General features: G+C 47.6%; 332 protein-coding genes, 1 pseudogene and 1 riboswitch (2 of these 334 running past the window's edge). Of the genes and pseudogenes, 293 read left to right on the forward strand and 40 right to left on the reverse strand.

Translation table 11 applies throughout. The annotated features are described in order from the left end of the window. Positions 1 to 551, reverse strand: partial view of a DUF4956 domain-containing protein gene (locus AC0VYE_RS09845; RefSeq protein ID WP_441961658.1) — the 5' portion only. 166 nt of this gene lie to the left of the window's left edge; 551 of the gene's 717 nt are visible here — the first part of the coding sequence; the start codon lies at positions 549 to 551; the stop codon falls past the left edge of the window. 1 nt (position 552) lies between these two features. After that, positions 553 to 1,266 carry a polyphosphate polymerase domain-containing protein gene (locus tag AC0VYE_RS09850; RefSeq protein ID WP_475447519.1) on the reverse strand — a complete coding sequence of 238 codons (714 nt, stop codon included), beginning with the start codon at positions 1,264 to 1,266 and terminating at the stop codon, positions 553 to 555. Between the two features lie 238 nt (positions 1,267 to 1,504). Between AC0VYE_RS09850 and AC0VYE_RS09855 the strand changes: the two genes are divergently transcribed. Next, positions 1,505 to 2,686, forward strand: a complete 1,182-nt coding sequence (locus tag AC0VYE_RS09855) for a purple acid phosphatase family protein (protein ID WP_475447521.1) — start codon at positions 1,505 to 1,507, stop codon at positions 2,684 to 2,686. Positions 2,687 to 2,749: 63 nt separating this feature from the next. On the opposite strand, the gene AC0VYE_RS09860 is transcribed toward AC0VYE_RS09855, so the two are convergent. Beyond that, on the reverse strand, positions 2,750 to 3,751 hold the full coding sequence (locus AC0VYE_RS09860) for a VanZ family protein (protein ID WP_475447523.1): 1,002 nt from the start codon (positions 3,749 to 3,751) through the stop codon (positions 2,750 to 2,752). A 202-nt stretch (positions 3,752 to 3,953) separates the two neighbouring features. On the opposite strand from AC0VYE_RS09860, the gene AC0VYE_RS09865 reads away from it, so the two are divergent. Together AC0VYE_RS09865 and AC0VYE_RS09870 are read left to right on the forward strand one after the other, a co-directional pair. Continuing rightward, on the forward strand, positions 3,954 to 4,985 hold the full coding sequence (locus AC0VYE_RS09865; RefSeq protein WP_475449509.1) for an ROK family transcriptional regulator: 1,032 nt from the start codon (positions 3,954 to 3,956) through the stop codon (positions 4,983 to 4,985). A 68-nt stretch (positions 4,986 to 5,053) separates the two neighbouring features. After that, positions 5,054 to 5,614 (forward strand): maltose acetyltransferase domain-containing protein, encoded by a 561-nt coding sequence (locus AC0VYE_RS09870; protein ID WP_475447525.1) that lies wholly within the window; start codon positions 5,054 to 5,056, stop codon positions 5,612 to 5,614. A gap of 52 nt (positions 5,615 to 5,666) precedes the next feature. Here the strand turns inward: AC0VYE_RS09870 and AC0VYE_RS09875 are convergent, their stop codons facing one another. Further along, complete coding sequence (locus AC0VYE_RS09875; protein WP_475447527.1) at positions 5,667 to 6,440, reverse strand: copper amine oxidase N-terminal domain-containing protein; 774 nt, start codon at positions 6,438 to 6,440, stop codon at positions 5,667 to 5,669. Positions 6,441 to 6,616: 176 nt separating this feature from the next. On the opposite strand from AC0VYE_RS09875, the gene AC0VYE_RS09880 reads away from it, so the two are divergent. Continuing rightward, on the forward strand, positions 6,617 to 7,807 hold the full coding sequence (locus AC0VYE_RS09880) for an acyl-CoA dehydrogenase family protein (protein ID WP_475447529.1): 1,191 nt from the start codon (positions 6,617 to 6,619) through the stop codon (positions 7,805 to 7,807). Between the two features lie 390 nt (positions 7,808 to 8,197). Here AC0VYE_RS09880 and AC0VYE_RS09885 read toward each other — a convergent pair whose 3' ends face one another. Then, on the reverse strand, positions 8,198 to 9,751 hold the full coding sequence (locus AC0VYE_RS09885) for a sensor histidine kinase (RefSeq protein ID WP_475447531.1): 1,554 nt from the start codon (positions 9,749 to 9,751) through the stop codon (positions 8,198 to 8,200). After that, positions 9,748 to 10,434 carry a response regulator transcription factor gene (locus AC0VYE_RS09890; protein WP_076269413.1) on the reverse strand — a complete coding sequence of 229 codons (687 nt, stop codon included), beginning with the start codon at positions 10,432 to 10,434 and terminating at the stop codon, positions 9,748 to 9,750. Before AC0VYE_RS09890 ends, AC0VYE_RS09885 begins: the two co-directional genes overlap by 4 nt. Before the next feature lie 301 nt (positions 10,435 to 10,735). Between AC0VYE_RS09890 and AC0VYE_RS09895 the strand changes: the two genes are divergently transcribed. The 12 genes from AC0VYE_RS09895 (at position 10,736) to AC0VYE_RS09950 (ending at position 24,347) form a co-directional block, all read left to right on the forward strand. Beyond that, positions 10,736 to 12,391, forward strand: a complete 1,656-nt coding sequence (locus tag AC0VYE_RS09895) for a urocanate hydratase (protein WP_475447534.1) — start codon at positions 10,736 to 10,738, stop codon at positions 12,389 to 12,391. Further along, positions 12,388 to 13,488, forward strand: a complete 1,101-nt coding sequence (locus AC0VYE_RS09900; RefSeq protein WP_475447536.1) for a DUF917 domain-containing protein — start codon at positions 12,388 to 12,390, stop codon at positions 13,486 to 13,488. Before AC0VYE_RS09895 ends, AC0VYE_RS09900 begins: the two co-directional genes overlap by 4 nt. Before the next feature lie 45 nt (positions 13,489 to 13,533). Next, entirely contained in the window at positions 13,534 to 15,093 is a 1,560-nt protein-coding gene (locus tag AC0VYE_RS09905; protein WP_475447538.1) for an HAL/PAL/TAL family ammonia-lyase, read from the forward strand. Next, positions 15,083 to 16,453, forward strand: coding sequence for a dihydroorotase (locus tag AC0VYE_RS09910; protein ID WP_475447540.1), 1,371 nt, complete (start codon positions 15,083 to 15,085; stop codon positions 16,451 to 16,453). Before AC0VYE_RS09905 ends, AC0VYE_RS09910 begins: the two co-directional genes overlap by 11 nt. A gap of 27 nt (positions 16,454 to 16,480) precedes the next feature. Further along, positions 16,481 to 17,755 carry a Zn-dependent hydrolase gene (locus AC0VYE_RS09915; protein ID WP_076269418.1) on the forward strand — a complete coding sequence of 425 codons (1,275 nt, stop codon included), beginning with the start codon at positions 16,481 to 16,483 and terminating at the stop codon, positions 17,753 to 17,755. Further along, the gene (locus tag AC0VYE_RS09920; protein ID WP_475447543.1) at positions 17,745 to 18,998 is read left to right on the forward strand and encodes an allantoate amidohydrolase; all 1,254 of its coding nucleotides are present in this window, start codon (positions 17,745 to 17,747) and stop codon (positions 18,996 to 18,998) included. The genes AC0VYE_RS09915 and AC0VYE_RS09920 overlap by 11 nt, the downstream gene beginning before the upstream one ends. Positions 18,999 to 19,094: 96 nt before the next feature. After that, positions 19,095 to 19,739, forward strand: a complete 645-nt coding sequence (locus AC0VYE_RS09925; RefSeq protein WP_076269419.1) for an ABC transporter permease — start codon at positions 19,095 to 19,097, stop codon at positions 19,737 to 19,739. 18 nt (positions 19,740 to 19,757) lie between these two features. Continuing rightward, positions 19,758 to 20,663, forward strand: a complete 906-nt coding sequence (locus AC0VYE_RS09930) for an ABC transporter substrate-binding protein (RefSeq protein WP_076269420.1) — start codon at positions 19,758 to 19,760, stop codon at positions 20,661 to 20,663. Between the two features lie 68 nt (positions 20,664 to 20,731). Further along, positions 20,732 to 21,688 (forward strand): ABC transporter ATP-binding protein, encoded by a 957-nt coding sequence (locus tag AC0VYE_RS09935; RefSeq protein ID WP_441876068.1) that lies wholly within the window; start codon positions 20,732 to 20,734, stop codon positions 21,686 to 21,688. A 5-nt stretch (positions 21,689 to 21,693) separates the two neighbouring features. After that, complete coding sequence (locus AC0VYE_RS09940; RefSeq protein ID WP_076269422.1) at positions 21,694 to 22,332, forward strand: ABC transporter permease; 639 nt, start codon at positions 21,694 to 21,696, stop codon at positions 22,330 to 22,332. A 48-nt stretch (positions 22,333 to 22,380) separates the two neighbouring features. Then, positions 22,381 to 23,124 carry an IclR family transcriptional regulator gene (locus tag AC0VYE_RS09945; RefSeq protein ID WP_256710970.1) on the forward strand — a complete coding sequence of 248 codons (744 nt, stop codon included), beginning with the start codon at positions 22,381 to 22,383 and terminating at the stop codon, positions 23,122 to 23,124. Between the two features lie 146 nt (positions 23,125 to 23,270). Further along, positions 23,271 to 24,347, forward strand: coding sequence for a peptidoglycan-binding domain-containing protein (locus AC0VYE_RS09950; RefSeq protein WP_475447547.1), 1,077 nt, complete (start codon positions 23,271 to 23,273; stop codon positions 24,345 to 24,347). Between the two features lie 175 nt (positions 24,348 to 24,522). Here the strand turns inward: AC0VYE_RS09950 and AC0VYE_RS09955 are convergent, their stop codons facing one another. Further along, entirely contained in the window at positions 24,523 to 25,188 is a 666-nt protein-coding gene (locus AC0VYE_RS09955) for a collagen-like protein (protein WP_475447549.1), read from the reverse strand. Between the two features lie 330 nt (positions 25,189 to 25,518). Here AC0VYE_RS09955 and AC0VYE_RS09960 point away from each other — a divergent pair, with 330 nt between their 5' ends. Further along, positions 25,519 to 27,144 (forward strand): S-layer homology domain-containing protein, encoded by a 1,626-nt coding sequence (locus AC0VYE_RS09960; protein ID WP_475447551.1) that lies wholly within the window; start codon positions 25,519 to 25,521, stop codon positions 27,142 to 27,144. A gap of 116 nt (positions 27,145 to 27,260) precedes the next feature. Here the strand turns inward: AC0VYE_RS09960 and AC0VYE_RS09965 are convergent, their stop codons facing one another. Continuing rightward, a complete protein-coding gene (locus AC0VYE_RS09965; RefSeq protein WP_441911222.1) occupies positions 27,261 to 28,136 on the reverse strand; it encodes a helix-turn-helix domain-containing protein in 876 nt (291 codons plus the stop codon). Between the two features lie 94 nt (positions 28,137 to 28,230). Here AC0VYE_RS09965 and AC0VYE_RS09970 point away from each other — a divergent pair, with 94 nt between their 5' ends. After that, complete coding sequence (locus AC0VYE_RS09970; RefSeq protein WP_475447554.1) at positions 28,231 to 30,537, forward strand: glycoside hydrolase family 95 protein; 2,307 nt, start codon at positions 28,231 to 28,233, stop codon at positions 30,535 to 30,537. A gap of 86 nt (positions 30,538 to 30,623) precedes the next feature. Here AC0VYE_RS09970 and pdxR read toward each other — a convergent pair whose 3' ends face one another. Further along, on the reverse strand, positions 30,624 to 31,997 hold the full coding sequence (pdxR, locus tag AC0VYE_RS09975) for a MocR-like pyridoxine biosynthesis transcription factor PdxR (RefSeq protein ID WP_475447556.1): 1,374 nt from the start codon (positions 31,995 to 31,997) through the stop codon (positions 30,624 to 30,626). A gap of 116 nt (positions 31,998 to 32,113) precedes the next feature. Here pdxR and AC0VYE_RS09980 point away from each other — a divergent pair, with 116 nt between their 5' ends. The 4 genes from AC0VYE_RS09980 (at position 32,114) to AC0VYE_RS09995 (ending at position 37,660) form a co-directional block, all read left to right on the forward strand. Further along, positions 32,114 to 33,058 (forward strand): DMT family transporter, encoded by a 945-nt coding sequence (locus AC0VYE_RS09980; protein WP_475447558.1) that lies wholly within the window; start codon positions 32,114 to 32,116, stop codon positions 33,056 to 33,058. A 103-nt stretch (positions 33,059 to 33,161) separates the two neighbouring features. After that, positions 33,162 to 34,442: a DUF445 domain-containing protein gene (locus AC0VYE_RS09985; protein ID WP_475447560.1), complete on the forward strand. Its 1,281-nt coding sequence runs from the start codon at positions 33,162 to 33,164 to the stop codon at positions 34,440 to 34,442. Beyond that, positions 34,443 to 35,777 (forward strand): DUF445 domain-containing protein, encoded by a 1,335-nt coding sequence (locus AC0VYE_RS09990; protein ID WP_475447562.1) that lies wholly within the window; start codon positions 34,443 to 34,445, stop codon positions 35,775 to 35,777. 233 nt (positions 35,778 to 36,010) lie between these two features. Continuing rightward, a complete protein-coding gene (locus AC0VYE_RS09995; protein WP_475447564.1) occupies positions 36,011 to 37,660 on the forward strand; it encodes a response regulator in 1,650 nt (549 codons plus the stop codon). Between the two features lie 114 nt (positions 37,661 to 37,774). Here the strand turns inward: AC0VYE_RS09995 and AC0VYE_RS10000 are convergent, their stop codons facing one another. Continuing rightward, entirely contained in the window at positions 37,775 to 40,510 is a 2,736-nt protein-coding gene (locus AC0VYE_RS10000) for an alpha-mannosidase (RefSeq protein WP_475447566.1), read from the reverse strand. Positions 40,511 to 40,763: 253 nt separating this feature from the next. On the opposite strand from AC0VYE_RS10000, the gene AC0VYE_RS10005 reads away from it, so the two are divergent. The 51 genes from AC0VYE_RS10005 to AC0VYE_RS10255 all read left to right on the forward strand — a co-directional run bounded on the left by AC0VYE_RS10005 (position 40,764) and on the right by AC0VYE_RS10255 (position 117,492). After that, on the forward strand, positions 40,764 to 42,569 hold the full coding sequence (locus tag AC0VYE_RS10005; protein ID WP_076269434.1) for a cache domain-containing sensor histidine kinase: 1,806 nt from the start codon (positions 40,764 to 40,766) through the stop codon (positions 42,567 to 42,569). A gap of 27 nt (positions 42,570 to 42,596) precedes the next feature. Continuing rightward, positions 42,597 to 43,961: an ABC transporter substrate-binding protein gene (locus tag AC0VYE_RS10010; protein ID WP_076269435.1), complete on the forward strand. Its 1,365-nt coding sequence runs from the start codon at positions 42,597 to 42,599 to the stop codon at positions 43,959 to 43,961. A 25-nt stretch (positions 43,962 to 43,986) separates the two neighbouring features. After that, positions 43,987 to 44,565, forward strand: a complete 579-nt coding sequence (lepB, locus tag AC0VYE_RS10015; RefSeq protein WP_475447568.1) for a signal peptidase I — start codon at positions 43,987 to 43,989, stop codon at positions 44,563 to 44,565. Positions 44,566 to 45,013: 448 nt separating this feature from the next. Next, the gene (locus AC0VYE_RS10020) at positions 45,014 to 45,940 is read left to right on the forward strand and encodes an ABC transporter permease (RefSeq protein WP_441911238.1); all 927 of its coding nucleotides are present in this window, start codon (positions 45,014 to 45,016) and stop codon (positions 45,938 to 45,940) included. Between the two features lie 34 nt (positions 45,941 to 45,974). Beyond that, positions 45,975 to 46,859 (forward strand): carbohydrate ABC transporter permease, encoded by an 885-nt coding sequence (locus tag AC0VYE_RS10025; RefSeq protein ID WP_076269437.1) that lies wholly within the window; start codon positions 45,975 to 45,977, stop codon positions 46,857 to 46,859. 56 nt (positions 46,860 to 46,915) lie between these two features. Continuing rightward, a complete protein-coding gene (locus AC0VYE_RS10030) occupies positions 46,916 to 48,472 on the forward strand; it encodes an extracellular solute-binding protein (protein WP_076269438.1) in 1,557 nt (518 codons plus the stop codon). A gap of 270 nt (positions 48,473 to 48,742) precedes the next feature. Then, positions 48,743 to 50,911 (forward strand): carbohydrate-binding protein, encoded by a 2,169-nt coding sequence (locus tag AC0VYE_RS10035; RefSeq protein WP_475447571.1) that lies wholly within the window; start codon positions 48,743 to 48,745, stop codon positions 50,909 to 50,911. Between the two features lie 98 nt (positions 50,912 to 51,009). Next, positions 51,010 to 51,672: an HAD family hydrolase gene (locus tag AC0VYE_RS10040; protein WP_475447572.1), complete on the forward strand. Its 663-nt coding sequence runs from the start codon at positions 51,010 to 51,012 to the stop codon at positions 51,670 to 51,672. 97 nt (positions 51,673 to 51,769) lie between these two features. Beyond that, the gene (locus AC0VYE_RS10045; protein WP_076269439.1) at positions 51,770 to 52,879 is read left to right on the forward strand and encodes a GntR family transcriptional regulator; all 1,110 of its coding nucleotides are present in this window, start codon (positions 51,770 to 51,772) and stop codon (positions 52,877 to 52,879) included. 293 nt (positions 52,880 to 53,172) lie between these two features. Continuing rightward, the gene (locus AC0VYE_RS10050; protein ID WP_475447574.1) at positions 53,173 to 54,495 is read left to right on the forward strand and encodes an ABC transporter substrate-binding protein; all 1,323 of its coding nucleotides are present in this window, start codon (positions 53,173 to 53,175) and stop codon (positions 54,493 to 54,495) included. A gap of 67 nt (positions 54,496 to 54,562) precedes the next feature. After that, a complete protein-coding gene (locus tag AC0VYE_RS10055) occupies positions 54,563 to 55,447 on the forward strand; it encodes a carbohydrate ABC transporter permease (RefSeq protein WP_475447576.1) in 885 nt (294 codons plus the stop codon). 5 nt (positions 55,448 to 55,452) lie between these two features. Beyond that, positions 55,453 to 56,277 carry a carbohydrate ABC transporter permease gene (locus AC0VYE_RS10060; protein WP_475447578.1) on the forward strand — a complete coding sequence of 275 codons (825 nt, stop codon included), beginning with the start codon at positions 55,453 to 55,455 and terminating at the stop codon, positions 56,275 to 56,277. 38 nt (positions 56,278 to 56,315) lie between these two features. Continuing rightward, complete coding sequence (locus AC0VYE_RS10065) at positions 56,316 to 59,348, forward strand: alpha-mannosidase (RefSeq protein WP_475447580.1); 3,033 nt, start codon at positions 56,316 to 56,318, stop codon at positions 59,346 to 59,348. Positions 59,349 to 59,483: 135 nt separating this feature from the next. Beyond that, positions 59,484 to 62,237 (forward strand): discoidin domain-containing protein, encoded by a 2,754-nt coding sequence (locus AC0VYE_RS10070; protein WP_475447582.1) that lies wholly within the window; start codon positions 59,484 to 59,486, stop codon positions 62,235 to 62,237. 190 nt (positions 62,238 to 62,427) lie between these two features. Then, positions 62,428 to 63,039, forward strand: a complete 612-nt coding sequence (locus AC0VYE_RS10075) for a DUF2239 family protein (RefSeq protein ID WP_475447583.1) — start codon at positions 62,428 to 62,430, stop codon at positions 63,037 to 63,039. A 72-nt stretch (positions 63,040 to 63,111) separates the two neighbouring features. Further along, a complete protein-coding gene (locus AC0VYE_RS10080; protein WP_475449511.1) occupies positions 63,112 to 64,002 on the forward strand; it encodes an alpha/beta fold hydrolase in 891 nt (296 codons plus the stop codon). Positions 64,003 to 64,369: 367 nt separating this feature from the next. Then, entirely contained in the window at positions 64,370 to 65,593 is a 1,224-nt protein-coding gene (locus tag AC0VYE_RS10085) for an enolase C-terminal domain-like protein (RefSeq protein ID WP_475447585.1), read from the forward strand. A 31-nt stretch (positions 65,594 to 65,624) separates the two neighbouring features. Next, positions 65,625 to 66,461 (forward strand): NAD-dependent epimerase/dehydratase family protein, encoded by an 837-nt coding sequence (locus tag AC0VYE_RS10090; RefSeq protein WP_475447587.1) that lies wholly within the window; start codon positions 65,625 to 65,627, stop codon positions 66,459 to 66,461. Between the two features lie 275 nt (positions 66,462 to 66,736). Further along, a complete protein-coding gene (locus AC0VYE_RS10095; RefSeq protein WP_475447589.1) occupies positions 66,737 to 67,867 on the forward strand; it encodes an ABC transporter ATP-binding protein in 1,131 nt (376 codons plus the stop codon). Continuing rightward, complete coding sequence (locus AC0VYE_RS10100) at positions 67,864 to 70,815, forward strand: extracellular solute-binding protein (RefSeq protein WP_475447591.1); 2,952 nt, start codon at positions 67,864 to 67,866, stop codon at positions 70,813 to 70,815. The genes AC0VYE_RS10095 and AC0VYE_RS10100 overlap by 4 nt, the downstream gene beginning before the upstream one ends. Further along, a complete protein-coding gene (locus AC0VYE_RS10105; protein ID WP_076269448.1) occupies positions 70,812 to 71,783 on the forward strand; it encodes a carbohydrate ABC transporter permease in 972 nt (323 codons plus the stop codon). The genes AC0VYE_RS10100 and AC0VYE_RS10105 overlap by 4 nt, the downstream gene beginning before the upstream one ends. A 4-nt stretch (positions 71,784 to 71,787) precedes the next feature. After that, positions 71,788 to 72,645, forward strand: coding sequence for a carbohydrate ABC transporter permease (locus AC0VYE_RS10110; RefSeq protein ID WP_054027383.1), 858 nt, complete (start codon positions 71,788 to 71,790; stop codon positions 72,643 to 72,645). A gap of 27 nt (positions 72,646 to 72,672) precedes the next feature. Beyond that, positions 72,673 to 74,688 (forward strand): YIP1 family protein, encoded by a 2,016-nt coding sequence (locus AC0VYE_RS10115; protein WP_475447594.1) that lies wholly within the window; start codon positions 72,673 to 72,675, stop codon positions 74,686 to 74,688. Then, a complete protein-coding gene (locus AC0VYE_RS10120) occupies positions 74,681 to 76,909 on the forward strand; it encodes a DUF5696 domain-containing protein (protein ID WP_475447595.1) in 2,229 nt (742 codons plus the stop codon). The genes AC0VYE_RS10115 and AC0VYE_RS10120 overlap by 8 nt, the downstream gene beginning before the upstream one ends. After that, positions 76,909 to 77,802 (forward strand): carbohydrate ABC transporter permease, encoded by an 894-nt coding sequence (locus AC0VYE_RS10125; protein WP_076269451.1) that lies wholly within the window; start codon positions 76,909 to 76,911, stop codon positions 77,800 to 77,802. Before AC0VYE_RS10120 ends, AC0VYE_RS10125 begins: the two co-directional genes overlap by 1 nt. Then, positions 77,799 to 78,782: a carbohydrate ABC transporter permease gene (locus AC0VYE_RS10130; RefSeq protein WP_076269452.1), complete on the forward strand. Its 984-nt coding sequence runs from the start codon at positions 77,799 to 77,801 to the stop codon at positions 78,780 to 78,782. The genes AC0VYE_RS10125 and AC0VYE_RS10130 overlap by 4 nt, the downstream gene beginning before the upstream one ends. A 208-nt stretch (positions 78,783 to 78,990) precedes the next feature. Then, positions 78,991 to 80,358 carry an ABC transporter substrate-binding protein gene (locus AC0VYE_RS10135; RefSeq protein ID WP_475447598.1) on the forward strand — a complete coding sequence of 456 codons (1,368 nt, stop codon included), beginning with the start codon at positions 78,991 to 78,993 and terminating at the stop codon, positions 80,356 to 80,358. A 259-nt stretch (positions 80,359 to 80,617) separates the two neighbouring features. Beyond that, entirely contained in the window at positions 80,618 to 82,603 is a 1,986-nt protein-coding gene (locus AC0VYE_RS10140; RefSeq protein ID WP_475447600.1) for a methyl-accepting chemotaxis protein, read from the forward strand. 147 nt (positions 82,604 to 82,750) lie between these two features. Next, positions 82,751 to 82,952: riboswitch (cobalamin riboswitch) on the forward strand. A gap of 149 nt (positions 82,953 to 83,101) precedes the next feature. After that, entirely contained in the window at positions 83,102 to 86,836 is a 3,735-nt protein-coding gene (locus AC0VYE_RS10145; protein ID WP_475447602.1) for a DUF4430 domain-containing protein, read from the forward strand. A gap of 76 nt (positions 86,837 to 86,912) precedes the next feature. Continuing rightward, positions 86,913 to 88,433: an S-layer homology domain-containing protein gene (locus AC0VYE_RS10150; protein WP_475447604.1), complete on the forward strand. Its 1,521-nt coding sequence runs from the start codon at positions 86,913 to 86,915 to the stop codon at positions 88,431 to 88,433. Between the two features lie 220 nt (positions 88,434 to 88,653). Next, positions 88,654 to 90,783, forward strand: a complete 2,130-nt coding sequence (locus AC0VYE_RS10155) for a right-handed parallel beta-helix repeat-containing protein (protein ID WP_475447606.1) — start codon at positions 88,654 to 88,656, stop codon at positions 90,781 to 90,783. Positions 90,784 to 90,969: 186 nt separating this feature from the next. Continuing rightward, positions 90,970 to 92,748, forward strand: coding sequence for a glycerophosphoryl diester phosphodiesterase membrane domain-containing protein (locus AC0VYE_RS10160; protein WP_475447608.1), 1,779 nt, complete (start codon positions 90,970 to 90,972; stop codon positions 92,746 to 92,748). A 33-nt stretch (positions 92,749 to 92,781) separates the two neighbouring features. Beyond that, positions 92,782 to 93,507 carry a uracil-DNA glycosylase family protein gene (locus AC0VYE_RS10165; protein WP_475447610.1) on the forward strand — a complete coding sequence of 242 codons (726 nt, stop codon included), beginning with the start codon at positions 92,782 to 92,784 and terminating at the stop codon, positions 93,505 to 93,507. A gap of 38 nt (positions 93,508 to 93,545) precedes the next feature. Continuing rightward, positions 93,546 to 94,334, forward strand: a complete 789-nt coding sequence (locus tag AC0VYE_RS10170) for an SGNH/GDSL hydrolase family protein (protein WP_475447612.1) — start codon at positions 93,546 to 93,548, stop codon at positions 94,332 to 94,334. After that, positions 94,331 to 95,242: an ABC transporter ATP-binding protein gene (locus AC0VYE_RS10175; protein ID WP_475447614.1), complete on the forward strand. Its 912-nt coding sequence runs from the start codon at positions 94,331 to 94,333 to the stop codon at positions 95,240 to 95,242. Before AC0VYE_RS10170 ends, AC0VYE_RS10175 begins: the two co-directional genes overlap by 4 nt. After that, positions 95,235 to 96,206, forward strand: a complete 972-nt coding sequence (locus tag AC0VYE_RS10180; RefSeq protein ID WP_076269462.1) for an ABC transporter permease — start codon at positions 95,235 to 95,237, stop codon at positions 96,204 to 96,206. The genes AC0VYE_RS10175 and AC0VYE_RS10180 overlap by 8 nt, the downstream gene beginning before the upstream one ends. A 42-nt stretch (positions 96,207 to 96,248) precedes the next feature. After that, the gene (locus AC0VYE_RS10185) at positions 96,249 to 96,632 is read left to right on the forward strand and encodes a hypothetical protein (protein ID WP_475447616.1); all 384 of its coding nucleotides are present in this window, start codon (positions 96,249 to 96,251) and stop codon (positions 96,630 to 96,632) included. 1,548 nt (positions 96,633 to 98,180) lie between these two features. Continuing rightward, positions 98,181 to 100,670: an outer membrane protein assembly factor BamB family protein gene (locus AC0VYE_RS10190; protein ID WP_475447618.1), complete on the forward strand. Its 2,490-nt coding sequence runs from the start codon at positions 98,181 to 98,183 to the stop codon at positions 100,668 to 100,670. A gap of 13 nt (positions 100,671 to 100,683) precedes the next feature. Next, positions 100,684 to 101,334 (forward strand): HAD family hydrolase, encoded by a 651-nt coding sequence (locus AC0VYE_RS10195; RefSeq protein WP_475447620.1) that lies wholly within the window; start codon positions 100,684 to 100,686, stop codon positions 101,332 to 101,334. A gap of 4 nt (positions 101,335 to 101,338) precedes the next feature. Next, entirely contained in the window at positions 101,339 to 101,956 is a 618-nt protein-coding gene (locus AC0VYE_RS10200; RefSeq protein ID WP_475447623.1) for an NUDIX hydrolase, read from the forward strand. 163 nt (positions 101,957 to 102,119) lie between these two features. Continuing rightward, on the forward strand, positions 102,120 to 102,821 hold the full coding sequence (gene sigK, locus AC0VYE_RS10205) for an RNA polymerase sporulation sigma factor SigK (RefSeq protein ID WP_053374990.1): 702 nt from the start codon (positions 102,120 to 102,122) through the stop codon (positions 102,819 to 102,821). A gap of 280 nt (positions 102,822 to 103,101) precedes the next feature. After that, positions 103,102 to 104,268 carry a DUF4317 domain-containing protein gene (locus AC0VYE_RS10210; RefSeq protein ID WP_475447625.1) on the forward strand — a complete coding sequence of 389 codons (1,167 nt, stop codon included), beginning with the start codon at positions 103,102 to 103,104 and terminating at the stop codon, positions 104,266 to 104,268. 96 nt (positions 104,269 to 104,364) lie between these two features. Beyond that, a complete protein-coding gene (sigK, locus tag AC0VYE_RS10215) occupies positions 104,365 to 104,916 on the forward strand; it encodes an RNA polymerase sporulation sigma factor SigK (RefSeq protein WP_475449513.1) in 552 nt (183 codons plus the stop codon). 394 nt (positions 104,917 to 105,310) lie between these two features. After that, positions 105,311 to 106,225, forward strand: coding sequence for a phosphotransferase (locus tag AC0VYE_RS10220; RefSeq protein WP_475447627.1), 915 nt, complete (start codon positions 105,311 to 105,313; stop codon positions 106,223 to 106,225). A gap of 153 nt (positions 106,226 to 106,378) precedes the next feature. Beyond that, the gene (locus AC0VYE_RS10225) at positions 106,379 to 106,540 is read left to right on the forward strand and encodes a hypothetical protein (protein WP_475447629.1); all 162 of its coding nucleotides are present in this window, start codon (positions 106,379 to 106,381) and stop codon (positions 106,538 to 106,540) included. 855 nt (positions 106,541 to 107,395) lie between these two features. Then, on the forward strand, positions 107,396 to 108,556 hold the full coding sequence (locus tag AC0VYE_RS10230; RefSeq protein ID WP_475447631.1) for an ATP-binding protein: 1,161 nt from the start codon (positions 107,396 to 107,398) through the stop codon (positions 108,554 to 108,556). A 119-nt stretch (positions 108,557 to 108,675) separates the two neighbouring features. Continuing rightward, positions 108,676 to 110,664, forward strand: a complete 1,989-nt coding sequence (locus tag AC0VYE_RS10235; RefSeq protein WP_475447633.1) for a DUF4365 domain-containing protein — start codon at positions 108,676 to 108,678, stop codon at positions 110,662 to 110,664. 208 nt (positions 110,665 to 110,872) lie between these two features. Continuing rightward, entirely contained in the window at positions 110,873 to 111,787 is a 915-nt protein-coding gene (locus AC0VYE_RS10240) for an ATP-binding protein (protein ID WP_475447635.1), read from the forward strand. A gap of 495 nt (positions 111,788 to 112,282) precedes the next feature. Further along, on the forward strand, positions 112,283 to 112,930 hold the full coding sequence (locus AC0VYE_RS10245) for a hypothetical protein (protein WP_475447637.1): 648 nt from the start codon (positions 112,283 to 112,285) through the stop codon (positions 112,928 to 112,930). Positions 112,931 to 113,776: 846 nt separating this feature from the next. Then, positions 113,777 to 115,072 carry an ABC-three component system protein gene (locus tag AC0VYE_RS10250; protein ID WP_475447639.1) on the forward strand — a complete coding sequence of 432 codons (1,296 nt, stop codon included), beginning with the start codon at positions 113,777 to 113,779 and terminating at the stop codon, positions 115,070 to 115,072. A gap of 485 nt (positions 115,073 to 115,557) precedes the next feature. Beyond that, positions 115,558 to 117,492 carry an AAA family ATPase gene (locus AC0VYE_RS10255; RefSeq protein ID WP_475449515.1) on the forward strand — a complete coding sequence of 645 codons (1,935 nt, stop codon included), beginning with the start codon at positions 115,558 to 115,560 and terminating at the stop codon, positions 117,490 to 117,492. 715 nt (positions 117,493 to 118,207) lie between these two features. On the opposite strand, the gene AC0VYE_RS10260 is transcribed toward AC0VYE_RS10255, so the two are convergent. Then, on the reverse strand, positions 118,208 to 119,014 hold the full coding sequence (locus AC0VYE_RS10260; RefSeq protein WP_475447641.1) for a hypothetical protein: 807 nt from the start codon (positions 119,012 to 119,014) through the stop codon (positions 118,208 to 118,210). Positions 119,015 to 120,287: 1,273 nt separating this feature from the next. Between AC0VYE_RS10260 and AC0VYE_RS10265 the strand changes: the two genes are divergently transcribed. From AC0VYE_RS10265 to AC0VYE_RS10330, 14 genes are all read left to right on the forward strand, one after another. Beyond that, positions 120,288 to 121,115: a ParA family protein gene (locus AC0VYE_RS10265; protein WP_475447643.1), complete on the forward strand. Its 828-nt coding sequence runs from the start codon at positions 120,288 to 120,290 to the stop codon at positions 121,113 to 121,115. Continuing rightward, complete coding sequence (locus AC0VYE_RS10270) at positions 121,063 to 122,013, forward strand: ParB/RepB/Spo0J family partition protein (RefSeq protein WP_475447645.1); 951 nt, start codon at positions 121,063 to 121,065, stop codon at positions 122,011 to 122,013. The genes AC0VYE_RS10265 and AC0VYE_RS10270 overlap by 53 nt, the downstream gene beginning before the upstream one ends. A gap of 68 nt (positions 122,014 to 122,081) precedes the next feature. Then, positions 122,082 to 122,252, forward strand: a complete 171-nt coding sequence (locus tag AC0VYE_RS10275; protein ID WP_475447647.1) for a hypothetical protein — start codon at positions 122,082 to 122,084, stop codon at positions 122,250 to 122,252. 2 nt (positions 122,253 to 122,254) lie between these two features. Then, entirely contained in the window at positions 122,255 to 122,860 is a 606-nt protein-coding gene (locus AC0VYE_RS10280; RefSeq protein WP_475447649.1) for a hypothetical protein, read from the forward strand. Between the two features lie 43 nt (positions 122,861 to 122,903). Continuing rightward, entirely contained in the window at positions 122,904 to 124,031 is a 1,128-nt protein-coding gene (locus tag AC0VYE_RS10285; RefSeq protein ID WP_475447651.1) for an SAF domain-containing protein, read from the forward strand. Positions 124,032 to 124,042: 11 nt separating this feature from the next. Then, positions 124,043 to 124,750, forward strand: a complete 708-nt coding sequence (locus tag AC0VYE_RS10290) for a hypothetical protein (protein ID WP_475447653.1) — start codon at positions 124,043 to 124,045, stop codon at positions 124,748 to 124,750. A gap of 14 nt (positions 124,751 to 124,764) precedes the next feature. Then, on the forward strand, positions 124,765 to 125,598 hold the full coding sequence (locus tag AC0VYE_RS10295; protein ID WP_475447655.1) for a hypothetical protein: 834 nt from the start codon (positions 124,765 to 124,767) through the stop codon (positions 125,596 to 125,598). Beyond that, a complete protein-coding gene (locus tag AC0VYE_RS10300) occupies positions 125,595 to 127,457 on the forward strand; it encodes a pilus assembly protein CpaF (RefSeq protein WP_475447657.1) in 1,863 nt (620 codons plus the stop codon). Before AC0VYE_RS10295 ends, AC0VYE_RS10300 begins: the two co-directional genes overlap by 4 nt. Next, positions 127,454 to 129,523, forward strand: a complete 2,070-nt coding sequence (locus AC0VYE_RS10305; protein WP_475447659.1) for a hypothetical protein — start codon at positions 127,454 to 127,456, stop codon at positions 129,521 to 129,523. Before AC0VYE_RS10300 ends, AC0VYE_RS10305 begins: the two co-directional genes overlap by 4 nt. Before the next feature lie 72 nt (positions 129,524 to 129,595). Beyond that, positions 129,596 to 130,075, forward strand: coding sequence for an ABC transporter permease (locus tag AC0VYE_RS10310; RefSeq protein WP_475447661.1), 480 nt, complete (start codon positions 129,596 to 129,598; stop codon positions 130,073 to 130,075). Positions 130,076 to 130,142: 67 nt separating this feature from the next. Next, positions 130,143 to 130,538: a hypothetical protein gene (locus AC0VYE_RS10315; RefSeq protein ID WP_475447663.1), complete on the forward strand. Its 396-nt coding sequence runs from the start codon at positions 130,143 to 130,145 to the stop codon at positions 130,536 to 130,538. Beyond that, the gene (locus tag AC0VYE_RS10320; protein WP_475447664.1) at positions 130,535 to 131,083 is read left to right on the forward strand and encodes a hypothetical protein; all 549 of its coding nucleotides are present in this window, start codon (positions 130,535 to 130,537) and stop codon (positions 131,081 to 131,083) included. Before AC0VYE_RS10315 ends, AC0VYE_RS10320 begins: the two co-directional genes overlap by 4 nt. Further along, entirely contained in the window at positions 131,070 to 132,041 is a 972-nt protein-coding gene (locus tag AC0VYE_RS10325; protein ID WP_475447666.1) for a hypothetical protein, read from the forward strand. Before AC0VYE_RS10320 ends, AC0VYE_RS10325 begins: the two co-directional genes overlap by 14 nt. Positions 132,042 to 132,072: 31 nt before the next feature. Then, positions 132,073 to 133,062 (forward strand): COG1470 family protein, encoded by a 990-nt coding sequence (locus AC0VYE_RS10330; RefSeq protein ID WP_475447668.1) that lies wholly within the window; start codon positions 132,073 to 132,075, stop codon positions 133,060 to 133,062. A gap of 42 nt (positions 133,063 to 133,104) precedes the next feature. Here AC0VYE_RS10330 and AC0VYE_RS10335 read toward each other — a convergent pair whose 3' ends face one another. Continuing rightward, the gene (locus AC0VYE_RS10335; protein WP_475447670.1) at positions 133,105 to 133,554 is read right to left on the reverse strand and encodes an AraC family transcriptional regulator; all 450 of its coding nucleotides are present in this window, start codon (positions 133,552 to 133,554) and stop codon (positions 133,105 to 133,107) included. A 223-nt stretch (positions 133,555 to 133,777) separates the two neighbouring features. Between AC0VYE_RS10335 and AC0VYE_RS10340 the strand changes: the two genes are divergently transcribed. The 4 genes from AC0VYE_RS10340 to AC0VYE_RS10355 are packed head-to-tail and all read left to right on the forward strand — an operon-like array spanning position 133,778 to position 139,507. Beyond that, positions 133,778 to 134,884, forward strand: coding sequence for a copper amine oxidase N-terminal domain-containing protein (locus AC0VYE_RS10340; protein WP_475447672.1), 1,107 nt, complete (start codon positions 133,778 to 133,780; stop codon positions 134,882 to 134,884). Positions 134,885 to 134,888: 4 nt separating this feature from the next. After that, positions 134,889 to 138,722: a DUF5704 domain-containing protein gene (locus AC0VYE_RS10345; protein ID WP_475447674.1), complete on the forward strand. Its 3,834-nt coding sequence runs from the start codon at positions 134,889 to 134,891 to the stop codon at positions 138,720 to 138,722. Positions 138,723 to 138,745: 23 nt separating this feature from the next. Then, positions 138,746 to 139,231 (forward strand): hypothetical protein, encoded by a 486-nt coding sequence (locus AC0VYE_RS10350; RefSeq protein WP_475447675.1) that lies wholly within the window; start codon positions 138,746 to 138,748, stop codon positions 139,229 to 139,231. A gap of 9 nt (positions 139,232 to 139,240) precedes the next feature. After that, entirely contained in the window at positions 139,241 to 139,507 is a 267-nt protein-coding gene (locus tag AC0VYE_RS10355) for a helix-turn-helix domain-containing protein (RefSeq protein ID WP_475447677.1), read from the forward strand. Between the two features lie 147 nt (positions 139,508 to 139,654). On the opposite strand, the gene AC0VYE_RS10360 is transcribed toward AC0VYE_RS10355, so the two are convergent. Beyond that, positions 139,655 to 140,080: a hypothetical protein gene (locus AC0VYE_RS10360; RefSeq protein WP_475447679.1), complete on the reverse strand. Its 426-nt coding sequence runs from the start codon at positions 140,078 to 140,080 to the stop codon at positions 139,655 to 139,657. A 352-nt stretch (positions 140,081 to 140,432) separates the two neighbouring features. Between AC0VYE_RS10360 and AC0VYE_RS10365 the strand changes: the two genes are divergently transcribed. From AC0VYE_RS10365 to AC0VYE_RS10435, 15 genes are all read left to right on the forward strand, one after another. Next, complete coding sequence (locus AC0VYE_RS10365; protein WP_475449517.1) at positions 140,433 to 140,708, forward strand: TnpV protein; 276 nt, start codon at positions 140,433 to 140,435, stop codon at positions 140,706 to 140,708. Positions 140,709 to 144,256: 3,548 nt separating this feature from the next. After that, a complete protein-coding gene (locus AC0VYE_RS10370) occupies positions 144,257 to 146,764 on the forward strand; it encodes a helicase-related protein (protein WP_475449519.1) in 2,508 nt (835 codons plus the stop codon). A 120-nt stretch (positions 146,765 to 146,884) separates the two neighbouring features. Beyond that, the gene (locus AC0VYE_RS10375; RefSeq protein ID WP_475447681.1) at positions 146,885 to 147,196 is read left to right on the forward strand and encodes a hypothetical protein; all 312 of its coding nucleotides are present in this window, start codon (positions 146,885 to 146,887) and stop codon (positions 147,194 to 147,196) included. A gap of 133 nt (positions 147,197 to 147,329) precedes the next feature. Then, positions 147,330 to 148,274: a DUF3991 domain-containing protein gene (locus tag AC0VYE_RS10380; protein ID WP_475447683.1), complete on the forward strand. Its 945-nt coding sequence runs from the start codon at positions 147,330 to 147,332 to the stop codon at positions 148,272 to 148,274. 454 nt (positions 148,275 to 148,728) lie between these two features. Next, on the forward strand, positions 148,729 to 148,992 hold the full coding sequence (locus AC0VYE_RS10385) for a hypothetical protein (protein ID WP_475447685.1): 264 nt from the start codon (positions 148,729 to 148,731) through the stop codon (positions 148,990 to 148,992). A 410-nt stretch (positions 148,993 to 149,402) separates the two neighbouring features. Further along, positions 149,403 to 149,966, forward strand: coding sequence for a peptide ABC transporter substrate-binding protein (locus tag AC0VYE_RS10390; RefSeq protein WP_475447687.1), 564 nt, complete (start codon positions 149,403 to 149,405; stop codon positions 149,964 to 149,966). Positions 149,967 to 150,634: 668 nt separating this feature from the next. Beyond that, the gene (locus tag AC0VYE_RS10395) at positions 150,635 to 151,468 is read left to right on the forward strand and encodes a hypothetical protein (protein ID WP_475447689.1); all 834 of its coding nucleotides are present in this window, start codon (positions 150,635 to 150,637) and stop codon (positions 151,466 to 151,468) included. 441 nt (positions 151,469 to 151,909) lie between these two features. Further along, positions 151,910 to 152,248 carry a plasmid mobilization protein gene (locus tag AC0VYE_RS10400; RefSeq protein WP_087569041.1) on the forward strand — a complete coding sequence of 113 codons (339 nt, stop codon included), beginning with the start codon at positions 151,910 to 151,912 and terminating at the stop codon, positions 152,246 to 152,248. A 21-nt stretch (positions 152,249 to 152,269) separates the two neighbouring features. Continuing rightward, on the forward strand, positions 152,270 to 153,667 hold the full coding sequence (locus AC0VYE_RS10405) for a relaxase/mobilization nuclease domain-containing protein (protein WP_214625749.1): 1,398 nt from the start codon (positions 152,270 to 152,272) through the stop codon (positions 153,665 to 153,667). Continuing rightward, positions 153,612 to 154,562: a PcfB family protein gene (locus AC0VYE_RS10410; protein WP_246608282.1), complete on the forward strand. Its 951-nt coding sequence runs from the start codon at positions 153,612 to 153,614 to the stop codon at positions 154,560 to 154,562. The genes AC0VYE_RS10405 and AC0VYE_RS10410 overlap by 56 nt, the downstream gene beginning before the upstream one ends. Beyond that, on the forward strand, positions 154,559 to 155,461 hold the full coding sequence (locus tag AC0VYE_RS10415; protein ID WP_209071907.1) for a hypothetical protein: 903 nt from the start codon (positions 154,559 to 154,561) through the stop codon (positions 155,459 to 155,461). Before AC0VYE_RS10410 ends, AC0VYE_RS10415 begins: the two co-directional genes overlap by 4 nt. A gap of 47 nt (positions 155,462 to 155,508) precedes the next feature. Then, positions 155,509 to 155,700, forward strand: coding sequence for a hypothetical protein (locus tag AC0VYE_RS10420; protein ID WP_087569038.1), 192 nt, complete (start codon positions 155,509 to 155,511; stop codon positions 155,698 to 155,700). Then, positions 155,687 to 157,465 (forward strand): VirD4-like conjugal transfer protein, CD1115 family, encoded by a 1,779-nt coding sequence (locus tag AC0VYE_RS10425; protein WP_209071906.1) that lies wholly within the window; start codon positions 155,687 to 155,689, stop codon positions 157,463 to 157,465. Before AC0VYE_RS10420 ends, AC0VYE_RS10425 begins: the two co-directional genes overlap by 14 nt. Further along, entirely contained in the window at positions 157,462 to 157,758 is a 297-nt protein-coding gene (locus AC0VYE_RS10430; protein WP_425517428.1) for a glutamyl-tRNA amidotransferase, read from the forward strand. The genes AC0VYE_RS10425 and AC0VYE_RS10430 overlap by 4 nt, the downstream gene beginning before the upstream one ends. Before the next feature lie 56 nt (positions 157,759 to 157,814). Beyond that, a complete protein-coding gene (locus AC0VYE_RS10435) occupies positions 157,815 to 158,654 on the forward strand; it encodes a VirB6/TrbL-like conjugal transfer protein, CD1112 family (RefSeq protein WP_087569036.1) in 840 nt (279 codons plus the stop codon). 12 nt (positions 158,655 to 158,666) lie between these two features. On the opposite strand, the gene AC0VYE_RS10440 is transcribed toward AC0VYE_RS10435, so the two are convergent. Next, complete coding sequence (locus AC0VYE_RS10440; protein ID WP_087569035.1) at positions 158,667 to 158,918, reverse strand: helix-turn-helix domain-containing protein; 252 nt, start codon at positions 158,916 to 158,918, stop codon at positions 158,667 to 158,669. A 162-nt stretch (positions 158,919 to 159,080) separates the two neighbouring features. On the opposite strand from AC0VYE_RS10440, the gene AC0VYE_RS10445 reads away from it, so the two are divergent. The 3 genes from AC0VYE_RS10445 (at position 159,081) to AC0VYE_RS10455 (ending at position 162,068) form a co-directional block, all read left to right on the forward strand. Beyond that, positions 159,081 to 159,266, forward strand: coding sequence for a hypothetical protein (locus AC0VYE_RS10445; RefSeq protein WP_087569034.1), 186 nt, complete (start codon positions 159,081 to 159,083; stop codon positions 159,264 to 159,266). Between the two features lie 124 nt (positions 159,267 to 159,390). Next, complete coding sequence (locus AC0VYE_RS10450) at positions 159,391 to 159,747, forward strand: PrgI family protein (RefSeq protein WP_087569033.1); 357 nt, start codon at positions 159,391 to 159,393, stop codon at positions 159,745 to 159,747. Then, entirely contained in the window at positions 159,744 to 162,068 is a 2,325-nt protein-coding gene (locus AC0VYE_RS10455; protein WP_087569032.1) for a VirB4-like conjugal transfer ATPase, CD1110 family, read from the forward strand. Before AC0VYE_RS10450 ends, AC0VYE_RS10455 begins: the two co-directional genes overlap by 4 nt. A gap of 165 nt (positions 162,069 to 162,233) precedes the next feature. On the opposite strand, the gene AC0VYE_RS10460 is transcribed toward AC0VYE_RS10455, so the two are convergent. Continuing rightward, positions 162,234 to 162,773 carry an RNA polymerase sigma factor gene (locus tag AC0VYE_RS10460; protein ID WP_087569031.1) on the reverse strand — a complete coding sequence of 180 codons (540 nt, stop codon included), beginning with the start codon at positions 162,771 to 162,773 and terminating at the stop codon, positions 162,234 to 162,236. A 409-nt stretch (positions 162,774 to 163,182) separates the two neighbouring features. Between AC0VYE_RS10460 and AC0VYE_RS10465 the strand changes: the two genes are divergently transcribed. From AC0VYE_RS10465 to AC0VYE_RS10525, 13 genes are all read left to right on the forward strand, one after another. Beyond that, complete coding sequence (locus AC0VYE_RS10465; RefSeq protein WP_475447696.1) at positions 163,183 to 163,851, forward strand: RNA polymerase sigma factor; 669 nt, start codon at positions 163,183 to 163,185, stop codon at positions 163,849 to 163,851. 149 nt (positions 163,852 to 164,000) lie between these two features. After that, entirely contained in the window at positions 164,001 to 164,408 is a 408-nt protein-coding gene (locus tag AC0VYE_RS10470) for a DUF6075 family protein (RefSeq protein WP_087569029.1), read from the forward strand. Positions 164,409 to 164,426: 18 nt separating this feature from the next. Beyond that, positions 164,427 to 166,313: a C40 family peptidase gene (locus AC0VYE_RS10475; RefSeq protein WP_209071905.1), complete on the forward strand. Its 1,887-nt coding sequence runs from the start codon at positions 164,427 to 164,429 to the stop codon at positions 166,311 to 166,313. A gap of 549 nt (positions 166,314 to 166,862) precedes the next feature. Then, positions 166,863 to 168,329: an aldehyde dehydrogenase family protein gene (locus AC0VYE_RS10480; protein ID WP_087569028.1), complete on the forward strand. Its 1,467-nt coding sequence runs from the start codon at positions 166,863 to 166,865 to the stop codon at positions 168,327 to 168,329. Positions 168,330 to 168,522: 193 nt separating this feature from the next. After that, positions 168,523 to 171,714 (forward strand): S-layer homology domain-containing protein, encoded by a 3,192-nt coding sequence (locus tag AC0VYE_RS10485; protein ID WP_475447699.1) that lies wholly within the window; start codon positions 168,523 to 168,525, stop codon positions 171,712 to 171,714. Between the two features lie 114 nt (positions 171,715 to 171,828). Then, positions 171,829 to 173,646: a cache domain-containing sensor histidine kinase gene (locus tag AC0VYE_RS10490; RefSeq protein ID WP_475447701.1), complete on the forward strand. Its 1,818-nt coding sequence runs from the start codon at positions 171,829 to 171,831 to the stop codon at positions 173,644 to 173,646. A gap of 5 nt (positions 173,647 to 173,651) precedes the next feature. Then, the gene (locus AC0VYE_RS10495; RefSeq protein WP_209071901.1) at positions 173,652 to 175,274 is read left to right on the forward strand and encodes a response regulator; all 1,623 of its coding nucleotides are present in this window, start codon (positions 173,652 to 173,654) and stop codon (positions 175,272 to 175,274) included. Positions 175,275 to 175,290: 16 nt separating this feature from the next. Continuing rightward, positions 175,291 to 176,652: an extracellular solute-binding protein gene (locus AC0VYE_RS10500; RefSeq protein WP_087569024.1), complete on the forward strand. Its 1,362-nt coding sequence runs from the start codon at positions 175,291 to 175,293 to the stop codon at positions 176,650 to 176,652. Positions 176,653 to 176,829: 177 nt separating this feature from the next. After that, on the forward strand, positions 176,830 to 178,221 hold the full coding sequence (locus AC0VYE_RS10505; RefSeq protein WP_256975716.1) for an extracellular solute-binding protein: 1,392 nt from the start codon (positions 176,830 to 176,832) through the stop codon (positions 178,219 to 178,221). Between the two features lie 63 nt (positions 178,222 to 178,284). After that, a complete protein-coding gene (locus AC0VYE_RS10510; protein WP_087569022.1) occupies positions 178,285 to 179,154 on the forward strand; it encodes a carbohydrate ABC transporter permease in 870 nt (289 codons plus the stop codon). A gap of 6 nt (positions 179,155 to 179,160) precedes the next feature. Continuing rightward, entirely contained in the window at positions 179,161 to 180,474 is a 1,314-nt protein-coding gene (locus AC0VYE_RS10515) for a carbohydrate ABC transporter permease (RefSeq protein WP_087569021.1), read from the forward strand. A 32-nt stretch (positions 180,475 to 180,506) separates the two neighbouring features. Next, the gene (locus AC0VYE_RS10520; RefSeq protein WP_475447705.1) at positions 180,507 to 181,283 is read left to right on the forward strand and encodes an SDR family NAD(P)-dependent oxidoreductase; all 777 of its coding nucleotides are present in this window, start codon (positions 180,507 to 180,509) and stop codon (positions 181,281 to 181,283) included. Between the two features lie 245 nt (positions 181,284 to 181,528). Then, positions 181,529 to 183,535 carry an alpha-amylase family protein gene (locus AC0VYE_RS10525; RefSeq protein ID WP_475447707.1) on the forward strand — a complete coding sequence of 669 codons (2,007 nt, stop codon included), beginning with the start codon at positions 181,529 to 181,531 and terminating at the stop codon, positions 183,533 to 183,535. Here AC0VYE_RS10525 and AC0VYE_RS10530 read toward each other — a convergent pair. Beyond that, on the reverse strand, positions 183,532 to 184,443 hold the full coding sequence (locus tag AC0VYE_RS10530) for a helix-turn-helix transcriptional regulator (protein ID WP_475447709.1): 912 nt from the start codon (positions 184,441 to 184,443) through the stop codon (positions 183,532 to 183,534). The genes AC0VYE_RS10525 and AC0VYE_RS10530 overlap by 4 nt on opposite strands. A 64-nt stretch (positions 184,444 to 184,507) precedes the next feature. On the opposite strand from AC0VYE_RS10530, the gene AC0VYE_RS10535 reads away from it, so the two are divergent. From AC0VYE_RS10535 to AC0VYE_RS10690, 32 genes and pseudogenes are all read left to right on the forward strand, one after another. Further along, a complete protein-coding gene (locus AC0VYE_RS10535; RefSeq protein WP_475447711.1) occupies positions 184,508 to 184,873 on the forward strand; it encodes a hypothetical protein in 366 nt (121 codons plus the stop codon). A gap of 19 nt (positions 184,874 to 184,892) precedes the next feature. Further along, a complete protein-coding gene (locus tag AC0VYE_RS10540; RefSeq protein ID WP_475447713.1) occupies positions 184,893 to 185,216 on the forward strand; it encodes an L-rhamnose mutarotase in 324 nt (107 codons plus the stop codon). Positions 185,217 to 185,415: 199 nt separating this feature from the next. Then, the gene (locus AC0VYE_RS10545; protein WP_475447714.1) at positions 185,416 to 185,607 is read left to right on the forward strand and encodes a hypothetical protein; all 192 of its coding nucleotides are present in this window, start codon (positions 185,416 to 185,418) and stop codon (positions 185,605 to 185,607) included. A gap of 42 nt (positions 185,608 to 185,649) precedes the next feature. Beyond that, entirely contained in the window at positions 185,650 to 186,510 is an 861-nt protein-coding gene (locus tag AC0VYE_RS10550) for a fatty acid desaturase (RefSeq protein WP_475449521.1), read from the forward strand. Then, a complete protein-coding gene (locus AC0VYE_RS10555; protein ID WP_475447716.1) occupies positions 186,507 to 186,827 on the forward strand; it encodes a MocE family 2Fe-2S type ferredoxin in 321 nt (106 codons plus the stop codon). Before AC0VYE_RS10550 ends, AC0VYE_RS10555 begins: the two co-directional genes overlap by 4 nt. Positions 186,828 to 186,858: 31 nt before the next feature. Next, complete coding sequence (locus AC0VYE_RS10560) at positions 186,859 to 188,079, forward strand: NAD(P)/FAD-dependent oxidoreductase (protein WP_475449523.1); 1,221 nt, start codon at positions 186,859 to 186,861, stop codon at positions 188,077 to 188,079. An 80-nt stretch (positions 188,080 to 188,159) separates the two neighbouring features. Continuing rightward, the gene (locus AC0VYE_RS10565; protein WP_475447718.1) at positions 188,160 to 189,179 is read left to right on the forward strand and encodes a LacI family DNA-binding transcriptional regulator; all 1,020 of its coding nucleotides are present in this window, start codon (positions 188,160 to 188,162) and stop codon (positions 189,177 to 189,179) included. Between the two features lie 25 nt (positions 189,180 to 189,204). After that, positions 189,205 to 190,194, forward strand: a complete 990-nt coding sequence (locus tag AC0VYE_RS10570; RefSeq protein ID WP_475447720.1) for an aldose epimerase family protein — start codon at positions 189,205 to 189,207, stop codon at positions 190,192 to 190,194. Positions 190,195 to 190,352: 158 nt separating this feature from the next. Beyond that, entirely contained in the window at positions 190,353 to 191,948 is a 1,596-nt protein-coding gene (locus tag AC0VYE_RS10575; protein ID WP_475447722.1) for a response regulator transcription factor, read from the forward strand. 119 nt (positions 191,949 to 192,067) lie between these two features. Next, positions 192,068 to 193,732, forward strand: a complete 1,665-nt coding sequence (locus tag AC0VYE_RS10580; protein ID WP_475447723.1) for a sensor histidine kinase — start codon at positions 192,068 to 192,070, stop codon at positions 193,730 to 193,732. Between the two features lie 131 nt (positions 193,733 to 193,863). Next, positions 193,864 to 195,033, forward strand: a complete 1,170-nt coding sequence (locus AC0VYE_RS10585; protein WP_475447725.1) for a DUF2264 domain-containing protein — start codon at positions 193,864 to 193,866, stop codon at positions 195,031 to 195,033. An 18-nt stretch (positions 195,034 to 195,051) separates the two neighbouring features. Further along, entirely contained in the window at positions 195,052 to 196,458 is a 1,407-nt protein-coding gene (locus tag AC0VYE_RS10590) for a sulfatase family protein (RefSeq protein ID WP_475447727.1), read from the forward strand. Between the two features lie 433 nt (positions 196,459 to 196,891). Next, positions 196,892 to 198,850, forward strand: a complete 1,959-nt coding sequence (locus tag AC0VYE_RS10595) for a DUF8034 domain-containing protein (RefSeq protein ID WP_475449525.1) — start codon at positions 196,892 to 196,894, stop codon at positions 198,848 to 198,850. After that, the gene (locus AC0VYE_RS10600; protein ID WP_475447730.1) at positions 198,828 to 201,146 is read left to right on the forward strand and encodes a glycosyl hydrolase family 95 catalytic domain-containing protein; all 2,319 of its coding nucleotides are present in this window, start codon (positions 198,828 to 198,830) and stop codon (positions 201,144 to 201,146) included. Before AC0VYE_RS10595 ends, AC0VYE_RS10600 begins: the two co-directional genes overlap by 23 nt. Next, complete coding sequence (locus tag AC0VYE_RS10605; RefSeq protein WP_475447732.1) at positions 201,139 to 202,125, forward strand: ABC transporter permease; 987 nt, start codon at positions 201,139 to 201,141, stop codon at positions 202,123 to 202,125. The genes AC0VYE_RS10600 and AC0VYE_RS10605 overlap by 8 nt, the downstream gene beginning before the upstream one ends. 36 nt (positions 202,126 to 202,161) lie before the next feature. Continuing rightward, positions 202,162 to 203,061, forward strand: a complete 900-nt coding sequence (locus AC0VYE_RS10610; RefSeq protein ID WP_475447734.1) for a carbohydrate ABC transporter permease — start codon at positions 202,162 to 202,164, stop codon at positions 203,059 to 203,061. Positions 203,062 to 203,150: 89 nt separating this feature from the next. Next, entirely contained in the window at positions 203,151 to 204,812 is a 1,662-nt protein-coding gene (locus AC0VYE_RS10615; protein ID WP_475447735.1) for an ABC transporter substrate-binding protein, read from the forward strand. A 74-nt stretch (positions 204,813 to 204,886) separates the two neighbouring features. Beyond that, positions 204,887 to 206,008: a glycoside hydrolase family 88 protein gene (locus AC0VYE_RS10620; protein ID WP_475447737.1), complete on the forward strand. Its 1,122-nt coding sequence runs from the start codon at positions 204,887 to 204,889 to the stop codon at positions 206,006 to 206,008. 27 nt (positions 206,009 to 206,035) lie between these two features. After that, positions 206,036 to 206,683, forward strand: coding sequence for a hypothetical protein (locus AC0VYE_RS10625; protein ID WP_475447739.1), 648 nt, complete (start codon positions 206,036 to 206,038; stop codon positions 206,681 to 206,683). A 39-nt stretch (positions 206,684 to 206,722) separates the two neighbouring features. Next, on the forward strand, positions 206,723 to 209,047 hold the full coding sequence (locus AC0VYE_RS10630; RefSeq protein ID WP_475447741.1) for a glycoside hydrolase family 95 protein: 2,325 nt from the start codon (positions 206,723 to 206,725) through the stop codon (positions 209,045 to 209,047). 28 nt (positions 209,048 to 209,075) lie between these two features. Beyond that, positions 209,076 to 209,923, forward strand: a pseudogene (locus AC0VYE_RS10635) (aldo/keto reductase). A gap of 19 nt (positions 209,924 to 209,942) precedes the next feature. Next, complete coding sequence (locus AC0VYE_RS10640) at positions 209,943 to 211,820, forward strand: heparinase II/III family protein (protein ID WP_475447744.1); 1,878 nt, start codon at positions 209,943 to 209,945, stop codon at positions 211,818 to 211,820. Next, positions 211,817 to 212,665 carry an amidohydrolase family protein gene (locus tag AC0VYE_RS10645; RefSeq protein ID WP_475447746.1) on the forward strand — a complete coding sequence of 283 codons (849 nt, stop codon included), beginning with the start codon at positions 211,817 to 211,819 and terminating at the stop codon, positions 212,663 to 212,665. Before AC0VYE_RS10640 ends, AC0VYE_RS10645 begins: the two co-directional genes overlap by 4 nt. 389 nt (positions 212,666 to 213,054) lie before the next feature. After that, positions 213,055 to 213,450 carry a hypothetical protein gene (locus AC0VYE_RS10650; protein WP_475447748.1) on the forward strand — a complete coding sequence of 132 codons (396 nt, stop codon included), beginning with the start codon at positions 213,055 to 213,057 and terminating at the stop codon, positions 213,448 to 213,450. 30 nt (positions 213,451 to 213,480) lie between these two features. Next, positions 213,481 to 216,693: a right-handed parallel beta-helix repeat-containing protein gene (locus AC0VYE_RS10655; RefSeq protein WP_475447749.1), complete on the forward strand. Its 3,213-nt coding sequence runs from the start codon at positions 213,481 to 213,483 to the stop codon at positions 216,691 to 216,693. Then, the gene (locus tag AC0VYE_RS10660; RefSeq protein ID WP_475447751.1) at positions 216,690 to 222,863 is read left to right on the forward strand and encodes an InlB B-repeat-containing protein; all 6,174 of its coding nucleotides are present in this window, start codon (positions 216,690 to 216,692) and stop codon (positions 222,861 to 222,863) included. The genes AC0VYE_RS10655 and AC0VYE_RS10660 overlap by 4 nt, the downstream gene beginning before the upstream one ends. A gap of 22 nt (positions 222,864 to 222,885) precedes the next feature. Next, entirely contained in the window at positions 222,886 to 227,235 is a 4,350-nt protein-coding gene (locus AC0VYE_RS10665; RefSeq protein WP_475447753.1) for a dockerin type I domain-containing protein, read from the forward strand. Between the two features lie 27 nt (positions 227,236 to 227,262). Further along, entirely contained in the window at positions 227,263 to 229,020 is a 1,758-nt protein-coding gene (locus tag AC0VYE_RS10670) for an S-layer homology domain-containing protein (protein ID WP_475447755.1), read from the forward strand. A 185-nt stretch (positions 229,021 to 229,205) separates the two neighbouring features. Then, positions 229,206 to 230,225 carry a zinc-dependent alcohol dehydrogenase gene (locus AC0VYE_RS10675; RefSeq protein WP_475447756.1) on the forward strand — a complete coding sequence of 340 codons (1,020 nt, stop codon included), beginning with the start codon at positions 229,206 to 229,208 and terminating at the stop codon, positions 230,223 to 230,225. Between the two features lie 49 nt (positions 230,226 to 230,274). Next, positions 230,275 to 231,780, forward strand: coding sequence for a sulfatase family protein (locus tag AC0VYE_RS10680; protein ID WP_475447758.1), 1,506 nt, complete (start codon positions 230,275 to 230,277; stop codon positions 231,778 to 231,780). Positions 231,781 to 231,815: 35 nt separating this feature from the next. Then, on the forward strand, positions 231,816 to 233,210 hold the full coding sequence (locus tag AC0VYE_RS10685; protein WP_475447760.1) for a sulfatase family protein: 1,395 nt from the start codon (positions 231,816 to 231,818) through the stop codon (positions 233,208 to 233,210). A 112-nt stretch (positions 233,211 to 233,322) separates the two neighbouring features. After that, positions 233,323 to 234,702 (forward strand): mandelate racemase/muconate lactonizing enzyme family protein, encoded by a 1,380-nt coding sequence (locus tag AC0VYE_RS10690; RefSeq protein ID WP_475447762.1) that lies wholly within the window; start codon positions 233,323 to 233,325, stop codon positions 234,700 to 234,702. 247 nt (positions 234,703 to 234,949) lie between these two features. Here AC0VYE_RS10690 and AC0VYE_RS10695 read toward each other — a convergent pair whose 3' ends face one another. Next, complete coding sequence (locus tag AC0VYE_RS10695) at positions 234,950 to 236,863, reverse strand: glycoside hydrolase family 127 protein (protein WP_475447764.1); 1,914 nt, start codon at positions 236,861 to 236,863, stop codon at positions 234,950 to 234,952. A 373-nt stretch (positions 236,864 to 237,236) separates the two neighbouring features. Between AC0VYE_RS10695 and AC0VYE_RS10700 the strand changes: the two genes are divergently transcribed. From AC0VYE_RS10700 to AC0VYE_RS10740, 9 genes are all read left to right on the forward strand, one after another. Next, the gene (locus AC0VYE_RS10700) at positions 237,237 to 238,658 is read left to right on the forward strand and encodes an NAD-dependent succinate-semialdehyde dehydrogenase (RefSeq protein WP_475447766.1); all 1,422 of its coding nucleotides are present in this window, start codon (positions 237,237 to 237,239) and stop codon (positions 238,656 to 238,658) included. A gap of 73 nt (positions 238,659 to 238,731) precedes the next feature. Then, positions 238,732 to 239,721: a 2-dehydro-3-deoxygalactonokinase gene (locus tag AC0VYE_RS10705; protein WP_475447768.1), complete on the forward strand. Its 990-nt coding sequence runs from the start codon at positions 238,732 to 238,734 to the stop codon at positions 239,719 to 239,721. Further along, positions 239,715 to 240,350 carry a bifunctional 4-hydroxy-2-oxoglutarate aldolase/2-dehydro-3-deoxy-phosphogluconate aldolase gene (locus tag AC0VYE_RS10710; protein ID WP_475447770.1) on the forward strand — a complete coding sequence of 212 codons (636 nt, stop codon included), beginning with the start codon at positions 239,715 to 239,717 and terminating at the stop codon, positions 240,348 to 240,350. The genes AC0VYE_RS10705 and AC0VYE_RS10710 overlap by 7 nt, the downstream gene beginning before the upstream one ends. 45 nt (positions 240,351 to 240,395) lie before the next feature. Continuing rightward, positions 240,396 to 241,247, forward strand: a complete 852-nt coding sequence (locus AC0VYE_RS10715; protein WP_475447772.1) for a helix-turn-helix domain-containing protein — start codon at positions 240,396 to 240,398, stop codon at positions 241,245 to 241,247. Continuing rightward, positions 241,244 to 242,647: a sulfatase family protein gene (locus AC0VYE_RS10720; protein ID WP_475447774.1), complete on the forward strand. Its 1,404-nt coding sequence runs from the start codon at positions 241,244 to 241,246 to the stop codon at positions 242,645 to 242,647. The genes AC0VYE_RS10715 and AC0VYE_RS10720 overlap by 4 nt, the downstream gene beginning before the upstream one ends. Positions 242,648 to 242,668: 21 nt before the next feature. Next, a complete protein-coding gene (locus tag AC0VYE_RS10725) occupies positions 242,669 to 244,072 on the forward strand; it encodes a sulfatase family protein (RefSeq protein ID WP_475447776.1) in 1,404 nt (467 codons plus the stop codon). Positions 244,073 to 244,256: 184 nt separating this feature from the next. Then, positions 244,257 to 245,765: a sulfatase family protein gene (locus AC0VYE_RS10730; RefSeq protein ID WP_475447778.1), complete on the forward strand. Its 1,509-nt coding sequence runs from the start codon at positions 244,257 to 244,259 to the stop codon at positions 245,763 to 245,765. Between the two features lie 26 nt (positions 245,766 to 245,791). Beyond that, positions 245,792 to 248,263, forward strand: coding sequence for a beta-galactosidase GalB (galB, locus tag AC0VYE_RS10735; protein WP_475447781.1), 2,472 nt, complete (start codon positions 245,792 to 245,794; stop codon positions 248,261 to 248,263). Beyond that, positions 248,260 to 249,726: a sulfatase family protein gene (locus tag AC0VYE_RS10740; protein ID WP_475447783.1), complete on the forward strand. Its 1,467-nt coding sequence runs from the start codon at positions 248,260 to 248,262 to the stop codon at positions 249,724 to 249,726. Before galB ends, AC0VYE_RS10740 begins: the two co-directional genes overlap by 4 nt. Positions 249,727 to 250,076: 350 nt before the next feature. Here the strand turns inward: AC0VYE_RS10740 and AC0VYE_RS10745 are convergent, their stop codons facing one another. Further along, positions 250,077 to 251,666, reverse strand: coding sequence for a sulfatase family protein (locus AC0VYE_RS10745; RefSeq protein ID WP_475447785.1), 1,590 nt, complete (start codon positions 251,664 to 251,666; stop codon positions 250,077 to 250,079). 186 nt (positions 251,667 to 251,852) lie between these two features. Here AC0VYE_RS10745 and AC0VYE_RS10750 point away from each other — a divergent pair, with 186 nt between their 5' ends. From AC0VYE_RS10750 to AC0VYE_RS10790, 9 genes are all read left to right on the forward strand, one after another. Further along, positions 251,853 to 252,086 (forward strand): hypothetical protein, encoded by a 234-nt coding sequence (locus AC0VYE_RS10750; protein ID WP_475447787.1) that lies wholly within the window; start codon positions 251,853 to 251,855, stop codon positions 252,084 to 252,086. 355 nt (positions 252,087 to 252,441) lie between these two features. Next, on the forward strand, positions 252,442 to 254,718 hold the full coding sequence (locus AC0VYE_RS10755) for a helix-turn-helix domain-containing protein (protein ID WP_475447789.1): 2,277 nt from the start codon (positions 252,442 to 252,444) through the stop codon (positions 254,716 to 254,718). 186 nt (positions 254,719 to 254,904) lie between these two features. Beyond that, positions 254,905 to 255,798, forward strand: a complete 894-nt coding sequence (locus tag AC0VYE_RS10760; protein ID WP_475447791.1) for an ABC transporter permease — start codon at positions 254,905 to 254,907, stop codon at positions 255,796 to 255,798. 12 nt (positions 255,799 to 255,810) lie between these two features. Further along, positions 255,811 to 256,701, forward strand: coding sequence for a carbohydrate ABC transporter permease (locus AC0VYE_RS10765; RefSeq protein ID WP_475447793.1), 891 nt, complete (start codon positions 255,811 to 255,813; stop codon positions 256,699 to 256,701). Positions 256,702 to 256,757: 56 nt separating this feature from the next. After that, entirely contained in the window at positions 256,758 to 258,377 is a 1,620-nt protein-coding gene (locus tag AC0VYE_RS10770) for an extracellular solute-binding protein (protein WP_475447795.1), read from the forward strand. 83 nt (positions 258,378 to 258,460) lie between these two features. Then, positions 258,461 to 260,341 carry a glycoside hydrolase family 127 protein gene (locus AC0VYE_RS10775; RefSeq protein WP_475447797.1) on the forward strand — a complete coding sequence of 627 codons (1,881 nt, stop codon included), beginning with the start codon at positions 258,461 to 258,463 and terminating at the stop codon, positions 260,339 to 260,341. Positions 260,342 to 260,660: 319 nt separating this feature from the next. Then, positions 260,661 to 262,289: an extracellular solute-binding protein gene (locus AC0VYE_RS10780; protein WP_475447799.1), complete on the forward strand. Its 1,629-nt coding sequence runs from the start codon at positions 260,661 to 260,663 to the stop codon at positions 262,287 to 262,289. Between the two features lie 159 nt (positions 262,290 to 262,448). Then, positions 262,449 to 268,463 carry an S-layer homology domain-containing protein gene (locus AC0VYE_RS10785; RefSeq protein ID WP_475447801.1) on the forward strand — a complete coding sequence of 2,005 codons (6,015 nt, stop codon included), beginning with the start codon at positions 262,449 to 262,451 and terminating at the stop codon, positions 268,461 to 268,463. A 212-nt stretch (positions 268,464 to 268,675) separates the two neighbouring features. Next, the gene (locus AC0VYE_RS10790) at positions 268,676 to 271,030 is read left to right on the forward strand and encodes a beta-galactosidase (protein ID WP_475447803.1); all 2,355 of its coding nucleotides are present in this window, start codon (positions 268,676 to 268,678) and stop codon (positions 271,028 to 271,030) included. A 90-nt stretch (positions 271,031 to 271,120) separates the two neighbouring features. Here AC0VYE_RS10790 and AC0VYE_RS10795 read toward each other — a convergent pair whose 3' ends face one another. Continuing rightward, entirely contained in the window at positions 271,121 to 271,924 is an 804-nt protein-coding gene (locus AC0VYE_RS10795; protein ID WP_475447805.1) for a helix-turn-helix domain-containing protein, read from the reverse strand. A 146-nt stretch (positions 271,925 to 272,070) separates the two neighbouring features. On the opposite strand from AC0VYE_RS10795, the gene AC0VYE_RS10800 reads away from it, so the two are divergent. From AC0VYE_RS10800 to AC0VYE_RS10815, 4 genes are all read left to right on the forward strand, one after another. Then, positions 272,071 to 274,317, forward strand: coding sequence for an FAD-dependent oxidoreductase (locus AC0VYE_RS10800; RefSeq protein ID WP_475447807.1), 2,247 nt, complete (start codon positions 272,071 to 272,073; stop codon positions 274,315 to 274,317). A gap of 72 nt (positions 274,318 to 274,389) precedes the next feature. After that, entirely contained in the window at positions 274,390 to 275,949 is a 1,560-nt protein-coding gene (locus AC0VYE_RS10805; protein ID WP_475447809.1) for a sulfatase-like hydrolase/transferase, read from the forward strand. Between the two features lie 167 nt (positions 275,950 to 276,116). Beyond that, entirely contained in the window at positions 276,117 to 279,134 is a 3,018-nt protein-coding gene (locus AC0VYE_RS10810) for a glycoside hydrolase family 2 TIM barrel-domain containing protein (protein ID WP_475447811.1), read from the forward strand. A 246-nt stretch (positions 279,135 to 279,380) separates the two neighbouring features. Further along, entirely contained in the window at positions 279,381 to 279,491 is a 111-nt protein-coding gene (locus AC0VYE_RS10815) for an S-layer homology domain-containing protein (protein WP_371822916.1), read from the forward strand. Between the two features lie 163 nt (positions 279,492 to 279,654). On the opposite strand, the gene AC0VYE_RS10820 is transcribed toward AC0VYE_RS10815, so the two are convergent. Beyond that, on the reverse strand, positions 279,655 to 281,091 hold the full coding sequence (locus AC0VYE_RS10820; protein ID WP_475447813.1) for a hypothetical protein: 1,437 nt from the start codon (positions 281,089 to 281,091) through the stop codon (positions 279,655 to 279,657). A gap of 373 nt (positions 281,092 to 281,464) precedes the next feature. Between AC0VYE_RS10820 and AC0VYE_RS10825 the strand changes: the two genes are divergently transcribed. From AC0VYE_RS10825 to AC0VYE_RS10840, 4 genes are all read left to right on the forward strand, one after another. Beyond that, positions 281,465 to 282,364 carry a carbohydrate ABC transporter permease gene (locus AC0VYE_RS10825; RefSeq protein ID WP_087568994.1) on the forward strand — a complete coding sequence of 300 codons (900 nt, stop codon included), beginning with the start codon at positions 281,465 to 281,467 and terminating at the stop codon, positions 282,362 to 282,364. A 15-nt stretch (positions 282,365 to 282,379) separates the two neighbouring features. Continuing rightward, positions 282,380 to 283,207, forward strand: a complete 828-nt coding sequence (locus tag AC0VYE_RS10830; protein ID WP_087568993.1) for a carbohydrate ABC transporter permease — start codon at positions 282,380 to 282,382, stop codon at positions 283,205 to 283,207. Between the two features lie 67 nt (positions 283,208 to 283,274). Beyond that, complete coding sequence (locus AC0VYE_RS10835) at positions 283,275 to 284,642, forward strand: ABC transporter substrate-binding protein (protein ID WP_087568992.1); 1,368 nt, start codon at positions 283,275 to 283,277, stop codon at positions 284,640 to 284,642. A 104-nt stretch (positions 284,643 to 284,746) separates the two neighbouring features. Next, positions 284,747 to 284,881: a cytochrome P450 gene (locus tag AC0VYE_RS10840; protein ID WP_218781637.1), complete on the forward strand. Its 135-nt coding sequence runs from the start codon at positions 284,747 to 284,749 to the stop codon at positions 284,879 to 284,881. A 281-nt stretch (positions 284,882 to 285,162) separates the two neighbouring features. Here AC0VYE_RS10840 and AC0VYE_RS10845 read toward each other — a convergent pair whose 3' ends face one another. Continuing rightward, entirely contained in the window at positions 285,163 to 285,936 is a 774-nt protein-coding gene (locus AC0VYE_RS10845) for an IclR family transcriptional regulator (RefSeq protein WP_087568991.1), read from the reverse strand. A 214-nt stretch (positions 285,937 to 286,150) separates the two neighbouring features. On the opposite strand from AC0VYE_RS10845, the gene AC0VYE_RS10850 reads away from it, so the two are divergent. Next, positions 286,151 to 286,339 carry a hypothetical protein gene (locus AC0VYE_RS10850; RefSeq protein ID WP_475447816.1) on the forward strand — a complete coding sequence of 63 codons (189 nt, stop codon included), beginning with the start codon at positions 286,151 to 286,153 and terminating at the stop codon, positions 286,337 to 286,339. On the opposite strand, the gene AC0VYE_RS10855 is transcribed toward AC0VYE_RS10850, so the two are convergent. After that, complete coding sequence (locus tag AC0VYE_RS10855; RefSeq protein WP_087568990.1) at positions 286,327 to 287,109, reverse strand: AraC family transcriptional regulator; 783 nt, start codon at positions 287,107 to 287,109, stop codon at positions 286,327 to 286,329. The genes AC0VYE_RS10850 and AC0VYE_RS10855 overlap by 13 nt on opposite strands. Before the next feature lie 112 nt (positions 287,110 to 287,221). Here AC0VYE_RS10855 and AC0VYE_RS10860 point away from each other — a divergent pair, with 112 nt between their 5' ends. Continuing rightward, complete coding sequence (locus tag AC0VYE_RS10860) at positions 287,222 to 288,283, forward strand: glycoside hydrolase family 117 protein (RefSeq protein WP_475447818.1); 1,062 nt, start codon at positions 287,222 to 287,224, stop codon at positions 288,281 to 288,283. Between the two features lie 7 nt (positions 288,284 to 288,290). On the opposite strand, the gene AC0VYE_RS10865 is transcribed toward AC0VYE_RS10860, so the two are convergent. Beyond that, entirely contained in the window at positions 288,291 to 289,178 is an 888-nt protein-coding gene (locus tag AC0VYE_RS10865) for a helix-turn-helix transcriptional regulator (protein ID WP_475447820.1), read from the reverse strand. A 131-nt stretch (positions 289,179 to 289,309) separates the two neighbouring features. On the opposite strand from AC0VYE_RS10865, the gene AC0VYE_RS10870 reads away from it, so the two are divergent. Together AC0VYE_RS10870 and AC0VYE_RS10875 are read left to right on the forward strand one after the other, a co-directional pair. Further along, a complete protein-coding gene (locus AC0VYE_RS10870) occupies positions 289,310 to 290,140 on the forward strand; it encodes a phytanoyl-CoA dioxygenase family protein (protein WP_475447822.1) in 831 nt (276 codons plus the stop codon). Positions 290,141 to 290,381: 241 nt separating this feature from the next. Then, the gene (locus tag AC0VYE_RS10875; RefSeq protein WP_475447823.1) at positions 290,382 to 291,479 is read left to right on the forward strand and encodes a glycoside hydrolase family 117 protein; all 1,098 of its coding nucleotides are present in this window, start codon (positions 290,382 to 290,384) and stop codon (positions 291,477 to 291,479) included. Between the two features lie 81 nt (positions 291,480 to 291,560). Here the strand turns inward: AC0VYE_RS10875 and AC0VYE_RS10880 are convergent, their stop codons facing one another. Then, a complete protein-coding gene (locus tag AC0VYE_RS10880) occupies positions 291,561 to 292,349 on the reverse strand; it encodes an IclR family transcriptional regulator (RefSeq protein ID WP_209071879.1) in 789 nt (262 codons plus the stop codon). Between the two features lie 190 nt (positions 292,350 to 292,539). On the opposite strand from AC0VYE_RS10880, the gene AC0VYE_RS10885 reads away from it, so the two are divergent. From AC0VYE_RS10885 to AC0VYE_RS11015, 27 genes are all read left to right on the forward strand, one after another. Continuing rightward, complete coding sequence (locus tag AC0VYE_RS10885) at positions 292,540 to 293,643, forward strand: mandelate racemase/muconate lactonizing enzyme family protein (RefSeq protein ID WP_475447826.1); 1,104 nt, start codon at positions 292,540 to 292,542, stop codon at positions 293,641 to 293,643. A 24-nt stretch (positions 293,644 to 293,667) separates the two neighbouring features. Then, the gene (locus AC0VYE_RS10890; RefSeq protein ID WP_475447828.1) at positions 293,668 to 294,684 is read left to right on the forward strand and encodes a zinc-dependent alcohol dehydrogenase; all 1,017 of its coding nucleotides are present in this window, start codon (positions 293,668 to 293,670) and stop codon (positions 294,682 to 294,684) included. 15 nt (positions 294,685 to 294,699) lie between these two features. Beyond that, positions 294,700 to 295,467, forward strand: coding sequence for an SDR family oxidoreductase (locus AC0VYE_RS10895; RefSeq protein ID WP_475447830.1), 768 nt, complete (start codon positions 294,700 to 294,702; stop codon positions 295,465 to 295,467). A gap of 26 nt (positions 295,468 to 295,493) precedes the next feature. Then, positions 295,494 to 296,300: an SDR family oxidoreductase gene (locus tag AC0VYE_RS10900; RefSeq protein ID WP_475447832.1), complete on the forward strand. Its 807-nt coding sequence runs from the start codon at positions 295,494 to 295,496 to the stop codon at positions 296,298 to 296,300. A 15-nt stretch (positions 296,301 to 296,315) separates the two neighbouring features. Then, complete coding sequence (locus AC0VYE_RS10905; RefSeq protein ID WP_475447834.1) at positions 296,316 to 297,134, forward strand: sugar phosphate isomerase/epimerase family protein; 819 nt, start codon at positions 296,316 to 296,318, stop codon at positions 297,132 to 297,134. Between the two features lie 95 nt (positions 297,135 to 297,229). Then, on the forward strand, positions 297,230 to 300,307 hold the full coding sequence (locus tag AC0VYE_RS10910) for a glycoside hydrolase family 2 TIM barrel-domain containing protein (RefSeq protein WP_475447836.1): 3,078 nt from the start codon (positions 297,230 to 297,232) through the stop codon (positions 300,305 to 300,307). 136 nt (positions 300,308 to 300,443) lie between these two features. Next, positions 300,444 to 302,804, forward strand: a complete 2,361-nt coding sequence (locus AC0VYE_RS10915; RefSeq protein WP_475447838.1) for a beta-mannosidase — start codon at positions 300,444 to 300,446, stop codon at positions 302,802 to 302,804. A gap of 121 nt (positions 302,805 to 302,925) precedes the next feature. Then, positions 302,926 to 304,023, forward strand: coding sequence for a CoA transferase (locus AC0VYE_RS10920; RefSeq protein ID WP_475447840.1), 1,098 nt, complete (start codon positions 302,926 to 302,928; stop codon positions 304,021 to 304,023). A gap of 42 nt (positions 304,024 to 304,065) precedes the next feature. Further along, the gene (locus tag AC0VYE_RS10925) at positions 304,066 to 305,199 is read left to right on the forward strand and encodes a CaiB/BaiF CoA transferase family protein (protein WP_475447842.1); all 1,134 of its coding nucleotides are present in this window, start codon (positions 304,066 to 304,068) and stop codon (positions 305,197 to 305,199) included. Beyond that, positions 305,150 to 306,385: an ABC transporter substrate-binding protein gene (locus AC0VYE_RS10930; RefSeq protein WP_475447844.1), complete on the forward strand. Its 1,236-nt coding sequence runs from the start codon at positions 305,150 to 305,152 to the stop codon at positions 306,383 to 306,385. The genes AC0VYE_RS10925 and AC0VYE_RS10930 overlap by 50 nt, the downstream gene beginning before the upstream one ends. A 5-nt stretch (positions 306,386 to 306,390) precedes the next feature. Continuing rightward, positions 306,391 to 307,566, forward strand: a complete 1,176-nt coding sequence (locus AC0VYE_RS10935) for a CaiB/BaiF CoA transferase family protein (RefSeq protein ID WP_475449528.1) — start codon at positions 306,391 to 306,393, stop codon at positions 307,564 to 307,566. Positions 307,567 to 307,570: 4 nt separating this feature from the next. After that, the gene (locus AC0VYE_RS10940; RefSeq protein WP_209071872.1) at positions 307,571 to 308,344 is read left to right on the forward strand and encodes an enoyl-CoA hydratase/isomerase family protein; all 774 of its coding nucleotides are present in this window, start codon (positions 307,571 to 307,573) and stop codon (positions 308,342 to 308,344) included. Positions 308,345 to 308,373: 29 nt separating this feature from the next. Beyond that, positions 308,374 to 309,840, forward strand: coding sequence for an aldehyde dehydrogenase (gene aldA, locus AC0VYE_RS10945; RefSeq protein ID WP_087568973.1), 1,467 nt, complete (start codon positions 308,374 to 308,376; stop codon positions 309,838 to 309,840). A gap of 72 nt (positions 309,841 to 309,912) precedes the next feature. Next, on the forward strand, positions 309,913 to 310,803 hold the full coding sequence (locus AC0VYE_RS10950; protein WP_475447847.1) for an MBL fold metallo-hydrolase: 891 nt from the start codon (positions 309,913 to 309,915) through the stop codon (positions 310,801 to 310,803). 4 nt (positions 310,804 to 310,807) lie between these two features. Beyond that, positions 310,808 to 313,273, forward strand: a complete 2,466-nt coding sequence (locus AC0VYE_RS10955) for a glycoside hydrolase family 2 TIM barrel-domain containing protein (protein ID WP_475447849.1) — start codon at positions 310,808 to 310,810, stop codon at positions 313,271 to 313,273. 146 nt (positions 313,274 to 313,419) lie between these two features. After that, entirely contained in the window at positions 313,420 to 314,250 is an 831-nt protein-coding gene (locus AC0VYE_RS10960; protein ID WP_475447851.1) for a fumarylacetoacetate hydrolase family protein, read from the forward strand. 3 nt (positions 314,251 to 314,253) lie between these two features. Continuing rightward, a complete protein-coding gene (locus AC0VYE_RS10965) occupies positions 314,254 to 315,306 on the forward strand; it encodes a zinc-dependent alcohol dehydrogenase (protein ID WP_475447853.1) in 1,053 nt (350 codons plus the stop codon). Continuing rightward, positions 315,303 to 316,301: a phosphotransferase family protein gene (locus AC0VYE_RS10970; RefSeq protein ID WP_475447855.1), complete on the forward strand. Its 999-nt coding sequence runs from the start codon at positions 315,303 to 315,305 to the stop codon at positions 316,299 to 316,301. The genes AC0VYE_RS10965 and AC0VYE_RS10970 overlap by 4 nt, the downstream gene beginning before the upstream one ends. Continuing rightward, on the forward strand, positions 316,288 to 317,592 hold the full coding sequence (eno, locus tag AC0VYE_RS10975) for a phosphopyruvate hydratase (protein WP_214625729.1): 1,305 nt from the start codon (positions 316,288 to 316,290) through the stop codon (positions 317,590 to 317,592). The genes AC0VYE_RS10970 and eno overlap by 14 nt, the downstream gene beginning before the upstream one ends. Beyond that, entirely contained in the window at positions 317,592 to 318,740 is a 1,149-nt protein-coding gene (gene dgoD / locus AC0VYE_RS10980; RefSeq protein WP_087568966.1) for a galactonate dehydratase, read from the forward strand. Before eno ends, dgoD begins: the two co-directional genes overlap by 1 nt. Before the next feature lie 24 nt (positions 318,741 to 318,764). Continuing rightward, the gene (locus tag AC0VYE_RS10985; RefSeq protein WP_246608279.1) at positions 318,765 to 319,778 is read left to right on the forward strand and encodes a zinc-dependent alcohol dehydrogenase; all 1,014 of its coding nucleotides are present in this window, start codon (positions 318,765 to 318,767) and stop codon (positions 319,776 to 319,778) included. Between the two features lie 19 nt (positions 319,779 to 319,797). Further along, positions 319,798 to 321,306 (forward strand): sulfatase family protein, encoded by a 1,509-nt coding sequence (locus AC0VYE_RS10990; RefSeq protein WP_214625728.1) that lies wholly within the window; start codon positions 319,798 to 319,800, stop codon positions 321,304 to 321,306. Between the two features lie 305 nt (positions 321,307 to 321,611). Further along, positions 321,612 to 322,568 carry an ABC transporter permease gene (locus AC0VYE_RS10995; RefSeq protein WP_425517565.1) on the forward strand — a complete coding sequence of 319 codons (957 nt, stop codon included), beginning with the start codon at positions 321,612 to 321,614 and terminating at the stop codon, positions 322,566 to 322,568. A gap of 18 nt (positions 322,569 to 322,586) precedes the next feature. After that, positions 322,587 to 323,465: a carbohydrate ABC transporter permease gene (locus AC0VYE_RS11000; RefSeq protein WP_087568963.1), complete on the forward strand. Its 879-nt coding sequence runs from the start codon at positions 322,587 to 322,589 to the stop codon at positions 323,463 to 323,465. Positions 323,466 to 323,570: 105 nt separating this feature from the next. Next, positions 323,571 to 325,241 (forward strand): extracellular solute-binding protein, encoded by a 1,671-nt coding sequence (locus AC0VYE_RS11005; RefSeq protein WP_475447859.1) that lies wholly within the window; start codon positions 323,571 to 323,573, stop codon positions 325,239 to 325,241. 92 nt (positions 325,242 to 325,333) lie between these two features. Beyond that, positions 325,334 to 330,865 (forward strand): S-layer homology domain-containing protein, encoded by a 5,532-nt coding sequence (locus AC0VYE_RS11010; protein WP_475447861.1) that lies wholly within the window; start codon positions 325,334 to 325,336, stop codon positions 330,863 to 330,865. A gap of 287 nt (positions 330,866 to 331,152) precedes the next feature. Beyond that, entirely contained in the window at positions 331,153 to 332,124 is a 972-nt protein-coding gene (locus tag AC0VYE_RS11015) for an aldose epimerase family protein (RefSeq protein WP_475447863.1), read from the forward strand. Here the strand turns inward: AC0VYE_RS11015 and AC0VYE_RS11020 are convergent. Next, the gene (locus AC0VYE_RS11020) at positions 332,121 to 332,384 is read right to left on the reverse strand and encodes a substrate-binding domain-containing protein (RefSeq protein WP_475447865.1); all 264 of its coding nucleotides are present in this window, start codon (positions 332,382 to 332,384) and stop codon (positions 332,121 to 332,123) included. The two genes, AC0VYE_RS11015 and AC0VYE_RS11020, sit on opposite strands and share 4 nt — an antisense overlap. A 442-nt stretch (positions 332,385 to 332,826) precedes the next feature. Between AC0VYE_RS11020 and AC0VYE_RS11025 the strand changes: the two genes are divergently transcribed. From AC0VYE_RS11025 to AC0VYE_RS11080, 12 genes are all read left to right on the forward strand, one after another. Continuing rightward, on the forward strand, positions 332,827 to 334,044 hold the full coding sequence (locus AC0VYE_RS11025; RefSeq protein ID WP_475447867.1) for a family 16 glycosylhydrolase: 1,218 nt from the start codon (positions 332,827 to 332,829) through the stop codon (positions 334,042 to 334,044). A gap of 129 nt (positions 334,045 to 334,173) precedes the next feature. Beyond that, positions 334,174 to 337,203 (forward strand): sugar-binding protein, encoded by a 3,030-nt coding sequence (locus AC0VYE_RS11030; protein ID WP_475447869.1) that lies wholly within the window; start codon positions 334,174 to 334,176, stop codon positions 337,201 to 337,203. Positions 337,204 to 337,343: 140 nt separating this feature from the next. Then, on the forward strand, positions 337,344 to 337,781 hold the full coding sequence (locus tag AC0VYE_RS11035) for an RbsD/FucU family protein (protein ID WP_475447871.1): 438 nt from the start codon (positions 337,344 to 337,346) through the stop codon (positions 337,779 to 337,781). Next, positions 337,774 to 339,192: a sulfatase family protein gene (locus AC0VYE_RS11040; RefSeq protein WP_475447873.1), complete on the forward strand. Its 1,419-nt coding sequence runs from the start codon at positions 337,774 to 337,776 to the stop codon at positions 339,190 to 339,192. Before AC0VYE_RS11035 ends, AC0VYE_RS11040 begins: the two co-directional genes overlap by 8 nt. Beyond that, complete coding sequence (locus AC0VYE_RS11045; protein WP_277747986.1) at positions 339,189 to 340,661, forward strand: alpha-L-fucosidase; 1,473 nt, start codon at positions 339,189 to 339,191, stop codon at positions 340,659 to 340,661. Before AC0VYE_RS11040 ends, AC0VYE_RS11045 begins: the two co-directional genes overlap by 4 nt. A gap of 34 nt (positions 340,662 to 340,695) precedes the next feature. Then, positions 340,696 to 342,150 (forward strand): sulfatase-like hydrolase/transferase, encoded by a 1,455-nt coding sequence (locus tag AC0VYE_RS11050; protein WP_475447876.1) that lies wholly within the window; start codon positions 340,696 to 340,698, stop codon positions 342,148 to 342,150. 26 nt (positions 342,151 to 342,176) lie between these two features. Next, positions 342,177 to 343,133: a glycoside hydrolase family protein gene (locus AC0VYE_RS11055; protein ID WP_475447878.1), complete on the forward strand. Its 957-nt coding sequence runs from the start codon at positions 342,177 to 342,179 to the stop codon at positions 343,131 to 343,133. Between the two features lie 100 nt (positions 343,134 to 343,233). Next, complete coding sequence (locus tag AC0VYE_RS11060; protein ID WP_475447880.1) at positions 343,234 to 345,432, forward strand: helix-turn-helix domain-containing protein; 2,199 nt, start codon at positions 343,234 to 343,236, stop codon at positions 345,430 to 345,432. A gap of 211 nt (positions 345,433 to 345,643) precedes the next feature. Then, positions 345,644 to 346,606, forward strand: coding sequence for an ABC transporter permease (locus tag AC0VYE_RS11065; RefSeq protein ID WP_277747989.1), 963 nt, complete (start codon positions 345,644 to 345,646; stop codon positions 346,604 to 346,606). Between the two features lie 11 nt (positions 346,607 to 346,617). Further along, complete coding sequence (locus AC0VYE_RS11070; protein ID WP_475447882.1) at positions 346,618 to 347,529, forward strand: carbohydrate ABC transporter permease; 912 nt, start codon at positions 346,618 to 346,620, stop codon at positions 347,527 to 347,529. Positions 347,530 to 347,664: 135 nt separating this feature from the next. Next, on the forward strand, positions 347,665 to 349,326 hold the full coding sequence (locus AC0VYE_RS11075) for an ABC transporter substrate-binding protein (protein WP_475447884.1): 1,662 nt from the start codon (positions 347,665 to 347,667) through the stop codon (positions 349,324 to 349,326). A gap of 123 nt (positions 349,327 to 349,449) precedes the next feature. After that, a complete protein-coding gene (locus tag AC0VYE_RS11080) occupies positions 349,450 to 352,425 on the forward strand; it encodes an OmpL47-type beta-barrel domain-containing protein (protein ID WP_475447886.1) in 2,976 nt (991 codons plus the stop codon). A gap of 63 nt (positions 352,426 to 352,488) precedes the next feature. On the opposite strand, the gene AC0VYE_RS11085 is transcribed toward AC0VYE_RS11080, so the two are convergent. Next, on the reverse strand, positions 352,489 to 353,364 hold the full coding sequence (locus tag AC0VYE_RS11085) for a helix-turn-helix transcriptional regulator (protein ID WP_475447888.1): 876 nt from the start codon (positions 353,362 to 353,364) through the stop codon (positions 352,489 to 352,491). 184 nt (positions 353,365 to 353,548) lie between these two features. Between AC0VYE_RS11085 and galA the strand changes: the two genes are divergently transcribed. From galA to ltrA, 3 genes are all read left to right on the forward strand, one after another. After that, positions 353,549 to 356,047 (forward strand): beta-galactosidase GalA, encoded by a 2,499-nt coding sequence (galA, locus tag AC0VYE_RS11090; protein WP_475447890.1) that lies wholly within the window; start codon positions 353,549 to 353,551, stop codon positions 356,045 to 356,047. Between the two features lie 68 nt (positions 356,048 to 356,115). Further along, positions 356,116 to 357,627, forward strand: a complete 1,512-nt coding sequence (locus AC0VYE_RS11095; protein WP_475447892.1) for a sulfatase family protein — start codon at positions 356,116 to 356,118, stop codon at positions 357,625 to 357,627. Between the two features lie 777 nt (positions 357,628 to 358,404). After that, complete coding sequence (gene ltrA, locus AC0VYE_RS11100) at positions 358,405 to 359,697, forward strand: group II intron reverse transcriptase/maturase (protein ID WP_475447894.1); 1,293 nt, start codon at positions 358,405 to 358,407, stop codon at positions 359,695 to 359,697. Positions 359,698 to 359,777: 80 nt separating this feature from the next. Here the strand turns inward: ltrA and AC0VYE_RS11105 are convergent, their stop codons facing one another. Further along, the gene (locus AC0VYE_RS11105; protein ID WP_475449531.1) at positions 359,778 to 361,055 is read right to left on the reverse strand and encodes an MFS transporter; all 1,278 of its coding nucleotides are present in this window, start codon (positions 361,053 to 361,055) and stop codon (positions 359,778 to 359,780) included. A gap of 111 nt (positions 361,056 to 361,166) precedes the next feature. Between AC0VYE_RS11105 and AC0VYE_RS11110 the strand changes: the two genes are divergently transcribed. After that, positions 361,167 to 363,842, forward strand: coding sequence for a hypothetical protein (locus tag AC0VYE_RS11110; protein ID WP_475447896.1), 2,676 nt, complete (start codon positions 361,167 to 361,169; stop codon positions 363,840 to 363,842). Between the two features lie 1,014 nt (positions 363,843 to 364,856). Here the strand turns inward: AC0VYE_RS11110 and AC0VYE_RS11115 are convergent. Then, a complete protein-coding gene (locus AC0VYE_RS11115) occupies positions 364,857 to 365,000 on the reverse strand; it encodes a hypothetical protein (protein ID WP_475447898.1) in 144 nt (47 codons plus the stop codon). Positions 365,001 to 366,112: 1,112 nt separating this feature from the next. Here AC0VYE_RS11115 and AC0VYE_RS11120 point away from each other — a divergent pair. After that, positions 366,113 to 367,882 (forward strand): recombinase family protein, encoded by a 1,770-nt coding sequence (locus tag AC0VYE_RS11120; RefSeq protein ID WP_475447900.1) that lies wholly within the window; start codon positions 366,113 to 366,115, stop codon positions 367,880 to 367,882. A 426-nt stretch (positions 367,883 to 368,308) separates the two neighbouring features. Here the strand turns inward: AC0VYE_RS11120 and AC0VYE_RS11125 are convergent, their stop codons facing one another. Next, complete coding sequence (locus AC0VYE_RS11125) at positions 368,309 to 369,160, reverse strand: AraC family transcriptional regulator (RefSeq protein WP_475447902.1); 852 nt, start codon at positions 369,158 to 369,160, stop codon at positions 368,309 to 368,311. A gap of 175 nt (positions 369,161 to 369,335) precedes the next feature. Between AC0VYE_RS11125 and AC0VYE_RS11130 the strand changes: the two genes are divergently transcribed. The 3 genes from AC0VYE_RS11130 to AC0VYE_RS11140 all read left to right on the forward strand — a co-directional run bounded on the left by AC0VYE_RS11130 (position 369,336) and on the right by AC0VYE_RS11140 (position 374,128). Further along, positions 369,336 to 370,724 carry a family 4 glycosyl hydrolase gene (locus AC0VYE_RS11130; RefSeq protein ID WP_475447904.1) on the forward strand — a complete coding sequence of 463 codons (1,389 nt, stop codon included), beginning with the start codon at positions 369,336 to 369,338 and terminating at the stop codon, positions 370,722 to 370,724. A gap of 536 nt (positions 370,725 to 371,260) precedes the next feature. After that, on the forward strand, positions 371,261 to 373,402 hold the full coding sequence (locus AC0VYE_RS11135) for a sensor histidine kinase (RefSeq protein WP_475447906.1): 2,142 nt from the start codon (positions 371,261 to 371,263) through the stop codon (positions 373,400 to 373,402). 18 nt (positions 373,403 to 373,420) lie between these two features. Next, entirely contained in the window at positions 373,421 to 374,128 is a 708-nt protein-coding gene (locus AC0VYE_RS11140) for a response regulator transcription factor (protein ID WP_475447908.1), read from the forward strand. Between the two features lie 278 nt (positions 374,129 to 374,406). Here the strand turns inward: AC0VYE_RS11140 and AC0VYE_RS11145 are convergent, their stop codons facing one another. From AC0VYE_RS11145 to AC0VYE_RS11155, 3 genes are all read right to left on the reverse strand, one after another. Next, complete coding sequence (locus AC0VYE_RS11145; RefSeq protein ID WP_475447910.1) at positions 374,407 to 376,776, reverse strand: flagellin N-terminal helical domain-containing protein; 2,370 nt, start codon at positions 376,774 to 376,776, stop codon at positions 374,407 to 374,409. Positions 376,777 to 376,933: 157 nt separating this feature from the next. Next, entirely contained in the window at positions 376,934 to 377,134 is a 201-nt protein-coding gene (locus AC0VYE_RS11150; protein ID WP_076269472.1) for a carbon storage regulator, read from the reverse strand. A 477-nt stretch (positions 377,135 to 377,611) separates the two neighbouring features. Further along, positions 377,612 to 377,773, reverse strand: a complete 162-nt coding sequence (locus AC0VYE_RS11155; RefSeq protein WP_076269473.1) for a carbon storage regulator — start codon at positions 377,771 to 377,773, stop codon at positions 377,612 to 377,614. 682 nt (positions 377,774 to 378,455) lie between these two features. Between AC0VYE_RS11155 and AC0VYE_RS11160 the strand changes: the two genes are divergently transcribed. Further along, complete coding sequence (locus tag AC0VYE_RS11160; RefSeq protein ID WP_475449533.1) at positions 378,456 to 378,671, forward strand: YkoP family protein; 216 nt, start codon at positions 378,456 to 378,458, stop codon at positions 378,669 to 378,671. On the opposite strand, the gene AC0VYE_RS11165 is transcribed toward AC0VYE_RS11160, so the two are convergent. After that, positions 378,664 to 379,467: a helix-turn-helix domain-containing protein gene (locus tag AC0VYE_RS11165; RefSeq protein WP_475447912.1), complete on the reverse strand. Its 804-nt coding sequence runs from the start codon at positions 379,465 to 379,467 to the stop codon at positions 378,664 to 378,666. The two genes, AC0VYE_RS11160 and AC0VYE_RS11165, sit on opposite strands and share 8 nt — an antisense overlap. 558 nt (positions 379,468 to 380,025) lie before the next feature. On the opposite strand from AC0VYE_RS11165, the gene AC0VYE_RS11170 reads away from it, so the two are divergent. The 10 genes from AC0VYE_RS11170 (at position 380,026) to AC0VYE_RS11215 (ending at position 390,252) form a co-directional block, all read left to right on the forward strand. After that, on the forward strand, positions 380,026 to 381,483 hold the full coding sequence (locus AC0VYE_RS11170) for a sulfatase family protein (protein ID WP_475447914.1): 1,458 nt from the start codon (positions 380,026 to 380,028) through the stop codon (positions 381,481 to 381,483). 407 nt (positions 381,484 to 381,890) lie between these two features. Continuing rightward, entirely contained in the window at positions 381,891 to 382,520 is a 630-nt protein-coding gene (locus AC0VYE_RS11175) for a chromate transporter (protein ID WP_076269475.1), read from the forward strand. A gap of 18 nt (positions 382,521 to 382,538) precedes the next feature. Further along, positions 382,539 to 383,072: a chromate transporter gene (locus AC0VYE_RS11180; protein WP_475447916.1), complete on the forward strand. Its 534-nt coding sequence runs from the start codon at positions 382,539 to 382,541 to the stop codon at positions 383,070 to 383,072. Between the two features lie 170 nt (positions 383,073 to 383,242). After that, positions 383,243 to 384,109, forward strand: coding sequence for a formylglycine-generating enzyme family protein (locus AC0VYE_RS11185; RefSeq protein ID WP_475449535.1), 867 nt, complete (start codon positions 383,243 to 383,245; stop codon positions 384,107 to 384,109). Between the two features lie 488 nt (positions 384,110 to 384,597). Beyond that, on the forward strand, positions 384,598 to 385,044 hold the full coding sequence (locus tag AC0VYE_RS11190; RefSeq protein WP_475447917.1) for a MarR family winged helix-turn-helix transcriptional regulator: 447 nt from the start codon (positions 384,598 to 384,600) through the stop codon (positions 385,042 to 385,044). A 60-nt stretch (positions 385,045 to 385,104) separates the two neighbouring features. Then, a complete protein-coding gene (locus tag AC0VYE_RS11195) occupies positions 385,105 to 385,917 on the forward strand; it encodes an NAD(P)H-binding protein (RefSeq protein WP_076269479.1) in 813 nt (270 codons plus the stop codon). A gap of 293 nt (positions 385,918 to 386,210) precedes the next feature. Then, complete coding sequence (locus AC0VYE_RS11200) at positions 386,211 to 387,080, forward strand: YitT family protein (protein WP_441912466.1); 870 nt, start codon at positions 386,211 to 386,213, stop codon at positions 387,078 to 387,080. 250 nt (positions 387,081 to 387,330) lie between these two features. Then, entirely contained in the window at positions 387,331 to 388,071 is a 741-nt protein-coding gene (locus AC0VYE_RS11205) for an S-layer homology domain-containing protein (protein WP_475447918.1), read from the forward strand. Between the two features lie 371 nt (positions 388,072 to 388,442). Continuing rightward, positions 388,443 to 389,639 (forward strand): hypothetical protein, encoded by a 1,197-nt coding sequence (locus AC0VYE_RS11210; RefSeq protein ID WP_475447920.1) that lies wholly within the window; start codon positions 388,443 to 388,445, stop codon positions 389,637 to 389,639. A gap of 46 nt (positions 389,640 to 389,685) precedes the next feature. After that, on the forward strand, positions 389,686 to 390,252 hold the full coding sequence (locus AC0VYE_RS11215; protein WP_475447922.1) for a CPCC family cysteine-rich protein: 567 nt from the start codon (positions 389,686 to 389,688) through the stop codon (positions 390,250 to 390,252). 152 nt (positions 390,253 to 390,404) lie between these two features. Here the strand turns inward: AC0VYE_RS11215 and AC0VYE_RS11220 are convergent, their stop codons facing one another. Then, positions 390,405 to 390,710 carry a hypothetical protein gene (locus AC0VYE_RS11220; protein ID WP_475447924.1) on the reverse strand — a complete coding sequence of 102 codons (306 nt, stop codon included), beginning with the start codon at positions 390,708 to 390,710 and terminating at the stop codon, positions 390,405 to 390,407. A 290-nt stretch (positions 390,711 to 391,000) separates the two neighbouring features. Between AC0VYE_RS11220 and AC0VYE_RS11225 the strand changes: the two genes are divergently transcribed. From AC0VYE_RS11225 to AC0VYE_RS11235, 3 genes are all read left to right on the forward strand, one after another. Beyond that, positions 391,001 to 392,266, forward strand: a complete 1,266-nt coding sequence (locus AC0VYE_RS11225; RefSeq protein WP_475447926.1) for an alpha-L-fucosidase — start codon at positions 391,001 to 391,003, stop codon at positions 392,264 to 392,266. Next, a complete protein-coding gene (locus AC0VYE_RS11230; protein ID WP_475447928.1) occupies positions 392,259 to 393,173 on the forward strand; it encodes a metallophosphoesterase family protein in 915 nt (304 codons plus the stop codon). The genes AC0VYE_RS11225 and AC0VYE_RS11230 overlap by 8 nt, the downstream gene beginning before the upstream one ends. Before the next feature lie 146 nt (positions 393,174 to 393,319). Continuing rightward, complete coding sequence (locus AC0VYE_RS11235) at positions 393,320 to 393,889, forward strand: SF0329 family protein (protein ID WP_475447930.1); 570 nt, start codon at positions 393,320 to 393,322, stop codon at positions 393,887 to 393,889. A gap of 21 nt (positions 393,890 to 393,910) precedes the next feature. Here the strand turns inward: AC0VYE_RS11235 and AC0VYE_RS11240 are convergent, their stop codons facing one another. After that, the gene (locus tag AC0VYE_RS11240) at positions 393,911 to 394,660 is read right to left on the reverse strand and encodes a helix-turn-helix transcriptional regulator (protein WP_475447932.1); all 750 of its coding nucleotides are present in this window, start codon (positions 394,658 to 394,660) and stop codon (positions 393,911 to 393,913) included. A 141-nt stretch (positions 394,661 to 394,801) separates the two neighbouring features. Here AC0VYE_RS11240 and AC0VYE_RS11245 point away from each other — a divergent pair, with 141 nt between their 5' ends. The 36 genes from AC0VYE_RS11245 (at position 394,802) to AC0VYE_RS11420 (ending at position 446,410) form a co-directional block, all read left to right on the forward strand. Next, positions 394,802 to 395,731 (forward strand): nucleoside hydrolase, encoded by a 930-nt coding sequence (locus AC0VYE_RS11245; protein ID WP_475447934.1) that lies wholly within the window; start codon positions 394,802 to 394,804, stop codon positions 395,729 to 395,731. Positions 395,732 to 396,219: 488 nt separating this feature from the next. After that, positions 396,220 to 396,858 carry a glycoside hydrolase family 11 protein gene (locus tag AC0VYE_RS11250; RefSeq protein WP_076269489.1) on the forward strand — a complete coding sequence of 213 codons (639 nt, stop codon included), beginning with the start codon at positions 396,220 to 396,222 and terminating at the stop codon, positions 396,856 to 396,858. A 306-nt stretch (positions 396,859 to 397,164) separates the two neighbouring features. Next, complete coding sequence (locus AC0VYE_RS11255) at positions 397,165 to 398,013, forward strand: formylglycine-generating enzyme family protein (protein ID WP_475447936.1); 849 nt, start codon at positions 397,165 to 397,167, stop codon at positions 398,011 to 398,013. A gap of 226 nt (positions 398,014 to 398,239) precedes the next feature. After that, positions 398,240 to 399,286, forward strand: a complete 1,047-nt coding sequence (locus AC0VYE_RS11260; RefSeq protein ID WP_475447938.1) for an LLM class flavin-dependent oxidoreductase — start codon at positions 398,240 to 398,242, stop codon at positions 399,284 to 399,286. A 273-nt stretch (positions 399,287 to 399,559) separates the two neighbouring features. Continuing rightward, a complete protein-coding gene (locus AC0VYE_RS11265) occupies positions 399,560 to 400,240 on the forward strand; it encodes a response regulator transcription factor (protein WP_475447940.1) in 681 nt (226 codons plus the stop codon). Then, complete coding sequence (locus tag AC0VYE_RS11270; protein ID WP_475447941.1) at positions 400,237 to 401,628, forward strand: sensor histidine kinase; 1,392 nt, start codon at positions 400,237 to 400,239, stop codon at positions 401,626 to 401,628. Before AC0VYE_RS11265 ends, AC0VYE_RS11270 begins: the two co-directional genes overlap by 4 nt. A 73-nt stretch (positions 401,629 to 401,701) precedes the next feature. Continuing rightward, positions 401,702 to 403,402, forward strand: coding sequence for a S41 family peptidase (locus AC0VYE_RS11275; RefSeq protein WP_475447943.1), 1,701 nt, complete (start codon positions 401,702 to 401,704; stop codon positions 403,400 to 403,402). Continuing rightward, positions 403,399 to 404,022: a hypothetical protein gene (locus AC0VYE_RS11280; protein ID WP_475447945.1), complete on the forward strand. Its 624-nt coding sequence runs from the start codon at positions 403,399 to 403,401 to the stop codon at positions 404,020 to 404,022. The genes AC0VYE_RS11275 and AC0VYE_RS11280 overlap by 4 nt, the downstream gene beginning before the upstream one ends. Positions 404,023 to 404,330: 308 nt before the next feature. Next, positions 404,331 to 405,035 carry an ABC transporter ATP-binding protein gene (locus tag AC0VYE_RS11285; protein ID WP_475447947.1) on the forward strand — a complete coding sequence of 235 codons (705 nt, stop codon included), beginning with the start codon at positions 404,331 to 404,333 and terminating at the stop codon, positions 405,033 to 405,035. Between the two features lie 2 nt (positions 405,036 to 405,037). Beyond that, a complete protein-coding gene (locus AC0VYE_RS11290) occupies positions 405,038 to 407,362 on the forward strand; it encodes an ABC transporter permease (protein ID WP_475447949.1) in 2,325 nt (774 codons plus the stop codon). Between the two features lie 489 nt (positions 407,363 to 407,851). After that, on the forward strand, positions 407,852 to 410,188 hold the full coding sequence (locus AC0VYE_RS11295) for a glycosyl hydrolase family 18 protein (RefSeq protein WP_475447951.1): 2,337 nt from the start codon (positions 407,852 to 407,854) through the stop codon (positions 410,186 to 410,188). A gap of 372 nt (positions 410,189 to 410,560) precedes the next feature. Continuing rightward, on the forward strand, positions 410,561 to 412,384 hold the full coding sequence (locus AC0VYE_RS11300; RefSeq protein WP_475447953.1) for a sensor histidine kinase: 1,824 nt from the start codon (positions 410,561 to 410,563) through the stop codon (positions 412,382 to 412,384). Next, positions 412,384 to 413,886 (forward strand): response regulator transcription factor, encoded by a 1,503-nt coding sequence (locus AC0VYE_RS11305; RefSeq protein ID WP_475447954.1) that lies wholly within the window; start codon positions 412,384 to 412,386, stop codon positions 413,884 to 413,886. Before AC0VYE_RS11300 ends, AC0VYE_RS11305 begins: the two co-directional genes overlap by 1 nt. Before the next feature lie 319 nt (positions 413,887 to 414,205). Beyond that, positions 414,206 to 415,567, forward strand: a complete 1,362-nt coding sequence (locus AC0VYE_RS11310; RefSeq protein WP_475447956.1) for an ABC transporter substrate-binding protein — start codon at positions 414,206 to 414,208, stop codon at positions 415,565 to 415,567. 91 nt (positions 415,568 to 415,658) lie between these two features. Further along, positions 415,659 to 416,525 (forward strand): carbohydrate ABC transporter permease, encoded by an 867-nt coding sequence (locus AC0VYE_RS11315; protein ID WP_475447957.1) that lies wholly within the window; start codon positions 415,659 to 415,661, stop codon positions 416,523 to 416,525. Then, a complete protein-coding gene (locus tag AC0VYE_RS11320; RefSeq protein ID WP_475447959.1) occupies positions 416,522 to 417,427 on the forward strand; it encodes a carbohydrate ABC transporter permease in 906 nt (301 codons plus the stop codon). Before AC0VYE_RS11315 ends, AC0VYE_RS11320 begins: the two co-directional genes overlap by 4 nt. Before the next feature lie 375 nt (positions 417,428 to 417,802). Beyond that, positions 417,803 to 418,909, forward strand: coding sequence for a Gfo/Idh/MocA family protein (locus AC0VYE_RS11325; RefSeq protein ID WP_475447960.1), 1,107 nt, complete (start codon positions 417,803 to 417,805; stop codon positions 418,907 to 418,909). Positions 418,910 to 419,013: 104 nt separating this feature from the next. Further along, on the forward strand, positions 419,014 to 419,817 hold the full coding sequence (locus AC0VYE_RS11330) for a sugar phosphate isomerase/epimerase family protein (RefSeq protein WP_475447962.1): 804 nt from the start codon (positions 419,014 to 419,016) through the stop codon (positions 419,815 to 419,817). A 34-nt stretch (positions 419,818 to 419,851) separates the two neighbouring features. Further along, positions 419,852 to 421,246, forward strand: a complete 1,395-nt coding sequence (locus tag AC0VYE_RS11335; RefSeq protein ID WP_475447963.1) for a sulfatase family protein — start codon at positions 419,852 to 419,854, stop codon at positions 421,244 to 421,246. After that, a complete protein-coding gene (locus tag AC0VYE_RS11340; protein ID WP_076269503.1) occupies positions 421,243 to 422,247 on the forward strand; it encodes a Gfo/Idh/MocA family protein in 1,005 nt (334 codons plus the stop codon). Before AC0VYE_RS11335 ends, AC0VYE_RS11340 begins: the two co-directional genes overlap by 4 nt. Positions 422,248 to 422,278: 31 nt before the next feature. Further along, positions 422,279 to 422,830 carry an adenylyl-sulfate kinase gene (gene cysC / locus AC0VYE_RS11345; RefSeq protein WP_475447966.1) on the forward strand — a complete coding sequence of 184 codons (552 nt, stop codon included), beginning with the start codon at positions 422,279 to 422,281 and terminating at the stop codon, positions 422,828 to 422,830. A gap of 52 nt (positions 422,831 to 422,882) precedes the next feature. Beyond that, a complete protein-coding gene (locus tag AC0VYE_RS11350) occupies positions 422,883 to 424,319 on the forward strand; it encodes a sulfatase family protein (RefSeq protein ID WP_475447968.1) in 1,437 nt (478 codons plus the stop codon). Positions 424,320 to 424,376: 57 nt separating this feature from the next. After that, on the forward strand, positions 424,377 to 425,291 hold the full coding sequence (locus AC0VYE_RS11355) for a helix-turn-helix domain-containing protein (RefSeq protein ID WP_475447970.1): 915 nt from the start codon (positions 424,377 to 424,379) through the stop codon (positions 425,289 to 425,291). Continuing rightward, positions 425,260 to 426,687, forward strand: coding sequence for a sulfatase family protein (locus tag AC0VYE_RS11360; protein ID WP_475447972.1), 1,428 nt, complete (start codon positions 425,260 to 425,262; stop codon positions 426,685 to 426,687). The genes AC0VYE_RS11355 and AC0VYE_RS11360 overlap by 32 nt, the downstream gene beginning before the upstream one ends. A 909-nt stretch (positions 426,688 to 427,596) precedes the next feature. Continuing rightward, positions 427,597 to 429,537: a hypothetical protein gene (locus tag AC0VYE_RS11365; protein ID WP_475447974.1), complete on the forward strand. Its 1,941-nt coding sequence runs from the start codon at positions 427,597 to 427,599 to the stop codon at positions 429,535 to 429,537. 910 nt (positions 429,538 to 430,447) lie between these two features. Beyond that, positions 430,448 to 430,993: a glycoside hydrolase family 95 protein gene (locus AC0VYE_RS11370; protein ID WP_475447976.1), complete on the forward strand. Its 546-nt coding sequence runs from the start codon at positions 430,448 to 430,450 to the stop codon at positions 430,991 to 430,993. Next, a complete protein-coding gene (locus AC0VYE_RS11375; protein WP_475447978.1) occupies positions 430,956 to 432,752 on the forward strand; it encodes a glycosyl hydrolase family 95 catalytic domain-containing protein in 1,797 nt (598 codons plus the stop codon). The genes AC0VYE_RS11370 and AC0VYE_RS11375 overlap by 38 nt, the downstream gene beginning before the upstream one ends. Positions 432,753 to 432,992: 240 nt before the next feature. Next, positions 432,993 to 434,120 (forward strand): glycoside hydrolase family 88 protein, encoded by a 1,128-nt coding sequence (locus AC0VYE_RS11380; RefSeq protein WP_475447980.1) that lies wholly within the window; start codon positions 432,993 to 432,995, stop codon positions 434,118 to 434,120. After that, a complete protein-coding gene (locus tag AC0VYE_RS11385; protein ID WP_475447982.1) occupies positions 434,107 to 436,269 on the forward strand; it encodes an alginate lyase family protein in 2,163 nt (720 codons plus the stop codon). The genes AC0VYE_RS11380 and AC0VYE_RS11385 overlap by 14 nt, the downstream gene beginning before the upstream one ends. 77 nt (positions 436,270 to 436,346) lie before the next feature. Further along, on the forward strand, positions 436,347 to 438,062 hold the full coding sequence (locus AC0VYE_RS11390; RefSeq protein WP_475447984.1) for a sensor histidine kinase: 1,716 nt from the start codon (positions 436,347 to 436,349) through the stop codon (positions 438,060 to 438,062). Between the two features lie 7 nt (positions 438,063 to 438,069). Next, positions 438,070 to 439,665 carry a response regulator transcription factor gene (locus AC0VYE_RS11395; protein ID WP_475447986.1) on the forward strand — a complete coding sequence of 532 codons (1,596 nt, stop codon included), beginning with the start codon at positions 438,070 to 438,072 and terminating at the stop codon, positions 439,663 to 439,665. 217 nt (positions 439,666 to 439,882) lie between these two features. After that, positions 439,883 to 440,821 carry a carbohydrate ABC transporter permease gene (locus AC0VYE_RS11400; RefSeq protein ID WP_076269513.1) on the forward strand — a complete coding sequence of 313 codons (939 nt, stop codon included), beginning with the start codon at positions 439,883 to 439,885 and terminating at the stop codon, positions 440,819 to 440,821. 63 nt (positions 440,822 to 440,884) lie between these two features. Then, positions 440,885 to 441,673: a carbohydrate ABC transporter permease gene (locus AC0VYE_RS11405; RefSeq protein WP_076269617.1), complete on the forward strand. Its 789-nt coding sequence runs from the start codon at positions 440,885 to 440,887 to the stop codon at positions 441,671 to 441,673. 123 nt (positions 441,674 to 441,796) lie between these two features. Next, the gene (locus tag AC0VYE_RS11410) at positions 441,797 to 443,182 is read left to right on the forward strand and encodes an ABC transporter substrate-binding protein (RefSeq protein WP_475447988.1); all 1,386 of its coding nucleotides are present in this window, start codon (positions 441,797 to 441,799) and stop codon (positions 443,180 to 443,182) included. 123 nt (positions 443,183 to 443,305) lie between these two features. Then, entirely contained in the window at positions 443,306 to 444,547 is a 1,242-nt protein-coding gene (locus AC0VYE_RS11415; protein ID WP_475447990.1) for an alpha-L-fucosidase, read from the forward strand. A gap of 45 nt (positions 444,548 to 444,592) precedes the next feature. Next, positions 444,593 to 446,410, forward strand: coding sequence for a glycoside hydrolase family 35 protein (locus AC0VYE_RS11420; RefSeq protein WP_475447992.1), 1,818 nt, complete (start codon positions 444,593 to 444,595; stop codon positions 446,408 to 446,410). Positions 446,411 to 446,513: 103 nt separating this feature from the next. On the opposite strand, the gene AC0VYE_RS11425 is transcribed toward AC0VYE_RS11420, so the two are convergent. Then, complete coding sequence (locus tag AC0VYE_RS11425; protein ID WP_076269517.1) at positions 446,514 to 446,972, reverse strand: VOC family protein; 459 nt, start codon at positions 446,970 to 446,972, stop codon at positions 446,514 to 446,516. Between the two features lie 156 nt (positions 446,973 to 447,128). Between AC0VYE_RS11425 and AC0VYE_RS11430 the strand changes: the two genes are divergently transcribed. Beyond that, positions 447,129 to 447,563 carry an Lrp/AsnC family transcriptional regulator gene (locus AC0VYE_RS11430; protein ID WP_475447994.1) on the forward strand — a complete coding sequence of 145 codons (435 nt, stop codon included), beginning with the start codon at positions 447,129 to 447,131 and terminating at the stop codon, positions 447,561 to 447,563. A gap of 217 nt (positions 447,564 to 447,780) precedes the next feature. Here AC0VYE_RS11430 and AC0VYE_RS11435 read toward each other — a convergent pair whose 3' ends face one another. Then, the gene (locus AC0VYE_RS11435; protein WP_475447996.1) at positions 447,781 to 448,668 is read right to left on the reverse strand and encodes a LysR family transcriptional regulator; all 888 of its coding nucleotides are present in this window, start codon (positions 448,666 to 448,668) and stop codon (positions 447,781 to 447,783) included. 109 nt (positions 448,669 to 448,777) lie between these two features. On the opposite strand from AC0VYE_RS11435, the gene AC0VYE_RS11440 reads away from it, so the two are divergent. The 7 genes from AC0VYE_RS11440 to AC0VYE_RS11470 all read left to right on the forward strand — a co-directional run bounded on the left by AC0VYE_RS11440 (position 448,778) and on the right by AC0VYE_RS11470 (position 454,909). Then, a complete protein-coding gene (locus AC0VYE_RS11440; RefSeq protein WP_475447998.1) occupies positions 448,778 to 449,176 on the forward strand; it encodes a tautomerase family protein in 399 nt (132 codons plus the stop codon). Positions 449,177 to 449,189: 13 nt separating this feature from the next. Next, a complete protein-coding gene (locus AC0VYE_RS11445) occupies positions 449,190 to 449,519 on the forward strand; it encodes a carboxymuconolactone decarboxylase family protein (RefSeq protein WP_475448000.1) in 330 nt (109 codons plus the stop codon). 123 nt (positions 449,520 to 449,642) lie between these two features. After that, positions 449,643 to 449,795, forward strand: a complete 153-nt coding sequence (locus AC0VYE_RS11450; RefSeq protein WP_475448002.1) for a hypothetical protein — start codon at positions 449,643 to 449,645, stop codon at positions 449,793 to 449,795. Positions 449,796 to 449,963: 168 nt separating this feature from the next. Next, positions 449,964 to 450,770 carry an acyltransferase domain-containing protein gene (locus AC0VYE_RS11455; protein WP_475448004.1) on the forward strand — a complete coding sequence of 269 codons (807 nt, stop codon included), beginning with the start codon at positions 449,964 to 449,966 and terminating at the stop codon, positions 450,768 to 450,770. 159 nt (positions 450,771 to 450,929) lie between these two features. After that, positions 450,930 to 451,736, forward strand: coding sequence for a helix-turn-helix transcriptional regulator (locus AC0VYE_RS11460; RefSeq protein ID WP_475448006.1), 807 nt, complete (start codon positions 450,930 to 450,932; stop codon positions 451,734 to 451,736). An 82-nt stretch (positions 451,737 to 451,818) separates the two neighbouring features. Continuing rightward, positions 451,819 to 452,787, forward strand: coding sequence for a proline dehydrogenase family protein (locus AC0VYE_RS11465; RefSeq protein WP_475448008.1), 969 nt, complete (start codon positions 451,819 to 451,821; stop codon positions 452,785 to 452,787). Positions 452,788 to 453,037: 250 nt separating this feature from the next. Further along, on the forward strand, positions 453,038 to 454,909 hold the full coding sequence (locus AC0VYE_RS11470) for a flagellin N-terminal helical domain-containing protein (protein ID WP_475448010.1): 1,872 nt from the start codon (positions 453,038 to 453,040) through the stop codon (positions 454,907 to 454,909). A 107-nt stretch (positions 454,910 to 455,016) separates the two neighbouring features. Here AC0VYE_RS11470 and AC0VYE_RS11475 read toward each other — a convergent pair whose 3' ends face one another. After that, a complete protein-coding gene (locus AC0VYE_RS11475; RefSeq protein WP_475448012.1) occupies positions 455,017 to 455,349 on the reverse strand; it encodes a response regulator transcription factor in 333 nt (110 codons plus the stop codon). A gap of 335 nt (positions 455,350 to 455,684) precedes the next feature. Here AC0VYE_RS11475 and AC0VYE_RS11480 point away from each other — a divergent pair, with 335 nt between their 5' ends. After that, the gene (locus AC0VYE_RS11480) at positions 455,685 to 456,833 is read left to right on the forward strand and encodes a sensor histidine kinase (RefSeq protein WP_475448014.1); all 1,149 of its coding nucleotides are present in this window, start codon (positions 455,685 to 455,687) and stop codon (positions 456,831 to 456,833) included. Between the two features lie 15 nt (positions 456,834 to 456,848). Next, the gene (locus AC0VYE_RS11485) at positions 456,849 to 457,559 is read left to right on the forward strand and encodes a response regulator transcription factor (protein ID WP_076269528.1); all 711 of its coding nucleotides are present in this window, start codon (positions 456,849 to 456,851) and stop codon (positions 457,557 to 457,559) included. Between the two features lie 97 nt (positions 457,560 to 457,656). Here AC0VYE_RS11485 and AC0VYE_RS11490 read toward each other — a convergent pair whose 3' ends face one another. Continuing rightward, positions 457,657 to 457,983, reverse strand: a complete 327-nt coding sequence (locus AC0VYE_RS11490; RefSeq protein WP_076269529.1) for an antibiotic biosynthesis monooxygenase family protein — start codon at positions 457,981 to 457,983, stop codon at positions 457,657 to 457,659. A gap of 300 nt (positions 457,984 to 458,283) precedes the next feature. Between AC0VYE_RS11490 and AC0VYE_RS11495 the strand changes: the two genes are divergently transcribed. After that, positions 458,284 to 459,678, forward strand: a complete 1,395-nt coding sequence (locus AC0VYE_RS11495) for an alanine/glycine:cation symporter family protein (RefSeq protein WP_475448016.1) — start codon at positions 458,284 to 458,286, stop codon at positions 459,676 to 459,678. A 100-nt stretch (positions 459,679 to 459,778) separates the two neighbouring features. On the opposite strand, the gene AC0VYE_RS11500 is transcribed toward AC0VYE_RS11495, so the two are convergent. Then, positions 459,779 to 460,393, reverse strand: a complete 615-nt coding sequence (locus tag AC0VYE_RS11500; protein WP_475448018.1) for a methyltransferase domain-containing protein — start codon at positions 460,391 to 460,393, stop codon at positions 459,779 to 459,781. 270 nt (positions 460,394 to 460,663) lie between these two features. On the opposite strand from AC0VYE_RS11500, the gene AC0VYE_RS11505 reads away from it, so the two are divergent. Beyond that, positions 460,664 to 461,373: the 5' portion of an alkaline phosphatase family protein gene (locus AC0VYE_RS11505; RefSeq protein ID WP_475448020.1), read on the forward strand. It continues 106 nt past the right edge of the window; only the first 710 of its 816 coding nucleotides appear in the window; its start codon is at positions 460,664 to 460,666; the stop codon falls past the right edge of the window.

Here is a 461,373-nt window from a genome sequence, read left to right on the forward strand (position 1 = left end):
ACGAGCGTACCGACTTGCTTGTGAACAAGCTGCTCGGTAGCGTCGCTGTCGCAGTTAACAACAAGCAGGTAAGGTGTTTCCACCGATCCGCCCTTAACGAAGAAGAACAGAATAAGACCAACAACAACCGAACCAATTACCGCTAGAGTAAAGAAGCCCGCGCCAGTAACGATGCCTGCAACGGCAGCCCAGAATAAGAAAATTAAATCGGTTGGATCTTTAATTGGAGTACGGAAACGGACGATGGACAAAGCGCCAACCATACCGAGCGACAGCACGAGATTGGAATTAATCGCGATAATGACCACTGCAGTAATCATGGTCATGCCGATCAGCGAAACGTTAAAGCTTTTTGAATAAAGCACGCCGCTAAATATTCGTTTATAAAGCAAATAAATGAAGAAGCCAAGTAAAAAAGCGACGCCCAGCGTAATCAATATTTTCGAAAGGCTGATATCAGAAGCAAAGTTATCCAGTACTGAATTTTTTAAAAGATCGGCAAAATTTGTTGTCGTCTCCGTTGCTGCCGCGGCAGTTGTAGTAGTTTCCATTTTAATAATCCTCCCATGTGTTGAACTTCAAATGTTTTCGGCAGATGACATACTTTGATGCGGATTGCCGGTTTAGTCCTTCCAGCTGCAAAGCGATTCGGATAAAAGCTGGAATGTATTCGTCGTATTTCACCTCAAGAATGATTAAATCATTGTCGAGTGCGCGTACGGGCTCCACCTTCTCATCAAAAATATTAACGGCATGAAGCCCGGTGCGCAGCTCCTTATCGAACGTAATTCTTACGTTGCCGTTAGCGTAAACATATGGCTCACGGACATAATCGACGATGACCTTCGGACGAAGCAAATGATGCTTCATTTCATTGTGAATTTCGTTCAAAAGCGGCTTGTCCGGCCCTCTAAGGATGTCGTAATCGCCATCCATAAGCTTGTCGTACATTTCCCTCGTTAGCGGTTCCTTTACCTTTGCGATGTAGTCCTTGAATTTAATCTTTTTCTCAAAATGGATGACATGGTCTTGGCCATTGTATATGCGGATACGATATTTGACCCGATCGCGAATGCCGCCAAGCTTCTCATGCAAAGCTTTGTTGTTTATATCATCAAAATATAAGCTCCTAATATGGTACTCGCCTGACGGACCGACATGTTTGTCTTGCTCCATCAGATCCTTTAGCCGCTGGCGAATAATAAAGTATTGATGATAGTTAATGAAAAATTTCAATTCATGGCGATAGTTTAGGTTATTGTTCATCTCACACCTCATTTCATGTTCAGCGCCCCTCGCTGCTTACAAATGTTATTCTACGAGCCTTTACTTATTCTTAACTTAAGGCTGGCTGAAAGATTGCTGAATGCGCCGTGCAACAGCTTTTTGTTAAGATATAATTAAAATTAGATAGAGAAGAAGGAGTGTGACTAGGATCAAGATCCGAAAAGACATGATGATACTGCTCATATGCTGTGCCTTATTAGTTGTTGGAGCCATTGGCATGGAATGGTTAAAGGCCAATAAGTCGGTAAAGCCAGCCGCGATTGTGACCACGTTCAAGGGCGATCCAAAAACTAGCCGCGCCTTCACTTGGCATAGTACGAATGCACATTCCGATTCAATTGTTCAGATCATTGAAGGAGGCGCCCCTAGCGATTGGGAAGAGGCTCTTGTAATGACCTTTATGGGTACGACATCATCGATTGATATAGGTGAGAACATTTTGCGGGGTGTTCATAAAGCAGAAGCTACCGGACTTAAGCCGGGAACCACGTACACGTACCGAGTAGGCAGCGGAGAAAAAGAGGCATGGAGCGATGCTGCACAATTTAAGACGGAGGCTGAAGCAAGCGATGCTTTTACTTTCATAAACGTAACAGATTCGCAAGGCGTGACGGAGCAGGATTTTGAGCTGTGGGGAAATACGCTGGATCAGGCGTTTAACGTTTTCCCAACCTCTGCTTTTATCGTTCATAATGGTGATCTGACAGAAGAGCCCACCGATGAGCAAGCCTGGACCGAGCTTTTCGCAAAAGCAGGCAAGTGGGTAACACAGGTTCCATTTATGCCAGTTACGGGCAACCATGATGAAGTGGATGGAGATGCCAAGCGATTTGTTTCTCATTTCAACTTACCTGCGAGTGGCGCGAAGGGATCGAATGCGGGAACGACATACTCGTTTGATTATGGTTCTGTTCATTTTGTTATTTTAAATTCGGAATCAAATATAAAGGAGCAAACAAGCTGGCTGAAAAAAGATTTGGAGAGCACGGATAAGCCATGGAAAATCGTTGCTCTGCATCAAGGGCCTTACGGAGGCAATACGAACAAGAAGGTGAAGGATTGGACAGCGCTATTTGACGAATTTGAGGTTGATTTGGTGCTGCAGGGCCATAATCATGAGTACTCCAGATCCTATCCGCTTCGTGATGGTCAAATTACAGGCGACGGTGATCAAGCGGTGCAAAACCGAGCGGGCACTGTATATGTGGTAACCAATACAGCAGGGCAAAAATTCAATGAGAAAAAGGAAGATAAGTTTTATCACAAGGTTCATTTTCAGAATGAGAAGCAAATGTTCGCAGGGATTACGGTAAACGGCGACAATCTAACTTATCAAGCCTATGACGTGGAAGGTGCAAAGCTGGATGAGTTTGTGCTTCAGCATGGAGCTGCAGATTGAATAGTGAAGTGACATTACAAAAAGCCGATTTCTTTGCAAGCTAAGAAATTCGGCTTTTTCCATTTAAAATAATGTTTTTAGTTTTTGTTTGATCCCATTTATTATTTTTTGTCCGGTATTTACTTTATGAAGTGCAATGTCCCACAGCAGGACATCTTGATCTGATGTAGGATTAACAATTTTTATAGTAAGTTCCTTTGCTCCATTCAAAGGGATCTGAAAAAATTCGGAAGGAAGCTCTTCCTGTCCATCGAAACTCCATCCATATGAATGGATTACGGTTCCGTCTGCGCTAAAAATGAGATCGATATTTCCATTGCTGTTGCTTTGAATTAAGGCTTTTGATATCACGACATTACCTGCTATCATGTGATATTTGCCGTCTAAAAGATAGGTAAACTCATTTGTTCGTGTATTGTTTCGGCTGTACTTATTTAGTTTTGGCTCAACGTTCTCTTGAGCTGCGGGAAAGCTGGAGAGACTTTTATCCCAAAGAACAGTTCCAGCCTTTAATGGCAGTTCATCTAAAGCGATAACCTCGCTGCTTGCTTTATCTAGATAATTATTAATGCCTCCAATACTGCCAATGACAACAATCGCAAGTACAAAAGCTGTTGTTATTATTTTGCAGAAGCCTTTGAATGTATCACGCTCATGTCGAACAAACCTTTGTGCGCAGTAGCCTACTGCAGCGCCTAACGTATTAATAATAATATCGTTAATATCAAAGGAGCCTAAACGGGAAAACATCTGCAGCGTCTCAAGCATGGTAATCGATACAATAAATAGCAGTATGAAACGCAGAAAACGAGAACGAAACAGAAGCGGGATCATGATTCCGAAAGGTATAAATGCTGCAAAGTTGCCGAACTCAAAGAGCGAAAATGAAAAGTCTCTCTGCATAGGGAGGAATAAATGGATCTTCTCGGGTATTAGATTATATCGCAAGCCGCTGTCATGAATAGAGGCAGCTCTGTTGAATCCGACATATAAGAAATAGAAGATTAATACGGTATATAAAACCAACAATAAAATAGTCATTTTTCGCAGCTTTCCTTGATACATCGTTACATCCTTTCTTGTCTGAGTGCGGCTATTACCAGAACAATTGCTTTACGTGTTATTCTATAGAATGAACATGAAAACTTTTTTAAGCATCTCTTATTTTTTCCTGAAGATTACTTTTATCCAAGACGATATTCTGATATTATCGGTGTAACTTATTAAATGAATTTAATAAGTGTAGCACTCAGAGGTGGTGATCATCATAAATGAGCTATTTGCAACTCCAAAAGAATGGAAAAAAGTTATTTTACGCAGCATTCGAGCGGCTCTTCTGGAGCATGGGAGTGCCACGAAGGTTGAGCTAAGTCAAAAGCTTGGAGTAAGCTTCCCTACCATTAGTAAATTTCTCACGCAAATGGAAAAGGACGGTGAACTCATTTTAGTTGGTCTCGACCATTCAAGTGGCGGGAGAAGAGCAAACAGATACGCATACAATCCCGAGTTCATGCTCGGTTTGGCTATATTTTTAGAGAAAACAGAAACTAACTATACCATTTTTAATTGTTTAGGCGAAGAGAAGGAACAAGGCAGTACTTCAAGTGTGCTAATGGATGATGCTTTGAGCTTATCTCATTTACTTGAAAGCATTATAGAAAAGCATCCTAAAATCAGCTCTGTAGCTATAGGTGTGCCGGGTTCAGTCAATAATGGCCGAATTATTTTCATCCCGAGCTATGAGCAGTTTCATGATTTTGATTTAAAAGGATATTTTGAGGAGCGTTTATCCATACCTGTCGTTGTAGAAAATGATATGAATGCGGCTGTTCTTGGGTACTACGACAACCGAAACAATAAAGACAAGGGTTCCTTGGTCTACTTGTATTTGGGTCAAAATGGTCCTGGTGCAGGCATTATGATTAATGGTGATGTCGTGCGAGGCAGTACGTTTTTCTCAGGAGAAATATCCTTTGTTCCTCAGTATGATGACCGAAATTTTGTACAAGCCCTGAATAACGAGGATGGAACAGAAACTGCATTGGTTCATGATGAGAAAAAGATTGATGCGATTAGTCGGTTGGTAGCCTCATTTACAGCTACAATAAACCCGCACACGATTATTTTTTCCAATGATGAAATAAATAAGCAAATTACCGACCAAATAACATTAAGAAGCGCAGCCTATATTCCTAAAGAACATTTGCCGGAGCTTACTGTGAGCGACTGGAAACAAGATTATTTGTATGGATTACAGAAGCTTGGTTTAGGCCTAATGATTTCAGGAACAAAAAAGTAATTGAATGAAGTGACCAGACAAACCGTATTTCTGCTTAAAATTGAAACAACAAACAGGAGTGGTACCAAATGAAGACAGAAAAAGAGAAAATGCTCAGTGGTGAGCTTTATAATGCAGCCGATGCTGTGCTGGTTGCGGATAGAATGAACGCTCGCAGACTTACGAGGTTATTTAATCAAACCTTGGAGACAGAGGATAACAAAAGAACTGAGCTGCTAAAGGAATTGTTCGGGTCCACAGGCAAAAGTCTATATGTCGAGCCCACTTTCCGTTGTGATTACGGCTACAATATTCATGTTGGAGAAAACTTTTATGCTAATTTTGATAGTGTACTATTGGACGTTTGCGAAATTCGAATTGGCGACAATTGTTTTCTTGCACCAGGAGTACACATCTACACAGCAACTCACCCCTTGAATGCAAAGGAGAGAATATCTGGCGTTGAATACGGAAAACCGGTAACGATTGGCCATAATGTATGGATAGGCGGGAGAGCCGTTGTAAACCCTGGCGTAAGCATCGGCAATAATGTCGTTGTTGCTTCCGGTGCTGTCGTTACAAAGGATGTGCCAGATAACGTAGTTGTAGGTGGAAATCCCGCCAAGATTATAAAGCAGATTGAAGAGTGATGGAACGTAATTGAAATTTTTTATTAAACAAAATCGCTGGCTTTATGCTTGATTAAGGTGCCGAGCTTGAGAAAATAATATCGTCGACCATCCATGTATTTTGAATTTGTTTAAGGATGATTTTTCGCTCGACAATCATGCCTCCAGCATTTAAGGGGGATTCATATTGATTAATATATCCTTCTTTTCCTTCGGAATGACTGTATGCTGTACCTGTGAATGGAACGTTGAACTCTAGTCCATTTTGTTTGATGATTTTATTAATGAATGTGCCAGTAAAATTGGATTTAAAATGGGCTCTAATTTGTGAATAGGATGATAGATTAGTCGCTTCGTTCGCTTTTTGGATCAGCGTATTGATATGTTCTTGCGGGATTGTAGACAAGTTAAAAGTAGACTCTGTAGTAATTCTTACTTGTTTGTCGCCTAAAGAAATGTCGGCTACTCTACTTTTAGCATCCCAAGAAATAGTACCGCCTAAGCTTTGTGAGATAAAGCGAATGGGGACGTATGTAACCCCTTTGGTTATTTGAGCAGGAACATCAATCGTGATTTCAGTACCATTCTGCATCACTTTATTTGAATTAATTTTGAGCATAACCTCGGTTTTTCCGTTAAGAATGGTTACCGTTTTGGACTGTTGGTTCCAATTAACCTCAGCCCCTAACCCTGCAGCAACATAGCGTACTGGAACTAAAGTGCGTCCCTGAACCACTTTTCCCTCTATTACGAATGGCTGATTTGCTGCTTCTGCATGAATGTGATTAACTGAAAATATACTGGCAGACAACATAAGCGATAATAATGCAATAGTAGTTTTTTTCATCTGAAAGCCCTCCATATCATGTATATCGTAATAGACGTCTCCACAAAGGATTAGTTGCTTAGATAACCGAAGCAATTTAATCCTTTTTTCATTTTTATTTTGGCAGGATGGGTGTAAACTGAAAGGAAAGATTGCTATACAGATATGAGAGTGTGGATAGGAGGCTGGACAGCTTTATGCAGGTGAAAATCGAAAAGGATCGGTTCGTTCGCAATGAGCGCGAAGCGGAAATCGTGGCGACAGCGGATCAGCTGGCGAGCAAGTTTGCAGGAAGATCAGCTAAGCATGATAGGGAAGGCTCTTTTCCACATGACAACTTTGCCGATATGCGGGAGTGCGGGTATTTGAAGCTTACTGTGCCGAAGCAATATGGCGGGGATGAGGCGTCATTGTATGAATTTGTGCTTGCACAGGATCATTTGGCCCGCGGGGACGGTTCAACGGCGCTCGCCGCGGGCTGGCATCTGGGGCAGGTGATGCAAATGCGGATAAGCCGTCCATGGCCGGAAGCTTTATACGCCAGCTTTTGCAAGGAGGTTGTAAGCAAAGGCGCCACAATAAATCATTATGCAAGCGAGCGAGCAACTGGAAGCCCAAGCAGAGGCGGCAAGCCGGAAACTACAGCGATAAGAACGGCTGGAGGTTTCCTTATTAACGGGCGCAAGACCTATAGCACGCTTAGTCCTGATGTGTCTTATTTCACCATATCTGCGTGGATGGAAGAAGAAAATCGTGCAAGCGAATTTTTAATTCCAATGGGTGCGGGCATAAGTATTGAGGAAACATGGGATACGCTCGGCATGCGGGCAACAGGAAGCCATGACCTCCTGTTGAATCAAGTATTCGTGCCAGACAGCGGCACGCTTGAAGGCGCAGAAATTAATCGTAAAGGCGGGACGGCCTTCGATGGCGGAACGCTGCTTCATATTCCTGCCTGTTATATCGGCATTGCACATGCGGCACGTGATTTTGCGATTCACTTTGCCCAAAACTATCGGCCTAACAGTTTGCCAGGCCCGATATCCGAACTGCCAACGATCCAGCGGCAAATTGGCGAAATGGAAGCGGAGCTGATAACGGCTCGCACCTTACTCTACAGCATCGCCGATCGCTGGGACCGGGAACCGGAGGGACGGAGCGGATTAAAGCCCGAGCTGGGTCTCGCTAAATATGTGGCGACCAATTCAGCCGTTCGTATCGTTGATCTTGCCATGAGAATAGTGGGGGGAACCAGCTTGTCTCGCACGCTTCCGCTGGAGCGGATGTACCGGGATGTTCGCGCCGGCTTGCATAATCCGCCGATGGATGACATTACATTAAACGGATTAGCTCAGCGGGCATTAGCAGAGATGCAGTCTGCGGAATAGATGGTAAATAATGAGGGTGCCTATCCTCAAAAGCCATAAAATTGACAAAGATATCCTCTTTTATGAAGACAGTGCAGCACATACCAAGATCACCTTCTCTAACGAACTGTGTCAAGCTTATTAGGTAGAAAATGACCTTTTTTAAAATCTAACGAACCTTATTGATGTAAAGTCACACTTTACAGGGTGTCATACGCTGTTTTTCGCGAAATAACGATTCTGGAGTTCATTATCTTTCAAGTTGCTTACAAATAGTCTAAATAAGAGTTAGTGAATTCGTTAGATATTGCCAAAAAATAAAGGAGCTAAGCACATTCTTTTCGCTTAGCTCCTTTTGTATTAAAATGTGTTCTTTACAACTAAGAAATGTTTTTGTAACACTGAATCATCTCACTGCTGACTGTAGTCTTGCATATCGACCGGCTGGAGCGGGGTGGTTGGGAGCAAAATGCGGAAGGTTGTTCCTGCACCGGGCAAACTGTCTACTGTAATGGTACCTCTATGAGCATCTACAATTGATTTCGTTATGGCAAGCCCTAGACCTGCGCCGCCCTTCTTACGCGTTCTGGATGATTCGTTTCGATAAAAGCGCTCAAACAAATGCGGCAAATGCATAGCCTCAATCCCTGTTCCATTGTCGGCAACGAGTATTTCGGCTTGATTATTGTACGTTGCGAGCGTGATACTGATCACGCCTGTCTCCGAATCGGTATGCTGCACCGCGTTGAAAAATAAATTGAGCACCACCTGTTTCAGCTTATCCGCATGGAACTGGCCGCTCACATTAGGTGTGAGCAGCAGCTCTACTGTGCGATTGCCAGCAATCAATTGCAATTGCGGCTCCATCTCGAGCAGAAGCGCATCCAGCTTTGTTTCGGCCAGCTGCAGCTGAGGGTCTTGATCAAGCTTCGCCAGCACGAGTAAATCCTCGACCAGCTTGTTGATACGATTGGATTCAAGAAACATGCTGTTAAGCGCGCGCGCGAGTTGATCCGGATTCGAGGCCGCCCCGCGCAGCAGCACTTCTAGAAATCCGTGAATAGAAGTAAGCGGCGTACGCAGCTCATGGGAGGCGTCCGCTACGAAACGCCGCATTTTTTCAGTTGTTTTCCGTTCCGCCTCGAAGGAATGATCGAGGCGCTCAAGCATGCCATTAAACGCATCGGATAAACGATCGATTTCCTCTTGTCCTTGGCTGGCGGGAATTCGTTTCGTTAAGCTGCCTGCATCGGTTTGCTGCGCTGCCACAACGACGCGAGATAAAGGACGAAGCGTACGCCGAAGCAGCGGCAAATAAAGCGCGAGCCCTGCTGCAAGTGCAAGGACAGATAAGCCAGCGAATATAGCAAGCTGTGTCATGAGCAGCTGCTTGAGTGAATCGGTTTCGGTGCTCACTTGAATGATGCCTTCGGCTCTGCCTGGCGGTCCAGCCATGCGGAAGACGACTAGCTGCTCGATGCCTTCGGCATTGTTCAAGATTTTATAGCCAATTTGCTTATGCGCTTTAAGCTGATTTCTAATTTGCTCATATTCGCCCGTTGATAGAAGCGGGGCGTTAAGGTTATTATCCTTCGATACGTCAGCCGTGACACCGTTTGAATCGATCAGGACGATAGACAACCCCGGTTGATAGAACATGGGCGAGTCGCGTCGATCTCGCTGCGGCCGTTCAGCCGAATTAGCGGGATCACCCTGATTGCTCGTTTCAGGTCGGTTATTCGTATCTTTCCCATCTATAAACCAATCCATGGGCATCGACATGATTTGAGCATTTAAGGCATCGGCTTTATTTTGAAAAATAAAGTCCTTCATAATGAAGTATTGAAGCACGCCAATTAACAGAAACAAAGCCGCTAGTATTAGCAGCGACCGATATAATAATTGATATTTTAGTGAACGTGGAGCAAAGATACGAGTGACTTCGGACGTTTTAATACGCGTCATGGCAGATCCATCCGATAGCCGGCCCCGCGGAGTGTTCGAATGAGGCGATGCTCCTTGTCGTCCAATTTGTCGCGAAGCGAGCGGATATACACCTCGACAATATTTTCTTCTCCACCGAATTGATATCCCCATACCTTATCCAAAATGAGCGATTTACTGAGCACGACACCATGATTTAGAATGATAAACCTTAGCAGCTCATATTCGGTAGGAGACAGCTCAAGAACCTGTTCCATATAAATGAGTTCTTTGCGGCGGTCATCGAGCCGGAACGGTCCATACACAGCTTCACCAAGCAAATTAGGAAACTGATTCCGCAGTCTCGCTCCTATGCGGGCAAGCAGCTCGCTGAAGCTGAAGGGCTTCACCAGATAGTCGTCAGCTCCAAGGGTTAAGCCTTTGACACGATCCTCAATCTCATCTTTTGCTGTCAGCATAATAATAGCGATATTATCGCCTGTAGCCCTTAATGCCTCGCATACTTCGAATCCGTTCAGCCCGGGCATCATCACATCGAGGATGACGACATGGGGCTGAAAGGTACTCGCTTCCTGCAAAGCGGATTCCCCGTCATAGGCGAACCGAATATCAAATCCTTCGTTAATTAGACCGAGCTCCAGAAATTGCACGATATTTGGTTCATCATCCACAAGCAATATTTTAATCCCTTTGAAGGACACCATTTCATATTCCCCTTTCGCAGCTTCCCCCTCTATTATCTGTCTTTTTAGAAAAAGATGCATCTATTTACTCGTTCTTTCAGCAAACTTTCAGCCACATACGAAACCGATTGATGGGTTTAGTTTACAGGTTCTATTTTGCAAAAAATGAGGTAACCTTTATATTTATAAAGCATCTTATTCCTAGTGCGTTACTTAAACTGACGTAAACTTGTTTTTTTGTATTGACTAGAGAGGAAACGTTTGTTAATTTATTGATTAATAGAAACTAATTATTGAATAATGATAATAAGGAGAATCGAATATGGATCGAATTGTGGCTGCCAGAGGCGTTGAACTGCGTTGCAAAGGCTGGAGGCAGGAGGCGCTGCTGCGAATGCTTGAGAATGTTCTTGAAAATGGCGAAAACCAACAAGAGCTTACTGTCTATGCTGCCCTTGCGAAAGCGGCGCGTAATTGGGACTCCTATCATGCAATTGTCAGTACGCTCAAATCATTAGAGGAAGATGAGACGCTGGTCATTCAATCAGGCAAGCCTATCGGTATTATGAGAACACATAAGTACGCTCCAATTGTTGTAATGGCGAATTGCAACATTGTTGGCAAATGGGCAACGAGCGACAATTTCTATAAATATCAAGAGCAGGGATTAATCGTTTGGGGCGGTTTGACCGCGGCAGCTTGGCAATATATCGGTTCACAAGGCGTCATACAAGGAACCTATGAGATTTTTCAATCGATAGCTAGAATGCATTACGACGGCAATCTGGCTGGGAAGTTTATTTTGACAGCTGGTCTCGGAGGGATGGGCGGCGCACAGCCGCTTGCAGGAACGATGGCGGGTGCCGTTATTTTATGCGTAGAAGTGTCCGAGGCTAGAATCGACAAACGTATCGAGGTCGGTTATTTGCAGAAAAAAACGGCAAGCTTGGATGAGGCTTTGGAATGGATTCAAGCAGCTTGTGCGAAGAAGGAGAGCTTGTCAGTCGGTCTCCTTGGCAACGCAGCCGATATTTATCCTGAGCTGATTCGCAGAGGCATTCAGCCTGACGTTGTAACCGATCAGACGTCGGCGCATGATCTCATGTACGGTTATATCCCTTCAGGCTACAGTTTAGATAAGGTTGCTGAGCTGCGCAAAACCAAACCGGATCAGCTTCAAGCGGATGCAAGAGCTTCTATCGCATTAGAAGTTGAGGCGATGCTGGAGTTTCAGCGCAGAGGTGCTGTCGTTTTTGACAATGGCAACAATATTCGTTCGCAGGCAGTACAAAATGGCGTTACAAATGCTTTTGATATTCCTGTGTTTACCGAAGCGTTTCTAAGACCGTTGTTTTCTCGTGCGATTGGGCCGTTCCGCTGGGTCGCTTTGAGCGGGGAGGTTAGTGATATTCGCAAGATAGATCAATATATATTGGAGCATTTCAGCGATAACGAGGTTGTAGTCAACTGGATTCGCTTAGCGAATCAGTATGTTCCGGTCGAGGGTTTGCCAGCACGCATTGGCTGGTTCGGTCATGGCGATCGGACGAAGCTGGCACTAGCGGTTAATGCCATGGTTCAAGCTGGCGAGCTGAGCGGTCCCATTGCCTTCTCGCGTGATCACCTCGATGCGGGAGCAATGGCTCACCCGAATATTATGACGGAGAACATGAAGGATGGCAGCGATGCAATATCGGATTGGCCGCTGCTTAATGCGATGATTAACTGTTCATCGATGGCTGATCTTGTAGCGATACACTCCGGAGGGGGCGGCTACAGCGGATATATGACAAGCGCGGGTGTCACGCTCGTTGCAGATGGCACATCCGATGCAGAACTTCGATTAAAAACGACGCTAGACAATGACACAGGCCTTGGCGTACTTCGATATGCTGACGCTGGTTATGAGGAAGCGCTGGATGAAGTAAGCAAAAAGGGAATACGTCGAATTGATACGAATCGGAAGGAGAATGCATGATGCGTGAATTAACGATAGAGGATGTAAAAGCAGCAGTAAGAGGAGGGGCAGTATTCGCATCCGGAGGCGGGGGCTGGGTTGATCATGGTCTTGAGATTGGCGGAGCAGCAGTAGGCATTGCTAGACCAAAGCTGGTTTCGGTTGATGAGCTGCCTGATGATGCCATTATTGTGACAGCGACGGCGATTGGCGCACCAGCAGGAAATGACTGGGAAATGTGGGGCATTGATTATATTAAGGCTGTTCAACTTCTGATGGACAACTATGACGGCAAGGTTGTGGGGGTTATGACACCGCAAAACGGTATGTCGAGCACTATTAATGGCTGGCTTCCAGCTGCGGCGCTCGGTCTGGTTGTCGTTGATGCGACTGGTGATATTCGTGCGCATCCAACAGGCAAGATGGGTTCGATGGGCCTTGCTTCCCGCACCGATTATGAAACGATTCAGGTCGTTGTTGGCGGACGCAGAGATACGGGTTCTTATTTGGAGCTCGTTGTAAAAGGTACGCCAGCTAAGACATCGAATATTTTGCGGACAGCTGCAGATATGTCGGGAGGATTTATCGCTTCTGCTCGCCATCCGATTCCAGCATCTTATGTGAAGGAGCATGCAGCAATTGGCGGCATTTCGTTAGCGCTTGATCTAGGTTATGCGATGATCGAGGCTGAGCCGAACGGCGCGGAAGCGATTATGGAAACGGTTTGCAGCAAAACAAATGGACAGATCATCGGTCGCGGTGTCGTTTTGAAAAAGGACGTACATTATTCAGGCGCTTTCGATATTGGCACCATTACAATGGCGGACGGATCAGGCGGTCAACTGACGATGCATGTCATGAATGAATATATGGCAGTGGATGATGCTAACGGTAAACGACTTACAACTTATCCGGATGTCATTACAACCTTTGAAGCAGCAACAGGTCTGCCGATCAGCGTAGGCGGCGTGAAGGAAGGCATGGAGATCGCATTGTTTGCAATCGATAAGCAATATGTGCCTCTGAGCTCCAGCGTGAAGGACCCTACCGTATATCCCGAGGTGGAGAAGGCGCTTGGCATACCGCTTGCTGAATATGGCCTGAAGGGTATTGTCTAGAACGATCAATCTAATTTATCGATATCTACTAAGAAGGTGCCTATTATGAATGAAGTTATAGATGGTATCGGTTTGAAGGATACACAGTCGTCCGAACGAGTGGTTACGCTTGATGGCAATACGCTCACGATTCGCGAGCTTGAGCTAATTGCATCGGAAGGTTATCGCGTGGAGTGCTCGCAGCATGCATTAAAGCGAGTAGAGGAGGCTCATGTTCTCATTCATGAGCTTGCTGCTGAAGGCATTCCGATCTATGGGCTAAACCGCGGCGTAGGTCTTAATAAAGATCGAACCATTACAACGGAGATGTATGAACAGTTTAACCGCAATCTTATTTATTCCCATTCGGCGGCTATTGCGCCTGCTGCTTCTGAGCAGCAGGTGCGGGCCGTGCTCGTTGCCAGGCTGAATTCATTGCTTATTGGTTGTACAGGTGTGCAGCCTGCGGTCGTACTCATGTATCAGGATTTGCTTAACGCAGCTATCCATCCGATCATTCCGCTTCGAGGATCTGTTGGCGCAGGCGACATCTCGGTTTTGTCACATATCGGCTTAACGATGATGGGAGAAGGAAATGTGAATTACAAAGGCCAAATGATGAGCGCGGAAACGGCTTTTCAAGCGGAGGGGATTACTCCTGTGAAGCTGGGGCCAAAGGATGCCTTGGCAATTGTAAGCTCCAATGCGCTGTCCGCGGGCACAGGTGCTCTGGCAGCAGCAGCGGCTTTAAAGCTGCTCGGTACGGCAGATGCTATTTTTGCATTGTCGCTTGAAGCGCTTCGGGGATGCATGAATCCGCTTGATCCGGCGTTATTTGAGGTAAGGCCATTCGAGGGAGCTGCAGCAAGCGCGGCAAATGTGAGAAGTTATTTGCAAGGCGGAACGCTGCAGCAGTCAAGTAAAAACGATAAAATTCAAGATCCGCTCAGCTTTCGCAGTGCTTGCCATGTACATGGCGCAGCTCGTGATGCGCTTGCTTATGCGACAAGGCTGCTGCTCATTCAATTAAACGGATCTGATGATAATCCTTGTATATTAATAGATGAAAGAAGAGTAGTGCCCTCCTCAAACTTTGACGTAACCTCATGGACCGTGGCGTTTGAGATGGTAGCGATAGCGCTAAGTCATGTATCCAAAATAAGCTGCTACAGATCACTTAAGCTCGGAACGCCATCCTTTACGGGTCTGGAGAGGTTTCTAGCCCCAAATCCTGAGTCTATTGCATTCGGAACGCTTCAAAAAACATATACCTCCCTTGATGCGGAAATCCGCTTGCTCTCTAATCCGGTATCTGCTGATTATTTATCGCTGGCAGGCGACATGGAGGATCATGCAAACAATACACCGCTCGTCATTCGTAAGCTCGAAGACATCATCGATCGCTTAACCTACATTATAGGGATGGAAGCGCTGCATGCAGCCCAAGCCATTGATTTACGCGGTATACAATCTGAATTAGGCAGAGGCTCGGCCGCTGTTTATTCACAAATTCGCAGTGCAGTGCCTATGTTGACGGAAGATCGTCCGCTAACCCCAGATATTTCTGCTATGCATGAGCTTATTCGCAGCGGCATTCAATTGGAAGGAGGAGCAAATGGTGAATAACAGCTATGATCTCGTCATTTATGGAAATCTCGTACTTCCAGAGGGCGTCGCATACCATTCCGCAGTTGGAATCAAGGACGGTAAAATTGTTCGTATTGGTCATAGAGACGACGCTGACATGGCTGCCGCAACAGAAAAGATTAATGCCGAAGGCAGTTATGTGCTGCCTGGTGCAGTCGACGCTCATGTCCATTGTTACAGCTCGCTTGACGAAGGGTTTTACACAGCGAGTGCGGCTGCAGCTGCCGGAGGCGTAACGACGATTATTGAAATGCCTTATGATGCGACGGGGATGATCTGTACGCTTCCTGCATTCGAGGAAAAAAAACAACAGCTGGAACAGCAATCCATCGTTGATATGGCGATGCTTGTTACGATTCATAAGCAAGACGGGTATGACCATATCCGCCAGCTTGCCGAGGCAGGTGCTTGCGGCTTTAAAGTATCGATGTTTAATACGGATTCCTTCCGCTTTCCGCGAATAGATGACGGACAATTGCTTGATTCGTTTGCGGTCATTGCTGAAACAGGTTGTCCGGTTGGCGTGCATGCCGAAAACGATGAGATCGTTCGCAGATATATTGATAAATATCGCTCCCAAGGTGCTGATCCACGTTCGCATGGCTGGAGCAGACCGAAAGTAAGTGAATCAGCAGCAGCGCTGACCGCTATGGAGCTTGCTTATGAGACAGGAGTCAAACTGCATTTATATCATTGTACGTATCCGCGTATTTTTCAATTGGTGGATTATTTCCGTTCAATCGGAGCGAAAGTCACTGCGGAAACCTGTACCCATTATTTGACGCTAAGTGAAGAAGATATGCCGCGTTTGCAGGCGAAAGGTAAAATCAATCCACCGCTTCGCACGAAGCAGGACAAAGAGGATTTATGGGAATTATTGAAAACCGGATCGATCGATATGATTACTTCCGATCATGCTCCGTGGCTAATTGGGCGTAAATCAGACGCGGATATTTTTAATAATGCTTCAGGTGCTCCCGGAGTGGAACATTTGCTTCCGATTATTTACAGCGAGGGAGTGGCGAAAGGAAAATTGACGCTTACCGACTTGGTCAGGCTGATCAGTCAAAGGCCTGCTGACGTATTTGGGCTTGGTCATCGCAAAGGCAGATTAACTGAAGGTTACGATGCCGATATCGCGATTATCGATCCTGCTGCTGCTTGGACGCTAGATGAGCGTGAGCTTCAATCAAGTGCTGGCTGGAGTGCTTATAACGGAATGAGTATGCAAGGAAAAGTAACGCACACGCTCGTAAGGGGAACGCTTGTGTATGAAGCGGGAGCTGTTACCGGCAAGGCGGGTCATGGCGAATTTATTAAAGCAGAGCATCTTGCTTAATCAATTTGCGAGAGAGGAGTGAATGGGATGGGTAGCAAAATGGATAGACTGGTGCCAAGTGTATCTCGAATGATGTCTGATATTGAACATCTATCGATGTTTGTTGATCCATCTAAACCCGGCTGGACGCGACGTCCATTTACGAAGCAGTATGCTGACGGCAGGCGCTGGCTGACCGAGAAAATGGAGGAAGCGGGCCTGTCTGTTTCGCTGGATGCAGCTTCAAATTTGATAGGCAGCTTGCCTGGCAGCGATCCGAATTTAGCGCCTATCATGATTGGCTCCCATACAGATACCGTTACTGGCGGCGGGCGGTTCGATGGAATCATAGGAGTGCTGGCCGGCATAGAAATTGCCCGTTTACTTCAACAATCAGGAACGCAGCTTCGGCATCCGCTGCAAATTGTCGATTTCACGGCAGAGGAGCCTAGTGAGTTTGGCATCTCCACGATTGGGAGCAGGGGGATGGTCGGCAATTTGTCTGAAGCGATGCTGGAGCTTCGCGACGATACTGGGCTGAAGCTGAGCGATGCGATTAATCAACAAGGCGGAAATGTCGAACGCCTGACAAGTGAGGCGAGGCAGCTGGGGGATGTAGCGCTCTACCTTGAGCTTCATATCGAGCAAGGTCCGGTGTTGGAGCAATCAGGCCATCAACTTGGGGCGGTGCTTGGTATCGTAGGTATTCATCGCTATCGTGTCACGCTCAAAGGTGCGCCAAATCATGCAGGGACGACGCCAATGACGCTTCGGAACGATGCGCTGGCAGGCTTTTGCGAGATTGGTTTAGCATTTGAACGTCACTGCAACGATCATGCGAGCGTAGCCGTAGGGACGATCGGCAAAGTGTCGAATGAGCCGAATGCATCCAATGTCGTGCCCGGCCTCGTTCGGTTTGATCTTGAAATCCGCTCACTAGATCATACGGTGGCTGACGCGGTGTACGCCGCTTTTGCAGCGGAGACGATCCAGATTGCTGCAAGGCGAGGCCTTCGTTTGTCGCTTGAGCTGCTGTCGAAGTCAGATTCCGTCATGGTTAAAAAGTCTGTGCTGGGTGGAGTGCTTGCAGCCTGTGCTTCTGTTGCTCCAGCTATTCACCTTGCAAGCGGGGCGGGACATGATGCGAACCAGCTCGCGCGTATTGCGCCAATCGGCATGATCTTTGTTCCTAGCAAGGATGGCAGAAGCCATTGTCCCGAGGAATGGACCGATGAGGATGATATTGCTGCGGGAACGCAGGCTTTAGCCGCCGCATTGCTTTATTTTGATAAGGAGGATTTAAGCGGGTGGCATGATGGCTAAGACTCAGCATGTGCAGGTCAACGGCAAACGGTTATGGGATTCGATTCAAGCTTTAGGTTTAATCGGCGCAGATCCAAGCGGCGGTGTAACACGGCTATCGCTCAGCAATGAGGAATTAATAGCGAGGCAATTTATTATCAGTGAAATGAAAGCAGCGGGACTAGAAGTCAGGCAGGATGAAGCGGGCAACCTGATTGGGCGATTGGAGGGGGAGGAGCAGCGGACAGGAGCTGTAGTGACGGGCTCTCATATCGATACGGTCATTCAAGCAGGCCAATTCGATGGAGCGCTTGGTGTACTTGGCGGTATTGAGGTTTTGCGAACGATTAAAGAGCAGTCAATCAGGCATTATAGACCTTTCGAGGTTATTTGCTTTACGGACGAAGAGGGCGTTCGCTTTGGAGCCGGCTATTTGGGAAGCCGTGCGATGGCAAATACTTGGGATGAAAAATGGCTGGATTTTACTGATTCTTCCGGCATATCGCTTCGCGAAGCGATGGAGCATGGCGGCTTGTACCCTGATCAAGCAGCTCTTGCAAGTCGCAGCTCAGAATCCATTCATGCCTATGTTGAGCTTCATATTGAGCAAGGACGAGTTCTGGAAGAGCTGAATACAGCAATTGGCATTGCAACAGCGATTTATGGACATCGCTGGTTCGAAGTGACCATTCATGGACGAGCGGACCATGCGGGAACAACGCCCATGAAGTTAAGACAGGACCCGATGCCTGCCGCAGCAGAAGTTGTTCTTGCTGTGGAGCAAATCGCAGTGAAGCATGGGGGCGTCGTAACAATAGGGACGTTTAAGCTTGCGCCAGCTGCAATCAACGTAATTCCGGGTGAAGCGGTGTTTACACTCGATGTTCGGCATGAATCCTTGGAGTCGCTCAATAAGCTGGAGGCTGCGATAAAAGTCGAGTTGTCACGCCTTACTGCAGCAAGAGGGCTGACCTGCGCTATCCGGACATTAGATGCTGCTGTGCCTGTAAAAACGTCGGAGTATATTACAAAAGTGATTACAGATAGCTGTGAGGATGCGGGTTTGCCTGCGGAGTATATGATTTGCGGCGCAGGTCATGATGCGGTGGTCATGAGTGAATTAGCGGAAATGGGGCTCATCTTGGTACGTTCAAAGGATGGCATCAGTCATCATCCACTTGAATGGAGCAGCAAAGAGGACTGTGAAGCAGGAGTAAACATATTGCTGCAAACTCTTATCCAGCTAGGAAATGATGTAAATTAATAATTCCGATTGACATAATGGGGTATAAAGTTTAATAATAGTGGTAACAAGTTATTGATTAGTGATAATACAAAGGGGAAGGAGGATGACAAACGAGTGAATGTATTCCTCGAAGCTTATGACTATGTGAATGCTAACAGCGACAGATTTTTGGAAGCGGTCAAGGTGCATTTAAGCATAAGTTTCTACGCGCTCCTTATTGCTTTCGTCGTATGTGTGCCGCTCGGTATATTATGTGCCAAGAAAGAGTGGCTGACCGGTCCGATTATGGGACTGTTCAACTCCTTGCGAGTCATCCCAAGCCTTGCGGTTTTAGTCATTATTTTACCGATCATGGGAACTGGCTTTGCACCGGCATTAGTTGCATTAACGCTGCTTGCTTGTCCGCCTATTCTCATTAATACATACATGGGCTTTAGAGGTATTGAGCCAGCGATTATTGAAGCTGCTTCAGGCCTTGGTATGGGAGAGAAAATGATTATGCGGAAAATCGAGCTGCCGTTAGCTGCTCCGCTGCTGCTGTCAGGATTAAAAACAGCCGCCGTAGAAGTTATCGCCAGTGCAACATTGGCCGCATTCATCGGAGGAGGCGGGCTGGGAACGTTTATTATTAACGGTCTTGGCATGTACAAATTCTCATTGCTGCTTGTCGGGGCGCTGCCGGTAGCGCTGCTAGCTATTTTATCGGAGATCGGATTTGCTGGAATTGAAAGAGCAGTAACCAAATATCAGCGTGTATAATGAAAGGGGAAAATTCAGATGAAAAAGAAATGGGTAAGCTTGGCATTGTTGATTATAAGTGTGGTACTCGTTATTAGCGCTTGTTCTTCTAAGGAAGGTTCAGGCAAAGAAAAGATTAAAGTCGGCTCGAAAAACTTTACGGAATCATTGATTTTGGGCGAGATGTACGCACTGGCACTTGAGGACGCAGGCTACAAGGTAGATCGCAAGCTCAATCTTGGCGGCACACTCGTTGCCCATGAAGCGCTCAAAAAAGGCGACATCGACTTTTACCCGGAATATACAGGAACAGGCTTAATCAACGTTTTGGAATTGCCGCCAAACTCCGATGCCAAAACCGTATATGATACTGTAGCAAAGGGCTACAAAGAGAAATTCAACCTAGTTTGGCTGGAGCCAACTAACGCAAACGATTCACAAGGTCTTGTTACAACAAAGAAAATTGCTGAAAAATATAATCTTTACAAAATATCAGATTTGGTGAAATTAGCTCCTGAGCTTAACCTCGCTGCTGTTCCTGAGTTTGAAGAGCGTGAAGACGGATTAAAGGGACTAAATACTTTCTACGGTAAAATGGACTTCAAAAGCATCAAGCTGTTTGATTACGGCATCAAATACCGCGTAACACTAGATGGCGAAGCGGATGTAACAGTTGGCTTCACGACTGATGGCGATTTGACGAATCCGGATCTTGTATTGCTTGAGGATGATAAGAAGTTTTGGCCTCCTTACTTCGTGGCTCCAGTGCTTCGCGGCGAGTTGAACGAGAAGGACCCTGAAATTGCTAAAGTGTTGAACAAAATTTCTGCAAAGCTGGATAACACAACTGTTCAGAAGCTGAACGCGCAAGTGGATATCGACAAAAAAGAATACGCGGACGTAGCGAAGGCATTTTTGGAAGAGCAAGGTTTATTGAAAAAATAATTCATAATTAAATGCAGCGGGGTTTCTCCATATTGGGGAAGCCCCCTTCCTACAGGAGTTGATATAAAATGAGCAAAGAGGCCATTATTTTTGAGCAGGTGTCCAAAACATTTCCAAAGTCTGCGAATCCCTCGGTTAATGAAACGAGCCTTATTATTCCGCAAGGCTCCTTTGTTACGATTCTAGGTGCTTCAGGCTGCGGCAAAACGACCTTGCTAAAAATGGTAAACCGAATTATTGAACCTACCGCAGGAACGATTTCGATATTTGGCAAAGACATTCGCAGCTTGCCCGTGACGGAGCTTCGACGAAGCATCGGTTATGTAATCCAGCAGGTAGGGTTGTTTCCGCATTTGTCGATTGAACAAAATATAGCAACGGTCCCCAATATACTGGGCTGGGAACGGCAAAAAACAGCAGAGAGAATCGATTATTTAATGGATCTTGTTCATTTGCCAGCAAGCTATAAGAAGCTTTATCCGCGGCAGCTGTCAGGTGGACAGCAGCAGCGAGTAGGGATTGCTAGAGCGATGGCAGGTGATCCAGCTATTTTGCTGATGGATGAACCGTTTGGAGCGATTGACGCGATTACGCGCACGAAGCTGCAGGATGATTTTAAGCAAATCCAACGTGAGCTTGGCAAAACCGTATTGTTTGTGACGCATGACGTGGAAGAGGCGATGAAGCTCGGCGATCATATGATCGTGATGAACGAAGGGACGATTCAGCAATATGATACGCCTCTAGCCATCATGTCCAAGCCCAATAATGCTTTCGTATCGCAACTGATTCAAGCCGATGATTTGTTCCAACAGCTTCACTTGATTAGGGCAGAAGAGAAAATGATTGCGCTGGAAGAACCGGCTGGATCTGATATTCCCCGCATTCCCGCTGGTGATAGTCTAAAGTCGGCGCTTCAAATTCTGCTGCAGCAAAATGTACCGTATGTGGCTGTGGAAAATAAAGAGCATGAAATCATTGGCAAAATTACGCTTGAGCAATTGAAGCTGCAGAACGGCAGGTGAGAGGCATGATTGACTATTTAACCCGCCATTATGATGATTTGTTAACCTCGTTGCTGGAGCATATTTATCTCACCTTTGTTTCGTTGTTTATCGCACTTGTTATTGCGCTGCCATTAGGTTATTGGCTGTCGAGGCATCGGCGGATTTCCGTTCCTATTTTGTCCGTACTCGGCATTATCTATGCGATTCCAAGCCTCGGGATGTTCGCTTTGCTTATTCCGCTAGTTGGCCTCGGCAGCAAGCCGGCGATTATCGCATTAGTGGTATATAGTCAGCTGATATTGGTGCGAAATGTCATTTCGGGCTTTCAATCGATTGAACCTTCGATTATTGAAGCAGCCAAAGGAATGGGCTATGGCAAGTGGAGGCTGTTCGTCCATATCGAGCTGCCGCTGGCACTGCCTGTCATTATTGGCGGCATTCGCATAGCATCGGTATCGGTAATAGGTATCGCAACCATAGCGGCGTGGATTAACGCCGGCGGGTTAGGCGGTATTTTATTCGAAGGCTTATACCAAAACTCAGTACCAAAAATGGTATGGGGCACGCTGCTCGTATCGTTATTAGCTTTATCTACAAATACGATTTTGCTGCAAGTTGAAAAATCAACGATGCGCAGAGCACGCGGAGAACAAAGGGTATGATATACTGATCCTTATAATTGACTACTATTGTAAATATTTTGAGGTGCAATGATGAATGGAACTCAAACATTAGGACGTGCTATCGATATTTTATTCGTACTCGCTGAATCGGGAGCAACGCTCACGGTTAGTGAAATTGCGGAGAAGGTAGGCATCCCCGACAGTACCGCATATCGTTTTATTCAAACACTTATAAAAAATGGTTTCGTAGAGCGTAAGGGCAGAGGGCAAATTGGTTTAGGTCTGCGTATTTTTGATTTAGCAAGAAGCTTATCGCAGCAAATCGAGAAGGAGCTTCTTACGATCGCGAGACCGATTATGGAGGATCTCACCGCACTTACGAATGAAACGACGGTGCTTTTTGTCCGCTCCGGTTCCAAAGCCATTTGTATCGAAAATGTAACGAGTAAACGTTTGATCAGGCTTTCTATTGAAAATGGAAGAATATTGCCGCTTAATTCAGGCGCATCAGGGAAAACGCTGCTCGCTAATGAAAATGACAAAGTTATTGAAGAGATGTGCAAGCTTTTTGGCGAAGATGCCGGCAAACCATTGCTTTTGCAAGAAATGCATCGTATTAGGGAAGCGGGTTATTGCTTTACTTTGGGTGAGGTGGATACGGATGCTTTTGCAATTGCTGCCCCTATTTTTGATCCTCAGCAGCGAATCGTAGCCAGCTTATCTGCAGCAGGACCTATCCATCGGCTTAACGAGAATGAAATTCCTAATGTGATCCAGTATGTAAAGGCAGCTGCATCACAAATTTCGTGCAAGCTCGGTGGCTTGGCATAAGTATTTTCAAATAGGATGAAGAAGAGTAGCGGAGCGCAAATAAGCGATCCGCTTTTTTTATTGATTCAATGTGGAATGAAATTAAATATTTGGGGATAGTAAGGGGGGAGTTAAATTCAAGAATCAAAAAGGATGGTGTATTTTGCATGCAACAACATAAAAAGGAAATTGATTCGGATGAACAACACAATAAGATTGGGAGGTTTGCTGCAAGGTACATAGGCGCAGCATTACTCGCAATCACATTGATGTTCAGTATGCCTCATACTGGTCAAGCGATTGGCAAAAATGCTAAGGGTCCAGATGTCTATGTTATTCAAGGCATGCTGAAATCTCTGGGCAGCTATTCTGGTAAAATTGACGGTCGATATGGGCCATCTACAGTGCGCGGCGTAAAATATTATCAAAAAACTCATGGCTTGCCTACAACAGGCGCCGTAGATGCTAAAACGCTACAATCGATTTCTTATTCCTATTCGGAGAAGAAAGCAGCAACGAAGGCAAAAACGCAAGCAAAATGGAAAGGTAAAGCAAAATCACTCGGCAACGGTAAAGGCGCTGGTAACGGAGCTGGCAATGGAGCAGGCGGAGCAGGTGGCGGTGCAGGCGGCGGAGCTGGTGGCGGAGCAGGTGGCGGAGCTGGTGGCGGAGCAGGTGGCGGAGCAGGCGGCGGAGCTGGTGGCGGAGCAGGCGGCGGAGCTGGTGGCGGCGCAGGCGGCGGAACTGGTGGCGGAGCAGGCGGCGGAGCTGGTGGCGGAGCAGGCGGCGGAGCTGGTGGCGGTGCAGGCGGCGGAGCTGGTGGCGGCGCAGGCGGCGGAGCTGGTGGCGGTGCAGGCGGCGGAGCTGGTGGCGGCGCAGGCGGCGGAGCTGGTGGCGGTGCAGGCAGAGGTTATGGTGAGAACCAAGGCAAAGGCGGCGGATTTGGCGGAGGCCAAGGAGAAAACCGTGGCAAAGGCGGCGGCATTGGCGGAGGCCAAGGAGAAAACCGTGGCAAAGGCGGCGGGTTTGGCGGAGGCCAAGGAGAAAACCGCGGCAAAGGCGGCGGCATTGGCGGAGGCCAAGGAGAAAACCGTGGCAAAGGCGGCGGTATTGGCGGAGGTCAAGGCAATAACCAAGGTATCGGTGGAGGCAACTCTAACAACCAAAGCAACAAAGCTCCATCCGAGAATCAAGGCAAAGGCGGCGCTCAAACGGAAAACCAAGGGCCGAATGGAAGCCATTAAGCAACTCGCTTCCTTGATATAGATGAAGGGACTTCTCTTAAGTGGAGGTCACAGATTAACAGCGATTAATGTTGTGAAGTGAATTTAAAATCAAAAAGGCGGCTTTCATTCCATCGTGAATGTAAAGTCGCCTTTTTATATTTTCGGATGTTGTTATGAGATCCATTCTATTTCCTTATGCGATTTGCGTAATAACAAGATGAGCTGAAACAGGTCTTGTTCCTCCAGCGAGAGGTGTGATCGTAAGTGCCGTGGAATTGCCCGCAGGGTTTCGCACGGTGAGTATTGAATTAATGACAGTCGTTTGTACAAGAGCCATTCCGACAATTTGTGAAGTACCTGTCGCTCGGCCAACTACTGTATAAGCTAGATCAGCGCCATTAACGGTTAAAATGAGCTGCCCCGGTTCGGTCACACTTACTTGAAACAAAATCTGATACGTTCCGATTACAGCTAAGTTAAACGTAGTAGCACCAGTACGGGTAATGTTAGTTCCGCTAGTAGGACCATTTTGCGGGAAACTTACATCTGCACCGACAGCAACTGTTGCTGCATTATCAGGCGGCATCAATGCAAAAAAATCGGCGAAGCTTAATACTCCTCCGGCTCCGCCCGTTGCGCCTGTAGCTCCAGTGGCCCCATTAGTACCAGTCGCCCCAGTTGCGCCTGTAATACCAGGTGTCCCATTAGTACCAGTTGCGCCAGCGGCTCCAGTGGCCCCATTAGTGCCAGTCGCACCAGTTGCTCCTACTGAACCAGGAATACCCTGGGGTCCTTGAGGTCCAGTTGGTCCTGCCGGAGCAGTAACATTCACTTGAGGAGGAGGACATGTTACCTTCACAATTTTTTTAACAACTCTATTTCGGCGTTTCATTCTTTTTTTTGATTTGCATACTATTACACGTATCTTTTTGCAGCGATTTCTTTTATTCAAACAGCTCACTAAAGACACCTCCCTATTGATGGTTTAGTGTACGTTTATACCTTTTTTTAAGGTTGGATGAATAACCATTTTTAACTAGACTAAAAACTATTTTAAGAAAAATGGGTTAATGATAGGGTCATTTCGACGCCCAAAACTTGGGTCTATTAGACTTTTTATGGAATATAGGATATGATTCTATCGAATAATCGATAGAGTGAGAGCTATGCTCATAAAGGAGAGGATGTAGTGAGGTTCAAGGGGAAAACAACCGTTATTATTGGAATCCTGCTGATGTTTATGTTGGGAAACGCCATGCAGGCGTTTGCGTATGATGCGCAATTAAAGCCCTATCGTGATGTACCTGTTAAGGATTGGGCAGCCGAATCTATTTATCGTTTAGTCGCACTTGGAGTTGTTTCTGGATATGAGGATGGAACCTTTCGTCCAAGTGCCGAACTTACGAGAGAAGCATTCGTAAAGCTGCTAGTCCAAACCGTTAAACCAGTGATAGATAAAGAGAAGTCTGCTGGACTCTCCGACGTAGCCAAGGATCGTTGGTCTTATGCCTCTATTAAACCCGCATATGACGCTGGTTGGTTGGATTTGCTCATCGTAAATGGGAAATTTAATCCGAGTCAAAATATTAAGCGTGAGGAAGTAGCAGCTTTAACGGCTTTTGCGCTGCTCCAAGGAAAAACGGCAGAAGAGAAACAGCAATGGTTAGATACAGGCTGGCTGGAAGCTAGCGAGAAAGCCGCATTTGCCGATATGAATCAAGTGGATAAAAACCTTGCACCGTACGTGCTGCGTACATACGCGGATTCCATTATGCAAGGGGACAATAAAGGCTTGTTTCTTCCGAAAAAGTCGTTATCACGACGTGAGGCAGCGGCCATTGTTGATCGGATGATCAGCTCCCAAAGCGAAAGCCGCCAGCTTGAGGTATCAGCTTTTTTTGCAGCAGGTGGACCTTACAAAAAACTGGATAGATTCGCCGCCGCAGATGAGGTTATCTTTGACTGGGCTAAGCTTGACTATCAGGGAGCAGGCAAAGCATCCGTTCTTTTGTCGCCGCCAAGCGACTGGAAGCAGAGTCTGACAGCGGCAGAAACGAGTGGTTCTACAAAGACGCTAATGATCTTTGGGAATACAACGCTTCAGAAGCTTGGTGATTTCATAATCGATGCTGAAGCTCGCAAAGCGTTTGCTAGTTCAGTAGTCGAGGCAGTTGCTAATCCATTATATGGTTTTGAGCGAGTGGCTATTGATTTTGAAGGCATGGTACCTGCTGAGTATAAGCAGCCTTTCGTTGAGCTGCTTCGCGCAATTAAGGCCGAACTAAGCAGTGAAATATCACTTACGGCAGTTGTACCGCCTTCTTATTATTATGCAGGTTATGATTACAAACAAATTGGCGAACTGGCTGATGAAGTTATATTGATGGCCTATGAATTTACGCATGAGGAAAGTGGATTGCCGTCTGCGCCGCTTACGCTTGTTGGTGATTCCGTACGAAATATACTCTCGTATATTCCAGCAGCTAAGCTGAAACTAGGCATTTCTAAGCAGGCTAACCAATGGACTACAAAGGCAGATGGTACTGTAGAGTTTTTCCGGTCGCCAGCCATTGCTGCTGTAGAAAGTCGCTTAACAGCTGCAGATACCAAATCCGTCATGCAGCTGCCGTACTTTTTGAATCAAATTACGTTTAAGGACGATAGAGGCTCGCATCTACTTTGGTATGAGAATACGCAAAGCATCGAAGCCAAAATACGTTTAGCGAAAGCGTTTGGCCTGCGTGGTGTTGCGGTATGGCAAATCAATCAATTAACGGATGCCGATTGGACTATGATCTCTTCTTATCATCATTAAGCAGCAAAAAAATAGGACAAAGCAGACTGATACAGCTGCTTGTCCTTTTTTTTTCGCCATTAGAAGGCAGACCCTTAGAATTATACCCTTATACCTTAGTTTCTTACATCGTCACATTATGAATGCGCTTTTATAATTGAATTATCGTCTTGAAACGATCGCTTCTCCGAATAGGCTGTTCGATAATCGGTTGGGGTTAGATTTGTTTCTTTACGGAAAAATTTCGTGAAATGATTCGTTTCTTTAAATCCAGATTGATCGGCAACCTCCTTAATACTGCGAGAGGTTGTTGTTAAGAGCTGTTTGGCGCGATCTATTCGTTTGCGGCTGACGTATTTAAGCGGAGGCATTCCGAAATGTTTTTTGAAATAGGAACTAAAATAGTTGGGATGTAGGTGAACAGCTTCGGCCATTTGATCGACGCTGATGCTCGTATGAAGACGACTGTCTACATATTGCTGTATGACGTTCAAACGGTTCATCTCTTCGGTTCGGTGCTGCAGCACGCGAATTGGAACGGATTCGAGAAAACAGCTTATGATTTCCAGCAATACAGCTTTTTCTCGGAGCCTGGCAACAATTGAATCTTGTTTATGCCATTCGATGAGCTCATGGAACAAGCGCATCATGCTGTTCGTATCCTGAATGTTGATGCAAAGAGGAACCCCAATCCACTGAAAAAGATCAAGGGGACCTGCCATGATATTGAAATGGCACCAATACTTTAAGTATGGACGATGATTTAAAGAGGAGAACGATATCTTTGTATGCGCAGGCGTGAGAAACAGCTGACCGGGTTTAGGATAATAGTCGTCGTTGCCAATGCGAATCCAACCTTCCCCCTCGCAAATAAAATATAGCTTATTGTACTCAGGAACAGAATTGGTTTCTCCCCAATTGAGAGAGACTTGCGTTTTATGCGCCATAAGCAATTTTAGCTGCAGCGACTGCAGCAGCTCAGATAACGCATGTTGTTCACTTGTTCTATCCACCTGCGGCACCGCCATCCAATGTTTTTTGAAGGATTATTAATATAGTAATGGATTGTTCTCTTAAATAATAGATGAATGAAAAGGGGAATGGAAGATGACACAGATTGAAGAAACGCGCTTATGGTATAAGGAGCCTGCCTCCAATTGGGAGGAAGCACTGCCTGTTGGAAATGGCAAGCTCGGTGGCATGGTATTTGGGGGCATAAGACGTGAGCGGATTGCTCTGAACGAAGACAGCGTATGGTATGGCGGACCGCGTGATCGCAACAATCCAGATGCGCTGCCACATCTGCCGAAAATTCGTGAGCTTCTGAGAGAGGGAAGACTGCATGAAGCGCATGATTTATCTGCGATGGCTTTATCTGGCGTTCCCGAGACACAGAGGCACTATATGCCGCTTGGAGATTTAGAGCTAAACATAAGATATGATTCGAAAGAAGAAGTACGAGACTATGTCCGAGCTCTCGATATCACCAACGGTATTGCAAGTGTAACCTTTACTAAAGAAGAAGTACATTTTGCCCGTGAGACATTTGCTAGTTTCCCAGATGAAGCGCTAGTTACAAGATTTTCAGCAGATAAACCGGGAAGCATCAGCTTTACAGCCCGTTTACTGCGCGGCAGCAATCGCTACTATGACGAGCTGGTGAAAGCAGACGAGAATACGATCGTGATGCGCGGCATGTGCGGCGGTTCAGGCGGGTCTGATTTCCGAACTTCTTTGCGCGCGGTTGCGGATGGCGGCTTTGTATCAATTATTGGCGAGCATCTCATCGTGGAAGGCGCCAATAGCGTAACGCTTCTATTAACCGCAGCAACTTCTTTCCGTCATGCTGATCCGGAGGCATATGCTGTCGATGCAGGAGTCCGAGCTGGCTTAATAAGCTATGATGAATTGAAATCGCGTCATATTCAAGATTTCACTTCATTGTCAAAGCGGGTACAGCTACGCTTAACGGATGCTGCTCATTCGAATGCTGACGATGTACCTACAAATGAGCGTTTAAAGCTAGTTCAAGAAGGCAGCGCCGATGTAGGATTAATGGCCTTATACTATCAGTTTGGCCGCTATTTGCTCATATCTAGCAGTCGGCCGGGCTCGCTTCCTGCCAATTTGCAAGGCATCTGGAATGAGAAGATGCTGCCGCCATGGGACAGCAAATATACGATTAATATTAATACGCAAATGAATTATTGGCCGGCAGAAGCGGGGAATCTAGCAGAATGCCATGAACCGTTATTTGATCTCATCGAACGGATGCGTGAACCTGGCAGAATAACCGCAAGAGCAATGTACGATTGTGGAGGTTTTGTCGCTCATCATAATACCGACATTTGGGGCGATACCGCTCCGCAGGACATTTATTTGCCAGCCTCGTATTGGACACTTGGTGCGGCTTGGCTTTGCCTGCATATGTGGGAGCATTATGAGTATGGCCTTAATGATGCTTTTCTTGAGCAAATATATCCAACCTTGAAGGAGTCGGCACAATTTTTTGTGGATTTCTTGACGGAAACAGAGGATGGTCTGCTCGTATTGAATCCTTCTGTATCTCCTGAGAATACCTATTTATTACCAAATGGACAATCCGGTACGTTATGCATCGGTGCATCGATGGATAGTCAAATTTTATATGAATTGTTTACGGCTTGCGCAGAAGCAGCGAAGAAGCTCGGCATCGACTCATCGGAGCAGGAGCTTTGGCACAATATGAGAGCCCGTTTGCCGGAGCCTGCAATTGGCAAACATGGGCAAATTCAAGAATGGATGGAGGATTACGAGGAAGCGGAGCCGGGACATCGTCATATCTCGCATTTGTTCGCCCTGCATCCGGGCAAGCGCTTTACGGTTAGAGGAACACCTGAATGGGCAAATGCTGCCAGAGTAACGCTAGATCAACGGCTTGCAAGCGGCGGCGGTCACACGGGTTGGAGTAGAGCTTGGATTATTAATTTCTGGGCAAGGCTTGAGAATGGGGAGAAGGCGTATGCGAATGTGCAAGATCTACTAAGTCATTCCACGCTGCCAAATCTGTTTGATAATCATCCTCCGTTCCAAATCGACGGCAACTTCGGAGGCGCTGCAGGCATAACGGAAATGCTGCTTCAATGCCATGCGGGCAGCCTGCATGTATTGCCTGCTTTGCCGGACGCATGGCTTCATGGAGAAGTGACAGGTCTCCGTGCAAGAGGAGGCTTCGAGGTGGACATCCGCTGGTCAAATGGTTTGCTTATTGAGGCACGCCTACGTGCTGGCGCAGCTAATAGCTGCGTCGTGCAAAGCAGCATTCCGCTCATCGTAAGGGAAGATGGCCGTGAGGTGAAAGACGTATTCAGCAAGGATGGGCTTGTATCATGGACGGTGAGCGCCGGAAGCGAGTACGTGCTTTCTCCGAAGTAGAGGTTAGCCCAAAGAAAACCAGCTGTACCTGATAATCGGGTGCAGCTGGTTTCTTTGGGCTGCCGGTTTTTCTCGGCTGGAGAGATTCAATTCATTAGGGCTTTACCAATGCGCCGGACGCCCTCATAAATTTGCTGATCATCCAAATGCCCGTATCCAAGCAGCATCCGGTTATTCGGCAGCAAGGCCGCAAATACAGACGCTGCTTCCAACCGGTTCATTAAATCTTCCGGCAGCTGCGCTTCAAACTGAGCGACCAAATGCAAACCAGCTGCTCGTCCACATATGTGGTAAGGCAGTGTAATTTGCTCATGTAAAGCATCAAGCAGCAGCTGGCGTCTCTTTTTGTACAACTTTTTCATTTTTATAATATGAGCATTAAGCGATCCGCTGTTCATGAAACGAATCAAAGCGAGCTGCTCAATCATAGGCGTTTGATAGTCAGACAGCCGCTTAAGCTGACGACAGGACTCGATTAGCGGTTCAGGGACAATCATATAGCCGATTCGCAGCGAAGGAAACATGACTTTGCTGAAAGTTCCAATATAGACAACCTGCTTAGGACATAAGCTTTGGAGTGAATGGATAGGAGCGCCGTCATACCGGAATTCGCTGTCATAATCATCTTCGAGGATAAAGCTGCCGTTTTGGCGGGCGTATTCAACTAATTCAATCCGCCTTTGTATCGGTAAAATGCCGCCAAGCGGGAATTGATGAGAGGGTGTGACATAGATGCATTTTGGCCGCAGGTTTACGGGAAGCTTGTGGGTTAATAGGCCGGAATCGTCAACGGGAACGCCATGTAGCGCGGCTCCTGTAGAGGTTAATATCGTCTTTAAATCTACATTGGACGGATCTTCGACTAAAACATCTTCCCCGTCTCTCAGCAGCAGCTTAACGATCAGCTGAAGCGCCTGTACCGCACCGTTTGTAATTATAATTTGTTCGGGATTGCTGACGACTCCTCTTGAAATCCACAGCTGTTTGGATAGCAGACGACGCAATTCCAAATCACCGGACGGATCGCCATAACCTAATTCAGCAATAGAGGAATCCATGCATACACTTTGCAAAATAGAGCCCCATTTTTTCGTCGGAAAAAGATTCAGTGCTGGCAGGCCTGTTCGAAACGAGATGAAATCGAGCTCTGATGTGTTCGTCGATTCTGCTAATGAAGCGGGTAATGGTAACGGTGACGCCTTCGTGAAGCCAAGCAAGCAGGCTCCTTGAGCGACATAAGTTCCTGCACCAGAACGGCCTGTTATGTATCCTTCAGCCAATAAAAGCTCATAGGCTTCCAAAATCACGTTGCGTGAGACATGAAGCTGCGAGGCAAGCTCTCTAGTAGATGGAAGCTTGTAGCCAGCAGGCAGCTCACCCGAGAGAATAGCACCTTGGAGTGAGTTGAAAACCTGGCGAAACATAGGCAAATTCGCTTGTCTATCGATGGACAGCCACAAAATATCCAGACTCCTTTGGAAGTGGTACTTTGAAAATGCCTGTTTAATGGCACTACAACCAGTTAACGACCCTTTGCTACAGTATACATGAAACAAAAGTAGAGGGGTTGCTGAATGTGAATCATTCTCGTATTATTGCGTATGTTGAGCTGACCATTGCCGCTATTCTCATCGGAAGCTCCATAGTAGCCGGCAAAATAACGACGATGCAGATGCCGGTTTTTTTGTCACAGGCGATTAGCTTAGTCATTGCTTTATTGCTGTTAATTCCGATTTTGATGCGAAACGGCAAATCCTCGCTCCGAGTCGGGAGAAAGGATTTTTTATTTTTACTGCTGCAAGCGTTTCTCGGAATGTTTTTATTCCGCGTATTCATGCTGTATGGCCTGCGGACCTCGCTCGCAACGGAAGCTGGTATTGTGACGAGCTTAACGCCGGCGGTCGTTGCTTTCCTTTCATATATGATTTTAAAAGAAAAATTAACGAATCCGATTAAAATAGGCATCATTTGCTCCATACTGGGTGTTGTCAGCATTCAGGTGCCAGGATGGCTGATTCCTTCCTCTGCACCTCCATCAAAAGCTTCGTATATTGGGCTTTTGCTCATTTTAGGCGCAGTTGTTGGGGAATCGATGCTTACGATCCTGCGTAAAATGACTGCAAGCAATGTCTCTTCACTGCTTGGGACAACCTATGTAACCTTGTTTTCATTCATCATGTTTTTGCCTATTGCACTTGTCGAGGCTAAACAATACGATTTCAGCAGTGTAACTGTTGGCGATATCGGCCTGTTGTTTTATTACGGTATTTTCGTTACCGCTTTGGCTTATATATTATGGTTTCGCGGTGTTTCCAAAGTGAGTGCGGGAACAGCGGCTGTCTACACAAGCTGCATTCCGCTTAGCACGGTGCTTCTATCCTACGGCATTTTAAACGAACCTTTCTCATGGTCTCATCTCGTAGGGGGAGCGTTTGTTTGCTTAGGCATTTGGCAAGTTTCTAAGAGCGATTCATTCGTGCGGCGGAAGCTAAAAAAAAGCCCTAAAAGCAGCAGCTCTTAATCCTTACAAAGATCAGTTCTCTGTTTATAGAAACTCCATTGTTTCACACCCTATACATATGGGATAATTAATGTGGAACGATCATCAGGAATGGAGCTTGTGTATGAACAAATTCAGTATTAAGAAAAAAGCGGATTTAGCGCTTCTTTTCTCAGCGATCGGAATATTGGCGGCTTTTCCCTTTCATGAAACATTTATTGGCGGCCTGTTATTTTCCTTATTTAGCGCTGCAACGATCGGCGGACTGGCGGATTCCTTTGCAGTTAGCGCATTGTTTGGAAATCCTTTGCAAATAAAGTGGCCGGTCTGGATGGGAACCAACATCATTTCTCGAAATCGTGAGCGCTTGATTGGCGAGCTAGTCCAAATGGTTCAAAATGAATTGTTAACCATCCCGAATATTAGGGAGAGGCTTGACGAATACAATATCGCAGACGTTTTAGTCACATACTTGAAGAAGCACGGCGGCGAACAGGGTGTGAATGACATTTTGCAGCAGCTTGCGGATGATGTAATTACGACCATTGATTTGCAGGAACTGGCCAAAACCGTTCAAACCTTCCTTCTCGAGCATGCCGATTCGATTCCTGTAGCAGACATTGCTGCCGATGCTGGCGATTGGACCATCAAAAATGGTTACGATGATCGGATTATTGAGTTTATCATTCCGGAGCTTATCAAAATTGTGAAATCGGCGCCATTTGGTGCTGTTGTCGGCCAAATCGTCGATTCAGCCATTCGTTCCTATGAAGGCGATAAGTTTAGAAGAAAGCTGATCGATTTCTCCGCAGGGCTGGAAGCGGCAAATATTAGCGGAAGATTGCAGGAGTGGCTGGTATCTTTTCTACAGAAATTTCATGCTGAAGACCACCCGCAGCGCAAGGAAATCAAAGCTTTTATTGCGCAATTTGTTGCAAGACTGCGTACGGATGAACAATTGCGCAGCCGAATAGAAGCGGGGAAAACAACGCTTCTGGCATCTGTTAAGGATGAGCTTAAGCTCGATGCGTTCATCCAGCGGGGACTGGAGTCCATTCGACTCGCTGCGGCTTCCAATGCGGAAGGCCAGCAAGTGCGCTATCCTTGGATCAAGGATAAAGTGGAAGAAGGAATAGCTTATGTAGTGGGAAATACAGAACTGCTGACTCGACTGGATCAATACGTGAAGACGACGCTGCTGAAATGGGTGGAGCAGAAGCATTCTTTTATCGGCAAAATGGTAACTGACAAGCTGAACAGCTTCTCTGAAGCAGAGCTTATCGAGCTGGTTAAAGAGAAGGCGGGACGCGATTTGCAGTACATTCGGATTAACGGAATTGGTATCGGAGCGCTTATCGGCGTAGTCCTGCATCTAGCGACGTTTTGGATTGGAGGGCGAGCATAAATGGCTATGAGAAAAAAAGCAAACCGCAGCTTAATATTGCTTGCCGCCTTGTTCGTTATTGCCGCTTGCTGCTTATATGTCTTCCCAGACCAGTGGTGGGCACGGATGCTGCTCTACACGACCGAAGCGGGGCTCGTTGGCGCATTAGCTGATTTATTTGCTGTAACGGTTTTGTTCCGCCACCCATTTGGGTGGAAGTGGATTCCGCATACAGCGATCATTCCTAGAAATCGCGATAAGCTGATTGAAGGCGTCGCGAATATGGTCGAGCAGCAGCTGCTCAGCAAAGATTTGTTAAAGGAAAAGGTAAAGCAAATATCGCTTGTAGAGATCGGCATTTCATGGATCGATCGCCGACCAAACGGCATGCTCGCTGAGCAAGGCTGGACGCTGGTGGCTGGTCTGCTTGCCAAGCTGGATATTAAAGGTCTATCCGTCATTTTGGATGAGAAAGCACGGAAAAGCTTAGGCAAGATCAGCTTGTCGCCTTATGCGGGCAAAGCGCTCAAATGGGTGATGGCTAAAGGCAATTTCCAAAGCTGGGTTAGCCAAATCGTTGAGTTTGCAGCGGCGCGCGCAGCTGAAGAACAAACCAAGGTTGTCATTCGTGAGCTGCTTGGCAAGGAGAAGGAAAAGTTTGTAAATCAAGGCAGTATCTTCTCCAAGTGGCTCAAAAAAATGGCAGTGGAGATCGCTGAATCAACGAATGCACTGAATCTCGACGATGCTACAAATGTGCTGTTTGACGATTTGCAGCTGCTCATTAATGATTTGCGAAATCCTGAGCATGAGCTTCGTGTTTTACTGGAGGAAATGGTGCTGCAGCTTGCCGACAATTTGCAGCACCGCGAGGATGTTTCGGTTGCTGTTGATGAATGGAGAGATGAAGTGATTGAGAAGATCTCGTTGCTTCCTTCTATTGAAGCTTTGCTCGGCAACTTTAGACAGCTGCTGATCAGCGAACCGAAGCAGCAGCTAGCCTTGCCGCAGAAACATTCCGTCAATCCATCCGATATTAAGGAGCTGATTAATCAGTTCATTATGTCATACTGGGAGTGGTTCAAAGCGAACGAGGAAACGAAGGGCTGGCTGGAGCAATACGTGCAGAAATTCGTGCAGAAGATGATTGAAACCGAACATGCAATTATCGGAATCATCGTACGCAAGACACTTGATAGCTTCACAGAGCAAAAGCTGGTGCATTTCATCGAGAGCAAGGTCGAGACCGATCTGCAGCGTATTCGTTTGAACGGAGCTTATATAGGCTCAGCGCTCGGAGCGGCATTTTATATTCTGCTGTACGGAGTATACGAGCCGATTTTGAACTTGTTATAACACGAGAAGCAGCTGTTTCCAGCAGGTTTTTGAGACCTATTGGAACAGCTGCTTTTACGTTTGAGTGAGCTTGTCTTTGGGCGATCGTACGCAGGTGCATTCGTTTATTTAATACTACACCATAAAGTTTGCAATTACCCCCGTGTAATCCGAAATACAGTCAGGTAGTATGTAGATAGGTAATGATTCCGTATTGAACATCTTTGAAAATGCATGAAGGGGAAGGTGAGAGGATGCTGCGTGCTTTAATAGTGGACGATGAATTCGAAATCCGCGAAGGTTTACGTAACCGCTTTCCATGGGAAACATTCGGAATTGATGAGGTACTGGTGGCTGATGATGGAGATACGGCATTAATGATTGCACTCGATATGAGACCGGATCTTATCGTCACGGATATTAAAATGAATCGGATGTCGGGGCTGGAATTTCTTCGTTCGTTGACTACCGTTGAAAATTATAAACCGGAAGCGATTGTTGTAAGCGGGTACGATGATTTTGAGCTGGTGAAGCAGGCGATACAAATCGGCGTTATGGACTATATCCTTAAGCCGATCAATTTGGACGAGCTGACCCAAATCGTTAGAAAAACGATGGATCATATCCACCGAAAGAGAATGGACCAGCATAATGAGCAGCAGCTTATTAATCAAGTGAGGTTCGCGATTCCAAAAATGCGCGAGGAGCTGCTCAGAGAAATGATTGAGCAGGACTATGATCCTTACCGTGAAGCACGGAGAAGACATCGCTTGCAGACTTTGAATTTGGAGTGGATAGCGAATCAGCATATGACGCTTGTTGTTGTGGAAGCTGATGATCTGAAAGCAATCGAGAATCGCCATACGAAGGAAAAGGATTTAATATTGTTCGGAATCGGAAATGTGGTCAATCAAACGCTGGAGGAAGATTATCCTCACCCCTTTGCGCTTTGTATGGACAGCAGCAATCGATGGATTGTCATCTTCAGCTGCTCGCGGCCAGAGCATGCGGAGCTGAGCCGGGGCATGGCGCAGCTTTGCTTACAGCGAATCAACGATTTCGTTAAGGTGAAAGCAAGCGCTGGCATGCGAACAACACCTTGCACGTTTGAAAATCTTCATGAAATGTATGCGGAAGCGATAAACGTATTGGAGCAAAAGGCTGTATACGGAGGCAATCGATTATTTACGGAGCAGGGTTTATTTTATGAGGGTGACGGGAGTGACTTATCGCTTAGCGAGCCTGAAGAAGTGCTCGATCTCGTGAAGTATGGCACAGATGAGGAAATTACAGCAGCGATGGATCGATTTGTCGAGATGGTACAAGCCTGGCGTCTCAATCAATTGCGTGACATTCAGCAAAAAATATTCGAATGGCTGTTCGAAGTGTTTCGCAGAGCAGCGGCGGCAGGTGTTCCAAACAAAAATTTGGGCAGCAATCCGATCGCGGTGTGGGAGCTATTAGAGCAATACGATACATTGCAGTCGCTGCGCGTGCAAACAGAGCTGTTCCTTCTTGCAATCGCAGCAGATTTCCGCAAGCTGTCCAATACGCCGAGCCAGATCGTTTATGAAGCGGAGAAAATATTGCAGAGGGATTATGCCGAAAGCTTAACTCTTCAAAGTGTTGCAATGGCCGTTCATGTGACGCCGGTATGGCTGAGCAAGCTCTTTAAGAAGGAGAAACGGAAAACCTTTTTGGAATATTTGACAGAAATACGGATTGAGAAGGCGAAGGAAATGTTAGGCGACATCAAATACAAAGTGTATCAAATCTCATTTCAGGTGGGGTATAAGGACCCGGTGCATTTCTCGAAGCTGTTCAAAAAGCAGGTCGGCTGCACGCCGAAGGAATATAGACGACAAAGAGGCATTGCAGACGAAGAGCCAGCTATGCCACACTAATGATATGAAAATTTGCACTCAGCAAGAAGCATGAAGAGGCAGACTCCTAGGTGAAAACGGCATAACCTTGGGAGACTGCCTTTTTGCATTTTATCTTTTAATTTTTTGATTTGGTTATTTAGAAGCAGCGGCTAAACCAATCGTTACGATTTTGAAGCCTTCGACCTGAACGCTGTTTTTGATCTTATTAGCGCTATCGTTTTCCATAATGTCACTTACATAGGACTCAGAAGCAGCGCTTGGATGAATAGCTAAGCTGGTCGTGGATTCTGCTAAATTGTACCACCTTGCCATACTGTCGCCACGCTCCTCGTTAATCTTCAGGCTGGAGAAAGCGAGCTGGTCGCCATTCCATTTGAGGAAATCACTAGCAGGAGCGAGCTCGCCATCATGCAATCCAGCTGCGATTGCCGTAACGGGTATAGGGAAACGATAAGCTTCGCGATAAGCGGCAAAACGTTCTTCAGCGCTGCCGTAAGGAATGATCATCCATTCGGCTTCATTTGTACCTAAGCACTGCGCTTCAGGCGTATGAAATACACCCCAATCGCCAAGCTCTCCGACGGAGCGCAGAAGGGTTACAGCGATCGTATTTCTGCCATCTTGAAGCACTTCATATTCATTTAAGCCTTTGCCTGCAATCGTGAGGCCTCTATGCTCGCCGTGCACGTCAATGAACGTCTGCATATGCTGAGCATTGCTCGGATTTTGCCATTCCTTTGCAGGAACGTTTTGACGTTCAGCGACCTCGAAGATTGAATCTGCAAAGTGTGTGGATGCAGCAACATCCGAAGGTAGAAGCACGCGCAGCCGGTGATCTTGCGATTGATTTTCAATGCGCGCACGGACTTGAACACCTTTGCCCTCACGTTCCAGACTAACTAGTGTCACAATTTCTAGCGGCACAAGGGAAGTCGATCTGCCAGCCTTCCGCTGCCGGAATTCAACCATTGTGCGGATTTCTTCTGCTAGAAGATCATCTGCCCGTGCAGGTATAGCAAGGTGATGAGTGATTTCAATGGCTGCTCGGTAAGGCGAATCTTCAACCACTCGAATTTCGGCTTTGCTGCCCTTAGTCGTGATCGGCAAGTCGCCGACTGGCTGCTTGAAAATATATTCATTTCCAATATCGCCTACATTCTCGTAATGGCCAAGATCCGAAAACAGCTGCTGGCTTTTCTTATCATAAACTGTAAAACTTCCGTCTTCCTCTATCGTCAATGTAAGACGAGCATTTTCCAGTGTTCGTTCACTGGTCACTAATGAATGGCGATTCTCGCTGGAAGTTTTAATCTCATTTTGACATGGTATCCAAGCAAAAGATTCATATCCCATCGAAGGCAATATGCCGGTCTCAAAGGTCAGACGCAGTGCGCGAGCCATATAGGGCTGCCGGAATTTATCATTTGGCAGTTCATAGCCGAAGCGAACGCCCAAATCATGAGCAGTAAAGTCGATGCGTTCACCGCTGCCGTTCACCAAGTACCCTTCGGCGTGCGTCCGATCTTGAACCTGCTTAGCAATGGCAACAGGATCTTCGCTTTGATCGAAGAAACGGTGCGACCATTCGATCTCGAATTGGTGGACTGACGAGCCTTCATAGCCGCTTGAGTTAAAGACGATGAAGGGAGCAGCTGACTCACTGATATTGGCAAAATGGCTTGTATTGACCTTAGCGCTAATAAATTTAACGCTCTCGGTCGTTAATGCTTTGCCAACCTCCATGCTTTTGGCAAAACGAGTTTTCATTTCTTGGTACACCTCATCGACACTGCAGCCGCAAATGCTGTCATGCGGATGATTTTGCATCAGTGTCTTCCAGGCATATTGGAATAGACCATGCGGATATGGCTTGCCGAGCTGATGGGCAATGGCAGAGATCGGCTCGGCCACTTTCTCCAGCAGCGTCTGATTTCGTTGATTAAGCTGTTTGATGTAAACACGAGCAGACGCTGTATTAACTAATGAATACCAGCCGTCCGTTTGCTGGCCGCGCAGCTCTCCGCGAGTTAGGCTCAGGTTCGGAGGCTGCTGCGTCTGAACCGCCTTTACATAATTGTCAAAGTTGGAGTGGATGAACTCGTACGCAGGGAACAGCTCTCTCGCAACGCGCAGCGCTTCGGAGAGATTGGTCTGAATGGGCTGATGATCGCAGCCGTTCATAAGCAGCAGCTGCGAGGTTGAAGCATATTGTTCCGCTCGCGCAAGTCGATGCTCCCAGTAAGGCTTTGCTTTGAGGGGATCAACTGGAATCTCCATGCCGTTGTTATACCAATTGGCAAATAGGATGCCTAATACGCTTGAACCGTCGGGTGCCTGCCAGATGAGCTCGGAATAGGGTGACTCAAGGCCTGAGGAATCTTCCACCCGATTGTTGAAGCCGGTTGCTTTCACACCTCTTCCGAACACGGCGGTATCGATGCCTGCTTGTCTTAATAGCTGAGCAGCTTGACCCATATTGCCAAACGAATCTGGGAAATAACCAAGCTTCGAAATCGGTCCATATTTTTTGGCATCCCGATGACCGATTTGCAAGTTTCTTACGTTTGCTTCGCTGCTGGTAAGAAACTCATCCTGCAAAATATACCAAGGACCCAAAGAAAGCTTGCCTTCATCACACAGCTTTTGTATTTGGCTCTGCTTTTCTGGGTACACCTGCAGATAATCATCTAAAATTATCGTTTGACCATCGAGGTAAAAGCTGCGAAAATCAGGATCGGCCTCGAACGTTTCCAGCAGCGTGTCCATTGTCTCAATCAGCTTGACATGATGGGCTTCGTAAGGCATATACCATTCTCGATCCCAATGGGTATGCGAAATGACATGTACCACCCGTTTCGATGCAGTCATCGTTGTTCCTCTTTTCGTTGAAAGGTTAGGTATTACGCCATTAGTCTAAAGAATATGCAAGCTGCTCACAATGAGGGATATGCAAACTTTAAGGGGAATTATTATCGCTTTGCCAGGAATGTGGAATTATGCATATCGAAATGCTGTAACAAGCTTAAATTATTTATTGCAAAAGTAGCTCAATGAAGTATATTATCGAGGACAAGTCTACTCCAGTGATGGGGTTAGCATAGTGGAAGGCAGGTGTATACTTGTGAATAAAGTGTCCTTTCGGCTCGCTTCATCCTTTCGCAATCGGATGATTCTCATATTTTTTATGATCATTATCGTTCCGTTTCTGCTTTTTGCATATTATGCGCATATTAAATCGATCGAGGGCATCTCCAATACGAATACGAAAATGTCCATGAGCTATCTTCTTCAAGCAAGAAAAAACTTCGAGATTTATCTGGGCAACTTAAATGATCAAGTTAACGATGTCATCGGAAATAAGGAACTTCAGGATTTATTGGAAACGGAACCATTAAACCAGACAGAAGAGGAAGCGTTTACAGTCAATTTATTGACCGTGCTGTATCATGCTACGTCTACGATTGATGCTTTTAGAGTCAAGGTGTACCCAATCAAGCCAACAGATTATCCATCCTATATGAGAACAATTGATGAATCGGTGCGTATCGGAGACCAGTATTGGTTTCAGCGCTCGAAAGCGACGGTTAGTCCGACGTGGTATCTAACCATGCCCATGCATGGGAAATACGCAAAACCGCTGCTCTCCTATGTGAAGCGATTCTCGGGCTTGTACGATCAAAAATTAAGAGGCATTATTGCGACCGACTTATCCGAGGACTATTTAAGAAGATATTTCTCTCCGTCCGATCAGCTAAAGGATCAGAAGCTGCTGCTCATTAATGAGAAAGGCATCGTGCATTATGATTCTACAGTTAATGAATGGACAGGCAAGGAATTTCCGTCAACAGCGTTAATCTCTTATATGAAGTCGGGTGATGAAGGCTCTATGTCCATTACGATTGAAGGGGAAACCTATCTCGCAACCTATTTGAAGATGGCTAACCATCCATGGACCATCGTCAGCTTGACCCCTCTTCATGAGCTGACGGGTACGATTGATGAAATTAACCGCATGCTCGTAATCTTTTTGATCGGTTATCTTATTTGCTGCATTAGTGTCGTCTTTTATATCACAGCTTACTATACACAGCCTATTGCGCATTTGGTTCGTTTAATGAGGAGGCTGGAGGCGGAAAATCTTCATTACTTGCTGCCTTCGTCGTCCCGCAAGGATGAGGTTGGCTGGCTGTATAGAGGAGTAAGCAATCTTGTTCAGCGTATAGATGGATTGATTAAAGAGGCAGCGCGCTCCGAAAGGAATAAAAAAGCGCTGGAGTTTCAAGTGCTGAGCCACCAGATTAATCCTCATTTTCTATACAACACCTTGGAATCAATTAGGTGGAAGGCGGAAAATCATGGACGCAGCGACATAAGCGAGATGGTATCGGCACTTGGCAATTTGCTGCGGCTCAGTTTAAACCAAGGGAAAGAGATTACGACGCTGCGCCGCGAGATTGAGCAGGTGAAGGCTTATGTATCGATTGAACAAGCAAGAATGGGCAAGGTCGTTCGTATCTTGTATTCCTGCGAGACAGAGACGCTGGATATGCCGTTTCTAAGGTTATTGCTGCAGCCGCTTGTAGAAAATGCGATTCAGCATAGCGTGCGCGACGATTTTGATAAAGGGAAAATTATGATCGCAGCCAGAAAAATCGGAGAGGATATCGTAATCGATATTGTGGATAACGGTAAAGGCATTCCAGCGTCCGTGCTGGAACAGTTGGAGACGGAAGAAGAGCCTAGCGAAAAGTTCTCGCATACGCGCAGAGGCGTAGGGCTTCGCAATGTGAATGATCGTTTGAAGCTTTATTTTGGAGATCGTTACAAGCTTGAAATCAAGACGGGTCCCGAAATTGGAACGACGATAACGTTAAGGCATCCCATTTTGAAGGAAGACCAGAATATCGATTCGATTGGCAATGAGTGAAGCGTGAGTATCAAAGGAGGCATAATCTTGATAAACAAACGTAAACAAACATTTGTTATAAGTTTACTCCTGATGTTTATGCTAGTTCTAACCTCTTGCACGTTTAAAGGCTGGGATGGCGAGAATGCGGCAGAGGGATCAAATCGTGGTCAAGAAGGGCAATATTCAGGCAACACACCAGTTACGCTTAAGCTTCTGACCTGGGGAGGAGAGACGTATAAGGAGCTGTACGAAAAATTCAATGCCAAATATCCATGGATTACGATTGAGCCCATACAAATCGTGGGCGGCGATGACGAAATCATGAATCAAATTATTGCATTGGAGGCGGCAGGCACACCAGCTGATTTGACTTGGGTTGTTGGTGATTTGCTTCGTTATGAACAAAGCGGCCTGCTCGAAAATTTAAAGCCGTACATGGATGAAGATGCTTCCTTCCAAGGCAAGGTGCTGCCCGATGGATACTTTGATACGATGGCCTTTAATGGCCGCAGACTTGCTGTGCCGTTCGTCGATGTTCCGATGTGGATTATTGTAAATAAAGATTTATTGGCTAAGCATGGCATAGGTATGCCTTCAAATAATTGGAGCTTTGATGATTTGCGTGATATTGCAAAACGTGTCACGGACCCAGCAGCAGGGGAATATGGCCTCACTACGAACAGTGACTTTGTGATGCGCTTGCTGCCGATGAAAGCTGCAGCGGATGGGCATGCGCCTAATTTGGCTTACCTAAATGATCGATTGACCCAAAGCTTGCTAAGCACGCCGGATGTGATGGCGGATGTGCGCTGGCTGACTGAATTTGTCACCAAGGATGGGTCTATGCTCTCTTGGGCAGATTCCAAAGCACAAGGCGATGTGGTTAAGCAATTCATAAATGGTAAAACAGCGTTTGACATTGCCGGGGATTGGCTGCTTCCGACACTGCAAAAGGAGGCTGAATTTAACTGGGATATACTTCCATTTCCGAGAGGGCAGGTCAACCAATACTCCTTCCATATTTACGGTCCGCTTGCAATGCTGAGCGGATCGAAGCATAAAGAAGAAGCATATAAATGGATTAGTTTTCAATTCGAGATGGAAGCGCAGAAATGGAAAATCGAGAAGGGAGCGAATGCTTCCGTTATTGATCCGGAGCTGACAGCCTATATTGATGAGGTTCCCTTATGGCAAGGGAAAAATATCGAAGCTGTGAAGATGACCAAGGATAACAGCCTCGTATTGCCCGGCGCCACGATACCCGGTTTTTCGGAGTACAACTGGATCAATGTTATTAATGATATCGTATTTCAAGGTGCCGACATTAACCGTATTATTCCAGAGACAGAGGCATGGAACAAAAAAACGCTGGAGCTGCGGGAGCATTGGAAGCGGAATCGTGATAAGTGAGAGCAGGCAGCGGAGGGGATGTTTGATGAGGACGAGATGGAAGGTTATGTTTATTGTTTTCTCGGGCGTCGTAATGATCATGGGTGGCTGTAGTAAGTCCATTACGGATACGGCTACAGAGAAGAGAATAGAGTTCATTCAAAACCCGGATTCCTCATTGACGAAGGTAAAAGTAGAAACGGATGGCATGCTGTCAGAGCTCGGTTATACGCATCCCCATCCATTTGCTTTAAAAAATGAGGTGTTGGTTGATTTGAATTATTATAAGGAAAATCAAGTATCTCGCGGAGATATTACCTTATTCCAAGTTAAAAAAGATAAACAAGCGACGGATATAGCAAGAGTTGTTGGGCTTCCTGGTGAGGCGGTTCAGGTTAAAAAAGGGCAGGTTTATATTAATGGGAATAAACTGGATACCTTTTACGGCAGCGATCCTTCTTCCGATAAAAATGATTCTATGAATAAGTCATTGCAGCTAAAGGAGAATGAGTATTTTATATTGGCGGATGTACGTTGGCGAGGATTCCATGACAGCCAATCAGCGGGTGCTTTTGCCAAAGAGGAAATAGTAGGTAAAGTAGTCGGCTATGAGAACAAACGTTAAGCAGCAAAGTTGGTTAGGAAAGTAACCAAGTGTAATGGGAACTATGACGTTCTTGATGAACAAAGCTACAAATGGATACAAAGCTTAATTGATAAAAACGAAGGAAGAAGTCTGTTACTTCGTTATGTGCATGTAGAGATCACCGGTTGTTTAGGTGGTCTTTTTTTGTTTGAACTCGTATGCATAAAGAATATTTGCGGCGTCTCGGTGAGGTGGAAATGGAGCTGTAAGCACGTATGTGTTCTTACAGCGCGAGAAAAACCTTGGTTTGTTGTCTGTTAGCGCAAATATGCGCTTATTGAGTAGAGTCGGCGTCTGGGAGACGGGGAAAAGGAGCTTTATGCATAGGAGGATAATCTTAAACCACAAAGTATAAGATTGGCTCATAGTAAGCCCAGGCGGGCTCCCTTAGAATAAAAGTATCACATCAATGAAAGGGAAATCGATTATGAAATCTAATGGAGTCATTCGGGAATTACTTAGAAATCGAACGCTGCTGCTCATGTTCCTGCCCGTCGCGACGCTCCTTTTTCTCTTTAACTACTTGCCGCTTGCAGGTCTAGTCATCGCCTTCAAAGACTTTGACTTTGCTAAAGGAATTTTCGGAAGCGATTGGATGCACCCGCTGCTGAATAACTTTGATTATTTGTTCTCTTCTCCGACCGCTTTTCGGGCGATGAGAAACACGATACTGTTAAACGCATTGTTTATTACAGTCGGGCTCATTTTTGAAGTAGGGTTTGCCTTGCTGCTCAATGAGATTAGAAACAAATATTTTAAAAGAGTTACGCAGTCGTTAACCTTTCTTCCTTTCTTTATTTCGTGGATCGTAGTCGGAGTGTTCGCTTACAACTTAATGAACTTTGAGAGTGGAGCGATTAATCGAGTGCTGGAGACGATAGGCATGCAGCCGATTGATTTCTACAGCGAAGCCGGCTTATGGCCGCTCATTCTAACGATAGCGGTTCGCTGGAAGGTTACCGGATACGGCACAATCATTTATTTGGCGGCATTAACGTCCATCGACAATTCGTATTATGAAGCGGCGTCCATCGACGGTGCGACAAGATGGCAGCAAATCCGTTTTATCAGCATTCCGATGCTGCGGCCAACGATCATTATCTTAACCTTGCTGGCTGTTGGCAGAATCATGAACGCCGATTTTGGAATGTTTTACGCAATGGTCGGCGATGCTTCTCTCTTATTTCCTACAACTGACGTTATTGACACGTTTGTTTATCGCAGCTTGCGCAAATCAGGGGATATCGGCATGGCATCTGCGGCGGGCTTCCTCCAGTCGTTCATCGCATTCGTGCTCATTATCGGCAGCAATTACGCGGCACGCAAAATAGACAAAGACTCGGCTATTTTCTAAAAACGTCCATTCACATCAAGGGAGGATCATCTGCATGCATCTGAAGAGATTTTCAATTTCACAATTTATTATCATTATTGCGATCTCCTTGTTCAGTCTGTCCTGCTTGTTTCCATTCATTATGGTCATTTCAGGCTCGTTAAGCACGGAGAAGGACATTATGGATTATGGGTACACGCTATGGCCAAAGAGCATTACTTTCGATTCTTATCGCATTTTATTTCTAGGCTCTAATCGCATTATTGATGCGTATGGCGTAAGTCTTCTCGTTACGGTGGCAGGAACAATTCTATCCTTGCTCGTAACAAGCATGGGCGCATACGTAATGGCGAGACGGTCATTCAAGTATAGAAACATTTTGTCTATCTACGTCATTATAACAATGCTGTTTAATGGCGGATTAGTACCTTGGTACATCATTTGCGTGAGATATTTGGATCTAAAAGATACACTTTGGGCGCTTATTTTACCGATGCTCGCTAATGCATTCAATATGTTCCTCATTCGCAACTTTATGTTATCCATACCCGAGGATATGAATGAATCGGCCAAAATGGACGGCGCGGGCGATTTTAAAATCTTTTATCGCCTCATTGCACCGCTTTCCTTGCCTGTACTTGCAACTGTCGGTTTGTTCGTAGCATTGAGCTACTGGAACGATTGGTTTCTAGGTCTCATGTTTGTCGATAAGCAAGAGCTCCAACCGCTGCAGCTGCTGCTGCGAACGCTCATCTCCAACGTGGAATTTCTGAAGAGCTCGAGCAATGCATCCGCTATGCAGCGAATATCAGCGCAAATTCCTTCGGAATCGATCAAGATGGCGCTTACGGTCGTTACCATAGGCCCTATCATTTTCTTGTATCCGTTCGTTCAACGTTTTTTTGTCAAAGGTTTGATGGTGGGCGCAGTAAAAGGATGACTATCTCGGCTTCAGCCGTGTAGTATATAAAACATAAGCTAAGGGGAGAGGTTCAGATGCAGAAAAGCATAACAAAAATGCCGCTATTTATTGCTGTCATTATGCTGCTAAGCGTTATTCTAGCAGCATGCAGCTCAAGCAACAGCAATACGCCAAGCAATAATGGGAAGGCGACTAATGCGCCAACTGGCGGAACCGAAGAAGTGAAGCAAGAGGATGAAGTTACGCTGAAGTTTTATTTTGGCGGTGATAAAAAAGCGGCTACGGATGAGGTTTGGTCCAAAGTTAGCGAATATGTGAAAGCGAAAGGTCTTAACGTGAAGTTCGATATTAACTTCATTCCGTTTGGCGACTTCAAAGAAAAGATGCTCGTTATGGCCGCATCCGGCGACAACTGGGATATGAACTTTGACGGTGACTGGCTTTCGTACAAGCAGATGGCTGCAAAAGGATCATACATGGCATTAAACGATCTGCTGCCGGAATTTGCTCCTAACTTGCATAAGAAATATGAGGAGCAGGGTACACTTGCCGCTGCAACGGTAAACGGCAATATCGTAGGTCTTCCATGGACGATGAAAATGAATGAGCGTAAATTTACTGGCTGGCGCTCTGATCTTGTCGAGAAAGCGGGACTTGATATTCCAGCAGGCTCAATCAAAACGATTGAGGATGTCGACAGATTGCTGCGTGAATTGAAAAAAGCGTACCCGAACGAAAGAATTTCCCGGACGCCGCCGGTATCCCTCATTATGATTCGTGATGAGTGGGTAGATCTTAACTTCCACGGCCTTGGCTTCTATTTAAGCGATGATAAAATTACGATTAAAGCGGTTGAGCAGCAACCATTCTACCTAGAGGCTGCAAAGCTGGCTAAAGTTTGGTATGACGATAATTTGATTAACCGTGATGCGATGATCGATAAGTCAGACGAAGCAGCAGAGTGGAGAAATGGCAAAAAGCTGTTCACTGTAACATCGCATGAATGGGTAAGTGCTAATCCTGGTTTCTCTGATCCGTCGTTCAAGATGGAATCGGCAGAGCTTTATCCTGACAAAAGATTCGTTAACCGTACGGCTCTTGCCAATGTCGTTGCCATTAACCGTAACTCCAAAAATCCAGAACGAGTGCTTCGTTTCTTGGATATGATGGAAACCGACAAAACGTTGTATGACCTTGTGCAATACGGTATTGAAGGCAAAACCTATGTATTGAACGGGGAAACGGCTGAATATCCGGAAGGCATGGAAACAACGACGAGCAACTATATGGAGTGGGGCGGACAATGGGCATTCTGGAAGCCGCAATTCATGCGTCCGACGATGACATACGGAACAGATTTCTGGCTGAAGGAAGCTGAATTTGCAAGCAAGCCTAATAACGTCAACTCGCCAATCGACGGCCTGTTTATCGCTGAAGACAATATGAAAAACGAGATTGCAAAGCGTGATACAGCAAACGATGAGCTGAACAGACCGATAGAGTTTGGCGTGGTGAAGGATGTCGAGAAGGCAGTTGCTGCTTATATCGAAACGCAAAAGAAAAATGGACTTGATGTCATCATCGCTGAAACTCAAAGACAAATTGATGAGTTTCTTGCGAAGAAAAAATAAAGTGTGACGAATGAGAAGCCGACCTTATGTAGAGGAAGGCTTCTCATTTGACAACAATTGAAAGCGGATACATTGGATGAGTATGAAGAAGCTGCTGCGAAACGGCAGTTCTCTTGTATCGCATTTACAACCAGCAGCCTTAAAACGCGAGCCTGGTCCCCCGGGACCAGGCTCTTTTCGATACCCCAGAAGCATTGAAGGAGGTGGTAGGATCGAATAAATAGGGATTGGAGCAGCCGCTGTATCATCCATTTTTTGAGGAGGGAATTTATGTTGGTTAAAGGAAGAAGACAGGTTTACGTCATCCTATTGCTTGTTCTGGTTCTTATTTCAACGCAGCTCTCGTTTTCACCATCCAAGGTATCGGCAGCTGGCAATTTAGCGCTGAACAAAAGTGTAACGGAAAGCAACCATACTCAGAACTATGTAGCTTCAAACGCAACGGATGGCAATCAAGCCAGCTATTGGGAGGGGGCTGCAAGCAGCTATCCGAACTGGATTAGGGTCGATTTGGGCAGCAGCCAAGCCGTCAATCAAGTGGTTCTTAAGCTGCCGCTTGCTTGGGGGGACCGTACGCAAACCTTATCTGTGCAGACTAGCAGCGATGATGTTAACTACAACACCATTGTTGCTTCTGCGGCCTATACTTATCAATCTGGTACAAATGCGGTCACCATCAACTTTACAAGCACCAATGCGCGTTATGTCAAAATAAATGTGACGGCCAATACTGGAGCAACAGGCGGACAAATATCGGAGCTAGAGGTGTATGGACCAGTTGTGGCAACGCCAACGCCTTTACCGAGTGCGACGACAGTTCCAACAGCTACACCTGCTCCAACAGCTGCGCCAGGCTCGCTAACGGCTTTTGTTCAAACGGCAGCTTCCGCCTTTAACAGTCAGTTTGGCACGCAATTGGAAAACTCCAGTGAAGGCGGTCAAAATGTCGCCTATGTGGACAACGGGGATTACCTTGTGTTTAACAATGTGAATTTCGGGAGCGGAGCCTCATCGGTTGCGCTGCGTGTGGCAAGCCAAACAACCGGCGGCAATGTTGAAATTAGACTGGACAGCTTAAGCGGCACGCTGGCAGGTACCTGCGCGGTAACGACTACGGGCGGCTGGCAGTCATGGACAACCAAAAACTGTTCCATTAACACAATAAGCGGAGTCCATAATCTATATTTAAAATTTACTGGAGGAGCAGGTAATCTGTTTAATATCAATTGGTTTAAATTTGCTGCTGCCGCAATTGGCGGCGATGTAGTCGGAAAGGTGTTTGCTGGCTACCAGGGCTGGTTTACCGCTGGGGGTGACGGATCACCTCTAAACAACTGGACACATTGGTCCAAAAACAATAATAATCTGACAGCGAATTCCAACGTAAACTTCGAGATGTATCCAGATTTAAGAGAGTATACGAAGCTGTATCAAACGAACTTAGGCAATTTAGGCAACGGTCAGCCAGCCAAGCTGTTCTCCTCTTATGATCAAGAAACGGTGAACAAGCATTTTGAATGGATGCAGACGTACAACATAAGTGGCGCAGCGCTGCAAAGATTCGGGGCGGATGCAAACTATGCGCCGAATAATTGGAATCAGAACCGCGACAGCGTAGCTGTGAAGGTGAAAAATGCTGCAGAAACCTATAACCGCAAATTTTATGTGATGTACGACATTACGGATCTCAATCCAAGCCAGTGGGTCAATGCGGTCAAAAATGATTTTACCAACAATGTTGTTGGCACGATGAATTTAACCTCATCCACTGCCTATGCCAAGCAGGACGGTAAGCTGGTCATTTGTATTTGGGGGATCGGGTTTACCGATCGGCCGGGAACAGCAGCGGAATCCGCAGACCTAATCGCTTGGTTCAAGAACCAAGGCTATTATGTGATCGGCGGCGTTCCTACTCATTGGCGAAATGGGGATAATGATTCGAAGCCTGGATTCCTCGATGTGTACAAATCACTTGATATGCTGTCGCCTTGGTTTGTCGGTCGGTTCAGCCAGCTAGCGGGCGCTGATCATTACAAGACGAATCAGTGGGCGCCGGATTTCGCATTTACTCAGCAGAATGGCATCGTATATCAGCCCGTGATTTGGCCAGGTTTTGCGTGGAAAAATATGAAAAACGGTCCCGTCAACGAAATTCCTAGGCTGCATGGCGATTTCATGTGGCGACAGGCTTACAATTTAAAAAGTTTAGGCATCAATACAGGTTATATTGCGATGTTTGATGAATATGACGAAGCGACAGCGATTGCCAAAGCCGCCGAGAACAGCTCGATGATTCCGAACAATCAATATTTCCTTACGCTCGATGCGGATGGCGTAGCCGTATCCTCTGATTTCTATTTGCGGTTGACTGGCGATATTGCACGTCTTTTCAATAATGAAATCCCATTAACCGTAAATCATCCGACCAGCCATCAGTAAACATTCACAGCTTTAAATGAAAAAGGCGCTCCCCTAGCGGGATCGCTTTTTTCATGATTATAATAGAGAGAGTTAGTAGTAGGAGAGGAGAGATTGTTTTGAACAACATTAAACATATTATTTTTGACTTTGATGGTACACTGGCTGATACTTGGCCGGTGATGTATCAAGTGATTTCAGGTGTATTCCAGAGATATGATGGCAGGCAAGTGTTGATTGAGGATATGTACGCATTGGCAGGGCCGACGGAGCTTCAAATTATTGAACAGCATCTAAATAATCGCGAGCAAGTGGAAGCAGCCATAACCGAATATGTAGCTGAATACGAGCAGCGCCATGAGGAGCTCGTAGAGCGAAATACGGAAATAGCAGATTTGCTAGTCTCATTGCGGCAATCAGGCATCGGAATTGCCATGTTTACAGGCAAATCGCGGCGTACGCTCGATATTTCACTGGACAAGCTGGGCTGGGAGGTTAGCTTCGACAAGATTGTAACGGGCGATGATGTGGAGAAGCGCAAGCCATCAGCGGAAGGGATCCATCTTATATTGAACGAGCTTGGCTGGGCAAAGGAAGAAACTATTTTTGTCGGCGACAGCAACGATGATATGCTGGCTGGTCAAGAAGCCGGAATACGTACATTTGCTGCTCAGTGGATGGCTGTCGTGCAGGATAAAGATTACCGCGTCTTGCCGGAGCGGATTTTTAACGAGGTGGAAGCGTTCAAGCAGTTTGTACTTGAGCAAGTAGAGAAAGTATAAATAGCAGCTTCTTATACAACTGTAGCAGTTGTCGATTGACACAGATGATACAAATGGAATATAGTCATGGTATTCTTAGTCGCAAGAAAGGAATGCCATGTCAAACTATCCCTATACCCGAATTAAAGATGATATTAAGCAGCGCGTGTTGGAAGGAGAATGGCTCGCGGAGATGCGTTTGCCCTCCAGCCGCAGCTTTGCACAGGCATATAACTCCAGTGTAAATACAGTGGAAAAAGCGATAAAAGAGCTGTGCGCGGAGGGGCTTCTCAAAAGAGACAATCGCAGAGGAACCTTTATTGAGAATGGTGTTGTATCTCCACTCGGTCAGAACAGATCTGGACTTGTAGCCGCCTCTGTCATTGGAATAGAAAATCCGCTATGGGCTACTGCATTAAGAGGAATTGAGGATGTACTTCATCTGCACGGCTATCACCTTCTCAGCTATAGCGATGACCGAAGCCTCGATAAGCTGGAGGCACTCGTTAAAGGTGCTGTAGCTAAAGGGGTTGATGGTGTCATCTTAAGTCCTATTTATGACAAGCATCATGAGGAGCGCAATCAGCGTCTGTACCGTTTGCTGGCGAGCAGCAAAATTAAGGTTGTTTTCCTTGACCGGCATTTATATAACAGCAACATACCCTTCGTTACGAGTGATAATGTCGCGGGCGCATACAATTTGACGAAGATGCTCATTGAAAAGGGGCATCGCCGAATTGCGTTTATTCGCAACTCGGACTTGAGTACGTTTAATGAACGGCTGCTCGGTGTGAAGCAGGCCTTTATTGATTCAGGCCTTTCGTTTGATTCTGACTTAGATATGCTGATACCGACCGAATTTGAAAACTTTGAAGAGGAATTTGAGTCATTCAGCAGTAAAATAGCGGAGAAGCTTAACAAGACGCCATGTACAGCTGTTTTCGCTGCGAATGATCAAATTGCAGAATCGGTCATTTCGGCGATGACACAGCTTGAGCTGCGTTTCCCTGAGGATCTGTCGCTTGTGACCTATGATGCATTAAATCTTAACCGCAAGCTGAAGCTGAATGTTACGGGCGTTAATCAACCGTTTTATGACATGGGACGAACGGCAGCAAACCAGCTTATGAATCTGCTGGAGGGCAAAGAGCATCTATCCGTGCTCGGTCAAATCTGCAAAGCTGAAATTAATGAAGGCAGCTCTATTATGCCAGTGAAGCTCACATAAACAGAAATATGATGGACCATTGTCGTTCGCGACAGTGGTCTTTTTTTGTATCAACTGTATCAAAATAATAATATATTAAAGTAAACTGTTGACACAGATAACGTTTGGAACTAATATAACGTTATAAAAGTAATACAGAATAATTGTGTTTGTATTACTTTTATGATACAGAAACAAAATATTCGGTCATTAACACGTACGACAGTATGAATCAACCATCGATTGTAAGCGTTATCGGACAGATCGGGGACGAGACGCTGACGATAAACAAATGTACAAGGGGGATTTAACAAATGAGAAGACGGTTCGGCAAGCTGGCAATTATATTATTAATTACGGTTTTAATGGCGGTTCTGAGTGCTGGCTGTGGAAGCAATTCGAATGATAAGGGCAATGCTGGAAATGAAAGCGCTGGCAACAAAAATGCCCCATCTGGAAAAACCGAGAAGCTTGTCTATTACGGATTCTCAGAGTGGGTTACCGATCCTAATTTTGCACCGGTGTTTGATGAGCTGAAAGCGAAGTTTGCGAAAGAAAATCCAGGCTTTGAGGTGGAATTCCAAAGTGACCCTTGGGGAACTTGGGAAACGAAGTACAAGGTTATGTTCGCAAGCGGCAACGCGCCCGATGTATTTATCGTAAACAATCCGGACTTCCCCACCTTTGCTAACTCCGGTTATTTGCTAGATTTGGGCGAGAAGCTTAGTGAAGAGGCATTCAAGGACTTTTTCCCTGGCATCTTGTCCATGTATACGTGGAACGGCAAGCATATGGCTTTGCCCTATACGACGGATGCTAGGGTGCTGTGGTACAACAAAGAGCTATTTAAACAAGCGGGTCTTGATCCCGAGAAGCCGCCAGCAACATGGGCAGAGCTGAAGGACTATGCTTTGAAAATTGCAGATGCAACAGACGCAGCAGGTTTCGGAATGGATTTAGGCCTGAAAGAGTTTCCAGCGCAAAGCTTGTTCACTGCATCAAGCGGAACCATTATAAATGTGGATGGCAGCGGCAGCATCACTCCGAATGTCAATACCGCGGAGTTCAAGGACTATCTTCAATTATTAAAGGACATGGGACCTGCATATGAAGCTGATTTTGCTACACTGGATCATCTGAAGGTGGCTACTTTGTTCGCACAGCAAAAGGTGGGCATGGTGCTTGCTGGAACTTGGGTAACGGATCAGAACCCAGATTTGAAGGGCGCTGCATTTTACGGTCAATCACTCGTTCCAAAATACAATGCCAGCGCTCCGGACGGCTCATTCGGCGGTGGTTTCGGAATCGGAATATCAGCGAAAAGCAAACATCCCGAGCAAGCGATTAAACTAGCGCAAATGCTGACCTCAGTCGATTTCAATGCACGCACGATGAGCGATGTGCCAGCCAACAATGCATCGCTTGCTGTATCTAAATTCGCAACCGATCCCGCTTACAAAATTTTTATGGATCAAATCAAATTTGCTAGGCAATCTCAGCCGAAGACACTTTTCTACAAAGAAATTGACTCCGCTGTATACGATACGGTGTCTAAAGTACTGATAGGCAATGAAGCCATTGATGGGGAGATCAGCAAGCTTGAAACGAAAATAAAAGAAATTTCGACTCAAAAATAATTGGCGGGGCAGATGAATAAACATTCGTCTGCCCTAACTCCTAATCGATGAACCTGGAGGCATCAAGATGATTCGTAAACGGCTTTTTCGACATTCGGTTCCCTATTTATATCTGCTGCCCTCGTTAGTCATTATTATGAGCCTGCTGACGTATCCGCTGCTTTACAATCTTTATGTCAGCGTGCATCGCTGGCAGTTAAGCAGACCTGACAAACCTTTTATCGGGCTTGATAATTTCACAGCCATTGTAAAAGATGATATTTTTCAAACGGTATTGTGGACGACGGTTAGCTGGACTTTGATTGGCGTGCTGCTGCAAATGGCAATTGGCTTGATAAGCGCTCTGTACGTGGATGAGAGAAGGCGAAGCAAAGGGGCGCTCAGATCGCTGCTGCTGCTTCCGTGGGTATTGCCCGGTGTGGTCACTGCACTGATGTGGAGCTGGATGCTGCAATCAGACATGGGGATTATAAATGAGCTGTTAAAAACCTATCATATTACGAGCGAAAATATTTCTTGGTTAGGCTCTGATCATGTGGCGCTTGGCACTTTGATTTTCGTAAATACATGGAAAGCTTTCCCGTTTTGGTTTCTTATGCTGCTTGCAGGCTTGCAGGATATTCCGAATGAGCAGGTGGAGGCGGCTCGTATTGACGGCGCTCGTTGGTTTGGCATTGTAAGGTATATCAAAATACCGCATCTAAAGCCCATTATAGGGGCCACGGGTGTCATTACGACCATTTGGACGCTCAATTATTTTGATCTCATATGGGTAACGACAAAGGGCGGACCAATGGATTCAACCTCTACGCTGCCCATTTATACCTACCGCCTAGCATTCGAATTTTTTGATTTTGGCAAATCATCGGCTATGGCGCTTATTAGTCTGGTCATCATCGGTATCGTTTGCTTGCCTTATATGCGAGCTATGCTGAAGTCTATTAAGGAGTGACATAAGTGAAAGGGATTCGTCTTGGAGGTCACATACTATTATTTATTGTCATTGCTGTCATCATCTTGTTTCCCTTATATTGGCTGCTTGCGACTTCAGTTAAGCCGTCTGCCGAAATTTTTGCCGCACCACCAACGCTGTTTCCTGAACAATTGAACTGGGATCATTACCGCAGCGTTTTCCGTGATTCAGAAATTGTTGTGTATTTTATAAATTCGATGCTGATTACGGCTGTAACGGTATTTATTGTGCTGATTATTGCAAGTCTCGCTGCGTACAGTATGACCCGTTATACATTCAGAGGAAAGCTAACTTACTTTACCGTCATTTTGTTTGCACAAGTCATGCCGCTTACGACATTAATCGTTCCGTTATACATCTTGTGGGGCAAGCTGGAGCTGCTGAATACATATACCAGCATCATTTTGACCTATTGTGCGATATTGCTGCCGATGGCGATATGGCTGTTAACCGGTTATTTCAAGGGTATTCCGAAGGACATAGACGAAGCCGCAACCATCGATGGCTGCTCCTCATTCGGAATTTTAGTGCGGATGATTTTACCGCTTGCGCAGTCCGGGCTCGTTGCTGTCGGGTTAACCGTCTGTATAACGGTATGGCAGGAAATTATGATTGCGATGACGTTTGTAAGCTCAGATGCCATGAGAACGTTGCCTGCGGGCATTAATACTTTTATAACAAAATCGGGCATTCAATGGGGCCCCCTTACGGCCTCGGGCATTGTGACCACACTGCCGGTTCTTATTGTCTTTATTATTTTCCAGAAGGCGCTCGTTAAAGGACTTACCGCAGGCGCGACTAAAGGTTAGGCCCCCGAGTGCCCATCAAGAAAAACGAGGAGTTTATTATGCAACCGAAAGAATGGCTGTACCATATGGAGAAATGGCTAAAGGAGAAAGAGCAGTATTTGTATCGTCATATTGCACCTCTGTCATTCGAATATTTACCTGCCGAATGCCGGCTGTCGTACGAGGAGGCGCTTCAAGGACATTACGTCCAATTGGAACCGGGCACCGAGTGGGGCGAGAAATGGCATTATGGCTGGTTTAAAGCAAGCGTGCGTTGTCCACTAGAGGCAGCTGGAGAACGTGTGGAGCTGCAGCTGGCTCTTGGCGGAGAAAGCACGATATATGTCAATGGCAAACTCGCAGGCGCTTATGATTTGCAGCATCATTCCCTTACTTTGACAAGAGAAGCTTCTGGCGGACAATGTTTTGAGGTTGTGGCCGAGGCGTATGCAGGGCATGACCGTGATCTTCCGATTTACGGACAGTCGTTTTTGACGATTCTTAATGAAGAGCTATATCAATTTTTTATTGATCTGAATGTGCTGCTCCAGCTTCGAGCGGTCCTCCCGCCAAGCTCATTAAGGGTTTCCGAGCTTGATCAAGCCTTCTTAAAGCTGATTGCATTCATGAATTGGGGTTTGGAAGGCGAAGAGCTGACGAAGCAGGCGATACAAGGCAGGGTGATCATGAGGCCTTTGCTTGATTGTGTGAACGGTTCAACCGTACCGAAGCTGTATATGATGGGGCAATCCCATTTGGATATCGCTTGGCTATGGCCGATCGAGGAGACAAAACGCAAGATTGCCCGTACGATGTCTAATCAGCTAAGTTTGCTCGATGAATATCCGGAATATCGTTATGTGCAAAGCCAGCCTTACTTGTTTCAATTAGCAAAGGATTTATATCCGGAGCTGTACGATCGAATAAAGCGTTATGTAGCGGAAGGAAGAATTATTCCCGAAGGCGGCATGTGGGTTGAGCCGGATACGAATATTCCGAGCGGTGAGAGTTTAATCCGTCAGTTTTTGTACGGCAAACGTTTTTTTAGAGAAGAATTTGGCGTAACTAATGAAATGCTTTGGCTGCCTGATGTATTTGGCTATTCCGGCAATATGCCTCAAATTATGAAAAAATGCGGAATCAACTATTTTGCATCGATAAAAATGTATCAAACCTATGATAATATTACGGACCCCTTTCCGTTTAATACGTTTACGTGGGAAGGCATAGACGGCTCAGCAGTGCCCGTGCATCTGCTTGATTATGGTCCATTCCCAAATCCGGCTGATGTGAAATACGCCAGCTTCCAGTGGGAAGAGAGAGTGCAAAAGGAAGGGATCTCCACGCGACTGGTTCAATTCGGCTATGGAGACGGAGGCGGCGGGGCAAACCGCGATGACCTCGAGTTTCTGCGACGGATGGCTAATCTCGAAGGAATACCGCAAACCGTCATTTCTTCCCCCATCGAATACTTTGAGGATTTGCAGCGAAGAGGCATGCCGGATGCTCATTATGTAGGCGAGCTCTATTATCCGGCGCATCGCGGGACACTTACCTCGCAGGCGAAGATGAAGCGGGGCAATCGTAAAAGCGAGATTGCGCTTCGTGAAGCAGAGCTGTGGGCCGCTGCCGCTTATTTAAGGGGACGCGCAACCTATCCGAAGAAGCTGCTCGATGAGGCATGGCGCAAGCTGCTGCTCTTGCAATTTCATGATATTTTACCGGGGACATCCATCACAAGAGTGCATGAGGAAGCGGAGGCTGATTTCGAAAAACTGTTGCAATTGGCGGCAGAACTAGGCCAAGCGGCTGCATCTGCCCTTACGGATGGTTCCAATGATGGCATAACCTACTTTAATTCACTGCCTTGGGTTCGGACAGCACTCATTGAGCTGCCAGACAACTATGTTGGCGTACGGAATTCTGAAGGGGAATTACTAGACCTTCAGCTTTATGGGGATAAGAAAGTTGCTAAAGTGGTCATTCCCGCGATGAGCCATCTCTCTGTCATGCCAGATGAAGCAGGAGAGATAAGCGAAGGAGTCAGAGCAACCTCGCACAGTCTAGAAAACGAGTGCTTAAAAATGACCTTTAATGATTACGGTGAAATCACAAGTTTGTTCGATAAGGAAACGAATGAGGATTGGGCAAGCGGCTTAAGCAATCAATTTCTGCTTTACCGTGATCAACCTTCTAATTATGATGCATGGGAAATTGATCGCAGATATGCGGACTCTGTCATTATCTTGAGGGAACCTGCGAAAATGACGGTCAGCACTCAGGGGGCTCTGTTTGCTGAAATTCAGCTGGAGCGTACGATCAATGAATCTGTTATTTTGCAAAAAATTCGTTTGGAGCGCGGCAGCAGAAGGGTTGATTTTCGTACAAAGGTAGATTGGAGAGAGAAGCATAAGCTGCTTAAAGTAGGCTTCAAGGTTAATCTCCACGCTTCTGAGATGATGAATGAAATTCAGTTCGGTTATGTGAAACGGCCCAATCACCATTCACGCCCGCATGATGCTGACCGCTTTGAAGTGAGCCAGCACAAATGGTCGTCAATCGTGGAAGGGGATCGCGTATTTTCTTTACTCAACGATGGCAAATACGGGCTGAACGCTTGCGGCAAGGAAATGAATTTGACCCTGCTTCGCTCGCCGACCTGGCCGGATGATCGGGCAGATGAAGGTCAGCATGAATTCACCTATGCGCTTCATGTTTGGAACAACGGCTTTATGAGCAGCCCAGTCATACGCGAGGCTTATGAACTCAACTGTCCGGTGCTTGCCGCTGCTGGACAGGCCGAACCTGCCGCTGCGCTTCTGACATGCGATCAGCCTAATATTATGATTGACACGATTAAGCTTAATGAGGGTGACTCGGATGATTGGATTGCTCGAATATATGAAGCGAAAGGAGCCTCAACTCGCTGCTCCGTACAATCCGGATTTGAGCTAGCATCGGCATGTGAAACCGACATGCTGGAGGAGAAGCCCATTCGCACGCTTGAAATCATGCCTGGCTCTAATGCCGTCCAGTTATCCTTTAAGCCTTTTGAGGTGAAGACGATTCGTTTCAGAACTATCCTTCATTAAAGTAATCCATGCAGCACTCGCTCTTCTAGCAGGAGCGAGAAGCTGCTTAGGATATAACGCTGTGTAAGAAAGGAGGATATGTATTTTTCTTTTCTTTTTATGTAAGCGCTTTATAATTGAGGGGAGGCAATGTTCATGGTTCAAAACAAGTGGAGAAAACATTTGAAAAGAGGAGGAGTGACGGTTTTGCTGTTTTCACTGTTAGGCGCTTCAACCTTCGGTACCCCGTTTGGTCCTGAACGAGCGAATGCGGATGGTTTGACAGCGGCTCATGCTCAGCGTATCGCAGCTGCTTATCAAGGTGTCTATACGTCACCGCCATCCAACAGTAATTTTTCACGCACGCCGAATGCGCCTTTGCTTGGAAACGGTGATGTAGGTGTGACCATGGTAGGCAATATTGACAATATGGTCATGGTGCTCGGCAAAAATGAATTTTGGTCGCTTGCCGAAGGACAGGTGAAGTCGATGGCAAGACTAAACATTGCAGTCGCTTCAATGAATGGGGCGTCCTATCTTGCAGAGCAAAAGCTTGCCAGTGCGCAAGTTAACGGTACGTTTAGTCTTGCTGGCAATACGATTCGAACAGAAAGCTGGATGCAGGCAACGGATACCGTAAATAATTTACTGCTTACCAAGTATACTTATACAGGCAGCGGGTCCAAATCAGCAGCCATCTCGCTTGCCAAAGGCAATGAAAACAGCTATGCCAGCTCATCTGGTTCATCAGGAGATGTGCTCTATCTGGATGTCAGGGGAGATAGCGCGGATACGATAAGCGGCTATAATACAAGAAAAGTGAGAATTGCCACTCGAATTGTAGGCACAGCAGGTTCGATCAGCGGCAATACGCTATCGTTTACGATGACGCCGGGCAATACGTATACGCTGGTTACGAGTATAATGAGCGATGCTGACAGCAGCGGTTACCAAGCAGCAGCGATAAACAATGTCAGCTCCAAAACGCAGGCGAATGTGGATGCACTGCAGACAAGCCATCAGAGCTGGTGGAGCAGCTTTTATGGCAAATCCTTCATTGAAATTCCGAATAAGACAATTGAGAAGTCATTTTATGCGTCGCTTTATTTGATGGGCAGTACGTCTAGAGCTGGGGAGATGGCGCCTGGCTTATGGGGAAACTGGCTAGCCCGCAACGGTGAATGGAAAGGCGATTATCACCTCAACTACAACTACGAAGCCCCCTTTTATTTTACATTGCCAACCAATCATATTGAGCTTGCAGAAAACTATGACAAACCAGTACTGGATTGGATTCCAAAAGGCCAGGCGTTAGCGGCGGCTAACGGTTATAGCGGCGTATTTTATCCTGTTGGACTGGGACCTCTTCCGAATGGGTCAAGTGACGGCAATATCCATGGTCAAAAAACGAATGCTGCTTTTGCTGCGACCAATATGATTATGCGCTATTACAATACGAATGACATGTCCTATGCGAGCAAGGTGTATCCATATCTGAAGCAGGTCTCGGCATTTTGGCAAAATTATTTGGTTTGGGATGGAGCGAGATATGACATTGTCAACGATGCGCAGCATGAGGGTGATTCTTATCCGCAAACGAATGGCATCATGTCGCTTGGCCTTGTCCGTTATTTGCTGCAGGGAAGCATCGATATGAGTGTCGCATTAAATCAGGATGCGGCACTGCGGACGACTTGGCAAAATATAGTAAACAATCTTAGTCCATTTCCAACGTTTACACGGAACGGCCAGACCGTATTTAGGTACACGGAGATTGGCCGGGAATGGAGCACTGATAATGCCATTGGTATTCAGCATATTTACCCTGCTGGCCAAATCGGGTTGTCTAGTGACGCTTCAACACTTCAAACAGCCAAAAATATGGTAGACCAATTGGGCAGCTGGAACGACGGCAATGGCACAAACACATTTTATCCTGCAGCAGCAAGGGTCGGTTATAATCCAGCTTCTCTATTAACTCGTTTAACCTCGTTCATTAACGGCTACAGCTATCAAAATCTTCATATTGCAACGAACGGCGGCGGTATCGAAAACTTTAATACGGTTCCTGCGACAATCTCGGAAATGTTCTTGCAGTCCTTCCAAGGGAAAATAAGAATATTCCCGAACTGGCCGGAAAATACGGATGCAAAGTATGGCGATCTGAGAGCCGATGGGGCGTTTCTTGTTTCGAGCGAAAAAAGAAACAATCAGGTGCAATATGTGCGATTGATTAGTGAAAAAGGCAAATCGGCAGCAATCGTCAACCCATGGCCGAATCAAACGGTGCGTGTTTACCGCAATGGTGTAGATGCCGGAACCGTATCGGGGGCTGAGTTTACGATTGCAACTTCAGTTAATGAGACGGTGCATCTTGCACTGAGTGGTACAGCTTACAGCACGATTGTGCAGCTGATGAATCAAGCGCTAAGCGGGGGCGGTGTGACAAACCCTGGCAATCTCGCGCTAAATAAAACGACAGCTGCAAGCGATACCATTGGGGGGACGGAAACGAAGGAGAAAGCAGTTGACGGATCTGCCAGCTCGAAGTGGACATCGCTGCCACTGAGTTCAGCGCCGGGAGATAAATGGCTAAGTGTGAATTTGGGCGCTAATGTCATGATTAACCGCTGGGTTGTGAAGCATGCTGGTTCAGGAGGAGAGTCTGCGTCTTACAACACTAAAAATTTCAAGCTGCAAAAGAGCAATGACGGTGCAGTCTGGACGGATGTTGATGTAGTTACAGGCAATACAGCTTCGGTTACGGATCGCACAGTCGCGCCTTTTAGCGCCAATTATGTGAGGCTGTATATTACAGCTCCAGTACAAGATAATGCTGGATACTATCAAGTGCCGGGCGATCGAAGCAATGCTCGCATTTACGAGCTAGAGTTGTATGGACCGTCATAATTTCTTTTGATTTATGCTGTAGAAGAGAGTGTCCAAATAGGGGATGCTCTCTTTTTTTATTATCTACAGAATATAAACCATTATATTTATTTCCTCTATAACGAACGACATTATGTTTTACCCGGGTAATATTGACTTTTTATTTTTACACGGGTAAAATTATTTTAACATGCAGAGGAGGAGATACAGTATGCGAAATGACCTAATGCGCTTTTTCTGCACGGCATTTTTGGGTGTGAGGGTCATCGCCAGCGGTTCGTTACATCACGTTGCTTCTACAGTGAAGGATGCTCTTGATGACAAAGACCTCGGACAGCTGCTTATATTTGACGATTCCACGGGGAAGCAAATAGATGTTGATTTTCGTGGGAAGATAGATGACGTGCTTCAACGGTTAGGTGAACAGTTTAGCGATTTGCCCGGTACGGAAGTGAATGACGAACCTACACGGCGAGTCGGTCGACCGAAGCTGGGTGTTGTATCCGGTGAGGTTACGTTATTGCCGCGGCATTGGGAATGGCTCAAGAGTCAACCAGGAGGGGCGTCGGTAACCTTGCGGAAACTCGTTGATGAAGCTCGCCGGGCTGGAGGAGAACAGAGCAAGAAACGAGAGTCGCAAGAAGCAACGCATCACTTTATGACAGCTATAGCCGGGAACTTCCATCAATATGAAGAAGCTCTGCGGGAATTGTATGCTGGTGATTTGAATCGTTTTTACCACTTCATCGACGACTGGGCACCCGATATCAGAAACTATATCAAAAGTTTGTCCGCTAAAGCATTCTCTGAAGGGAACTCATAAATGAAAGAAAATTCACGCCTTCTACCTATGGCAGAATCTTCGATAACGAATGAATTGGAGGGGAACATGATGATGAACATCTTGAAAGTCAACGGCATCGAGTTGGCCTATGACAGTTTCGGCAACGAAAATGACGAGGCTATTCTCCTTATCGCCGGGCTTGGAACCCAGATGATCCGCTGGACGGATTCGTTTTGTCGGATATTGGCAGCGCGGGGCTTTCGCGTGATCCGCTTTGACAATCGCGATGTAGGTTGCTCGACGCACTTTAGCCATTATCGGGCGCTGGATTTTGGCGCACTAGCGACTGCTCTCATGTCGGGGCAGCGGCCGGACATCCCATACACTCTCGATGACATGTCCAACGACGCTATTGGACTGCTCGACGCCTTCTCGATTGACCGGGCACATTTTGTTGGCAGGTCTATGGGCGGAATGATCGCCCAGATTGCAGCAAGTGAGTACCCTAACCGGGTTTTATCTCTCACCTCCATTATGTCCAGTTCCGGTAATCCCGCCCTTCCGCAAGCTTCCTCAGATGTCATGGGGCTGATGACCAAACCGGCGCCGAACCCATTTGAGAATGAAGCAGGATTTATGGCGCACAGCCTCTCTTTTGCAAGACGCATCGCCGGTTCCGGCTATCCGTTTGAAGAGGACGCTTATCGGGCGCTCATTCTGGAGGAAGTCCAGCGAGCCTATGATCCAGGCAGTGTCGGACGACAAATAGCAGCTATTGCTGTCTCTGGTGACCGTCGTCCGCGGCTGGCGACGATAAAAGCACCAGCGCTTGTCATTCATGGGGTGGACGATCCGCTGTTCGTCCCTGCGTGCGGCGCTGACACGGCTGCTGCCATCCCGGGCGCCGAGCTGATGTTGGTTGACGGCATGGGACACGACCTGCCGCACCAACTGTACAAAGTAATCGCTAATGGCATAGAGCGAACGGCTCGTCGCAATTGACACACGCTTCCAGAATAGCAATCAGCCTAAGAAGCTCCATTTCAAGGGGCACGTTATTTCATTAAAACAGCGACAGTCTAGGACTTTTTTTCTTGTCCTATGCTGTCGCTGTTTCCATTTCAAGGCTCAGCCTATAACTTATTTTTTGGAGTCTGACGGTATGACAATGAGAAGATCTGCGTGGAATAAAGCCATCCTGTCCAATCCTTTATTTTCTGCTGATATTTATATTGTAATTGCAAGGGCAATAAGCATCATAGGATTAGGAAAGAGGCTAACAATAGGACAGAAAGTTTAAAAATGCCTCATGTGGAATGCCGTGTGATTGACTTAAACTAAACGAGACACGGAAAGGAAAGGTGAGGGCATGGCGAAAATAACGGGAATCAAATGTATTCGAACGCGTAAGAACGGAACTTGGACGATCGTAAAGGTGATGACCGATCAAGACGGGCTTTATGGACTCGGCTCGGCTTCGGATGTCTACAACCCGGAAGCCGTTGTACAAGTTATTGAGCAATTGCTGGCGCCGCTTCTGATCGGCAAAGATGCCGCTAACATAGAAGATTTGTGGCAGACGATGTATATGAGCGGCTATTGGAGAAACGGAGCTATTTTGCATACGGCAATCGGCGGTATTGATATGGCATTATGGGATATTAAAGGGAAGGAAGCGGGGTTGCCGGTCTATCAATTGCTCGGCGGGGCAAGCCGCGCGGCTGTTCCTTGTTATGGACATGCAGGGGGATCGGATATTTCCGAGCTCAAAGAGGATGTGCAGCGTTTTATGGAGGAGGGCTATACCGTCATTCGCGTACAGATGGGCGGGTATGGGGGAGGCGGCTTCATTAACGCTGACAAGGCGAACCTGCCGGAGCGTGCTTGGACAAAAGGTCCAGTGTTTGACGAGCAGGCTTATTTGAATGCCATCCCGAACATGCTCGAGCAATTGCGGACAACGTTTGGCATGGGTATCCAGTTTACGCATGATGTGCATGAGCATTTGTCGCCTATCAATGCGATCCAGCTGGCGAAGCGGGTTGAGCCCTATGGTCTGTTCTTTCTTGAAGATGCGCTCGCACCGGAGCAAATTAGCTGGTATCGCCATCTTCGTCAGCAGAGCGCAACGCCGCAGGCGGTTGGCGAGCTGTTCGTGAATCCGCAGGAGTGGACGGAGCTCGTTAAGGAGAGACTGATTGATTTCATTCGCGTTCGCGTCTCGAAGGCTGGGGGCATTACGCCATGCCGCAAAATAGCAGCGCTGTGCGAGGCGTTTGGCGTACGTACCGCGTGGCAGGAAGGCGGAGAGAATGATCCCGTTAACCAAGCGGCAGCGGTACATCTTGATATGGCGATATGGAATTTCGGCATTCAGGAAGTGAACCATTTTAGAGCGGAAGAGCTTGATGCCTTTGAGGGGCATATCGTTAGAAAGGGCGGTTATCTTTACCCTTCGAACAAGCCGGGTCTTGGCATTGAGCTGGATGAGCTGAAGGCGCAGCTGCTCGTTGGGGACAACTGGAATCGCTCCGCATATCACAATCCTTATCATCTGGATCGCAAGGCTGACGGTACGCTTGTGAGGCCATAATAACAAGTTGAAAATTGGAGGTGCTTCTTCTATGAAAACAATCGCAGTAACTGGCGGGAGCGGCAAGCTCGGAACACAGCTCATTGGGGCGCTTCAGCAGGATGGCTATCAGGTTGTTTCTTTGGACAACGAGCGGTCGAATCAGCTGCATTGCAAGCAAATTAAAGTAGATTTAAATGATTTCGGGCAAGTCGTTTCAGCGCTTCACGGTGCGGATGCCATCATACATATGGCTGCTATTCCTGCACCGCTTGGCCATTCGTACCCGTATATTTTCGCGAACAATACGGTTGCAGCGTATCATATTTTGGAAGCCGCCTCGATTCTTGGTATTCGCAAGGTTGTTATGGGCTCAAGCGAGTCTTCTTACGGCTTTGCATGGGCACCGACGCCGTTTGCACCGGATTATTTGCCGCTGGACGAGGATCATCCGCAGCAGCCGCAAGAGTGCTACGGTCTATCGAAGGTAGTTAATGAAGTGACCGCTGCGATGTTCGATCGAAGGAATGGCATGCAGGTCATTTCACTCCGTTTCTCTATGATTACTAAACCTGAGGATTACAAGCATCTTGCGGTTGATAAGCCGGAATCCTTTAAACATATTTTATGGAGCTATATTGATATACGAGATGCAGTCAGTGCATGTATCGCGTCGCTTCATGTGGAGGACCGCGGAGCGATTTGTCTCAATATTACGAGCAACGATACGCTTAGCGAATGGCCAACCGAGCGTTTGCTGCAGCAATTTTATCCGGGAGTCATCGATCTGCGCGCGCCTTTAACTGGGCGGACAGCCGTAGTCAGCAATCAAATGGCGAAGGATACGCTGGATTGGAGCCCTAAGTATTCTTGGGCAGACCATCGGTAAACAGCTGAATAAGTACAAATGAAAGAGGCCGACTCAACAGGTGCAAACCTAGCGAGGCGGTCTCTTTTTTTATTGGCAGCTGAAGAGACTGATTATGGATTTGTTTCCATTATAGAAAGCGCTTTCTAAGATTGGAGGGGAAATAGTGATTTTTAGCTGATAGAGGCTAATTTTTGACAACAAAAGAAAATATCACCTCATATTTGCCGGCGAATGTATGCGTTAACATTAATAGTAGCAAGAGGAAGACAATACGTCATGAGAGGTGAGCAAGGGTGGGAAGCATTACGTTTAGCCATGTATATAAGCACTATAAAGGGGAGTCGCGTCCGGCGGTCAACGATTTCCACCTTTCCATTGAGGAGGGGGAATTCCTGGTGCTCGTCGGTCCTTCCGGCTGCGGCAAATCAACAACGCTCCGGATGCTGGCTGGCCTAGAGGAAATCACCGAAGGAGATCTGTACATCGATGAGAAGTTCGTAAATTATGTCTCGCCCAAGGACAGAGATATTGCGATGGTATTTCAGAACTACGCCCTATACCCGAATCTAACCGTTTACGAAAATATCGCGCTAGGACTTAAACTTCGCAAGACGGCAAAGCACGATATCGAGCTAAGGGTCAACCGTGTGGCGAAAATTTTGGAAATATCGCATCTGCTGGAGCGAAAGCCAAGCCAGCTGTCAGGCGGTCAGAAGCAGCGTGTCGCACTTGGCCGAGCGATAGCTAGGGAGCCGCAAGTGTTCCTCATGGATGAACCGCTGTCGAATCTCGATGCGAAGCTGCGTGCTCAAACAAGAGCGGAGATCATTAAGCTTCAGAGCGACCTCAAGCGGACGATGGTCTATGTGACGCATGATCAAGTCGAAGCGATGACAATGGGAACGCGGATTGTCGTTATGAAGGATGGCGTTATCCAGCAGGTTGCCCCGCCTCGCCAGCTTTATGATGAACCGACGAATTTGTTTGTCGCCGGATTTATCGGCTCGCCCCAAATGAATTTTATGGAGGGGAGCCTAGTCTTGGAGGATGGTCTTTATTATTTCGTTAATAAGCGAATAAAGCTGCTGGTTCCAGAACGTCATTATGCGCATTTTGCGGTAAAAAGCGGATCGCTTCGCAACTGTGTGATGGGCATTCGCCCAGAGCATGTATGGCTGAAGCGGGAAGAAGCAAACGCGGAGGAGGAAGATTTCTTTCGATGCGTAGTAGAGATGACGGAAGTAACGGGAGCCGATTCGTACGTGTACGTGAAGGTAGGAGAGAAAACGCTCATTGGCAGAACGGAGCCGGAGATCGTTTATTACAAAGAGGAGAAGCTTGTCGCTAATTTCAACATGAGCAAGGTTCATTTCTTTGATGAGGAAACCGGCGTATCTTTGGCAGCTGGAGGAGAAGACAGATGAGGAGAATGAGGATGCTGGGCATCGCTCTTCGTCTCATTCTGGTACTGGCGCTGGTGTTCGGAGTCATCCGCTGGATTACGGCCAGCGAACCCGTTCTTCATGCAACCTCGGTGAGCACGGAGCAGCTGCTGTCCTATAAGAGCAAAACAGAGGAGCTGCCATACGCGAAGCTGATGTACCAATATCCGGAGGCGGCCAAAACCGACGAGAGTCTTCCGTCCATTCTGATTTCACCAACCGAATATCAAGCTGCTGCTGAAGAAGCGGCTGTCAGGATTGATAAGGAGCAAGGTGAAGCTGCGCTTTATTGGGAAAACGAAAAGGGCTGGGTGGAATGGACGTTCGACGTGCCGAAGGGCGGCTGGTATGAGCTTCATATTGATTACAAGCCTTTAGAAGGCGGGAACGCCTCCGTCGTACGCGGCGTTCAAATTGATGGGCGATATCCTTTTACGGAGTCGGCACGCATTGAACTGGAGCGACTTTGGAAGGATTCCAAATTTCCATATGATCGCAACGAGATCGGACAGCAAATTCGTCCTCCGCAAACCGAGCTAGCCGGTTGGAGCGCAAAAGCGGCAACGATATTTTCTGCTTCATCCGAGCCAGTACTCTACCAGTTGGAACAAGGCCAGCATAAGCTGCGGTTGGTTGGGGTGAGAGAGTCCGTCGCGCTCCGAGAAATAGCTTTCAAGCCAAAGGAAGAAATTCCAGCTTACGAGTATTACAAAAACTTGCATCCGCCGGTAGAGGAGAAGCAGAGCTGGTTCAGCATGATTGAAGCGGAGCAGTTTCAGCGGAAATCAAGTCTTGCGATTCAGACCGATTTTTGGTCGGAGCCTTATATTTCACCTGACCCGAAAGGGCGTATTACTTATAACGTCTTGGGCGGTCAGCGCTGGCGATTGCCGGGCGAGTGGGTGGAATGGGAACTTTCTGTGCCGGAGTCCGGCTGGTATGAAATCGACCTGAAAACATTTCAAAACTATCGCAATGGCTTTGAGGCATATCGCACCATCTCGATTGATGGGAAAACACCGTTTCAGGAGCTGCTTCATTACGGTATTCCGACGAAGAAGGAATTTGACATTGGCACGCTTGCTGATGCAGAAGGCAAACCTTTCCTCTTTTATTTGGAGAAGGGCGCACATGTCCTGCGCATGACCGCTGACTCATCACTCGTTCAGCCCGTTTATCTGGCTTTGAAGGAGACGCTGGATCAGCTTGCAATATTCGACCGGCATATACGATTGCTTACAGGAAACTATAGCAAATCGGCTTTTGACGCCAACATCGATTCAACGCGAACGTGGAATATGAAGAAGCTTGATCCAGATGTGGAACAGAAGATGACGGAATTTGTCGCTCAGTTAACGAATATTCGGAATTATATCAATGGTCTCAATAAAAAGGATTCTGATTTATCTGAGGCGATCAAAGGTTCCGTAGCGATACTCGAGAAGATGCTGGTGGATGTGAACGAAATACCGAATAAAATCAATGATTTCTCGACGATTCAGAACAATATTGGGACGTGGATGGCAACGCTGACTCAGCAGCCTTTGCTCATGGATTATATCGTCGTTCGGACGCCAAATACGGTGACGGATCTGAAAGTGCCTACGACGCTTTCAAGAGTGCCTTACTCGATTGCTGATTTTGGTCGCTCCTTCTATTTGGACTACGACACGCGCAAGCATAACAAGAAGGAAGCACTTACTATCTGGGTGCAGCGCGGTCGGGATTACGTCGAGCTGCTGCGTGAGATGGTGGATAATGATTTCACGCCTCGGACGGGAATTGAAGTCAATATCAATCTGATGACCAACCCGAACATGCTCATACTTGGAAATGCGGCAGGAGACGTGCCTGATATTGCGCTTGGCGTTGGGGAGTCTACGCCAGCTGACTTCGCAATGCGGGATGCGGCCGCGGAGCTGTCTGACTTTCCAGGCTTCAAGGATGTGCTTGATCGATTTATTCCCGGCGTCAGCCGTTCGCTTAGCTACGACGGAAAAATTTATGGACTGCCAGAGGTGCAGAACTTCCAGATGATGTTTTACAGAACCGACATTCTAGAAGGCTTGAACTTGAAGGTTCCGGATACATGGGATGAAGTGTTCGACATTTTACCAACGCTTCAGGAAAACGGGATGACGATGAATTATCCGAAAAGCGATTTCACTACACTTTTTTTCCAAAATGGTGCAGAGGTGTATTCGCAAGACGGTTTGAAGGGTGCGCTCTCGAGCGATGCCGGCCAGCAAGCATTCAAGCGCTGGACGGAGCTCTACAAGAAATACAATCTGCCGATTGACATTCCAGCATTTTTCCAGCATTTCCGCGATGGAGATATTCCTATAGGTGTGGCCGATTTCAACACCTATGTGCAGCTGCTCGTTGCTGCTCCGGAAATAACCGGACACTGGAAAATCGCACCGCTGCCGGGCATCGAGCAAGAGAACGGCGAGGTAGCAAGATGGTCGCCGCAGGCTATATCTGCCGCAATGATCATGAAGAAAAGTGAGCGGAAAGACGATGCTTGGAAGTTTCTAGAGTGGTGGACCTCGGAGGAGGTGCAATCGCAATACGCCAAAGACGTCGAGTCCTTTTATGGCATTGAGTTCAGATGGAATACGGCGAATGTCAATGCGATGAAGTCGCTGACTTGGCCGAGCGATGACCTGAAGGCGCTTCAAGAGCAGGCGCGCTGGGCGAAAAACATGCCTTATGTACCGGGTTATTATTTCTTGAACAGAGAGATGGAGTTTGCGTGGAATCGGACGGTTCTCGAAGGCATACCTGCGCAGGAATCGCTTGAGGCTGCTCAGCTTTCCTTGCAGCGGGAAATGAATCGCAGACAAAATGATTTTGGCATATCGGCTAATGAGGATTTGAAAATTCCGCAAATTAAACAACCTTACGAATGGGAGGAACCGCAGAAATGAATACGCAGCTTTCTCCCAGCATTGCTAAGCCGAAGCAGAAATCCGCTTTGCGTGTGAAATGGAATCGCTTTTGGCGGGAAATGAGACGTGATGCTTTTTGTTATCTGTTTCTTGCGCCGTTTCTCATTTGCTTCCTAATGTTTATCGTCATTCCGGTTGTTATGGCAGCGACGCTTGGGTTTACGTCCTATGACGGCTTTGGATCGCTTCATTTTATCGGTGTACGAAATTACATCAGCTTGTTCACACAGGACATTATTTTTCTAACTAAAGCGATTCCGAATACTTTTTTGTTCGCGTTAATCGTAGGGCCGGGAGGATATATTTTAGCATTCCTGTTCGCATGGCTCATTCATCAGCTGCCGATTCGCATTCGCGATTACTACACGCTTGCGTTTTATGCACCGTCTATGGCTGGCGGCGTCGCATTATCCGTCGTTTGGATTGCGACGTTCAGCGGTGACCGCGTCGGTTATTTTAACAATTTTTTGCTTAAGATGGGCTGGATCGACAGTCCGACGATTTGGCTGCAGGACCCTAAATATTTGCTCAATATTATGATTATCGTATCGCTCTGGGTTAGCTTCAGCGTTGGTTTTCTCGCTATGCTGGCTGGTCTTCAGACGGTAAATCGGGAGCTGTACGAGGCTGGCCGCATAGACGGGATTTCCAGCCGCCTGCAGGAGGTTTTCTACATTACAATTCCGTCGATGAAGCCGCAAATGCTGTTCAGTGCGGTCATGTCGATCGTAGGAACATTGAAGGCGGGAGGCATATCCACCCAGTTGACGGGGATGGCGATTACTCCTTCCTATTCAGGGCATTTGATTATTAATCATATTGACGATTACGCTTTTATCCGTTTCGAGCTCGGTTATGCATCTTCGGTCTCAGTCATGCTGCTGATCATCAGTTATTTTGCAATGAGATTTGCTTATCGGCTGTTCGGATCAAAGGAGGAGCTGTAGAACCATGATTCGAAAACTTCGCAGAGTGACGCCGTTTCAGATCATCCTTGTCACTGTTTTTACCGCGCTGGCCGCATTCATGTCGCTGCCGATCGTGTTTATTTTGAACCATGCCTTCAAGCCTCAAAATGAGCTTTTTCTTTTCCCGCCGCGATTTTTGGTGCAAAACCCAACGCTGCGCAATTTTGAATCGCTTATATTGCACGCATCAAACGCGACGGTTCCGTTTACCCGTTATTTGTTCAACAGTTTAATTGTAGCGGGACTTACGTTGTTTACGGTCATCATCGTCAGCACTATGGCAGGTTATGTGCTTGCGAAATACCAGTTTCATTTCAAGCAGCTGATCTTGTCTCTTATTACTTTATCGTTGATGTTCGCACCCGAGACCGTTGGGATTCCGAGGTACTTGATCATCAGCGGAATCGGCATCAACAATACGTATTTCGGACATATTTTGCCGGCATTAGCTTCTCCGATCGCCGTATTCATGCTGGTTGGCTTTATTTCGCAAATTCCGGGAGAGCTGCTGGAAGCAGCCAAGATCGACGGGGCCAGCCACTTCGGTATTTTTACCAAAATGGTGCTTCCGCTCTCCGTTCCCGCCATAGCGACCATATCCATCTTCACATTCCAAGGCGTGTGGGGCGATGTGGAGACGTCAACCTTATTCATGCAAGAGGAAACGATGAGAACGTTAGCTTTCTATGTCAATAGTCTGCTTAGCGGACTGCAAAACAGCGTATCGGGACAAAACATGGCCGCCGCTGCCGGCTTGCTCATGTTCGTACCGAACCTAATTATCTTCTTGCTCTTCCAGCGAAGAGTGCTTGAGACGATGGTCCATTCCGGAATTAAGTAATTCAAACCAGCAAAGGAAGTCGTGACGATGAAGAGATTTCTAATATTCCTGCTTCTTGCGGCGACCTCCATGCTTGTCGCACCAGAAGCGATACACGCGGAGCTTCCCTATCGAACGGCCTATTATGACAGCAATCAATCGACTTGGCTGCGTATACAGCCGGTATATTCACCAGCTGAAACGAAGGGAATTCGCTTTGTAGAGCCGATCGATCTGCAGGTGGGCGCAGATGATAAGGTTTATGTGGCTGACAAAGGAGCAAACCGAGTTATTGTGCTTGATAATGACGGAGCGCTGCTGCAGACGATTGGCGAAGAAGAGGGAGCCGGCATGCTCAGTGCGCCAGAAGGCTTATTCGTTACGCCGGAAGGGGTCGTTTATGTAGCCGATTCGGGCAATCAACGCATTGCTGTCTTTCGTGCCGACGGTACGTTCGACCGAGAATACAAAAAGCCCGCATCAACTTTTCTGGAGCAGGAGCATTTTGTTCCCGTAAAGCTTGTCGTTGATCGGCGCGGCGTCATGTATGTCAGCTTGAACTCCTCCTATCAGGGCTTGCTGCGCATGAATGATAAAGGGGAATTCATGGGTTTCTTTGGTGCCAATAAAGCGCAGCAAACGGTACTCAACTGGCTGAAGAAGCTCGTTCTCAACAAGGAGCAGTTGGATAAAGAGACGGCAAGTCTCCCCCGGCCAATCTCCAATGTTGCCATTGATAATGATGGATTTATCTTTACAGCAACGGCAGCGGGATTCGGGCAGGGCGCTATTCGCAAGCTAAATGCGGGCGGTGTCGATGCTTTTAAGAATAAGACGCTCGTGAACGGCCATGGCATCGTTGATGTTGCAAGCGACTCAAAAGGCTTCTTATACAACATTGATATGGAATCGGCCAACATTAATATTTATGACCAAAATGGCGAAGCATTGTTTGCTTTCGGGTTCATTGATAACGCAACACAGCAATACGGTGTTCTTGGATTTCCGACAAGCATTGGCGTAGATTCCAAATTCGGTGTCTGGATTTCTGACAGCCGAACAGGTACGATTCACAAATTTGTTCGCACGGAATTCGGAAGCGACGTTATGAATGCGTTGGGGCTCTATTTGGAAGGCAAATATGAAGAGAGCAAGCCTTATTGGGATCGCGTTTATGCCCGCAATGATATGTACAACGGTACTTTTCAAGGGCTCGGCAAGGTGTATCTGCATGAGAATAACAATGAGGATGCGTTGACCTTCTTGAAAACAGCCTTTGATACAAAGGGCTACTCTAAAGCGTTCTGGCAAATCCGACTAGAGTTTTTGCAGCAGCATTTCATATGGATCGTTTTAGGTTTGGCAGCATTGTATCTCTTGCTTAGGTATAGCCGAATGCTGCTTAAAAAGCAGCTTCAGCGCCGTCCTTTGCCTGAATCTTGGCAGCGCCCACTTGGCGATTTGCGCAACCTTTGGTACGTCATGCTCCATCCTTATCATGGCTTTTACAAGCTGAAGGAAGCTAGAGTTGCACCTTGGATTATTATTTTGATTTTAGTTTCGGTTGTAGCGGTGAAGATCGTTACGATTTATTACACCGGGTTTTTGTTCCATCCCGTGGAGCTCTCGCAGGTCAATCTATTTGGAAGTCTGGGATTATTCGTAGTTCCTTGGGTAACGTGGATCATCGCGAATTATCTCGTATGCAGCGTGAAGGACGGGGAAGGGAAATTCAGAGAGGTTATTCAAGGCAGCACCTATGCGCTTGCACCATATCTGTTCTTTTCTATTCCAACATTACTGCTGTCCAATATCGTGACGCTTGATGAGCGAGTGATCGTGGACTCATTAAACACCGTTATGTTCCTCTGGATGGGTGTCATGCTGATCGTTATGACGCAGGTCATTCACAATTTCGATTTTGTTGAGACGCTCAAAAATATCGCCATCACGATATTTACCATTGGCACGATTTGGCTGTTTGCCTTTCTCGTCTTCGGATTGTCCTACAATTTATACGATTTCTTCTATCAGCTTTACAAGGAGGTGACCTTCTATGGTTGAGTTCATCAAGCGTACTTCCCTTCGAGTAAAGCTTGCAGCAATCGCAGTTTGCGCGTTACTTATTATCATTTTGGTTGTTATCCTGCAAGGAGATGAGCTCTCGCCGGCACAAGCTCTTGCCTACACAGGGATTAAGGAGAGAGCAGTGAGCAAGGCTCCTCTTTATGAAGGGGAGGCTTGGAAACCGCAAGCGGGAGTTGATGGTTTCGCAGAAGCACTAGCAAGCGAGAACTTCGCGCTTTATATTCAGCCCGCAAGCACACAGATTGCTTTGGTTGATAAACGTACTGGCTACAGGTGGAGCAGCAATCCTTCAGAAGCTCAGTTAAGCAGCGAAACGGTTAAAGGTGTGCTGCTTGCCAACTTGAAATCGCCTTTTGTTCTCACTTATGTAAGGACACAAGGAAAGGATCAGACGATCAGGGAAGTGCTGAACGCGAATGATCCGAAAGTGCAAACCACGCTGATCAAAACGGCAGAGGGGCTTCAGGTCTCCTATGTTTTCCCGGAAAAACAGCTGGGCTTTACGATCCAATACGAGCTTACGTCAAAGGGGCTTAAGGTACGGATTCCAACGGAGGGAATTAAGGAGGACGGAGAATATGCCGTCTTTACGGTAGACTTGCTTCCCTACTTTGGCGCTGCTTCCTCAGAGGAGGATGGATATATTTTTGTTCCAGATGGACCAGGCGGCTTAATCCGATTTGACAGCGAGCGGGCTGGCGTGTCTAGAGGTTATATCCATCAGGTATACGGCCTTGAACTAACCAATACCGGAAATTGGACGCGTTCAGGTGAAAGACGTGAGAATATTGCTTACCCGGTGTTCGGCATGAAACGAGGCAGCAATGCCTTTATGGCGGTGCTTACGGAGGGCGGTGATTCGGCGAATATTGCTGCGATGCCGCCAGGTCTCAAATCCAATATGTATAACGTATTTTCCAATCAGATCTACCGTGAGGAATATTTGTACAGAATGAGCCGGCTTGCCGCACCGCTTAAAGCGGTACAGAAACAGCGATTGGATACGGATAGAGAGGTTGAATATCGCTTTCTTAATGGAGATGACGCTGGTTATGTCGGAATGGCGAAGGCTTATCGAGAGTACATGACGGAAACCGGCAAGCTGAACGAACCGTTAAAGCCTGTTGAACACACCCCTTTGTATTTAAAAATTATGGGGGGCAACTATACGGAAGCCTTCAGCAAAATCAAATATATTACGGCAACGACCTTCCCGCAGGCAACGAATATCGTAAATGGGCTGCTGGAGAAGGGTGTCGCTAATCTGAAGGTCATTTATTACGGCTGGCAAAATCAAGGCGATTACGATCTTTATGACCGTTTTCCAATTGAGGAGTCGCTAGGCGGCGAGACGGCTGCCAAGGCTTTTGTCTCCAATATGACAAAGCATGGCATTGACGTCATGTTCGAGGATGATTTTGTCTGGATCGATTCGGACAATTCCGATTTATCTGGCAAAACGAACGGTATTCGCGGCATTGATGAAACGGTATTTGTTGATGAGGGATGGTTTATCAGCAAGCCGTCACGCACCGTTGCCATGGCCTATCAAACGATTGAGAAGCTGAAGGAGATTGGCATATCCGGCATTTTGTACAACTGGATGGGTGAAATGGTATTCCATGACTATGATCCGTCAGGCATAGAAACTCGTTCGGACACGATTGCTGTATACGATGGCTTACTCGAATACACGCAGAAGACGCTTGGCACGGCTGGCGTATATCGCGGGAATGACTACGCAGTTGGCCAAAGCGATTTTATTGCTAATTTGCCGCATGAATCCAGCTATGATTTCATGGTCGACGAGACGGTTCCTTTTTACCCCATCGCGCTTCATGGTTATGTTTCGTATTCGTTTGGAGATGGCAATCTTCGTAATGATGTAGAAACTGAATTTTTAAAAGCGATTGAATACGGAGCTGTACCTTCTTTCTTCCTCACACATGAGGATTCACGGAAGCTCAAGTACACGGCTGCGAGCTTCTTATTCAGCAGTCAATACGAGAAGTGGACAGACCGCATTTTAAAGGAATACGAGGCTTTTGATTCGCTAGCAGGTTTGTATTCCCAAACGATTAAAAATCACGAAAAGCTGTCTGAAAATCGGTTTGCTACCGTTTATGAGGACGGCACACGGGTAATCGTCGATTACAACAGCAAGACTTTCGTCGTAGAGAAGGGAGTGGGCGCCTAATGCAAGCAAAAGCTAGAGTCCGTGCAGCGCGCCTTCATCTCTGGAAGCGCTACGGAATGGGACTGCTGTTCATGCTGCCATGGATTATTGGGTTTGCAATGTTCGTCATTATCCCGATTAGCTGGTCGTTATTTATGTCCTTTAACAAGGTGCAAGTAGCGGTCGGAGGATTTAAATATGAATGGGTCGGATTGCGCAATTTCCGGGATGCATTTTTGAAAGATAACATTTTCCCAATTGAACTTATCACTTATTTCCAAGAAATGCTGCTAATGGTTCCGATCATCGTTATTTTTGCCCTGCTGATCTCATTAATGCTAAATCAGAAATTTCCTGGACGATTTATTTTCCGTGCGTTGTTTTTTCTTCCAGTTATTTTTGCAACAGGGCAAGTGCTCTCAGAGCTGTTCTTGCAAGGAGCGGGAGATATTCCATTCCTGGAGCAGTACAATTTGCTTCCGATAGTTGAGGAATATGTTGGCAAGCAATTTGCAGAGACAGTAATGGCAGTTTTGGGCAAAGCGATTCTAATTTTATGGTATTCCGGTGTGCAGATTCTTATCTTTATTGCGGGTTTCCAGACGATTTCACCGACGATTTATGAGGCTGTGCGGATCGATGGCGCCTCCCCTTGGGACAGCTTCTGGAAAATAACGCTGCCAGCCTGTGTGCCATTCATCAGCTTGAATGTGCTCTACACGATTATCGACCTGTTCACATTCCCGCTTAATCCTGTGCTGAAGCATATCAAAGACAACATGTTTAAGGTCGATACCGGTTACGGCTACGCCAGTGCGCTCGCTTGGATTTATTTTGGACTCATCTTCGCGCTGATCGCCCTCGTATTATGGCTGTTTAACCGGAGCCTCAAGACAAGGAGGGTACATTCATGATTACTGCGATGAAGTCTGAGTTCGAGAAGGTTAGCCGCAGCGTAAGGGGAGTTCTTTGGGGCCGCAAAGCCCAGAAAACGAAAATGCTGGTGCTCGGACGAAGCTTGTCTGACGGATTGCTGGCGAAGCTCATCATCTATTTGCTGCTCTCGATTGTCGCTTACCTTTATTTACAGCCGATTCTTTATATGGTCAGCACGATGTTTAAGAACATGAGTGATCTTCTTGATCCGACGGTAAAGTGGATTCCGCGCGAGATTACTTGGGAAAATGTGACGAAAGCGCTGAAGGGTTTGCAATATCCGGAAGCGCTCAGAAACACTGCCCTTATATCGGTGACATGCTCGCTCGTACAGGTCATTATTTGTGCGATGACCGGCTATGCGCTTGCTAGGCTGGAGCTGCCATTCAAGGGACTTTTTACGGCGCTGATCATATTGACCTTCTTGATTCCGCCGCAGGTTATCATCATTCCGCTTTACGTTATATTCAGCAAGCTCGGCTTGTTGAATTCGATTTTTGTGTTTCTCATACCGGCTATATTCGGGCAAGGCCTTAAGGGCGCCTTATTTATTCTCATTTTCCGGCAGTTTTTCAAAGCGCAGCCGCCAAGCTTGGAGGAGGCAGCGAAGCTGGACGGAGCTTCTACAGCGAGGCTGTTTTTCGGAATTATGCTGCCTCTGGCAAGGTCAGCGTGCTTAGTCGTGTTTCTCTTCTCATTTATTTGGTACTGGAACATGTATTATGAGCCATCGATGTTTCTTACCAAAGGCTTCACGCCGCTGTCGATCCGTCTAGATATGCTGGAGGATGTGCTGAATCCGTCATTGCTCGGAAATACGCGAACCATCGTTAATCCGATTACGGAGAGCACCAAAATGGCCGCAGCCTTCCTTATTATTTTACCGCCGATCATCGTGTTTATGTTCCTTCAGCGCTGGTTCGTCAGCGGTATTGAAAGAACGGGAATTGTTGAATAGTTTTTTGTCTGCGCTAAGGCGCAGCAGCTCTTTAGGGGGGTGATGTTTCGGCAAACAGCTGCTGGAACGGTTTCAACGTTATAAAGAATGCTAAACCGCAAAAAACGAGGGGAAGGCTTACGAAACGAAGCTAGTTTTGCTCTACAAAACTTAAAGCTTATGCTTACGAAGCCAGTTTTGCTTCACAAAACTTTTAGGAGGCCAAAAAATGAAAAACAAAAGCGCTTTGACATGGATGTTGTGTATGGTCTTGTTATTTTCAGTTGTTCTCTCAGCTTGCTCCGGCAATGGAGAAAAGAAAACGACGAACACTCCTTCTAATAATACAGCGACAGATGCACCTACCGATGATGCAGCGAAACCGGCTACAGAAGAGAAGCATGAGCCTGTTACGATTAAACTCATTTCATGGTCTGATTCCTACACAGAATTATACAAAATGTTTAACGAAAAATATCCATGGATCACAATTGAACAGGTTCCTGTAAATGGCAAACCAATTATGGAGATCATCGCTACTTTGGAAGCGGCAGGAACACCAGCCGACTTAACTTGGATCGACAGTGATTTGATCTCGTTTGACCAAGCTGGCTTGGTTGAGGATTTGACTCCTTACATCGAGAAGGATATGACATTCCAAGATATTCAGCTGCCTCAAGGATTTTTTGATACGATGACGTATAAAGACAAAAAATTGGCTGTGCCATTCGTTGACGTACCGATGTGGATACTTGTAAATAAAGATTTGCTTGCTAAGCATGGTGTTGAAATGCCAGCAAATGATTGGACTTACGATGATTTCCGCGATGTAGCCAAAAAAATTACCGATCCAGAAGCAGGGGAATATGGCTTAACAACACAGCCAGAGTTTCAAATGCGCGTTCTTAGCACAAAAGCAATTGCTGACGGACATGCTGCAAACATTCATTACTTAAATGAAGATTTGACACAAAGCTTGCTCAATACGCCAGATGTAATGAACGATGTTAGATGGCTTTCAGATTTTGTGTGGAAAGACGGCTCCATGCAGAGCAATGCGAAAGCTAAGGAACAAGGCGATGTTTCGAGAGAATTTATTAACGGTAAAACGGGCTTTGCGATCGGCGGAGACTGGGTACTTCCAGGCCTCAAAAAGGATGCGAAGTTTGAATGGGATGTTTTGCCTTTCCCAAGAGGAAAAGTAAGCCAACCAGGTTATAGTATTTATGGTCCGCTTTCACTGCTTAGCGGTTCCAAGCATAAAGAAGAAGCTTTCCTATGGATTAGCTTCCAATTCTCCAAAGAAGCGCAAAAATGGAAGATTGACCAAGGAGCAAATGCTTCGGTTATCGATCCTGAATTGACAGCTTATTATGATGAAACGCCAATGTGGGAAGGCAAAAACAAGGAAGCTGTGAAAATTGCAAAAGAAAATGCAAAAATTCAGCCAGGTGTAACCATTCCTGCTTGGTCTGAATACAACTGGAACAATATTTTGAATGAAATTATTTTTGATGGCGCAGATATTAATAAACTGATTCCAGAAACGGAAAAATGGAATAAACGTACGCTAGAGGTTCGTGAATCGTTGAAATAATCGGAGTCTACCTTTAGTAGGCTAATCTCGAAATCACCCTATGTCGCTTAGTTTGCGGCAATAGGGTGGTTTTTTTGTATTAATAAGGTATGTAGATAGCCTAAGCTTAGTAATTCATAAACTTAGTCATATAAAATAATTAATAATTTCAATATAAATATGTATTATTTAAGAAGTTTCAATCTAATTGGTTTAATTTACATAACATTTTAGTTAAACTGGTTTAATATAGATAAATTAACAGTGGGGGTTATCAAAAATGAAGATGGGATTACGCTCGTTGACGAATAAATTTATGCTAGTCATGGCCGCCGCATTAGTCATTATCGTTAGTGTGATTCTCATGTATGAATGGAAATCCACTCGTATAGCTGTTGAGCAGCAGCTTTTGGAAAAGGGTCGCACGATGGTTTTATCGCTAGCTCGCACACTTGAGAATGTTACGGAGCAGGATTTTAAAACAGGTGTTGTGCTGGATGATGGTACGAAATGGGACGGAAACAAGCTTAAAGAGGATTTTTTCAACGATACATTGACTGTAAATCCTGAAAGTGAGAAAGTGGCTGAAAAAAGACTAAAGGACTCATCCTATGCGGGGAAAGAATCGATTTTATACAATGGAGAGTCCATTCCGCTATCTCAATATGAACTGAAATATGATAGTGCCTATGACCGTTATACAGATTACCGCTGGCAAGGCATAATGGATAGTTTTCTGACGGAGGAAAATGTTATTTTTGCTATTGCAGGCGCTTATTCAGAAAATCCGAATTTTGCGGGCTATATCCCAACACATAATAGCATTTACAGCCCTGTTGGAGAAGAATCAAAAGATACTTGGGGCGACGAGGGACTTCTTAGTCAAAACTACCGGGCCAATCGGATTTTTAACGACAAAACAGGCTACAATGCCGCTACGAACACGAAGACGGATGATGTCCTCCTGCAAAAATATAATAGACTCATAGACGGGAAAACGGTAGAAACGTGGGATATTTCTTATCCTTTAATTATCGATGGCAAACATTGGGGCGGGGTACGTGTTGCATTGTCAAAAGAAAAGGCAGATGCGCTCATCGCTTCAGAAAGAACGATGGTTGTCATGCAATTTGGCGGCCTGATGGCTGTTGTTTTGGTTGTTTTGTTTCTGCTATCACAATTTATGGTAGGACGTAAGCTTCGTAATATTGTTCATGCTGCAATTAATCTTAATTCTAGCGAAGCGGATCTTACCTATCGTATAGAAAATAAAGGGAATGATGAAATTGCTCGCCTAGGCGAAGAAATCAATCATTTCATTGCCCATATGCAAGGCTTAATGCGGACGATTCGGAACAATGCCGCATCCGTATCGGACTTTGCAGGCCGGCTGGGTGTAGGCTCGCAGCAAAGCCGAGAGCTCTCTTCGCAGCTAGCTTCCTCTGTGAATGAGATGGCAATTGGCGCGGAAAATCAAGCAGACGGGGCAGTTGAGGCAGCAAGGTCTATGGAGGAAATGGCGACGAGCGTAGGAAGGATTGCTCACTCCTCGAGCCAAATGTCGGAAGCATCGAACGATATGCTGCAAGCAGCGGAGCTTGGCCATGAAAAATCGGATCATGCGGTTGGTCAAATGGAGCGGCTTGGCGCGGCAACGGCTTCGATATCACGAGTGATCGGACAGCTTAATGAGCGCTCATCCGAAATCCAAGAGATGGCAGGCACGATTGCTGCTATTGCAAATCAGACGAATTTGCTCGCTCTAAATGCTGCTATAGAAGCGGCACATGCAGGGGAGTATGGCCGTGGATTTGCAGTTGTATCAAGTGAAGTGAGAAAGCTGGCTGAACAGGCTTCGGCTCATGCGGGCCATATCGAAGAAACGATTAATGAGGTGCTAGCCTTGACTGCCGATGCTGTTGGCGCGGTCACTGCAGGAGAGCAAGAAATGGAACAAGGATTACTCATCGTTCAGGAGCTGAAGGTATCTTTTGACACAATTTGGAAGGAATCCCGCCTTGTTGCCTCCCAAATTGAAGACGTATCTGCTTCAACGGAGGAGATGGCAGCAGGCAGCGAGGAAGTGAGCGCTTCCGTTGAATCGATGGCGCAGGTCGCCAAGGATACTTCAACTCATGCTGCGCAATCGGCAGCGGACACTGAGCGGCAAAATCAGCTCGCAGCTGAAACGCAGCAGCTTGCTTCATCTGTAAATGAGCTTTCGGAGGAGCTTCAGCGCTCGATTACGAGATTTAAAATTGAGTAATTTGCAGCTGAAGTAGATTTATGATGAAATACTAGTCAAAGGCACAATAAATCGAATAGAGAATTGTACAAGTTGAAAAAAAACGGTCAGAACCTTTGTCTAATCCTTTCAAATTTGATACAATTCACAAAACAAGCACTTACAATTTCATAGAATAGCTAATATGGTGCTGCCGTGAATCTATCATTCACAAGCAGCTTAATAGGGAAGTTCGGTCAAAATCCGACGCGGTCCCGCCACTGTATCGCGGAGCAGACGATCATGTTGTCCACTGTCATATCATGACGGGAAGGAGATCGTCTATGCAATGAAGCGAAGCCAGGAGACCTGCCATAGGAGCTCTCTATATTTCTCACGAGGATGGGAGGGAGATGTTTATTCGTGCTTTTGCAATAGGTGGATTCCTATGCTTCCATGCGCACGTGTTTATCCAAACATCTTTCCACAAACGGAAAGATGTTTTTTTGTTGCCAAAAATGATTAAAGGGAGAGAAAACATTGCTTAATTTAAAAAGATTTATGAAAAAGAGTTTGCCAGCTATTTTAAGTTTTGTATTGGTGTTTACTTTATTTGCACCACAAGTAGGTAAAGCGGCAGATCATTCTGCGAATACGTCATTGACCATGATGATTGATAAGACGGTTGAGTATTATAAAAATAGAAATACAACATTGAATTCTTGGTGGGAAATTGTTGCCCTTTGGGGGGCTGGAGAAAACCTGCAGGATGGCAGTTGGAAGCTGCCTAGTTGGAAGACCGTGGATCCGGGGTTGAAGCCTAATGATAGTGATACAACTCATATCCGCTATATTTATTCATTACTTGCGATGGGTGAAGATCCGGCGCATGCGTGGGAAACGGATCGAAATCTGTATGCGGAGCTAGCTGCACAACTAAATAAGGATACGGGGTCATTTGCCGGTTCAACAAACAGGCATATGTGGGCGATGCATGCACTTGACACGGGTGCAAAGCTTGGAAGTGACGTTGGTAGCTGGGATGCTGCCGCAAAGCAGAAGGCATTAAAATATTTATTAAGTAAACAGTTGAATGACGGTGGATATGCATTTTTTGGAAACAATTCTGATCCTGATATGACTGGTATGGGGCTGCTTGCACTCGGCAATTATCAGAATGATAGTGCTGTTCAAGCTGCGATTGTAAGAGTGAAAAATTATTTGCAAACTATAAAGTTAAACCAAGAAAATGTCATGTATGGAAAAAACTCGAGCAGCACTTCTGCCGTAGTAAGCGGATTAACAGCCGTTGGCGAGGATATGTTGTCTGATGTCTGGATGGCTAATGACAAATCAGTACTTGATACTTATTCATTGTTCCAGCTCCAGAATGGAGCATTTAAGAACGATTTAGATAAAGGTTCTAATTCAATCGCTACAGAGCAAGCACTTGTTGCACTTGCTGATATTAAAAATCAGAAAACGGTATGGCAACGTTTAGGTGAAATAAAACTTCCTGTCTTTGTTAACACAAAGGTTAAAGTTGATGGTATTTCTCAAAGTATATATGATCAGAAAACGGTTAGTTTAAAACAGAATGAAAAGCCAGTTACAGCACTCGATGCTCTAAAAAAGGCACTTAATACAGCAAATCCACCTATCACTTTCAATATTGTAAATAGTAGTATTGGTTCATATGTTCAAGGAATTGCTGGACAAGAAGCTGGTTCATTTGGCGGCTGGGATGGCTGGATGTACGAGGTCAATGGCATTGCGCCAGATGTAGGTGCAGATGCATACCAGCTTAAAGAAAATGATGAGGTACGATTCTATTACAGTCGTTACCCAGCGCTCTCTACAACAACAAAGCTGAACACCGGCTCAGTTGATCCTACTGTGGATGTTAAGCTTGTGGGTGATCATTTCAGCAGCGAAGCGACTATTGCAAGCAACTGGGCTATTGATTCGGATGCGTCAGGACTGACGATTAAATCAATTGAGAAGACGAACGATCAGCACATTAAGATTAGTCTTTTGGGCAAAGCAAAAGACAAGCCATTTACACTACAAGCATTAGCAGCAGTATCAGAGAGTAAGAAGGAGAGCGAACCGTTTACGGTTTCAATTTCTGATTCTGTGACTGTAGATTTTCAGGTTGATGGCATTTCATCACCAATTTTGACGAAGCAATCGGTGACGTTTAAGAATACGGAAAAACAAGTTACGGTTTTAGATGTATTTAAAAAATCACTTGATCAAGCAACTCCAAAGATAAGTTATAAAATTACGGAGAGCAGTTACGGACCTTATGTATCGGAAATAGCTGGAGAAGCAGCAGGCAGCCTTGGTGGCTGGGATGGTTGGATGTATGAAGTAAATGGTATTGTTCCAGAAGTTGGTGTAGACGCCTATGAGCTTAAGGATAAAGATGTTGTTCGCTTCTATTACAGCAGATATGCAGCTCTTTCTACGCAATCCACAATTACGAGTGGTGCTGTTAATCCGACGATTGACGTAAAGCTTTCTGGCGATGATTTCACTAGCGTTGCGGCCAATATCGATAATTGGTCAATTAATACCGGAAATACAGAGCTGAAGGTAAAATCACTTGTTCAAGATGAAAAGAACATAAACATTTCTTTCGAAGGTACAGCAAAAGGCGGAACAATTACTGTTCAAGCATTAGGTGCCGCTTTAGTTGGTAAAAAAGAAACGGAGCCAATTGCGGTTGCAGTACCTCGTGAAGTAAGTAATACCACAGATCAAAATATTGCAATTCATGAGAACGAGAAGGATGTTACTCTTGGTGCAGAAAGCAATGCACCTGTAACCAACAATATCATTCTTTCCTTTGCATCGGCTGCATTGCCAAAGGTAACAGCTATTCGTGGTACGACTACGTTGGAGATTCCAGCTAATACGACGGTTACATCAACATGGGATCAAAAGCTGCAGCTTCCCAAATACTTAAGCACAGACGATAGCGGGCTAACAGCTAAGCTGAATACTGCACTGTCTGTTAATAATAAAAAAGTTGATGCAATCGCTGTTCGCATACAAGCGGGCGGAAATGAAAAAATACAATTTAATCAACATGTTACCCTTACCATTAAAGGTCAAGGCGATAAAGAAGCTGGATTTGTAGATCAAGCAGGTGTGTTCACGCAAATCAAGAAATATGCTGATTCATCAGCACGTACGGATGAGGTTTATGCTTATAATCAAAACGGCGATCTTATTATTAAAACAAAGCATTTCACAGAGTTTTTAGCTTATACAACAACGACAGCTTCGACAGGTGGAGATGGTGGTACTCTTCCAGTAGCGGAGACCATTACTCTATCAGTTGAAAAGCGTACTGTCAGCACCGGTGATTTGGTTGCTCCATTCACTGTAACTCTTAAACAAGGTGATACTGCCTTTACTGCACTTAAACGTGTACTTGAAGAGAAAGGTGTTTCTCTAAAATATATTGGTTCGGATTCAAGTATTTACGTGCAAGAAATTGGTGGCCTTGCCGAATTTGATCATGGTGAAAAAAGCGGTTGGATGTACTCTGTTAACGGAACTTTTCCTAAAATAAGCGCAGGTTCATATGAGCTGAAAAAGGGAGATAATGTTCGCTGGCAGTATACGAAAGATCTCGGGGCGGATCTTGGAGCACCGGTTCCAGGGGATACTGGAGGTCAGGTTCCAGGTAAAGACCCAGAAGTAAAGCCAGATCCATCTGCAACGAAATACTCAGATGAATCAAAAATTGCAAGCTGGGCTTTGGAAGCAGTAAACAAAGCAACTGCACTAGGCTTCATGCAAGGAACAAGTACGAGCAATGCAACATTCGAGCCTAAACGTAATTTGACACGTGCTGAATTTGCAGCGCTAATGGTTAAGTATTCCGGAGCAGACCCTATTATGGAGGATTCCGGCTTTAAGGATGTTAACAGTGGGGCATGGTATTATGGTTATGTTAAAGCAGCCAAAGAAAAAGGATTGATGTCAGGTGTAACTGAAACTTCTTTTGCACCGAACCAACCGATTACAAGACAAGAAATGGCTGCCGTTTTAGTTAGACTTAAAGGTCTTGCTGATGAGAATGCACCACAAGCAGCAATTAAGGACCGTGACGCTGTTGCAGAGTGGGCTGTTCCTTATGTAAATGTAGCGTACCAAAAAGGTCTGATGACAGGAGATAATGGCAAGTTTAATCCACAAGCTCTTGTTACACGTGAGATGGCAGCTGTTACGATCATCCGACTTTATGAATTGAAATCATAATTTATTAAGCTGTCTCGTAGGCTATTGCAATAGCTGCGGGACAGCTATTTTCTTGAAAGGAGAGTGTGGATTCAGGATGAACAAAAAATCCGTATCACTTAAATCGTTATTATTGATGATTATATACGCATTAATGCTTTCTTGCGTCAGTACGGCTCTGCTGCCTATGCAGCGCGCGGCAGCGGCAGAAACGATGGCGGTAGAGAATGAAATGACATCAGCTGCGAAACAAATCTTAAGCAGCGGTACCATTAGCGATTGGGAAGCGATTGCCTTATATCGTTCTGGTCATGCGGTGCCAGCAAGCTATTTGAGCGGGCTGGCTTCTTATTTAAAAGAGAACAAAGGTGAATTCCGCAAAGTAACCGATCTTGAACGAATGGCTATTGCGATTAGAGCGGCAGGTGAAGATGCAGCCTCCTTCGCTGGCTACAATCTCATTCAAAGCATCTACAATCATTCGAGAATGACGAATCAAGGCACAAATGGCGTGATTTTTGCATTGATTGCTTTGGATAGCGGCAATTATGAGGTGCCAGCAAGTGCCTTATGGACACGTACGAAGTTAATAGATTGGCTGCTCAGCCAGCAAAATACGAGTGGAGCATTCCCGCTGTCGGAAAAATCTGAGGATAATTTAGATATAACCGCCATGGCGATAAGCGCACTCGCTCCTTACCAAGAACAAGCAAAAGTGAAAAGTGCAATCGACAAAGCTGTAAAATGGCTGTCTTCTGAGCAGCAAGTAAATGGCGGCTTTAACGCGTTTGGTGATGACAACAGTGAGAGCGTAGCTCAAGCTATTATTGCTTTGTCAGCTGTGGGAGTTAGTCCAATGGAATCCAGTTTTATGAAAAAGAACGGGAATCTCCTAACGAGCTTATTAAGGTTCCAGCTTGCGGATAGCAGTTTTGCACATGCACTTGGTCAGCCATCAAATGAGATGGCAACGGAGCAAGCGTTGATGGCGTTAGCCGCGTACGACCGCTATAGCAAGCAAAAGCCGGCGCTGTTCAACATTTCGGCGGATACAGAATTGACGGGCAGCAAGCCGCAATTTGTAGACAATAACCTCATTTCCGTATGGGCCTATGATGCTGTTTATAGCGTGTTCGAAGCCAAAGTTATGGTTGGGGTAAGCGGTTCGGAGCTTCGCTTTGATCCGAAGAAGCAGATGACAAGAGCTGAGTTCGCAACCTTGCTCATCAATCTATTGGAGGAAGCCCCTGCTAATGAAGCAGCCAAAGTGTTCAAGGATGTTCAGCCTGGCGCATGGTATTACGGAGCCATTATGCGTGCCAAGGAACTGGGCATCATTCAAGGGATTACAATAGACTCGTTCAAACCGAACCAAGCGGTAACAAGACAAGAAATGGCGATCATGATTGCCAAAGCTTTCAAGCTTAAGGGCAGCACAGATTCGCTTCCTTTCAAAGATGAGAGCAGCATTCATGAAAGTGCAAAAGCATACGTCAATGCCGTATATGTAAACGGCTTGATGCAGGGCTCGAACGGAAGCTTTAATCCGAAAGCGGTCGTTACGAGAGAAATGGCAGCCGTGGTGGCAGATAAACTGCTGGAATTGCCGGCAGCCTAAATTCACAAGAAGCGAAACAAAAGAGCAAGCTGCTCTTTTATTTCGCTTCTTTTTTTGCATCTTCATACATAGGAAGGAAGCCCCTTTTTTCACTAAACGAACCAAATTCAGGATTTTGTTCTTTATAAAGAATATTGGTAGTGGTATATTTAAGAGGTTGAAAGGAGGAACACTTATTTCTTGCAATCAGATGATTTGAACCGCAAATAGGAGGCTTAAAGTGAATATATTAAAGCTAGTCATGTCACTAATGCTCGGATTACAGCTATTGCTAATACCTAATCAGGCTTCGGCAGAAGCGTCGGATTCCAAAGACTATTATCTAATTGAACTTTCTAAGTTTGGCATTTATAACGATGGCACACATCCTGTCGAGACAACAAAGGGCATTAACAATGCACTGCAATGGGCGGTTAAAAATGGGAAAACGACGACGTCACTGCCGCCGGGTACCTATTTAATCGATAAAGCTAACCGGATTAATATGGTCAGCAATATGGTGTTTGATCTCCCGATGGATGCGGTGCTCCAGAAGGAAACAAATGATAAAGAGTCGTATCAACTCATGTATTTGGGTTATGGCGTTCATAACGTCACGCTGAGAGGCGGGACCTATGCAGGTGACAGGGAAACACATAACTATTCTAAAAAAGACAATAAGCACAGCTCAGGCACACATGAAGCTGGTTATGGCATTTTTACACAAGGAGCTTATGATATTACCATTGACGGTGTGAAATCGATTAATTTTACAGGCGATGGTCTCATACTGGGCGGTTACGGCACGATGGCAAAGGATTTATATGAAGATCATTTTGTATTAGGTGCATTCGATGATAAAGGAAAAAATGTCGCGAATGCCAAAAAGCTTCGAACGAAGCAGCCGCTTAATTTTACGAACACGATTTTTAAAACGGAGAAGCAATTTGAACTGTCGAATGCGATTAAGCTGCCGTATAAATTTGATATCTTCTTCTATAAAGCGAACGGAGCTTTTATTAAGAAGCTGGTAAATGTGAAGGTGCGCGAGCTCATCGACATACCGGAAGGAGCGACGCAGTTCCATCTTGTATTCGAGCAAGCGACCAAAAAAGGCGCCTATGTGGAATTTTGGAACAAAAGTGTAACGAAAAACGTGGTTGTGAAAAATTCTGAATTTGCTTATAACCGTAGGCAAGGGATTACGGTCGGCGGTGCTGACCAAGTACTTATTGAGAACAACGTTCTTCACCATATCAAAGGGACGATGCCGCAGTCGGGAATAGATGTGGAGGGCGGTTTTGGCGAGAACGGACACCGCAACAGCAATATTACGATCAAAAGCAATAAATTTCACGATAATGCTTCGTACGATGTCATTCTATATGATGGAAAAGACGCAATCGTAGAAGACAATCATTTGGCATCAAAAGGTGCGATTGGGCTAGCCATCTCCGATCCATTTAAAGGGGCCATGATTAAAGGCAATCACTTTGACGGCTCTCGCATTGCAGCGGCTCATGATGCCACATTTATCGATAACAAAATGAATGATTCCTATACGTCGTTTACGGGTCCTAATATCAAAATAGACGGCATGACCTTTACGGACTCTATGTTTTTAATTAGTGCGAAGGATGCTTTTGGAGTGAGTGCATCGAACATCGTTATGAATAACAACAAAAAGAGTGATTCTGGTCTATCGCTTTGGGGAAAACCGATTCGATTGAAAAACATAACGATTAACGGCGAGGGCAAGCTTAGGGTCGTAACGGGCGGAATAACCGAGGGCTCAATCATCGATAACTTAAAGGTAACCGGCTTTAATACGGATTCTGGGTTAACGCTGCCTCCTGCCACATACAACAACTGCGAATTTATCGGAGCCGCGGGAACGGGCAAATTTGGATCGATTGCGATTTCACAAGCCGGCAAATATGTGTTCGATGGCTGTTCCTTTCAATCACCGCCAGCGCTTAGCACATTAGTGATTGCTGAACATCCGAAGCTTGATTTGACGATCAAAAATTCGACGTTCGAGCTATTAGGCAACTCTCAAGCTATTAGTGTACAATCGGCGAAAAACCTGCTGCTGGAGAATAATACGATTACAGCGGAAAAACTAACCTCCGATAAAACAGAGATTGTTCGCATCAACGATTATTGGAAACGGAATAATCCGCATGACGTTCTGAAGGCCGTAATTAGAGGGAATACGATTATAACCAATTTAGCTGCGATCGGGATCACCACATTATATGCGGGAACAGGAGCGCCAGCCTATCTCATTGAAAACAACACCTTATACACAGCTAAGCTGGTTCAAAAGAAAAATGATATTTTGAAAAACAATTCGATTAAGAAACAATAGACAGGCAGACGTTAGCATATACAAAAATGAGCATCCGTTTTCTTCAATTGAAGAGAACGGATTTTTTATTGTATTTTTCCGATTCGACGCGGGGGTAGGTAAATAGCTATAATAAGGAAATGAAGTTGCTTAGCAATTCCATTTCTTGCTTTATTGATTACCATACAATGAATAGGATGAATGTTCATGCTCAAGCGGCTTGGTAGAAGTATCCGTGACTTTCGTGAAACGTACAAGCAACATTTGTTGTTTGAATATTTATTCATGCTCCTAACGAGCTTTGTTATTATTCCGATTATTTCTTTTATATTTAACCGTATGCTTCGTGTACTTGGATCGGGCTCTGTATTAAATGGCGATGTTTACAAAATTGGGCTGAGCTACACGGGCGTTGCTGGATTAATCGCGATCTGTTTAGTAGCTGTACTTGTGCTTTTTATCGAGTTTGGCGTAGTTATTACGATTTCACAGCAGCATTATTTTGGCAAACAGGTATTGATCTCAGATGCCGTGCTGACGACGCTGAGACAGACGCCTAAACTATTTGGATTCGGCTTGATTCAGCTGTTGTTTTTCCTATTGTTTCTTGTGCCATTTATTGAATCGCCGTTGTCCACTTCTCTTTTTGCACAATTTAACGTCCCGATATTTTTCAACAGCCGCGTTTTGAGCTCGTCTATGATGATGCTTTCTTTATACGGCTTGTTGCTTTTGGCGGGCGTGTACACCATCTTGAGATGGATTTTTGTTTTGCATTTCATTATGATCGAAGACAAATCCATTCGAGTAGCCATCAGAAGCAGTCTCTTATTGACGAAGGGAAAGCGGTTATCGATCTTTGTTAATCTGTTTTTGCTAAATGTGTTCGTATTCGCGCTTGGTTTTGTCGTTATCTCGTCTGTTGCGTATTTGCCAGCGTGGCTGGATATCAATGTGCTTAAAGCGGTATCCAATCATTATTCATTAACGCTAACAACGGTGCTAACTTATATGTTCACTTTGCTGCTCGTGCCGATTAATATCATCTTTTTGACAAGGCTCTTCTATCACTTTAAACGTACACGGGGCGTGATGCCGCGAGATCAGCTCCGTTTATTCAAAAATGGCTGGGTTGGCCCGCTTGAGCAGCGTCTTATGACTTTTCTAAAAGGCAGAACGAGGAAACGAGTGCTCTACAGCTCTATATTGGCTGCTTATTTAGCGCTTGCGCTGTTTGTCAGCTATGCTGCTAATGATCAATTGGTTTATGTAAAATGGAGCGTGCTCTTGTCTGCTCATCGCGGCGATACGCTCGTTGCGCCGGAAAACTCGCTGGAAGCGATTCGCAGCTCAGTGGCGCAAAGCATTGATGCTGTTGAAATTGATGTACAGATGACTAAGGATGGCGTAGTTGTCCTGAACCATGACTATAATTTACAGCGTATGGCGGGTGTGCCGAAGCGGGTGAGCGAGCTGGATTATGAGGAAATTGCGAGGCTGAACATTGCCAAAGCTGGCGGTGAACCCGATGAGATTGTGCGAATCCCCATGTTATCCGAGGTGCTTGGAGAAGTGCTGGGGAAGTCGAAGCTGATCATTGATCTTAAGCCATACGGTTCAGGCGAACAATTGGCTGAGCATGTTGTTGCATTAATTGAACAATTCGATATGGTGCAGGACTGTTATATTCAATCATTCGATCGGTCTACGCTTCAGCATATTCGGTCACTGAACCCTGAAATTAAAATTGGGCAAATTTTATATTTTGCACTCGGTGATCTTTCGCTTCTTGATGTTGATTTTTATACCATCGAGCAGATTATGCTGACCGAGCAGCTCGTGGAGCGTGCGCATAAAAAAGGCCGTGAGGTATGGGTGTGGACAGTGAACAGCGAGCGGAATTTAAAAGAGGTGCTTAAATTCGAAATTGACGGCATTATTACCGACTATCCTGCGCGCGCACACAATATGGTTGAGCTGAAGTAAGAATATATAGATTGAGCGGAGGGGCGGTTAACGGTGACACAAATTGAAAAATATAAATCCTTTATTGAGTCGCTCCCGCCCGGCAGCTTGTCCAAGGAGCAGCTGTTTGTAGAAGAATTGCTTCTTCATGAAGAGCATGACATGTCGATTTATTACGTGCCTTACGAATATGTGAATATTGCTGCTAAAGTGATGATTATTGGCATTACGCCAGGCTTTACCCAAATGGAGGTAGCCATACGCAGCGCGCGGGAGGATCTTGTAAACGGGGTGTCTTATGACCTCATCGATCAACGCGCGAAGATGCTTGCCAGCTTTGCAGGCTCTATGCGAAAAAATTTGATCGACATGCTTGATCAAATTGGATTGCCTGCAGCACTTGGCATAAAGAGCAGCGAGCTATTATTTTATGAGCTTAGAGATTTACTGCATACAACTTCAGCAATAAGGTATCCGGTGTTCATAAAGGGCAAAAATTACACCGGGCATAGCCCTGTTATTTTGAAATCAGAGACGCTTTATCACTATGCTGAGAGTATCTTTCTTCCAGAATTGCTGGCGGTAAAAGATGCGCTTGTCATCCCGCTTGGCAAGTCGGTATCCGATGTAGTCAAGCATTTTGCTGACAAGGGATGGATAGATAAAGAACGATGCTTGTTCGAAATGCCGCATCCCTCAGGAGCAAATGGCCACAGAAAAAGCCAGTTTGAGCAGAACGAAGCACAGATGCAGCAGCAAGTAATGACATGGTTCAGCTAACTATATAACAGCTACAGAAATAGAAAGGCGTGACGGGGATGCATAGTAAAAAAGTTCGTATGATTACCTCTTTTGCGTTTCTAGCCAGTCTCTTATGGATATTTGCTTTAGGCTGGTCGATAAAGGATTATTTGTTCGGAACATCGAGCCAGACATCTGTATCGCAAGATACGGAACAACCAGCAGAATCATCAAGCGGATTAAAGATTATTGCATTAGGGGATTCGTTAACGAGAGGAACAGGCGACATCGAAGGAAAAGGGTATGTAGGTTATGTCAGCGATCAACTGAAGCAGTCCGGTAAAGATGTTTCCTTAATTAACTTAGGTATTAAGGGGCTTACCTCGTCAGAGCTAGTGGAGCAGATGAAACAAAAGGAAATCGAGCGGCAAATTGGACAAGCAGACATTATTCTGATGACCATTGGCGGCAACGACTTATTTCTCGGTGGTCAATCGCTTACGGATCTGTCTGAGGCAAGCATTTCGGGATTAGAAGAAGCGTTTTTGAATCATCTAAAAACGATTTTGACGACCATTCGTGCCGTTAATACAGAAGCAACCGTTTATTTGCTTGGATTGTATAATCCGTTCAGCGAGTTCCAAAATGGTGAGTTGATGTCGACTGTGGTTAGGAACTGGAATAGTAAAACTGCGGAGACTCTGGCGCAGCATTCGAAAGTCGTTCTGGTTCCGACCTATGATTTGTTTCAGCTGAATGCAGAGAAACTGTTATTTACGGATCATTTTCACCCGAATGAGATAGGGTATCGCTTAATGGCTGAGCGGGTAGCCGCGTTAATTGCTGATGCAGGAGGACAATCATGAGCGACATTACATTAGCAGTGCAGGGTTTACGGAAGGTGATAGGCAAGCGGACGATCATCAAAGATTTAAGCTTTGAGCTGAAGCGCGGCGAAGTGTTTGGCTTTCTAGGCCCTAACGGAGCAGGAAAAACGACGACGATTCGGATGCTGGTCGGCTTAATTAAGCCAACCTCCGGCACCATCCATATATGCGGCTTGGATATTGCGAAACATTTTACAAAAGCGATGCGGCACTTAGGATGTATCGTAGAAAACCCAGAGCTGTACCCGTTCCTCAGCGGAATGGACAATCTTCGCCACTTTGCCGTTATGATTAATGGAATTACGCAGGAGCGGATCAATGAGGTTGTCTCGCTTGTTGGCATGCAGGATCGAGTGAATGATAAGGTAAGCACTTATTCACTCGGGATGAGGCAGCGGCTTGGGATTGCTCAAGCACTGCTTGGCAAGCCTGATGTCCTCATATTGGACGAGCCAACGAATGGGCTTGATCCATCGGGTATTAGAGAAATGCGGGCTTTTATTAGGTTTCTAGCCGAGGAAGAAGGATTGACCGTGCTCGTATCGAGCCATTTGCTGCATGAAATTCAATTGATGTGTGATCGGGTTGCGATCATTTCCAAAGGCGAGATCATTCGAGTGGATTCGGTTAAGCAGCTGTTGTCCAGCGAAGAACGTCTAGTATGGCGGCTGCAGCCGCAAGAGCTAGGACGATCGATACTTGGCGAAGTTACGGATGTCCTTGGTGAGACGATGGATACGGTTACGACAGCTTATGTTGAACATGCTGTTGGAGAGTGGAATCGCAAGCTTGTTGAGGCTGGGGTAAGTGTGCTGGAGATGAATCGGAAGCTTCCCGCGCTTGAAGATCTATTTCTTGAGCTGACAGGAGGCGAGTCGATTGATTAATCTCGTTCAAAATGAAATGACGAAGCTGGTCGGCAAACGACGTTTTATCGTCATCTCGATCATTATTATCGTTCTTCTCTCGATGTTTACGTATGCGCAGGCGAAACAGGCAGAATCCATAAAGGAGCGGCTGGGTGACGTGGATTGGCGCACCGAATTGCAGCAGCAAATTGTGGATATGCAAAATCGGTTGAGCAGCGCAGGACAGTGGCGAGAGCAAATTCAAATTCAAATCAAACAATCCGAATATTATTTGAATAATAATGTGAATCCTTCTGAGCCGGGAGCGCCAACCTTCATTAGAGGTTTTGTTCAAAACTCGGCGGAGCTGTTTCTCCCGTTGCTCATCATGATTATTGCGGTAGATATCGTCTCCTCAGAACGGAGCATGGGAACGATTAAGCTGCTGCTTACACGCCCGGTGAGTAGGTTTAAAATATTGCTCAGCAAATATATCGCGCTGATTTTGTCCGTTTCCTTAGTTATTTTCATATTCGGTTTGTTGTCTTACCTCATCTCAGCCATTATGTTTGGCAATCAAGGCTGGTCGGCTCCCGTATTGACTGGCTTCTCCACACAAGGAGGCGAGCTCGACATATCAGGCGTCCGCCTGGTGTCACAATGGCAGTTTATCATTCAGCAGTTTGGACTTGCATGGTTTATCTCGCTTGTAGTGGGAACGTTATCGTTCATGCTGTCCATTCTGATGAGAAGCAGCGCAGCCGGTATGGGTACAATGCTTGCATGCTTAATCGCAGGTGCTATTCTAAGCAACATGGTATCCTCATGGGATTCGGCCAAATATTTGTTCATGGTCAATCTTGGTTTGATGGACTATGTCAGTGGATCTGCTCCTCCAATCGAGGGCATGACACTTGGCTTCTCGCTTGCCGTGCTGGCCGCTTGGATGGTCGGTTCGCTGCTCGTTTCGTTTACGGTGTTTATGAGAAAAGACATTTATTGATCGTGCTGCAGGTTGTCTAACTCATCCTAAAATGCTTCCTCTATGCATAAGCATGTAATAGAGAGGAGCGTGATAAGGTTGGACAAAACGGTACGCAGATATTACCAGCAAAAACAAAAGCAAAAAGAAATAGAGCAGGAGCTGACAGAACTCAGGCAGACCATTATGAGCTACTTGGCTGAGCAGGAAGCAAGCGAGCTGGAGATTGGGAGCCATAAAGTAAAAGTGGTTGTGCAGGAGCGTAAGGAATACGACGACAACAAGCTTTATGAGGCGCTGCCAGATCCGGAGCTATGGCGAATGTTATCGAAGCCGGATGGCACAAAGATTGCAAGCTTGGTCAAACTGAACGTCATTAATGAGGAAAAGCTGAAGGATACTTTTTCTACAAAGACGGTTAAGCTGCTTCAGGTGGATAAGAAGTAAATTTATGAAAGGACGATTCGGTCAAACGAATCGTTCTTTTTTTTGTGCGCGGCATTTGAAGCTCGCTGGGGGATGATTAGCGCAACCGGTATTATCGGGCTGCTGGGGGGAACGGTTTGTCAATATCGACTTAATCACGAGGCTCATCCCGCCGAAACAGCTTTGCGGCGCGAGCTATACGGAAATAGAACTAGAAATTAGCTCTATTTCGCTCAAACTGACCAAAACCGCACAAATAGAACTAAAAACTAGTCTTATTATTGTTTGAATCCCGCCGAATTGCCTCTACAGTACGAAACTTACAGAAATAGATATAGAAATTAGCTCTATTTCGCTCAAACTGACCAAAAACGCTCAAATAGAACTAAAAACTAGTCTTATTATTGCGTGTATCCCGCCGAATTGCCTTTGAAGCGCGAAACATACATAAATAGATCTAGAAATTAGCTCTATTTCGCTCAAACTGACCAAAATTGGATAAATAGAACTAAAAACTAGTCTTATTATTGTGTGTATCCCGCCGAATTTCCTCTAAAGCGCGAACTACACGGAAATAGATTTAGAAATTAGCTCTATTTCACTCATACTGACCAAAACCGGACAAATAGAACTAATAACTAGTCTTATTATTGTTTGCATCCCGCGGAATTGCCACTAAAGCGCGAAACTTACAGAAATAGAACTAGAAATTAGCTTTATTTCACTCATACTGACCCAAACCGCACAAATAGAACTAAAAACTATACTTATTACTGCGTGTATCCCACCGAATTGCCTTTGAAGCGCGAAACTTACAGAAATAGAACTAGAAATTAGCTCTATTTCACTCATACTGACCCAAACCGCACAAATAGAACTAAAAACTATACTTATTACTGCGTGTATCCCACCGAATTGCCTTTGAAGCGCGAAACTTACAGAAATAGAACTAGAAATTAGCTCTATTTCACTCAAACTGACCCAAACCGCACAAATAGAACTAAAAACTAGTCTTATTATTGTTTGCATCCCGCCGAATTGCCTCTAAAGCGCGAACTACACGGAAATAGAACTAGAAATTAGCTCTATTTCACTCAAACTGACCAAAACCGGACAAATAGAACTAAAAACTAGTCTTATTATTGCGTGTATCCCGCCGAATTGCCCCTGCAGCACGAAACTTACAGAAATAGAACTAGAAATTAGCTCTATTTCACTCAAACTGACCAAAACCGCACAGATAGAACTAAAAACTAGTCTTATTAATGCGTGCATAAGGTATTTCAATCTCCATCCTGCTAAGTCAAAAAGGAGGCAATGCAACAACAGGTTTCTAAAATTCTCACTAATCGACGTTTCTCAGTGAATCAGAGAGCTGATACTTGAAATAGACTCTCAAAAAAGTCGTACGGATTCTTTATTGTCCTGAATTCTCTAAATCATTATATAGACAACATGTAACTGTCATCCTAAACGCAACTTTTTCTTCACTCTAGTCGTCATACTTACCAAATAAAGCCAAACTACGGGCGCATTAGATTTTTAGTGTGCAATGGAGGCCTTGTATTGATGATTATCAAAAAATATCAAACGACAGCAATCGTTGTGCTTCTTGCCTTACTCGTTGGATGTGAAGGCAATGCCATTAACGACATGCCATCAAATCAAATATCCGCTAAGGAAACACCCGCGAATGCTGTGCAGCTCGTCCAAAAAGAAGAAGCCGCAACTCCTATACCGATTACGATCGATACGATTAAGAGTGAGATAAAAGATGATTTGACCCAAGATCAGGTTTATACTCTGTTTGGAATACCAGCATCATCTGGAGAGAATTACATCATGATGAACGGTAAAATGAGTGTCATTGATCAATACATATATGAAGAGGGCCAATCAAAACTCGTCATTCAATGGTCCAAGGAAGGGCAGCTGCTATACGCTGTGTTCTACGATACGGATGCTTCAGGGAAACGGAGGAGCTTCCTGCCTGCTATTAAGGGGCTGTCGTCATCCTCATCAGAAAATAATCTTGTAGCTAGAGAGCATGCGATAGAGCTGGATAAGCCAGTTACATTATATACGAACACCAATGCCTATGAGTGGTGGGGAGGAACACGTGCTGTTAAGTTCATCTCTGTAGATGCACGGGCAAAATATAAAGTCGTTACATTGTCGGATGATTTTGCCGAAATTCAGGACGAATCGGGATATGGTGGGTTTGTACCCGTGTGGTATTTAACGAAAGAAGCCGCTCAAGTGAAAGATATAGCACCTCTATCGTTAAGAGCAAAAGAAAGTGCTAAAGGGAAGTGGTATCCGAATTCACAAGGTGATGCCACAACTATGAAAGAGGGAGATACCCTCTATGCTTACAAGCAATATGGGGATTGGTATGGAGCTGCCGTACCGGATAGTGCCGAAGGTGATAAATCCTATGGCCTTCTATGGATTCGTAAGGATCAAGTAACGTCAGCTGGTGGTGCTGCGCCTTTGTTTGAGATTGAAAATAGCAAACAAGCGGTAGCTGCTGCAGTGCGGAGTGTACTTGTGCCTGGTCTTGAGAAAGCTCGCGTGAAGGCGATCTTTGGTGAACCTTCGTTCGAAGAGTCTTCCGAAAATGTAGCACCATTAGAAGAAAAAGCTCGCACCCTTCCATTATGGCGTTATGAGGGTGAGCAAAATGAGCTTATCGTTGCTTGGTCAGAAGCGGGGACACTTCGGTATTCGATATACCGAGACTCCCCCGAACTAATTGCGCCACAATATGGTGTTAGTGCTCAGGGGCCTCTTGCACCTTCGCTGCATATGCAGTGGGATTGGCGCTTCAAGTCCGATCTCGGATTCAATTTTCTACTTGAGAAGGTTGGTAATGTTCTGCTCATCGCAGGCGAGGATGGCGGTTTCAGCGGAATGCACAATAATTCGAATATATATGCGCTTGACTCAGCTACGGGTCGCAAGAAATGGCAGTTTGATTTTGGCTTTGGAAGACATGATTACGGTTTATCGCAAGATAAAGAACGAATAGCGTTTCTTAAAAGTTCTATGAAAGAAGACCGTCCAGTTCATACGCTTCAGGCATTAAAGACAGCTACCGGAAAAAAAATGTGGCAAAAGAAGCTGGACAATGGTAAGGATGTAACCTCATTTGCTGTATCCAAAAACGTGATTTCAGCCGTACAATCAAAGCGAATCAGCACAACGGAAGAAAAGTTTACTTATGATCTCATCGGGTGGAGTATGGGAACAGGCAAGCAGCTTTGGAATATTGAGCTAGCTCATGAATCAGAATTGGTTCGTGATGTCGGCAATCAAGACGTACTGCTTGTACAGGCTGGTGAGGACATGAGCCCTGTCATTTTGAATGAGCTGCAAGCATACGATCCGTTGACTGGAAAGGTGCTCTGGAAGAAGCCGGAGCGTAAAGCGGCCTCAGATCAAGAAGTGACGGATAGTGTTCGTTATGCGGAGCGTTCGAAAGCTTTTTGGACGAGGACGGTGGATGAATTAGTGTTAGTAGATGCCAAGACAGGCAAGGATGGGCTTCGCCTGCCTCTTGCCGGTTATAGCCGTTACGATATTATTGATGAAAATTATATCTTTCTACAGCAGTCATCTGATAATAACTTGTATAGTGAAAACGTGAAAAGCTCTTTAATCGAAGTTAAGTCAGGCAGGCCGTTATTTACATTAGAAGGAAGAGCTGAATTCGGGAAAATAGAAGGAAGCTTGTTATATTATCGCCTGAATGGTAAAGCGATGTCTTTTGATTTGAAAAAGGAAGAGCAGCGCTGGACAACATCGGGGGTTCCTGGCAAGCAAACGGCTGGCGCTTCAGTTGTTCATTATGGCGGCAAGCTGATCGGCGTCTTTCCGGGTCTCGGTAATATGTATGTGTTAGATGAATCGACTGGAGAAGCAGTGAATAGACTCTCGGACGTTCGAGTTGGGTATTACGATTTTACGCCGAATGAACTGCTGAATGGTTATTTATCGGTTATTGATGGGCAGTTTTATGTAGGCTCTTCGAATGGGTATTTTAGTAAGATAAAATAGAAGGAAGTGTGTTATGCCAATTGATGCCGTATTATTTGATTTTGATGGGACTTTAGCAGATACTTTGCCATTATCGTTTGAAGCTTTTAACACCGTGTTCAAAACATATGACAATCGAGATGTTACGAATGAAGAGCTCATAGCGATGTTTGGTCCGACAGAAGAGGAGATCATTGCAAATCATTTCAGGAATGAAGAATTCATTTTACAAGCGATTATGGACTATTATGCGATTTACAAGCAGGGGCATTTTGATACCATCGAAAAGGATCAGGCTATTATTGATTTGCTAGAACATTTGAAAGGAAAGGGGATCAAAATCGGAGTCATCACAGGAAAAAGCAGGCGAGCATTCCAGATTTCATCTGAAGCGCTGAATTTAATAAGTTACTTTGATGTGGTGATTACTGGGGATGATGTCGTGAAGCCCAAACCTGATCCCGAAGGTATATATAAGGCGTTAGAAATCCTTGGCGTTGATAAATCCAAAACCGTATTTATTGGCGACAGTAATGCAGATATTGTGGCAGGTAAATCTGCTGGCTTACGGACCTATGGCGTGCAATGGCTGTCAACGTTCCAAAGCAGCGTGTTTGATATACCGCCTGATGCTATTTTCAGAAGCGTATCTGAATTTCTTGACATCATGAAGGAAGAGGGATAAACCGATGGAATTGAAGTGGTTGGAGTGGGCGAAACAGATGCAGGCGATTGCTCAAACGGGACTTACGTACACGAAGGATGTTTATGATATAGAACGTTATGAACAACTGCGGCAGATGAGTATAGAAATTATGATGAACTATACTTTGGTCAGTCAGGAGAAAATTGCTCTAACTTTCGCAAGTGATTCTGGTTATGCCACCCCAAAGGTCGATATTCGTGGTGTGATTTTTAAGGAAAATAAAATACTGCTTGTTCGCGAGAAGCTGGATGGCGCATGGGCATTGCCGGGAGGCTGGGCGGATATCGGTTATTCGCCTTCGGAGATTGCAGTGAAAGAGGTCAAAGAAGAATCAGGGTTTGATGTTGCGCCCGTTCGTTTGCTCGCTGTATTGGATAAAAAATTCCATGATCATCCGCCTGAGCCTTACCATGTATATAAGTTTTTTATACTTTGTAAAATCGTTGGTGGAGAGGCCGCTGTCGGAGTAGAAACAAGTGCGGTTGATTTTTTTGAGATAGATCAATTGCCAGAGCTGTCTGCGGAGAGAAACACCAAAAAACAGATTCAAACGTTGTTTGAGTTTCTGGAAAACCCAAATAAAGAGATTATTCTGGATTGAACTGTTGCAATAATCGGGATCGTAATATTTTATATACCTTGAGATGAAGCGGGTTTATTTTCAATTGTCGAAATACCGTACATGCACTTCTAGGCGGCTACCCACATATAATGGAGAACAGACTTCAGTGTTCATCTGTAATACATCGTGGGGGTGACTGAGCATGCCAGGATTGTTTTCGGCAATAGCACTATTTATTAAACAGCTTTCGCTACTTGTCTCTTATGTCAAAAATAATGCTTTTCCCCAGCCTCTTCAAGAGGAGGAGGAAACTAAACATCTGCAACTGATGGCGGAAGGTAATCAACGTTCACGAAATCTTTTGATCGAACATAACCTTCGACTTGTCGCTCACATAGTGAAAAAATTCGACAATACTGGGGAGGATCTCGAGGATTTGATCTCGATCGGGACAATTGGTCTGATTAAGGCGATCGAGAGCTTTCAAACCGGGAAAGGGACGAAGCTCGCTACATTTGCTGCTCGTTGTATCGAGAATGAAATACTTATGCATCTGCGGTCTTTGAAAAAGACTAGGAAAGACGTATCACTTCATGACCCAATTGGAACGGATAAGGAAGGCAATGAAATTACGCTGATCGATATCCTCGGTACTGAAGCGGATGATATCGTCGATAAGGTGCAATTGAAAATTGAAAAGTCGAAGATATATAAGAATTTGGATATACTTGATGACCGCGAGAAGGAAGTTGTTATTGGACGGTTTGGTTTGGAGCATGGCGGGGATGAGCGGACGCAGCGGGAGATTGCGAAGGAGCTTGGGATTAGTCGGAGTTATGTTTCAAGGATAGAGAAGAGAGCACTCATGAAGCTTTATCATGAGTTTTATAAGGCGAAGCGATGAGAAATGACCTGAGCTCTAATATTAAATTTGATCTTATCGTATGCAACGATAAAGTTAGGGTTTGATTGCACGATGTTATATCAATAAATGAAACCAAATGGCTGAGATGCCGTTTGGTTTTTTCTGTCTGTATACACACTCCACACATGTGGAGTGCGTGGCTGTGTTGGTTTGGAACGGAACTGAAGAGAAGTAACATTAACAGCCCTTCTAGCGAAGGGCTGTTATATCGTTTATACTGATAAAACCAATTTACTTCTTAGGAGTTGTCTAGCGAATCATGATAAAGAAAGAGGTCGCGCATATACGCAAGCAATTTAAGCTGGATCACGATATGATGAATATTAACGACATTCTCAACGTGTATATTATGAAGGATAGCAACGAGGTCTATCATTGGGAGAGCCAGGCGTTTGCTCTGGTGGATAGAGAGAAGCAGGAGTTGTATATGGGGAATTTCAAAAAACTGCTGACCGGAGAATTGGATCAGAAGTTGTTCGAGTTGAAGTTTCAGGAGGAAGCAGAGGATCCGACGCGAGTGATACTTCACCAAGGTTTGTCGACAGGCAATCCTGAAGAATGGAAGGACCTGATGCTGCTGTTGGTGGATAAAATGTTGGTGGATACCAAGTATGAACAGGATACAGTAGTCACGTTCGTTCGTGGACAGTATTTCCGGCCGACCAAGGGCAGAAATGAAGAAGCCGAAGAGAGCGGGAAGGACGAACTGTTCGCGCATCCGTTCATTCTATGCAGCATGAATTCCACGGAGAAGCAAAAGAAGACTCTCTTGTTCGATTATGTGGAGAGGGAATTTAAGTACAATGTCATTGTAGATCCGATTATCAAGTTAAGTTCGCCGGAGCACGGGTTCTTTTACCCTAGCGTGACGGATAACTATTCCGATGTGAACCGCATTCTGTATTGTACGGCAAAATCGAATTATCCAGATCCGCACTTCATCGGACAGGTCTTAAATGCCGAAAGATCCATGACGGCAATGGAAGAGAGGGCTATTTTCGAAGACATCGTGAAGGAAGTAGTGGGCGAACAACTCGACGTAGCCACTCTCGCACAGGTGTACGAGGAGATCCACCAAGTAATCGAAACCAACGAAGATAAAGAAGAACCCCCGAAGTTGGATTATAAAGATGTGGAACGTGTGCTGACAATAAGCGGCATAGATAACGTGACGACGGATAAAGTGGAACGTGCGTTTCAAACGATTGTCGACGATAGGAACTATGAAATGAAGGCAAGCAGCGTTATGCCGAAATTCACTTCAAAATCGATTAAGATCGATACAAAGGTAGCCTCGATTTCGGTCAGCCCGCAGGATTTAAAATATGTGAGACAGGTAAATTATCAAGGGAAACGATGCATCCTGATTGAGATCGACGAAGATGCCGTAGTCGAAGGATTTACGCTCAGTACAGAGACGTTATAGACTCAGTTGACAGCATTGGTTGATGCGGTTGCAGCCTTTGAATAGGTCGGCGCATAATGTGTTCTTGAGGGAAAGAAAATATTTTAAGGGGACGAGCTGGAATGTGTTGACGTTTGGTTTACATCAGGTTGTGTCCACAACGTCAAAAAATTCGACAATACTGGGGAGGATCTCGAGGATTTGATCTCGATCTGGACAATCGGTCTGATTAAAGCGATCGAGAGCTTCCAAACCGGGAAAGGGACGAAGCTCGCTACATTTGCTGCTCGTTGTATCGAGAATGAAATACTTATGCTCCTTCGGTCTTTGAAGAAGACTAGGAAAGACGTATTACTTCATGATCCAATTGGAACGGATAAGGAAGGCAATGAAATTACGCTGATCGATATCCTCGGTACTGAAGCGGATGACATCGTCGATAAGGTGCAGTTGAAAATTGAAAAGTCGAAGGTATATAAGAATTTGGATCTACTTGATGACCGCGAGAAGGAAGTTGTCATTGGGCGCTTCGGGTTGGAGCATGGCGGGGATGAGCGGACGCAGCGGGAGATTGCGAAGGAACTTGGGATTAGTCGGAGTTATGTTTCAAGGATAGAGAAGAGAGCGCTTATGAAGCTTTATCATGTGTTTTATAAGGCGAAGCGGTGATAATGACCTGAGCTCTTATATTACATCAGATCTTATCGTATATAACGATAAAGTTAGGGTTTGATTGCACGATGTTATATCAATAAATGAAACCAAATGGCAGAGATTCCGTTTGGTTTTTTCTTTATGTATACGTACTCCGCACATGTGGAGTGCTTAATATTGATGATTCTGAAACAATAATTGAGATGTGACGGTGCGGCTCAAAGGCATGGATTGTAATGATATGATCGTATACGCTTAGGCACTGGCATTAAGCGAAACGGGCAGTTTAGCGGAACAAAACGGTTAGATAGTTCTCAAATATAATATTAAATCCATGGTATGATGTGGGAAATGGGTCAAGGTTAGGTGAGCAGATTTACTATTTTTGCGAAGGATGCGATAAAAGGATATGGAAAGTTCGAATCAATGGGATGCAGAATGGGAAGTATCAGAAGAATTGGCTTATAAATTAATAAGTAGTCAGTTTCCGCAGTTAGCTACAAAAAGCGTAAAAAAACTAGGACATGGCTGGGATAACACTGTTTTTCTTGTCGGGGCCGAATATGCATTTCGCTTTCCAAGAAGAGAAGTTGCAATTAATTCTTTAAGGATGGAAGGAAAGATACTGCCTAAGCTTAAAGATTATTTTTCCATTGCATATTCGATACCGCTATTTTTTGGGGAAGGGGATTATAATTATCCTGCACCCTTCCTAGGCTACCCCTATTTATTCGGAGAGTTTCCAATCGGATTAACTGACAAGCAACGAGCGCTATCAGCAACAACGCTCGCGCAATTTTTAAAAAGCTTACATGCATTCCCTGTGCAAATTGCCCAAGAAAATGGAGTTCAACATGACCATAGAAATCTGACTGATATTGCGATGCGTAAGGAGAAGATACATAAATTCATTTCCGATCTTGCCCTTCATTTCAGTGAAGAAGAATATCATTCAATATCAAATTATTTGGAACAGCTCAGAACTGAAAGAGTGAATCAAAAGTATGTATTCCTTCATGGTGACCTTCATTTTAAAAATATACTGGTAGATGAGAATGGAATTGTTTCAGGGATTATCGACTGGGGAGATATCAATATAGGACATCCTGCTTGTGATTTGAATGTTGTGTATAGCTTTTTACCTCCGGATGCGCGTTCTGACTTTTTCAAAGAATATGGGGATGTAGATGAAGAAACGAAGATCTTATCTCGATTAATTGCCATATATATTCCCATTTTGATAATGATGCAGGCAAATGATGATAAAGATGAAAGGTTGGTTGATGAAGCAAAAGCGAACATAAAACGTGCTCTTTCAGATTAAGAAATGTCATTTCGCTAACGAGGAACGAAAGTTGAAGAAATCGCCTTATCATAGGTGATCTTTTTCTTTATTTATCAAAAAAATTTACGATAATAGTGCCTTGATTCATCGCAATATTACGTACTCCAGTCATGTGGAGTGCGTGGTGGGGATATGTCGAGTCGATACCTAAAGGTCTATAGTTATCTGCATTCTGCGAAGTATTTCTCCTTTGCGCAGGATGAGAGTGACTATAAAAATAAGGTGTTGAGGGATACGATTAAAGTTTCAGTTGTTTTGGATTTGAAATGGGTAGATATGACGAGCGATTTCTAGATCTCCTTTAGAATGGCAATATATCCATGACGGCAATTTTACGGGTAATCTCTTGGATGAATGAGCTTTGGATAACAATCCGATATCCAATTTTTATGAGATAAATTTATAAAAGTGGGATCAGAAACACGAAAGGCCACCTTCAATGCAAAATGAAGGTGGCCTTTCGTATTACACCATATTATGCGAACCCTTTTTCGACCCGTCAAAAATGCCTGAATCCCTTGCCGGACAAGGCATTCCCCACTTTCTCCACTTCGCTTTTGTCGCTTTGTCTTCGCATAACTTAAATTTTCTCAGCTAAGATATACGAATCAGGTACATGAGGGTTATGTGCAAAAAAAGATATGCGAACCTGAGGTTTACTTGATATACGAAGCTGATAAATAAAGATTAACTCATGTATGGGTCAACATTCAAGTCTGCAGAAGTTAGCGTGGCAGAATCGATAAACAGCTTTAAATTTGAATGAACATTTGGGGAAACGGTAGGGCTAAAGTCGCAACAAACTGAAAATAAATCAGTCGAATTATAGGAAAGAGATTGCTTATGGTGAAGAGAAAAGTCGCGGCGTGGGAGGAATTGATGGATTTGATGGAGAATAGTTAGGATAATAGTTACAAGTATAATAGTTTCTGGGGGAATCAATATTAAGCAAAAGGGCATGCTTAATAATCATTTGTAGAAGTCTCAAGGAATGAAAATAGCCATGTCATTTTTTAATTCATACCACAATTCAAATTTAGCATGAGAATGGACAGTATCTGTTCAGAAGTTTGTGCAACGACTAATTGATTCGATCTATTTATATAAAACATATTAAGCTATGTCTGAGATTTAAGGAGCAGGATTAGAGTGAGCTTAGAGAAATATTCTATGAATATACAAGACTTAACCAAACAGGTTGTCAATTTAATTTCATTGAAGCAAGAAGGTGCGTACTGGGATTTTAAGCGAGAATGGCATAGTAATAAGTCTGATCTCTTACACGATATTATATGCATGGCGAATAACTTATCAAACCAGGATGGTCTGATTATTATCGGTGTTGACGAAGAAATGGAATTTTTACTACAGGACATAGTAAATGATTCCAATAGGAAGAAGACACAAGATTTAGTATCTTTTCTGCGCGATAAAAAGTTTGCTGGTGGAATAAGGCCAACAGTTACAGTCCAGTCAATCAAATTATCTCTAAAAACTATAGATGTAATAGTTGTACGCAATGATCGCAATACACCGTATTATTTGATAGAGCATTATCAGGGAGTTTTTGCAAATAATATTTATGTTCGAATTATGGATACTAATACACCGAGAAATACTTCTGCTGATATTAATATAATCGAAAGTCTTTGGAAAAAACGCTTTGGAATAAATGCGACTGTACTTGAACGTGTAATTCTTTATTTACAAAGTCCATCAGATTGGATTGACTCGTCTGATGAATCAAGAAGGTACTATAAGTTTGCCCCTGAATTTACTATAGAACAAACTTCAGCTGCCGATAACAGAAATGGTTACGTGTTCTATCTGTTTGGGCAATATGATAACCATCCTCACTGGTATGATATCAATGTCTATTATCATCAAACACTATTAAAAACATTAGGGGGCACTGCCTTAGATGGGGGGAGATATTTCACAGCCACTCCTAAAACAGGTGGGATATCATTGGATGGGAATAGATCTAATTGGGACGTTAGTTATAAATATTTCATTAAAGAATCAATTGAATATATTGTTCATAGGTTTTATATTACTCATGATATTGATGAAGAATTCACATCAAGGAGACGATTTTTAGATTGCGTTCTTGTCTTTAATTCGGAGTTTGAAAAAGCAAGCTTTGATAAGTTTGTAAAAGAGAGATATTCACACTATAATGCCTCCGATTTTACAACAAACCTTCCTCACTTTCCACATTTAGAGGGCTATAAGATGAGTGCTTTTAAAAAGGATTATATGAATGCGCTCATTCTTAAAAAAATGCTTAATGATTTTAGAGCAATCTAAGGGAGTACAGAATTCTGATTTGAGATTCGTATTTTCAGAGATATTTTATTTGTATATTTTTTGAAATAACAATGGCACTCATTTTTCTGATAACCATATCCTTGTTGGAGGACACGTCAATGGATCAGCGTTCGGATAATCTACCGGAATCTCCTGAAACTCATAATCAAGAAAGGCGATCCAAAGCAATGTTTGACATAATTGTTCCGGATCATTTATTTCTTGTGAGAAATGAAGATGGCGGAGATTATGGAGTCGATAAGGTAATTGAATTGAAGTTGCAAGGTACGCGAATGTCAAACTTTAGATCACAAATTCAATTAAAATGTACCAGTTCGAGACTTAGAAATTCTTATCTATCTTTCTCTGTTCCTATTAAGACGTTGAATTACTTGAAGAATCAACCAAGCTCATTGTTTGTCATATTTCTAGAACACAAAAAAATATTCCTTTGGGAGTGGATCTCTGAGATAGTGAATTTTGCGGTCTCAAAAGGAATTGAAATTACAACAACAGATCAAAAAACAATTGATTTTCATTTTATCAAGAAGTTAGACGATCTCGCTTTCGAGGAAATACATAAAGAAATTAGGATAAAAGGTTCTATAACAGCGCAAATTTCAGATAATTTAAAGCTTTCAAATCCAACGACCACAAATATTCTAATAAATGTGCAAGATCAAAAAGTTAGGAATTCAGAAGAATTGGTTATGTATGTAAAACAATATGGATATTCGCTAGCTAACGAAGGCGGATTTTCTTTGCTTTATGAATGGATTTCTCATGTGCCGTTACAGTTTAAATCTGACGTGGAGTATTCTCTAGCTGTTGCTTATATTAAATACAAAAATGGTGAGTATTATGATGCTTTCTCCTGGGTGCCGAAAGGAATAAAATCGCTAAAACTAGATGAGACTCAGAAAGGATTGGCTGAATATTTAGATATATCGTTAAAGTACTTACTTAACATGTGTAGTTCTGAAGTTTATAACAATTTATTTAATTCATTTATTGAAAAATATCCTCATAATCAGATAACGTTACAACACAAGTTGTTCAGATTGAGAGAGCAATTGATTAATGCCGACCTAACATTAAAAGATAAATATAAAGAGTTAACTGATTCGTTTCATACATTAATAAAAATGATAAAGCAAATGCATTCTCCTGAATCAACGTTAATAAAGTTTGTTGATTTAATAGAATGGGAACTGAATGGATATCAAATATTAAGAGAGCTACATTTTAGTAGATTTAATATGGAAGGTAGAGACACAATCGGTTACCCCATTCCTCACCAGCAGCGAACTCATTCAGCACAGATATTAATTCAAAAAATTACAGAATGGATGCTAACTTTCAGATCAATATTTATGTCTATTGAGGATGAAGTTAGTAGAGCACGCGCTAATACCATATTTGCAGGTGTTCAACTTCAATTTATTGCACAAACTCGTGTGTACAACGATCTAACCAATGATGGTGATTCAATACTCCATTCAATGAAGGAGTCATTGGAACACGGAACATTAGTGCTAGAACAATGTGGTTATCTGCATGAATTATTCCGCGCACAAATGTCTTTAGCAGAATGTTATATGGGACTAGGCCTAGTCGAACAAGCAACTGAATTAGTTCAGCAAGTCATGTTAAATGCAGAAAGCATAGGAGTCTTGGAGATTGTAACATATTGCAAATTATTTCTAGATGGATATTATATTTTTAATTATACAAGTATAGCTCAAGCAGAATCTAAAAGTAAAAGAATACTTTCAGTATTATCGGATACCGAAATTGAAAAGTATGCTCGACAAATGATTGAATTATTAGAAATTCCAAGCGAAAGATTTCCGAATGTGTTAACTGAATATCGATGGTTGCAACAGGATGAGATAGACAGATTCCAATATTGCGAGCACATTGGTTCTAGGCAGGATATAAGCGTTAATAAAGAACTTCAAAATAAATTTCTCGTTAATCCTGACAGAATAATTATTTGCGAGAAATTTGGATATGAATCACTAATTGGACTAAATCGTGATGATTTAGTAAGGGATTTAAAATCTAATTTTTGTGTGAGATGCAATTTTCAGAAACCTATGAGTTAATTGAGTTTTAAGTTAAAAGGAAGGCATTACAAGGGACCTACTAACAAAAAAATTGCATTTGAAATTTATTAAGGTATCATTCCAATCTAACATTATTTCTGTAGGCATCATTAATATATAATTTATATAAGTTGGATAATTAACTTCTTTGAGTTGCCAATGCTTTAGATTTACTTTCACCTTCTATAACACTAATAGGGGATATAATATGGAAGAACTATTAACTAGATTCATACTTCAAGAAGTAGAGTGTGAATATCTTGATTTCAAAGCAGAGCAATACGTCGATAAGGTTTCTTTATTAAAAGATTTTATTGCAATGGCGAATTCCAATTATCGTGGGGATAAATATATCATAATTGGAGTTAAAGATATGCCAGGGCTTCCAAGAGAGATAAGAGGTATCTCATCAGATGAAATTAGGGATTCGGCGGAATATCAACAATTAATCTTTGAAAACGTAGATCCTTACATAAACTTTAACTTCTTAGTCGTTAGCTTTAATCAAGTGAAACTAGGAGTATTTCACTTTCATAATAATATTAAACAACCATACATGATGAAAAAAGATTACAGGAATCTGCATAGTGGTCATTGTTTTATTAGAAAGGGTAGTTTAAATACTTTAGCAGTCAGAAGTGACTTTGATTTATTCTACTCTAACCGAGAAGAATTTATAATTACTTTTCTAGATTCATTGTTGAGTTCTATTAATGATCGCGATGGTTATGCATCAATCAAATTGTCTTTGCGGAACATAACAAGTCTACCCATAGTAATTGACAATGGGAAACTGTTTATTAAGGATAGTGCTGGAGCTGTTATAACAGAGCATCCAGTATACGGTTTCAATAACTATGAAGGTGCAGATTTTCAAATAGAATTGGGGAGGTTTTCCGAAAAAACAGGATTTTTAATTGTCGATTTAGGTTCTACAAACTGCGTGATATTAGGCTTAAATGAAGATGGTTTTACAAACGAGACTTTTATATTTGAATTATTATTAGAAGATACACTTAAGAATGAGTACCGGGCCACAGTAAATAATGGGCAAGTTTGGGCAAGAGGGAATGTACTGCATAAAGTACGTCTGAAAATGAAATTAGAAGCTAAGAAATCGTAGCTAAGTTACTGGGATATGTAGAAAAATGTCGAATTGAGGGAAGGGTTCTCACATTCTTTGGACAATATTTGCTTTTAGGAATGTTGTTGGAGAATAATGTGGATTCAGCTGTCTGCAGTAAACTAGAAGATTTCGGAGTTACATACCTTCTGAAAGGGCATCACTATCATGGATGGCCGTTTAAAATGGGTACACGCTATTAATTAAAGCAAAAGGTGAAACCAGTGCTTTGGAAAAAAACAACACGTACTGCTAGCCTTTCAACCGAAATCAGATTAAGAATCACATTGGCAAGCGCTGTTAGTAGCTTCAAGAATTATTACTAAGCAAAAGGACTCCAAAAAATAATGGAGTTGCAAGTTCATTGCCGCTTTATGTTGGTCATCGATAAATTATCAGTACGATCGAGTTTTACATTAAAGAAATTGGACATATATGTCTTATAGGTTAAGGACAAATACGGTGTTGAAATTATGTTTATTGAAGGAGATATTAATGAAATCAGCTCAGATGGTAATTGATGTATTCGCGGTTGAACTAGATGATCTAAGTACTTATGCAAATCGAATTAAGGCATTCTTATCAGAAGAGTTTAATAAGTTGGATCAAGAAATTGAGAGAGCTCTTGAGGGGTTATCTCACGATAAGAAAGATGATTTATTTCATGAAAAGTATTCAGAAAGTTTCCATCAACTTGATAGATCTTTCCCTTCTATCCTGATAAAATCATTGTTCATAAGTACATATTCAACCTTGGAGGTTTGCCTTGATAGACTTTGTAATGTAATACATAAAACTAATGGCTTTCCAATAGAACCGAAAGACCTAGCAGGTGATGGAATATTCAGATCAAAAGCTTATTTAATTAAAGTCGCCAGAATTGATTTTCCCGAGGGACTGAATCCCTGGCAGAAGATTTTACATATGAACAAGTTACGTAATCATTACGTACATAATGGAAGTAATTATGTAGGACTAAATTCCCCTGTCTACAAGGCAGCTAAAGCATTCAAATCTATATCATTTGAAGATACTTTTCGCATTGGGGAAAAAGAAGTTGGGATAACAATTACACACGAATTCTGTATCGAATCAATTAAGTTGATGCAAGAATTCCTTAAGGATTTACGTTCAAAGCTATAGTTTTTTTATATCAAATAAATGATTTTAAGGATGTGGGAAATGGCTAAGAAAGAACGATGTTATTGTGGAAGTGGAAATCGAAATCACTATGGTTGAAATCCATAATACGTGGTCTGAGAAGCGAATTATCTATCTATACAAAAAAGTCATGGGTAATGTCAGGACGTTTCAAGCAGAACATCTAGATTTAAATTCTGGAATCCGGACACAGATTCATTACGTAGGCAACCTAAACAACTTCAAGTCGCTCAAAGTGGGAAGAGCCGAACAAGCCTCCCATGTTCACTTCTCCTTAACGAGGGAAATGTAAGATGATCAATTTACAACTAACATCCTACGATTTACAGAACGCGGCATAACCCATTATTTTGATGATAATCTAAAGTCAATAGAAAGTACGGTATGTAATATATCCCTAACCGGTTGTACAACAAATGAGGTAACTCCAGATTTGACCGATTATCATTAGAGATACGAGGATATTGTTAATGTCTCGTCTGAAAAGTGGTCACTTCATCTTTGGAAATTACCAATTTACTATAGTATACATTATTTAACATCCGCTCAGCGATTTAATCCATGCAAGCAAATGGTTTTGAACAGGATAATTTGGATCTGGACGAAAATAACAGAATGCAAGATTATACGGCAGCAGCAATGAAGTGATTGAATAAAACTAGGCAGAAAGGCAGTATAGAACTCACTTGCCGAGTGTTTACTGTCTTTCTTTATAGTTAGAGTAAGTTATAGTAGCATTGCAGGAGTTTATAAACTTTTGTCGAAATACATAAATATTTGAAGCGGGAAATATACCCACCTTTTGCTGGAGCGGAAAGAGGCGATGTCATGAATGTTAACTTAGAAAACCTTAGAAAGGATTATCATAAGGATAAAGTAATTCCGTTCATTGGATCGGGGTTATCAGTTCCCTTTAAGGTACCAACTTGGGGTGACTTAATTAAGGTAATATCTGATAAGTATGCAACTGGGAAATTAGAATTCTTGAAAGCCACAGTTAATTGGCATCTGGAAAGCAGAGATTATTGGGGTGCTATTGAACAGTTAAAGAAGTATGCTTCACTAATTGATGATGATATACAGAATGAGATCGTGTTGTTGATTAAAGAGAGACAAATTAAACTCACTGATGGTAATAAACATAATTATTCAGATATCGGCAGAATGAACTTTAAATTACATTTGACAACAAACTATGAAAATCTTTTAGATGATCATTTGGAATGTGAACATCGACCAATCTTGCTTAAAGATATTGAGTTCACAACCCAAGAGCTTTTTGATGAGAAAAGAGTATGTCATCTTCATGGATTTACAAGTAATTCAGGTACAATTGTTATCAGTGAACAAAGCTATAAAAAACTGTATGAAGACAAAAAATATGAGAGCATTTTAAGTTTGGTTACTGGCAGCAGAAAGCTATTATTCATGGGGTTTTCGTTTGACGATCAGTTTATACAGCGACTGATCCAAGACCATAAGAAGTATTTTAAAGGAAGCCATTATATTCTCTTAGATGATCCAACTGATGATAAAATTAAAAAATTCAGAGAAGATTTTGGACTGATTACTATCCCTTATTATACTGAAGGTTCTTCGCATTCAGACGAAATAAGAAAAGTATTAAATTATATTGCAAAGCCAATTGATCCGAATAAAGACGGCGTACTTAACAAAGGTGCAGAAACCGATAAACCGATAATTGTAGGGGCTGGTCTATCGGATATAAATCAAAATGTAACCGATAATCTGTTTTATAGAAAACTACAACTCGAAAATGTTGAGCCAGAGACAATTGAGCTAGCATCAATATTCTATATTGCAGCAGAAAAGTATATACGTCAATTAAAGAAAAGCGGTATGGACATAAATGTGATCGATGCAATTTTTTATAAAGTGTTCGGGAAATACAAAGAAAGATACGTTGACACCTATAAAATGTTTGGAGATAGCCAAGAACTGGTGAAAATTGTACATAAAAGCTTAGAGGAAATTGACTTTGGAAGATATGCAGAACTATTCAAAGAGAATAAATCTGATGAGAATGAGAATAGGGGATTAATACACCTTTTAGCGGAAGACGAAAGTAAAACTATTTGGTGGGGGGAGAAGAGATTTGGGTAATCTCAAGAACTTGGTAAGAGAATCCGTCCCAAACTCAGTTCAACTCCTATTCGATAACACAAAGCTAGATATTGTGAAAACTGTATTGCTTCTATATTCCTTCTCATTGCAAAGTAAGACGAAGTACAAAAAAATATCAGAAATAGTATTCTATTATAGTCTTGCGAATTTTGAGTTAAGAAAGTTGTTCGATTCGGAAGAAGATAGTCGTAAGTTATCTACAAATTTATATTTCAGATTCCAATACAAGATTAACCGGATAGTTCTGGAACTATCGCAATTAGCCTTCATTGATGTAAAAGGAAATCTCGGGGTTAAAACAGGAGATATCGGTATTCGATTATCTTCATCGGGATTAACATTTGTAGAAAAATTGGATTCCGACTATTTTACAAACCTTATAAGTGAATTTACAAATGTCATTTCGACTATTGAATATTCAACTGCAAATTTGAAGGTGTTAAAGGGGGGAGCAGTTGAATCGTATGAAATTCAATAAATTGATTATCCAAGGAGCATCTTATAGAAGAACAATTACGTTTAATAAAGGCATAACAATAATTAGTGGGGATAAAACTTCAGGGAAATCACTTGTCTTAAGTTTGATCGACTATTGCTTGGGTAAAAGCAAAAAGATTGATTTGAAAGTACAAAAAGAGCTAAACGAGGAATGTGATCAGGTTTTTCTAGAAATATCCTCAGACGAAGAAACGTTTGTCATAAACCGATTATTCAAGGAAAAACAAAGTAGATTCAGTATTTATTTCTGCCAATTTGAGGAGATCGATGAGTACACTCCAAAAACGGTTGATCAAGATGAACTCATGAATATATTGATGAGAAAACTGAACATTAACGAATACAAATTGATAAAGCATCAAAAGCATAGTAATAAGCAGGAGTTAGAAACAATATCTTTCCGAGATATTTTCAGGTATGTATATATACATCAGCATGAGTTAGGAACACACGATTTTTTATCCAACAAGACGACTTTTAAACGTTATAAAAACCCACATGCTTTTAAGTTGCTTTTTAGTTTAATGGATGCTGATAAGGATGACTTAAAACAACAATTGGTAAAGGCTAAAAATCAAATTGAGGATACTAATAGGGAAATAACTGGCTTGAAATCGTATTTAAAAGATAAAAATGCAGAGGATTATTCGGTTCTGTGGGGTAAATCAAATGAATTTAAGGATGAAATAGAAAGAAGGAAACAGGAAAAGGTATCCGTAATTCAGGACAGTAAGAATAATAAAAACAACGAAAATGAAATGTATATCTCATTGAAAAGAGAATTAACAGAGATTGCAAACAAAAAGTTTGAATACGAGAACCAGAAAAATGAGCATGTAATATCTTTGAACTCAAAGAAATTACTAAGACATGAGTATGAAGCAGAAAGAACAGAAATCGATGCTACATTGGAGATTAATTATAAGCTAGTTATTACAGAACAGAAAATTGAATGCCCTCTTTGTAACTCTGCTGTTCCGCATCATACACATGATCAAGGCAAACAAAGTCTCAGTTCAGTAAACACTCTAAACAAAATTAAAAATGAGATTTCTAGTAAGATTAAGCTGGTAACTAGTATGATTAATAGTGAAACTAAACTTATTGATGAGTTAAATACTAAAGTAGCCAGATTATCAAAAAAGCAGGCAATATTAAATAATGCAATATCCGAGTTCGCTAAAGAAACAAATGTACCTTTTTTGTCTCAACTAGACAGCATCAATAGCATTGTAAACAGGCTTACCAGAGAGCATGAAATTGTTAGGGAATGTCTCAGAATCCATCGTAAGATCGTAGAAAAGGAAAAGTTGATAAGAGAATTAGAGGCAGAGGCTCAACGTATTGAAACAGCACTAGAAGAATTGAATGTTAGTGTAACCTATAAGAAGAAAGTTTTTTTGTTTCTTGATGAACACTATAAAGAGTACATGCGGAGATTTAAGTACAACCCCAATAATGAAACGTATATTGATTCAGAGAAGTACATACCTTTTTATTCTGGGTCAAGTGTTTATGATCACGAGAGTGGCGGATTATTGCAGTGTATGCAACTCTCATTTTTAGCAGCAATCCTGGCAAGTAAAAAAGAGGGCTATGCTTCAGGGCATCCGGGGATTCTGATGTTGGACTCTCTAAGTAAATACTTGGGGACTCTTAAAAGCGAAAGCCAAGAAGAAGATATTGAAACAACCGAAGTTTCAGAGAAAGACCTCATAAATGACCCTGAGGTATATGAAGAAATTTATAAAGTATTGATTGAGCTAAGCGCTGATCATCAAATCATCATAGTAGAAAATACGCCACCTGACATAGCTGATGGCTATACGAGATACACTTTTCTAAGTGGCGAAAAGGGTTTAGTAAATAAGAGTCTTAATGAATTTACTGAGCTGGACTAGGCAGGCAGCCAAATTATCTTTTAAATAGACAGTACAGAACTCTTACCTGAGTTTTGTACTGTCTTTCATTATGTAGCGTGCAAAAATAGCTACCCTAATGTCCGAGTGCATTTTTTTGATATTCTGTAGCAGCCACGACATCAATTACATAGAACTTAGGATATTAAAAATCAGGGGCAAGCTGATTATTTCGGCGTGGCAGCGCCACACGATCAATGAGCGAGAACCACGATTTAAGTGAAATAGAGCCACAGTGCTAGTCGTGGGAGACACCGCTTAAATTAATTATGTAGTCCGTACAGAATTAGCCAGTCAAGGCTGCGAAGCCTTCATTTCAGCCTTTTGACTGGCGTCCTCTCCTCAAACACTCTTCTGTGGTCCAACAAAGCCTTGCTTGACCTGCCACAAGCTTAGTGAAGAGGGGAGTGAGGGGGAACTTGATTACATGACATTAAAACAATATGGATCTCACTCATTAACTCTATGGCTCCCTGGTACCGAAATATTCACAAGCCGTCCTTGATCTTGACAACTCAAATTAAGTAAGAGTAATAAAGATGAAATTCTTCTGAGTGTAGAGTAAAGTAACAAAATTCAAACGTTTATTACGTTCAAATAGCATTGACTGAAGAACTAAATCCATGTCAATTCTATTTGCCTGTCACACACAGTTACAGATCTGTTGAAATTCGTACGTCCCCATTTGAGTATATTTCTATTTAAAGAAACGAAACCCTGAACCACGCTCAATCGCAAAATCAAAAGTTAAATTCTCCAAATATTTGAGCGATTCAAAGGCCTGAAAAACAGTTTCCATACGTATAAAGGCGAGTGTTTTTCCGTTGTATGCCTGAAGTTGTTGATTCTTGAAATCTTCGTAGTCCTTCGAGCAAATAAAATCTACTGCATCAGGCATCGCACATTTCAACTCGATGAGCTTCGTCCTGATGTAATCGAAAACCGTTTGTGCGTATTCCCGAGTTCTTTTTTGTGTGGGGAATAAACCTTTATGCGTTACATCATTACGAAATGAAATATCACTGTTTCGGAGAAGGACTGGTGCTTTTTTAAACGTAATGAGGTACAACATGATATATGCCCCGTATTGTCGCTCGGAGTGACTGGACATTGCTTTCCAAGCTGCATTGTACTCCTTGTCAAAATCATAGTCATTGGTCATCTTCCAAGTTTCTGGCTCTGAATTCACAAGTGGCCCAATGCCTTGCTCATGCGCCAGAACTTTAATGCAAAACTCATGGAAACGCTCGACGGCAACTGCAAAATTGCTTGCTGCTTCGCGAGAATAGCCATCGTGTAAAGCATATATCCCCATTTCGAAGAGTAGTTCGAAGGTTTTGTTATGTAGCACATAAACACTTTTATGATCCTTCTCACATGTAAGCTCGTAAACACAGGAACCAGTCAGTTCAATTTCGTATTTAGGATGTCCATCACCATTTCCCTCGTATTTAAGATAATCATCTTCCATTTGACATAATGGACACAGCCAAGTCATTTTCATTGCGATTTGTTCTCCCTATTATATAAATTGTTAAACAAAAATTGATTATGGCATTCTTGTTTTGAGATAATTGTGCTAACGGCAGATATTATTGAAAGGCATCGCGGGTATTTATTAAATTAGTTTTTTCAAGTACCCATTCACTCTCAGAGCTTCATTTCCTTCTTTGACTATTTATTTTGCGGTTTCTTCGTAAAGGCTCGTGTGTTTTACCCTGCTGGATCAAAAGATTTTTTAGATATGAAAAGTCTATTGAACTTGGCATCTCTTTATCTCTCAAGCCCTAAACACTTCCTTTGTCGGAATCTCATCTGAATTGATGAGGAGAGTAATTTATTTCATCCCATTCTTACAAAACAATTCTCATCGTGAGGTCGACGATGTTCCATTTACGAAATTTATTCCGTTAACCTTCCCTTTAGCTTAATGCTGTTTCTAGTTTAATACAATATTATCTCCATCTACGAGTCCTAAAGGTACTCTCACTTTACAGATAGCCCCATAATAATTTGTCGCATAACCATGCACTCTATTTCGATGTCCTCCAAGAACTTTCCTCTAAGATTTTTTTCTCAGCCTACCCGATTTTGCCCGAAAAATGAAACGGCTTATGGAGGGACAAAAATTCCTCGCCATAGCTCATTGAAAATTGAATATAAGTTTATCCGGTACATTCCCCATGCAGCCTCAAAGGATAGCCAGTATGCAAGCGCGCCATGACCGTATTGTTCCTGCCGTCCGATCATGACGCAGGGCAAGATGAGAGCGATTCCGTGATGCATAACGAAATGGTGGTTCCATTTACGGCGATGACCTGCTTGAAGGGATTATGATACTTCCGTCCAGCCACAGCTTATCGCAATGGGGGCGGCCTGCAGCGATCCTGGAGGAAGCGCATGCGCGCGCTTATGGAGACAGTTCACCGCTGTCCGCCGGATAAATTTTTCTATGTTTACCTGTTACTCACCCATCAGTGATTACTGTTAGAATTCAAGCGGACTACTATTTTATAAAAATTTCAGATTTCCCGTTGATTTGCAGTCTACATGGGTAAAGACATTCGTTGATTTGATTTTCAAGTGCAGTGCAGAAAGCAAGTAGCATGATGGATATGCAACATTCTATTGCCGATAGATGAAAGTACCCTTTTAAATCGAATATCCAAGAGTTCATCCTGTTTGGGTGCTCTCTTTTTATATAGATAGCCTTGAAAGGCCGGAGCTCGGATTCCTCGAAGCAACCGGCCTTTTCAATTGAAAGGAGACAGGAATACATGGCCAAGGTCATCGCCCTTGCCAATCAGAAAGGCGGCGTGGGCAAAACAACGACAGCGGTCAACCTCGGCATCGGGTTGGCGGCAGAAGGCAACCGGGTGCTGCTGCTGGATGCTGACGCACAAGGGAATTTAACAGATTCGCTTGGCTTTCAAGAGCCGGATAACCTCCCAATATCGCTGGCGACAATGCTGCAAAAGTGTATGGCAGAGGAAGCTTTTGACCCGCAAGAGGGTATTTTGCAGCATCACGAAGGAATTGACCTGATGCCGGGAAACATCGAACTGTCTGCCGTTGAAGTGGCGCTCGTCAATACGATGAGCCGGGAAACGATACTGCGTGGGTACGTGGACTCGGTAAAAGACAACTATGATTACATCCTGATCGATTGTATGCCAAGTATGGGCATGATGACGATCAATGCTTTGGCAGCGGCAGATAGCGTCATCATTCCTGTTCAGGCGCATTATTTACCGGCAAAAGGGATGACACAGTTATTGCAGACGGTTGCCCGTGTTAGACGCCAAATTAACAAAAGGCTGGTGGTGGAGGGGGTGTTGCTCACAATGGTGGACAGCCGCACTAATTTTGCCAAAGACATCTCGTTCATCCTTCGCCGCGATTATGGGGACAAGCTGCGTGTGTTTCAAACAGAAATACCTCACTCTATCCGCGCGGCGGAGACCAGCGCTCGCGGCAAAAGTATTTATGCACACGATCCGAACGGACAAGTCGCCAAGGCATACGCTTCATTAACGAAGGAGGTGCAGGATATTGGCAGCGAAAGAAGATCGGCGCGCCAGCATAAAACTGACCACAGTCGATGACTTGTTTACGACGGAAGAAACTCGGAATGCGGCACAGAAAGAACAGATCACGGAAATTCCGCTGGCAGAGATCAGTGAATTCCTTGATCACCCCTTTAAAGTAAAGGCGGACAATGCAATGCTGGAGATGGCGGAAAGCGTAAAGCAATACGGGGTGCTGGTTCCTGTGCTGGTACGTCCTAAAACGGATGGCGGCTTTGAAATGGTTGCAGGGCATCGGCGTAAGAAGGCAAGTGAAATGGCAGGAATGGAATCCATTCCGTGCCTTGTCCGACAGTTGGACGACGACCAGGCGACCATTATTATGGTAGACAGTAATTTGCAGCGTGAACATGTGTCTCCAAGTGAAAAGGCGTTTGCTTATAAAATGAAGCTGGAAGCCATGAAAAGGCAAGGTCAACGAAGTGATTTGACTTCCGCCCAAGTTGGGCGGAAGTTAGGAGGCAAGGAGTCCAGAGAACTGCTGGCCGAACAAGTTGGAGAAAGTAAAAATCAAATCTCACGCTATATCCGTCTAACCGAACTCATTTCACCCATTCTCGAGATGGTGGACAACAAGGATATCGCATTTGGCCCCGCAGTTGAAATCTCTTACTTGGCCGAGAAAGAGCAGCAAGCCCTGCTGGAAACGATGCAGGCCGAGGACTGTACGCCCTCACTGGCGCAGGCACAGCGTATGAAAAAGCTTAATCAGGATGGAAAGCTGAATGTTGATGTTATCTTTGCTATTTTGACGGAGGAAAAGCCGAACCAGAAGGAAAAGATGACGATCCGCAAGGAGCGTATAGAAAAGTTCTTTCCGCAAGACTTTACTGAGCAGCAAAAGGAAGACCTGCTCGTGCAATTATTGGAAAACTGGTATCGCAGGAAACAGCGGGAACGGGAACACGAGCGTTAATTCACCCTTTCTTCTCTCTTAGATGGAGAGATTTTTTTATGCCCATTTTTGCAGAAAGGAGCAGTCCGATGGATTTTACCGAAGGAAGACGGCGTCAGTATGAGCAACTAATGAAGGAAAAGCCGGGTTTCACGCAGAGCAGTCCGTCCGAGGAGGAGGAACGGCCCCTTCGGAAGCAGGCAAAAGGAACGGTAACCAAGCCGAAGCTGACTAATCGCAAAAGGTGTCGGGAGGATTGACGATGGAACAGGAGAAACGAATGGCTGGCGACTATGAGGTCTATCAGGCGTTGCCCATTGGCAGGGTCGAGGTTATTTTGGGCATCGATACGACGAATAGCGAGAAGCCTTATCTGGTCTGTTATTGTGATCAGAATAATTTGTTTGGCATGGATCAGTATTATGGAGCAGAAGGATTCGCGGACTATCTGGAGGCGATGCAGGAGTTTGGCAAGTTATTGCAGTGGGAAATTGAGAAGCTTCAGACCGAGCGTTCTGCCATTCCAGAAACAATGCCCCAGATTCAAACTGACCATTGCCTGCCCATCAAAAGTGAGGATGATCTTAGTGGCAGGATTGTCGTAATTCGACCGGAAAGACTGCGGCCGGAATTTCGCACAGCAGATCATCAATTGGTTTGGGTGACGGGGGGCTTCGGCGCATCGGGAAATTCACGCGGAAGGGCCGTTTTCGCGATGAGGCTCTATTCAGGTGACGAATGCCGCTATAATCGGGAAGACCTGCTCGGCTTCCTAAAACCGGAGCATACACCAGCCTGGGCACAAGAGAAGCAGACACTTCATCAGGCGGAGAAGCAACAAAAGCCTAAGTCTCGGGACGCCCGCTAAACAAAACGGGAATCATTTCGATTGAAGGAAGGAGTCGTTCGCGATGTCTTGGAACTATCGCAATCGCAAGGCACTCGTTATCGGTGCCATTGCGTTAAGCCTGGTATTGCTTGTGGCTGCAGCCGTCTTTTTGCTCATGCAGCATAACGAGCAACAGCAAATGCAGCACCAGATGCAAGAAAGCTATGAGCGGCAGCTCGCGCAATTGATGCAAGAGAAGGAACTGAACAGCCGCGAGGTTTGGGTAGTAAGCCAGAATGTTGGGGCCGGCAATGAACTGACAGCAAATGATCTACAGGCGATTCTGATGCCCGTTACCCTTGTTCCGGCGGGTATCCTTACGGATCGGGAAGCGATTATCGGTAAATATGCCAAGGTGGAACTGGAGGTGGGCACGCCGCTACTCGCTTCTTTGTTGTTCGAAGGACAGCCCGTTCCAAAGGATGTACGGCTCAAGGAATTTCAGGTGATTCAGCTTCCTTCCAATCTCAAGACCGAGCAATTTATCGATGTGCGGATCGGTTTTCCGACTGGAGAGGATTTTGTTCTGCTGTCCAAAAAACAAGTGCGGCAGTTGTCGGGCAATGTGATTTGGCTGGAATTGAACGAGATGGATTTGCTGCAAACATCCAGTGCGATCATCGACGCTTACCTGCAAGGGGCACGGCTTTATGCGCTCCCCTATATCGAGCCTGGCTTGCAGGAGGCAGCCGTTGTAAACTATCCGGCCAATCCGAGGGTGCTGGATTTGATGGAAATCGATCCAAATCTGCTTGAATCGGCAAAAACGGAATTGGCTCGAAGCCTGCGCCAAACGCTGGATACCAATTTAAAGGTGGTCAGTGAGTCGGACAAGCTGCGGGCCACCAGTGGCAATGTTACGGTACAGCAGCAATTGCAAAATGAACGGGCAACTACCTGGCAGGGCAACGCCATGTTTGAAGCGCAGCCGCAGTCGGGCAGTGGGACTTCGGAGACGGAGGTATCCAATAACCGACCCTCAGGAGAGGGGCAACCCACGGCTTCTATGGTGCCTACGCAGGAACCACCGACTCCTTCTGCTCCGGCAGAATCAACCGTTCCTCCTTCTACTTACAACGAAACGGAAGCGGTGACCGAAACAGAAGCACCGTCAGGAGAAGAACGGTGGGAGGACATACTCAATCAGTAAGGGAGACGGCCATGAAAAAAATGATATTTCTCGGTTCAGCCGATAAAAGCCATGTGCTGCTGGCGCTGGGGCGCTTGCTCTGGGCAATGGGGAAGAAGGTGCTGCTAGTGGACTCCACAATGGGGCAAGCGGTTCAGGGCTATTTGCCGCCCGTCTTCACCGGCAGCGCCGTGCAGGAGTTTGAGGACATAGATGTAGCCTACGGTTACATTACTGCCGAGCAACTGGATCAAGCACTGGAACAGGCGGGAACACTGGGCACGTACGATGTGCTGCTACTCGACACCGATCATACCCAAATGGTAACGGGACGCAATTTGCCCGACTTTGACAAGCGGGTATGGTGTTGGGACGGCAAGCGGCTGTCGCTGCAAAAAAATGAAGAGCTGCTGCTGCGCTTGTGCTTGCACGAAGCGGAAGTGCCGCTCTCTTTTTATGATTGGCTGTCTCCGTCGTTACCGGGCAGCTTGCCTGCTTGGCGGGCGGAAACACGGCTGCGCCATGTGGAGTGGCTGGAGCCTTCCTTTCATTTTCCGCTGGATGAACGCGATGCCACAGCGGATGTGCATAATCAGCATCAGCATCGTATTGACCTTCGCCGCGTTAGTGGAGCCTTCCGGCAAGTGCTGCTCACGATGCTGCAACAGCTTGGAGATTGCGATGCGAAAACCGCGCGGCGCGCTTGGGCGACTGCTCAAAAGCGATGGCGAGCCTGGTAGAGGGGAGTGGAACGATGGGAATGATGGTTGTGTTTTGGAGTCCTTTCCCCGGCCAGGCCGGAACGACGACCAGCCTGCTTGCGGCAGCGACATGTATGGGGCTGGAATATTCGTCGCGAATGCTGCTCCTCGGCCTTTTGCGAGAGGAGGATGAGGCGGTGCAGCGTGCCTTTTACACGCCGGAAAAAAATCCATCCCCCTTGCCGGATATCGGCATGGATGCGCTATTGCGGCTGCTGCAAAACCGCAAGCTGGAGGCGAGTATGCTGCGAGATTATGCGCAGCCGCTGCTCCGGGAACGGCTGGATGTGCTTCCCGGCTCGGCGATGCCAAGTGCAGGGTTTGCCGGCATGGCAGAACGCTGGCTGGAGCCGCTATTGGACACAGCCAGGCGCGCCTACAATTTAGTGCTGCTGGACGGCGGTAGCGGAACCGCTCCAGGCTGGCGGGAGGAACTGCGGAATTGGGCGGATATCCTCGTCGTTTGTCTGCCGCAGAATCGCTTGCTGCTGGAGCGCTTTTTTCAATCGCGGGAAAGTGCGCTACTCAGCGCTCGGAAAGCCATGTTCGTGTTTGGACAGTTCGACCCGGCTTCATCCCTGACCGTCAACAACCTCCAGCGGCGATTTCGTTGGCAGCAACCGGCCTTTCCGGTCATGCACAATACGGGCTGGTTGGATGCAGTGCAGCAGGGGGAGGCGATTCCGTACTGGTTTCGCAATCGCAAGACTATGCGCCAGCATGAGAACCATCACTTTGTCCGTCAGGTACGGGCACTGGCGCATGCGCTGATCGAAGGTGCGGGCATGAATCAGCCTGTGTTCGGCGGCAAGGAGGACAAGCCATGATGACGCTGTTGAACACCTTGATTGTCATTTCCTTACTACTCCTGGCCGTTTTCTTTCTCTATTTGCGCATGAGCCGCCGTCTGCCGGAGGGAACGATGGAAGAAACGGCCTATACGCTAGAGGCGATGACATCGTTCATCAAAGACACGTTGCACGAAATGACAACAAGCCATCTCAGCGATTTTGGCTTGTCTGAGGAGGAGTATCGCCGCCGCAAGAACAAGCGGGCAGAGCTGAAGAAGGCGCTTCGCGGCTGCACCTCCGGCGACTTGCGGGACAAGGAATACGTGAAGCAAGTGATCGCCGATTTGCTGATGCAACAATACGTATTGGACGATGCGCACCTGAATCTGCTGCTGCCATTTCATCAACCCGACGCGCTCACCGCCCAGGATCAGTTCGACATCCTGCTGGATCGTTATAAACAGCAATTCGGGCTGCGGGCGCTGGAGCAGATGCTTCAGACATATGAGCTGGATCGGCAACGCTTCGATGAGGACGGGCAGCTTGAGGCTTACCGGATTTCAAAGGCAGAGATCCGGGACATCTACGTTAAGGAATCTCCCTCCTTGCAGACCGAAGACAAGCTTCGCATTGTCGTGCAGCGAATCTATCAGCATTACAAGGGCTTTAGCATCATCGACGAGCTGCGCGATATGCGGATCGACGGTGTGTCCGGGGGCGTATCCGGGCTGCCGCCACTAATGTGGGAGGGCGAATGGGCGCTGGAAAACGAGGTACAGTGGCAGGAGCTTCCTCGTTCACACGATAGTGTCTGGCTGTTTTACAAGGGCAAGTCCATTCATTTGAGCTTCCTGTCGTTTGGCTCGGAGCAGGAGCTGCGACGCGTCTGCCAAATCATCTACAAGCACAATTTTCCCGGCCAATTATCCGAAGCAAACGGGTATAAGGTCAATGAAATGGGCGACGGCTCACGTGTCGTTGTCTTGCGCCCCCGGTTTGCAGAATCGTGGGCTTTTTTTGTGCGCAAATTTGATGTGCAGAGCGCCACGCTGGAGCAACTGATTCAGGACGAAAACGCGGAATTGCCGATCGGACTCATCCGTTATCTCGTTGCAGGCGCACGGATTACGGCAATCACTGGCGCCCAGGGTAGTGGTAAGACGACCCTACTGATGGCGATGGTACGCCATATTCCAGCGGTGCTACCAATTCGGGTGCAGGAAATGAGCTTTGAGCTGCAGCTCCGCAAGATTTACCCGAACCGCAACATCGTCAGCCTGCGCGAGACCGAAACGATTACCGGCCAGCAAGGGCTGGACATTCAGAAGAAGACGGACGGCTCGGTGAACATTTTGGGTGAGGTAGCGACCGACCCGGTTGCAGCCTGGATGGTGCAGATGGCGCAAGTCGCTTCCCTGTTTACACTGTTCACCCATCACGCCAAAACGTTCCGCGATTTGGTGCTGTCGCTGCGTAATTCGCTGCTTAAAACCGGCGTGTTCAGCAGTGAGCGTGTTGCGGAGCAGCAGGTCGTCAGCGTGGTCAATTTTGATATTCATCTGCGCCGTGACTTGGATGGTAGGCGTTATATCGAACGGATTACGGAATGTGTGCCGGAGCCACAGGAGGCAGATTATCCGGCTGACTTTACCGGCAAAATGACCAAGGATGTGCGGTTGGCCGCTTTTATGGAAACGGTGCTTGAGTTTTTTCGGCGCTCGACGGATCGCCCGCTGTATACCGCGCGGAATCTGATCGAGTACCGGGACGGACGGTATATTGCCGTTCATCCGTTGTCTGAGCAAAGCCGTCAGGACATGGCGACCTACTTGAGCGGCCCTGATCAGGCGGTTTTTGATGCCTTTCTGGACAGCCATTGGGGGGAAACACCATGATTCGAGAATGGCTTTCTCCACTGCTTGGCATTTCAACGGTTCTATTCTTGATGGCGATTGCGGCGTTCCTGTGGCTATCCCGCCGTGATTCAGACATTGCTGCCATTCGGCGTTACGAATCGCTGCGTAAGCCGGGACAAGCATCGCGCAGGCAAGCGATGTACAGTTTTCTGCAACAGTTGTACAGCTTGTGCGAACAGCTGCCGATCCTGCGTGCCTATTTGCATCACCTGCGCAAACGTCTCCTGATCGTTCGGCTTGGCGACGAGTGGAAGCTGCGGTTGGAGACGATGAAATCAGCTTTGAGGGTATGGAGTCTTCTGCTCTTAATCGTTATTCCGCTTGCTGTCATGGTTCGCGACTTGTTCACCTGGGGCATGCTTCTACTTGGTCTATGGGTAGGCCATGGCGTGTTGGCGGACATGGGCGTGCAGCGGCTGGAGCTGCGCCTGCTTCGGCTGCTTCGAACGTTCTTTGGCGATATCCGCCATCACTACCATCGGCATGGCATGGTGGAGGAAGCGATTTACGAAGCGTATGATGGTGCGCCTTATGAAATGGCGCTGCATGGGCAGGAGCTGTATGAGATGCTGACGGACAGCGATGCAGAGGAAAAACTGGCGCAATATGTGGAGCAGGCTCCCAACCGTTATTTGCAAGGACTGGCTGGATTGTCTTATCTCATTAAAGAGCATGGCGATCGGCAAACCGAAAGCGGCTCGGTCTACCTGAAAGGGCTGGAAAAGCTGTCAGGCGAGCTGAATCTGGAGCTGCTGCGGCGAGAAAAGCTCAGCTATTTGCTGCAAGGGCTGACCGTAATCGCACTGGTACCGCTGCTCTTTACCCGTCCGATTGAGGCATGGGCAAGCCACTTCTTTCCGTCAATGGACGCCTTCTACGCCGGGGCGCTTGGCTGGCTGGCGAAGCTGACCCTGCTCGTGGTCGTATGGATGTCCTATGTGCTACTCCGAGCGCTAGCGGATCTGGATGGCGGCACTCGGCATACGAGCCGCAATCGCTGGGAAAAGCGTGTGTTTGGTTGGCCTTGGGTGCGCTGGATCGTGCAGCGGCTGGGGCCGGCTCCTGATTCGCGGGAAGCTGAGCGGGTGACTCGGCTGCTCAAGGATACGGCTTCACCGCTGCGGCTGGAATGGTTTTATGTGCAGCGCTTGGTCGTAGGCGCGTTGGCTTTTGCTGCTGTACTGGGGCTGTTCGTGTCCATGCATGCAGCGGAGCGACATCAACTGCTCTATGCGCCAGTCAAGCCGGGAATGCTGTTCGGTCAGTTGTCGGTCGAGGAGGAAGCCAAGGCGCAGGAAGCTGCCGCGCTGGATCGCCTGATTTTGGAACAAGTAAAGGAGGTGAGGCCGCGCAACGAACGCATCGTCATGAAACTGCTCCGTCAGCAGGCAGTTGGCGGGGATCAGGAGGAGCAGATTCGTCTAACCGCACGGCGGGTAATGGAGAAGCTTGAGCAACTGGAGCAGCCTTGGCTGCTGTGGTGGGAGGTGTTTCTGGCTCTTGCCTCAGGCTGGGGCGGATATTCGCTGCCCGTTGGCATCCGGATGTTTGAGCGGCGCATGCGTCGGATGGAGATGAAGCATGAGGTCGATCAACTGCAAGCAGTGATCGCCATGCTGGCAGGGATGGAGCGCATGTCGGTGGAACAACTGCTGATCTGGATGGAACAGTTTGCCCATGTATTCAAGGAGCCGTTGCAGGTGTGCTTGCTTCACTTTGAGCAGGGCGAGGAGCAGGCGCTGGCGCAGCTCAAGGAGGATGCGCCGTTTCTGCCGTTCGTGCGGACGGTGGAGAAGTTGGAGCTCGCTTCGCAATATTTGACGATTCGTCAGGCGTTCGATGATCTCGAAGCAGAACAGGCCTTTGCGCGGGAGCAGCGCAAGCAGGAGTATGAGCAGTTGATTGAGCAAAAGGCAGGATGGGGGCGCTGGATTGGTTTTACCCCCTTGATGACGCTAATCTTCGGGTATTTGGTTATCCCGCTTATCGTCGTCAGCCTGCAGCAAATGACCGCTTACTATGAGCAGCTTCAACGTATTCAGTAAGCGGCACGATGATCCTTCCTTTTCTTCACGGGGAAGGTTTTTTGTCGATCCCAATCATAAGGAGCGAATTCAATGTCCAATGCACAAAAAGCACTGGTAATGGCTGCCGGGATTTTCCTCGCCATCGCCCTCATTACCCTGGCCGTGGTCTTGTTTGTTTCAGCCCAGGATTCTACCAAAGCAGCACAAAGCAATTTCAGCAATATTCAAACCGAGCTGTCGCAAACGGCCTTTACTGTGTATGACAATACAACCCTTTCGGGTAGCCAGGTTGTCAATGCGCTGCGCAAATTCCGTGATACCGATCAATTTGGCATTCAGATTTACACTGGAAAAAATCCGGCTGGGCAATGGTATGGCAAAACGATCAATACTAGCGTGCCGATGGACAACGTATCCTATGGTACGGTCGTTGGTGTAGCTCCGGGCTTGATCGCGCAAACCGTAGACGAGGCGGACATCAACTACGTGAATCCGAGCGGTAAATTCCGCGCCAATCTCGTGCTGGACAGCAGCAATGTGATTCGCGGCATTGTGTTCCAGCAGCAGTAAAACCGAATGAAGGATCGGAAGCGTCCGGGGGATCTCGGGCGCTTTTGTCAGAAGGGAGGAACTGTGGGTGGATTACGCTCCGAGAACGATGATGGAGATAAGTGTTGCTTTTTTGGCGTTTTTGCTGGCTGCGGGAACGGGGTTGTTGTTGTTTCAAAACGGAGCTTCGCTGAACACGTTGGCTTACATCTCGAGTCAAGCCCAGGATCGAAGCCTGCATCAAACTGTAAGTCCACTACTATCCGGCGACGGCACAATGAGTGGCGCGGAGGTGCTTCATGTGCTGGCGCGGCTGGAGGAAGGCGATGCGGAAATGATTGTGGACGGTGTGCGGTACGTCGCGCCGTTAGAACGGGAGCAGCTTCGCGCAACGGGCATTCCTTTGCTGGCGAAATATGTGCCCGATGATGAACGTGACGCGGATGGGCATTTGCTGCGACTGCTGTTAAGGCGTATCCCATGAATACGCTGATCAAGCTGTTCGCGGTGCTGATTGCGCTTCTACTGCTTTACCTGTATCCCCTCTCCGCCGCCTTGGATCAGCAGGACGATATTTCAGAGCTGATTGCTCTGCGAGCGACGACCTCGTTTGTGGATGCGGTACGCGACAAAGGCGGCATTACGCCTGTGATGTACAACGATTTTATGACCGCGCTGGCGGCAACCGGCAACAGCTTTGTCGTTGAGATGGAGCATGGCAGCAAGACCTATGTGCCGGTCTACGATGACCCAACCCGGCCGGAATCGTTCCGCGGTACCTACGAAATTCATTATGATGCCTACTACAACCCGCAAATTTTGCCGGTGCTGTTCCCTGATAATACGCTGGCAAAGGACGATCCTAGCCGTCGATACCGCATGCGGGAGGGCGACAGCTTCTCGGTTACGGTGCGCAATACGAACCGGACGGCAGGTACGCTGATCTTCGACATGCTGAACAACACGATCAGCCCGAATGAAAAGATCGTTATTCCTTACGGGAGGATGGTACGCCATGCGATGGATTGAGTGGGCCATCGTCGGCGCACTGTTGTTCCTCCCGTTTGCGACGATCAACCGCATCGAGACGGATGCGCTGCGCCGGACGCTGCTAACCGAGCTGCGTTACGATACGGCGCTGGATGCGGCGGTGGACGATGCGGCGAGCCAGTTGATCGGCAATGCCAGCCAGCAACGGGAAGCTCAGTATGGCTCGGACAAACGGATTGCACTGAACAAGGAAGATGCTGTAGCGGCGTTCTACCGGACGCTGGATGCAGGCTTTGGTGTTGCAGGCGACCCAGTGGCGCAAGGCGCTTTACATCGCTACATTCCGGCGATTGTGATCGTCGGTTATGACGGTTTCTACGTCTACAGCGAACAGGAATGGAAGGGCACGGACGGAAAAATGATCATGAAGCCGGTATGGGGAACGAAGAAGCCGTATGCTTATTCGGACGTGGCGGGAAACAGCCTGTCGTTTACGCTGGATCAGGAGGTGCTGGCCTACGATGCGGCGAGTGGAAGCTGGCAAGAGGGGCTACGGCAGGACATTCGTCAGCAAACGTCGATTCCGCTTCTGCAGGATGCCGAACAATTTGAGCGGACAAGGCGCAGCACGATTGTCGGGGCGATTCAGGACGAGCTGGCCTATCGGATCAACCAATACAACGAAACCGTCTCCCGATTCGGATTTTCTTACGTGTTCACCTTGCCGCTGATTCCGGATGAGGACTGGAGCAACAGCATTAATGATGTAGGTGTTCTGGCGTTTTTGCAAGGTATTCCGATAGGGGCAAGGCTTTACAACAGCTATGCGCTGGGTGGGAGCCGGGTGGTGAAGCAGGAGGTAATTATCGGCGCTCGCAAGGGAGAGATGAAGGTGTACTACCGCAGCTCCTGCGGCTATGCCTACCCGCCTGAAGAAGTGTTTGTCAGCGAGCAGGCAGCTGCACAAAAGGGCTATATGCCGTTATCTTGCCCCTGAAACTGAATAAGCAAGAATGGAGAGGAGCCGCATGATATATCGTTTGTTGCTAATGGTAGCGGCATTGATAGGACTAATGGGATTTTCTGAAGTTGTGGACGGACAACTACTTGTAGTAGCCGGTGAATCGGGCCGCATCCATCCGCAACTGAATGCCTATGTTGAGGAGATAATCCTCGGCGACGTACGCGAATATCCGATTGATGTGACCAATCCGTCCGATGAAGAAGTAACGGCACTTCTTTACGCTGCAGATGCCATACCCGCGATTGGTGGGGGCAATGACTTTACCTTGCCGACCGACCCGGATTTGGGAGCGGCTGCTTGGTACACGACGCCGGATCAGACGATCACGCTTCGGGCCGGAGAGACACAACGTTTCCTCATGAAAATGCGCATACCGGAGCATGTCCAGCCCGGTCAATATGTGTCGGTAATCGGGGTTTATATGGATCCCAATAGAGCGTTAAAGAAAGCAACTTGGGGTGAGCAGCAATCCCATGCAACGATGGTTTACAAAGCAGGCGTGCAAGTGGTGCTGAATTATCGGCTGTCGGAAGCCAAACCGCCTGAGGCCATCCCCTATGCAGCAGCGTATGCTATAGACAACGGAAAGGCTTGTTTTTCCGTTCTACTGATTAATGAAGGAGATAGTCTGTCCATGCCGCAACTGGAAGTTGAAATTACACAACAAGAAGGTAACAAACGGATGCTGGCATGGGAGGCTGCTGTCGGCTTCATTTATGCCGGAACTGCGGCACAGGTTCAAATGAAACTGGAGCAACCGTTGCTGCAGGGGGCTTATCTGGCCGAAGTGAAAACCGCCGTGAATGGACATACAGTGCGCAAGGTTCTGCCATTTGAAGTGAATCAAGCGATCACCCTATCCCAACATCAGACGGCGGATAGTGAGTTTATGGATGAAGAACGACGCTTCCTTTTATCTCGTGTTTATTTCTACGGCGTTATCCTGTTGATCGTCATTTTGTTGGCCGTATACCAGAAGAGAAAGAGCAAGTAATGAAGCCAATGAACCTGGCACGCTACCAAGGAGGGCTTCCAGTTACGCTTGCTTAATTGGAACGCAAATCTCGCAGTTTTCTTGCATCGTCATATCGCCGCTGTATTTCTCCAGTATGGGGCGGTTGTCTATCTGGTACTCACTTAGCTGAATAACACCAAAAATCTGTTGCCAAGCGTGCTGAATAGCTTCGGCTGTATGCTGGACACTGAACACAGCATACAGCCCTCCTGGAAGTATGCCTTCCTGAACGTGGTTATCGATCTGAAAGTGAGCAGGGAGCACGATACACGCATCATATCTGCACTGCTCAGGGGAAGTTGTTTCTGGGTTATCTTGGGCGATTCCGTACAGAGTGCCTGATTCAGTGAGCAGATGATGGCGACGGGCCCAGTCCTTTAAGGCTTCCATGGTTTCTTTGTTGCGTGGACCATAAGAACCTGTTTGCCGGATATAAGCGATTCGTTGGGGCGGAAAATGTTCAATGTTCATTTTGTAATCATCCTTTTCAGTTGGAATTGATCTCATCTCGGATGCTAACATGATATAAAATTTTTTTGCACAAAAACTTTTAAAACTGGCATATCAAAAGGACTTTTAAAGGTAGGGTGGACAGCTTCGAAGCCAATCTACTATCATAAAAGAAAAGAAATATCTTCCAACTTGTACGGCCGAGTCTTGCTTTTGAAGGATGATAATAAATGAAGGAGTGGATGTGTTGAAGAAGTGGTTGCTTATGTTGACGATTGTGATGATGCTCGGTAGCATGACAACAACAGTAAGTGCAGCGAGTCTGCCGCCAACGTTTGTCACGGTCGTGATGGACGGCAAGAAGCTGTGGTTTCCTGATGCACAGGCGTTCATCGACGAAAACCAGCGGACGTTGGTTCCGGTGCGGTTTGTAGCGGAGGCGCTCGGCGCAAAGGTAGGCTGGGAAGCGGAGAGCAGGTCGGTTCCGATTCAGAAGGAGACTCAAAGCATCCGCTTGAACATTGGCAGCAATATCGCAACGGTTAATGGTGCAGAAGCGTCATTTGACACTCAAGCGGTAATGCAGGGCGGTCGCACTTTTGTTCCGTTGCGGTTTGTCAGTGAGATTCTTGGCATGGCGGTGGAGTGGGACGGTAAAACGAATACGGTGTATTTGTCCACAGCGGAACAATTGAATGGCAAGACTGATCCGTGGGGCAGGCTGATTCGTACGACTGATCTACCGAAGAATGCAGCGGATTATCCGTATATTCTGGCCGATGTTCCTAACGCAATGTACGAAATGGCGTATCCGTATTCTTATCCGGAAGATCAAAAGGTATCTTCTACTCTCTATTCATCCATTCCTGAGTATAACAAAGGGAATGTGGACATCTGGTTGGGCAGGCTGAAAAAATTTGGCGCATTGTGGCTAAATGCGGATTACCGGACGATTGATGACGCATGGGCGCAGGCGCTGTTTGCAACCAAGATGCAAAACTCCAATGCGGAACTGAAATCTATTCGCCAGTATGTGGAGTGGGTGAAGGAAAACAAGATTCAGATACAGGGGTATCTCGATCCCGAACCTACAATGATTTATTATGATGGATTTGGTGCCAATCACGTTCGTGTCAAGTTCAGAATCAACTTTGTTTCATTTCAGGCTTCGGAGAATTTGATTTATGACGAGTGGTTTCCGAAGGATACTGAATTCGAGAAAAATGTATGGTACGAAGGGTATTCGGATATTAAGTTGGTGACCAATGTCGGCGGAGACTGGGGAAGTACGTTGAAAGTATCACCAACAGCGAGCTTGTTTTTTAACCACACCATTTCGAAGGTGGAATAGCCTGATGAAAATAAAAACGATATACAAACGATTTGTGTGCATGCTGCTGGCATGCACTTTTTTTATGTCGCTTATCTTATTGCCGCATGTCGTAACAGCCGCTCCGCAAGTACGCATTTTTGATGGTGCTATCCAATTTGAAATAACTAGTACGGCGGCCACGACTTCCATCCGCTACAAAACGGTAGGCTGGATCGTCACGAGAGAACAGGTATGTTCTGCGACGTTCCCAAAACAATGCAGTGATCCGCGTGATCGGCCGCATGCGCTGTTTCTCAATCAGGAGGTCAGGCAAAAAGGGCAGTATCCTGATCCGCCAATCCCCGGTCAGCCACTGACCGGTTATTACGAAGTGCCCGAAGAAATCGTCACGCAACGACTTTGGACGGCAGGCATGGATGGTATTCAGGACAATGACAATTTGTACTTCTATGCGGTCATGGTATCGATCAACGGAGACGGTTCGGTTCGCAAAGGCCCGTTCTACACGTTATCGGGCATCAAGCAAGCTGAGGGCTGGAGGGTTCCTGACGATTTGGACGACTATTTCGGTCTTCATATTCCGTATCGCAGTGCGGAGTTTCCAGTAGATGTCGTGGCCAAAACCGTGGATGGCCGAATCATTCAAAAGCCGGATGTAACGTTCTTGAAGGGCAAGTACAAAATCGGGGAAACGGTTGACCATGAGTTTCCGGCGACCTTGACCGAAGGCGGAAAAACGTATCGGATCGTGCGATCTTATTTGTCGCCCAAGCAGGATACAACACAGAAGAAGTGGATGCAGGAAAATCCCGAAACCAACGATAAAGTCCGTATTCGAAGCTTTACCGTTGCATTGGGTGGCTCGAATGCGATTGCCGAATATGAGGAAGCCGCAAGTCCTGTGAAGGCTATCTACCAGAAGGAAGACGGCACAGTGCTGCAGGAGGTGGATAAGGGCGAGTTCGCGGCAGGAGCGGAGGCGAATCACACCTTTGAGGCTACGATCACTAAGGGCGGGCAATCGTATGAAATTATTCGCTCCTATATTACGAGCAACAGCAACCTATCCGAGAAGTTCTTCATTCAGGAAAAGGGCGACAGCAAGCTTCGCGAACGATCCATTCTAGTCGGCCCGAGCGGCTCCAACTTTGTCGGTATTTACAAGGTGCCTTCGCCCGTTACGGTGACCTCCCGCATCGACGCGCCTGGGCAGGCGGCTTCGACGGAAACTACAGTTACGGGAGATTTTACATTTGAAGCGAAGTCGCCAAGCCAGCTTGCATCGTACCGGATTACGAGCATCGAAAACGCCCAACTGGTCAACGCCAGTCAACAAACCGGCACACTGAGCGGCACATCAGCCAGCAAGTCGCTGCCAATTCGAATTCCGCTTAACAGCAGCGATCAAGTCACGGTCAAAATGACCGTCGTGGTGACGGACAAGGCCAACCAGAAGGGAGATTCGACCGCCGATCATACAGTACGGATCAATCGAGGCGGGGAGCCTCCACAAAACGGCTCCGAGCAGCAGCGCGAAGACATGGATGCATCGGCATCGGCGGTGATTAAGGCAGATGTGCGAGGAGCAGAACGTTTTGATGTGAGCAAGGGCATCCCGACTTCGGAGAGCCTGTACGTGAACGCTAGAGCCAAAGCTTATTTGTACCGGAACCAGTTTACGGAGATCAAAGGAACGAAAACGTATCCGATTACGGTCAGCCGCACCTATTCGCTGTCCTGGACCGAGTATGTCTCCGGCCCTCCGGACAGTGAGGGCAACCCGACCACTGTGCCGGTACCGCGTTCGGATTCGCAAACGGTTACCCAAAGCTACACGGTGGAGCGCAAGTATAGCTTCTGGCTCATCGACCGGCTGGAGGTATACGGTTTGCAGCGCGCCGAGGTAGCCAACTATGCCTTGCCGGGCGGGAAGGTGACGCTGCAACCGAGCGGCTATACAGCACCTACAGTCTCAGCTAACCATGAGGCATCCGTCTCGGCGCATGTGACAGATCCAGTGTATCGTAATGTGACCTTACCTATCCAATCACTGAACGGCGGCACCAGCCGTCCGTCAGTGCCAACAGAGAACTGGAAATCGGAGGCGGAGAAGGCGATAGGGAAGATTAAGGTGCGAAACGATTCGCTTGTTTTTAACGGACAGACCATCATGAATAACGGCACAGTGGAAGAAACAGCCCCGGCTCCGGGCGTGATTCCAACTGCGCCCATGATCGGGCAAAACGTGTTGTACGGCAGCGGGTTTGACATTGATTCGGGCAAAAGCAACAAGGCTGCGCAACCAAGCAGCGGGACGCTCTCCTACGCGCTGATCAAGGGCATTGGAGGTGGAAGCAATCAAACCTTCCCGGTTTCCGGCATCAATCCGGTGACGGTGCATACGCCGGTTGTGAATCGGGCCACCGTCTCCGACGATCAGTCGCATAACCAGAAGACGGTGCCGACATCTGGGCGTTCGGCGCTCATTTTGAATCGACCCTTTACCGTGACCATCCCGACCAGCGGGCAGCACCGGGACAAAACTGGCTATGGCAACCGGGATTATGCGAAGTATATTCGGGACAAGCAAGTGCGATTCCCCTTCGATGTGTACAAGGCCGACCGAACCACGCTGATCCCGAAGGAAACCTGGACGTCGATTCCGGTCGGCCAGCTACAGACAACGTTTTATTTGCCCGTTTGGGTAGACGAGGGAAATTATGACGTGCTGTTCCGCTCCTTTGCCGAAAACAGCCCGGTTTCATTTACTTCGCAGCCGAATGCCAATCTGGATGTAAACCATCATGCCGCCACGCAGGTGGTGCCTGTTGAGGTAATCGGCCGTTTGTTCGATTTCCGCATCACCGATATTGCGGATTACCAGTGGGAGACCGTGTTCCGTACAGCAAAGGGCAGCGCCACGCCAACCGGCAACAGCTATTGGGTGGGCTCGAAGGGGATTGACGGTGCGGCTCGGGGCAATAGAGCTCCTTACGTGCTGCCAATTCGTCCGGGAAGCCACCCGGAGATCGGTAAGAAGAACGTTGCTATCAAGACAGGCTACCATTTCAAATTTGAGGTGAAGACGCTCGGCAATATGTTCGGCTCGGGAGACGGCATCCTAATTACGCCAACCTTCTATTTCGTAGACAAAAAAGGGCAGAACCGCCAGCCGGTGGACTTGTATTATCACTCCGGTAATAAAAGATTTATTCGCATCGGCTCTACGGAGGACACGGAGCAGCGGCTGGTGACGCTGGACACCCGGCTGCGCAATGTCCCGCTGCAAGAACTAACGAATACCGCGGGTTCCCTCTGGAGGCTAAATGGTGCTACTGGTAATCAGTCCACGTATGTGCAGCAATTTTTGAAGGATGCGGCGCAAAAGAAGATTTATGTGGGCGGATATGACGGCATGCTGCTGCCGCCACAGCTTCGAACCTTCATCGGCAGCATGCAGGTGCCAAGCGGCGTCGATGCGGCGCGAGCCAATGCGGCCGTTCAGCTTTGGCGCGGGGAATATAGCTTGCCTGCTGCGCCGTTTGCGGTGCCAGCGGGTTTTAATGTGGCCGAATACGGACGTAAGCACAAGCTGGATGACCAGTCTCCAATTTTCCTGCGTGATGGTTATCTGATCGTTAATTTCAACATCGAGACCATACGCAACCGAAATACCAGTCAGCCGCATTTGCAATACAAACATGCACCGCTGAACAACCAGTGGCAAATGGAGGGCTTTGGCCGCAGCTTTGTTGATCCGTATGGCGCCAGGTTCTCCTTGCTGGATGGCGACGTAGCGTTTTATCATGCCGATCTGTCCAGCTACAACGATTTTGGCACGGGCGGCACCCACTGATTTCACCAAGCGGAGGGATGAATATGATTGAGAAGCTGCAAAGCGCCGCTCCCGAGGAAGCGACCTATTTTTATTCAGGTTCGTCTGAGAATGAGATGGGGCGTGCCTGCATCGGCCACCTGCGAGGGGATTTCGGGCGCTCGGGCGAGGAGTTTTGGGTGTCCTGGTTTCCGCGGAATTCCCCCTTTGAAACGCCAGCCTTTAAGGACGAATTGGGCAAGGTGTTTCAGGCGATAGGTGATCAGGACGTGCTGAAAAGCCGTCAGCATATGCTTCGCTTTTGCAGCAAGCACCCGGAGGCGCGCATTGCCGGGGCAAGGAGCACGGACGTATACGGTTTTCGCATGGAAACGCAGGAGCACCGCTACTATTTGCGCTGCTTTCCCTTTGCCGGTGATTACAACTTTTACTTGTATTGCTACGCCCGGCCGGAGCGCGTGGTCGAGCAGCAGCGGCAAGCTACTTCCGCGCCTGCTGCGCAGAAGAAAAAGACGGAGCCGCAACGCTAGGAGGACGCCATGAATGATCTGACTCGTTACCGGCTGCTAGCGGAGGCCACGCTTCCCCCGGCTGCCAAGCTATTGTTCAGCTATTTGCTAGATTTCGCGGGCGGGCGAGGCGGCACGTTGTGGCTGTCTTCCCGGCGTCTCGCAGCAGAGGTTGGACTTTCGACCTCTGCTGTCCGCCGCAATTTGCATCGACTGGAGCAAAACGGATTGATTCAGCTCACCTCGCGCTATTCCGAGGAAGGCATTCGATTGACCAACAAAATTACGATCCGGTAAGGAGGTGTTTCCATGACAGCCAAGCTGCAGCGCATGGTCGAGCTGTCGGCCCGTACCTCACAGGCGCTGGTGAACGATACCGGACAATGGGCCGATTTTTTGCGGACCGCCGCATGGAACTATAAATATCCGTTCCAGGATCAATTGCTAATCTACGCACAGCGTCCCGATGCCACCGCCTGTGCTCCGATTGAAGTGTGGAATAAAAAGCTGGACCGCTGGGTTAGACGTGGCGCGAAGGGCATTGCGCTGATTGAAGATCGGGGCAGCAGCCTGGGACTGCGCCATGTGTTTGACGTGACGGACACCCAAAGCCGCCAGTCTCAAGCCGTACCGCTTTGGAGAATGGATGAGGCGGATACGGAGGCTGTCATTGAAACGCTGGAGAACGCCTTTGGATACGAACAAGAGCAGGGTATGGATCTGCCCGGCTCCCTGCTCACAGCGGCGCGGAACGCCATGGAGGACCACAGCGCCGATTATGTCCAGATGCTGCTCTCCGAGCGCGACAACAGTCTGCTTGAAGAACTGGATGATGCGCATGTGGAACTGCTGTTCCGGGAAGCCGCGCAATATGCCGTCACCTATATGACAATGGTTCGCTGCGGGCAGGAGCCGTCCCCTTATATCAGTACCGATGACTTGTCTGGTGTCGGTTATTTTAATACCCTGCCCGTACTATCGCATTTGGGCGCTGCGATAAGCGATGTGGCGGAAACGATTCTGCGGGAAATCGAGTCCACCATCCGGGCGCAGCGCCGCGAAAACATACGAAATCAGATGCTGGACCCAAGCCGCACCGTTGCAAGGCCAGAAACGCTACTGCACAATGAAGCTAAATCACGCGAAGGAGAGATGGAGCATGGAGCTGAACTACACACAGAACGGAGATTACCTGCTGCCGGATCTGGTACAGCCGGAGTCGATGAGCATCGGGAAATACGGCCTGCTGCGCAAGACATTTCTGAAAACCGAGCGGAAGGGCACCTACGCCCACCTGATGCTCTCGGAACAGCTACACCAGCATTTGGCGGAGATCGACCAGACGGCGAGGGAGCAGATCGAGCAGACCTTGGCACAACTGTTGATGCAGCACCCGGTACCGGACAAAGCAACCGATCCGCTGGCCTGGACGGGTCACCTGAACAATCTGAAGCAACAAGCGGAGGAGCTAATCCTGACCGAATTAGTGTATCGCTAAAATGGCATGACCGGGGAACGGAGGACAATCGTCTTCCGTTTTTTCATGATGGAAATCAGATCAACGATATGCTGCGAACTGCGCCGCTCCTTGTGAGCAAGACGGAACTCGTAGTTTTTTTTGAAAGCAGCGAGGATGCGCGAGAACGTGCGCTTTATGTGAGAGGCTTGTTTCCGCAAGGGATAACGGAGCTAGAGCTAGAGCCGGATAACTGGCTTGGTGTGGAGCCTTATCAAAATGTACTGCATATCTGGACAGGCAAGTCGGACAGCCGAACGGCGCAAGGGTTCTACGATTGGGGCGTCATTGCTGGTCATATCCATAGCATGCTGCTACTGAAGGAATGGGATCAGACGCAGCAACCATCTGCCGCGCAGCAAATAATGTGGCTGGAGGAAGCGGCGGAGGCTCATGCGTCTGCATTTGTCTGGCCGCAGGCGGTTATAGATGCCGTGCTGCAAAACGGAAGCGGCATAGAGAATGGCAAGCTGCGAATTGCCCTTCATTTTCAGCAATCGCTGTCGGCGCAGGACAATGCTGAGTTTTTGAAACGGGAATATGGGACAGGCGGTCGCGTTCCAGCCTTGATCGGTACGAATATTCATGAACATCACGACAGCAAGGGCATTGCGTTGGAGCGCGGGTTTCGAGCGGCTGAGGAAGAGAAGCTGGTACTGCCCTGGATGAAGGTGCAAAAGCGGATCGGTGAGCTGCTGGCAGCTGGACGATATTTGAACCGCAGGGAAGTAGAGCATCTGCCTGTGTATGCCGAGCAACAGGCAGAGCAGCGCAGGCAGCGCGAGGCCGAGATGCGGGAACGGCGCTCCTTATTGCCGGAGCCACCGTCAGATGTCCCACCGCGTGACCGGATGAAGCTACGCTATGCGTATGTCGAAGGCAACTCCGTCTTCATCGGAGCGGATGAATATGAAATCGCTCAGTTGGAGCCTGAAAAGGTATGGTTACAGGATAAGCAATTCCCGCTGTTTTCAAAGGAACTCAGCCGGAACGAGATGGAGCGCCTGCTGCGCGACAATCCGCTTAACGATCATTTGATGACCGATGAACCGTTGTCTGAGGTTGAAGCTGAGTTGTGGGAGAGCGAGGATACGGAAGAGCGAGTAGAGGAGTCGGAGCAATCTCAAGTACCGTCCTCAAGGGGTGCATTCCCTCATACTGAATCCAATGAAGTTTCTGCTGCGTCTGTTCCAGAATCTGTCCTCCACCCACGTCAACGGGCAAGCAATTATCGCATTGTGGACGTTTCCTTGGGGCATGGCGGTGCAAAAACGAAGTTCCGCCGTAACGTGGAAGCCATCCGGCTGCTCCAGCAGTTGGAGGAAGAAAACCGTCAAGCAAGTGCGGAGGAGCAAGCGGTGCTGGCGCATTTTGTCGGCTGGGGCGGTATTCCACAGGCGTTTGATGACGCCAACAGCCAATGGACTGCGGAATATACCGAGCTGCAGGCGCTGTTAACCCCGGAAGAGTTTGCATCCGCCCGCGCCTCAACCTTGAACGCCCACTATACGTCCCCTATCGTTATTCAGGCGATGTATGAATGCCTGGAGCAAATGGGCTTTCAGCGCGGCAATATATTGGAGCCTTCCTGCGGGATTGGTCATTTCTTTGGTCTGGTGCCGGAATCGTTTCAGGATTCGCGGTTATTTGGCGTGGAGCTCGATGGCCTGACCGGTCGAATCGCCAAGCAGTTGTACCCGCAGGCGTCGATTGCGATCAGTGGATATGAGCGGACAAATCTGCCGGACAGCTTCTTTGACCTGGCTGTCGGCAATGTGCCGTTTGGCGGCTACGGTGTGTCGGACAAAAAGTATGACAAACACAAGTTTTTGATTCATGATTACTTTTTTGCGAAGACACTCGACAAGGTGCGGCCAGGCGGCATCATGGCCTTCATTACCTCGAAGGGGACGATGGACAAGCAGAATCCGGCGGTGCGTCGCTACATCGCGGAACGGGCGGCCTTACTTGGTGCGGTGCGTCTGCCAAACAATGCGTTTCTGGCGAATGCCGGAACGGAAGTGACCGCAGACATTCTATTTTTGCAAAAACGGGATCGCATGGTGACGGTCAATGAACAGAACGAGCCGTGGCTGGCATTGGCCGAAACGGCGGATGGCGTGCCGATCAACGCCTACTTTGCCGCCCAGCCGGATATGGTGCTCGGCACGATGGCGTTTGAAGACAAAATGTATGGCAATCGCGAGGAAACGACATGCCGACCGTACCCGGATGCGCCCCTCGATGAGCTGCTGCGCGAGGCGCTGGCAAACATTCACGCCGAATGGGTGGAGGGAGAACGCGAGGAGCAGCCGGAGGAAGCGGATGCCTCCTTGCCTGCAGATCCCAATGTGCGCAATTTCAGCTTTGCACTGGTGGAAGGAAAGGTCTATTTCCGCCAAAACAGCCTAATGTATCCGGTCGAAGCCTCGGCAACAGCGACGGGGCGCATCAAGGGGCTGATTCAACTGCGTGATACCGTTCGCGATCTGATCGAGTTGCAGACCGAGGATTACAGTGAGGAAGCCATTCGTGAGCAGCAGCGCAAGCTGACGGTGCAGTATGATCGGTTTGCGGCGCAGTATGGGCTGATTAACAGCCGCGCTAACAGTCTCGCCTTTTCGGACGACAGCGCTTATTTCCTGCTCTGCTCGCTGGAAATCCTGGATGATGAAGGGCGCTTGCAACGCAAGGCCGACATGTTTACGAAGCGCACCATTCGGCAGCGGTCGCAGGTGGAGCGCGTAGATACGGCATCCGAAGCGTTGGCGGTTTCCATTGGCGTCAAGGCGCGGGTGGATTTAGCCTATATGAGCGAATTGTGCGGTATCCCTACGGATAAGCTGGTGCAGGAGCTGCGTGGCGTCATCTTTCCCAATCCCGAGCTGATGGACGAGGACGGAGAGCCGAGCTACGAGACGGCGGACGCCTATTTATCCGGTCATGTACGCGACAAGCTGCGTATCGCTAGACAATTTGCAGCCGAAGACGCCGAACGATATGCCGAAAACGTCAAGGCGCTGGAGGCGGTGCAGCCGCCCGACTTGACCGCTTCCGAAATCGATGTCCGGTTGGGAGCGACCTGGCTGCCTTCCGAGGTGATTCGCGATTTTATGTTCGAGCTGCTGGATACGCCGCCGATGTTTCGACCTTCCATTCAGGTGCTCTATTCGGATTACACAGCAGCCTGGAACGTGCGGGGCAAAGGCGACGATCGGAGCAACAACATCAAGGCCAACGTCACCTATGGAACCGAACGGATTAACGGCTACAAAATTCTCGAGGATACGCTCAATCTGAGGGACGTGCGTATTTTCGATACAGTGACTGAAAATGGCGTGGAAAAACGGGTGCTAAACCGGAAGGACACGGCAATTGCTCAGCAAAAGCAGGAGCTGATGAAGGAGGCGTTCGGCGAATGGCTGTGGCGAGATCCTCAGCGCCGCGAACGGCTGACGCGCCTCTACAATGACCGGTTCAATGCGATTCGGCCGCGGGAGTATGACGGCAGCCATATTCGCTTTACCGGCATGAATCCGGAAATTCGGCTCCGACAGCATCAAGTCAATGCCGTTGCCCGCGCGCTCTACGGCGGCAATGCACTCTTTGCCCATTGCGTCGGCGCGGGCAAAACGTTCGCGATGACCGCCGCAGCGATGGAGAGTAAGCATTTAGGACTGTGTAACAAGAGTATGTTCGTTGTCCCCAATCACTTGATTGAGCAGTGGGCGGCGGAGTTTTTGCAGCTTTATCCTTCGGCAAATGTCTTGGTGACGACGAAAAAGGACTTTGAGACGAAAAACCGCAAAACGTTTTGCGCTCGCATTGCCACTGGCGACTACGACGCGATCATTATCGGGCATTCGCAGTTTGAGAAGATTCCGATTTCAATGGAGCGCCAGAGGCAGCAAGTGGAGGAGCAGATCTACGAGATCTCCGGCGGCATTCGGGAATTGAAGGAAGCGAAGGGCGAGCGCTATGCGATCAAGCAAATGGAGAAGACGAAGAAGACGTTGCAGGTCAAGCTGGAAAAGTTGAACGACACCAGCCGTAAGGACGATGTGGTGACGTTTGAGGAATTGGGCGTGGATCGGCTGTTCGTAGACGAGGCGGATTCGTACAAGAACCTGTTCCTGTACACGAAAATGCGCAATGTTGCCGGGCTGTCGCAAACTGAAGCGCAGAAGTCGTCAGATATGTTCATGAAGTGTCGGTATTTGGACGAGTTGACCGGAGAACGTGGCATCATCTTTGCAACGGGCACGCCGATTTCGAACTCCATTACGGAAATGTATACGATGCAGCGCTATTTGCAACATAAGAGCCTGCAAAAGCATGGCTTGCAGCATTTCGATTCCTGGGCATCCACGTTTGGCGAAACCGTCACGGCGATTGAATTGGCTCCGGCTGGAACAGGCTACCAGGCGAAAACGCGCTTTGCTCGCTTTTATAACCTCCCCGAGCTGATGAGTATGTTCAAGGAAGTCGCAGACATTCAGACTGCTGATATGCTCCAGCTCCCGGTGCCGAAGGCACATTTTCATAATGTGGCTGTCCCGCCAAGTGAGTTCCAGCGCGATATGGTCGCCGATCTTGCCCATCGCGCGGAGCAGGTTCGGGCCAAGGCGGTTGAGCCGCACGAGGATAACATGCTGCTCATCACAAATGACGGACGCAAGCTGGCGCTCGATCAGCGGCTGGCGAATCCGCTGCTGCCAGATGATGAGGGCAGCAAGATCAGCGCCTGCGCGAATAACATTTTCCGGCACTGGCAGGAGGGGCGAGAGCAACGGCTCACGCAACTGGTCTTTTGTGATTTGTCCACCCCGAAAGCGGATGGCACGTTCAACGTTTATGATGAGGTCAAGCGCAAATTGTTGGAGAAGGGTGTTCCAGCGATGGAGATTGCTTATATCCACGACGCCAATACGGATGCGCAGAAGAAAGAGCTATTCGGCAAGGTACGGGCAGGACAGGTTCGCGTCCTTCTGGGATCGACGTTCAAAATGGGGGCTGGTACCAACGTTCAATCGAAGCTGGTGGCCATTCATGACCTCGATTGTCCTTGGCGCCCGCGCGATTTGGAGCAAAGATTAGGGCGTGTCATACGCCAAGGTAACCAGAACAGTGAAGCGTACATTTACCGGTATGTCACAGAGAATACGTTTGATGCCTACCTCTACCAGACACTTGAAAACAAGCAGCGCTTTATCTCACAGATCATGACGAGCAAGTCGCCGGTTCGCTCTGCGGAAGACATTGATGAAGCGGCTCTCTCCTATGCCGAAGTGAAAGCGCTGGCGACCGGCAATCCGTTTATAAAAGAGAAGATGGATTTAGATATTCAAGTGTCTAAGCTCAAGCTGCTCAAGGCCAACCATCTGAGCCAGCGTTATGCGCTGGAGGATCGGCTGCTCAAGCTGCTGCCGCAGCAGATCAAGTCGACGGAGGAGCGGATCGCTGGGTATGAGCAGGATGTGGCCATGTATATGCGTCAGGATGCCGAAAGGATAGACGGTGAAGAAGTCGCCTTTGCCGGAATGATGATCAAGGAGTTCACATATAAGGAACGCGCATCGGCAGGCGTGGCGCTACTGGAAGCCTGCAAGGGCATGACTTCTCCTGATCCGCTGGAGATCGGCCATTACAAGGGCTTCTCCCTATGGCTTTCATTTGACAGCTTCAACAAGGAGTACAAAGCAACCCTGCGCGGCGCACTGGGGCATCATATTTCGCTTGGAGCCGATGCAAGTGGCAATCTGACTCGGCTGAATAATGCGCTTGTTGCGTTGCCGGAGAAGCTTGCTTATTGCCACGATCAACTGACCACACTCCATAAGCAGATGGAAACGGCGAAGGCGGAGATTGCAGCTCCCTTCAAGCAGGAGTTGGAATTGCAGGAGAAGTCAGCGAGGCTGACGGAGCTGAATGTGCTGCTGAATATGGATAAGCGGGAGAATGAGATGATAGAAGCTGGAGGGTCGGACGAAGAACCGGAGCTGCTGGAGCGTAGGAAAATGAATCGGCAGGAACGCTGAGCGAACGGATCGTGTGAGCTTACGCTGGGCGAAGGAAACAAAGAGAATACCCTCTCTTGATCATTGCAGGTTCGCGCGATACGCCCGAATCGAGTATGTTGGTTAAGGGAGGGAGCGTGCATGGAAAAGGAATGCTGGCAGCAGTTGGAGCAAAGCTTTGACGTTTTAGAGAATGAAATCACCCGACGTTTGCGCGGTGAAGAGGCTTATATGATGTGGGTTCAGCGGAGAGTCGAGATTCAAGTGCAGCATCCGTTTATCAAGAGCGTGATGGATGGCGATGCTTGTGTTTTTCCAAGTGATCAGGACTACCAAGCATGGTTGGAGGTTCAAAAGACGCTAGATGAAACGGTACGCCTGGAACGAATGGCGCTTTATTGGCAAGGTCATGCGGATTGCTATGCATACCTAAAAAAAGTAGGGGCTCTGTAACCGTAGAGATTACATGTGATGAGCCTGACAAGTCTGTTGCCGACCAGTAACAGGCTTGTTTGCGTTCTGCATAACGCTAGGTTAAGCATTGCCGGTTGTTGAGCAGGACGAAAGGCTTGAAAGGAGCGAGCCGATGGCTTATGTAAGTAAAGAACAAATCGAACATGCCAAGCAGTGGGACTTGCTAACATATTTGCAGCATGTTGAGCCTTACGAATTGGTGAAGTGCTCACGAAATGCTTATGCGACCCGTAGTCATGACAGCTTAAAGATTTCCAACGGCAAGTGGTTTTGGTGGTCGCGTGGATTTGGGGGACGCTCGGCGCTGGACTATCTCATTAAGGTGCGGGGAATCTCTTTGCCGGAGGCGGTGCTTCATATTAATGAGCAGGCCGCCATCACGTCCTCTCCGGCAGCAAAAGCAATCCCGGAGGATGGGGCTATGCCATTCGCGCTTCCCGAACCCTATGAAAATGCAAGCCGCGTGGTTACTTACTTGCGCGGACGTGGAATTGCCCGAGAGGTGCTCGAGGCATGTCTGGAATCGGGGCGTCTGTATGAAAGTCGGAACTATCACAATGCCGTATTTGTCGGCTTTGATGAGCATGACGAGCCTCGATACGCGGCGATTCGTGGAACGACAAGCACTCGCTACATTGGCGAAGTGCCAGGCAGCGATAAGCGGTATGCCTTCTCGCTTCCAGCAGCAAAGAACAGCACTGAATTGCATTTGTTCGAGAGTGCCATTGATCTTCTGTCTTATTGCACATTCATGTTGCAGTGGGGAAAAGACTGGCGGCAAGTCCATCATCTGTCGCTTGCGGGGATACACCGATCCAAGGGGAATAGGGAGGAGTCGATTCTTCCTGCTGCTCTTCTCTCCTATCTGGATCGCCACTCGGAAGTAAAGCGACTGATGCTGCATTTGGACAATGATGAACCGGGACGCTTGGCAGCTGAGATGATCGGGCAGCAACTGGCTGAGAGCTATCAGTTGGAGAATGAACCGCCCGTGCAAAAAGATGTAAATGAGGATTTGATGGCGTACAAAAAACAACGTGAATATCCATCACGATAGTGTGTGGCACGATAGCATGACGATAAAGCAGGGAAGTGCAACCATAGATAAAACGTGACTCAGTTAGCAGGAAATTATAACTCAACTAGACATTACGTTAGTCAGTCTTACGATTGGCTTCCGTTGACCGTTAAAGTAACGGGAGATTAGTGGAATAAAAACATCCGCAACTTCGATATCAGCATACCCGTTTATATAGTCGGAGGTGATGTCAATGAAGTGGTTTAAACATTGGGGACAGAACTCGTTTTTGCTATTATTTATGATTGTCTCGGCAAGTTGTAGCACGGCTGATCGAGAGGTAGTCTCAGTTAAAACAACGGAACCATGCATGGCGATAATTGAGTGGACCGATTTCCTTATGATAAATAACATTTAGTATTATCAAAACTACGATGGAACTAATGCAGTAACGGCGGAGCAACTCGGAGACAAGGTGGGCGAAGTCTCCTACATGCTAAATGAGCATGCTTGTACGAATCACGTAACTAAGAACGGGGATGCGGCATTCCTTCCGATGGGTACCGATATTTATGCATTGAAAGATAACAAGACGGAATTTCGCGTTGTAGCGAATAACAAGATTTACGAAGTAAAGGAAAATCCAAATGCGGCAACGATGGGGAGCCTCTTGGACATTGAGGGCAAGGTGGAGAAAGTCAGTATTGAAAGCGGCCAAGACGGCAGTCCAATTGGAAACTTCAGCAAAGAAGCATGATCGGAATTCATTTCTGATTTTCTACCTTTGCCGTATGTTGGCTTCGATGCGGTCTATGAAAAAACAAAACATGAGGCTGGAATTTTCCTGCGTGTGCACCTTCAAGATGGCACATCATTTCGGATGGTCTACTATCCTAAAGCAAATGGTTTTTCGGCAGGAGCCTTTGGAACTGAGAAGATGAAATTATTAATCACATCTCAGAGAGAACAAATTAAATCAGCGGCGGGATTATGATGGTGGATTGATGATAAAGATTAAGCTATCGGGAGACTATAGCATCACGACATTTCGGCATCCGGACAAACAATGGGTCACCGTAGTTCGTTGAAGTAACGAGGTGAGTGCAACAATAATAGAAGTGCATTCGTCGGTTAAATATGGATAAAAATGAAAAGGAGGCTTATAAGTTGAGAACCAATATAACACTTATAGTCATTGTACTGGCATTACTCACCGCCTGTACTAAAAACGACGATAAACATAATCTTGCCATCAATGCGAATAAGGAAACCGCCTCTAATAACTATGTAGAATCGGCGGTTGAGACAGATGATTCCGAACCGAAGAAGAACATGGGGGAAATTTATCGACTTGCTTTAGACGCTTTCATGCCACTTTGGGACGGGATAACAAATGATATGAAGTATATCGCAATTGACACGGGAACCCTCAATGATATTGCAGATGGAGACCTGGATATGATCTTACGGCATTTTGAACATTATAATGTCGATGTTATGCAAGCGAGTTTAGAGGATTTGAAGAATGAAGGACTCCTTTTAAATGAGCAAGCACGGTATGTCGAAGGGGTATTAATCCGAGTAAAGAGTACGGAGATTGCGGAAAACAAAGTCGTCGTTGAAGGCTCCTTATACAAATCAGCAAAAGCTGCGATAGGTACAAAAGTTGTTGTAGAATTCATCAACGGTAAATGGAAAGTGACCGAAGCAACCGACACATGGATTAGTTAATTAAGTTTTCGATGGAGCGATTGACCGAACATACAGTCATCAAGCTGAACTAACGGGGACGATAGCTCAATTAACCGCCTTTTCACAAAGGCGGTTTTCATTTGGTTATAAATCAACCTTAGAATTTAACATAGCCTGTTAATTATAAGCTGAGGTACTGTATACCGGTATATAGATGGTTGGGAATCGATTAAATTGTCTCGTCGTAAGATTTTTGAGCATCCGTAATGCTCAGCTCTGAAAATATCTACAGCGACATCAGGCTGTCATGGCCACTATACGGCTGAATGAGTGCATCATCGATATTTTGCCGGTGGCTGATCTTTGTCGTCTTTCGGCTTTCGCAATTCATTGATTTGTGCTTCATGATTCGAACGCAACTGCTCAATTTGAGCATACAGCTTTCGAATCTTGTCCGTCGCCTCTTTTTGAGAAACTTCAAGTTTCGAGTGATACTTGCATTTTCGCTGACAAATCAGGACTCATTGGTAATTAAAACTTCTAAAGGAAAAGGAGTTGCTAGAAGTATTAGACTAACGATGCTTCATTAAGCGATTGGGCAGGATAACGCAACATTCGGTATATTTTAACGTTTAACTTTTGAGTTTATTTGTTAAAGAATTCGAGTATTCTGAAATGAAGCAAATTAGAAGCGGGGAGTGGTAAAATTGAAGAGTTCAACTCGGGTGGTTTTCATAGGGGCATTGTTGATGTTAACCTTATCTGCCTGTATGAATCAAAGAACCGTTGACATGGCATCGAGTAACCATGGTGATAATGAGGGGGAAATTAATACAGTGACTTCATATGGAACAGAACAAAACATAGTACCAAAAGAGAAAGCCCCCTCCTCGAGCCAAGAGAATACATTCACTAATGAAATGAAAGCGATAAAATATGCCCAGGAGCTCCTAGAACTTATTAAGGAAAAAAATTCAGACAAATTATTAGGATTACTTAATAAGTCTGCCCTTTCTCGACTAGATATTGAAGGAGTAAATATCATAATTGAAGGCTTCGATGCAAATTTTGACCTGAAAACCCTATCAGTACAGATCGATAATGATGGACCTGCAATGGATCCTGAACGCGGACAGTATGAATTCGTTTTGGTGGATAAGAATTTCAAGGAAAATCTTGAAGAGAATTCGTTAGTCATTCAATATCAAGAAGATGGCGATATTGTCTGCCACAACCCTTATATAACGTATTTTCCTTTTGCTAAGAAAATGGTTGTTAAATATTTAGACTTTATTGATGAGGGAAACACAGCCGAATTGGCTAGGTTTTTAAACCCCGACGATGTTGACGTTCCTGATTGGGTTGCAGATAATATAATACGTAATTATAAGAATTTTTTTAATTCCGAGAATAAGTCAGTCCATTATAAAAATCGGTTTAATTTCGTGATAGAGGACAGCAATGGTAAGGAACACGAAATTGAAGTGATTTATGATGCTGGCTTGATGAGTATAAAAGATGAATTTATACCCAATTTTTAATTTGACAGTTACGCTAACAGGAGACGTTAGCATAAGTTGGATTATACCACTTTTAAGCAATATGATAAATTACATTATTACCAGTTAACCTTTGAATCTAATGTGGAGCCCAGAGGGCCTTTATAAAGTATTTGTGGGCACCTTACAAATGCGATGCAGTAGGCTGGAATGAGAAAAGCGATAATGTGATGTGGGGAGGAGCCAACTGGGCTGCCTCTCTTTTCTTTTTCCCGGCAGGTGTCAAGGGGGGGGGCAACGTGTAACGTTGCAGCAAGCACTGAATTTGGTCTCCCAAATTCGCTTGTTAGGGGCTACGCCCCTAATACCCTCGCCTGGCGGATCGAAATGTTTGCTTGTTGAATAAATGGTTGTATTTGGAACGGGCATTCTTAAGATGCCTTGTTCTCATGATTAACTCCATTTTCAGAAAGGAGACGTCACATGCGAAAAAGAAGCATTCGCATTCAAGTTTGGGTCAATCAGGAAGAGGTTCGAAGGCTTCAAAAGCAAGCGCAACAGTCGGGGCTGTCACGGGAAGCCTACCTTCGCTCGCTGATTAACGGCTATGTTCCAAAAATGTTGCCACCCCTAGATTATTACACTATGCTGCGCGAGCTTCACGCCATTGGCAATAACCTGAACCAGCTTGCGGTGAAGGCGCATACGACCAGTCATCTGGATCACGCTTCCTTCCAGCGTGAAGCGGATGATTTGCGTCGAGCTGTCCAACGGATTCAAGAGGCGGTGACTGCGCCGGAGTCGCGCAGTGCACTTTCTTGAACCACATAGGGTACAAGCAATATGGCTACGACCGCGATATGGGACGTGACCGATCGTCTGAAGCGTGTATTGAACTACGCCGTCAATCCAGATAAAACAGAACAGGGGCGCATGGAAGCGGATGGTTTGCAGCAGACACTTGCCTACACTAGCTCGAATGCGAAAACAGAGCGGCAGCTTTATGTGAGAGGCATCAATTGTGATCCCATCAGCGCCCATGAGCAAATGCAGCGAACCAAGAAGCGGTTTCAGAAAACGGACGGCATCGTCGCATTTCATGGCTACCAGTCCTTTGCGCCGGGGGAAACGACACCGGAGCAGGCGCATGCCATTGGCGTGAAGCTGGCGCAAGCGCTATGGGGGGAACGCTTTGAAGTGGTAGTTGCCACCCATCTCGACAAAGATCATTTGCATAATCACTTTGTTCTCAATTCCGTCTCCTTCATGGATGGCAAACGATACTACGATAATAAGGCTTCCTATGCGCTAATGCGGAAAACCTCCGACCAGCTATGCCGGGAGCATGCCTTATCCGTCATTGAGCAGCCGGAGCGCGGGAAAGCCAAGCAGTACGGAGAATGGCGAGCCGATCAGGAAAGCAAGCCGACATGGCGCGGCGTCATTCGGGAGGACATGGACGCCGCTATTGCTGGGGCAAGGACAATGAGTCAATTTTATGCATATCTCCAAGCAACGGGCTACGAAATCAAGGCACATGTCAAACATGTAGCCGTTCGTCCACCAGGTAAAGAAAGATTTGTTCGCCTACATATCTTGGGCGAAGCCTACGGGGAGGAAGCGATCAAGCAACGAATTTTGGGCAGTGCATTGCCCAAGAAAAAATCAGCACTGTCGCTTCCAAATCGTAAGCGCGTGGTTCTGGTTCGTGGAAAACGCCTGGTCAAGCATCGCAAGCTTACCGGCCTTCAAGCTTTGTATGTCCGTTATCTGTTTGCACTGGGAATTGTGCCTCGCTACCGTTCGTCTCCGAGACGAGCGTCTTTTTTGTTGAGGGAGGATTTACGTCACTTGTCGCAGATCATTGAACAAACCAAGCTGCTCTGTCGTCATCGGATAGCCAGCCTAGTGCAGTTGACCAGCTATGTTGAACCCCGACAGGCTGAGATGAAGGGACTGCGTCTTGACCGCCAAAACTGCCGCAGACGCTTGCGTAGTTGCCGACAACCCGAGCAGATTGCAGCGCACCGGGAGCAGATCGCAGAGTATTCTTGGCAACTGGCGCAGCTTCGAAAGGAGGTGAGGCTTTGCGCGGGCATTTTGGCGCGTTCCGCTACAATCAAGGACAAGCTGCGGCAGCATGAAGAGCATGAAGAAAAATCCAGGCACAAGGAGGTAGAAGCCCATGAGCGGAAACGAGGCGGCCGATCAGGTCGTCAGCATGAGTCTGCGCGGTATTGAAGTGATGGCGAAAATATCTGGCGAAGGTGCAAAGCATCTCGCGGCCTATTTGTTCGCCGTGCTGCAAGGGCAAAAACAGACGAGGGGCCGCACCCGGCTTGAGAATCTGCTCCGCAGCGGGAAGGAACTGAAGGTATTCGCCGTGCGGAATGAGGACTTGCCCACCTTTTGCAAGGAAGCGAAGCGCTATGGTGTCCTGTATTGCGCGTTGCGGGACAAAAAGAACGTGGATGGTCTGTGCGATGTGATGGTGCGCGCCGAGGATGCCTCCAAAATTAATCGAATCGTGGAACGCTTCCAGTTGGCGACCGTGGATACGGCTAGCATCAGGCAGGAAATTGAACAAGCCCGTCAAGAGAAGCTGCCGGACAGCCTGGAAGCGGAACGAGCGATGGAAGCTGCGGAGCATCAAGAGCCGGTAGCAGAGGAGCAAGAGGCTCCTGCAGCGGCAATCAGCGAGGAGTTTTTGGACGAACTTCTGGGAAAGCCGGAACCGCCGGAAGGGGTGGAGCAGGGAAACGAGGCGCGGGAAAGAGATCAGCAGGTGCACGAGGAAGAGCCGCGGGCCGAAGCGGAGGAGTTGGAGCAGTTATCTCTGCCTCGCCAATCCGAGAGCCAGAACCAAGTGGAACGCCTCTCTCCGTCCGTGCCTATCTCCGCGCACAGAGAGGCATCCGAAATGATTTTTGAACAGCCGAAGGCGAAGGTGTCTGTACGGCAATTGCTGCGCGAGATTCGGGAAGAGAGCCGTGCCGTGGAGAAACAGCGGCAGCAACAGCAGAAGGAGAGGGAGCTCGGCTTGCCCAAACGGAAGAATCGGGGCATGGCACCTGTTGCCATTAACGCACCTATCGAGACACCGAAGCGTAGCAAGCGAAAGGGGAAATCAAAATGAGCGAATGGGATGATTTGTTTCGTCAAGAAGCACCACCCGTGATCGCTACCGCACAAGATCAGCCCTTCGACAAGGAAGCCTGGGTGCAGAAGAAACAGGAGCTGCGCCAATGGACTTATGAAACCATTGACGTGACCACGGCTTTGGCCGTGCAAACCGGCGAACAGTTTCAACAGTATTTGAATATACAAAGCCGCTTTGGCCGGTACAGTGTTTCTAATGCATTACTTATTATGGCGCAGCGGCCGGAGGCAACGCGAATTGCCGATTTCGAGGGCTGGAAGGCAATGGGTTTTCGCATACGTCGGAAAGAAACAGGCTTCTATATTTTGGAGCCGGGCGAGACTTATAAACGGGAGGATGGCAACGCAACAGTAAGCTACAATCCGAAAAAGATGTTTGACGTTGCCCAAGTTATCGGAGAGAAACCGGATCTACCCCCTCCACCGGATGAACGAACCCAGATCAAGGCGCTCATGCATCGCTCTCCCGTTCCGATTCAGATGGGCGACGCCTTGCCAGAGGGCATGCATGCTCTTTATCAGCCGGATGTCCGCCAGATTGTGATTCGGCGCGGGCTGTCGGCAAGTGATATTTTTCGTTCGCTTGCGCAGGAACTGGCGCATGCGGAACTAGATCAGGGTAAGGCCGACTACAGCCGCTCGGATCACCAGGCCCAAGCGTACAGTGTTGCATATATGCTGAGCAAGCAGTTTGGCGTGGAGACATCGTGCTTTTGCTTAAACCGTGTTGTAGAAAGGCTGAAAGGGCTGGAGCCTCAACAGATTCGTACGGAACTATCTATCATTCGGGACACAGCCCATACGATGAATAGCCGAATGTACCACCTGCTAGGCCAATTGCGGCAGCAGCCGAGTCGCCGTGACACGGTTCGTTAACGCTATGGCTGGCAAATGAACATTTCGATGACGTGGGAGGAAGGCCAATGAAAGAGGACGAGCGTATTCTTAGCTTGGATCATTACGAGCATGGTATCGTCATCAACGCCCTGAATACCCTGCGTAATGGCTTGATCGGGGAGCGGCGGTCGACAGATGCCGTGGATGACCTGCTGCTGAAAACGATAGATGCCCCCTATCGAAAAGCGAAGCATCGGAGCGAGCATGCGGCGCGCTAATTCCGCAACGAGTCAGCTTATACTCGTTGCGGTATTTTTATTGCCGGTCATCTGGCTGGCGCTGCATGCTGCCCCTGCCCTATCGGAAGGCTTGCCTGCCTTGCTGTTGCAGCTCAACGCAGCAATGGAGCATCCCCTCCATATCCGTTGGGTGGCGGATACGCCGCGCAGCCTACTGCTCTTTACGCTGGCGTATGCCGTCTGTATAGGTGTGTATATGTCCTCGTTGCGTAATTATCGCAGGCGTGAGGAGCATGGCAGTGCCCGCTGGGGAAAAGCAAAGCAGCTCAATGCCATATACCGAAGTAAAGAGCTGGAGCAAAACAAAATCCTGACGCAACACGTTCGGATCGGCCTTGACGGCCGCAAGCATCGGCGAAATGTGAATGTACTGGTGGTCGGCGGCTCGGGAGCCGGTAAAACGCGCTTTTATGCAAAGCCGAACGTAATGCAGGCCGCAACGTCTTTTGTAGTGCTTGATCCCAAGGGAGAAATTTTGCGGGATACCGGCGGCTTGCTCCAGACAGAAGGATACGATATCAAGGTGCTGGATCTCATCAACCCTCACCTGTCGCACGGCTACAATGCGTTTGCCTACTTACGGGACGACAAGGACGTACTAAAGCTGGTAACGAACCTCATTCGCAACACGACACCGAAGGGAAGCAATACGAATGATCCGTTTTGGGAGCGTTCCGAAACGGCGCTGCTGGAAGCGCTTGTGCTATACCTGCTCTACGAAGCGCCGCCCGAGGAGCAAAATTTCCCCATGGTGATGGAGATGATCGCAGCAGCGGAGGTTCGCGAAGAAGATGAAACGTATCAAAGCCCGCTGGATGAACTTTTCGAGCGGCTGGCCATGCGAGAGCCAGAGCATTTGGCGGTTAAGCAATACAACATTTTCAAGCTGGCAGCAGGCAAGACGGCCAAGTCCATTCTCATCGGTCTCGGGGTACGGCTGGAAAAGTTCAATTTGCCCACCATTGCAGGCATGAGTGTGGTGGATGAACTAGACTTGTCCGCTATGGGCACGAAAAAGACGGCGCTTTTCGCCGTCATTCCCGATAACGACAGCAGCTTCAACTTTATCGTCGGCATGCTGTACACGCAGCTGTTCCAGAGCTTGATGTATGAAGCCGATTATCGGCATGGGGGGCGCTTGCCCGTTCATGTCCATTTTGTGATGGACGAGTTTGCGAACGTCGCGTTGCCAACAGAGTTCGACAAGCTACTCTCGACCATGCGGAGCCGGGAAATTTCGGTGTCCATCATCCTGCAAAATTTGGCCCAGCTCAAGGCGTTGTACAAGGATGAATGGGAATCGATTGTCGGCAACTGCGACCTGTTCCTGTATCTCGGGGGCAATGAGCAATCCACGCATAAGTATGTGTCGGAGCTTCTGGGCAAGGAGACGCTTGACACGAATACGTATGGACTCAGCAGAGGACGCAATGGCAGTTATTCGATCAATTATCAGCAAACAGGTCGGGAACTGCTGATGCCGGACGAGGTTCGGCTGTTGGACAACCGTTATGCCATTTTGTTTATCCGCGGCGAACGGCCGGTGCTGGATGAGAAGTATAACGTGCTTCGGCATCCCAATGTTTCATTGACGCTGGACGGTCATGGAGAAGCCTATCGTCACGGAGACGCGGAGCACGCTGTGGACTGGACGAAGGTGATGCTGCATGAGCAAGGCGACTATGAATTGCTGTCAGAGAGAGAACTAGAAGAGTTGATTTTACAAGGAGATGATCGGCATTGAAGCGTAAAATGCAGGGGTTGCTAACGTTGGGTGTGATGCTTGCATTCGGAACCCTGTGGGCTTCGACGGCCTATGCTGCAGGCGATCCGATGGAGACGGTCAATAACTTCTCTGATTTCATTTTTGGCCTGATCAGGGCGGTAGGGATGATCATCTTGGGTTTCGGCATCGTTCAGATCGGCTTGTCGCTCAAGTCGCATGACCCGTCTCAACGAGCCAACGGATTTTTAACCCTGGCAGGTGGCATCATTATTACGTTTACGAAGGAGATTCTAGCTTTAATTGCGGGATAACGATCACGCCGGAGGGGAGTACTCGCTACTCCCCTTCTGTACTAAAGGGTGAGAGCATGTCGAAAAACAGTTGGGTCGAAGAAAATCTGGAGAACGCGTTAAACACCTGGAACGACAAGATGAACGAGATTTGGCAGCTAGTCACACAGTCGCCAGCTGATTTTAAAGGTGGAGCGATCTGGCAGGTCGTCACGGATATCCATGGTGCGCTGCAGGCGACCGGGCTTGCGCTGCTGGTGCTGTTTTTCGTGGTAGGTGTGATGAAAACAGCGGGCAATTTTGCCGAAATCAAGCGGCCCGAACTGGCCGTCAAACTGTTTATTCGCTTTATTCTCGCCAAGGCGGTTGTGACCTACGGGTTGGAGTTGATGATGGGGCTGTTCACCATCGTACAAGGCGTCATATCGACCATTATGGGGAACTCCGGCTTTGGGGCGATGGAAGGGATCAGCCTGCCGGGTACGATTTCACAGGCGATTGAGGACGTTGGGTTTTGGGAGAGTATCCCGTTGTGGATTGTCTCCTTGCTTGGCAGCCTGTTTATTACCGTGCTGTCGTTTATTATGATTCTATCTGTCTATGGCCGATTTTTCCGTATCTATTTGTATACCGCGATAGCGCCTGTTCCATTGTCAGCATATGCTGGTGAGCCGAGCCAAAGCATTGGAACCTCCTTCCTCAAGGGATATGCGGCGGCATGCCTGGAGGGGGCGATCATTGTACTGGCCTGTATCATTTATGCAGCTTTCGCCGAAGCGCCCCCTGCTGTTGCAGATGGAGCCGGAGCGGTGACGATGGTTTGGACCTACATTGGCGAGTTGATCTTTAACATGCTGGTTCTGGTTGGTGTTGTCAAAATGGCAGATCGAGTCGTGCGAGAGATGATGGGCTTGTAGAGAACGGAACTCTTACTCCGTTTCCTCGCCGAGCAAATGGCCGACAGTAATCTCCAAGGCTTTGGCAATAATCAGTACTTCGAAGTCTTGTACCAGTCGATCTTGGCCTTCTAGACGTGATAGACTGGTCGGACTGAGATCAAGACCCAAAGTCTGCAGACGAGCCAGAAACTCCTTTTGCTTCATCTTCCTTGCTTTGCGAATGACAACAACCCGGGAACCGATAATATTTTTGTCGCCAGGCGGGTCTTTTCGATGCTTCATGGTGGACACCTCACAATGGTTTACATTGTACGAAATGGCATGGTTGTTTTAATGCGAATATCGAATTAAAATAAAATAAACCGATAATCGCATTAAAATCTGCCGTCGTTGTCTACTATTTACAAAGGAATGGGTATGTAAACCGAACAGAGGAGTGGATGAATGAGCCGTTTTCTAAAAATATTGGAAAAGGAACGGCAAAAGCTGAACCAACTTGGATTAGAATCGTTAAAACAATCAATTCCGTTGGCAGATAATCCAAAGGTTCAGAAGCAAAGCCGTATCGTAGATGAATTGGTTGCTCAATATCAACAAAGAAAGGCCAAACGACGTCATACGGTGAGATAAAGGGAGGAAGGGGGCAGGGGCATTTGAGTTACTGCCCCATTGTCAGTTTTTTTTAGAGTAGCAGCAAGATGAACAAGGTTTAGGGCTCGTGGTCTGATTAATCGTTAGCTTGGGAGTGATGCAGATGGAGATCAAAATTAACCGGGAGATCCGGGCGTATACGGAAAGCTTATTCTTTGGACTGTCCTTGCGGCAGTTCTTTTTTTCTGTTTTGGCTGTAGGAGCGGCGATTGGCCTGTACTTTGGCTTACGCAACCATTTTGGAATCGAAACGGTGAGTTGGATGTGTATCCTGGGGGCTGCTCCTTACGCCGCGCTGGGCTTCATTGAGTATCACGGCATGACCGCAGAGCAATTGTTATGGGCGTATATAAAGTCGGAGTTTTTGATGCCGAAGCGGCTCGTCTTCCATTCGACCAACCATTATGTTGAAGCGTTGCGGGTGAAGCTACGGCAGCGTGGTCTGGAGGAGACACGATGATTAAAACGCTCAAGCGCATCCTGAGCCAAGACAAGGAACGTTTTGTCGTTCCAAAGGGTGTTCAGCAAGCGATCCCGATTCGAGCCATGTGGCCGGACGGGATTTTTTTGGTTGGCAACAAATTTTCTAAGTCTTTTTGCTTTGAGGATATTAATTATGCTGTGGCCTCACGAGAGGACAAGGAAGCGATGTTCCTCGCATACGGAGAGTTGCTTAATTCGTTGGACAGCGGTGCAACGACGAAAATTACAATCAACAACCGCCGACTGAACCGGACGGACCTGGCCGATTCGATTTTGATCCCGTTGCGGGAGGACGGCTTAGACTCGTACCGGGAAGAATATAATCGTATGCTGCTCGACAAAGCGACCGGTGCCAATGAAACGTATCAGGAAAAATATATCACCGTCTCGATTGCAAAAAAGAACATTGAGGAAGCGCGGCAATATTTTGCGCGGATCGGTGCCGAGTTGTCCGGGCATTTTACACGGCTCGGCTCCAAATGTACGGAGCTGAATGCGACGGATCGCTTGCGCAGACTACATGATTTTTACCGAATAGGCGAAGAGGGCGGATTTCGTTTCGATTTGTCGGAAACGATGCGCAAGGGGCATGATTTCAAGGACTATATCTGTCCAGATACGCTGGAGTTTGAGCGGGATCATTTTCGGATGGGGCGTTTCTACGGCCGCGTGATCTTCCTGCGGGAATACGCCAGCTATATCAAGGACAGCATGGTTGCCGAGCTGTGCGACCTGAATCGAAACCTGCTGCTGTCGCTCGATGTCATCCCGATCCCGACCGACGAGGCGGTGAGGGAGGTGGAAAACCGGCTGCTTGGCGTGGAGACCAACATTACGAACTGGCAGCGGCGGCAAAATAAGAACAACAACTTTTCGGCGGTTATCCCTTATAACATGGAGCAGCAGCGCAAGGAGAGCAAGGAGTTTCTGGACGACCTGACCACCCGGGATCAGCGAATGATGTTCGGATTACTCACGATGGTGCATATTGCAGAGAGCAAGGAGCAGCTTGACCAGGATACCGAAGCCTTACTGACGACAGCCCGCAAGCATCTGTGCCAGCTTGCTCCGCTGACCTTCCAGCAGATGGACGGCCTGAATACAGTGTTGCCGTATGGGCTGCGCAAGGTACAGGCGTTGCGGACGCTCACGACCGAAAGCACGGCAGTCTTCATCCCGTTTCGCGCCCAGGAGGTCATGCATCCCGGCGGCGTTTACCAAGGGCAGAACGTCATCAGCAAAAACATGATCTTTGCCAGTCGCAAGCAATTGCTTAACGGAAACAGCTTTATTTTGGGCGTTCCCGGCTCCGGCAAAAGCTTCACGGCAAAACGGGAAATCGTGAATCAGGTGCTGGCAAGCGACGATGATGTGATCCTGATCGACCCGGAAAGGGAATATTCCGCCTTGGTGAAGGCGCTTGGCGGCGAGACGATTCATATCTCGGCCACATCGCCGAACCACATTAATGCCATGGATTTGAACCGGCAGTATGGCGACGGAGCCAATCCGATCATTCTGAAGTCCGAGTTTGTGTTGTCGCTGTGTGAGCAGTTGATGGGCGGGTATCCGCTCGGGGCGAAGGAAAAATCGCTGATCGACCGTTGCACCGCCAGTGTCTATCGAAGTTTTTTGCAGAGCCAGTATAAGGGGGAGCCTCCGACGCTACGAGACTTCCATGCGGAGCTGCTTAGGCAAGCGGAGCCGGAGGCACAGGACATCGCACTCGCGATAGAATTGTTCACGTCGGGTAGCCTGAACACCTTTGCCCAACCGACCAACGTGAATGTTCATAATCGGCTGATCAGCTACGACATATTGGATTTGGGCAAACAATTGCTGCCGATTGGGATGCTGGTTGTGCTAGATAGCATTATCAACCGCATCACGCAAAACCGGGTAAAGGGCAAAAACACGTATATCTTCATTGATGAAATCTATTTGCTGTTCCAGCACGAATATAGCGCTAACTTTCTGTACGCCTTGTGGAAGCGCGTCCGAAAGTATGGTGCTTTTTGTACGGGCATTACGCAGAACGTGGACGATTTGCTGCAAAGCCATACCGCCCGAACGATGCTGGCTAATAGCGAATTTATCGTGATGCTTAACCAGTCCAGCACCGATCGGAAGGAGCTCGCTGAGCTGCTGAACATTTCGGACTTGCAGCTCTCCTACATTACCAATGTGGACGCCGGAAACGGATTGATGAAGATCGGCAACTCGTTGGTACCCTTCGCCGATCAGTTCCCGCGGGACACAATGCTGTATCAATTGATGACGACGAAGCCAGGGGAATAAACATGCCTGATTTCGCCGCGTTCTACTTGAGCTAGATAGCTGCCCGCCATGCCAATGCGCTCGCTAAGTAACAATCAGTTCAAAGTATGATGAAACCTCAAAAGGGAGGAACTGTGGCACTGGGCCTAGGTTCCTCCCATTTTATCATAGAATCAAGTATTCCAGCTATCCAAAGAGAGTTTGGCGAGCCGTTTGCTTGATCTTTTTTCGCAAGCGATAGATTCGCGTTGTGACAGCCGTTTTCGAGAGGTTGTATTTTTGGCTGAGCGCGTGTATGGAAAGGTGATCCTTGAAGTAATCAACATAAAATTCCGTTTCCGTGCGGCTGAGCTGCTGCAAGACATGACGAACCATTTTGTTCATGTCCAATGTGCCGATTAAAACCTCGTACAATTCACAACTATTGGCTGTCAGTTGATTGGCTATGCTGTCGCTGATCGCAATTTCGTACTTTCGTCGTCGATAGAGCTTCCGGTAATAAGCGTTCACTTGATTCCTCGCGGTCTTGCACAACCATCCCGCTAGATTAGGATGAGCCTGCAAGGCCGTGATATTCTCTTGCACCTGTACAAAGGTGTTCTGCGCACATTCCTCGGCCATCTCGATAGCCTGTCCCCTCATTAGCCTCTTGCAGTAGTTCAAAACTCGGGTGAAATACTTGCGAAACACATCCACGAAAAACGTTTCATTACTCCTGAGCTTCATCAAATTCGCGTCCTCCTTCTAATTCAGGTACAAAGACAACGACTAATGGAACGGAGCGGCTGGCAAATCCCCTCCGTAATTGGTTCCAAAGGCGTTGTTCATTCCTAGATGGAGTGCCTCCTGCGAGCGGACACTCCCGATATATGGTGTCGAATCCCTAATCCCTTCGTCATAGAGCAATAATTTTTTGACGTTTTATGTGATTTTGCGACTATAAAGCGACATTATATATAAGGGAATATTAACCTAATTTAGATTCTTCAACCAATAGTCTTTTAGAACTAAATAATTTAAGTGGAGTATCAGGCTTGAGGTTTCGATCATCCATCATTTGCATCTCGGTTAGCGCCAAGACAACTCGAGACAAGCAATCACAGTGGTGCTGCCTTGCAGGCAGGAGCTGATAGATATGCGATCTCCTCGAACGCACGATCGTTTAGTTACTTTCCGATTTCTTGCTGCCGGTAGTGGGCAGTCTGCTTTCTTGAGTCAATCGGTTATTCGTTGGCCGAAATATGTTGGTGCCGGAACCTCTCAAGCTGGAGGTTCTTTTTGTTTGCCAGAACGTCGAAGGAAGCGATGGGCAAGCAGCAAGGGCTGCCGTTCTCCGCCTCCGGTTTGGTTTATCAAAAAAACCAATCTGGAGGCGGTAATAATGAAGCTAAAAGTCAACCTGCGCGAAATCTATCCCTTCTATCAAACGGATGTTTGGGTGGAGGTAGAAGAAGAGATGGCTCGTGAACTGAGACAGTTTGAATTAGATGAAAACGCATATATTTTAAAGCGATATCGTAATCGTGCCTATTTCTCCCTGAATCGGGAGGATGGTATTGAGCAAGAAGCCTTGTACAATACGGCTTCTCCAGAGGAGCTGCTGTTACATAAGGCTTCCCGTGAAGAATTGTACAAAGCCCTGTGTCAATTGCCGGACAAATGGGTGCAACGCATTTATGCGCATTATATGTTGGGTATGAGCAAAGTAGCGATCGCGCGATCGGAGCAAATTGATGAAAGTACCGTTCGTAAGTCGATTGAACGGGGACTTCATCGACTAGCACGGTTGTTAAAATCGGAGTAGATGAGCCGTGAGATCGGTAGAAAGATCATCATTTGAAACATAACATATGGAACGTAGAGTGCCCGATTCGAGCTCCAAAATGAAACGGATAGTAGAAGGACTTTTTTGGCCTTCTTGCTTCTATCGATTATTTTGAGAGGTGAATAAACATGAAGCCCACTTTATTCCTAGACTCCGAACACGAAGCCTTCTACTATCGGATGCTGGATGAATGTCGAAACGTAGACGGCTATCATCGCGCATTGTTTTACACGCTGGGTATATCCAAGGATACCCGCGGAAACATTCACGACGTATTCGACTTTTCTAACGGGGGGATTAAGCCGGAGGGCTTGTCCGCCCCATGGCAAACGGGCAGTTCTGTCCGTACTTGCCGCTTGGCATTTAATCTCTGGAATGGCTGGAGCCAGGCTGGAGCGGAACGATATTCCACTCCGCACGAGCTTTTCGATTGTGGTTTTGCTCCTTACTTTGTTGAAGCAATCCGTCTTCGCTATCCCGAATACTGCAAGGTTCAAATCCCTCCCGTTAAGTTCAAAGCAGAACGCAGCCGGTAGGTAGGGAGGGTAATAGCGGTGAAAAAGCTAAAAACCAAACGTATCGTCAAGTCGATCAAGCAGATTAACAAGCAGGCTCGCGTACTCCAGAGAGGGGTACTTCGAAGGAACAACACCGCCCGCTACAGAGAGCAGGAGCGGCCTCGTTCTACTTCGGAGGAGATACAGGACCGCAATGATGCGAATATGCAGCGAGCAATAGGAAGCATCGTACGTGTATCAATGGTAGCTGCAACCATTATCCGAAAGCGATGGCACCTTGTCGATCAGGCATATCATTCTCATCCAGAAGCCGACCGAGATTCGCGGGCGAGCATGCCTATCCGATTAATGCGGTGGCCAATTAACGGGATGAAACCACGAAACGCAAGGCGGAAATCGCAGCGCTTAACTGGAAAGGCGGTGGGTCAACACCTGCCTGAGAGGCAACCAGCCGGGAAAAAGAGGGTTGGACATGAAACAGCCAGTATCAAAGCGGCCCACAACGTAAAAGTGAAAGGATATGCGCCGCGGCGGATGGCCGCTGCGGCGGCTTCTCCGTTAGCGGAGAAGATGAAACAGAAAGGAACAATTCGCCAGAGGATAGCGCTTAAGATGGTGGATCGCACGATTAAGTCTGTTCATCTCTCCGCATCAGAGGCAGGTCATGCTCGTAAGGAAGCAAAGCATGATGTTCAGCAGAAGCGAATGCTACAGACTGTAACCCAGGCTCGGCATTCGATTCATGCGGCACGAGCAGTCGCTCACATGAATCTTCGTTTGATGAAAATACTCGTTCGAGCCATAGCACTATTGGTGAAGGGAATGGCTGCTCTAATGGGAGTCAGCAGTAGCGTTATTATCCTGCTATGCATCATTATGATCATCGCGGCGCTTCTCTCCTCCCCGTTTGCCATATTCGTGGCAGATGAAAATACAGAACCCGGTACACAGAAGCTATCGTTGATTGTAGAGGAGTTGGATGAACAATTTAAGACTCGATTGGTGCAGGAACGTCAGGCGGCTGGAAATGTAGATCGCGTAGAAATGCATTACGTTGGCAGCGCGGACAACAGCCGTATCGACAACTGGCCGGAGGTATTGGCCGTTTTTTCGGTCAAAACGTCCATGTCCACGGTGGGCATCGACGTGGCAACGATGGATCGCAAGCGGGTAGAACTGTTGCAAACGGTTTATTGGGATATGAATCAGCTCGATTCGCATGTGGAGACGCTGGAGCTTACGGAAATGGTAGTCATTGAGCAGGAGGATGGAAGTACAGAGGAACAACAGGTGACACAATATGAACGTGTCTTGCGTCTATCGATTACAGCCCGAACGGCAGAGCAGCAAGCGGCTTTCTATGATTTTAATTCTGAGCAGACCGATATGATAAACGAATTGTTGTCAGCCGAATTTCGTCCCATGATGCTTGCGCTACTTGGCAAGGACGAGCATGTAGGCTTGTCATCCGGGGAGCTTGAGGCGGTCCGAACAGACTTACCAGCGGGGGTGCTTGGAAGCCAGGCTGTTGATATGGCGTTGACTCGGCTGGGTGATCCTTACAGTCAGCTAAAGGCAGGACAGGGCAACTTTACAGATTGCAGCTATCTCGTTCAGTGGGTGTATCAGCAATTGGAAGTCGGTTTGCCAAGAACGGCGGCAGAGCAGGCGCGTTTTATCGTAGAAATCGGACTGACACTAACTGCTGATGAACTAATGGCTGGCGACCTAATTTTCTGGAGCTACGAGCAAAATGGGCGATTTATGGATATAACGCATGTCGGCATTTATGCCGGTAACGGCATGGTCATTGACGCATCCTCCAGTCGCTTGCAGGTTGTATATCGGAAAGTATTCGACGCCGAACTTCAAGTGATGTATGGCAGGCCATATTTTCAGGGGGAGAAAACCGGAATTTATTAAACGAGGTTTTGTGAAGTGGCCTGTAAACGTATCACAGCCCTGCAGCCCTTCGGTCATTTTACAGATGATCTGTACGGTTTTCATAAAAAACATAATTTTTCGAACCGTTTTTTGACTCGTTTAATATGCCAGAATCCCATGTACCATAATGCTCCGAAAATGCAGGATTACGTGAGGCCACAAGTGGCAATCGGTAGAAACTATACAATAACTACAAAAGCACCATGCACAATCATTATGCGCATTCTAGAGTGATAAATCTCTACGATCGCTTGGCCGAATCAATTGGAGCAGGACCCGACTTACCTGGTGCCAAGTCCTCATTTATCGGATGAGTTTCCCTGGCTATCGACCCTCTCAGGTATCTCATCCACCAAACGCGAGACATCGATCGTGATCACATAATAAGGGTATATTCAGGCTGTATTGAGCGGAATAATGAAGCTTAAAAAAGCTAATATATTTATAGAGCCTCATTAATATATTCGTACTGCTTAAAAGAGGGAAGAGTTTAAAATGATGAAATCCTACAATTAAGAGGTGAAGGTTATGATGACGGGGACAAAAGGGAATACGACCTATTATCGACTTTATATAGACGGACTATGGATGGATTCGGCCTCCGGGCGCTTGACTGAGGTGTTGAACCCGGCCAATGAAGAAGTGATTGGATATGTCAGCGATGCGGACCTGGAGGATGTGCAGAAGGCGCTGCTCTCCTCGGAGAAAGCTCAGCGCTCGTGGAAGCTGCTGCCTGCTGTTGAGCGGGCTCGGTATTTGGTCAAGCTGGTGGACCGCATCCAAGAGGAGCGGGAGCATTTCGCCCGGCTGCTTGTGCTTGAGCAAGGCAAGACCTATCGCGAGGCGCTTGGCGAAGTCGACGATACGATGGCTTATTTCATGTACGCGGCGGAATCGGCTACCCGCTTGAAGGGCGATGTGCTGCCGGCTAACCGTCAGGGCGAGATGCTTATGATTCAGAAGGTGCCGTACGGCGTCACTGTAGGGCTGTGCGCCTGGAACTATCCCCTCGCGCTCATTGGCCGCAAGCTGGGCCCGGCGCTGGTGACAGGGAACACGATGATCATTAAGCCGCATGAGCTCACGCCGATTGCGTCTGCCGAGCTGTTCCGTCTCATTGATGAGGTTGGCTTCCCGCCTGGAGTGGCCAATCTCGTTACGGGCACAGGCGTGGAGGTCGGAGGGGCGCTGGTCAGCAGTCCCATTACGAAGCTAGTCACTGTTACGGGCAGCGTTAGAGCGGGACAGGCGATCTACAAGGCGGCGTCGGACAACATTACGGCGTTATCTCTGGAGCTGGGCGGCAAAGCGCCGTTTGTTGTGCTGGAGGACGCTGATGTGGATCAAGCGGTAGAAGCGGCTGTTGGCGCGCGCTTCGCGAACTGCGGGCAGGTGTGCATCTGCAATGAGATGGTGCTTGTGCATGAGAGCATTGCCGATGCATTTACGGAGAAGCTGCTGGAGCGAGTGAAGTCCATTAAGCTAGGCGATCCCTTCGACGAGTCGGTGACGATGGGGCCGAAGGCGAACGGGCGGGATCTGGAGAAGATTGATGCTATCGTGCAGGAGACGGTCCGACAAGGCGCTACTCTGGCTGCCGGCGGCAAACGTCCAACAGGAGACGGGTTCCAGAAGGGCTACTGGTACGAGCCGACGGTACTCACGAATGTTACGCCTGATATGGCTGCAGCACGAGAAGAGATCTTTGGACCGGTCCTGCCGATTGTTCGGATCGGAAGCTTCGAGGAAGCGGTGAGCATCATTAATGCCAGCGAGCTTGGCTTATCGGCTTATCTGTACACCAATGATTATCGCAAGCTGATGCAGGCAATCCAGGTGCTGGAGGTGGGAACGGTATTCCTGAACCAAGGCATGTCAGGCTGCATGCAGGGCCATCACAGCGGCCATAAGCTGAGCGGCATCGGCGGCGAGGATGGCGAATACGGTATTGAGGGCTATCTCCAAAAGCGTACTGTTTACTTGAATTATGCCTAATAGAGGTTAAGAAGCCATATAGGAGCAGCGGGGCTGAAAGGTTAAGCCCTCGCTGCTCTTTCTTGTACAGGCTGGGAGAACGCTTACGATTTTTATAGGATTGCCATGCAAATGCTTAAGATATTTATGCGATTGGCCCAGCATAGTTCGATAGAATGAAGGGGCAGATGAATCGGAAAGGGGTTAACAAGGAATGAAGCGACACAGTTTGATGATTCTGGTCTTCCTCCTCATGATGGGAGCGTTCTCATCGCAGGCGTATGGCATGTCCTCCAAGCACTGGGCGGATGGCACAATACAGGCTTGGGTGCAGGCGGGATATGTTGAGGCGGCATCAGAAGAGGTAAAAAATCCGAATCGCGCGCTCTCTCGCGAGGATGCGGCGAAGCTGATTGGGAGCTCCATCGGCTGGGAAGCCATGGATGCTTCGAGACAGTCGAATGCGGGAGCAGCGGCTTGGGCTGTTCAAGCGTCCCAAGGTAAGTCTATTGATCAGGCCAATAAAGGAGTTACTCGAGAGGAAGCTGTCATTGTCGCTTCTGCATTCATAAGCGATGATGCTGCAGGAAGCGTTGAGCTGGACCGGATTTTCCGGGATATTGCCGGTATGAGCGCTGAAGGGAAGGCGGCGCTTAAGACCGTATATGGTGCTGGAGTGTTCGTAGGCAACGGGAGCAAGCTGCGCCCTCAAGCGAAAATTACGTTCGCAGAGCTGGTGACAGCGCTTGACCGTGTCATCTCGCATCGATATGGATTCCCTTCTCTTGATTTCGAGAATGGTGCAATTCCAGACTTTGTAACGACAGGAGATTCCACGATTGAGGTTGTCCACAACGAGGCAACGGACTCCAAGGCGCTAAAGGTCGTGTACGCCGCTGCGGACTTCCCGACTGTCAAATTCACGGCGACTACGCCTTGGCAATTCGGCAGCGGCAAAGCATTGTCCTTCGAGGTCACGAATCCGACGGACAAGGACATTACCTTCTATCTGCGTATGGATGATGACAAAAGCGCGGACGGCGTGGCGCATTCCACTGTAAGCGCTGCCGTTGCGAAAGCAAACAGTACACAAAAATATTTTCTCAGCATGGGCTCGGAAGCGCTGGATCTCGGGATGCGGTTTCTGCCGCCCAATCCTGCCGGCAGCCAGCTTGGCTACGGCTGGGGAGAGAAGGGGCTGGACAGCAGCCATATCGTGGAATTCCAGCTGTGGCAAATGTATACGAAGCAGGAATCCACTCTCCTATTCGATAACATTGCCGTAATCGGCGATCCCAATACGGATCTCAGCTACATGGACGACCTGGTGGATGGCTATGGCCAATACAGGGGCTTGGACTGGGAGGGCAAGGTACATACCGATGGGGATTTCCTTGCTGACAAGAAGGAAGAGGCTGCTGCGCTCGCCAGCGCCAAGCCGTTGGAAACAAGCAAATATGGCGGTTGGCTGAACGGACCGAAGCTTGAAGCTACCGGGCACTTCCGTGTGGCGAAGCATGAAGGCAAGTGGACGCTGGTGGATCCCGAGGGCTACTTGTTCTTCTCCAATGGTCTTGATATCGTTCGACTGGATGATATGAATACCTGGATCTCAGGCCGGGAAAATATGTTCACGGAGCTCCCCTCCAAGGATGGAGAGCTGGGCGAGCATTACACTTATACATCCATAGTAGGGGCTCCTCCACTGGGGCAAACAGAGGGCTGGCTGTTCAACCATTACCAGGCCAATCTGGAGCGCAAATACGGACAGGACTACGTGAAGGCATGGAAGGACATCTCTGTGGATCGCTTCAAGAGCTGGGGCTTCAGCTCGCTCGGTAACTGGTCGGACCCGGCATTATTCTTCGGGAAGGGCGATGAGCATGGTATCGCTTATGTTGCCAATGGCTGGACGCATTGGGGACAGCATGCCACCATTCCAAGCGGAGGCGGCTGGGCGCCGGTAGCAGATCCATTCGATCCGGCGTTCAAGACAAGCGTGGACGACATGCTGGACGAACAAATATTGGCGTATGGCGTTGAAGATGACAAGTATATGATTGGGGTGTACATCGACAACGAGATCGCTTGGGGCAATCCCGCCAATACGGGAAGCAAGTACGCGCTGATCAGCAACATTATGGCCATGGACAGCTCAGCCAAGAGCAGCTATGCCAAACGCACAATGATTGCCCACCTGAAGTCTGTTTATCAAAACAAAATTGAAAGTCTGAACAGCCAATGGGGCACCAGCTTCGCCTCCTTTGACGCTCTTGGCAAGCCTTATCAGCCGGCAGAGCTGTCCGAGGGCATGCTGCCTGACTATTCGACCATGCTGAGTCTTCTGGCGGATGAGTACTTCCGCATTGTGGATAAAGCGGTGAGCGCGAAGCTTCCCGATACCCTTTATCTGGGCTCGAGATTTGCGGAGTGGGGCACAAGCGAAGAGGTGCAGAAGGCAGCGGCGAAGTATGTGGACGTCATCAGCTTCAATGTGTATAAAGAGGATGTGGAAGGCGAAAACTGGATGCATCTTGAGGAGCTCGATATGCCGGCGATTATCGGTGAATTTGCTTTCGCTTCGGATGACAGAGGCATGTTGGGAACGGGACCAAACGCGGATACGTCGGCTGTGGATCAAGAGAATCGCGGCGAGAAGTATGTTCATTATATGGAGACTGTACTGAACAATCCTTATTTTGTCGGTGCGCATTGGTTCCAATATGTGGATCAGCCGCTGCTTGGACGCGCATGGGACGGGGAAAATTACAACCTAGGTTTTGTGGATGTAGCCGATGTGCCTTACGAGGAAATGGTTAGCGCTGCAAAGGATGTGCATGCGAGAGCATATGACATCCGGTTTCTTGGCAAGGGCACAGGTACAGGAGGCGGCCAGCCAGGCAAGGAGTGGCTGATGTCCTTTGAGTCGAACGAGGATTTGTCCATCGTTACAGCCTACAAAACAGCCGTTGTTCAGTATGGAGCCACTGGCGCAACGGATGGCAAACGGGCGATGAAGGTTAGCGTAGGTACGCTAGACGCGGATTACTCCGGAGTGGAGATCAAGCCGGCAGCCCCATGGAACCTGGGAAGCAAGCCGCTCGTGGTCGCCGATGTGACCAATCCCAATGCGCTGCCGATCCAGCTTCGCGCGAATGTAACGGATAAGAAGGGCGCGCTTCGTACGTATTATTTTGCCATTGGGGCCAAGGAATCCCGCACGATTTCGATAGCCCAGTTCAAGGCCTCCGACCCTGTATGGGGGGAGCAAGAGGGCTTCTGGGGAGCGGAAGCGACGGGGCTCGACGCTTCGGGAATCGCCTCCATTCAGCTGTATCTGTGGGAGGATGCGCCGGAGAGCGGAGATTCGTTCGTGATCGATAACCTTCGTTTGTCACAGAAGTAGGCTGTCCCGCTGGTTTGAGCACTTTGTTTCCAATTGGAAACGGGTGCTCTTTTCCACTTTGTATCTCATCCCTTACAATAAGAGGACGTGATACTGGGAAGGAGAGGTGGAGCATTGCGAGTCTTGTATGCTATAAGCCGATACATCGGCAAGTCCCTGTATCGCAAAATATTATTGTCTTATTTGATTATTATCGCTTTAATTGTATTCGTGCTCCTGTTCGACTTCTATTTCCGAACGGCTAATGACTTGCGGGCACAGGCAGTAGATAGTCATCTTCGCCTGACGCAGCAATCCGCTTCCACGCTGAACGCAAATATGACGAACGTCAAAAGCTTTGCCTGGAACTACTTTGGAGACTTTGACTTTCATCAGTTTGTGCGCGGTATGGGCACGGATCCGGAGGGACAAAGCTCTTACCGCGGCAAAATATCCAATTTTGTATACAATCATCCCATTGTATCGAATGTGGTGATCTCGCAGCTTGACGGCTTCGCTATGCGGGTAGGCGGTCTGGTATCCACCCTGATTGCCCCCAGTGAAATGCAGCGCTTGACGGAAGTCGCGATTGGAGCCAATGGCAAAGGCTTGTGGCTGCCTACGGACATGTACAATCCCAGCGCGTCAGGACAGCAGGTCGGTTACACGCTGTCGTATGTCCAAGCGATTCGACAAATTACCTTGACATCGCCCGGTCCCATTATTGGTGTGATGCATTTTACGCTGTCATCGGAATCGCTGGAGCAGTGGCTGGCGGAAAGCGAGGGGAGCCGAGAGGGCAGAACCTATCTGGTGGATAAGGAGCTTGGCACCATCGTGTATTCCAGGCATGCCGCTGAGCGGGGCAAGCGCATCTTGACCGCTGAGGAGCTGCTGATGGTGGGCAGCCAGAGCAAAGGCCACTATTACCGTTCCAGCTTAGGAGAAAACCAATTGATCGCTTATGACAGTCTGGGTCATACGGGCTGGCTTGTCGTTACGGAGGTGCCTACTCGGGTGCTGACGGAGTCTGCCGACAATTTCACGAAGCGGACGATCTGGATTGGCGTGTTCACCCTGCTGTTCTCCATGCTGTTGGCGGGATTTATATCGTCCCGCACCATTACGCCGCTTAAGCTGCTCAGCAAAGGCATGAAAGCGATTGAGAAGGGTAATTATTCCGTCGTGCTTCCCGTGCGTACCGAGGATGAGATCGGGTATCTGAGCAAATCCTTCAATCGTATGACCAGGGAGATTAACCGTCTGATCAGCAAGGTATATGAATCGGAAATAGTGAAAAAAAATGCGGAAATCAAATCGCTGCAATCGCAGATTAATCCCCATTTCCTGTACAACACCTTAGGCATTATCGATAGTATCTCCTCGCTGCACGGGGACGATCGAGTATCTCTGATCAGCCGCTCGCTGGCCAAGATGTTCCGTTATAATATAAGCGGCAATGATGTGTCCAAGCTGGATGCGGAATTTCAGCAAATCAGGCTCTATTTGTCCATACAGAAAATCCGGTTCGACAGCAGGCTGGACTACACCATTTATTTGGAGCCGGGTCTGGAGCAGGTGCCGATCCCAAAGCTTCTGTTCCAGCCGCTAGTGGAGAACAGCGTCAATCATGGAATCAGCCATAGCATTGATGGCGGGATTGTCCGAATTGAAGCGATTTCTCTGAGTCAGGACGAGCTTCAGGTGAAAATATGGAATAATGGTTTGGTCATTGATGAGGAGCGGCAGCAGTGGCTGAGGGCGCTGCTGCAACTGGAGGATGCTCCTGCAGGGCTTGAACATCAACAGGCTTCTATTGGCCTTCACAATGTGCAATCCCGTATCCGCATGTTATATGGTTCGGAATGCGGCATTACGTTCAGCAGCGACGAGCAATATGGGACAACCTTTTCAATTACGATCAAAACCTATTTGCCCGACCAGGAGGCTTAAACGATATGAGAATTATGGTGTTGGATGACGAGCCCATTATTCGACAAGGCATCATCCATAAGATTCGTCAAACCGGTCTGCCTGTAGAGGTCGTAGCGGAAGCGGGGGACGGGCTCAAGGGGCTGGAGCTGATGAAGACAGCGAAGCCGGAGCTGATTGTAACGGATATTCATATGCCCGGCATGAACGGTCTGGAATTTATCCGACATGCGTTGGAGCTGGATGCCCGGGTTAAGCTGATCATTGTCACCGGCTATGATCAATTTGATTACGCCAGGCAAGCGATCAAATACGGAGTCAGCAATTATCTGGTGAAGCCGCTGGAGGACGATGAGCTGTATGCTACGCTGATGGAGCTGTTGGAGCGCAGAGAGGCGGAGCAGCAGACGGATCAGATGATTCAGGAGCTGAAGTGCGTGGCTGAAACAAGCCAGGAGGCTTCCCGTCAGCAGGCGCTTACCCAATTCCTGCAGGAAGAGGACTTCGCGGAGGCCAGCAGCGAGCTGAATGAGCTTGCGAAGCATGGAGCTGCCTTTACGGCGGTTGTCCTCCAATTGGAGCCGTTCAAGGTGCCTCATGGCTCCTTTGGTCCAGGTGAGGAGGAGCTGCTCTGGTTCGCAATCAAAAATATTGTAACGGAGCGCTTCCTGTCCAATGCTATCAGGGGCATCCTTGTGCATCATTCGCTGAGGCGCTTCGAGCTGGTGTACGTGCTTGGACTTCAGAAGGGGCAGGACAGCGCGGGAGTGACCTATACGCTGGAAGCGATTTCGTTCGGCATTCGGAAGTATCTCAAGCTGGGAGTCACGATAGGCGTAGGGCCTTATCAGCCACAAATGGCGAAGGTGCAGGAGAGCTACCGGGAAGCGAAGCAGATCGCCAGGAACGCGATCCTTCATGGAGGGAATCGGATCTATCAGGCCCAGGGCGCAGCGAATGGGGGCCAAGAGGCGCAACGGAAGTCCTTTATCGGCCAAGAGGATGTCAAGCTTCTGGAGGATTGGCTGGGCAAGTGGGAGAAGGACAAGGTTCACAAGTGGATCGAGCGGCGGCTTGGCGCCATTGTGCAGGAGCCCGCCTCCAGCTATGTGATGGTGGAATGGTTCTGCGTGGATTTGTATCTATTCCTCAACAAATATTGGATCACCCATGCCACGGATTCGCAGTGGGCGATCGGCGAGCTGACAGATTTGCAGCGAGAGCTGCAGCAAGCGACAGCATGGCATGAGATTGTCGAGCAGATGAAGCGGCTCGTTACGAATATGATTGGCTTATTGTCCAAATCCAATAATATTGAAGGAAAAGAAATTATGGAGGCGGTTCGGCTCTACTTGGAGCGCCATTACGCAGAGCCTATCCAGCTGGCGATGATTGCGGAACGGTTCTTTATTCATCCCAATTACTTCTCCAAGCGCTTTAAGGAGAAATACGGGGAATCCTTTGTTGATTTCTTGAATGGGCTTCGGATGAAGGAAGCGGCGCGGCTGCTGGTGGAGACCGATATGAAGATACGCGATATCAGCGAGAGGGTCGGTTTCGACGATGCGGCTTATTTCGGAAGCGTATTCCGCAAGCGCTTTGGCGCTACTCCAGGCCAATATAGGGATAAGAGCGCTCCGCATGCGTAGAAAGGAGGGGAGAAGGATGGTTGCAGGTATTGTGACAAGAGCGACATTAGCGGCGGGCGCTGTCCTATGGTTCCTATTGTCTTTGACCGCGTGCTCCGGAGATAACCATCTGAAGCTGGAAGATGGCTTGACGGACCCTGTTATCGAAATTGTTGTCTGGGACAAGCCATTCGCGGGCTCGGCAGAGAAGGCGTATTACGAGCGCATGTTTCAGGAATTCGAGCAGGCCTATCCCCATATCCGGGTGATTCATATGGAGGCGGCCTTCCAGAAGGAACGCGAGCAGTTTATGACCGCTGTCGCAGGGGGCGAGCAGCCGGATTTGTACAATGCCGCATTTCCCGATATGGAGTCGTACATTGATCAGGGCATTCCTGCCGATATTACAGAGCTGTGGACACAATATCCGGACAGCGCCGACTATTCCTCCATTGCTATGACGACAGCGGAGAAGGATGGACGAATCTATGGTATTCCTAACTTCATGTATGTGACAGCCTTGGCGTATAACAAACGGATTTTTGAGGAGAATGGCATCAACCCGGAGGAAGCGTTCTTGAATTGGGACTCCTTCGCAGCGGCGGCGGAGCAAGTGACCGACCGCTCCAGCAATCAATATGGCTATACCATTCTGGGAACCGAGTGGGCGGATTGGTTCTATGAATATTATGTGTGGCAAGCCGGAGGTGATCTTACCAGCAAGAATCCTGATGGAACCGTGCAGCTGACCTTTAATTCCAATGCCGCGGTTCAGGCGCTGAGCTATTATCAGGATTTGAAGTTCCGCTATGGCGTGACGCAGCCCAACACGCTGCAAAGTCTGGATGACAACAAAAAAGACTTCTACGCTGGGCGCGCCGCGACGATGATTACAGCCTCCAACTGGTTCGGGGAAATGCTGGAATCGGGTGTTGACATGGATGATATCGGTGTGATGACGTTTCCGAAGGGTCCCGCCGGCGTGTCACTCGCACAAGTGGGCGGGGGCATCTGGATATTGAACCCGAACGCAACGGAAGAGAAGCAGCGGGCAGCCTTCACCTACGCGACCTTCATGACATCCAAATACGCGTTGGAGGAGATGCTTCGATTCCAGAAGGAGCACGGTATGCTGCCCAATCTATTGTCAGTGCGGGAGGATGTTGATCCTATCTCTTACGCCGAAGGGATGCCGGAGGAGCTTGTCCGCAGTATTCAGCGGGCAGCCGAGGGGAGTCGGCTTGAATATTTCCTGAAGTCCCGTCTAAGCCCTTATGTCTCTGCTGCGGTTCAGGAGGTTCTGCTGAATGAAAACACAAAGCCATATGATGCCCTCACCCGAGCGCAGGAGAAAGCTCAGCGCGAGGTCATTGACGCTTATAATATGGAGTTCGACTAATCCAGGCGAGCGGACAGCCTTCCAAGGCTTCCGCTCGTTTCTGTATGTATGGTTAAGATTTTCGTATGAACCGCTTAATATATTCTTACAGCTCACGCCCCCATTCCTTCTACAATAAGAAGTGTAAAGCAAAGCAAAGCAAAGTTTAAGCACATCACTCGAATGGGGGAACTATCAGTGAAAAAGAAAGCAAAGCTAATGGCTGTTCTGGCCCTGACTCTTGTTGTATCGCTGTTCATGGCAGCATGCTCCGGCAACAACGGCGGCGGCAATAATGGAAGCGGCAACGGAGATGATGCCGCGTCAGCACCGCCTGCTACGGATGAAGTGGTTGAGATTGTATCATGGGACATGCCGCAGGACGGCGACCCGGCTAAGCCATATTGGGAGCAGGTGTTCAAGGATTTCGCCGAGAAGTATCCCAATATCAAGGTTGAACACGTCATGCAGACGCTGACCAAAGAAAGAGAGCAGTTCATGACAGCCGTTGTAGGCGGCGAGCAGCCGGATCTGTACGCAAATGCGTTCCCGGATATGGAATCCTACATCGACCAAGGCATTGCGGCTGATATTACGGAGCTGTGGAACAACTACGCGGAGAAGGATATGTTCCTGCCATCCGCTACACAGGCAGCTACAAGAGACGGCAAAATTTACGGCATTCCGAACTTCATGTATGTAACGGGACTGGCTTACAACAAACAAATGTTTGCTGACGCGGGCCTGGATGAAAAAGAAGCCTTGAAGGACTGGGAGTCCTTTGGAGAAGCGGCGCAGAAGCTGACGGACGCCTCCAAAAATCAATATGGCTACGCTCTGCTGGGTATGGATTGGGCGGACTGGTTCTTCGAATATTATGTATGGCAAGCCGGCGGCGACCTGACCGAGCAGCAGGAAGATGGAAGCGCTAAGCTGACCTTCACATCTGAGCCTGCCGTAAAGGCGCTTCAATACTACCAAGATCTGAAATTCAAGTATAAAGCGACACAAAAAAATGTGGTACAAAGCCTGGATGAGAATACCAATGACTTCTATCAAGGACGCGCAGCTTCGATGATTGCGGCATCCAACTGGTTCGGCGGTATGGTATCCTCGGGCATGGATATTGAAAATATTGGCTTCTCCGCACTGCCTCCGGGCCCAGGCGGAACATCCCCAGCACAGGTAGGCGGCGCGGTGTGGATCTTTAATCCGAAGGCAACGCCAGAGAAGCAGCAAGCGGCGTTCACATACGCAACGTACCTGATGTCAAAGGAAGTACAGGATGGCCTGCTGCAATATCAAATGGATAACGGAATCTTCCCGAATCTGCTGAATGTAAGATCTGATGTTGACGCATCCCAATTCGTAGAAGGTATGCCCCAAGAGCTGATTGAGAACGTGCAAGCGGCTGCCGGCGAAGGGCGTCTGGAATACTTCCTGAAAGCGCGTCTGAGCCCTTATGTGGTCAAAGCTGTTCAAGAGGTGCTTCTGGATGAGAAAGCGGATCCTATGGCGGTTATGCAGAAGGCGCAGGGTCTGGCACAGCGTGAAGTCGTAGACAAATATAATCAAGAAGTTAAAAAATAATAGCCATTGGGATTCTCCCGGCAGGGGGAATCCCGATAGCCGTTCCTGGGGTGAGGGAGACATATGTTGCGTACATTAAACATTCGCTGGGTGCCTGTTCTGTTTCTGTTGCCTTCCGTCGTATGTTATTTGCTGTTCAAATATTATCCGTTGTTGAATATGGCGTATATTAGTTTTTTTGACTATAGCATCGTTAATCCGCCTGGCAAATTCATCGGCTTCGCCAACTATACAGAATTTCTGAGCTCAACCACGTTCTGGCAAGCGATTTCGAATACATTTATATTTTTTGCGCTTTATTTGGGCCTGACGTTCTGGATTCCTATTGTTCAGGCTTTGTTCCTATACGACATTCAGAAGGGTAATGCGTTTTTTCGATTCATGTATCAAATGCCGACAATCATGCCGCTTGTAGGCGGGGTGCTCGTGTGGAAGTGGATGTACAACCCGGATTTTGGTCTGCTCAACTATTGGCTTGATTTTGTAGGATTAGGTCCATACCTGTGGCTCAACGACGCCACGATGACGAAGCTTGCGATTGTGTTGCCCGCTGTATTCGCCGGCAACGGCATATCGCTGCTCCTGTATTATTCTGCGCTGAAGTCCATTCCAACGGAAATATTGGAGGCGGCGAAGATGGATGGAGCTGGTCCATGGAGAAGAATGTGGACGATGCTTCTGCCCAACATCAAATTTATTATAGTTATTCAATTTGTAGCCTTTATGTCAGGCGTATTGCTGGCTTATGACCATATCTATATTATGACGCAAGGCGGACCGGCCGGAAGCACAACCGTGGTGTCCATGCTCGTGGTCAACTCGGCCTTCCAGCAATCCCGATTCGGCATATCCGGTGCGGTATCCGTATTTATGTTTATCGTCATTGCGGTGCTGACCCTCATTCAGAATAAAATTTCCGCAGAAAAGGATTGATCATATATGGAACGTACACGCATCAGGGAAAAAGGCGGAAGATCGCTTAGGATTACGGCCTATGTGGTGACGATATCATTCGTAATCTTTGCGTTGATCCCCATTCTGTGGATGTTCGCCTCCTCGCTTAAGACGGAGAAGGATATTAACTCCTATCCGCCCAAGTGGCTGCCGACGATTCCCCAATCCATTGAAGTGACCATCGATTATACGGGGATCAATGAAAGCGATCCGGAGTTTTACGAGAAGGACGCCATGAGAGCCATGTGGTACCCGTGGATGAAAAATATTCGGGAAAGCATCGGCGATGTGACCGTGACTGGCGTGAAGGACGGGCGAACGCTCTATACGGCAGAGACCGTCTCCTCCATGTTCTTCGTAGGACAGCCCAAGGTTGTGCCAACCACGATCTTCAACGACAAGATGATGGATAAGAAGCTGCCGATTATTCGGGAGAACAAGCTGTCCAAGTTCAATTGGGAGGGGGAGGGCGGCAAGAGCATAGCGGTAACGCCTTCTATAGCGGAGTCGGATCTGTCCACTCGCTTCTCGGCCTTCTACGGATCCAATGAGCTGGTTAAAGGTCAAGTAGTTGCCATTAGCGAGACATCCAATTGGATTCGGATATTCAGCAGCTATACGGCGCTGAACAAGGTGGCGCAGGATACGGCCGGGGCGCTGGGCTTCGCCCAATACTTCCTGAACAGCGCCATTATTACAGTGGCGAGCGTGCTTGTGCAGATGGTGCTGGGCGGGCTTGCCGGTTATGCGCTGGCTCATCTGATCGAGAGCAAGAGATGGAAGTTTATATGGGTGATGTTCTTCTTGGCCACTATTATGATTCCGGATATATCCTTGCTGCTGCCCCTGTACCTTCTAATGAAAGACTTGGGTCTCGTCAACTCTCTGCTTGCGGTTATCCTGCCGCACACCGCGTGGGGGATTGTGATCTTCCTGTTCAAAGGCTTCTTCGATCAGGTGTCCAAGGAGCTGCTGCAGGCGGCCAGAGTGGATGGCGCATCAGAGCTCAGAACCTTTCTGCAAATCGTGACGCCACTGTCCATTCCAATCTTCACTACGGTCGGCGTTATGACCTTCATACCGGTATGGAATGAGTTTCTGTGGCCGCTTGTCGTCAACAGCTCGCCGAAATATTGGACCTTTACCGTTGCGCTCAACGATCTGCAAAATCAGCCAAGCGTGCTGCAAAACATGCTGATGGCCAGCGCGTTCGTATCTATGATTCCACTGCTGCTGATCTTTCTGTTCGCGCAGAAGTATATTGAGAAGGGCGTTGCGTTCTCTGGCGTGAAGGGTTAAGCAGCTTCAGGACAAGGAGGCCGATTAGCGATATGAAAGGAAAGGTTGCGATTGTAACGGGCGCCGCTGGAGGCATTGGCAGAGGCATCGTCGAGGTGCTGCTTCGAGAGGGCTGCCGCGTCGCTATGCTGGACTGGAACGAGGATGCTGGCCAAGCGGCCATGTCAGAGCTGACTGCTACCGGCGGTGAAGTGCTGTTCATACGTACGGATGTAGCCAAGGAGGAGGAATTGCAGGCGGCTGTGGAGCAGACCGTCTCCCAATTCGGTGATGTTCACATTCTGGTTAATAATGTAGGAACTCATTATTACAGGCCGGTGGAGCAGATTCATTCGGAGGAATTGGATCGTGTGTTGCGGACGGACCTGAAGGGGCAGTTCCTCCTAATTCAACAGGTGCTGCCTCATATGAAGCGGAACCAGTCAGGTTCCATTATTAATATCGCCTCCGTACATGCGCATGTTACGCTTCCGGGCTTCAGCTCCTATGCGGCGATCAAGGGCGGAGTAACGGCCATGTCGAGGAGTCTTGCGTTGGAGCTGGCGCCATTCGGCATCCGGATTAATGCCGTTCTGCCAGGATTAACGCGGAACATAGCTATGGATCGATACCTGAGCACCATTCCCGTTGATAACCGCAAGACGAGGGAAGCGGAGCTGACCCGGAATATCCCGCTGGGAAGAATGGCGGAGCCTGACGAGATTGGCGAGCTGGTCGCTTTTCTTGCAAGCGACAAGGCCTCATATATGACGGGGGCCTCACTGGTTATTGACGGAGGAGTTTCGGTCCGACTGCATAATGATTATTGATCCTGTAAGGTGCCTGGCGACTGTGCTGGGCGCCTTATTTTTTTGCTTAGTCGGACCGCTATAGTGACGAAGTGAATGGAAGCATCAACGCTCCGGGAACGAGGTCGAAATCAGAGCATCGGAAGTCGCTTATTGTCCTTATGAAGACCTCTCATCCTCGGTATGATGGTGATGTAAGCGAAACCATTACACGATGACAAGTACACGTTGACAAGTCTCTGAAAGAAGGTAGAGGAAGCTTGATTATGATGAAAAATGAGAATCGAAAGGTGCATTTGGACTTTCACACGCCGTACTGGGTAAAGGAAGTCGGACAACAGTTCGACGCGGTGAAGCTCGTGAACGTTTGGAAAATGGCGCACATCAATGCGGCAACCGTCGTATTTGGCCTATGTGCCTGTGGCAACGCCTATTATGAGTCGGATCATGCGCCGGTTCATCCCGGCATGAAAAGAGATATGCTCAGAGAGCTGCTGCCGGTGGCAGAGCGGGAAGGGATTACCATTTATGTCCACTTTGGTCCGGGTATTAACGATCGATCGGTCATTGAGCACCCGGAGTGGGCGATGGTCAATGCCAGTGGACAGAGGCTCGATACGAATGGCGGCAAGGATTGGGGATGGGCGTGCTTCAATTCGCCTTACGTCACCGAATGGTTTTACCCCCAGCTCGAGGACTTTGTCCGTCAATTCCCGCAGGTTGCGGGTGTATTCCTCGATATGGTGACTTATCCTCGCGACACCTGCTATTGCACGTATTGCCGCAAGAAGGCGGTGGAGCTGGGATTAAATATTCATAAGCCTTCCGATCTTGCGATGCTCTGGGAACGGACGCTGGAGTCCTTTATGGCGAATGCCAGAAGGATAGTGAAGGAAGCGAATCCAGCTATGGGCTTCACCTCCAATTGCCGCTGGTTCGTAGGCGGGGCGCGCTCTTCATCACTGGATTCTATAGAGCTGGAGGCTCCTGTCAGCTGGAACAGCTACCACTATGCGGTTATGTCTCGATATATTCGGAATCTGGGCATTCCGCATAATGCACAGACGACAAGATTCCCCAAAAACTGGGGGTACTTCGGCAGTCTGAATAATGAAGTACAGCTGATGTATGAGTGCGCCTCCATCTTGGCCACCCTCGGAGCGATCTGCATTGGTGATCATTTGCCTGCAAGCGGCAAGCCGGAGCAAGCTGTATATGACCTGATCGGCAAAGCATACGAATTCGTCAAAGCGCGTGAGGACTGGGCGCTTGACGCCCGTACGGTGCCGTATCTCGCCATACTCGCCGACAATCAACGCATGGTTCGAGGCGATGGAGCAGAGGAATTCGGGCATCAATCGCCGCAGGCTCTGTATGGAGCGGGATTGGCGTTGCTGGAGGCCAATCGGCATTTTGACGTTATTGATGAGCAGACTGAGCTTGATGCGTTTAAGCTGATCTGGCTTCCGGAAAATATCTCGCTTGATGAGTCGCTGGCATTCAGGCTGGATGATTATGTCCGCAATGGAGGAAAGCTGCTCGTGACCGGCAGCGGCTTGTGGAGCCATGCAGTCTGGCGAGGCTGGCTTGAACGAGCGGCCAAGGTGCGTTGGCAGGGCAACGGCAAGGAGGACGGTGAGTTTATACAGCCGCTGGAGCCGATTGCTAGGGAGATTCCTGCCTCGCCCATGTTTGTTAAGGGCTGCTTCCCGCGTTGGGAGGTACTCGAAGGTGGGTCTGCCGTAGCAGAGGTATACCGGCCTTATGAGGATATATCGCCATCCCATCGTTATGGCCATTTTCACGCTCCTGTCGGCGATAAGGCGCAGTATCCTGGCGCGGTCAAGGCCGCTTACGGGAGAGGGGAGATCATCGTGTGCGCCGCAGAGCTTGCTCGGGATTACTTCCGAATCGGAAGCAGACATGTACGCCAGACGATTATCAATATGATGGATGCGCTTGTTCCGGCATCGGAGCAAGTGGTGGAGGTGCAGGCAAACTCGCCTGCTGTCGAGGTGTCGCTGATGGAGAAGGAGGATATGTGGGTGCTGCACTTGACCCAGTTCAGCGCGAAGCGGCATACCGGCAATACGGTAGTAGAGGAGGTGCCGATTCGCACGCATATTCCTGTCGTGCTGCGACCGCAGCGGCAGCCTAAGCGCGTATACGCTGTTCCGACAATGGAGGAGCTGAGGTGGACGTGGCAGGACGGCGAGCTGAGATGTACGGTGCCGGAGCTCCATATTCATCTAATGGTCGTTGTCCAATTTTAGAGGCAAGGAGGAAGGGGCTCGCCCCTTCTCTCTAACCCATTCATGCTTTGCACCAGCTCCCGATACTGCCCCGGCGTTGTTCCTTCCTTGCTTCGGAAGATGCGTATAAAATAACTGCTGCGCTCGAAGCCGATGTGATCAGCAATGTCTTGAATGCTGATCATGGTATTGGCAAGCATTCGCTTGGAGTGCTCGATGCGCATATGCTGCATGTATTGATGAGGCGTCATGCCTGTATGCTTCTTCATGCAACGCGTAATGTAATCCATGTTAAAGTGAAATTCCGTTTCGAGCTGTCGTGCACGTAGAGGGGTATTAAAGTTTACTTCGATATACCGTGTAACCTTGGTGCACAGCTCCAGCGATCGAGGCATCGCCTTCTGACGATAAATGATATTTTGTAATTCTACGAATAAATTCGCTGCCAAGCTATGGAGCTCCAGCACATTCTGAACGAAGCTGTGGTCACGAATCTCGACCATTTTGTTCAGAAGGGGGATGAAGTCAGATAGTCTTATGTCCGCATACTTGGGCAAATACATATGGTGTCCTCTTGGATTGGGATCGTGATCGCAGCCGGACTGCAGAGAGCTCGTCCACGAAAATCCGCTGCTGTCCAGCTCGCGGTGCGGGTAGGGATGGCTGAAGTGCAGGAAATACGTCTCCGTATTGTCCTCACATGGCATATGTCCCCAATGTGTGCGAGAGGGCTCCAGCAGCAGCATCTGTCCCGATGAAATCGTATAAGAGTGATCATCCTCGGTCATATATAGCGTGCCGTTCGTCACGATAATAAGATCAAAGATGCCCCAGCTCCGCTGAAAGTGTGCTTGACCTCGCCTCCACCAGGAATGCCCGACTGTGATGAAGTGAGGCAATTGAGGAATCGTAAGCTCTAACATTTTCATAGGCAGCCTCCTTGAAGATGGTAACCGAATTATACTCTAAATCGATGAGAGAGGAGTAGTGAGTTTGACAAAAAAACTGAAACTTCTAAATATATGGCAGCTGTATGCTATGTTGACCCTCCCCATACTGTACCTGCTTATTTTCAAATATTATCCGATGTACGGAGCAATCATCTCTTTCAAAAATTATTCGGCGGTAAAGGGTATACTGGGCAGCGAATGGGTGGGGTTTAAGCATTATACCCAATTTTTCGCAGCATACGACTTTTGGCGCATCATGTGGAATACGATCAGCCTTAGCTTATACCAGCTAATAGTGGGTACGCCGTTTCCAATTCTGCTTGCGTTAGGCTTGTATCTGGACACGCTGGAGGGGATGAACCTGAAGCGGTATATCGAAATTTATCAAGAATCTTACGATAAGAGATAGCGAAGAGAGGGCGAAGGATATGAAACGTTACGGCAGTGTGATTCGCGTACGACCTGAAAAGCTGGAGGAATATCGTGCGCTCCATGCTGCGGTATGGCCGGCTGTACGTGCTACCATCCAGCGATGCAACATCCAGAATTATTCTATCTTTAATAAGGACGGATGGTTGTTCAGCTACTTTGAATATGTTGGCGATGATTATGAGCGGGATATGGCAAACATGGCGGCAGATCCGGCAACACAACAATGGTGGAGCCTGTGCAAGCCCTGTCATGAGCCGCTATCCACCCGTACGCCCGGGGAGTGGTGGGCGAGTATGGAGGAGCTGTTTTACCAGCGTTAGGATTTTTGTATATTAAGTTGGCCGATTGAAGCGAAACGTATCACGAATAAAATGTGTATTGACGATCGTATGAAGTCGTCATATAATTATGTTGTGCCCGAGCACGAAATGGTGATCACTGCTTTCGTGCTTTTTCTTTTCTCCTATTTTGTGCCCGGGCACAAAATGGATGTATAACGTAATAAAGGAGGTATGGCTCTTGGCAATCGTCGTGCAAAAAAGAGATTACAGCTTGACCGGTCCAGAGGGCAAAGTAGCTGAGGAGCGGGGGCTTGCCGCCGCGGAATGGTACGCAACGCCGATCCCGCGTGCGAAGATGAAGGAATTGATGAAACGAAAGGACGGCCCTGCGATTAGAGATACCCTCATTTGGTTTGCATCGCTTATTTAGTTTGGCATTCTTGCTTATCTGTCATGGGGAACGTGGTGGTCGATTCTCGCTTTTTTTGTTTACGGCACGTTCTACGCTTCGCCCGGCGACTCCCGCTGGCACGAATGCGGACACGGCACTGCTTTTAAGACGCCATGGATGAACGATGTAGTGTATCAGATCGCTTCTTTTATGGTACTGCGCTCTGCAACACCTTGGCGGTGGAGCCATGCCCGCCATCATACCGATACGATTATCGTCGGACGCGATCCTGAAATTTTGACGGAGCGACCTCCGATTTGGAAAATTATTGTGATGCAAATTTTTCATCTGTATGGCGGGACGATAGAGATCAAACGGTTTTTCCTGCACACGGTCGGCAAGCTGGAGGAGGAAGAGAAGGAGTACATTCCGGCTTCGGAGCATAATAAAGTGTTTCGTGAGGCTCGTGTGTACCTGCTGATTTTTGCTGCTGTGATTGGCGCATGTTGGTATACCGGCAGCCTATTGCCGGCGATGTTTATTGTACTTCCTTCGTTTTATGGCAATTTAATGGTGCTGTTGTTCGGCATGACACAGCATCTTGGATTGTATGAGGATGTGCTGGATCATCGCTTAAATACTCGAACCGTCTATATGAATCGTATCTTCTGTTTCTTGTACTGGAATATGAACTATCATGTTGAACATCACATGTTTCCGATGGTTCCTTATCATGCTTTGCCTAAGCTGCATCAGGAGATGAAAGGCGATTGCCCTGCGGCCCGTCCGGGACTGTGGGCGGCGCTGAAGGAAGTGATTGGAGCCTTGCGCAATCAGAAGGATAATCCGGCATATGTTGTCGTCAAGCCGCTGCCGGCTGCGGCACAACCTTACAGGTATAGCTTCGGCCAACATAACGAACAAAGGAGTGAGATGCCATGATGAGCGGAGAATGGATTAAAGTATGCAGGGTAGACGAAATCGAGGAAGAGGATGTTATTCGATTCGACCATGGAGTCCGTACTTTCGCGGTATATCGCACAGACAAGGGGCAATTCCACGCTAGCGACGGTTATTGCACGCATGAGAAATTCCATCTGTCTAATGGATTGGTGATGGGAAGCGTTATAGAATGTCCGAAGCATAACGGCCGATTCGACATTCCGACCGGCGCTGCCAAGCGTGCGCCTGTATGTGTTGATCTTCGAACGTATCCCGTTAAGGTGGAATCAGACACGGTATTTATCCAGATCGATTAGATGGGAGCGGCAGAGGATGAAAGAGCGTGGAATGGTGATCGTCGGAGCCGGCGAAGCCGGGGTCAGGGCAGCGTTGGAGTTAAGAGTCCGCGGATGGGATGGCGCGATAACGCTGATCGGGAACGAGGGTTTGTTGCCGTATGAACGGCCTAAGCTGTCGAAGGAATCGTTAGTTTCGGAGGAGGAAACGGGTCCCGTTATCGTTGTTGACGCATCGAAGTTGATTGAGCAGTGTATCGACTGGATCAGCGGCGACGCTGTGCGCCGCATTAACCGAGAGGGACATTGTGTAGAGCTGGCCAGCGGGAGAGATGTTCCTTATAAGCGACTGCTGCTCGCAACAGGCGCCAAGCCGCGGGAGCTGCGCACGGTCGGCGGCGGATCGGCGGATCTCCTCTATCTGCGCCGCTACGAGGATGCGATTCGTCTACGCGCCTCGCTGCAGAGCGGCTCACGCATTGTCATTATTGGCGGGGGATTCATCGGCCTCGAGGTTGCGGCAAGCGCTGTGCGTAGAGGCAGCGCCGTAACGTTGCTGGAAGCAGGGAGCCGTCTACTCGCTCGAGGCGTGCCTAAGGCTGTGGCGCAAGTCGTGGAGCAGGAGCACCGGAATCAAGGCGTTCGTATTGTCACGGACGCTCTTCTGGAGCGCATCGACAAGGAAGCTGGCGAATACAAGGTGCGCCTGACCGATGGTACCTTCATTTGTTGCGATGCCGTCATTGTTGGAATTGGAGCGGTGCCGGAGACTGCACTGGCAGAGGCATGCGGACTCGCACTGGATAATGGCATAAGCGTGAACGATCGGCTGCAGACAAGCGATCCCGATATCTATGCGGCGGGCGACTGCTGCTCCTTCCCGCATGCCTTGTTCGCCAGTCGCCGCATCCGGCTGGAAGCCTGGCGCAACTCAGTCGACCAAGGGATGCATGCGGCAGGCAGCATGCTTGGATCGGAGGAGCCGTACATTGCCGTGCCTTGGTTCTGGTCAGATCAATATGAGCTGTCGCTGCAGGTAGCCGGATTGGTCGATCAAGGCGATGTCATTGTGGAGCGAAGGATGGGCGAGGAGGGATGCCTTTATTTCCACCTGGATGCTGAAGGTGTGCTGGTCGCTGTCAGCGGCATCGGACGTGATGGCGCGTTGTCCAAACATATTCGGATTAGCGAGATGCTGATCGAGAGCAGGGTCAAGCCGCCGGCGGAAGCGCTCGCGGACAACGCTGTAAGGCTCAAACAATTGTTGCCTTAAAGACGTTGTCTTGATAACACTATTGTAATCTTCCATAATAGAATCCATAGTAATACGCAGGATAAGATGGGAGAATGTTCATGAGCGTAACAATTCGGCAAATTGCCATTCAGGCAGGCGTATCCAGAGGAACGGTTGACCGCGTGCTGAATGGTAGGCCGGGCGTCAAACCGCATATTCGGGAGAAAGTAATGGCCATTGCCGAGGAACTGCATTATGTGCCTAACGCCGCGGCCAAGGCGCTTGCTTTTAGTAAGAAACCGCTACTGGTCGGCATCATTATGCCGCCGCAGGAGATCGAATTTTTCCGGGAAATACGAGCCGGCATCGAGCTGGCTGCGGAGGAATGGAAAGGATTTGGCGTCCAGCTTGACTATTATTATGTAAATAATCGTAATCCGGAAGAAGGAGCAGCAGTCATTCGCAAGCTTGCGGCTGAAGGTGTCAGCGGCATTATGTTTTCGGTTATGGACGATGACCTGATAAGGCATAGCATTAATGAGGCGGTTGACAGAGGTGTTCCTGTCATCACCTTCAATTCGGATGTTGAGCAGTCCAAACGAATTTGTTTCGTAGGGCAGAATCTGCCTCAAAGCGGTCGTATTGCCGCCGGTCTGATGGCACGTATGCTTCGCTCGCCAAGCAAGGTGCTGGTAGTGACGGGCAACATGAGCATTTATGCGCATCGCGCCAGAGTAAAGGGATTCGGTGAGCAGCTGTCAGCAAGCGGCATTGAGGTTGTTCAAGTGATTGAGGGCTTTGATCGCTTCGAAGAAACCTATGAGAAGCTGCGAGAGGCGTTGACAAGCCATTCGGAGATTGACGGAATCTACATGGCAAGCGGTCATACGGGGGCATGCCTATATGCGGTCAAGGAGATAGGAGGTCCCGGCCGATACCGAATAATAACCAATGATTTGATGCCCGAGGTAGAGCAGGGCATGCGGGAAGGATTCATTGACTTCACGATTGTTCAGAATCCAGCTCAACAAGGTTATCGTTCGCTCCGAATGCTCTATGATTTTATTATTAGCGGCAAGAGGCCGGAGCAACAATATTATTATACGGAGACGAGTATAGTCATTCCAGAAAGTTTGTAGAAACGAGATGGAAAGGTTGAATGCAATGCATCGAAGTCATTATGAAGTCAGAGTCTTGGAGCAGGACGGGGCAAAGGTATATGAGCTGCACGATTCTGAGCATGACGCGGTTGCAGTGGTCATGCCGGAAGCGGGCAACAATGTTATAGCTTATAGCTCTCGAGGCATTCCGGTCTTGTCGTCTCCGCCGAATATAACAGCATTTATCGATAATCCGGACGCGAGAACGTATTTCGGAACGCCGATTTTGTTTCCTCCCAACCGAATTCAGGGAGGAACATACGTGTTTAACGGCATCAGATACCAACTGCCTATCAACGAGCCGCCCAATCATTTGCATGGTGAGCTATGCCGCCGGGCGTGGACCGTAATCGATTATGGTGTTTCTACCGAACAGGGGGCGTTTGTGACAGGCCAATTCGAGGTTTCGTTGCATGCCGACATGATGGCCTACTATCCGCATGAGCTTAAATTTAATGTAACACATCGGTTGTACAAGGGACGTCTATTCATGGAAGTTGCCGTCTTCAACGAAGGTTCGCAAACGGCGCCATTTGCGTTCGGCCTTCATCCGTATTTTCATTTGCCGCCTGAAGAGACACGTCTAACTGTTGCTGCGAACAATGAATGGCCAGTGACGAATGAGGTGTTCGTGACCGGATTGCCGGAGCGCACTGCTTTGGTAGAGAAGCTGAACGATTGGGAAGGTATATCTCTCCAAGATTATCCGCAGCTTGGGTGCTCGCTTGTCACGATAGCTGATGGGGAACGTGTCAGCCGCATTCGTATGATCGAGAGCGGTTATCAGATTGCTTACGAGACGGATGAGAGCTTTCCGTTTCTGCTGGTTTTTAAGCCTAATTGGTCATCATCCATTTCGTTGGAGCCGTATACCTATGTGACGGATGCGTTCAACTTGCCTTATGATGCTGGTCTGACAGGCAGCAGGGGCATCAAGCCCGGCGAAGTCATACAACTTCGTACCGCTATGTGGGTGGAGCTGCTGGATAAATAATGGAATGAACGCTTGCTACATCTGTGGTGGGCGTTTTTAATTGTATGATATATTGTAAGAAGAGTGGTTGTATTACAGGTAGTATTTGGTACACTATATTCAGCTTTTGATTTCCTAACACCTGGATTTATAATCATCATTCATACGGGGGGTATCCTATGTACAAGCTAATTGTTCTGGATGATGACCTAATTATCCGTAAAGGACTTGCTGAACTGATTCACTGGAATGATATGGGATTCGAGTTGGTACAGGATTTTGCAGATGGAATCGAAGCCATTCCGTATTTAGAGAGTCATCCGGTGGATGTTATCCTGACGGATATTGAGATGGCTGAGGTTTCAGGAATTGATCTGGCGGAATTTGTATTTCAGAAGCAGCTTCCTGCTAAAGTGGTCTTCTTAAGTGGTTTCAAAGAGTTTGAATATGCCAAGAGTGCACTAAAGTATAATGTGGTGGATTACTTGCTAAAGCCGACACAATATAATGACATCGTACGCTTGTTTGGAAAGTTGAAAGAGAATCTGGACATGGAACGAAAAGCGATGGACGACATGGAAGTGGAGGCGCGTCGTTACAACGATCTCCTACCGGTCATTCAAGAGCAGTTCTTTACCGATGTATTAATGGGCGCACTAAAGAACGAGAAGGCAATGGCCGATCGATTAAAAATTCTTCAGCTATCTACCGAGTTGCTAAACAAAAGCGTCTATATTATCGATATCGATTTTCCCCCTTCTACACTAGCCGCCCGTTCGGACTATGAATTTAAAGTCAGTATCGGAAAAGTGGTAAAGAGACTAATGGAGCATAGGATCAAATCATTGTCTTGTTACCCTGTATACCACGTATTTGGGCGGATGAAACTGGTATGCCTGTCTTTAAGCGATAATAGAGATGATTCAAAAAATCAAATCACCGAGTACCTGTTCGAATTAATGAAAGCGGTTAAAAAAACGTTTGGTGTAGAGCTGAAGACGTCTCTGGAATCAGATCATGATAGCTTAATCGCCTATTCACAAGTGAATCGACCGATGGAAATCGTGCAAGATCAGATCTCGGGTAAACGAAGAATAGCCCCCGATCATTACGACAAACTGATTCATAAATATAAGCTTTTTGTATCTAATGCGGTTGCCGGAAATACAGAAGAAGTGGACAACATCGTGGAGCATCTGCTGGATGAATTTCAAGAGCTTCCATTAAGCTTTACACAGCGGTTGGTAAAGGATTTGCTGGCGATTGTTGCGGGTACCTTTACAGACGGCAATGCCAACGTTAGCGTTGCTGCTCATAAATATACAGATCTGGTCAATGCACAGTCAAACGATGAGATAAGAGATTGGAGCAAAAATGCGATTAAAGGCGTATTAACCGAAATGGAGGAGCAAAGAGACGAGTCGGCGAAGCGTCTAATGAAGTTAGCTATTAATTATATATCTTTACATTATCATGAGGGCATCTCATTGGAAAATGTGGCGGATCATATTTTTTTAAACCCGGTTTACTTTAGCAGATTTTTTAAGCTGCACGCCGGCGTTAATTTCTCGGAGCATTTGACTCAGGTTCGAATCCAGAAGGCGATGGAGCTGTTAGGCGAAAATAAATATAAGGTTCATGAGATTAGCGAGAAGGTGGGTTATTCGAACAGCAAATACTTCTCGAAAGTATTCAAGCAGCAGCTAGGTATCACGCCAAAGGAATATGTATTGAACCTAGTTTCGCAACGCATGGCAGGCGGCTCAGCAGAATGATACAGAAACATAAAAGGTCCGGGCTTGTTCGAAATTACAAATTTAAAAGTCTATTCGTTAAAAGCATGCTATTGATTATGGGGCTTGTATTTATTCCTTTTGGGAGTATGAGCTACATCATGTATCATCAGCTGTCGTCGACCCTGAACAGTGAAATCAGCAAGCTCAGCGTCAACTCGTTGACACGGACAAGGGAGGCTGTAGAGCATATTCTGGAGCAGTCTGATCGTCTTGCTGCCAAAATCTCATTGATGCCACAAGCTGAGGCTTTCATTCTTTCCAAGAGCAAGGAGGGGATGGGAGGGAATATCGAAATGCTGAACAAATCCATAGTGATGTTCACGGATGTGTTTCCGTACATCGATTCGATTTATGTATATTCCGAGTCCTCTGGTATCATCCTCTCAAATAAAGAATTGAATCCGTTGGATTCTTCCCTCGATTCATCATGGTACCGGGAATTTATGAACAGACCTACGAATGAGCCTTGGATTATGGCGCGTAAACGAGGGGATCGCTACCCTTACTTTCTAACGATTATACGGCCTTTCTATCGATACAGCGATGAAAAGCTGGGTACGGTAATTGTGAATATTAATATAGAAGAGCTTGGGAAACAGATCGGCCAGGTAGGTCTGCCAGAACAAGAGAGGCTTTTTGTGGTGGGTCAAGAGGGGCAAATTTTGTATTCTCAGGATTACAGTCAAATTATGACAAACCGCAAGGAGCATAGTATTATCAAAGACATCAGGGATGAGGGCACACATATATCAGAATTCCAGGGAGTCAGATATGTCATCTCCACTGTGAAATCCGAAAAGCAGCCCTGGTTGTATATATCTGTTGTTCCGCTGGAGAAGTACGGCGACGAAATGAAAAGTGTGAATCGTAATTTAGTTGTATTTTATTCGATAGGCGTACTTGTGATGCTTGTTATTGCATTTGTTATTTCGATCAAGACGTATGAACCGCTAAAGGCGATTATGAGCTTGATAGAAAATCCGAGAGAATGGCTGAATCAGCCACAAAATCAAAAGTTAAAAGATTCCGAGGCTACAAACGAGTTGAATTATATTATGAAAAATATTAGTGTTTCCTATGATTCCCGTCAGGAGCTCGAAACTGAACTTAAGAAGCGGATCAGCATCTTGAACAAAGCGAAGACTTACGCACTGCAAACGCAGATCAATCCACACTTTCTGTTTAATACGCTTGAAACGATTAATTGGATTGCGATTAGACAGCTGCAAGGTAGGAACGATATTTCCCTGCTCATTACGGAGCTGTCCAAGTTATTGCGGATCAGCTTGGAATCGGAGCAACAATTAGTCTCGCTTGAAGAAGAGATTCGTAATGCGGAAACTTACATCGAAATTATTAAAATTCGTTATTCGAATCGAATCGGCTTCATTTGGGAAGTAGATGAAGGGATGCTCGATCGGATGGTGCCAAAGCTCTCACTGCAGCCTATCATCGAAAATGCGGTGCAGCATGGGATGAAAGCGAATCAAGCTGGCATCATTCGTATTACCGCTAAACCGGATCAAGGGGAATTGGTGATCGAAGTGCGTGATGAAGGCGTAGGTATGGAACAAGACAAGCTAAGCCAATTAAATGAGGATCTTCGTATCGTCAGCGAAGAGCTGACGGGTAAGCACATCGGACTAAAAAACGTAAGTCAACGTATTCGTCTCATTTTTGGCCATACCTATGGGCTGCATATTTCGAGCGAGCGCAATAAGGGAACCGTGGTCACGATACGGATTCCAGCCATTGAACAGTAGAATCGATAGAATTTGAAGACATCCCAGAAAATAAGTTAAGAGAACAACCCAAAAGTAAAATAAGAAGTGTAGAATACGGAACTCGAACACGTTATACTCTCCCTTGTCAAGCCATGTAGGGAGGTGAGAGCATGACGGAGATACGCAATTATTGGCTTCAAACGATGCTGCGCATCGTAGATCCGGTACTGAATCATCTGGCCGATAGAAATTTGAAGTTGACCATGCCAGTTGGGGAGCAACGAGACGAACGTGAGAAGTTCACTCATCTGGAGGCTCTTGGACGATCGTTGTCAGGTCTGAGCCCTTGGCTTGAACAAATCGCATTGACAGGAGAAGAGGAACGGCTTCGGAAACGATATGCCAAGCTGGCCAGGGAGGCAATCGATGCCGGCACAGATCCGGGTTCCCCGGATTACATGAATTTCTCCACGGGCTCCCAGCCCATCGTCGATGCAGCGTTCTTGGCGCATGCCCTTGTGCGATCGCCTAAACAATTGATATCGAAGCTGGACGCACGCGTGAGGGGCAATCTTGTTGGAGCACTTCAGCAGACACGGAGCAGGAAGCCAAACTTCAGCAATTGGCTGCTGTTCAGCGCGATGATAGAAACGGCTTTGTACGTGATGGGGGAAGATTGGGATCCGATGCGAGTGGACTACGCGCTGCGGCAGCATGGTCAGTGGTATGCTGGAGACGGGCTGTACGGCGATGGACCGGAATTCCACTTCGACTACTACAACAGCTTTGTCATTCAGCCGATGCTTGTTGATATCGTTGCAACAGTAGGAAAGCAGGATCCGGAGTGGGAGATATTCGAGCAATCGATTCTCGAGAGAGCGCAGCGGTATGCATCGATTCTCGAGAGAATGATTTCCCCGGAGGGCACATTTCCACCTATTGGCAGGTCGCTGGCCTACCGATTCGGCGCCTTTCAGCATCTTTCACAGCTCGCATTGCAGCACAAGCTGCCTCCGGATGTGAAGCCGTCGCAGGTTCGCAGTGCTCTTACAGCTGTTATACACAGAATGATGGATATGCCTGGAACCTTTAATGACGGCGGCTGGCTTACGATCGGCTTTGCTGGATATCAGCCGGAGATCGGCGAGCCTTACATTTCAACAGGCAGTCTTTACTTATGTTCGACGGTGTTTCTGCCTCTAGGTCTGACTTCTGAAGATCCGTTCTGGAGTGACTCCGATCAACCTTGGACAAGCCTTCAAGCATGGGGAGGTCGATCGTTTCCGATCGATGAGGCGCTTAAGCTTCCGAATATCAGACGATGCGGTTACCATCATTAGACAGAGGGGTGTAAAGCTATGAATCAGGAGAAGAGGCCGAATATCATCTTTATCATGAGCGACGACCATGCGGCCCATGCGATGAGCTGCTACGGCAGTCGTGTCAATCAAACGCCTAACATTGATCGCATTGCGGAGGAAGGAATGCGCTTCGACAGCTGCTTCTGTACAAATTCGATTTGTACGCCTAGCAGGGCAGCCATCCTGACGGGATTATATAACCATGTCAATGGTGTGCGAACGCTGGCTGATCGATTCGATGGAAGACAGCTTACCTTCCCTAAGCTGCTTCAGGCCGCCGGATACCAGACAGCCATGGTTGGAAAGTGGCATCTGGGACATGGGGGGCATAGCGACCCGACGGGATTTGACTATTGGAATGTGCTGCCGGAGCAAGGGGATTATCATGATCCAGAAATGATTGACATGGGAGAGAGGAAGAGCTATAAGGGGTATGTCACGGAAATCCTTACCGATCTGTCGCTGCAGTGGCTCAGCAGCCTCGATAAAGAGAAGCCGTTTCTGCTCATGTGTCATCATAAAGCGCCACATCGCCCATGGGATCCTGATCCCAAATATGCCGATCTGTATGAAGATGTTGAGCTCCCGGAGCCGGAAACCTTCTGGGACGATTATCAGAACCGCGCACAGGCAGCCTCGGCAGCAGCTATGAGGGTGGATCGCGATCTTAATGAGCGCGACCTCAAGGGTAAGCCGCCCGAGGGGCTGACAGATAACGAAAGAAAGCAGTGGATGTATCAGAGGTATATGAAGGACTATTTAAGATGTGTGGCATCAATTGATGATAATGTCGGGAGAATTCTGGACTACTTGGATGCAGAAGGATTATCGGAGAATACGATGGTGGTGTACACGTCCGATCAGGGTTTCTTTCTCGGGGATCATGGTTGGTATGACAAACGATTTATGTACGAGGAATCATTGAAGATGCCTTTTGTTGTGCGTTACCCGGCCGAGATTGCGCCTGGTTCATCGACGCAAAGCTTTGCGCTGAACGTAGATTTTGCACCGACGTTCCTGGAATACGCAAATGTGGATATACCTGAAGCCATGCAGGGGAACAGCTTGCGTCCGTTAATGAAGGGCAACACGCCCGAAGGCTGGCAGACCAGCATGTATTACCGCTACTGGATGCATATGGCCCACCATGGTGTATATTCGCATTATGGTGTTCGGACTCGGCAATATAAGCTGATCTATTATTATGGGAGGGCTCTCGATGCCAAAGGAGCAATGGATGACAGCAAAGAGCCGGAATGGGAGCTGTTCGACCTTGAGAGGGACCCAAGCGAGCTTTGCAATGAGTATGGCAATCCAGACTATGCCTCCATTGCAGCCGATCTGAGGCAAGAGCTTCGCAGGCTGCAGCTTGCGGTTGGGGATGAGCCGGATGAAGAGGCCTAACATTATTTGTATTTTAAGCGATGATCAGCGAGCCGATATGCTTGGTTGTATGGGGCATCCGATAAACGAAAGCATGGAGTGAATGCGGGAAGGAACAACGGATACTTCTGGCCATGGAGGCAAGAGAAAAAATTAAATACAGAGCGCCAAAGCGGCCGATCAGGCATGAATTCCTGATCGGCCTTTCTCGTCTATAACAGGACTTATGCCGTTCGCGAGATACTAATCACGATTCCATCTGGACTATAAACAAGGTAAGGTAAAGAAAAGATACCTTTCTATAATTATGAAGAAAATGCTCTCCTCTGCTAACAAGTAAACAGAGCAACCCCAAAATCAATATTTTCAGAGCAGATTCATTGTACATGTCGAGGTATAGTTGAAATAAGCTCAAAGACATAGCTGAGACAGGGAGTGGAAGATATTGAACAATATGGAGGAAAGCGAGCCAATACGTAAGATCCCGACGCTGGAATCGAATGAAGCATGGACGCCTCCGAAATGGGCGCTAATGGAACGAAAGCTGATTGATTTGTTAAACGAGGCTGTAGAGCCTTTTATTAAACGTTATACGAGACCCGACGGCACGTTAATATGGCGAGACGAATGGCCGGGCATGGACGGTTCGGACGATCCTTACGAAGCATTCATGAATTTGGCGTTACTATATGCCTTGGGCGGACACGAAAAGCTACGCGATTTGTCTATAAAAATGTGGGAAGCGATTACATGGCAATGGACGCAGTACGGACAAATTCACAACGAGTTTGATGGCTATTACGATTGGATGCATCATGGCGAAGGCTACTTGTTTCTTTATTTCTTCGGCATCTCGGATCCGAGATTGCTGACGATGAAACAACGTTCGCTGCGATTTGCCGATTATTACACAGGCGACGATCCGGAGGTCAATAATTACGATAAGACGCTCAAGCTCATTCGTTCGCCGATAACGGGCAGCAAAGGACCGCGCTTTGAGATGACCTGGGAGGACTGGATTACGCATAGGGGCGTTTTGGACGATTACCCTGCACCATTCGAAGATATTCCCGGTGTCGATTACGCTAGCGGGACATGCAAGTGGTCCGACGACAAGATCTATGCGGAAATATTGAAGCGGATTAACGCACGTATGGCCAAGGGAGACGTTCCATTGAATCTGAACGCTACGTCGCTGATGACACATGCCTTCATGTACAGCAGCGACACAAAGTTCAAGGAATGGGTACTCGGTTATTTGGACGCCTGGAAGGAGCGGACGGCGCGGAACGGAGGAATTACCCCCGATAATGTCGGTTTGTCCGGGGTAATCGGTGAATATAACGATGGCAAATGGTGGGGCGGGTATTACGGCTGGCGGTGGTCTCACGGATTTGCTTCCATTATGGAGCCGATCCTAAACGCATCGATGAATGCTGTCTTGCTGACGGGGGATATGGATCAACTGGTGCTTGCCCGCAATCAGCTGGATCAGAATTGGAGCCTTGGCATCGAGAAGGGGGGCAAACGCCTCCTGCCTCGCAAGCATATTGACAAGGGCTGGACCGATTATCAGCTGCCTAATCCCAACTATCCCATCTATCTGTGGACCGTATCCATGGCACAAGAGGATGTAGAACGATTTGAACGTTACTCCCCGGACGATCGTTATGACCATATTGACATTCCTTCCATTTCGGGCCGCAATCCGGTATCGAAGAAGGAAACAAAGCATTACATCGCGAACACGGTGCCTTGGTTTCAATATATGCAAGGCAAGTTTCCCGATTACCCGGAGCAAGCGCTGGATGCTAATTATCGCTTGATCAACCGGCAGTTGGAGAAGTTGAAGTCAGAGTCAGGCGATCCTCGTTCATGGGATTGGGATCAGGTCGATTGTATTCACAAGTGGCAGGAGATGAACCCGATTTATTTTGAAGCGCTCGCACAGCTTACGCTCGGGGCGCCGATGCATGTGTCTCACGGCGGATTGCAGCATGCTCGGGTTCGCTACTATGATGCCAAGCATGAGCGGCCTGGATTGCCGGACGATGTTGCGGCATTGGTTGAACAAATATCGGCTGACAGTGTTACGGTTACCTTAATCAATTTGAATATGTTTGAGAACAGAGAAACCATTATCCAGGCAGGCAGCTTCGGCGAGCATCAGTTTGTTGAAGCGGTCTCTATAGGGCAGGATGGTCAAAAACAGGACGCTATCGCCGTACATTCCAAGTGGCTGCTTGTAAGGCTTGGTCCAGGCGCCGGCAGCAAGCTATGTATTCAAATGAAGCGATATGCCAATACGCCGAGCTATAACACGCCGTGGTTTCATGTTCAAGACGTGGCCACGATTCAGGGGAGACAATTGAGCAAGGAGGCAGATGTGCATGAAGCAAGGACATTTAAGTGATCGCATTCAATGGAAAACGTTTTTGGCGAAGCATGATTTAACATGGCCGGAGCTTGTATTTCACCAAGGTTATATGGAGCCGACCAATCCAGGAAGAACGCCGCGTCATGCGTATGAGTGGGGCGAGGGAGCTTTCCTGGGCAACGGGATGCTCGGCGCCATGATTTACAAGGACTCCAGCCAGACCTTGCGCTGGGAGCTAGGCCGATGCGATGTTGTGGCGCATCATTTCCTGGAAGGAATTGATTGGGCTACCCCGAGAGTATCCATTGGAGACTTTCTTTTGATTCCGAATCAACAGGTGTTGTCGGAGACGATGCACCTGTCACTGTGGGATGCGGAAGCTTCAGGTACCATGACGACAGTCTCGGGTAAGCTTCGTTGGAGATCGATCGTTCACGCGGAACGGGATCTTCTTATGATCGAGGTGATCAGCGATACGCCGAACCTGGGAGCGACATTGGCGTTTCGGCCGGAGCATGGGGTGAGCCACCGCATTCAATATGCGAATGCCCCTCATCCGTTGCCGAAACAGTTGCCGCCGAAACCGTTCCAGTTCCGCAAGGGAGAGACCCAGATCAGCGTGCAAACGTTCATAAAGGATGCAGGCGAGGAAGGGATGCTGCCAGAAGGCGAGTGCGCTGTTGCTTGGCGGGAGGTCGAACTTTCCCCGACCCACAAGATTCTCTATGCCACGGTGACAAATTCCCGAACCGATAACTCGGCTCGCGATACGGCGTTCAAGCTTGTATCGGAAGCTGCCCAAGAAGCGGCCGAGCAGTTATACGATTCCCATCGCGCATGGTGGCATCGTTATTATCCATCAAGCTTTGTATCTCTGCCGGATTCAAGATGGGAGAGCATCTATTGGATTCAGATGTATAAGCTGGCGTGCGCGACGAGGTCGAATGGGGCGCTTATTGATTCCCAGGGTCCATGGCTGACGTTGACGCTGTGGCCGACGACGGTATGGAATCTCAACGTTCAATTGAGTTATATGCCAACCTACACCGCCAATCGTCTGCATCTTGCAGAATCATTAGTTCGTGCGCTCTATGACAACAAGGAAGTGCTTCGCGAGAATGCCAAGCCATCCGGGGTGCAAGATGCGATGTTCATCGGAAGAGCGACTAATCCGGTAGATCTTCGGTCTCCCTGGCCTAGCACCTCTGAGATCGGCAATCTGACATGGACGCTTCATAATGTATGGCGTCATTATAAAGTGTCGATGGATCGTCCCTTACTCGAGAAAGTCTATTTGATGCTAAGAGAGAATGTAAACCTTTACCTTGGATTGCTCCGCAAAGGGGAGGATGGGAAGTATCACTTGCCGGATACGAGCTCTCCGGAATATCCTGTATTGCCCAAAAAGACGTTCTATCCGATATTGGATTGCACGTATTCATTGGCTTTGCTAAGGTTTGCGTGCACAGCGCTTCTTGAGGCGAACGAGGAATTACAGCGTAAAGATCCGCTCTCGGAGAGATGGCGGGATGTTCTGGAGCATCTTGTCGACTATCCAACCAATGAGAACGGCTTCATGATCGGAGCGGAAGTTCCGTTCACAGTATCTCATCGGCATTTTTCCCATATGTTAATGGCTTATCCGTTACAGCAGATAAACTTTGACGATGAGGCCGAACGGGAACGGTTAAAGCGCAGTCTTGAGTATTGGATTGGGACAGAGGGCAATTTGGAGGGTTATTCCTTTACGGCTGCAGCAGCCATGATGGCATTGCTTGGTGATGGGAATGAAGCGCTGCGTTACTTAAACGGATTACGCGATTATTTGCTGCCGAACACGATGTATATGGAAGCAGGCCCTGTCATTGAAACGCCAATTGCCAGCGCAGAATCCATTCACTACATGCTGCTTCAGTGCTGGGGCGGGGTCATACGCGTATTTCCGGCGCTGCCGGATGAGTGGCAGGATGTTGCTTTCGCCGATTTGTTAGCGGACGGAGCCTTCGAAATTTCCGCCAATCGACGGAATGGCATAACCGAGTTTGTCCACATCCGGAGCCTGAAGGGCGGGACTTGCCGTATACATCCGAACCTGACCGGGGAAGTGAAAGGCGACGGAATCGAAGCGGATCGATTCAAGATCATGAAGGACGGCAGTGTCCACATTGCGTTTAGAGAGCAGGAGTGCATGACATTATATACGGGCGATACGTGCAAAACAGTGGCGATTGCGCCGGTACAAGGCGAGGAGTCTTGCCGAAACTTCTATGGAGCGCAGAAATCTACGGAAGATACGGCGAGGAAGGCGGAGGTGAATGCAAATTATGGGTAAGGGTAGGGATGCCGGCTCCAACGTCATGACAGCGGAACATGCTTATCCATCTAAGTTGGGTTCGCCTCGTAAATTTAAGAAACAGCTATGGAAAGACAACACAGCGTTGTTTATCTTAGTCATTCCTGCTGTCCTGTATTTTATCATTTTTCATTATCTTCCAATGCTAGGTGTTGTATTGGCCTTCAAGGACTATCGCTATGACTTAGGTATATTCGGAAGCGCTTGGTCCGGCTTCTCCAACTTTGAATTTTTTATCCGCTCCCAAGACGCAGGCCGCGTACTGCGCAATACCGTTGGATACGGGTTTATCTTTATCGTGGTCAATACGGCATTGGCCACAGGGATTGCATTGCTGCTCTTCGAAATCAAAAATAAGCTTGCGCTCAAATATTATCAAACGACACTCATTCTACCCCGATTCTTGTCCTGGATCATTGTGGGGTACTTAACCTATGCGTTGCTCAGTCCAACCTATGGCGTGCTTAATCAAATTCTGCAAATAGTTGGAGTTGAACCGATAGAATGGTATACCAATGTGAAGTATTGGCCGTTCATCCTGACATTAAGCGAAGCCTGGAAATCAGTAGGGATCGGCTCCATTATCTATTATGCGGGCTTGATGGGATTAGATGCTGAAATGTATGAAGCTGCGAAGATTGATGGCGCTGGCAGATGGAGGCAAATGTGGTCGATATCGATCCCTTCATTAGTGCCATTAATGACGATTATGGTGCTGCTGTCATTAGGCAATATTTTCCGTGGAGACTTTGGACTCTTCTATCAGATCCCGAGGGATATTGGCTTGTTGTACCCTGCAACGGATATCATCGATACTTATGTGTACAGGGGCTTGCGCTCCGGCGACATTGGGATGTCAACCGCTGTTGGACTGTTCCAATCGGTAGCCGGCTTGATCCTGCTGCTTACCGTCAATGGCATTATCCGCAAGGTACGCCCGGAAAATGCGCTGTTCTAATCATACTAGATCGATCTGAGAGAGGAGGAGCTGAGAATGGATTCAAGCAGACGCAAGATAGACGGCTTCAAGATCGCCGTTCATGTGTTCTTCCTTATTGCTTGTAATGTATTCTTTATTCTGCCGTTTCTGCTTGTCATTGCGATATCCATATCCAATGAACAAGATATTGTGTCCTTTGGCTACAAATTAATTCCGAAGCAAATCGATTGGTCGGCCTACAAGCTTGTATTCAAAAATCCGGATAGCATTTATCGAGCTTACTTTGTTACGGCTTTTCAATCCATTGCTGCAATGATTGTCGGAGTATTTGTGATGTCGCTGTGCGGTTATGCTCTTTCCAGAAGAAAGTTTGTTCTGCGCAAACAGATTACGCTTATGATTTTGTTTACGATGTTATTCTCCGGGGGGTTAGTTCCACTTTATATACTGACAACCCAATATCTCCATCTCGGCAATACGATCTGGGTCTACATCTTTCCGACTCTTTGCAGCGGATTCTCCATTATTATTTTCAGGACGTTCTTTCAAGAGCTGCCTGAAGCGCTGGTGGAATCGGCCAAGATGGACGGAGCGGGAGAATTCCGAATCTACTTTCAGATCATCGTGCCCATATCCAAGCCTGTTATTGCGACGATAGCGCTGTTTACGCTCCTGGATAGATGGAATGATTGGTTTACGGCGCTGATCTATATACGGGATTCGGAGCTCTATTCCCTTCAGTTTTTATTGCAGAAGGTGCTGCTTGAGATGGAGTTTATTAAGGGATTGACTGCTGAAGCTGTGAAGGAATTAGATCAGTCCATGATTAACCTTCCATCGGAGTCGTTCCGATTCGCAATGGCCGTGGTTGCTGCCGGCCCAGTCTTGCTGGTTTTCCCCTTCTTCCAAAAGTACTTCGCCCGCGGATTAACCGTTGGTTCGGTTAAGGGCTGAATATCGCCGAGAAATCGGCCTTGTTGGGATTAAGCCGGCGAAAGCCGTGTTTAATATAAAAAATGATATTAACGAAAGGGGAAAGAAGTATGCGAATCGGTGAAAAAAGAAACATGAGGGTCATCTTGTTCTTGGTATTCGTGATGTTGCTCGCCGCTTGCTCGAATGGCAACGGAGGCGGCGGAGGAGCCGAGGCAACCATGAATACTGGAAATTCGAATACTCAAACCGGAGGCGATACGGGAAATAAGGAAGAGGTAAAACCGGTCAAGCTTAAAGCCGTTTTGACAGGTCCCGGCAAGCAGCAGGATTCTGATAAGGTGTGGGCGGAATTTAATAACCGTCTTCAAGAGTATCTCCCGAATACGACGGTCGAATTTTCTATCATAGAAGCCCCGCAGTACAAGCAACAATGGGATCTGATGATGGCTTCGGGCGAAGAAATAGACATAGCCTGGACGGGTTACGCGATTCCGTTCAGTCCCGAGGTTCAGAAGGGGTCGTATAAAGACCTTACATCGCTAATAGAGGATTATGCACCGGACTTAAAAAAAGAGATTCCGCAATGGCTGTTTGACATCGGCTCCTTCGACGGCAAGGTGTATCAGATGCCGAAATATGAAATTAATACAGACTTGAGAATAGGCATGTATATGCCCAAGACACATCTGAAGTATTGGGATTTCGACCGAGCGAATGAAGTGTTCGGGGATACAAGCTCGCAGTTCCGTACGTGGACGAAGCCGATGTTTGACGTGTTCGAAGCGTATCTGGAGAAGGCGAATGCTGACAATGCCCTGCAATCGGGCTTTAGTCAATGGGTAATGGGCTATGGCGGCGTCACGTTGCTCGGCGGCAAGGATGCGCCGGTTATCCGCAGACCGAATCCGGGGCAGGAGTGGGATTTCACTGTATTGAATCAATATGACACAGAAGAAGTTCGAATGTTCTATGAAACAATGGCTGACTGGTACAAGAAGGGATATATTCGCAAAGATGTCATTACGCTGCAGAATCCGCGGCAATATGAGAATAGCGATACAGCAGAAGGCAATATTGCCTGGTTCCATAATTATGTAAACGCTGCTGATCCTGATGCGGATTTTATGGACATTATTCGTTGGAAAATGCCTGCGGTCCAAGTGCCTGTTGTGCCGGCATATTATATCACGAATTCTAACAGTACTAGCGGATTGACGATTCCAAGAACTTCTAAAAACCCGGAGCGCGCAATTCAACTGATTGAATTGTTGAATACGGAAAAAGGCAAAGAGCTCTATAACCTGTTAGTTTACGGATTGGAAGGCGAGCATTATAAGAAAGTATCGGATAATCGAATTGAGACGATCGGTTATGTAGGCCAAGGAACGGCAGATTCAAAATACGGTATCTTTAAATGGGCGACTGGTAATGTCATGAACGCTTACTTAACCCAAGCCGATGTGGCCGATAATCTGTATAAGCATTATGAAGCAGTTCACGAGGATGCGATTAAATCGCCGTTGCTCGCATTCCACCCGGATACGACTCCTGTGAAGAATGAGTATACACAAGTTAATGCGGTCATTGCCGAATTTGAAAAAGTATTAATGTCTGGAGCGCTAGGCGACAAGTGGAGTTCTCAGTACGATGATTTCCTCAATAAATTAAAAACCGCCGGTGTTGATAAACTGACTGCGGAAATCCAAAACCAACTGGATGCCTATCTCGAAGCAAACAAAATTCCGAAAACAGCCGTAATGGCCGAATAAGAGTGGGGGGTTGGGGCGGTATGTTCCAACTCCCTATTCTTTCATGAAATGCACAACAAAGGAGAAGAGATACAATGAATGAAGAATGGTTGGAGGATTGCTGGCTTCGCATTGTTCATAAGGTGGATGGAACGAGTCGGCGCATCGGTGCCCAGGCATTAAATGCCGCAGTTCATGGGCGATATGAGTCAGTTAAGCCACATGATTGGACCGCAGGATTTTGGCCGGGCATATTATGGCAGATTTACTCCGATACGCGGGATGAGAGGCTGAAGCAGCTTGCCGCAGCATGCGAACAGAATATGGAGGAAGCGCTTCATCAATTCGAGGAGCTTCATCATGATGTTGGTTTTATGTGGCTGCCCACTTCTGTCATCCGCTATAAGCTGACTGGCCATGCGGCTTCGAGAAAAAGCGCATTGATCGCGGCGAGCCACCTGGCGGGGAGATTCAATCTCAAAGGCTCCTACCTGCGCGCATGGAATGCGCATCGTCCGGAAGATCTGCGCGGGTGGGCCATTATCGATTGTATGTTGAATCTCTCTCTGCTTTATTGGGCTTCTGAGGAGACGGGGGATCCGCGATACAATCATATTGCCCGGGCTCATGCGGATATGGCAGCCGAACATTTTGTACGGGAGGACGGGTCTGTGTACCACATCGTTTGCTTCAATCCGGAAAGCGGAGAGCGAACTGGACAGCAGGCGGGCCAAGGGTATTCCGAGCAGTCGTCCTGGTCGCGCGGAACCGCTTGGGCATTGTACGGCTTTATTAATGCTTTTCGACATCTCCACAATGAGCGTTATCTACATAAAGCCAAGCAAGTCGCCCACTTCTTTCTCGCTTCCTTGCCGGAAGATCAGGTGCCGTATTGGGATTTCCGTGTCCCTGTAAGTCAAGAGACGCCTCGAGATTCATCGGCTGCAGCTATTGCGGCCAGCGGTTTGATTGAGCTCGCCAAAGCTGTACCGGCTGAAGAGGCCGACCTGTACATGAACTCGGCGAAGCGTATCTTGCATGCGCTGGATCTTCACTATGGCGCATGGGAACGAAAAGAAGTAGAAGAAGGGCTGTTACATTCCGCATCACAAAATGTAAATCGGAAAGTAAACGTAAATGTACCCTTAATATACGGCGACTACTATTTTGTCGAAGCCATTGCGAAGCTCCGGGGCAAAGCGGTAGATATTTGGTGAGCCATGGCCGGAAAAGGAATGATCAAAATGATTAGGAGAGAACGATACCTTTCTTATTTTAAGCCCGAAGCTCGCTCTGAGCATTGGGACCAAATAGTGGAACATATTCTAAAACAAGAAGCGCACTGGAAGCAGCGTGGCTTATTATCGTTGTCCCTGTTCCAGCTTGAGCGCTATCTATGCGTGTATGTGGAGCAGGAAACATCGCAAAGCGGGTTTGATTGGAGCGCCCCGATTGCAGACTCTCTGGCATGCTGGCCGACATCACAGGGATTGCGGAAAGCGGCGTTGATGCCGGATGTGTTCCATGACGGGGTTCCCGTCGACTATCATCTATGGAGAGGCGATAGGGTCATCGAGGAGAGAGTGGGCTCGCTTGCGTTTTTGAAGCCGGAGATGGTATCCAGCTACGTGTATTACCATTACCAGATGCAGGAAGAACGACCGGAAAGCTTCAACAAAACATATACGATAGGTCTATACGGCAATATTCTGTTCTCTTATGCTGAAATACCAAAGTCGCTTCATGTAATTAGGCCGCAAAGAACATTAAACACGAATCATACTCCGGACCACTGGCATGAATTAATGGAGCCGCACTTTGAACCTTGGCAGACGGCAGGCGGATGGAACCGGACTTGGTGCAAGATGAACCACTTGATAACGATTGAATAGGAACAGCCTGTCGAAGCCATAGAAGAAAGAGGAGATGACATGAGCGCAAAGCATCAATTGTGGTACAACGAACCAGCAAGAGACTGGTTCGATGCGCTACCGCTTGGCAATGGAAGACTGGGCGCGATGATTTACGGCGGAGTGGCTGAGGAACGGTGGGACATTACGGAGGTATCCGTCTGGTCGGGGGAAGCCTCGTCCGCAAAGGATTGCAGGCTGGGGAAGGACAAATTGAAAGAACTGCGGGATTTGTTTTTTGTGCATCGGTATGCAGAAGGAGAAGAGTTGGCCGCCAACATTATGAAAGGTGAAAAGGGAAATTACGGTACACATTTGCCTCTCTTCGATCTTCGATTTGTATGTGATCCGGAAACGCCGTCTGATGGGCTTTATCGAAGACAGATTGACCTGAACGAAGCGCTCTCGCAAATCTCGTACACTGCAGGCCAATGCACATTCTCGCGAGAAGCATTCGTCTCTAATCCCGATCAGGCGCTCGTGTCCAAATGGTCTGGCAGCAAGCCTGCAGGCATCAGCTTTTTCGTAAAGGCAGATGTGTATGGCGAAGACGTGAACGTGCGAGCAGAAGACAACAGCTTGATTGTAACTGGGAAAGCGTATGAAACAAAGCATAGTGACGGCAAAACTGGCGTCTCGTTCTATGGCTGCGTCAAGCTGATCGCTATTGGTGGCCACATTCGATGTATGGACGAAGGGATGAAAGTCGAGCATGCGGATGAGGTGTACATCTTTGTGGACGCATCCACAAGCTACTATGGAAATCGATATGCTGAAGATTGTGAGCAGCGTATCCATCAATGCGCTCAGCAAACCTACATGGAGCTGAAGAATAGGCATATCGGGGACTACAAGCCGATATTTGAACAAGTCGAGCTCGTATTGGGCGATAGCGATGATGAGCGAATGTGTCTACCTACGAATGAAAGGCTGAGCAGGTTGAAGGAAGGGGAGAGAGACCTTCAGCTGCAAGCGTTGTTCTTTCAATATGGACGTTATTTGATGCTCTCCGCTTCGCGTGAAAACTCACCATTGCCAGCCCACCTTCAAGGCATCTGGAATGATCGCAAAGCCTGCAAGATGGCGTGGACATGCGATTATCACCTGGATATTAATACACAGATGAATTATTGGCCTGCGGAGGTCACCGCTCTGGGGGGCTGTCATCGCCCGCTGCTGGCGTTCATCGAGACCTTGGCTGAGAACGGGAAGAAGACGGCTGCGGAAATCTACGGGAGTCCAGGCTGGGTCGCCCACATCGTGACCAATGTCTGGGGATATACAACGCCAGGCTGGAGCATTGGCTGGGGGATATTTGTTACGGGAGGCGTCTGGATGGCTGCCCATCTGTGGGATCATTATGAGTTTACTAGAGACGTATCGTTCTTGGAAACAAAGGCTTACCCTGTGCTCAAAGGCGCAGCCGAGTTTTTCCTCGACCATCTGACAGAGCATCCGCAGCACGGGTGGCTGGTCACGGGACCTTCCAACTCACCCGAGAATCGATTCCTTGTGGAAGAAAGCCCTACTTCGAAGACAATGTCCATGGGCCCAACCGCCGATCGGATTCTCGTATATGAGCTCTTCACGCAAGTCATTCAAGCCTCGACGATGCTGAATGTCGATGAAGAGCTGCGTGATCGATTGATAGACGCCAGATCAAAGCTCTCACCTCTTTGTATAGGCAAGCATGGCCAATTAATGGAGTGGCTGGAGGATTACGAGGAAGCGATTCCCAATCACAGACATACCTCGCATCTATTAAGCTTGTATCCGTTTAATCAAATCACCCCCAGGGATACGCCTGAACTTGCTCAGGCAGCCAAGGTGTCGATAGAACGGAGGCTGAATCATCCGGAATGGCAAGATGTAGAGTGGAGCCGGGCTAATATGATACTGTATTATGCGCGTCTAGAGGATGGAGATCGAGCGAATGAGAGCTTGAGACTATTACTGACAAAACTAACAGCAGGCAACTTGTTAACCTTCTCGCCAAACGGAATTGCGGGAGCCATGACGCCTATCTTTGCTATGGGCGGCAATTCGGGTGCTGCAGCTGGCGTGGCCGAGATGCTGCTGCAAAGCCATAGGGGCGAAATACATCTGCTGCCGGCGCTTCCTCTCGCATGGGATAAAGGATTTGTGAAGGGGCTAAGGGCAAGAGGCGGCTGCATTGTGGATATAGAATGGGAGGACGGCAGCTTGAAGCGTGCCGTTATCCACGTCAAACAGGATCAAAGCTTCATGGTTCGTGTTGGTGAAGAGGCGGTTGCTTGCGAGGGGATTGGCGGCTGTTCTTATACGTTGGAGGGTGAACGGGGACGGTTACACTTAGTCGGGGCTTAATTGAGCAGCCCCGGGAATGGAGGAGAACATGCTTTATACAGGCTTAGGACGAACCGGCTTTCAAGTATCCAAGCTGGGACTTGGCGGAGCGCCCCTTGGAGGCGGCTTCGGTCCGGTAACGGATCAATCTGCTGCCGATGTCATCCATGCGGCATTGGATGCGGGAATTAATCTGATCGATACGGCTCCGTTATACGGGGGCGGGGAAAGTGAACGAAGAATCGGAAAGGCGCTGCGAGGCCGCAGAGACTCCGTTATTGTGGCAACCAAGGCAGTAAGCCGCGGAGAAGCCTACTCCTACGACAACGTCATTCGCAGTGTAGAGAACAGCTTAAGAAGGCTGGAAACGGATTATATTGATTTGCTGCAGCTTCATGAGCCCTCGAGTTCGAACTATGATGAAATTATGAATGAAGCGGTCCCGGCGTTAATCAAGCTGAAGGAACAAGGGAAAATCAGGGCATGTGGCGTGAGACACAAATATTTGGACGATACACGCTGATTGACAACACGGCGGTAGAAGAGTTTTTTCCCGTAACCAGAAACATGGGCATTGGCGTTATAAACAGCGGTATCTTGCATGCGGGATTGCTCGCTGAAGCGCCAGCGGAATATATGGAGAGATATCCGGAAGCCATCCGGCGCGCCAAGGAACGGATGGACCAGCTTCAGTTCTTGCGGAAGCCGGAATCCCAGGGTCTTGTGGAACCAGCCATTCGATTCAGTCTCACCTGCCCGGATGTCGATGTCACGATAATAGGCACGAATTCGGCCGAAGAAATCCGGAGGAATGCGACCTATTGTGACGGAACCGGATTGGGGGAGAAGGAGCAAGAGAAGCTGTTAGCGTTATTCCAAGGTCAAAGATTTGCATAAATAGAGGGGGCGGGCAAACTTGCATATTCGAGATCTGACGTTAAAACATGTTAAAGAGATGCTAGAGTCGACTGAAAATACTTCCTATCAATTGTTCTCTGAGGCAACCAAGGACAATTGGAAGAGGTCCATGCATTGTTCGGTATTTGGCTTAAACGAATTGTGGGGGCAAATAGAAAGCAACAGCCGCGAATATTTGGAGCGGCCGCTGGAAGCCGAGCGATTCTCGCAATTTCAGCTTTTTGGCTCAACCGGAGATCGTAAGACATTCGAGAAGTCGTTCCTTGATTGCAGAAGAAGAATGAGTCACCTGGCGCTTATGTGTATGATAGACGATAATCCCGTCTGGGTACAAGCGCTTGAGGATACGCTGTGGGCGATATGCGGTGAATATACGTGGGTAATGCCGGCGCATATCGGGCTTAACCACAAGGAATATCCTAATGGCATATGGGATCAACCGAATCCACCGAAGCAATCTGTGGACTTGACGGCTGCATCCCTGGCGCTGGATTTGGCTGAGATCACGTCACTGCTGAAGGATAAGCTTCATCCTTGGATTGTGGATAGAGTTCGGAACGAGATCGACAGGCGGGTATTGCAGGTGTTCTTTGCAGATGCCTCGCCTCAGAATTGGGAGATGAAAAACAATAACTGGCCATCGGTATGCGCTTCGACGATTGCTTCGGCTGCGATCTATTTCGTTTCCGATTCGAGATTGCTTGCCGGCATGCTGTGGAGATGCTTGCAAACACTTCGCAGCTATATCGATGGTTTTGACGAACAAGGAGCGACACCGGAAGGCATCGCCTATTTTCAATATGGATTTTCCAAGTTTATGACCTTCTCCGAGCTGCTGCGCGAGCGAACGGGAGGCAAATTGGATCTATTGAAGCATGAGCGAATACGAAGCATAGCACAGTTTCCTTCGGCCTGTATATTGTCGAATGGAAAAACATTCAATTTCTCGGATTGTGCGGAAGACATAGCGCTCTTCCCAGGTTACTTTAAACGGTTATCGTCGAGATATCCGGAAGCCAATGTTCCGCAAGAGGCGCTGTCATTTAAAGGTTTGGATTTTGCTTATTGGTCGACATGCAGCAGGTGTATGTTGTGGTCCATGACGGATGAGAATAAGGCTGTGCAAGCTTTGCCGGAAAATGATGTAATCTTTAGCCGTTACTACGCTGATCATCAATGGGTTGTTTCGAAACGGGAGATTAACGGAAAACTCATGGCTTTCGCGGCGAAAGGCGGTCATAACGAGGAACCGCACAATCATAATGATCTCGGACATTTCATCATTCATTGCGAGGGAGAGAACCGGTTGTGCGATATCGGATTGGCAGAGTATACCCGTCAATATTTTCAGCCGGAGCTGCGTTACGACTTTATGAATGCCGGCTCGCAGGGACACTCGGTTCCTCTATTGAATGGCCGGGCGCAAGACTGGGGCAGAGACCGGAAGGCCAGCGCGGTTCAGTATGAAGAACGTCCTGATGGTTTGTGTTACACGATGAATCTGGAGCAAGCCTATGAGATCGAGCAGCTCGACAGGTTCAAACGTTCGTTTCATTGGGAGACGGGTGCGAGCGGATATGCCAAATTGCTGTTGACGGATGAATTCCAGTGGAAGGAGCCTCCTCAGTCCATTGTGGAAGTGTTTATATGCAATTGTAAACCGAAGCTGGTTAGTGAAGGAGAAGTAGACTTAAATGGCGTTATCTTGCACTATGACGCTTCGTTATATCAGTACGCTATGGACCAGATCGATGTTGTCCAACCGAATAGCTCCGTTCGAACCGCCTATCGCATATTGCTCTCATTAACCCGTCCTTCAAAGCAAGTTCGAGCGGAATTCCAATTTCTATGCGGCAGTGGGGAGGGTCATAATTGATTACAGTATCGGATGTAAAGTTTCTGGATACGCATGTTCATTTGTGGGATGTATCGCGCGGCGACTATGGCTGGCTCAAGCCTGCGAACCAGCTGCTATACCGCAATTATTTGCCGGAGGACCTGTCGCCTCATCTGGCGTTGCACGCTGTGGATGGTATTATTGCCGTGCAGGCTGCAGCGAGCATAGAAGAGACGGCGTTTTTATTGAAGCTGGCGGAACGTTACGATTGGATAAGAGGGGTTGTCGGTTATATCGATCTGACGAGTCAAAGTGCGGAGTCGGAATATGATCGTTTGCGCCAGCATCCCAAATTTTCGGGTATACGATATACGATCAAATATTTGCCCGCGGAAGAGCGGGCTTTATCAACGACGTTTATTCAATTGATGACAAAAATGGCTGATGACGGTTTTCCTATAGATCTTTTGATGAGTTCGGGCAATATGGCCTACCTGATCAATATTCTGGAACATATTCCGCATGCAAAGCTTGTTATGAACCATTTGGGAGGACCTGACCTCAAAGCGGAGACAGACATGGATTGGATGCAAGGAATCAGACAGTTGGCAGAATTCGAACATGTGTATTGCAAGCTGTCCGGCATGATCTCGCAAACCGGGAGGGAACATCCGGAGAGATCACGAAACTACGTTAGTCAACTGTTTGAGCAATTCGGCGATAAGCGGTTATTGTTTGGAAGCGACTGGCCCGTTTCCCTATCGGGAGGCAGCTATTCTGAAGTCATCGAATATTTTCATAACGTGCTGCCGAAGGAGTTGAATATGGAGCAGCTCAAGCGGATACGGCAGAGCAACGCGCAAGCCGTATATTCGATTATGTAGCCGCTCAGAATGAGCAAAGGCGTCTTCTCAGGAAGACGCCTTTGCTCATTCTTGCACCTCTTGCATGTCGGAGCATGCTGGCATCGTATACTTCTTTCACTTTGTCAGATTGTAAAAATAGAAGACCAAAGTAAAGAAATGACTATCTAAATAGCGAATTAAGAAGAGAATTGTCGAACGAAAGGAAGTGGACAATGTGACCCCAATATAGAAATAGTTGAGTAGATTACACCGCTTGAAAGCACTTACAATAATAGCGAGCTTACTAAGACATAATCTCAACAGCATGAAGCAGGCTCCTGCAAAAAAAATGAAAAGGACGGAGGTGCAGTAGGAGGTTACATTCATGAAAAGAAGGGAATACGCCGCATATCAAGGAGGGTTATAACATGCTTGGAAAGCTGAGAAATGTCAATATGATGCTGTCTTGCTTGCTGCTGCTGAGTGCATTCGCAGTGGCGGGGCCTGCCGGTGAGACATCAGCGGACGGGTTATCAGGAGTGAGTTTTTATATCGCTCCGAACGGGAACGATGAGCAATCCGGGACAAAAGAAGCACCTTTTGCCACATTGGAGCGCGCACGGGAAGCTGTCCGCTCGATGAAGCACAACGAGGGACTGCCCGATGGCGGGGTAAATGTATACCTACGTGGCGGGATCTATCCGATGTCCAGCACCTTTACACTGGATGAGGAAGACTCAGGCACTGCTTCCTCTCCCATTGTCTACCGTTCCTATGAAGACGAGAAGGTAGATCTAGTGGGAGGAGAATATCTGGCTGCTTAATCCTTCGAGCCGGTAACAGAGCAAAGCATATTGAACCGCCTGCCGGAACAGGCAAGAGATAAGGTGCTCCAATTCGATCTTGGAGATAAGGGAATTCTCGATTATGGCAAGCTGCCCTTTTACGGTCATAGTGTCGGAAGCCTGCCTTGGCTAGAGCAGCGGCCGACGGGAATAGAGCTTTTCATTAACGATGAGGCGATGACATTATCGAGATGGCCAAACACAGGTTATACGAAGATTGAGGAAGTTGTAGATATTGGGGAAATCCCGAGATGGTGGCAGGACGATATAATCGGCCGTCCCGAGTATGTCCCGCCAGAGCAGCGCAATCCGGATCATGGGTTCACATTGAAATTGGACTCGGACCGTCTGCACCGTTGGACCGAAGCAGAGGATATGTGGATGTTCGGTCATTGGTTCCATGACTGGTCCGATCAGACGGTCGAGGTAAAGTCCATAGATCCTACGGCGTTAACCATTACTTCGAAGCAACCGAGCGGATACGGCATCAAAAAAGATCAACGATTTTATGTTTACAATTTAATGGAAGAAATCGATATGCCAGGGGAGTGGTACCTGGATCGTGCCAACGGCATTCTGTATTTTTATCCGCCGTCAGAATCGCTTGCGGACAACAAGATCCAGCTGTCGATAGTAAGCGACACGCTCATTCAATTAAATGATGTCTCCTATGTCACCCTGCAAGGCTTGAACATGGAAGCGACACGCGGGTCAGCGATTGAGGTGAACGGAGGTTCGAACAACCTGATTACACAAGCCTCCATTCGTAATACTGGCGCAGTTGCCGCTGTGGTAGACGGGCACAACAACGGGATTACCTCCAGCTATATCGCGAACGTTAATGGAGGAATCGAGCTGCGAGGCGGGGACAAGAAGACATTAACGCCCGGTGGGAATTATGCAGAGGATAACCATATCCACAATTTCTCCCGGATTAAGAAGACCTACAATCCTGCTGTTAGCCTAAGCGGCGTAGGTCAGAGAGTCGCGCATAACGAGATGCATGACGCGCCTCATAACGCCATTATGTTCAATGGGAACGATCATCTCATCGAATACAATGAAATTTACAGCGTGAATCAAGAGTCGGATGATATGTCCGCCATCTACGCGGGTCGGAATACAACCAACAGAGGTCATGTCATTCGATACAACTACATTCATGATTTGCACTCCAGTTCGACCGCTTATGAGGGAACGATGGGGATCTATCTGGATGATTTGCAATCCGGGACAGTCATTACAGGCAATGTATTTGCCAATATGAAGACAGGGATTTTTGTCAATGGCGGCAGAGACAACATCATCGACAACAATATCTTTGCAGAAACGCCTAGATCCGTCTCGATTTCCGACTGGGGATTAAGATTTTTGGATAACTGGGCGCTTCACGGCTACGGCACCTACAGGGATCCGATTACGATGGAGCTGGTTGACTTTGATCATACCCAGCCGCCGTATACAAAGTATCCGCATCTTTCGAATATTTTGGAAGATGAGGCCTACTTGCCTAAATACAATGAAGTCACGAACAATCTCTTCTACAAATCTAGCGATTTTCATTTCCGCGATCGCGGAGTGGGTACAACGATGGCTGATATGAAGAGCTGGAATACGATTAGCGATAACGATGTAACCACAACAGACCCCGGCTTTGTCGATGTGAAACGGGGCAACTATTCGCTAAAGGATGATGCGGTGCTATATGAACGGATGCCTTCGTTCGAAGCCATACCTTTCGATCAAATCGGGACGCATACGATGTTTGTTCCAGACACGGCCGGCGGGGAACCATCCTTGAATACCTTGTTCGAAGATGACTTTGAGAATGGATTATTGAACTGGGATGTGGTCTTTCAGAATCCGCAGATCAGCAATGAGCAGCAACATGATGGATTATCTTCGGTCAAATTTGACGGGGATACGATGCATCTCATCAAAAACTTCACTTCTGAGCAGCAAGGAATTGTTAGGATGTGGATGTACGATGATGCGGCAAACTCGAGCTCAGTTGTAATGGCAATTGCCGATGCCATCGAGAGCACTCGAATGATCGGCGTTCATACGGCTATCTCCGGTTCCCATTACGTATATCGAGTCGGGGGAGAGACGGTGAAGTCCGGCGTTGCACGCAGCACAGGCTGGCATGAGCTCAAATTCGATTACACATCCGGCACGGGAGTCGACATGTATATTGATGATCAACTCATTGCTTCACCTATCGGTGTCAACAGCTTCTTGAGAGTGGCGCTGGCGGATTACTGGGGAGACAAGAGAATATCGAATGCGTACTTCGATACAGTATCCGTTGTCGGCACTGAATCCGTACAGTTGGAAGAGCATCCGGAACGCGAGTCGGTTCAAACGGGGTTAGTGTACGGAATTGAGCTGGCTCAACAACAATTGGACCAAGCTGAAATCGGCAGCAGTCCTGGCCAATATGAGGAAGCGGTTATTGAGGCGTTTGAATCGGAGCTGGGGGCAGCTCTAGCGGTGAAAGAAAATGCGAATGCCAAGCAAGCGGAGATCGACCAAGCGACCTTCCGATTGCAGACAGCCCTGCGAGCCTTTGAACAATCGAAAATAATCTCCCCTGCAGAAGAAACCAAGCTAAGTATGGTTTCATTAAGTGTTATAGCGGGAGATACCTTTACAGTTCCGGTCACGTTGGATGCTGTTGAGGAGCTGGGCAGACTGAAGGCGAAGATTCATTATGATGCGGATTTATTGGAAATGAACGAAATTGTATTTACGGATGTGTTTACACTGGAGGCGCATCATACATCTGTTCCGGGGCAGATCATGTTTGACGGTGTGAATGAAGCAGGCGTAACCTCGGCAAAGCAGATTATCGCCACGATTCAATTTACAGCGAAAGCAGATATTGCGCAAACAGAAATGGTGACCATCCATTTCTCGAATATCGAGGCGAACAAGCGAACGGAGGAAATATACGTTATTGCAGCAGAAGAAAGCGTGATTACCATCGAGCAGTCATTTGAACCAGGCGACATTAATCGTGACGGACAGATTGACGGAATTGATGCGATGAAGCTTTTGAGACATCTGATCCATATAGAGTCGCTCACTTTGGCGCAGGCCAGAGCAGCCGACTATGACGGAGATGGCGAATTGACGGTATCGGATGCGTTGAAGATGCTTCAGAAGAGTGTTGGGTTGTTGGATGATCCAATAAACAATGACGAGGAGGCAACAATGTGAGCCGCTATGTGTGGAATGTATGGAGCAAAGCAATATCTATTGTATTAACAATTGGCATGCTCATTCAAGTTGTCTTTGTCCCGCAGGCCTCGGCCTATGCTTCGCCTTTGTCTGACCGCGAATTTATGGTGGAGCAGACGTGGGATTTTGAGAATGACATGGCTGATTTCCTCACACGAAATGGAAGTCCGACAGAATTGGATTCTGTATATAACCATACCGAAAACGGACAGACCAGCATGAAAATTACGGCAATAGACGGAAAGTACCATATTCAGAAAAGCTTCAATGAACTGCAACGAGAAAAAGCGGTTTCCATTTGGTTCTATGATGAGGATCCTACGGTACAGAACCAGGTGTTCTTCATTGCTGAAAACGGGGATGACAGCAAGCTGCTGGATCAGATCATGGTAGGTCCTATCGCTAACACGGATAAGTATGGTTACCGGGTAAAGGGCGGGGGCGTTGATGAAATAGTCACTTTATTAGATCGATCAGCCGGATGGCATAAGTTCACGATAGATTATTCGCTTTCCGGTCAAGCGACGGTGTCGATCGACGATAACATGGCAACGGCCGGAACGATAACAGGTGTACATGGGACATCATACGGATTCAGCAAGCTCAGAATTCAAGACGCATGGCCGAACAATGAGGACAATCCTGTCACCCAAAGCGCATACTTCGACGATTTGACCCTGTCAAGCGTGAAGGATAGCGAGACCAGTCAGTATATACCAACGAATCCGATTACCAATGATCTGGAGAATTTATTCGGCTGGACACCGGTTCCAGACTTTGAAAGCCATACGAATTATGAGTATTCGATTGACGGGGGGGCGCAGTTCCTGAATGTGACAGCCAACCCGCAGCCTGTGCCCGATGAGGCTCTGGAGCCTGGAGCTGTCCAAGTGAGGCTGAAATCGGATACACCAGAGAGCGGCGAGTATGAGGCGCTGGCCAGTGTTGTTGGCTTTACCCCATCGGATGGATCAGAAACCGTAAAGAAATACGAAACGATGGAGGAACTGTCCGGGCATCACTTACCGATTGGTAAGGCGGAAATAAGCAAAAAAGCTTCACGCAGCGGAACGCAAGCGCTGGCATTAATCCCAACACTTAATTCGGATGGCAAGCCGCGGATCAATGCGATTATGGATTTTGGCGGCAAACAAACAGGGGAATACATCAATATTTGGTATTACGATGCAATGGAAACAGAAGGCGCCATACAGGTTACGGCGTATGACGAATCAACTGATGCTGCAGGGAAAAAAGTGAAAACCGCATTGACCTTTGCGGTGAATATCGGAACGAGTCCTAATAAATACGTGTACCGTACAACCATACCTGGCGTCGCTTCGGATGAGCAACGAGCAACAGAATTGCCCCGATCGCCCGGTTGGCATCGAATGACGTGGGACTACTCTGACGGTGAGAGTGCGAAGCTTTTCATTGACGGAATAGAAGTCAAATCGATTGTTTCGAGCGGTTTCACCCATTTTTCCATTCAAGATGCGTGGTCCCTTGAATCACATATTCGCTATTTTGATGATTTCACCATCACTAACGTTAACACTACGGTAGAAGTGCCTGACGCGCCAACGGCACCTGCGGTGAATGATGAAGAGAACACGTTTGGCTGGACACCCTTGCCCGCCAACCCTGAACCTGGGGACTATGAAATCAGTTATGATTATGGCGACAACTTCGAGCATGCTACTGTCAACCCGCAGCCGGTAGGCGGCAGCAGCTATGAAACCGGTCAGATCATGGTTCGCCTTAAGGCGATTAACGGGCGTCAGGCTGGCACAGTTCTAAGAAGCGACGCAAGCTATACGAGCACAGCAAACGAGTCCCTTACCGCATTGCGACAACAAGTCGAGTTTGCGAAAGCGCTCTTTGAGCACGACTATGAGGCAAATGAATGGACTGTGGTTGAGACAGCGAGAGTTGCAGCAGAGGGTATGAGCGAATCGTCGAGCCAAGAAGAGCTGATGTTGGCGCATCAAAATCTGGAAATGGCATTGGAGGCTTTGGAGCCGGTCATTGAAGATGATGTGCGATACGAGTTCGAGGCGGGGCAAGACGTTGACAATCCCTTCGCAGCGGCCGTAGGCTCGTTGACCAAAGGCGAGGATATCAGTGTGTTCGGCATCGACACCTTCGAGCACTATCTGAATAAGCATGGCGCTGCGCTGCAGCCTGCATTCGTCGATGGGAAGTATAAAGGCGCGGCTGATTATACATTTGCCAAGCCGCTAAGTAATAAGGTTGTCGGCATCGGGACCACCGTAACGGCAGAAACGCAGGCCGATACGGAATATATGCTATATGACGAGAATAACAACTATGTGGGGTTCCGTTCGACAAGAGGGAACCAGACCGACTATGAGTTTGTTTATCGTGTCAACGGCCCAGAAATAGTCGTTCCAACAAAGATGAGACGATTAAACAATAATTTCATCCTTTCCTGGGATATGGTAAACAATCCGGGCAACACGATTTTGTATTTCAACGGCGTGTATATGGGCAAGGCCGAAGGCTTCGATTCATTCAACCGCATACGCATAGAGACGGCCAATGGCACGGATGAGAACGAATACGTAAAATTCGATCGCTTGACCATTACCGAGAAAAACCCGACAACGGGCATTGCCATCAAGGATGAACAAGTGCGGCTTGGTTACTATGACACGTACGACTTAGCCAAACCAGTATTGACATTAACGACGGAGAAAACATATCCGACTACAGATGTGTTTACGTACACGGCGACGGATTCTGATGTTGTAAATGTCACATCTGAAGGCTCGATCGAGGCCATGAATGTAGGAGCTTCCACAGTGACGGTTTCATCTTCGTCCGGCGCAACCGCCTCGATTAACGTAGAGGTTGCGGATATCAAGACTGAACAGATCTTTATTACAGATGCCCCATATATCGACATAGTCGCAATGGGCAAGCCCGGTCAGGACAGCAACAACTCTAGTCCGGTGACAAAAGCTGATGCTATGCAACTCGAGCCAGGGGAATCGAGAGTGCTTAACGCGGTCATTACGCCCAAGAATGCCACAGCGCGTCTGGCGGACTGGTCGACAAGCGATTCGAATGTGGCACATGTGAAGGACGGTCTAGTAACCGGCGTGAACATCGGTACGGCAACGATCTCGATCCGGACGAATGACGGCACAGAGCTGATGGACAGCGTTACTGTCACGGTTGCGGAGCCCGTCGATGATTACGGGGCGGAAATCTTTGTTGCCACGGATGGAGACGACAGCATCGGTGACGGCACGATCGATCATCCGTTTCAATCTCTGGAAAGAGCAAGGGATGAGATCCGAAGCCTGAAATCAGCCGGAGGACTGCCTGCTAAAGGAGTTGCTGTGTACTTGCGGGAGGGTATGTATACCTTCGATAAGACATTCATACTGGAGGCGCAAGACTCCGGTACGGAGGAAAGCCCGATCACATTCAAAGCGTATAGGGATGAAGAGGTGACCTTCCTTGGCGGGGTGGCCATCGATCCTGCGCAAATGAGCAAAGTGACGCCGCAAGACCCGCTTTATGAGCGAATTCCGAATGCAGATAAAGTGTACGCTATTAATTTGGCTCCATACGGCTTAGAGTTCAGGAAAGAGAAAGTCATCGGCTTTCCTAATCTCAAGCAAAAGTACGGCAATGGCTACAACGATTTCGAATTCGAGAAGCCGTACTATCAAGTGTTCTTCAACAATGAACCGATGGTGTTATCCCGTTTCCCGAATACGGATTTCATTAAGACGACTCAAATTATTGAGAAAGGTGAAAATCCAAGGTTCTGGGAATCCGATTTGATTGCTAACGGTCTCGGCAAGCCTTACCAACCCGGTTATGAATACGAGACGTTCTCGTTCACGAGCAAGGATCTGCCAGCAAGCAAATTAGCGACCTGGGGCGATTCAGTGGCCTCCAATGACGGCGGCGCCTGGATGGCAGGATTCTGGGGAGTCGTCTACCGCAGTGAAACCGTTCCGATCGGCTCAATTACGGATAATATCATTAAAGCCGGGTTAAACAGCAATTATGAACCAAAACCTAATATGAAATTTTATGTGTACAACCTAATTGAAGAATTGGATACGGAAGGCGAATGGTTTATCGACTTCTTGCAAGACAAGTCGCAACCCGTCCTTTACTTCTTTCCGCCGGCGAATACCGATATGTCAAGCAGCACCCATAAGCTCACGATTCCGATGTTGGATGATGTGATGGTCCATATCAACGAAGCAGACTATATCACATTCGACGGCATTGATTTTGAAGCGACGAATAACGGTATAGTGAAAATCGAAGGCGGACAGCACAATGTTGTCAAACATGCCAACATCTCGAATACGGCGAATGGTCTGATATCCATTGGCAACAGCGAGGACAGAATAGCCAAGCACAATGGACTCGCGCTAAGCAACGTATTCAGCATTGACGGCGGTGTCTCGCTTGGCGGCGGCGATCCTAATACATTGGAGCGCGGTTACAACTTTGTGGAGAACACCTCCTTCCGTAACTTCAGCTTACTGACAAGAGCGTATAACCCTGCAGTTGGAATCGGAGGGGTTGGAAACCGGGTGACGAACAGTACATTCACCGATGCACCACACAGCGCAATAAACTTTGACGGACCGGAGAGTACGATGGAATTCCTGGAAGTCTATGACGTGTTAAGAGAAACAGGTGACCAAGGTACAATCTACACCGGGCGCGATACCTTGAATCGCGGAGCTGTCATACGTAACAGCTACTTCCATGATATTGGAAACTCAACACATGTCTCGAATTCGGCTATATATTTGGACGATGAGCGAGGCGGCGTCGCTATATTGGACAATGTCATCGACAACACGACCTGGGGCATTAAATTCAGCAGCGGGCGCGATATCGACATTATCGGCAATCAAATGTCCAACCTGCAGGTGGGATTGGTTACGATGCCGGGTCATCTTATTAGTATAGGACCTTGGTATACTCACGGATATCGACTAATCGCCATGCCAAACAACTTGAACGTTATCACGGATGTTCCATGGGATGATCCGAACGGCGCATACGGCAGATTCGAGCATCTGCATTACATTTACCAGGATAATCCGGCGGCAGGGAAATACGTAAAAATTATCGATAATCAGTTCATTAACATGTACAAGGACAGAGATCCCAACGAGACAATCGTAGACTACAATATTTGGTCGAAGTTCTGGAAGATTCAAAGCTATGAAACGCAGAAGGCAACGATCGACGATTGGTTCTTCGACAAGAACAACCAGAGGAGCAATAACAAGGGCGATGACGATCCGAGCCTCAAGACCAAGTATGCCGTAACTGTTGACGCAGCGGGCGGAGAAGGAACGGTAACCGGCAGCGGCGCCGGATTTATCAAAGGCGTGAATCGGAAAGTAACGGCGACTCCAGTTGCTGGCTACACATTTGTTCATTGGACACAAAACGGTCAAGTCGTAAGCGAAAGTCCGATCTACTTCTTCGAGATTAACGCAGATGTGCATCTTGTCGCGCATTTCGAAGAAGGAGAGACAGCAGAACCGATGCCTGCCATTGCTGCGGTGGACAAAATCGTAGCAGCAGGCGAAAGCTTCAGCTTGCCGGTCACGTTGGAGCATGTCGCAGATTTGGGCAGGTTGAAAGCGACCATCCAATACGATGAACAGCTGTTGACGCTCGACGACGTTGTTTTTACAGATGCGTTCACAACGAAGGAGTACAACGACTCCATCCCAGGACGAATCACATTCGATGCCGTTAATGAAGGGGGAATTACATCGGACAGCACAATCTTTGCAACACTGGAGTTTAGAGCGGCAGCCGATATATCCGAGATGTCTGTAGCCATGATCAGCTTTGTCGATATCGAGGCGAACAAGACGACGGAAGAGCCTTACAGCATGACGGCGCAGCCCTATACGATTACGATTGATTTGTTAATCGAACCCGGAGACATCAGCGGCGATGGTAATATCGATGGGCTAGATGCGCTAATGCTTATGAAGCATCTGACGAATATTGCGAAATTAACAGCTCAACAAGAAAAAGCAGCCGATTATGACGGAAATGGCGTGTTGGACATTGCGGATGTACTGAAAATGCTTCAGAAGAGTGTTGGGTTGTTGGATTAACCATTTCGAGGAGGAATCAACATTGTTAAACCCATTTAGAAGAGCTTTAGCCAAGGTGTTATGCGCAGGATTATTGGTTCAGATCGCGATGATTCCTAGTGTATATGCAGATACTCCGGATGCTGTTTCCGAAGAACAAGCTGTCACGGACAGCGTTTATGGCAGTACGCCAACAGCAACAGCCAATCTGTCTGACATGGATGAATTGGCAAGCCAAGTAGCTTTGGCCCAAGGGTTGTATCGGGGAGACTATCAAGTGAATGACGCTTCCTGGTCAATGATGATGACAGCCATCACGAACGGAGAGGCGGCTCTGGAGCATAACGAGGGTGTTGCCGAAGCACTGCAAGCCTTAAACGATGAGCTTGCAAATCTGCAGCCTGAGTTGGATGATTATGTGCACTACTCGTTCAAAGACGGTATTTCTCCCTTTCATATTGCTCACGGCGCGGTAGCTGTTGACGGTTCCAATCAATCGTCTATCGATGTGGAGAATGACGGGAAAAGCTTCAAGGTCAATACAGAGCCTGTGAATGGCGTAAATTCGGCATTTATGAGCTACAGCTTTGCCAAGCCAGTGGACGACAAGAAACTATCGTTCTGGTTCCGGGATCTTAGAAGAGAACGGGACGACTTTACAATCAGAGTAGGCGATGACCAGAATGCTATTGTACTATGGGCCAAAAATAACGGTTCTTCCGATGGCTATTATTTTGTATACGAAATCGTTAATGGCGTACAGCAGCCGGAGAGCGCCACTCAAATTCGAAGATTGGGAGATTGGCATCTTTTAAGCTTTGACTTTGCTTCCCAGGACGGCGCAGCGATGTACATGGATGAGCGCTTGCTGATTCAATCGGATGCGGTCAGCCAATTCGATTCTATTGCTGTTGATTATCAACACACCGCGAAAGCTTCCAGCTTCGTAATCGATGAATTTGTTATCCAACAGGAAAATCCGGTTACTCAGCTGACGCTTCCAGATGAGTCCGCAACATTGGGGTATTACGATACGTACGAAATCAGCCCTGCGAAACTGAGCTATGTTGCGCAAAATCCGGCATACCCGACGACGGACCGCTTCAGCTATGCTGTAAGTGACAGTGATATTCTTCATGTATCGGCTGGCGGATCTGTGCAAGGGGGAGCGAATCTTGGCGTTGCCAGTGCGACGGTAACGGCAAGCAGCGGCGCCAGCGCATCGGTTCAAATCGAACATCAAGATATTCAGGCAACAAGCATTGCCATCAGTGACAGCGCCATTACCGATGAGCCGAATATCGTAGACACCATCACGATTCAGACGGGAGATATTCAAGTGCTCAACGCGATAATGACAAAAGGCGCAACAGACCGGCTGGCTGTCTGGGAATCAAGCGACGAGAGCGTCGTGATTGTTCAAGATGGTCTGGTTGTGGCGAACCAAGCAGGAACGGCAACGATTACGGCCTCAACAAAGGATGGTCAATACTCGGCAGCCGTTCAGGTGAACGTGACAGGCAAAGGAAGCCATGTGTACGGGAAGGAGATATTCGTGTCGGCATCGGGTGACGATGCGAACGGCGACGGGAGCATGGATCAGCCTTATGCGACGCTGGAGAAAGCCAGAGATGTCATTCGGGAGTCCGATCTGCCGGACGGCGGTGTCGTTGTTTATTTCCGAGAAGGGGTCTATACCCGGAGCAACGGGATTGTGTTTGACGAACGGGATTCCGGCACAGCAGATCAACCGATTGTATACCGAGCCTATGCAGATGAGAAGGTTGTGTTTAGAGGAAGCATTACCATTCCTTCGGAAGCCTTCATGAAAGTGGATGAGGAGGCGCTGTTAGCGGATGAGCTGCAGACAGCTGTTCAGGATCAGGTTTACATCGTTGATTTGCAGCCCTACGGCATTAATCAAGCGAAGAAATTGCAGCTGCTGGGACATAGCGCAGGGGTGTTGAGGTCTGTACCGGAATTGAGCGTATATGAAGAGAATGGCGAGAATTATGATGTTCCGTATTACTCTGTCTTGTTCGACAATCAAGATATGGTACTAGCCAAGTATCCGAATACGGGCAAATTGAAAATATCCGCTGTTCCCGATCCGGGAGCCAAGCCGAGATCCTGGAAAGACGATATTCTCGGCAGGCCGGATTACGTCCAACCGGATCACAGATTTCCTTACGATGGATTTGAAATTAAAAGCAGCATGATGGGTGACCGCTATAAAAACTGGATCGGAGTAGACGATATTTGGATGTCGGGATATTGGTTTAACGAATTTTCTGATCAGACGGTTCCAGTCAAGGAAATACGGGAAGACGGAACGATTGAGTCGAGATTGCCAAGCGCTTACGGCGTTGCCAACGGCAAATTGTTCACCGTGTACAACCTGATTCAGGAATTGGATATGCCGGGAGAATGGTATATCGACCAAGACAACTTTGACCTCTACCTGTATCCACCTGCAGATACGGATATGCAAGAGGATCATGCCGTACAAATTCCAATATTGGAGGAGGATATGTTTACCTTCAATAACACGTCCAATATTAGCGTGGAAGGAATCGACATGGAAGTCATGCTAGGGCAGGCCGTTACGATTAACGGTGGACATGACAATGTCATAAAGGATGTCCGTATCAGCGGCACGAGGGGCAAAGCAGGCTCAATCTCGAATTGGAAGACCGAAGATCAAACCGTTCTTGCCAAGCGCAACGGGTTTATGAACAGCACATTTGAGCAAGTCAACGGCGGAGTCTCTATCAGCGCAGGCAATGAAGCGACGCTTGAAAGAGGAGACAATTACGTAATCGGTTCGACGTTTAAGACATTCTCCACTATTAATAGAAGCTATAATCCAGCCGTCAGCCTGTCAGGAGTGGGCAATCGCATTGCGTTTAACGACATTTCCGATGGACCGCATAACGCTATCATGTTTTCGGGCAATGACCATGTAATAGAGTTTAACGAGATTTATGATGTGGTGAAGGAAGCGGGAGATCAATCTGCAATTTATACAGGCAGGAAAGTGCTGGATCGCGGAACGGTCATTCGCAACAACTACTTCCATCATATTGGCAATGAATCGACTTCGGTTGAGAATTCAGCCGTATACCTCGACGATCTTGCAGCGGGAATCCGTATACTTGACAACGTCTTTGAGCATGTCTATTGGGGTGTCTTCATTAATGGCGGGCGCGATAATGATGTCATCGGGAATACGTTCAGCCAGGTGAAGGATGGATTGGCTATAACTAATTGGGGATATACGGGCGTGAATAACTGGAATGTGCATGGTTATAAAACGTATAAACATCCAGATGATATGAGTCTTGTGACAATTGATTGGCATAGCGAAAATAGTCCATACCGCAAATATGCCAACTTGCAAAATCTGCTCGTCGACCAGCCGTATGAAGGGAAATACGGCAAAGCGATTGACAATCAATTTAATCAAGTGCAAAGAGATGATATTCATGTTGTGAACAGAGCGGTCGGCCTGGATGCTGAAAATTGGGTGAAGGGCTGGTATTACATGAAAGGGAATACGGCAACCGGCGAGCTGACCAAATATGATGTATCGTCTCTTGCAAATCCGGTCGAGGCTGGAACGGTCAGCAGCAGTCGAGCCGTGCTTGCCGGGCGGCTTCATAAAGTGATTGCAGATGCGAGGATAGGCTACAAGTTCACCACCTGGACGGATCAACAAGAGGCGGTGAGCGTTTCTCCAACCTATATCTTCAGCGTGCAGAAGGACACGTCGTTAACGGCTAACTTTGCACCGCGGTCGCAATCGGCCCCGCTACTGACAGCAGAGGATATATCCGTAACGGCTGGAGAAACGTTCAGCTTGCCGATCCGCCTGAAGCAGGTTGGGGATTTGGGCAGATTGAAAGCTGTTATCCACTATGACCAAGATGTTCTGACACTGGACCGTGTTGAGATGACAGATGCCTTTACAACAAAAGAATACAATGCAAGCGTTGCCGGTAAAGTCACTTTCGACGCGGTTAATGAAGCAGGCATTACTTCTGAGGATGTCATTATAGCGACACTTGTGTTCACGGCAAAAGCAGACATTACAGAAGCAGCAGCAACACAAATAAGTTTTGCAGACATTGAAGCGAATAAGACGTCGGAAGAGCCGTACGGCTTGACGGCGCAAGAAAGCACGATCATGATTGATTTGCTAATCGTATCCGGCGACATTAGCGGCGACGGTAAAATCGATGGGCTTGATGCGCTTATGCTCATGAAGCATCTAGCCAATGCGGACACGCTGACACCTGGCGAGGCGAGAGCGGCCGACTATGACGGCGACGGTGAATTAACAGCTTCGGATGCCTTGAAGATGTTGATGAAGAGCGTAGGTCTGATCGATTAGCTGTCATAAATAGAAAGAGAGGCGCGCATGATGAGATACTATTTGATTAGTTTTATGCTGTTGCTGCTAGGGGGAAGCTTTACTGCTTCCCCGATTTTCGCCCAACAAAATCCATCTGTTCAAGTTACATCGGCAACTGGATTTGCGGGAGAACAAGCCACGATACAGATCGTGGTCAATCAACCGAAGAATGTAAAGGCAATCGAATTGAAGCTTAGGTACGATCCTGACAAGCTGAGCCTAGCGAATGGGAAGGTAAGCAAAGGGACAGCATTCTCTACGAACTGGTCATACTTGAGCCATGTCGAAGAAGATATCGGAAGAGTCAATATTGTCGCAGTAAGCACAAAAGGATTGACGGACAATCGTCAGGCCGTGCTTGCCATAATGCAATTCCAGATTAAAGACACTGCACAATCAGGCGATACCGATCTTGCCATCGAACATCTTAAAGGCTTCCTTGAGGTATCCGTTCCTGCGGAGATGAGTCAAACAGACGGCACGGTGAAGATTAAAGCGAAGACAAATCCGGGTGCAGGCAATCCTCCAGTTGAGGTAGAACCGGGTATTGTATTGGAAGATACTACGGTGACGTTGACGCAAGATGCTGTCGTAACGAACGGTACGGCAAGCACAGTATTGTCGAAGGATGCAGCAAAAAAACTGATTGATGTATTAAAAGAAGGTATAGAAGCATCAAATGGGAAAGGCGGCAAACCGGTTATCGAAATCAAAATAACGGTTAAGCCGGGCGATGCTGTAACGAAAACACATGTAACCATGCCGAAAGACGCAGTACAAGAAATGGCCCAAATAAAGGATATTCAAGTGAGCTTCGATACACCATTAGCGCAGGTCGTATTTGACAGGAAAGCGCTGGAGGCGATAGCGGATCAAGCAACGAGCGAGGTTACACTTGTTGTTGAGCAGCCCAATCTGGACACGGTGCTCGAACTAATGTCGCCTGGGCAGCAGAAAAAGGTCAAAGACATGCTTGAAGGCCGGCCGTTGTATTCGTTCAGCCTGTTATCCGGCACAGAAAGCATAACCGATTTTCAAGGGGGAAAAGCAACGATAACCGTGCCCTATACGTTAAAGCCTGATGAGAAGCCGAGCCATATTGTTGTTTATTATGTCGATCATAACGGCAGCTTGCAGGTCGAACAAGGCGAATATGATGCGGACACAAAAAGTGTAACGATGAGGCTGAAGCATTTCTCCACTTATGCGGTTGGTTACAACGAGGCCTCATTTGTTGATGTTAAGGAATCAGATTGGTATTACGATGCAGTATCCTTTATTTCAGCGCGTAACATGACAGGCGGAGTGGGTGATAACCGGTTTGCGCCGGACATGATTGTCACTCGAGGTCAATTCATCAAGATGCTGTCTGATGCATATCGCATTGCGCCGCGAACAGTCGGCGATAATTTTGAAGATGCTGGCGATACTTGGTATTCGGGTTATCTTGCAGCAGCAAAGCAGTTGAAGCTCGCCAACGGCGTAGGCAATAACAAATTTGCACCCGAACAAGAAATTACTCGTCAAGAGATGTTTACTCTCTTATATAACGCCTTGCAGGCTTTGGATGAATGGCCTGCAGGTCAAGGGAAATCGGTAACGGCATTCTACGACTATCGTGAAATTGCTCCATGGGCGATGGAAGCTATAGGATACATGACAGAGAACGGGATCATCTCCGGCAATGCCGGGAGGATTAATCCAACCCAAACGGCCACTAGAGCGGAAATGGTTCAATTGTTCTATAACTTGCTTAGCAGATAGTCACAGCTTGCCGAAGCTCCCATCTATTGCCGGATGGGAGCTGTTTGGCGAGACATCTGTTCACTTGGCAACAAGTGCAACAAGTAAATAAAGTACCCCTAAAATCAATATTCTATCGGAGATAACGCAGGTTATTCACGCTATCATTAAAGGGAAGCAACAGAAATGAGAGGAGCGAACAAGAGATGAAGGCTGCCTATTATAGCGGAGAGAAAATCATTCGAATCGGGGGAGCAGAACGGATAGAACCTGGACATTCAGAAGTGGAAATCAAGGTGGCCTATGCTGGGATATGTGGTACAGACTTGCACATCTATCATGGACATATGGATCACCGTGTCAAGTTTCCCCATATTATGGGTCATGAAATGTCCGGAACGGTAAGCAGAATCGGTGAAGGTGTAGCCGGTGTAGAGGTTGGTGATCATGTATCGGTAATGCCCCTTCATCCATGCGGCGAGTGTCCTGCTTGCCGAGCGGGGCATCGTCATATCTGTCATCACTTAAAGTTTCTCGGCATTGAAACGCCAGGGGCCTTCCAACCCTATTGGACGGTTCCTGCCCATACCTTGCATAAACTTCCAACATCTCTGTCTCTCAAGCATGGAGCGTTAATTGAACCTCTTGCTGTTGCATGTCACGATGTGCGTCTCGGTCAGGTTCAAGCGGGTGAATACGTTGTCGTCTTGGGGGGAGGCCCAATCGGAACGTTGATCTCACTGGTCGCCAGGGATGCAGGAGCACGAGTGCTAGTGTCGGAGATTAATGCTTATCGTATTCAATTATTGAATGAACTGGGAATCTCTACTTGCAATCCGAAGGAAGAGGACCTGTTGCAGCGTGTGCAAGAGGATACGGGAGGTACAGGCGCAGATGCGGTGTTCGAGGTTACCTCGTCGTTCGCTGGAGCAGAGATCATGACCCAACTGCCTCGCACGCGGGGAAGAATTGTCATTGTCGGCATCTATAACAAGCCGGCGCCCGTTGATCTATTTCGCTTTTTCTGGAGGGAGCTCCGGCTTGTCGGCGCAAGGGTATACGAACAAGAGGATTTCATTCAAGCGATCTCTCTGGCGGATTCTGGAAAGCTGCCGATCGATAAGCTTATTACAAAGGTATACCCGCTAGAGGAGCTGGAGCATGGGTTCAAGGAGATGGAGGGCGGCGGAAGCGCTATGAAAATAGTATTGAATTGCTCCAGCTAGCTATCTGATTTCGACACACCCCTAATAATGGATGAAAGGGAGATAGGGCATGAAACAGACAAGGAAACCGAATATTCTATTGATAACAACCGATCAGCAAAGGGCGGATCACATAGGCGTCAAAGGGTTGAGGGCAATCAAGACGCCCCATCTAGATCGGCTGGCTGCAGAGGGTGCACATTTTGATCGAGCCTACTGTCCTTCTCCAATTTGCACGCCTACACGCATGTCCTTGCTAACAGGACGATGGCCTTCCAGCCATGGAGCCTATTCCATCGGCGTGACGGTCGATCCGATCCCACGCCCTACGTTGCCCGAATTGCTTCAAGGGAGCGGCTATGCTACCGCTGTCATAGGCAAAACTCACTTCGTTAGACGTCAGGACGAAGCAGAGCAGCTCACTGGCGCGAGGCAAGAGGATCCCGATTTCTATCGAACGTTCGACGGGCCTGCACTGGGCTTCGATTGGATTCGAACGTGCATCGGACACACGATCAACTGCGTGCCTGATATGCATTACAGGCTGTTTTTGGAGGAGCAATGCGGAGAATCGTATAAGCAATGGTTTCCCAAGATGGGCGGCACCACCTACAACCATCATCGTACGGGTATATGGGAGATTCCCGAAGAGCTTCAGAATACGGCATGGGTGGCGAAGGAGACGGAGGAATGGTTACAACGGCAGTCGGATGACAAACCTTGGTTCTGCTGGACTAGCTTTGAAGACCCGCATGAGCCATTTGTATGCCCGGAGCCTTGGTATTCGGCAGTCGATACGGACCAGATGACGTTGTTTGAGGGCAAGCGAGAGGGGGAATTCGACCGGAAGCCGAAAATCTACGAACAGATTTATCGTAACGAGCTGGAGGGCATTGATGACGGCCATGGCGTTCCATGTGTGAAAAGCAATGTCCAGCAGGGGTGGCAAGCAGCGGAAGCGATGCAAGCCACGCTGGGGATGATCGCGAATATCGATGACAAGGTCGGACGCATTCTGCGAGCTCTGGAGCAATCGGGGCAGCTTGACCGCACGATCGTAATCTTTACTTCCGATCATGGCGAGATGCATGGCCATCATGGCTTCTGGGGCAAAGGAATGACCGCATATGAGGACTGTCAGCGCGTTCCGCTTCTGATCTGGGGACCATCTTATGTGGATCGAATCGGGACCACTCAGGCTATTGCCAACCTTGCTGATCTGCCTGCAACGATCTTGGCCATGGCAGGCGTGTCTCCCGCTGTTGGCATGCAAGGAATCGATTTGTCTCCGATCTTGCAAGGAGAAGCGGAATCCGTTCAGGATGCCACGATCGTGGAATGCCAGGCTACCGAAAAGATCTACCAAATAACATATGTAACCGTCGACTATAAGCTTGTCCTCTATCGTGACAGCGACGAGGGCGAACTCTACCATATAAAGAATGATCCCGATCAATACGATAACTTGTGGGATTGCGAAGGGAACCAATTGATGAAAATGAAGCTGTTGCAGCAATTGACACAAAAGCTTTTGCAGCGGGAAGGCCGTGTGTCGACCAGGCAATCGTTCGCTTGATCCAGTCTATAGGGGATGAAATGGAGGCGATAACCATGACCATAAAGCCGAATGTTGTTTTTTTCTTTACGGATGATCAGCGATTCGATACGATACATGCGCTAGGAAACCAGCAAATCCGGACACCTAATCTTGATCGTCTCGTTTCGCGGGGCACGGCATTCACGCAAGCACACATTCCAGGGGGAACGATAGGAGCGGTCTGTATGCCTAGCCGAGCTATGCTGCATACGGGAAGATCTTTGTTCCATATACAAGAGCACGGCAGAAGTATCCCCGAGGAACATGTGTTGATGGGAGAAGCGTTTGCAAAAGCCGGATATGCCACTTGCGGCATAGGAAAGTGGCATAATGGAACGCAGTCCTTTCAACGAAGCTTTGGCGATGGCGCTGAAATCTTCTTTGGCGGCATGGAGGATCATTGGAATGTGCCATCATTCGACTACCATCCCGATGGTGCATACGATTCAATGCTGCCGATCATTAGAGATCGGATGCATTCGAATGATGTGGAATATCGTAAAGGCGACCGCGTTCGCGCAGGTTATCATTCTACTGACTTGTTCACTGAAGCGGCAGTGAAATGGATTCGAAGTACTGGCAAAAATAAAGCTTACTTATTATATATCTCTTACATGGCACCTCATGATCCTCGCAGCATGCCACAAGAATTTATGGACTTGTACGACCCGATCACAATAACCTTACCGGACAATTTTGCTTCTGAACATGCTTTTGATTACGGTGTACGCAACGTTAGAGATGAACGGTTAGCGAGCTATCCGAGAACGGAAGAAGAGATTCGCACGCATCTGGCGGAATACTACGCAATGATTTCTCATTTGGATCAGCGAATTGGCGAAGTGATAAAAGCTCTTGAAGAAACGGGTCAATATGATCATACGATATTTGTTTTTGCAGGCGATAACGGGCTTGCACTCGGTCAACACGGGTTGATGGGTAAGCAAAGCTGCTATGAGCATAGTGTCCGTGTTCCGCTCCTATTCTCGGGGCCTGATATTCCGAGTGGCGTACGCCGAGACAACTTTGCTTACCTATATGATATATTCCCGACACTATGCGAGCTGACGGGTATTCCGATTCCAGCGACTGTAGAAGGTGTAAGTTTGGCTCCATTCATGTCCAAAAAGGGGGAGCAGCCGCATCGTGAGCATGTGTTCTTTGCTTATGCTGATCTGGTAAGAGCTGTAAAAAATAAAGAGTACAAGCTAATCATGTACCGGGAAGTTACACAATTATTCCGATTGACTGACGATCCGCATGAGCAGATTAATCTGTATGGTTGCAAAGAGTACGAAGGTGTTGTCAGCGAGCTTGTACACATATTAAAGCGGCATAGCGAAAGTTCAGGAGATGTCGAGCATCCAACCGGCAGAGAATTCTGGCGGCATCGATCTAACGCGCAGTGATTGTATATTGGTGAATAATACGACACTGCTAATCTTTGCGTTGATCCCGATTTCTGTGGATGTTCGTATCATCGCTTAAGACAGAGAAGGATATTAACTCATTTCCTCCAAAGTGGTTACCAAAACGATCCCGCTGTCGATTCAAGTGACGATTGACTATACGGGCGTAGATGAGAGTGATCCGGAATTAGGCGGCTTCGGAACAAGGAGGCAGATTAGCGAAATGTTGGGTAAGGTTGCGATCGTAACCGCCGCCAATGATAGATTTATATATAAAATTATGTTTGACATAACAAATCGAGGGGGTATAATTGAAGTAATTGAACGCAAAGGGGAATGCGGGATGCGGGTAACAAACGTTCAGGTGCATGTCATGAAGTCGCTGCTGGAGGAACCTTTTTATTTCTCTCAAGGATGGGTGAAGCAGCGTTCGTCGGTGTTGGTGGAGATCGAGACGGACGCTGGGATTACAGGGTGGGGAGAGTGCCTGTGTCACGGGCTGCAGCCGCCGGAGATTGCCGCTGCCTTTATCAAACACGCTTTTACACCTCTTATAATCGGAAGAGATCCTCATGACACGGATGTGCTGTGGGAAGAAATGTACAATCTGTCGCGTCCTTACGGTCAAGGCGGCGCGGCGGTTAATGCTATTAGCGGTATTGATATTGCCTTGTGGGATATTAAGGGCAAGAGCTGCGGCCTTCCAGTGAGCAAGCTGCTCGGAGGCACTTTCCGCAAGCAGATTATGCCGTATGCGACCGGATTCTACCGGACGGCGAAAGGCAGCTATCCCTCGGATGGCGTAGCAGAGGCGTTGCAGCATAAGGCGAATGGTCTTCGCGCCATGAAGCTTAAGATCGGCTTCGGCATTGATGAGGATCTGGCCTTGATCACCTCCGTCCGGGAAGCGGTGGGACCGGAAATTCGGCTCATGGCGGATGCCAATGGCGCCTATAACACAGGACTGGCAAGAAGGCTATTGCTAGAGTCGGAGTCGTCCAAGCTGTATTTTATGGAAGAACTGCTGGCTCCGGAGGATATAGACGGCTACAAAGCGATTCGTCATGCTACAGGAACATTAATTGCATCCGGTGAGAATCTGTTCGGCAAGATGGGCTACCGTCACTGGATTGCGCAAGGCGCTCTTGACATTGTGCAGCCTGATCTCTGCTCCTCGGGAGGCTTCACGGAATGCAAGAAGATTGCAACGCTCGCGCAAGCCTGGAATACGATGATGGTTCCTCATGTTTGGGGTTCGGGAGTTGGCCTGGCGGCCTCGCTCCAATTCATTGCGTCCCTGGCGCCGACCCCGCTGGGCCTGTTCCCTGAGGAGCCTATGCTGGAATACGATCAATCGTCCCATCCATTCCGTGCGGATCTGATCGGTCATGCCATTACGATGAAGGACGGTATGGTGTCGATTCCGGATGGACCTGGTATTGGTGTGGAGATTAATCGCGACATTATTGACAAATATGCGGTGAAGGCTTAAAGCGAGCATCGATGTGCCGAATAAAGAGGAGATGAAGGGATGTTAACCGTACAGCAGTAGACAGAGACTAGCAAGGGCGTGGCGATACTTCGCAAGCAATGATGTAAAAAGGCAGCGGCCGGGAATGCTCCGTTACGCTGCCTCTTTGGCGTGTGCATAAGTATATTCATCAGAGTCCTCACTTATATATAAAAAGCCAGCCGCCCCCGAATAACAGAGGGCCTGGCCAGCTTTTCACAAGCTGATGCTAGATTAATGGCAGCCAGACCGACATGTCGCTGTGGCTGCGGTTGTTCCAGGCATAGTAAGGAACGAGATTAATCTCGATATCTTCCGTCTGCAAAGGCGAGAACGGCTTGTATAGAGCATCGCTATGATCAGCAGGCGGAAGCTTTACGGCAGTTCCCTTCAGTCTCGTTACACCGCCCAGCAACTCGCTGTCGTACTGTGCCGTAAGCTTGATCTGATGCGGAATACGGATTTGGTCGATGCAAGTGTCTTCCGGAAGATCGACGCTCTCCAGGCAGTATACGAAGGGACCGTACGTAAACGCAACTTGTCCGCGCGCTTCCTCCACCATCGGATTGGCTGCGATCATGCGGACCTGCATCGGCAAGACGAGTTCAATGGCATCGCCCGCTTTCCAGGCCTGACGGGTCTCGTAATAGTTTCCAGCCGTAATGCCTTCAAGCGCTAGCCCGTTCACCTTCACGGAAGCTCCCTCCGCCCAAGTCGGAATGCGCAGGAAGATGGAGGTTTCTTGCTTCAGGCTGCTCTTGACCGTGATGCGGACGGTTTCCTCGGCCGGGAAGCGGGTCTGAACGTCCAACTCCAGCGTTTCTCCCGATTCCAGCACCGTCTTCAGCTCATTGCCGCTGTAGAGGTGGACGTACAATCCGTCAATGGATTGTCCGTAAGCCCACTGATTCAGCTTGGCCACTGTACGCAGCACCTGCGGCGGGCAGCAGTAGCAGGTATGCGTGAACCAGCGCTGCGTCCGGAAATGTTGGGTCTGGAGCGAGGAATGGTTGAACAGCTTGCCGCCGCGGGTTTCCAGCGGGTTGGTGTAGCAGAAATGCTGGCCGTCAAGGGACATGGAGCCCAACAGATTGTTGTAGACGACTTTTTCAAAAACATCCATATATTTAGGGTTCTGGGTCAGGTCAAACATCCGCATGGACCACATGGCATTCCCGATGTTTGCGCATGTTTCGGTATAAGCGGAACGATTCGGTAGATGATAGTCGGTGCCAAAGGCTTCCCAGATTTTGTCGCCGTTCGGAGAGAGACCGTTGTAAATGGAACCGATTCCTCCGGTAATGTACATCTTCTTAAGGTACATATTGTCCCATATTTTCTCCAGCGCGTTAATAATGGAATTCTCTTGGGTGTGGGCGTACACATCCGCAGCACCAGCATACAGATACACAGCGGTAACCGCATGGCCGGTGGCCTCGATCTCCTCACGAAGCGGTGTGCGGTCCTGGTTCTGGTCCTCGCCGCCGTAGCCTGCTCCTCTCATGGTCATAAAAATATCTGCCAGCTTCAAGTGCTGCTCATTGTCTGTTATACGGTATAGTTCCACAAGGCCCATAATGTTGGATGGGTTCCAGCCATAGTGGATCAGGTGCTTCGGACAAGGGTTGAAGGTATGGTTCAGATAGTCCGCCGCTTTGATAGCAACGTTGAGGAAATTGTCCTTGCCGGTCGCTGTATGGTGCACGCACGCCGCCGTCAGGAGGTGCCCGAAGTTATAATCCTCATGGAAAATCCGTTGTCCCCAGCGCTGCTTGTGGCTGAGGTGCACGTTCGTGCTGATGTAGCCGTCTTCTTCCTGAGCCTTCGCGATAAAGCCGATATACTTGTCCATCTTTTGGTCCAGCTCAGGGTCCTTGGTCAGGCCATATACGTGCGCACACGCTTCCAGAAACTTGTAGCAGTCGCCGTCTGACCAGTCCTCGCCGTAATGCCTGTCGGTTTTCAGACCAGCAGCCACCTCGAAGTTCGGCATATATGCACCGTTCTCCTTTATCTGCAGTGCCTTCTCCATGGAATCAATCATCTCGTTGTGGCAAAGTCCAAAGCGGTCCGCCCAGAATCCAGACGTCCAGCGGGCGGCTGTCATTTGAAGAGGTTTTACTTTACGAATGTCTTGTTTCAAGGGTAGTCCTCCTGTATGAAAATGTGATGTTCTTAAAGCCATTGTAGTCATATTTCACACCCTCATCCATGCAGTAGAAGGAACAAAAGTAGTACTATTTTTACCTTTTAGGTTACAAGGGATAGTGGCGGGATACGGGTGTTGATTTAACTCAGTGACTGAAAAATGCTTGTTTTCTTTTGCCATAAACTCTAGAATATCCAGCCTGCGGTAGCAGTATAAATCTTGTTTGTAGAAAACGAATTCAACTAACGAACTATATATAAAATAATTTTTAATATTTAAATTTATTTAAAGTTAAGCATTGACAGCTGAAAATGCTGTCGCTATCATTTAAATATAGAATGAAAATTTAAAAATGGAGTTGGGGCCAATGTACAGTCATTATATTGGTGGTATTGCCGTAGAGGGTGTGGGTGATGTGATGCCCGTCCACAATCCTGCGACAGAGCAGCTGGCCGGAGAACTGCGCATGGCAACAGAGGTTCAAGCCGAAGCCGCATTAAAGAGCGCCGAGAAGGCATTCCCGGAATGGTCGCGCACTCCGCTACAGAAGCGTGGAGAGTGGATGGAGCGTCTGGCACAAGCAATTGAGGAGAAGCGGGAGCTGATCCTGGATGTGCTGATGAGCGAGACCGGCAAGCCGCTGGCCCAGGCGGAAGAGGATTTCGAAATGCTGCCTCGCTGCTTGCGTTACTATTATGAAGAAGCAAAGCGCCTGCATGGGCGAATTATCGAAGACGAAGACAATTCATATATGAATTTGATCAAAAGGCAGCCGGTAGGCGTAGTGGTCGGTTATCTGGCCTGGAACTTTCCGATGCTGAACCTCGCCTACAAGCTCGGTCCGGTGTTGGCCTCGGGATGTACATGCGTGCTGAAGCCATCGCCGTTGACGCCGCTCTCTACGCTGATGATCGGCGCAATTGCCGAGGAAATCGGATTCCCGGCGGGCGTCATTAATGTAATTACAGGGGATACCCTGAAGCTGGCAGCCGTCATGAACCAAAGCACCATTCCACGAATGATTACGTTAATCGGCTCGACTGCAGCCGGCAAGGCCATCATCGGGCAATCGAATACGTCGATCAAGCGCTACTCGCTGGAGCTAGGCGGCAATGCGCCGGCCATTGTGCTTGCTGATGCAGATCTGGAGCTGGCAGCCAGCCAACTGGTGTCCCTGAAGTTCGGCAATGCTGGCCAGATCTGTGTATCGCCGAACCGGGTATTTGTCCACGAATCCGTGCAGGAGGCTTTTAATGCGAAGGTTGTGGAGAAGACGAAGCAGATCGTTCTGGGCTGGGGACGTGAGCCTGGGGCAGGTATGGGTCCGATGATTACAGACGGCCACCGTTTGCGGGTGCAGAAGCTGATCGCTTCCGCTGTATCGGCAGGGGCTGAGATTGAAATTGGCGGCAACGTACCTGCAGACAAGATGGCGGGCTACTACCTGGAGCCAACCGTTATCAGCGGTGTACGTCCGGATATGGACATCTTCAAGGAAGAAATTTTTGGTCCGGTGTTGTCGCTCCTGACGTTCCGTGAGGTGGAGGATGTGGTGAAGGAAGCGAACAGCACGGAATTCGGCCTGGCTTCGTATGTGTTCGGCACGAATCTTCAGCATGTTCTGAATATTTCAGAGACGCTTGAGGCAGGCACTGTATGTGTCAACGGCCCGCACTATAATGTGACCCTTCCACATGGCGGGATGAAGGAAAGCGGCGTAGGCAAGGACTGCTCAACCTACAGCCTGGAGGAGTACTACTACATCAAGCGTATTTCTATTCGAAAATAAGAGATCCCATCAAGCGGGGGGCGGGCTGATCGACATTTGCCCGCTCCTTGCTATTAACTTAGGGGGAAGCATCGTGAAGCTGCTAGTCATTGACTGCGGAACGACCAACTGCCGCATGAGGCTGTTGGATCATCATACTTTGGTTGTAAGCATCAAGAAACCGGTAGGAGCTAAGGATGTGGCAATCTCCGGTAGCAGCGATCCGTTAAAGGCCGCGTTGAAGGAAAGCTATATGGAGCTGTGCACCCTCCACCCGAAGCTCATGTCACAGGTGGAAGCGGTCATTGCATCCGGTATGATTACGTCCAATGCTGGGCTGCATGAAGTGGCTCATGTGCTTGGACCGGTGGATGAAAGGTCTGTGGCGGCACGGATGGAACGGAAGTTGTTATCAGAAGTCATTCCCTATCCGATCCTGTTCGTACCCGGGATTAAATTCATTCGGGAGCAGGAAGAAGAAAGTGATATGATGCGGGGAGAAGAAACGGAAATATGCGGGTATCTGAGCCGTCAAGAACGACCGGTCCAGGATGACGCGTGCCAGCTCGTCATGCACTATGGCTCTCACCACAAGTGGATCAAGCTGCGGGAGCAGTCCATTGAGGGCTGCTTGACCTCGGTGTCAGGTGAGCTGCTGATGGCGGTGTCCCAGCATACGATCCTAAAGGACAGCGTTCTTTCACTGGACGAGGTGGTTCCTGAGCTTCCCTGGGTGAAGAAGGGGCTCCAAGCAGCCAATAGATATGGCACGGGCCATGCGCTGTTCTCTGTTCGGACTCTGGAGCTGCTGTCCGGCCACAGCAAGCAGGCGGTGACGAGCTTTTTGCTGGGCGTGGTGATCGCTATGGATTTGTCGATGCTGACTCCGCACATGCTGGAAGGCGTGAAGCGGATTGTGCTGTACGGAAAGCCTCTGTTTCCGTCGCTTGTCGCCCCTATCCTCGTTGAAGCTTATCCCGGCCTGCAGATTGAAGTGGTTTCCGAGCAGGAGTCCGATTTGCTGAGTGTGTATGGGGCTGCCAGGCTGTATCAATACTACATTGGAGGTATGCCGTCATGCTGAGTACCATACAGGAAAAAATCGAACAACATCAAGTTATTGCCATTTTGCGTAATGTTCCCCCGGATCGCTTGAACAAGGTGATGGACGCGTTGTACGCCGGAGGAGTGCGCCTTGCCGAAATTACGTTGAATTCGGAAGGCGCGCTGTCCGGCATTGCTTCCATGCGGAAAGCCTTTCAGGGCCGCATGCTGATTGGAGCGGGGACGGTCATGAACCGCGAAGATGCAAAGGAGGCCATGGAGGCGGGAGCGGAGTTCCTGATCTCCCCCCACGTCAGTGAGGCGGTCATTGAGACGGCCCTTGCCCGTGATGTGCTTCCGCTTCCGGGTGCCATGACGCCGACAGAAATTGTCCGTGCGATGGAAGCCGGCTCTAAATATGTCAAGCTGTTTCCGTGCTCCTCCTTCGGACCCGGATACGTGAAGGAAATTCTGGCTCCATTAAATCAGGCCAAGATTATTGCCGTCGGCGGCGTGAACGCACTGAATGCTGCGGAGTATATCCGCAATGGCGCTGTCGGTGTCGGTCTAGGCAGCAGTCTGGTTACGATGAAGGATATTCTTGCCGGCGATTTCGAGACGATCGAGCGAAATACAGCCAAGATGATTCAAAGCCTCTCCGGCGACTAAGCCATTCAAGGTGCAGCTTCATACGCAAGGAGGTGAATGCCAGGGATGAACGGCGTTCAATTCAATCTGGATGTTCTTCCCGACGTGCAAAATATGGGGCTGTTCCGCACCCAGGAAGTATGGGCACATATGGACCGCGTAGTGGATAGCGACGTGCTGATTTTTGTCAGAAAAGGGCTTGTCCATATTATTGAAGCGGACGAGGAGTACTATATCGGCCCCGGACAGGTGTTTTTTATGAAACACGGCGTCCGGCATTACGGCCACAAGAAGACCCAGGCGGGTTCGGAGTGGAACTGGATCACGTTCACGCCTGCGGCTTCCCCCACACCCGGCTCGGTGGATATGAAATGGCTGGAGGTTGAGGATTACCAGCGTACCAGTGTCAGGCTGACCAAGCTGCTAGACCATTATATCAGCGGCTCCGATTATGATGAGCTCAAGCTGAAGGTCGGGACGCTAGATTTGCTGCTGGATCTGTACCGGGAGATAAATCGGAAGAAAAGCGGCAATCAGAAGCTGGTGACCGATGTGAAAAAATTCGTGCACAGCCATGTTCACGAGGAAATCCGCTCTACGGACATAACCCGGTCGCTGGCAATGAATTACTCCTACATCAGCCGGGTGTTTTCCAAGACGGCTGGCCTGTCCATTCAGCGGTACATTATGGAGCAGAAGATCAAGGAAGCGATTCGCTTGTTCAGCGAAAGTTCCATGAACATCTCGCAAATTAGCGAGAAGCTGGGCTACTCCAACCCTTACTATTTTACGAGAGTGTTCAAGCAGGTGACCGGCACCAACCCCACTTCATTTCTGAAAAAGGGTTATTACGATTACACTTCAAGCGGCGAATTCACAGGATCGGTCGTAAACGGGAGAGGAGACGGACATTCTTGAGGCCTAATATTTTGTTCATTATGACGGATGAGCAGCGGTTCGACACCTTGGGCGCCGTAAATCCTGCGGTAAGAACACCGCTACTGGACCAGCTGGCAGAGGAAGGAATATTGTTCACGCGTGCATATACAACAAACCCGTCCTGTGTGCCGGCGAGAGCTGCCATTATTACCGGGAGGTATCCTAGCAAGTGCGGCGCTCCAACCTACATTACCCATCTGCCCTCCTCCGAGGTCACATTTACCTCCCTGCTGCAGCAGCAGGGTTACCACACCGCGGTATTGGGGAAGCAGCATTTCGGCGATTCGCTCATTGATCAGGGCTACGATCATGCAGACATCATCGATTTGCACGGGCCGGGCGAGTGGGAGCGCAGCGGGGAGTCGGAAACCTCGTACATGAAATTTCTGAAAGCGTCCGGCTTCACCAAGACGTCTGAGTTAAGTGAGCCTGTCAACCGCTTCTGCAGACGATGGACGGCTGATGTCAAGTACCATATCGACGATTATATCGGAGAGCTGGGCAAGTCGTGGATCCGGCATCAAAGGCCGGAAGACAAGCCTTGGTACTGCTGTGTTTCCTTCCCCGGGCCTCACATGCCATTTGATGGCGCGGGGCTCCCACAGGAGGAAGCATACAGGCTGGGGCAGATTGATCTGCCCCTGACCTCGGAGGGCGACCTTGATGGCAAGCCGCCTCACTTCAAGGAGCAGCTCCGGACCGGGCAGGGCAATCCCGGCGGGGCCAACGCCTTTGGCATGACCGAGCAGGAACTCAGGGAGACCCGGCTGACCTATTATGCGAACATGACATTAATTGACCAAAAGATCGGCGAAATTATTGCAGAGTTGAAGGCGGCCGGCGAGTATGACAATACGCTCGTCCTGTTTACGTCCGATCACGGCGAATATATGGGTGATTTTGGCATGATGGGCAAGGGCCAGTACCTGTCCGAGGTGCTCATGCGTGTACCGTTCATCGTCAAGCCGCCGGTTTCCGGGTTTTCCGGGAGGAAGGAAGATGCTTTCGTCTCGAACCTGGACATTGCAGCGACCTGCCTAAGAGCCGCCGGGGCAGAGGTGCCGGAACGCATGGACAGCGTTGACCTGAATCCCTTCTGGGAGCGGCCGCCTGCGGCACCGCGCAGGGAGACCATGTACATGGAGGCCGGAGATTTGCGCGCCGTGCGGACGGAGGAGTGGAAGCTGGTCTATTACCGGGGACGGCCATACGGTGAGCTGTACCACATTAAGGAGGATCCCTGGGAACGGTATAACCGGTGGGACGATGCTACGGCGGCCGGCGTCAAGGAGCAGTTGAAGACATTGCTGATAGATGAGTTGCTTGCGTTAGGAGAGTGCTCATACATGCCGTGGAATTACGGAGCTCCACCAATATAACGGAAGGAGAGTCAACATCACATGACTATTAAAAAAAGACCGAATATATTGTTTCTGATGACCGACCAGCAGCGATATGACACCTTTTCCTGTATTAATCCCGAGGTTCAAACCCCTCATCTTGATGAGCTGATCAAGGATAGTGTGTTCTTTACGAACGCCCGCTGTGCTAATCCTTCCTGCGTGCCTTCCAGGGCTGCGATTATGACAGGGAAATTCCCGTCGGAGTGCGAATGCCCTTCTTATATCACCCAACTGCCGGCTTATGAAACGACCTTCATGACACGCCTGCAGGAGGCGGGTTATCATACGGCGGTGGTCGGCAAGCAGCATTTTGCAGGCTCTGAAATCAAGCGGGGCTTTGATGATGAGATGATCGTGGACGGCCACGGCGCTTTCGCTGAGAACCAGTATATTCAGCCTTATCTGGATTTCCTCAAGGAAAACGGCATCGACCGAAAGTCCGTGTATACGAAAGAGTTCATCAGCGGCGGCCGCTGGAACGTGGACACCAAGTATCATCTGGATGATTTTCTGGGTGAGTTGGGTAAAACCTGGCTGGAAAATAAAGCTCAAGAGAAGCAGGAGGAAGACGCCAAGCCGTGGTTCTTCACGCTCTCATTCTCCGGTCCGCACCACCCTTATGATCTGGAAGGGACTGAATACGCCGAGGCCTATGATCTCAATGAGCTCTCGTTTCCCGATACGACCTATGAGCAGTTGGACCAGAAGCCGCCTCAATTCAAGGGCATGGATTCCTATGCCCCAATATATCTGAAAGACTTCACCGAGGAGCAGTTCAAGAAGACGAAACGCTCCTATTATGCGAACATTTCCTTAATTGACCAAAAGATCGGCGAAGTGATTCAAATGTTGAAGGATCGCGATATGTATGAGGATACGCTCATTATTTACACCTCCGACCACGGAGACTTTATGGGCGACTTCGGCATGGTGGAGAAGTTGCAATGCCTGACCGACAGCCTGATGCGGGTTCCGTTATTCGTAAAGCCGCCTGTCAAGGGCTTTAAAGGCATAGAGGTAGCCGATGAGGTATTGAATATCGACATTGCTGCCACGTGCTTGGAGGCCGCGGAAGCAGAGGTGCCAGAGAAGCTATCGTGCTTCTCATATAACGGCTACTGGGATCGGAATAAGGAGGTCAAGGTCAGAGATGTTGTGTACATGGAGGCCGGTGCGATCAAGGGCTGCATCTATAACGGAATTAAGACTGTGCACTATATGGACCGGGATTATGGTGAATTGTACGATCTGAAGCAGGATCCGAAGGAAACGAACAATCTGTGGGATGATCCGGATTACCAGCAGCACAAGCTGGAAGGCACCCGCATCATTCTAAACCATATGTACCGGGCAATCCCGAAGTGGAATATTCCGTGGAATATCGGTACCCCGGACATTTAAAGTTCTAATTCGAACCTATACACAAGCGGGCAGCCGTTGGGCGGTGAAGGTGCGCGTGAACATGAACAGGTTGGAGTAGCCCACGGTCAGAGCGGCTACCTGACCTAACATTCTGATATGTATTCAGGACTTATTTGACAGTAACATTCGATATAAGAATTGAATCTGGGGGAGAGGTAGCGCTATGAAAAAACCCAACATTTTGCTAATTACAAGTGACCAGCAGCACTGGAATACGATCGGTGCCATTCAGCCGGAGCTGTCTACACCGAATCTGGACCGGCTCGTGCGGGAGGGGACGACCTTTCAGCGTGCATACTGCCCGAATCCGACCTGCACACCCACCCGCGCATCCATCATTACCGGCCAGTATCCGAGCCAGCACGGAGCCTGGACGCTCGGGACCAAGCTGATGGAGGACCGCAAGGTGGTCGGTGACTATTTTCAGTCCGCGGGCTATCAAACGGCTCTCATTGGAAAGGCTCACTTTCAGCCGCTTCACAGCACGGAGGAATACCCGTCCCTGGAGTCGTATCCGCTTCTGCAGGACCTGGAGTTTTGGCGCCAGTTTAAAGAAAACTTCTACGGATTTAACCATGTGGAGCTGGCACGGAACCATACCAACGAAGCTCATGTAGGCCAGCACTATGCGATCTGGCTGGAAGAGAAGGGCTGCACCAACTGGAGGGATTATTTCAAGTCGCCTACAGGCACGATGGATCCGGACAAACAGCATACCTGGGATATTCCGGAGGAATACCACTACAACACCTGGATTGCCGAGCGGACCGAGGCACAGCTGTACAAATATCAGCAGGAAGAAGACAGCTTTTTCCTTTGGGCGAGCTTCTTTGACCCGCATCCGCCATATCTGGTGCCGGCGCCGTGGGATACGATGTACGATCCGGGGGAACTCACGATCCCGGCTGTCGTGCCCGGAGAGCATGACCGCAACCCGCCGCATTTTGGCAAAACCCAGCAGGTACGCCCGGACTTTTCTTCCTTGCGTGAAAGCGGTCAGCCCATCCATGGATACCATTCCCATCTCAAGTCTGAGGAGGAGCGCAAGCAACTGGTAGCGACCTATTATGGCATGGTCAGCATGATGGATAAATACATTGGCCGCATTCTGGATCGGCTGGATGAGCTGGGACTGGCGGACAACACCATCGTCGTCTTTACCTCGGACCACGGGCATTTCTTCGGTCAGCACGGGCTTCAGGCTAAGGGCGGCTTCATGTATGAGGATCTGATCAAGGTACCTTTCATCGTCCGGTATCCGGGCCAGGTGGAGGCAGACCTTAAGAGTGATGCGATGGTGTCGCTTGTGGATCTTGCGCCTACGCTGCTCTCCCTTGCTGACCTGCAAGTTCCCCCACACATGACCGGAATCGATCAGTCTGAGGTATGGCTGGGACGAAAGAGCCGCGCTCGGGATCACATTTTGTGTGAGTTCCGCCATGAGCCTTCGACGATTCACCAGAAAACCTACGTGAATGACCGTTACAAGCTGACGGTGTACTATAACCAGACATACGGCGAGCTGTTCGATCTGCAGGAGGACCCGCAGGAGTTGAACAATTTATGGGACGATCCCGGCAGCCAGCGGCTGAAGAGCGAGCTGCTGCTCAATTATGCCTGGGCGGAGCTGGGCAAGGAGCCGATGCCGATGCCGCGGATTTATGGAGCCTGACAATAAAGTGCAAGGTGGGAAGTGCCATGAAAGCGATGACGAATGAGGAACAAAACGGAAGGCAGATCATCCCGCTGAAGGAAGGCTGGAAATTTACACGGCATTCGCTGGAGGAGCCCGAACCCATGCAGGGAAGCCGGGTTCATCTGGATGAGAGCGGATGGGAGACGGTGAGAGTGCCGCATGACTGGGCTATTGCCGGTCCGTTTCGCCCGGATCATGATGTCCATGTCAATTCGGTTATGGAGGACGGCATTCACGACAACATTACGCATGTCGGCAGGACAGGTGCTTTGCCGATCGTCGGAATCGGCTGGTACCGCCTTCACATTAGCATTCCGGAGGCATGGAGAGGCCGGCTCATTACAGTGGAGTTCGATGGGGTGATGTCGAACAGCACCGTTTACATGAACGGAACAGAGTGCGGCTCCTGGCCGTATGGTTACACCTCCTTTACCTTCGATCTGACCGAGCATGTGACGTTTGGCGGGGAGAATGTTCTTGCAGTGCAGGTCTGCTCGCTGCCAAGTTCCTCCCGCTGGTACCCCGGAGCAGGCATCTACCGTCAGGTGAGGCTTGTCGTCAAGAGCCCCGTTCATGTTGCCCCATGGGGCACGTATGTTACGGCATCGGATATCTCGGAGCAGTTCGCTTCAATCAGGGTCCGCACGAACGTAGCCGGCAGCCCGGACTCCGCAGCGAAGGTGGAGTTGATAACGCAGCTCCTAAACCCTGAAGGGATCCTCTGCGCGCAGGCTACCTCGGTGCAGGAGGTATGCGCCGATGCGGAATTCGAGCAGCACTTGACGGTGAAGCGGCCTGCGCTATGGGGTACCGCTCATCCCAGGTTGTACAAGGCAGTCTCCACTGTGCTGCTGGACGGGGTGGAAGTGGACCAATACGAAACGCCCTTTGGCATCCGGACGATTTCCTTTGACGCGAAGGAAGGCTTTCGCCTGAACGGGGAGTGCATGAAGCTGAAAGGCGTCTGCCTGCACCATGATCTAGGCCCGTTGGGCGCGGCCGTTCACGTCCGGGCGATGGAGCGGCAACTGGAGCTGATGAAGGAGATGGGCTGCAACGCCATCCGCATGAGCCACAACCCTCCCGCGCCCGAGCTCCTGGATTTATGCGATGCCATGGGGCTGCTGGTCATCGACGAGGCCTTCGACGAATGGGGCGTAGGAAAGGTGGAGAACGGATACCACCGACTGTTTAAGGACTGGGCCGAACAAGATTTGCGGGCCATGATCTCCCGCGACCGCAACCACCCGTCTATTATCATGTGGAGCATCGGCAATGAAATGCGGGAGCAGCGGCTAGAGAGTGGAGCCACAACGACTGCGTTTCTAACTGGAATTGTCCACGACGCCGATCCTACCCGTCCGGTGACGGCCGGTTTCAGCATGTCGGATGACGCGATAGAGAACGGTCTGGCGGCCGCTGTGGATATTCCGGGCTGGAACTACAAGCCCCATCGATATGAGGAGTATCATCTCCATCATCCGGACTGGATCATGTACGGCAGCGAAACCGCCTCGACGGTAAGCTCCCGGGGCGTATATCACCTGCCTGCCGTAGAGGACATACCCATGGAGCCGAAGTCGGATCTGCAGGCAAGCTCCTATGATCTGAGTGCTCCTCCATGGGGAACTACACCGGATCAGGAGTTCATGGCCCAGGAGGATCTACCTTATATGCTGGGGGAATTCGTCTGGACCGGGTTCGACTACTTGGGAGAGCCGACGCCTTATCGGAAGGAATGGCCGAGCCGTAGCTCGTATTTCGGCATTATGGATCTGTGCGGGCTACCGAAGGACCGGTATTATCTGTATCAAAGCCAGTGGTCAAGCAAGCCGGTGCTGCATCTACTGCCGCATTGGAACTGGGAAGGACACGAGTGCCGGGAAATTCCCGTCGTCTGCTACACCAGCTATCCGGCGGCCGAGCTGTTTCTGAACGGAGCCTCGCTTGGTATTCGGCGAAAATCAGCTTCTTCTCAGCCAGAGCGGTATCGACTGCGCTGGGACGCCGTCCCGTATGAGCCCGGATGCCTTCGGGTAGTCGCTTATGATGAGAACGAGGCACCGGCCATGACGCACGAGGTCCGTACAGCGGGTGCACCTGCCTCTGTCCACCTGGAGGCGGACCGGAACGTGATCCGGGCGGATGGAGAGGATTTGTCCTTCGTCACGGTTAGCATAGTCGATGAGCAGGGGATTCTCTGCCCCCGTGCAAATCTCCTTGTGTCCTTCTGTTTGGAGGGGCCAGGTGAGATTGTGGCTGTGGACAATGGCGATCCCACCAGCACAACCTCATTCAGCGCCATGAGCATTTCGGCATTTTCCGGCAAATGCCTGGTCATTGTGCGCTCGCGAGCCGGCGAAGCAGGATCAATTGTCGTATCTGCCAATTCGAATATGCTGCACATGGGAAAAACTGTAATTATATCTGGTAACCTGTTTTCCATTTCTTGCGAAGGGAGTGGTCTAATTTGACAAGCAAGCCGAACATTCTTATTTTTATGACTGATCAGCAGCGGGGAGACACTATACCGCCTTGCGGATTGGCGCTGACTCCTCACCTTGACCGATTTTGCAAACAGGGTCTTGTCTTTTCGAATGCCTATACAGTATCGCCGCATTGTTGTCCGTCCAGAGCTACCTTTTTCACGGGATTGTATCCTTCTCAGCACGGTGTGTGGAACAATGTCAGTGTTGGCAGTGCGCTCTCTAAAGGTCTTTATGAAGGTGTCCGCTTGTGGAGTGAGGATTTGCGAGATGCGGACTATGATTTATTCTTTCATGGAAAATGGCACGTAAGTGATCTTGAACAGCCGGCAGATAGGGGCTTCAATGGGGAGGTTTCAATGTCGGAGGACAAGATATACAGACATAAACTGCCTGATCCGGCCGAATGGGATCGATATACCAACCATAGAAGGAATCAAGTTGAAGTTCGGACTGAAGGAGAAATAATTCGAGATGGCTATCCCCGTTACGTCCACTACGGAAAAAGCGATAATCCTTTCAATGACAACAATGTTGTGAATGAAGCTGTTGAAGCCATCAAGAAACATGTAAACGGTAAGCCATGGTGCCGTTATGTGGGCACCCTTGGACCGCACGATCCTTATTTCGTTCCTCAAAGGTATTTGGATATGTATCAGCTGGAAGATATTGTGCTTCCCGACAACTACGCAGACAGGATGGAGGATAAGCCCTCATTGTACCGGAAAATCCGGGAGCGGTTCGATCAGTTGAGCGAACAGGAGCACAAGGAGGCGATTAGACATTACCTAGCCTTCTGTACCTACGAGGATGCACTGTTTGGGAAGTTGCTGGAGGCACTGGAGAAGTCAGGTGAAGCCGAGAATACGCTGGTCGTTTACTTATCCGATCATGGGGATTATATGGCGGAGCATGGACTGTGGTGCAAGGGTCTACCCTGCTTCAAAGGGGCATACCATATCCCGCTTGCGATGCGCTGGCCATGCGGCATCGCAAGTCCAGGAAGATGTGTGAACGCTTTCGTTATTTTGGCCGACATCGCGCCAACTATCCTGGAACTAGCCGGTGTGCAGGCAGATCGGAGCTTTGCGGGTGAAAGTCTAATGCCCTTTTTGAAGAACCAGAAAACGGGGTCGTGGAGGGACGCTGTTTTTACTCAATCCAACGGAAACGAGCTGTATGGAATTCAGCGTTCCGTCATGACGAAGAGATGGAAGTTTGTTTACAACGGATTTGATTATGAGGAGCTGTACGATTTAATTAATGATCCCCAAGAGACCAATAATCTGTTTGGCAAAAAGGAGTTCAGCTTCGTAGTGAAGGAGTTATCTAAGCGGATCTGGTCTTTCGCGTACAAGGTAGGGGATGCTTGCATCAATCCATATATAATGACGGCGCTGGCACCACATGGACCAGGCACAGCTTTTGAAAACAGGGGGGAATCGCAGTAATATAACGGGAGGCAGTCCCGATATTGAGCAGTATCCGCAAATAGACCGCACAGAAAAATAAATGAATAGCCTTAGTTCTGAAATCGAACTAAGGCCTTTTAATTTGCTCATGCCCAATTTTGTGCAGCCTCTTTAACCCCAACTTGTCCGCACCCAATCTCTTAATTGAAGTTGAACTTTTGTGCAACCGTATGTTCTACTCACGCATGCGCCCCTCACGGCAACAGGCATTTATTATTTCACTTGTCCTAACGTAAGGGAGGCAAACCATTGTTGGGATGGGTGCCTTTCTTTATAAACTTGTTCATGGTTCACTCAACAGACAATCACTCTATAAATATTTGAATGCTTTACGATTTAACGGACTCCTCCGTCTTATGTCTGTCGCACTGGGTCAGTCCCTGGTCTGCTCTCAAGGCATCCGACACTTTGGTCCAGTTGTTCGCTTGATCCAGAATAAATTTATACAGGGTCTTCATGTTCGCCTGCCTCAGCCCACGGTAATCGGCCAGCGGGCCTAGCCCTTCCTTCCAATGTGCCAGTTTGAACTGAAGACGGGCTTGCTGCTGTGCGTAATCCGGGTCTCCGAACAGGTTTCGCTCCTCATAAGGGTCGTTGCGGAGATCGTAGAGCTCTCCTTCCACGAGCGGCTGATCAAAGAATGCAGAATATTTCAGATAATGGTCCCCGTACAGCTTCTCGTGAATGGATTCCTGCTCCGGATATACCGTCAGCTTGAAGTCATGGTCTCGAATCATAAGTGCAGGCTCGACGTGGATGGAGCCACAGAAGTACTGGCTGTGTGCTTCGGTCCGGTGGACCGTGCGCTCTCCCCGGCAGACCGGCAAGAGGCTCATGCCTTGAACCTCTTCCGGAATCTCAATACCGGCTGCGTCCAGTACGGTCGGCAGCAGGTCAATGATCTCGGCAAACGTATCCAGGCGAAGGCCGGAATTATAATTCTTCGGCAGCTTGACCAGCAGCGGGATGCGGACAACCGGCTCATACATATGGCCCCATTTCTCGATAAAGCCGTGCTCTCCCATCATCGATCCGTGGTCGGAGGTGAAAATAATGAGCGCATCGTCATACAACTCAAGCTCCTTCAGGCGGTCAATTACTTTGCCGATGCGGTCATCCACATGGGTTACAAGACCGTAGTAACTGGCCAAGCTCTTCCGGTAATCCTCTTCGTTCAACTTGTCAAAGCCGCGGACCTTGTGGAAATAACGCTGCGTAATCGGCTTGTCAGCCAACGTGCGCCCGGCATTCTGAGGCAGCGGCAGCTCCTTCGGATTGTACATTTCCGAATAAGGCCTCGTCGGCATGTACGGCGTATGCGGATCCAGAAGCGACAGGTAATGGAAGATTGGTTTCTCATCGGACTGAATACGGTCCATTCGCTGAATGTAGTCCGCAGTCAGGCGAGAGCACGAGGTCTGATCGGGGTGCGTAGGGCTCTCGCCGTGAATGACTAACGGAATATCACCCTCATTCTTCTTGAAAGTGGCGTTCTTGCGGACCTCTGGGTCCTGAATGCCGAGGAAGCTGGTGTACGGGTCCGGATATCCAAACTTAAATTCATCAAAGCCGCATTCCTCCGGAGTCCGGTGGACATGCAGCTTGCCGTACATCGTCGTGGTATAGCCGTTCTTGCGAAGCAGGTCAGGCAGAGGCTTCTCATCCTCTACCATCCGCATAGCATTGTCCAGCACACCGTTGCTGAGCGGATTGCGTCCTGTCATCATGCTGGCTCTCGCAGGCACACACATCGGACAGTTCGTATAGGCATTCTCAAATATGACGGAATCCTGGGCTAGCTCGTCAAGATGAGGAGTCTGAACTACAGAATTCCCCATAAATCCCAAGCTGTCCGCCCTGAGCTCATCGCACATCAGAAAGAATACATGCGGTCTGGCATTTGTCGTCAATGGAATCACTCCTTTAATTATGATAGATCTTCAACGATAACGGACGTATAAATTAACCATACTCGACATTTTATATATAGTCAATAAATTTATAAATAAATTATGATTCTGAATCTCTACATAATCAGTTGACATTTGAAAACGCTTTTATTATTATATATATGTATTATTGTTTTATATTTAGATTTACTGGAAATGAAGTCAGACAACGTTCTTTCTGTGCCTATGCCGAGAAAGCCAGCAACAACGGAGCTGTTCATGGTTCCGCACAACATTACGAGATGGGTGCTGTATTATAACAACTCCAATATCGAGGACCCTGTGTTTACAAGATCGCAGGAACGAATTTATAATATGATGAATGTTGACCAAAGCATGCCGACCCATGCGAATACGGTCACCTTCAAGATCAATCCTCTTGCCTTATGAATGGACAAAACGGCATGAATATCCAGGGAGGCTGGGTGCTGCCTTGGGCGGCGGACAAGGAGAAGTTCCCGCGGGACTGAAAGCTTGAGTTAGCTCAGCTTCCGGTGGACAGCGGGGAGATGACCAAGACCTAGAGCAGTGTAAACGATTTCGGCATCTCGGCGACCTCGGCAAATCCTGAACTTGCACTGGACATTGCCGCAGAGTTGAGCAGGCTGATTCAGAACATCAAGTCCCGGGGGGGACAAAACGATTCAGGAGAAGTAAGATACACACAGATACCCTATCCAGTGCGGCTTTTTGCACTGGATAGAGGTCTTTATGCCATGACTTCAGAGAAGAGGTGAGATGGAAGGTGCGATTTGCCAGGCTGAAGAAATTAAAGAACATTTCACTATTTTACAAATACCTAATTTCCTATGCCTTGTTGTTGATCCTTCCTGTTATCGTCATCGGACTTTTTGTGAATCATTTTATTGTTTCCACGCTTCAAACGCAGGTGCAGCAGACGAACCGGGCAATGCTTGAGCAGGTTAGGGACACAATGGATGAACAATTGGCCGAGATGAGGAATATTGCCGTTCAACTATCCGTGCAGCGTGAATTTGATCCCGAGAGGCTGAGCAGTAATTATTCCATTTATGAGGCAAAGGACAAAATCAGCTTGTATGCGGAAGCCAATGCCTTCTTCTCGGAGGTAGTGTATAAAGCCAGAAATCAAGACATGCTGATCTCTTCCAAAAGTACGTATCTTTCCGTCGTGTTCTATAACATGTTTCTGAGCCAGCACCTGACCTATGATCAATACTTGCGGCTGCTGGAGTCGGATGTGCCCACGGTAAATGCTGCAAACGCCAGCCAGTCTCTGGAGGCGTATCGCTCGGATCGTTATTTAAGCTATGCCGTTCCTGTCCCGGCATTCGGTTCCACCAGCAAGAACAAGGGAACGCTGTTATTTCTGATCAAGGAGAAGAAGGTCAAGCAAATGTTCTCGTCCTTCTTGCCTTATCGCAAGAGCAATGTGTATCTTATAGATGGCCAGGGACAGTTGGTAGCTTCTCTTGTCGATACTGGAAGTGTGCCGGACGGCCTGTTAGACGTGAAATCGGAAAGCAGTGAAATCCGAAAGTTAGATGGAGATCAATACTATGTTTCCAAGGTGATCTCGACTTCTTCCGGCTGGACCTATGTGACGGTTGTTTCGGAAACCGAGCTGATGAAGCCCATAGAACAGATGCAACTGAAGGCCGGAATTGCGCTGGCACTCATACTTGTTGTCGGCTCCAGTATCATTTATATCAATATGAACGTTCACTATCATCCGCTTCGCAAGCTGATTGATGTGGTGGACAGCAAGCTTCATCTTGCAAATGTTAAAAGCCCTTCCGGCGGCCTGGAGAAGCTTCGCTCTGCCTTCGATTATATGAGCGACCGCAGCCACACGCTGGAATCGCAGGTAGAGCGCGGACGCCCAGCAATGCGACAGCAACTGCTGAACCAACTGCTGTCGGGACAGATCCGGGAGTGGTCCGAGTTCCAGGAGCTGGGGGCCCCCCTCGGCATAACTCTGCAGACCGACCAGTACCGGGTGGTCTGTATCCAGGCCCATCCGGGCGGAGAATTGAGCTTGATTCGGGATCAGCTTCCCGCTTTATGGAGGTCTGTAGTGCCGGACTTCATCGAGCTGTATTCCATTGATACGATTCAGCCCGAGCAGTGGATATGGATCCAGTCCTGTCCGCCGGAATCCGGCGGCGGCGAAAGCTGGTACGAGTGGCATCAGAAGTTGAAGGAGTCGACCGGCCTTACTTGGACTATCGGGGTCGGGGAGGCAGTAGAGGATTTGACGCTGTTGCCGAAGTCTTACATCAGTGCAACGACGGCGCTGCAATATCGGCTTATTCTAGGGAATGATCGTGTAATTCTGCCGCATCAACTGAATCAGGAGCATCAAAAGCTGCCGGTTTATTCCGCGCAGCAGTTCCAGACGTTGCCCATGCTCCTGCGTGACCATGATACTGACAAGGTGAAGCAGCATATCAAGCAGCTGCTGGAACACATTCATAGCAGCAGCTCATCGCTGCTGTCGGCAAAGTACATTTATTTTGATCTCATTAATACGCAGGTTAAGGCAGCAGCCGAGGCCGGTGCGGAGAGAGGCATGTCTGTAGAGTATCCTGACGTGATCGCATTAACCTCATGCACCTCCTATCAGCAAATGGATGAGATTGTCTGGAACACGTTTGAACAAATCCGGCCGTTGTTGATGAAGGAAGCTCCAGTTGAGCAGGACCGCATTCTGCTGCAGGAGATGATTGAGCTTCTGCAAGAGAAATATGCCGATCCGCAGTTCAGCATCCAGAGCATGTCCAGCTATTTCTCTCAGTCCATCTCCTCACTGTCGCGTTATTTCAAAGAGCAGACCGGCCAGACGATATCGGAGCATCTTCATGCCATACGGATCAACAAAGCAAAAAGGCTGCTGATCGACACCGACTTGTCGATCGCGATAATCGTGCAAAAAATCGGCTACAGTGATCCTTCGAGCTTTATCCGCAAATTTAAAGCCGAGGTTCAACTGACGCCGGGAGAGTACCGGAAACGGCTGCAGCAGAATGAGGACAAGAAGTGAAGCAGGCTGCTCCAAGAAAGCCCGGAAACCCTTGCTATATAAGGGTTTCCGGGCTTTATATATTTCGCATATCGCTCTGAATTTGGCTGATTGCGCACTTTATAAGGTGGTTGGTATTATAAATTGGATTACGGTGAAAGCGCTTGAAACCACAATCAACATTTTGAAAGAAAGGGAGGGAAAGCTTTGCTGAAGCAATGGAAAAGGCACTATGAACTATACTTACTGCTGCTTCCTACACTGATTTATTTCGCCATTTTTGAATATGGCCCCATTTACGGCTTGCAAATTGCCTTTAAGAAATTCCTGCCTTTCAAGGGGATTGCAGACAGCCCCTGGGTCGGATTCGAGAACTTCCAGCGGTTTTTTGAGAATTACAAGTTCTGGGAAATCCTCTTGAACACGCTGACAATCAGCTTATATGAGCTGGCGTTATTCCCGATTCCGGTCATTCTCGCGCTGCTAATTAACCAGTTGACGAGCCGGCGCTTCAAGAAGCTGGTCCAGACCGTAACGTATGCGCCCCATTTTATCTCCACTGTGGTCATTGTTGGGATGCTATATTTGTTCCTGTCGCCTACCAGTGGTGTCATCAACCATATGCTGATGGGCCTTGGTATTGAAAGCCAATATTTCATGGCAAAGGCTGAATGGTTCGCATCCATCTTCGTCTGGTCCGGCGTGTGGCAGAACGCGGGCTGGGGCACAATTATATACCTGGCGGCGCTAACCGCAATCAGCCCGGAGCTGCATGAATCCGCTGTCGTAGACGGCGCCAGCAAATTAAAGCGCATTCTTCATATTGATTTGCCGGGCATCATGCCTACGGTCATTATCCTGCTTATTCTGAATATCGGCAGCTTTATGTCCGTCGGCTTCGAGAAGGTGTATCTGATGCAGAATCCGCTTAACATCAACTCGGCGGAAATCATTCAAACGTATGTGTACAAGAGTGGCTTGCTCAATGCACAGTACAGCTACTCGGCAGCGATCGGGATGATTAACTCTGTCGTGAACTGTATCCTGCTTATCGTTGTCAATCTGATCGCCAAACGCTTCGGCAAAGCGAGTCTGTGGTAGGAGGGAAAAGAGATGGACGTATTAAACAAAAGCAAGTCCGATAAGCTGTTTGATTGGTTTAATGTGCTGCTGTTCTGCGGTATCCTGTTTGTGGTTATTTATCCGCTGTATTTCATTATCGTAGCATCCGTCAGCGATCCGGATCTGGTCAATTCCGGACAAATTCGCTTTCTGCCAAAGGATGTCACCTGGATCGGCTATGAACGAATATTCAACGATGATGAGATCTGGCGGGGGTATTCGAACTCTATATTTTATACCTTCTTCGGGACGCTGTTCCGTGTCAGCCTGATCATCACTGGCGGCTATGCCTTGTCGCGCAAGGATCTTCCGTTCTCCGGTGTCCTGATGATTCTGATCCTGTTTACGATGTTCTTCAACGGAGGTCTGATTCCGACGTACTTGCTGGTGAAGGAGCTCGGTATGGTCAACACCGTCTGGGCTATGATCGTTCCCGGTGCGGTCAGTGTGTATCAGCTCATTATTGTCAGAACCTTTTTCCAGAACACGATTCCTGGAGAAATGCTGGAGGCAGCGATGGTGGACGGCTGCGGCAACTTCAAGTTTTTCATAAGAATGGTTATTCCATTGTCTCTGCCGATTATTGCGGTCATGGTGCTGTTTAATGCGGTGGCGCTGTGGAACTCCTATTTCCAGGCCCTGATTTATCTGAATGATGCAAGCCTGCATCCGCTGCAAATTATTCTCCGCAAAATTCTGATTGTCAGCGAAGCACAGCTGGATATGATCGATAGTTCCAACGACGCTGTGGAGGAGCAAAAGGTCGCTGGCCTTGTGAAATACGGCATGGTCGTAGTAGCGAGCCTGCCGGTGCTCGTATTGTATCCTTTCCTGCAGCGTTATTTTGTCAAAGGTGTCATGATCGGCTCCGTTAAAGGCTAACAGAGCTTCATGCATATAAAAGCAGTATTAGAACTTATACCCTGGGAGGTCATGAAATGAAAAACAAGAAATTGTCTGCAAGCTTGAGCGCCATACTGGCTGCAGTGCTGTTGTTGAGCGGCTGTACAAGCTCCGACAGCAATCCATCAGCTTCAGAGAACGACAACGGCAAGCCGGCAGATACAACGGAAATTCAGTTTCCCCTGGAGAAGCCGGTCAAGCTTGAAATTCTGGCAAGCACAGCGCCGCAGGTTAAGAAGAACTACAACGAAATGCAGATGTTCAAAGAACTGAACGAGATGACCAACGTTGAAGTGGAATGGACACAGGTCGGCTGGGAGCAGCTGGTAGAGAAGAAAAATATCGTCATTGCAAGCGGCGACCTTCCGGACGCATTCTACGGACGGGCAGTCCTGCTGGATCAGGAAATTGTGAAGCTGGGCAGCCAGGGGGCCATTATCCCGCTGGAGGACCTTATCGAGCAGCATGCGCCTAACCTGAAGAAGGTGTTCGAGCAGCGCCCTGATTTCAAAACGATGCTGACTGCGACGGACGGCCATATTTACTCCCTGCCAACATTTGTGGAGCGGGATTTCAACGAAATTGGCTCGGTGCTGTTCATAAACAAAAAGTGGCTGGACCAGCTCGGTCTGTCTGTCCCGACGACCACTGACGAATTTTATGAGGTACTGAAGGCTTTCAAGGAGAAGGACCCGAACGGTAACGGCAAAGCAGACGAGGTTCCATTCTCCTTCCTGTTCAACAATGCACAGAACGGCTCGAATGCTCTTGCGGGATCCTTTGGAATCAAGCAAGACGATCCGAGAAACAACTTGTATCTGGATAACGGGGTCGTAAAATATGCACCAGAGCAGCCGGGCTACAAGGCATATCTGGAATACCTGAACAAGCTTTTTAAGGAAAAACTTGTGGATCAGGAAGTGTTCACGCATGACCAGAACACATATTTGACAAAGGTTAGAAGCAATGACGTTCCGATCGGCGCGTTCTTCGGTTTCTCACAAAGAAGCATCTTCGGCAACCTGAACGAGGATTATGTGCCTGTTCTTTCACTGAAAGGACCGGATGGCGAGCAGGGGTGGCTGCGGATGCCGGCCGCGGTGAGCAAGGGCTCTTTTGCAATCACAGCCGCGAACGAGCATCCGGAAGTGACGATGAAGTGGATGGATGCGATGTATGAAGAAATGCTGAGCTTCCAATTCGAGATCGGCCCGGTTGGCTTGACGGTGAAGGAAAATCCGGATGGTACATTCGACAAAATGCCGATTCCAGACGGCATGAACTCGGGTGACTTCAAGCACTCGGAAGCTCCGGGTAACGGTGCAACCGTCATTGTGCTACAGGATATGGTAGACCGCCTCATCGATGAGCAGGCCGATGAGAAGCGTGAATACTACGAAATGTATGATCCGTTTGCGTCCAAGGAAGTCATTCTGGATAAGCTGTGGTCCCTGGAGGACGGCGAGAAGCTGGCTGCGATCAACCTGGACTTAAACGGCAAAAACGGATACTACGCAAGCACCTTCGCCAAGTTTGTCATGAATGGCTTTACCCAGGCCGATTGGGACAATCATCTGGCACAGCTGAAGAAGCTGAATGTGGACGAATACGTAGCGCTGTACCAAAAATATTACGACGCAACGAACGGGAAGTAAATCTTTTGATTGAGCTGGACCTGGATCTGATCCAGGTCTAGCTTTCTTCTAAATTATGTATTGTAATGAAAGGGGCAAATGACATGAGTACGGATACGATCGCAAAGTTTCAACCTGTCAGGCTGGGAGAGGCAAAATTAACCGGTGGCTTCTGGGGAAACCGGGTGGATGATTACATGCACGTCATCAAGAGCATGGAAAGCTCCCTGATGAACCCGGACAATGCTGCGCGCCTGATCAATTTTGGCATTGCTGCGGGGGAGATTGAAGGAAAGTTCCACGACAATGATTGGTCAGATGGCGATTGCTACAAATTTATTGAAGGATGTGCCAATCAGTATGCAGTGTCCAAAGACCCGCAAATTTTGGAGATTCTGGACAAATACATTCCATGGATCGAAGCCTCTCAGGAGCAGGACGGATATATTAACACCCAAATCCTGCTGACAGACAAGGAGCGTTGGAAGCACCCGTCGCACCACGAGTTGTACAACATCGGCCATTTGTTTACAGCAGCTTGTTCGCTGCATGAAGCTGCAGGGGATGACCGTTTGCTTCAGGTTGCGGTACGCTGCGCAGATTATTTGTGCACGGTATTTATGCCGCTGAATGCGGAACTGGGCGACTTCTGCTTCAACCCGAGCCAGATTATGGGGCTCGTGGATCTGTACCGTCTGACCGGTACCCAGCGTTATCTGGAGCTGGCGGACATATTTGTTACCATGCGCGGCACCAAGCTGGGCAACGGAGACCAGAATCAGAATCGTTTGGCTCTGCGCGAGGAATATAAGCCAGTTGGCCATGCTGTAACGGCTTCTTACCTCTACGCCGGGGCAGCGGACGTTTACGCACATACTCAGGACGAGACTCTGTTGACCGCACTGGAGAGAATCTGGAATGACATGATCAGCCGGAGAATTTATATCACGGGCGGAGTATGCCCGATCTATGAAGGTGTGTCAGAACGGGGGGACCGGGTTCAGGAGGCATTCGGAGATGAGTTTAACCTGCCGAACCGTATTGCTTATAACGAAACCTGTGCCAATATCGCTGCCGCCATGTGGGCGCACCGGATGCTGCATGTGACGAATAAAGCTGTTTACGGTGACTGGATGGAAAGCATTCTGTACAATGCCGGCATCTCCGGAGGAAGCTTGGATATGACCCGGTACTTCTACGCGAATCCGCTGACGCATCGGGTTCACGAGCGCATTAAGCCGACTTTCCGCCAATACGCGCATGCGCCTAATGAACGGTTTGTCACCTTCGGATGCTGGTGCTGTCCACCGCAGCTGTGGAGAACCCTGACCGGCATGCCGAAATGGATCTACTCCACATCTGAACAGGGCGTAGCGATTAACCTGTTCGCAGGCTGCGAACTAAACTCCCAGCTGGCAAACGGAGCGCCGGTGAAGCTTCGCATGGAGACGCACTATCCATGGGACCAGGAAGTGAAGATTTATATTGACCAGGCGCCTTCAGAGGGCATGAAGCTCTCCTTCCGAATTCCTGCATGGTGCACGGATGCGACCTGCAACGGCCAGCCGATTCAAAGCGGCATTCATGAAGTGACGGTTCAGGTCGGGGAGGAAATTACGATTATGTTGCCGATGAAGGCACAACTGTATCAGGCGAATCCGATGGTAGAGCAAGCTAACGGAATGGTTGCTGTAAAGCGCGGACCGGTAGTATATTGCCTGGAGGGCTGTGATATCTCTGGCGAAGCAACACTGGATGAGCTTGCACTTCCTATAAACTCCACCTTCCAGGAGGTGCCGATTGCCGAGCTGCCTTATCATATGGTAGGCTTGCAGACAGAGATGGTCATCCGGCCGAAGGGCGATGCGCTGTATCATCCGCTAGTGCAGGATCAGAACAAGACCGTGACGGTCAGACTGATCCCGTATTTCTCCTGGGCGAACCGGGAAGAAAGTGACATGAGCGTCTGGTTCCCGAGAGCGTGATGGTTTCATACTAATCCTGTAACGAGGCTGCTCCCGCAAGATTCTGATATCTGGGGAGCGGCCCTTTTTTCTGCTTGCAAATGCCCATCAAAGGCACGTTATCCCCCTCTGCCGAATCTCACCTATCGGGGGGTTAGAGCTTGAAAGGCTTGATATATCAAGCTTTTTGACACTTCGCCGTTTCGCATATGCCTCCAATTTTGGCTGATTGCAATAAGCCTGCCTTCTCTGCTATTGTGAATCACACAACGAGATGTAAGCGCTTCATGTATGACGAGGGTCATGGTAGTCAAACAAACATTTTTGGGAGGTTGTACACATGAGAAAGAAATGGCTGGTCCCCTGTGTAAGTGCAATGGCAACGATGGCGCTATTCATCAGCGGGTGTTCGGAAGGCGGCGGCACACCGACGGCTTCAGAGAATCCAAAAGCTTCGGCGGAGGCACCGTCTGCAGGTACGGAGGACAAATTCAAGTTCCCACTGGAGAAACCGATCAAGCTGAAAATTTTTGCGAATACGGCGCCGCAGGTCAAGAAGGACTATAACGACATGCAGATGTTCAAAGAGCTGAACGAGATGACCAACGTGGAAGTGGAATGGACTCAGGTCGGATGGGAGCATCTGGCCGAGAAGAAGAACATCATTATCGCGAGCGGCGACTTGCCGGATGTATTTTACGGACGGGCTGTGCTGCTGGATCAGGAGATCGTCAAGTTGGGCAGCCAGGGTGCATTGATTCCGCTGGAGGGAATGATAGAGCAGTATGCACCGAACCTTCAGAAGGTGTTTGAACAGCGCCCTGAGTTCAAGAAGATGCTTACAGCACCGGATGGCCATATTTACACGCTACCGACCTTGGTGGAAAGAGATTTCAACGAAATCGGTTCCGTTCTGTACATCAACAAAAAGTGGCTGGATCAGCTCGGCCTGTCCGTTCCTGAAACGATTGATGATTTCTACAATGTACTGAAAGCGTTTAAAGAGAAGGATCCGAACGGAAACGGCAAGCCGGATGAGATTCCATTCTCCTTCCTCTTCAATAATGCTCAGAACGGGGCTAATTCTCTGGCAGGCTCTTTTGGCATCAAGCTGGATGATCCGCGCAACAACCTGTACGTGGACAATGGCACCGTTAAATATGCGCCGGAGCAGCCGGAGTACGAGAACTACATGCAGTATATGAACAAGCTGTTCAAGGAGAAGCTGATTGACCCGGAGGTCTTTACTCATGACCAGAACACGTACCTGACGAAGGTGCGCAGTGAGGATGTGCCGATCGGATCGTTCTTCACCTACTCCAACCAAGGGGTATTCGGTTCGATCAATGAGGATTATGTTCCAGTGCTGCCGCTGAAGGGAGCTAATGGCGAGCAAGGCTGGCTCCGTATGCCGGTATCGCTCAGCAAGGGAGCATTCGCAATTACGTCAAAAAACAAACACCCAGAAGTGACGCTGAAGTGGATGGATACAATGTATGAAGAAAAGCTGAGCTTCCAGTTAGAGGTAGGCCCAATTGGCCTGACCGTGAAGGAGAATCCGGACGGTACTTTTGACAAGCAGCCGGTTCCGGAGGGTATGAACTCTGGTGACTTTAAGCACTCGGAGGCACCGGGCAACGGCGCTACCGTGATGGTGCTGAAGAATATGGTAGATCGGCTGATTGATGATCAGGCGGACGAGAAGCGCGAGCATTATAAGATGTATATGCCATTTGCATCCACCGAGCTCATTCACGACATGCTGTGGTCGCTGGAAGACGGCGAGACGCTCGCCGCCATCAACCTGGACCTGAATGGCAAGAACGGCTATTATGCCAGCACCTTTGCCAAATTCGTCATGAATGGTTTCACCGATGCAGATTGGGATAATCACCTGGCCCAACTGAAGAAGCTGAGAGTGGAAGAGTATGTAGCCCTGTATCAGAAATACTATGATTCCTCGAAATAAGCATTAGTTTAGAATCAAGAAGCCATATCTTTGGCGGGGAGAGGGTAAACTCCTTTATTTGCAAAGATGCGGCTTTTTCTCAACCGCTGATTGTAGATAGAACAGGGAATAGAGTGCCATAAGTTCACAAAATGTAAACGTTTTTCTAAGGAGGCCGACATGAAAAGATTATTGTCCTTATTTTTGAGCCTGAGTCTCATTGCAGCACTGGTGGTTCCTCCTGCTCCGCTGCAAGCCGCCATGATTGCGGATGCGCAGCAGTTAGTGGAGTTCCTCCGCACCAAGCTGGATGTAGGCGGGGATGCTTCCAAGATCAAAACGGCTGACGGTAACATGACAGCGCAGGTCAGCACCCCGGTTACGATTAACGAGACGTTTAACGTACCGGTCGGTGTGAAGCTGCAGCTGTTCGTGAAGATGGGCATTCAGGAAGAAATTACGGTAGACGGGAAGCTGCAGGACAGCCGAGCTCTTGAATTTCGCCGGGATGGTGTTGTTGGCACCGGCATCGGCTCGGTGCTGCTGAATTCGGGGAGCAGCTACTACCAGCAAGGCATTGAGGTCGTGGGAGCGGACGGCGTTCTGCAGCCAGGGGCTGATTCCAGCGTGAGGCTGCTGGCAAACAGCCAGCTTTACGTAACCTCCGGGACGGTCACAGTGGCGGCCGGCAAGACGGTGACGTCAGATATGTTCAAGAGGATTGAGGTTGCAGAGGGAGCAAAATTCGATGTTAAAGGAGTAATCAATAATGATGTTGTCGTTGTAACGCCTGTCCCTACGGGATCGGATCAAGCGGTAGACAAGGCCGCGCTGGTCCAGGCGATCTCCGGAGCGTTTGCCAACAAGGACGCCACGGCAGTTAGCGTGGATGGTACAGATGTGCCATCGTCCGGAAAATGGGTTACATCATCGGCTGCGGATGCCTTAATAACAGCCATCCAATCTGCCATCGAGGTCAGGGATGATGCCGCGGCCACCCAGAGTCAGGTCACGGAAGCGGAGGCTTCCCTGGCAGCAGCAGTCCAGGTATTTGATGCTGCTAAGCAGGATGGCACCCGTACGGGCCTGCCTGCGGAGATTAAGACCGCACAGGATCTTACGGACTGGCTCAGAAATGTGACCGTGAATGACACGCTGGTGAAGTTGAGTGGAAATACTGTGGAGCTGTATGAATCAATTGCGATTACCGAGCCGCTGTCCATTCCGGCGGGCGTGAAGCTGCAAAGCTTTGCCAACATGACCGTGAATGCGGCAGTGACCGTGTCGGGCACCGTTCAGGACAGCCGCACACCGGACAAGCGAGGAGCAGGGCTTGCTGGCAACGGTTCCGGTGCCGTGGTGTTCCGCACGGGAAGCAGCTACTATCAGCAAGGCACCGAGGTGGTGGGTCCGAACGGTATATTCAAGCTGGGTGCAGATTCGAGTGTAGAGATGCGGGGGAATCACCATCTGCGTATCACTTCCGGCATTGTAACCCTGGCCAAGCCGGTTATGACGTCCGTGGTGCAGCGGATTACAGTAGCCTCAGAGGCCATATTTAACGCCTCGGCCTCCAATATTGGAGCCGGTGTTGACTATACGCCGGTTAGCGCTATCCTTGTAAGGCTGAATGAGCTGATCCAGCTGGCTGAGGCCAATATATCCTCCACGCCGGTCAGCGTGAACGGTGCCGGACTTACGTCAGATCAATACTGGGTAACGGCAGCGCATCAAGATGTATTCGCCCAGAATATTGAAGACGCGGTCATGACGAAGAACAACAGCTCGGCTACGGAGAGCGACTATCAGACTGCAGCCGCAGCGCTGGAGGCTGCAGCTCAAGCCTTTAACGATGCGAAGCAGCCAGGTGCGGTGCTGGCCGAGGAGATTGCGACGGCGGATGAGCTGCTGGAGGCAATGAACGGTCTGAACGGAGGCGCAGAGTCTGTGGCAAGACGCTTGGCTGACGAAAGAGTAGGTGAGAAGACGTTCCATGTCGTGGAAGTGTTCAAGCCGGTTACTGTTACGAAAAAACTGACCGTGCCCTCTAATGTGCGGCTGAAATTCACGGCCCAAATGACGGTTCATGCAGTCATTCAGGTAAAGGGGCAGCTGCAGGACTTCCGCGATGAAGGCTTCATTATCGGCAATGGCATTGTCGGAGCTAGCGGTATTGGGTCCGCGGTGTTCGAGCCAGGCAGTGCCATGTACATCAAGGGCAAGGGAGAGACGATCGGTGACACCGGGATGCTTCGGGTAGAGCCAAATTCCAAGCTGAGCATGTATGCGAAGAATCGCATGGAGATCACAACAGGTAAAGCGACCGTCCTGAAGCCGCTCATTACGTCGCTGACGACGGAACTGAGCGTACAGTCAGGTGCGGAGCTTACGGTGATCGGCTCCATTCCGAAGGAGATTGCCGTTCAATCCAGCGGAACCTACATTGATGCCAGCACTACGAATACCGAGTCCAAGCTTGGTATGGTTGGCGACTCGGCTGAATCCTCGGATGAAGCTGCTCTGGCGGCTGATATCCAGGACGGGCGCATCTATCTGACGGTGAAGTCGATGGAGCAGAAGAAGGTGACCGTGACCGTGAAGGCAGCGGATGGCCGGACGGCGACGATTGAAGCTGATCTGAAGAACGGGGGCATTGTGTCGAAGAGTATTTTGAAATACGGCGCACTGTCCGCGGCAGAGCTAAAGGCACGCATTCAGTCCAAAATCAGCGAGCTCGAAGCCCTGATCCTAAAAGCGCAGGCCCGCCAGCTTGATACAGAGCGGGAGAAGGGGGCGGTCTGGTTCGCGAAAGAATATGACAAATATGCCGACTGGGATGAGAAGAATATTGATGTGAACAAGAAGATGTTCGGGGTTATTCCATCCTCAAGCCCGGGTGGCAAGTCACCGGAGGAGCTGGCGCTGGAACTGCCGGAGTTCCAGCGTACGGAAGTCATCGCGCTGCTGGATACGTCAATTGCCGAGCTGACAGCGGTGCTGGACGGAACGGTCGTGCGGAGGCCGGTGCGGCTCGTGGATTGGGACGGCATTGAGCTGCAGGGAAGTAATTTCTACAGCGAGGGCAAGCCTGTATTCCTGCACGACTATTTCTCCAAGCCACTTGATGTGTCGAAAGACAACGCGACCCTGTACAACGACTATCTCGGCAAAATAGATCTGCCCAAATCCATCAATCCGAGCTTTGTAAGCGACGAAAATGGTACGCCGACTGCAGACAAGTACGGCGATTTACAGAACCGTCCGAGCAACAACATGGGCTATACCATCTTGTGGCATAATTCCGCTCCCGCTTGGGCCACCAGTAAGCACGGGGAGACGCTCCGTGACGGCATTACAAGCTTTACGAAATACGACATTAATCACCCGGAGATCCGTTCGATCTGGAGTAATGTGCTGAAGCAGACCGGACCAATCACGAGCGGAAAGCCTTACACGGAGCTGGGATATCTGCTGGCGAACGAGCCGCACTGGTTCCTGGAGAAAGGCCACTGGGCAACACCTAAAAAAGTAAATGGCCAAGAGGGTATTTCCGACATTGCCTTGCAGCAATTCGCAGCATGGCTGCAGGAGCGCCATCAGACGATCAGTGACCTGAATGCACTGTGGGGAACGAGCTATGCAAGCTTTGATGTGGCTTCGCGGAGCGTCATTCCACTGGATAAGAAGTATAAAGGAACACCGATCGGATACGATGTCAGCTTGTTCAATATGGAGCGGGGAACGGAATGGCTGCGCTTCCTGCATGAGCAGGTGAAGAAAAATGATCCAGAAGCAAACACGCATATCAAAATTATGCCGGACCTGTTCGTTGGGGACAACCGGACACATGGCATCGACTTTGAGAAGCTCACGGAAATGGTCGATATCATCGGCGACGATGCGAAGACCCGGAAGGAGAACTTCAAGTCAACCGGACAAGCGGAGGATTGGAAGGAGCATTACTCCTATATGTGGAAAGAGCTGGCCATGTCCTACGACTTTATGTCCTCGGTCAGCCCGGAGAAGGCCCATATAAACTCAGAGGTGCATTTCCTGTCTACCGTCGCTTACCGGGATCTGTATATGAAGCCGGAATATGTACGCAACACATACTGGCTTGCCACGCTGCTCGGTATGGATGCAGGCTTTACATGGTTCTGGGGACGAAATCCGGATGGCTCGATTGAGAATCGTCTGATGACCACCTCGGTGCAGGGGCTGCTGGAGTCATATCCGGGAACCGTTGCTCAGCAGCCACGGGTAGCGAATGAGCTGAGCAAGACGATGATGGACCTGAACGCTTTCTCCGAGGAGATTGTGAAGTTCCAGGAGCAGCGCAAGCCAGTGCGAATCTTCTACTCCGAAACTGCGGCAATCAATGATACGCATTATATGGAGGATCAATTTGAGCTGTACGAAGCCCTGTTCTTCAGCGGTGTGCCGGTCGGGTTTGTGACCGCAAGCATACTGGAGAAGCAGCCGCATTCCAACTGGGATGCCGTGGTGATCCGCAAGACCGAGGAAGTCACTGACGCTGAATTTGCCGCGCTGCAGTCTTATTTGAATCAGGGAGGAACGGTCATTACAGATGCCGGCAGCTTGAAGGCGACCGAGTACAAGAAGCCGCGCACAGCCGCATTAACCCAAGGAAGCGGTGTGCTTCTCAAGCCGGTGGACGAATCAGCTGTAAACATGGCAGAGCAGGCGTTTGGCGTGCTTGAGCAGAAAGACAGCCTGTCTCCGGTCAACCTGATGGAGACCAACGGATCGAGTCAGCGCGGGGCTATGTGGCGTGTAGTACCGTATGGCGACGACCGATATATGATGACGATTGTGAACCTTGGCAAGCATGGGGCTTCGCTGAAGGCAGCGATGGCCGACAACCAATCATTCATAGTGACAGACATGATGACAGGCCAAAGCCTCGGTACGTCCTGGACACTGAAGCCGGAAGGAGTCATGCTACTGGAGCTTCAGGCGGTACCAGCAGGAGGCGGAAGTCCGGCCCCGGACAATAGCGGATCGGTAAAACAGCCTTCCGCTCCAGTTAAAGTGACAGCGGACACCATTAAGAACGGTGTCGCGCGCTCCAAGCTCTCTGGCAGCCTGCTGCAAAGTGCAGTGGAACAGGCTGTAAACGGCACGGTGCGTATTCAGGTAGAGGTGCCGGCAGCCGTGAATGAAATACAGCTGCAGCTTCCCGCTTCAAGCGTGAGTGCTGCAGGTAAGGCGCAGATCAAAAAGCTGACGATCGACACCGGCCTCGCTGTCGTCACGATCCCGCTGTCCATGCTGCAGAAGGACTTGGGCTCTAACGCCCAAAATGTAGAGATCACGGTGAAGAAGACCTCCGTGAAGCTGGACAGCGAGAAGACACGGGCCGTGGTAAAAGACAATCCCGTCTATGACTTCACACTGTCCGTAGACGGGACGGCGATCAGCCATTTCGGCAACGGACATACTGTGGAGCTGCAGCTGCCTTATACGCTGAAGGCTGGCGCGAAGCCGAAGCACATTGTTGCCTATTACATTAACGACAAGAGCGAGCTGGAGGTGGTTAAGAACAGCCGCTATGACGAGAAGGCAGGAATGCTTATATTCCATGTGAAGCATTTCAGCTACTATACAGTAGCTGCAGCAAGCGTCAGCTTCAAGGACCTGGCGACTGTTCCATGGGCTGAGGAGAGCATTCTGTCTCTGGCAGCGCGGGACATCGTGCAGGGTACTGGCGCTGGAGCCTTCCAGCCAGTGCAGCAAGTGAGCCGCGCCCAGTTTGTTCAAATGCTTGTCAACGCCTTTGAGCTTGGCTCTGGCGAGCCTGCGGTCTCTACTTTCAAAGACGTGGAACAGGGAGCATGGTACAGCGGGGCGCTCGGCACAGCACAGGCGCTTGGAATCATTTCCGGCAAGCCGGATGGCAACTTCGGTGTTCATGACTCTATAACGAGACAGGAAATGGCGGTCATGGTGCATCGCTTGCTGGAAGCAGAGCGTATTTCACTGCCTGCAGGCACAGGCTCTTTACAAGCCTTCAAGGATGAACAGCTGATATCCGGCTATGCTGCAGCCAGCGTAAAGGCTTTGCAGACCTCCGGCTTGCTGCAGGGCTCGAGCAACGGACGATTTGGTCCGAAGGATCTCACCACGCGGGCCCAGGCAGCTGTGCTGCTGGAGCGTCTGCTTGAGCTTCTATAAATAAGGTATTAAACCGTATTTGCAAGGCACAGGGAACCAACACAAATCAAAGGAAAGAAGCCGCTCTTGAACAGAGCGTGCTTCTTTTCCTGCATGCCCTAAAGCTACTACATTAATAATTTTAGAAAATACAAAAAATGTATTTACTTAACAACTCATGTAAAATAATATAAATGTGAAATTAAATTTTAAATTTAAACGGAGGTGCATGAATGGGAACAAAACAGATGCTGATCAGCCTGACCTTGTGTGTCGGATTGATCATGGGTATGACCGCAGCAGACCGCTCGTCAATCGCATTAGCTGCTGAAACCCCGAAGCAGGAGGCCGACAGAAAGCTGGGCGAGCTGAACGCGCTGATCACACAGGCGAAAGGAAGTGGAATTGACACCACCCGGGAAGAAAGTGCGGTATGGATGGCAGGTGAATTTCTTAAATACGCAGACTGGGACGCTGCCAACGTTGCCAAGAATAAGGCACAGTTCGAACGAGTCAAAATGTTCCAGAATAACGCGCAAAAGCTTGCGAATAACCTGCCTAATTTTGAGCGCAGAGAAGTCATTCAAATGCTGGATACGGCCAAATCCGAACTGACACAGGTCATCAACGGAGCTGTGACGCGCCGGGCAGTACCGAAGGTGAACTGGTCGAACATTACGGTGCAGAACGATCAATTCATGTCAAACGGAAAGCCGGTGTTCCTGTACGATTACTTCTCTAAGCCGCTGAATATTCCAACTTCCGATCCGACACTGTATAACGAATACTTGGGCAAGCTGGATCATCCGAAGGCCATTAGCCCGATCTTCGCCCTGGACGAGGCCGGGACCATCGATCAGACCAAGCTGGCTGATCTAAAGAATCGCCCGACCAATACAGCCGGCTACCTCATGCTGTGGCATGATCCGCTGCCGCAATGGGCAGCATCCAAGTATGGGCCAGAAATATTGAAGGGACAGAGCTTCTTCACCAAATATGACATTGACCACCCTCAGGTACGGGAAATCTGGAAGGATGTCTTCAAGGGAACGATCCCGACGACGGCCGGCAAAAATTACACCAAGCTCGGCTACATTCTCGCCAATGAGCCGCACTGGTTTACGGCTAAAGGGCATTGGGCCGCCGTTTCAAACGTCTCTACGTACACGATGAGCAAATTCAGAACATGGCTTGAGGCCAAGCACGGCACCATTGCAAAGCTGAATGGGCTGTGGGAGACGAGCTACACCAGCTTCAACCAGGTGAATATTTCCATTCCACTGGATACGTCCTACGAGAACACTCCGATCCGGTATGACTGGTCACGCTTCAATATGGACCGGGGAACAGAATGGCTGACCTTCTTGCATGATGAGATCAAGAAATATGATCCAGCGGCCCGGACACAGCTGAAGATTATGCCGGACCTCTTCGTCGAGGGCCCTCGTGATCACGGGATCGACTTTGAGGCGCTGACAGAGATGACAGAGATTATCGGCGACGATGCGAAGATCCGCAAGCGTAACATGAACAGCACGGGTCCGGAGAGCTGGGAGTCCAAGTACGCCTACTACTGGGAGGAGATGGCGATGTCGTATGACTTTATGGATTCCGTCAGCCCGAACAAGCCACACTTTAACTCCGAGGTGCATCTGCTTTCGACTACACAATACCGAGATCTGTACATGAAGCCCGAGTATGTTCGCTCCACATACTGGCAAACCACGCTTCACGGCTTGAACGGAGGTCTGACATGGTTATGGGGTCGTAACGCCGACGGCTCGATTGAAGAGCGGTTGCAAAATGCGACAGGCGGCCTTGGTGAGTCGTATGCTGCCTCTGTGGCACAGCAGCCGAGAGTGGCGCAGGAACTCACCAAGACGATGATGGACATGAACGCCTTCTCGAATGAGATCGTCAAATTCCAGCGGGAGCGCAAGCCGGTTCGCCTGTTCTACTCCGAAGCAGCGGCAATCAATGATTATAATTATATGGAGGATCAGTTCGATCTGTATGAGTCTATGTACTTTAGCGGGGTACCGCTCGGCTTTGCAACGAAGAACATTATTTTCAAGCAGCCGAACACGGATTGGGATGTCATCGTAGTCCGCAAGACCGAAGAAGTAACCGAAGCGGAATTTAACGCGCTGCAAATTTATCTGGACAACGGGGGAACGGTAATCATTGATGATGTCAGCCTCAAGTTCAATGAATACAAGCGGCCTCGCGCAAAGACCCTGACCGCAGGATCTGGCAAGCTGATCAAGATGACAAACAATGCGCTGTCCGGCATCGCATCCAAGGTAATGATAGAGCTGTCGGCCAAAGGTCAGCTGCCACCGGTTGTCCTGACCGAGAATAATGGCCTGCCATCCAAGGGAGCCTTCTGGCGGGTCGTGCCAAATGGCACGAACACCTACCTGATGACGATCGTTAACATAGGGAAGAACACATCCAATATCAGCCTGAAAATGGCGAACAACAAAAATGTCACCGTCAAAAACCTGATGACCGGCAAGAGCTCGCCTGTGAGCTTCAGCCTGGGCTCGGAGCAGGTGCTGCTACTGGAGGTTAAGCCGGTGCCATAAGGCACGTGATAGTCAATAAACAACTGTATTTAAGATAACAACAAGGGACGATCTACCGAAGCTTGCTCGGCGGATCGTCCCTTTCTCTTGTTACCGATACAGCTGCTGCTGGTAATCGCGCGGCGACAAGCCGGTGACCTGCTTGAACACACGGCTGAAATAATAGGGGTTCGGAAACTGCAGCTGCTCGCTGATCTGGGATATGTTTAGCGCTTCAGCGTGCATCAGCTCAATTGCGCGCTGGATTTTCAGCTTGCGGTAGTATTCATTGATCGTGCTGCCGGTATCGGCTTTGAACACCCGCCCTAAATAGGTGTAGTTCATGCTTAGACTGTTGGCAATCCTCCGGCTGTCAAAGGGCTGCTCAATCTGATGCTTCAGGCAGGCCATGATTTTGGAGGAGAGCGCGGAGGTGCGGTGCTCGTCCCTTCGCTGCAGATCCTGCTGCAGCAGCTCATACAGTGCCTGATAAAGCAAACCGTTTATGCGCTCGGTACTGAACGGGGCAGCGGAGCGGTACAGCCGCAGCATGGTGTTTAGGATATCCATAAAAGACTCTTGTGAGGATAATGTGAGCTGCTTCGGTAGAAAGAGCGGCTCTTGCTCCTCTCGGGGCTGAAACGGTACGAACGAGACCCAGTACCATGTCGAGCCGGGCGGGACGGGGGCTTTTCCCCAGTGACGGCACTGATTTTTGAGAAAAAAAGCCTGTCCGCTGCTAATTGTATAGTCGGTTTCCTCCTCGCACACGGTAACGGCTCCGTCCACGACATACAGCAGGGTATCCATATTCAAGATCCGGTCGACGTGAATCCAGGGCTGCGCCGGCTTGAACACCCCCATCGTAATCAAAGCAGGCAGCTCGCTGCGGTTCATCATGACGTGCTGCTCCATTTGCACGGTTCCCCCTTTCAGCCTTTCGTTAAGAAACATTGTATAGAAGTTGAAATAAGATATCAATTTTGCATTCCCATGTATTTTTAAAGCTCTGACGCTGCACTATTATATGGATATATGGTAAATGCGAAGGAGGAAGTCTGATGGAATTTACACCCATCAAGGTGGAGCGGGACCTGACGATTGTCGGGGGCGGAATGCCGGGCATCTGTGCTGCAATCCAGGCTGCAAGGCTCGGCATGAAGGTGTCATTAATCAACAACCGGGGGTATTTGGGCGGTAATGCGAGCCCGGAGAACCGGATCAATGTAGTCGGTGCCGATGGTGCCCAGGAGTTTAACTTCTATGCACGGGAGTCAGGCATTATGGAAGAGCTGCGCCTCGAGAACCTGTACCGGAATCCGCAGGGCAATGCGTATTTGTGGGAATCGATTCTGCTGGATTTTGTCCTGGGAGAGCCCAATGTATCTCTATTTCTGAATACGAATATTGATAAAGTCGAAACGGATGGAAACGGTAACATCCTGTATGTGTCAGGATCGCAGCTGGGGGCGGAGAAGCGCTTTGACTTTTACAGCCCGCTGTTTCTCGATGATACCGGGGATGGAACGATCGGCTATTTTGCCGGTGCGGAGTATCGCACGGGAAGGGAAGCGAAGTCGGAATTCAATGAGCGGATCGCCCCGGATGAAGCGGACGAGAATATGCTGCTGAGCACCCTGTCTTGGTATTCCAAGGACACCGGACGCCCTGCGCGGTTCGTCATGCCGGAATTCGCCAAAAGCCTGAAGGTAGAGGAAGCGCTCCAGTATCGGCAGATTCCAGATCGCATTCCGGGCAATTCGCGTTATGAGGCATACCGAATGCAGTGGTTTTATGAGATTGGCCACGGGAAGGATCCGATCAGCCAGAACGAGGAAATTATGCAAAGCCACAGAGAGCTCGTATACGGAATCTGGAATCATATCAAGAACAGCAAAAATTACGATGCTTCCCAATATGATCTGGAGTATGTAAGCGGCGTTCCGGGGAAGAGAGAATCGAGAAGGTTGATAGGGGATTATATCCTGACCGAAAGAGATGTCGTTGAGCAGAAGGATTTCGAGGACACGATCGGTTATGGCGGCTGGTCGATTGACCTGCATGCGGTCGAAGGCTTTTTCTCGAAGGATATGACGACCCGCCACTTCGTGTTGCGGGGAGTGTATTCCATTCCGTACCGCAGCTGCTACTCCAAAAATGTAAACAATCTGTTTGTGGCCAGCCGCTGCATGTCCACCACTCACGTGGCCTTCGGTTCTACCCGCGTTATGGCTACGCTTGCAGTGCTGGGGCAATCCTGTGCCGCCGCTGCCCACTTGTGCAGGAAATACAATGTGCAGCCAAGAACCATTTACGAGCAGCATATGGAGGAGCTGCAGCAGCTTCTGATGGCGAATGACCAATACATCATCGGGCAGCGCAGCCATGATCCGCTGGATTTGTGCCGTCACGCCGACATTCAGGTCAGCTCGGTGCAGCCTTCCTTCCTGGAGAGTGCGGATTTCAGCCTGCCGCTGGATGGGCGGTATGCTTTCATTGTGCCGGCGAAAGAGCCAATTCAACAGGTGGCGCTGCGCCTTAGCAGCCAGAGCGAAAGCCGTCTCCGGTATACCGTCTACACGCCGGTGAAGCTGCAGAACTATTCACCGCAGCACAAGCTGTATGAGGGCGAGATTACCGTCCCGGCCTCGTCAGAGCTTCGTTGGGTGACCCTGCCGCTGAACGGCAAGAGCGAGAGCGGCAAGCTGTTCATTGAATTTGAGCCGAATGAGTCGATTCAGTTGGGTATGTGCGATGACGAACTGAACGGCGTATTTTTCCTGAAAAAGCATGCCATGAACCGTCGCACGACTTTCTGCGATATAGATACCCTGGAGGTAAAGAAAGAAATGTGGCGAGCGGAGAAGGGGCTTCCTTGCTACCGTACAGGCACGGACCAGGACATTTATAACGGGGGCAACCTGAACAACGGACTGTCGAGAAACCACGGCTTGCCTAACATGTGGCTGTCTGCACTGACCAAAGGGGATGAGTCCATTACCGTGGCTTTTCAGGAAGCTCGGAACGTCAGCCGGATCCAGCTCGTCTTTGACTCCAATCTGAACTATCACTATGACAACCTTGAGATCTATCAGGATTTCACGGTATTCCAGACCCTGGTGAAGGACTATACCGTCTACTGCAAACAGAATGGGGATTACCACGAGCTGATCTCGGTGACAGACAATTACCAGCGCGTCAACAAGCTGTACTTTGATCCGGTCTGGACGGATGAGCTGAAGGTCGTCTTCCACCGGACCAATGGCGCGAAGAGGATAGGTGTGTACGAGATTCGGGCATACGAGTAGGGCTGTCGCAAGTCTGCGCGCGGCGCAAAGGACGAGACTGTAGAAGCCAAAGCAAAAGGAGGCATGAATGGGATGGCCAAGAAGCCGCATGTGTTTTTTATAATGACCGATGAGTTGCGGGCGGACACGCTGGGATATATGGGCCATAGCACAGTGCAGACGCCCCAACTGGATGCGTTCGCGAAGGACTGTGCTGTATTTACGAATGCGTATACGAACTGCCCGATGTGCGCTCCGGCGCGCGTAAGCCTGGCTACCGGACGCTACGGCCTCAGCCACGGCGTGCTGGATAACGCCTTCGCCCCGGTGGAGGATGAAATGTCACTCTACAGCACGATGAGCCATCAAGGGTATCATACGATCAACTATGGGAAAATCCACTATAATACGCCGGGCTCCTTCGGCTTTGAGGAGCACTATCCCCGCGGGCAGTTTGCCGGCGGAGAGGTCGGCGTGTTCGGCGTCACGGACCGCGAGCTGTTGAAGAAGAGTGTATATAAGAAAAATGAAGGCGAGGTTTCGCTCGTCATTCACGGAGTGAACCCGCAGAAGCCCGAGGAAACGGCTGATTCGCTGCTGACAGAGGCTTATATCGAGCGGCTGAATGACCTGAAGGACAGTGAGCGGCCCTTGTTCCACCGGCTGTCGATCATTGACCCGCATACGCCGTATTTTCCAGCGGAGCCCTATGCGTCGATGTATGACTACCGGGAAATGCCCCTGCCGGATACCTGGAGGGAGGACCTCTCCACCAAGCCGTTGCTGCATCGCTATTACTACCGGGCGCGCGGGTTTAACCGCTTGACGGAGGAGGATTACCGCAAGAGCATGGCCAGCTATTACGGTCTGGTCACGCATGTGGATGACCGTGTCGGCCAGGTTCTGGCGAAGCTGAAGGAGCTTGGCCTGTACGATGAGTCTATTATCGTATTTACATCGGATCACGGCTCGATGATGGGAGAGCATGGTTTTATCGAGAAATGGGGGATTATGTACGAAGAGGTGTCCCGGATTCCGCTCCTGATCAAGTTTCCGAAGAACATGCTCCAGGGAACCTATGAGGCCTTCGCAGAAATTGTAGACATCATGCCGACCCTTCTGGATGCCGCCGGCATCGACATCCCGGACTGCGTGCAGGGACAATCACTCCTGCCGATGCTCCGCAAAGAGCCGGGAGCTGCCAAGAACGAAGTGTTCGGGCATATCTTCACGGGCGGCCTGCAGCGCGAGCCGGCGCTAATGATCCGCAAGGGGCCATGGAAGCTCACCTGGTATCCAGGACAGGAGGAGCTTCACGATCGGCTTATGAATGACCACTGCTTGAAGTTCACGCATATGTTCCTTGAGGACGTCGTGGAGGGCGAGCTGTATCAGCTGGAGCAGGACCCCGGAGAATCACATAACCTGTTCCATACTCCGGCCTATGCCGACATCAAGGAGGAGCTGCTTCAGCGGCTTACAGAGTGGCGGGACGGACTGGGGCCGTTAGCCGACCTTGAAGATATGCAGCAAGCTCGAAATACTGTGAACATCTACCATTTGATGCAGGGGGACAATTTGGCCAGAATGCAGACCTTGATGAGAGCGGGTGGAACCGTCAAGCAACTGGTACGGCAGGGTATTAAGAAGTAATGATAGTACTACTCTCGCGAGAAGGTAAAAATAGTACTACTATTGTTAGGGTATGTGCATGGCAAAAGGCTCTGCCCAGCAGATATGATGGGAATAAGGCCTCGGATGCCGATATCGGGCATCCGAAACTTTGAAACATCATATTTTGTACTCAGGAGGATATTTAAATGAAGGATCTGAAGAAGGTCTGGGAAAATCTTGACGTGCTTCATATTAATCGGGAAGCCCCGAGAGCTTACTATATACCGTATGCCAATACAGAATCGGCGAGGAAGGGGAAGCGAGGGAAATCCCCTTATTACCAAACACTCAACGGACAATGGAAGTTCCGCTACCACCGCAGCGTGCAAGAGGTGCGAGAGGCTTTTTACGAGGAGGCTTATGATTACTCCGGCTGGGATGACCTGCTTGTGCCTTCCTGCTGGCAGTCAAACGGCTATGACCAGATGCAGTATTGCAATGTGAATTATCCGATTCCGTGCGATCCGCCCTTCGTTCCGGACGAGAATCCGGCGGGCTTGTATATCCGGGAGTTCAACGTTTGCACCGATTGGAAGGACCAGGCCACACACATCGTCTTTGAAGGCGTGAATTCCTGTTTCTATTTGTGGGTTAACGGTACTTTTGTCGGCTATAGCCAGGGCAGCCGCATTCCGGCTGAATTTGATCTTACCTCCTATGTGCGCAGCGGAAGAAACCGCATGGCTGTTATGGTGCTCAAATGGTGCGACGGCACCTATCTGGAGGATCAGGATGCGTGGCGCTACTCCGGCATTTTCAGAGATGTATATCTTCTTGCCCGCAGTAATGAGCGGATCCGCGACGTGTTCTATCAAGCTGATTTATCTACGGATTACAAGTCGGCCTCGTTGCGCTGTGATATCGAGAGCCAAGGCAGCGTCGAGGTGCAGATTCAGCTGCTGGATGCCGAGGGGCGCGTGATCGGCGCAAGCACTGCCCGGGTGAAAGGCAAGGAAACGATTCGGTTGGACATTGCAAGCCCTGTGCTGTGGAGTGCAGAAAATCCGTATTTGTATTCGCTGCTTGTGAGTGGTGCTGGCGAAGTGCTGCATTTCCATGTCGGGCTCCGCAAGGTAGAGGTGCTGGACGGGGTCTTCCGCATCAACGGCCAGGACATCAAGCTGAAGGGTGTTAACCGCCATGATTCCCATCCAGAGTTGGGACAGACGATTCCGCTGAAGCATATGATTCAGGATTTGAAGCTTATGAAGCAGCATAACATCAACACGATCCGTACCTCCCATTACCCGAACGACCCGAGATTCCTGGATTTGTGCGACCAGTATGGCTTCTATGTAATTGATGAAGCCGATCTGGAGGCGCACGGGGTGTTGCATGCTGGGGATTATCACATGCTCACCAAAAATCCGGAGTGGGAAGCGGCGTTTCTGGACCGTGCTGTCCGTATGGTCGAACGGGACAAGAACCATCCGTCTGTCGTGATCTGGTCCATGGGGAATGAATCCGGCTATGGCGTAAATCATATTGCGATGGCACGTTGGACCCGAGAACGCGATACGACCCGGCCTGTGCATTATGAAGGGGCGGCGCTGAAATATAACGGCCATCCCGATACCAGCTGCCTTGATATGAACAGCAGAATGTACGCCACCGTGCAGGAGATGGTCGCCTACGGCAGCGATGAGAGCCAGACCAAGCCTCTGCTGCTATGCGAGTATAGCCATGCCATGGGCAACAGCTGCGGAGACCTGAAGGATTACTGGGACGTTATCTATGCGTATCCGAAGCTGATGGGCGGCTGCGTTTGGGAATGGTGCGACCACGGCATCAAAACTCAATCCCTGGACGGGCAGATGTTCTTTGGCTATGGCGGTGATTTCGGAGATGTGCAGAACGACGGTAATTTCTGCATTGACGGGCTGGTCAGCCCGGACCGGATACCCCATACCAACCTGCTGGAGCTGAAGAAAGTTATGGCGCCGGTGCTGTTGGAGGCTGAAGTTGCCGCCGAAGGCAAGGTTCGCGTGACGAACCGCTATGATTTCATCGACCTCTCGGATGTTGTGATAAGCTGGCGGGTCGAGCGTGATGGTGAAACTGTGGAGCAGGGCGAGCTGCCGTCGTTGCAGACGCCTCCTCACGGAACGGAGCTCGTTACCATTCCTTATTCGCTACCGAATGCGGCGGGACGTTGGTTCCTCAGCCTGTTCGTGACGCAGCGTTCAGACAAGCTTTGGGCAGCTTCAGGTCATGAGCTGACCAATGAGCAGTTCGAGCTGCCGGTGCCTGCTTCAGTGCCTGCACCGGCTGCGGAGCTGCGGGTATGGCCGGACATCGCCGTGGAGCAGAAGGACGATGAGGTGATCGTGGAAGGCTTTGATTTCCTTCATGTATTCGATCTCCACGCCGGAGCGTTTACGAAGGTGACCAAGCATGGCGTGCCGCTCATTCAGGGCAAGCCGCAGTTCAATATTTGGCGGGCGCCGGCGGACAATGACCGCAAGATCAAGGTGCTTTGGAGCAAGGAAGGCTATGAGCGGGCCATGACCAAGGTCTACCGCGCCGAGGTCACCCATGTGTCGGCGAAGCGGGTTCAGATTGAAGTGGACTTCGCACTGACCTGCAACATCAAGCTGCCGCTACTCAAGGGCAAGGCCGTGTGGGAGGTTGACGGTGCCGGAGTCATTACATTGAAGACTTCGGTTCAGGTGAGGGAGGATCTGCCATACCTGCCTCGCTTCGGACTGCAACTCGTCATGCCGGCAGGGAATGAGCAGGTAGAATATTTCGGCTACGGACCTCAGGAAAGCTATATTGACAAGCGCCAAAGCGTCAGAAAGGGCAAATATGAGCTGACCGTCGACGAAATGCACCACTCGTATGTAGTGCCGCAGGAGAACGGCTCGCGTTACGGTACGGAGTGGGCCTCCGTCAGCAATGCACTCGGCATGGGTCTCCTGTTCACCAGCCCGGGCTCGGAGTTCTCGTTCCAGGCGCTCCATTACACGCCGGAGGACATGACCCAGGCGAAGCATACGCATTCCCTGCGTAGACGCAAGGAGACGATCGTGCATCTGGATTACAAGATGAACGGGATCGGCTCCAGCTCCTGCGGAACCGATCTGCTGGAGCAGTACCAGTTGAGCGATAAGGAAATGGCCTATGAGCTGCGAATCGCACCGATCCTGACAGAAGACGAATAGCAGCCCTTCATCTTAGCCGTCCTGACGGAGGATATGGGACTGGCAACGGCATCGTTCCCTCTATGGTTGATTACGTTACATAGGGTCTTCCTCAGATCATGTCGAGATGTCAGTCCAACTTGTCGACCCAGATAAGTTGGACACTGATGTAGCAGAAGCATTCTTTCGAGGATCTTGACACTGTTCTATGGGCCCGGGAGGGGATTGAAGTGTTGGCTGTCAGAGGGATCGTAAACGGAGTCGGCAATCATGATTGGTTTCGAAGACGGACGCTTCGGGCCACACAAGTCTGCTACAAGAGCTGAAGCAGCTATGCTTATCTATCGATTGTTTCAGCTAAATACGACAAATAACTAACGACACACAAAGGCCGATGAAGCACAGCAAAGTGCTTCATCGGCCATTCAGTGTTCTAGGCTACTATAAATGCTAAATGCGAGGTTTATCGGAGATTAATGCGACGTGTTCTAATGAGAGGCGCAGTTCCTCGCAGATTGTTTGTTTCCTTGTAACTTAAAAATTAATAATCCATGATTTGTTCCGCCGTCAATGGTTTGTTTGTTTTCGTTCTGCCATCTTCTCTGTAAAGTACGCCTCCATTCGTAGCTAAGGAATGAGTGAATCCAATAGACTGAATGTTGGCAGTAGTGAAATCCATCGTATAATTTCCGCGTTCAATACTGAACTCGGTATCCGACCGGTATTCCTGCGAAATCATAAGCACGGGTACGACTGGAGTCGTTAGACGTTTGGAGCCTTCAATGTTTGGAGCGTAATCCGAATAATTTCCTGCTCCGTCTCGCTTACTATATTCGATATACAGAAGATCACTAATAGCGAACCAGGCTAGCTTATCTGTTCCTTGTTGTGTTAGTGAAATTTCCCCCTTTAGCTTAACATTTTCAAAACGTCCGCGCTGCCTGTGAACATTATAGGTGTCACCTCCATAAGAAACCGTGACATTGTCATCTGCTTTAAACTTAGCTACATCTGCATGTATGGCGAATGCGCTGTTGACTGCTGAAATATTCGCTAAGGTAATATTGTGGTTAAGTTTAGCATGGGGCTTCAAATAAACCGTTGCAAAACCGTTTGTGTTGCTGATATTTACCAGTGCGATATTGTGTAAGGCTCCCAGATCTGGTCCGGACATGCTTATATAATCCGTATTCTTTCCGCTGCCCGGTTCTAAACGGACAGTTACTCCATTATCTCCGTCAATATTACGCATAAGGACGTTGTTTCCACCAAACATTTGTACTGTGGCATATCCGCCGTGAATCTTGGTAGCCCCTACATTTTGAATAACGCCGTAGGTAGGAACGAGTCCGAAAATGGGATTATAGGTTTGTTGGCCATCTACCAATATAGTCCCAGGGCTGCCGTCTTGATAGGGTGCTAATACGATAAAGGGCTGTCCCTCGTAATTTCCTGAAATATTAATTCCGGAAACAGCAAAGTTCTTCACATTTGATAATCGAACAGGGCGCTTATCGCCGCCAACATTGCCATTTGTATTAATTTTAAAGCGGCCTGGGCCAATCGATGCTATTTCTACATTCTCGATTCTTGGTGATGTCACAGTTGCCGGGCGAATATCAAACAAGATGTTGCTGTTCATGTTGAAGATGGCATTGCGATCAACCTCCACGCGAGTATTGGATTGGTTGATTTTCATGACGCCTAAATTGTATGTGCCGGCCGCGAATTGAATGATGCCACCGGCGTCAAGCTTTGATTGAATTGAACTTAACGTATCGCTTGGTGTTACGAGTACCTTTGTTGTTGATGTTATTTTATTTTCAAAGTAAGTCTTGCCCGCGTACACGGCCTTGCCAAGTCCTTGATAAGTTACGGGATCGGCTGCTTTAGCAGACTGTGGAACTTGAAGAGCCATAATTGCTAATGCAGCAATTATGGTCAAGCATACTTGTTTGAACAACATTTTGTTTAGCATCTTCAATTACCTCCTAAATAAAAAATTTAAATGCCGAATGAATTGAATTCGTAATTTGACATGTAAGGGGGGCGACTCAACTCTCCTTTCTCGATAAATGAAAGCGATTACAATCTAGCGTCTTCACGAGCTACGCTGTAATAAATTGTAATGCTTGTTTTAAATATAGTCAACCTATTTATATATAGACTAAATAAGAGGAGTACATGCTTAGTTGAATATGCCTATATATAATTTTGTTATTGATATATAAAATTTTAACTTGACACATGAAAGTGCTTTCAATATTATCTAAATATAAATAGTGATTTTAAGTATAGTATATTGAGCTTGATCAAAAACAAAGCTATCATGGCATGACTACGGGGAGTGGATGAATCTGAGGTGGAAGAGAAGCATCAGAAAAAATTTGGTAGGCTATTCGTTTATAATACCTGCCGTCATTGGGTTCCTAATGTTTATGGCTTATCCCTTGTTCAATTCCTTGTACCTAAGTTTTATGGATTGGAACATGTTCAAAGGAGCCGCAGGATCGACGTTCATCGGACTAGATAACTATAAAGAGGTATTTCAAAATGAATACTTCCGATCTGGCCTGCTGCATAATCTGCTGCTAATGATAATGGGGGTCCCGCTTTTAATTGTGTTAGCTCTTGTTATCGCCAACCTGTTAAACGCCAAAATTTTCGGACGCGGACTGTTGAGGGCTATGTATTTTGTGCCATATATAACGACAATTACGGCTTCGGCATTGGTATTCTCGGCACTATTCCATCCGGAGTTTGGTCCTATCAATTCTTTCTTGCGCTCGTTAGGCATTGAATCCACACCGGGCTGGGCAACAAGCGTGAAGTGGGCGTTGCCTACAATCGCATTATTCTGGGTGTGGAAGAACGTTGGATATTGCACCGTTATTTATCTAGCGAGCTTGCAAGGAATATCCAAAAGTTATTATGAAGCAGCTTCGATAGACGGGGCCAACAAACTGCAACAGTTCTTTCATATAACTGTACCAATCAGCTCGCCTACGACATTCTTTCTCATCATTACGTCGGTTATTTCTTCCTTTCAAGTATTCGCTGAAGTACAGGTAATGACGCAAGGCGGGCCAGGCACGGCTTCTATGACAATCGTCTACCATATCTATGATACGGCGTTCAAGCAATATCATATGGGTTACGCTTCAGCCGTATCGTGGGTATTCTTCGTGCTGGTAGTGATCATCACGTTAATTCAATGGATCGGTCAGAAGAAATGGGTCAAATATGTATAAGGGGGCAGCGAAGTCATGATTAAGAGTAGACTTGGCGGCAGAACGCTGCTTACCGCATTGTTAGCCGTTGTTGGTATTGTTATGGTGTTTCCGATTGCTTGGATGTTATCGGCGTCATTTAAATATGAGAGTGACGTATTCAAGATGCCGATTGAATGGATTCCCAAAAAGTTTAATCCTAGTAATTATGCAATGGCTGTTACCGACTTCCCGTTTGCGACCTGGTATGCCAATACGGCGTTAGTGACGATATATATCGTTGTGTTGGTTCTGACAGTAAGCACGATTGCTGGCTATGCCTTTGCGAAACTCGATTTTAAAGGTAGAGATGCGATATTTCTCATCTTCATCGCAACGATGATGATTCCGGTAGAAGTGCGTATCATTCCCCAGTTTATGATTTTCAAGTCCATGGGATTAATCGACAATGTGCTTAGCGTTGCTCTTCCTTGGATGTTCAATGCCTTCTCGATTTTTCTGATGAGGCAATTCTTTACTTCAATTCCGAATGATCTCATAGAGGCGGCGAGAATTGACGGGTGCAATGAATATACGACTTTCTTTCGAATCGTGCTTCCGCTAGCCAAATCGCAAATTTCAGCCTTGTTTATCCTTGCATTCACTTGGGGCTGGAATGAGTACTTCAGCGCTTTAATTTATATCAACGATACGAATAAGCAAGTATTAAGCGTAGGAATTGCCAGTTTCAAGGGTGAATATTCGGGCAACTTTGCCGTCCAAATGGCTGGAGCAACATTAGCATTAATTCCGATTATCGTGGTTTATCTGTTTGCTCAGAAACGATTTATTGAAGGGGTTGCCATGTCCGGGGTCAAAGGGTAATTGCAACAGATCGAAATTAAGCAGTTTTTGTACTGCTTGATCAATAAATATTAAAGGGGAAATTTAGATGAAAAGAACAGTTAGTTTACTTCTTGTAGCGGTTCTGGCATTCGTAGTGCTTAGTGCATGCAGCAACTCTACGGAAAACAGCAACTCAACGGCAACTAACCAAAGTGTTAGTACGCCGGAGAGTGTTGCTAAAAAAGATCCAATTAAAATGATTATTCATCTTAACGGTATTGATGAGGACATTAAGATGAAAAAAGCTATGGAAGAAATTCAAACCCTGGATAAGTACAGTCATGTTGCCTTCGAATTTCACGGAAGAGAAGCAGACTTTTTGACTTCGGTTCCGATCTCAATCGCTGGCGGTAAGCAAGTGGATATCATTATTGTTGCTAATCCGATTATTCAACAACAGTGGGCCGACGCAGGTACGATTGTTCCTCTTGACGATCTTATCAAAGAGACAGGAGTTGATTTCAATCAAGAGTTTGGTCCTTATGTAGAGAATGCAAGCAACAACGGCCAAATCTTCATGGTTCCGCACAACATCACAAGGTGGGCGCTTTATTATAATAAATCCATCTTCGATAAAACCGGTGTACCTTATCCCGATGACAAAATTCCGATGACCTGGGATCAGTATCGCGATGTAGCCAAGAAGCTGACAAGTGGTTCTGGTGCTGACAAGACTTATGGTGCATTCTATCTGCCATGGGGCACGTTCTGGTATGGAGATGCCATTATGGAATTAGGCGGAGGAGAGAACTTCTACAACGACCAAGGGTTGTCCAATATCGAAAATCCGGCATTCGCCCGTTCGATGGAACGCTTGTTCAATATGATGCATATCGATGAAAGCACGCCAACGCATGCGAATACAATCACTTCAAAAACAGGCGCAACGTCCTTTATGAACGGCCAATATGGCATGGATATTCAAGGCGGTTGGGTATTGCCTTGGGCTGCGGACAAAGAAAAGTTCCCTAGAGATTGGAAGATTGGCGTTGCCCCAATGCCGGTAGATAGCGGTGATAAGATGAAAACTTGGGGAATTGTAAATGGTCTTGCTATATCGCCGACTTCGGCAGACCCAAAGCTTGCATTAGAAATCGGTCTTGATCTGAGCAGACTGTCTGCCAAGTATGCCGATTCCTCTGAATCGGCGAATCGCACCGTGGAGCAGAATGAATTGTTTAAAGTGTTTGGCGAGTCTTTAGCAGGTGACGATATTAAGGTTGAGCAGCTTGAATATATTTTTACCAGCCCGGATGCGATATTTGTTGGAGAGAAAATCATGGGCGCTAACAACGTCAATTATGAGAAGATCATTACCGAAGAAGTTGAAAAGTATTTGGTTAAACAGAATGATCTAAAAACAACGATCGCCAACATTAAAGAACGCGGAGATAAAATCATCCAGGCGAAGTAACGATCCGTAAGTAGACATAAGAAGAAGCCACCCCCTATCCAGGCACATTGTGCAGCGATAGGGGTCTAACTTTCACGCGAAAGATCGAGGATAGGATACAGAGAATGAACATTTATATGATTCTGGCTATAACTGAGGAACGCATCATTATGGCCGCTATCATTCACGGGTACGATATGGCTACATCCTCGGGGCTGAATGGCATGGAATCGCAAGGTGCAATGACCAATTTACCGTAAATCTAAAGCGAATACTGAAAGCAATAATCTGAGAATACTAGAAAAAGAAGCCCACAGAAGCTAGAGAAAAAAGCATCCCGCCCCCCGAAAAATGGGGCGGGATGCTTTTTTTACTTGTGCCTAACTTGCCAGCGAAGAGTAACGAAAATTCTTCAGTGGCCTCTTTGTGCTTCCGGGCTTTTCTTCTGGTTGTTGAAAGAGGAGTTGATGGACATAGTTTACACTGTAACTCCGGCCTCATCAGGAGAAATCACAGAATTGTAGCTTGTCACTTTCATCCGCTAAGGACTCCTGTAGCCCAACTGCTCGGAAATCGCTTGGGATTGCTGCAAAGCGAGCCCAATATATCGGTCCATCGTCTTCTTGGACATTCGGAAGATGGGACCGGATACACCAATGGCTCCTTCTAGCTGCCCAGCCGCATTCATAATCGGCACGCCGATGCACCGAAGGCCCTCACAGGATTCCTCCATGTCGAGGGCATAGCCTTGCGCGCGAATCTGCTCCGCTTCTTCTCTAAGCTTCGCCGGATCGGCAATAGAGCCCGGAGTTGCGGGTTCGAGCTCGTGATGGGCCAAATACAGCTCCAGCAGGTCCGGGCTGTAGGCCAGCATCGCCTTGCCCATGGCGGAGGTATGGGAGGGATACTCCAAGCCGACAGTCGAGAGAAACTTAATCGGTTCCAGACTCTCCAGTTGATCGACAACCAGTGTTCTACCCAGCGAGCTAGGCTTCGTCAGCAAGGTCGTTTCCCTCGTGCCATCTCTAAGAGCCCGCATGGAAGGCTCCGCTACTTCCTTCAGCGTAATCCGGTTGGCGATAGAGCTGCCAAGGTAATACAGCTTGCCGGTCAGCTGGTAGGTGCTTTCACTCTCTTTTTTCTGAATATACTTTTTTTCCTCAAGCTCCTTCAAGATTCGGAAGACTGAGTTAGTCGTTATGGATAATGAATTGCTGATCTCCGTAACCGAAAAGGGCTTGTTTTCTCTGGCCATTAGCTCCAGAATATCCAGCACCTTCTCGGCAGCGGGAGCTTTATATTTTTTATTCGTCATGAGCGCGGATAGCCTCCATTTTAAACCGATTCATAACTCTATAGTATGCCACTTCATTCGAACGTTCAAGGGGAAGTGTGGGATGAACCTGCCAGCCCTTGTTGTTTGTCGGAATACTGCAACGATTAGGCTTGATTGTTCAAATACAGAATTCATACATTTAAGTATGATAAGGAGAATTAAAACAAACTTTCACGGAATAGGAGCTGTTAGAATGTCGGATATATCTCATGCAGTGTTGGAGCCATCCAAACCAGTCAAAGAACGGTATGGGACATGCGCAAGATCAACTTGCCGCGCAGCATGTCCATTCGCTCAGCGCTGCGGTAAAAAAAGTGCCGCTGTGTTAATAAAAGGGGCAGCGAGGGTGGAATTGAATCAGATAAGCGATCACAATCGATGAGCCCTTCGGTATTTCGAGGGGCTCATCCCTATATGAAGGGAAAATACTCGACTGAAGTAGAAGCCATTCTCATACCCGCACTCCTGCGAGATCAGATCCACGGTAAGAGTGCTTTCCATCAAGAGTCGTTTCCCGTGGTCGAGGCGAAGCTGCCGAACGTACTCGGAGGGGGAGCAGCCAAACGCAACTTTGAAGCGTCGTGTAAACTGGACGGGACTTAACCTTAATTCATCTGCGATCGCTTTCAATGATAGGCATTGAAAGGCCTGCTCTCGGAGCTTGCGGCGTGCGCTGAGCATAAGCGGATCTTTGGTGCTTCGATCTGCTGATTCTGGAAGAAGCTGCTGCAGGACATAACCATCCCAAATTTCTTGAACGAAGCGGTTCCGCCATAACATGGCCTGCTCGGGTGGGAGAGCGTATAGCTGTTGCAGGTAGCGATAAGCAGAGGCAAGACGTTCTTGATCGGTGAATGTAAGTTTGCCCAACGGAAGGTTAGATGGCGGCGTTGACCAATCAAAGCCTAAATAAAAAAAGCTGAGCGGGTGTATAACTTCGCGACCAAATGATGTCCCCGGGGGACAAATGACCCAATCGCCGCTAATGGCTTCGCCATCATCGCTGTCGCCTAATTTGTAGCGAAAGCGTCCTTCTTGAACAGCGAAAACTACCCAATAGGAGTAAGTGTCTTCTTCAAACCGAAAAACTTGTTTCCTCTCCCAATAATGATAATGAAGCAGTTGAATTTCCCCGGTAAGTATTTCGATCATGGCCGGACCTCTCCAATGAAATAAAGTATATCCTTTATGATAGTTTATTGCATGTCATATGAAAATAGGGTGATATAAGATGAAATTAAAGTATATAAGAGGAGGGTTAAGCATGAGACAAGAAAGCTTGGCTATGCGCAGAGCAAGAGAACGCGAGTATGGGAAGGACAGCACTTGGTATTGCCAGTTCAAATATGCTCCTGTAACGGGGCTGGGCTATGAGGAAGGCATTCACCGGCGGGATCCCAGCAGTGTAATCAAAATCGGAGAGGTTTATTATGTCTGGTATACCAAATCCTCAGGTCCAAGCGTCGGCTATGATACTGGCGATTTGGATGCCAAGGTATGGCCATGGGATTGGTCCGAGATCTGGTATGCAACATCCAACGACGGGGTGAACTGGCATGAACAGGACCTCGCAGTAGGTCGAGGAGAGCCCGGCGCTTATGATGATCGAAGCGTATTTACACCTGAGGTGCTGGCCCATAACGGCAAGTATTACCTTGTCTATCAGGTCGTGAAGCATCCCTATTTGAGACGCTCCAAGGAATATATCGGACTGGCTCAATCGAGCTCTCCTGACGGTCCATGGGTGAAGGCTGATGAGCCGATCCTGTCGCCTGCAAGCAATGGAGAGTGGTTCGGAGAGGTGGACAACCGCCACCTAGTCATGCATAGAGGCGACTTCGACAGCCATAAGACCAATGATCCATGTCTCTTCTTCTATAAGGATCAATTCTGGCTTTATTATAAAGGCTATCCTATGGGTGAGCAGCTCACCTGCGCGGGCAGGGAAACCAAATGGGGAGTCGCTGTAGCTGAGCGACCGGAGGGGCCTTATACCAAATCGGTGTACAATCCGATAACGAACAGCGGGCATGAGACGTTGCTCTGGCCATACAAGGGGGGCATGGCGGCCTTGCTGACGACAGATGGACCGGAACGCAACACGATCCAATTCGCTCAGGACGGGCTGCAGTTCGAAATTCAAGCCTATATCGAGCACCCTCCGGAAGCGGGAGGCCCGTTCCGTACGGAGCATTCTGATATTCATCCGCTGGAAGGGCTGCGCTGGGGACTCAGTCATGAGATTAACAGCCAATGGCATTATATTCAGAGGTTCGAGGTGGATGAAAGGACAAAGCATTTGTGCAATAACAAATGTAATCACTAGGGAATTACTACAGCAGCCTGCAAAACTTGCGATATTCGCCTGGCGGCATGCCCTCCCACTTGTGGAAGATCCGAACGAAATAATGTACATCCGTGTAGCCGATCGTATGTCCGATCCATTCGATCGTGTCGTTGGTATCGCGGAGCAGTCGTTTCGCTTGGGTGTGACGGATCCCCTGGACGAATTTGTTGGGACTGGTGCCCATGATTTTTTTGAACAGACGTCCCATATAATCCACATTAATATTCAGCATGTCTGCCATTCTCTCATTGGACCACAGTTCCCCTGCGTTCTGCTCAATAGCAGTGGCTAATTCAGCAATCGCCAGCTGCATGCCCGCGCTTGCGCCCCCCCGCTGACGCTGATGAATGGCTCTCGACAGATGAGCGAATAGCTGCAGCAGCAAGCCCTGACAGCACATCATATAGCCTGCCGGCCGATGGGTGAATTCATGTATAACGGCTTCCAGCAGGCTGTAAACCTCAGAGGTCGCATGCAGGCTGCCAGCGTTTATCCATTCCAGAAATTCCTGCGTCTGAGGCATGCTGCCATAATGATGATCGTCCTCGTTATGATCGAGAGAGACAATGATGTCTTCGTCCTTCGCGATATAGAGCTCATTGTAGAAGTCAAAGTGAACGCCCAGGAACAACGCGTCTGGCTGCGACAGCACCTCTACACGATGCCTGAGCTTCGCGGGCAGCAGAAAGAACTGGCCAGGCTGAACGCGGAAGGGCGCCTCCGATTCAATCTGAACCTCGACCTCGCCATGCTCCAGCAGCAGAATTTCGAAATCTCGAATACGCCGCTCAATAAGCCGCTCCTTGGCCTGCCGATGCTGCTGCGCCCAATGGACAACCGGATTTAATGGTCTTATTTCAGCTGTTGCTTGCACCCTGAACTCCCCCTGTTTCATAAGTCGGTAAAGTGCAACTATTGACCTCAATCGTTCAAATACAAACAAGTATACCCATGATAACATATGGGATATCAAGAGTCGAACAACAATATGAGGAGTGAATGGGAATGTCGGATTTGAATAAGCTGCCAGAACTATCAAGTGATTATGGACTCACGACGGAGCAAATTCAACAGTTCCAGGAAAAGGGACATATTAAGCTGAGTCAAGTCGCATCAAACGAAGAGGTGGGTGTATACCGTTCCATCATCGGTGAGAAGGTGAAGGAGCTGAATTATCATAACAAGCCGATTGAGGAGCGGGATACTTACGGCAAAGCCTTCATTCAGGTTTCGAACATTTGGGAGAAATCCGCGGAAATCCAACGCTTCGTATTTGCACGCCGATTCGCCAAGATTGCTGCTGAGCTGCTGGGTGTAGACGGCGTTCGCATCTACCACGATCAAGCGCTGTTCAAGGAGCCGGGCGGTGGAATTACTCCATGGCACCAAGACCAAATCTACTGGCCTGTAGATACGGATAACTTCATCACCATGTGGATGCCGCTTGTTCCTGTATCAGAGGAAGTAGGCTCGATGAACTTTGCGAACGGCTCCCACAAGTTTGGCTACATCAGCAAGTTGGCAATCTCCGATGAATCTCAGAAAACGCTGGGTCAATATATTGAAGCCAAAGGTCTTGAGGTTGAAAATTACGGTGCACTGGAAGCGGGCGACGCAACCTGGCATTATGGCTGGACGCTGCATAGCGCTCCAGGCAATCCGACAAACACGATGCGCGAGGTCATGACAGTCATCTATTACGCGGATGACGCGAAGGTCATAGAGCCGGACACGAACGCTCGCAATACCGATCTGCAGAAATGGTTACCGGGCCTTGCACCTGGCGATCTTGCGGCAAGCAAGCTGAACCCGATTATTTATAAGAAGAGCGAATAAGCTTCTAAGTTAGCGAGCCCCTTCCTGTATGCAGGCGGGGGTTCTTCCTTGCTATCGACTTGGTATGGAGAAATCGCTTGTTTGGACAACTAGCTTTTGGACAACTAGCTTGTTGACCAAAATACAAGTGAGGGTTATAATTCAAGTATCAATAAAAATGAAATGAATTCCGAATTTTAACGAAATTTATTGATTAAATGGTTTGTTGTCTTATATCATCCAGGGGGGAGAAGGTTTAAACATGAAAAAAGAAAGCGCTGCAACGATTCGAGGCAAACAATATACGAAAAATGCCGACTGGTTCTGTGAGTTTACGTATGAGCCGGTTGATGGTCTGGGCTATGAAGAGGGCGTTCACCGCCGTGATCCCAGCAGTGTGGTCAAGGTGGGAGAGCTTTATTATGTATGGTATACGAAGTCCGATGGCGAAGCTGTAGGCTTTAATACAGGCGACCCGGAAGCTAAGGTGTTCCCGTGGGATCAATCTGAGGTGTGGTATGCAACCTCTCCGGATTCCAAGACTTGGACGGAGCAAGGGCTTGCAGTGGGCCGGGGTCCCAAGGGCTCTTACGATGACCGAAGTGTGTTCACGCCTGAGATACTGCATCATGACGGCAAGTTTTATCTGGTGTATCAAGTTATTGAAGGCCAATACCTGCTCAGGAAATACGAAAATATTGCCATGGCAATCGCTGAGTCGCCAGAGGGACCTTGGCGCAAGCTGGATGCGCCGATTCTTCGTCCTGCGATGAACGGCGAATGGTTCGGCGATGGCGATAATCGTTTGACCGTGAAGCATAAGGGCGACTTCGACAGCCTGAAGGTGCATGATCCTGTTCTCTTCCATTATAATAACCAGTTCTGGCTCTATTATAAGGGCGAGCAGAAGGGCGAAGAGATGACCTTCGGCGGACGGACGACAAAGTGGGGCGTTGCGATCTCAAATCATCCGGAGGGTCCGTACGTGAAATCGGAATACAATCCGGTGACCAATAGCGGTCATGAGACGCTGCTTTGGCACTATCGTGGGGGCATGGCGGGGCTTCTCTCGACAGACGGTCCGGAGAAAAATACGATCCAATATGCACATGATGGCATTAACTTTGAGATTGAGGCCGTCATTAAAAATCCGCCAGAGGCGGCGGGTCCATTCCGGACCGAGGATACAGAACGCAGTCCGCTTGAGGGCATTCGCTGGGGCTTGTGCCATAACGTCCATTCCAAGTGGAACCATATTCTAAAATTCAGAACGGTGGAGGATTACAAGCATCACTATGCGAATAAGGTGAACCCTGAGGTGCTCTGGTTAGGCAAGAAAGCGCAGCGAGAAAAGGATTAAGAGGTAAAAGCCGAGCTGTCTGCTGCAGACACTCGGCTTTTTGTCATATCGGCAAGCCATTCCTGACGACGATACGAGAATTTAGGAGAGATAGACAGAGCGCATGGAGGGTGCGAAGCCCAATCGCTTGGAGATCAGGGAAGACTTCTCCTTGACGTGCGCCTCCAGTTCATCCTGCTTGTCGAAGATGCGAGCGGTTGGTCCCGCTACGCTAATGGCCGCGATTACTTTTCCTGTATAGTTGAACACGGGTCCGGCGATAGAGCTTAAGCCTTCGTCGTATTCCTCGCGATTGACGGATATGCCCGTCTGTCTGATCTTGCTCAGCTCTTGAAGAAATTGCTGATGGTCCGTAATTGTAGTTGGAGTGTATTGCTTAAGCCCTTTCTCGCTGATGATTTTGTCGACATCTTCAAGTGAGAAGTAAGCCATAATGGCTTTCCCTAGACCCGTGCAATGAACGGGGTTTCTAGAGCCGAGAATCGCATTCATAATAACGGATGCGCTCCCGTCTACCTTATAGATATAGATAACCTCGCCCTCGTTGTATACGGAAAGGAATGCGGTTTGACCCGTCTGTGCAGCCAGATCCTGAAGATGAGGAATCGCTGCTTCTACCAGATCGATGTTATGAAGGCCGGCCATCCCGATCTCAATAGCCTTCAGTCCTACAAAATACTTCTCCGTTGACGGCTCCTGCATAACAAAACCCGCCTTCATGAGTGTCTCCAGTATACGGTGTGTCGTACTCTTGGGAAGTCGGGTCGCTTCCGACAATTCTCCGATTCCGGATCCACCCTTATTTAATGCCAGTTGCTCAAGCAGGAATAGCGCACGTTCTAAGGTTGAGCTCGTTTTATTCGTTTCCATGCTCAAAGGAAACACCTTCTTTCGCTTCATCTCTATTCCGTTATTTTAAATAATGTTTTGAAATGAGTCAATCTTGAAATAAAAATGATACATTGTTCCGATTAATTATTGACTTAATATATTTAGTGTAATAACATTTAATTAATTGGAACGATTGACTTCCGATCATTGACAATAGAGGGTGAACATATTGGCTAATGGAAAACGAATTACTCATATTCAAATCGATTATTTCCTCGTGCCTCTCTCGGAGCAATTGGGAGATGCGCGGCACGGCATTCATTCGCATTTCGAATTAATTACCGTCACGATTGGCCTGGAGAACGGCAGTGAAGGTGTCGGCTATACCTACACGGGCGGCGTAGGTGGAAGAGCGGTCTGTCAGATGATCGAACATGATCTGAAGCCGTTCCTGCTGGGCAAGGATGCCAGCTGCATCGAGAAGCATTGGGAAGAGATGAATTGGAAGATTCATTATGTAGGGCGCGGCGGCATTGCTTCATTTGCCATCTCGGCTATTGATATAGCCCTGTGGGATCTACGCGGGAAGAGCTGCGACGAGCCGCTGTGGAAGCTGCTCGGCGGCCATGCCTCCTCCACGAAGGCTTATGCGGGAGCTATTGATCTCAATTTCACCAAGGAGAAGCTATTAGCTAATATTCAAGGGTATATGGATAAAGGGTTCCAGGCCGTGAAGATCAAGCTGGGCCAAGAGCGTTTGGCAGAGGACATCGAGCGTGTAGCAGCCGTTAGAGAGCTGATTGGACCTGACCGCACCTTCATGGTGGATGCTAATATGAAATGGTCGGTGGAGACCTCCATCAAGGCTGCTAAGCTGTTAGCGCCACATGATATCTTCTGGCTGGAGGAGCCGACAATTCCAGACGATTATGACGGCTACCGCCGGATCGGCGCTGAGGGCGGCTTGCCTATCGCGGCAGGCGAGAACTTCCATACCGTCTATGAATTCGTGAACATGATTACTCGCGGCAACATTGATTTCCCGCAGCCTGACGCGTCCAATATTGGCGGCGTAACGGGCTGGCTGAAGATTGCGAATCTTGCTTACACTTACAATCTGCCTGTGTGCACTCATGGCATGCAGGAGCTGCACGTCAGCTTAATGTCGGCGATGCCGAACGCGTCGTATCTCGAGGTGCACAGCTTCCCGATTGATCAATATACGAAGCGTCCGCTTGTTATTCAGGATGGAAGAGCCGTCGCGCCCGATGTGCCGGGCACAGGCGTAGAGTTCCGGTGGGAGCTGCTTCAGCCTTACAAGCAATTATTTTAAACATCTAATAGGGAGTGGATGGCAATGAAAGCGGCATTCTATGAGGGGAACAAAAGCATCTTAGTCGGTACAGGCGCGCGCAGAGAGCCAGGGCCTGCCGAGGTAGAGATCAAGGTCGCTTATGCGGGCATATGCGGAACGGACCTGCATATTTATCACGGCCACATGGATCATCGTGTGAAGCTGCCTCAAGTGATGGGCCACGAGATGTCGGGCGTCATCGAGCGTGTTGGCGGCCAGGTTGCGGACTATAAGCCGGGCGACAAGGTTACGGTGAAGCCGCTGGGACCATGCGGTGAATGTCCGGCATGTCAGGATGGCTGCAGCCATATCTGCCATCGCTTACAGTTCATGGGCATTGAGACAGACGGCGCGTTCCAATCGTATTGGACCGTTCCTGCAAGCACGCTGCATAGGCTGCCAGATGAGCTCAGCCTGCAGCATGGCGCGATGATTGAGCCGCTCGCCGTAGCTTGTCATGACGTTCGACTGGGTCAAGTAGCGCCGGGCGAATATGCCGTTGTAATCGGCGGAGGACCCATCGGTACGTTGATAGCGCTTGTTGCCCGTGCTGCTGGAGCAAGGGTTGTTGTGGCGGAGATTAATCCATATCGTCTCCAGCTGCTGGAGGAGCTTGGCTTCCAAACATGCAACTCCAAGGAGCGGGATTTGGCGGAGTATGTGCAGGAAGCAACTGGCGGCAAAGGCGCCGATGTAGTGTTCGAAGTGACCTCCTCCCTAGCTGGCGCTGAGGTAATGACCAAGCTGCCAAAGGTTAGAGGACGTATTGTCATTGTTGGCATTTTCAGCAAGCCTGTCCCCGTAGATCTGCATCGCTTCTTCTGGAGAGAGCTTCAGCTGTTCGGCGCGCGCGTATATGAGCATGAGGACTTCGAGCAAGCGATCCAGCTTGCGGCAAGCGGCGAGCTTGGGCTTGACCGTCTGATCACCGAGGTTTATCCCATCGAGCAGATTCAAGCGGGCTTCCAACAGATGGAATCCGGCAGCGGCGTGATGAAGGTTCTTATTCAGTGCAATTAAGCGGGAGGTAGCGGAATGGATATATTGGATTTATTTTCACTGCGGGGTAAAAAAGCATTGGTGACGGGCTGCAAGCGAGGCATCGGCAAATCCATGGCGATTGCGCTGGCGCAGGCTGGTGCGGGTATTGTCGGAGTAAGCGCAACCCTGGAGCCAGGGAGCGAGGTGGAGCAAGAGGTGCGCCAAGCAGGGCGAAACTTTGCCGGTTATGCCTGTGACTTCAGCGACCGCAGCGCGTTGTATGCGTTTATCACCAAGCTAAAGGAAGAGCATGCTGATATCGATATTATGGTGAATAATGCTGGCACCATCATGCGCAAGCCGGCGGCGGAGCATTCAGATGATTATTGGGATCATGTTATCGAAGTGAATCTGAACTCCCAATTCATATTGGCGAGGGAGATCGGACAAGGGATGCTGGAGCGTGGAGCGGGCAAAATTATTTTCACCGCGTCACTGCTTACGTATCAGGGCGGCATTAACGTGCCTGGCTATGCAGCGAGCAAGGGCGGCATTGGACAGCTGACCAAGGCGCTGGCGAATGAATGGTCCTCGCGCGGCGTTCAGGTAAATGCGATAGCTCCAGGCTACATCGAGACGGATAATACGGAGCAGCTGAGAGGGGACCCTGTCCGTTATGAGGCTATTCTAGGCCGGATACCAGCAGCTCGCTGGGGAAGGCCGGAAGACCTGAATGGAGCTGTTATCTACTTGGCTTCCTCCGCATCAGATTATGTAACCGGCACGATTGTAACGGTGGACGGCGGATGGATGGGCAGATAGCACTCTGACAAGAAAGAAGGGATCCAATGACGCTTGAGACTAAGACTGTTGTCATTACGGGAGCTACAAGCGGCATTGGCCGCAACATAGCGCTTTATTTTAGGGATAAAGGGTATCAAGTAATTGGCACGGGTAGGGATAGTGATCGCATCAATGCCCTTCAGGAGGAGCTTGCAGCCTTTCCTTCGCCAGGGAGAGTCTTCCGGGTGGATGTTCGCAGGTATGAGGAGATGAAGGAGCTCGTCCGTCGCCTGGAGTCGGAGCTTGGGGTTGTTCATGTCTGGATCAATAATGCAGGTGTGAATCGAGCGATTGGGCCGACATGGGAGGTGGACCCGGGAACGTGGGGAGACGATGTGGACATTAATCTTAGAGGAACCTTCTATGGCGTCCATGCTATTGTCCCCATGATGCTGAGACAGGGCTTCGGCCGCATGGTCAACTTAATCGGCGGGGGAACCACTCATGCAATGAAGAACAGTAACGCTTATGGAACGGCTAAGACGGCAGTCGCCAGATTTACAGAAAATTTGGCGGAGGAGCTGGATGAGACGGGAGCTTCTATCAAGGTGTTTGCGTTGAATCCAGGACTGAATGATTCGGAGATGACAAGAGCTCTGCGAGCAACGCCGGAAGGGAAACGGTATTTCCCCGATATGGAGGAATGGATACGTAATAGCGCCGCGAATCCTCAGGAAGCGCCGGCATGCGCCTACAAGCTGGCGGAGGGACTGGCGGACCAATTCCATGGATGCATAGTGACCGTATACGATCCTATAACGGAAGCGGGTTCGCTCCAGCCTGATCAATACAAGCTGCGACTGCAGAGCTGAGAAAAGGTGAAATCCATGAAATTACATCTATACAAAGCGCTCTGGGGGATGGAAGGCACCTATAGCGAGCAGTTCAAGCGAGCGGCGGATGCGGGGTATACCGGCATTGAAGCGCCAATGCCTCTGCCAGAGCAGGAGGCGGCCTTCCGCGAAGCGCTTCAGACCTATTCGCTTGCCTATATCGTCCAGATTTTCACTGGCGGTGAGGATCATATTGAATCCTTCAAGGAGCAGGTGGAGAGAGCTGCCGGCTTCGAGCCCCAGCTCATTGTTTCGCACAGCGCCCGGGATCGTATGAGCCATGATGAGCAGGATCGGTTCTTCGAGGCGGCGCTCCGAATAGAGGGGGACAACGGTATAACAGTTGCACACGAGACACATAGGCATCGGGCCATGTTCTCGCCGTGGACAACGGCAAGACTGCTGCATAAGTTCCCGGAGTTGCGAATTACGGCAGATTTCAGCCATTGGACGAATGTATGTGAATCTCTCCTTCATGACATGGAGGAGGAGATTGAGCTTGCCATCGCACACACCCATCATATCCATGGCAGAATCGGCTTCTCCCAGGGCCCGCAGGTTCCGCATCCTGCAGCACCGGAATGGAGCATGGAGCGGGAACGCTTCGAGGGCTGGTGGAAGCGGATGTTCAGCCGTCGCCAGTCGCAGGGGGAAGCTGTAAGCACGATGACGCCTGAATTTGGGCCAGTACCCTATATGCCGACGCTTGCCTTTACGAAGCAGCCTGTTGCAGATCTATGGGATGTGAATGAATGGATCGCCAGTCGGGTGAGAACCAGCTATCCAGACTGGATTGCTGCTGATGGCAATTGATGCCTTGCCCGGCTGAATAACACATAGAGCACTCGGGTCCTTCGGAAACGGGTGCTCTTCGTCTCCCTTAAGGGAATAGTCTAACTATTATAGGAGTGATACCTTTGCTGGAAATCGATAAATATTGGGAAGATCCCCGTACACTGCACATAAACCGCGAGAAGCCAAGAGCTTATTATATTCCGCATGCGGATGCCGATGGAGCTGCCTCCCGGAAGAGAGGGCGCTCTCCTTATTATCAGACCTTAAATGGCGCTTGGAAATTCCAATACTACGCCAGTGTGGAGGAGGTTCGCGACAGCTTCTATGAAGCGGCTTATGATGCAGGAAGCTGGTCCTCCCTATTAGTCCCCTCCTGCTGGCAGAATAACGGCTACGACGGCATGCATTATTCCAATCTGAACTACACCATTCCATGCGACCCTCCCTTTGTGCCGGACGACAATCCCGCAGGGCTGTACATTCGGGAGTTCAACCTCTCACCGGATTGGACGGAGAAGGAAAAATATGTGGTGTTCGAGGGTGTGAATGCGTGCTTCTATCTATGGGTGAACGGAAGCTTCGTCGGCTATAGCCAAGGAAGTCGGGTGCCTGCCGAGTTCAACATCAGCAAGCACCTTGTCTCTGGCGTTAACCGGATGGCGGTTATGGTGCTGAAATTTTGTGATGGCACTTACCTCGAGGATCAGGATTTATGGAGATATACGGGCATATTCCGGGATGTCTATATGCTGGCGAGGGATAAGGCGCATATTCGCGACGTGTTCGTGCGTACAACGCTGCTGAACGGCGACCGTGAGGCTCAACTGAATATCGAGCTGGAGATGGCCGGCGGTGCCGTTGTACAAGCTGTTCTGCGAGATCCAAGCGGCCTTGAAATAGCTGCGGCGCAAGGTGAAATAGGGCAAGGGGGACAGCTTCATATGCAGGTGCTGGACCCGCAGCTCTGGAGTGCGGAGCAGCCGGTGCTGTATGAGCTGCTTTTGTCCTCGGGTGAAGAGGTGCTGCGCTTCAGCGTTGGCTTCCGCCGAGTGGAGATTCAAGAGGGCGTGTTCCAGATCAATGGCGTTCCCGTGAAGCTGAAGGGCGTCAATCGCCACGATTCCCATCCAAGCCTTGGCCAGACCATTCCTCTGCAGCATATGATTCAGGATCTTCAGGTGATGAAGCGGCACAATATCAATACCATTCGGGCATCTCATTATCCCAATGATCCCAGATTTCTGGAGCTCTGCAATGAATACGGCTTCTATGTAGTGGACGAAGCGGACCTGGAGTGCCATGGGCTGGCTATCGCCGATAACTGGGACAATATGGCCAAAGGGCTTGGGATGCAATCCTATACGGACTTCCATGAGCTGTCCAACAATCCTGATTGGGAGGAGGCCTTCGTCGATCGGGCGGTTCGCATGGTGGAGCGCGATAAAAACAACCCTTGCGTGGTGATCTGGTCGATGGGCAACGAGTCGGGATACGGTCCTAATCATATTGCCATGGCGAAGTGGACGCGGGAGAGGGACAGCGCAAGGCCTGTTCATTATGAAGGAGGGGCCTCCCTGTACCTGGGTCATCCCGATACAAGCGCGTTGGACATGGAAAGCCGCATGTATGCATCTGTTCCGGAGATTGAAGCCTATGCCAAGGATGAGTCGAAGCTGAAGCCGCTGTTCCTGTGCGAATACAGCCACGCCATGGGCAATGGCCCCGGCGATTTGCTGGACTACTGGAAAGTCATCTACGCCGAGCCAAAGCTGATGGGCGGCTGTGTGTGGGAATGGTGCGACCACGGCATTGAGAGGGAAACCGAGCATGGCGAAACGTATTATGCGTACGGCGGCGACTTCGGCGAGAAGCCGCATGACGGCAATTTCTGCATTGATGGCCTGGTAGCTCCCGATCGTACGCCGCATACCGGCCTGCTGGAGCTGAAGCAGGTCATAGCGCCTGTTCGGATGGATGCCGTTGAGCTGGAGAAGGGCCGGCTGCAGATTCGCAATCTGTATGACTTCGTGGACCTCTCCCATTTGGTCTTCTATTGGAAGGTGGAGCGTGAGGGCGTGATCCTCCAGCAAGGCGAGCTTCGGGACTTGCGAACGGCTCCGCATACCGGAGAAGTGGTGGAGCTTCCGCTGCAACCGAAGCTGTTCTCTCTGGATGCGGTTAGCTTGACCATATCCTGCTGCCTGGAGGAGGAAAACGTGTGGGCGGAGCGTGGGCATGAAATCATGTTCCAGCAATTTGAGCTGACGTCAAGTGTTGGCAGCGGTGCTTCCAAGCTATTTGAAAACAAGGCCTCTCATACCTCCATCCAAGTGCTGGAGGTGGAGCGTAAGCTCCTTATTACTGGCTTTGACTTCAGCCATTCCTTCGATCTGCGGAAGGGTATGCCGGATCAGCTGACAAGGCACGGGGTGGCGCTGCTGGAGCAGCCTCTATCCTTCAATATGTGGCGAGCGCCTCTAGATAACGACAGACCGCTGGTCGCGAGATGGCAATATGAAGGGCTGGAGCATGCCGGCATGAAGGTGTATCGCTGTGATTGGGAGCAGCGTGCCGAGGGCGAGGTTGTCGTGACCGTTGAGTTTTCCTTGGGTCTCTACACGCGTAAGCCTATTGTGCGAGGGTCAGCCCAGTGGCTGTTCGATGCCCAAGGCGCGGTAACGGTGAAGGCAAGCGCAGAGGTGAAGAAGGAGATAGACTTCCTGCCTCGCTTCGGCTTGCAGCTAAGATTGCCGGCAGCCATGAATACGGTGGAGTATGTCGGTTATGGACCGCATGAGAGCTATGTGGACAAGCGTCAGAGCGTACGCAAGGGCAGATATGTACAGCGCGTTGAGGAAATGGGCGAGTCTTATATTATGCCGCAAGAGAACGGCTCCAGATGGGGCACGGATTGGGCTGTCGTATCCAATGAGCTGGGCATGGGGCTGCTGCTGGACGGTACAGAACCCTTCTCGTTGAACGCTTCCCGTTATTTGCCTCAGGATCTGACGGCAGCCAAGCATACGTATGAGCTTCAGCAGAGGAAGGAAACGATCGTTCAGCTCGATTACAAGATGAGCGGGGTAGGCTCGCACTCATGTGGTCCCAAGCTGATGGATAAGTACCAGCTGAAGGAGAAGCAATTTGATTTCCAATTTACCTTAAGACCTGTGTTTAAGGAAGATGAGTAAAAACGTATTGACGCCTAGCCTATCCAACTGTATAATCAACTAAAAACGGAACAATGTTCCGAAAATAATTAAATAAAAAAAAATTTCGGATTGTTGTTCTGTATTAAAATGTGGACCTATAATGGGAGGTTATGGCATGTCACGTGTAGTGAAGGATTTAATCGGCAAGCTCTGGCAGATGGAGAAGATGAGGGTAGGCGAAGGGGAACGAGAAGGGTTCCATATCCTTCCGGCAGAGCGGCAGGGTGTTATATTCAGCTGGAATTATGCTTCTGTGCCAGGGGATGTATACACGGATTTGCAGCGCGCCGGTGAATTGGAGGATCCTTACTTCGGCCGCAATATGCACAAGGCCAAGTGGGTGCAGGAATATGAGTGGTGGTACATTCGCAGGTTCAACGTCTCGCAGGATATGAAGGGCAAGAAGGTCCATCTGGAATTTGAAGGCGTTGACTACAGCTGCACCGTATGGCTGAACGGCCAACTGCTGGGCAGTCATGAGGGCATGTTCTCTCCGTTCTCCTTCGAGGTCAGCCAGTATCTCAACTTTGATGGATGGGCTGGCGGCTCCAATCAGCTTGCGGTCAAGCTGGACCCGCCGCCGAAGAACTTCCGCAATGTCGGCGGCAAGAAGGTGAACTTCTCTGGCGATTATTTCACCGGCCTAGTGCCATTCGGCATCTGGCGCCCCGTACGCCTCGTGGCTACAGAGGATGTGCGCATTGTGAATTATCGCACCGAGTCCGAGCTTAAGGATGAGGGCGCTGCCGTTCATGTGGAGGTTGAGCTCGACAATATGGCTGCAGAGTCGGCAACCGTCCAGCTCCAGATCGCGTTGAAGGGCAATAACTTCGAATCCGAGACGATTACTCGTACGGTGGAGGCAGAGGTTCAAGCCGGCAGCCATACAGTAAAGGCAAGTGTAGACGTTGCGGACGCGAAGCTCTGGTGGCCTTGGGACATGGGCACTCCGAATTTGTACGATATGGAAATTACAGTCCGGAAGAACGGTTCGGAGCAGGATCGTGTTGAGGACAGAATCGGCATCCGTACGATTCAGATGGAGAAGAATCCAGGCTTCACCGAAGAGGAGTCGGAATATCCGTGGACCTTCGTTATTAACGGCAAGCGCCAATTTTTACGCTCGGCATGCTGGGGCGGTCAGCCGTCCTTCCTGTACGGACGGAACAGCACGAAGAAATATGAGCATCTGCTTCATCTGGTGAAGGAGAGCAATATCAACAATCTGCGTATCTTCGGCTGGCATCCGCCGGAAATTCCGACCTTCTATAAGCTGTGCGATGAGCTCGGCATTACAGTGTGGACGAACTTCACGTTCTCTACACAAGCCTTCTCCAATGAGCCCGCATTTGTAGACTCGGTAGCGAAGGAATGTATTGAAATTGTGAAGCTTCGCCGCAATCACCCCTCCAATATTTATTGGATGGGCGGCGAAGAGGTGTTTTTCACAGATGCTCATATTGAGAGCGGCAACAAGGAGCTCATGGAAGCGATCGGCGTTGCCATTGGGGCATACACCTCCGTTCCTTACGGGCTTGCATCGCCGCTTAGCAATGAGTTCGGCCAGAGCATGGGCTTCAAGCCCAAGGAGTCCCAGCACGCCAACGAGCATTATTACGGCGGCGGCCGAAGCTTCATGGAGGAATATTACCCGGCTCTGGATTGCTCCATCATTCCGGAATTGACGGCGGCGTCGGCGCCATCTATCGAAAGCCTGAGGAAGTTTATTCCGGAGAACGAGCTTTGGCCGATGGGACCAAGCTGGGGCTACCACTGGGCCGATATCCACATTCTCCAAGGACTGAACATTGAGGTGTTCGGCGATAAGAGAATGGATTCACTGGAGCAGTTCGTGGAATCGACTCAAATCGCCCACGGCACGATTCTGCAGTTTGCCCTTGAATTGTATCGCAGACGGAAGCCTCGTATGAGCGGCGTGTCACTCTGTCACTTCATTACGCACTGGCCTGACATCAAGTGGGGGCTTGTCGATTATTACGGTCAGAAAAAAATCAGCTTCGACTATGTCAAGAGGAGCTATCAGCCGCTTCTGCCAAGCTTGGCATTCGCGAAGAGAAGATGGAATCCGGGCGAGACGTTCCAAGGCGAGCTGTGGGTTGTGAACGACTACCATGAGACCTACGCGGACACCGAGCTGGAATGGACGCTAAGCAATCATAAAGGCGAGGTTGTACAGAGCGGAACGATAGAGGCGCAAGTCGCTTGTAACAGCTCCGCCAAATTCAGCGACATCGCATGGACGGTGGATGCTGATGCAGCAGGCGAGTTCTCGGTATCGCTTACGTTGAAGCAAGGCGGCAGCGTTCTGGCCAGCAATGCATACAAGCTGCTTATTGGCGATCAAGCTGAGGCGAAGCGCATTTGTATCGAGCATCTGGACGAAAGCAACAAGCTGCGCGATGAATATGGCCACAGCTATTACCGCTACAACCCTGAGCTTTGGGAGCTGGAGTAATATCGGCAAGCGGTTGAATAATTATCGGTTCTTGAGGGAGTAAGGGATGAACATGCGACTACGTTTGTTCCATCCCTTCCCCTGTTTCTTGGAAGATTGTAACGGCTCAGGAGGGGATGGCTTGCTTCCATTAGAGGGTTTGCTCGTTGTGGAATACTGCACGCAGCTTGCCGGTCCCTTCGCGGGGTTAAGACTGGCTGATCTTGGGGCGCGTGTCATCCGAATCGAGGGGACGGAGGATGAGCCGCTTCCGCTTGTCAGCTTGTACCGCAACAAGGAGAGATTTCAGTTCTGCGTCGCCACTGAAGGAGAGCATGCGAAGCTGAGCAAGCTGATTGCGGAAGCTGATGTTCTCATCGAAGGGCCGCCTGCAAGCGGGTTGCAGACAACGCTGCTCCCCTATGAGAGAACGCAAGCGCTGAATGCCAAGCTGATCCATGCCAGCATAACGGGTTATGGCCGGAAAGGAGCCTGGAGTGCGAAGCCGTATGATGACTTGTTCGTCCAGTCACTCACGGGTATGCCTTGGCTGAGCGGAAATGCCAATGATCCCCCAATCCCATTCCCGCTGTCCACGGTGGAGATGTTCGCAAGCGCAAATCTCGTGCAAGGCATTCTTGCCGCTCTTGTGCTCCGTTCCAAGTCGGGGGAGGGAATGCTTGTTGAGGTTAGTCTGCTGGAGTCGGCGATTGATTATCAATTCGAGGTGTTGACGACTCATCTTAATGATGGAGGACAGTTGCCGCTGCGAAGCTCGTTAAATAATGCCCATGCTTATCTGGCGGCTCCATATGGAATCTATGAGACGGCTGATGGGTATTTGGCTCTGGCTATGGGCTCTGTGCTGGAGCTGGGCGCGCTGCTGCAATGCGAAGCTTTGGCCCACTATGAGGATGTTGCCAGTTGGTTCTTGAGGCGGGATGAAATTAAAGGTCTGCTCGCCGATCATCTCAGAACCAAAGCGGCTGCGGACTGGGCGGAGGACCTGGTAGCGGGCGACTACTGGTGCGCCGTGGTTCAGACGGTTGACGAGCTGCTTCAGCACGAAGGCTTCCTAGCCTTGCGGAATATACAGCAGGTGCAAGCGGAGGAGCGAGGCTTATTCCTTACGCCTTATTGTCCCATTCGATTCGACAACAACTATATGGGAAGTCGCCGTGGAGTTGGGCAGGCGGGCATGGACAACGCCAGGCTTGAGGCGGAATTTCAGCTGCTGTAGCCGCAGCAGCTGCATATTAAGTTGAAGCGAGAGTGATACATCATGATGCCGAGACCGCTGGAGGGCTTGCTTGTGCTTGACTTCAGTCAATTCCTGTCTGGTCCTTATGCAGGCTTGCGATTAGCGGATTTGGGCGCGCGAGTCATAAAGATTGAGCGGCTGGACTGCGGGGATTTGTGCAGAAGGCTGTATATTTCGAATTTGGAGCTGGATGGGGACAGCACGCTGTTTCACTCCATCAATCGGAATAAGGAAAGCTATGCTGTCGACTTGAAGTCCGAGGCTGATCGATGCAAGGTGCGGAAGCTGCTGAGCCATGCGGATATGATGGTTCAGAATTTTCGGCCGGGTGTCATTGAGAAGCTTGGTTTCGGCTATGAAGAGGTGAAAGCCATTAATCCGCGTCTCATCTACGGCTCTATTAGCGGATATGGAGGGAACAGTCCACTCCGTGATAGACCCGGACAGGATCTGCTGCTCCAGGCGCTCACGGGGCTGCCCTGGCTGCACCGAGACAAGTCGAGACGGGGGCCTATCCCATTTGGTCTTGCCATTGCAGATATGATAACCGGAGCCCACCTTGTGCAAGGCATGTTGGCGGCTCTTGTGCGTCGATCCATCCAAGGCAGCGGCGCATTTGTAGAGGTCAATATGCTGGCATCCACCTTGGATGCCATGCAGGAGATCTGGGAGGAGAAGTGGATGCCGGGTCGAGGCTCTACCTTACCTGTCGAAGGAGCAGAAGGATCGGAGTCCATCCGCTGGCTGAAGGGGCTGTATCCAACAGCTGCAGGCTATATTGCGCTCGGCGATATGCCTCTTCACACATTGGCCCAGGCGATTGCCCCTCACTTCACCTTGGATACGCTCGGCGAAGCTACGGCTGCCCGCATGGAGGAGCTGCTGACAACACGTCCTGCTCATTATTGGAGCGTTGAACTGCAAAAGGCCGGCATTCCTTGCGAAGAGCTGCTGGATTGGATGCAGCTTATGCAGGAGGAAGCGTTCAGAGAGCTGCGTATGACGCAGGACATCTATCGAAGCAACGGAGCCCGTATGACGGCAATCTCCTGTCCCATCAGGTTGAACGGCCATCGGCTGCAGTCCTCTAGAGGAGCGCCGCGTATTGGAGAGCATAACGCCGTTGTTGAATCGGAATGGAACATTACACGTTGAAGAGATGGTGATGAAGTTGAAATTAAAAGGAATGACATGGTCTCATGAGCGCGGCTTGAACCCATTGGCAGCCGCCTCTGAGGCGTTCCGCAAGCTGGAGCCTAACGTCGAGATTGAATGGGACGCGCGTTCTCTGTCTGATTTCGAGCTGTATCCGCTGGAGCTGCTTGCAGATACCTATGATCTCATTATGATTGATCACCCCCATATAGGAACAGCAGTTGCGAAGAGACTGCTGTTGCCCTTGAATGATCGGGTAGAGGAGGCTTTTCTGAAGGATCAGGAGCTTCATTCGACAGGATTAAGCTACGCCAGCTATACGTATGAAGGCAAGCAGTGGGCGCTGCCTGTGGATGCAGCAGCTCAAGTCAGCGCCTACAGACAGGATTTGCTGGATCAGGTCGGTCTATCGCCTGCCCGAAGCTGGAGCGACGTGCTCGCCATCGCCAAGAAACTGCCCAAAGGGCAGTCAATTGGCCTACCGCTTGTGCCAGTGCATGCGTATTCAACTTTCTTCACGTTATGCGCGCAGCTGTCGAACCGGGCCTATTGGAGTGAAGGTCTTGATCTTCCTATGGAGGTAGGCGAGCAGGCGCTTGCGCTTATGGAAAGCCTGATGCCGTATGTACATTCGGAATCGGTGCATCAGGATCCCATTCAAATGCTGAATCTTATGGGTACCAGCAATGAAATAGCGTACATTCCGCTTATCTACGGGTATTCCAATTATGCGAGAGTCGGCTTTCGACCGTACCTGGCGAGCTTCGGCAACATTCCGTCTGACAGCGGCGTGCCAAGCGGCAGCATGATTGGCGGTGTAGGGCTTGCGATTTCGTCGCAATGCCGGCATTCTGACATCGCTGCCAGTTTCGCCGTTATGGTCGCTTCACCAGAGTTCCAGCGCACCTCGTTTTTCCTGAATGACGGTCAGCCAGGCCATCGGGAGGCATGGCTGGACCCCGAGGTGAATCGTCTCTCCGGCGGCTTCTTCAAGAACACGCTGGACACATTGACACACGGCTCCATGAGACCGCGTTTCCATGGCTATATCAGCTTCCAGGAGCAGGCTGGCAATCTGATTCGGTACCGCCTGATGAATCAGGCGACGGAGCGGAGAACGGTTATTCAAACCTTAAACGAAATGCGTATACAGGTTAGACGAGAGCATCAGGAAACGGGGATGTGAGCAGAATGAAGCTGCTGGAGGATATTGTTGTACTGGATTTCAGCCAATATCTGGCAGGCCCTGTCTCAGCACTTCGGTTAGCCGATTTGGGGGCGCGAGTCATCAAGATCGAAAGGCCGAACGCGGGTGATGGAAGCCGCCAGCTGACACTGTCGAATCTAAGGGTAGACGGAGAGAGCACCGTATTCCAGTCTATGAATCGGAACAAGGAAAGCTACGCTGCCAACCTGAAGGACCCCTCTGATCTCGCAAAAGTAAAGCGGTTGATCCAGCAGGCGGATGTCATCATTGAAAATTTTCGCCCCGGCGCTATGGAGAAGCTCGGTCTTGACTATGAATCGGTCAAGGCGCTGAATCCTGGCATTATATACGGCAGCATTACTGGCTACGGCGTGGAAGGCCCTTGGAAGAACAAGCCGGGTCAGGATTTGCTGGTTCAATCTATGTCCGGCTTAGCCTGGCTGAACGGCGACGGCGAGCAGCCGCCTGTTCCCTTCGGATTAGCAACAATTGATTTGCATACCAGCTCCGTATTTGTTCAAGCCTTGCTGGGCTTGCTGTACAAGCGAGAGAAGACCGGTCAGGGCGGACTAGTGGAGATCAGTCTGATGGAGGCGGCTCTGGATTTCCAATTCGAAGTGCTGAGCGCTTATATGAACAAAGAGCCGAGAGAGCTGCCCAAGCGAAGCAGGTTCCGGAATGCCCATGCTTACCTTGGCGCGCCATATGGCATCTATGAAACAAAGGATGGCTATATCGCGCTGGCTATGGGCTCCATTCTGACATTAGGCGAACTGCTGCAGTGCGAAGAGCTGCTCGTCTATACGGAGCAGTCAGCTTGGTTCGATGAGCGGGACACCATTAAGGGAATATTGAATCGTCATCTGAAGACGAGGTCGACAAAGGAGTGGCTCGATATTCTCGAGCCGGCCGATTATTGGTGCGCTGAGGTGTTCGATTGGGAGCAGTCTCTTCAGCATGAAGGCATCAAGGTGCTGGATATGTTCCAGGAGGTCGTAAGGCCAAGCGGCGAGGTGTTCAAGACGACGCGTTACCCGGCAAGGGTGAACGGACAGCTGCTCAAGCATGAGAAAGGAGCGCCTCCAGTCGGCGAGCACACGGTACGAATTAATAGGGACTTCGGTCTTGAGGGTTCGGTGGACAACGATGGAGGGAAGTAAGTCGATGGACAACAACGATATTCGATATGAGGTTGACAACTATGTAGGAACGATTACGCTTGCCAGACCGGGCAAGCTGAATACCGTCACACGGGCGATGGGCGAGCGGCTCAGCGAGCTTTGTCAGGGGATCAACAAGGATAAGGGCGTACGAGTCGTCGTTCTCACCGGCGAAGGCGAGAAGAGCTTCTCCGCCGGCAGCGACATTGATGTGCTGGATGATTACGGAAGTCCATGGGATCTGCGTAATCGAGATGATTATTGTATGGCGATTCGCAGCATTCGCAAGCCTGTCATCGCTATGGTTAATGGGTATGCCATTGGCGGAGGACTGGAGCTTGCGCTGCAGGCCGATATTCGTATGGCGTCATCCAATGCCAGGTTCAGCGCAGCTGAAATTAAGCTGGGCTGGATCGGAGGCAGCGGAAGCACGCAGCTGCTTCCGAGAATTGTAGGTGCAGGCAAGGCTGCGGAGATGGTGTTGACGGGGAGGCTGTTGTCAGCGGAGGAAGCTTTGCGTTGCGGATTGGTTGAGCAGGTCGTGGAGCCTGGTGAGCTGAAGAAGCTGGTCTACGAGACGGCAGGCGCCATCGCGGCATATAGTCCAATCGCTGTTGAGAACGCGAAGCTTGCACTTCGAGCGGCCATGAATATGCCGCTTGACGCAGGCCTGCAATATGAGAACAGCCTGTTCTCCTTCTGCTTCACGACAGAGGACGCGCAGGAGGGCAAGGCAGCCTTTAAGGAGAAGAGAGCTCCGCAATTCAAGGGCCAATAATAATAGAAGCGAAAGGGAGATGGAGCACAATGATGAAGGGCAATCGCAATGGACAAGACTATTATCGTTTATATATAGACGGTCAATGGGTGGAGGCATCATCGGATCGGCTGATTGAGGTGCAGAACCCGGCGAATGAAGAGGTGATTGGACGGGTAAGCGATGCCTCTGCCGAGGATGTGCAGAAGGCGCTGGAATCGTCCGAGCGGGCGCAGCAGGCGTGGCAGGCGCTGCCTGCCGTGAAGCGTGCGTCTTATTTGGTCAAATTGGTGGAGAAGGTGAAGGAGAAGCGCGAGTTCCTAGCCAAGCTGCTGGTGATGGAACAGGGCAAGACGTATCGTGAGGCGCTCGGAGAAGTGGAAGATACGATGGCTTATATGATGTTCGCCGTGGAATCCGCCAACAAAATTAAAGGCGATATTCTTCCTTCCAATAAGGAAGGCGAGATGCTGCAGATTCGCAAGGTGCCATACGGCGTCACTATTGGCTTATGCGCATGGAACTATCCGCTGGCCTTGATCGGCAGGAAGCTGGGACCGGCGCTTGTGACGGGCAATACGATGATCATTAAGCCGCATGAGCTTACGCCAATCGCTTCGGCCGAGTTTTTCAACCTGATTCATGAGGCAGGCTTCCCTCCTGGCGTTGCGAACTTCGTGACAGGCACAGGCGCGGAGGTGGGACAGCTTCTGGTGAGCAGCCCAATTACGAAGATGGTAACGGTAACCGGCAGCGTACGCGCGGGTCAGCAGATCTACAAGGCGGCTTCCGACAACATTACCGCATTGTCTCTGGAGCTGGGCGGCAAAGCCCCGTTCATCGTATTGGAGGATGCTGATATTGACCAAGCGGCGGCAGCGGCTGTCTCAGCCCGATTCGCGAACTGCGGGCAGGTATGTGTGTGCAATGAGCTGGTGCTTGTTCACGAGAAGGTGGCGGAAGCCTTCACAGCCAAGCTTCTGGAGCATATGAAGGCTATTAAAGTGGGGGATCCTTTCGACAGCACTGTAACGATGGGGCCTAAGGCGAATGGCAATGATCTGCAAAAAATTGACGACATTGTTCAAGAAACGGTAGCCCAAGGCGCCAAGGTAGCCTTTGGAGGCAAGCGTCCTAGCGGCGGCATCTTCGATAAGGGCTATTGGTATGAGCCGACTGTCCTTGTTGATGTGAAGCCGGACATGGCAGCTGCGCAGAAGGAGATATTTGGCCCGGTGCTGCCGATTGTAAAAATTAAAAGCTTCGAAGAGGCTATCAAAATTGTAAATGCAAGTGAACTAGGCTTGGCCGCCTATCTGTTCACGAGCGATATCAAAAAGATGATGCACGGTACTGACGTCATTCAGGCAGGCACTGTATTCGTCAACCAAGGTATGTCGGGCTGCATGCAAGCCTACCACAGCGGTCACAAGCTGAGCGGTCTTGGCGGTGAGGATGGCGAATATGGACTTGAGGGGTACATGCAGAAGCGAACTGTTTTCATTAATTATAAGTAATTGTCGTCTGATTGGCCTGCGGTCTACCGACCGCAGGCTGATTCCTTATTAGGAATAGGTGGTGAAGGATAAATGCTGCAAGGCTCGCGCATACGAGCTAATGAGAGGCTGATTGACGAAATGAATGCAACAACTCCGCCTTACGGCACCCTTGCGATCTGGCTGCTGGGCCAGGAGAGCATTGTGGTGAAGGGGGACGGCATCCTTCTCTACTTCGATCCCTTCGTATCCGATGATGTGAGGAGCAAGCTGGGTCTCCAGCGATTGTATGAGCCGCCGCTTGTTCCAGCCGATATTACGAATGCTGCTGTCAGTCTCATTACGCATGACCATGAGGATCATCTGGATGCCGGTACGATGAAGGTTATCTGTCATAGCAGCCCGGACAGCCTTGTTGTCGTTCCCAAATATTGCGCCAGCACGATTGTGGAGCTTGGCTTTGCGCCTCATCGTGTCTTCAATGCCCATACAGAGGAGCCTCTGTCGCTGCTTGGCGATCGGCTTCAAGTATGGTCTATACCGGCCATGCATGAGCAGTTCGAGGTTGACGCTGGCGGGGAGCATCGGTATGTCGGATACGTCATCCGATTGAATGGCGTGACCCTGTATCATGCGGGAGATACGCTGGTCTATGACGGATTGGCCGCACGGCTGCGGAGTGCGTGCATAGATGTAGCCTGTCTGCCTATTAATGGACGCGACTATTATCGCGCCAGCCGGAATATTGCCGGCAATATGAATTATCGGGAGGCAGCGGAGCTGTCTTGGGAGATTGGCGCGGACACCGTCATCCCTCTTCATTATGATACGTTCGACTGGAATACAGAGAAGCCGGGCTCGTTCGTGCAATATGTATACGAGCAGTATCCGGAGCAGAAGTGTCATCTGCTGGCGCGCGGGGAACGCTTCCTCTATGTGTCGAGCTCCGCATTCAAGAATGAGAATGAACCAAGGGAGAGATAGAGAGATGAGAGGAATTCCTTTTATACAGGACTGGAAGTTTATACTGGGCGAGCCGGAGTCTCCCCATTTGCTGGCAACGGATGATACCTCATGGCGCACACTGGATCTGCCCCATGATTGGAGCGTGGAGTTCCCGTTTGATCAGGAGAAGGGGGAAGCCTGCACCGGCTATCTGCCTGGCGGAATTGGCTGGTATCGCAAGCGCTTCACGTCCACGCCCGAGATGACCGGAAGCAAGGTCATCATCAACTTCGACGGCATTTATAATCGTGCAAGCATCTATTGCAACGGGCAGCTTGTACGGTTTCATCCCTACGGCTATTCGCCATGCCTGGTGGATATAACGGATTGCCTGCATGCTGAGGGCGAGGACAATCTCATTGCGGTAAAGGTTGATCATTCCCGCTACGCGGACAGCAGATGGTATACGGGCTCCGGCATTTATCGGAAGGCAGCCCTTCATATTATGCCTATGCTTCATATCCCCGTGTGGGGCACCTATTACACGACGCCGGACGTCGATGATGCTTCTGCTGTTGTACGTGGGGTCATCACCTTGCGGAATGATGAAGCGGGCCCGCAGCAAGCGGAACTGATCTGCAGCCTTTTCGGACCAGATGGCCAGCTTGCAGCCAAGGAGAGAGTGAGCTGCTCTCTGGCAGGTAATCAATCAGAGGAGCTTCAGATGGAATGGAAGATTCCGAATCCGGAGCGATGGGAAATTCATGATGGCAAGCTGTACCGCGCAATTGTTGAGGTAGTGGACGACGGACGGACCATCCAGACGGTAGAGGATCGTATAGGTATACGAGAGTTCCGATTCGATGTCGACAAGGGCTTATATTTTAATGGAAGGAACACGTTAATTAAAGGGGTCAATCTGCATCATGATGGCGGGCTTGTTGGCGCGGCGGTGCCTCTGGATGTATGGAGACGCAGGCTGGAGACGCTGAAGGCATGCGGATGCAATGCCATCCGGACAGCCCATAACCCAGCCTCGGAGGACTTCCTGGATCTATGCGACGAGATGGGCTTCCTGGTGCAGGAGGAGTTCTTCGATGAATGGGATAATCCGAAGGACAAGCGCAGCAACGGCGGGGAGCAACGGGTGGATGATATAACCCGGGGGCATGCTGAATTTTTCCGGGAGTATGCCAAGCAGGATCTGCAGGACACGGTGCTGCGGGACCGGAACCATCCTTGTATTTTCCAGTGGAGTATAGGCAATGAAATTGAATGGACGTATCCCAAATATAATGAGGCAACCGGCTACTTCGGCATGAATGCCTCCGGCAATTATTTCTGGACGCTGCCGCCGAACAGCAAGGATAAAATTCGCGAGATCATTCAGGGGCTGCCAAGAGACGCCTATGACATTGATAAGACAGCCCGGCTCTTGTCACGCTGGACCAAGGAGCTGGATACAACGAGACCCGTTACAGCCAATTGCATCCTGCCCAGCGCCAGCTACGAATCGGGCTATATCGACGAGCTGGATATTGCAGGGTACAGCTACCGCAGGGTGATTTATGATTACGGCCATCAGCATTATCCCGACAAGCCGATACTGGGAACGGAGAATGTAGCCCAGTGGCATGAATGGAAGGCGGTGCTGGAGAGAGAGCATATTCCTGGCATCTTCCTCTGGACTGGCATCGATCATATGGGTGAAGCTATACAGAAGCCATGGCCGCGGAAGGGCTCCAATCTGGGTCTGCTGGATTTCGCCGGGTTCCAGAAGCCTTCCTACCATATGTTCAAAAGCTTATGGAATGAAGAGGCGCATGTCCATCTCGTCACGCAGACTGTGGAGGAATCCTTGTATCGCCTGAATGAGGCCGGCGAGCTGGTGGAGAAGGTGCCTGGCGGCTGGCAGGAGAGAGTGTGGTTCTGGCATGATGTGAACTCTCATTGGAATTATAGGGATGGAGAGCTGGTTGTGGTCGAGGTATATTCCAATTGCGAAGAGGTTTCCTTATATTTGAACGACACCTTGGTTGCCGCCAAACGCCTGGAGCAGTTCGAGGACCATATCTACAAATGGGCAGTGCCTTATGCCGCAGGAGAGCTGAGGGCTGTCGGCAAGCGAGCCGTTGAATCAACCTCTGCCAGTATCCATACGGTAGGCCCCATTCATACCATTCAGCTGCTTGGGGACAAGGACACCCTCCAGATTCATCCCGATCATGTCGTTCATGTTACTGTTCAGCTATTGGATGCGCAGGGGCATGCCATTACGAACCAAAATGTGGAGCTTGCCTTCGAGGTGGAGGGGGAATGCCGCATTCTTGGAGTAGACAATGGCAGCCCTGACAATGTGCAGCCTTACCAGAGCACAAGCCTTATGACAGAGCTGGGCAGAGGACTGCTCCTTGTACAGGGCACCAAGCCAGGAGAGCTTGCGATTAAGGCGACATGCGCTGCTATCCATGTCGTATCCAATATATGTAAGGTGAAAGTCGTCGAATAGGCCCCTAATGGAATGTATAGAAACTTGTTTCAATAGAGATCGGAAAAGTCCAATAACATGACGAATTGGTTCATTTTATTGTGGAGTAAGCCGTGATACGATTCTAATATCAAGTGAAGTCGATATCTCATGAGGAGGCAACAAGGATGAAGCTGGTACACATTCAATTCGAGGGTAAGTTAACCTGCGCGATTGCAGGAGAGCAAGGGATTCTGCCGATTGAAGCGAGCCTGGAGGACGTGATTGCCGGAAGGGCTGATGCGGCGGAGCTTGCTGCAGCAAGCCCCGGTAAGTGGCTGTCGGAGCAGGAAGTAGTGTTCGCACCTTCCATACCGGCTGGCAAAAAAATCATTTGCGTTGGTCTTAATTACAAGAAGCATGCGGAGGAGGCGGGACTCCCCGTACCTGAGGTGCCTATTCTGTTCAACAAGTTTTCCAATGGACCTGTTGGACATGGGGCGGAAGTTGGCCTTCCCGCCCAAGCGTTCAAATATGATTACGAGGCTGAGCTCGGCATCGTAATCGGCAAGACGGCCAGAAACGTCAAACAGGACGAGGCGCTGGATGTGGTATTCGGGTATTGCAACGTCAATGACCTGTCTGCGCGTGATCTCCAGATGCGTACAAGCCAGTGGATGCTTGGCAAACTATTAGATGGCTTCTGTCCGGCTGGCCCTTATCTCGTCACGGCGGATGAAGTAGGCGATCCCAACGAGCTGGATATTCAGCTGTATCTGAACGGAGAGCTTCGCCAGAGCTCCAATACAAGAGACATGATTTTCACTGTTCCGGAAATCATTCAATACATTACGAAATATATGACGCTGGAGCCTGGCGACCTTATTCTGACCGGGACGCCTGAGGGCGTGGTGGCCGGTTATCCGGAGGATCAACAGGTATGGTTGAAGGACGGAGACGTCGTTACCGTTGAAATCCAGAAGCTTGGAGCTTTGACCAATGTCATGAAGGGATGCTGACCAATGAAAGCCTTGGTTATCCGCAGCCCGCATCATATGCAGCTGGAGGAGATGGAGGCCCAGCCGTTAGGGCCTCATGATGTTCGAGTTCGGTCCAAGGCTGTCGGCATCTGCGGGACGGATCTCGAAATCTATGAAGGACAGATTTCCTCCGATTTCGTGAAGTATCCCGTTGTGCCTGGACATGAATGGAGCGGAATGGTCGTAGAATGCGGCTCCGAGGTGACAAGCGTAAGACCGGGGGACAGAGTCATTGCCGAAGGGTTATTGTCATGCGGCAGCTGCGCCTACTGCAGAGAAGGCCGGACGAACCTCTGCCATCAATATGATCAGCTTGGCTTCACCCGCCCTGGCGGCGGGGCGGAGCTGGTCATTGTACCTGCAAGGGCCGTCCATTGCATTCCGAATGAGGTCTCCTATGAAGCAGCGGTCTTAATCGAACCGGCTGCGACGGTGCTTCGCGGCATTATGAAGACGCCGCTTCAACCAGGAATGAAAGCGGTTATTATTGGTCCCGGTACGCTTGGCTTGTTGACTGTACAGCTGTTGAAGGCGTTCGGAGTGGATGCCATCTGTCTGATTGGACGGAGAAATGAGCAGCTGGAGCTGGGGAGATCGATCGGCGCTTCTCATTTCGTCAATAGCCGCATCATGGACGTGCACGCCGCTATTCAAGTATGGACAGAAGGACAAGGCGCTGACCTCATTGTCGAGACATCTGGCAGTGAAGAGGCGGTCAGGCTCAGTATGGAGCTGGCGCGCAGCGGAGGCCATATTGTGCTGACTGGCGTCGCTGGAACAGGCAAGAAGCTGGTCGTGGAGAGCGATTATATGATGCTGAGAGATTTGACTGTGCATGGCATATTCTCTTATACGACTAAGTCCTGGCATCAAGCGCTGAGACTGCTGGAAGCCCGCAAGCTGGAGCTGGAGGCGCTTATTACGCATCGCTTCTCTATCGACCAATACGAGGAGGCCTTTGAAGCGCTGCGGAACAAGACGAAGCCAACAGTCAAAATTGCCATGCTTCATGATGGAGAGGAGCTGTCGCCATGATTCTGGGTACTGCAGACGAGGTGAGAGCTTACCTCCTGCATGCAGAGTGGCTGGCCGATGGCGAGCCGTGTGCCATTACCGAGCTGAGCGGAGGCGTAAGCTGCCAGGTATGGAAGATTGTAACGAGCAAAGGACGCTGGGTGTTAAAGCAAGCGCTTCCGCAGCTGAAGGTGAAGTCGGAATGGTTCTCCGATGTAGCTAGAATTGAGCGGGAGCAGGTGGCGATGCTTGCCCTATACCCGCTGCTGGATGCCGGACAAGTCCCAGCTATCGTCTATCAGGATGAGAATGCGTATTTATATATGATGGCCTGCGCGCCTGAAGGAGCGGTAACCTGGAAGTCACAGCTGCAGGAGGGACAATTCCACACCGCGACAGCGGAGGCTGTCGGAGGGATGCTGCGGAGACTGCATGTAGCCAGCCGAGCCCTTCCGGGCGAGAGTGTGGATTCACTCCGCGACCTGAAGTACTTCCAGGAGCTGCGAGTCGATCCGTTCCATAATGAATTGGCCAGGAAGTATCCTGAGCTGATTCTCCCTATTGAGGACTTGAAGCGAGAGGTGACGGAGGTCGGCCATTGCTTCGTGCACGGCGACTTCTCACCCAAAAACATTCTAGTTGCGGGCCATCATGAGGTCATTTTGCTGGATTATGAGGTCGGGCATTGGGGCAATCCGGTGTTCGATCTGGCCTTCTGCATCGGCCATCTCGTGCTGAAGGGAATAGCCTATGGACGCGAGGAGGCCGCGCAGCGCTGTATTGAAGCGTTCCTTAGAAGTTACGGTGCTGTCCCTCCAGGACTCATGAAGCATCTAGGCCTTATGCTGTTGGCAAGGATAGATGGCAAATCGCCAGTGGAGTACATCACGAATGCCGCGATGATGGAGCATGTAAGTTGGTTAGGCAAGCAATGGTTGTTAAGTTCGAGCAAGGAGCAGGCAAGAGAAGTAATTGCGCAAGGTTTGGGAGTGAGGGTCGGCCATGGCCAAAATTAAACATGTTATCGGGAGAGAAATACTGGATTCACGGGGATACCCAACCGTAGAGGTCGATGTTGTCCTGGAGAGCGGACATCGCGGGCGTATGATGGTCCCGTCAGGCGCATCGACAGGCAGATTCGAAGCATGGGAACTTCGGGACGGCGAGCCTGCACGCTTCCAGGGCAAGGGAGTACGGAAGGCCGTTGACCATATCAATCATGAGCTGTCGAAGGCTGTTGCAGGTGTCGAGGCGGGAGAACATCATATGCTGGATCAGCTGCTTGTAGAACTTGACGGCACGCCTAACAAGTCGAGAGTGGGGGCCAATGCGATTCTTGGCTTATCCTTTGCAGCAGCTCATGCCCAAGCGGCAGCCGAAGGCCTGCCCTTGTATCGCTATTTCGCCAACCGGTTTCTAGCTGAAGGAGATACGCCTGCTCTACCGCTGCCTATGGTCAATATCATTAGCGGTGGTTTGCATGCCGGGGGCAATATTGATATTCAGGATTTTCTCATTATGCCGGTAGGAGCTTCCTCCTATCCGGAGGCTCTGGAAATGATATCTGCCGTTTACTTCCGTACGCAGCGCTTACTAGCAGCCAAGGGCTATCAATCCCGCCTGCTCGCGGATGAAGGGGGATTCGGACCTGCCCTTGGCAGTCATGAAGAGGCGCTGGATATATTGTGCGAGGCGATCGAAGCATGCGGCTATAAGCTGCGAGATGATATGGCGATTGCACTAGATGTTGCAGCCTCCCATTTCTACGAAGAGGATAAGGGTATATACCGGCTGGGAGCGGATCATCGAATGCTGCAGTCCGAAGAAATGGTAGCGCTGCTGGAGTCATGGGTAGACAGGTATCCCATCATCTCAATTGAGGATGGATTAGCGGAAGAGGACTGGAGCGGCTGGGTGCTGCTTACGAAACGTCTTGGCCACAAGATCCAACTGGTGGGAGACGATCTATTTACTACCAACCGGGAGCGAATTCAGAGAGGAATTCTGGAGAAGGCGGGCAACGCTGTTCTTGTAAAGATGAATCAAATCGGTACGTTATCGGAGACTGTGGAGGCGATCAAGCTCGCCGAATCCTCGGGCTTGTTAACCGTTATATCTGCTCGATCCGGCGAGACTGAGGATTATACGCTGGCGGACCTTGCAGTGGGGCTGAACGGCGGTCAGATTAAGATCGGCTCTGTAGCTGGTTCCTCGCGGCTCGCCAAATATAATCAGCTGCTCCGAATTCATGAAGATATCGGCAGGCATTATGCGGGAAGGGCCGCATTTCAAGGGAGGTTCGAGTAATGAAGATAACGGATATAGAGCTGTTCCAGATTGAGCCTAGATGGCTGTTTGTGAAGATCAGCACGGACACGGGCTTGGAGGGCTGGGGCGAGCCCATTCTGGAAGGCAGGGCCTCCACCACCAGGGCGGCGGTTGAGGAGCTGAAGGATTACCTGATAGGGAAGGATCCGCTGAAGATCGAGGATCTCTTCCAGGTCATGTACCGCGGCGGCTTCTATCGGGGCGGTCCCATCCTCATGAGTGCGATCTCAGGTATCGAGCAGGCATTATGGGATATCAAGGGCAAATACTACAACGCGCCGATCTACGATCTTCTTGGCGGCTCGGTACGCGACAAGATCAAGGTGTACGCCTGGATTGGCGGAGATCGGCCAAGCGATGTGAGCAATCATGCACTGATGCAGGTTGCCCTGGGCTTCAAGGCGCTGAAAATGAACGCAACAGAAGAACTTCATTATATAGACGATTATAGGAAGATCGACCAGGCCGTTGAGCGGATGCAGGCTGTGCGGGCTGCGGTGGGGCCGGATGTCGGCATTGCGGTTGACTTCCATGGCAGGGTGCATAAGACGATGGCCAAGATTCTTGTAAAGGAGCTGGAGCCGTTCAGACCTATGTTTATTGAGGAGCCTGTGCTGCCGGAGCATAACGAAGCGCTGAGGGACATTGCTAGAATGACGAATACGCCGATTGCAACGGGCGAGCGTATGTATACGCGCTGGGGCTTCAAGCAGCTGCTGCAGGATGGATATGTAGATATTATCCAACCAGACCTCTCCCATGCAGGCGGTATTCTGGAGACAAAGAAGATCGCAGCTATGGCGGAAGCATACGATGTCAGTCTGGCGCCGCATTGCCCGCTTGGACCGATCGCGCTGGCCTCATGCTTCCAGGTCGACAATTGCACGCCGAATTTCGTTATTCAGGAGCAAGGGTTAGGCATTCATTATAATCAAGGCAGCGATGTTCTCGGCTACTTAAAGGACCCGGATGTATTCCAATATGAAGCGGGTTATGTGCGCATGTCCGGCAAGCCTGGCCTCGGTATTGAAATCAATGAAGCTGCGGTCAGAGAAGCGGCCAAAAAGGGGCATAACTGGCATTCCCCTATCTGGCGCAACGAAGACGGCTCCTACGCGGAATGGTAAATAAGAAGGACAGGGGGAGAAAGTATGGCTGAAACGATGCGAGCGTTATTGTATGAAGGTCCCCGGCAGCTGGAGCTTCGTACCATGGAGATTCCCCAGCCCGGGGAACACGAGGTGCTTGTACGTGTTCACTGGGCGGGCATATGCGGCTCAGAGCTGAGCGGCTATCTGGGACTTAACTCGCTCAGGAAGCCTCCGCTTGTGATGGGGCATGAATTTGCGGGAGTGATCGAGCAGGCTGGCACCCGAGTGGAGGGACTTCAGTCAGGTGATCGGGTGACAGCTAATCCTCTGATCTCCTGCGGGATCTGTATGGATTGCTACAGCGGTAGGGCGAACCTGTGTCCGAAGCGAAGTCTTGTCGGAGCAGGCAGGCCAGGGGCGTTCGCCGAATATGCTGTTGTTCCTGCCGGGAACATTCACGTGCTTCCTGAATCCGTTTCATTAGACGCTGCTGCGCTAGCGGAGCCGCTTGCCTGTGCGGTTCGTATTGCCCGCTTGGCCGCGCTGGAGCCATCAGACAGTCTGTTCATTGCCGGTGCTGGGCCTATTGGCCTGCTTGTGCTCCGGGCTGCGCAGCGGTATGGCGTTCAGCATACAGCGGTTATGGATTTAAATGCGGAGAGGCTTGGCATTGTCAGGGCAATGGGAGGTATTGCCGTCTCCTGTGAGGAGGATCTGGCCAGAGTGACACCGGCGCGCGGCTTCGAAAAGTGCGTGGATGCTGTCGGCATCGATGCCACCAGGCAGCAGTGTATGGGTATCGCCAGACCAGGCGGTAGAGTGGTGTTCTCAGGTCTTCATACGGCAGACAGTGTTGTGCCCGTCAATACCGCTATTCGCAACGAGCTCACGATGCTGGGCTCCTTCGGCTATAATCCAATCGACTTTCAAATCGCGCTCAAGTGGATCGAAGAGAGCGGCACTTGCCTGGAGAGATGGACTGTGCATGAGCCGCTGGAGAATGGCAAAACATGCTTTGACAAGCTACTGAGCGGTCCGGGCTCCGTAGCCAAAATATTGTTAGATCTGAGCTAAAAGAATGGGGCGTTAATAGATGAAGCCTAATTTTGTCGTATTTGTTGTCGATCAGATGCAAGCTCGCACAATGTCTCTGCATGGCCATCCAGACGTGCATACGCCGAACTTGGATCAGCTGGGACTTGAAGGCGTGTCCTTCACCAGAGCCTATTGCAACAATCCCGTATGTATGCCTTCGCGTGCAACCTTGCTGACAGGCCTCACTCCCAGGCAGCACGGCTGCTTGACGAATGGCAATGCTGTCCCTGAAGGGCTGCCTACGCTGCCGGGGACGCTCGCAAAGGCTGGATATCGGACACATGCCATAGGGAAGCTTCATCATCAGCCAATCGGCTCCGTCAACAAGGGCGAGGAGATGGCATTCTCATGGGAGAGCAGAGCGCGGTGGGAGGCTGGAGAAATTACCGCGCTGCCAATCGATTACTACGGCTATCAGATGACGGAGCATGTAGGCGGGCATGTCGACTGCTACGGCGATTATTTGACATGGCTGGAGAAGGAGCTGCCGGGAGGGAAGGAGCGTTTGCTGCGGGCGGGAGCCTACGAGAAGAATAGCCTGTACGAGCAGAATTGGAAGATTGACCTGCCTGAACCGCTGCATTACAACCGTTGGATAGCTCGACGCTCAGCGGCATTCCTGGAAGGTCTTCAGCAGGAGGATCTCTTCTATCTCTGGTGCTCCTTCCCTGATCCGCATCATCCATTCGCGGCCTGCCGTCCTTATAGTGAGATGTATGATCCGCAGTCGCTGACATTGCCGGAGGACTGGAATGAAGAAGCGGATTCCATCGATTGGCTAAAAGGCTTAAGGACCGTTCATCCTGGGCACTCGCAGTTCGATGAAGCCACGCTGAGGAACATATTAGCACAGACCTACGGCATGATTTCGCATGTGGACAGCTGTATAGGAGAGGTGCTGGACAAGCTGAAGGAGCGGGGGCTCTATGATAACACTATCATTATCTTCATGGCCGATCATGGAGAATATTTGGGCTCCCACCGGTTGCTGACCAAGGCAGAGTGGCCCTGGGAGGAGCTACTGAATGTCCCGTATATATGGAGAGTTCCCCAGGCTATTAGGCAGGGCGTCTATCGTGACCGCGTCGTGAGTCTGCTGGACTTCGTGCCGACCATTCTGGACTTCGCTGGTATTGATCAGGCTGTCATGGATACGCGCGGCATATACAGCGCACCGCCACTTGGCTTGCCGGGGCGCAGTCTGCGCGCTGCCGTCGAAGAGGGCAAGGAACTGCCTGCCCGTCCGGCACTCGTGGAATACGATGAGGATTGGTATGCGCCTGAGACGACCCGAATGCGCACACTCGTTGCGGAGCAATATAAATTAACAGTGTATATAAATTCCGATGAGGGGCTGCTGTTCGATCTGGCGGCAGATCCTCGTGAGCAAAACAATCTATGGAATAATCCTGAATACGCTCACGTTCGTTGTATGATGACAGAACAGCTTCTGCGGGAGCTGATTCGTACCGACCGTTTCGATACACTTCGGATAACAGGAGCATAAGCGGCCGGCCTGGGCTGTCTGGAAGAGTGGTTACATCACTTTTCTGGACAGCTTTTCTTTTTGTTCCATTTACATAGGGTATTGACGTAATGTAATGGCAGAATTATAATAAAAACGAAACGAGTTTCGATTATTAGTATGCTAGTCATAATGTTGAATAGTAGTTTCGAAAACTCATCATTTTTATAAGTGATTTGTAATCGCTTGCAAGGAAGGGGTGAGCTTGAGTAATTAGGTGAGTGTTCATAAAGTGCAGTCTCCATCACCGGCTAATACAGAAAGAAGGAGTGCTTGTTGTGGAAAATGTGAATGAAGTCCGGCAGCTGGACATACCCGACATCAAGCGCGGGACGCCATTGAAGCAAAAAGCCTCAAGGCTGCTGAAGAGTTACCAGCTATATTTGTTTGTGCTTCCCGCTGTCTTGTATTACGTGCTCTTCCATTATGTGCCGTTATACGGCATTCAGATTGCCTTCAAAAACTTCCTGGCCTTCAAGGGCATAGCGGACAGTCCATGGGTGGGTCTGGAGCATTTCGAACGTTTTTTCCGTTCCTTCGAATTTACGAGAATTATTTTGAACACGATCAAGCTTAGTGTCCTGCAGCTCGTTGTAGGCTTCCCAGCTCCTATCATACTCGCACTGATGCTTAATCAGCTCATGCACAAGAGGTTCAAGAAGTTTGTGCAGACCGTCATTTATGCACCTCACTTTATTTCGACGGTAGTTATTGCGGGCATGTTGTTTTTATTCCTGTCGCCGGATACGGGCATGATCAACAAGCTCATCGGATTGTTTGGCGGCGAGCCGGTATTTTTTATGGGTGATCCCGACTGGTTCAGGCCCGTGTACGTGCTGTCGGAGATTTGGCAGAACACAGGGTGGGGCACGATCATTTATCTGGCAGCGCTTACGACGATTAGTCCCGAGCTCCATGAATCGGCGGTCGTGGATGGCGCGAACAAATTTCAGCGGATTCTGCATATTGATATCCCCGGCATTATGCCGACGGCCGTTATTCTGTTAATTCTGAGCACGGGCAATATTATGAGTCTCGGCTTCGAGAAGGTCTATCTGCTGCAAACGCCGCTTAACCTGCCCTCATCGGAGATTATTTCCACCTATGTGTACAAGACGGGCCTGGTTGGCGCGCAATATAGCTTCTCGACCGCTGTAGGATTGTTCAACTCTATTATCAATTTCATCATTCTCATCACAGTCAACCAAATTGCCAAAAAAGCTTCCAATACATCGTTATGGTAAGAAGCGGGGAGGTTCAATATGTTTAAACGCAGTCTAGCAGACATCTGGTTCGATCGAGTGAATATGCTGTTGATTTTGACCGGACTGGCCATTATTGTCTACCCCCTCTACTTCGTTGTGCTGGCCTCAGTGACGGACCCTGGTGCTGTTCAGATGACCCTGTTCTGGCCGGAGAAGTTCAGTCTGGAGGGCTACAAGAAGATACTGGACAGCGATAACTTGTGGGTGGGCTACAAAAATTCTTTTGTATACGCAATCTTAGGAACAATTATCAATTTATGTCTGACCCTGCCCGCAGCCTACGCCCTGTCGCGGAAGGATATGAAGGGCCGCAGTACGATAATGCTCGTTATTACGTTCACGATGTTTTTCAGCGGTGGACTTATTCCTACCTACTTAACGGTCAAGGAGCTTGGGCTGCTTGACTCGGTCTGGGCGATGGTCATACCCAATGCGGTAGGCGCATGGAATCTCATCATTGCTCGAACGTTCTTCCAGTCTACGATTCCGGATGAGCTTCTGGAGGCGGCGAAGATTGACGGCTGCTCCGATGCCAAGTTTTTTTGGAAAATGGTGCTTCCCCTGTCTCAGGCGCTTATTGCGATTATGGTGTTGTTCTACGGCGTTGCGCATTGGAATTCCTACTTCAACGCATTGATCTACCTGCGGGACCAGGAGCTGTACCCCCTGCAGCTCGTGCTTCGATCCATTCTTATCGAGAATCAGATTAGCAACGACATGATGACGGACCTGTCCTCCATGGGGGACCGACTCCGAGCGGCGGAACTAATCAAATACGGCATGATTATTATTGCGGCGCTGCCGTTGCTTATTCTGTATCCTTTCCTGCAGAACTATTTTGTAAAAGGCGTCATGATAGGAAGCATCAAGGGGTAATGGATGGAGCCGTTATAACGGAAGGGAGGTGCATGCCAGACAACTTTGTTGGTTTGCTGTAGTTAATGTAAGCGCATACGAATACAAAATTAGGAGGTCATCGATTTGAACAATCGGAGAAAAAAACTGTTGGTATCCTTTCTTTCAGTCATTATGAGCTTTTCCGTTCTAAGCGCTTGCGCAGGCAACAACTCTGGCAATGAGGAGCCGTCCAAGGAGCCGAATCCAACGGAGGCGTCGCAGACGCCTGAAGCAACGGATGGAGGAGCCGAGCAAGGTGTATTCCCGTTAGCGGAGAAGGTGACGCTCGAGATGGTAACCTGTAAGCATCCGAACAACGGACCCTTCGAGGAAATGGATTTCTTCAAGCAATATGAAGAGAAAACCAATGTGCAGATTGAATGGACAGATATTGAATTTGCGCAATGCGAGGAGCAGCGTAATCTGATTCTGGCCAGCGGCGAGCTGCCGGATGCGTTCTACGGCACACTTGCACTGACAGGCAATGACGTGATTAACTATGGCGGCCAAGGCATGCTGGTTCCTTTGGAGCAATACATCACGAAGGAAACGATGCCTAATCTGACGGCGTTGATTGAACAGAATCCGAAGTACAAAGCGATGCTGACAGCGCCGGATGGCCATATCTATTCGCTGCCAAGCATCCGCGAGCTGATGCTGTGGCTCTCTCCCGACATGATGTATCTGAACAAGGAATGGCTGGACAAGCTGGGACTTGCCGTTCCGACAACTACGGATGAGCTGCGGATCGTTCTGGAAGCATTTAAGACAAAGGACCCGAACGGCAATGGCAAAAATGACGAAATTCCATTCTCCTTCCTGTGGGATTTCGCGAATTATAACGTAATGGGCATCGGCTCGTTGTTCGGCAGCTTCGGCAGAGCGGATTCTGCCAACCATATCTTCGTCGAAGATGGCAAGGTGGTCTTCTCTGCGAAGGAACCGGAGTACAAGGAAGCAATTCAATATTTCCACACCTACATCAAGGATGGATTGTTTGATAAAGAGAGTCTTGCGCAGGACCGCAATCAGCTAGTGGGCAAAGGAAGCGGAACAGAGCAGCGCCTGGGCGGATTCTTCTCTTGGAATGCCTTCTCGGTTGTCGGTGTCGACAATGATCCGAAGTATGTGGTGGTTCCAGCTCTGAAAGGACCAAACGGCGATCAAGTGTGGAGAAAGTCTTTGAATAATAATCAAGGCGTGAATCCTTTTGCATTCTCGATGACAGCCGCTAACAAGCATCCAGAGCTTACGATGCAGTGGATTGACTTGTCCTACGCAACGGATACGTCGATCGAAGCAGGCTGGGGACCAATCGGAACAACATTGGAAGACAAAGGCGGCACCTTGACGCTCAAGGAAGCGCCGGCTGGCATGACAACGGACGAATATGTATTCAAGACGGCGCCAGTTGAAGCTCCTTATGCTATTTTAGAAAATACGTATGGAACTCGTCTTGCTATGGCTGACAAGGATAAAGTGAAGACAGATGGCATTAAAGAGAATTATTTGCCTTATATGACATCGGAGACGTTTCCTGGCGTATTGTTCACGGCTGAGGAGTCTCAAAAAATTAAAGTGCTGGATACTGACATTAACAGCTACGTGAACCAAACAAGCGCCAAGTGGCTGCTTCAAGGCGGAGTAGACGGCGAATGGGACAAATATCTGGCCGATCTGGAAAAAATGAAGATTGACGAGTTGATCAACATTTATCAAACGGCGTACGACCGCTTTAAGAGTGCCCAACAATAATCGCAAACAACTGAGAGCTTTCCCTGGTATTCTTGTTCCCGGGGGAAGCTCTCCACTTTCGACGCATGAATAGAAGGGATGGTGCATCAATTTTGAAAGCGTATTCAAAAATTAAACAAGGGTTGACTGCCTTTTTGAGTGCGGCCGTACTGATCGTATCTTGTCTTGCTACTGCCGGGGGGGTCAGTTATGCAGAAGAGGCAAGCGACGAGCTTCCTGTAAACATTCGAACGGACAAGGCAGATTTCGATACGATTCCAGACGTTGCGGAGCATTATAAGAATCAGTTCGGCAATCAGGCAGTGGCGTACTTCAACAGTATTAACGGCGAAAGCCGCGTTCAGCGTATTAACTTCCTGCAATATCCTGATGGACAGTATTTGCAGGTTAATGGTGAAGTAACGCTTGCTATTCCTGCTATGAACGCAAAAATATGGCGTCTGTTCGGCGATGTGCGTTTCGAGGGCTCCGTTGCGCAGACGATGAAGCTTTATGTCATTGATCCTGAAGGCGTCGAAACGGAATGGACCGTATTCCAGAACGGTGGCTGGAATGACCGCATAACCGGGCTGTATACGAACTATACGAAGATGGGCTTCCAGGAATCCAATCCTACGGAGGGGATCACCCATCCTTGGCTGATTAAGGATACGAACGGCGATATTATCTACGAAGGCTACAAGATGAAAATCGTCGGTAATGGCACGCTTCGCAGCGTCTATCACTGGGAAGAAGAAGGCGTTCCGCTGGAGTTTGATACTTCCGCATGGACCGTTCTTGGAGGAGACAAGGATATTCTGAATGTGTCCATTGATGTGGATGCGCTCACAAATTTAAGCATGAACGGCCTCAATAAGCTGCCAGAGGAAGTGTTCAAGCGTTATCATGTGAACAGCGGTCCGATCGGATTAGAGCAAGCGGGCGGCGAATTTACAGTGCTAGACGAGGCCTATCACAGAACGACACATGATTATGGATTTACTCCCGGCCGCGGCGCGTTTCATTACAAGTTGATGACCAGTTGGGCCGGTCTCAAGGAGGATACGACGCATCCTGGATATGCAGACTTTACAGAAACGAATCAAGTCTATACTAAGAGTCAGCTTGCCATCGACAAATTCGAAAGTCTGTATCCATCCATGGGCAAGGATTATGTTCTGACGCTGGATGGCTGGCCGAGGTGGATGTGGGAGGACCCTGATTCCGGGCAATCGGAGCATTTTGGTACACCGTCCCGTGCCAACTTCGATGCTGCTGCCGACGCATCAGCCAAGCTGATTAAAAGCATCGATACAAGATTTGACGGACTGGGTCCCAAGTATGTGGAAGTTAAGAACGAATCAACGATCCCGCAGGAATGGTGGTTCTTACAGTCGGAGCCCGAGCAGGCGTGGAGCTACTTATCTGAGTTCCATAACAAGGTAGCTTCTGAAGTGAAGGCGGAGAATCCGGATGTTCTGGTCGGCGGACCATCAAGCGCATTCATGTATCTGGAGAAAAATGATTTCAATGAAGCGCGAGCGCAGCTGAAATTTATGGATGACACCAAGGATTCGCTGGATTGGTATTCGCATCACTTCTATGAAAACGCCAACCTGTTCATTCATGACAGAGAAAACAACTCGGATGGCTTCCTGAGCGGACGATTGGAAGCGGTGCTTGATCTGCTTAATGCTCATATGGCGAATACAGATAACGTAAAACCCATCTATATTACGGAGGAAGGCACTTATAATACGGCTGGAAGCGACGCGGACTACTTCCAGAAGCTCGTTGCCTTCAATGGCTACATGCTGCGTTTCATCAATTATTCCGATACGATTGGCATGCTGGTTCCGTACTTGTATCCCATCATTAACTGGCGCCCCAACTCCACGGGTACGTTCTACAAATATAATGAAGCACAAAATGGATTATTGGAAGAAATGACGCCAATGGAAGCTTATCTGGATATGTGGAAGGATTATCGCGGTGCGTTTCTTCCTGCTGAAGCGGATCAAGAGCGTGTCTTCACGAATGCGGTTCGCTACAATGACAAGGTGTATGTCGCGGTTCACAATCTGAATTCGCAGCGCGTCAACCTGGATCTGAATGTGTTCGCGGGAGACGCCAACATTGCTGGGGTAACGCGCAAGCATTTCTTCCTGGAGAAGGGCGACCTGACCTATGAAGAAGAGAATGTAACGGATTTGGACAATGTGTATATGCGAGTGCAGGAAATGAGCGTATTCGAGATTACGCTGGATTCCAACCCGGCGTTCACCAAAACATGGGAGAGAGAATTTGCATATGCTCCTCAGGAGCTTGTGCCGACGAGCGTAAACGCGCCGGCCTCATTTACGGTTCAAGCAAGGCCTGCGAATCTCGCCAAAGCGACTCTCCGTATTGGCTTCGGCAAGACGGGAAGCGGGTTTGCAGAGGATATGCAAGTGGTTGTCAATTCGAGTGATGCGGCCAATATACAGAGCTTCAGCAAGGATCTGGCCTACACGAACAAGCCTGGCAACCTGCTGACCTTTGCGGAATTTGAGCTGGATGCCAGCAAGCTTCTGGCGAGCAATACCATTGAAATATCGCTCCCGGATGAAGATGGATATATCACAAGCGTACAAATCATCGAGTACCACGAGCAGTCGGCTCCGACAGGCGTCGCTACAAGTGCGCTTGCTGGTCCTATTGCGGACGCTAAGTCGAAGCTTGCGTCGACTATCATTTCGTCCACAGGCAATGAGGTTGAGCCAGGCAAGAGCTGGGTGAAAAAGCAGTACCGAGACACGCTCAATATTGAAGTAACCAAAGCGGAGATTGTTGCACAGGATGCCTTGGCGACAAATGCTGAAGTGACAGAAGCTTTGGCAGACCTAGCCAAGGCGGCCGGTATATTTGATCAATATACAAAAACAAAATCGTCGCCTACCGGCAGTCGAGGTGCCCAATTCTCCTTCGAGGACGGAGAAGCGGCAGCCTATACCCACAATGTAGACGCTGTGACGGTATCGACAAGCGCGCAAGGCGCAACGGACGGCAGCAAGGCGCTTCAGGCGGAGTTTACGACCTTCACATCCTACGCGTGGGATACGACGGGAACCTACTCTGGCAGCCTTGATTTTACGGCGCCGGAGGAGGGCTGGAGCCTGGGAGCTGCTCCATTAACCTTCGATGTCACGAATCTAAGGGGCTACGCGACACAGCTGCGAGTAGAAATTACGGATACCTCTGATGTGAGAGGCACCTATTATTTTACGCTTGGGGCAGATGCTTCCCGCAGCATCAGCATTGCCGATTTTGGCGTTGCCGGAGGCACCTGGCTCGGCGACGGCAATTTCCCGAGAAGCGCAGCAATTGACACGGAGAATATTAAAAATATTCGATTGTATGTCTTTTCTCCAACGGCTGCATCGGTTACGAATGCAGCGCTGGCCTTTGACAAGATAGTCATTGGCAGTGCACCGGATCCCGGGCCAGACCCTGTTAATCCGAATGGTCTATTCGTATCCTTCGAGGACCAGGAAGAGATTCCTTATTCGTACAATAATCAGGCCATTACCGCTTCCAGATCGGAGCAGGGAGCGACACATGGCAGCAAGGCGCTCCAAGCGGAGTTTACTACCTTCACAGCATTCGATTGGGATACGAGCGGCAAATATTCCGGCAGCATAGACTTCACTGCGCCGGAGGAGGGCTGGAGCCTGGGCAGCAAGCCGCTTCAATTGGATGTTGCGAATCTCGTGAGCACAGGAGCCCAGCTTCGCGTGGAGGTTGCCGATGTTCAGGGGAATAGAGGCATTTATTATTTTGCCATAGCGCCCAATCAAGCACGAACGCTTACGATATCCCAATTTGGCGTCTCTGCGGCCAGCTGGCTGGCAGACGGCTATTTCGCAAGAACGGCGGCAATTGACACCACTAAGCTGAAATCTATTCGCTTGTATGTATTTGAGCCTACAGCTGTAACCGTGGGACATGCGAAGCTTGCTATCGATAATATGATGATAGGCAGCGGGCCGGTCCAGCCAACAGATGAGCAGCTGGCAGCTGATGCGGCCGATACGTTGTCGGCAGCCTCGTTAACATTCGCGGAGGGAGACACAGCGCAAGCCGTAACAGGAGCTATTGTATTGCCGTCTGCTGGCCTGCATGGAGCAACCGTGGCATGGGCTTCCAGCCATCCTGCGACAGTGGCGGCTAACGGGACGGTGGTTCGACCTCAGCATGGAAGCGGGAATCAGGTTGTGACGCTGACTGCTACTGTTACTATTGGAGCGGCAAGCGCAACCAAGGCCATTACAGTAACTGTGCTGGAGCAGGCTGCGACTCCGTCTCCGCCTCCGCCAATCATTCATGTGCCAGGTCCAACAGCTCCGCCTGCAGCGAGCACTGAGGTTCTCGTGAATGGCAAGAAGCTGGACAAAATAGCAAGCGAGGTTACCGCGACCGAGGCGGGGCGCAAGGTGACAACGATTACGGTCGACCAGCAGCTGCTTAAGAATAGTCTGAGCACTATAACGAATAACGCTGTTCTTACCATTCCTGACGAGAGCGGCTCCCCTGTTGTGAATGGCAAGCTTAATGGGGCAATCGTTAAGGATCTGCAGCAGAAAAATGTGGTGCTTGAGCTTCGAACAGCCGCTAACTCCTATAAGCTTCCTCTTGAGGAGCTTCAAATGGATCATATGATCAAGGAGCTTGGCTCTGATGTGTCGCTGGAGGACCTGATTATCAATGTAAGAATCAGTCAAGCCGATGAAGAAACCCGGCAGGCGCTGGAGCAGTCGGCTGAGCAAGACGGATTTACGGTAGTGGCCGCTCCTGTAGAGTTCCATATTACCTACACTTACAAGGATCAGACAAAAGAAATTAGCACATTCAACTCCTTCGTGGAAAGAACGATTCTTATTCCGGAAGGCGTGGATCCCAATGAGATCACCACGGGGGTAGTAGTGGAAGAGGATGGAAGCGTTAGAGGGATACCAACTAAAGTGGTGGGACAGAATGGCAGCTATTATGCTGTGTTGAATAGCTTGACGAACAGCACCTACGCGGTGATCTGGAATCCTGTGGCTTTCCAGGATGTATCCGGTCATTGGGCGGAGCAGGCTGTAAATGACTTAGGCTCCAGATTAATCATAGCTGGGGTTGACGGCAACCGCTTTGAGCCGGATCGCTCCATCACCCGCGCCGAGTTTACCGCGATTCTGGTAAGAGCTCTGGGACTTCAGGCAGAGGCAGGAGAGTCTGCGTATTCCGATGTTGCCCAAGGCAGCTGGTATGAAGCCTATCTCAATACGGCGACAGATTATGGCTTGATTAACGGCTATGACAATGGTGAATTCAGGCCTCATGCTCTCATCACGCGTGAACAGGTTATGAGCATCATGGAACGAGCTATGGCGCTCACGGGACTTGATTCTGCAGCCGAGATGATAGAAGCGGATGAGCTGTTGTCCAGCTTCATGGATGGCTCAGAGGCGGCAGCCTACGCCAAGAGCGGTATCGCAGCCAGCATCAAGGCAGGTCTCGTGCTGGGCAGAAGCGAGCAAGTGCTTGCTCCGAAAGCAGCTATCACAAGAGCGGAAGTCGCGGAGGTTGTTAGTAGACTTCTGGAGCAATCTAACTTAATCTAATCAATAGAGGTTGTTTAAAAAGTCCAATTTTGATCACGAAGTATACAGGGAAGTCTATTCGACATCGAATATGGAACGCAAGCGAAACTTCCGGTGCTCACGTAGCTCCACTACGTTCCGCTCCTCAGTTTCTACTTTCGTTCCATCTTCTCGGTGCTGAAAACCGAACTTTTTGAACTTAGATTACTATTTGAACTTAGATTATTAGTGAGTTATTTTTTGGAGAGACCTCTTTATGGAGGTCTCTTGCATGTTAGGAAGAGATTAGGAAGAGAGGGAGAGGAAGTATGAATCCATTTGAGGTTATTTGTAAAGTCCAGGATGGGTATTCGCTTGTCGAGCTGCGGGATACAGAGCGTGGAGATTGTGCGCAGCTTGTGCCGGAGATTGGCGGGAATCTGATTCGGTTTCATTCATCTGGGCGAGAGCTGTTAGCTGCGCCGGGCTCTATTCATGATTTGAGAGGGAATGAATTCATGTACGGCACCCCCCTGTTATTCCCGCCAAATCGCGTGCAAGGCGGAAGCTTTACCTTCATGGGAAGACCTTACCAGCTGCCTATCAATGAGCAGCCGGACCGCCATCTGCATGGCGAGCTGGCGCGAAGAAGCTGGGAGGCCGTGGAATGGGGAGGAACGGAAGAACAAGGGGCTTATGTTGTGCTTCGGTTTCGGTATTCCGATCATGAGGATATGCTGGCGTACTTCCCGCATCCTCTCATATTCAACGTGACGATCTCCTTGCTAGGTGGACGTCTTCGACTGGACGGCGTCATCGTCAATGAGGGAGAGGACGAGGCCCCGTTCGCCTTCGGCCTTCATCCTTACTTCAATCTGCCGGGCGGACAAGCTCTGTTGCAAGCTCCGGCAGTCAAGGAATGGCCAATCTCAACCTTTACCTTCATTGAAGGTGTCCCAGCTAATACCGAACGCGCGGGTGAGCTGCGCGAGGGGCTTTCGCTGGATCGTATAGCTCCTCTTGGCTCAGCTATGGTGCAACTTCAGGAGTGTGAGGAGCGTGTCTGCCGGCTGCGGATGATAGAAGAAGGCTATACGATCGCCTATTCCATTGGGAACACCTTCCCCTATCTGCTTATCTTCCGTCCCAATTGGTCAGAGTCGATCTGCCTGGAGCCATACTCCTGTCTGACTGACGCCTTCAATCTGTCTTATCCCCCGGAGATGACGGGAGCAAGAGGCATTGCTCCTGGCGAGCGTGTGACGTTCGAGACTTGTATGTGGGTGGAGGAGTCATCTTAAACTCTTGGCTTGAAGCTCTCGCGTTCCACTAGCCAATGCTGCAGGATAATGTCTTCATCAATGATCAAATCAGGATGGACAATTAACTCGTGAATATATTCAACCGATTTCCTGCCAAGCTCGTCCATAGGCTGCTGCATGGAGGTTATGGACGGACGAACAATCTCAGCAACCGCACTGCCGTCGAAGCCGATAATGGAGATGTCATCAGGAACGCGTAGACCGTGATCTAGAGCGCCATTAAGCACCCCAACCGCCATATCATCCGTAGCGGCAAAGATAACAGTCGGCTATACTAGCGGGTACAAGCCAGGCTTGTTCGGCATTCCGAATATTCGTGAAATCAAGAATGATATAAATCCTAAAGTAACCAGCTTTTTCACGACTAATACCAAAGGACGATTCGGCATTTCGGCAATGGATTTTATTACGAGCGACCATGCTTCTAAATTATAGCAACCAATTTTTAGCGCTTGATGCTTAGATTTATGAGAGGCCTCTACATGGAGGCCTCTTTCACATTTATTTCTGATGACAAAAAACTCCGTTGTCCAATAGTAGTAGTTATCCTGCTATTACTAGTCGAAAATGTTAATTATGGATCCCTGTTGATTCCTTTACAATGAATGACATGAACTAAGAAATGGGGTGATACCATTCGAGTAAGCGCTTTCTAATAATGAGATGAATGGAGTGATGACAATGCCAAAGGTTTTAAAGGGCAAGATCGTCTTCTTGCTTTTTATTATGGTAATAATCACTGCTCCTGTCAGCTACGGCGTTCAATCCTCTCAGGCGGCGGTATCGTGGCCGGCTTCCGATCCCAGCAATACGGGAGGCTGGAGTGTAAACGAGACGTTTAGCGATGAATTTAACGGTTCGTCACTAAATACTTCGAAATGGTTAAATAAGCATACGTATTGGAGTGGACGCAATCCTTCTCAGTTCGATCCTTCGAACGTCTGGGTAAGTAATGGTACAGCAAAGCTTCGAACGAAAAATGAAAACCTAATAAAAAATGGAAGCTTTGAAAAAGGCAATCTGTCCAATTGGTCTGCTTGGGGTTCAGGTGCGAAATCAGCATCTGTCTCAGCCAAATACCGCGACCTATATGGGGTGGTCATTAATGGTCAAGGTGCTGTTCAGCAGATTATTACTGGACTGCAGCCTAATACGACCTACAAGCTTTCGGCGTGGTTAAAAAAAGGATCGGGCAGCAAAGTGAATGTAGGCGTTAAAAATTATGGAAGCACAGAAAAGCTGAAGGAAGTAACCAGTTCAAGCTGGACGTTGGGTACTGTGGAGTTCACGACGGGCTCAACAAATACCAGTGCTGAGGTGTACGTATATAACGCCGGAGGCAGCGGTATTGTATATGGAGATGAAGTAGCAGTTGTCCGAAAGGTAAATGCAGCATCTGGGGAGACGATGCTCAACGATAATTATATTACGTCGGCGGTTATCCAGTCCAAGACAAAAGCGCCTTACGGTTATTATGAGGTAAGGATGAAAGCGGCAGACGCTTCGCATACAAGCTCCTTCTGGCTGCAGGGTAATTATTCGGAGATTGATGTAGTTGAAGCGGTAGGGAATTCAACGAGGAACACTCATAAGGATACAATCATGCCCACTAACACTCATGATTTCCGCAATGGTTGGGCTAATGATATTGCAGATCCATTCGACTATCAAACGAACGTTAGGCTTGCAGCTAATTATCATATCTATGGTGTGGAGTGGAGCCAAACACAGATTAAATGGTATTTCGATGGTCAATTGATTCGTACAAAGCCTCATTCATTTATGCACGAGAATCAATATATTTTTTTGGATACTGAAATATTTGAATGGGACGGACTTCCGGGAGACAGCTTGAATTCCCTATTCGAGGTGGATTACATTCGTGCCTGGCACAAATAACTGTGGGAAGGAAAAATTTATATGAATAAAAGGGGCAATGCATCGGTTCATTCCCTTATCCTTGTTGTAGTCACTCTAAGCTTATTGGGAATGCCTGCTTCTCAGGCTAGAGCGGAGGAGGCGAGCAGGGTGAATGCGTTTGAGAACGGAAGCTTTGAATCAGGACAGCTGCCTGCTCGCTATTCTAAATGGGGAAGTGGTTCGGCAGCTGTTATGACGGAGCATGCCTATACCGGAAATTACGCGCTTGTGTATTCTGGTCAAGGCGCAATCGAATTTCCGGTGTCCGGTCTACAGTCCAATACTGAATACAAGGCAGCTGTGTACGCCAAGCTGGGAACTAGCGCTGGAGCCACTCTTGGGGTTAAGGAGCACAACGGTGCTGAAGACAGCTATATCCCTATTCGTGGGACAACATACAGCTTATACGAAGTGAGCTTCCAGACAGGCGCTGTAGAAACTTCCGCAAAGGTCTATCTGTATAACGAAAGCGGTTCCGGTACAGTCTACGCCGATGACTTTGAGCTGCTGGTTGAAGTACTGCCGCCTCCGGTCATTAACGAGAATATAGTTGATAATTCCATCTATCCGTTATCCGCTTCGGACAATGTCCGAAGCTGGAAGTACAGCCTGGATTATTCCGATGAATTCGGGGGCGCAGCTCTAGACACGAATAAATGGAACGATCATCATACGTACTGGTTAGGCAGGCAGCCCTCGATCTTCTCGCCGCGCAACATCAGGCAAGAGAACGGTCAATTAATATTGACAGCCAAATATGAAACGATACCTGAGATGGCGGAAGCCAATGCGAAGCTTGGCCCCAATAGCCCGCAGTATGAGAAATACACGACTGCTGCTGTCCAGTCCAAAACAAAAACGGGCTATGGATACTATGAAATTAAAGCAAAAGCCGCACCTGTCTCAGTTACGAGCTCCTTCTGGTTGCAGGGCAACGAGACGGAAATAGATGTGTATGAAACGGTAGGACGATCAACCGTCAATCCAGACAGCGGATATGAAATGCCTATGAATACACATTATTACGCTGGAGGGGACTGGACCAAGGATATCTCTAACCCTGGCGTCTACCATTCAAAGGATGATCTGACGGCAGATTTCCATGTGTACGGGCTAGATTGGAATGCCAAGTGGATCCGTTTCTATTATGATGGCGTATTGGTTCGTGAAATTCGGAATGATGTTTTCCACGAGAATCAATATATATTTATGGATATGGAAACGTTTACGTGGGCGGGACTCCCGTCGGAAGCGTCCATGGCGAGTCCAAACGGAGAATATGTCATCGAATATGTGAGGGTCTGGCGGTCTAACGAGCCCGTGTCGGATGAGCCGGAGATGGAGCTGCCGCCGGTTAAGGAAGCGGAAGCGCTTCGCGGCACACCTGCGCTGAACGCTTCAAGTCCAGATCCGTTGTGGAGCCAAGCGAAGGAAATCGGTTCTTTGCGTGTGAAAGGCGGGAGCACCTCGATCACAGCAATCGCGAAGACACTGTGGGATGATCGCTTTCTGTATATACGAACGGAAGTGAAGGACGCCGATCTTACGGGAACCGAACCCAACGAGACGTACAAGAACGATTCCGTTGAAGTGTATGTGGATGGCGGCAATGAGAAAGCCAAGCCCTATGACGGGAACGATATCAAGTGGAATGTGGATTACATGGGCCGCAGCTCCGGCATCAACGTACCTGAAGGCGCCCAACAATCTGTTCATCGGACCAATGATGGTTACGTTGTAGAGATGGCTGTCCCGTGGATGTCCATCGTTAGGCCAGCGGGCTCAACGATCGGTTTTGATATACAAGTGAATGATGCGAGACAGCCCTCCGGGGTGAGACAAGGATATTTGGGCTGGAACGATCCGCTTGATCAAGTATGGCAGAACATGGGGATGACGGGTGATTTGAAGCTAAGCTCAGTCGCGGCAAATGTGCCGCCGGTATATACCTATGTGCCGTCTCCCGTTCCAGATCTAGTCAAGTTGACCATGAACGGACAGTTGATCTCAGGTGGAACGGTTGTGAAATCCCTGATTGAAGGTCAATCGGCAGCAACAGTCTATCCCGACCGAAAGGGATTATTGAAGGTCTTGAATTCACTTGATGAAAAGGCGGTTGTATCAATCGAGGTCAACGAAAACGCAGATATTGTGATTGGGCAATTTGATGGTTCATTGTTAACCGCTTTGGCCGACAAGCAAGCGATCCTTGCTTTCGAAACAAATATGGCAAGCTATAGGCTACCTGTTCGGCAAGTCATCGCATCAGAGAGCTGGAAATCCATCCTTGAGCAGTCGGACTCGGGAGATATAGACCTGGCTGAGGTTCAGGTGCAGCTGCGGATTGGGAAGCCGACAGAGGAAGAGAAACGAAGGGTCGTAATTGCAACGGATGCTCAGTCTTTAAAGTCGATCGGTGAGCCCATCTCATTTGTCATTCAAGTGATGTATGGCACCCAAGTCATTGAGCTTACGTCCTTCGACGCCTATGTAGAGCGAACCATGCCATTGCCGAGTGGGCTTGATCCGGCGCAAGTAGCTACTGCCGTCGTTGTGGAGCCGGATGGCAGCGTCCGTCATGTGCCCACGAGCATGGTATCCCTGGAAGGGAAGTGGCATGCGAGCATCAGAAGCTTGACCAACAGTATGTATACACTTGTCGGGCATGAAGTACGACTACTCGATATCAAGCAATCCGGGGCTGAAGAAATCATTCGCAGGCTTGCCGCTCGAACGATTGTAAGAGGGCTGCCGGATGGAACGTTCCGACCGGAAGGGCAGATTACCCGCGCTGAATTTACCGCTATGCTGGTGCGGGCGCTTGGACTGAGACTGGAGTCGAACCAACAGCCGTTCAAGGATGTCAGTGCATCCAGCTGGTATGGCGCTTACGTCAGTACGGCTCATGAGCATCAATTGATTCGAGGCTATGGGGATCATACGTTCAGACCGATGCAAGTCTTGACCATAGAAGAAGGACTTGAAATGCTGGACAATGCCATCAAGCTGACGGGCGTGGCTGCCCCTAAGACCCAGCCGCCTCTCCAAGATGACGCTCCCGTCTACTTAACCCGAGAAGAGAGCGCGCTCTGGATCCATTGGCTTCTGTCTGAGTATGTGTTAGAAGTCGATATTTGAACATTGCAAGTCGAGATTGCATCTTCTCTCTACAGCGTTGAAGGACTATGCTGATTACAGAAGTAATGTCATAGTCCTTCAACCCATGCGAGCTTTAAAAAATCGTCTCGCAAAAGAGGACAGCATGAGGGGGAACACAGATGCTAATCGGAATTCCCGGATTATTACCGCCGGAATTGTTGAAATGGATGAGAGAGATGGGACATGGTGATGAGCTGGTGCTGGCGGATGCCAACTTTCCAACTGCAAGCCATGCGCAACGACTTGTACGATGCGATGGAATTGGCATTGTTGAATTGCTGGAAGCGATCGTCAAGGTGCTTCCACTGGACGATTATGTGGAGAAACCTGCCGCGGTTATGGCCGTTGTTCCGGGCGATCCTGTAGAGACAACGATTTGGGACTCCTATGAAGCGATTCTGAATAGAAAGACAGGATTGTCATCCTCATTGGAATCGCTGGAGAGATTCAGCTTTTATGAGCGTAGCAGTTCAGCGTATGTAATTGTTGCAACTGGTGAACGCGCACAATACGGCAATCTGATTCTGAAGAAAGGCGTCGTTCGTGAGCATGATTGACCAGAGGCCCAATATTGTGTTCCTGTTCGCAGACGACCAAAGATATGATACCCTGCATGCTTTGGGCAATACCGACATTCATACGCCGCATCTGGATAATCTGCTGGAGCACGGTACCGTCTTCCGGCAGGCTCATATTCCAGGCGGCACGGTAGGTGCAGTCTGTATGCCCAGCCGCGCGATGCTGCATACAGGAAGAACGTTGTTCCATATTCATGACGACGGAAGAAGCATTCCTGAGGAACATGTACTGATGGGGGAAACGTTCCGGCAAGCGGGTTACGCCACCTTCGGCATTGGCAAATGGCATAACGGCGCCGCCTCCTTTAACCGGAGCTTCAGCGACGGAGAGAATATCTTTTTTGGAGGGATGGAGGATCATTGGAATGTCCCCGCTTACCATTATCACGCGGATGGAAACTACTCGGGTTCAATTCCTGTAATTAGAGACCGAATGTTGTCAAATGAAGTAGAATATCGACCTGCAGACAAGGTCCAGGCTGGTGTTCATTCCACGGACCTGTTCTCGGATACCGCCGTAAACTGGATTCGTCAGCATAAGGAGGAGGAGCCGTTTTTCCTCTATGTGTCCTACATGGCTCCCCATGATCCTCGAAGCATGCCGAAGAAGTATATGGACCTGTATGATCCAGAGCAATTGAAGCTGCCTGACAATGCCGCCAGCGAGCATGCTTTCGATTATGGCATACGCGGTATAAGAGATGAGCAACTGGCAGCATATCCGCGCACTGAGGAAGAAATTCGAAGGCATCTGGCAGAATATTATGCCATGATTACACATCTGGACGATCGAATCGGCGATATTATCCATGCGTTGAAGGAAACGGACCTGTTCGATCATACGATTATCATATTCACAGGAGACAACGGACTTGCCGTAGGCCAGCATGGACTAATGGGCAAGCAAAGCTGCTATGAGCATAGCGTAAGGGTTCCGCTCATTTTCTCTGGGCCGGGGATACCGAAAGGCCAGCAAAGAGATGAATTTGTATATTTATCCGACATCTACCCTACCTTATGCGAATTAACGCAAGTTCCGATTCCATCGTCAGTCGAAGGAGCATGTCTAGCCCCTTTGTTCTCTCGCGTCGGAGCAATCCCGGATCGGGATAGGCTGTATTTCGCCTATGCCGACCTTGTCCGAGCCGTGAAGAGCAGAGAGTACAAGCTCATCGTCTATCACCATAACTCCCAATTGTTCCATTTAAGCGAGGACCCCCTAGAGCGATACAATCTAATTGGAGATCCGGCTTTCTCCCATATGGAGCAAGTATTAATGAAAGAATTGTTAGAGCACAGCTATCGTTCAGGAGACCGCGAGCATCCGGCAGGACAACAGTTCTGGTCGCATATCGACAGACACACGCAAGGAGCAGATGAACAATTATGATAAATATAGATCAAATAAATGAAGTGATTAGGAATGGACCGTTTCAGGATAACTGGCAATCGTTAAGCAGCTATACCGTGCCGAATTGGTACAAGAAGGCCAAGTTCGGCATCTTCATTCATTGGGGAGTCTACTCGGTCCCTGCTTATGGGAATGAGTGGTATCCTCGTGAAATGTACTTGAAGGATAGCGCCAGACGGGATCGGCAGGATGTCAGCATGTTTGATTACCATATTCAAACCTATGGTCCGCAGCATGAGTTCGGATATAAGGATTTTATTCCGATGTTCAAGGCAGAAAAGTTTGATCCTGCGGCTTGGGCAAGCTTATTCAGAAGAGCGGGTGCAAGGTATGTGATGCCCGTCGCTGAGCATCATGATGGCTTCCAAATGTACGACAGCCAATTGTCGCAATGGAATGCCGCGAAGATGGGGCCGCAGCGCGATATCATCGGAGCGCTGAAGGAAGCTGTGCAGGAGAAGGGAATGAAATTCGCGGTGTCTTCACATCGAGCGGAGAACTGGTGGTTCTACGACGGTGGAATGACCTTTCATTCGGATGTCCAGGACGACAGCTTCCGCGGCTTATATGGTCCGGCTCAGCCAAGGGATCCGGAATGGACGATTCACGGGGAAGGACCGGACGAAGTGTTCTTGACCGATTGGCTGCTTAGAACTTGCGAGCTTGTTGACCTATACCAGCCATCGATCGTCTGGTTCGACTGGTGGATCATGAATATCCGCTTCAAGCCATATCTCAAGAAATTCGCAGCCTATTATTATAATCGGGCAGCGGAGTGGGGGACGGAGGTTGCGATCAATTACAAGCTGGACGCTTATATGCATGGCACAGCAGTGTTCGATATTGAACGCGGTCAATTGAATGGCATTCGTCCCGAGCTGTGGCAGACCGACACTTCTGTTGCTCGCAACTCTTGGTCTCACAGTGTCAATAATCAATATAAGGACCCGGCGGACTTGATTTGTGATCTGATCGATATAGTGAGCAAGAACGGTTGTCTGTTGTTGAACATTGGACCGAAGGCGGACGGAACGATTCCGCAGGAAGACGAGTCAATCCTTCTTGCGATAGGTGATTGGCTTGCCGTGAACGGGGAAGGCATCTACGATACGACACATTGGAAGATATATGGTGAAGGACCGACCCAATCGGGAGAAGAGATGCACACGGAAGGCAAGCGGGGTGCCTATACAGAAGAAGATATCCGATTCACCTTCAAGGACGGGACGTTATATGCTTTCGTTATGAAGCTGCCCCCTAGCGGAACCGTTATGATCCGATCCCTGTCCACGAATTCACGTCATTTCCGCAGTGTCGTTTCAAGTGTAAACACTCTTGATGGCAACCTGCCGCTTGAATGGACAGTTTCTGATGAGGGGTTGGAGATCGATATTTCTTCACTGGCTGTAACTCCGTATCCTACAGGCTTCAAAATTGGAATGGAGTAGTTGCTGCCAAACAAGAAAAATAGGAGCGATCATAATGCATAAAAGTAGCACGAAGCCCAATATTGTATTTATTCTAGCTGATGATATGGGAGCCTGGGCGTTAGGCTGTGCTGGCAATTCGGAAATAAAAACCCCGCATTTGGATAAGCTGGCGGAGGGGGGAGCGCGGTTTGATCAGTTTTATTGTGTATCACCCGTATGCTCCCCAGCAAGGGCTTCCATTCTAACGGGTACGATCCCCTCAAGGCATGGCGTACATGATTGGATTCGTTCAGGGAATGTGAACAAATCAGAGCTTCCAAACTCGATGAGCAGCATGTCAGTCTTCAACGAGGAGCATCAGGCAGAGTCTTATTTGGAAGGTCAACTCACTTATACCGACTTACTTTGTCAAGCTGGGTATCGTTGCGCGTTAAGCGGCAAATGGCATTTGGGCAACAGCTCTAAACCCCAGCATGGATTTCATCATTGGTATACCATTGTGCGAGGCGGCTGCTCCTACATGAAGCCAGACGTTGTGGAGCAAGATGAATTCCGTATGGAGGATGGCTACGTGACTGATCTCATCACAGATCATGCCATTCATTTTATTGAGGAATTGACGACCACGGCTGATCCATTTTATCTAAGCGTACATTATACGGCACCACATTCCCCATGGGAGCATTCGGAGCATCCTGAACGGTACTTGCAAATGTATGACGATTGTGAGTTCAACTCTGTTCCAGAGCTTCCAGCGCACCCCAATCAAATTCCAACCTGTCCACGAGGAGAAGGGGACAGACGACGGGAGCTGCTGCAGGGCTATTATGCAGCTATAACGGCCATGGACCATGGTATCGGACAAATCGTTGCGAAGCTGGATGAGAAGGGGATTAGAGATAATACTCTGATTGTCTTTATGAGCGATAACGGAATGAATATGGGACACCATGGTATATGGGGCAAAGGAAACGGAACGTTTCCACTTAATATGTTCGATACTTCAGTGAAGATTCCAGCTATATTCCATCATCGGGGCATGATTCCAGCGGGACAAGTGCTTCGGGAGCTTGTAAGCCAATATGATGTGTTTCCGACATTGCTGGAGTATGCAGGCATTGAGCTTCATCATCACGAGATAGGCCCAGGCCGAAGCTTTGCGAAGCTAATGCTAGGGACAGAGGGAAATCATAATGAACATATCGTTGTATATGATGAATATGGTCCCGTTCGTATGATTCGAACGAAGGAATGGAAGTATGTGCACAGATATCCGTATGGACCGCATGAGCTGTACCAGCTTAGCAGAGATCCGGAAGAGAATGTTAATCGCATTCAAGATACGAGCTGCGCGCTAACCATTGAGGACATGCAATTACGTCTGGGCAACTGGTTTAGCCAATACGTCTTGCCGGAATCGGACGGTGTATATGCGCCGGTTACAGGCCTCGGTCAGATGAAATCTATTCGTCGGGGCCGAATAGAGGCAGGCACATTCAAGTCGTGAAGATTCATTCGCTTAGGAGGAGACATATGAGAGGTTTTGGTGTGGAATCAGCAGAAGCTTCACTATTCAGCCACAGACTCGAACCAATAGGACGTATCCTGGAGGACCGTCATTATCATGTTTGGTGTTGTTCACCCATCTACGACGAGGAAGGTAAGGTGCATGTGTTCTTCTCCAGATGGCCGCTAGATGCAGGACATGAAGGATGGTTGAAGGTAAGTGAAATTGCTCATGCTGTAGCCGACGAGCCTGGAGGCCCATATAAGGTGTTGGGTACAGTGATGACTGGTAGGAAGGGGAAAGCCTGGGACGCAGCGACCATTCATAATCCAACGGTGCAAAAAATCGGTTCAAAGTATGCGATGTTCTACCTGGGCAATTCCGATGGAACTGTGCATACCCAACGTATTGGGCTGGCTATAGCAGATTCATTGTATGGTCCCTGGAGCCGAGTAGGCAATGAACCCATATTAGATGTAAGTGAAGACAAAGGGATGTGGGACAGCTACATTACAGTAAATCCGGCTTTGCTGCAGCATCAAGACGGACAATTCTGGCTTTATTACAAAGCATGGGATCGGTACAACGACAATATGCGTAAAATGGGGGTGGCCATTGCGAAGCATATTGAAGGCCCTTATATCAAGCATCCCGCTAATCCGCTGGTTGACTTCTCCTGCATCCCGGCTGAAGCAGAGGACGCCTATGTCTTTGAAGAAAATGGGAAATACCATATGCTTATGCGAGATATGGGGGTGTTCAGCGAACGAGGTGGAATCTATCTGGAGTCGGAAGACGGCTTGCAATGGTCCCAGCCAACGATTGGTTATTACCCAAGTCATTATTATTTTGATGAACCAGAGTACCGCTTTGAGAGGCCGCAAGTGCTCATGAGGAACGGAAAACCCGATTATCTGTTCTTGGCGCTTATGGGCTGGAATGGTCAACGATCAAGTGGAGCAGTATTAAAAATCCGGAAATAAGAAGCAAGGGGGCGCTTCCAGAGTGAAGAAAGATTATGATACAATAAAATGATAACGCTTTCAATTAAACTGTACATGGAACGAGCCAAGGGGGGAGAACATGTCCAATCGTCGCGGGAGACCGGTGTTCAAATTTCTTATACCTTATTTGAGCATGCTGCTGCTTGCCAGTCTGGTATCTGTCATCATGTATCAACAGACGAGCCGGGTGGTGAAGGAGGAGGTGTCCAGCCGCAACCAGGCCGTCCTGCAGCTGGCCAAGCAGCATTTGGATCGGCAGATTATAGAGACCAATCAGCTTGCCCTCAGCCTGAGTCAGAATCCGAAGGTGCTTGCTATGCAGCAAATCGAGAATCCGTATGAGCGAAGCAGCATTACACGTCTGCTGGAGTTGCAAAAGCAGCTGGGAAGCTATTCGGCCATTACATCATCCATTGATACTTACTATATCCATTATATAAAAAGCCGGTTTATCATATCTCCTGACAAGCATAGCTTATTATCCCGAGCTTCCAGCGCGGAAGTGCAGTCGGATTCCGTCCATACATTTATTGAGGGTCTTGAGGATCGGTACTATTATCAGGAGATGATGCCGGAGCTGAATTTCCACAGCGCTAAAGGTGAACGTCCGCTGATTCCTTACATTCATACCATTGGTTATCCAAGCTATTATTTGTCACATATTGTGATGTTCATCGACAGCACGTCAATAAGGAATGCGTTGCGTTCGATTGACCTGTCGGAGGGCGGTTATGCCTATCTGGCCAACCAGGAGGGTGACATTATTGCCGGTGTCACCGGCAGCGGCGAATTCCTTCCTCGAACCAGCCATAGTGGACAGGAGCAGCTTTCCGGTCAATTCGTCACCTCCATTGGGCTCGACAACGGCAGCTGGAGGCTCGTTGCGGTACAGCCTGAGCATATCGTGCTGCGAAAGGTATACTATGTCAAAAAAATATCTGCGGTTATTATCTTCGGCATGCTGGCTATTGGAGGCGTGGCTTCCGTTCTGTTCGCTTATCGCAACAGCAGACCTTTGAAAGCGCTCATTCAGACGGTGTTCCAATTAGAGTCGCATAATGTGCGGCTGCTTCGAAGCATGGAAGAGCAAAAGCCGATGCTGCAGGCGGCATTCCTGCAGCGCCTGCTGGATGGCGCTTATTCCGGCCAGAAAGAAATGGAGTCGGTGATGCATTACTTGGACATTCCGTTGAACGGCGAGCGATATTCCGTCATCATCATTCAATTGCCATATATCCTGGAGTCGATCGATAAGGGAGCACTGGAGAAGCTGGATCTGGAAAAAGCGGGCTTAAGGGAATGTATCGCGGAGCTGGAGGGAAATCATGCTTGTATGCTGGATATTGGCGAGAACAAGCTGGCGATTATTTATGCCTCTGATACGGTCAGTGAGGATGCATGGAAGGAAGAGCTGACTGCGAAGCTGGCTGCCATTCAGAAGCTGTTTCTTGAACGCTTCCAGCATGCCGTGCTATACGGAATAGGAAGACCCTATTCTTCGTTAATGGATGTGTCGGCATCCTTCGAAGAGGCCTCCATTGCCTTGTCCTTCGGTATGCCATCCTCTAGTCCCATGCCCTATTACGATGATTTGCCCAGACATCCGCAATCGTATTATTATCCGGTCGATGTGGAGCAGAAGCTGCTTAACTATTTGCGCAGCGGGAACATGGAGGAGCTTGACAATACCTTTGACAGCTTGTATGTCGAAAACTTTGTTGAGCGCTCGTTAATCGAACCTGTCTTACGGCTCTTGTTGTCCGAATTGGTCAGTACGGCACTCAAATTTATGGATCAGTCGGGCAGGCAGATGTTTGAGGATGAAAGTATAGATATGATGTCTTTTCTGCAATTGCCTCAAGGAGCAGGTGAAGCGGAAGCCTGCTTTCATCGAATCACAAAGTTGTACCAGCACATTGCGAGCAAGATCAGCGACCAGAAGCGTATTCGTAATGAAGAGCTGATGTGCGATATTGTCGGTTATCTGGACCTCCACTATTCAGATCCTTCCTTATGTCTGCCCATGCTGTCGGATCAATTCCAAATATCAGAGACTTATCTTTCGTTGCTGGTGAAAGAACATACAGGCTGCTCATTCACGGAATACGTGAACAGAAAGCGGATGAATGCAGCCAAGGAGCTATTATCGGAGTCCCGGCTCAATATTGAACAAATCGCTGATCATGTTGGTTATTCGTCGCTGAATTCATTCAGCAGAGCGTTCAAGCGTATGCATGGTGTGACGCCTACGCATTATCGGACATTTTCCGGGCAATAATTGGATTGGTCGAATTTCCTTCCTTGTATGCCGCTTACAGCGGCTGTTTTTTTTGTTTATTTTGAAAATGCATAATGAAAAATCAAATGGATGAAAGCGTTTTTAATCATTTGTATAAAGAAAGGGCAAATGCAGATAGCGTAAATATGCTTTCCTAGCTAAGATCAAATTGTCGACGAGGCTCAACAATAGAAAAGGGGGACAACAAACAATGAGAACGGTTTCATCCATACAAACCAATCCAAAAGTCAGAATGCGCCTGCCGGCAGAACATCTGAAGCAGGCAAAACGCAGCTGGCAGCTGCTTGTTTTGTTTTCATTGCCGCTTGCATATTTAATCATTTTTCAATATTGGCCAATGTATGGAGCTCAAATCGCATTTAAAGATTTTATTCCCGTGAAAGGAGTTATGGGAAGCGAATGGGTCGGCATGAAGCACATGACGAGGTTTTTTGGTTCCTACGATTTCTGGAGAGTGCTGAAAAATACGATTGGCCTGGCCTTCTATCATTTAATCGTCGGATTTCCGGTGCCGATTATCCTGGCGCTAGGACTGAACTATGTCAGGCAGGCCAGATTCAAGAAATCTGTGCAAATGATTACGTATGCGCCGCACTTTATATCCACTGTTGTTATGGTCGGTATGCTGCTTCAGTTTCTGGATCCGCGAACAGGCATTGTAAACCAGTTTCTAAAGCTAATAGGTGCAGCCCCCGTTCACTTTATGGCGAAGCCTGAGCTGTTTCAAACCATCTACGTTCTGTCTGATATTTGGCAGAATGCTGGATGGGGGTGCATCATTTATTTGGCTGCGCTGGCAGGCGTAAGCCCGACGCTGCATGAGGCTGCAGTCGTTGACGGCGCAAGCAAGTGGCGTCGCATCTGGCATATTGACCTTCCGGGCATTATGCCGGTCATGATCATTCTGTTGATCTTGTCGATGGGCAATCTAATGCAAACGGGGTTTGAGAAGGTTTACCTCATGCAGAATCCCGTCAATATTACAACCTCTGAAGTTATTGATACTTATGTCTACAAGGTCGGGCTGATCTCGGATGGATTAAATTTCTCCTATGCTTCGGCTATCGGTTTGTTCAAGTCTATCGTAAATTTAATATTGCTCGTAACCGTCAATCAGATTGCGCGTGTGGTTGGCAAAGAAAGTCTTTGGTAGGAGGGTCGCATATGAGCCACATGGGAAGTCCAAGGCAGAGAATCAAAGAATCAAAAGGGGATGCGGCGTTCACCTGGATCAATTATAGTATCCTGCTTACGATGGTTATTATTACACTGTATCCTCTCATCTATATTGTAAGCGCATCCTTTAGCGACAGTCAGGCTGTCGTCTCCGGGAAGGTATGGCTGTGGCCGGTTCAACCGACACTGGATGGCTACGAAGCGATATTCAAGCACAAGCTGATTGTATCCTCTGTCATGAATTCCTTCTATTACATGATTGTAGGCACTCTATTTAATGTTGTTCTTACGCTGCTGGCCGCTTATCCGTTGTCGCGAAGAGACTTTTATGGAGCAAGGTTGTTTATGGTATTGCTCGTATTTACGATGATGTTCGACGGTGGACTTATTCCGCGATATTTGCTCGTCAAAGATCTTGGCATGCTGGATACGCGATGGGCTCTTATTATTCCCGCTGCGCTTAGCGTGTGGAATGTCATTATTACACGAACCTACTTCCGCGTAACCATTTCCAGCGAGCTGTTGGAGGCGGCACAGATGGACGGCTGCAACGATTTCCGGTTCCTGTGGAGGATTGTGCTCCCGCTGTCCGCCCCGATTATCGCTGTCATTAGTTTGTTTTATGCCGTCGGCCATTGGAATCAATATTTCAACGCGCTTATTTATTTGAAGGATCAATCGCTTTACCCCCTGCAAATTGTATTGAAGGATATTCTGGTACAAAACAAGGTGGATATGAGCATGGTGGCCGATGCCGTTGAAATGGCGGAGAAGGATGCCCTGCGACAGCTGCTCAAATATTCCTTGATTGTAGTCGCCGCAGGACCGGTATTGGTCTTGTATCCGTTCGTTCAGAAGCATTTCGTGAAGGGCGTCATGATCGGATCGTTAAAGGAGTAGCGCATCTTCAAGAAAAGACAGCTTATGGAGAGGGGTGATGCGTATTTGCTAATATTCCTGGCACCAGGTGTCAGAGGCCCTGCATAGCAGTCATCCATTTGAATCGGGTTAACTTAAAAAAGGGAGGAAAACAGAGTGAAACAAAAATGGACTCTTGCGTTTGTAATGATGTGTTTACTGTTAGCCGCTTGCTCTAATGGAAGCGGGTCCAATGCGAAGCCGGACAATAAGGAGGGAGACAAAGCGGGGAATACGAGCGCTGTTTCTGCGCCGGGTACCTTTCCAATTGTAGAAGAGAAGGTTACTTTAAAGGTGCTTGCTGCAGTTCGTCCGGATGTAGAGGATTACCGGACCAACGAATTTACAAAATGGCTGGAAGAGAAAACAAATGTACATCTGGAATGGGAGACGGTTCCCGAATCCAATGTGAAAGAAAAATTGAATCTGACGCTGGCAAGCGGCGATTATCCTGACATCTTCATGAATATGGGCATTACGGATGCACAGCTTGAGATCTATGGCAATCAGGGGGTATTCCTGCCTCTTGAGGATCTGATTGAAGAGCATGCGGTGAATACGCAAAATATATTCGCAGAGCAGGAGCACTTAAAACCGGCGATTACCTCCAATGACGGTCATATCTACACCATGCCGGACATTAATGAATGCTACCATTGCTATTACTCCGGCAAGCTATGGATTTACAAGCCTTGGCTGGATAAGCTGGGACTGGAGATGCCAACAACAACGGCTGAATTCTATGAAGTACTGAAGGCATTCAAGACACAGGATCCGAACGGTAATGGCATCGCCGATGAAATTCCGCTGTCCGGATCACCCAAAGGGTGGAACAGCTCTGTCGAGGGCTTTTTGATGAATGCATTCGTCTATTACGATTTCATAAACGGTGATACAACACGGCGATTGTATATGAATAACGGAGCCATAGATGCGGCGTTTATGTCGGAGCAATACCGCGAAGGGCTGCGGTATATGAAGAAGCTGTTCGACGAAGGATTAATTAATGCAGAGGCTTTCGTACAGGATGGCGATCAGTTGAAGCAGCTGGGAGCTAATGGGGATGTTGTGATTCTGGGCGCTGCTCCAAATGGAAGTCCAATCCCGATATCCGACAATGAAAGATGGAAGGATTATGTTGTTGTTCCGCCGCTCAAAGGCCCATCCGGCACGCAATATGTGAATGCACAGAATAGAAGAGGCAATGTCAACGGCCGATTTGTAGTGAGTGCGACAAGCAAGCATCCCGAAGTCGCTATACGTCTGGCTGATGCTTTCTACGATCCAGAGGTGCAGATGTTCTCCTTGTTCGGCAAGGAAGGCGAGGACTGGAGAAAAGCGGAGAGTGGCGAACAGGGTCTGGAAGGCAATCCAGCGACGTTCGTACGCTTGAAGAAAACTAGTGAAGTCGCGAATCATAGCTGGAATCAGGCCAACCCGACGAATCGGACTGTTGCTTTCCGAATTGGCGAAGCGATCAATGATCCGGTGAACAATGTAGAGTACATTCTGCATGCCTCGACCAAAAGCTATGAGCCGTTCCGTAACGAGACGGTTATGGTTCCGCCGCTCATCTTCAACGAAGCGCAGTCGTCAGAGCTGCTGGGCTTGCAGAAGACCATCAATGATTACGTCGACAACATGCTTGTCCAGTTCGTCATGGGCGATGCCAATCTGGAAGCCGGCTGGGACGGTTACCTGAACGAGCTGAGTAATATGAATATTAAGCGCTACCTGGAAATTATGCAGGAGGCGTACGATATTCGCTACAAGAAGTAAGGAATGATGAATAACCCCGGTATCCATCGAGCATTCTGCAGCGAAGAGCAAAGATGAGTGTATCGGGGTTATTCTGTTCCTTGCCATGGGAGCGATAAATAATATTTGAGAGGGGATTCGATAATGAAGTTGTTGAGATATATGTTCATATTGATGATGTGCTGCTTGTTGGTCATACCGCAAACAGGCGGTGTTGCAATGGCTTATGAGCTGCCTCCGGATGTGCAGCTGCAGAAGGATAACTTTGATTCTATTGCAGGACTGGCGGATACTTATCCAATTGAATATATCACACAAGTGAATAACGGCGAGAAGCGGGTCAAACGCATTACGGTTGCAAGTCAGATCGGAATGATTCAGGGTGAGAAAGTCATCGAGCTCCCTCCTGAAATTATGCGAGTGGCTGGTTTCTTTCGAGAGCTGAATATAAACGGGGACCAGATTAAAAACCTGGAGGTATACTGGGAAGGTCCAACAGGCAAGGAGAAGTTAAGTGAATATTTCCGCTCGGAGACGATCATTATGGGACGACCCTTTCATATTAAGGTCCAGCCGGGGCAATATGAGGGATTTAAGCTCAGGTTCACAGGAACGGGCAATGTGACGAGTCTTGTCTTGCATGAGCCGAACGGTTTATCGTCCACGTATGATGTAAGAGCGTGGGGGGTGTTGGGAGAGGACAAACCGATATTACCTGTACAGGTCCATGTGGACGCAACCAAGAGACGCAGCATTGATGGCATAACCCGCATGGAAGAGGAGAAGTTTCGCAGAGTGTACGCCAATCCGTTAGGAGAACCGGTCACCTACGAAATAGCACCTTATTTGTCCGAGAGAGGGTTCCTTCCGGGAAGGCAAATGTTCAAATTCCGGGAAGCGCTGGAGATTGGCCATAAGCCTGAGGATCCCTTGCTGACCAAGGACCCTCATCGGGACGGATATGCCGATGAGTCGTTTTTCGATCAGCATTATAAGCGGGATTCACAATTAATTGACCAATACGACAAGCTGTATGCGCCGGACATGAAATATGTTATCGCTTACGACAACTGGCCGACTTGGACCTGGCCTGCCAATATGCCCAATAATCCAAGGGGGACGCCGGCAATTGATAAATTCGAAGCTGCGGCCGAGCTTGCTTCCCTCTATACGGAAGCCTATAATCGCAAGCTGGATGGCAGAGGACCTGCCTATATAGAAGTGAAAAACGAATCAACCATTCGTTCGGAGTGGATCTATCATAATGATGCCGCCTATGATTCGTGGGGACTGCTTGCTGACTTTCACAATATAACGGCTGACAAAATTAAGGAACGCAGTCCCGAGGTTCTGGTAGGGGGACCGACTAGCGCGAACATGACGCTGGATACTAGCGCATTCGCGAGCGCCAGAGAGCAAATGAGATTTATGGATTTAACAAAGGGACATCTTGACTTTTATTCGCATCATTTCTACGAAGGCAAGGACTTGATATTGAATGAAACAGACGCTAACTATGGCGGGTATTTGACAGGCCGCCTGGAGGCGGTGCTTGATTTGCTCCGAAATCATATGACGTTAACCAACAACATCAAGCCAATGGTAATCTCGGAAACAGGAACCTTGCATTCGGGTGCGACGGATATTGATTACTGGATCCAGTTGAAAAACTTTAATGCATATATGATTCGATATATGAATCGTGCGAATGAATTTGACATGATCGTGCCGTTTTTGTTGCCGATCAAATGGTGGGATAAGGGCTCGCCGGATATGCTCTTCCGATATGAGGAAGACGGCAGCCTGGGAGTTCCTACTCCGCTGAAGTATTACCTGGATTTCTGGAAGGATTACCAAGGAGACCTGCTCCCGGTTGAGGCCAATCATGACAAGATTTATGTTCATGCCACGCAAACGGACAATGTCATTTATGTCGCTGTCAACAATATGAACCCGCAGCGGGTTAACCTGGATTTGAATCTCGATCTCGGCGATGCCAAAATTTATGATATTGAGCAGAGAAGGCTCTATCTGGAGCAAGGCAAGCTGCATTATGAGACGAAGAAACAGGCTGATCTGAAGAGTATGCCAATGGCAGTGGAGGAAACCTCCATCATTAAAATTACATTGGACAAATCGCCAGTTGTGAAAGACATTTTGTTGGAAAAAACGGTTTACGCTGATGAGATGCTGAAGGCCACGGGTCAACCGGCTGCTTTCCAGATTGCTGCTCCTGTCGAGCAATTGCAATCCTCTGTCTTGCGGGTATCATTCGGCCGTGAGAATGGCTTTAACGTTCCGATGAGCGTCACTGTGAACGGCAAAAACTATCAACGTGATATCAGTTACACGAATAAACCGGGGCGTTACTTCGGGTATGTCGATTTCGACATTCCTGCAGGGGAGATCAAGGAGATGAACCAGGTCGTCGTTTCGCTTCCTCAACAAGGGGGTACGGTCAGTACGGTAGCGTTCATTAACTATTATGCGATGGAGGGTTCAGCAGATTCGAGTCCGCCGGAAACCGTCGCGAATATTGAAGGAGCTCATGAGAATGGATGGTACCGATCGGACGTAACCGTACAATTGGAAGCTGTCGATCATTCAGGTGTTGCGGGCATTTATTATCGGTTGAATGACGGTGAATGGAACAGGTATGAGCACGAACTCGAGATTCAGGCCGAAGGCACCCACACGTTAGCCTTCTACAGCAAGGATAAAGCTGGTAATGCCGAGCCTGTTCAAAGCAGGACGATTGCAGTGGATAAAACGGCTCCTGATGTGACCATCCAGCCAGATCGTATCGATTTGGGCGCGCCGAACAAGAAGCTGGTCGATATAAAGGTCAAGTTGCATGCATTGGACGAAACGTCCGGGATAAGGGATATTCAATTAACTTCCATAACTAGCAGCGAATTGGACAGCGGATTATTCGGCGGGGACAGACCTGGTGATATTCAGGGCGCGGAGTTCGGTGGCCATGATTTGGAATTCAAGCTTCGGGCAGAGCTTTCTCCGAAGGCGAAAAAGCGGGTGTACACGGTTGTCTACACGGTAACGGATCATGCGGGGAACCACAAAACAGCAGAAGCGGATATCGTAGTTACAAAAGGGAAGTAGCCATAAATCATACAGTGAGCAATGAGAATCGCCATGCGCTAGTCCAAGGACCGTGCATGGCGATTAGTTCGTTCCAGGAACAAAGCGGTCTCTATAGGCTCCCGGCGTGATTCCTTCCTTGTTGCGGAAGGTGCGGATAAAATAGCTGCTATGTTCGTATCCCAGTTCGTATGCGATTTCCTGGACGCTGGTCATCGTATGGGCAAGCATTTGTTTGGCTCGTTCCAATCGAATATGGTGCTGATATTGCAAAGGGGTCATGCCGGTATGCTTCTTCAGGCATCTGCTTAAATAATCGATGTGGAAGTGAAACTCGTCTTCCAGCTTCTTCGAACTATAGGGTTCCCGCATATGCGACTCCAGGTATCGCGCCATTCGGGTGCACAGCTCCAGTGATCGGGACATTGGTTTTGTCTGATGGATGACCTGCTGCAGCTCCAGCAATAACTGAGAGGTCAGGCTATGAAGCTCCAGAGCATTCCGTATAAAGATATGATTGCGAATCTCTACCATCCGATCCAGAATCTGAAGTAGAGGGGGCAAGCCAACCTCAGCATGCTTGGGAAGGTACATCGTATGCGCTCGTGGATTGGCATCGTCATCCGTTGGCGGCTGCAGGGCTTGCGACCACTCGAAGCCGCCGCTGTTCAACTCGCGAGGAGGAACAGGATGGCTGAAGTGTACGTAATAGGTTTCCGTATTCTGTTCGCAGGGACGATGGCCAAAGTGGGTGCGACCCGGTTCCAGCAGCAGCATGCTGCCGGCTGAAATCGTATAGGGCTGGTCGTCTTCCGTTATATACAGCGTGCCGTTGGTGACGATAATGAGATCGTAAATGTCCCAGTTGCGTCGGAAATGTGCTTTCCCTTGCTTCCACCAGGAATGACCGACAGTTATAAACTGGGGCAAAGGTGGGATGATGAACTCCAGCATCTTCATGGCGGTTCCTCCTGCATTAGCTTTCTATCTCTTAACGATAGGGTACGATTCACCATTCTGTCAATGAACATTTACTTATCTGCATTAGTCGGTATCGTATTATAATAAGTCGAGTATAACGCTTACAACTCGAATATCAAGTCGGTATGATAGGAGAAAATAAGGAGTTCAGGGGAGGACAAGAATGCGACAAGTATGGAGCTTAAACGCGGATTGGAAGTTTTATTACGGGGACCTTGTTAATACCAATTACGACGCTGTGCACAAGGAAAGATATTCAAATCCGCATTGGATCAAGTCCGGCAATCATGGAATTGCCAAATGGGGGTATGACGATTCAGCTTGGAGTGACGTTCGGGTTCCACACGACTTCGTGCTGGAGCGCGGCGAATATGATACGCAGGTGCCTGCGTCACACGGCTCGCTGAAGAAGGGTGTTGGCTGGTACCGTAGAGCATTTATGCTGACCGAGGATATCGCGTCGAAACGCTTAACTATTGAATTTGACGGGGTGTTCCGGAACTGCTCCATATGGGTGAACGGCCATTATGTAGGAGGTCATTTAAGCGGGTATACCAGCTTTTCTTATGATATTACAGAGGTGGTGCATGCCGAAGAGCCGAATGTAGTAGCGGTCCGGGTGGATGCAAGTGAATTCGAAGGCTGGTGGTATGAAGGCGGCGGCATATATCGCGATGTTAGACTGGTAATGACGGATTCGCTGAGAATATCGCATTGGGGAACGTTCGTAAAGGCTGAGCTCGATTCAATTGAGAACAAAGCGCTTGTTGTCATCGAGACGGAGGTAGACAGCCATTACGAGAAGGACGTAGCATTTAAGCTGCAATCTGTCATCATGGGGCCAGATGGAGAGCTGGCTGGCGAAGCCGTTACATCTGCTGATATCTCCGCGGATAATAGTTTAACGCTCAAGCAGTCCGTTACTCTGGAGGCTCCTTGTCTCTGGTCCACGGATTCACCCAATTTATATACGCTCAAGAGTATGTTATTCATTGGAGACGAAGTTGTTGATAGATACGAAACGTTCTTCGGAGTGCGGACGATTGCCTTTGATGCCGAGCGAGGATTTCTGCTGAATGGTCAGCCGCTGAAGCTAAAGGGCGTATGCTGCCACGAGGATCATGCCGGCGTCGGCATGGCGGTGCCTGCAGCCGTAAATGAATTTCGTATTCAGCGATTAAAGGAGATGGGCTGCAATGCGTACCGAACGTCGCATAATCCGCCCGCTCCTTCCGTCCTTGAGGCTTGTGATCGGCTAGGCATGCTCGTCATTGATGAGGTGCGTCAAACGGATGCAACAAGTGAAGGGCTGAGCCAATTGAGAAGTCTCATCCGAAGGGACCGGAACCATCCATCCATTATCTTATGGTCGTTAGGCAATGAGGAAATGAATATTCAAGGGAAGGACGCAGGTGTGCGTATATTGCACGCCATGCAAAAACTTGCGCATAAACTTGATCCAAGCCGCAAGTGCACGTACGGTATGAATGCCGACTGGCTGCCGCTTACGCAGTATCATGAAGAGAACGGCTTCCATATCGACGTTCATGGCTTTAACTATATGATGAGAAGGAATTGGGATGCGTACGATCACTTTCACAAGGCATATCCGGACAAACCGTTTATCGGTACCGAGAATGCTTCGACGCTGTCCACCCGCGGTGTCTACAGGAAGTCATTCGCCGATCGCTCGTTAAACATCTCAGAGCATGGCAAAGCAACAGTCATCTGCTCGAATCCGGAGCGTGAAGGCCTAATTAGTGCTTACGGTGAAACGTATCCATTGTGGGGAGCTCAGCCGGAGGAAGCCTGGAAGGCGGCGGCGGAGCATGACTTTGTAGCGGGATTGTTTGTATGGACGGGGTTCGACTACCGAGGAGAAACATTCCCTTATGAATGGCCTAGCGTCATCTCTCGATACGGGATTATGGATTTGTGCGGCTTCCCGAAGGATATTTATTATTACTATCAAGCTAGATGGACGAGTCAGCCCGTGCTGCACCTACTCCCGCATTGGAATTGGCAGGGAAGCGAAGGGGAATTGATCGATGTATGGGCATTCTCGAACATGGAGGAGGTGGAATTATTTTTGAACGGGAACAGTGCAGGGAGGCGAGCTGTTCCTGAGCATGGCCATGCCGAATGGCAGGTTGTCTACGAAGCGGGTGAATTAATGGCGTGTGGGTACCGCAATGGCGAGCTTGTGCTGACGGAGGTTGTTGCGACAACAGGCGAGCCGGCCCAGATCCTCCTGAGCTCCGAGAGGATCACTCTTATAGCAGATAATGAAGATGTATGTATCGTGCAAGCAGCGATTGCCGATGCAGCCGGTCGAATCGTTCCGAATGCAGACACGCCATTGACGTTTTCAGTGGAAGGACCCGGCGAGATAATTGGCACTGGCAATGGCAACCCGGAAAGCCATGAGGATGACAAGCTCCCTTGCCGAAGTGCTTTCCAAGGACTAAGTCAAGTGCTGGTGCGAGCCAACGGAGCAGGCGGTGACATTCGTCTGATTGCTGAAGCGGAAGGCGTAAAGCGTGGAGAATTAACTATTCACATTGAGCCTTCGGATAAGACATCGCTTGCGTCCACGTTGAGGACTGCCGAGCTGATTCCAACGGGCACGGGTCGGAGAGATGCAGCCGACGGCGGTGTCTGATCGGCAATGATAGGGAGCTGCACGATTCTCTTGTCTAGCATTCCAATACGTACCGGAGGACAACAGATATGACACAATCTCATGATCGACCCAATCTATTATTTATTATGTCAGATGACCATGCAGCCAATGCCATTAGTGCTTATAGCTCCAGGCTGGCTGAGGTGTGCGCGACTCCCCACATCGACAGGCTGGCCAAGGAAGGGGCGCTATTCCGGAATTTCTTTTGCACAAACGCCATATGCACACCTAGTCGCGCGACGATTCTGACCGGTTTGTATTCCCACCATAATGGTGTGAAGACGTTAAGCGACAGCTTGAGCACGGAGCTGGAGACGTATCCTCGAAGGATGCAGGAAGCGGGCTACGAGACGGCTGTTATCGGCAAGTGGCATCTGCACAGCGAGCCGCAGGGATTTGACCATTACGATGTGTTGTCCGGGCAGGGCACGTATTGGAATCCCAGCTTTATAAGGTCAGGCTTTGACTGGTCATCCATATCCGATGTTCATGATGTGAGCACCGGGACGAGACATGCTGGGTATGTGACGGACATTATTACGGACAAATGTCTGGAGTGGCTGGAAGCACGAGATCCATCCAAGCCCTTTATGTTGCATTGTCACCATAAGGCACCGCATGACGATTTCGAATATCATCCCCGTTATGAGCATCTGTTCGACGGGATAGAAATTCCGGAGCCGGAAAGTTTGTGGGAGAATCGGGAGCATCGTTCAGAAGGCTCTCGAGACTACGGTACGTCTGTGTCGGAGCGTAATCCGAAGCGGAATGCCGTCCTGCGACAGAGCGATCCGTCTTACCCGACCGGTCCTCTTGAGCTTGCGGGCCTGGATGCGGAAGGGAGAACCAAAGCGGCGTATCAGAAATATTTGAAAGATTATCTTCGAGTTGTCAAGGGAATAGACGACAATGTAGGCCGATTGCTTGACTACCTGGAGCAAAGCGGACAACTGGAGCATACGATTGTCATCTATACCTCCGATCAGGGGATGTTTCTCGGCGAGCATGATTATATCGACAAACGCTGGATTTATGAAGAAGCGCTACGGATGCCGTTCCTCATTCGGTATCCAAAGGAGATCGAGCCGGGCACCGTGATGGAATCGCTCGTGAGCAATATTGATATCGGACCGACATTGTTGAATTATGCCGATACCGACTATACTTGCCAAGTGGACGGGAGCAGCTTCAGAGGGCTGTTGAACGGGTCACAGATGGAATGGAAGGACGCCATCTATTATCGTTATTGGATGCATCTAACGCATCATGATAACCCGGCGCACTTCGGCTTGCGGACGAGAGAATACAAGCTGATCTTCTTCTACGGCTTGCCGCTGGACGCCTCGGGAGCACTGGATGAGGAAACGCCGGCATCATGGGAATTTTATGATTTGCGGCAGGATCCTTATGAGATGAATAATGTATATGGACATCCCGAATACAAGGAGCTTATTAAAGAAGCGAGACAAAAGTTGTTTGCGATAAAGCAGAGTGCAGACGATGATGATTCAGCCTATCCGGAGCTGCTGGAACGAATAGCGCTATCACAGCATAGCTAGTTTAAATTCATACAACTGCAGTTCAGCGAAGCGGAGGCCCCTATGGTGTCTCCGCTTTCTTGAAATATAAGAAAGCTTTCTTGTGCGCTTGGCAGCGCATCGATCTAACGGGTGAAAGTCCCGAGCGCACCGCGAGGTGGCGGAAGCGCATAGCTGACTGGTAGTGCGTGTGCCGTAAGGCAGCGTGCGGAGGTCCAGAAGGCAAAACTCGGAACAGGCGGCTAAACCGTGTTGGCCGGCGAAGTCGGACAACCCCGCAAGAGATGGGAAAGTCCCATACCACCATAGACTTCGCAGGTTAAGAGGACTGGATTCGAGGGAAAGAACGATGACGTGACCCAAGGAGAGCTTGTCACCTCCGCCTGGAGCGGTAACCCTACACAAAGCCGCAAAGGAAGAGTGTGGGCTAAGGGTAGCGAGCAGTCATACGAAGGGATAGTAGCGAAAAAGCTTGCAGGAAAGGCCGCAATGGCAAGCGACCCGGCACGGAGTTGACGGGACGAACCTCGACCCAAAAGGCGGGAGAATCGTGCGAAGCCTGGAACCGTGGAAGATAAGTTCTAAACGTAGAAGGAGATGCTGGTGCTCAGATTGAGATCGGGGAGCCAAGAAGCGCGAAGAACCGACGCCGAACAAACGGGTAGGCGATCTGACGGAGTACACTTTTGGAACGCCTGACTGCCAGAGAAAAAAATTTTTTTTGAAGGCTATCCGCAGACGAGAGAGAAGTGGAAGAAACCGAACACCGACAAGGAAACAACGAAGAGGAGCTTACGTGTGGGAGAACATCCAGCTAAGAAACGTAGATGGTACAGCCTGATCGACAAAGTATGGGCGATGCCGAACTTGGAGGAAGCCTTCAAAGAGGTGAAGGCCAATCGAGGTGCGCCGGGCGTAGACAACGTGACCATCCCCGTCTTTGAAGCGAATTTGGAGGACAACTTAAGAGCCCTTCAAACGGCGTTGCGAACCAAGAGCTACACGCCAAAGCCAGTAAGACGGAAATATATCGCAAAGGCAGACGGAAGCGAAAGGCCCTTGGGTATCCCGACCGTAGGAGATCGTGTCGTGCAGGCGGCGCTAAAGCGAGTGCTGGAGCCGATCTTTGAAGTCAAGTTTTGTGAGCGCAGCTATGGCTTCCGTCCGGGACGAAGCGCACATATGGCGCTGGAGCGGATACGGAAAGACCTGATGGAAGGGTATCGGTACGTCATTGACGCTGATCTGAAATCCTACTTTGATACGATCCCCCATGAAAAGCTGATCGAGCAAGTGCGGGAAGAAGTGGTGGACGGAAGTGTAATACGACTGATCGAAAGCATGCTGAAGGCAGGTGTTCTGGAGAATGGTGTCGTACAAGCCAGCGATCTCGGAAGCCCGCAAGGCGGTGTGTGTAGTCCGCTGCTTGCGAACATCTATCTGCATCCGCTGGATACGCTTATGGAATCGCGGGGACATCGCATGACGCGATACGCCGATGACTTCGTGATCTGCTGCCGAAGCCGCAGGGGAGCCGAGCGAGTGCTCGGTCAAATTACGAAGCTGCTGGAGAGCGAGCTGGGATTAAAGGTGCATCCAACAAAAACGAAAATTGTGAATCATCAAGAAGAATCGTTTGTGTTTCTGGGGCATGAGTTTAAACCCGGGCATTGGATGACGCCTTCAGGGAAAGCGATCACGAAATTCAAAGAGCGGGTAAAGCAGATCACGAGGCGCAACCAGACGATCAACGTACAAGAGCTGGTGAAGCGGGTGCTGAATCCATACGTGAGGGGATGGGCTAATTATTTCGGAACGGGGGATGTAAGAAGTCTGTTTCGAAACCTCGACGCATGGATACGCCGAAGGCTGCGAATGGTACAGATGCGCAGCTGGAGGCATGCTCGCAAACTGATGCGTGAAATGCGAAGACGAGGATGGCGCGGAGAATTGGGGAGCATACGAATGACGGCTTGGAGGAACTCCAGTTGCCAGCATGCTCACTATGCGATGCCGAACGCTTGGTTCGAGGAACTCGGTCTATGTAGCTTAGTTCAGATGATACAATCCCAACATCCCCAGCGGGGATAGCCATGGAGGAACCGGATGCGAGGATCCGCACGTCCTGGTTCTGTGAGAGGCCTATGAATTTATTCATGGGCCTACTCGATTCATAATGGCTCGTCCACATTAGGCCTCTTGCTTGGCTTAATAACCCATGTTCCTCCGACAAGGAATACCCCGCTAAGTATAAATACGGATAGAAGTCCTGCTGAGGAACCGATCAAGCCGAAGAAGAGAGGAGCCACGATCTGGGAGGCTCTGTTGACGGTTAATCTAAGACCAAGCACCTCTCCCGTGCGGGACTTCGGAGACGCATTATAAGTCGTCGTCATGGATAGAGGCTGACTGCAGCCGAGCCCGGCTCCCATACAAGCGCTCAGCACCGCGAGTACCAGAATATGATCCCAGATCGGCAGGAGCAGGAAGCAGATGCCGGCGACGAAGATAGAGGCCATCAACACATAATCACGTCCGAAGGCGTTCGTCAGCTTGGTTAGAAAGAAGCGCACGACTACCATCATCAACCCTTGAAGGGTTAATATCCAGCCAATAGATGAAGCCGAGATATCCAGTCCTTGGGCATACAAGGGGAAATAAGCGACAAAGATATCGCGGCTGTATAGAGCTAGCGCGCTCGAAATCATCGCCTTGCGCAGCTGCGGAATCTTCAGAAGTCCCAAGGAGGATATTAAAGTGGCTTCAGCCGGAGCTGTTGTTTTGCCAGAAGCTTGGAGACGCCAGGCCAATATGAACGCAATGATACACAATACTAGAGAAGCTGCAAAGACGGACGGATAGGAGATATGCTCCGCCATATAGCCGCCAGCTACAGGTCCAGCCACCGCTCCCACCGAAACGGCGGTTGAGAACATGCTGAAATAGTAATCCCGCTTATGCGGGGGAGCAGCATTCCCCAGAAGGTTTTGCAAGGAAATTACAATGAGAACATGAGAGATACCCACAATAATCTGCGAAAGATAAAGCGCCCAAAGCGAATCAATCAGCGCGGGTATGGCCATCCCACTCCCAACTCCGATAAAGCCGCTTAATACCGGAAGCCGGTCCCCGACCTTGTCCGCAATTCTTCCTGCATAGATGGAGAGGAATAATGGAATCAATGCGTATGCTGCGGTTAAGTATCCAATTTCAAGAGTAGAAGCGCCGAGCTCGGCTCCGTACAAGGTCACGATGGGGCGGGTCATATTCAAGATCATCTGAAAGCAAAAAATAGCGATCAGTATAATTCGAAAGCTCATAGCGGCGCGCAAGAATGATCCCCTCCTAATACGTACGGGATACATTATATCATGATTGCTTTTGACGAACTGTACATGGTTTTTCCATATAAAAAAGCTAAAATTTTCATATTGGATCAGAATGCCAATCCTTTACAATGAAAGCGCATCCAAGAATTGCGAGTAAAGGGGAGAGGAGGACGGCTTAACAATAACGGGCAAACCATATCACATGAATTTGAATTTGGGAGGTAATAAAATTTGAAGCGACTATTTGCAGGCCTGCTTACCTTGGCTATGATTGCAGGGCTGGCGGGACAGCCTGGCACAGCCAACGCAGCCACCCCGTTCCCTACTTTGAACTTCGATAATGGCGTAATCCCCTCTTATGTAACAGGCTCGAACGCTACACTTCAGATTGTAACGAATACGACAGGGTCTAAGGCGCTCAAGGTCAACTACGCCGTTGCGGACTTCCCCTCCGTGAAGTTTGCGCCCGCCACGCCATGGAGTGTAGGCTCCGGCAATGCGATTGCCTTCGAGCTGACGAATGCAAGTAATAAGGATATTACATTCTACCTGCGTGTGGATGACAGCGCCCAAGCCGACGGCGTGAAGGATTCTATCGTTAGTCAGGCGGTAGCGAAGGCCGGGACGACTAACCAATATTTTCTGAGTCTCAACTCCGCGGTGCTGGATTTGGGCATGCGCTTCCTGCCGCCTAATCCTGCCGGCTTACAGATGGGATATGCATGGGGAGATAAGTCTATTAATCCCGCCAATGTTGTGTCCTTGCAATTTTTTCAGATGTATCCCAGCACTGCTACAGCCCTGGTCATTGACAATTTGAGAGTGATCCAGGACCCCAATTCCAATCTAAGCTACTTGAACGGCATTGTCGATAAGTATGGTCAGTATTCAGGGGCAAGCTGGAGCGAGAAGATCAACAGTGACCAGGATCTCTTGAACGATAAAGCAGAGGAGGCGTTTGCGCTTAACGGTTCACAGCCCATTGCTACAAGCCAATACGGAGGGTGGAAGAACGGTCCCAAGCTGCAAGCGACAGGTCGATTCAGGGTTGCTCAATATGGGGGCAAGTGGACATTGGTTGATCCTGAAGGGTACTTATTCTTCTCGACTGGTGTGGACGTCGTCCGCTTGGATGATATGCACACCTGGATCTCGGGACGGGATGCGATGTTCAAGGACCTTCCGGCCAAAAACAGCTCACTCGGCGAGCACTTCCGTTATACAACGACAGTAGGCAGCCCGCCGCTGGGACAAACCGAGGGCTGGCTGTTCAATCACTATTCCGCGAACCTGGAACGCAAATACGGAACCGATTATATCAATAAGTGGAAGGATGTATCCGTGGCCCGCTTCAAAAATTGGGGCTTCAACTCGCTTGGCAATTGGTCGGAGCCAACGCTGTTCTTCGGCAAGGGCTCCCAGCACAAGCTGGCGTATGTGGCCAATGGCTGGACGAGCTGGGGAACCCACACTACCATTCCAAGCGGGGAGTGGGGAGGGGTTGCCGACCCGTACGATCCGCAGTTCACGGTCAGTGTCAACGATATGGTGCAGAATCAGCTTGTTGCGTATGGCGTCGCGCAGGACCCGTGGCTCATCGGCATTTATGTAGATAATGAAATCCCTTGGGGCAGTCCTGCTACTACACAGAGCAAATATTTGCTTATCAGCAACCTATTAGCCATGCATGCTGCTGACAGCAAAAGCTATGCCAAACGTGCCATGATCGCTCATCTGAAGACCAAATACAGCAACAACATTGCAGCATTAAACGCCCAGTGGGGCACTTCATTCGCTTCCTTCTCAGCAATGGACGCGCCGTTCAAGCCGGCGCAAATCTCAAACGGCATGCTTCCCGACTATTCAGCGATGCTGAAGCTTCTGGCCAAAAAATATTTCAGCATCGTAGATGCCGCCTTGACACAAGCACTGCCCAATACTCTGTATCTGGGCTCCCGGTTTGCGGAATGGGGCATTAGCAAGGAGGTTCAAGAGGCCGCCGCTGAATACGTGGATGTGGTGAGCTACAACGTCTATAAGGAGTCTGTTAACGGCCATAGCTGGATGGATATCGCTGCGCTGAACAAGCCTGCTATTGTAGGAGAGTTTGCCTTCGGATCCAATGATAGAGGTATGTTCGGAACGGGTCCGAACTCGGAATCCGCCGCGTCAAGCCAGCAGGATCGAGCGTCCAAATTTACGAATTATATGAATGCCGCCTTGCAGAATCCTTATTTTGTCGGCGCGCATTGGTTCCAATATGTGGATGAACCGCTGCTTGGCCGTCATTGGGACGGCGAAAATTACAATCTGGGCTTTGTGGATGTGGCCGATGTTCCGTATGCTCCTCTTGTCCAAGCCGCTAAAACGGTTCACGCTCAAGCCTATGCCACAAGATTCGGCAGCACAGGGAATACGAAGATATCCTTCGAAGCCTCGGAGAATCTATCCCTGATCAGCGCTTATAATCAAGCGACTATTCAATATGTGTCACAGGGCGCAACCGATGGCGTTCGCGCCATGAAGGTCAATGTAGGCACTCTCGATACGGTGTATGCCGGAGTAGAGTTCAAACCTGCTTCGCCATGGAATCTGGGAGCTGCGCCATCCATCACGGCAGATGTGACCAACCCAACCGCATTGCCGATACAGCTCCGATGCAACGTGCTGGATAACAATGGACAGCTGAGAACGTTTTATTTTACCGTAAATGCCAATGCTTCTCGCACCATTACGCTCGGCAGCTTCGGCGCCTCGCCTGCCCAAACGTCTGGGGCTGACGGCTATTGGGGAGCGACAAACGGATTGTCGACGGCCCAAATCAAGTCCATCAGCTTCAACTTGTGGGAGGATGCTCCACAAAGCGGGAATTCGTTTATAATGGATCATTTGCTAATATCAAAGTAATCTTGGGAATCCCGTGAAGAATGACCAAACCTACCTTTATGGTCTTTTCGATGTGTGTCGTCACTTTTGTTATTGAGAGTGGCTACATTAATTATGCTGTATTCAATCGATAACATGAAAGGGATATTTCTTCGTCACCTGACTCAAGACCAAGAACAACGCTTGCGTGGAGCCGATTGAATTACAAGTAGAAGAAGGTCACGATTCATATAATAATATTTATGAACGGTCATCAGCTAGTCAAGCATCGCAAGTACGATGACTGAAAAAAGCTTTTCACCTTTAAAATTTGTGCGGTTTCCCCTTAAGTCGTTGAGTATGTTAGACTCAACGACTTAAGTAGCTTAAAGAATAGACCAGAACACCGTCTTATATCGTATGCATCTCGGTGAAGAGTACAGACTTATAATATATTCAAGATGCTGCTTTTCTTGTATACCTGGTGCCATTTGCATTCAGTGCTTTAGCGTAGACTGTCTGCGATATTCTCCTGGTGACAGACTGGTTGCCTTCTTGAATCATCGATAAAATGATGTTGCACAATAGTAGTCGATTTTCTCATCGATAACACCTATAGGTAGTGACGAATCCCTCAGCATCTCCTTGGCCTTCCGAATTCGCACCTCCATAATATGCTCACTGAAGGTTACACCGGTCTTTTGTTTGATATAGTTGGACAATTAACCCGAAGATAAGTTGATTTTGCTCGCAACAGAGTCCAGCGATAAATCTTCATTGTAATGATGCTCCACATAATGAAGCAAAAATCAATGATATCGTTTTTTGCCAGCTTTCGCTCCTCGATTTTGACGCAAATATCATAAATGACACCTCTGAGATAAGCGGTTAGCTCCTCGGCAGAGAGACATCCATTAATTTCGTCTCGATCCATGAGGCGGTCTGATTGATACTGACCTTGGATAAGGAACGCCAACTCGTCACGTTTAATAACGATTCGTTCCGCCAGCTGTCTATATTGTAAGGCAGGAGCTTTCTTCCTCCTTAGCTGTTCAATCAGCGGTCTGTCAGCTCAATGACGGCGGAGGCATCCCCTTGCTCAAGATGATTGAACAGAATCTCTAGATCGCTTTCCCGATATAACGGAAAGTCGATATGAGTGGCAAGCTCCGAGATGATTTGTGTCTCTTGAATCATCATTCGTTGCCGCAGCAGTTGCTACACCTGCCGGTACGCCTCTTCAAATTGCTGTGTGCGTTGGTATTCTCCGCTTATGCACGCGGTGATCAGATAATGGTCGACATCCTGATCATATATCTGCTTCATTCGTGCAGCTGCTTCGGTCAGGAGCTGTCGCTCCTCTACATCGAAGACAACCGTCAGCACCTCATTGACATCCATTTGGAAGGTACGAGACTTGGAGAATCGATCAGACATGAACAGGTCGATAAATTCTCTTTATGAAATAAACCAGTACAGTAGCCGCAGGTACCTTGCTTACTCTGGGCTTAAGTGGCTCACTTGACGAAGCTGAGGCTAAAGTAAAGAGTAGTCGCAACATCATTGATATTAAACCATCGCAAAGGGAATCTTTGCATAATTTATTTCCCGATAAATAAGCAAGAAAGGGAAGCACTTATTAAACCACTCATCGGAGTGGTTTTTTAGTTGACTATATTTATTCTTGGTGCAAATGTCGATCATTATTTTGAAACGTCCTTGCGTTTGCCTGGACTATTCTTTTTAAGGTTGTTCAGATCCCCAACCCTGGCTAGAAATCCAGCTACGTTAATCAATACAGCTCCGGTACGGTCAGCATTTGATTCCGTCCAGAGATGTTATCACGATAAGCAGAGCAATTCAGCCCTAAAAAATTAACAATAAATGGTGAATCTACGCGGAGCTTTCATTTTGAAATCTATCTTTGAATGGAAGTGCCCGATTTGAACCTCAAAATGAAATGGTTATTAGAAGGCCTTAATTCTGCTGGCCATATTGCTACCTTAAGTCATGTTGAGGGGATGGTATCTTGAAAGCAGATTTGTTGAGGTATAGTATGCAAATTGCAATGCTAGCGCAGCTACTGAGATTATCCTTAATAAGTGTACAAGAATTCAATTTGATTAAAAAAAGAACCATGAGTGACTACGGAATCTGTTCAGACCTTACTTCCGGATAAGCCATGCACTGCACAAGAAGATTAACTTGATGTTGCCCTGTAGTGGGCTTTAAAACCAAATTCGCACATTTGTTGAATTCACCTGAATCCATTACGCTAAAAACGTAGATAAAACTCAGGGGAGGAATAGGCGATGTCATTTTCTGTAGAAATTATTAAAGCAAATCGAAAGTTGTCTGATCGTACTGGAGAGAAACAAGAAGCCTTGAGGGTTGCCCCGTATGCGCGGGTAAGCACAGATACAGAAGAGCAATTAAACAGCTACAAATCCCAAGTCTCCTACTACAAAGAGATGATTGGCCAGCGTAGCGATTGGGTGCTTGCTGATATTTATGCGGATGAAGCCATTACTGGGACTCAGGTGAAAAAACGTGATGATTTTCAGAGACTAATTAACGATTGCCTGGATGGGAAGATCGATATGGTTATCACTAAGTCCATTTCAAGATTTGCCCGGAATACGGTAGACACTTTAAAATATGTTCGCATGCTCAAGGAAAAAAATGTGGCTGTGTTTTTTGAGAAAGAGAACATTAATACCTTAACTATGGACGGTGAATTGTTGCTAACCATTTTAAGCTCAGTAGCTCAGCAAGAAGTTGAGAATATCTCATCTATTGTAAAAATGGGCTTGAAGATGAAAATGCAACGTGGTGAGCTTGTTGGTTTCCAAAGCTGTCTTGGCTACGACTATGATCTCAAAACTAAACGAATTTCAGTAAATGAAGAGGAAGCTGAGGTTGTTCGATATATCTTTGAACGTTACATTTCTGGGATAGGAGCCTCAGTGATCGCCAAGGAGTTAACCAAACTCCCACATAAAACGAAGCGTGGGAATTTGGAGTGGGGAGATACTGCAGTACTCGGTATTATTAAGAACGAGAAATATAAGGGGGACCTTCTTCAAGGGAAAACCTTTACTCTAGATCCTATATCTAAGCGCAGATTAGATAATCGTGGCGAAGAGGATCAATATTACATAAAGAATCATCATGAGCCAATCATAAGTAATGAAATTTTTGAGAAAGCTCAGGATATTTTGTACAGACGGGGAAAGCCGCGGGGGAAACTTGAAAACGGAGGTAAACGAGAGAAATACAGTCGGAAGTTCACGTTCAGTTGTAAGCTTGAGTGCGGATTCTGTGGGAAAAGCTACTCTCGGAGAAGCTGGAATAGCAGAACCACCTACGCAAAAGTCATATGGCAATGTGTCTCTTTCTCGAAAAAAGGAAAGAAATATTGTCCTCATAGCAAAGGGGTTGAGGAAAAAATAATTGAGGGCGCATTTGTCGAAACGTACAATCGGGTCTGCGGCAATCATAAGGATGTGCTGGATGAGCTTCTGTTAAGGATGGAGTCAGTGCTTGGTGAGCAGCAGCATCACAAGCAGTTAAGCAAAGTTAAGCACGAAATCCAGGCACTTGAACAAAAGCGTTCAAATCTGATTGATCTCCATCTGGATGAAAAAGTTGATCGCTCCACTTACGAACGCAAATATGATGAACTGGAGTCCACGTTAACAAAATTAATTGAAGTGAGAGAACAACTGGAGGCATCGGCTCAAGAAGAAATCGACGTTGAAAAAAGATTGCAGCAATTTCGTAACGTGCTTCAAAGCAATACAGTTCTTTCTGAATTCGATCGAAGTGTTTTCGAAAGTGTCATTGAAAAGGTTGTAATGGGTGAAGAACAGGATGACGGTAGCGTAGAGCCGTATCAATTAACCTTTGTATTTAAAACCGGCGTTAAAAGCAGTATTAAAGGCAAGGGCGGAATACAAAGCCAAAAAAAGCTGGCAGTAGCAGAGAGGAATGATGCATGTCCCCATTCACCAGACAACACATGTGGAGTGCGGAAACATGAACTATATTTTATGGGGACGAACTGGGATGTGTTGATGTAAACACGCAAGGACGTTTCGCTGTAAGGATAAGGAAGGCAATGAGATCACGTTGATCGATATCCTAGGTACTGAAGCGGACGATATTGTGGATCGGGTACAGCTGAAGATTGAGAAGAGCAAAATATATATTTGTTGAGGCTTAATGTAATGATAGATAATAAAACTGATCTCGTAAGGAATAGATTTAACATTTTGGCGAACAAAAAGAGCTGTACATCATTCTAAAAGCAGGAGAATCTATAGTGGGTTTTTCAGGGTTAGATGCTGATAAAGGATCCCCAACTTATCAATTTATTAATGATATTTATATAAATTACGCTTGAACCTCAGCGATCGCTGTCGGGTCAATGAGAAACAAGTTATTTTCGTGCCTGAGCTGAAACGGGAGGCGAAAAGCTGTCTGTGGACATGTCCTCTGACAGCTTTTTACTCGAACTTTGACGGTGCAACGTTATAGTATTTTTTAAAAGATTTCGAAAATGTAAACGGATCAGGATAACCCAGAAGGTTAGCAATTTGTTGAATCGTATATTTCTTTTCATTAAGATATTCTCTCGCCCTGTTCATTTTAATCTGGTAAATATATTGTCCCGGAGTAATGCCCAAGGCTTTCTTGAAATAAGTGATAAAATACTTTTCTGATATGCCTACAAACGCTGCAAGCTCATTTATTTTGATAGATTTGTGCAGATTGTTATTAACGTATTTGAACACTGGCTGCAACACGTCCAAATTGCTCTGTACTTTTCTTGACGTTCTCCCATTCAGAAATGTGCCGGTATATTGGCCAAGTCCGTGGAGTTCAATAATTTTGGCAATAACGGCCGTCAGACAAGCCTTTAAATATAAACGGTTCCCAGGTATGCTTCGTAATAGATTCGATTGCGTAAAGGCTTTGCCGAACAAAATGGCTTCTTCCCGGATCAGCTCTTGCGGTATGACCCCCGACAGCTGAAAATCGTTTAGAATCCGCTCTTGCTTGCCGATTTCAAAATCGAAATGAATGTAAATAAACCGGCACCCCTTATTACTAGCTGCTGCCATATAGGGAACCCCTGGGTAAAAAAAGACCACATCTCCCGGGTTTGCTGTATGTTCAAAACCATCGATAGTAATGGTAACGATTCCGGATTGAACGAACCAAAGATCATAGTCGGTATGTGCCTTGTGTTCAATCCATTTCATGTCGTGGGTAAGCTCAAAGAAGGATTTCATTCGAAGCGAGATCAATTCCGACAATTCATTGAGAATCCCCATATCCGTCATATTCTTATCCATTGGCATCCCTCTACATTCCTCAACCAGAAGACATTTCTCATATTGTTTTAGTATATCACTGGATTTGTTAATCACAAAAATTCGTACTATTTGACATGAAGGTGAAACTATCGCATATTCAACTTTTAAACCATTCTCCTATAATTAGGTTATAACCAGTTAGGAGGACTTGATCATGATGGATTCGAATGTTTCACAACCGAAGGTAGTTATCATTGGGGCTGGGAGTCTTTTCTTTGGGCGGCAGTCAATTTGGCAAATGGTTCACTCTAAATATTTGAATAACGGAACACTTTCTTTAGTAGATACTGACGAAGAAAAACTATCCAAGATGGTAAGGCTCGCTGAAATGGTTGCAAAGGAAAACAATGTATCTCTTAAAGTGGAAGGCTCGACGAATAGGAGACAGGTATTAAAGGGCGCGGATTTCGTCGTTCTCAGCTTTGCTGAGGATACCGTCAAATACCGTGGCATCGATTGCCAGGTTTCTCTAAAATATGGAATTCGGATGTGCTCTGGGGATACCATCGGTCCAGGCGGAATCTTCAGGGCAATGAGAGAGCTGCCAGTTATTATGGAATGCGCTAAGGACATTGAGGAGCTTTGTCCCGATGCGTGGGTAATCAATTACATCAATCCATCTACCGTCCATGGGATCGCCTTAAGCCGATATGCGCCGAAACTTAAATCCTTTGCGCTTTGCGACTCCCATCACATGCCGAGCAAGAAAGCTTACTACGCGATTCGAGCGGGTATCATTCAGGATCAAAGTGAATTCAATGAGGAGATCGACCGGAGATTTGATTTCCGCGTTGTCGGTGTCAATCATTTCACCTGGCTGCTTAAGGCGGAGTATGACGGAAAGGATGTTATGGCTCCGATTGCCGAGGCATTAAGGAGGTCGGCAGGAACGGAAAATAACGGTGGTGATAGAGGAGCAAAAGCGCTTTATAACGATGCAATCACTTATGAGCTTTATAACATTTTCGGGTATATTCCAACATGTACGGCCCATACCAAAGAATATGTCCGGTATTGGCAGGGGCTTGGCAAGAAGGAAGACGTCATCCCGCCTTTATCGATTTGGGAAACGGAAGACCGGTATAATCGGCATGAGGAAATGTGGCGGCAAGTGGATGACTTTATCTCAGGGAAATATCCTATCGCCGATTATATGAAATCTTTCGGACCTGATCACGCTACGGATATTATCGAAAACATGGTGGGGAATTTGAACAAGCGCTTCTTTATTAATACGCTCAATAACGGTGCTGTGACCAACATGAATAACGACTCGTTCCTTGAGTTGTTAAGCGAAGTAAGCATGGATGGAATCAAACCGCTTCATATGGGTGAAATGCCGAGGGGAATCCGGGGCATGCAGGAGCTGGTGCTGGATACGCACGAACTGACTGCGGAGGCTGTTGTTGAACGGAGCTACACGAAATTGAGAAGAGCGATGATGACCGATCCGCTTGTGAATTCGATACATGATGCGGATTTAATTATTAAAGAGTTGTTGGAAAAGGAAAGGGAGATCATCCCCGAATATTGGTATGAGTAACAATTACGGCAAACATACAATCTGAAACGATACATCGGGTGGTTTGGTTTGGAGCATGGCGGGGATGAGCGGACGCAGCGGTGATAATGGCCTGAGCTCTTATAGTACTTCTGGTCTTATCGTATATAGATGTGAAACCAGATGTTATTTCAATAAATGAAACCAAATGGCAGAAATGTCGTTTGGTTTTTTTACTGTTTACACACTCGAAACATGTGTAGTGCTGTGTGTCGCTCGTAAGGAAGTAGTAGTTAAGAGCCGCATTTACCTGTATATTGAAGTTTGAATGTATTTGAATCTACCGCTATGATCTGCATCGGTGATTCTGCTTCGTTACCCGTTATATTCTTGGGTTTGCACGTTAATTAACCGTTCGGTGGGGGACGGTTTTTTCTTACGTTCAAAAAAGGACCTTATCGTGATGTTTGTGTTCAACGCCTCGTAGATATTTGCAGGGTACATTTACCTATAATGATGATATTATTTAAATAATCAACTTACTTATTGTGCTCTTGCAGATTGGGGTTTGGTTCATAATGAGGGGAATTCTCCGATTCGGTTCTCGTACTATCTTGTTTCATATCATTGCTGCCGTTGTTGTTGGTTTGGTTGCAAGCTATGCCGTCATCTCTGTGCCAGACTCTCCTAAGTTTCAAAGTAAAGAAGGATTTCTGGACTTAACACAGGTTCATGTCAGTGAGAATCCACTAAAGTTAAAAGGAGAGTGGGCGTTCTACTGGCATGAGCTGCTGTCGCCTGAGGACATACAGAATCGCTTAGCAAGGGACGGAAATCATGACCGCTGGATCAGCATCCCGAACTCCTGGCTAGGTTATCGGTTAGATGGTCAGCAACTGAACGGTACAGGCTATGCTACATTTCGGGTGATCATAGAGCTTAGTGAGCAGGATCGGAACGAGCGGCTTGCTCTGCGGCTGCCTACCATCTTTCATGCGTATAAATTATGGGTTAATGGCGAGCTGCTGGCAGAAGTTGGTGTGGTTGGTCAGGACAAGAGCAGCGTGACACCGCATCTGGCAACGAAGCTGGTGTTCTTCCAGCCCAAGAATGACAAGGTGGAGCTGGTTATGCAAGTTGCCAACTTCCATCATAAGCGAGGCGGAATCACCAAGTATATAGAGCTCGGTGGCAGTGATGTATTAACGGTCAGTAAAAATCTGAAAATCGCTGCTGAAATGTTCATCACCGCAAGCCTACTGGTGATTGGCGTGTATCACCTGCTGTTGTTCATCCTGCGACGCAAAGACAGGGCTCCATTGTATTTTGGTCTGTTCACCTTGTTGTTCGGTATCCGATCATTGCTGGTCGGCGAACTCTTGATCACACAATTGTGGCCGGCTATTCCATGGGGATTGCAGTTCAAGATTGAATACCTGATTCTTTGCTGCAGTGGGTATATCATCACGATGTACTTTGATTGCATTTTTCCGAATTATGTGTCGCGTTGGTTTCATCTTGCTACGCGGATAATAACCGGCGCATTCTGTATCGTTGTCGTTGTAACTCCTGCACTTATATTTACAAAATTATTGCTGATGATCGGTGTAATGATTGTTCTGCATATGGTTTATTTGATGGTTGGTCTGGTCCAAGCGGCTATGTGGCGTATGGAGGGAGCGCTGATCTTCCTGCTGGTGTCGGTGGTTGTTTTAGTTACGGTCATCAACGATTTTTTATATTACAACGAATGGTCACGAATCGGAAATACATCTCCGCTTGGTCTGTTGGTGTTTACGATCGCACAGATGATTCTGCTTTCTTCAAGATTTACGAGGGCGGCATCGAATGAGGAGAGGATTGCACGTGAGTTGCAGGACGCTAACAACAAGCTGACCGAAATGAATATGAATTTGGAACAAACCGTGCAGGAACGCACACAGGCCTTATCCGCTGCTCATGATGATCTCCGCACGTCGTATGACCGGTTGCTTCACTCCGAGGAAGGGAGGAAGAAGCTCCTTGCCTATATAACGCACGATCTGCGTATGCCGCTGTCCAGTATGCTTGGTTATGTAGAAGCTGTGCAGGATAGGGTCAAGCCGGAACGTAATGAACAGTACTTGAAGTATATTCGGGAAAACACGATAAGGGTTAACCGCATGATCGAGGAGTTGTCCTTCTTGTCGCACTTGGAGACGGGACAAGTCTCATACCGAATGGAGCAGGTTCATATCGTTCACTTCTTGCGCCGGTTCTATGAACAATATGAGCTAGTTGTGCGTGACGCAGGGTTGGATTTCACGCTGGATTTCAGAGATGTGGAAGAACAAGGCCCCAACGTGCCTGTTGTCGAAATGGATTCACAAAGATTAGAGCAGGCATTGTTTAATCTAGTGTCGAACGCGATGAAGTTCACTTCTAGTAGTGGAGCGGTGCGTATTGCACTAGCTGTTGAAGAAGAGGATCATACCCGCTGTGCAATCATTAGCGTACAAGATTCAGGCATAGGTATTCCCCCAGAGCAGCTCGAGCAAATCTTCGATCGTAATTACAGGTATGATCGACCGGGCTTGGAGAATGGTATAGAGGGCAGCGGGCTCGGGCTGGCGATTTGCAGGGAAATCATCCAAGCGCATGGAGGGACGATTCGAGCGGAGAGCGACGGCAAGACGGGGGCGATATTCTATGTATCGCTTCCTTGTATTCTTGTATTGTAGAAGAAAGAAGGTGACAGCATGATGGACATACACAAAATTATGATCGTCGATGATGATCCCAATATATGCGAGATTGTTCAGGTGTATTGCGAGCGTGAGGGCTTCATATGCGCCTACAGCTACAGCGGGGCAGAAGCCATGAAACTACTTGCGTCGTTCGAGCCGGATTTGATAGTACTGGATGTATTGTTGGCTAATGAAAATGGCATTGATTGGTGCAGGAACGCACGTTTCTACACGAATGCGCCGATCGTGTTTCTGAGCAGCCGTGAGGAGGACGAGGTCAAAATCAGCGCATTATCCTATGGCGGCGACGATTATGTGACCAAACCGTTTAGTCCAGGAGTACTCATGGCGAAGATCAAGGCTCACCTTCGCAGAGTATCGACGGGCAGAAGGGAACAACTGCTAGAGTTACCGGGTTTGACGCTGGATTATTACGCGCAGTCCGTCATCATGGTTAGCGAAACCATTTTTTTAACGAAAAAAGAGTTCAGTCTACTGTCCTATTTGGCACAAAACGTTAATCGTGTCGTCACTGTCGATACGTTGTTTCAGCTCATCTGGGGAATGGAGAGTCTGGAAGATACGAGAACGGTCGCTGTACACATCAGTAATTTACGTAAAAAAATCGAGGCTGACCCTGTCAATCCTGAGAGAATCATTACGATTCGGGGGGCCGGATATATGCTGGTTGCCAGAAGTGCGTTGCAAGCGAGAACATAGCGTTAAGGTTTAAAATCCACACTGATGATACCAGAGAGTCTTTATACGCAGTAGCAGCGATGAATACTTCGTTCGTATTAAGGGGTATTGTAACGTAAACGGCTGTTTATAAGTGTTCGTATGAGAGAGAGGATTCCAGACTTCATGCCAAACAACCTCCAATTCCACCTATGATAAAGTGGAGATGGAGGTTGTTTTTACACGAAAAATTAGTAATAAGTGGAAATCGAAAAGTTATAAATGGGCCTTTGGGAAAACCCCTTCGGGATTTTTGGAAATTAACGTAGCAATTGCAGTACGCCTTGCGGCTGTTGGTTCGCTTGAGCCAACATAGATTGTGCTGCTTGAGTAAGAATGTTGTTCTTAGTGAACTCCATCATTTCCTTCGCCATATCTACGTCGCGGATACGCGACTCAGCGGCAGTAAGGTTTTCAGAAGCAGCTCCAAGGTTGTTAATGGTGTGATCCAAACGATTTTGGTATGCACCTAATTTGGAACGTTCGGCGGATACAGCATTAATGGAATTGTCTAGTACTGCAATTGCTCCAGAAGCTTTAGTAGCATCCGAAACATCAAGGGAGTACTCAACATTAACGTTATCAGTGCCATTATTGGTTTGTTTCGTAGTTGTCCAAGCAGCGCCCGTAATCACTTTTCCACTTTTATCTTTAATTACTGCAGATGTATCAGAAGAAGTTAACCCGAGAGCACTTGCACGCATGTCTGTAACATTCATGGACAAGGACTGACCTTGGTTTGCTCCGACTTGCATCGACAAGGATTTGTCCTCAACACCGCCTTCAACTGTAAAAGCGGCTTGACCATTCGTGTTTGCGCCAATATTTACTTTGAGGCCATTTCCAAAATCGATCGTGGAGTTGGCTGCAATATCAGATTTCTTCGTTGTATCACCAGTTGTTGTATTTGTCAGCGTAGCGGTTTTCGTTGTTGAGGCAGTAACGCTAAATCCATGTGTTGTAGGGTCAGTAAGTGTACCGATAGTAAGATCTACGCCATTACCCAGGTTATAAGTGCCGCCATCCTCAAACGTTAAGGTTTGCGTGCCAACCACAACGCCGCCATTAGCATCGTAGACGGTTGCAGTATAAGCATTTGCGGTACCAACGGTTAGGTCATAAGTGTTAGAAGCGCTATACGTTGTACTATCAGCACGTGTATCAATGCTTACTCCGTTTGCGAAGGTAACTGTGCTGCCGGCAGTAAAGGCTACTTCAGGTCCGCCATCAAATGATGCTGCAAGCTCATTAGTGACAGTAAAGCTATCAGTTCCATTGATAATTGTGTTACCAACGCCGTGGGCAATCGTGAAATCTCCAATTGTTACACTACCTGCAGCAGCACCTGCAGCAATAGATGTAGTACCTACAGTGCTGCCGCCTTTACTTAATGTAACTGTGCTGCTCACATCAAATGTTTGGTGATTTCCAGCTGCGTTAGCTCCAGCTAATGTGGTGTTAACCCCAGTAGCGGTTTTAAAACTCACACCGAAGTCATTGGTTGATCCCAACGCCTTGAATTGATAATTTTGTACGTTGTTATCAAGAATAACTTTGTCTGTTAAAGCTGTAGTGCCGTCGGTATCCATTAATTGAACACTAAAAATACCGTTGCCTTCATCTGCATAAGCAAGTTGATATCCTACTCCATTGCTCAGTGCCGAAGAATTATCTAAACTCAAAGTAAGGGCACCAGCCGCACCTGCGGCAACAGTACCATTGTTTACCGCACCTAAAACGCCTACAGTTTTTATATCAAAGCTTCCAGACACTGGATTGTTACCTGTAACCGTAATACCATCGGCCGTAAGGCCTGTATTGGCACCGGTGAATGCGCCGGTTGCAACAGAATCTGTTCTAGTAATTGTTACTTCATGTGCACCGTTAGCCAAAGTAGAAGTAGGAGCAATCGAAACGCCTGTTACAGAGCCTACCGGAGTATCAAGCGATGCATTCTTCGTTTGCGTTTGGCCAATACGAATTTCATAATCGCCGTTGTTAAGACTTGAGTTTGCCCCAACGCTAACGTTTTTAATTGCATTATCAGCAGTATGGGTTGCGGATTTCGTTACAGTGTCTGTAACATCTACTGTATAATTTCCTGCCTTCAGAGAACTGTTCTTATCTAAGTCCGGATTCGAAATAGTCGTCGTTCCCGCATTGAAAGGATTAGTTGTTTTATCAATCGTTACAACACCGGATTTTTCCGAAATATCTCCATTTAACAGTTTTTTCGTGTTGAACTCGGTCGTATTGCCAATACGGTTAATTTCAGCTGATAATTGGTTGATTTCCTTCTGGATTTCGCCGCGGTCATCAGCAGTATTCGTATCGTTGGCAGCTTGCGTTGCGAGTTCTTTCATACGTTGAAGGATGCTATGTGTTTCGGTTAAAGCTCCTTCCGCCGTCTGAATCAGGGATATCGAATCTTGCGCGTTGCGCTGTGCTTGATCCAATCCGCGGATTTGTGCTCGCATTTTTTCGGAAATCGCAAGACCTGCAGCGTCGTCGCCCGCACGGTTGATACGAAGACCGGAAGACAATTTCTCTAAAGATTTCCCTGCTGCTCCTGTGTTACCTGCTAATTGGCGGTGTGTGTTCTGTGCTGCAATGTTGTGGTTAATTCTCATTTCTCATTACCTCCATGTGGTGTGTTTTAGGTGCCTATCCGTTGGCATCCTTTGAAGCGCATACCTTGTACTCACAAGTCGTTGATGGATTGCGCGCTAATCCAAAACAAGGATTTGTAAGTCAAACTGTTATCTTCCTTGACTTCACCACTCGTCCTTAAGTGGCAGGGGCCTCGACCTTTTTTGCCGTTTCTAAGGCTATATTGTTTTCTTCCCATAACTCTCCACGAACAATAGAAATATGCTTTGGTGCTTCAATCGCCAAACGTAAATGGCCTTCATCGCTCTTAATGACCTTTACCATAATGTTGTTGTCGATCAGCACATATTCTCCGGGTCTTCTCCCTAACACGAGCATTAGCTCATCCCCTTATCCCGCTTAGTAAATTGTCATAAAAAAATGAGCAAACAAACCACTGCCCTTCTTCCTCCTGAAGAATGACGGCGACTCATTTGCTCATCCTAAGTCTCGTAATTATTTAATAAGTATTCAATTGTAAAAAACTACATTTAAACAGCAAAAAGACGAATAAATAGGCATCTGTTTCAAATGTTCCTCCTTGAAACTACATGCGTATTTACTCGTCCATGAGTAATCGAATATGAGATTAATTTATATATCGACAATGTATTTGAAATGTTTAGTCTTTTTGAAAAAAAATTTGAAAGTTATTATTCTAAATTACGAAAGCCTATGGTTTCAGTCGTTTGTGAAAAATGGGATAGGGCATCTCATAGGCTTTTGCCCATACGAAGCAAGTCCTTGTTTAAATATCTAAGGAAAGCTGCAAGTAAATAGAAGGGTCACTAGTGTTGCATATATCTTTAGAATTATTTAGTCGGAAAATTCCGGAAGTAATTCTCCGCGAACGATAGAGATATCTTTTGGCGCTTCAATAGCCAAGCGTAAGTGCCCCTCTTCACTTTTAATTACCTTTATGATAATTTTTTCGTTGATTACTATGTATTGTCCGGGTTTTCTTCCAAGAACCAGCATCAGACTCACTCCTTTACAGTGAAGGACCTTTATATGATTTGAACTTATTTTTCGAGAATCATCATTCATTCAATTGAAGTATTCAAATTGCTTCCTGCAGCAGTAACTTCCTTCCATCCCCATAACCCTTAATGTGAGTAAGCAGCAGGGAGGGGCAAGCTCAGTAGCAACGCTAAAAACAAGCTGACCATTCACCTTTTCATAGAGTTTTTCCTCCATGTATATTATCATGATAGATTAGCCCATTAAGGAAACTCAAAGAAAACTTTAAGTTCGTGCTAGAGATAAAGCATACCAAAGAAAAAGATCACAAAGATAATTGGCTGTAAGAACGTTGATTCGATACGATATTAAGTGATTTTAACAAATGTCGCGGCAAAGCGGTCGCTTCCCGCATACGGGACATGTGGAGTGTTTAATATTGAAGGTGCTAACAATGGTTGAGATGTAACAAATCGCTCGTGCACGTTATGACATACTGGATTGATACTTGGCTGATTTAGTCTTGGATGTTTTGATTTCACGCGGAGGGAATTGTGTGTAGTTTATGGAGCGGTGTCCTCCCTTATTATTAACTTTTATATTGGGTTAAGAAATTCGTAAGGTATGAGTAAGAGAAAAGAGAGACGGCATAGCTTGTCATGATGGATACTATATAAATGCAGGAGAACTGAACAGAGGGATCATTCACGGATTAGGTTTTAAACAACATCCGATTCAATCAAAGTGTCTTAGAATATGGCTAACATTATACCTGAGGTTTCTACTACGAGTGCTACATCCCGTAGGTAGGCAAAGTGTGAAGCAGAGCTCATCTCGACAATGGATAGTTTCCTTCTTTATAACCGGGCCCGCAGATACCTGCGGGCTGTTTTGCTATGGTACAGAGCTCATGTGAACAACTGGGCCGCGTCCTGCTGGTTCCCGTAGGTCATGAAGTCTGTAGGTGACATCGAGGTGTGTTTTTTGAATACCCGGAAAAAGTAAGAGGTGTCATAGTAGCCTAAATAGTTTGAGATATTGGAGATGGACATGTCGGAGTTCAACAACAGGTTACATGCTTCTATGACGCGCAATTGATGGATGTATTTGATCGGCGATTGTCCGATAACCTCTCGGAATACGGCGATCGTATAGTTCGGTGAACGCTGAATTAATCGTGCCAGATCCTTGATCTCAATCTGTTCGCGGTAGTGGTCTAGCAAATAGTGTTTTATCTTTTCGGCATATTTCGTTTTGATCGGTATAACCTCGGGCTTCTCTAGTTCTCTTGCGATGATGCCAATCAGCTCTTGCAGGATGCCGTGACAAATGAAGGTTCTAAAGTTCTCCCCCTGCCGCGTTTCCTCATATAAACGTTCAAATCTTCTATGCAAGTACTGAAGCCTCCACAGCTTGAAATGTACAAATTTCTTATCGTGAAGAAAAGGAATGAATGGCATAGCATCAACTTCATAGTTGAAGATGATCGTAAACTTTTGGTGTGGGCCTGAAGGGTGATTTTCACCGGCGCGACGCGAGCCATGTGGAATAAACATAAAGTCTCCCCGTTCACCGGTATAATCTTCGTTTTCAATTCTGTAAGTAACTTTGCCCTCCATGACAAGAACAAGCACATTGTAATTGATAACCTCGGAATGCGTACGCCAATTCGGGATGAAATCGTCAAAATGTACAGCTCTAATTGTCAGCATAAGCATCACCCGTTTAATGAAAATGGTTGCCTTTATTATAGCATTGATAATTATCATAATGTAAACGAAAACGTGTTGAAATCCTCAACTTAGTGTTGAAATGTACATCTTCCGGAGATTATGTACATCGACAAAGAAAAGGGCTGACTCTTATACTGAAGATAATACTTAAAGAAGGCGCTATCATTCTAGGGAAAGGGATAACGACATGAGACCAAGGAAATCAGTGGGCGAACGAGAGCACGGCAAGCGGTGCCGTTGCGGGAGATTTGAGCGAATTCTCAAAGCAGGTGATGCTTCGTAAGAGCGACAGCATCAAGATTGTCCGCGAACAATTTCTCAAGAAATTATGGAGAAATACCCGAATATAAAAATCGAATACAGGCAGCTCAGTCCTCAAGGACGAGGTTTTTGCATTATTCGAAGGGATGAAGGATGACGGCAGCTTCCATCCGAAAACGATGGGAATCTTGGAGCAGTCAAGGGCTAATTTCTTGCAGGGAGCTGCAGAAGTTGCAAGGACGAACGACTAATAATCGAAGTAAAGGAGATTGAACGATGCGAGTATTGCTGCTTGATCTTGATTCCACCAGACCTGACCATCTTGGCTGTTACGGGTACCATAGGAATACCTCACCCCATATTGACCGGATTGCCGCCGAAGGAGTCCGCTTCGATAATTATTACACGTCCGATGCGCCGTGCTTCCCCTCTAGAACGGCGCTTATGACAGGGAGATTCGGCATTCATAACGGGGTTGTCGGTCACGGAGGGACAGCTGCGGATGTGCGCCATGAAGGCGAATCCCGCGATTTCCGCAGCAGGCTGGCCAGTGAAAGCTTCCCTTCGCTGTTCCGCAGCGCGGGGATGAAAACCTCACTTGTCAGCCCGTTCGGAGAAAGGCACACCGCCTGGACGTTCTATGCCGGCTTCAATGAAATTTACAATACGGGCAAGGGCGGCATGGAGTCGGCCGAGGAGGTGACGCCGGTCGTGCTCGAGTGGCTTGAGCGCAATGCCGAGCAGGATGATTGGATGCTTTACGTAAATTATTGGGATCCGCATACACCATATCGTGCTCCGGAGGAATTCGGGAACCCGTTCAAGGACGATCCGCTCCCGGAATGGATTACCGATGATATATTTGCAGCGCACCGGGAAAAGGTGGGACCGCACAGCGCGCACGAGATCAACATGTATAACAACCGTGTCTCGCCCCAATATCCTCGTCATCCCGGTGAGCTTGTGGATCGCAATGATCTCCGCCGTATGATTGACGGGTACGATTGCGGTGTGCGCCATATGGACGATAACATCGGTATGATTCTGAACGCGATGGAGAAGAAAGGCATTCTGGACGATACCGTAATTATTATAACGGCTGATCACGGAGAGAATATGGGGGAGCTTGGCATCTACGGCGAACATGGTACGGCAGACCAAGCGACATGCCGGATCCCGATGATCATCCGCTGGCCAGGCTGTATAGCCGGTCATGTGGATAAAGGCCTTCACTATCATCTGGATTTGCCGCCGACGATGGCGGAGCTGTTGGGACTTCAGCAGGCGCCGAGCTGGGACGGCCGCAGTTATGCCGACTCGATACTGACGGGCGAAGATACGGGACGCGACAGCCTCATTATTTCGCAATGTGCACATGTGTGCCAGCGCAGCGTAAGGTTCGACGAATGGCTCTACATCCGCACCTACCACGACGGCTATCATTTGTTCGACAAAGAGATGTTGTTTCATATCAAGGATGACATTCATGAGCTGCACAACTTGGCTCCCGCCCGCCCTGACATATGCAAAGAGGCTGCATACCGCCTGCTCGACTGGCATGATCAGATGATGATGTCGATGGAGCACGATGTTGACCCGCTCTGGACCGTCATACGAGAAGGCGGACCCTATCATGCCAAGGGCAATCTCAGCGAATATGCCGAAAGACTTATCGAATCGGGCAGAGGACGTTACGTGGAGGAATTGAGAAAGAGGCATCCACAAGAGAATTAGCAGTGAAAAAGTTGGAAAGATAAACGTTTGAAGAAACGCCAGCAGTCCTTTTAAATCGATTTTCATGAGAGAATTGTTCTCTTCAGTGAAAAAATGATTTAAAGGACTTCTGGTGGCTTTTTTTTGGCAGGAGACTTTGAAGACCGTGATCGGTTGAGAGCAGCTGTGCGTTTCGTGTCGCGGCCGGATAAATCAAAGGGAATGGGTTCATATTGCCCGTTCTTATAGTTTACTTCGGATTAGGTTCACATCTTTCTACCACCTTCACTTAAAACCTAAATGAAATTAAGTTGAGTTTTAACATTGGGATATTTGGTAATTAAATAAAAATACTATGTTTATTTTGATATCTTTATTCCAAAACGGAAAAAAGATGATAAAATGGATGTAATGAAGGGGGGGTTCCAGTGAAGTTGTTTTTTGCGCACTTTGGTAAACTTAACCAGCTTTTTTGGACGTTCTTCAAAATTGGTCCATCTAGCTTCGGCGGTGGTTTTGCCATGATGCCGATTATCGAACGGGAGGTTGTCATCAAGCGTCAATGGTTTACTGAAGATGAGATGGCCGATATGCTGTCTATGGCGGGCATGGCTCCCGGAGGAGTCGCTGTGAATGCGGCTGCATTCGTAGGCTATCGGAAAGCAGGCGTCATCGGTGCTGTTGCAGCCATTGCAGGCGTTACACTTCCAACGTTTCTGATTGTGATCATCCTTAGTTTCGTTTACCTGTTTTTACGTGACGAACCAAAAGTCCAAGCAGCCCTGAGAGGTATTCATGCCGCCGTCATTGCTTTGATCTTGATGGCTGCCTACCGAATGGCCAAAGTATCGGTGTTTGACGTGTCCACTACTTGCGTGACGACGATCGCGCTTTTGTCGCTGCTGCTGTTGAGTATTAATCCGCTCTATGTGATCCTCCTCGGCTTAGTCGTGGGGCTGGTTATTGTAAAGAGTAAAGAGTGGATCGGTCTAGAGGTTCGAACCGAGAGAATGGATATCAATGCAAAGTCATTGCGTGAGCCCGAATACTTTATCTGACGAACGGAGGCACGAGTCATGCTGTGGGAATTATTCATTACCTTCTTTAAGATTGGCTCCGTTTCATTTGGCGGAGGGTATGCTGTCATTCCCTTGATTCAATATGAAATTGAAGCCCACGGCTGGCTGACGAACAGTGAATTTCAGGAAGCGGTTTCTCTTGCCGGTATGGCGCCAGGACCGATCGCAACGAACAGCGCTACCTTGATCGGGTATAAGTCGGCTGGATTGGCCGGGGCAGTCGCGACGACGTCAGGCATGATTCTGCCTTCACTCGCAGCCGTTATTTTGCTGGCAGCCGTATTTTTTCGCCAAAGCCGCAGCAAATGGTTCCGATCAACCTTTTATGGTCTTCGTCCTATCATTACCGGACTTATTATTTATGCGGCCATCTATTTTGGCTTTCTTAATAGGCGTGAGGCGGGATTCACATGGAAGACTTTCTTTACGCTTGCGATATGTTCCGGGTGTATGTTTTTGATGATCAAGTATAAACTTCATCCGATCGCCGTTATCGCTGCAGCAGGGGCGGCAGGAATTATTCTATTCTAAACGAATGATTAATGAATCATGAATAGGCATCATGTTTGGAGGGAGGCGAAGGAGTGGATCAAATGAAATCCTGTTGTGCGGTAAGCAGGCTGCAAGCGAACATTGAGCCCAGTGTTATAGAGGTCCCATCACCGTCACAAACTGCCGTTTCGGAGCCGGATCACATTGACATGGATTGGGTTATCATACCGGGTGGTTCTTTCGAAATGGGAACAATTACTAGCGAAGGGTTTCCAAGCGATGGGGAAGGTCCGGTTCGGAGGGTGGAACTCGAAGCCTTCAAAATCTCGGCTTGCGCCGTGACGAACGCGCAGTTTCGGGCATTCGTGGATGCAACCGGATATCGAACTGAAGCAGAAAGCTATGGATGGTCATATGTCTTCCATTTGTTGGCATCAGACGAAACGAACATCAGGGTTAAGAATGTACCTCGGCAAGTCCCATGGTGGCTTGTCGTTGATGGAGCAAATTGGAATAACCCGGAAGGATCGGATTCGAGCATTGAGGGTCGTATGGATCATCCGGTCGTTCATGTCTCTTGGAACGATGCCGCGGCGTTCTGCTCCTGGTCCGGGACAAGACTGCCGACGGAAGCGGAATGGGAATATGCGGCACGAGGTGGTTTACAGGGCAGAACCTATCCTTGGGGAGACCTGCTCAAGCCGGACGGCAGGCATATGTGCAATATTTGGCAGGGAAAGTTCCCAATTAAAAATAATGCAAGCGATGGTTATATCGGTACTGCTCCTGCTCAGTCGTTTGATCCGAACGGTTACGGACTGTATAATATGGCAGGCAATGTATGGGAATGGTGTGCGGATTGGTTCAGTCCTGCCTATCATCGACAAACGTCTTCAGTTAATCCACGATACATACAGGATACAGGCAAAAGGTCGATGAGGGGCGGCTCGTATCTGTGCCACCGCTCCTACTGCAACCGCTACAGGGTAGCGGCGAGAAGCGGTAATACACCAGACAGCTCAACGGGCAACATGGGCTTCCGCGTGGCCGCGGACCTAGTCCCTAAAGTAACTTAATGGCTATCGAAACGGAATAAATGGAGTATCTTAATACCTCACGGTAACGGTGAATATTACACCATGTGATCATGGAGTTTAAAATCACGGTTGACCGGAGGTTTTTTTGTCGTCACTCTTGTGCTGAAACGTTCGGCGCGAAGGTGGGCCTTCTGGGAATTTTATCTAATAATTCAACTGAAAAATATCATAACTGATTACCAGAGGTTGGCGCTGGAGAATGAGAAGGGTATCGATCTAATTCAGGGTTATTTTTTCAACTGTTGGAGCAATGGTCAAGTCATCATAATCGAGATGAAAGATAGAGCCGCTTGCTTCTGAAAAAAGTCCATTAGCATAATCATAAAGTTTCCCATTAGGCCATGTTATTAAGCTCCTATGAAGAATAATGGAAAGGTATATCTCGGGTTGGATATATGAATTTGACAAATATTACATATACGTAGTAAATTAAGTTAAGTGCTTAACTACTTTTTGGTGGTGACTTTATGAAAGAGTTGCAAGAATACATTCATGATTTACCTTTACATTCGCTCGCTTTTTTTTCCTTAGTTGAAGTAACGGCAAATTTAGTCGATGTATCGGAAAGATATTGGCAATCCAAAGGTTTGAATGGTGCTAGAATTCGAATTTTGGTTGAAATTATGAAGGAAGGAGGTACGATACTACCCTCGATGCTCGCTAAGAAAATTGGCGTAACCAAACCAAATATTAGTCTTTTGCTTATCCCGTTAGAAAATGACGGATTAATTCACCGAGCAAGCCATCCTATGGATGGTAGAAAAACGGTGATTTCAATAACAAGTGAAGGCCAGAGCCTCCTGTTGAAAAACTTACCTGAAAATCGTCAAAGGATTGCCGAAAAAATGAAAGTGCTGGAAGAGCATGAATTGAGACAACTCCTTGTTTTATTAAATAAACTACAAAGAAAGTGACATTTTTTAGGTATTTGGTTAAGTGCTTAACTAAAATTATAGCAGAAAGGATGAAATTTGATGTCGATCGTCATTACAGGTGCCAATGGTAAATTAGGAAGTTTAATTATCAAGCAACTCCTTCAGAAAGTTTCGGCAGATCAAATTGTTGCCTGTGTTCGGAACCTTGAGAACGCCAAAGAATTTCTTGAGCAAGGAATTGAAGTGCGTCTATGTGACTACGATAAACGTGAAACTCTTGATCAAGCATTTACCGGAGCTTCTAAGCTATTATTAATTTCAAGCTCTAATAAGGATGATACCATTAGGTTGCGTCAACATGCGCATGTCATAGAAGCTGCGAAAAAATCGCAAGTGGAACAACTCCTATTTACAAGCTTTGCTTTTCTAGGAAATGGCTCAATTCCACCCACTAATTTGTACTTGGCTACTGAGCAGGCTATTCTCACATCAGGAATTCCACATACTTTTCTCAGAAATTCTTTATATACTGATTTTGTTGGAGTACTTGGTTTGGATACTGCCATAGCTACAGGTGAACTAAGCATTTACCCCGGAGAGTGGAAATTTAATACTGTGACACGTAAGGATCTTGCTTTAGGAATAGCAGTAGTTCTCTCCGAACCAGGTCATCAGAATAAGACATATGAACTTACTGCACCTCGTCCTTGGACCTTCACTGATCTTGCGATAGTTTTGTCTGAACTTTCAGGTAAACCCGTTTCAATCCGTCAAGATCCTCAGATCCAAAACTGGATATATGGGTTTTTAGGCAAGATTAATACTTCCTCGACCTCAGCAGATTTGGAAAGAATAATTGGTGGTCCAGTCACTACATTGAAAGAAAGTATTAAGCAATTTATTACAACTTGAAAAGTTCCTAATATAAGCCAATTGGCAATATCAGATGAAGAAGATCTTTGTTATATGCTTCATCATTTGATTTAAGGCTTTTGTATGGAGAGTAGGTTTAGAATTCTAGTTCGAGGTCGCATTTGCTCTTCTGTTATGAAGTGGTTGCGGTTTGTTGTGGGTTGCGTAGGGTAGACGAGCCACTATAGGAATGTAATAATTGACTTTAAGCGAATTGATATTTAAAATTTTAAAGGGAAAAATGTTTACATTTAGTGAAGTTAAAGAAACGAGAATAGGAAATGAGGTTTAAAATGAAGAAAGAGAATAAACAGACAGCAGTATTGGTCGCGGTGCTGAGAGGACTCATCGTTGTCATCGGTGCTTTTATTACGGCCTATGGCCTTGAGGCAGTATTAATTCCGAACAACGTATCGGACGGCGGCGTGACGGGCCTTAGCATCGTAGGGTCGAATCTATTCGGGTTGCCTTTGGGACTTCTCATTGCGATTCTGAATATACCGTTCGTATATTTAGGGTATAAACAGATTGGAAAAAGCTTCGCGATATATTCCGTGATCGGTATTGCTTCACTGGCCGTGGGTACCGTCGTTATGCACCATATTACTCCGATTGTAGAAGGCGATACGCTCCTCGTCACCGTTGTCGGAGGCATCATTATCGGTTTGGGGATGGGTCTTGCTCTTCGGAACGGCGGCGCGCTGGATGGCATTGATATGTTGGCGGTATTGCTTTCCCGGAAGCTTCCTTTCGGTACAAGCGATCTTATCTTATTCCTGAACGTATTCGTATTTATCGTCGTCTCGACGGTATTTGGCTTACAGGGTGCTATATTATCGGGTATTGCTTATTTTATAGCTTCAAAGGTGATACATATCGTCGAAGAAGGCCTCAGCGGAGCTAAAACGTTTAAGATCATTACCAAGCATCCTGAAAGCATGATTGAAACGATTCGCGATCGCTTGGGTCGCGGCGCTACGTATAGTGTGGTGCAAGGCGGCTATTCAAATGAGCATTTTAAAGAAATCACATGCGTCATTAACCGTCTGGAAGAGCGAAAAATGAAAGAAATTATTCGTGAGATTGACGAAAATGCTTTCATCATGGTGTACGAGGTTGCTGAAGTAAAAGGTGGCAGCTTTAAGAAAAAGGACATCCACTAAAATATTTCAAAGGCGACATTCTGGGAATGAGTTCGGTACTGTACCGGGCTTATTCCTTTTTATTTTGCCTTCACTAGCTCATTTCGAATTCGGTGATTGCCTTAGCGCCCTTGTTAATCTATTGTCCAAAAGAATTTTTTTAGTGTGAAAAATAATAGGCTCTTCGATTGTATTACTAATGTAAGGGCGAGATCAGACACAACGAATGAAATATTTAAATTTTAACTAAAAACTCTACGAGGTGAAAGAAATGAAAACAAAATTCAAAATGATTACTATGTCCACTATTACCGCATTATCATTAACCTTTGTAGGTCACAGCTATGCAGCTGCCAACCCTTTCTCGGATATAACGAATATCGCGGTAAAGGATAAAATTGTTGCCTTACAAGAACAAGGCTTAGTCCATGGTATTTCAGACGACTTATTTGCCCCGAATGACACCATCACAGCGGCACAAGGCATTCAGCTTATCGTTAATGCTGCGAATCTGAATCTAGATCTAGTAAGATTCCTTGTAGAACCTAAAGCTACGGATTATTTCAAAAACGCAGACAACAATGCTTGGTATGCGAATGCCTTAATTACGGCAAGCGTTAATGGAGTCGTACTGCCAGCCGATCTGAATCTTAACAAGAAATGGACGCGTGAAGAGTTCACGCACCAGCTTATTAGCACGATTGAAACGCATAGCAATCTTCCAAAGATTAAGCTTGTTCCTGCCCAGATTAACGATAGCACGGATATAACCGTTGATTATGATGGATCCATCCAGCGGGCGCTAGCTTATAACGTAGTGAAACTAGATGAACAAGGGAACTTCCATCCTAAAGCTGAAATCTCTCGTGCTGAGGCAGCAGAACAAATCTACAATGTACTCGAATACATTAAGGCACATCCTGCACCATCGCCACAAACAGATCAAGAATTAGAAACAAACTCAAAAAGATCACCATCGTCAACAAGTCCACAAATACCAGGAACAAAATAAGATCTACAAAATCGGTTTTCTCAAAATGATAAAGCGATCTCCCTAATTATGGGGGATCGCTTATTTTGACTTTAATGAGTATTAACTTTATTTTAAGTGAGTGTTCCTCTTTGGAGCTCGCTTCATGGAACGATTCTCCTTCGATAACGATTTTAGGCAGACTCTGACCATTTCTTGTATGAGCTGTTATATGGATTCCGACCCAAGAGATTGGTTTGCAGGAGGGGACAAAGCGGGGGCGAATTTCGTCCCCAAACGTCGGATGCCATCCGATTAGAACCTATGGTTTTATAAGGCGAAGAGATAATTGATGAAAAAGGCTGATGAAAATCATCGGTCTTTTTATAATCTAAATGACGGAGTGCAGGGAAATGTCATTAATTGTTGAATTTAGGATAATGAGAGATGTATTGAAAGGGTTGAATTTCTTGATTGATGTGAAATATTTTTTTGATTTGTGTGTAGATGCTGAGCAAAACTATGAAATATATAAAAATGCGGCTGTAGGACGGATAGATAGGAAAGAATATACGCTTAACAAGCGATATGATTTTGAACCATTCTGGTTTGAACGAAATAGCCAGAAGAGAGGACGCATATCGAAGAAAGAATCGGAATCCTACTATGGTTTTGATGACAGAGGAAGAATAATAGTTTCAGCATGTGATGGGATGAAAGATACCCATGGTTATACAGAATATGATGATTCATTTATTCTAACAAGAGTGTATACGAATGGTAAAATTGATTCGATAAAAAAATACAAAATCGAGGATGACCGGCCAATTAGCTGTGTAGAATTTATTGTACGTCATGGATTAATCGTTGAAGATTCTTGGTATCGTTTTGAAGAATACATATATGAGAATGAAAGACTTTCTTGTGTTCATCATCCTCAGTTTAGCGGGAAAAGAGGTTATGAATCTAGAGTAAATACGTTTTTTGAATATGATACTACTGGAGTTTTATACAAAGTACTTGATAATCAACAAGGTTTACTATACATCAATATCTCCAAGCTTGAAGCTGTTTATTTACGTGAAATAGTTAAGAAGGGATTAATTGCAGAAACAGTGTCAGTATTTGATCGTATTCGCCAACAATTATCGGGAGAACGACTTTGTTTTGTAGCGATATATTTACATGGTGAGCCCTCTGGTTTATATGATCCAATATACCATCCAGGTCTCGAAAAAATTAGAATGGAGCAACTTGAACAGAACAAAGGTCTACATACATTCTGGAATTCTGGAGAGCATCCAGGTAATTATCAGGTTTCTATAAACAATAGTGAATTGCTTGAAAATTTAAGAAAACTCATCAACTATTGGGGTGTTAAAAGTAATTGGTGGGTGCAAGGAAAGAAATTTTGGCATGAGGTTGCTTATGCTATAAACGAGCTTGATTGGTCAGAGTCTATTCCCATTACAGACGATTTCATTGTTTATGTGGATTGGGAAGGATTGGATGTATCAAAGGGAGGACTTCTTAACAGCATTCCATATCATAAATTAGAAATTTTGAGAAAGAAAGGATTGCTAAAAAAATCTAAGGGTATTCACGTCTAAATTTCAAAATAAAACAACATAACCCTCTAAAGTGAGGTGTAACATATTGGAACGTGAAGATGCAATTCAACATATTATCAAAAATATGATTAACATAATGCCCAATACATTACGGTATGAAGTATTGTTAAACTGGTGGGGAATCGATCAAGAAGATGCTGTTTTTAACAATTTACCGGATTTGCTTAAGTATGAAATATTGAATTCTGAAGAACCACCAGAGTATGTAATGGATGATAGATACAATTCACTTATTATCGAAGCACTAAAAGTAAAATATATTGGAGTTAGGAATGAATTTTTATCTAAAAAAATATCAGAGATATTATACACTAGTCATGTGGTAGAGGGAGTGCAAGAGGAGCTAATAACCTGTCCTTGTTGTGAATATAAAACGCTTCCCCAAAAAGGCGAGTATGACATATGTCCAGTATGTTTTTGGGAAGATGATGGAAACACAGACCTACAATACTATAGTTCTCCTAACCACATGTCTCTTGCACAAGCACGTGTGAATTTCACTAATTTTGGTGCAGTGAACAAATTGTCGTTACAATTTCTTGAAGCAGATAGGCTTGAGTTGTATAGTAAGTGGAAATATGACTGGCCTTGAGGGATGAAACCTTCAAGGTTTTCTTTTTATCCAGACTAGTGTCGAGAAGCAGGGGGAGAATGTCCCCAAAAGAACCTTTTTTTTCCACACCTGTGTGATATTCCTCTGAAATATCAGTACGCTCATAAGGTTTAGTTGTAAATTTCATATTTTTATTTATTTAAATATTTATTTAAATAATTTTGTATTTCAACAGATGCTGTCGCATTTAATTTTATATAGTTCTCTACTCTATTATCTTTATCACCGTAAGATATTTTTGTGTAAATTGTTTTGTATACATCTTTGGTTTCTAAATCAATTTTGTTCTTATCTAAAATAAATGCTCTGCCCAGTGTTGCCCCAAGGGCGTCGCCAGTAGGTGCTATTCCTATAGGCATATCATTCAGTGTATTGGATTGGTAAACAGAACTTGTATTTAATTTATCAATCATTTCTGGTTCAAGATAGAAAGACATTATAAGATTTTCCATCCTTATTGTTGTCTTTTCTATGAAAATTTCATAATGATAATTTGTTAAACGTGCGTATTAAAAAGTCTAAAGAGTTGTTGATTAATTCCGATAAAAAAAGTATATGAAATTGCTCCTCTAGAGGTAGAGTATCGGAAATTGGTTTAGTTTTATAAAAAATCAAGGAATATACCCGTGTTAGCTCGAATGAATATCACAATAAAGTGAAAATGTTTTAGTAGCTTATTTCCTAGTGTGAATAAAAATACTCCATTAATGAAGAAGAGGTGCTTAAGATGACAGTAAATTCTATTATTAAGCCAAGCCCGAAACAGCTCGAGTATCAATCCTGGGAGTTCGGATTATTTGTGCATTTTGGTCTACGAACGTTTTATGAAGGGTACGTAGATTTTGATCCAAGAGGCATGTCCCCCGAGTTGTTTAACCCGCAGCAATTGGATTGTGAGCAATGGATCCGTACGGCGAAGGAAGCTGGAATGAATTATGCTGTACTTACGGCTAAGCATCATGATGGGTTTTCTAATTGGCCGTCGAAGTATAGCTCGTTCTCTACGAAACAATCGCCATGGAAGGATGGTCAGGGTGATGTTGTTCGGGAGTTTATAGAGGCTTGTCGAAAATATGATGTAAAGCCTGGTTTATATTATTCTCCTTTTGACGGATCTGCGGATTTCTATAACCAGGATGCAAGCGCTTACGATGATTATTTTGTAAATCAAATTACAGAGCTGCTAGGTCAATATGGAGAGATTGATATTTTGTGGTTTGACGGTTGTGGCTCGGAGGATCATGAATATGATTGGAAACGGATCATTGGAGAAATTCGTCGCCTTCAACCGAATATTTTAATTTTTAATATGGGAGATCCTGATTTCCGGTGGGTCGGGAATGAGGATGGCATTGCGCCGATTCCTTGTTGGAATGTTGTGGATTCGCTTGAGTTTTCGATCATGACCGAGGAAAAGGAAGCATTGACAGATAAGCTATGGCTGCCTGCGGAATGTGATGTGCAGATGCGAGCGAATTGGTTTTATAGCGATAGCGACGAGCATACGATCAAAAGTCTCGATCAGCTCATGGGCTTATACTATTATTCGGTAGGGCGCGGTACGAATTTGCTGCTGAATATCGGCCCCGATAGACAAGGCTTGCTGCCTTCGAAAGACACAAGCCGACTCGCTGCAATGGGCGCAGAAATTCGAAGAAGATTTGACAGCCCCATCGCGACCTTGGAGCAATGTACTCACAACCAGAATGAATGGATTTATGAGCCTGCTCATCCACATCTGATTGATCATATTGTTATTCAAGAGGATTTATCTTCTGGGGAGCATATTCTCAATTTTCAAATCAATATTATGACAGAGAAATCGCATCGTACCATAACGGTATATGAGGGACAAAACATTGGTCATAAGGCTATTGTACGAATTCCGCCTGTTAAAGTTCGAGGCGTCTCTCTAACCGTGACAAAGTCGCAAGGCGAGCCAACTATTAAGGAGCTATCATTTTATTATGTTGGGGAGATTCGGAATGAATAAAGCATTAAAGTTTCGTACAGACGGTACATTCAAAATAGTCCAGTTTTCTGATACCGAGTATATGGATGATGCCGCTGACCTAAATGAGCGAACCGCTGACATGATGCGAACCGTCATGGAGACGGAGCAGCCTGATCTTGTTGTATTTGCAGGTGATGTCATTGGCAGTTTGCGCTGCAGCAATCCAGAGCAGTCATTCCGAGATGTAGTATCAACTATAGAAGCGATGAAAGTCCCGTGGGTTGCTATTTTCGGCAATCACGACTCGGAAGCAGGAATTACAAAGGAACAGCTTATGGAAATTCAACTGAGCCATAGCTATTGCGCCGCTGAACGGACGGCTGAGCATGTCAGCGGTGTAGGCAATTATGCGTTGAGCATACAGGGTAGTGATGAACGTTACGCGGCAGCTTTATACTTTTTGGATAGCGGCAGTTATTCTGCCTTGCCTCACATTCATGGATACGATTGGATTCGTAGAGATCAAATTGACTGGTATGCGGCACAATCGAAGGCATTCACCGATCAGAATGGAGGACAACCTATTCCTTCCCTAGCTTTCTTCCATATTCCATTGCCAGAGTATCAAGAGGTATGGGATAAGTCTGAGTGCCATGGCGAAAAAAGAGAAGAGGTTTCTTGCCCTCGTATTAACAGCGGTTTATTTTCCGCAATGGTAGAGATGGGCGATGTTATGGGGACCTTTGCAGGGCATGATCACGGAAATGATTATTCGGGCGAGCATCATGGCATTCGCCTTTGTTATGGACGCTCTTCAAGCTATATTATATGGGATACGGATATTCCAATTGGTGCAAGAGTGATTGAATTGCAACAGGGATCCAGAACGTTTGATACTTGGCTGAGATTAAGTGATGGATCGGCTCAGCAGCGCTCGATAGGGTAATATTTTGAAACCGTCAATAAACGTTAGAATTTGTTATAATGGATAACAAGCGTTATGTTGGCCTCCACTCACAGCGGTGGAGGTTTTTTCATGCTACGAATCCCTTAATAGGTATTTATTATATAAAACATAAATTAGGAGGAAATATGTCCTGGAGCAAATTGAAGCAACAGCTTGAGAGTTTTCTATCTCCTGCTTTACTTGGCAGGTTCGAATATCGTGCAACCAGCTATCGTTATTCACCTGACAAAGCAGGTCAATGTTATATTGCGGTAGATAAAAAGAACGTACTCAGTATGAGTGATAGCACTACTTTAATTAGATGGTATCAGACGGAGCTGGAAATTAAGAATGATTCAGCTATCGAAATTCCTATCAACCATGAAGAAATTGAAGCGGTGAGAAAAGATACCAATGGGAAAGTTCCTGAGGATCGTCTAAAAGTAATGGCAAGAAGCAGAAAACTATCCGAATATGCTAAGGAAATTTTTTCAGCACAATCATCATTAAGTAAATCAAATTTTGTCGTTGTCGCTAATAAGTTTTTATCCACTTCTATAGAGGAAAGCCTAGAGAGCAACGATATTTTATTAAATATTCTAGCTTTGGTGGACAGACGAATTGGGAAAAAGCGGCTTTTAAACATGACCGAGAAGATGAAGTTAAAGCATCCTATTGTGCAGTATTTTTATGAACTAAGGCTTAATACGTTATGAGAATAAGTAACTCACTCACATCTAGTCACCGGCGAGCTCTCTATACTGTTTCGGGGTTATCTCTGTTTCCCGCTTAAACAGGCTGCAAAACTGCGCATCCGTCGAAAAGCCGCATTCCATCGCGATAACCGATATTTGCAATGGGGTATGCCTAAGCATTGTTTTGGCATGCTCGATCCTACGCTGCAAAATATATTGGCTGGGAGATAACTTGATCTTCTCTTTGAACAAATGACGAAACCGGTCATAGCTATAACCAGATTGGTCGGCAAGAGCTTGGAAGTCGATTTTCTGCGTATAGTACTCGTCGATGAAAGCCTGAGCGAATCGGATAATGTCATGACGGTTATCTGGTTCTTGGGCAGGATGAGCCCGCAGCACCTCCAAATATAAGCGCGAAATCAAATTATCGAGCAATTGCTTATAGAAGGGTGGCTTATCACGAAGCTCTTTTGCCATCATCTGCATGAGGCCAAGAATAGGCCTTGACGGGGAATCCTGGTAGATTCCTTCTTTCAAGGGAGGATAGACGGTGCTGGTGAATCCCGTAAACATAACCTTCGACGGTTTGCCATGCCGTTCATCGTGAGGCGTGCAGGGTGCGATTATCGCATAATCACCTGCCTTGAAAACATGTTCGGCATCCCCGATTCGAGTTGTCCCCTGACCGCAGTCGTAATAAACCAGCTCATAACACTGATGGTGATGCATTGCAATATGCTCATGCTTCGTTCTCGTTTCTTGATAAAAGAAATCCAATGAGGCTGCCATTCATAGCTCTCCTGTCATCGTAGCCAATTCGTGATATAGAACGACCGTATGATGCTACTACAATATTTAAATTATTTATAAAATGAATTCATTATAGCATGGCTGAAAAGCCAATTCATTATATAAATGGAGGTTGATGATATGGGTCTAGATTTCGAAGCATTGCCCGTAGATGAGCTGGTTCGCAAGTTGGAGGCACCGGGTAGTAGAGTTAGGATGGTGCTCGATACGGATACCTTTAACGAGATCGACGACCAATTTGCGGTTATTTATGCTCTATTGTCACCAGAAAAAATAGAGCTTCAGGCTCTATATGCAGCACCGTTCCATAATGAGCTCTCTACGGGGCCCGATGACGGGATGGAAAAAAGCTATAAGGAAATCATTCGCATTCTTAAGCTAATGAATCGAGAGGATGTCCCCGTCTATCGCGGCTCCGAAGCTTATTTGCCTACTGATAGCTCCCCGATTCGCAGCGAGGCAGCTCTAAACCTAGTAGAACGCGCAATGGCAAGCGATAAGAATGATCCATTATATGTAGTCGGTATCGGTGCCATTACGAATATTGCGAGTGCCATTCTGCTAGAGCCGCGAATCATAGAGCGCATCGTTGTAGTCTGGCTGGGAGGCCATGCTCTGGATTGGCCTGACACTCGCGAGTTTAATCTCGAACAGGATCTCCATGCATCGAGAACCGTAATGAACTGCGGAGTGCCTTTGGTCCTTATCCCATGCATGGGAGTCGCTTCAAACCTTCGTACGACACTATCGGAGGTTAGAGATTATGTAAAGCCTTCCGGCGCAATTGGAGAGTACCTCTATGAGACGTACAAAAACTGCAAGGATGATCATTTCGCCTATTCCAGGGTGATATGGGATATCTCGGTTATCGCATGGCTGAATCAGCCCAAGTGGGTTCCTTCGCGGCTTATTCCAAGCCCAATCATTTCCGAGGACTTCCGCTGGAGCACGGATAGCACAAGACATTTGATACGCTGTGCAAGCTATATTGACCGTGACGCGGTATTTCAAGATCTGTTCTCCAAGCTTGCTCTAAGCAAAGTGGAATAACAAGAGTTGAAGGCTAGCTCATTTTAGGTCTTGTAGTTACGTATCTAGCATTTGCTTAATAGGTTATAGCGAAGAGCCCCTGTCATTCCAAGCGGAATGACAGGGGCTCTTTTGATAGATCTTACTTTAAAAAGGGAATGTCGACGATATTGAGGGTCGGGTGCAGACCTCGATTCCTTAAGAGTTTCGAAATATTAGTTAATATGTGGGGGCAAATCTATATTTTGTTAAGTTGTAATGTATGCGCTTACTTTCTATAATTTAGTTATTCAAGACATGAATTGTCTTGTATGGAAAGAAAAATTCCTTTGGATAGGAGGGACAGATTTCACGTTATTTGAAACAGGACAAGTTACGCAGTGTACTGCAAGGAAAAACAACCGACAAACAATGAAAGGAGAGAGATTTATAAAAATTTATAAAAGGTAATATTCAAGTAGTGTGTAGGCAAGCAGTGACAAAAACCAAATTTTAGGAGGTAATAATAGATGTTTAAGTTTAAAAAGAAAGTGTTTACGCTAGTTATTGCAGCTTCAATGAGTATTTCCAGCTTGTTTGCAGTATCCGCAAGTGCAGCGACTGACTACTGGCAAAATTGGACCGATGGTGGCGGCACAGTAAATGCTACTAATGGATCTGGTGGGAATTACAGTGTCAGCTGGTCAAACACCGGAAATTTTGTGGTTGGTAAAGGCTGGAATACTGGATCGCCATCTAGAACAATAAACTATAATGCCGGTGTCTGGGCGCCGTCCGGCAATGGATATTTGACTCTCTATGGATGGACAAGAAACTCACTCATTGAATATTATGTCGTTGATAGCTGGGGCACATATAGACCTACAGGAACATTTAAAGGCACAGTGTCCAGTGATGGAGGAACATACGATATTTATACGACGCAACGAGTCAATGCACCTTCCATTGACGGCACAAAAACGTTCACCCAGTTCTGGAGTGTCCGCCAGTCTAAGAGAGCGACTGGCAGCAACGTCGCTATCACTTTTGGCAACCACGTAAGTGCATGGCAGAGTAAAGGAATGAATCTCGGAAGCAGTTGGTCCTATCAGGTGTTAGCGACAGAAGGATATCAAAGCAGTGGCAGCTCTAACGTAACGGTTTGGTAATAGGTCATCTTCAATTAGGGCAATGGATTGGCGCCTGATGAATCTAGTGTGTTGAGAATGTGTTTAATCTTTTGATCATGATAAGGTCGTTCGGTCTCACAGCCTGCGGCCTTATCTATTTCAAAAAATGATAGAACCTACATGCTACTTGACTATTATCTTTTAGAATCCATCCAGTTGGATCCTTCAGTTTGGACGCATTGAGGACCGTTTTCCGTAAGATGAACGGTCCTCGATGCTGCCAGAGGAGAATTGTAGTCTGTCACGGACTATAATTTTTCCTAAACGTTTAAAGGAGATATAACAATGAGAAAACTAATCGTTTTTCTTATCATAGCAATAATGGTTGTTGTCAGCGCTTGTTCGCAAGAAAAGCCTGATAAAACCTCGAATAAAATACCTGATGACTTTGTCTTAGTCAAAGGCGGACCGTTTATGAACAAGAAGTCCAACTACTATGGTGAAAAAGTAGCATTATCGAACTTTTATATCGGCAAATATGAGGTAACTCAAAAAGAGTGGATTGAGATTATGGGGAGCAATCCCTCGGAATTTAAAGGCGACAATTTGCCGGTAGAAATGGTGAGTTGGTATGACGTTGTGGAGTATTGTAATAAGAGGAGTATCAAAGAGGGATTAACACCGTATTACTCAATAGACAAGAATAATAAAGATCCGAAAAATACAAGTGAAAACGATAATCTAAAATGGACAGTAACGATCAATGCAGGAGCGAATGGTTACCGATTGCCGACAGAAGCAGAGTGGCAATATGCTGCTGGTGGTGGTCAGAAGAGCAAAAGTTACACCTACAGCGGAAGCAATAATGCAGATGATGTAGCGTGGTATTGGAAAAACGCTGGAGATAAAATGTTATCAGGAGAATGGAACTGGCCTATCGTAGAAAACAACCATAACAAAACAAAATCCATCGGTGTCAAGAAACCCAACGAGTTAGGGCTTTACGACATGTCAGGTAATGTAAGGGAATGGTGCTGGAACGGGTTTGGAGACTCGGAAAGCAATAGTAACTCTACCCGAGTTGTAAAGGGCGGAGGCTGGCTTGGTGATGTTGGCGAGTTATCTTATCTGAGCAATTTTGAGGCAAATGGCATGGGTCCCGATCAAGGTTTTCGTGTGAGTCGCGACGAATAAAGGATAAAACCCCAAGAAGAAGGGTCAAAAAGCGTTGATTGACAATGCTGTGTAACGATGATAACTTAAAAAATATAAAACACATTAAACTAAACGGAATTACAAGCTGGCTGGACAACCGGAAGCATGGATTATTAAATCCATGCTTTTTTTTATGTTCAAAAAGGGTAGGTTTAAAATGAACCTATTAGAGATGGAGTCTGGCTTAGAGAGGAGAGTGCAAATCTTGAAATTTGCTTTGTTTAGCCTAATGATGAACATACCGAATGCTGTAAGCGGGGAAACATTGACCACCCACCAGAAATTTGAGAACGTACTTAAACAGGCTGTCCTAGCTGAAGAACTTGGCTTTGATGCTTATGGCATTGGAGAGCGGCATGGAGCACCATTTATCTCATCTTCGCCACCAGTAGTCCTGACCGCAATTGCTGCCAGAACCGTAAAGATTCGTTTGCTAACAACGGTCACCGTTTTAAGCATTCTCGACCCAGTGCGTGTTGCAGAGGACTATGCCACACTGGATCATCTCTCGGGAGGTCGACTCGAGATGATTATTGGCAAAGGAAACGACCCGCGCCACTATCCGCTTTTTGGAATTACCGAAGACGAACAATGGGAATCCCTTGCAGAGCGATATGCACTCCTGAAGCGCTTGTGGAACGAAGAGAACGTAACCTGGCAGGGGCGCTACCGTTCACCGCTTGATAATGTGACTACCGAGCCAAGGCCCTTTCAACATTCAATTCCAATCTGGCATGGAAGCGCATCTAGTACGCTGTCGACCGAATTAGCTGCGAAATATGGTGAACCGATTTTTTCCTCCAATACGTTTCACCCCCAGGCTAAATATAAAGCATTAATCGATCATTATCGCGAGAGATTGGCCCATTACGGCCATGATCCTCAAAAAGCAATGGTTGGCTCGGGATTTGGAAGCTTATATCTAGCTAACACCACAGAGGAAGCAGTCAAACGATATAGGCCCTATTACGATGCTTTCCATGCAACGGCTGCATCGCAGCACAACAACTCGCCTTTCAAAGACCTCGAGGACAATGTACAAAATGGGCCTGCCTTGATCGGCAGCGCTGATAAAGTGATCGAGAAGATTTTAAACTATCATGAAGCTTATGGGCACCAAGTGGTCAGCATCAGTGTAGATGGCTTGTCAGAAATGGAGCAACGTGAGCAAATTGAACGATTTGCCACCGAGGTTGCACCTGTGCTGCGTCGAGAGGTTCCTAGTACAGTATGGAATAGTCCCCAATCATAGAAATCGTGTTTGATGGTAATGAACCAATCGTTGTGATGTCACAATGCTTGGTTCATTTTTTTACCAGAAAATTGAGTTTTAAAGCTCCAGACAATCAGAAGATGTTATACTTTTAAAGCAGCCGTATTGTATTCGTTTTGGCTGCTTTTTATATTGTGCTTCTGATTGTGTATGAATGCGATCGCGTGGTCCGTCCAGTAAATATAAGTTGGGGATTGCAGCGTTCAACATTCATAAGTAAGGCTATCGCTTTCCAAGTGGAGGATTGTTTATATGGTCAATATTCTTATCGTGGACGATGATCCGCACATTCGCGCCTTGATGCGCCTTTATTTGAAGAATGAAGGATTCAATCTGACCGAGGCGGACAACGGAATCGATGCGCATGCTATCGTCAAAGGTTCAGGAATCGATCTGGTCATCCTCGACATTATGATGCCGCATATGGACGGATGGGATTTGTGCAGAGAAATTCGAAAAAGCGATCCCGACATTCCGCTTCTGATGGTAACGGCCAAGGGCGAATCGGGTCAAAAGATAAAAGGCTTCCAGCTCGGGACCGACGATTATATGACGAAGCCGTTTGATCCAGTTGAGCTTGTGATGCGGGTTAAAGCGTTACTGAAGCGATCCCGTATTGCCTCGTCCCAGGTCATACCGTTGGGCGAAATCGTGCTGAATCGGAAAACGTATAAGGTCATGCGGGGAGAAGAGGAATTAGCGTTGCCGCTAAAAGAATTCGAGCTGCTGTTCATGCTTGCCGGCCACCCGGGGCAGATTTTTACGAGAGAGCAGCTGATTACCCAGATTTGGGGCATGGATTACGAAGGCGACGACCGAACCGTTGATGTACATATCAAGCGGCTTCGGGAACGCTTTGCCGGGGACGTCCGCCATTTTCGCATTGAAACGGCACGCAGCGTCGGCTATCGTCTGGCGGTGAATCCGGGATGAAATCGTTATACGTTCGCGTCGTGCTGACTTTTCTGGCCGCCATCGTCATCAGCTTGATCTCATCCCTTCTTCTCGCCCTTGCTCTATTCCAGAATGATCTGAACGCTACGGGTAAAAACGATATGATAATGGCCGGTGATCGTATAATACGCGTGTACGAGCAAACGAATCCTCCGGATTTGGATATGTTCATGAATGATATGGCTGAATTGGTTTCCTATACCTTGCAGCTTTACGACGGCAATGGCGGGATGAACTCCTATGTGCCGACCAAAGGCAAGAAGGTCGGAGCGATTAACCCGGAATCGGTTCGCATGGTACTTCGCGGAGAGCCGTACCGTTCGCATGGAAAAGATAACGGTACATTCGTCGGCCTTCCGTTTTCTTCCGAAGGAAAACATTATGCTTTAATTTTGCAGAGCTCTTCCAAGAACGAAATTACGATCTTCCGATTATTATTCACTATTCTGTTCCTTATGCTTGCGATCGGAAGTTTGTGCATTCTCATTGCCGGCAGATACCTGGTGAAGCCTCTTCAAGCGATGACGGATGCGACTAAGCGGTTGGCCAAAGGGGACTTTGAGGTTGAGTTGAAAATCAATCGAGGAGATGAGCTCGGAACTCTCTCTCGGAGCATCAACGACATGGCTAGGGAAATCAAGCAATTGGAACGGATGCGACAGGATTTCGTATCAAACGTGTCCCATGAAATCCAATCTCCGTTAACTTCCATCTCCGGATTCGCGAAGGCGCTAAAAGATGGCAATCTGTTTATTGCAGAGGACGATCGCGTCCAATACTTGGATATAATCGTTACCGAGAGCGACAGATTATCTAGACTCAGCGATAATTTGCTGAAGCTCGCTTCCCTTGAATCGGATCATCATCCGTTCGAGATGGAATCGTATAAACTAGATGAGCAAATTCGACGAGTTATCGTCGCGTGCGAGCCCCAGTGGTCGGCCAAAAGCATTCGCGTCGACATAGAGTCCCCTTCGGGAGCCGGCGCACGGATAACGGCCGACCGAGATCAACTCAATCAAGTTTGGATGAATTTGCTCGGGAATGCCATTAAGTTCACGCCCCGCGCCGGTCAAGTTCTCATCGCGATCAGCCGGCCTCATCCTCATGAGATTGCCGTTGCGATAAGCGATTCCGGGATCGGCATTGCACCGGACGATTTAAGCTCTATTTTCGAGCGCTTCTACAAAGCGGACAAGTCGCGGGCCCAAGACCGAAGCGGCAATGGTCTCGGACTTGCCATCTCCCACAAAATCGTTGCTCTCCATCGCGGAAGCATAGAGGTGAAGAGCACCGTCGGACTGGGCACGACGTTTACCGTGACGCTTCCCGCTGCCTTGCATAACGATTCCGCCATTTGCAAATAAGTTCACGCTCCGTTCATATTTCTCCAATACACTCAGTTCGATTCACATATAACTGATCGGAGGAATAGAAACGATGAGCTTTATTCAAGATGTTTTCGATTCATTAAAATGGTTGACTGTCTGGGAAATGATCTTATGTGCACTAAACTTGTTCGTCTTGCTGAGGTATGCTTGGCCCCTTCTCAAAAATAACCGCTGGTTGGATTTTATACCGAGCGCAGGTGTAATCATTGCGATTATTAGCCTTATGAATGGTGACGCCTCTATACTGGCTCTGCTGATTTACTCCTCTACGGCCATCCTATTCTTAAGTACTGCGAGAAGAGTCTTTAAACCGGCTACTAAGCAGATGTCTTCGAAATTTCGCTTTGTCATGGTTATCGTTTGCGTCCTTGGTACCCTTCCTACGTTATTGGCATTAACCGTTGCGGGAGAAGTTCGATACAATCCGGTGAGCGATTTAAGCCATAAGAGCTATTCCAAAGCTTTTATCGCGATGAACGAAAGACTGTCCGCCGAATACCCTTTCGGAGACTGGAAAAAAATCGATTGGGAGGCAAAGAAAAAGAAATACGAGCCTCTTTTCCTCCAAGCGGAAAGCAACCATGATTCGAGCCTCTACTATAAAACTTTAAGGGATTACCTCTTTTCTTTCCGCGACGGACATATCGAAATCGCGAATGAACATCTTTACGACGATAATAACACGTTTAAAAATGAAGTCGGCGGCGGATTCGGAATTAGCGCCGTTCAATTGGATAACGGCAAGGTATTGGTTAGCTTACTGTTAGCTGGCAGCCCGGCTGACAAAAGCGGAATCAAGCTCGGTGCCGAAATCATTTCGTGGGACGGGAAAAACGTTCGGGAAGCATTGGACCAAACGTCCTGGAGCGAGAACCCATCGGCAACCGAAGGAGATCGAATTCAAAATCAAGGGCGTTTCTTGGCAAGAGCTCCAATCGGCAAAGAAATCCAAGTCGAATTTCGGAATCGGGATGATGAAGCGAGCAAGACTGCGACGCTTACAGCCTACGACGATCAATACGAGACCTTGAAGAAAACGAAAATTAAGCTAAAAAAAGAAGATCCTCCCGTAGAAGGCGAGGTCCTTCGAGAGGAATACGGGTATGTGAAAATCAGATATTTTCTTCCCGGAACGACGCAATCCGATCCCGCACAAGCGCTGGACGACCTATTAAAAGAGTTTCAAGAGAAAAGTGTAAAGGGAATCATCATCGATTTACGCGATAATCCGGGCGGAGACGACGACCTTGTTGCCCAAATGGCAGGACATTTTGTGAACGAGGAGAAGATCTATGAATACGTCAGTTACTACAATCGAAATACGGGTCGTTTCGAAATCAACCGCGCCGAAACCAGAACCATTCATCCTTCGCATATTTACTTTTCAGGGAAAATCGCGGTCCTCATTAATTCTAACACCGCGAGCTCAGGGGAAGGATTGCCTTTGTTCTTAAAAGGAATGCAAAATGTCAAGATTATCGGCTTTGCGTCCACGAACGGTTCGTTCGGAGTCGTATCCGCTCCTATAGAAATGAAAATGCCGGGAGGATATATCGTGCAGTTTCCGGATGGCAGATCTCTTAATCAAGACAAAACGATTCAAGGCGATAGCGATGAACGCGGATTTGGCGGAGCGGCTCCCGATATCACGGTTCCGATGAATGAGCAAACGTTTAAGATGAAATATATCGATGGGCAAGACGTGGAATTGAATTATGCAATAGATTTTTTGAAGGAGAAAAACAGATGACCATAATTGACAAATTAGCATCGTCACTTAACCGCAAAGACGAAGGTCCTAACCAGGAGCTGGCGAAATATATTGCCGATCGAGATGATAAGGGAGCGGTAATTGAACTAGTTGATAACTTGCATAACAATGACAAGAACATCCAAAGCGATTGCATTAAAGTTCTCTATGAGATTGGAGATCTTAGGCCATCTTTAATTGCTGAATACTGCAAAGAATTCGTAACATTGCTTGATCATGGAAACAATCGACTTGTTTGGGGGGCTATGACAGCACTAGATGCGATAACTCTTGAAAATCCGGAAGTCATATATTTAGCACTAGAGAGAATTGTTGATATTACGGACAAAGGTTCAGTAATCACCAAAGATCACGGGGTAAATATTCTGATTAAACTTTGTTCGCTCAAACCATATGCGGATCATGCATTCACATTACTCATCGAACAGCTTAAGAAATGTCCGACCAATCAGCTACCAATGTATGCGGAGAATGCAATAGCCATCGTTAACGATAATAACAAAGCCCTTTTCATAAAGACGCTTTCCTTACGACTGGGCGATATTGAAAAGGATACAAAACGAAAGCGTGTGGAGAAACTGATTAAGAAATTGAGCTGAAGCTTAAGTGAAAAGTTATTATTCAAGAGGAGTAGCCTATTACAGGCTGCTCCTTTTTTTGTGAGCAAGTGGAGTTAACAATCATAACTGAGGGGCTATCATCAGATTTTGTTGACGATACCGTGACAATAGATCGATCAAACTCCTTCTGGAGACCGAGCGCAAAATACATCGACTGAGGGAAGGTCATTTCTTTTGGATGGTATATGATGGAAAAATAGTGCAGTAATGGGGCGTTGCCTCCATAAGTTAACCGGTGAAACAACAAACCATGTTCTAAAAAAATAGGATACGAGGAGATGAAAGTAGTGAAAAAGTTAATCGATTTCAAAAATGTAACGAAAGAATACAACATAGGTGAAGTGACAATTAAGGCGCTAGCGGGTGTTGATTTTTCCATAGCAGAGGGGGAATTCGTTGTCATTTTAGGTGCAAGCGGTGCCGGTAAAAGTACAATTTTGAACATACTTGGCGGTATGGATACAGCTACTTCAGGTCAAGTGTTTGTTGGTGACCATGAAATCACAAGATTAGGCGAAAAAAAATTAACAGAATACCGTGGTGAGAAGGTAGGTTTTGTATTTCAATTTTACAATTTGATTCCGAATTTAAACACGCTAGAGAATGTTGAATTTGCTACGGAAGTATGCAAAAACCATTTGGACGCTAAAGATATTTTACATAAAGTGGGATTAAAAGACCGAATCAAAAACTTCCCTTCCCAGTTATCTGGAGGGGAACAGCAAAGAGTTGCTATCGCGAGAGCGGTTGCCAAAAACCCTTTACTATTGCTTTGTGATGAGCCCACCGGAGCTTTGGATTATGTAACGGGCAAGTCTGTCTTGAAGCTTCTTCAAGATTTGAACAAAGATACGAAAAAAAGCGTTGTTGTGGTCACTCATAACTCTGCAATTGCTCCTATGGCTGATAAAGTCATAAAGGTTAAAAGCGGAATGATAGAGAGCATCACTATAAATGAGGAAAAACAAAGTGTTGAAGGGATTGAGTGGTAATTATGAAATTGTTACTAAAATCATTAAGGGATATCAAACAATCGATAGGACAATTTATAGCTTTTGTTTTGGTTATCGCAGTAGGAGCTTTCTTCTATACGGGGCTTGTAACTTTGAGCGACAATCTTGGCGCGTATACGAAGGTTTATTTTAAAGAACATCATTTAAGCGACTTAAATGTATACTACAGCCAAATTTCAAGCGATGATGTGGCTCGTCTAAGCGAGATTGCAGGTATTCATAAAATAGAAGGACGGTATAGCTTTGATGCCACGCAAGCTTTTAAAGATTATAAAGCGATTTTGAAAATCCATTCCATTCCTGAAAAAAATGAGATAAATACGCCTACGATCATTATGGGCAATATCCCGTCAAAACAGGATGAAATCGTAATAGATTCCGCTTATGCCAAGGAACATCATTTTCAACTAGGTGACACAATCAGTATTAGCAGGAATGGAAGTAACTTTAATTTTACAATTAGCGGCTTGATTGAGAATGTTGAACATACTAAAAAGAACGAAACGCAGGACCATAAAACCAGCGGAATCGCTTATATTAGCGAAGCGACAATTCCTGCAATCGCAGACGGCTTTTACTATAATGAAGTCATGATTGAGGCGCAAGAGGGTTACGATATTGATAAAATAGGTCAAACCATTGAGGTTCAATCCAAACCACTCCCTTATTTAACCCAAGAAAGTAAAGAACGGTCTTTCAATTACTCTCAATTGAACCAAACGATACATAATAATAAATTGATGAGTAAGGTTATACCTCTTGTTCTCTTTTTGATTGAAGCAATTATTCTGTTCCTTACGATGTCGAGAATTATTGATTCACAAAGAAACCAAGTAGGCATTATGAAAGCTTTGGGTGTAAAAAACAGAAATATTATGCTTCATTATATGGGGTATCCTGTGCTGGCAAGCATCATAGGTTCTATCCTTGGTTATGTCATATCCGCTATTGTATTTATTCCATTAATTACAGCGTCGAATGCAAGAGCTTACTCTATGCCTGATATTTCATTCACACTTTCAATATTTTCTATTATTCCTCCAATTATTTTCTCCAGCGCTTTTGGAATCCTGTCATGTTACTTTAGTGGCAGAACGATATTAAATGAGCGTGCAGCCCAGGCGATGCGTCCTAAACCGCCAAAGAAGATGAAGAAGCTGCTCATTGAAAAAATTCCGGGTATTTGGAGCCGAATTTCCTACAGTCATAAGCTCATTTTGAGAAATATATTTTTAAATAAACAAAAAGCTTTAGCGAGCTCCGTTGGTGTTGTTGTAAGCACTGTTTTATTGATCACTGCATTTGGCACACAAATGTCTTTGGTGAAGGTGGCTGATCAAGTTGAAGAGGTGTATACCTATGATTTGAGAGTCGATTATGCAATAGGAACATCTTCTGATTCGATTAATCTCCCTTCCAATATTGCGAAAAATCATAGATTATCCACCTTTCCTGTTGCCTTTATAAAAGAAGATGTCAAAGAAAATGCCACATTAGTTGTTACGGAAAAAGAAAACGACCTTATTCATTTCTTTGATGAAAATGATAAAAGAATTCGTTTAGAAAACAATGGTGTACTAATACCCAAATCTTACGCTGACAAGTATCATATAGCTGAAGGCGATACGATCCAAATGGAATTTACAGCACCAGAGCTTAACCAAAAATCGGTGAACATGAAGGTTTTAAAAATATCTAATCAGTATTCGAATCCTTCGTTTTATAGCACACCCGAATATGTGAATAGCTTAGGCATAGACTATCGCCCAACCTCGGTTTTAGTTAAAGCGAACAGCTCGGTGGATCTGATAAGCGTTCGTAATTTCTTTGAGCAGGATCAACGTGTAGACACCATTGCAGATAAGGATGATCTAAAGAAATCCGCGCAATATATTTTGAGGCAAAATAGTTTTGTATTCATTATGTTTATCATTTGTGCGGTCATACTTTCCTTTGGGGCTATCTATACGATATCTTCCATTAACATTTATGAAAGGATTCGTGAGCTTGCAACACTAAAGGTATTAGGCTATCAAAAAAATAAAATAAACCGGCTTATCTTTTCCGAAAATATCATTTTAACCGCCTTTGCGGTAATTGTAGCGTTACCGATTAGCGGCTATATTTACACCATTATTGTTCAGGCATTGTCGAGTCCCCATCAGCAAATCCCAGATAAATTAAACATAACGATCATGTTAGTTTCTATTCTGCTTGCGTTCTTACTTACTACGCTTTCTAATTTACTGCTTCGGCGAAAAGTTTCTCAAATCAATATGATTGAATCATTGAAAAGTATGGAATAGAACGTATTGATCGTTTCATTAGAGTAAGATTTTCGAAGATTCACAAGGCATTTATGTTAAACACGCTATAGTTTAGCGTGTTTTTTTGTGCTGTGATACCTTTTGCTAATAAAGAACTCAGAGGGGATAAATGGCTATAGAAGGATAATATTAAACGATTCTGGTTTCTATGAAGTTGAAATAAAAACCCATTTTCAAAGAATAAGAGATATTTATCCCTTAATAACATAATCAACCTTCTTTTTGGTTATGGAGCTACCTCGTACAATAAAGGGAGAAACATATCAGATACTCGCTTTACACCGCTTTTCCCCCCCCGATCTTCTTTGTGCAATCTTCTTTTCTCTTGTTCAAACGACTTAGCAGAACTATGATGTGACGGTTTTCCTTTGTTTTTATCCTTACTTTAGGAGGTGACTGAGCAGAGTCTATTTGATATTCATTTATTGAAAGCGATTTCAAAATCGAAGGAAGAGGTGTATTTAAGAAATGGTACTAGGCGGAGCATCGGTACGAAAAAGTAGTGTTATCCTGTTGGTTGCTTTTCTCATCCTCTCATTGTTTTACTCCCTAGCATTTGGTGGACAGAAGGTAGAAGCAGCTTCAAATTCAAAGATAATTGGGTATTATCCCTCTTGGGGTGCCTATGGCAGAAATTACAATGTCATGGATATGGATGTTAGCAAGGTGACTCATATTAACTATGCGTTTGCAGATATTTGTTGGAATGGCATTCACGGAAATTCAGATCCGACAGGGCCTAATCCTGTGACATGGGCTTGTCAGGACGAAGTGGGTACGATTAACGTGCCAAATGGGACAATCGTATTAGGCGATCCTTGGATCGACACAGGGAAAGCGTTCCCGGGGGATACGTGGGATAAGCCGATAAAGGGAAATCTTGGGCAGCTGATAAAGCAGAAGCAAGCTAATCCTCATTTAAAAACAATTATCTCCGTAGGCGGATGGAGTTGGTCGAACCGTTTCTCTGATGTTGCGGCCAGTGCGGCCACAAGGGAGACATTCGCTAATTCAGCGGTAGACTTCCTGCGAAAATATCAATTCGATGGCGTTGATCTCGACTGGGAATATCCGGTGAGCGGAGGGTTAGCTGGCAATAGCGTAAGGGCCGCTGATAAGCAAAACTATACGCTGCTGCTTCAGAAGATTCGCGAGAAGCTTAATGCTGCGGGTGCGGCGGATGGTAAAACTTATTTGCTGACGATAGCCTCAGGTGCAAGTCCGACGTATGCACAAAATACCGAGCTAGGTAATATTGCTGCGATTGTCGATTGGATCAACATTATGACATATGATTTCAACGGTGGCTGGCAAACCGTAAGCGCCCACAATGCTCCGCTGAATTATGATCCTGCAGCAGCGGCGGCGGGCGTTCCAAACGCAGCAACTTATAACAGTGCGTCTGGCGTGCAAGGGCACTTGGATGCCGGTGTTCCAGCTAGTAAAATTGTGTTGGGAGTTCCTTTCTATGGTCGGGGCTGGGCCAATTGCGCAGCGACCGGTAATGGGCAGTATCAAAGCTGCTCTGGCGTACCTGCAGGTACATGGGAAGCGGGGTTATTTGATTATACAGATCTCGAAAACAACTACATTAATAAAAACGGCTACACACGTTATTGGAATGATACAGCGAAAGTACCTTACTTATATAACGCTGTTAAACGTACTTTTATCTCCTACGATGATACAGAATCACTCGTGCACAAGACAGCCTTCATTCAAAACAAAGGGCTTGGCGGTGCCATGTTCTGGGAGTTTAGCGGTGACCGAAACAAAGTTCTATTAAACAAGCTGGCGAGCGATTTGGCAGGATCCGGTAGTGCAGATATCATTGCGCCATCGGTACCGGGCAACCTTCAATCCACTGCAAAAACATCAAATAGTGTAACATTAGCTTGGGGTGCGTCCACTGACAACGTTGGCGTGACGGGTTATACCGTGACTTATGGTTCTACAAGCGTAAACGTCACGGGAACAAGCACGACAATTAGTGGGCTTGCTGCTAATACAGCCTACACGTTTACTGTGAAAGCGAAGGATGCGGCTGGCAACATTTCGGGAGCGAGCAATGCGCTTTCGGTAACGACAAATCCAGCTGCGGGAGATACAACCTCGCCAACAGCGCCAACGAATCTTCAAGTCACAGCCAAAACATCCTCCAGCGTAAGTCTTTCATGGACGGCATCTACTGACAACGTTGGCGTGACGGGTTATACCGTGACTTATGGTTCTACAAGCGTGAACGTCACGGGAACAAGCACGACAATTAGCGGTCTTGCTGCTAATACGGCATATACATTTACTGTAACAGCGAAGGATGCAGCTGGGAATATTTCGGGAGCGAGCAATGCACTTCCAGTAACGACGAATCCAGCTGCGGGAGATACAACCTCGCCAACAGCGCCAACGAATCTTCAAGTCACAGCCAAAACATCCTCCAGCGTAAGTCTTTCATGGACGGCATCTACTGACAACGTTGGCGTGACGGGTTATACCGTGACTTATGGTTCTACCAACGTGAATGTCACGGGAACGAGCACAACAATTAGCGGTCTTGCTGCAAGTACGGCTTATTCCTTTACTGTAGTGGCGAAAGATGCCGCGGGCAATGTTTCGAGCGGCACATCAGTTGCCGCTACGACTGATGCTAACGGTGGGACGGTAAGTGCTTGGGCACCTAATGTAAGCTACAAAGCAAACGATCTCGTTACTTACGGAGGCAAAACCTATTATTGTATTCAGCCTCATACGTCATTAGCTGGCTGGGAACCATCGAATGTGCCAGCACTATGGGGTTTGAAATAAGCAAGAGCAGCCGCCCTGCCTAAGGGCGGCTTTTTTTATTTTTTAAAGGCTAAATAAAAGGAATAACAAGTTGATTATTTATTCATCTCAAATAGAATCATGGAAGGTAAACTAGCATGCGTGTCGAAAATAGAAGTTCACACTCCCAATCCTCATTTCCTCCTTATTATTTGCTGTCTAGCATTTGCAATACTATACATTAAACAAATTAAGCGGAAGGAAGGCGCATCGCTAGTCACGCTGAGGGTTTCCATCACTACGTTTAATGGGACGCTCAGCGCATACATCATTCCACTAGTTTATGAATGGTTTTTTCCATCACAGAGTCCTCATGCAAAAATAAGAGGAAACATCTTTATATAAGGAGAAGCCATGATGAAAAATTGGAACGACTACTTGCTGAAGAGTAAAATGTTCATCGTCTTCTCCGCGGTATCGCTGTTCATCGTCATGCTGACCTGTATTATTTTCTACTATAAAAATGTAAACGATATCAAAAATCAAACGTTAGCGCTTTCCGACACGATTTCTCGGCAGTTCAGCCGAACCTTTGAGCTTTATATTCAGGATATGGAGAAGCTCTCTGTATCTATTATTGGCGATCCTATTATTCAAGAAAGCTTAATTGATCATTACGGAATTCCTAACCCCGTTACGCAGAACCAGATTGAACTGACGATTAACAATAGACTGTTCACCCATCTTCAGCCGCGCCCTCAGCTCCAGAGCATCTATATTTTCACCACGGACGACATCGCTTATTTTGTATCAAAGGCGGGGGGACCTAAGATAAGCTTCAATCTTCAAAGCGAGAGCTGGTATCAGAATCGGCTGGATATGCCGGGAGCCAAATTTCTGCTGCTGCCCGTCACGGCGGAAAATACGGGCGGTGATCGTGAAGCTCAGGTGATATCCTTCGTACGGAACATCAGCCGCATTCCATACCTTGATGTTTTAGGCTATATGAAAATTAATATTAACGTAAATGTCATCAAGGACATGCTCGTCAATTCCGACAGCAACGACGTTGAACGGAATATGAGAGCGTTCATCATTACCGATGAAGGCAGCGTCGTCTATGACGACAGGAATGAGCTGACGGGCAGCAAGGACACTGGAATTGATCTTTCCATCTTCCAAGGCAATCATGAATCGAATGAGGTGGTGTGGAACGGCGTGAGCTATATTTATACAACGTCGAAATCCTCCTATACGAAATGGAATACGTTAATTCTAATTCCGAACGAATTTCTGCTGTCCAAGCAGAAACATTCTAGTTATATTCTCATTCTCGTTGGCCTGCTCGCGATGGGGCTGATTGCGTTCGTGTCCTATATGCTGTCTTATCAGATGACGCTTCCGCTCCGTAATTTAATGAAAAAGATGGCGCGTGTCGAGCAGGGGGATTTGAGCCAGAGAATGGAGGTGGCCGGCAACAATGAGATCGGCCGTCTGAGCCGTATCTACAACAATATGCTGGATAGTATTACACGCTTAATTAGCGAAGTGTACACATCCAAACTGGCGGAGAAGAATGCGCAGCTATCGGCACTGCAGGCGCAGATCAACCCTCATTTTTTGTATAACACGCTTAACATTATGAAGTCTATCAGCAGGGTTCGAGGCATCGAAGAGGTTGCCGAGATGGCAGAATCGCTGGCCGAGCTGTTCAAATACAGTATGACAAATCTTCATCATCCTATCCCGCTGCATGACGAGATGGAGCATATAAGCAATTACATGAATATTCAGCAGCATCGATTCGGCAATCGATTTGAGTTCAATATGGACGTGCCGGAAGCGCTGCTGCAAGCATCGGTGCTGAAGCTTACCGTTCAGCCGCTAATTGAGAACGCGATCGTTCACGGACTGAGCAAGGTCAAATCAGGCGGTCGAATCGACATCGCTGTTAAGAGGCTTGGCAGTGAACTGATTATCGAAGTATCCGACAACGGTAGTGGTATTGAAGAGGAACGCATCCACATGCTGCGCCGAAGGTTGGAGAGAGTACAGGCGGTGGACGCTTACGACGAGGAGGGGCAGGGTATAGGCCTTTCCAATATCGCACAGCGAATCAAGCTGTTCCATGGCATCAAATATGGAGTAGAGCTGATAAGTTCTCCTGACCGTGGAACGACGGTTAGGTTGACGTTCCCGTATGAACGATTCGTCAAGGTGAAGGGAGAGGCTGACTGATGAATATATTTTTGGTAGAAGACGAGCGGTGGGCGCTTGCGGAGCTCGAGGCCCTCTTTAAGCGATACGAGCCGCAGCATCGGGTGCTTACGTTTGAGAACGGGGAAGATGCGCTGGAAGCAGCGAAATCCGTAGTCCCGCATCTTGTGTTGACCGACATTACAATGCCAGGCATTGACGGTGTGGAACTGCTGGCTGAGCTTGGCCGCAGTCATACTGACGTCAAAGGTATCATTCTCAGTGTCCATGACGATTTTGCATATGCACAGCGGGGTATGCAAACTGGCGTGACGGACTACTTGCTGAAGCCTGTTAAGAAAGAGACGCTTTACAAGGCGGTAGACCGCTTGCTTGCGCGTATTGAAGACGAGTCACGCAGCCGGAGCGACCGTGTTGCATGGTCACTTCTGCAACGGCTGCTGGCGGCGGATGCGATGGAGCATGTTAAGCCTGCCGAAGCAGAGCAGCAGCGTTTGTTCATGGTGCTGCTGCTTCTGGAGAACTGGGCATCGCCGCTTACATGGAAGGATGCTGGGCTTGAGGCATCGGATATTCTCGCGCATTTCGTGAGCGTCTTGAACAAGGAGCAGGATAGTCACTGCATTACGATTGACGGCCGCCGCAGAGTACTGCTGCTGCCTGCTGGGAATGAAGCATTTACGCAGTCGCTAAAGACAAAGCTTCAATCGCTCTTCGAGTATGTGAATACCCATGGCATTCTTCTCCATGTGAGCTTCACAATAAAGAAAGAGCACGAGAGCCTGAATCGCAGCTTCATCCGCCTTGGCAAGCAGCTTGAAGAGCATTTGCGAATCGGCGAGCCGACCTTGGCATTACCGGATATGAAGCTGGCTGTGCCTGATATTTCCGAAATATGGGTAAAGGTGCGTGCACTGCAAGCACAGGTTAAAGAGGGCGATATGGCAAGAGGACGAGATACGATATCGCGTATCGTCAAGGGACTTCAGTACAAAGAGGTCACCCAAAAGCAGCTGGTACAGTTTGCTAGTGATTTGTTCTATTCGTTGAAGTTCAATTTGCAAGCAGAATCATCGATTCTACTACAAGAGGATATGAGCTTGCTGCACGAAGTGACCGACTATGAGCCAATCAAGGAATGGCTTACGGCAGCAGTATTCGGGATTGCAGGGAAACACACATCAAAGGAACAGAAGCCAAAAGGGCTCATTCCGGTGTTGATGAACTGGATTCATGCCAACTATCAAGGCGACCTTTCCCTTCAGCAGTTTGCTTCTGATCATCATGTCAGTCTTGGACATTTATCCAGATTGTTCAAAAGCCAAACGGGCTACACCTTCTCTGATTATGTGAGCGGGTACCGGATCAGCAAAGCAAAGGAGCTGCTAGCCGACGGCACGTCGCGTCCTTCTGAAGTCGGCGAGCTGGTAGGTTACGACGATGCCAAACATTTCTCTCATTTGTTTAAGAGAATAACAGGCGAAACGCCGACCGCCTTCGCAAAACGCAAAATGAGCGAATGATCCAAGTACTAGCAAGCAGTTAGACGACATACGGGCGATGCAATCTCGCAAGCTGGATGTTTCCTCGCCTGAACCACTTTCTGTTGAGAAAAGGAAAAATTCCCCCCTTAAAATAGCAAATGAGCAGGTATTCATCAAAAACATAAACCCTTAGACTGAAAATACGAGGGAACCCGGGCCCTTGGAACGGAAGCTCGCTCTTTATGGAAGCGTATTCATCATATTGTAACTTACAGCATCAGTGATGCAAAAAGAGGCAACGATGGACGGCTGCCGAAAGGAGCAAGGGTCCATGCCTACAAAGGGAGGCTGCAGAACGATGAAACGAACGACTGCGAAAACACTCGCATTTGTGACAAGCGTGATGATGATCTTGCTGCTGCTCGCTGGATGCGGCAGCAGCAGCAACACCCCCTCTGCGACGAAGAACAACACCGGCGCTACGAACGGGAAAACGGACACGACAAGCGAACCTGCAGCGAAAACGACCTTAACGCTGATGGTAGGCAATTCAGGCACAACGCTCGAAGCGCTCAAGGCTGTTGCCACTGAAGCAGAGAAAAAGCTGAATATCACCATTGAGTATGACATCAAACCGGATGGCACGGAAGGCGACAACCTCGTCAAGACGCGCCTAGCAACAGGTGATATGTCCGACCTTCTCGTTTATAATACGGGCTCGCTGCTGAAGGCAGTTAATCCGGTGGACAACTTTCTCGACCTGACGAATGAATCGTTTATGGCGGACGTGCTTGATTCCTTCAAAACGGTAGTTACGGTCGATGGCAAAGTGTACGGCGCGCCCGTCGGATCAAGCTCCGCAGGTGCGATACTTTACAACAAGAAGGTGTACGGCGAGCTCGGATTAACCGTCCCGCAAACATGGAACGAATTCATGGCGAACAATGAGAAGATCAAAGCTGCGGGCAAAACCGCTGTTATCGCGTCCTACAAGGATACTTGGACGTCCCAGCTGTTTGTTCTCGGTGATTACTACAACCTGCAGGCGCAGGTTCCGAATTTCGCAGACGATTACACGAACAATAAGGCGAAGTACGCAACGACACCAGCGGCACTGCGCAGCTTCGAAAAGACGGAGGAACCGTTTAAAGCAGGCTACATGAATAAGGACTTCCTAGCCACAACATATGACGTTGCTTTGAAAATGCTTGCCGATGGCACAGGTGTACACTATCCGATGCTGACTAGCGCACTTGATTCCATCTTGCAAAATAGCCCGGACAAGATCAATGACATCGGCGTTTTCCCAATACCGAGCGACAGCGCAGACGTCAACGGACTGACGGTATGGATGCCGAGCGGTCTGTACATCAACAAGAACAGCAAGAAAGTAGAAGCCGCCAAGAAGTTCGCCGAATATTTCGTGTCTAAGGAAGGCCAAGACATATTTGCCTCCAAAGTCAAAGCGGCAGGCCCCAATGTTATTAAAGGAATTGAGCTCCCTGACGATGCTTACGAGGGTGTCAAAGAAATGCAGAAATACTTCGATGAAGGCAAGACGGCACCTGCGCTGGAGTTCGTATCGCCGGTCAAAGGCCCGAACCTTGAGAACCTCACTGTTGCTGTTGGCAGCGGCATCACCTCCGCGCAGAAGGGCGCCGAGGATTATGACAAAGACGTACTGAAACAAGCACAGCAGTTGAATCTACCGGGCTGGTAGAACGCCCGCCGCATGCGGGAATTCTAGTTGAAGACGGGACTCCGCACAAGAAGCTGCGGAGTCCGTTTTCTCCGGAAAGAAGGGGAGAGCCATGACCAAGCTGACGATTCGGACTTACTCTTATTTATTTCTTATTCCCGCATTTCTGATCTACTTCGTCTTTTACTTGCTGCCAACGGTATTATCGCTGTTCTTCAGTATGACGCGTTGGACGCTCACCGATTGGAATTACATCGGCTTCGACAACTATGTCACTTTTTTCTCAGAGACGGCGCTTAGCATCGGCTTCAGGAACACGTTAATTTATGCGGTTGTAACCTGCGGCCTCAAGGTCGTCCTTGGCCTCTTGCTTGGTGCGTTTCTCACCTCTACCGTTTTATTTAAAAACTATTTGCGTTCTGTTATTTTCTTCCCAACGCTGCTTAGCACGATCGCAGTCGGAATCGCCTTCTCGATTATGATGCATCCTTCGCAAGGACTGATCAATACAAGTCTAGCTGTATTTGGTATTAACGGACCCGATTGGCTTGGCAATACGAAGATCGCGCTGTTGTCTGTTGCCTTGGTAGACGTTTGGAAAGGTATCGGCGTTGCTACCGTTATCTATATCGCAGGCATTTCAGCCATTCCAGGCGAATATTACGAAGCGCTCAAAATCGATGGCGGGAGCAGCATGAACGCATTCCGGTATATTACCGTTCCCTTAAGCAGACCGGCGATGAATTCGGTCATCATTCTCTCATTCATCGGAGGGCTCCGTTCCTTCGATCTGATCTGGGCCATGACGAAGGGTGGGCCGGGTTTCACGACCGACCTGATCGCCTCGATCATATACAAGCAGTATCAAGCGGGTTTTTATGGCCTAGCAACTGCGGGCAACGTCATTCTGTTTGTCGGTGTGTCACTACTGGCGTTTCCTCTGTATAAGTACCTGACGAAAAGTGAGGTGCACTTATGAGCAGCGAAATGAGCCGAATGATGAATAAAGGCGTGGGCAAACCGCTGAACCGCGGCGACAACAGGGGGATAAGCAGCACAGCTAAGAGGATTATCGTTGCCGCGTTCTCGCTGGTGCTCAGCACCGCCATTTTTTGGATTCCGTTTTATTTTGTCATTATCAACTCTTTTAAAAATCAAGCCGAATCTGCACTTATGAATATGTCGTGGCCAAAATCATTTCATATTTTGGAAAATTACAGGGATGTATTGACTGCTGCCGATCATATGCTTGTCCGCGCTTTTTATAACAGCATGCTGCTGACGGTATTATCGATCACTGTACTGATCATCGTCAGCGCGATGGCCGGATTTGTATTGCATCGCAGAGAAGGGGGGCGTTTTTCTTCCTTCTTAAACTTTCTAGTTTTGGCAGGCTTGATGATTCCGCCCGCGATCGTGCCAACAATCTGGGTACTCGACTCGATCGGCCTGTTCAAGACGCTGGCAGGCATCACTTTCGTGGAGGTTGCGCTGCACTTTCCGTTTGCAGCTATTTTGTACAAAGCGTTTGTGGCAACGCTGCCGCGTGAAATTGATGAGAGCGCATTAATTGACGGCGCGGGCGGCGGGCGGCTGTTCTTTAGTATTATTTTTCCTCTGCTAAAGCCCGTTACTTCAACCATCATTGTGCTGGAATCGATAAATGTATTTAATGACTTTGTTAATCCGCTTTACTTCTTCCCAGGCTCCTCCAACGCGACGGTGCAATTGACGCTGTACAACTTCATGAGCCGGTTCACGACATCGTGGAATTTGTTATTTGCCGATATTGTTCTAATCTCTATTCCGATGCTCATTCTGTTTATTTTCTTTAACAAAAAAATTGTAGCCGGCATGACAGCAGGCGCTATTAAGGGATAATCAAGCATGGACTGCAGTACTTGAGTACGAACGAATTTTATTTGATTTTGTCCTCACTCAGAGAGCCGCAGTCATTAGGATTGCGGTTTTTTTAGGATGCTTGCGGTGAATCCGTAGCTGCGAATCCCACTTCTTGAGAACCTTGATCGACCTAAGCATACCAGTTGTCTGATGTACATCTTAAATCGAGCCTCTCCTTTTTTAAAAGCAGTCTCGATCGGAAAGGTTTTTGTCCCGAACCGCCATGATTTGGACAGAAGTTGGCAGTATGATGAACTTATAAAAGCGTTTACAACTATGACGGCTTGGCGATTAGGCTATCGATATGATCTAGGAAATTCATTATCCAATTCAAAGGACGAAAGGAAGTTGAATATGGCGGTCAAAATCGGAATTGTAGGCATGAACGGGATCGGCAACAACCATGCGAATTGTTACAAGGAGGATGAATTGGCTGATGTCGTAGCGGTATGCGATGTCATTAAGGAGCGCGCCGACGCAGCTGCGGAGAAGCACGGTGTAAAAGCGTACTATACGCTTAAGGACATGATCGAGAACGAGCCTGATATTCAGGTGATCGATGTGACGACAGGCGGCATTGACAACGGCAGCTGGCATTTTGAACCGGCGATGGAAGCGATGTCTTACGGAAAGCACGTGCTCGTGGAGAAGCCGCTGTGCAACGATGTGCGAGAAGGCCGCGAGATGGTGGCATTTGCTGAGAAGCAGAAGGTGTATCTAGGCTGCAACCTGAACCATTACTTCACGCCGCCGGCGGAGAAGGCGAAGCAATATATGGAGAGCGGCGAGGTGGGCGAATTAATCTATTGTCTTGCCAAAATGGGCTTCAACGGCGGCGAGCTCAACTATGCGCTTGCCAGCTCGGATAAAGTGAAAGGCCACCCTTACTTCCATATGCGGGCGTTCCTGACCCACCCATTCAGTGTTATGCGCCATTTCTGCGGTGATATTACGCACATCCAGACGTTCTCCGACCGTCCAGGCTTCCGCCGAAGCGCAGGCGATGTTATGGTGTCCATCAACAGTATCCATATGAAGTTCGCAAACGGTGCAGTTGGCTATTTATTGAGCCAGCGCGGCGATGCGGTCTACGGACTAGGCGGCTGGTGGAGTCTTGAGGTTGGGGGCTCGAAGGGGACATTCACCATTGAGAACTGCGTCGAGAAAGTGTCGTTCTGGAAAGCGGAAAAAGGCATTCCAGCGATCAGCGTTCCGATTGAGCCCGAAGTGACGGATTTCGGAACAAATGATTTCAACCGGACTTTCAACCATCGTCTGCATGCATTTCTGGAGGATGTTGACAACAAGGTGTCTCCGGATGCGCTGCGCGCCAGCGGACGCGATGCGCTTGCTGTGCTGGAGTATGTGCATGCTGTACAGGAATCGTATGAACGCGGGGGAGAGGTCGTTCGTCCTCAGCCGCTTCCGCCGCTGCACGGTGATCCGTTTTATCTGAAATAATCTCAGTAAGATTGCTATTTTGATGCTTGCGATTTCTATGAAGGTATTGCAGGAACATGAACTAATACATGTTTTACTAATCTATTATTTAGGAGGACTCATACATGATTAAACTGGGTGTCAATTCCGTACTGTTTAAAGAGTTCGACTTCGCTAAAGCGGCGAAGCATATTGCGGCCTGCGGCTACGACGGTGTAGAGATTGCCGCCATTCAAGGCATGTGCGAGCATCTGGATCTCAGCCGCTGGAAGCAGCAGAAGAGCGAGCTGCAGGCGATTGTGCAGGAAAACGGCCTAACGTTTCTGTCGACTGAGGTGGCATCGCTCAATGAGGAGCGGCTGCTCCCAGCGTTTGAAGCTGCCGCTGAAATTGGAATTCCAATCGTAAACGTTGGTCCTGGCGGAAAGCTGGGTGTCGAAGAAGACCTGCAGGCGTCGATCGAGATGCTTGCGCGGATGGCGGAGAGAGCGGCTTCATTTGGCATCACGCTCTGCGTCAAAGCTCATGTCGGCAATGCCATTCACAATACGCCGACCACGCTGCGGGCGATGGAGTCGATCATCTCCCCGGCGTTTGGCATCGACATGGACCCGAGCCATATCCACCGTGCCGGCGAAAATGCGGAGAAGGCGCTGCCCGCTGTGCTTAGTCGCGTAAAGCATGTTCATATCCGTGACTGCAAAGGACGGGAGCAGGGACCTGGACCGATCATGCTTCAGGCGTGCGGACGGGGCGACATCGATCTATATGGCTACTGCAAAGCGATGGTGGACGGAGGTTACGACGGACCGGTCGTCGTTGAGGTCATTGGTGCTTCGCCTGAGCATACGCTTGCGCAGGTATCCATCGTAGCCGCTGAGTCGTACGGCTATCTAAATGCGGTTCTTAAACAGCTGAACGCGCGATAAAAGCATTATTTTCATCCAAAAGGAGGATTTCAAAATGACTAATAAGAAACCAAATATTCTACTGTTCGGCATAGATAGCCTTCGTCGGGATCATATGAGTGCGTATGGTTATTCGAGGCTGACTACTCCGCATCTAGATAAAATTGCTGCCGAGGGCGTTCTATATGAGAACCATTTCAGCCCGGGCATTCCGACAACGCCGGCTTATGCATCGATGCTGACTGGTATGGATGTGTTCGGAACCGACGTTGTAGCGCTGCGCCACGAAGGACCGCTTGGCAGTCACGTGAAGACGCTGCCTGAGCTGCTTGCGGAGAACGGCTATAACACGTCATGTGTCGGCTTCTCGGGCAATCCATCATCGCGCGGTTTCCAAACATATCTCGATTATGAATCTTGGGTGCCTGACGAGTCGGGACGTACGCCCAAGGCACAAAATTTAAATGATGTTGCCATTCCAGAGCTGGAGCGGCTGGCGGCAGAGGATAAGCCGTTCCTGCTGTTCATGCGGCATATGGATCCGCATTCACCGTATTTGCCGCCTGCGCCGTTCGAGCGGATGTTCTACGGCAAGGACGAGAAGGACCCAGCCAACGACTCCATGGAGCCGGTTTACAATTTCAAGCCGTTCGCCGACTTCTTGAAGTCATGGATTCCGGAAGGCGTCACTGATGAAGCCTATGTTGGCGCGCAATATGATGGAGCAATCGCTTATATGGATGCTTGTATCCAAGGCATCTTCGAGAAGCTGAACGCGCTGGGCTTAGAGGAAGAGACACTTGTCGTCATCACGTCGGATCACGGCGAGACGCTGTATGAGCACGACTGTTATTTTGATCATCACGGCCTGTATGACTGTACGCTTGTTGTGCCGCTTATTATTAAGTTTCCGGGGCGTTTGCCTGCGGGAACACGGACTCAGGATGTGTCGGTCATCTCGGATATTATGCCGACGCTGCTGCAATTGATTGGCATCGACAGCGGCATTTCCTTCGACGGCCGCAGCCTGCTTGAGCCGGTTGCGAGCGAAGATTCAGAGCGGATAAGCGAGCTGTATCTGACGGAATGCACGTGGATGCGCAAGCACGGCTGGCGCACACCGGAATGGAAGCTGATCCGCTCGCTTGAGCCGGACTTCCATTTTAAGCCGGAGGTAGAGCTGTACAATCTGATCCAAGATCCAGAAGAAAACAACAATGTGGCGGAGCTGCAGCCGGAAGTCGTTGGACTGCTTACGAAGCGGATGGAGGACCATATTGCAAAACGTGAAGCGCAGACGGGTCGTACGAATCCGATCTATACGAATCTGAATTGGCATGGCAAAGGCCAGACGTTCACCTCGTCTGAGCAGGCATACGAGTCACTGCATATCGGCAATATTATTGGCGCTCGCTCCCTTCAATCCAAGGAGGAGGCGGCATCCAAATGATTCGGGTTGCTGTCGTTGGTGTCAATCATATTGGGAAAATCCATTGCCGTGCTTATCGGCAGCATCCAGACACGGAGCTTGCTGCTGTCTGTGATCTGATGCCAGAACGCGCGGAGGCAGCTGGTCTTGAACATGGCGTTCCTGCGTATACCGACCTGAGAGAGCTGCTAGCTAAAGAACAGATCGATCTAGTCGTCGTAGCGACGGCGGGGGTTGAGAAGGGCAGTCATCATTTTGAACCCGCGATGATTGCGATCGATGCTGGCAAGGACGTCCATGTAGAAAAGCCGATTTCTAACCGAATTGAGGAAGCGAGGACGCTGGTTGCTGCCGCCCGGGAACGGGGCGTCCGGCTCGCTTGTAATTTGAATCATCGATTTACGCCGGCTGCTTATAAAGCGAAAGAACTGATGGAAGCTGGCAAGCTAGGCTCCCTTCTCTTTGTCAATATGCGGCTAACGATTCAGAATCCGCAGGAGGATACGGAATGGCTGCATATGCGTGCTCTGCATCCTCACTCCATCGATGTCATGCGGTATTTTGCCGGTGATATTAAGCGGGTTCAAGCGTTCATGACCAAGGCGCCGGGACGGCAGAGCTGGTCGACCGCATCCGTCAATGTGACGTTTGCTTCCGGCGCGGTTGGCCACTTGACCGGCAGCTACGACATGTCGATGCGGCATCCCATTGAATATTGCGAAGTCGCAGGTCATGAAGGCCGGTTTGTTATCGACAATGTGTACGAAAGCATGACGTATTATCCGCATCACTCCGACGAACTGCTCGTTGTACGCAACTCGCTGTTTGGCGGGATGCAGGGCTTCAATGATACGTTTACCCATCGGATCAATCGATTCATCGAGCAGGTCAAAGCAGGCGATGCGCCGGAGAAGATCGAGGCGTCAGGAGCGGATGCGCTTGCCGCACAGGAAGTTATTGAAGCCGCAATTCGTTCGCATCAGTCCGGCGGGATGCCCATTGACGTGCCTGCAATCGGATAAGCGACCGAACTTGGCGAGAGGAGAGGACAACATGGATAAACAACATGGCTCTGTTATATGGTTCATGGGCTTGTCGGGAGCAGGCAAGACGACGACGGCCAAGCATATAGCGGCAGAGCTGCTGCGGGAAGGACGGCACGTGGAGCTGCTCGATGGCGATGAGCTTAGAGAAACGATTTGTAAAGGACTTGGATTCTCACGGGAGGATCGATTGGAAAATATTAAACGAATCGTCTACGTCGCTAAGCTTCTCTCTCGCAATAGCGTAGATGTGCTCGTCTCTGCCATCACACCTTATGAGGAAATGCGGGACTATGCCCGTTCGCAGCTGCCCGGATTGGTGGAAGTTTATGTGCAGTGCCCGCTCGGGGAATGCGAGCGCCGTGATGTGAAGGGCTTGTATGCTAAAGCGAGAAACGGGGAATTGCACCATTTTACAGGCGTTTCCGATCCATTCGAGGTACCGCACTCGCCCGACATCATAATCGATACCGCTACTGCTTCATTGCAGAATAACGGCGAAGCCGTAATGGGCTGGCTGCATGCCAATATGAGGTTCAAGCATGCGGCGCAGCGAGCATAACCCAAGAGGTGAATAAGGACCGGAATACCGGACTACCCGAAGGAGACATACAATGAAGATCATACTGATATCGCTGGATACGCTTCGTGCATCGAGGCTGAGTGGGTACGGCTATTCCAAGCCGACAAGCCCATACTTGGACCAGATTGCCGAGCAAGGTGTGCTTTTCGAGCGAGCTTATGCCGCAGACATTCCAACCGAAGTGGCGCATACCGGCATTTTTACAGGCAAAGTAGGGCTTACGACAGGGATTGTCTCCCATGGCTCAGAGCTGACGCATCTGCCCAAATCGACCCCGTGGCTGCCAAACCTGCTGCGCGGCGCAGGCTTCACGACATCGGCGGTGGACAATTTGTACCAGCTTAAGGAATGGTTTGCCCGGGGTTATCGCTACTATACGAACAGCGTTGGCGGCAATCGCTGGATCGACGGCCGAACGGTCAACGATTTAGCTATGCCATGGCTGGCGGAGCATAAGGATGAATCGTTCTTTTTGTTCCTTCATTACTGGGATGCTCATACGCCTTACTTGCCGCCGGAATCCTATATTCCAGATTTTTATGAAGCAGGGCGAGATCCGTATGATCCGAACAACCGAAGCATGGAACCGGCTTACAATCATCCCGCCTACCCTTTCTTTAAGCACCACCATTACGATCTCGTTGGCCCAGTTACCGACAGCGCTTACTACGACGCGCTATATGATGCAGAAATCCGCTATCTTGATGATCGTTTGAAGGAACTCGACGCTCATCTGGAGAAGTTAGGTATCAAAGAGGATACGCTGCTCATACTATTTGGCGATCATGGCGAAAGTCTGACGGAGCACGACATCTATTGGGATCACTGCGGCTTATACGAGCCGACTGTCCATGTGCCGATTATTATGCGATGGCCGGGTCGTATCCCAGAGGGGCGCAGGGTGCAAGGTCTCGTGCAGCAGGTTGACCTCATGCCGACAATACTTGAAGCGATACGCAGCGAGCAGCCAGAAGGTATCGAGCTTATGAAGGTTGCAGACCCGCCAGGCATGGACGGGCGAAGCTTATGGCCTTCTATTCTCAACTTGGCTGACGGAACGCACGATGCTGTCTACCTTAGTGAATGCGCATGGCAAGCGGCGCGCGGCATACGGACGGAGCGCTACAAGTTTATTCGCACGTACGACGCGGGGCCTTTTACTAGGCCGCCTAGAGAGCTGTATGATCTGGATGCCGATCAAGAAGAGACGGTAAATCTTGCGGAGCGGGAGCCAGAGCTCGCCGATCAGCTGGAACGGCAGCTGGATAGTTGGGTGGAGGCGAAGCTTGATGGCCGTGAGGATCCGAAGGATCGGCAGCTTCGCGAGGCGGGACTTCCGTTCCGCAGACGCATTGAGCAGATTTTGGCGGAGTCAGGGATGACGTGGGACGAATGGTTTCAGGATCCGCGCCGTGAACGATTCGATCAGGCGACAGACGGGCGGCATGAACAGACCATCGGATCTTGATCCGATTACGAACCGAGGGGATGAAGGATGGGGCATATACTGGGAAGCAATAGTTACATGAAGGATGAATTCCCGTTCTGGATCAATCGGATGGTGCAAGCTTCTGTCTCTGAACATGGTCACGAGTTCATTGAGCTCGTCTTTGTGGTGCATGGACAGGGCGTCCATATCTTCCAAGGCAACCATTACAACATTCATGCGGGCGATGTGTTTATTATCAATCCCGGCGAGACGCATGCTTATTCCGTAGAGAGTGGCGGAAGTATGGAAATCATCAACTGTTTGTTTATGCCGTCCTTTATTCCCGATGCGCTGCTTCAGGAGCTGGAAATCACGGCATCGATGGACTACTTTTACGTGCATCCCTTCCTGAAGCAGGATGTCCGTTTCAACCATTACTTGAATCTGAACGGGCAGGAGGCGTCGTCCGTGCTGGCGCTGCTGGAGAATATGATCCGTGAACTCAACAGCCGCGGCCCTGGCCACACGACGTTGATTCGCCTGCAGATGGTGGAGCTGCTCGTTCTGCTGTCTCGCTATTACGCCTATATGCAAAGCCATCGTATTCATAAATCCCCGCGCCAATCGGAACGAGTAATGATGGCAAGACGAATTTCCGGTTATCTTGAACGCCATTTTGACAAAAAAATTACGCTTCAAGCGTTGTCCGGCTTGTTTAATGTCAGCACAAGGCAGCTGAACCGGTTGGTGCGCGAGGAATTCGGGAAAAGTGTTTTCGACCTGTTGCACGAAATTCGTATTGAACGGGCGAAGCGGATGCTGCTGGAATCCGACCAGAAGGTCATCTACATCGCGACTATGGTCGGCTACGACGATCCATCGTTCTTTAGCCGACTGTTCGTTCGTTATGCCGGCTGCTCGCCGCGCGAATATCGGACCGGTACACAGGGTCTGCGGGAAGGAAAGGAGCTGATCGCGCATGCCTCACTCGATGAAAGAGCGGAGGCCTAATGTACTGCTGATTACGGCAGACCAATTACGAGAGGATTGCGTGGGCTTCAGCGGTAAATATCCCGTTCGTACACCGCACATTGACCGTCTGTCTGAACAAGGAGTCTCTTTCTCCCACGCTTATTCCGTACTGCCGGTATGCGCACCGGCGAGGCAGTCGCTCCTGCGCGGCAGAAGGCCGGAAACATTCGGCGCTTTATGGAATTACAGCGGGGCGCTGCCTGTGGCTGCACTGCCGCCGGAAGCCTATACATGGACGAGAGCACTTGCGGAGAGCGGTTATGCAACCGCATATTTGGGCAAATGGGGAGTCAATCCGGTGCACGGGCCTGCGGCTTATGGTTTCGATTCATACGTCAGCGAAGCTGAATATCATGACTTTATCTCGCAAAAGCATCCGGACGTCCGATACGAGAATGGCTTCTTCGGAGAAGAGAGTCCGCTCCCGCTAGAGGACGCAGAGACACATTGGTTCGCCGCGCGTGCAAGTGAGACGCTGGAGCGGCTGCAAGGCGATGGTCGACCTTGGCATATGGCGCTGCACTTTAGCGATCCCCACTTGCCCTGCCGACCTTCACTTCCTTTTGCAGGGATGTATGCTGCTGCGGAAATCCCGGAGTGGGCAGGCTTCCGCGATGCCTTTGCCGGAAAGCCGTACATTCAGCGCCAGCAGCTGGAGAGCTGGGGCGTTGCCGATTATGATTGGCAGGACTGGGCGCCGATTGTTGCCCGTTATTACGCCATCATTAGTCAGCTCGACGATGCAATTGGTCAAGTGTTGGAGACGCTGGAGCGGTTAGGTATGGCGGATAACACCATTGTGATCTTTACCGCAGATCACGGTGATATGTGCGGTTCCCACGGAATGATGGATAAGCACTACATCATGTACGACGATGTTGTTCGGGTGCCGCTCATTGTTAGAATGCCGAGCGTCGGGGACGAAGAAGTGGGCGGACGATGTGACCGATTTGTCTACAATTTTCTAGATTTGCCGCCGACGATTTTGGAGCTTCTCAATCTGCAAACGCATGATCCTGGGGATTTGCAGGGGCGCTCACTTGTGCCACTGCTGGCTGGGGAGGAGCCTGCCGATTGGCGGGACGCCGTTGTATCCACCTATAACGGCCAGCAGTTCGGACTTTACACGCAGCGGATGATCCGCACGGCAGATTGGAAGTACGTTTGGAATTTAACAGACGTCGACGAGCTGTATGACATGGTTAATAATCCTGGCGAATTGGTTAATGTGAGTGGGAAGTTAGAGCACGCAGAGTTGCTTGCAGTGCTTAGGAGACGTCTGTTTGAGCAGTTGTCCGCAGACGGCGATGCCATAGTTGCCAACGAATGGACAAGACGTCAGCTGCTGCTAGGTGCGAAGCTGGGCGGGATATGAAAAGGATTGTTGAATTATTGTGTATCAAGTATTCCTGAAATTATTTCAAGTGATATTCAAAGCACTAGGTTCTGGGTGTTAAAAAGTAATTTAATACACAGAACTCTCAATCGAAGAGAAGCTCCTTTTCATCACTTGTCGTAAACAAGTTGAGAAAAGGAGCTTTTTATATTCCAAAAGTTAGACTATTAGTGCCATCATTGCAAACAACTTTAAACTCAGAACGAAATCAATTTAACACTGAAGAAATATTAAATAAAGAGTTACTACTTGATTTTTACTGGGATAAAAGTCTTACAAAATAGAAATTAGTTCAATTATATTGGAAGGAGAACAAACTTTAAAGCAAATTGAAGAGCTTTTCATTGTGAGAGCAAGTACGATATTTGATTATTTGGTGAAAATATATATATATCGAGAAGGGTACGAAAATCTAAAATTCAAAGTTAAACAAAAGATAGGTTTAATTAATTATATTGGGGTGAAGGTATGATCTTAAACTTGAAGGAAATTGAAAATTAATTTGAAATTGTAAATATGGAAATTATCAAATCGATGATAAAGTTTGAAATACCTCATAGATGAAACAACTCAAACTCAAAGAAGTGATAAGCACTTTAGTGGTCCTTTTTTTTATTAAGGGGGGAATATTGGTTTCAAGCATAAAGATGATTCTAAAGGTTTTCGCAAGGGGTTATTTAACTTTAATTTTGTTTTTTGGTATGCCAGAAAGCTATAGTGCACATCCTTCGAACAAAAGAGATGAATTTATCGAATCAAAGTATCAATCCAATATATGGTACAATTAGGTTGTGAGCATTCTACTTGTACTTCGACGTGATTTCTATGGAATTATTAAAAATACACTTGTGAGTGGGATCGTAATTTAAATTAGTTAGGAGCTATCACGTGGATTGGATTAAATATTATTCAAAGTATGATATGACTTGTGATATGTATATTAGAAAAATTATTAAAATAGCAAACCGTTATGAAGATAACTACTTTGATGAAGAAAATATTAATAAGATTCTTGAGTATCTTAATATTATAAAGTTTTGTTCGGTAGAGGAAATAAAAAATATAATCACAATAGAAACGGAAGGGAAAATTGAAAATGTATTAAAGTCAATAAAAATGAGAATCGGGCAATTTATAAGTAGTAGTAAAACGGGCAATTTTCTCAGTCTAATTGAAGATGTTGAATTAAGTTATAAAGAAGACTATTGGGAATTTGTTGAGAAATATAATATTTATGAATTCATCGATAAGTCTGATTTCGAATTATTCTTAAAAGATACTAGTTTTCATTTCTTTGTAATTCTAAAATTCAAGAAAACAGTTAACTACTTTGATGAGATATTAAGAAAACACATGTTAGAGGTCGATACCAGCGCCGAAGTGCTTCTTCATAAATATTTTCATAAAGAGAATGGTAAAGGGGAAGTAGCATATTTACCTCCATCACTAAATGAAAATGATGTAGAAAGAATAATTCTAAATTTTATTGAATCTAGTCTACCCAATTTTAATCAATTGGAAATGATTATTAACTATCCCAGCAACAGTGAGTTGAGGATAACTGATAGGCTCAAATTAAAAGCGAAACGTAGGTATAATTCAGAGGTAGATAAAATTTTTGATAGTAATAGCGGTTTTGAAATGGGTGTAACTATAAAATATGCTCCAAATCAAGTTGAAGCTGTTATTCATAATCACAATGGTTTGGTATCCGAATGTAGTGTAAGTCGATCTTGGATCGAAGATAACTTAGACTTTAATACTTTATGGAATAATTTTATTTACATTTTCGAGTTCTTTGACAAGCAAATGAGGTTGAATTTAGTAAGTAAATCTAGTGAAATAGGAACCATTGAGGGTCTAACAAGAATCAACTCAAAATTCCTCTATAACAATTTTTCAAGCTTTAAACATAAAGATATGATGTCTATTGTACAGATTAATAGTTACGTGCATATATTAACTACCTATCAGATTAGACTTGAAAATATGATTGAATGGTTCTTTGTAGAGTATTTAGTTCAAGAGTTTGAAATTAGCAATTTCATTGTAAATATGCCAACAAATGCGTCATCTAATTTTGAAAAGTGCAGAGCTATATTGCCGGAAATTGACAGAATCTTAAAGCAATATAGGCTTTTTCTTGAAGATGGAGCAATAGATCAAGAATTATTGCAAGTATCTTCGTCCCATATTTTCTTTAAGGACTGCAAAAGTTGTGTTGATAAAAAATATGTGTATCCTTTGAAGGGGATATTCGGTTCGGCTTCTTTTTTGCTTTTCTCAGATCAAAGCACAATTTTTTATCTACCAAAAATTAAGGATAGGTATAAGAATTTTTATCAGCTGTTACTGAACGAAAATATTAAACTAAACGATTTTCAAGATTATCAGATCAATCGAATTAATTGGCTCATTGAGAATCATTTTATATATGAAGATAACGATGGATATATGAAATTTAAGAATAAAAATAGAATTATTCTTTTTGCTGACTTATATTACAATGAAGTAATAAGTTACTGGAATTGTAATTCTAAATTAAGAGAAGAGATTGATATTCTTATAAAAGAAGAGGTACTCATTTCTGATAGTAAACTCTTTACTGAAGGTGAGCAGGATTATTTAGATTACCATTTAAATAAATCAAAATTTAGCAATTCATTGGATTTGCGTAATAGTTATCTTCATGGAACACATACCAATGATGATGAGATGCATAGAATAAACTACTTGATTTTCTTGAAATTAATTGTAATTATTATCGTGAAAATAAATGATGACTTAAGCATTCGAGAAAAGAGTCTAGGTGAATTAGTAAAGAATTAGCACAAAGCATCAACCGTAATTGAGCACATAATGCCTTCGGAATTTTTGTTAAGTTAGATAAAATTAGCAATTAATGAAAAGGCCGGTAATATTAAGTTTTTGGCGCAACTGGCAGATGCGAAGGACTAACAACCCTGCTTTGATTACAAAGAATGCCTTAGAAAGCGCCGATTTTTGAATAAGGAATAGAAGACTTTTCTTATAACATAGCTTCCGCATGGCTAACCGTTGAATAAACGGAAGGCGGCGGGGGCTTTTTTGGTTATTAAAAATCCAGTATTTTTTCGAGTCCTGTCACATGTGTTTCTTGTGTAGGAAACCATTGGTCTTCGACACGGCTGGAACGATAAACAATATCTGGAGGGGAATACACTTGACCAGAGCTTCTAAATGAAGTATGGCTTTTTGATTAATTTGAGCAATGATCTCTTCAGCTACACTGTAAGTGCGCGGTGTTTCATTAACAACAACTGTCCGATTGTCTTTATTATAGACTCTATATTTAACTCCATATCTAATGGAATTAAGGTTCGCGGATCAGTAATTTCTACGCTTATCCCCTTGTTTTCTCCACTTCCTCCGCGAAAATCGAAGGCAGAACCGCTGCCACTAAAAGACAAATGATGATTCTTGAAAAGCACTTATTTAACACAAAGCAAGGAACTGAATTGCAGCGACAAATAGATTCAGACAGTCAGATAGTCAAATAGTCAAAATTTTACTTGCCCAAAGTCAGTATCGCTCCTTTGATTTGTCCTTGTTTGCTCTATAGTGGAATGATTACTATTGTATATTTCAGTATTACACGCGTTTTAAGTTACTAGTGTTTTAAGTTACTTAGATTTTAAATGACTAGAAATTTAAGTTACTAACACTGCGTTCTAAAAGGACTAATTTGGAGTGAGAAAATATGGGGATTAACAATGATAGATTAATAGAGAAACGGCCTGCTAATGTTTGGACTGAGGCTTTTCCAATCGGCAATGGACGCTTGGGCGGCATGGTATTCGGTGGTATTCAATCCGAGAGAATTCAATTAAATGAAGACTCTATCTGGTATGGAGGACCGATAGGGAATGATAATCCAGAATCCATTGGAAAGCTGCAGGAGATTAGAAGCTTATTGCTGGAAGGAGAACCGCAGGAAGCAGAAAGATTAGCGTTGCTGCATATGACCAATGCGCCGCATTATTTTGGCCCGTATCAGCCGCTTGGTGATTTAACCATTAAGATGGAAGGTCATCAGAACGCTTCGGATTATCAGCGAGAGTTGAATCTTCATTCTGGAATCAACTTTATTGAGTATAAGTCTGAGTCTATTCACTATCGGCGGGAGGTCTTCGCTAGTGCGGCCGACCAAGTATTAATTATCCGTTCTGACTGCATCGCAGCAGGCTGCTCTTGCTTTAACTGCCCGTTTGAGTCGAAGGCCATTCGAAGGGGAAGTTGGCAGTGAGGCAGAGGGTACTTTGACAATGAAAGGACAATGTGGGCCAGGTGGCGTTCATTACGCAGCTGTATTACGAGCAGTCGTAGATGGAGGCGAGATACAGACGGTTGGGAACTATTTGGATATCCGTCATGCGAGTTCAGTTACTTTAATATTAGCGGCACAGACCTCGTTTAGGTGCATTGATCCGAGCATGGAGGCGCTCAAACAGGTGGAGCAGGCAGCTTCTTTGCCATATGCAGAGCTTAGGAATAGGCATGTTCAGAATCATAGTCATTTATTCGATAGAGTATCACTAACATTAGGCTCTGATGACGAGAATAATCTTGAGCTTGAACAAAAGCCTACCTCTGAGCGGCTGCTGCATTATCAGCAAGGTCATACAGATGTAGGTCTTGAAGCGTTATTCTATCAATACGGACGTTATTTGCTTATGGCAAGCTCAAGACCCGGCAGCCTGCCAGCTAATCTACAAGGAATATGGAATGAAAGCTTCACACCTCCTTGGGAGTCAGACTTCCATTTGAATATCAATTTGCAGATGAATTACTGGATCGCGGAAGCGGGTAATTTGGCTGAATGTCATGAGCCGCTGTTCGACCTCATCGATCGGCTGGTAATTAACGGACGAGAAACGGCACGCAAATTATACGGTGCAAGAGGTTTTGTAGCACATTCTGTAACCAATCTGTGGGCGGAAACAGGGATATTTTGCGCGTGGGCTCCGGCAATCTTTTGGCCATCAGGAGGTGCGTGGCTTGCCCTTCATTTATGGGAGCATTACAGATACAACGGCAACGTATCGTTTCTACGTGAACGAGCCTATTCGGTGCTGAAGGAGGCTTCGCTTTTTTTCCTCGATTATCTAATCGAAGATGACAAAGGCAGGTTTATAACCGCACCATCCCTTTCTCCAGAGAACAGTTATGTATCAGAAAGCGGCGCAATCGGGTCGTTATGCGTTGGTCCATCGATGGATTCTCAGATACTTTATGCGTTATTTAGCGCCTGTATAGAGTCAGCAAAAATTGTTGATCTTGATCCACTGCTTCAAGTGGAATGGATGGAAGCTCGAAGCAGACTTCCTAAGCCGGAGATTGGCCAGTACGGTCAGATTATGGAATGGGCTGTTGACTATGAGGAAGCTGAGCCTGGACATCGCCACAGTTCACATCTATTTGCTCTTCATCCGGGTGAGCAAATTTTGGCTCATCGAATGCCAGAATTAGGAGAAGGCGCACGGCGTACCCTCGAGCGGAGATTGGCGCATGGAGGCGGACATACAGGATGGAGTCAGGCATGGATTGCGAATTTTTGGGCGAGGTTAGGTGATCGCGATAAATCCCATAATAGCTTGCAAGATTTGTTGCGCAAAGCCGTTCATCCTAATTTATTCGGAGATCATCCGCCATTTCAGATTGACGCAAATTTTGGAGGGGCAGCGGCAATTCAAGAAATGCTGCTGCAATCGCACGGAGGCGAGCTGCTTTTGCTGCCCGCACTTCCTCCCGCATGGTCATCCGGCCGTATTACAGGCTTGCGTGCAAGGGGCGGGTTCACGGTTGATATCGAATGGTTGGATGGAAAGCTGAAGGAGGCCAAGATTCATACTGAGATCGGCGGGAAGCTTGCTATTTATAGCAAGGTACAACTTGAAATTCGTAATCTGGCAAATAAACTTATACTGGCTGAATGGACGGACTGCACCTATCAATTTGTAATGCCACCCGAAACCATGTATGTTGTTAAGCCTGCAACAGAGTGACACTAATAATTGGTAGACGGAGTCTCCATACATGTGAGACTAACATCAAAAAAGAGGTTTCCAACGTCTTAAACGAGGCTTTGGAAGCCTCTTTCTGTATTCCAATCATTAATCATACGACTTTTAGAAAAAAGTCAAAATAATGCACATTCCTGCAAAAATTCATTCTCATTAGACGATCATTCTTTCGATATGATTGAACGTAACTAATAAAATGTTGAATGAAGGGGGCCTTGCATCGTGTGGAAAACGGCTATTGATGATGCTATTGCAAAGACGCTAAAAAATATAGAAAGATTTGAGGGGAAATTCCCTCATGTCAGCAGCAATGGATCCTATGAATTGAATGAAAATAATGATTGGACCAATGGCTTTTGGAGCGGGATGCTGTGGTTATGCTACGAATATACACAAGACGAACGGTTTCGGAATGCGGCGGATCAGACGGTTACAAGTTTTCATCAACGTTTGAAGGATCACGTTGTGCTCGATCATCATGATATCGGTTTTTTATACTCACTGTCCTCCAAAGCACAATGGATCGTGGAGAAGGATGAAGCAGCCCGACAATTAACGCTACAAGCAGCGGATTTGCTTATGAACCGGTGGTGTGAACCTGGCGGCTATATTCAAGCTTGGGGACAAAAGGGAGATGCTAAAGAGGGCGGCCGGATTATCATCGATTGTCTGTTAAACCTTCCACTGTTGTATTGGGCGAGCGAACAGACAGGAAATCCATCCTATATGAAAGCAGCCCGTATCCAAGCAGAAAAATCAAGGCGTTACCTAGTAAGAGGGGATGACAGCTCCTATCATACGTTCTTCTTTCATCCAGAAACGGGTGAACCGATCGGTGGGGCGACGCATCAAGGGTATACGAATGGTTCAACTTGGACAAGGGGACAAGCGTGGGGGGTATATGGATTCGCACTCTCTTATCGCTACACGAAGGAAAAAAAGTTCCTCGAAGCTTCAAAGCGACTTGCCCGTTATTTCCTTGAGCATTTGCCAGACGACCATGTAGCCTACTGGGACTTCAATGCACCCATTGAGAATAATACCTACAGAGACAGCTCGGCCTCTGCGATTGTAGCTGCGGGATTATTAGAGCTCCTTTCCCTCATGGAGCAGCAAGACCCCGAACGTCTCTATTTCCAAGAACATCTTGAGAAATCAATGACCTCACTCGTTCAGAAATACGCGACGATTGGGGAAGAAGACACTGAAGGACTGCTTAAGCACGGATCCTATTATGTGCACGGAGGATTGTCACCAGATGACTATATGATCTGGGGAGATTATTACTATCTGGAAGCGCTGATGAGGCTTGAGAAGGGTATCGGAGGTTATTGGTATGAAGGCAAATAACCAAGCGCAGTATGAAGAGCGCCTATTTAACCTATTAAACCTAGATGATGAAGGGTTAGAAGTGGTAAAGCAGGCCATCCTTCAAAATCAGCTTGATGATGCATTTGCGGTGCTAAAGCAATATTTTATAGAGCGAACTTCTCCTAGAATGTATTTGCAAAAGAAAGAAATACAACAGGTTTGCAACTATGTTCATGTACATTGTTCAGAAGAAGTGCAGGATGTGCTGCAAACAGCTGATGAGGTCGTATCGCAAACCTTCCTATTCCGCTTTCAGTGGGATATGGAACGTACCCGTGTTCCTGTATGCTTTGATCGGCTAATCGATTGGAATCACATTCAAGATAGTGATGTGGAATGGGCCTACATGCTTAATCGACACCGATACTGGGTTGCACTTGGACAAGCTTATCAGCTTACTGGAGATGAGAAATACGCGAGCACCTTCTGTCTACAATTAGAGGATTGGATTGATCGAAACCCTGTTCCTTCGGCGCAGACTAGGAATACGTTAACTTGGCGCTCTATTGAGGCGGGACTACGCTGCAGCAACTGGATCAAGGCACTGCCTTATTTAATTGAAAGCCAAGTTATGACACCGCGTCTATTTGCAAAGATGTTAGTCTCCCTCCATGAGCATGCGGAATATTTAGCTTCATCATTCACAGGCTGGAGTAATATTAGCAACTGGGGAGTTATTGAAACGAGTGGATTATTCCAAATGTCCGTATTCGTTCCAGAATTTAAGCGGACAATTCACTGGCAGCAGCTAACGGCTGAGAGGCTGAGAGAAACGTCGCGACTGCAAGTGATGAAGGACGGCATTCACTGGGAGCAGTCCCCTACATATCATCATGAGGTACTGAACTGCTTCCTAGACATGATGACTCTGGCTCAAAAAAATAAATTGACCATGGAAGCTAGTTTTATTCGTTCGGTAAAGAGCATGGCTGCTGCCTCACTCTACTGGGCAAGACCGGATCATAGACAGGTGATGCTTGGTGATAGCGATAATAATGATATTCGGTCAGTTATGACGGCTGCTGCGATTATTTTCAAAGATCCCGTGTTTCGGTTTGCTGGATGGGAGAGGGTCGATTTTGATCAAGCATGGAACTTCGGGCCTGAAGGTATTGGCTATTATGAAGATTGCCCCGTTCAAATACCGCCGCAGCAATCTTATGCGTTTGAACACTCAGGGCATTATGTGATGCGCTCTGGCTGGGAAGAACAAGCGTTGTATCTCTATTTCCGCTGTGGTCCTCTTGGAGGAGGACATGGGCACGCGGATATGCTTCATATAGATATGCATGCGTACGGCAAGGATCTGCTTACGGATCTAGGGAGATACAACTACTCTGATCATACGCCGCTGCGCAAGCAGCTTAAACAGTGCAGCTCCCATAATACAACGGTAGTTGATGATATTGAATTTACGGAAGTTATCGACACATGGCAATTTGGGAAGATAGCTTCAAGAACAGGTACGGAGTGGATTTCCGAGCCGAATTTTGATTACGTTAGCGGGAGTCACGATGGATACATTCATTTGGATGATCCTGTCTACCCAAGCAGAAGCATCATCTTTGTAAAACCGTATTTTTGGCTTGTGGTGGATTGCTTTAGAAGCCAGAATGAACATACGTTTAAGCAGTTTTTTCATTTTGCTCCTGGACAACTGAGCTTATCGCAGGAGACGGGGATTTGTCGCACGACAAATGAGAATGATGCCAATCTTTGCATTATTCCGATCCAGACTGCTGGACTTAAGGCTGAGCAGAGCGAGGGTGTTATTTCTTATGAATATAACCTAGTGGAGCCTAACCAATATGTGACCTACGAGAGAACTGGTTCAGGTACAACATCGATGATGCAGGTTCTTTACCCTTTACGCGCGGGAGAAACAACCATTCCTATCGTTGAAAAAGTTCCAGTCTACCTATATACTGGTGAGTTGGCAGAGGACAACAGCGTAGAAGCATGCCGGATTGTGATTCCGCATTCAACAGAGCAATATATCATTGTTGTATGCCATAGGGCTCCATCCTCTCATATTGATTCTTACATGGTTGACGGCACACAGATTTTTGGCGAAGTGGTGTTGATATCCTTGAAAGAAAAGGTCAAGGAGATTACCGTTATTAAATAAAGCCTGAAACGCGAAAAAGGCGATAAGCTACCCTGCTGCAATAGTCATGAAAGCAACTTGAAAGAGGCGCGGTAAATATGTCTAGGTTAAGCTATTATCAAAAAATTCAGCTGTCATTTCTCCTATTTATTATTGTTCCTATCATTACCGTATCTGTCATCTCATTTGTGCTCATTAAAGAGACGATGGTTGAGAAGCTTCAACTGAGCAATGACAACTTCTTGAATGTCATGATCGAAGAGATTGGAACAACGATTGATGATGTTATATTTGCATCGCATTTCATCGTTAATGATACGAATGTCCGGTCAGATTTGAAAAAATTCGCGGATACAGAACGGTTGAATACGTATGCGGATTACACAAATTTTACGAACATAAAGGGAGTATTTTCTCTCATTACATCAAAGCCCTTAAATAATAACATTCGAATGTATTTGGTCAATAGAAAAGGCTTTATTATTTCTTCGAATGAGGATGATTTGAATTTAGTTAATAGAAACCTAGACGATTTATATGAAAAAATTGATCTCAAAAGGCCCGAAACCCTGCAACGGCTCGGTATGGTAAAAGAAGAGTCCGATAAGGAAGGGACCTATTATATGGCAAGAGTGATTCATGATAATGATGACAAACGCTATCTATCGGTTCTGATTATTGGTATTTCAGAGTCATACTTTGAGAAAGTTCTGAAGCCCATTGAGTTTGGTAAAGTAGCGCTTTTTGATGCAGAGGGAACTCTTATTGCTGGTAGCACGGAGCTTCTGTCGCACGATGCAGCAGCAAGCAGAGATATTCTTCGTTCTGAAGTCACGTTAGACAAAACGGACTGGACGCTTGTTTACGAAGCGAATAAGGAAACCTTTACGGGGGAAATTTCAAGAACCTTCTATTTGGGTATTGGAGGCGTTATTTTCCTCTTTATTATTTTTTCCATATCTTCTATGTTTATTGCAAGGAGATTGCACAGGCCTATTCAAAAATTGCAGCGTGCGGTCAGGCAATTTGGGATGGGAAACCTTGATGTGAAGCTTGAAGTGAAAGGCAAAGACGATATCGCTGAGCTTGGTCATTCGTTGAACACAATGATGGAGCAGCTCAAGGGACTTATCCATGATATTGAGCATGAACAGGAGCTGAAGAGAGTAATGGAGCTCGAGGCTTTGTTCATGCAAATTCGGCCGCATTTTCTAATTAATACACTGAACTCAATCAAATGCAGTCTTATCCTGCACAAGGATCTTCTGCATAGCAAAAGTATCGATTCATTAATGAGCTTGCTAAGAGCCTATTTGAAGGTAAATGAACCGACCTCATTGAAGGATGAGTGCGTGCTGCTCGGGCATTACATCGATATTATGAAGATCAGAAATGAAATGGTTCTTGAGCTTACGGTTGAGCTTGAACCAGGGCTGGAACAATTATTAATTCCGAAGCTGATGCTGCAGCCTTTAATTGAAAATGCGATTGTACATGGTTTGGTAGACAATCCTGCTGCCAAAATTACGATCCAAGCAAGAAGAGTAGAGAACGGAATAATCATTGAAATAGAGGATAACGGAAGTGGAATAGAGGAAGAACAGTTAGCTGCACTGAACCATCATCTGCATTCAGTCGGCTCAGAGCAATCCTCTTCTTATCAAAGGGTCGGCTTGATTAATGTGATTCAAAGGTCAAGATTAACATTTGGTCAAGCGGCGGCGTTAGCTCTATATGAAAATGCACAGGGCGGGGTAACAGCCTTCCTTCATCTTCCTGTCATTGAACGGCATGTTTATTCTTCGGAGGGGTGAAACGGTGATGTATAAAGTAATGTTAATTGATGATGACGTCCCTATGATTCGAGTTTTGCAGCAAATGATCGATTGGGAGTCACTCCAGCTGCACGTAGTGGGGGCTACCTATTCAAGCGCAAAGGCATTGCATATGTTTGAAGAAACGTCGCCTGATATCGTCATCACTGACATTGGACTGCCGCAAAAAAGTGGTATCGAGCTAGCAGCTATTTTCCGCCGGATGAAACCGGATATTAGAGTCATATTTTTGACTTGCCACGAGGATTTTCATTACGCACAGCAGGCAGTAAAACTGAATGCGGATGATTATCTTCTTAAAGATCAATTAACGGCGGAACAGCTTGAGCAAAGCTTAGGAAAATCCATACAATTGCTCAAAATGAAAGTCCCAAAGATCGACAATGAAGTATCGAACTATAACAGTGAGCTGTTCAAGCAAGGCTTGTTTCAAAGAGTTATTGATGGTGTTAATCCCACATCAACTGTAGGGTATGCAGCTCAGCTAGGCATCTCATGGGGATACCCATGGTTTATGATGGGTGTCGTCCATATCAATTTCTCAACTTACGAATCGCTCTACGTTCAGAACAATATTTCGTTAATTTTTTATGCGATCCACAATATCGCGGTGGAGCTGTCTGGTTCGTATGATGGAATAACGCCATTTTTGGAAAAAGACAATTTAGTTATTTTGTATAATTACCGAAATAATTTGGCGAACAATGCTTATCCTTATTTTCAAAAGTATATGCAGGAGTTGCAGGCTCTTTGTCTACAGTTTCTAAAGTTGCAGCTTAATATAGTCACCGTGACAGATAAGATGGAACTGCAATCCATTGGAGCCGTCTATCAGCAGGTGATTCAATATAAAAATGAGTTTTACAAAAGCAGTGAGTTTACGGTTGCAAATATGAATGTGTTCTTACAGAACATGTTTTTATCCTATCCGCTAGGTTTTCTAGATTGTTATAAATCAGATATTGAGCGTGCGATTATGAAAGGCGACTTTGACAGTATCCATAATATCGTCGCTAGTATTGGAAAAAATGCTGAGGAGAATAGAGTCGAGCCAAGTGAGTTGGTTCAAGATTTATCAACACTCATTCGCAGCATTGATATCATGTTCTCAAGATGGAAGTCGGATGAGGGGATTTATATTTACCTGTCTTCTGCAAGGACTTTGCTTGATGTAACAGGACTGATTGAAAGAAAGCTTATTCACATTGCAAAAAACCGGCAGAAGGGATTAGAACCCGTGATCCAGGAGCCGAAGCTGCAGGTGATTCAACAATATTTAGATAAAAATTTATCCGAAAACATTACCTCAATTGACATGGCGCGTCATTTGTATTTGAATTCAAGCTACTTCTCCCGCTATTTCAAACGACTGACGGGTGTGAATTTCACGGATTTTGTTCACCAGTATAAAATGAAAATTGCTGCTAAAATGCTGAAAACGTCCAACCAAAGCATCGAATCTTTAGCTATGGGACTTGGATATTCGGATAGAACTTATTTTTCAAAAGTGTTCAAGAAGTATATAGGCATGACTCCAAGTGAATATAAAGCAAATTATACGATTAACACTTATGTAAGATGAATAGACTGCAGCTACAATCGAAACCTGTCCTCCGATAATGCCGGGGTACAGGTTTTTTTGTCGTTCCCATTGTTCATAACTTTTATGGTGTTTTCGCCGAATGTAACCCATTTGGAAAGTCAAAATATTGCTCCTACGAAGTCATAATCCATCGTTCTTGTCCTGTGGATTTCTATTATCATTAGTATCAACTTAATAAATGTTGAGGTGATACGAAATGGAAGCTGCTAAACCAATCACAAACCCTGAAATTCTACAGAAGCCAAGAAAATTTTGGACTCCGAGGCGGAAAGAAGCTTTAATCGGCTGGCTGTTTCTTGCCCCAGAAATCATAGGTATGTTATTGCTGAATGTATTTGCACTTGGGTTTTCTCTTTATTTGAGCTTTACTTCGTGGGACTTGTTATCAGGTCTAGGGGGCATTAAGTTTAACGGTATCGACAATTATATTAAAATGTTTCATGATCCAACGATCATTAAAGCGTTGAAAAACAATCTGCTTTATACCGTGCTAACGGTGCCGGTTCCAATTGCTATATCGCTGGTACTCGCTGTTCTCATTCACAATAAGGTGTTTTGGAAGGATTACTTTAAGGTTGTGTTTTTCATTCCCTATATTTCATCCATTATTGCTGTAGCGGCAGTGTGGAGCGCATTGTTCCATCCTTCACTAGGACCGATTAATCAGTTTTTAATGGATCTAGGCATTTCCAACCCGCCTAAGTGGCTGGTGGACCCAAAAACTTCACTTATCGCCATTGCGATCATCACTTCTTGGGCAGGGCTTGGTTATACGATTATTATCTATTTGGCCGGTCTTACAAGTATTTCGAATGAACTATATGAAGCGGCGGATATCGACGGTGCGACTTCAATGACCAAGTTTCTCAAAATTACGGTTCCATTGCTTCGTCCGACAACGTTCTTCTTGTTTATTACGATGTTGATTGGTTCTTTTAAAGTATTTGATATTATCTCTTATTTGACAGCCGGCGGACCAGACAATTCTTCTACAGTCATCGTATTCCGGATTTATGAGGAAGGATTCGTGAATTATAACATGGGGTACGCGGCTTCAATCTCATGGCTGCTATTTGCGATTATTGCTGTCATTACTGCGGTTACCTGGAAATTCAGAAATGAAGAATCATTATAAGGGGGAGGGGTCAGCTTGCTTATCATAAGAAAAAATATATCAAAAATAATTGTTACCATTATTATGGGTGCTATATCTATTTTCTTCTTAGTTCCATTCATATGGATGATTTCATCAGCGTTTAAATTTGAAAAGGATGTTATGCGTTTTCCCATTGAGTGGATTCCTAAAAATATTAATGTGTTGTACAATTTTAAAGCAGTTTGGATGGGAAATGTAAACTTTCTTCATATTTATTTCAACTCTATTAAAATAGCTTTAATTGTCACTTGTCTCACATTGCTCTTTTCCACTATGGCAGCTTTTGCATTTACCAAACTCCGGTTTAGAGGGAGAGGCCTTGTATTTATGGCTCTGATTTCGTTCATGATTATACCGGATCAGGCCACTCTAATTCCTCGGTTTATGCTGGTTCGCTGGCTGGGTATTTACGATAGTCACTTTGCGCTTATTTTTATGGGGATGTTTTCTATTTATTTCACATTTCTGCTTCGTCAGTTCATGGCGGGCATCAGCGATGAGTATATGGAAGCTGCGAGAATTGATGGAGCAGGCCATTTAAGGATTTTCCGCTCGATTATCATTCCTCTGTGCCAACCGGTGCTTGCTACCGTCGCTATTATAAAGTTCATATGGTCATGGAATGATTATCAGAATCCGCTAATTTTCCTGCAATCAAAGGATTTGTATACGATCCCGCTGGGTATGAGCCTGTTCAGGGATGATTATACAACGAATGATGCCATTATGATGATGGCCGCGCTGTCAGCTATTATCCCGTTATTAATTATATTTATTATATTGCAGAAGCAAGTAATTAACGGAATTGCCCTTGGCGGAGTCAAAGGGTGATATTTGAAAAAAAGTCAAAAAAGTAATCATTTTACCTCAAAATTATACTCTTCTATGAATCGTCCAATCTTTATACTGATGATGAAAGAAGATGAGTCAGCTATTAAATAGGGGGGCAAAAAAATGAATCATAAGGGTAAACGCAAGTTTTTAGTTTCGATCTGTCTTTTGTTAGCGGCATTTGCAGTGCTAAGCGCATGTGGAGGTAATTCTATTTCGCCTAAAAGCTCAAACGCTGCCGGGTCTGAAGGTACAGCGGACAAGCAAGTGACCATTAAGTATTACAATTTTGACAGTGCAGCTCAAGAGGTTGGTACAAAAGCTATGCTGCAAGAATTTGAGAAAGAAAATCCAGATATTAAAGTTGAGCATGTCATTCTTGTTCCGGGTAATTCCTTGGAAATGTTGAAAAAGCTTGATTTTCTAATCTCTTCGGGTGAAGCGGTCGACGTCGTAAACGTTCCGAGCGCGTCAGCGGTTATCGAAAGAGCAACTAGAGGCGCGCTAGCTCCGCTGGATGAATATTATGCTGCCAATAATCTTGTTGCTGCGGATGAATATTTTGTTAATCCAAAAGTGGGCGACAAAACTTACGGCATGCAGATGTCTACAGGTTACCAGTTCATTCTATTGAATAAGGATGCCCTAGATGCAGCAGGTTTGCCAGTGCCGACATACGGTTGGACATGGGATGACTTCCGCGATTATTCCAAGAAGCTGACCAAAGGTGAAGGCGTGGATAAACAGTACGGTTCGTACTTCCATACATGGGAATTGTATATGAATGCTCCAGCCCAAACGGTGATGAAAGATCCTTTCCGTTATGATGATGGAACGACGATCTTGGCTGATCCAACTTATAAATACTTCTTCCAGCTGCGCAAAGACATGGAAACGGTTGATAAATCGGCTAAGCCTTATGCGGATGTTCTTGCATCGAAGCTTAACTATCGTACTGAATTTTTCAGTGAAAGTGCTGCGATGATTCTTTCCGGAAGCTTTATGATTCCTGACCCAGGAAATACGGAGCAATATCCGCATGATTTCAAAACGGCATTTGCTCCAGTTCCGCTTCCTCCTGCGAATGCGCAGCCAAAAGATTATGAAGGCGGTAAGTACTTTGTAGGTGGCGGACATCTAGTAATGGGTGCGACTTCCAAGCATAAGGAAGCTTCATTCAAATTAATGCGCTTTATGACAACGACTGATTCGGAATCAAGAAATGAATTCTCTGGCTGGAAAAAATCAGACCAAAACGTCGTACTTGATCGCTTGATCGGTGCAAACGCTGATAAATATGATGTTGAATCGCTTAAAAACACATTATTTGGCCCTGAAATTAAATATTTGGATGCTTCACAAGTGGTAACGACAAGTACTGCTGATTTGACGAAAGTTATCGGAGATGGCTTTAGCAAGTTCATGCTTAGCAGCGATTCCATTGACGATGTACAAGCATGGATGGTAAAAGAAGCGACGAGAATCATTGATGAGAAAGAAACAAAATAAAGTGAAGTGAATTGAAACCGAAATTGAGGAGCTTTGAGCAGTCTAGACATGGCTGCTGCAAAGCTCCTTTTTCTTGTGTCGGATCAATGGCAACTTAGGAGTGCAAGGAAAGGGAGATGCAGCATGGCTAACTTATCATCATCATTATCAGTGCCAACCGAGCAGCAGCGTCGTTGGCAGGATCTTGAACTCGGAATGTTTTGTCACTTTGGAATGAATACGTTTTGTGATCAGGAATGGGGCGATGGGAATGACTCGCCTTCTTTATTTAATCCAGCCCAGCTTGATGCCCGCCAGTGGGTGCGTACGGCAAAGGCTGCTGGATTCAGATACTTCGTCCTTACGGCAAAACATCATGACGGCTTCTGTCTTTGGCCGACCGCAACGACAGATTATTCGGTTGCCTCTAGTCCTTGGAGAGAAGGCAAAGGCGATATCGTAAGGGATTGTGCAGATGCCTGCCTTGAAGAAGGAATTGGCTTTGGCCTATATTTATCTCCTTGGGATAGACATGAACCGTGTTATTCCGATCCAGATGCTTATGATCTCTTCTACGCTAGTCAGCTGGAGGAATTGCTAACGGGTTATGGTCCACTCGTTGAGATCTGGTTCGACGGAGCGGGCTCCGAAGGAAGAGAGTACGACTGGAAACGAATTATGAACCTAATCAAGCAGCATCAACCGGATGCCATGGTGTTTAATATGGGAGCCCCGACGATCCGATGGGTAGGGAATGAGGATGGTCTTGCTCCTTATCCTTGCTGGAATACAGCTGAATCTGCTCGGGTAAGCATGTTTAGTGAAGGAGATCTGAAATGGCTGCCTGAAACACCTCGATGGGTACCGGCAGAATGCGATGTGCCTATTCGGAAGGACCGATGGTTCTGGCATCCAGAGGAGGAGCATCTGCTGCTTTCCTTGGAGCAATTAATGGACATCTATTATCGGTCGGTTGGTCATGGTGCAACGCTTCTTTTGAATGTAACGCCAGATAATCGTGGACTTATGCCGGAGGCAGATGTGAACCGCGTTATTTCATTTGGAAACGAAGTTCGTCGCAGGTTTGATCATTCACTTGCCGAGTTGTTTGGCGAGGGAGAGGTTATCGAGCTTGTGCTGCCTCGGAAACTTATCATCGACCATATCATTACGATGGAAGATATCGCTTACGGAGAACGGGTACGGGACTATAAGATTGAGGTTAAAGCCGGCAATGACTGGATAGAAATGATCCGTGGGAGCGCAATTGGGCACAAAAAAATAGATGTCTTCCAACCAATTTCCACGGACAGAATACGTTTAACTGTACTTGAGTCGGTAGAGCGGCCAATGATAAGACGTTTTGCCGTGTTTAATAGTCATTAGATTCGTTGTTGACAATGGAAACTATAAAGGATGGGAGAGGAAACCATGAGTCAATTGGAGATTAGAGATGGGCAGTATTATTTGCATGGGGAGCCTTATCGTATCGTGTCGGGTGCCGTACATTATTTCCGTGTCGTGCCAGAGTATTGGATGGATCGTTTGCAGAAATTGCAGGCATGTGGATTTAATACAGTAGAAACTTATGTTGCTTGGAATGTGCATGAGCCGCAAGAGGGTCAATTTCAATTTGAAGGAATGGCAGACATCGTCCAGTTTATTGAGCTTGCGGGACAACTGGGCTTGCACGTGATTGTTCGTCCCAGCCCATTTATTTGTGCGGAGTGGGAATTTGGGGGATTGCCGGCATGGCTATTGAAAGAGAGTGATATGCAGCTTCGCTGCTCGGATAGTGCCTATTTGGCTAAGGTAGATCGATATTACGATGTATTAATTCCTAAGCTTGTTCCGCTGCTCTCAACGAAGGGTGGCCCGATTCTTGCGGTGCAGGTAGAAAATGAATATGGCAGCTACGGCAATGATACCTCCTATTTGACCTATATTCGAGATGGGCTTGTACAAAGAGGGATAGACGTGCTGCTCTTCACTTCTGACGGACCTACTGACGAGATGCTGCTCGGCGGAACGATAGATGATGTTCATGCAACAGTGAATTTTGGATCGCGAGTTGCGGAATCGTTCGGAAAGTATCGGGAGTATAGAGAAACAGAACCGCTTATGGTTATGGAGTTTTGGAATGGATGGTTCGATCATTGGATGGAGCCTCACCATGTTCGTGATGCAGCTGAAGTGGCCGACGAACTGGATAAAATATTGGAGAGTGGTTCATCGGTTAATCTTTATATGTTCCATGGCGGAACGAATTTCGGATTTTACAATGGCGCCAATCATATTAAAACGTATGAGCCGACGGTAACTAGCTATGATTATGATGCACCGCTGAGTGAGTGGGGAGATGTGACGAGCAAGTATGAGGCGATTCGCAGCGTGTTTGCTATGCACGGCATCGAGCCAGGTTGTGACATGCCACAGCCGATTCCTAAATATTCATACGGTAAAGTGACACTGTCAGAGAGTGCGACACTGCTTGATAATTTGGACCAATTATCAGAGCCAGTAATATCGAAATGTATACAGCCCATGGAGAAATTTGATCAGGCGTACGGTTTTATTTTGTATTCGACATGGGTGAGTGGACCTCGATCTGGGCAAAAGCTGCATATTCAGGAGGTTCGTGACCGAGCGCAAGTATTTCTAGATGGCAAGTTATTAGGTGTGGTGGAGCGCTGGGACCCTAAGCCCTTAGATATTAGCATTCCGGAAAATGGGGCAAGACTCGATATCCTTGTCGAGAACATGGGGCGAATCAATTACGGTCCTCGACTTCGTGATCCGAAGGGGATTACGGAAGGAGTGCTCCTTGATAATCAATTTTTATACAATTGGACGATTCGGACGCTTCCCCTTTGTCCTGATTCTCTATCATCTGTCCGCTACGAGAGAACGAAAGACCATGAATTGCGTGTAGAAACTCCGGCATTTTACAAAGGTTCTTTTGAAATAGAAGAGATCGGGGACACTTTTTTAAGATTTGATGGTTGGAATAAAGGCGTAGCATGGATTAATGGCTTTAATCTGGGACGGTACTGGGAGATTGGACCTCAGCGTGCGCTTTATATCCCAGGGCCTTTGCTGCGAAAGGGACGCAACGAGATTGTGCTTTTTGAGCTGCATGGCTTCTTGACTGAGCCTGTAATCACGCTTAGCGACCAGCCTGATCTAGGGGAATCCGCAGCGGTGGATGACCGGGTGTTAAATTTTGTGCAAGAAGAGCAGACAACCTAAATCGAGCTTTATCCCTAAGCTTGAGCAATGAAGTAAATCAACCACGTCCTAAGGACGTGGTTTTTAATCGTATCAACATTATTGCGCTTTTGAAAATATTAATTTACATGGGTTTGGCGGACATATCAAAATCAACATCTTCTATAAATTCGATAATTTCCCCATTTGGGCTATGAATAACTGCGTTCCTTACAAGAAGAGGTGGTTCGCCAAGAGAAAGGCAATCTGGTTTTACAAAAGGTTTCGCCCCATGAGCGAGTGCCTTTTGATACATTTCATCTACGTTATCCACATAAAAGGCGAAATGCAATAATGCTCCATGAGCGATATCCTTTTCAGATAATGCTTTTTTCCCTTGAGCGGGAATGACTGCATCGTTATCAAAGATCTCAATACAGGTCCTTTGGTCAGGTGAAACCAGCATGGAAGCTTCCTTAATTTGAAATAAGGGCAAACTCCAATGATGGCCTAACTTGAACCCTAAAACCTCAATATAGAATGCAATCGTTGCTTTATAATCTATAGCTTGGATAGCTACATGCGAAAGGCCTTTTACGCTCATCACTAATCGCTCCTTAAATAATATATGTAAATTATAGAGGCATTAAAGGATGAGAAACATGCAAAAGATAAGCATTTTATAGTAATATGGTTATAAAATATAAGGTATTTTAGATGAAAAGGTTTATTTCATGTTAATGATCAGGAGGCTCTTACTATGGAACATCCTATGGATGACATTGATAAAAAAATTATGGCATTGCTTCAGTACAATGCACGGATGTCCATTTCTCAAATTAGCAAAGAGGTATCGATGTCGCAACCATCCGTTAAAGAAAGAATACTCAAGTTGGAAGAGAAAAACATTATCGCTGGGTACAATACCGTTTTTAATTTGCGTGAAATGAATCGAGGCACGACCACGTTTATTTTAATAAAAACAGAACATTGCAAAGAGATTACTGACTTTTGTGAACATGCTATGGAAGTAACCGATTTATTTCGGATTAGTGGAGAATATAATTATCTTATTAAGGTGCAAACCACATCCATTGAGGAACTTGCTGAATTTCAAGATTCTCTTATCAAGTTCGGACCTTCAAAGTCTCATATCAGTTTGAAAAATATGTTAGAAAATAGAATTTTGCTTTAGTTGAGGGGGAAGTGCGAGGATGACGACAGTTCTGCTTGCCACATTAAAGAAGACATTGAATAAGAATGATATCTGAGTCGAGACAGCAGAAATGCTGTTTTTTTGTTTATTATGATGCAGTAACAAAGTTGTGCATAACACGAAATGAGTTGTGTTTCATAAGGAAAGGTCAACCAGTAGCTTCTGATTGACCTTATTTTTGGTGCTATACGAAAGCTCAATGCACTTCATTTCGCCGCAGTTCCTCTTTTACATATTGCATGAAAAGAATTTTGGATGATGAATTATACTCCGTGTTACGTAATTGCAGCAAACCGACCGGAATGGCTGAATCCTTCAGTTCAACGTGTATTTTCACAACATTCGTGGGTAATGCTGTTGAATCTAGAACGGCTCCAACGGAAGGTATTCGCTGAACGAACCCAGGAATAGCCGAAATTTGATTCACCGTATATCGAAAAGGGGTTTCGGTGTAATGGGAATATTGCTTAGCTAACCGCAGATAATACAAGCAGGTATTTCCTCCAACGATCATCTGATAGTTAAGCAGTTCTTCAAAGGATATTATTCCGTTTCTTTCAGCCAAGGGATGGTTGTTCGCTACAATGAAGGAAATATTCTCGTTATATAGAGGCTCAAAACTAAATGAAGAAAAATCGGCAGGCTCTCCGCATATGGCAAAGTCCAGTTGGTTCTGGAGTACCGCTCGTGACAAGGAGTCGGTGTTCCCGCTGACAAAGTGACATGCTACTTTTGGTTTAAGTTCCTGGAAATGTCGCAGAGAGCTGGGCAGCACATGCTCGAATATCGATGCTAGCCCTCCGACGCGCAGGGAGCCGATCTCCTCTCTTTGCAAAGCTTTCGCTTGCTCAGTTACATGGTTCCAGTGTTGAATGAGCTTGTCAATTTCCACGGCAAAAATTTGTCCAGAAGCGGTTAACTCTGCATCCCATCCTCGCTTAAATAGCTGGATGCCCAATTCCTTCTCCAGCCGCTGGACTTGATTAGTAATCGTAGACTGCGCGTAATTCAATTTCGCGGCCGCCTTGGTGAAGTTTCCTTCTTGAATAATCGTTCGAAACGTAACTAGTTCCTTTAAGTCCATAGCACCTATCTCCATCGGTATAATTGAATTAAAATATCATTTTATTCAATTATACAAATAAATTAGACGGGAGTAAAATGAAGTTATCCCATTGAAGGAGTGATATAAAATGCCATTTATAAGAGTAAGTTACATGGAAAACCAATATGGGAAAGAGCAGCTACCCATCATAAGCCATGCGATTATGAATGCACTAATTCAGCATTTTAACGTGCCGGAAGATGATTACTTTCAAGTTTTCCATTCACACAAAGAAAGCGAGTTTTATTTTAGCCGGAATTACTTAAATATAGAGCGAAGTGACGGGCTGCTCTATATTCAAATTACGCTTAAATCCGGAAGAAGCATCGAGCAGAAAAAAAGCTTTTACGCAAAGTTAGCCGAACGATTATCAAATACGCTCAACATGAGGAAAGAAGACATTTTCGTCGTACTGGTCGATACGGAATTTGAAGACTGGTCATTCGGTAACGGCGTTGCACAAATGATCGAACGTCCAGACAACTAGGGGAGGCATAAGAATGAACCATCGAAAAATCAAATCAACTGCTCGAGAATCGTTTGGGGATATTGCACCTGCTTTCGTGCGATATTCGGAAGAAGTACTCTTCGGGGACGTGTGGAGAAGAGAACAATTATCGCTTCGGGAACGCAGTCTCCTTACGATATCAGCGCTAGTCGCCGGAGGCCTTACAGAACAGCTTTCTTATCATCTCCGCCTTGCAAAAGAGAACGGTCTGAATGAAGAAGAGTTGATCGAAGCGTTGACCCATCTGGCGTTTTACGCTGGATGGCCGCGAGCCGCGTCGGCGATTCAAGTTGCGAAGGAAGTATTCGAGGTGAACACATAAAGATGGAACACGCCAATTCGGGCGTGTTTTTTTGTGTATATGGATGTCCATTGGTTAACATGAATCATGATATACTAAAGCTTATGGAATAATTAAGTTTAAGCCTATGAGGAGGACACAAGCATGTCAACTGTGACCTTTTACCGCGAGGATTCGCTGCCTTTTTTGGAAGCAAAGCGATGTATGAGGAGCGATCTTGCCCATCAAAAGCATTTTCATACTTTCGGGATAGACCCTCTCTCTTTGACGATAACTATTGGCAGCGGTAGACTTTGAGAGGGGACAAATGGGTTGACAAGATAAAAGGAAAATTAATTGAATAGATCAAAACTTTACTCTTGATGAAAAAATATTCAAGGAGTACAATTTTTTCAATATAATCAGGGGAGATTGACTATAAATAAATCTTTTACCTGATTTGATGAAAAAAGAGGTGGAATTGTCTTGGACATAACAAAGTTTTGTGAGGGTATTAGGCTTGACGAGGCTGCTCGGCGGCAAGTGTATGCGTATCCTATGAAGGAAGAGGAGTATAGTCAATATAAACAACATTTTCTTTCAGATCGATATTCATTTTTTGAAAACGTAAAGCAAACAACAGATTATAGGAAATTGTTATTGTATTTATTTGTTAGATTTGCTGTCGATGCGTATCAGGAATACCAGATACGAGGGATTAGTGATCAATATTATTATGATACCTTCTCAGATATTCAGATCTGGTGTTTAAACTGCAAGCGAGATTTTAATGAATACGGAATCGAGGAATATAATTGGCTGCAGGAGCATGTTCAGCTTCGTTTATTCCGATTGGGCAGATTGCAATTTCAGCCTTTTGCTATAGATCGTGATTTAGAGGTAGAAGGACAAAAAATATTTAGAAATCAAATTGTGCTTAATGTACATATTCCACAAGGCGAACCTCTTTCTCAACAGGGCGTAGAAGAGTCCTTTGAATTAGCCAGAGTTTTTTTTAGAGGAATATCTCCAGTGTACATTTGTCATTCGTGGCTGCTTTATCCGGATTTAAATAAGATTTTAAGTCATGGCTCCAATATATTGCATTTTCAAAAGCATTTTTACATCTATGATATCGATGAGGCTTCAAGGGAAGCAGAGCAAAGAATATTCAACCGATTAAGTGCAAACCCATACAGTTATGAAGAGGAAACAAGCTTACAGCGCAGTGCGAAAGCATTTCTAGTTGCTGGGAACAACTTAGGAAGCGGTTTTGGAATTAAGCTGGACTAAGAAAAATTCAATTGTGAAACTCCATCAATCACTACTAAGAAGAACACGCCAATTCGGGCGTGTTTTTTTGTGTATATGGATGTCCATTAGTTCACTAGAATCATGATATACTAAAGCTTACTGAATAGATAAGTTGAAGCCTAAGAGGAGGACACAAGCATGTCAACTGTGACCTTTTACCGCGAGGATTCGCTGCCTTTTTTGGAAGCAAAGCGATGTATGAGGAGCGATCTTGCCTATCAAAAGCATTTTCATGAGGAATATTCGATTGGACTTATAGATGAGGGTGAAACGAGCGCATGGTGCGATGGAACGCTGCTTCAGGTTGAAGCGGGAAGGGTCATTAGCTTTCCGCCGAAAATGATGCATGCTTGTCATCCTCTTGATGATATGGAGTGGCAGTACAAGATGCTTTTTATCAAGCCCGAATGGTTTAAAGGCCTTAATCATACAGAGCTTGGTCAGCTTGATATCCCGTACTTGCTGGAAGAGGGTAAAAATAATGCTTGTCGATTGCAAATAAACCGGACGATGGAGGCACTTATTAGCAAAGGTACTCCGCTTGAGATCGAAACGGCTTTAATCGAGCTGATACAAGCACTCGTGAGTCAGAATACAGATGATCTTGAACACGAATCACAGCGTAAACAGGATCAAAAGTACGTCAAACTGATAAAAGAGTATCTGCATGCGCATTTTGACGAAAATGTTACGTTGGAGCAGCTGGAGAATGAAGCGGGTATTAGCAGATTTCATCTTGTTCGTCTATTTAAGAAATGGAGTCATCTGCCTCCGCACGCTTATCAGATTTTGCTGAGAATCAATCATGCAAAGCTGGAATTGACCAAGCAGCGACCAATATCCGAAATTGCAGCAGAAGTGGGCTTTTATGATCAGAGTCACTTTTCTAAAGCATTTGTCAAAATCGTTGGGGCAACGCCGCAAAAATATGCTTTGTCTGTTTGAAAATGAGCAATTTTATACAATACCGCTTCCTGCCTAACTTGTAAACTTAGATTTACTTGAATGAAGGAGTGGTAGAACCATTATGCATAACAGATCAGACTTAGAAAAACAATTTACAGCTGCGCTCAAATCTATTGCTCGTCGTCCTGACTTAAAGTCATATGTGGAGCAAACGCCACAGCTGAACCAAATGCTGCGAGGTGTTGCTGTGCGGTATGTAACGGGTGAAGCAAGGCAAGATGGAGTTGAAGCAGCAAGCGAGCTTTCCGCCAAAGGATACGCGGTATCACTCGAGTATATCGGCGAGAATACTGCTGATGTCGCTAAATGTGAGGCAGCAGTTACAGAAATGTTGGCGCTCATCCATGAAGCTCGGCAAAATGAGCTCTCCGCACGAGTATCATTTGATCTATCACATATCGGGCTCTCGCTGGATACGGAGCTTGCTTATTCGAATCTTATAAATTTAGCTGAGCAGGCGCAGAAAGCTGGCATTGAACTATTCATTAGTATGGAAGAGTCCTCGAAGACGGACAGAATACTGACTATATTTGAGCGAGCAGCTTCTATTTATCCGAATGTCGGCATTACGTTACAGGCGCATTTGAAAAGAACACCGCAGGATTTGGCAGCTATATCATCACTTAACCGTATCCGCATCGTCAAAGGCGCGTATCAAGAATCCAGTGAATACTCGTTACCTCGTTCTCCAGCGCTAAACGATCGTTATATTGAACTTGCCCAGAGCGCGCTCCGCCAAGGACACCGTGTATCGATCGCTACCCATGATGAGTCCATTATTGAACAACTTCTTAATCAAGGAGTGGGATCAAGTTCTAATGCCGAGTTTGAAATGCTGTATGGCATTCGTCCAGATTTGAGCAGCAAGCTGAAAGCAGCAGGACATCCAATCAGGATTTATCTTACTTATGGACATGAATGGTATTTGTACTTGTGCCATCGCATTGCGGAGTACCCGCCGAATCTTTTTCAAGCTGTTATTGATACGGTAAGTCATGAGGGAGTCCAGCCTGTGCAGTCGTATGAGTGAAGGAACTTAGTGGAGTGATGCTTTCAAGAGAGAGCAACTACAAAAATGATCGTAAAACGCTTGAATTTTCGAGCGTTTTTTTGTTTTTTGCTTATTTATAGAAAAATGAGCATCTAAGCAAATTTATTTTATTGTTTGGGAGGTTTTGGGTACATTGGTCTAGAATTGTAGTTATAAGTAGTTCCGAAGTCTATGTTTTAACCGTAAACTAATTAAACTTTCGCTTGATAAACGAACTGGAGAAGCCATAATGATAATTAATAATAACCCATCTGCTATTAACGCTCATAATAGTTTAAAGAAAAATAATATCCAAACATCTAAAGCATCGGAAAAGCTGTCTTCGGGTCTTCGGATTAATCGTGCAGCTGATGATGCAGCAGGACTAGCCATTTCAGAGAAGATGAGAGCTCAAATCAGAGGGTTAGATCAAGCACATAAAAACGTTCAAAATGGGATATCGCTTATTCAGACTGCTGAAAGCGGATACCAGGAAATAACGGATATCATTCAACGACAAAGAGAATTGATTATTCAAGGCATGAATGATACGAATACGTTTGAGGACAAGCAGAAAATTGACCAAGAAATTCAACAGCTTAAAGAAGAAATAAATAGAATTGCTACCCAAACGGAATTCAATACCATTAATCTTTTGGGACGAGATGACTTTCAAATATTAGCCGACCGTTCAAGTCATACGATTAAAGTAAATACATCGGGACCGTTTCCTCCAACGACTATAATTAATGAACGGACAACATCCTTTTTTCCAATTGGTATGACTGAGGTTCCCGTAACCGCTCAATCTTCGAATACGAATACAACGATCGGTAACGTTAACCATTTTAACGCTTCAGTCACACCCATTACTTCACCTGATGGACGTGAGGGGTATAACAATTACGAAAAAAATGAACATATCCATACAGAGACAACAACTACAGGTACCTATTATTATGGAAGAGAACTAGTCAGCGATCCTAGATATAAAGAGCTTGATATTAAGCATTTTTCTATTAATAATGTGTTTTTTCAGACTGAGCTTATTCCAAGTGGAACTACAGTCGGACAGTACCCTGATTTTGGCGGATTTGAAGATCGGTTCATAACTGTTGAAATAGACGGTATCTCTCATACTCTTGATAACTTTACTTTAACGAGCTCGGCTATAACCTCGAGTGCGATTACAGCCGTTTATGAAAAAGATGGTATTGAAATTGAAAAGATTATGTCGACGGACGGGTCGGCTTTTAAAGCAGAGTTTAAAATTAAAAATCATTCCGGTGTAGATGATAAACAAATCAAATTTAGTGCTGGTTTTAAGCCGGAATACGACGGATCATATAATATTTCGTCCTCCAGCGGAGTTCCTACAGGCGTTACTGCTATTCAAACGGAAATACCGAATTCAGGGACTGTGTTTGAACTATCAAACGATCTTGTGAATTACGATTTTTCATTCCTGAATGGCGGAAGCTACGTTAAGCCTAATTCATTAACAACGGGAAGCGATATTTTGCAATCGTCAAACTCTGGCCCCAATGTTATTACTCCATCATGGGAAACGACGGATCTTGATGATGGCGCTGTTTTGGAATTTGGCATTGTGCTAAATCATTTTAATTTTAAGAAAGATGTTTACCTTGTAACGAATAAAACGACAAGTCAAATTGATTCTATTATTGAAACCGTTACTACGGACATAACGGATGTGGACTATATTCCGCCTCGACTTGATATTCAAATCGGGGCAAATGAAAATCAAACGATGATTATTCCCCTTTTCAGTGTGAAGCTGGAAGGTTTGGGTATTGCCGATATGTCTATTTTACCGCCGGCCATACCTAGTGAATCGCTAGCTCAAGCAGATCATGCCATAACAAGAGTTACAAACTATAGAACGATTTATGGAGCATTGCAAAATCGATTAGAACACACAGCGAACAACTTAGGAAATTATGCCGAAAATTTAACCGCAGCAGAATCACGAATACGTGATGCTGATATGGCAAAAGAGATGATGGATTTAACCAAATCGCGTATTCTGAATCAAACAGCACAAGCTATGCTCGCTCAGGCTAATCAGAATCCACAGGCTATTTTACATTTGATCCAGTAACATGAAACCTACCTTTATGGTAGGTTTTTCATGTTGTTAGGGCATCTACATTTTCGCTATTGGTTGTGGATTGGTTAAATGGCTGCCGCATGGCAGGAGGATTGCTTTTAAGAGGATAAGGCATGGAAGAGCAGCAGTGAAAATAGTTTTCGCATGGATCGAGCGCCAATTTTGTTCATTAGATTTGATAGATGATTTTTGACCGTCTTTTCACTGATCACGCATTTTTCGGAGATCTCGCGATTAGTAAAACCATAAACAACGGAAAGGATGAGAATTTCTGATTCACGCTGTGTCAGCCGATAACGAGTTGCAAAACTTTGCATAACAAAATCTAATCTTCGAATTAGAAAATCGCTAACATCTTCATTTTCTATATCGTACATTTTTTTAAATATCGCTTCATGTGACGGTTTCTTCACTTCATAGGAGAGTTTCACTGTTTATGCTTACCTTCTAGCATTAAGCGGATTGAGAAAAACACACTTAAAATGAGAAGCAAACAACCGATTGCGTTCCATACGATCAAAAGCATTTCTACAAGTCTCCCTTGAACTTTTTTACTCTCACCTGCAGAAAAAAACATGGCCACTCCTAATTGTTTATCCAACTTTTCTCATTATAAATAATACGAAAGGCTTATTCTAGATGAAGAAGATCATTAGAAAATCGCTTTTTCGTCATTTTTCGACTGCTTTTACCTCGAACATATGACTTAAGTCATGTATATGATAAAATAAATAGTAAATCTATCATCCCACTCGGGGGCATGACTATGGATGTACAATTAAATAACAAAATGACTCACATCTTGTTCATCATTGTGATAGGAGCGACGATTTGCTTATTGTTACATACGAGCAAGCTATCTGCTTTACTTTTATTACTGGTATGTACGTATATAATGATCGTCTTCATTCGAAATTACATCCTAAAGATTAACCTAGAAGGATGGATAGGCATATTGAGCTTATCTATTCAATTAATCTTGGCATCTGTTATAACAATAGGGTCGGACAGCTTTTTTGCACAAATTTATATTTTAATTCTCGTTGGAGAATTTAGCTTTTATCACAGCAGAAACCTTTCGATTCTCTTTACTACGGTGAGCTATCTCAGTTTTGTACTAGGACTTTTGGTTTATCGCCAATTCCCGCCCTTTAAAGAAATAGCTTATATGTTGCCTCGTATCATTGACTACTTTGCAATTTTTGGGATAAGTCTCCTTGCAAAAATTGCTTTTCAGCAAAAGAATCAGCTGGCCAAAGACAATGAACAGCTGCGAATCGCATCCATTGAGTTAGCAAAGAAAACACAATTACAAGAGCGGACTAGAATATCCCGTGAAATTCATGATTCCGTTGGACATACGTTGACATCAGCGTTAGCCGGCCTGCAAACAGCAGCACATGCGATTGAGAAAAACAATTATGCGATTGCAAAAGATATGATCAATAGAACGAAAGAATATATTCACAATGGTTTGGATGATGTGCGAAGCTCAGTACAGCTGCTGCATGAAAATGTTCTAGATCAACCTTTTATACTTGAGCTTATTAAGCTGATCGATGAAACGAAGAGACAAACTCAGGTGGAAATTACATGCGAGATTGATGCCACATTGCCTGAACTGCTGCCAATAGTCGAAATAACGATTTATCGGGCATTGCAAGAAGGCCTTACTAATGGAATTCGGCATGGTTGCAGTACCCATTTTGAGTTTTCGCTAACTCATCGTGATGGGCAGATCCGGTTTATTTTATCCAATAATGGAAAAGTTCCTTCGCAATTTGTTCATGGTTTTGGTTTGAAAGCGATGAATGAGAGAGTAAAGGAAATTGGCGGAGAATTAACGATTTTGAACGAGCGTGCTGCCGATGGTGTAGCACTAGACATAAGCATACCTATTCAGACGAAACGATAGAGCGGAGGGAGCAAATTGTCTAAAAGAACGATTGTGATAGCAGACGATCAGCCCTTAATTCGCGATGGTTTGGCAGCTATTCTAAGTATGGAGGAAGAATATTTAGTTGCAGCTACAACGGGTGATGGGTTGGCAACGATAGCGCAAGTACGATTGCACCGTCCTGAGCTGGTTTTGATGGACATCCATATGCCGAAGTTGGATGGTTTGGAAGCAACAAAACGAATCAAAACGGAGTTCCCGGATACGAAAGTGCTCGTTCTGACAACGTTCGAGGATGAAGAATACATATGGGAAGCGATTCGGCATGGAGCTAACGGTTTTTTAGTTAAAGGGGTTGAGACTAAGAAGCTTCTCTCTACGATTCAGGATTGTTTAGAAGGAAGAATCAATTATCCCAGTCGGATTCAGAAACGTCTTGTACAGGCTCTAAACTTACCAGAACAGCTTGAACAAGGATCATCCCAAGGAATTTCCGAGTCTTATTCAATCGAACGGCCTGATGACATGCTGAATGGTCTTTCTGCACAGGAACGAAATATTGTAATGCAATTGAAACTAGGGAAGTCGAATCAAGCTATCGCTTCTGAATTGTTTTTAACGACCGGTACAGTAAAAAATTATTTGAGTGCGATTTACAAAAAACTGAAGGTTTCCAGCCGAACGGAAGCTATTGCATATCTTCATCATTCTTCGGGAACAACATCACCCCCGAGTTCTACGTAGTCGATTGCCGAAAAAGCTGATTTTGGGATAGCCCGAAGCCAGCTTTTTTTGCGTAGTCGTACGAAGTATTTTATGATGCGGCGCCATGTTTATTTGTTTAGTTTTTTTCGAAACCATAATCCCGTTCGACCTTGCAAACTCTTGTTTTGTAGCTGCTATACCAATCTGCTATTCCTTGTTGCTGTGCGACCAAATGCCGTTCATTTTGTTTCCATTTTTGTATCGCTTCAAGGGATTCCCAATAAGAAACGGTAATGCCTAGCCCTTCTCTCACACTTTCTACACCAAGATAACCCGGTTGAACGGAAGCAAGCTTCACCATTTCATCCGCCATTTCCTTATATTGGTTCTCAATTGCTGTTCGTTCTGATGTAAATATGACTGCATAATAAGGCGGTTGTGGTGTTTTCGCAATTTCACTCATGATTTGCCTCCTTGAATATGTTCCTATAAAGTTTAAAGAAAATAATTATACAGTTGTTCTCATTGAAAATAAACAATAGGATGAGCAGAAACCAATATGTGTATTTTGAAAAACATAACGGTTGTGCTATCATAGTTTCTTCCGAATATTAGATTGATGGTAGCAAAAGGTTACATATTTCCTACACAAATGAGTATTCGAGCAATCACATCAATAGATGAAATTACATTGTTATTAATTCCTTGCCTTGGGAAGTATAACTATGAATGGATTCTTAGAACGACATCGAGAGGGTAACAAATGGAGCAGATGATTCAAGATTTAATTGGTATTGTGAATGACTTTTTATGGTCGAAGCTGTTGATTGTTATGCTTATTGCAATTGGCCTTTACTTCACCCTGCGGTCAAATGTACTGCAATTGCGTATGTTAAAGGAAATGTTCCGTCTGCTGTTTGAGTCCACAAGCGGCCCGCGCGGCAGCATTTCACCATTTCAGGCGTTTTGTATTAGTATGGCAGCTCGTGTAGGAACAGGGAATATTACCGGAATCGCTATCGCGATTGCGTTAGGTGGACCAGGGGCTGTGTTCTGGATGTGGATCATCGCCATTATTGGTTCAGCCTCGAGCTTCGTAGAAAGTACGCTTGCTCAGGTTTACAAGATTAAGGACGGTGAGAGCTTCCGCGGAGGCCCCGCTTATTATATGCAAGCGGGTTTAAAGAAGCGGTGGATGGGCGCCTTATTTGCGATTTTAATTACGTTGTCCTTCGGACTCGTATTTAATGCTGTACAGTCGAACACGATTACGATTGCTTTTGAGAACTCTTTTGGCACGAATCGACTGGCAGTGGGATTAATAATGACAGCGATATTTGCTGTTATCATAATTGGCGGTGTTAAGCGGATCGCCAAGCTATCCGAATATATTGTGGTTGTGCTGGCGGTTTTGTATATTGGGGTTGCTCTTACGATTGTTGTGATAAATATTGCAGATATGCCGGCAGTGCTTGCTTTAATTGTGAAAAATGCGTTCGGAATAGAACAAGTAGCCGGCGGCTCACTTGGCGCAGCGCTTATGCATGGCGTAAAACGCGGTTTATTTTCTAACGAAGCAGGGATGGGCAGTGCTCCCAATGCTGCAGCTACTGCAACGACCAGTCATCCGGCAAAGCAAGGCTTGATCCAAGCGCTTGGTGTTCTGTTTGACACCTTAGTCATTTGTACGAGTACAGCCTTTATTATTTTGCTGTCAGGCGTGTATGAACAGCAGGGACTAGGCGGAATTGAACTCACGCAAGCAGCTCTGAGCGTACATATGGGTTCATGGGCATCGGGCTTCCTAGCGATCATGGTTTTTCTGTTCGCGTTCAGCACATTGATGGGCAATTATTATTATGGGGAAACAAATATTGAATTTCTCAACACCAGTAAAGTCTGGTTATGGCTATACCGTATTTGTGTGCTGGCGATGGTCATTTTCGGGTCGGTTGCCAAAGTGCAGCTTGTCTGGGATTTAGCAGATTTGTTCATGGGACTGATGGTGGTGGTCAATCTTATCGCCATTACTCTTTTATCACGAATCGCCTTTGATGTGCTGCGTAATTATATGCAGCAGAAGAAGGCAGGGCGTGATCCGAAATTTGTGAAGAGCAGCATCAAAGGTTTGGAAGACGTGGAATGCTGGGATGACTGAGACCCGCAAGTGATGCACAAAGATAAATAAAAGGAGTGTCCTACAGGTCAGAAATAATGACTTGTAGGGCACTCCTTTTTGTATTTATGGTCATCATCAATCACTTTTCTCTTTGCAATATGATGAAGCTCGCTGATGATAAATGCTTATGTTTTTGTTCGATAATACGTTCAACTTTGTAGTTGCTATAGGCTCTCAAATGATTCAAAATATCCCGATCTCGAATCGTCGGCACGACGTTTGGCTCGTCTGCGCTAGTAATTCGCGTATATAAAATGACATACTCAGCCTCGCATGAGAAAATGTCGTTCAACGTTTTGTTGAAATCATGGTCATCCGTAATATGGTAAAGAACGTCTAAGCAAACGACGAGCTCGCATGTTAGATAACCATGGTTAACGAAGTGTCGAGGGTTGTAGGCGAGAAAGCTTTTGGAGCGATCACCGGCAAATCTTTGCGCGCAAATATCGATGGAGGAATTGGCTACGTCCAAACCTAAATACTGTTCATAGCTCATTAACGATATTTGGTTTCCATCCCCGCATCCGAATTCGATTACCTTTTGAATCCCGTGTTCACTTATAAAAGAATTGATTACCTCCGCTTTAAAGTCCGCCAGCACACCGTAAGAGCCGCTGCCTGATGTGCCGCCTTGGGAGTAATTGTTGTCCCAATACGTTTTATAGTCAAATGGCGTCTTTTGTTCTTCGGTCATGTTGATCATTAGCCTCCTTTTATTTCATCCATTTCCTTGGCATCCACCATTATATGTATAACAGCTTTTAAGTGAACCGAAGCAAAGTCCTTATCATAGAAAACACCAAATACTTTAAAAAATAATAAGGATAAAAACTAAAAATGTGTTTTTAGTTGTTATTAGTTGTTTTTATGTTGACTTCGTGAAGGTTGGTGAGTATGATAAACATGGAAATCATGAGTTGGATTGGGGCAGCATTTAATTCATATAGAAGAGGAGAAATGATGAATGGAGAAAATAGCACGGGTGTTCATTATAGGCTGGGATGGAGCAGGGAATTTTGTGAAAGATGCGCATACACCTCATTTGGATCGATTAATTCGTACAGGTACATTCACATTTGACGCTCAAACGGTCTCACCAACGATTAGTGCGCAATGCTGGGGATCGCTTCTTCACGGAGTAAGCCCTGAAAAACATGGTCTTACGAATGATATCGCCAGTGAACATACGTTTCCAGAGCAATCGCAATATCCTTCGATTTTCCGAATTGTAAGGGATAGTATTCCAGATGCTAAAATGGCGGCTTTCAGCGTTTGGAATCCAATTAACGATGGCATTATCGAATCGACAATCGATGTGCATAAAGTATCGATGAATGACCGTGAGCTTTCGTTTGCGGCTGCTGAATATATTAAGGAAAATCCCGATGTATTGCTGATGTTTATTGGCTTAGACTTACCCGATGGAGCGGGGCACCAGCATGGATTCAATACACCTGAACAACTGCTTGCTATAGAAGAGACGGATGAGAGTACAGGAATCATATTACAAGCCATTGAAGAGAAGGGACTTCTGAGGGACAGCTTGATTATTGTCGTTTCCGATCATGGGGGTGGCGGGGAACAGGCTTATCAGCATGGCAGTGATCACCCACTGGACAAAACGATCTTCTGGGGCTGTGCTGGCCCTAGAATTAAGCATAATGCCACGCTTCA

It is taken from the genome of Pristimantibacillus sp. Z349TD_6, assembly GCF_056173205.1.

Coding starts and splice junctions, on each gene's coding strand:
- AC0VYE_RS11450 (WP_475448002.1), top strand. CDS start 449,643: ATGTCAACTGTGACCTTTTACCGCGAGGATTCGCTGCCTTTTTTGGAA.
- AC0VYE_RS10835 (WP_087568992.1), top strand. CDS start 283,275: ATGAAAAGAACAGTTAGTTTACTTCTTGTAGCGGTTCTGGCATTCGTA.
- AC0VYE_RS11115 (WP_475447898.1), bottom strand. CDS start 365,000: ATGATGATTCAAGAGACACAAATCATCTCGGAGCTTGCCACTCATATC.
- AC0VYE_RS10680 (WP_475447758.1), top strand. CDS start 230,275: ATGAAACAGACAAGGAAACCGAATATTCTATTGATAACAACCGATCAG.
- AC0VYE_RS11480 (WP_475448014.1), top strand. CDS start 455,685: ATGGATGTACAATTAAATAACAAAATGACTCACATCTTGTTCATCATT.
- AC0VYE_RS11495 (WP_475448016.1), top strand. CDS start 458,284: ATGGAGCAGATGATTCAAGATTTAATTGGTATTGTGAATGACTTTTTA.
- AC0VYE_RS11390 (WP_475447984.1), top strand. CDS start 436,347: ATGTCTAGGTTAAGCTATTATCAAAAAATTCAGCTGTCATTTCTCCTA.
- AC0VYE_RS11300 (WP_475447953.1), top strand. CDS start 410,561: ATGATGAAAAATTGGAACGACTACTTGCTGAAGAGTAAAATGTTCATC.
- AC0VYE_RS10065 (WP_475447580.1), top strand. CDS start 56,316: ATGCAACCGAAAGAATGGCTGTACCATATGGAGAAATGGCTAAAGGAG.
- AC0VYE_RS10905 (WP_475447834.1), top strand. CDS start 296,316: ATGAAATTACATCTATACAAAGCGCTCTGGGGGATGGAAGGCACCTAT.
- AC0VYE_RS10115 (WP_475447594.1), top strand. CDS start 72,673: ATGAAGAGATTTCTAATATTCCTGCTTCTTGCGGCGACCTCCATGCTT.
- AC0VYE_RS11040 (WP_475447873.1), top strand. CDS start 337,774: ATGATTGACCAGAGGCCCAATATTGTGTTCCTGTTCGCAGACGACCAA.
- AC0VYE_RS10090 (WP_475447587.1), top strand. CDS start 65,625: ATGAAAACAATCGCAGTAACTGGCGGGAGCGGCAAGCTCGGAACACAG.
- AC0VYE_RS10185 (WP_475447616.1), top strand. CDS start 96,249: ATGCATAAGCATGTAATAGAGAGGAGCGTGATAAGGTTGGACAAAACG.
- AC0VYE_RS10020 (WP_441911238.1), top strand. CDS start 45,014: ATGAAATCTAATGGAGTCATTCGGGAATTACTTAGAAATCGAACGCTG.
- AC0VYE_RS10875 (WP_475447823.1), top strand. CDS start 290,382: ATGAAAAAAGAAAGCGCTGCAACGATTCGAGGCAAACAATATACGAAA.
- AC0VYE_RS10035 (WP_475447571.1), top strand. CDS start 48,743: ATGTTGGTTAAAGGAAGAAGACAGGTTTACGTCATCCTATTGCTTGTT.
- AC0VYE_RS11295 (WP_475447951.1), top strand. CDS start 407,852: ATGGTACTAGGCGGAGCATCGGTACGAAAAAGTAGTGTTATCCTGTTG.
- AC0VYE_RS10795 (WP_475447805.1), bottom strand. CDS start 271,924: ATGGAGCAGCACGTCATGATGAACCGCAGCGAGCTGCCTGCTTTGATT.
- AC0VYE_RS10425 (WP_209071906.1), top strand. CDS start 155,687: ATGCGGCGCGCTAATTCCGCAACGAGTCAGCTTATACTCGTTGCGGTA.
- AC0VYE_RS11315 (WP_475447957.1), top strand. CDS start 415,659: ATGACCAAGCTGACGATTCGGACTTACTCTTATTTATTTCTTATTCCC.
- AC0VYE_RS09890 (WP_076269413.1), bottom strand. CDS start 10,434: ATGGTGTCCTTCAAAGGGATTAAAATATTGCTTGTGGATGATGAACCA.
- AC0VYE_RS11060 (WP_475447880.1), top strand. CDS start 343,234: ATGTCCAATCGTCGCGGGAGACCGGTGTTCAAATTTCTTATACCTTAT.
- AC0VYE_RS11050 (WP_475447876.1), top strand. CDS start 340,696: ATGCATAAAAGTAGCACGAAGCCCAATATTGTATTTATTCTAGCTGAT.
- AC0VYE_RS11015 (WP_475447863.1), top strand. CDS start 331,153: ATGAATCCATTTGAGGTTATTTGTAAAGTCCAGGATGGGTATTCGCTT.
- AC0VYE_RS10140 (WP_475447600.1), top strand. CDS start 80,618: ATGAAGATGGGATTACGCTCGTTGACGAATAAATTTATGCTAGTCATG.
- AC0VYE_RS11130 (WP_475447904.1), top strand. CDS start 369,336: ATGATGGATTCGAATGTTTCACAACCGAAGGTAGTTATCATTGGGGCT.
- AC0VYE_RS10935 (WP_475449528.1), top strand. CDS start 306,391: ATGAAGCTGCTGGAGGATATTGTTGTACTGGATTTCAGCCAATATCTG.
- AC0VYE_RS10500 (WP_087569024.1), top strand. CDS start 175,291: ATGGTTGCAGGTATTGTGACAAGAGCGACATTAGCGGCGGGCGCTGTC.
- AC0VYE_RS10710 (WP_475447770.1), top strand. CDS start 239,715: ATGCTGAGTACCATACAGGAAAAAATCGAACAACATCAAGTTATTGCC.
- AC0VYE_RS10590 (WP_475447727.1), top strand. CDS start 195,052: ATGAATCAGGAGAAGAGGCCGAATATCATCTTTATCATGAGCGACGAC.
- AC0VYE_RS10080 (WP_475449511.1), top strand. CDS start 63,112: ATGAACATCTTGAAAGTCAACGGCATCGAGTTGGCCTATGACAGTTTC.
- AC0VYE_RS10150 (WP_475447604.1), top strand. CDS start 86,913: ATGAACAAAAAATCCGTATCACTTAAATCGTTATTATTGATGATTATA.
- AC0VYE_RS11290 (WP_475447949.1), top strand. CDS start 405,038: ATGAAATTGTTACTAAAATCATTAAGGGATATCAAACAATCGATAGGA.
- AC0VYE_RS11205 (WP_475447918.1), top strand. CDS start 387,331: ATGAAAACAAAATTCAAAATGATTACTATGTCCACTATTACCGCATTA.
- AC0VYE_RS09940 (WP_076269422.1), top strand. CDS start 21,694: ATGATTGACTATTTAACCCGCCATTATGATGATTTGTTAACCTCGTTG.
- AC0VYE_RS11385 (WP_475447982.1), top strand. CDS start 434,107: ATGAAGGCAAATAACCAAGCGCAGTATGAAGAGCGCCTATTTAACCTA.
- AC0VYE_RS09855 (WP_475447521.1), top strand. CDS start 1,505: ATGGAATGGTTAAAGGCCAATAAGTCGGTAAAGCCAGCCGCGATTGTG.
- AC0VYE_RS10385 (WP_475447685.1), top strand. CDS start 148,729: ATGCTAAATGAGCATGCTTGTACGAATCACGTAACTAAGAACGGGGAT.
- AC0VYE_RS10780 (WP_475447799.1), top strand. CDS start 260,661: ATGAGAAAGAAATGGCTGGTCCCCTGTGTAAGTGCAATGGCAACGATG.
- AC0VYE_RS11445 (WP_475448000.1), top strand. CDS start 449,190: ATGAACCATCGAAAAATCAAATCAACTGCTCGAGAATCGTTTGGGGAT.
- AC0VYE_RS10530 (WP_475447709.1), bottom strand. CDS start 184,443: ATGAAAATGTTAGAGCTTACGATTCCTCAATTGCCTCACTTCATCACA.
- AC0VYE_RS10615 (WP_475447735.1), top strand. CDS start 203,151: ATGCGAATCGGTGAAAAAAGAAACATGAGGGTCATCTTGTTCTTGGTA.
- AC0VYE_RS11265 (WP_475447940.1), top strand. CDS start 399,560: ATGGTCAATATTCTTATCGTGGACGATGATCCGCACATTCGCGCCTTG.
- AC0VYE_RS09970 (WP_475447554.1), top strand. CDS start 28,231: ATGACACAGATTGAAGAAACGCGCTTATGGTATAAGGAGCCTGCCTCC.
- AC0VYE_RS11410 (WP_475447988.1), top strand. CDS start 441,797: ATGAATCATAAGGGTAAACGCAAGTTTTTAGTTTCGATCTGTCTTTTG.
- AC0VYE_RS11325 (WP_475447960.1), top strand. CDS start 417,803: ATGGCGGTCAAAATCGGAATTGTAGGCATGAACGGGATCGGCAACAAC.
- AC0VYE_RS10955 (WP_475447849.1), top strand. CDS start 310,808: ATGAGAGGAATTCCTTTTATACAGGACTGGAAGTTTATACTGGGCGAG.
- AC0VYE_RS10510 (WP_087569022.1), top strand. CDS start 178,285: ATGTTGCGTACATTAAACATTCGCTGGGTGCCTGTTCTGTTTCTGTTG.
- eno (WP_214625729.1), top strand. CDS start 316,288: ATGGCCAAAATTAAACATGTTATCGGGAGAGAAATACTGGATTCACGG.
- AC0VYE_RS10750 (WP_475447787.1), top strand. CDS start 251,853: ATGAAGTCAGACAACGTTCTTTCTGTGCCTATGCCGAGAAAGCCAGCA.
- AC0VYE_RS11225 (WP_475447926.1), top strand. CDS start 391,001: ATGACAGTAAATTCTATTATTAAGCCAAGCCCGAAACAGCTCGAGTAT.
- AC0VYE_RS10670 (WP_475447755.1), top strand. CDS start 227,263: ATGATGAGATACTATTTGATTAGTTTTATGCTGTTGCTGCTAGGGGGA.
- AC0VYE_RS10625 (WP_475447739.1), top strand. CDS start 206,036: ATGATTAGGAGAGAACGATACCTTTCTTATTTTAAGCCCGAAGCTCGC.
- AC0VYE_RS10700 (WP_475447766.1), top strand. CDS start 237,237: ATGTACAGTCATTATATTGGTGGTATTGCCGTAGAGGGTGTGGGTGAT.
- AC0VYE_RS10380 (WP_475447683.1), top strand. CDS start 147,330: ATGGCTTATGTAAGTAAAGAACAAATCGAACATGCCAAGCAGTGGGAC.
- AC0VYE_RS10135 (WP_475447598.1), top strand. CDS start 78,991: ATGAAAAACAAAAGCGCTTTGACATGGATGTTGTGTATGGTCTTGTTA.
- lepB (WP_475447568.1), top strand. CDS start 43,987: ATGAGGACGAGATGGAAGGTTATGTTTATTGTTTTCTCGGGCGTCGTA.
- AC0VYE_RS10810 (WP_475447811.1), top strand. CDS start 276,117: ATGAAGGATCTGAAGAAGGTCTGGGAAAATCTTGACGTGCTTCATATT.
- AC0VYE_RS10210 (WP_475447625.1), top strand. CDS start 103,102: ATGATAAAGAAAGAGGTCGCGCATATACGCAAGCAATTTAAGCTGGAT.
- AC0VYE_RS10620 (WP_475447737.1), top strand. CDS start 204,887: ATGAATGAAGAATGGTTGGAGGATTGCTGGCTTCGCATTGTTCATAAG.
- AC0VYE_RS10480 (WP_087569028.1), top strand. CDS start 166,863: ATGATGACGGGGACAAAAGGGAATACGACCTATTATCGACTTTATATA.
- AC0VYE_RS11340 (WP_076269503.1), top strand. CDS start 421,243: ATGATTCGGGTTGCTGTCGTTGGTGTCAATCATATTGGGAAAATCCAT.
- AC0VYE_RS10280 (WP_475447649.1), top strand. CDS start 122,255: ATGGAACAGGAGAAACGAATGGCTGGCGACTATGAGGTCTATCAGGCG.
- AC0VYE_RS11360 (WP_475447972.1), top strand. CDS start 425,260: ATGCCTCACTCGATGAAAGAGCGGAGGCCTAATGTACTGCTGATTACG.
- AC0VYE_RS10725 (WP_475447776.1), top strand. CDS start 242,669: ATGACTATTAAAAAAAGACCGAATATATTGTTTCTGATGACCGACCAG.
- AC0VYE_RS09915 (WP_076269418.1), top strand. CDS start 16,481: ATGGGTAGCAAAATGGATAGACTGGTGCCAAGTGTATCTCGAATGATG.
- AC0VYE_RS10820 (WP_475447813.1), bottom strand. CDS start 281,091: ATGCTAAACAAAATGTTGTTCAAACAAGTATGCTTGACCATAATTGCT.
- AC0VYE_RS09875 (WP_475447527.1), bottom strand. CDS start 6,440: ATGAAAAAAACTACTATTGCATTATTATCGCTTATGTTGTCTGCCAGT.
- AC0VYE_RS10375 (WP_475447681.1), top strand. CDS start 146,885: ATGGAAAAGGAATGCTGGCAGCAGTTGGAGCAAAGCTTTGACGTTTTA.
- AC0VYE_RS11125 (WP_475447902.1), bottom strand. CDS start 369,160: ATGGATAAGAATATGACGGATATGGGGATTCTCAATGAATTGTCGGAA.
- AC0VYE_RS11155 (WP_076269473.1), bottom strand. CDS start 377,773: ATGCTGGTTCTTGGAAGAAAACCCGGACAATACATAGTAATCAACGAA.
- AC0VYE_RS11440 (WP_475447998.1), top strand. CDS start 448,778: ATGCCATTTATAAGAGTAAGTTACATGGAAAACCAATATGGGAAAGAG.
- AC0VYE_RS10565 (WP_475447718.1), top strand. CDS start 188,160: ATGAGCGTAACAATTCGGCAAATTGCCATTCAGGCAGGCGTATCCAGA.
- AC0VYE_RS10850 (WP_475447816.1), top strand. CDS start 286,151: ATGTCGGATATATCTCATGCAGTGTTGGAGCCATCCAAACCAGTCAAA.
- AC0VYE_RS11255 (WP_475447936.1), top strand. CDS start 397,165: ATGAGAAAACTAATCGTTTTTCTTATCATAGCAATAATGGTTGTTGTC.
- AC0VYE_RS10840 (WP_218781637.1), top strand. CDS start 284,747: ATGAACATTTATATGATTCTGGCTATAACTGAGGAACGCATCATTATG.
- AC0VYE_RS10265 (WP_475447643.1), top strand. CDS start 120,288: ATGGCCAAGGTCATCGCCCTTGCCAATCAGAAAGGCGGCGTGGGCAAA.
- AC0VYE_RS09895 (WP_475447534.1), top strand. CDS start 10,736: ATGGATCGAATTGTGGCTGCCAGAGGCGTTGAACTGCGTTGCAAAGGC.
- AC0VYE_RS11320 (WP_475447959.1), top strand. CDS start 416,522: ATGAGCAGCGAAATGAGCCGAATGATGAATAAAGGCGTGGGCAAACCG.
- AC0VYE_RS11470 (WP_475448010.1), top strand. CDS start 453,038: ATGATAATTAATAATAACCCATCTGCTATTAACGCTCATAATAGTTTA.
- AC0VYE_RS09930 (WP_076269420.1), top strand. CDS start 19,758: ATGAAAAAGAAATGGGTAAGCTTGGCATTGTTGATTATAAGTGTGGTA.
- AC0VYE_RS11185 (WP_475449535.1), top strand. CDS start 383,243: ATGGATTGGGTTATCATACCGGGTGGTTCTTTCGAAATGGGAACAATT.
- AC0VYE_RS10860 (WP_475447818.1), top strand. CDS start 287,222: ATGAGACAAGAAAGCTTGGCTATGCGCAGAGCAAGAGAACGCGAGTAT.
- AC0VYE_RS10245 (WP_475447637.1), top strand. CDS start 112,283: ATGAAATCAGCTCAGATGGTAATTGATGTATTCGCGGTTGAACTAGAT.
- AC0VYE_RS09935 (WP_441876068.1), top strand. CDS start 20,732: ATGAGCAAAGAGGCCATTATTTTTGAGCAGGTGTCCAAAACATTTCCA.
- AC0VYE_RS10990 (WP_214625728.1), top strand. CDS start 319,798: ATGAAGCCTAATTTTGTCGTATTTGTTGTCGATCAGATGCAAGCTCGC.
- AC0VYE_RS10775 (WP_475447797.1), top strand. CDS start 258,461: ATGAGTACGGATACGATCGCAAAGTTTCAACCTGTCAGGCTGGGAGAG.
- AC0VYE_RS10235 (WP_475447633.1), top strand. CDS start 108,676: ATGGATCAGCGTTCGGATAATCTACCGGAATCTCCTGAAACTCATAAT.
- AC0VYE_RS10465 (WP_475447696.1), top strand. CDS start 163,183: ATGCGATCTCCTCGAACGCACGATCGTTTAGTTACTTTCCGATTTCTT.
- AC0VYE_RS11200 (WP_441912466.1), top strand. CDS start 386,211: ATGAAGAAAGAGAATAAACAGACAGCAGTATTGGTCGCGGTGCTGAGA.
- AC0VYE_RS10240 (WP_475447635.1), top strand. CDS start 110,873: ATGGAAGAACTATTAACTAGATTCATACTTCAAGAAGTAGAGTGTGAA.
- AC0VYE_RS10470 (WP_087569029.1), top strand. CDS start 164,001: ATGAAGCCCACTTTATTCCTAGACTCCGAACACGAAGCCTTCTACTAT.
- AC0VYE_RS10310 (WP_475447661.1), top strand. CDS start 129,596: ATGTCCAATGCACAAAAAGCACTGGTAATGGCTGCCGGGATTTTCCTC.
- AC0VYE_RS10580 (WP_475447723.1), top strand. CDS start 192,068: ATGTATCATCAGCTGTCGTCGACCCTGAACAGTGAAATCAGCAAGCTC.
- AC0VYE_RS09900 (WP_475447536.1), top strand. CDS start 12,388: ATGATGCGTGAATTAACGATAGAGGATGTAAAAGCAGCAGTAAGAGGA.
- AC0VYE_RS10075 (WP_475447583.1), top strand. CDS start 62,428: ATGCGAAATGACCTAATGCGCTTTTTCTGCACGGCATTTTTGGGTGTG.
- AC0VYE_RS11170 (WP_475447914.1), top strand. CDS start 380,026: ATGCGAGTATTGCTGCTTGATCTTGATTCCACCAGACCTGACCATCTT.
- AC0VYE_RS10630 (WP_475447741.1), top strand. CDS start 206,723: ATGAGCGCAAAGCATCAATTGTGGTACAACGAACCAGCAAGAGACTGG.
- AC0VYE_RS11415 (WP_475447990.1), top strand. CDS start 443,306: ATGGCTAACTTATCATCATCATTATCAGTGCCAACCGAGCAGCAGCGT.
- AC0VYE_RS11055 (WP_475447878.1), top strand. CDS start 342,177: ATGAGAGGTTTTGGTGTGGAATCAGCAGAAGCTTCACTATTCAGCCAC.
- AC0VYE_RS11240 (WP_475447932.1), bottom strand. CDS start 394,660: ATGGCAGCCTCATTGGATTTCTTTTATCAAGAAACGAGAACGAAGCAT.
- AC0VYE_RS11275 (WP_475447943.1), top strand. CDS start 401,702: ATGAGCTTTATTCAAGATGTTTTCGATTCATTAAAATGGTTGACTGTC.
- AC0VYE_RS11045 (WP_277747986.1), top strand. CDS start 339,189: ATGATAAATATAGATCAAATAAATGAAGTGATTAGGAATGGACCGTTT.
- AC0VYE_RS10275 (WP_475447647.1), top strand. CDS start 122,082: ATGGATTTTACCGAAGGAAGACGGCGTCAGTATGAGCAACTAATGAAG.
- AC0VYE_RS10890 (WP_475447828.1), top strand. CDS start 293,668: ATGAAAGCGGCATTCTATGAGGGGAACAAAAGCATCTTAGTCGGTACA.
- AC0VYE_RS11020 (WP_475447865.1), bottom strand. CDS start 332,384: ATGGCGGTTGGGGTGCTTAATGGCGCTCTAGATCACGGTCTACGCGTT.
- AC0VYE_RS10805 (WP_475447809.1), top strand. CDS start 274,390: ATGGCCAAGAAGCCGCATGTGTTTTTTATAATGACCGATGAGTTGCGG.
- AC0VYE_RS10190 (WP_475447618.1), top strand. CDS start 98,181: ATGATTATCAAAAAATATCAAACGACAGCAATCGTTGTGCTTCTTGCC.
- AC0VYE_RS10965 (WP_475447853.1), top strand. CDS start 314,254: ATGAAAGCCTTGGTTATCCGCAGCCCGCATCATATGCAGCTGGAGGAG.
- AC0VYE_RS10595 (WP_475449525.1), top strand. CDS start 196,892: ATGGAGGAAAGCGAGCCAATACGTAAGATCCCGACGCTGGAATCGAAT.
- AC0VYE_RS10285 (WP_475447651.1), top strand. CDS start 122,904: ATGTCTTGGAACTATCGCAATCGCAAGGCACTCGTTATCGGTGCCATT.
- AC0VYE_RS10895 (WP_475447830.1), top strand. CDS start 294,700: ATGGATATATTGGATTTATTTTCACTGCGGGGTAAAAAAGCATTGGTG.
- AC0VYE_RS10335 (WP_475447670.1), bottom strand. CDS start 133,554: ATGAACATTGAACATTTTCCGCCCCAACGAATCGCTTATATCCGGCAA.
- AC0VYE_RS11120 (WP_475447900.1), top strand. CDS start 366,113: ATGTCATTTTCTGTAGAAATTATTAAAGCAAATCGAAAGTTGTCTGAT.
- AC0VYE_RS11335 (WP_475447963.1), top strand. CDS start 419,852: ATGACTAATAAGAAACCAAATATTCTACTGTTCGGCATAGATAGCCTT.
- AC0VYE_RS10030 (WP_076269438.1), top strand. CDS start 46,916: ATGCAGAAAAGCATAACAAAAATGCCGCTATTTATTGCTGTCATTATG.
- AC0VYE_RS10110 (WP_054027383.1), top strand. CDS start 71,788: ATGATTCGAAAACTTCGCAGAGTGACGCCGTTTCAGATCATCCTTGTC.
- AC0VYE_RS10730 (WP_475447778.1), top strand. CDS start 244,257: ATGAAAAAACCCAACATTTTGCTAATTACAAGTGACCAGCAGCACTGG.
- AC0VYE_RS11270 (WP_475447941.1), top strand. CDS start 400,237: ATGAAATCGTTATACGTTCGCGTCGTGCTGACTTTTCTGGCCGCCATC.
- AC0VYE_RS11395 (WP_475447986.1), top strand. CDS start 438,070: ATGTATAAAGTAATGTTAATTGATGATGACGTCCCTATGATTCGAGTT.
- AC0VYE_RS10105 (WP_076269448.1), top strand. CDS start 70,812: ATGAATACGCAGCTTTCTCCCAGCATTGCTAAGCCGAAGCAGAAATCC.
- AC0VYE_RS10585 (WP_475447725.1), top strand. CDS start 193,864: ATGACGGAGATACGCAATTATTGGCTTCAAACGATGCTGCGCATCGTA.
- AC0VYE_RS11065 (WP_277747989.1), top strand. CDS start 345,644: ATGAGAACGGTTTCATCCATACAAACCAATCCAAAAGTCAGAATGCGC.
- AC0VYE_RS10410 (WP_246608282.1), top strand. CDS start 153,612: ATGAGCGGAAACGAGGCGGCCGATCAGGTCGTCAGCATGAGTCTGCGC.
- AC0VYE_RS10170 (WP_475447612.1), top strand. CDS start 93,546: ATGCATAGTAAAAAAGTTCGTATGATTACCTCTTTTGCGTTTCTAGCC.
- AC0VYE_RS10055 (WP_475447576.1), top strand. CDS start 54,563: ATGATTCGTAAACGGCTTTTTCGACATTCGGTTCCCTATTTATATCTG.
- AC0VYE_RS09950 (WP_475447547.1), top strand. CDS start 23,271: ATGCAACAACATAAAAAGGAAATTGATTCGGATGAACAACACAATAAG.
- AC0VYE_RS10570 (WP_475447720.1), top strand. CDS start 189,205: ATGCATCGAAGTCATTATGAAGTCAGAGTCTTGGAGCAGGACGGGGCA.
- AC0VYE_RS10855 (WP_087568990.1), bottom strand. CDS start 287,109: ATGATCGAAATACTTACCGGGGAAATTCAACTGCTTCATTATCATTAT.
- AC0VYE_RS10330 (WP_475447668.1), top strand. CDS start 132,073: ATGATATATCGTTTGTTGCTAATGGTAGCGGCATTGATAGGACTAATG.
- AC0VYE_RS10985 (WP_246608279.1), top strand. CDS start 318,765: ATGGCTGAAACGATGCGAGCGTTATTGTATGAAGGTCCCCGGCAGCTG.
- AC0VYE_RS11420 (WP_475447992.1), top strand. CDS start 444,593: ATGAGTCAATTGGAGATTAGAGATGGGCAGTATTATTTGCATGGGGAG.
- AC0VYE_RS11490 (WP_076269529.1), bottom strand. CDS start 457,983: ATGAGTGAAATTGCGAAAACACCACAACCGCCTTATTATGCAGTCATA.
- AC0VYE_RS11425 (WP_076269517.1), bottom strand. CDS start 446,972: ATGAGCGTAAAAGGCCTTTCGCATGTAGCTATCCAAGCTATAGATTAT.
- AC0VYE_RS10940 (WP_209071872.1), top strand. CDS start 307,571: ATGGACAACAACGATATTCGATATGAGGTTGACAACTATGTAGGAACG.
- AC0VYE_RS10175 (WP_475447614.1), top strand. CDS start 94,331: ATGAGCGACATTACATTAGCAGTGCAGGGTTTACGGAAGGTGATAGGC.
- AC0VYE_RS11220 (WP_475447924.1), bottom strand. CDS start 390,710: ATGTCTTTCTATCTTGAACCAGAAATGATTGATAAATTAAATACAAGT.
- AC0VYE_RS11305 (WP_475447954.1), top strand. CDS start 412,384: ATGAATATATTTTTGGTAGAAGACGAGCGGTGGGCGCTTGCGGAGCTC.
- AC0VYE_RS11400 (WP_076269513.1), top strand. CDS start 439,883: ATGGAAGCTGCTAAACCAATCACAAACCCTGAAATTCTACAGAAGCCA.
- AC0VYE_RS11095 (WP_475447892.1), top strand. CDS start 356,116: ATGACACAATCTCATGATCGACCCAATCTATTATTTATTATGTCAGAT.
- AC0VYE_RS11350 (WP_475447968.1), top strand. CDS start 422,883: ATGAAGATCATACTGATATCGCTGGATACGCTTCGTGCATCGAGGCTG.
- AC0VYE_RS10195 (WP_475447620.1), top strand. CDS start 100,684: ATGCCAATTGATGCCGTATTATTTGATTTTGATGGGACTTTAGCAGAT.
- AC0VYE_RS11465 (WP_475448008.1), top strand. CDS start 451,819: ATGCATAACAGATCAGACTTAGAAAAACAATTTACAGCTGCGCTCAAA.
- AC0VYE_RS10000 (WP_475447566.1), bottom strand. CDS start 40,510: ATGACTGCATCGAAACGGGTGGTACATGTCATTTCGCATACCCATTGG.
- AC0VYE_RS10225 (WP_475447629.1), top strand. CDS start 106,379: ATGTCGAGTCGATACCTAAAGGTCTATAGTTATCTGCATTCTGCGAAG.
- sigK (WP_053374990.1), top strand. CDS start 102,120: ATGCCAGGATTGTTTTCGGCAATAGCACTATTTATTAAACAGCTTTCG.
- AC0VYE_RS10125 (WP_076269451.1), top strand. CDS start 76,909: ATGCAAGCAAAAGCTAGAGTCCGTGCAGCGCGCCTTCATCTCTGGAAG.
- AC0VYE_RS11085 (WP_475447888.1), bottom strand. CDS start 353,364: ATGAAGATGCTGGAGTTCATCATCCCACCTTTGCCCCAGTTTATAACT.
- AC0VYE_RS11140 (WP_475447908.1), top strand. CDS start 373,421: ATGATGGACATACACAAAATTATGATCGTCGATGATGATCCCAATATA.
- AC0VYE_RS10900 (WP_475447832.1), top strand. CDS start 295,494: ATGACGCTTGAGACTAAGACTGTTGTCATTACGGGAGCTACAAGCGGC.
- AC0VYE_RS11230 (WP_475447928.1), top strand. CDS start 392,259: ATGAATAAAGCATTAAAGTTTCGTACAGACGGTACATTCAAAATAGTC.
- AC0VYE_RS10925 (WP_475447842.1), top strand. CDS start 304,066: ATGATGCCGAGACCGCTGGAGGGCTTGCTTGTGCTTGACTTCAGTCAA.
- AC0VYE_RS09860 (WP_475447523.1), bottom strand. CDS start 3,751: ATGTATCAAGGAAAGCTGCGAAAAATGACTATTTTATTGTTGGTTTTA.
- AC0VYE_RS10540 (WP_475447713.1), top strand. CDS start 184,893: ATGAAACGTTACGGCAGTGTGATTCGCGTACGACCTGAAAAGCTGGAG.
- AC0VYE_RS10960 (WP_475447851.1), top strand. CDS start 313,420: ATGAAGCTGGTACACATTCAATTCGAGGGTAAGTTAACCTGCGCGATT.
- AC0VYE_RS10085 (WP_475447585.1), top strand. CDS start 64,370: ATGGCGAAAATAACGGGAATCAAATGTATTCGAACGCGTAAGAACGGA.
- AC0VYE_RS10365 (WP_475449517.1), top strand. CDS start 140,433: ATGAGCATCGGGAAATACGGCCTGCTGCGCAAGACATTTCTGAAAACC.
- AC0VYE_RS10025 (WP_076269437.1), top strand. CDS start 45,975: ATGCATCTGAAGAGATTTTCAATTTCACAATTTATTATCATTATTGCG.
- AC0VYE_RS09985 (WP_475447560.1), top strand. CDS start 33,162: ATGAACAAATTCAGTATTAAGAAAAAAGCGGATTTAGCGCTTCTTTTC.
- AC0VYE_RS11280 (WP_475447945.1), top strand. CDS start 403,399: ATGACCATAATTGACAAATTAGCATCGTCACTTAACCGCAAAGACGAA.
- AC0VYE_RS11135 (WP_475447906.1), top strand. CDS start 371,261: ATGAGGGGAATTCTCCGATTCGGTTCTCGTACTATCTTGTTTCATATC.
- AC0VYE_RS10320 (WP_475447664.1), top strand. CDS start 130,535: ATGAATACGCTGATCAAGCTGTTCGCGGTGCTGATTGCGCTTCTACTG.
- AC0VYE_RS10485 (WP_475447699.1), top strand. CDS start 168,523: ATGAAGCGACACAGTTTGATGATTCTGGTCTTCCTCCTCATGATGGGA.
- AC0VYE_RS10605 (WP_475447732.1), top strand. CDS start 201,139: ATGGGTAAGGGTAGGGATGCCGGCTCCAACGTCATGACAGCGGAACAT.
- AC0VYE_RS10525 (WP_475447707.1), top strand. CDS start 181,529: ATGATGAAAAATGAGAATCGAAAGGTGCATTTGGACTTTCACACGCCG.
- AC0VYE_RS10345 (WP_475447674.1), top strand. CDS start 134,889: ATGAAAATAAAAACGATATACAAACGATTTGTGTGCATGCTGCTGGCA.
- AC0VYE_RS10830 (WP_087568993.1), top strand. CDS start 282,380: ATGATTAAGAGTAGACTTGGCGGCAGAACGCTGCTTACCGCATTGTTA.
- AC0VYE_RS11250 (WP_076269489.1), top strand. CDS start 396,220: ATGTTTAAGTTTAAAAAGAAAGTGTTTACGCTAGTTATTGCAGCTTCA.
- AC0VYE_RS10305 (WP_475447659.1), top strand. CDS start 127,454: ATGATTCGAGAATGGCTTTCTCCACTGCTTGGCATTTCAACGGTTCTA.
- AC0VYE_RS11190 (WP_475447917.1), top strand. CDS start 384,598: ATGAAAGAGTTGCAAGAATACATTCATGATTTACCTTTACATTCGCTC.
- AC0VYE_RS10415 (WP_209071907.1), top strand. CDS start 154,559: ATGAGCGAATGGGATGATTTGTTTCGTCAAGAAGCACCACCCGTGATC.
- AC0VYE_RS10880 (WP_209071879.1), bottom strand. CDS start 292,349: ATGGAAACGAATAAAACGAGCTCAACCTTAGAACGTGCGCTATTCCTG.
- AC0VYE_RS11235 (WP_475447930.1), top strand. CDS start 393,320: ATGTCCTGGAGCAAATTGAAGCAACAGCTTGAGAGTTTTCTATCTCCT.
- AC0VYE_RS09905 (WP_475447538.1), top strand. CDS start 13,534: ATGAATGAAGTTATAGATGGTATCGGTTTGAAGGATACACAGTCGTCC.
- AC0VYE_RS10070 (WP_475447582.1), top strand. CDS start 59,484: ATGGTTCAAAACAAGTGGAGAAAACATTTGAAAAGAGGAGGAGTGACG.
- AC0VYE_RS10370 (WP_475449519.1), top strand. CDS start 144,257: ATGAATCCGGAAATTCGGCTCCGACAGCATCAAGTCAATGCCGTTGCC.
- AC0VYE_RS10400 (WP_087569041.1), top strand. CDS start 151,910: ATGCGAAAAAGAAGCATTCGCATTCAAGTTTGGGTCAATCAGGAAGAG.
- AC0VYE_RS11310 (WP_475447956.1), top strand. CDS start 414,206: ATGAAACGAACGACTGCGAAAACACTCGCATTTGTGACAAGCGTGATG.
- AC0VYE_RS11435 (WP_475447996.1), bottom strand. CDS start 448,668: ATGGACTTAAAGGAACTAGTTACGTTTCGAACGATTATTCAAGAAGGA.
- AC0VYE_RS10970 (WP_475447855.1), top strand. CDS start 315,303: ATGATTCTGGGTACTGCAGACGAGGTGAGAGCTTACCTCCTGCATGCA.
- AC0VYE_RS09880 (WP_475447529.1), top strand. CDS start 6,617: ATGCAGGTGAAAATCGAAAAGGATCGGTTCGTTCGCAATGAGCGCGAA.
- AC0VYE_RS10520 (WP_475447705.1), top strand. CDS start 180,507: ATGAAAGGAAAGGTTGCGATTGTAACGGGCGCCGCTGGAGGCATTGGC.
- AC0VYE_RS10790 (WP_475447803.1), top strand. CDS start 268,676: ATGGGAACAAAACAGATGCTGATCAGCCTGACCTTGTGTGTCGGATTG.
- AC0VYE_RS10765 (WP_475447793.1), top strand. CDS start 255,811: ATGGACGTATTAAACAAAAGCAAGTCCGATAAGCTGTTTGATTGGTTT.
- AC0VYE_RS10845 (WP_087568991.1), bottom strand. CDS start 285,936: ATGACGAATAAAAAATATAAAGCTCCCGCTGCCGAGAAGGTGCTGGAT.
- AC0VYE_RS10575 (WP_475447722.1), top strand. CDS start 190,353: ATGTACAAGCTAATTGTTCTGGATGATGACCTAATTATCCGTAAAGGA.
- AC0VYE_RS10455 (WP_087569032.1), top strand. CDS start 159,744: ATGATTAAAACGCTCAAGCGCATCCTGAGCCAAGACAAGGAACGTTTT.
- AC0VYE_RS10050 (WP_475447574.1), top strand. CDS start 53,173: ATGAGAAGACGGTTCGGCAAGCTGGCAATTATATTATTAATTACGGTT.
- AC0VYE_RS11145 (WP_475447910.1), bottom strand. CDS start 376,776: ATGAGAATTAACCACAACATTGCAGCACAGAACACACACCGCCAATTA.
- AC0VYE_RS10460 (WP_087569031.1), bottom strand. CDS start 162,773: ATGAAGCTCAGGAGTAATGAAACGTTTTTCGTGGATGTGTTTCGCAAG.
- AC0VYE_RS10560 (WP_475449523.1), top strand. CDS start 186,859: ATGGTGATCGTCGGAGCCGGCGAAGCCGGGGTCAGGGCAGCGTTGGAG.
- AC0VYE_RS10675 (WP_475447756.1), top strand. CDS start 229,206: ATGAAGGCTGCCTATTATAGCGGAGAGAAAATCATTCGAATCGGGGGA.
- AC0VYE_RS11500 (WP_475448018.1), bottom strand. CDS start 460,393: ATGACCGAAGAACAAAAGACGCCATTTGACTATAAAACGTATTGGGAC.
- AC0VYE_RS11150 (WP_076269472.1), bottom strand. CDS start 377,134: ATGCTCGTGTTAGGGAGAAGACCCGGAGAATATGTGCTGATCGACAAC.
- AC0VYE_RS11165 (WP_475447912.1), bottom strand. CDS start 379,467: ATGCTGACAATTAGAGCTGTACATTTTGACGATTTCATCCCGAATTGG.
- AC0VYE_RS10250 (WP_475447639.1), top strand. CDS start 113,777: ATGAATGTTAACTTAGAAAACCTTAGAAAGGATTATCATAAGGATAAA.
- AC0VYE_RS10440 (WP_087569035.1), bottom strand. CDS start 158,918: ATGAAGCATCGAAAAGACCCGCCTGGCGACAAAAATATTATCGGTTCC.
- AC0VYE_RS11195 (WP_076269479.1), top strand. CDS start 385,105: ATGTCGATCGTCATTACAGGTGCCAATGGTAAATTAGGAAGTTTAATT.
- AC0VYE_RS10685 (WP_475447760.1), top strand. CDS start 231,816: ATGACCATAAAGCCGAATGTTGTTTTTTTCTTTACGGATGATCAGCGA.
- AC0VYE_RS10420 (WP_087569038.1), top strand. CDS start 155,509: ATGAAAGAGGACGAGCGTATTCTTAGCTTGGATCATTACGAGCATGGT.
- AC0VYE_RS10800 (WP_475447807.1), top strand. CDS start 272,071: ATGGAATTTACACCCATCAAGGTGGAGCGGGACCTGACGATTGTCGGG.
- AC0VYE_RS10350 (WP_475447675.1), top strand. CDS start 138,746: ATGATTGAGAAGCTGCAAAGCGCCGCTCCCGAGGAAGCGACCTATTTT.
- galB (WP_475447781.1), top strand. CDS start 245,792: ATGAAAGCGATGACGAATGAGGAACAAAACGGAAGGCAGATCATCCCG.
- AC0VYE_RS11080 (WP_475447886.1), top strand. CDS start 349,450: ATGAAGTTGTTGAGATATATGTTCATATTGATGATGTGCTGCTTGTTG.
- AC0VYE_RS10300 (WP_475447657.1), top strand. CDS start 125,595: ATGATGACGCTGTTGAACACCTTGATTGTCATTTCCTTACTACTCCTG.
- AC0VYE_RS10770 (WP_475447795.1), top strand. CDS start 256,758: ATGAAAAACAAGAAATTGTCTGCAAGCTTGAGCGCCATACTGGCTGCA.
- dgoD (WP_087568966.1), top strand. CDS start 317,592: ATGAAGATAACGGATATAGAGCTGTTCCAGATTGAGCCTAGATGGCTG.
- AC0VYE_RS10495 (WP_209071901.1), top strand. CDS start 173,652: ATGAGAATTATGGTGTTGGATGACGAGCCCATTATTCGACAAGGCATC.
- AC0VYE_RS11430 (WP_475447994.1), top strand. CDS start 447,129: ATGGAACATCCTATGGATGACATTGATAAAAAAATTATGGCATTGCTT.
- aldA (WP_087568973.1), top strand. CDS start 308,374: ATGATGAAGGGCAATCGCAATGGACAAGACTATTATCGTTTATATATA.
- AC0VYE_RS10045 (WP_076269439.1), top strand. CDS start 51,770: ATGTCAAACTATCCCTATACCCGAATTAAAGATGATATTAAGCAGCGC.
- AC0VYE_RS10435 (WP_087569036.1), top strand. CDS start 157,815: ATGTCGAAAAACAGTTGGGTCGAAGAAAATCTGGAGAACGCGTTAAAC.
- AC0VYE_RS09990 (WP_475447562.1), top strand. CDS start 34,443: ATGGCTATGAGAAAAAAAGCAAACCGCAGCTTAATATTGCTTGCCGCC.
- AC0VYE_RS10600 (WP_475447730.1), top strand. CDS start 198,828: ATGAAGCAAGGACATTTAAGTGATCGCATTCAATGGAAAACGTTTTTG.
- galA (WP_475447890.1), top strand. CDS start 353,549: ATGCGACAAGTATGGAGCTTAAACGCGGATTGGAAGTTTTATTACGGG.
- AC0VYE_RS10450 (WP_087569033.1), top strand. CDS start 159,391: ATGGAGATCAAAATTAACCGGGAGATCCGGGCGTATACGGAAAGCTTA.
- AC0VYE_RS09870 (WP_475447525.1), top strand. CDS start 5,054: ATGAAGACAGAAAAAGAGAAAATGCTCAGTGGTGAGCTTTATAATGCA.
- AC0VYE_RS11405 (WP_076269617.1), top strand. CDS start 440,885: ATGGGTGCTATATCTATTTTCTTCTTAGTTCCATTCATATGGATGATT.
- AC0VYE_RS11370 (WP_475447976.1), top strand. CDS start 430,448: ATGGGGATTAACAATGATAGATTAATAGAGAAACGGCCTGCTAATGTT.
- AC0VYE_RS10200 (WP_475447623.1), top strand. CDS start 101,339: ATGGAATTGAAGTGGTTGGAGTGGGCGAAACAGATGCAGGCGATTGCT.
- AC0VYE_RS10445 (WP_087569034.1), top strand. CDS start 159,081: ATGAGCCGTTTTCTAAAAATATTGGAAAAGGAACGGCAAAAGCTGAAC.
- AC0VYE_RS11000 (WP_087568963.1), top strand. CDS start 322,587: ATGTTTAAACGCAGTCTAGCAGACATCTGGTTCGATCGAGTGAATATG.
- AC0VYE_RS11180 (WP_475447916.1), top strand. CDS start 382,539: ATGCTGTGGGAATTATTCATTACCTTCTTTAAGATTGGCTCCGTTTCA.
- AC0VYE_RS10160 (WP_475447608.1), top strand. CDS start 90,970: ATGCTCAAGCGGCTTGGTAGAAGTATCCGTGACTTTCGTGAAACGTAC.
- AC0VYE_RS09995 (WP_475447564.1), top strand. CDS start 36,011: ATGCTGCGTGCTTTAATAGTGGACGATGAATTCGAAATCCGCGAAGGT.
- AC0VYE_RS10785 (WP_475447801.1), top strand. CDS start 262,449: ATGAAAAGATTATTGTCCTTATTTTTGAGCCTGAGTCTCATTGCAGCA.
- AC0VYE_RS09945 (WP_256710970.1), top strand. CDS start 22,381: ATGATGAATGGAACTCAAACATTAGGACGTGCTATCGATATTTTATTC.
- AC0VYE_RS11355 (WP_475447970.1), top strand. CDS start 424,377: ATGAAGGATGAATTCCCGTTCTGGATCAATCGGATGGTGCAAGCTTCT.
- AC0VYE_RS10355 (WP_475447677.1), top strand. CDS start 139,241: ATGAATGATCTGACTCGTTACCGGCTGCTAGCGGAGGCCACGCTTCCC.
- AC0VYE_RS10555 (WP_475447716.1), top strand. CDS start 186,507: ATGATGAGCGGAGAATGGATTAAAGTATGCAGGGTAGACGAAATCGAG.
- AC0VYE_RS10915 (WP_475447838.1), top strand. CDS start 300,444: ATGTCACGTGTAGTGAAGGATTTAATCGGCAAGCTCTGGCAGATGGAG.
- AC0VYE_RS10290 (WP_475447653.1), top strand. CDS start 124,043: ATGAAAAAAATGATATTTCTCGGTTCAGCCGATAAAAGCCATGTGCTG.
- AC0VYE_RS10610 (WP_475447734.1), top strand. CDS start 202,162: ATGGATTCAAGCAGACGCAAGATAGACGGCTTCAAGATCGCCGTTCAT.
- AC0VYE_RS09850 (WP_475447519.1), bottom strand. CDS start 1,266: ATGAACAATAACCTAAACTATCGCCATGAATTGAAATTTTTCATTAAC.
- AC0VYE_RS11460 (WP_475448006.1), top strand. CDS start 450,930: ATGTCAACTGTGACCTTTTACCGCGAGGATTCGCTGCCTTTTTTGGAA.
- AC0VYE_RS11025 (WP_475447867.1), top strand. CDS start 332,827: ATGCCAAAGGTTTTAAAGGGCAAGATCGTCTTCTTGCTTTTTATTATG.
- AC0VYE_RS09910 (WP_475447540.1), top strand. CDS start 15,083: ATGGTGAATAACAGCTATGATCTCGTCATTTATGGAAATCTCGTACTT.
- AC0VYE_RS09920 (WP_475447543.1), top strand. CDS start 17,745: ATGATGGCTAAGACTCAGCATGTGCAGGTCAACGGCAAACGGTTATGG.
- AC0VYE_RS10650 (WP_475447748.1), top strand. CDS start 213,055: ATGCTTGGAAAGCTGAGAAATGTCAATATGATGCTGTCTTGCTTGCTG.
- AC0VYE_RS10130 (WP_076269452.1), top strand. CDS start 77,799: ATGATTACTGCGATGAAGTCTGAGTTCGAGAAGGTTAGCCGCAGCGTA.
- AC0VYE_RS10715 (WP_475447772.1), top strand. CDS start 240,396: ATGAACGGCGTTCAATTCAATCTGGATGTTCTTCCCGACGTGCAAAAT.
- AC0VYE_RS10260 (WP_475447641.1), bottom strand. CDS start 119,014: ATGAAAATGACTTGGCTGTGTCCATTATGTCAAATGGAAGATGATTAT.
- AC0VYE_RS10825 (WP_087568994.1), top strand. CDS start 281,465: ATGAATCTGAGGTGGAAGAGAAGCATCAGAAAAAATTTGGTAGGCTAT.
- AC0VYE_RS10515 (WP_087569021.1), top strand. CDS start 179,161: ATGGAACGTACACGCATCAGGGAAAAAGGCGGAAGATCGCTTAGGATT.
- AC0VYE_RS10220 (WP_475447627.1), top strand. CDS start 105,311: ATGGAAAGTTCGAATCAATGGGATGCAGAATGGGAAGTATCAGAAGAA.
- AC0VYE_RS11035 (WP_475447871.1), top strand. CDS start 337,344: ATGCTAATCGGAATTCCCGGATTATTACCGCCGGAATTGTTGAAATGG.
- AC0VYE_RS11330 (WP_475447962.1), top strand. CDS start 419,014: ATGATTAAACTGGGTGTCAATTCCGTACTGTTTAAAGAGTTCGACTTC.
- AC0VYE_RS11070 (WP_475447882.1), top strand. CDS start 346,618: ATGAGCCACATGGGAAGTCCAAGGCAGAGAATCAAAGAATCAAAAGGG.
- AC0VYE_RS10870 (WP_475447822.1), top strand. CDS start 289,310: ATGTCGGATTTGAATAAGCTGCCAGAACTATCAAGTGATTATGGACTC.
- AC0VYE_RS11210 (WP_475447920.1), top strand. CDS start 388,443: ATGTCATTAATTGTTGAATTTAGGATAATGAGAGATGTATTGAAAGGG.
- AC0VYE_RS10120 (WP_475447595.1), top strand. CDS start 74,681: ATGGTTGAGTTCATCAAGCGTACTTCCCTTCGAGTAAAGCTTGCAGCA.
- AC0VYE_RS11245 (WP_475447934.1), top strand. CDS start 394,802: ATGGGTCTAGATTTCGAAGCATTGCCCGTAGATGAGCTGGTTCGCAAG.
- cysC (WP_475447966.1), top strand. CDS start 422,279: ATGGATAAACAACATGGCTCTGTTATATGGTTCATGGGCTTGTCGGGA.
- AC0VYE_RS10255 (WP_475449515.1), top strand. CDS start 115,558: ATGAAATTCAATAAATTGATTATCCAAGGAGCATCTTATAGAAGAACA.
- AC0VYE_RS10405 (WP_214625749.1), top strand. CDS start 152,270: ATGGCTACGACCGCGATATGGGACGTGACCGATCGTCTGAAGCGTGTA.
- AC0VYE_RS10295 (WP_475447655.1), top strand. CDS start 124,765: ATGGGAATGATGGTTGTGTTTTGGAGTCCTTTCCCCGGCCAGGCCGGA.
- AC0VYE_RS10950 (WP_475447847.1), top strand. CDS start 309,913: ATGCTGCAAGGCTCGCGCATACGAGCTAATGAGAGGCTGATTGACGAA.
- AC0VYE_RS09885 (WP_475447531.1), bottom strand. CDS start 9,751: ATGACGCGTATTAAAACGTCCGAAGTCACTCGTATCTTTGCTCCACGT.
- AC0VYE_RS10325 (WP_475447666.1), top strand. CDS start 131,070: ATGCGATGGATTGAGTGGGCCATCGTCGGCGCACTGTTGTTCCTCCCG.
- AC0VYE_RS10100 (WP_475447591.1), top strand. CDS start 67,864: ATGAGGAGAATGAGGATGCTGGGCATCGCTCTTCGTCTCATTCTGGTA.